This is a genomic window from Streptomyces sp. NBC_01352 (genome assembly GCF_036237295.1).
Classification (GTDB): Bacteria; Actinomycetota; Actinomycetes; order Streptomycetales; family Streptomycetaceae; genus Streptomyces; species Streptomyces plumbiresistens.
The window spans coordinates 9994924-10452414 of record NZ_CP108354.1 but is presented as its reverse complement, the minus strand read 5'-3'; the positions used below and the strand labels follow the sequence as shown (position 1 = coordinate 10452414).

428 protein-coding genes and 11 pseudogenes (2 of these 439 cut by a window edge) are annotated in these 457491 nt (G+C 70.7%); 224 read left to right on the top strand and 215 right to left on the bottom strand.

Annotated elements, in window-relative coordinates:
- Together OG252_RS48030 and OG252_RS48025 are read right to left on the bottom strand one after the other, a co-directional pair.
- Positions 1 to 10, bottom strand: partial view of a helix-turn-helix domain-containing protein gene (locus OG252_RS48030; RefSeq protein ID WP_266446128.1) — the beginning only. 1532 nt of this gene lie to the left of the window's left edge; 10 of the gene's 1542 nt are visible here — the first part of the coding sequence; the start codon lies at positions 8 to 10; its stop codon lies off the left edge, out of view.
- A 157-nt stretch (positions 11 to 167) separates the two neighbouring features.
- The gene (locus tag OG252_RS48025) at positions 168 to 1163 is read right to left on the bottom strand and encodes an aldo/keto reductase (protein ID WP_329344454.1); all 996 of its coding nucleotides are present in this window, start codon (positions 1161 to 1163) and stop codon (positions 168 to 170) included.
- 167 nt (positions 1164 to 1330) lie between these two features.
- On the opposite strand from OG252_RS48025, the gene OG252_RS48020 reads away from it, so the two are divergent.
- The 6 genes from OG252_RS48020 to OG252_RS47995 all read left to right on the top strand — a co-directional run bounded on the left by OG252_RS48020 (position 1331) and on the right by OG252_RS47995 (position 7601).
- Positions 1331 to 2200, top strand: coding sequence for a LysR family transcriptional regulator (locus OG252_RS48020; RefSeq protein WP_329344452.1), 870 nt, complete (start codon positions 1331 to 1333; stop codon positions 2198 to 2200).
- A 130-nt stretch (positions 2201 to 2330) separates the two neighbouring features.
- Positions 2331 to 2951 carry an L-threonylcarbamoyladenylate synthase gene (locus OG252_RS48015; protein ID WP_266446120.1) on the top strand — a complete coding sequence of 207 codons (621 nt, stop codon included), beginning with the start codon at positions 2331 to 2333 and terminating at the stop codon, positions 2949 to 2951.
- Between the two features lie 148 nt (positions 2952 to 3099).
- Positions 3100 to 3855 (top strand): dienelactone hydrolase family protein, encoded by a 756-nt coding sequence (locus OG252_RS48010; RefSeq protein ID WP_266446117.1) that lies wholly within the window; start codon positions 3100 to 3102, stop codon positions 3853 to 3855.
- Between the two features lie 218 nt (positions 3856 to 4073).
- Positions 4074 to 4955 (top strand): MHYT domain-containing protein, encoded by an 882-nt coding sequence (locus tag OG252_RS48005; protein WP_329344450.1) that lies wholly within the window; start codon positions 4074 to 4076, stop codon positions 4953 to 4955.
- 47 nt (positions 4956 to 5002) lie between these two features.
- On the top strand, positions 5003 to 6505 hold the full coding sequence (locus tag OG252_RS48000) for a metallophosphoesterase family protein (protein WP_329344448.1): 1503 nt from the start codon (positions 5003 to 5005) through the stop codon (positions 6503 to 6505).
- 67 nt (positions 6506 to 6572) lie between these two features.
- Positions 6573 to 7601, top strand: coding sequence for an LLM class flavin-dependent oxidoreductase (locus OG252_RS47995; protein ID WP_266446109.1), 1029 nt, complete (start codon positions 6573 to 6575; stop codon positions 7599 to 7601).
- A 6-nt stretch (positions 7602 to 7607) separates the two neighbouring features.
- Here the strand turns inward: OG252_RS47995 and OG252_RS47990 are convergent, their stop codons facing one another.
- Entirely contained in the window at positions 7608 to 8576 is a 969-nt protein-coding gene (locus OG252_RS47990) for a TauD/TfdA dioxygenase family protein (RefSeq protein WP_329344446.1), read from the bottom strand.
- On the bottom strand, positions 8573 to 9259 hold the full coding sequence (locus OG252_RS47985; protein ID WP_329344444.1) for a hypothetical protein: 687 nt from the start codon (positions 9257 to 9259) through the stop codon (positions 8573 to 8575). Before OG252_RS47985 ends, OG252_RS47990 begins: the two co-directional genes overlap by 4 nt.
- Before the next feature lie 95 nt (positions 9260 to 9354).
- On the opposite strand from OG252_RS47985, the gene OG252_RS47980 reads away from it, so the two are divergent.
- Entirely contained in the window at positions 9355 to 10185 is an 831-nt protein-coding gene (locus OG252_RS47980; RefSeq protein WP_266446103.1) for an aldo/keto reductase, read from the top strand.
- Between the two features lie 75 nt (positions 10186 to 10260).
- Entirely contained in the window at positions 10261 to 10863 is a 603-nt protein-coding gene (locus tag OG252_RS47975) for a DNA polymerase ligase N-terminal domain-containing protein (protein ID WP_329344441.1), read from the top strand.
- 50 nt (positions 10864 to 10913) lie between these two features.
- Here OG252_RS47975 and OG252_RS47970 read toward each other — a convergent pair whose 3' ends face one another.
- From OG252_RS47970 to OG252_RS47950, 5 genes are all read right to left on the bottom strand, one after another.
- Positions 10914 to 13247 (bottom strand): SpoIIE family protein phosphatase, encoded by a 2334-nt coding sequence (locus OG252_RS47970; protein ID WP_266446097.1) that lies wholly within the window; start codon positions 13245 to 13247, stop codon positions 10914 to 10916.
- 88 nt (positions 13248 to 13335) lie between these two features.
- The gene (locus OG252_RS47965) at positions 13336 to 13803 is read right to left on the bottom strand and encodes a peroxiredoxin (RefSeq protein ID WP_323186173.1); all 468 of its coding nucleotides are present in this window, start codon (positions 13801 to 13803) and stop codon (positions 13336 to 13338) included.
- On the bottom strand, positions 13800 to 14180 hold the full coding sequence (locus OG252_RS47960) for a DoxX family protein (protein ID WP_266446094.1): 381 nt from the start codon (positions 14178 to 14180) through the stop codon (positions 13800 to 13802). Before OG252_RS47960 ends, OG252_RS47965 begins: the two co-directional genes overlap by 4 nt.
- A gap of 182 nt (positions 14181 to 14362) precedes the next feature.
- The gene (locus tag OG252_RS47955) at positions 14363 to 14884 is read right to left on the bottom strand and encodes a MarR family winged helix-turn-helix transcriptional regulator (RefSeq protein WP_266446092.1); all 522 of its coding nucleotides are present in this window, start codon (positions 14882 to 14884) and stop codon (positions 14363 to 14365) included.
- A gap of 82 nt (positions 14885 to 14966) precedes the next feature.
- Entirely contained in the window at positions 14967 to 15761 is a 795-nt protein-coding gene (locus tag OG252_RS47950) for an SAM-dependent methyltransferase (RefSeq protein WP_266446090.1), read from the bottom strand.
- A gap of 160 nt (positions 15762 to 15921) precedes the next feature.
- Between OG252_RS47950 and OG252_RS47945 the strand changes: the two genes are divergently transcribed.
- Entirely contained in the window at positions 15922 to 16080 is a 159-nt protein-coding gene (locus tag OG252_RS47945) for a hypothetical protein (protein WP_329344437.1), read from the top strand.
- Between the two features lie 50 nt (positions 16081 to 16130).
- On the opposite strand, the gene OG252_RS47940 is transcribed toward OG252_RS47945, so the two are convergent.
- From OG252_RS47940 to OG252_RS47915, 6 genes are all read right to left on the bottom strand, one after another.
- Positions 16131 to 16961, bottom strand: a complete 831-nt coding sequence (locus OG252_RS47940) for an SDR family oxidoreductase (RefSeq protein ID WP_329344435.1) — start codon at positions 16959 to 16961, stop codon at positions 16131 to 16133.
- 18 nt (positions 16962 to 16979) lie between these two features.
- Positions 16980 to 18164: an NAD(P)/FAD-dependent oxidoreductase gene (locus OG252_RS47935; protein WP_266446085.1), complete on the bottom strand. Its 1185-nt coding sequence runs from the start codon at positions 18162 to 18164 to the stop codon at positions 16980 to 16982.
- Positions 18161 to 18358, bottom strand: coding sequence for a ferredoxin (locus OG252_RS47930; protein WP_307672538.1), 198 nt, complete (start codon positions 18356 to 18358; stop codon positions 18161 to 18163). Before OG252_RS47930 ends, OG252_RS47935 begins: the two co-directional genes overlap by 4 nt.
- Positions 18359 to 18409: 51 nt before the next feature.
- Complete coding sequence (locus OG252_RS47925) at positions 18410 to 19639, bottom strand: cytochrome P450 (protein ID WP_329344430.1); 1230 nt, start codon at positions 19637 to 19639, stop codon at positions 18410 to 18412.
- A gap of 214 nt (positions 19640 to 19853) precedes the next feature.
- Positions 19854 to 20576: a response regulator transcription factor gene (locus OG252_RS47920; RefSeq protein ID WP_329344428.1), complete on the bottom strand. Its 723-nt coding sequence runs from the start codon at positions 20574 to 20576 to the stop codon at positions 19854 to 19856.
- 73 nt (positions 20577 to 20649) lie between these two features.
- On the bottom strand, positions 20650 to 21300 hold the full coding sequence (locus OG252_RS47915) for a TetR/AcrR family transcriptional regulator (protein WP_266446075.1): 651 nt from the start codon (positions 21298 to 21300) through the stop codon (positions 20650 to 20652).
- 192 nt (positions 21301 to 21492) lie between these two features.
- On the opposite strand from OG252_RS47915, the gene OG252_RS47910 reads away from it, so the two are divergent.
- Positions 21493 to 22974 carry an MFS transporter gene (locus OG252_RS47910; RefSeq protein ID WP_266446074.1) on the top strand — a complete coding sequence of 494 codons (1482 nt, stop codon included), beginning with the start codon at positions 21493 to 21495 and terminating at the stop codon, positions 22972 to 22974.
- A 43-nt stretch (positions 22975 to 23017) separates the two neighbouring features.
- On the opposite strand, the gene OG252_RS47905 is transcribed toward OG252_RS47910, so the two are convergent.
- Positions 23018 to 23191: a hypothetical protein gene (locus tag OG252_RS47905; protein WP_266446072.1), complete on the bottom strand. Its 174-nt coding sequence runs from the start codon at positions 23189 to 23191 to the stop codon at positions 23018 to 23020.
- 282 nt (positions 23192 to 23473) lie between these two features.
- Here OG252_RS47905 and OG252_RS47900 point away from each other — a divergent pair, with 282 nt between their 5' ends.
- From OG252_RS47900 to hemC, 7 genes are all read left to right on the top strand, one after another.
- A complete protein-coding gene (locus OG252_RS47900; RefSeq protein ID WP_329344425.1) occupies positions 23474 to 23656 on the top strand; it encodes a hypothetical protein in 183 nt (60 codons plus the stop codon).
- A 111-nt stretch (positions 23657 to 23767) separates the two neighbouring features.
- Positions 23768 to 24979, top strand: a complete 1212-nt coding sequence (locus OG252_RS47895; protein WP_266446067.1) for a sensor histidine kinase — start codon at positions 23768 to 23770, stop codon at positions 24977 to 24979.
- Positions 24976 to 25662 carry a response regulator transcription factor gene (locus OG252_RS47890; protein ID WP_266446064.1) on the top strand — a complete coding sequence of 229 codons (687 nt, stop codon included), beginning with the start codon at positions 24976 to 24978 and terminating at the stop codon, positions 25660 to 25662. The genes OG252_RS47895 and OG252_RS47890 overlap by 4 nt, the downstream gene beginning before the upstream one ends.
- Positions 25663 to 25739: 77 nt before the next feature.
- Positions 25740 to 26720: an ATP-dependent DNA ligase gene (locus tag OG252_RS47885; protein WP_266446061.1), complete on the top strand. Its 981-nt coding sequence runs from the start codon at positions 25740 to 25742 to the stop codon at positions 26718 to 26720.
- A 156-nt stretch (positions 26721 to 26876) separates the two neighbouring features.
- Entirely contained in the window at positions 26877 to 27653 is a 777-nt protein-coding gene (locus OG252_RS47880; RefSeq protein WP_266446057.1) for an NPP1 family protein, read from the top strand.
- Between the two features lie 101 nt (positions 27654 to 27754).
- Positions 27755 to 28780 carry a questin oxidase family protein gene (locus OG252_RS47875; protein WP_329344420.1) on the top strand — a complete coding sequence of 342 codons (1026 nt, stop codon included), beginning with the start codon at positions 27755 to 27757 and terminating at the stop codon, positions 28778 to 28780.
- Between the two features lie 431 nt (positions 28781 to 29211).
- Positions 29212 to 30147: a hydroxymethylbilane synthase gene (gene hemC / locus OG252_RS47870; RefSeq protein ID WP_266446052.1), complete on the top strand. Its 936-nt coding sequence runs from the start codon at positions 29212 to 29214 to the stop codon at positions 30145 to 30147.
- A gap of 16 nt (positions 30148 to 30163) precedes the next feature.
- Here hemC and OG252_RS47865 read toward each other — a convergent pair whose 3' ends face one another.
- The 4 genes from OG252_RS47865 to OG252_RS47850 all read right to left on the bottom strand — a co-directional run bounded on the left by OG252_RS47865 (position 30164) and on the right by OG252_RS47850 (position 32981).
- Positions 30164 to 30679, bottom strand: a complete 516-nt coding sequence (locus OG252_RS47865) for a hypothetical protein (protein WP_266446050.1) — start codon at positions 30677 to 30679, stop codon at positions 30164 to 30166.
- Positions 30680 to 30869: 190 nt separating this feature from the next.
- The gene (locus OG252_RS47860; protein WP_266446047.1) at positions 30870 to 31730 is read right to left on the bottom strand and encodes an ABC transporter permease; all 861 of its coding nucleotides are present in this window, start codon (positions 31728 to 31730) and stop codon (positions 30870 to 30872) included.
- On the bottom strand, positions 31690 to 32529 hold the full coding sequence (locus OG252_RS47855; RefSeq protein WP_329344416.1) for an ABC transporter ATP-binding protein: 840 nt from the start codon (positions 32527 to 32529) through the stop codon (positions 31690 to 31692). The genes OG252_RS47860 and OG252_RS47855 overlap by 41 nt, the downstream gene beginning before the upstream one ends.
- Entirely contained in the window at positions 32526 to 32981 is a 456-nt protein-coding gene (locus OG252_RS47850) for a MarR family winged helix-turn-helix transcriptional regulator (RefSeq protein WP_329344414.1), read from the bottom strand. Before OG252_RS47850 ends, OG252_RS47855 begins: the two co-directional genes overlap by 4 nt.
- A gap of 376 nt (positions 32982 to 33357) precedes the next feature.
- Between OG252_RS47850 and OG252_RS47845 the strand changes: the two genes are divergently transcribed.
- Positions 33358 to 34149, top strand: a complete 792-nt coding sequence (locus OG252_RS47845) for an RNA polymerase sigma factor SigF (RefSeq protein WP_266446039.1) — start codon at positions 33358 to 33360, stop codon at positions 34147 to 34149.
- 18 nt (positions 34150 to 34167) lie between these two features.
- On the opposite strand, the gene OG252_RS47840 is transcribed toward OG252_RS47845, so the two are convergent.
- Entirely contained in the window at positions 34168 to 34500 is a 333-nt protein-coding gene (locus OG252_RS47840) for an ANTAR domain-containing protein (RefSeq protein ID WP_329344412.1), read from the bottom strand.
- Positions 34501 to 34665: 165 nt separating this feature from the next.
- Between OG252_RS47840 and OG252_RS47835 the strand changes: the two genes are divergently transcribed.
- A complete protein-coding gene (locus tag OG252_RS47835) occupies positions 34666 to 35469 on the top strand; it encodes a VOC family protein (RefSeq protein WP_266446034.1) in 804 nt (267 codons plus the stop codon).
- 60 nt (positions 35470 to 35529) lie between these two features.
- Here OG252_RS47835 and glgX read toward each other — a convergent pair whose 3' ends face one another.
- Both glgX and OG252_RS47825 read right to left on the bottom strand, forming a co-directional pair.
- On the bottom strand, positions 35530 to 37644 hold the full coding sequence (gene glgX, locus OG252_RS47830) for a glycogen debranching protein GlgX (RefSeq protein ID WP_411151840.1): 2115 nt from the start codon (positions 37642 to 37644) through the stop codon (positions 35530 to 35532).
- Positions 37645 to 37670: 26 nt separating this feature from the next.
- Positions 37671 to 38183 (bottom strand): pep a2, encoded by a 513-nt coding sequence (locus tag OG252_RS47825; RefSeq protein ID WP_266446027.1) that lies wholly within the window; start codon positions 38181 to 38183, stop codon positions 37671 to 37673.
- A gap of 328 nt (positions 38184 to 38511) precedes the next feature.
- Here OG252_RS47825 and OG252_RS47820 point away from each other — a divergent pair, with 328 nt between their 5' ends.
- From OG252_RS47820 to OG252_RS47795, 6 genes are all read left to right on the top strand, one after another.
- Positions 38512 to 38811: a DUF5133 domain-containing protein gene (locus OG252_RS47820; RefSeq protein ID WP_266446024.1), complete on the top strand. Its 300-nt coding sequence runs from the start codon at positions 38512 to 38514 to the stop codon at positions 38809 to 38811.
- A 72-nt stretch (positions 38812 to 38883) separates the two neighbouring features.
- Positions 38884 to 40881: an alpha-1,4-glucan--maltose-1-phosphate maltosyltransferase gene (locus OG252_RS47815; RefSeq protein ID WP_329344408.1), complete on the top strand. Its 1998-nt coding sequence runs from the start codon at positions 38884 to 38886 to the stop codon at positions 40879 to 40881.
- Entirely contained in the window at positions 40878 to 42614 is a 1737-nt protein-coding gene (gene treS / locus OG252_RS47810) for a maltose alpha-D-glucosyltransferase (protein ID WP_329344406.1), read from the top strand. Before OG252_RS47815 ends, treS begins: the two co-directional genes overlap by 4 nt.
- Positions 42615 to 42642: 28 nt before the next feature.
- A complete protein-coding gene (locus tag OG252_RS47805) occupies positions 42643 to 44004 on the top strand; it encodes a maltokinase N-terminal cap-like domain-containing protein (protein WP_329344404.1) in 1362 nt (453 codons plus the stop codon).
- A 3-nt stretch (positions 44005 to 44007) separates the two neighbouring features.
- Positions 44008 to 46218, top strand: a complete 2211-nt coding sequence (gene glgB / locus OG252_RS47800; RefSeq protein WP_329344402.1) for a 1,4-alpha-glucan branching enzyme — start codon at positions 44008 to 44010, stop codon at positions 46216 to 46218.
- Positions 46219 to 46327: 109 nt separating this feature from the next.
- The gene (locus OG252_RS47795; protein WP_266446011.1) at positions 46328 to 47416 is read left to right on the top strand and encodes a glutamate--cysteine ligase 2; all 1089 of its coding nucleotides are present in this window, start codon (positions 46328 to 46330) and stop codon (positions 47414 to 47416) included.
- Positions 47417 to 47470: 54 nt separating this feature from the next.
- Here the strand turns inward: OG252_RS47795 and OG252_RS47790 are convergent, their stop codons facing one another.
- A complete protein-coding gene (locus OG252_RS47790) occupies positions 47471 to 47704 on the bottom strand; it encodes a DUF6480 family protein (protein ID WP_266446008.1) in 234 nt (77 codons plus the stop codon).
- Positions 47705 to 47857: 153 nt separating this feature from the next.
- Between OG252_RS47790 and OG252_RS47785 the strand changes: the two genes are divergently transcribed.
- Both OG252_RS47785 and OG252_RS47780 read left to right on the top strand, forming a co-directional pair.
- On the top strand, positions 47858 to 49762 hold the full coding sequence (locus tag OG252_RS47785; protein WP_329344398.1) for an AMP-dependent synthetase/ligase: 1905 nt from the start codon (positions 47858 to 47860) through the stop codon (positions 49760 to 49762).
- A gap of 119 nt (positions 49763 to 49881) precedes the next feature.
- On the top strand, positions 49882 to 50316 hold the full coding sequence (locus tag OG252_RS47780; protein WP_266446003.1) for an ATP-binding protein: 435 nt from the start codon (positions 49882 to 49884) through the stop codon (positions 50314 to 50316).
- A 15-nt stretch (positions 50317 to 50331) separates the two neighbouring features.
- On the opposite strand, the gene OG252_RS47775 is transcribed toward OG252_RS47780, so the two are convergent.
- Together OG252_RS47775 and OG252_RS47770 are read right to left on the bottom strand one after the other, a co-directional pair.
- On the bottom strand, positions 50332 to 50790 hold the full coding sequence (locus OG252_RS47775) for an ATP-binding protein (RefSeq protein ID WP_266446000.1): 459 nt from the start codon (positions 50788 to 50790) through the stop codon (positions 50332 to 50334).
- A gap of 51 nt (positions 50791 to 50841) precedes the next feature.
- Positions 50842 to 51213: a PRC-barrel domain containing protein gene (locus OG252_RS47770; RefSeq protein WP_329344396.1), complete on the bottom strand. Its 372-nt coding sequence runs from the start codon at positions 51211 to 51213 to the stop codon at positions 50842 to 50844.
- A gap of 267 nt (positions 51214 to 51480) precedes the next feature.
- Between OG252_RS47770 and OG252_RS47765 the strand changes: the two genes are divergently transcribed.
- From OG252_RS47765 to OG252_RS47725, 9 genes are all read left to right on the top strand, one after another.
- The gene (locus OG252_RS47765) at positions 51481 to 51906 is read left to right on the top strand and encodes an STAS domain-containing protein (RefSeq protein WP_329344394.1); all 426 of its coding nucleotides are present in this window, start codon (positions 51481 to 51483) and stop codon (positions 51904 to 51906) included.
- A gap of 83 nt (positions 51907 to 51989) precedes the next feature.
- The gene (locus OG252_RS47760; protein ID WP_266445995.1) at positions 51990 to 52889 is read left to right on the top strand and encodes an STAS domain-containing protein; all 900 of its coding nucleotides are present in this window, start codon (positions 51990 to 51992) and stop codon (positions 52887 to 52889) included.
- Positions 52886 to 53305: an STAS domain-containing protein gene (locus OG252_RS47755; RefSeq protein WP_329344390.1), complete on the top strand. Its 420-nt coding sequence runs from the start codon at positions 52886 to 52888 to the stop codon at positions 53303 to 53305. Before OG252_RS47760 ends, OG252_RS47755 begins: the two co-directional genes overlap by 4 nt.
- Complete coding sequence (locus OG252_RS47750) at positions 53305 to 53745, top strand: anti-sigma regulatory factor (protein ID WP_329344388.1); 441 nt, start codon at positions 53305 to 53307, stop codon at positions 53743 to 53745. Before OG252_RS47755 ends, OG252_RS47750 begins: the two co-directional genes overlap by 1 nt.
- Positions 53745 to 54788, top strand: coding sequence for an ATP-binding SpoIIE family protein phosphatase (locus OG252_RS47745; RefSeq protein WP_266445987.1), 1044 nt, complete (start codon positions 53745 to 53747; stop codon positions 54786 to 54788). Before OG252_RS47750 ends, OG252_RS47745 begins: the two co-directional genes overlap by 1 nt.
- On the top strand, positions 54785 to 56503 hold the full coding sequence (locus OG252_RS47740; protein WP_266445984.1) for a PP2C family protein-serine/threonine phosphatase: 1719 nt from the start codon (positions 54785 to 54787) through the stop codon (positions 56501 to 56503). The genes OG252_RS47745 and OG252_RS47740 overlap by 4 nt, the downstream gene beginning before the upstream one ends.
- Before the next feature lie 178 nt (positions 56504 to 56681).
- Complete coding sequence (locus OG252_RS47735; RefSeq protein ID WP_329344385.1) at positions 56682 to 58058, top strand: NAD(P)/FAD-dependent oxidoreductase; 1377 nt, start codon at positions 56682 to 56684, stop codon at positions 58056 to 58058.
- A 106-nt stretch (positions 58059 to 58164) separates the two neighbouring features.
- A complete protein-coding gene (locus OG252_RS47730) occupies positions 58165 to 58377 on the top strand; it encodes a DUF4287 domain-containing protein (RefSeq protein WP_329344383.1) in 213 nt (70 codons plus the stop codon).
- 36 nt (positions 58378 to 58413) lie between these two features.
- Positions 58414 to 60690 (top strand): FUSC family protein, encoded by a 2277-nt coding sequence (locus tag OG252_RS47725; protein ID WP_329344381.1) that lies wholly within the window; start codon positions 58414 to 58416, stop codon positions 60688 to 60690.
- A 16-nt stretch (positions 60691 to 60706) separates the two neighbouring features.
- Here OG252_RS47725 and OG252_RS47720 read toward each other — a convergent pair whose 3' ends face one another.
- From OG252_RS47720 to OG252_RS47700, 5 genes are all read right to left on the bottom strand, one after another.
- Complete coding sequence (locus OG252_RS47720) at positions 60707 to 61138, bottom strand: hypothetical protein (RefSeq protein ID WP_266445974.1); 432 nt, start codon at positions 61136 to 61138, stop codon at positions 60707 to 60709.
- Positions 61139 to 61205: 67 nt separating this feature from the next.
- Positions 61206 to 62039 (bottom strand): DUF1206 domain-containing protein, encoded by an 834-nt coding sequence (locus OG252_RS47715; RefSeq protein ID WP_329344378.1) that lies wholly within the window; start codon positions 62037 to 62039, stop codon positions 61206 to 61208.
- Between the two features lie 155 nt (positions 62040 to 62194).
- Entirely contained in the window at positions 62195 to 62422 is a 228-nt protein-coding gene (locus OG252_RS47710) for a DUF5133 domain-containing protein (RefSeq protein WP_266445970.1), read from the bottom strand.
- A gap of 21 nt (positions 62423 to 62443) precedes the next feature.
- The gene (locus tag OG252_RS47705; protein WP_329344374.1) at positions 62444 to 63301 is read right to left on the bottom strand and encodes a SigB/SigF/SigG family RNA polymerase sigma factor; all 858 of its coding nucleotides are present in this window, start codon (positions 63299 to 63301) and stop codon (positions 62444 to 62446) included.
- Between the two features lie 178 nt (positions 63302 to 63479).
- Complete coding sequence (locus tag OG252_RS47700; RefSeq protein ID WP_266445965.1) at positions 63480 to 63926, bottom strand: ATP-binding protein; 447 nt, start codon at positions 63924 to 63926, stop codon at positions 63480 to 63482.
- A gap of 259 nt (positions 63927 to 64185) precedes the next feature.
- Here OG252_RS47700 and OG252_RS47695 point away from each other — a divergent pair, with 259 nt between their 5' ends.
- The 3 genes from OG252_RS47695 (at position 64186) to OG252_RS47685 (ending at position 66698) form a co-directional block, all read left to right on the top strand.
- Complete coding sequence (locus tag OG252_RS47695; protein WP_329344372.1) at positions 64186 to 64407, top strand: hypothetical protein; 222 nt, start codon at positions 64186 to 64188, stop codon at positions 64405 to 64407.
- Positions 64408 to 64457: 50 nt separating this feature from the next.
- Complete coding sequence (locus tag OG252_RS47690) at positions 64458 to 65936, top strand: aminotransferase class I/II-fold pyridoxal phosphate-dependent enzyme (RefSeq protein ID WP_329344370.1); 1479 nt, start codon at positions 64458 to 64460, stop codon at positions 65934 to 65936.
- 306 nt (positions 65937 to 66242) lie between these two features.
- Complete coding sequence (locus OG252_RS47685) at positions 66243 to 66698, top strand: Crp/Fnr family transcriptional regulator (protein WP_329344368.1); 456 nt, start codon at positions 66243 to 66245, stop codon at positions 66696 to 66698.
- Positions 66699 to 66702: 4 nt separating this feature from the next.
- Here the strand turns inward: OG252_RS47685 and OG252_RS47680 are convergent, their stop codons facing one another.
- A complete protein-coding gene (locus OG252_RS47680; protein WP_443068464.1) occupies positions 66703 to 67992 on the bottom strand; it encodes an MFS transporter in 1290 nt (429 codons plus the stop codon).
- Positions 67993 to 68103: 111 nt separating this feature from the next.
- The gene (locus OG252_RS47675; protein ID WP_329344363.1) at positions 68104 to 68718 is read right to left on the bottom strand and encodes a LysE/ArgO family amino acid transporter; all 615 of its coding nucleotides are present in this window, start codon (positions 68716 to 68718) and stop codon (positions 68104 to 68106) included.
- Between the two features lie 69 nt (positions 68719 to 68787).
- Between OG252_RS47675 and OG252_RS47670 the strand changes: the two genes are divergently transcribed.
- A complete protein-coding gene (locus tag OG252_RS47670; RefSeq protein ID WP_329345396.1) occupies positions 68788 to 69687 on the top strand; it encodes a LysR family transcriptional regulator ArgP in 900 nt (299 codons plus the stop codon).
- A gap of 18 nt (positions 69688 to 69705) precedes the next feature.
- Here the strand turns inward: OG252_RS47670 and OG252_RS47665 are convergent, their stop codons facing one another.
- The gene (locus tag OG252_RS47665; protein ID WP_329344360.1) at positions 69706 to 70422 is read right to left on the bottom strand and encodes a TetR/AcrR family transcriptional regulator; all 717 of its coding nucleotides are present in this window, start codon (positions 70420 to 70422) and stop codon (positions 69706 to 69708) included.
- Positions 70423 to 70533: 111 nt separating this feature from the next.
- Here OG252_RS47665 and OG252_RS47660 point away from each other — a divergent pair, with 111 nt between their 5' ends.
- The gene (locus OG252_RS47660; RefSeq protein ID WP_266445949.1) at positions 70534 to 71754 is read left to right on the top strand and encodes a saccharopine dehydrogenase family protein; all 1221 of its coding nucleotides are present in this window, start codon (positions 70534 to 70536) and stop codon (positions 71752 to 71754) included.
- 128 nt (positions 71755 to 71882) lie between these two features.
- A complete protein-coding gene (locus tag OG252_RS47655) occupies positions 71883 to 72134 on the top strand; it encodes a WhiB family transcriptional regulator (RefSeq protein ID WP_266445947.1) in 252 nt (83 codons plus the stop codon).
- Positions 72135 to 72176: 42 nt separating this feature from the next.
- On the opposite strand, the gene OG252_RS47650 is transcribed toward OG252_RS47655, so the two are convergent.
- From OG252_RS47650 to OG252_RS47635, 4 genes are read right to left on the bottom strand one after another with little or no spacing between them, the layout of a single operon-like run.
- The gene (locus tag OG252_RS47650; protein ID WP_266445945.1) at positions 72177 to 72626 is read right to left on the bottom strand and encodes a DUF6098 family protein; all 450 of its coding nucleotides are present in this window, start codon (positions 72624 to 72626) and stop codon (positions 72177 to 72179) included.
- Complete coding sequence (locus tag OG252_RS47645) at positions 72623 to 74569, bottom strand: sensor histidine kinase (protein ID WP_329344356.1); 1947 nt, start codon at positions 74567 to 74569, stop codon at positions 72623 to 72625. The genes OG252_RS47650 and OG252_RS47645 overlap by 4 nt, the downstream gene beginning before the upstream one ends.
- Positions 74566 to 75264: a response regulator transcription factor gene (locus tag OG252_RS47640; protein ID WP_266445942.1), complete on the bottom strand. Its 699-nt coding sequence runs from the start codon at positions 75262 to 75264 to the stop codon at positions 74566 to 74568. Before OG252_RS47640 ends, OG252_RS47645 begins: the two co-directional genes overlap by 4 nt.
- Before the next feature lie 38 nt (positions 75265 to 75302).
- Complete coding sequence (locus OG252_RS47635) at positions 75303 to 76058, bottom strand: L,D-transpeptidase family protein (RefSeq protein ID WP_329345394.1); 756 nt, start codon at positions 76056 to 76058, stop codon at positions 75303 to 75305.
- Positions 76059 to 76201: 143 nt separating this feature from the next.
- Between OG252_RS47635 and OG252_RS47630 the strand changes: the two genes are divergently transcribed.
- Positions 76202 to 76552 carry a DUF488 domain-containing protein gene (locus OG252_RS47630; protein WP_329344354.1) on the top strand — a complete coding sequence of 117 codons (351 nt, stop codon included), beginning with the start codon at positions 76202 to 76204 and terminating at the stop codon, positions 76550 to 76552.
- 18 nt (positions 76553 to 76570) lie between these two features.
- Here the strand turns inward: OG252_RS47630 and OG252_RS47625 are convergent, their stop codons facing one another.
- Both OG252_RS47625 and OG252_RS47620 read right to left on the bottom strand, forming a co-directional pair.
- On the bottom strand, positions 76571 to 78244 hold the full coding sequence (locus OG252_RS47625) for an FAD-binding dehydrogenase (RefSeq protein ID WP_329345393.1): 1674 nt from the start codon (positions 78242 to 78244) through the stop codon (positions 76571 to 76573).
- Between the two features lie 49 nt (positions 78245 to 78293).
- The gene (locus tag OG252_RS47620; RefSeq protein ID WP_266445938.1) at positions 78294 to 78920 is read right to left on the bottom strand and encodes a TetR/AcrR family transcriptional regulator; all 627 of its coding nucleotides are present in this window, start codon (positions 78918 to 78920) and stop codon (positions 78294 to 78296) included.
- Positions 78921 to 79046: 126 nt separating this feature from the next.
- Between OG252_RS47620 and OG252_RS47615 the strand changes: the two genes are divergently transcribed.
- From OG252_RS47615 to OG252_RS47600, 4 genes are all read left to right on the top strand, one after another.
- Positions 79047 to 79673, top strand: a complete 627-nt coding sequence (locus OG252_RS47615) for an alpha-ketoglutarate-dependent dioxygenase AlkB family protein (protein WP_329344351.1) — start codon at positions 79047 to 79049, stop codon at positions 79671 to 79673.
- Between the two features lie 162 nt (positions 79674 to 79835).
- Complete coding sequence (locus tag OG252_RS47610) at positions 79836 to 81032, top strand: acyltransferase family protein (RefSeq protein ID WP_329344349.1); 1197 nt, start codon at positions 79836 to 79838, stop codon at positions 81030 to 81032.
- A 51-nt stretch (positions 81033 to 81083) separates the two neighbouring features.
- Entirely contained in the window at positions 81084 to 81830 is a 747-nt protein-coding gene (locus tag OG252_RS47605; RefSeq protein WP_329344347.1) for an MBL fold metallo-hydrolase, read from the top strand.
- Between the two features lie 41 nt (positions 81831 to 81871).
- Entirely contained in the window at positions 81872 to 83110 is a 1239-nt protein-coding gene (locus OG252_RS47600; RefSeq protein ID WP_329344345.1) for a DUF4032 domain-containing protein, read from the top strand.
- 15 nt (positions 83111 to 83125) lie between these two features.
- Here OG252_RS47600 and OG252_RS47595 read toward each other — a convergent pair whose 3' ends face one another.
- The gene (locus OG252_RS47595) at positions 83126 to 83998 is read right to left on the bottom strand and encodes a universal stress protein (protein WP_329344343.1); all 873 of its coding nucleotides are present in this window, start codon (positions 83996 to 83998) and stop codon (positions 83126 to 83128) included.
- A gap of 64 nt (positions 83999 to 84062) precedes the next feature.
- Between OG252_RS47595 and OG252_RS47590 the strand changes: the two genes are divergently transcribed.
- The 5 genes from OG252_RS47590 (at position 84063) to OG252_RS47570 (ending at position 91165) form a co-directional block, all read left to right on the top strand.
- Positions 84063 to 84416, top strand: coding sequence for a VOC family protein (locus OG252_RS47590; protein WP_266445928.1), 354 nt, complete (start codon positions 84063 to 84065; stop codon positions 84414 to 84416).
- Positions 84417 to 84557: 141 nt separating this feature from the next.
- On the top strand, positions 84558 to 86234 hold the full coding sequence (locus tag OG252_RS47585) for an FAD-dependent oxidoreductase (RefSeq protein ID WP_266445926.1): 1677 nt from the start codon (positions 84558 to 84560) through the stop codon (positions 86232 to 86234).
- Positions 86231 to 87691 (top strand): ATP-binding protein, encoded by a 1461-nt coding sequence (locus OG252_RS47580; protein ID WP_323186170.1) that lies wholly within the window; start codon positions 86231 to 86233, stop codon positions 87689 to 87691. The genes OG252_RS47585 and OG252_RS47580 overlap by 4 nt, the downstream gene beginning before the upstream one ends.
- A complete protein-coding gene (locus tag OG252_RS47575; protein ID WP_329344339.1) occupies positions 87688 to 88047 on the top strand; it encodes a UBP-type zinc finger domain-containing protein in 360 nt (119 codons plus the stop codon). Before OG252_RS47580 ends, OG252_RS47575 begins: the two co-directional genes overlap by 4 nt.
- A gap of 142 nt (positions 88048 to 88189) precedes the next feature.
- Positions 88190 to 91165, top strand: a complete 2976-nt coding sequence (locus tag OG252_RS47570) for an ATP-binding protein (RefSeq protein ID WP_329344337.1) — start codon at positions 88190 to 88192, stop codon at positions 91163 to 91165.
- Between the two features lies 1 nt (position 91166).
- Here the strand turns inward: OG252_RS47570 and OG252_RS47565 are convergent, their stop codons facing one another.
- From OG252_RS47565 to OG252_RS47550, 4 genes are read right to left on the bottom strand one after another with little or no spacing between them, the layout of a single operon-like run.
- Positions 91167 to 92378 carry an SGNH/GDSL hydrolase family protein gene (locus OG252_RS47565; RefSeq protein WP_329344335.1) on the bottom strand — a complete coding sequence of 404 codons (1212 nt, stop codon included), beginning with the start codon at positions 92376 to 92378 and terminating at the stop codon, positions 91167 to 91169.
- A complete protein-coding gene (locus tag OG252_RS47560; RefSeq protein ID WP_329344333.1) occupies positions 92375 to 94741 on the bottom strand; it encodes a glycosyl hydrolase family 95 catalytic domain-containing protein in 2367 nt (788 codons plus the stop codon). The genes OG252_RS47565 and OG252_RS47560 overlap by 4 nt, the downstream gene beginning before the upstream one ends.
- Positions 94742 to 94767: 26 nt before the next feature.
- Positions 94768 to 96564 (bottom strand): alpha-galactosidase D, encoded by a 1797-nt coding sequence (locus tag OG252_RS47555; protein ID WP_329344331.1) that lies wholly within the window; start codon positions 96562 to 96564, stop codon positions 94768 to 94770.
- 50 nt (positions 96565 to 96614) lie between these two features.
- Positions 96615 to 97799: an ROK family transcriptional regulator gene (locus OG252_RS47550; protein WP_329344329.1), complete on the bottom strand. Its 1185-nt coding sequence runs from the start codon at positions 97797 to 97799 to the stop codon at positions 96615 to 96617.
- Between the two features lie 230 nt (positions 97800 to 98029).
- Here OG252_RS47550 and OG252_RS47545 point away from each other — a divergent pair, with 230 nt between their 5' ends.
- From OG252_RS47545 to OG252_RS47515, 7 genes are all read left to right on the top strand, one after another.
- Positions 98030 to 99271: a serine hydrolase domain-containing protein gene (locus OG252_RS47545; protein WP_443068463.1), complete on the top strand. Its 1242-nt coding sequence runs from the start codon at positions 98030 to 98032 to the stop codon at positions 99269 to 99271.
- A 93-nt stretch (positions 99272 to 99364) separates the two neighbouring features.
- Positions 99365 to 100729: a CAP domain-containing protein gene (locus OG252_RS47540; protein WP_329344327.1), complete on the top strand. Its 1365-nt coding sequence runs from the start codon at positions 99365 to 99367 to the stop codon at positions 100727 to 100729.
- Between the two features lie 94 nt (positions 100730 to 100823).
- Positions 100824 to 101501 carry an AIM24 family protein gene (locus OG252_RS47535; RefSeq protein WP_329344325.1) on the top strand — a complete coding sequence of 226 codons (678 nt, stop codon included), beginning with the start codon at positions 100824 to 100826 and terminating at the stop codon, positions 101499 to 101501.
- A gap of 184 nt (positions 101502 to 101685) precedes the next feature.
- Positions 101686 to 102750 (top strand): tetratricopeptide repeat protein, encoded by a 1065-nt coding sequence (locus tag OG252_RS47530; protein ID WP_329344323.1) that lies wholly within the window; start codon positions 101686 to 101688, stop codon positions 102748 to 102750.
- Positions 102747 to 103772 carry a polyprenyl synthetase family protein gene (locus OG252_RS47525; protein ID WP_329344321.1) on the top strand — a complete coding sequence of 342 codons (1026 nt, stop codon included), beginning with the start codon at positions 102747 to 102749 and terminating at the stop codon, positions 103770 to 103772. The genes OG252_RS47530 and OG252_RS47525 overlap by 4 nt, the downstream gene beginning before the upstream one ends.
- A gap of 82 nt (positions 103773 to 103854) precedes the next feature.
- Positions 103855 to 104814 (top strand): threonine/serine dehydratase, encoded by a 960-nt coding sequence (locus tag OG252_RS47520; RefSeq protein WP_266445904.1) that lies wholly within the window; start codon positions 103855 to 103857, stop codon positions 104812 to 104814.
- A 166-nt stretch (positions 104815 to 104980) separates the two neighbouring features.
- Positions 104981 to 106612, top strand: a complete 1632-nt coding sequence (locus OG252_RS47515) for a serine/threonine-protein kinase (RefSeq protein ID WP_329344319.1) — start codon at positions 104981 to 104983, stop codon at positions 106610 to 106612.
- On the opposite strand, the gene OG252_RS47510 is transcribed toward OG252_RS47515, so the two are convergent.
- Positions 106604 to 108067 carry a serine hydrolase domain-containing protein gene (locus OG252_RS47510; protein WP_266445899.1) on the bottom strand — a complete coding sequence of 488 codons (1464 nt, stop codon included), beginning with the start codon at positions 108065 to 108067 and terminating at the stop codon, positions 106604 to 106606. The genes OG252_RS47515 and OG252_RS47510 overlap by 9 nt on opposite strands.
- Positions 108068 to 108153: 86 nt before the next feature.
- Between OG252_RS47510 and OG252_RS47505 the strand changes: the two genes are divergently transcribed.
- From OG252_RS47505 to OG252_RS47495, 3 genes are all read left to right on the top strand, one after another.
- On the top strand, positions 108154 to 109125 hold the full coding sequence (locus OG252_RS47505; RefSeq protein ID WP_329344317.1) for an LLM class F420-dependent oxidoreductase: 972 nt from the start codon (positions 108154 to 108156) through the stop codon (positions 109123 to 109125).
- A gap of 94 nt (positions 109126 to 109219) precedes the next feature.
- The gene (locus tag OG252_RS47500; RefSeq protein ID WP_266445892.1) at positions 109220 to 110245 is read left to right on the top strand and encodes a hypothetical protein; all 1026 of its coding nucleotides are present in this window, start codon (positions 109220 to 109222) and stop codon (positions 110243 to 110245) included.
- Positions 110246 to 110313: 68 nt separating this feature from the next.
- Entirely contained in the window at positions 110314 to 110739 is a 426-nt protein-coding gene (locus OG252_RS47495) for an SsgA family sporulation/cell division regulator (RefSeq protein ID WP_329344315.1), read from the top strand.
- 23 nt (positions 110740 to 110762) lie between these two features.
- Here the strand turns inward: OG252_RS47495 and OG252_RS47490 are convergent, their stop codons facing one another.
- On the bottom strand, positions 110763 to 111263 hold the full coding sequence (locus OG252_RS47490) for a DUF6328 family protein (RefSeq protein ID WP_266445885.1): 501 nt from the start codon (positions 111261 to 111263) through the stop codon (positions 110763 to 110765).
- Positions 111264 to 111420: 157 nt separating this feature from the next.
- On the opposite strand from OG252_RS47490, the gene OG252_RS47485 reads away from it, so the two are divergent.
- Both OG252_RS47485 and OG252_RS47480 read left to right on the top strand, forming a co-directional pair.
- Positions 111421 to 111849: a hypothetical protein gene (locus OG252_RS47485; protein WP_329344312.1), complete on the top strand. Its 429-nt coding sequence runs from the start codon at positions 111421 to 111423 to the stop codon at positions 111847 to 111849.
- 112 nt (positions 111850 to 111961) lie between these two features.
- Positions 111962 to 112303 carry a hypothetical protein gene (locus tag OG252_RS47480; protein WP_266445881.1) on the top strand — a complete coding sequence of 114 codons (342 nt, stop codon included), beginning with the start codon at positions 111962 to 111964 and terminating at the stop codon, positions 112301 to 112303.
- Position 112304: 1 nt separating this feature from the next.
- Here OG252_RS47480 and OG252_RS47475 read toward each other — a convergent pair whose 3' ends face one another.
- Entirely contained in the window at positions 112305 to 113288 is a 984-nt protein-coding gene (locus OG252_RS47475) for an aldo/keto reductase (RefSeq protein WP_329344309.1), read from the bottom strand.
- A gap of 136 nt (positions 113289 to 113424) precedes the next feature.
- On the opposite strand from OG252_RS47475, the gene OG252_RS47470 reads away from it, so the two are divergent.
- A complete protein-coding gene (locus OG252_RS47470) occupies positions 113425 to 115158 on the top strand; it encodes a cholesterol oxidase substrate-binding domain-containing protein (protein WP_329344307.1) in 1734 nt (577 codons plus the stop codon).
- 15 nt (positions 115159 to 115173) lie between these two features.
- On the opposite strand, the gene OG252_RS47465 is transcribed toward OG252_RS47470, so the two are convergent.
- Positions 115174 to 116391: an FAD-dependent monooxygenase gene (locus tag OG252_RS47465; protein WP_329344304.1), complete on the bottom strand. Its 1218-nt coding sequence runs from the start codon at positions 116389 to 116391 to the stop codon at positions 115174 to 115176.
- Between the two features lie 343 nt (positions 116392 to 116734).
- Here OG252_RS47465 and melC1 point away from each other — a divergent pair, with 343 nt between their 5' ends.
- From melC1 to OG252_RS47450, 3 genes are all read left to right on the top strand, one after another.
- Positions 116735 to 117115: an apotyrosinase chaperone MelC1 gene (gene melC1, locus OG252_RS47460; protein ID WP_266445864.1), complete on the top strand. Its 381-nt coding sequence runs from the start codon at positions 116735 to 116737 to the stop codon at positions 117113 to 117115.
- 35 nt (positions 117116 to 117150) lie between these two features.
- Positions 117151 to 117975: a tyrosinase MelC2 gene (melC2, locus tag OG252_RS47455; protein ID WP_329344302.1), complete on the top strand. Its 825-nt coding sequence runs from the start codon at positions 117151 to 117153 to the stop codon at positions 117973 to 117975.
- A gap of 81 nt (positions 117976 to 118056) precedes the next feature.
- Complete coding sequence (locus OG252_RS47450; protein WP_266445859.1) at positions 118057 to 118509, top strand: SRPBCC family protein; 453 nt, start codon at positions 118057 to 118059, stop codon at positions 118507 to 118509.
- 30 nt (positions 118510 to 118539) lie between these two features.
- On the opposite strand, the gene OG252_RS47445 is transcribed toward OG252_RS47450, so the two are convergent.
- Positions 118540 to 119244, bottom strand: a complete 705-nt coding sequence (locus tag OG252_RS47445; protein WP_329344300.1) for a ribonuclease H family protein — start codon at positions 119242 to 119244, stop codon at positions 118540 to 118542.
- Between the two features lie 31 nt (positions 119245 to 119275).
- The gene (locus OG252_RS47440) at positions 119276 to 120076 is read right to left on the bottom strand and encodes a VOC family protein (RefSeq protein ID WP_329344299.1); all 801 of its coding nucleotides are present in this window, start codon (positions 120074 to 120076) and stop codon (positions 119276 to 119278) included.
- A gap of 1556 nt (positions 120077 to 121632) precedes the next feature.
- On the opposite strand from OG252_RS47440, the gene OG252_RS47435 reads away from it, so the two are divergent.
- The 4 genes from OG252_RS47435 (at position 121633) to OG252_RS47420 (ending at position 126100) form a co-directional block, all read left to right on the top strand.
- Positions 121633 to 123081: a family 2B encapsulin nanocompartment shell protein gene (locus OG252_RS47435; protein WP_266445851.1), complete on the top strand. Its 1449-nt coding sequence runs from the start codon at positions 121633 to 121635 to the stop codon at positions 123079 to 123081.
- A gap of 28 nt (positions 123082 to 123109) precedes the next feature.
- Positions 123110 to 124168 carry a family 2 encapsulin nanocompartment cargo protein terpene cyclase gene (locus tag OG252_RS47430; protein WP_329344295.1) on the top strand — a complete coding sequence of 353 codons (1059 nt, stop codon included), beginning with the start codon at positions 123110 to 123112 and terminating at the stop codon, positions 124166 to 124168.
- Positions 124169 to 124215: 47 nt separating this feature from the next.
- Positions 124216 to 125091: a geranyl diphosphate 2-C-methyltransferase gene (locus OG252_RS47425; RefSeq protein ID WP_266445845.1), complete on the top strand. Its 876-nt coding sequence runs from the start codon at positions 124216 to 124218 to the stop codon at positions 125089 to 125091.
- A gap of 97 nt (positions 125092 to 125188) precedes the next feature.
- Positions 125189 to 126100, top strand: a complete 912-nt coding sequence (locus OG252_RS47420) for an SGNH/GDSL hydrolase family protein (protein ID WP_329344293.1) — start codon at positions 125189 to 125191, stop codon at positions 126098 to 126100.
- Here the strand turns inward: OG252_RS47420 and OG252_RS47415 are convergent.
- From OG252_RS47415 to OG252_RS47385, 7 genes are all read right to left on the bottom strand, one after another.
- A complete protein-coding gene (locus OG252_RS47415; RefSeq protein WP_266445839.1) occupies positions 126063 to 126728 on the bottom strand; it encodes a TetR/AcrR family transcriptional regulator in 666 nt (221 codons plus the stop codon). The two genes, OG252_RS47420 and OG252_RS47415, sit on opposite strands and share 38 nt — an antisense overlap.
- Positions 126725 to 128740, bottom strand: a complete 2016-nt coding sequence (locus OG252_RS47410) for a CocE/NonD family hydrolase (RefSeq protein WP_329344291.1) — start codon at positions 128738 to 128740, stop codon at positions 126725 to 126727. Before OG252_RS47410 ends, OG252_RS47415 begins: the two co-directional genes overlap by 4 nt.
- Complete coding sequence (locus OG252_RS47405; RefSeq protein WP_329344289.1) at positions 128737 to 130464, bottom strand: ABC transporter ATP-binding protein; 1728 nt, start codon at positions 130462 to 130464, stop codon at positions 128737 to 128739. The genes OG252_RS47410 and OG252_RS47405 overlap by 4 nt, the downstream gene beginning before the upstream one ends.
- Positions 130464 to 131330 carry an ABC transporter permease gene (locus OG252_RS47400; RefSeq protein ID WP_329344287.1) on the bottom strand — a complete coding sequence of 289 codons (867 nt, stop codon included), beginning with the start codon at positions 131328 to 131330 and terminating at the stop codon, positions 130464 to 130466. Before OG252_RS47400 ends, OG252_RS47405 begins: the two co-directional genes overlap by 1 nt.
- On the bottom strand, positions 131327 to 132283 hold the full coding sequence (locus tag OG252_RS47395) for an ABC transporter permease (protein WP_329344285.1): 957 nt from the start codon (positions 132281 to 132283) through the stop codon (positions 131327 to 131329). The genes OG252_RS47400 and OG252_RS47395 overlap by 4 nt, the downstream gene beginning before the upstream one ends.
- A 2-nt stretch (positions 132284 to 132285) precedes the next feature.
- A complete protein-coding gene (locus OG252_RS47390; protein WP_329344284.1) occupies positions 132286 to 133869 on the bottom strand; it encodes an ABC transporter substrate-binding protein in 1584 nt (527 codons plus the stop codon).
- A gap of 160 nt (positions 133870 to 134029) precedes the next feature.
- Complete coding sequence (locus OG252_RS47385) at positions 134030 to 134512, bottom strand: VOC family protein (protein ID WP_329344282.1); 483 nt, start codon at positions 134510 to 134512, stop codon at positions 134030 to 134032.
- 124 nt (positions 134513 to 134636) lie between these two features.
- Between OG252_RS47385 and OG252_RS47380 the strand changes: the two genes are divergently transcribed.
- From OG252_RS47380 to OG252_RS47370, 3 genes are all read left to right on the top strand, one after another.
- Complete coding sequence (locus OG252_RS47380) at positions 134637 to 135848, top strand: epoxide hydrolase family protein (protein ID WP_329344280.1); 1212 nt, start codon at positions 134637 to 134639, stop codon at positions 135846 to 135848.
- A 127-nt stretch (positions 135849 to 135975) separates the two neighbouring features.
- A complete protein-coding gene (locus OG252_RS47375; protein WP_266445820.1) occupies positions 135976 to 136614 on the top strand; it encodes an ATP-dependent Clp protease proteolytic subunit in 639 nt (212 codons plus the stop codon).
- Between the two features lies 1 nt (position 136615).
- Positions 136616 to 137218 (top strand): ClpP family protease, encoded by a 603-nt coding sequence (locus OG252_RS47370; protein ID WP_307672639.1) that lies wholly within the window; start codon positions 136616 to 136618, stop codon positions 137216 to 137218.
- A gap of 18 nt (positions 137219 to 137236) precedes the next feature.
- Here OG252_RS47370 and OG252_RS47365 read toward each other — a convergent pair whose 3' ends face one another.
- The gene (locus OG252_RS47365) at positions 137237 to 137662 is read right to left on the bottom strand and encodes a helix-turn-helix domain-containing protein (protein ID WP_329344277.1); all 426 of its coding nucleotides are present in this window, start codon (positions 137660 to 137662) and stop codon (positions 137237 to 137239) included.
- 88 nt (positions 137663 to 137750) lie between these two features.
- Between OG252_RS47365 and OG252_RS47360 the strand changes: the two genes are divergently transcribed.
- Both OG252_RS47360 and OG252_RS47355 read left to right on the top strand, forming a co-directional pair.
- The gene (locus OG252_RS47360) at positions 137751 to 138524 is read left to right on the top strand and encodes a class I SAM-dependent methyltransferase (RefSeq protein ID WP_266445813.1); all 774 of its coding nucleotides are present in this window, start codon (positions 137751 to 137753) and stop codon (positions 138522 to 138524) included.
- A 222-nt stretch (positions 138525 to 138746) separates the two neighbouring features.
- Positions 138747 to 139637 carry an RNA polymerase sigma factor SigF gene (locus tag OG252_RS47355; protein WP_329344274.1) on the top strand — a complete coding sequence of 297 codons (891 nt, stop codon included), beginning with the start codon at positions 138747 to 138749 and terminating at the stop codon, positions 139635 to 139637.
- 88 nt (positions 139638 to 139725) lie between these two features.
- On the opposite strand, the gene OG252_RS47350 is transcribed toward OG252_RS47355, so the two are convergent.
- Both OG252_RS47350 and OG252_RS47345 read right to left on the bottom strand, forming a co-directional pair.
- On the bottom strand, positions 139726 to 140181 hold the full coding sequence (locus OG252_RS47350) for an ATP-binding protein (protein WP_266445809.1): 456 nt from the start codon (positions 140179 to 140181) through the stop codon (positions 139726 to 139728).
- Between the two features lie 168 nt (positions 140182 to 140349).
- Positions 140350 to 141525, bottom strand: a complete 1176-nt coding sequence (locus OG252_RS47345; RefSeq protein ID WP_329344271.1) for a DUF6777 domain-containing protein — start codon at positions 141523 to 141525, stop codon at positions 140350 to 140352.
- Between the two features lie 161 nt (positions 141526 to 141686).
- Here OG252_RS47345 and OG252_RS47340 point away from each other — a divergent pair, with 161 nt between their 5' ends.
- Both OG252_RS47340 and OG252_RS47335 read left to right on the top strand, forming a co-directional pair.
- The gene (locus OG252_RS47340; RefSeq protein ID WP_329344269.1) at positions 141687 to 142967 is read left to right on the top strand and encodes a streptophobe family protein; all 1281 of its coding nucleotides are present in this window, start codon (positions 141687 to 141689) and stop codon (positions 142965 to 142967) included.
- Positions 142968 to 143010: 43 nt separating this feature from the next.
- The gene (locus tag OG252_RS47335; protein WP_329344267.1) at positions 143011 to 143424 is read left to right on the top strand and encodes a nuclear transport factor 2 family protein; all 414 of its coding nucleotides are present in this window, start codon (positions 143011 to 143013) and stop codon (positions 143422 to 143424) included.
- A gap of 4 nt (positions 143425 to 143428) precedes the next feature.
- Here OG252_RS47335 and OG252_RS47330 read toward each other — a convergent pair whose 3' ends face one another.
- Genes OG252_RS47330 through OG252_RS47315 form a run of 4 tightly spaced genes read right to left on the bottom strand, consistent with a single transcriptional unit; the run spans position 143429 to position 147746 of the window.
- The gene (locus tag OG252_RS47330; RefSeq protein WP_266445799.1) at positions 143429 to 144406 is read right to left on the bottom strand and encodes a serine/threonine-protein kinase; all 978 of its coding nucleotides are present in this window, start codon (positions 144404 to 144406) and stop codon (positions 143429 to 143431) included.
- Entirely contained in the window at positions 144396 to 144941 is a 546-nt protein-coding gene (locus tag OG252_RS47325; protein WP_329344265.1) for a hypothetical protein, read from the bottom strand. The genes OG252_RS47330 and OG252_RS47325 overlap by 11 nt, the downstream gene beginning before the upstream one ends.
- A gap of 8 nt (positions 144942 to 144949) precedes the next feature.
- The gene (locus tag OG252_RS47320) at positions 144950 to 147289 is read right to left on the bottom strand and encodes an ABC transporter ATP-binding protein/permease (RefSeq protein ID WP_329344264.1); all 2340 of its coding nucleotides are present in this window, start codon (positions 147287 to 147289) and stop codon (positions 144950 to 144952) included.
- Between the two features lie 46 nt (positions 147290 to 147335).
- On the bottom strand, positions 147336 to 147746 hold the full coding sequence (locus OG252_RS47315; RefSeq protein ID WP_266445790.1) for a hypothetical protein: 411 nt from the start codon (positions 147744 to 147746) through the stop codon (positions 147336 to 147338).
- Positions 147747 to 148012: 266 nt separating this feature from the next.
- On the opposite strand from OG252_RS47315, the gene OG252_RS47310 reads away from it, so the two are divergent.
- Both OG252_RS47310 and OG252_RS47305 read left to right on the top strand, forming a co-directional pair.
- The gene (locus tag OG252_RS47310; RefSeq protein ID WP_266445788.1) at positions 148013 to 148390 is read left to right on the top strand and encodes a nuclear transport factor 2 family protein; all 378 of its coding nucleotides are present in this window, start codon (positions 148013 to 148015) and stop codon (positions 148388 to 148390) included.
- Between the two features lie 74 nt (positions 148391 to 148464).
- Complete coding sequence (locus OG252_RS47305; protein ID WP_329344261.1) at positions 148465 to 148752, top strand: DUF1905 domain-containing protein; 288 nt, start codon at positions 148465 to 148467, stop codon at positions 148750 to 148752.
- Here OG252_RS47305 and mgrA read toward each other — a convergent pair.
- The gene (gene mgrA / locus OG252_RS47300) at positions 148742 to 149737 is read right to left on the bottom strand and encodes an L-glyceraldehyde 3-phosphate reductase (protein WP_329345388.1); all 996 of its coding nucleotides are present in this window, start codon (positions 149735 to 149737) and stop codon (positions 148742 to 148744) included. The genes OG252_RS47305 and mgrA overlap by 11 nt on opposite strands.
- A gap of 128 nt (positions 149738 to 149865) precedes the next feature.
- On the opposite strand from mgrA, the gene OG252_RS47295 reads away from it, so the two are divergent.
- A complete protein-coding gene (locus OG252_RS47295; RefSeq protein ID WP_329344259.1) occupies positions 149866 to 150750 on the top strand; it encodes a LysR substrate-binding domain-containing protein in 885 nt (294 codons plus the stop codon).
- A 28-nt stretch (positions 150751 to 150778) separates the two neighbouring features.
- On the top strand, positions 150779 to 151294 hold the full coding sequence (locus OG252_RS47290; RefSeq protein ID WP_266445779.1) for a mycothiol transferase: 516 nt from the start codon (positions 150779 to 150781) through the stop codon (positions 151292 to 151294).
- On the opposite strand, the gene OG252_RS47285 is transcribed toward OG252_RS47290, so the two are convergent.
- Together OG252_RS47285 and OG252_RS47280 are read right to left on the bottom strand one after the other, a co-directional pair.
- Positions 151276 to 152346 carry an adenosine deaminase gene (locus OG252_RS47285; RefSeq protein WP_329344257.1) on the bottom strand — a complete coding sequence of 357 codons (1071 nt, stop codon included), beginning with the start codon at positions 152344 to 152346 and terminating at the stop codon, positions 151276 to 151278. The genes OG252_RS47290 and OG252_RS47285 overlap by 19 nt on opposite strands.
- 22 nt (positions 152347 to 152368) lie before the next feature.
- The gene (locus OG252_RS47280; protein ID WP_329344255.1) at positions 152369 to 152767 is read right to left on the bottom strand and encodes a VOC family protein; all 399 of its coding nucleotides are present in this window, start codon (positions 152765 to 152767) and stop codon (positions 152369 to 152371) included.
- Between the two features lie 169 nt (positions 152768 to 152936).
- On the opposite strand from OG252_RS47280, the gene OG252_RS47275 reads away from it, so the two are divergent.
- Positions 152937 to 153644 (top strand): dienelactone hydrolase family protein, encoded by a 708-nt coding sequence (locus OG252_RS47275; protein WP_329344253.1) that lies wholly within the window; start codon positions 152937 to 152939, stop codon positions 153642 to 153644.
- Positions 153645 to 153665: 21 nt separating this feature from the next.
- On the opposite strand, the gene OG252_RS47270 is transcribed toward OG252_RS47275, so the two are convergent.
- Positions 153666 to 154316, bottom strand: coding sequence for a maltokinase N-terminal cap-like domain-containing protein (locus OG252_RS47270; RefSeq protein ID WP_329344251.1), 651 nt, complete (start codon positions 154314 to 154316; stop codon positions 153666 to 153668).
- Positions 154317 to 154470: 154 nt separating this feature from the next.
- Between OG252_RS47270 and OG252_RS47265 the strand changes: the two genes are divergently transcribed.
- Complete coding sequence (locus OG252_RS47265) at positions 154471 to 154929, top strand: pyridoxamine 5'-phosphate oxidase family protein (RefSeq protein WP_329344249.1); 459 nt, start codon at positions 154471 to 154473, stop codon at positions 154927 to 154929.
- Between the two features lie 5 nt (positions 154930 to 154934).
- Here OG252_RS47265 and OG252_RS47260 read toward each other — a convergent pair whose 3' ends face one another.
- Positions 154935 to 155843, bottom strand: coding sequence for an aldo/keto reductase (locus tag OG252_RS47260; RefSeq protein ID WP_266445763.1), 909 nt, complete (start codon positions 155841 to 155843; stop codon positions 154935 to 154937).
- Between the two features lie 64 nt (positions 155844 to 155907).
- Positions 155908 to 156789, bottom strand: a complete 882-nt coding sequence (locus tag OG252_RS47255) for a glycoside hydrolase family 19 protein (protein WP_329344247.1) — start codon at positions 156787 to 156789, stop codon at positions 155908 to 155910.
- A 228-nt stretch (positions 156790 to 157017) separates the two neighbouring features.
- On the opposite strand from OG252_RS47255, the gene OG252_RS47250 reads away from it, so the two are divergent.
- On the top strand, positions 157018 to 157881 hold the full coding sequence (locus OG252_RS47250) for a class I SAM-dependent methyltransferase (protein ID WP_329344245.1): 864 nt from the start codon (positions 157018 to 157020) through the stop codon (positions 157879 to 157881).
- A 21-nt stretch (positions 157882 to 157902) separates the two neighbouring features.
- Here OG252_RS47250 and OG252_RS47245 read toward each other — a convergent pair whose 3' ends face one another.
- Complete coding sequence (locus OG252_RS47245; protein ID WP_266445754.1) at positions 157903 to 158349, bottom strand: MarR family winged helix-turn-helix transcriptional regulator; 447 nt, start codon at positions 158347 to 158349, stop codon at positions 157903 to 157905.
- A 172-nt stretch (positions 158350 to 158521) separates the two neighbouring features.
- Between OG252_RS47245 and OG252_RS47240 the strand changes: the two genes are divergently transcribed.
- The 6 genes from OG252_RS47240 to urtE all read left to right on the top strand — a co-directional run bounded on the left by OG252_RS47240 (position 158522) and on the right by urtE (position 164740).
- Positions 158522 to 159634 (top strand): substrate-binding domain-containing protein, encoded by a 1113-nt coding sequence (locus OG252_RS47240; RefSeq protein ID WP_329344242.1) that lies wholly within the window; start codon positions 158522 to 158524, stop codon positions 159632 to 159634.
- Between the two features lie 314 nt (positions 159635 to 159948).
- Positions 159949 to 161205 carry an urea ABC transporter substrate-binding protein gene (gene urtA / locus OG252_RS47235; protein ID WP_266445748.1) on the top strand — a complete coding sequence of 419 codons (1257 nt, stop codon included), beginning with the start codon at positions 159949 to 159951 and terminating at the stop codon, positions 161203 to 161205.
- A gap of 70 nt (positions 161206 to 161275) precedes the next feature.
- Positions 161276 to 162172 (top strand): urea ABC transporter permease subunit UrtB, encoded by an 897-nt coding sequence (gene urtB / locus OG252_RS47230; protein ID WP_266445745.1) that lies wholly within the window; start codon positions 161276 to 161278, stop codon positions 162170 to 162172.
- Positions 162169 to 163263 carry an urea ABC transporter permease subunit UrtC gene (gene urtC, locus OG252_RS47225; RefSeq protein ID WP_266445743.1) on the top strand — a complete coding sequence of 365 codons (1095 nt, stop codon included), beginning with the start codon at positions 162169 to 162171 and terminating at the stop codon, positions 163261 to 163263. The genes urtB and urtC overlap by 4 nt, the downstream gene beginning before the upstream one ends.
- On the top strand, positions 163260 to 164048 hold the full coding sequence (gene urtD, locus OG252_RS47220; protein WP_266445741.1) for an urea ABC transporter ATP-binding protein UrtD: 789 nt from the start codon (positions 163260 to 163262) through the stop codon (positions 164046 to 164048). Before urtC ends, urtD begins: the two co-directional genes overlap by 4 nt.
- The gene (gene urtE / locus OG252_RS47215) at positions 164048 to 164740 is read left to right on the top strand and encodes an urea ABC transporter ATP-binding subunit UrtE (RefSeq protein WP_266445738.1); all 693 of its coding nucleotides are present in this window, start codon (positions 164048 to 164050) and stop codon (positions 164738 to 164740) included. Before urtD ends, urtE begins: the two co-directional genes overlap by 1 nt.
- A 37-nt stretch (positions 164741 to 164777) precedes the next feature.
- Here the strand turns inward: urtE and OG252_RS47210 are convergent, their stop codons facing one another.
- Positions 164778 to 165968, bottom strand: a complete 1191-nt coding sequence (locus OG252_RS47210; RefSeq protein ID WP_329344236.1) for an RNA polymerase sigma factor — start codon at positions 165966 to 165968, stop codon at positions 164778 to 164780.
- Complete coding sequence (locus tag OG252_RS47205) at positions 165965 to 166318, bottom strand: YciI family protein (protein WP_329344234.1); 354 nt, start codon at positions 166316 to 166318, stop codon at positions 165965 to 165967. The genes OG252_RS47210 and OG252_RS47205 overlap by 4 nt, the downstream gene beginning before the upstream one ends.
- 107 nt (positions 166319 to 166425) lie before the next feature.
- Between OG252_RS47205 and OG252_RS47200 the strand changes: the two genes are divergently transcribed.
- Positions 166426 to 167463, top strand: a complete 1038-nt coding sequence (locus tag OG252_RS47200) for an acyl-CoA dehydrogenase family protein (RefSeq protein ID WP_329344232.1) — start codon at positions 166426 to 166428, stop codon at positions 167461 to 167463.
- A 100-nt stretch (positions 167464 to 167563) separates the two neighbouring features.
- On the opposite strand, the gene OG252_RS47195 is transcribed toward OG252_RS47200, so the two are convergent.
- The 5 genes from OG252_RS47195 to sfnG are packed head-to-tail and all read right to left on the bottom strand — an operon-like array spanning position 167564 to position 172924.
- Positions 167564 to 168712, bottom strand: a complete 1149-nt coding sequence (locus OG252_RS47195) for an LLM class flavin-dependent oxidoreductase (RefSeq protein WP_329344231.1) — start codon at positions 168710 to 168712, stop codon at positions 167564 to 167566.
- Between the two features lie 26 nt (positions 168713 to 168738).
- A complete protein-coding gene (locus tag OG252_RS47190; RefSeq protein WP_329344229.1) occupies positions 168739 to 169923 on the bottom strand; it encodes an SfnB family sulfur acquisition oxidoreductase in 1185 nt (394 codons plus the stop codon).
- 5 nt (positions 169924 to 169928) lie between these two features.
- Entirely contained in the window at positions 169929 to 170483 is a 555-nt protein-coding gene (gene ssuE / locus OG252_RS47185) for an NADPH-dependent FMN reductase (RefSeq protein ID WP_266445725.1), read from the bottom strand.
- A 53-nt stretch (positions 170484 to 170536) separates the two neighbouring features.
- Positions 170537 to 171754 carry an acyl-CoA dehydrogenase family protein gene (locus OG252_RS47180; protein WP_329344226.1) on the bottom strand — a complete coding sequence of 406 codons (1218 nt, stop codon included), beginning with the start codon at positions 171752 to 171754 and terminating at the stop codon, positions 170537 to 170539.
- A 48-nt stretch (positions 171755 to 171802) separates the two neighbouring features.
- Entirely contained in the window at positions 171803 to 172924 is a 1122-nt protein-coding gene (gene sfnG, locus OG252_RS47175; RefSeq protein ID WP_329344224.1) for a dimethylsulfone monooxygenase SfnG, read from the bottom strand.
- A 374-nt stretch (positions 172925 to 173298) separates the two neighbouring features.
- Between sfnG and OG252_RS47170 the strand changes: the two genes are divergently transcribed.
- Positions 173299 to 174264 carry a LysR family transcriptional regulator gene (locus OG252_RS47170; RefSeq protein ID WP_329344222.1) on the top strand — a complete coding sequence of 322 codons (966 nt, stop codon included), beginning with the start codon at positions 173299 to 173301 and terminating at the stop codon, positions 174262 to 174264.
- On the opposite strand, the gene OG252_RS47165 is transcribed toward OG252_RS47170, so the two are convergent.
- A complete protein-coding gene (locus OG252_RS47165; protein ID WP_266445719.1) occupies positions 174215 to 174403 on the bottom strand; it encodes a hypothetical protein in 189 nt (62 codons plus the stop codon). The genes OG252_RS47170 and OG252_RS47165 overlap by 50 nt on opposite strands.
- Positions 174404 to 174639: 236 nt before the next feature.
- Between OG252_RS47165 and OG252_RS47160 the strand changes: the two genes are divergently transcribed.
- Complete coding sequence (locus tag OG252_RS47160; protein ID WP_266445717.1) at positions 174640 to 175080, top strand: SPW repeat protein; 441 nt, start codon at positions 174640 to 174642, stop codon at positions 175078 to 175080.
- Between the two features lie 72 nt (positions 175081 to 175152).
- Here the strand turns inward: OG252_RS47160 and OG252_RS47155 are convergent, their stop codons facing one another.
- Together OG252_RS47155 and OG252_RS47150 are read right to left on the bottom strand one after the other, a co-directional pair.
- The gene (locus OG252_RS47155) at positions 175153 to 175920 is read right to left on the bottom strand and encodes an ArsR/SmtB family transcription factor (RefSeq protein ID WP_266445716.1); all 768 of its coding nucleotides are present in this window, start codon (positions 175918 to 175920) and stop codon (positions 175153 to 175155) included.
- A 69-nt stretch (positions 175921 to 175989) separates the two neighbouring features.
- The gene (locus OG252_RS47150) at positions 175990 to 176829 is read right to left on the bottom strand and encodes a phosphotransferase (RefSeq protein WP_329344219.1); all 840 of its coding nucleotides are present in this window, start codon (positions 176827 to 176829) and stop codon (positions 175990 to 175992) included.
- On the opposite strand from OG252_RS47150, the gene OG252_RS47145 reads away from it, so the two are divergent.
- From OG252_RS47145 to OG252_RS47135, 3 genes are all read left to right on the top strand, one after another.
- A complete protein-coding gene (locus tag OG252_RS47145; RefSeq protein WP_329344217.1) occupies positions 176804 to 177355 on the top strand; it encodes a hypothetical protein in 552 nt (183 codons plus the stop codon). The genes OG252_RS47150 and OG252_RS47145 overlap by 26 nt on opposite strands.
- A 97-nt stretch (positions 177356 to 177452) precedes the next feature.
- A complete protein-coding gene (locus tag OG252_RS47140) occupies positions 177453 to 177719 on the top strand; it encodes a GlsB/YeaQ/YmgE family stress response membrane protein (protein WP_266445711.1) in 267 nt (88 codons plus the stop codon).
- A 113-nt stretch (positions 177720 to 177832) separates the two neighbouring features.
- Positions 177833 to 178714 (top strand): GNAT family N-acetyltransferase, encoded by an 882-nt coding sequence (locus tag OG252_RS47135; protein ID WP_329344215.1) that lies wholly within the window; start codon positions 177833 to 177835, stop codon positions 178712 to 178714.
- A gap of 4 nt (positions 178715 to 178718) precedes the next feature.
- Here the strand turns inward: OG252_RS47135 and OG252_RS47130 are convergent, their stop codons facing one another.
- From OG252_RS47130 to OG252_RS47115, 4 genes are all read right to left on the bottom strand, one after another.
- Positions 178719 to 179651 (bottom strand): NAD-dependent epimerase/dehydratase family protein, encoded by a 933-nt coding sequence (locus OG252_RS47130; RefSeq protein WP_266445707.1) that lies wholly within the window; start codon positions 179649 to 179651, stop codon positions 178719 to 178721.
- A 66-nt stretch (positions 179652 to 179717) separates the two neighbouring features.
- Complete coding sequence (locus tag OG252_RS47125; protein WP_266445705.1) at positions 179718 to 180677, bottom strand: NAD-dependent epimerase/dehydratase family protein; 960 nt, start codon at positions 180675 to 180677, stop codon at positions 179718 to 179720.
- 286 nt (positions 180678 to 180963) lie between these two features.
- Positions 180964 to 181740 (bottom strand): GNAT family N-acetyltransferase, encoded by a 777-nt coding sequence (locus tag OG252_RS47120; protein ID WP_329344212.1) that lies wholly within the window; start codon positions 181738 to 181740, stop codon positions 180964 to 180966.
- Between the two features lie 40 nt (positions 181741 to 181780).
- Positions 181781 to 182170, bottom strand: coding sequence for a MerR family transcriptional regulator (locus OG252_RS47115; RefSeq protein ID WP_329344210.1), 390 nt, complete (start codon positions 182168 to 182170; stop codon positions 181781 to 181783).
- A gap of 59 nt (positions 182171 to 182229) precedes the next feature.
- Here OG252_RS47115 and OG252_RS47110 point away from each other — a divergent pair, with 59 nt between their 5' ends.
- From OG252_RS47110 to OG252_RS47095, 4 genes are all read left to right on the top strand, one after another.
- On the top strand, positions 182230 to 183438 hold the full coding sequence (locus OG252_RS47110; RefSeq protein ID WP_329344208.1) for an MFS transporter: 1209 nt from the start codon (positions 182230 to 182232) through the stop codon (positions 183436 to 183438).
- 41 nt (positions 183439 to 183479) lie between these two features.
- Positions 183480 to 183965, top strand: coding sequence for a nucleoside deaminase (locus OG252_RS47105; protein ID WP_329344206.1), 486 nt, complete (start codon positions 183480 to 183482; stop codon positions 183963 to 183965).
- A gap of 158 nt (positions 183966 to 184123) precedes the next feature.
- Positions 184124 to 188440 carry an aminotransferase class I/II-fold pyridoxal phosphate-dependent enzyme gene (locus OG252_RS47100; protein ID WP_329344204.1) on the top strand — a complete coding sequence of 1439 codons (4317 nt, stop codon included), beginning with the start codon at positions 184124 to 184126 and terminating at the stop codon, positions 188438 to 188440.
- A gap of 49 nt (positions 188441 to 188489) precedes the next feature.
- Complete coding sequence (locus OG252_RS47095; protein ID WP_266448923.1) at positions 188490 to 189221, top strand: class I SAM-dependent methyltransferase; 732 nt, start codon at positions 188490 to 188492, stop codon at positions 189219 to 189221.
- 83 nt (positions 189222 to 189304) lie between these two features.
- Here OG252_RS47095 and OG252_RS47090 read toward each other — a convergent pair whose 3' ends face one another.
- Positions 189305 to 189994: a chaplin gene (locus OG252_RS47090; RefSeq protein ID WP_329344202.1), complete on the bottom strand. Its 690-nt coding sequence runs from the start codon at positions 189992 to 189994 to the stop codon at positions 189305 to 189307.
- Between the two features lie 304 nt (positions 189995 to 190298).
- Between OG252_RS47090 and OG252_RS47085 the strand changes: the two genes are divergently transcribed.
- Positions 190299 to 191894 (top strand): alpha/beta hydrolase, encoded by a 1596-nt coding sequence (locus OG252_RS47085; RefSeq protein ID WP_329344200.1) that lies wholly within the window; start codon positions 190299 to 190301, stop codon positions 191892 to 191894.
- A 78-nt stretch (positions 191895 to 191972) separates the two neighbouring features.
- Positions 191973 to 193070, top strand: a complete 1098-nt coding sequence (locus tag OG252_RS47080; RefSeq protein WP_266445693.1) for a baeRF3 domain-containing protein — start codon at positions 191973 to 191975, stop codon at positions 193068 to 193070.
- A gap of 16 nt (positions 193071 to 193086) precedes the next feature.
- On the opposite strand, the gene OG252_RS47075 is transcribed toward OG252_RS47080, so the two are convergent.
- A complete protein-coding gene (locus OG252_RS47075; protein ID WP_266445692.1) occupies positions 193087 to 193497 on the bottom strand; it encodes an SsgA family sporulation/cell division regulator in 411 nt (136 codons plus the stop codon).
- 394 nt (positions 193498 to 193891) lie between these two features.
- Between OG252_RS47075 and OG252_RS47070 the strand changes: the two genes are divergently transcribed.
- The gene (locus tag OG252_RS47070; protein ID WP_329344197.1) at positions 193892 to 195328 is read left to right on the top strand and encodes a PP2C family protein-serine/threonine phosphatase; all 1437 of its coding nucleotides are present in this window, start codon (positions 193892 to 193894) and stop codon (positions 195326 to 195328) included.
- 34 nt (positions 195329 to 195362) lie between these two features.
- Here the strand turns inward: OG252_RS47070 and OG252_RS47065 are convergent, their stop codons facing one another.
- Positions 195363 to 196856, bottom strand: a complete 1494-nt coding sequence (locus OG252_RS47065) for a DNA-binding protein NsdB (RefSeq protein ID WP_266445688.1) — start codon at positions 196854 to 196856, stop codon at positions 195363 to 195365.
- 257 nt (positions 196857 to 197113) lie between these two features.
- On the opposite strand from OG252_RS47065, the gene OG252_RS47060 reads away from it, so the two are divergent.
- Entirely contained in the window at positions 197114 to 198256 is a 1143-nt protein-coding gene (locus OG252_RS47060; protein WP_266445686.1) for an aminoglycoside phosphotransferase family protein, read from the top strand.
- A 269-nt stretch (positions 198257 to 198525) separates the two neighbouring features.
- Complete coding sequence (locus OG252_RS47055) at positions 198526 to 200499, top strand: N-acetylmuramoyl-L-alanine amidase (RefSeq protein ID WP_329344196.1); 1974 nt, start codon at positions 198526 to 198528, stop codon at positions 200497 to 200499.
- Positions 200500 to 200504: 5 nt separating this feature from the next.
- Here OG252_RS47055 and OG252_RS47050 read toward each other — a convergent pair whose 3' ends face one another.
- The 8 genes from OG252_RS47050 to OG252_RS47015 all read right to left on the bottom strand — a co-directional run bounded on the left by OG252_RS47050 (position 200505) and on the right by OG252_RS47015 (position 207052).
- Positions 200505 to 201002 (bottom strand): hypothetical protein, encoded by a 498-nt coding sequence (locus OG252_RS47050; protein ID WP_266445684.1) that lies wholly within the window; start codon positions 201000 to 201002, stop codon positions 200505 to 200507.
- A 55-nt stretch (positions 201003 to 201057) separates the two neighbouring features.
- On the bottom strand, positions 201058 to 201657 hold the full coding sequence (locus OG252_RS47045) for a CGNR zinc finger domain-containing protein (protein ID WP_329344194.1): 600 nt from the start codon (positions 201655 to 201657) through the stop codon (positions 201058 to 201060).
- Between the two features lie 44 nt (positions 201658 to 201701).
- Entirely contained in the window at positions 201702 to 202604 is a 903-nt protein-coding gene (locus OG252_RS47040) for a universal stress protein (RefSeq protein ID WP_329344193.1), read from the bottom strand.
- 138 nt (positions 202605 to 202742) lie between these two features.
- Positions 202743 to 202985: a DUF397 domain-containing protein gene (locus OG252_RS47035; protein ID WP_053749912.1), complete on the bottom strand. Its 243-nt coding sequence runs from the start codon at positions 202983 to 202985 to the stop codon at positions 202743 to 202745.
- A gap of 83 nt (positions 202986 to 203068) precedes the next feature.
- Positions 203069 to 204235: a thiolase domain-containing protein gene (locus OG252_RS47030; RefSeq protein ID WP_266445678.1), complete on the bottom strand. Its 1167-nt coding sequence runs from the start codon at positions 204233 to 204235 to the stop codon at positions 203069 to 203071.
- On the bottom strand, positions 204232 to 205263 hold the full coding sequence (locus OG252_RS47025) for a thiolase domain-containing protein (RefSeq protein ID WP_266445677.1): 1032 nt from the start codon (positions 205261 to 205263) through the stop codon (positions 204232 to 204234). Before OG252_RS47025 ends, OG252_RS47030 begins: the two co-directional genes overlap by 4 nt.
- A complete protein-coding gene (locus OG252_RS47020) occupies positions 205264 to 206205 on the bottom strand; it encodes a Zn-ribbon domain-containing OB-fold protein (RefSeq protein ID WP_266445676.1) in 942 nt (313 codons plus the stop codon).
- Positions 206206 to 206251: 46 nt separating this feature from the next.
- Complete coding sequence (locus tag OG252_RS47015; RefSeq protein WP_266445675.1) at positions 206252 to 207052, bottom strand: crotonase/enoyl-CoA hydratase family protein; 801 nt, start codon at positions 207050 to 207052, stop codon at positions 206252 to 206254.
- 178 nt (positions 207053 to 207230) lie between these two features.
- Here OG252_RS47015 and OG252_RS47010 point away from each other — a divergent pair, with 178 nt between their 5' ends.
- Both OG252_RS47010 and OG252_RS47005 read left to right on the top strand, forming a co-directional pair.
- Entirely contained in the window at positions 207231 to 208850 is a 1620-nt protein-coding gene (locus OG252_RS47010) for an acyl-CoA synthetase (protein WP_329344188.1), read from the top strand.
- A 116-nt stretch (positions 208851 to 208966) separates the two neighbouring features.
- On the top strand, positions 208967 to 210796 hold the full coding sequence (locus OG252_RS47005) for a sulfatase (protein WP_329344186.1): 1830 nt from the start codon (positions 208967 to 208969) through the stop codon (positions 210794 to 210796).
- A 4-nt stretch (positions 210797 to 210800) separates the two neighbouring features.
- Here OG252_RS47005 and OG252_RS47000 read toward each other — a convergent pair whose 3' ends face one another.
- Both OG252_RS47000 and OG252_RS46995 read right to left on the bottom strand, forming a co-directional pair.
- Positions 210801 to 211514 carry an alpha/beta fold hydrolase gene (locus tag OG252_RS47000; RefSeq protein ID WP_329344182.1) on the bottom strand — a complete coding sequence of 238 codons (714 nt, stop codon included), beginning with the start codon at positions 211512 to 211514 and terminating at the stop codon, positions 210801 to 210803.
- Between the two features lie 38 nt (positions 211515 to 211552).
- Positions 211553 to 212416: an alpha/beta fold hydrolase gene (locus OG252_RS46995; protein ID WP_329345386.1), complete on the bottom strand. Its 864-nt coding sequence runs from the start codon at positions 212414 to 212416 to the stop codon at positions 211553 to 211555.
- Between the two features lie 405 nt (positions 212417 to 212821).
- Here OG252_RS46995 and paaK point away from each other — a divergent pair, with 405 nt between their 5' ends.
- Positions 212822 to 214159, top strand: a complete 1338-nt coding sequence (paaK, locus tag OG252_RS46990; protein ID WP_406491250.1) for a phenylacetate--CoA ligase PaaK — start codon at positions 212822 to 212824, stop codon at positions 214157 to 214159.
- Positions 214160 to 214171: 12 nt separating this feature from the next.
- Here paaK and OG252_RS46985 read toward each other — a convergent pair whose 3' ends face one another.
- From OG252_RS46985 to OG252_RS46970, 4 genes are all read right to left on the bottom strand, one after another.
- A complete protein-coding gene (locus OG252_RS46985; protein WP_266445668.1) occupies positions 214172 to 215671 on the bottom strand; it encodes an acyl-CoA synthetase in 1500 nt (499 codons plus the stop codon).
- A 150-nt stretch (positions 215672 to 215821) separates the two neighbouring features.
- Positions 215822 to 216688: an RNA polymerase sigma factor SigJ gene (sigJ, locus tag OG252_RS46980; protein ID WP_266445666.1), complete on the bottom strand. Its 867-nt coding sequence runs from the start codon at positions 216686 to 216688 to the stop codon at positions 215822 to 215824.
- A 217-nt stretch (positions 216689 to 216905) separates the two neighbouring features.
- A complete protein-coding gene (locus OG252_RS46975) occupies positions 216906 to 218456 on the bottom strand; it encodes an acyl-CoA synthetase (protein ID WP_329344179.1) in 1551 nt (516 codons plus the stop codon).
- A complete protein-coding gene (locus OG252_RS46970; RefSeq protein ID WP_266445663.1) occupies positions 218453 to 219562 on the bottom strand; it encodes an NAD(P)H-dependent flavin oxidoreductase in 1110 nt (369 codons plus the stop codon). The genes OG252_RS46975 and OG252_RS46970 overlap by 4 nt, the downstream gene beginning before the upstream one ends.
- A 202-nt stretch (positions 219563 to 219764) precedes the next feature.
- Here OG252_RS46970 and OG252_RS46965 point away from each other — a divergent pair, with 202 nt between their 5' ends.
- Positions 219765 to 221573 (top strand): serine hydrolase, encoded by a 1809-nt coding sequence (locus tag OG252_RS46965; protein ID WP_329344176.1) that lies wholly within the window; start codon positions 219765 to 219767, stop codon positions 221571 to 221573.
- A gap of 4 nt (positions 221574 to 221577) precedes the next feature.
- Here OG252_RS46965 and OG252_RS46960 read toward each other — a convergent pair whose 3' ends face one another.
- Positions 221578 to 222429: a helix-turn-helix transcriptional regulator gene (locus OG252_RS46960; protein WP_329344174.1), complete on the bottom strand. Its 852-nt coding sequence runs from the start codon at positions 222427 to 222429 to the stop codon at positions 221578 to 221580.
- Between the two features lie 87 nt (positions 222430 to 222516).
- Between OG252_RS46960 and OG252_RS46955 the strand changes: the two genes are divergently transcribed.
- A complete protein-coding gene (locus OG252_RS46955) occupies positions 222517 to 223323 on the top strand; it encodes an SDR family NAD(P)-dependent oxidoreductase (RefSeq protein ID WP_266445657.1) in 807 nt (268 codons plus the stop codon).
- 3 nt (positions 223324 to 223326) lie between these two features.
- On the opposite strand, the gene OG252_RS46950 is transcribed toward OG252_RS46955, so the two are convergent.
- The 4 genes from OG252_RS46950 to OG252_RS46935 all read right to left on the bottom strand — a co-directional run bounded on the left by OG252_RS46950 (position 223327) and on the right by OG252_RS46935 (position 229422).
- Positions 223327 to 224895 (bottom strand): phytoene desaturase family protein, encoded by a 1569-nt coding sequence (locus tag OG252_RS46950; protein WP_329344171.1) that lies wholly within the window; start codon positions 224893 to 224895, stop codon positions 223327 to 223329.
- Positions 224896 to 224950: 55 nt separating this feature from the next.
- Complete coding sequence (locus OG252_RS46945) at positions 224951 to 227191, bottom strand: serine/threonine-protein kinase (RefSeq protein WP_329344169.1); 2241 nt, start codon at positions 227189 to 227191, stop codon at positions 224951 to 224953.
- A gap of 69 nt (positions 227192 to 227260) precedes the next feature.
- On the bottom strand, positions 227261 to 228112 hold the full coding sequence (locus OG252_RS46940; protein WP_329344167.1) for an oxygenase MpaB family protein: 852 nt from the start codon (positions 228110 to 228112) through the stop codon (positions 227261 to 227263).
- 245 nt (positions 228113 to 228357) lie between these two features.
- Positions 228358 to 229422 (bottom strand): quinone oxidoreductase family protein, encoded by a 1065-nt coding sequence (locus OG252_RS46935; RefSeq protein WP_329344165.1) that lies wholly within the window; start codon positions 229420 to 229422, stop codon positions 228358 to 228360.
- A gap of 544 nt (positions 229423 to 229966) precedes the next feature.
- Between OG252_RS46935 and OG252_RS46930 the strand changes: the two genes are divergently transcribed.
- Complete coding sequence (locus OG252_RS46930; protein ID WP_329344163.1) at positions 229967 to 230479, top strand: hypothetical protein; 513 nt, start codon at positions 229967 to 229969, stop codon at positions 230477 to 230479.
- Here the strand turns inward: OG252_RS46930 and OG252_RS46925 are convergent.
- On the bottom strand, positions 230464 to 231594 hold the full coding sequence (locus OG252_RS46925) for a sensor histidine kinase (RefSeq protein WP_329344161.1): 1131 nt from the start codon (positions 231592 to 231594) through the stop codon (positions 230464 to 230466). The genes OG252_RS46930 and OG252_RS46925 overlap by 16 nt on opposite strands.
- A 23-nt stretch (positions 231595 to 231617) precedes the next feature.
- A complete protein-coding gene (locus OG252_RS46920; RefSeq protein WP_329344160.1) occupies positions 231618 to 232322 on the bottom strand; it encodes a response regulator transcription factor in 705 nt (234 codons plus the stop codon).
- A gap of 895 nt (positions 232323 to 233217) precedes the next feature.
- Between OG252_RS46920 and OG252_RS46915 the strand changes: the two genes are divergently transcribed.
- Entirely contained in the window at positions 233218 to 235644 is a 2427-nt protein-coding gene (locus OG252_RS46915; protein ID WP_329345383.1) for an MFS transporter, read from the top strand.
- 207 nt (positions 235645 to 235851) lie between these two features.
- Here OG252_RS46915 and OG252_RS46910 read toward each other — a convergent pair whose 3' ends face one another.
- From OG252_RS46910 to OG252_RS46900, 3 genes are all read right to left on the bottom strand, one after another.
- Positions 235852 to 236826, bottom strand: coding sequence for an Lrp/AsnC family transcriptional regulator (locus OG252_RS46910; RefSeq protein WP_329344158.1), 975 nt, complete (start codon positions 236824 to 236826; stop codon positions 235852 to 235854).
- Positions 236827 to 236944: 118 nt separating this feature from the next.
- A complete protein-coding gene (locus OG252_RS46905) occupies positions 236945 to 237400 on the bottom strand; it encodes a MarR family winged helix-turn-helix transcriptional regulator (protein WP_266445644.1) in 456 nt (151 codons plus the stop codon).
- Positions 237401 to 237494: 94 nt separating this feature from the next.
- Entirely contained in the window at positions 237495 to 237950 is a 456-nt protein-coding gene (locus tag OG252_RS46900) for a MarR family winged helix-turn-helix transcriptional regulator (protein WP_266445643.1), read from the bottom strand.
- 72 nt (positions 237951 to 238022) lie between these two features.
- Between OG252_RS46900 and OG252_RS46895 the strand changes: the two genes are divergently transcribed.
- The 4 genes from OG252_RS46895 to OG252_RS46880 all read left to right on the top strand — a co-directional run bounded on the left by OG252_RS46895 (position 238023) and on the right by OG252_RS46880 (position 244442).
- Entirely contained in the window at positions 238023 to 238814 is a 792-nt protein-coding gene (locus OG252_RS46895; RefSeq protein WP_329344155.1) for an SDR family NAD(P)-dependent oxidoreductase, read from the top strand.
- A 240-nt stretch (positions 238815 to 239054) separates the two neighbouring features.
- Complete coding sequence (locus OG252_RS46890; protein ID WP_329344153.1) at positions 239055 to 241376, top strand: transketolase-like TK C-terminal-containing protein; 2322 nt, start codon at positions 239055 to 239057, stop codon at positions 241374 to 241376.
- Between the two features lie 224 nt (positions 241377 to 241600).
- Complete coding sequence (locus OG252_RS46885) at positions 241601 to 243136, top strand: aldehyde dehydrogenase family protein (protein WP_329344151.1); 1536 nt, start codon at positions 241601 to 241603, stop codon at positions 243134 to 243136.
- Between the two features lie 115 nt (positions 243137 to 243251).
- Entirely contained in the window at positions 243252 to 244442 is a 1191-nt protein-coding gene (locus tag OG252_RS46880) for an amidohydrolase family protein (protein WP_266445635.1), read from the top strand.
- Between the two features lie 33 nt (positions 244443 to 244475).
- On the opposite strand, the pseudogene OG252_RS46875 reads toward OG252_RS46880, so the two are convergent.
- Positions 244476 to 244799 (bottom strand): annotated as a pseudogene (locus OG252_RS46875) (zinc ribbon domain-containing protein); the annotation flags it as partial.
- A 297-nt stretch (positions 244800 to 245096) separates the two neighbouring features.
- Here OG252_RS46875 and OG252_RS46860 point away from each other — a divergent pair.
- From OG252_RS46860 to OG252_RS46845, 4 genes are all read left to right on the top strand, one after another.
- Entirely contained in the window at positions 245097 to 246173 is a 1077-nt protein-coding gene (locus OG252_RS46860; protein WP_329344148.1) for a cupin domain-containing protein, read from the top strand.
- Entirely contained in the window at positions 246170 to 247000 is an 831-nt protein-coding gene (locus OG252_RS46855) for a fumarylacetoacetate hydrolase family protein (protein ID WP_329344146.1), read from the top strand. The genes OG252_RS46860 and OG252_RS46855 overlap by 4 nt, the downstream gene beginning before the upstream one ends.
- A complete protein-coding gene (locus OG252_RS46850; RefSeq protein ID WP_329344144.1) occupies positions 246997 to 247353 on the top strand; it encodes a maleylpyruvate isomerase N-terminal domain-containing protein in 357 nt (118 codons plus the stop codon). The genes OG252_RS46855 and OG252_RS46850 overlap by 4 nt, the downstream gene beginning before the upstream one ends.
- A 72-nt stretch (positions 247354 to 247425) precedes the next feature.
- A complete protein-coding gene (locus OG252_RS46845; protein WP_329344142.1) occupies positions 247426 to 247563 on the top strand; it encodes a hypothetical protein in 138 nt (45 codons plus the stop codon).
- 159 nt (positions 247564 to 247722) lie between these two features.
- Here the strand turns inward: OG252_RS46845 and OG252_RS46840 are convergent, their stop codons facing one another.
- Together OG252_RS46840 and OG252_RS46835 are read right to left on the bottom strand one after the other, a co-directional pair.
- Positions 247723 to 248094, bottom strand: coding sequence for an antibiotic biosynthesis monooxygenase family protein (locus OG252_RS46840; protein WP_329344140.1), 372 nt, complete (start codon positions 248092 to 248094; stop codon positions 247723 to 247725).
- Positions 248095 to 248230: 136 nt separating this feature from the next.
- Positions 248231 to 249025 carry an alpha/beta fold hydrolase gene (locus tag OG252_RS46835; RefSeq protein ID WP_329344138.1) on the bottom strand — a complete coding sequence of 265 codons (795 nt, stop codon included), beginning with the start codon at positions 249023 to 249025 and terminating at the stop codon, positions 248231 to 248233.
- A gap of 143 nt (positions 249026 to 249168) precedes the next feature.
- Here OG252_RS46835 and OG252_RS46830 point away from each other — a divergent pair, with 143 nt between their 5' ends.
- The 6 genes from OG252_RS46830 (at position 249169) to OG252_RS46805 (ending at position 255667) form a co-directional block, all read left to right on the top strand.
- Positions 249169 to 249768, top strand: coding sequence for a TetR/AcrR family transcriptional regulator (locus OG252_RS46830; protein WP_329344136.1), 600 nt, complete (start codon positions 249169 to 249171; stop codon positions 249766 to 249768).
- Between the two features lie 708 nt (positions 249769 to 250476).
- A complete protein-coding gene (locus OG252_RS46825) occupies positions 250477 to 251628 on the top strand; it encodes an amidohydrolase family protein (protein WP_329344134.1) in 1152 nt (383 codons plus the stop codon).
- Between the two features lie 287 nt (positions 251629 to 251915).
- The gene (locus OG252_RS46820) at positions 251916 to 252854 is read left to right on the top strand and encodes an ABC transporter ATP-binding protein (protein WP_329344132.1); all 939 of its coding nucleotides are present in this window, start codon (positions 251916 to 251918) and stop codon (positions 252852 to 252854) included.
- Positions 252851 to 253696 carry an ABC transporter permease subunit gene (locus OG252_RS46815; protein ID WP_266445604.1) on the top strand — a complete coding sequence of 282 codons (846 nt, stop codon included), beginning with the start codon at positions 252851 to 252853 and terminating at the stop codon, positions 253694 to 253696. Before OG252_RS46820 ends, OG252_RS46815 begins: the two co-directional genes overlap by 4 nt.
- Positions 253697 to 253733: 37 nt before the next feature.
- Positions 253734 to 255005 carry a sensor histidine kinase gene (locus tag OG252_RS46810; protein WP_329344129.1) on the top strand — a complete coding sequence of 424 codons (1272 nt, stop codon included), beginning with the start codon at positions 253734 to 253736 and terminating at the stop codon, positions 255003 to 255005.
- Positions 255002 to 255667, top strand: a complete 666-nt coding sequence (locus tag OG252_RS46805; RefSeq protein ID WP_266445598.1) for a response regulator — start codon at positions 255002 to 255004, stop codon at positions 255665 to 255667. Before OG252_RS46810 ends, OG252_RS46805 begins: the two co-directional genes overlap by 4 nt.
- A gap of 64 nt (positions 255668 to 255731) precedes the next feature.
- On the opposite strand, the gene OG252_RS46800 is transcribed toward OG252_RS46805, so the two are convergent.
- From OG252_RS46800 to OG252_RS46745, 12 genes are all read right to left on the bottom strand, one after another.
- Positions 255732 to 256871: an XdhC family protein gene (locus OG252_RS46800; RefSeq protein WP_329344127.1), complete on the bottom strand. Its 1140-nt coding sequence runs from the start codon at positions 256869 to 256871 to the stop codon at positions 255732 to 255734.
- Positions 256872 to 257030: 159 nt separating this feature from the next.
- On the bottom strand, positions 257031 to 259220 hold the full coding sequence (locus OG252_RS46795; RefSeq protein ID WP_329344125.1) for a xanthine dehydrogenase family protein molybdopterin-binding subunit: 2190 nt from the start codon (positions 259218 to 259220) through the stop codon (positions 257031 to 257033).
- A complete protein-coding gene (locus OG252_RS46790) occupies positions 259217 to 260197 on the bottom strand; it encodes an FAD binding domain-containing protein (RefSeq protein WP_329344123.1) in 981 nt (326 codons plus the stop codon). Before OG252_RS46790 ends, OG252_RS46795 begins: the two co-directional genes overlap by 4 nt.
- Before the next feature lie 4 nt (positions 260198 to 260201).
- Positions 260202 to 260846, bottom strand: a complete 645-nt coding sequence (locus tag OG252_RS46785; RefSeq protein WP_329344121.1) for a (2Fe-2S)-binding protein — start codon at positions 260844 to 260846, stop codon at positions 260202 to 260204.
- Between the two features lie 364 nt (positions 260847 to 261210).
- Complete coding sequence (locus OG252_RS46780; RefSeq protein WP_329344119.1) at positions 261211 to 262008, bottom strand: GntR family transcriptional regulator; 798 nt, start codon at positions 262006 to 262008, stop codon at positions 261211 to 261213.
- 54 nt (positions 262009 to 262062) lie between these two features.
- Positions 262063 to 262947, bottom strand: a complete 885-nt coding sequence (locus OG252_RS46775; RefSeq protein ID WP_266445579.1) for an SDR family oxidoreductase — start codon at positions 262945 to 262947, stop codon at positions 262063 to 262065.
- A 67-nt stretch (positions 262948 to 263014) separates the two neighbouring features.
- Positions 263015 to 264115 (bottom strand): alcohol dehydrogenase catalytic domain-containing protein, encoded by a 1101-nt coding sequence (locus OG252_RS46770; RefSeq protein WP_329344116.1) that lies wholly within the window; start codon positions 264113 to 264115, stop codon positions 263015 to 263017.
- Positions 264112 to 265104, bottom strand: coding sequence for a hypothetical protein (locus OG252_RS46765; RefSeq protein ID WP_329344114.1), 993 nt, complete (start codon positions 265102 to 265104; stop codon positions 264112 to 264114). Before OG252_RS46765 ends, OG252_RS46770 begins: the two co-directional genes overlap by 4 nt.
- Before the next feature lie 120 nt (positions 265105 to 265224).
- Positions 265225 to 265968 carry a methyltransferase domain-containing protein gene (locus OG252_RS46760; RefSeq protein ID WP_329344112.1) on the bottom strand — a complete coding sequence of 248 codons (744 nt, stop codon included), beginning with the start codon at positions 265966 to 265968 and terminating at the stop codon, positions 265225 to 265227.
- 109 nt (positions 265969 to 266077) lie between these two features.
- Positions 266078 to 266917: a fumarylacetoacetate hydrolase family protein gene (locus OG252_RS46755; RefSeq protein WP_329344110.1), complete on the bottom strand. Its 840-nt coding sequence runs from the start codon at positions 266915 to 266917 to the stop codon at positions 266078 to 266080.
- A complete protein-coding gene (locus OG252_RS46750; protein WP_329344108.1) occupies positions 266914 to 267555 on the bottom strand; it encodes a VOC family protein in 642 nt (213 codons plus the stop codon). The genes OG252_RS46755 and OG252_RS46750 overlap by 4 nt, the downstream gene beginning before the upstream one ends.
- 19 nt (positions 267556 to 267574) lie before the next feature.
- Positions 267575 to 268003 carry a nuclear transport factor 2 family protein gene (locus OG252_RS46745; protein ID WP_329344107.1) on the bottom strand — a complete coding sequence of 143 codons (429 nt, stop codon included), beginning with the start codon at positions 268001 to 268003 and terminating at the stop codon, positions 267575 to 267577.
- A 174-nt stretch (positions 268004 to 268177) separates the two neighbouring features.
- Between OG252_RS46745 and OG252_RS46740 the strand changes: the two genes are divergently transcribed.
- Positions 268178 to 269878, top strand: a complete 1701-nt coding sequence (locus OG252_RS46740; RefSeq protein WP_329344105.1) for an FAD-dependent monooxygenase — start codon at positions 268178 to 268180, stop codon at positions 269876 to 269878.
- Between the two features lie 32 nt (positions 269879 to 269910).
- On the opposite strand, the gene OG252_RS46735 is transcribed toward OG252_RS46740, so the two are convergent.
- From OG252_RS46735 to OG252_RS46720, 4 genes are all read right to left on the bottom strand, one after another.
- The gene (locus tag OG252_RS46735) at positions 269911 to 270489 is read right to left on the bottom strand and encodes a TetR/AcrR family transcriptional regulator (protein ID WP_266445557.1); all 579 of its coding nucleotides are present in this window, start codon (positions 270487 to 270489) and stop codon (positions 269911 to 269913) included.
- Between the two features lie 247 nt (positions 270490 to 270736).
- Entirely contained in the window at positions 270737 to 271669 is a 933-nt protein-coding gene (locus tag OG252_RS46730; protein WP_266448905.1) for a quinone oxidoreductase family protein, read from the bottom strand.
- A 61-nt stretch (positions 271670 to 271730) separates the two neighbouring features.
- A complete protein-coding gene (locus OG252_RS46725; protein ID WP_329344103.1) occupies positions 271731 to 271901 on the bottom strand; it encodes a hypothetical protein in 171 nt (56 codons plus the stop codon).
- An 85-nt stretch (positions 271902 to 271986) separates the two neighbouring features.
- Entirely contained in the window at positions 271987 to 272736 is a 750-nt protein-coding gene (locus OG252_RS46720; protein WP_329344101.1) for an SDR family NAD(P)-dependent oxidoreductase, read from the bottom strand.
- 290 nt (positions 272737 to 273026) lie between these two features.
- Between OG252_RS46720 and OG252_RS46715 the strand changes: the two genes are divergently transcribed.
- A complete protein-coding gene (locus OG252_RS46715) occupies positions 273027 to 273617 on the top strand; it encodes a TetR/AcrR family transcriptional regulator (RefSeq protein ID WP_266445551.1) in 591 nt (196 codons plus the stop codon).
- A 167-nt stretch (positions 273618 to 273784) separates the two neighbouring features.
- On the opposite strand, the pseudogene OG252_RS46710 reads toward OG252_RS46715, so the two are convergent.
- Positions 273785 to 274192: pseudogene (locus tag OG252_RS46710) on the bottom strand (carbohydrate ABC transporter permease); the annotation flags it as partial.
- 63 nt (positions 274193 to 274255) lie between these two features.
- Here OG252_RS46710 and OG252_RS46705 point away from each other — a divergent pair.
- From OG252_RS46705 to OG252_RS46675, 7 genes and pseudogenes are all read left to right on the top strand, one after another.
- On the top strand, positions 274256 to 274498 hold the full coding sequence (locus OG252_RS46705) for a hypothetical protein (RefSeq protein WP_329344096.1): 243 nt from the start codon (positions 274256 to 274258) through the stop codon (positions 274496 to 274498).
- Positions 274499 to 274687: 189 nt separating this feature from the next.
- Positions 274688 to 275599: an alpha/beta hydrolase gene (locus OG252_RS46700; RefSeq protein ID WP_329344094.1), complete on the top strand. Its 912-nt coding sequence runs from the start codon at positions 274688 to 274690 to the stop codon at positions 275597 to 275599.
- A 98-nt stretch (positions 275600 to 275697) separates the two neighbouring features.
- Positions 275698 to 276297 carry a flavodoxin family protein gene (locus OG252_RS46695; protein ID WP_329344092.1) on the top strand — a complete coding sequence of 200 codons (600 nt, stop codon included), beginning with the start codon at positions 275698 to 275700 and terminating at the stop codon, positions 276295 to 276297.
- A 54-nt stretch (positions 276298 to 276351) separates the two neighbouring features.
- Positions 276352 to 276744: a nuclear transport factor 2 family protein gene (locus tag OG252_RS46690; protein ID WP_266445541.1), complete on the top strand. Its 393-nt coding sequence runs from the start codon at positions 276352 to 276354 to the stop codon at positions 276742 to 276744.
- A 23-nt stretch (positions 276745 to 276767) separates the two neighbouring features.
- The gene (locus OG252_RS46685; protein ID WP_329344090.1) at positions 276768 to 277466 is read left to right on the top strand and encodes a type 1 glutamine amidotransferase domain-containing protein; all 699 of its coding nucleotides are present in this window, start codon (positions 276768 to 276770) and stop codon (positions 277464 to 277466) included.
- Positions 277467 to 277646: 180 nt separating this feature from the next.
- Positions 277647 to 278516, top strand: a complete 870-nt coding sequence (locus OG252_RS46680; RefSeq protein ID WP_329344088.1) for a helix-turn-helix domain-containing protein — start codon at positions 277647 to 277649, stop codon at positions 278514 to 278516.
- Positions 278517 to 278543: 27 nt separating this feature from the next.
- Positions 278544 to 278840, top strand: a pseudogene (locus tag OG252_RS46675) (alcohol dehydrogenase catalytic domain-containing protein); the annotation flags it as partial.
- 183 nt (positions 278841 to 279023) lie between these two features.
- Here OG252_RS46675 and OG252_RS52510 read toward each other — a convergent pair.
- Positions 279024 to 279604 (bottom strand): annotated as a pseudogene (locus OG252_RS52510) (helix-turn-helix domain-containing protein); the annotation flags it as partial.
- Positions 279605 to 279882: 278 nt separating this feature from the next.
- Between OG252_RS52510 and OG252_RS46660 the strand changes: the two are divergent.
- The 8 genes from OG252_RS46660 (at position 279883) to OG252_RS46625 (ending at position 286617) form a co-directional block, all read left to right on the top strand.
- Positions 279883 to 280254, top strand: coding sequence for a hypothetical protein (locus OG252_RS46660; protein ID WP_329344084.1), 372 nt, complete (start codon positions 279883 to 279885; stop codon positions 280252 to 280254).
- 70 nt (positions 280255 to 280324) lie between these two features.
- Positions 280325 to 280666, top strand: a complete 342-nt coding sequence (locus tag OG252_RS46655) for a carboxymuconolactone decarboxylase family protein (protein WP_266445531.1) — start codon at positions 280325 to 280327, stop codon at positions 280664 to 280666.
- Between the two features lie 336 nt (positions 280667 to 281002).
- Positions 281003 to 282019 carry a zinc-dependent alcohol dehydrogenase family protein gene (locus tag OG252_RS46650; protein WP_329344081.1) on the top strand — a complete coding sequence of 339 codons (1017 nt, stop codon included), beginning with the start codon at positions 281003 to 281005 and terminating at the stop codon, positions 282017 to 282019.
- A 262-nt stretch (positions 282020 to 282281) separates the two neighbouring features.
- Positions 282282 to 282404: a hypothetical protein gene (locus OG252_RS46645; protein ID WP_329344079.1), complete on the top strand. Its 123-nt coding sequence runs from the start codon at positions 282282 to 282284 to the stop codon at positions 282402 to 282404.
- Positions 282405 to 282462: 58 nt separating this feature from the next.
- On the top strand, positions 282463 to 282834 hold the full coding sequence (locus OG252_RS46640) for a DUF2255 family protein (protein ID WP_266445523.1): 372 nt from the start codon (positions 282463 to 282465) through the stop codon (positions 282832 to 282834).
- Positions 282835 to 282901: 67 nt separating this feature from the next.
- On the top strand, positions 282902 to 284488 hold the full coding sequence (locus OG252_RS46635; protein WP_266445521.1) for a Na+/H+ antiporter: 1587 nt from the start codon (positions 282902 to 282904) through the stop codon (positions 284486 to 284488).
- Positions 284489 to 284550: 62 nt separating this feature from the next.
- On the top strand, positions 284551 to 285510 hold the full coding sequence (locus tag OG252_RS46630; protein ID WP_329344075.1) for an amidohydrolase family protein: 960 nt from the start codon (positions 284551 to 284553) through the stop codon (positions 285508 to 285510).
- Positions 285511 to 285630: 120 nt separating this feature from the next.
- On the top strand, positions 285631 to 286617 hold the full coding sequence (locus OG252_RS46625) for an aldo/keto reductase (protein ID WP_329344072.1): 987 nt from the start codon (positions 285631 to 285633) through the stop codon (positions 286615 to 286617).
- Between the two features lie 156 nt (positions 286618 to 286773).
- Here OG252_RS46625 and OG252_RS46620 read toward each other — a convergent pair.
- A pseudogene (locus tag OG252_RS46620) lies at positions 286774 to 286863 on the bottom strand (hypothetical protein); the annotation flags it as partial.
- 300 nt (positions 286864 to 287163) lie between these two features.
- Between OG252_RS46620 and OG252_RS46615 the strand changes: the two are divergent.
- Positions 287164 to 287790 (top strand): NAD(P)-dependent oxidoreductase, encoded by a 627-nt coding sequence (locus OG252_RS46615; RefSeq protein WP_266445518.1) that lies wholly within the window; start codon positions 287164 to 287166, stop codon positions 287788 to 287790.
- Between the two features lie 63 nt (positions 287791 to 287853).
- On the opposite strand, the gene OG252_RS46610 is transcribed toward OG252_RS46615, so the two are convergent.
- Complete coding sequence (locus tag OG252_RS46610; protein ID WP_443068462.1) at positions 287854 to 290667, bottom strand: family 78 glycoside hydrolase catalytic domain; 2814 nt, start codon at positions 290665 to 290667, stop codon at positions 287854 to 287856.
- A 395-nt stretch (positions 290668 to 291062) separates the two neighbouring features.
- Here OG252_RS46610 and OG252_RS46605 point away from each other — a divergent pair, with 395 nt between their 5' ends.
- Positions 291063 to 293669 carry a family 78 glycoside hydrolase catalytic domain gene (locus OG252_RS46605; protein WP_266445512.1) on the top strand — a complete coding sequence of 869 codons (2607 nt, stop codon included), beginning with the start codon at positions 291063 to 291065 and terminating at the stop codon, positions 293667 to 293669.
- Positions 293670 to 293831: 162 nt separating this feature from the next.
- On the opposite strand, the gene OG252_RS46600 is transcribed toward OG252_RS46605, so the two are convergent.
- From OG252_RS46600 to OG252_RS46590, 3 genes are all read right to left on the bottom strand, one after another.
- The gene (locus OG252_RS46600) at positions 293832 to 294923 is read right to left on the bottom strand and encodes a Gfo/Idh/MocA family protein (RefSeq protein WP_266445509.1); all 1092 of its coding nucleotides are present in this window, start codon (positions 294921 to 294923) and stop codon (positions 293832 to 293834) included.
- A complete protein-coding gene (locus OG252_RS46595; protein ID WP_266445506.1) occupies positions 294908 to 295582 on the bottom strand; it encodes a ThuA domain-containing protein in 675 nt (224 codons plus the stop codon). The genes OG252_RS46600 and OG252_RS46595 overlap by 16 nt, the downstream gene beginning before the upstream one ends.
- A 235-nt stretch (positions 295583 to 295817) precedes the next feature.
- A complete protein-coding gene (locus OG252_RS46590) occupies positions 295818 to 297194 on the bottom strand; it encodes a GH1 family beta-glucosidase (RefSeq protein ID WP_266445504.1) in 1377 nt (458 codons plus the stop codon).
- Between the two features lie 231 nt (positions 297195 to 297425).
- On the opposite strand from OG252_RS46590, the gene OG252_RS46585 reads away from it, so the two are divergent.
- The 7 genes from OG252_RS46585 (at position 297426) to OG252_RS46555 (ending at position 308225) form a co-directional block, all read left to right on the top strand.
- Positions 297426 to 298571, top strand: a complete 1146-nt coding sequence (locus tag OG252_RS46585) for a LacI family DNA-binding transcriptional regulator (RefSeq protein ID WP_329344063.1) — start codon at positions 297426 to 297428, stop codon at positions 298569 to 298571.
- A 533-nt stretch (positions 298572 to 299104) separates the two neighbouring features.
- Positions 299105 to 300493 (top strand): ABC transporter substrate-binding protein, encoded by a 1389-nt coding sequence (locus tag OG252_RS46580; RefSeq protein WP_266445498.1) that lies wholly within the window; start codon positions 299105 to 299107, stop codon positions 300491 to 300493.
- Positions 300494 to 300524: 31 nt separating this feature from the next.
- Complete coding sequence (locus OG252_RS46575; protein WP_266445496.1) at positions 300525 to 301475, top strand: ABC transporter permease; 951 nt, start codon at positions 300525 to 300527, stop codon at positions 301473 to 301475.
- The gene (locus OG252_RS46570; protein WP_329344060.1) at positions 301472 to 303247 is read left to right on the top strand and encodes a dipeptide/oligopeptide/nickel ABC transporter permease/ATP-binding protein; all 1776 of its coding nucleotides are present in this window, start codon (positions 301472 to 301474) and stop codon (positions 303245 to 303247) included. The genes OG252_RS46575 and OG252_RS46570 overlap by 4 nt, the downstream gene beginning before the upstream one ends.
- Before the next feature lies 1 nt (position 303248).
- Positions 303249 to 304091, top strand: a complete 843-nt coding sequence (locus tag OG252_RS46565; RefSeq protein ID WP_266445492.1) for an ABC transporter ATP-binding protein — start codon at positions 303249 to 303251, stop codon at positions 304089 to 304091.
- Positions 304092 to 304524: 433 nt separating this feature from the next.
- The gene (locus tag OG252_RS46560) at positions 304525 to 307164 is read left to right on the top strand and encodes a GH116 family glycosyl-hydrolase (protein ID WP_329344058.1); all 2640 of its coding nucleotides are present in this window, start codon (positions 304525 to 304527) and stop codon (positions 307162 to 307164) included.
- Positions 307161 to 308225, top strand: coding sequence for a family 43 glycosylhydrolase (locus tag OG252_RS46555; RefSeq protein ID WP_329344056.1), 1065 nt, complete (start codon positions 307161 to 307163; stop codon positions 308223 to 308225). The genes OG252_RS46560 and OG252_RS46555 overlap by 4 nt, the downstream gene beginning before the upstream one ends.
- A gap of 80 nt (positions 308226 to 308305) precedes the next feature.
- Here OG252_RS46555 and OG252_RS46550 read toward each other — a convergent pair whose 3' ends face one another.
- The 4 genes from OG252_RS46550 to OG252_RS46535 form a co-directional block, all read right to left on the bottom strand.
- Positions 308306 to 309115 carry an alpha/beta fold hydrolase gene (locus OG252_RS46550; protein ID WP_329344055.1) on the bottom strand — a complete coding sequence of 270 codons (810 nt, stop codon included), beginning with the start codon at positions 309113 to 309115 and terminating at the stop codon, positions 308306 to 308308.
- 52 nt (positions 309116 to 309167) lie between these two features.
- A complete protein-coding gene (locus tag OG252_RS46545) occupies positions 309168 to 310136 on the bottom strand; it encodes an aldo/keto reductase (RefSeq protein WP_329344053.1) in 969 nt (322 codons plus the stop codon).
- Between the two features lie 33 nt (positions 310137 to 310169).
- Entirely contained in the window at positions 310170 to 311153 is a 984-nt protein-coding gene (locus OG252_RS46540) for an aldo/keto reductase (RefSeq protein WP_329344051.1), read from the bottom strand.
- Between the two features lie 279 nt (positions 311154 to 311432).
- Positions 311433 to 312329, bottom strand: a complete 897-nt coding sequence (locus OG252_RS46535) for a helix-turn-helix transcriptional regulator (protein WP_266445479.1) — start codon at positions 312327 to 312329, stop codon at positions 311433 to 311435.
- A gap of 187 nt (positions 312330 to 312516) precedes the next feature.
- Here OG252_RS46535 and OG252_RS46530 point away from each other — a divergent pair, with 187 nt between their 5' ends.
- From OG252_RS46530 to OG252_RS46500, 7 genes are all read left to right on the top strand, one after another.
- The gene (locus tag OG252_RS46530) at positions 312517 to 313176 is read left to right on the top strand and encodes an SDR family NAD(P)-dependent oxidoreductase (RefSeq protein ID WP_266445476.1); all 660 of its coding nucleotides are present in this window, start codon (positions 312517 to 312519) and stop codon (positions 313174 to 313176) included.
- Between the two features lie 448 nt (positions 313177 to 313624).
- On the top strand, positions 313625 to 314506 hold the full coding sequence (locus tag OG252_RS46525; RefSeq protein ID WP_266445473.1) for a carboxymuconolactone decarboxylase family protein: 882 nt from the start codon (positions 313625 to 313627) through the stop codon (positions 314504 to 314506).
- Complete coding sequence (locus OG252_RS46520; RefSeq protein WP_329344049.1) at positions 314503 to 315501, top strand: SDR family oxidoreductase; 999 nt, start codon at positions 314503 to 314505, stop codon at positions 315499 to 315501. The genes OG252_RS46525 and OG252_RS46520 overlap by 4 nt, the downstream gene beginning before the upstream one ends.
- Entirely contained in the window at positions 315444 to 316487 is a 1044-nt protein-coding gene (locus OG252_RS46515) for an NAD(P)-dependent alcohol dehydrogenase (RefSeq protein ID WP_329344047.1), read from the top strand. The genes OG252_RS46520 and OG252_RS46515 overlap by 58 nt, the downstream gene beginning before the upstream one ends.
- Before the next feature lie 157 nt (positions 316488 to 316644).
- Positions 316645 to 317487 (top strand): SDR family oxidoreductase, encoded by an 843-nt coding sequence (locus OG252_RS46510; protein ID WP_329344045.1) that lies wholly within the window; start codon positions 316645 to 316647, stop codon positions 317485 to 317487.
- Between the two features lie 40 nt (positions 317488 to 317527).
- On the top strand, positions 317528 to 317947 hold the full coding sequence (locus OG252_RS46505; protein ID WP_329344043.1) for a (R)-mandelonitrile lyase: 420 nt from the start codon (positions 317528 to 317530) through the stop codon (positions 317945 to 317947).
- Positions 317948 to 317972: 25 nt separating this feature from the next.
- Positions 317973 to 318959: a quinone oxidoreductase family protein gene (locus OG252_RS46500; RefSeq protein ID WP_329344041.1), complete on the top strand. Its 987-nt coding sequence runs from the start codon at positions 317973 to 317975 to the stop codon at positions 318957 to 318959.
- Positions 318960 to 318980: 21 nt separating this feature from the next.
- Here OG252_RS46500 and OG252_RS46495 read toward each other — a convergent pair.
- A pseudogene (locus tag OG252_RS46495) lies at positions 318981 to 320027 on the bottom strand (NAD(P)-dependent alcohol dehydrogenase).
- 258 nt (positions 320028 to 320285) lie between these two features.
- Here OG252_RS46495 and OG252_RS46490 point away from each other — a divergent pair.
- From OG252_RS46490 to OG252_RS46460, 7 genes are all read left to right on the top strand, one after another.
- The gene (locus OG252_RS46490) at positions 320286 to 321191 is read left to right on the top strand and encodes a helix-turn-helix transcriptional regulator (RefSeq protein WP_329344039.1); all 906 of its coding nucleotides are present in this window, start codon (positions 320286 to 320288) and stop codon (positions 321189 to 321191) included.
- A gap of 80 nt (positions 321192 to 321271) precedes the next feature.
- Complete coding sequence (locus OG252_RS46485; protein WP_266445452.1) at positions 321272 to 322231, top strand: aldo/keto reductase; 960 nt, start codon at positions 321272 to 321274, stop codon at positions 322229 to 322231.
- Between the two features lie 61 nt (positions 322232 to 322292).
- Positions 322293 to 323279: an aldo/keto reductase gene (locus tag OG252_RS46480; RefSeq protein ID WP_266445449.1), complete on the top strand. Its 987-nt coding sequence runs from the start codon at positions 322293 to 322295 to the stop codon at positions 323277 to 323279.
- An 850-nt stretch (positions 323280 to 324129) separates the two neighbouring features.
- A complete protein-coding gene (locus OG252_RS46475; RefSeq protein WP_266445447.1) occupies positions 324130 to 324528 on the top strand; it encodes a hypothetical protein in 399 nt (132 codons plus the stop codon).
- Positions 324529 to 324960: 432 nt separating this feature from the next.
- Positions 324961 to 326235, top strand: coding sequence for an FAD-binding oxidoreductase (locus OG252_RS46470; RefSeq protein ID WP_266445444.1), 1275 nt, complete (start codon positions 324961 to 324963; stop codon positions 326233 to 326235).
- A 68-nt stretch (positions 326236 to 326303) separates the two neighbouring features.
- Complete coding sequence (locus tag OG252_RS46465) at positions 326304 to 327002, top strand: flavodoxin (protein ID WP_329344035.1); 699 nt, start codon at positions 326304 to 326306, stop codon at positions 327000 to 327002.
- Between the two features lie 357 nt (positions 327003 to 327359).
- Positions 327360 to 328586 (top strand): aldo/keto reductase, encoded by a 1227-nt coding sequence (locus tag OG252_RS46460; RefSeq protein WP_329344033.1) that lies wholly within the window; start codon positions 327360 to 327362, stop codon positions 328584 to 328586.
- A gap of 454 nt (positions 328587 to 329040) precedes the next feature.
- Here OG252_RS46460 and OG252_RS46455 read toward each other — a convergent pair whose 3' ends face one another.
- From OG252_RS46455 to OG252_RS46415, 9 genes are all read right to left on the bottom strand, one after another.
- On the bottom strand, positions 329041 to 330120 hold the full coding sequence (locus OG252_RS46455) for a PQQ-dependent sugar dehydrogenase (protein ID WP_266448902.1): 1080 nt from the start codon (positions 330118 to 330120) through the stop codon (positions 329041 to 329043).
- A gap of 260 nt (positions 330121 to 330380) precedes the next feature.
- The gene (locus OG252_RS46450; protein WP_329344031.1) at positions 330381 to 331226 is read right to left on the bottom strand and encodes an SDR family oxidoreductase; all 846 of its coding nucleotides are present in this window, start codon (positions 331224 to 331226) and stop codon (positions 330381 to 330383) included.
- A gap of 119 nt (positions 331227 to 331345) precedes the next feature.
- Positions 331346 to 332485 carry an XdhC family protein gene (locus OG252_RS46445; RefSeq protein WP_329344029.1) on the bottom strand — a complete coding sequence of 380 codons (1140 nt, stop codon included), beginning with the start codon at positions 332483 to 332485 and terminating at the stop codon, positions 331346 to 331348.
- A gap of 192 nt (positions 332486 to 332677) precedes the next feature.
- Positions 332678 to 334858: a xanthine dehydrogenase family protein molybdopterin-binding subunit gene (locus OG252_RS46440; RefSeq protein WP_329344027.1), complete on the bottom strand. Its 2181-nt coding sequence runs from the start codon at positions 334856 to 334858 to the stop codon at positions 332678 to 332680.
- Positions 334855 to 335019, bottom strand: coding sequence for a hypothetical protein (locus OG252_RS52505; protein WP_406491289.1), 165 nt, complete (start codon positions 335017 to 335019; stop codon positions 334855 to 334857). Before OG252_RS52505 ends, OG252_RS46440 begins: the two co-directional genes overlap by 4 nt.
- 507 nt (positions 335020 to 335526) lie before the next feature.
- The gene (locus OG252_RS46430; protein WP_329344024.1) at positions 335527 to 337725 is read right to left on the bottom strand and encodes a xanthine dehydrogenase family protein molybdopterin-binding subunit; all 2199 of its coding nucleotides are present in this window, start codon (positions 337723 to 337725) and stop codon (positions 335527 to 335529) included.
- Positions 337722 to 338705: an FAD binding domain-containing protein gene (locus OG252_RS46425; protein ID WP_329344023.1), complete on the bottom strand. Its 984-nt coding sequence runs from the start codon at positions 338703 to 338705 to the stop codon at positions 337722 to 337724. Before OG252_RS46425 ends, OG252_RS46430 begins: the two co-directional genes overlap by 4 nt.
- A gap of 12 nt (positions 338706 to 338717) precedes the next feature.
- Positions 338718 to 339356 (bottom strand): (2Fe-2S)-binding protein, encoded by a 639-nt coding sequence (locus tag OG252_RS46420; RefSeq protein ID WP_329344021.1) that lies wholly within the window; start codon positions 339354 to 339356, stop codon positions 338718 to 338720.
- Positions 339357 to 339742: 386 nt separating this feature from the next.
- Positions 339743 to 340642 (bottom strand): helix-turn-helix transcriptional regulator, encoded by a 900-nt coding sequence (locus OG252_RS46415; protein ID WP_266445419.1) that lies wholly within the window; start codon positions 340640 to 340642, stop codon positions 339743 to 339745.
- 306 nt (positions 340643 to 340948) lie between these two features.
- On the opposite strand from OG252_RS46415, the gene OG252_RS46410 reads away from it, so the two are divergent.
- The 3 genes from OG252_RS46410 (at position 340949) to OG252_RS46400 (ending at position 344109) form a co-directional block, all read left to right on the top strand.
- Positions 340949 to 341326 (top strand): DUF2255 family protein, encoded by a 378-nt coding sequence (locus OG252_RS46410; protein ID WP_266445417.1) that lies wholly within the window; start codon positions 340949 to 340951, stop codon positions 341324 to 341326.
- Positions 341327 to 341424: 98 nt separating this feature from the next.
- Positions 341425 to 343008 carry a Na+/H+ antiporter gene (locus tag OG252_RS46405; RefSeq protein ID WP_329344017.1) on the top strand — a complete coding sequence of 528 codons (1584 nt, stop codon included), beginning with the start codon at positions 341425 to 341427 and terminating at the stop codon, positions 343006 to 343008.
- 66 nt (positions 343009 to 343074) lie between these two features.
- Positions 343075 to 344109, top strand: a complete 1035-nt coding sequence (locus tag OG252_RS46400) for an SMP-30/gluconolactonase/LRE family protein (protein ID WP_266445413.1) — start codon at positions 343075 to 343077, stop codon at positions 344107 to 344109.
- Positions 344110 to 344195: 86 nt separating this feature from the next.
- Here the strand turns inward: OG252_RS46400 and OG252_RS46395 are convergent, their stop codons facing one another.
- The 3 genes from OG252_RS46395 to OG252_RS46385 are packed head-to-tail and all read right to left on the bottom strand — an operon-like array spanning position 344196 to position 345458.
- Positions 344196 to 344345, bottom strand: coding sequence for an SDR family oxidoreductase (locus OG252_RS46395; RefSeq protein ID WP_266445410.1), 150 nt, complete (start codon positions 344343 to 344345; stop codon positions 344196 to 344198).
- Between the two features lie 43 nt (positions 344346 to 344388).
- Positions 344389 to 344841 carry a TetR/AcrR family transcriptional regulator gene (locus OG252_RS46390; RefSeq protein WP_329344013.1) on the bottom strand — a complete coding sequence of 151 codons (453 nt, stop codon included), beginning with the start codon at positions 344839 to 344841 and terminating at the stop codon, positions 344389 to 344391.
- A 23-nt stretch (positions 344842 to 344864) separates the two neighbouring features.
- Positions 344865 to 345458, bottom strand: a complete 594-nt coding sequence (locus OG252_RS46385) for a TetR family transcriptional regulator (RefSeq protein ID WP_266445403.1) — start codon at positions 345456 to 345458, stop codon at positions 344865 to 344867.
- A gap of 127 nt (positions 345459 to 345585) precedes the next feature.
- Here OG252_RS46385 and OG252_RS46380 point away from each other — a divergent pair, with 127 nt between their 5' ends.
- The 4 genes from OG252_RS46380 to OG252_RS46365 all read left to right on the top strand — a co-directional run bounded on the left by OG252_RS46380 (position 345586) and on the right by OG252_RS46365 (position 349340).
- Positions 345586 to 346356 carry an SDR family NAD(P)-dependent oxidoreductase gene (locus tag OG252_RS46380; protein ID WP_266445401.1) on the top strand — a complete coding sequence of 257 codons (771 nt, stop codon included), beginning with the start codon at positions 345586 to 345588 and terminating at the stop codon, positions 346354 to 346356.
- A gap of 85 nt (positions 346357 to 346441) precedes the next feature.
- Positions 346442 to 347194 carry an NADPH-dependent F420 reductase gene (locus OG252_RS46375; protein WP_329344010.1) on the top strand — a complete coding sequence of 251 codons (753 nt, stop codon included), beginning with the start codon at positions 346442 to 346444 and terminating at the stop codon, positions 347192 to 347194.
- Between the two features lie 40 nt (positions 347195 to 347234).
- Positions 347235 to 348128, top strand: coding sequence for an LLM class F420-dependent oxidoreductase (locus tag OG252_RS46370; protein ID WP_329344008.1), 894 nt, complete (start codon positions 347235 to 347237; stop codon positions 348126 to 348128).
- Between the two features lie 147 nt (positions 348129 to 348275).
- Positions 348276 to 349340: an NAD(P)H-dependent amine dehydrogenase family protein gene (locus OG252_RS46365; protein ID WP_329344006.1), complete on the top strand. Its 1065-nt coding sequence runs from the start codon at positions 348276 to 348278 to the stop codon at positions 349338 to 349340.
- A gap of 41 nt (positions 349341 to 349381) precedes the next feature.
- Here OG252_RS46365 and OG252_RS46360 read toward each other — a convergent pair whose 3' ends face one another.
- From OG252_RS46360 to OG252_RS46340, 5 genes are all read right to left on the bottom strand, one after another.
- Positions 349382 to 350761: a metallophosphoesterase gene (locus OG252_RS46360; RefSeq protein WP_329344004.1), complete on the bottom strand. Its 1380-nt coding sequence runs from the start codon at positions 350759 to 350761 to the stop codon at positions 349382 to 349384.
- A 93-nt stretch (positions 350762 to 350854) separates the two neighbouring features.
- On the bottom strand, positions 350855 to 351283 hold the full coding sequence (locus OG252_RS46355; protein ID WP_266445391.1) for a hypothetical protein: 429 nt from the start codon (positions 351281 to 351283) through the stop codon (positions 350855 to 350857).
- A gap of 44 nt (positions 351284 to 351327) precedes the next feature.
- A complete protein-coding gene (locus tag OG252_RS46350) occupies positions 351328 to 352305 on the bottom strand; it encodes an FAD:protein FMN transferase (protein WP_329344001.1) in 978 nt (325 codons plus the stop codon).
- Positions 352306 to 352448: 143 nt separating this feature from the next.
- Complete coding sequence (locus tag OG252_RS46345; RefSeq protein ID WP_329343999.1) at positions 352449 to 353492, bottom strand: aldo/keto reductase; 1044 nt, start codon at positions 353490 to 353492, stop codon at positions 352449 to 352451.
- A gap of 62 nt (positions 353493 to 353554) precedes the next feature.
- Positions 353555 to 355063, bottom strand: a complete 1509-nt coding sequence (locus OG252_RS46340; RefSeq protein ID WP_329343997.1) for an MFS transporter — start codon at positions 355061 to 355063, stop codon at positions 353555 to 353557.
- 232 nt (positions 355064 to 355295) lie between these two features.
- On the opposite strand from OG252_RS46340, the gene OG252_RS46335 reads away from it, so the two are divergent.
- The 4 genes from OG252_RS46335 (at position 355296) to OG252_RS46320 (ending at position 357799) form a co-directional block, all read left to right on the top strand.
- Positions 355296 to 356213, top strand: a complete 918-nt coding sequence (locus OG252_RS46335) for a helix-turn-helix transcriptional regulator (protein ID WP_266445381.1) — start codon at positions 355296 to 355298, stop codon at positions 356211 to 356213.
- The gene (locus OG252_RS46330) at positions 356210 to 356374 is read left to right on the top strand and encodes a hypothetical protein (RefSeq protein ID WP_329343994.1); all 165 of its coding nucleotides are present in this window, start codon (positions 356210 to 356212) and stop codon (positions 356372 to 356374) included. Before OG252_RS46335 ends, OG252_RS46330 begins: the two co-directional genes overlap by 4 nt.
- Before the next feature lie 32 nt (positions 356375 to 356406).
- Positions 356407 to 357336, top strand: coding sequence for a helix-turn-helix domain-containing protein (locus OG252_RS46325; protein WP_329343992.1), 930 nt, complete (start codon positions 356407 to 356409; stop codon positions 357334 to 357336).
- A 79-nt stretch (positions 357337 to 357415) separates the two neighbouring features.
- Positions 357416 to 357799 carry a nuclear transport factor 2 family protein gene (locus OG252_RS46320; protein ID WP_329343989.1) on the top strand — a complete coding sequence of 128 codons (384 nt, stop codon included), beginning with the start codon at positions 357416 to 357418 and terminating at the stop codon, positions 357797 to 357799.
- Between the two features lie 348 nt (positions 357800 to 358147).
- On the opposite strand, the gene OG252_RS46315 is transcribed toward OG252_RS46320, so the two are convergent.
- A complete protein-coding gene (locus OG252_RS46315; RefSeq protein ID WP_329343987.1) occupies positions 358148 to 359215 on the bottom strand; it encodes a GlxA family transcriptional regulator in 1068 nt (355 codons plus the stop codon).
- A 644-nt stretch (positions 359216 to 359859) separates the two neighbouring features.
- Between OG252_RS46315 and OG252_RS46310 the strand changes: the two genes are divergently transcribed.
- From OG252_RS46310 to OG252_RS46290, 5 genes are all read left to right on the top strand, one after another.
- Positions 359860 to 360378 (top strand): DUF1097 domain-containing protein, encoded by a 519-nt coding sequence (locus tag OG252_RS46310; protein ID WP_329343985.1) that lies wholly within the window; start codon positions 359860 to 359862, stop codon positions 360376 to 360378.
- Positions 360375 to 361127 carry a nitrile hydratase subunit beta gene (gene nthB / locus OG252_RS46305; RefSeq protein ID WP_329343983.1) on the top strand — a complete coding sequence of 251 codons (753 nt, stop codon included), beginning with the start codon at positions 360375 to 360377 and terminating at the stop codon, positions 361125 to 361127. Before OG252_RS46310 ends, nthB begins: the two co-directional genes overlap by 4 nt.
- Complete coding sequence (gene nthA / locus OG252_RS46300; protein WP_329343981.1) at positions 361124 to 361747, top strand: nitrile hydratase subunit alpha; 624 nt, start codon at positions 361124 to 361126, stop codon at positions 361745 to 361747. The genes nthB and nthA overlap by 4 nt, the downstream gene beginning before the upstream one ends.
- Before the next feature lie 32 nt (positions 361748 to 361779).
- On the top strand, positions 361780 to 362097 hold the full coding sequence (locus OG252_RS46295; protein ID WP_329343979.1) for a nitrile hydratase accessory protein: 318 nt from the start codon (positions 361780 to 361782) through the stop codon (positions 362095 to 362097).
- Positions 362098 to 362245: 148 nt separating this feature from the next.
- A complete protein-coding gene (locus OG252_RS46290) occupies positions 362246 to 363343 on the top strand; it encodes a HoxN/HupN/NixA family nickel/cobalt transporter (RefSeq protein ID WP_329343977.1) in 1098 nt (365 codons plus the stop codon).
- Positions 363344 to 363401: 58 nt separating this feature from the next.
- Here the strand turns inward: OG252_RS46290 and OG252_RS46285 are convergent.
- Positions 363402 to 363864 (bottom strand): annotated as a pseudogene (locus tag OG252_RS46285) (FUSC family protein); the annotation flags it as partial.
- A 1042-nt stretch (positions 363865 to 364906) separates the two neighbouring features.
- On the opposite strand from OG252_RS46285, the pseudogene OG252_RS52500 reads away from it, so the two are divergent.
- Positions 364907 to 365027, top strand: a pseudogene (locus tag OG252_RS52500) (IS630 family transposase); the annotation flags it as partial.
- Between the two features lie 82 nt (positions 365028 to 365109).
- On the opposite strand, the gene OG252_RS46280 reads toward OG252_RS52500, so the two are convergent.
- The gene (locus OG252_RS46280) at positions 365110 to 365847 is read right to left on the bottom strand and encodes an IclR family transcriptional regulator (RefSeq protein ID WP_329343975.1); all 738 of its coding nucleotides are present in this window, start codon (positions 365845 to 365847) and stop codon (positions 365110 to 365112) included.
- Positions 365848 to 366002: 155 nt separating this feature from the next.
- On the opposite strand from OG252_RS46280, the gene OG252_RS46275 reads away from it, so the two are divergent.
- The 9 genes from OG252_RS46275 to OG252_RS46235 all read left to right on the top strand — a co-directional run bounded on the left by OG252_RS46275 (position 366003) and on the right by OG252_RS46235 (position 375082).
- The gene (locus tag OG252_RS46275) at positions 366003 to 366689 is read left to right on the top strand and encodes an SDR family NAD(P)-dependent oxidoreductase (protein WP_329343973.1); all 687 of its coding nucleotides are present in this window, start codon (positions 366003 to 366005) and stop codon (positions 366687 to 366689) included.
- Between the two features lie 121 nt (positions 366690 to 366810).
- Positions 366811 to 368037 carry an MFS transporter gene (locus OG252_RS46270; protein WP_329343971.1) on the top strand — a complete coding sequence of 409 codons (1227 nt, stop codon included), beginning with the start codon at positions 366811 to 366813 and terminating at the stop codon, positions 368035 to 368037.
- Between the two features lie 148 nt (positions 368038 to 368185).
- Positions 368186 to 369184 carry an SMP-30/gluconolactonase/LRE family protein gene (locus tag OG252_RS46265; RefSeq protein WP_329343969.1) on the top strand — a complete coding sequence of 333 codons (999 nt, stop codon included), beginning with the start codon at positions 368186 to 368188 and terminating at the stop codon, positions 369182 to 369184.
- Positions 369185 to 369707: 523 nt separating this feature from the next.
- Positions 369708 to 370085 (top strand): quinone oxidoreductase family protein, encoded by a 378-nt coding sequence (locus tag OG252_RS46260; RefSeq protein WP_329343967.1) that lies wholly within the window; start codon positions 369708 to 369710, stop codon positions 370083 to 370085.
- A gap of 660 nt (positions 370086 to 370745) precedes the next feature.
- The gene (locus OG252_RS46255; protein WP_329343965.1) at positions 370746 to 371876 is read left to right on the top strand and encodes an alpha/beta hydrolase; all 1131 of its coding nucleotides are present in this window, start codon (positions 370746 to 370748) and stop codon (positions 371874 to 371876) included.
- 163 nt (positions 371877 to 372039) lie between these two features.
- The gene (locus tag OG252_RS46250; protein ID WP_329343963.1) at positions 372040 to 372735 is read left to right on the top strand and encodes an MFS transporter; all 696 of its coding nucleotides are present in this window, start codon (positions 372040 to 372042) and stop codon (positions 372733 to 372735) included.
- 232 nt (positions 372736 to 372967) lie between these two features.
- Entirely contained in the window at positions 372968 to 373666 is a 699-nt protein-coding gene (locus tag OG252_RS46245; RefSeq protein WP_329343962.1) for an SDR family oxidoreductase, read from the top strand.
- Between the two features lie 265 nt (positions 373667 to 373931).
- Complete coding sequence (locus tag OG252_RS46240) at positions 373932 to 374690, top strand: SDR family NAD(P)-dependent oxidoreductase (protein ID WP_329343960.1); 759 nt, start codon at positions 373932 to 373934, stop codon at positions 374688 to 374690.
- 239 nt (positions 374691 to 374929) lie between these two features.
- A complete protein-coding gene (locus OG252_RS46235; protein ID WP_329343958.1) occupies positions 374930 to 375082 on the top strand; it encodes a hypothetical protein in 153 nt (50 codons plus the stop codon).
- A gap of 17 nt (positions 375083 to 375099) precedes the next feature.
- Here the strand turns inward: OG252_RS46235 and OG252_RS46230 are convergent, their stop codons facing one another.
- From OG252_RS46230 to OG252_RS46190, 9 genes and pseudogenes are all read right to left on the bottom strand, one after another.
- Entirely contained in the window at positions 375100 to 376371 is a 1272-nt protein-coding gene (locus OG252_RS46230) for a ferric reductase (protein ID WP_329343956.1), read from the bottom strand.
- A complete protein-coding gene (locus tag OG252_RS46225; RefSeq protein ID WP_329343954.1) occupies positions 376371 to 377051 on the bottom strand; it encodes a flavodoxin in 681 nt (226 codons plus the stop codon). The genes OG252_RS46230 and OG252_RS46225 overlap by 1 nt, the downstream gene beginning before the upstream one ends.
- Before the next feature lie 376 nt (positions 377052 to 377427).
- Positions 377428 to 378085, bottom strand: a pseudogene (locus OG252_RS52495) (XdhC family protein); the annotation flags it as partial.
- 188 nt (positions 378086 to 378273) lie between these two features.
- Positions 378274 to 380469, bottom strand: coding sequence for a xanthine dehydrogenase family protein molybdopterin-binding subunit (locus tag OG252_RS46215; RefSeq protein WP_329343950.1), 2196 nt, complete (start codon positions 380467 to 380469; stop codon positions 378274 to 378276).
- Positions 380466 to 381446 carry an FAD binding domain-containing protein gene (locus OG252_RS46210; RefSeq protein WP_329343948.1) on the bottom strand — a complete coding sequence of 327 codons (981 nt, stop codon included), beginning with the start codon at positions 381444 to 381446 and terminating at the stop codon, positions 380466 to 380468. Before OG252_RS46210 ends, OG252_RS46215 begins: the two co-directional genes overlap by 4 nt.
- 12 nt (positions 381447 to 381458) lie before the next feature.
- Positions 381459 to 382106: a (2Fe-2S)-binding protein gene (locus OG252_RS46205; protein WP_329343946.1), complete on the bottom strand. Its 648-nt coding sequence runs from the start codon at positions 382104 to 382106 to the stop codon at positions 381459 to 381461.
- A 514-nt stretch (positions 382107 to 382620) separates the two neighbouring features.
- On the bottom strand, positions 382621 to 383757 hold the full coding sequence (locus tag OG252_RS46200) for an XdhC family protein (protein WP_329343944.1): 1137 nt from the start codon (positions 383755 to 383757) through the stop codon (positions 382621 to 382623).
- 269 nt (positions 383758 to 384026) lie between these two features.
- Complete coding sequence (locus OG252_RS46195) at positions 384027 to 385049, bottom strand: zinc-dependent alcohol dehydrogenase family protein (RefSeq protein WP_329343942.1); 1023 nt, start codon at positions 385047 to 385049, stop codon at positions 384027 to 384029.
- A 94-nt stretch (positions 385050 to 385143) separates the two neighbouring features.
- A complete protein-coding gene (locus OG252_RS46190; protein ID WP_329343940.1) occupies positions 385144 to 386376 on the bottom strand; it encodes an MFS transporter in 1233 nt (410 codons plus the stop codon).
- A gap of 136 nt (positions 386377 to 386512) precedes the next feature.
- Between OG252_RS46190 and OG252_RS46185 the strand changes: the two genes are divergently transcribed.
- Entirely contained in the window at positions 386513 to 387415 is a 903-nt protein-coding gene (locus OG252_RS46185; protein ID WP_329343938.1) for a helix-turn-helix domain-containing protein, read from the top strand.
- Between the two features lie 549 nt (positions 387416 to 387964).
- Here the strand turns inward: OG252_RS46185 and OG252_RS46180 are convergent.
- Complete coding sequence (locus OG252_RS46180) at positions 387965 to 388534, bottom strand: TetR/AcrR family transcriptional regulator (RefSeq protein WP_329343936.1); 570 nt, start codon at positions 388532 to 388534, stop codon at positions 387965 to 387967.
- A gap of 91 nt (positions 388535 to 388625) precedes the next feature.
- On the opposite strand from OG252_RS46180, the gene OG252_RS46175 reads away from it, so the two are divergent.
- Both OG252_RS46175 and OG252_RS46170 read left to right on the top strand, forming a co-directional pair.
- Positions 388626 to 389549, top strand: coding sequence for an SDR family NAD(P)-dependent oxidoreductase (locus OG252_RS46175; protein ID WP_329343934.1), 924 nt, complete (start codon positions 388626 to 388628; stop codon positions 389547 to 389549).
- A gap of 52 nt (positions 389550 to 389601) precedes the next feature.
- Positions 389602 to 390276: an epimerase gene (locus OG252_RS46170; protein ID WP_329343932.1), complete on the top strand. Its 675-nt coding sequence runs from the start codon at positions 389602 to 389604 to the stop codon at positions 390274 to 390276.
- Positions 390277 to 390786: 510 nt separating this feature from the next.
- Here the strand turns inward: OG252_RS46170 and OG252_RS46165 are convergent.
- Positions 390787 to 393984, bottom strand: coding sequence for an alpha-L-rhamnosidase-related protein (locus tag OG252_RS46165; RefSeq protein WP_329343930.1), 3198 nt, complete (start codon positions 393982 to 393984; stop codon positions 390787 to 390789).
- Between the two features lie 515 nt (positions 393985 to 394499).
- Between OG252_RS46165 and OG252_RS46160 the strand changes: the two genes are divergently transcribed.
- Complete coding sequence (locus OG252_RS46160; protein WP_329343928.1) at positions 394500 to 395006, top strand: hypothetical protein; 507 nt, start codon at positions 394500 to 394502, stop codon at positions 395004 to 395006.
- Positions 395007 to 395074: 68 nt separating this feature from the next.
- Here the strand turns inward: OG252_RS46160 and OG252_RS46155 are convergent, their stop codons facing one another.
- Positions 395075 to 396253 (bottom strand): acyl-CoA dehydrogenase family protein, encoded by a 1179-nt coding sequence (locus OG252_RS46155; RefSeq protein WP_266445296.1) that lies wholly within the window; start codon positions 396251 to 396253, stop codon positions 395075 to 395077.
- Between the two features lie 154 nt (positions 396254 to 396407).
- Positions 396408 to 396782 (bottom strand): ferredoxin, encoded by a 375-nt coding sequence (locus OG252_RS46150; RefSeq protein WP_266445293.1) that lies wholly within the window; start codon positions 396780 to 396782, stop codon positions 396408 to 396410.
- Between the two features lie 130 nt (positions 396783 to 396912).
- Between OG252_RS46150 and OG252_RS46145 the strand changes: the two genes are divergently transcribed.
- Both OG252_RS46145 and OG252_RS46140 read left to right on the top strand, forming a co-directional pair.
- Complete coding sequence (locus tag OG252_RS46145) at positions 396913 to 397278, top strand: DUF6479 family protein (protein ID WP_266445291.1); 366 nt, start codon at positions 396913 to 396915, stop codon at positions 397276 to 397278.
- A 123-nt stretch (positions 397279 to 397401) separates the two neighbouring features.
- Complete coding sequence (locus tag OG252_RS46140) at positions 397402 to 397752, top strand: hypothetical protein (protein WP_329343925.1); 351 nt, start codon at positions 397402 to 397404, stop codon at positions 397750 to 397752.
- A gap of 93 nt (positions 397753 to 397845) precedes the next feature.
- On the opposite strand, the gene OG252_RS46135 is transcribed toward OG252_RS46140, so the two are convergent.
- The 5 genes from OG252_RS46135 to OG252_RS46115 all read right to left on the bottom strand — a co-directional run bounded on the left by OG252_RS46135 (position 397846) and on the right by OG252_RS46115 (position 401892).
- The gene (locus OG252_RS46135; RefSeq protein WP_329343923.1) at positions 397846 to 398541 is read right to left on the bottom strand and encodes a type 1 glutamine amidotransferase domain-containing protein; all 696 of its coding nucleotides are present in this window, start codon (positions 398539 to 398541) and stop codon (positions 397846 to 397848) included.
- A gap of 134 nt (positions 398542 to 398675) precedes the next feature.
- Positions 398676 to 399236, bottom strand: a complete 561-nt coding sequence (locus OG252_RS46130; RefSeq protein WP_266445284.1) for an isochorismatase family protein — start codon at positions 399234 to 399236, stop codon at positions 398676 to 398678.
- Between the two features lie 111 nt (positions 399237 to 399347).
- Positions 399348 to 399665, bottom strand: a complete 318-nt coding sequence (locus OG252_RS46125; protein WP_266445281.1) for a hypothetical protein — start codon at positions 399663 to 399665, stop codon at positions 399348 to 399350.
- Between the two features lie 80 nt (positions 399666 to 399745).
- Positions 399746 to 400333 (bottom strand): SigE family RNA polymerase sigma factor, encoded by a 588-nt coding sequence (locus tag OG252_RS46120; RefSeq protein WP_406491317.1) that lies wholly within the window; start codon positions 400331 to 400333, stop codon positions 399746 to 399748.
- Positions 400330 to 401892, bottom strand: coding sequence for a sodium:solute symporter family protein (locus OG252_RS46115; RefSeq protein ID WP_329343920.1), 1563 nt, complete (start codon positions 401890 to 401892; stop codon positions 400330 to 400332). The genes OG252_RS46120 and OG252_RS46115 overlap by 4 nt, the downstream gene beginning before the upstream one ends.
- Positions 401893 to 402058: 166 nt before the next feature.
- On the opposite strand from OG252_RS46115, the gene OG252_RS46110 reads away from it, so the two are divergent.
- The 4 genes from OG252_RS46110 (at position 402059) to OG252_RS46095 (ending at position 406024) form a co-directional block, all read left to right on the top strand.
- Positions 402059 to 402280 carry a DUF3311 domain-containing protein gene (locus tag OG252_RS46110; protein WP_329343918.1) on the top strand — a complete coding sequence of 74 codons (222 nt, stop codon included), beginning with the start codon at positions 402059 to 402061 and terminating at the stop codon, positions 402278 to 402280.
- Positions 402281 to 402378: 98 nt separating this feature from the next.
- Positions 402379 to 404532, top strand: a complete 2154-nt coding sequence (locus OG252_RS46105; RefSeq protein WP_266448884.1) for a carbon starvation CstA family protein — start codon at positions 402379 to 402381, stop codon at positions 404530 to 404532.
- Positions 404529 to 404717 carry a YbdD/YjiX family protein gene (locus tag OG252_RS46100; RefSeq protein ID WP_266445274.1) on the top strand — a complete coding sequence of 63 codons (189 nt, stop codon included), beginning with the start codon at positions 404529 to 404531 and terminating at the stop codon, positions 404715 to 404717. Before OG252_RS46105 ends, OG252_RS46100 begins: the two co-directional genes overlap by 4 nt.
- 131 nt (positions 404718 to 404848) lie before the next feature.
- Positions 404849 to 406024, top strand: coding sequence for a pyridoxal phosphate-dependent aminotransferase (locus tag OG252_RS46095; RefSeq protein WP_329343915.1), 1176 nt, complete (start codon positions 404849 to 404851; stop codon positions 406022 to 406024).
- Between the two features lie 475 nt (positions 406025 to 406499).
- Here the strand turns inward: OG252_RS46095 and OG252_RS46090 are convergent, their stop codons facing one another.
- Entirely contained in the window at positions 406500 to 406892 is a 393-nt protein-coding gene (locus OG252_RS46090) for a nuclear transport factor 2 family protein (RefSeq protein WP_266445210.1), read from the bottom strand.
- Between the two features lie 130 nt (positions 406893 to 407022).
- On the opposite strand from OG252_RS46090, the gene OG252_RS46085 reads away from it, so the two are divergent.
- The gene (locus OG252_RS46085) at positions 407023 to 407598 is read left to right on the top strand and encodes a PadR family transcriptional regulator (RefSeq protein WP_266445207.1); all 576 of its coding nucleotides are present in this window, start codon (positions 407023 to 407025) and stop codon (positions 407596 to 407598) included.
- Between the two features lie 304 nt (positions 407599 to 407902).
- On the opposite strand, the gene OG252_RS46080 is transcribed toward OG252_RS46085, so the two are convergent.
- From OG252_RS46080 to OG252_RS46065, 4 genes and pseudogenes are all read right to left on the bottom strand, one after another.
- Positions 407903 to 408061, bottom strand: coding sequence for a hypothetical protein (locus tag OG252_RS46080; RefSeq protein WP_266445205.1), 159 nt, complete (start codon positions 408059 to 408061; stop codon positions 407903 to 407905).
- Positions 408062 to 408206: 145 nt separating this feature from the next.
- Positions 408207 to 409013 (bottom strand): SGNH/GDSL hydrolase family protein, encoded by an 807-nt coding sequence (locus OG252_RS46075; RefSeq protein ID WP_266445201.1) that lies wholly within the window; start codon positions 409011 to 409013, stop codon positions 408207 to 408209.
- A gap of 293 nt (positions 409014 to 409306) precedes the next feature.
- Positions 409307 to 409582: pseudogene (locus tag OG252_RS46070) on the bottom strand (aldehyde dehydrogenase family protein); the annotation flags it as partial.
- A 216-nt stretch (positions 409583 to 409798) separates the two neighbouring features.
- Positions 409799 to 410203 carry a pyridoxamine 5'-phosphate oxidase family protein gene (locus OG252_RS46065; RefSeq protein ID WP_266445199.1) on the bottom strand — a complete coding sequence of 135 codons (405 nt, stop codon included), beginning with the start codon at positions 410201 to 410203 and terminating at the stop codon, positions 409799 to 409801.
- Between the two features lie 446 nt (positions 410204 to 410649).
- On the opposite strand from OG252_RS46065, the gene dhaK reads away from it, so the two are divergent.
- From dhaK to dhaM, 3 genes are read left to right on the top strand one after another with little or no spacing between them, the layout of a single operon-like run.
- Entirely contained in the window at positions 410650 to 411642 is a 993-nt protein-coding gene (gene dhaK / locus OG252_RS46060) for a dihydroxyacetone kinase subunit DhaK (protein WP_266445196.1), read from the top strand.
- A gap of 49 nt (positions 411643 to 411691) precedes the next feature.
- The gene (dhaL, locus tag OG252_RS46055) at positions 411692 to 412291 is read left to right on the top strand and encodes a dihydroxyacetone kinase subunit DhaL (protein WP_266445193.1); all 600 of its coding nucleotides are present in this window, start codon (positions 411692 to 411694) and stop codon (positions 412289 to 412291) included.
- Positions 412284 to 412694, top strand: a complete 411-nt coding sequence (gene dhaM / locus OG252_RS46050; RefSeq protein ID WP_266445190.1) for a dihydroxyacetone kinase phosphoryl donor subunit DhaM — start codon at positions 412284 to 412286, stop codon at positions 412692 to 412694. Before dhaL ends, dhaM begins: the two co-directional genes overlap by 8 nt.
- Positions 412695 to 412709: 15 nt before the next feature.
- On the opposite strand, the gene OG252_RS46045 is transcribed toward dhaM, so the two are convergent.
- Complete coding sequence (locus tag OG252_RS46045) at positions 412710 to 413348, bottom strand: TetR/AcrR family transcriptional regulator (RefSeq protein ID WP_266445187.1); 639 nt, start codon at positions 413346 to 413348, stop codon at positions 412710 to 412712.
- Between the two features lie 142 nt (positions 413349 to 413490).
- Between OG252_RS46045 and OG252_RS46040 the strand changes: the two genes are divergently transcribed.
- Positions 413491 to 414252, top strand: coding sequence for an SDR family NAD(P)-dependent oxidoreductase (locus OG252_RS46040; protein ID WP_266445186.1), 762 nt, complete (start codon positions 413491 to 413493; stop codon positions 414250 to 414252).
- Positions 414253 to 414441: 189 nt separating this feature from the next.
- Here OG252_RS46040 and OG252_RS46035 read toward each other — a convergent pair whose 3' ends face one another.
- Entirely contained in the window at positions 414442 to 415164 is a 723-nt protein-coding gene (locus tag OG252_RS46035) for a glycoside hydrolase family 75 protein (RefSeq protein ID WP_266445183.1), read from the bottom strand.
- A gap of 400 nt (positions 415165 to 415564) precedes the next feature.
- Here OG252_RS46035 and OG252_RS46030 point away from each other — a divergent pair, with 400 nt between their 5' ends.
- Both OG252_RS46030 and OG252_RS46025 read left to right on the top strand, forming a co-directional pair.
- A complete protein-coding gene (locus tag OG252_RS46030; protein WP_266445181.1) occupies positions 415565 to 416569 on the top strand; it encodes a fibronectin type III domain-containing protein in 1005 nt (334 codons plus the stop codon).
- A 170-nt stretch (positions 416570 to 416739) separates the two neighbouring features.
- Positions 416740 to 417273, top strand: coding sequence for a hypothetical protein (locus tag OG252_RS46025; protein WP_266445179.1), 534 nt, complete (start codon positions 416740 to 416742; stop codon positions 417271 to 417273).
- Here OG252_RS46025 and OG252_RS46020 read toward each other — a convergent pair.
- Entirely contained in the window at positions 417270 to 417818 is a 549-nt protein-coding gene (locus OG252_RS46020) for a PadR family transcriptional regulator (protein WP_266445176.1), read from the bottom strand. The genes OG252_RS46025 and OG252_RS46020 overlap by 4 nt on opposite strands.
- 32 nt (positions 417819 to 417850) lie before the next feature.
- Entirely contained in the window at positions 417851 to 419866 is a 2016-nt protein-coding gene (locus OG252_RS46015) for an NADPH-dependent 2,4-dienoyl-CoA reductase (protein ID WP_266445173.1), read from the bottom strand.
- A 258-nt stretch (positions 419867 to 420124) separates the two neighbouring features.
- Here OG252_RS46015 and OG252_RS46010 point away from each other — a divergent pair, with 258 nt between their 5' ends.
- Positions 420125 to 420433 carry a hypothetical protein gene (locus OG252_RS46010; protein ID WP_266445170.1) on the top strand — a complete coding sequence of 103 codons (309 nt, stop codon included), beginning with the start codon at positions 420125 to 420127 and terminating at the stop codon, positions 420431 to 420433.
- 3 nt (positions 420434 to 420436) lie between these two features.
- Here OG252_RS46010 and OG252_RS46005 read toward each other — a convergent pair whose 3' ends face one another.
- The 4 genes from OG252_RS46005 to OG252_RS45990 all read right to left on the bottom strand — a co-directional run bounded on the left by OG252_RS46005 (position 420437) and on the right by OG252_RS45990 (position 423907).
- Positions 420437 to 420805, bottom strand: coding sequence for a hypothetical protein (locus tag OG252_RS46005; RefSeq protein ID WP_266445167.1), 369 nt, complete (start codon positions 420803 to 420805; stop codon positions 420437 to 420439).
- Positions 420806 to 420970: 165 nt separating this feature from the next.
- Entirely contained in the window at positions 420971 to 421240 is a 270-nt protein-coding gene (locus OG252_RS46000; RefSeq protein ID WP_266445164.1) for a DUF3040 domain-containing protein, read from the bottom strand.
- Between the two features lie 255 nt (positions 421241 to 421495).
- Positions 421496 to 422803, bottom strand: coding sequence for a cation:proton antiporter (locus OG252_RS45995; protein WP_329343905.1), 1308 nt, complete (start codon positions 422801 to 422803; stop codon positions 421496 to 421498).
- A gap of 231 nt (positions 422804 to 423034) precedes the next feature.
- Complete coding sequence (locus OG252_RS45990) at positions 423035 to 423907, bottom strand: hypothetical protein (RefSeq protein ID WP_329343903.1); 873 nt, start codon at positions 423905 to 423907, stop codon at positions 423035 to 423037.
- A gap of 282 nt (positions 423908 to 424189) precedes the next feature.
- Here OG252_RS45990 and OG252_RS45985 point away from each other — a divergent pair, with 282 nt between their 5' ends.
- The gene (locus OG252_RS45985; protein ID WP_443068461.1) at positions 424190 to 426280 is read left to right on the top strand and encodes a SpoIIE family protein phosphatase; all 2091 of its coding nucleotides are present in this window, start codon (positions 424190 to 424192) and stop codon (positions 426278 to 426280) included.
- 29 nt (positions 426281 to 426309) lie between these two features.
- On the opposite strand, the gene OG252_RS45980 is transcribed toward OG252_RS45985, so the two are convergent.
- Positions 426310 to 427143: a putative protein N(5)-glutamine methyltransferase gene (locus tag OG252_RS45980; protein ID WP_329343901.1), complete on the bottom strand. Its 834-nt coding sequence runs from the start codon at positions 427141 to 427143 to the stop codon at positions 426310 to 426312.
- A 227-nt stretch (positions 427144 to 427370) separates the two neighbouring features.
- Here OG252_RS45980 and OG252_RS45975 point away from each other — a divergent pair, with 227 nt between their 5' ends.
- On the top strand, positions 427371 to 427829 hold the full coding sequence (locus OG252_RS45975) for a MarR family winged helix-turn-helix transcriptional regulator (RefSeq protein ID WP_266445154.1): 459 nt from the start codon (positions 427371 to 427373) through the stop codon (positions 427827 to 427829).
- A 4-nt stretch (positions 427830 to 427833) separates the two neighbouring features.
- Here the strand turns inward: OG252_RS45975 and OG252_RS45970 are convergent, their stop codons facing one another.
- Together OG252_RS45970 and OG252_RS45965 are read right to left on the bottom strand one after the other, a co-directional pair.
- Complete coding sequence (locus tag OG252_RS45970) at positions 427834 to 428535, bottom strand: GNAT family N-acetyltransferase (protein ID WP_329345378.1); 702 nt, start codon at positions 428533 to 428535, stop codon at positions 427834 to 427836.
- 311 nt (positions 428536 to 428846) lie between these two features.
- Positions 428847 to 429773: an NADP-dependent oxidoreductase gene (locus OG252_RS45965; protein ID WP_329343899.1), complete on the bottom strand. Its 927-nt coding sequence runs from the start codon at positions 429771 to 429773 to the stop codon at positions 428847 to 428849.
- Between the two features lie 218 nt (positions 429774 to 429991).
- Between OG252_RS45965 and OG252_RS45960 the strand changes: the two genes are divergently transcribed.
- From OG252_RS45960 to OG252_RS45950, 3 genes are all read left to right on the top strand, one after another.
- On the top strand, positions 429992 to 430597 hold the full coding sequence (locus tag OG252_RS45960; protein ID WP_329343897.1) for a sulfite oxidase-like oxidoreductase: 606 nt from the start codon (positions 429992 to 429994) through the stop codon (positions 430595 to 430597).
- A 103-nt stretch (positions 430598 to 430700) separates the two neighbouring features.
- The gene (locus OG252_RS45955) at positions 430701 to 431420 is read left to right on the top strand and encodes a ferredoxin reductase (protein WP_329343895.1); all 720 of its coding nucleotides are present in this window, start codon (positions 430701 to 430703) and stop codon (positions 431418 to 431420) included.
- A gap of 190 nt (positions 431421 to 431610) precedes the next feature.
- Entirely contained in the window at positions 431611 to 432195 is a 585-nt protein-coding gene (locus OG252_RS45950; RefSeq protein ID WP_266445144.1) for an Rv1733c family protein, read from the top strand.
- Positions 432196 to 432214: 19 nt separating this feature from the next.
- Here the strand turns inward: OG252_RS45950 and OG252_RS45945 are convergent, their stop codons facing one another.
- Positions 432215 to 433591, bottom strand: a complete 1377-nt coding sequence (locus OG252_RS45945) for an 8-oxoguanine deaminase (RefSeq protein WP_329343893.1) — start codon at positions 433589 to 433591, stop codon at positions 432215 to 432217.
- Positions 433592 to 433694: 103 nt separating this feature from the next.
- On the opposite strand from OG252_RS45945, the gene OG252_RS45940 reads away from it, so the two are divergent.
- From OG252_RS45940 to OG252_RS45930, 3 genes are all read left to right on the top strand, one after another.
- Positions 433695 to 434663 (top strand): acetylxylan esterase, encoded by a 969-nt coding sequence (locus OG252_RS45940; protein WP_329343890.1) that lies wholly within the window; start codon positions 433695 to 433697, stop codon positions 434661 to 434663.
- 10 nt (positions 434664 to 434673) lie between these two features.
- A complete protein-coding gene (locus OG252_RS45935) occupies positions 434674 to 435078 on the top strand; it encodes a nuclear transport factor 2 family protein (protein ID WP_329343888.1) in 405 nt (134 codons plus the stop codon).
- Between the two features lie 138 nt (positions 435079 to 435216).
- Complete coding sequence (locus tag OG252_RS45930) at positions 435217 to 436383, top strand: serine hydrolase domain-containing protein (RefSeq protein WP_329343886.1); 1167 nt, start codon at positions 435217 to 435219, stop codon at positions 436381 to 436383.
- A 306-nt stretch (positions 436384 to 436689) separates the two neighbouring features.
- Here the strand turns inward: OG252_RS45930 and OG252_RS45925 are convergent, their stop codons facing one another.
- The 4 genes from OG252_RS45925 to OG252_RS45910 form a co-directional block, all read right to left on the bottom strand.
- A complete protein-coding gene (locus OG252_RS45925) occupies positions 436690 to 437415 on the bottom strand; it encodes a class I SAM-dependent methyltransferase (protein ID WP_329343885.1) in 726 nt (241 codons plus the stop codon).
- A gap of 42 nt (positions 437416 to 437457) precedes the next feature.
- Positions 437458 to 440487 carry a SpoIIE family protein phosphatase gene (locus OG252_RS45920; protein ID WP_266445128.1) on the bottom strand — a complete coding sequence of 1010 codons (3030 nt, stop codon included), beginning with the start codon at positions 440485 to 440487 and terminating at the stop codon, positions 437458 to 437460.
- Between the two features lie 242 nt (positions 440488 to 440729).
- A complete protein-coding gene (locus tag OG252_RS45915; protein WP_329343882.1) occupies positions 440730 to 441290 on the bottom strand; it encodes a hypothetical protein in 561 nt (186 codons plus the stop codon).
- A complete protein-coding gene (locus OG252_RS45910) occupies positions 441287 to 441448 on the bottom strand; it encodes a hypothetical protein (protein WP_329343880.1) in 162 nt (53 codons plus the stop codon). The genes OG252_RS45915 and OG252_RS45910 overlap by 4 nt, the downstream gene beginning before the upstream one ends.
- A gap of 109 nt (positions 441449 to 441557) precedes the next feature.
- Here OG252_RS45910 and OG252_RS45905 point away from each other — a divergent pair, with 109 nt between their 5' ends.
- The 3 genes and pseudogenes from OG252_RS45905 to OG252_RS45895 all read left to right on the top strand — a co-directional run.
- Positions 441558 to 442385, top strand: coding sequence for a class I SAM-dependent methyltransferase (locus OG252_RS45905; RefSeq protein WP_329343878.1), 828 nt, complete (start codon positions 441558 to 441560; stop codon positions 442383 to 442385).
- A 299-nt stretch (positions 442386 to 442684) separates the two neighbouring features.
- On the top strand, positions 442685 to 443827 hold the full coding sequence (gene rho, locus OG252_RS45900; RefSeq protein WP_329343875.1) for a transcription termination factor Rho: 1143 nt from the start codon (positions 442685 to 442687) through the stop codon (positions 443825 to 443827).
- A 155-nt stretch (positions 443828 to 443982) separates the two neighbouring features.
- Positions 443983 to 444846, top strand: a pseudogene (locus OG252_RS45895) (D-alanyl-D-alanine carboxypeptidase family protein); the annotation flags it as partial.
- Positions 444847 to 444905: 59 nt separating this feature from the next.
- Here OG252_RS45895 and OG252_RS45890 read toward each other — a convergent pair.
- Together OG252_RS45890 and mptB are read right to left on the bottom strand one after the other, a co-directional pair.
- A complete protein-coding gene (locus OG252_RS45890) occupies positions 444906 to 446288 on the bottom strand; it encodes a glycosyltransferase 87 family protein (RefSeq protein ID WP_329343873.1) in 1383 nt (460 codons plus the stop codon).
- 14 nt (positions 446289 to 446302) lie between these two features.
- A complete protein-coding gene (mptB, locus tag OG252_RS45885; RefSeq protein ID WP_329343871.1) occupies positions 446303 to 447697 on the bottom strand; it encodes a polyprenol phosphomannose-dependent alpha 1,6 mannosyltransferase MptB in 1395 nt (464 codons plus the stop codon).
- A gap of 161 nt (positions 447698 to 447858) precedes the next feature.
- Between mptB and OG252_RS45880 the strand changes: the two genes are divergently transcribed.
- Complete coding sequence (locus OG252_RS45880) at positions 447859 to 448629, top strand: alpha/beta fold hydrolase (protein WP_329343869.1); 771 nt, start codon at positions 447859 to 447861, stop codon at positions 448627 to 448629.
- A 45-nt stretch (positions 448630 to 448674) separates the two neighbouring features.
- Here the strand turns inward: OG252_RS45880 and OG252_RS45875 are convergent, their stop codons facing one another.
- From OG252_RS45875 to OG252_RS45830, 10 genes are all read right to left on the bottom strand, one after another.
- Positions 448675 to 449598 (bottom strand): glutaminase, encoded by a 924-nt coding sequence (locus tag OG252_RS45875; RefSeq protein WP_266445103.1) that lies wholly within the window; start codon positions 449596 to 449598, stop codon positions 448675 to 448677.
- Positions 449599 to 449644: 46 nt separating this feature from the next.
- Positions 449645 to 451054: an aspartate ammonia-lyase gene (aspA, locus tag OG252_RS45870; RefSeq protein ID WP_266445100.1), complete on the bottom strand. Its 1410-nt coding sequence runs from the start codon at positions 451052 to 451054 to the stop codon at positions 449645 to 449647.
- Positions 451055 to 451187: 133 nt separating this feature from the next.
- Positions 451188 to 452204, bottom strand: coding sequence for an asparaginase (locus OG252_RS45865; RefSeq protein WP_329345377.1), 1017 nt, complete (start codon positions 452202 to 452204; stop codon positions 451188 to 451190).
- Positions 452205 to 452236: 32 nt separating this feature from the next.
- Positions 452237 to 453679 (bottom strand): amino acid permease, encoded by a 1443-nt coding sequence (locus OG252_RS45860; protein ID WP_266445097.1) that lies wholly within the window; start codon positions 453677 to 453679, stop codon positions 452237 to 452239.
- Positions 453676 to 454353, bottom strand: coding sequence for a FadR/GntR family transcriptional regulator (locus OG252_RS45855; protein ID WP_266448867.1), 678 nt, complete (start codon positions 454351 to 454353; stop codon positions 453676 to 453678). Before OG252_RS45855 ends, OG252_RS45860 begins: the two co-directional genes overlap by 4 nt.
- 175 nt (positions 454354 to 454528) lie before the next feature.
- Positions 454529 to 455365, bottom strand: coding sequence for an undecaprenyl-diphosphate phosphatase (locus OG252_RS45850; RefSeq protein WP_329343866.1), 837 nt, complete (start codon positions 455363 to 455365; stop codon positions 454529 to 454531).
- 107 nt (positions 455366 to 455472) lie between these two features.
- Complete coding sequence (gene crcB / locus OG252_RS45845; protein WP_266445092.1) at positions 455473 to 455847, bottom strand: fluoride efflux transporter CrcB; 375 nt, start codon at positions 455845 to 455847, stop codon at positions 455473 to 455475.
- Positions 455844 to 456224 carry a DUF190 domain-containing protein gene (locus OG252_RS45840; RefSeq protein ID WP_266445090.1) on the bottom strand — a complete coding sequence of 127 codons (381 nt, stop codon included), beginning with the start codon at positions 456222 to 456224 and terminating at the stop codon, positions 455844 to 455846. The genes crcB (OG252_RS45845) and OG252_RS45840 overlap by 4 nt, the downstream gene beginning before the upstream one ends.
- Complete coding sequence (gene crcB, locus OG252_RS45835) at positions 456221 to 456676, bottom strand: fluoride efflux transporter CrcB (RefSeq protein WP_266445087.1); 456 nt, start codon at positions 456674 to 456676, stop codon at positions 456221 to 456223. The genes OG252_RS45840 and crcB (OG252_RS45835) overlap by 4 nt, the downstream gene beginning before the upstream one ends.
- 164 nt (positions 456677 to 456840) lie before the next feature.
- On the bottom strand, positions 456841 to 457491 hold the 3' portion of the coding sequence (locus tag OG252_RS45830; RefSeq protein WP_266445084.1) for an SMP-30/gluconolactonase/LRE family protein. It continues 312 nt past the right edge of the window; 651 of the gene's 963 nt are visible here — the last part of the coding sequence; the start codon falls outside the window, past its right edge — the gene reads right to left on this strand; it ends in the stop codon at positions 456841 to 456843.

The window sequence follows — 457491 nt, the reverse complement described above, 5'->3', positions numbered from 1 at the left end:
GGCCAGCCACGTCGGCCCTCTCCTCGCCCCTCGCATCGCCCGGCATTTCGGTCGGGGACGTTACCTCACACCTGCCGGACCTCCGCCCGGGCGAGCGCTCGTCCCGTCACCCACGCGAACGTGCCGGTGGTCGCCGGGAGAGTCAAGGCCGCTCGCCGTGGCTGGATTCAGGTGAGCACCGAGCCCGTTCCCTGCGGGTCGAAGCCGGCGAGGGCCTCGTCGATGCGGGCGAGGGTGTCGGCGTGCAGGTCGACGCGGGCGGCGGAGAGGTTCTCGGCGATGTGGGCCGGGGTGCGGCTGCCGGGGATCGGCACCACGTGGTCGTCCTGGTGCAGCAGCCACGCCAGCGCCAACTGGCCCGGGGTCAGCCCCAGGTCGGCCGCGATGCCGCGCAGCGGGGCGTAACGGTCGTTGTTCGTCTTGAGGTTGGCCTCGTCGAAGCGCGGGATGTTGCGGCGGAAGTCGTCCTGGGCGAGGTTCTGCACGGTGCCGGCCAGGAAGCCGCCGCCCAGCGGGCTCCAGGCCACGATCCCGACGCCCAGTTCGCGGGCGGCCGCATGCAGTTCGGGCTCGACGGGCTGCCACATCGACCACTGGGTCTGCACCGCGGCGACCGGGTGGACCGCGTGGGCCCGGCGCAGCTGGTCGGCCGTGACGTTGGACAGGCCCAGGTGGCGCACCAGGCCGTCCTTCACGAGGTCCGCGACGGCGCCGACGGTGTCCTCCAGCGGGACCTGCGGGTCGGGGAAGTGCGGGTAGTACAGGTCGATCACGTCGGTGCCCAGGTTGCGCAGCGACTGCTCGGCGTACCCGCGTACGTAGCGGGGCTCGGCGTTCACGGCGAGCTCGCCGAAGGCGTACGACACCGGGAAGCGGTGGCCCTCGGCGCCCTCGGGGACGCGGAAGCCGAACTTGGTGGCGACGGCCACGCCGTCCCGGCGGCCCTTGAGGGCCTCGCCGACGACGCGTTCGTTGTGGCCGTCGGCGCCGTAGCCGTCGGAGGTGTCGATCAGGGTGGCGCCCTCGTCGAGTGCGGCGCGCAGTGCGGCGACGGCTCGCTCGTCGTCGATCTCGCCGTACATGCCGGGTGACAGCACCATCGCGCCGAAGCCGATCGCGGAGGTCTCGAGGTCGCCGAGGAAACGGCGGGGCAGGGTGGTCATCGGGTTGCTCCTGGTGTCCGGTCTCGTGCGATCTCTTGGATCGCTTGTGGTCTCGGTCTGTTGCGGTCTCGATGTCTTGCGGTCTCGATGTCTTGCGGTCTCTTATGGCCCCAGCCTGTCCCCGGTTCCCTGCCGTCGTCCAAGACCTAGCGCTATAACCGTTGGTTATGGACGTTCATCTGCGCGACCTTCGGTACTTCACGGTGCTCGCGGAGCATCTGCACTTCACCGTGGCGGCCCAGAAGCTCTTCATCTCACAGCCCGCGTTGTCGAAGCAGATCCGGGCGCTGGAGCGGCAGTTGGGTTTTCCGCTGCTGGAACGCAGGCCCCGCGAGGTCGTCCTGACGCCCCAGGGACAGGCTCTGCTGCCGAAGGCCCGGCAGCTGGTGGCGGCCTGGGACGAGGCCTGGCGGGAGGCGCGGGCCGCCGGTCCGACGTTCTCGCTCACCGTCGGCATGCAGACGGCCGTCGGCCGTGACCTGCAGCGCGAGGCGCTGGCCCGGTTCCGGGACCAGGGCTGGCGGATCTCCCTGCGGCTGGTCAGCTGGGAGGACCCGACCGCGGGGCTCCGCGACGGAGGGTCTGACGTCGCGTTCCTGTGGCTGCCGCTGCCCGCGCCCGGCCTCGTCTCGCGCACGCTGGTCCGCGAAGACCGCTGGGTCGCCCTGCCGGCCGGCCATCGGCTCGCCGCCCGGCCGACGGTGGACTTCGCCGACCTCACCGACGAACCCTTCCTGGCACTGCCCCGCTCGGCCGGACCGGTGCGGGACTTCTGGCTGGCCACCGACGCGCGCGAGGGCCTCGAGCCCCGGATCGGCACCGAGGTGACGTCTCCCGCCGACACCTTCGAGGCCGTCGCCTCCGGACTGGGCGTGGCCCTGCTGGCGGAGGGCAACGCCCGGCTCTACCCGCGCCCCGACGTGATCTGTCGCCCCGTGCGGGGCCTGGCACCGGCGGAGCTGGCCCTGGTGTGGCGCGCCGACGACGCCCGGCCCGAGGTGGCGGAGTTCGTGGCCGCGTTCACACCGCTCCCGTGACCGGCACACCATCCCGCCCACGCCATTCCCCGACCGGCACACCATGCCACCCACGCCCACCCCCGACCGCCACACCGTGCCGCACCCGGGCCTGCACGGCCCGCACCCCCGCACGGCATAAGCTCGACAGATGGCCAAGTACTTCGACGTGCACCCCGACAACCCGCAGCCGCGCACCATCTCCCAGGTCGCCGACAGCGTCCGCTCCGGCGCACTCATCGCGTATCCGACGGACTCCTGCTACGCACTGGGCTGCCGACTGGGCAGCCGCGACGGCATCGACCGGATCCGGACGATCCGCCGGCTGGACGACCGGCACCACTTCACTCTGGTGTGCCAGGACTTCGCGCAGCTCGGCCAGTTCGTACGGATCGACAACGACGTCTTCCGCGCGATCAAGGCGTCGACGCCCGGCAGCTACACCTTCATCCTCCCCGCGACGAAGGAGGTGCCACGCATGCTCCAGCATCCGAAGAAGAAGACGGTCGGCGTGCGCATCCCCGACCACGTCGTCACCCAGGCCCTGCTCACCGAGCTCGGCGAGCCGCTGCTGTCCAGCACGCTGCTGCTGCCCGACGAGGAGGAGCCGATGACACAGGGCTGGGAGATCAAGGACCGGCTGGACCACGTCCTGGACGCGGTGGTCGACTCCGGGGACTGCGGCACCGAACCGACGACGGTCATCGACTTCTCCAGCGGCGAGGCCGAGATCGTACGGAAGGGCGCGGGCGACACGTCACGGTTCGAGTAACGGGTTCCCCAAGGGGCGTTCACGGCGAGGTCAGGGGACCAGGGGTGCGGAAGGTGCCCCTGATCGGGCGTGTCACGATGCCCATGATCCGTTCGGTCGTCCGGACGGATCCGCCGGCCGACACTCCCGCAGAGAGGCAGCCCCAGCCATGACCGCCGTACAGGGAACCGCAGTCGACATCACCACCCACGACGGCACCGCCGACGCCTATCTGGCACATCCCGGTGACGGCCGCCCCCATCCGGCCGTGCTGCTCTACATGGACGCCTTCGGGCTGCGGCCGCAGCTGACGTCCATGGCCGACCGGCTGGCCGAGGCCGGCTACACGGTGCTGGTGCCCAACGTCTTCTACCGGGACGGGCGGGCGCCCGTGGCGGAGCTGCCGGAGTTCATCGACGAGGGGACGCGGCCGAAGCTCTTCGAACGGATCGTCCCGATCATGGCGGCGCTGACCCCGGAGCTGACGATGCGGGACGCGGACGCGTATCTGCGTCTGCTGGCCGACTCGCCCCTGGCCGCCGACGGCCCGATCGCCGTCACCGGCTACTGCATGGGCGCCCGGCTGGCTCTCCTCACCGCCGGCACCTACCCGGACCGGGTCGCCGCCGCGGCCGGCTTCCACGGCGGGCGGCTGGCGACCGACGCCCCGGACAGCCCGCATCTGGTGGCCGGCACCATCACCGCCGAGCTGTACTTCGGGCACGCCGACCAGGACCCGTCGCTGCCGGTCGAGCAGATGGAACGCCTGGAGGAAGCGCTCACCGCGGCCGGCGTCCGCCACACCTGCGAGGTCTACTCCGGCGCGCACCACGGTTTCACCCAGGCCGACACCGACACGTACGACCGCGCGGCCGACGAGCGGCACTGGGCGGCCCTGCTCGACCTCCTGAAGCGCGCCCTCTGACCGGTGGTCTCACGCGGGGTGTGAGTGCGTGGAGCGTGCCACACCGGGTGCCAAGAAGAGCCTGTGTGGCTGGAACTCACCCTTGCTTGACTCAAGTTCAACCCTGCCGAGCGTGAGTTGACTCCTTACCCAGGGTTACTCTCTGGAACCGCTTGCTTTACGAAGCAATTACCCGTAACCCTTCCCCCACAAGCCGTGACTCTGGGGGGAGTTGGCATATGGAAGGCACGGTCGACGGGTTCCGCTACGGGGTGGTCACACCTGTGGCGGCCTATGTGATGGCCTGCCTGGGAGGGGCTCTGGGGCTGCGCTGCACGGTCCGGTCCCTGCTCGACACGCAGTCGTGGAAGGCCGGCTGGCTGGCGCTGGGCGCGGCCGCGATCGGTTGCGGCATCTGGACGATGCACTTCATCGCCATGATCGGTTTCCAGGTCGAGGAGACCCGGATCCGCTACGACGTGAGCCTGACGGTGCTCAGTCTGGCCGTGGCGATCGTGGTGGTCGGCATCGGCGTGTTCATCGTGGGCTATCGGGGTGCGAGCCCGGTCGCGCTGTCCGCCGCGGGCGTCGTCACCGGACTCGGTGTCGCCGCCATGCACTACCTGGGCATGGCCGCGATGCACCTGAACGGAGACGTGCGCTACGACCCGCTCGTCGTCGCGCTCTCGGTACTGATCGCGATCGTCGCCGCCACGGCGGCCCTGTGGGCGGCCGTCACGATCCGCGGCTTCCTGACGAGCCTCGGGGCCAGCCTGATCATGGGCGTGGCCGTGTCCGGGATGCACTACACGGGCATGGCCGCCGTGAGTGTCCACCTGCACGGCACGGGCAGCGGCACCTGGGCCGGCGACTCACCCCACTCGCTGCTCCTACCCATGCTGCTGGGGCCCGTCGTCTTCCTCGTACTGGCGGGTGTGGTGGTGATGTTCGACCCGCTGCTGGTCCTCGGCGACGGCGACTGGAGCCGGTCCGCACGGCTCGGGCGAGCCACGCCGCCCCCGCCCGCCGAACCGCCGCGCTCCGCCTTCGAGAGCACGGCCGGTGCCGTACCGGGACCGCGCAAGCCGTACGAGACTCCACCGCGCACCCGCCGCCGGTGAGCTGACCCAACTCCCGTCCGGTTCTAGATCGTTGTTACGGTGCACCGGTGTCTGATTCCTCACGTGATACCGCCGAAGGCGCCGGCTGGGGCTCCGCGGAACGCGGTGCGTACCAGCAACTCATGCCGCAGAAGGTCGAGAAGATCTCCTGGCTCGACCCGCGGATGCTCTGGGCCGCCCGCAACGGCGTCGTGGCCTCCTGGTTCGGGGACCCCACCGCCCGTACCCGCAACCGGTGGGTCGAGCAGCGGGCGGCGGCCGGCGCACCGGCCGACAAGGTGATCCAGCGAGACGACCCCGATCAGTTCTCCTTCATGGTCATCGGCGACACGGGCGAGGGCGACGATCCCCAGTACGCGGTCGTGCCCGGGTTCCTGAAGGTCGGTCAGGACACCCGGTTCGCGGTGGTCGCCAGTGACGTGATCTACCCGGTGGGCAGCGCGGACGACTACGGCACGAAGTTCTTCCGCCCGTACCAGGACTACCGGGCGCCCATATACGCGATACCGGGAAACCACGACTGGTACGAGGACCTCGGCGCCTTCATGCGGGTCTTCTGCGACGACGCCCCGCCCCTCGAACCGGAACCCAGGCCCCGCCCCCTCACCCGCGCCTGGCTGCGGTCCCTGCTGTGGCACCGGCCTCGCGCGAACGACGGCCAACGCCTCGACGAGGTACGGGCGTTGCGTTCCGCGGCCGCCCAGCAGGCCGTGCAGCCGGGCCCGTACTGGGCCGTCGACACCGGACCGGTGCGGATCATAGGCATCGACACGGGCCTGCTGGGCACCCTCGACGCCGAACAGGGCGCCTGGCTGCGCGAGGTATCCCAGGGCCCCCGCCCGAAGATCCTGATCACCGGGTCGCCCCTGTACGTGGACGGCGAGCACCACCCCTGCGCGATCGACGGCGGCGGCACCGTCGACGACATCGTCCGCGCCCCCGACCACCACTACGTGGCGGCGATAGGCGGCGACATCCACAACTACCAGCGCTACCCGGTGCAGGTGGACGGCCGCACCATCCAGTACGTCGTCGCGGGCGGCGGCGGCGCGTTCATGCACGCCACCCACACCATCCCCCACATCTCGGTCGCGAACGTCACCGAGAAGGACTTCCGCTGCTATCCGCTGCGCGGCGACTCCCTCGCCTTCTACAGCAGGCTGTACGGCCGTCGGCTGCGCCTGCGCCGCTTCTTCACCCTCACCGAGGCCGAGGCCACGGCCGTGATCGCCGAACGGCTCGGCATCACACCGACCCGTACCCCCGGCGAGCCCACGCGGATCACCCGGCGCACCCGTCTGGTGGCGAGCCTGCTGGGCGCGGGCGGCCGCCCCGACCGGACCTCGCGGTTCCGGCTCCCGGTCCGCAAGATCTACACGCAGCTGTTCTCGCCCAGCTCGGCCACGTACAGCCCGCCGTTCTTCAAGTGCTTCCTGCGCCTGGACGTCACCCCGGAGACGATCCGGCTGCGCTGCTACGCGGCCACCGGCAACCGCGCACAGGAGATCGATCCCCCGGTCGAGGACGAGATCACCATCCCGCTGACCTGATCGCGTTCGTACCTTCACCGCCTGCGACAATCCAGACCCGACCGCTGTACAACCGCTGGAGGAGCCCGTGCCGCCGACCTCTCGACCGCTGCGCAAGCTGGGCTTCCTGACCATCGGGCTGTTCGACGAGGAGGATCCGCGTCGCGGCCACGAGTCCACGCTGGAGATCATCGAGCTGGGCGAGCGGCTGGGCTTCGACAGCGCGTGGCTGCGCCACCGCCATCTGCAGTACGGCATCTCGTCGCCGGTGGCGGTCCTGGCGGCGGCCTCGCAGCGCACCCGCCGGATCGAGCTGGGCACCGCGGTCATCCCACTGGGCTGGGAGAACCCGCTGCGGCTGGCCGAGGACCTGGCGACCGTCGACCTGCTGTCCGGCGGCCGCCTCAACCCCGGGGTGAGCGTGGGCCCGCCCATGCACTACGACCAGGTCAAGGGCGCCCTGTACCCGGACACGGCGGAGGCCGAGGACTTCAGCTACGAGCGGGTGCGGCGGCTGCTGGGCTTCGTGCGCGGTGAGCCGGCCACCGACTTCAGCGGGATCGAGGGGTTCGAGGTGTTCAGTGACCGGGTGCAGCCGCACTCCCCCGGGCTGGGCCGCCGCCTCTGGTACGGCGGCGGCAGCCTGGGCTCGGCGAGGTGGGCCGGCGAGCACGGTATGAACTTCCTCGTCAGCAGCGTCGTCAAGGCCGAAGGGGCCGAAGGCCCACCGGACTTCGCCGAGATCCAGCTGTCCCACATCCGCGCCTTCCGCGCCGCCCACCCCGACGGCGAGGCCGCCCGCGTCTCCCAGGGCCTCGTCGTCATCCCCACCGACTCCGCCTCGCCCGAGCAGCGCGCCAAGTACGAGGAGTACGCGGCCAAGCGCACCCCTCGCACGGCGACGCCGCAGGGCCCGGCCCGTCTGATGTTCGCCCCGGACATCGTCGGCACGTCGGCCGAGATCGCCGAACGGCTGCACGCGCACGCCGCGTTCCGCGAGGTCGACGAGGTCGCGTTCGCGCTGCCGTTCACCTTCGAGCACGAGGACTACGTACAGATCCTCACCGACATGGCGACGAAGCTGGGCCCGGCGCTGGGGTGGCGATCCGGCGTCTGAGCGCGGTCACCAGCGCCCGGGCTCGGTGCCGGTGATCGGCTCGGACGGCTTGCCGTCCACCCCGACCGGGACGTCTCCGGTGAGCATCACCCGGTGCATGGTCCGCGGGAAGCCGAGGTGGGCGTTGTCACCGGGCGCGAGATGGATGGTGGCCCGGTTGTCCCAGAAGGCCACGCTGCCCGGCTCCCAGCGGAACCGGACCGTGTACTCGGGCCGGGTCGCCTGCTCCAGCAGCATCTCCAGGATCGCGGCGCTCTCGGCCCGGGAGAGGTCGGCGATCTGCTCGACGTAGTAGCCGTTGACGTACAGGATCCGCTCCCCCGTCTCCGGGTGAACGCGCACCAGGGGGTGCAGGGAGGCGATCTGATGGTCCAGCAGATGCCGGACGTACGCGTCCTCGCCCGGCCGCGGCTGGTAGCCCACGCCGAGCCGGTGCTCGGCGCGCAGCCCGTCGACGAACTCCCTTACCGGGCTTGAGAGTCCGGCGTAGGCGGCCGCCAGGTTGGACCAGGTGGTGTCGCCGCCGTACGGCGGGACCGTCTCCGCGCGCAGGATCGTCGCGGCCGGCGGGTCGACGCGGGCGCCGTGGTCGCAGTGCCAGCCGCGCAGCAGGGTGTGCCGCCGGCGCGTCAGCCATTCGTCGTGCTCCATGCCGAACCTGCCGCCCAGCTCCAGCCGGTCGGCGGTCGTCTCGATCTCCGGGAAGTCCGGCGGCGAGGCGCCGCCGCGCTTGCCCAGCACGACCGGTTCGCCGAAGCGGCGGGCGAACGCGATGTGCCCCGCGTGGTCGAGCCGCTGCCCGCGGAAGAACACCACCTTCCAGCGCAGCACCGCCGCCCGGATCTCGGCGACCACGGCCTCGTCGAGGCCGCCGGCCAGATCAACGCCGGTGATCTCGGCTCCGATGTGTCCGGCGACCGGTTTCACCTCGATCCCCTCGTGCGAGCGGTCCGCGGTGGCCCTGTCCGTCGTCATGCGTGCTCCGGTGGTCCGTCCCTGCCGGCCCGGGTCGGGCCGGTTCCAGGGAGATCGTGACAGCGTTCGGCGGGCCTGGCGACAGTGCCTCGTCCCGCCTGTACGACAGCCAGCACCGCGTCCGTCACGCCCGCGACGGAGCGCCCGGACGTGTCGATGTGCGCCAGGCCGTAGCCGTCGTCGCGCATCAGCTGCTGATAACGCCGGGTACGGGCCAGGAACTTGTCCACCAGGTACCGTTCCCGGTCCGTCCGCTCCGCGTAGCGCGCCGACTCGCGCAGCCGGTCGCCCAGGACCGCGTCGTCCACCGTGAGCCACACGGCCCGGGTGTGCGGGACGGTCATCCGGGTCACGCGGGTGGGCCACAGCGCGGAGCCTTCCAGGACCAGGCCGGGGCCGTCGCCGGTCGCGCGGCCGGTGATCAGTTCCTCGATGCGCGGCCAGAGGCGGGCGTAGTGGTCGAGGACCGAGCGGATCAGGTCGTCGACGTCGAGAGTCGCGTAGTGCTCGGCGACGTGCGGGGGCATCTCCCACTCCGCCGTGTGCCAGGGCCGCCCCGGATGCCGGGCCAACTTGTCCGTCGAGCGGCAGTCGAACCCGAGCCGCTCCGCCACCGCCCGGGCCACACTCGACTTCCCGGCGTGGGACGTCCCCCCGATCAGCACCACCCGCACCTCCCACATGCGCGACACCTCCCCGAGCCCCGTCCGTCCGGTTGATCATTGCTGACCCTGTCCCCAACCCTGGGTGTACGACACAGTCAAGGGAAGGTCCCGCAGTGATCAGCATCCCGACCCACACCCTCAACGACGGTACGACGATCCCCGCCCTCGGCCTCGGCACCTGGCCGATGGACGACACGCAGGCGGAGCAGGCGGTACGCGGCGCGCTCGAGGCCGGTTACCGCCTGGTCGACACGGCGACGAACTACCGCAACGAGACCGGCGTCGGCCGTGGCCTGGCCGGCAGCGGCGTGCCCCGGGAGGAGATCGTGGTGACGACCAAGCTCCCCGGACGCCATCACGGCTACGAGGAGACCCTCGCCTCCTTCGAGGAGTCCCGCACCCGCCTCGGCCTCGACCAGGTGGACCTGTACCTGATCCACTGGCCGCTCCCCCGCGTCGACAAGTACGTCGACTCCTGGAAGGCCATGATCAGGCTGCGCGAGGAGGGGCTCGTCCGCTCGATCGGCGTCTCCAACTTCACGGCAGAGCACATCGAACGGCTGGAGAAGGAGACCGGCGTCCTGCCCGCCGTCAACCAGATCGAGCTGCACCCCTTCCTCCCCCAGGACGAGCTGCGCTCCTTCCACGCCGGGAAGGGCGTCGTCACCGAGAGCTGGAGCCCGCTGGGCCGGGGCACGGCCCTGCTGGACGACCCCGCCGTCGTCGCGGTCGCCGAGGCCCACGGGGTGACGCCCGGGCAGGTCGTGCTGCGCTGGCACGTCCAGCTCGGCGCGATCCCCATCCCGAAGTCGGCGGACCCGGAGCGGCAGCGCCGCAACCTCGACGTCTTCGGCTTCGAACTGGACGCCGCCCAGATGGCGGCGATCGCCGACCGCACCCATCGGCGGATCGGCGGGGACCCTGAGACGCACGAGGAGTTCTGACTCGTCGGCGGGGTACTCGGAGGCCCGCGGGACAGGGCGGCCCGGTGGTGCGGGACGCCCGGGAAGGAGCCGACGGTGGGCGAGCGCGACCGGCTGCGGGACTACCACGGCAAACGGGACTTCGGCCGGACCGCCGAGCCGCGCGGGCGAGAGGCCTCGTCCGGCGAGGAACCCCGCTTCGTCGTGCAGATCCATGACGCCGGCACCCTGCACTTCGACTTCCGGCTCCAGGTGGACGACGTACTGAAGTCCTGGTCGGTCCCGAAGGGCCCCTCCCCCGACCCGAAGGACAAGCGGCTCGCCGTGCCCACCGAGGATCACCCGCTGGAGTACGAGGAGTTCGAGGGCGTGATCCCGCGGGGCGAGTACGGCGGCGGCACGGTCATCGTCTGGGACCACGGCACGTACGAGCCGCTGAGCCACGACCGGAAGGGCCGGCCCGTCGACTTCGGGGAGTCGCTGGAGCACGGGCACGCGACGTTCCGGCTGCACGGTGCGAAGCTGCACGGCACGTACGCCCTGACCCGGTTCCGGGGCGGCGACGACGAGTCCTGGCTGCTGGTGAAGAAGGCCGAGGGACGTGCCCAGGGGCACGGCACGCCGGATCCGCGCCGGGCCCGTTCCGTGCGCTCGGGCCGCACGCTCGCCCAGGTCGGCGCCGAGGACCGGGAGGACTGAGCCGCTCGCGAGACTCACTGCCTTTCGAGTGATCAGTGCCTTTCGCGTGCTCAGTCCGGAGTCAGTGTCTGCTCGGCCCAGATGGTCTTGCCGCTGCCGGTCTGCCGGCTGCCCCAGCGCTGGGTGAGCTGCGCGACCAGGAGCAGTCCGCGGCCCCCTTCGTCGAAGGCGTGGGCGCGGCGCAGGTGCGGGGAGGTGGAACTGGCGTCGGAGACCTCGCAGATGAGGGTGCGGTCGCGGATCAGCCGTAGCTGGATGGGCGGTTCACCGTAGCGGATCGCGTTGGTGACCAGTTCGCTGACGACGAGTTCGGTGACGAAGGCGGCCTCGTCCAGTCCCCACTCGGTGAGTTGCTCGGTGGCGGCCTGCCGGGTCGCGGCCACGTGGGCGGGGTCCGGCGTGACGTCCCAGGTGGCGACCTGGTCCGCGCCCAGCGCCCGGGTGCGGGCCAGCAGCAGGGCGACGTCGTCGCCGGGCTCCTCCGGGAGTACGGCCTTCAGCACGGTGTCGCACAGGGCGTCGAGGGTCTCGGTGCGGGCGGTCAGGGCGCGGCACAGTTCGTCGATGGCGTGGTCGATGTCGCGGTCCCGGTCCTCGATGAGCCCGTCGGTGTAGAGGGCGACGACCGAGCCTTCGGGCAGTTCCACTTCGCTGGCCTCGAAGGGCAGGCCGCCGACACCGAGCGGGGGACCCGCGGCCACGGGGATGAGCTGTGTCGTGCCGTCGGGCAGCACGAGGGCCGGCGGCGGGTGGCCGGCGGCGGCCATGGTGAGACGGCGGGAGACCGGGTCGTAGACGGCGTAGAGGCAGGTGGCCCCGAGTTCCGCGGCCTCCTCGTCGGTGTCGTCGGAGGCGAGGTGCGTGACCAGGTCGTCGAGGTGGGTGAGGAGTTCGTCGGGCGGCAGGTCGACGTCGGCGAGGGTGCGGACGGCGGTGCACAGGCGTCCCATGGTCGCCGAGGAGGGGATGCCGTGGCCGACGACGTCGCCGACGACCAGGGCGACCCGGCTGCCGGAGAGCGGGATCACGTCGAACCAGTCGCCGCCGAGGCCGGCGAGCGACCCGGAGGGCAGATAGCGGTGGGCCACCTCGACCGCGGCCTGACCGGGCAGGCCGCGGGGCAGCAGGCTGTGCTGGAGGGCCAGGGCGGTGGTGCGTTCGCGGGCGAAGCGGCGGGCGTTGTCGATGCAGACCGCGGCGCGGCTGGCGAGTTCCTCGGCGAGGACGGCGTCGTCGTCGCCGTAGTCGTCCACGTTGGCGATCCGGACGCCGACGGCGACGCCCAGCGTGGTGCCGCGAGCGCGCAGTGGCACCGCGATCACCGAGTGGACCCCTCTGCGATGGGGGCGTCCCGCGGGGGCACGCGCGTTGCGTTCGGCGACCCACCGCATGAAGTCCGGTTCGCCCGCCTGGCTGAGGACCGCCCGCCCCTGTCGCAGCGCCCGCGCGGGCGGCGAGTACGCGGGATAGACGTCCGCCCCGCCCAGGCGTACGGCGGCCTCCGGTGTGCCCTCGGTGGCGGAGCCGTGCGCGATGCGGCGCAGGACGAGGTCGCCGGTGAGCAGCGTGGGCGGTTCCTCCGCCCCGAGGACCCATTCCAGGAGATCCACGCTGGCGAAGTCGGCGTAGCGCGGGACGAGGAGTTCCACCAGTTCCTCGGCGGTACGCACCACGTCCAGGGTGGTGCCGATGGCGGCCGACGCCTCGTTCAGCAGCGCGAGGCGCTGCCGGGCCCAGTACTGGTCACTGCTGTCCAGCGCCGCCAGGGCGACTCCGGTCACCTCGCCCGAGGCGTCCCGCACGGGCCACATCTCGATGCTCCAGGCGTGCTCCCGGTTCAGGGCGGGCGCGCCGGTGAAGCTCTCGTAGTGGACCGGCCGGCCCGTCTCGGCGACCTGGCGCAGATTGCTGTGGAAGCCCCGGCTGTGCTCGGCGTCCTCCACGGTCTCCGGGAAGGGTCTGCCGAGCAGAACCTCCTCCGGCACGCCCATCACCCGGCAGGCCGTGTCATTGAGGCGCAGATAGTGCTGCCGGGTGTCGAAGACCGACATGGACACGGACGCCTGCTGGAAGGCCTGCCCGGCGAGCGTCGTCTCGCCGGGCGGGGCGGCGGTGATCACGTAACCGTTCGCAGTGCCGTCGCCGCCGAGCACGGGGTGTGCCGTCAGGTGGAGCGGGACGGGGGAACCGTCCCGGTGTCTCAGTACGACGGTGCCGGTCAGGGCCGCCACGGCCCGGTCCGGAAGGTCCTCGGCGAGCAGCTCCCGTGCCGCGCGTCCCACGATCTCCTCGGCCGGGTATCCCGTCAGGCGTCGGGCACCGTCGCTCCACCCCGTCACGATGCCTCGGGCATCGGTGGTCGCCGCAGCGGAGGCGTGCTCCATATCGTCCAGGATGGTCCCTTTGTGGCACCGCATCAACCGTGGTGCGGCCTTTGGGGTCCCGTCCGGGCGGCCTTCGGGGTCCCGTCCGTCAGGCGCGGTGGGCGCGAAGTGCGTCGAGGGCCCGGTCGGCGTGGGTGTTCATCCGCAGTTCGCTGCGGACGACCTCCAGGAGCGTCCGGTCCTCGGCTATGACGAAGGTGATCCGCTTGGTGGGTGCGAGGGAGAAGCCCCGCTTCACGCCGAACAGCTCCCGGACCGTCCCCTCGGGGTCGGACAGCAGGGGCATGCCGAGGTTGTGCTGTCCGGCGAACTCCTGCTGGCGTTCGACGGCGTCGCCGCTTATGCCGACGGGCCGGGCGCCGACGGCGGCGAACTCGGCGGCCAGGTCGCGGAAGTGGCAGGCCTCCGCGGTGCAGCCGGGGGTGAGGGCGGCGGGGTAGAAGAACAGCACGACGGGACCGTCGGCGAGCAGGTCGGTCAGGCTGCGCGGCGTGCCGGTCTCGTCCGGCAGCGTGAAGTCCTCGATCTTGTCGCCGATCTCCAAACGCTTGCTCATGACCGGGCCTCCGCGCTCTGCGCGACGCTGCGGGCCCACAGGACGAGGGGCACCTGGAGCGGCAGCCGTCCGATGGCGGCGGCCTTCAAGGGGGCGGGGCGGTGTCGCCAGTCCACGGCCATCTTGATGTTGGCGGGGAACACGCCGACGAAGAACGCGGCGGTGGCCCGTGCGGCGGCCCGCCGGGTGCGCGGTGCGGCGATCCCGGCGGCCAGCGCCAGTTCGGCGACTCCGCTGGCGTACGTCCAGGTCCGGGGCGTGCCCGGCAGGCTGCTCGGAACGGTCGCGTCGAACGAGCGCGGCGCGGCGAAGTGGGCGACACCCGCGGCGGCCAACAGGCCGGCGAGTAGCAGGGGCGAGCGTTCGGACCGTGACACGGTTTCTCCTCTGGTGACCTGCCGCGCGATATTACTGGACGGTAGAGCTGTGTGGGTCCGCCGCCCCCTGCTGTCTCCTCAAGGGCGACTCTCTTCGAGGGCGCGCCGGGATGGTCGCGCGCATCGCCGCGCCTTCGGACGGGGTGTCCTCCGGGACGGCGGCGATGCGGGGACGGGCGTGCTCAGGCGGTGCCGGCCGGTGCCGTGGGTTGCTGCTCGGCTTCGTCGTCGACGGCGTGCGACAGGAAGTCGTCGACCATGCGGTGGAAGAGCGTGGCGAGCTCGCGCAGATCCTCGGGCGCCCAGTCGGACAGCGCCAGCTGCATGCCGCGGGCGCCGGCCTCGCGGATGCGGTCGATGGCCTGCTGGCCGGTCTCCGTGAGCTGGATGCGCTGGGCGCGGCGGTCGTCGGGGTCGGGTACGCGGGTGACGTACCCGGACTTCTGCAGTTGCTGCACGGTACGGGTGACGTGGGAGGCTTCCACGCCCAGCCGGGCGGCGAGCTCCCCGGGCCGCAGCGGCTCGGAGTCGGCGACCTGTCGCAGCAGGGCCACGGCAGCGCGGTCCAGGGGGACTTCGGCCAGGGCCATCAGCCGGTCGTGCTGCCGGGCACGGGTGCTCAGATAGGTGATGCGGGTGAGCGCCCGCTCGATCTCGATGACTTCCGGGGACGCTGGGACGTCGGGGAGCGGTGATGTGGACATGGGCTCCACTTTACCATCTTGTTGCGTAACTCAAGTAATTTACTGCCTGAGTTTCGGATGAGTACGGCACCTGTACTACGTCTCACGGCTTGCGGCCGACACCGCCGAAGTCGTCGACCTCAGGGATGTCGGTTCCGGCGGCCGGTCCCGGGCGCCAGCGGGTGACCGAGACCACACCCGGTTCGAGCAGCTCCAGACCGTCGAAGAAACGGGCCAGCTGCTCCGGGCCGCGGTTGATCCGCGGGTTGTCCCCCGCCTCGTTCCACTGCTCGATCATGGTGCGCATCGCCTCCGGATCGATGACCTCGGTGTCGTCGCAGAGCACGAGGTGGCTCCCGGACGGCAGTGCGTCCACCAGGCGGCCCACGAGGTCGTACGCGGCGTCGTCGACGATGTGGGCCGTGATCCCCAGCAGCACGAGCGCGATCGGCTCGGCGAAGTCCAGCGTCTCGGCAGCCCGCCGCAGGATCGCTTCCGGGTCCCGGAGGTCGGCGTCGATGTAGGCCGTCGCGCCCTCGGGCGCGCTGGTGAGCAGGGCCTCGGCGTGGGCCAGCACGATGGGGTCGTTGTCGACGTAGACGATCCGCGTCTCGGGGGCGATCCGCTGGGCCACCTCATGGGTGTTGTCGGCGGTGGGCAGTCCGGTGCCGACGTCCAGGAACTGGCGTATGCCGGCCTCGCGGACGAGGTGCTCCACCGTGCGCACCAGGAACGCCCGCTGGGCCCGGGCGATGTCGAGGATCTGCGGATTGGCCGCGACGATCTGGTCGCCGACCTGCCGGTCAATCTCGTAGCAGTCCTTGCCGCCCAGCCAGTAGTTCCAGATCCGGGCGGAGTGCGGCACGCTGCTGTCGATGAGCGGGACGTCAAGTGGCATGGAAACTCCCCGAGTTGATCTGGCGTGCTGCCACCCCACCGCCTGGGGGGCGGGTCCGTCAAGCGCCGGAGGGACACCGCCCACGAGACGTTCCCTACACCCGGTCCGCCCTGCTGCCGCCCGCAGCAGCCACGCCAGATACGCGCCGCCGCCCACGCCCGTGACCACGCCGACCGGCAGCAGGGCGGAGCCGGTGACGCGCTGGGTGAACAGATCCTCCCGACCGGAGTCGGTGGACGGCACCGCCCACGTCGTCGACAAGTCCGGCGCCGGCGCGGCCGGCGAGGACCAGGTGACGCGGGTCCGTATCGGCCGCTGACCGGGGTGGGATGCCGGCGGCCCGCCGGTCGCCGGCATCCCCTGAGGCCCTCAGTGCCGACGTACCCAGGCGCTCTGTCCCCCGTCGACCACCAGGTCGGTGCCCGTGACGTACCGCGCCTCCGGCCCGGCGAGGAACGCCACCACGTCGGCGATCTCCGCGGGTGTCGCGGCGCGGCCGGCACCGCAGTCGTCGAGCATCTTCCGCAGGTGCTCCCCGTACACCGAGTCGGCCTCGGCCGTCGTCATCGCCGTGACGACGGCGCCGGGGCTGACCGAGTTCACCCGGGCGCCGCGCAGGTTCCAGGCGAGCGCGGCGGCCTGGACCCGTACCTGGACGGCCCGGTTGGAGACGATGTACGCGGGTACGGCGTCGTCCCCGGCCGCGGCGACGACGTCCAGGTCGAGGAGCTCCTCGGCCGGCGTCGTCGCCAGGGCGGACTCGTCCTCCTCGGACAGGGTGGCGTAGTGGCCGGCGACGCCCGCGATGCACACCAAGGACGTGCCCCGCGTGGCGACGGCCTCGAAGCAGTCGATCACATGGGCGGTGCCGACCATGTTGACCTCGAAGTTGGTCCGCGCGGAGGCGATCGCGGCGCAGACGCCCGCGGTGTGCACGACGGCCGCCAGCGGCCCTTCACCGGCGGCGGTCTCGGCGAGCTTCCGTACCGACGCGCGGTCGCACACGTCGATCACCACGCCCTGCGCCTCGTACCCTTCGGCGCGCAGGGTGGCGACGGTCCAGTCCAGTTGGCCGCGCGAGGCGTCGGCGAGGAAGAGGGTGCGGCCGCTGCCGAGCCGGCGCGCGACCGCCGTTCCGATCCCTCCGGCCCCGGTGACGACCACCACCTCGCGGCGTACGTCGTAGGGAAGACCCACCATGGGACAACCTCCTTGTTGTCAGGCCCCGGTCGCCGGGACCTCCGTGCGCACGGTCTCGCTCCAGGCCGCGCCCGCGGCGATCGCCTGCCGCCACAGCCGGATCGCCTTGGGCGGCATGCCGACCGCGAGGGCGCCGCTCACCCGGTCCCCGGTGCGGTACACCGCGACGAACCGGCGCTCGGCCAGGTCTCCGTCCACCACGGCCACCTCGTCGTGGCCCCGCAGGAAGCCGTACGCCTGGACCTTCATGTCGTACTGGTCGGACCAGAAGTACGGCACCGGCGCGAACGGCTTGCGTGCCTCGGGGTGGAGGAGGTTGCGGGCGGCGGCCATGCCCTGTTCGGCGGCGTTGGTGCGGTGCTCGATCCGCATCGAGGTGCCGAACAGCGGGTTGTACCAGCGGGCGACGTCACCGGCCGCGTACACGTTGCGCGCGGCCTCGCAGAACTCGTCGCACACCACGCCGTCGCCCACGGCCAGTCCGCTGCCGTCGAGCCACTCGGTGTTGGGCAGCGAACCGACGGCGACGAGCACCTCGTCGGCGTCGATCGCCTCGCCGTCCGCGAGCCGTACGCCGTCCTCGGTCACCTCGGTGACGGTGACACCGCAGCGCAGGTCCACGCCCCGGTCCACGTGGGCCCGGGACAGCACCCGGCCGACCTCCGTGCCGACGGCGTGGGCCAGCGGCACGGGGGCGGGTTCGAGGAGGGTGACGTGGGCGCCCAGGCGCCAGGCCACGGCGGCGGCCTCCGCGCCGAGGAAACCGGCACCCACGACGACCAGACGCCGCCCCGGCGTGAGCCGTTCCCGCAGCATCAGGGCGTCGTCGAGGGTGCGCAGCACGTGCGCGCCCTCACCGGGCAGCCGGCGCGGCCGGACGCCGGTGGCCACGATCAGTCCGTCGTACGGCACGTCACTGCCGTCGGCCAACCGCACCGTCCGGTCGGAGAGTTCGAGGCCGGTCGCGGCCACACCCAGCCGCAGGTCGAGGCCGAGCCCGGCCAGGTCGTCCGGGGTGCGCAGGGCCAGCCGGTCCGGCTCCCACTCCGCGGCCAGCAGTTGCTTGGACAGCGGCGGGCGGTCGTACGGCGTCCACGGTTCGTCGCCGACGAGGGTGAGCGTGCCGTCGTAGCCCTCGCGGCGCAGCGTCTCGACCGCCGCGAGCCCGGCGGCCGAGGCACCGACGACGACGATCCGCCTCACTGCTCGACCAGTCGGATGGCGGCGGCCGGACAGATCGCCACGGCCTCGCGCACGTCGTCGAGGGAGTCCGCCGCGGGTTTCTCCTCCAGCAGGAAGGCGATGCCGTCCTCGTCCCGCTGGTCGAAGACCTCAGGGGCGGCCATCACGCACTGCCCCGACGCGACGCACTTGGGCTCGTCCAGTTCCACTCGCATGATCGGTACCTCGTTCGTTTTTTCTGTGGGGGGTGACGGTCGACGGTGGTTTCACCAGGTGACGGGCAATTCGTAGACGCCGTAGACCGAGCCGTCGTGCTTGAAGGGCAGTCCGTCGACCTCGGCCGCCAGGCGCAGGGTCGGGATGCGGCGGTAGAGGGTGCTGTAGACGACCTGGAGCTCCATGCGGGCCAGCGGCTGGCCGAGGCACTGGTGGACGCCGAAGCCGAAGGCGACGTGACGGCGGGCGTCGCGGGTGATGTCCAGCCGGTCCGGGTCGGCGAAGGCCTCCGGGTCGCGGTTGGCGATGTCGTTGGGCATGATGACGCCCTCGCCGGCCCGGATCACCTGTCCGGCGAGCTCGATGTCCTCAAGGACCGCCCGACGCCGTCCGCCGTGCACGATGCTCAGGTAGCGCAGCAGTTCCTCCACCGCCGACGCGACGAGCTTGGGGTCGTCGGTGTCGCGCAACAGGGCGAACTGGTCCGGGTGTTCGAGGAGCGCGAGCGTGCCGAGGGCGATCATGTTGGCGGTGGTCTCGTGACCGGCCAGAAGCAGCAGCACACCCATCTGGGCGACGTCCTGCCGGGACAGCTCACCCGACTCGACCCTCCCCACGAGCCCGGAGAGCAGGTCGTCACCGGGATCGGCCACCTTCTCGCCCATCAGCTCGTCCAGGTAGCCGAGCAGCCTCCCGTGGGCGGCCATCCGGTCCTCCATGGCCGCGTCCCGCGTGATGAGGGTCTTGCTGTTCTCCTGGAAGAAGTCGTGGTCCGCGTACGGCACTCCGAGCAGCCGGCAGATGACCAGCGAGGGCACCGGCAGGGCGAACGCCTGCACCAGGTCGACGGGGCCGCCGACGGTGAGCATGTCGTCGATGAGGTCGTCCACGATCTTCTGCACGCCGGGCCGCAGCGCCTCGACCCGTTTCACCGCGAACGGGGCCGTCACCATGCGGCGCAGGCGGGCGTGCTCCGGGTCGTCCATGAGGATGAAGCTGATGTTGTTCTTGCCGTTGCTGGGGGCCTGGAGCGGATATCCGGCACTGGTGATGTCGGCGCTGACCCGGGGGTCGAGGAGCAGGGCGCGCTGGTCCTCGTAGCGGGTGACCAGCCAGGGCGTGCTGCCGTCCCAGAGACGGACCTTGACGAGCCGGCCCTCGTCCTGCTGGGCCTGGAGGGCCGGGGGCGGGTCGAAGGGGCAGCCCGCCGCCCTCTCCATCGGGAACTCGGGGACGGGTGCGGCCGTTTCGGGCGCGGGGCCGGTCAGGGTGTCGGCCATGGCTCTCCTCGGTGTGGGGGTGCTCCGTTCGACGGGCGGAGCGCCGGGGTGAAGTGGTCGAGGGCATCGATGAGCACATGCAAACAGAGGGGGCTGACGCCTTCCCGCCAGTTTCCTGACAGAAGGCTGACGTGACCCAGATCACACCACATGCGAGCCATGCAACTCCCTTACGCAATAAGGGAGTTGTAGAGATTCTCGCCGCGCGGCGGCCTCAGGTCTCGGCGTCGGCACGCCCCAGCCAGTAGCCGAACCCCCGGCGCGTGTGAATCAGCACGGGGGCCTCCCGGTCCACCTTGCGCCGCAGCCGGGAGACGAGTTGCTCGATGGCGTTGTCACCGCGGTGGTCACCCCAGACGTACCGGCCGATCTGCTCCTTGGACAGCACCCGGTGCGCGTTGACCAGGAGATGGCGCAGCAGCCGGTACTCGGCGGGCGTGAGGTCGAGCGTCCGCGTACCGCGGCGCGCCTCGCACAGGGTGTCGTCCAGCACCAGGTCGCGATAGCCGAGTGAGCCGTCCCGCGGCCGGCCCGGCCGCACACCCCGCAGCAGGACCTGGACACGGGCCAGGACCTCCGGCATACGGAAGGGCTTGGTGACGTAGTCCCGCTCGCCGAGGCCCAGTTCGGGAATCAGCCGGTCCAGGGCGTCGTACGCGGTCAGCAGGAGCACCGGCGGGCGGTGGGCCAGGACCGGACGTTCCCGGCCGAGGCTTTCCACGTCGGGCAGACCGGCGTCGAGGACCACGAGGTCGTACCGTCCCTGGCCGAGCCGGGCCAGCGCCTCGGTTCCGGTGCCGGCCAGGCTGGTCCGGTAGCCCGCCAGTTCCAGGGTGGTGGAGAGCAGTTCGGCGACGTCCGGCTCACCGACGACGACCAGGAGGTGCTGACCGGCCCCGCGGGCGAGCGCCGGTTTGTCACGGGTGCTGCCGTACATGCGCCTCACCCTACCGCTCTGCTTGCCTGACTCAATTAATTTCAGGCCAGTCCACAGCACGGCACCTCAGCGGTCAGGAACCTGACGTGACCGGCGCCAGCCACATGCCGACGACCGCGTCGACGAGGCCGGTGGCGGCGTCGTGCCAGTTGGCCCGGGGCGTGCGGGCACCCTCGGCGAGGGCCCGCTCCCGTTCGGCGGACATGTGCAGGATGAGGTGGCGGACCATGTCCCCGCGTTCGGCGCGGACCTCGGCCGGCAGCTCGGGCAGACACCGCTCGAGTCCGTCGAGGATCTGCCGCAGGGACGGCGAGGACAGGGACTCCTCCACCATGATCGGCCGGAGCGCCGGGTCGGTCATCACCTGGGCGCAGAACCGGGCGTACCAGGTGGGGCTGCCGAGCGCCCCGAGGTGCTCGGGAACCGGGCGCACCAGACAGCCCACCCAGTCGCGTACGTCCGTGGAGTCGCCGGTCGCGGCCAGCAGCCGGGTGCGGATCTCCTCGACGGGCGCCGCGTGCTTGCGGATGATCGCCCGCACCAGGTCGGCCTTGGTACCGAAGTGGTAGCCGACCGCGGCGTTGTTGCCCTGGCCGGCGGCCTCGCTGACCTGACGGTTGGACACCGCGTACACACCCCGCTCGGCGAACAGCCGCTCCGCCGCGGTCAGGATCAGCTCCCGTGTCGCGCCGACCTGTTCGGCCCGTACCGTCCCGCCCGCCATGACCACCCTCACCACCGCACCGGGACTTCCCGCGTCACCGCGGTGACCAGTCCCTCGAGCCGCCGCGGGTCCACCGCCTGAGCAGCGGTTCCAGGACCGAAGCCTACGCAAGCAGGCGAAGCCATTAAAGTAAGTCAAGCGGCTGACTTATTTCTTGCCGAGACCCTTTCACGACGCCTACGGAGGCTCCGCATGTCCGACGCCCTCGCCAGACCCGCCGACGCGGGGAGCGACGCCCCGCCGAGGTCGAACGCCGTGGTGGCGGTGCTGGCCTTCGCCGGAATCGTCGTCTCGCTGATGCAGACCCTGGTCATCCCGATCGTGCCGGACCTGCCCCGGCTCCTGGACGCCCCCGCCTCCGACACCGCCTGGGCGGTCACCGCGACCCTGCTGGCCGCGGCGGTCGCCACCCCGGTCGTCGGCCGGCTCGGGGACATGTTCGGCAAGCGCCGGATGCTGCTGGTCAGCATCGTGCTGCTGGTGACCGGCTCGGTGGTCTGCGCGCTCAGCGACGCCCTGGTGCCGATGATCGTCGGCCGGGCGCTGCAGGGGCTGGCCTCCGGTGTCGTGCCGCTGGGCATCAGCATCATGCGGGACGAGCTGCCCGCCGAGCGGCTGGCCGGGTCGACGGCGCTGATGAGTGCCTCCCTCGGGGTGGGCGGCGCCCTGGGTCTGCCCACGGCCGCGCTGATCGCCGACAACTTCGACTGGCACGTGCTGTTCTGGGCCTCCGCCGCGATGGGCGTGATCGCCTTCGCCCTCGTCGTGTCGTTCGTACCGGAGTCGAAGGTACGCACCGGCGGCCGCTTCGACCTGGTCGGCGCCCTCGGCATGGCGACGGGCCTGGTGTGCCTGCTGCTGGCGATCTCCAAGGGCGCCGACTGGGGCTGGACCAGCGGCACCACGCTCGGCCTGTTCGCCGCCGCGGTGCTCGTGCTGCTCGCCTGGGGCGTCTTCGAAATGCGCACTTCGCAGCCGCTGGTGGACCTGCGCACCACGGCCCGCCGTCAGGTGCTGGTGACGAACCTCGCCTCGATCGCGATCGGCTTCTCCATGTTCGCGATGTCCCTGGTGCTGCCGCAGCTGCTCCAGCTGCCCGAGCGGACCGGCTACGGCCTGGGCAGGTCCCTGTTGACCGCCGGCCTGGTGATGGCTCCCTCCGGGCTGGTGATGATGGCGACCGCGCCGGTCTCCGCCGCGGTGTCCAAGGCCAAGGGGCCGAAGGTCACGCTGATGATCGGTGCGGTGATCGTGGCCTGCGGATACGGCCTGAACATCGTGCTGATGTCCGAGGTGTGGCACCTGGTGATGGTCTCCTGCGTGATCGGCGCCGGCATCGGCTTCACGTACGGCTCGATGCCCGCCCTGATCATGGGCGCGGTGCCCGCGAGCGAGACGGCCGCGGCGAACAGTCTCAACACCCTGATGCGGTCCATCGGTACGTCGGTGGCGAGCGCCATCGCGGGCGTCGTCCTCTCGCAGATGACCATCAGCCTCGGCGGCTACGCCCTGCCGTCCGAGAGCGGCTTCAAGACCGTCATGGCCCTCGGCGCGGGCGCCGCGCTCCTCGCCTTCGCGATCGCCTCGTTCATCCCTGGCCGGCGGCCCGGGGTCACGGCCGTGTCGGCGCCCGCGGCCGCGGAGCCGGCGGCGGGCGCGCCCTCGGTGAAGTGAGGGCGCGCGACTGATCCCGCCGGGTGGGCTGTCCCCGGGTGGGCTACCCCCTTGTGCGCAGCAGACTCACGCCCGCGCCGAGCGAGACGACGCCCATGCCGACGCTGGTCATGACGCCCTGGTCGCCGTCGACGACGAAAGGAGCGACGGCGGCGACCGCGAGGTTGAACAGGAACAGGAACCAGAGCACGGGCCTGGACGACAGCATCGGCTTCATCGGGGGTTTCCTTCCGGACGGTGAACGCGCTCGGTGGGTATCGCGTGACCTTGCGCCGTCCACGATTCCGTCGCATGCCGCCCGACTCGATGGAGTGCGCTACCGGACCGGTGGTGTAGCCCTCTGCACCACCGGCCGTGCCCTCCTGCCCGAGGATGATGCGCGGGCCGCCCGTACTGCGTTCTACGTAGCCCCGATTGTCGGCAGACGAACGACGACACGGCGGCCCGGTTCCGGAAGGCTGTGGCGGTAGCCGAGACCAGCCGGGGAGACCTCCGTTCCATGGCCGTACTTCTGTGTCGACCGGGCCGAGCGGCCTTCCGCCGACACCTGCCCGCCGTCCCGCCGTCGGTCGTGGTGCCGGCCGGGGCCTCCGTCGGGGCCGGGCCGAGCGGGGGCGCGATCCTCACGCCGGCCGTCTCGGCTCCCACCTACCCGGTCGAACGGGAGGCCTCTCTCGGCTGACGCCTCCCTCCCCCGAGAGGGTCGTCCGTGTCGCAGGACACGGGCGACCCTCGCCCGTCGTTGCCGCCGGCATCGCCCACCATGTCTCCAGGACACCGACCGGAGAACCCGATGAGCTTCCCTCTGCAGCGCTACGCCGACGACCACGTCCGTACGGTCGACACGATGACGGCCGCGCTGCTGTTCGCCGCTTTCCTCTTCGGCAGCGAGATCAGCGTGCCGGGCACCCGACGGCCGGACGCCATGGGAGCCACGATCGCCCTGGCGGCCGTCTCCGCGGCCGCGCTGCTCTGGCAGCGCAGCCGCCCCCGCGCCGCCGTCGCCGTGACCGCGCTGGGCGCGGCCGGTGCCGCCACGCTCGGCCATCTGCTCACGCCGCTGCTGCTGGGCCCGCTCATGCTGGCGCTCTACCGGCTGGCCGTCGCCTCCGACCGCAGGACGGCACACCTCTCCTTCCTGGCCGCCCTCGCCCTGCTGGTGGCGGCGGCCCTGCTCCTCGACCCTCTCGACCATCCCTGGCAGCTCGACACGCTCAGCCCCGCCGCCTGCCTCCTGCTGCCGGTCGCGGCCGGGAACGCGACCCGGCTGCGGGGCGCCTACCTGGAGGCCGTGCAGGCCCGCGCCGAGTACGCCGAGCGCAGCCGGGAGGAGGAGGCGCGGCACCGGGTCGCCGAGGAACGCATGCGGATCGCCCGTGAGCTGCATGACGTGGTGGCGCACCATCTGGCGCTGGCCAACGCCCAGGCGGGCACCGCGGCGCACCTGTCGCACACGCATCCCGCGCAGGCCCGGCGGATCCTCACCGACCTCACCGGTACGACGTCCTCGGCGCTGCGCGAGATGAAGGCCACCGTGACTCTGCTGCGCCAGGCGGACGACCCCCACGCACCGCTCGCACCCAGCCCGGGACTCGGCCAACTCACCGAGCTGACGGACGGGTTCGGGTCCGCCGGTCTCGCCGTCCACGTCAGCACCGAGGGCAGGCCCAGGCCGTTGTCGCCCGGCGTGGACCTGACGGCGTACCGGATCGTGCAGGAGGCGCTGACCAACGTCGCCAAGCACGCCTTTGCCGAGGCGGCGCGGGTACGGCTGCGCTACGGCGAGGACCAGCTGACGATCACCGTCACCGACGACGGCACCGGCCGGGCCACCGCCGGAGCACCCGAGCCCGGGCACGGCTTCGGCCTGATCGGCATGCGCGAACGCGCCCGGTCGGTCGGCGGCGCCCTCCAGGCCGGCCACCGGCAGGGCGGCGGCTTCGAGGTCACCACCCGCCTTCCCCTGCACCCCACCGCTCCGCACCACCAAGAACGGACCCCATGACCATCCGTGTGCTGCTCGCCGACGACCAGGCCCTGCTGCGGGCCACCTTCCGCATCCTGATCGACTCCTGTGAGGACATGGAGGTGGTCGCCGAGGCCACCGACGGCGCCGAGGCGGTCGACCTGGCCCGGATCCACCGCCCCGACGTCGTCCTGATGGACATCCGCATGCCCGGCACCGACGGCCTGACCGCCACGTCCGTGGTCTGCTCGGACCCGGACCTGGCCGGCACCCGGGTGCTGATCCTCACCACGTTCGAGATCGACGAGTATGTGGCGCAGGCGCTGCGGGCCGGGGCGAGCGGCTTCCTCGGCAAGGACGTCACCGCAGAGGCACTGCTCGACGGCGTCCGGACGGTGGCCGCCGGCGACTCCCTCCTCTCCCCCGCCGCCACCCGTACCGTGATCAGCCGTTTCCTGGCCGCTCCCGGGCTCGGCACCCGGCTGGCGGCGTCCGAGGACCTCGGCGTCCTGACCACTCGTGAGCGCGAGGTGATGGCGTGGGCGGCGGAGGGGCACTCCAACGAGGAGATCGCCGGGAAACTCTTCGTCAGCCCGCTGACCGTACGCACCCATGTGCACCGCGCGATGACCAAGCTGGGCGCCCGCGACCGCGCCCAACTCGTCGTCATGGCCTACCAGTCGGGCCTGGTGCAGGCCCTGCCGCCGACCACCGACCGCTGAGCCGGGGGCGACGGCCGTTCAGGGGAAACCTGCCCGGAGGGCGCGTGGCGGTGGGCGGGCCGGTCGACAACTGACCCGTGAGCCTCCCGCTGATCCCTCCCATGCTCGCCACCCCCGGCACCCTGCCGCCCGCCGCGCAGGACGCGCGGTGGGCGTACGAGACCAAGCAGGACGGCCAGCGGGTGGTGGTCTATCTCGCCGGGGACGGCAGCGTGGTGCTGCGGGCCCGGTCCGGGGAGGTCGTCACCGTCGCCTACCCCGAGCTGCTCCCGCTGGGCCACGCGCTCGGCACCACCCCGGCCGTGCTGGACGGGGAAGTCCTGGCGCTGGACGAAGAGGGCCGCGGCGACTTCCAGTTGCTCCAGTCCCGGATGGGGCTGGTACAGGCACCCGGCAGGGCGGCGCGCCGGGCGGCGGAGGTCCCCGTCCATCTCGTGCTGTTCGACGTGATGCACCTGGCAGGGAGCTCCCTCGTCGCTCTCCGCTACGCGCGGCGGCGCACGCTGCTGGAGGAGCTGGGTCTGGCCGGTCCGCACTGGTCGACTCCGGCCGCGCTCGTCGGCCACGGCGAACAGGCACTGCGGGCCACCCTTGAGCACGGCCTGGAGGGCCTGGTCTGCAAGCGGCTGGACTCGGCGTACGAGCCGGGCGTCCGCTCCCGTGCCTGGATCAAGATCCGCAACATGCGCAGCGAGGACGTCGTCGTGGGCGGCTGGCTGCCCGGCAAGGGGCGGCTCACCGGCCTGCCCGGCGCCGTCCTGGTCGGCCAGCGCGCCGCCGGGCGACTGCGGTACGTCGGCGGTGTGGGCACCGGCTGGAGCGAGGCGGAGCGGGAGCAGCTCGCCGCGCTGCTGCGGACCGCGGCGACGGACGTGTGCCCCTTCGACCCGGTGCCGCGGGTGCCGGGTGCGCACTGGGTGCTGCCCCGGCTGGTCGGCGAGGTCCGCTACAGCACGCGTACCAGGGCCGGGATGCTGCGCCAGCCGTCCTGGCTGCGGCTGCGGCCGGACCTCGCGCCCGAGGAGTCGGCGGCGGATCTGCCGGACGACCTCGCCTGAGCAACCCATCTGACACCTCGTCGGGACCCGACTGTTGGGGCGGCCGTCACCAGAGAGTCGCTTGCGCCATCTTGGCGCGGACATGAAAAGCGGCCAAGCTGAACTGCCCTTACCCCCCACAGCCGTTGGGCTGCGCCCGGACCAGAGGAGGACGCAGTGTCGTCACCGTCGTTCAAGGCACACCGCAGGAGATGGACCACCGTCCTGGGCGGTGCCGCCGCTCTCGTCGTCGCCTTCCCCACCGCCGCCTTCGCGGCCCCGCCGACCGCGTTGCCCGCCAACGCCGAAGCCGCCGAGAAGACGTTCCAGCCGGCCTTCGACTACGACACGGACGGCTGCTACCCCACTCCCGCCATCGGCCCCGACGGCACGGTCAACGGCGGCCTCAACCCGACCGGCGCCCTCAACGGCAGCTGCCGCGACGCCTCGGACCTCGACAACACCAACAGCTACTCGCGCTACAAGTGCAACAACGGCTGGTGCGCCTACATGTACGGCCTGTACTTCGAGAAGGACCAGGCCGTCGCCGGCAGCAGCATCGGCGGCCACCGCCACGACTTCGAGCACGTCGTGGTGTGGGTGCAGAACAACCAGGTCCAGTACGTCTCGACCTCCAACCACGGCTCGTTCACGGTGACCGCGGCGTCCGGCGTCCGCTTCGACGGCACGCACGCCAAGATCGTCTACCACAAGGACGGCGTCAGCACGCACTGCTTCCGGCTGGCCAACTCCAATGACGAGCCGCCGGAGAACCACAAGGGCACCTGGCAGTACCCGCCCCTGGTCGGCTGGAACGGCTACCCCAGTGGCGTGCGCGACAAACTGAGCGCGTACGACTTCGGCAGCGCCAACTTCGGCCTCAAGGACGGCAACTTCGCCTCCCACCTGTCGTCGGCCAAGCCGTCGGGGATCGCCTTCGACCCCAACGCCTGAGCACGTGAAGGGATCGGGCTCGGGACGTAGGACCCGAGGCACCTGCGGCCTACGTCCCGCGCCCGATCCCCCTGCGCGCCGCTCCGCATAGCGTTCAGCGCATGGACACGAGCGACATGAGCGACACGAGCGGGCGGCTCGAGGAAGCTCTGGAACGCCTGCACGCCTCGGGCCCGGAGCGCCTGGGCCGGCTCACCAACCACGCCCCCATGGTCGTCGAGGCGCTCGCCGCGCACGGGCAGGCCGGCGCCGTGCACCGCTGGCTGGACCTCTACCGCGGAAAGCTGGAGGCCTTCCCCGACCGGGTGGCCCCCGTCGCCGACGACAACTGGCCGTCGGCGCTGGGTGATCCACGCCGGGCCGCGGACTGGATCGACTACTTCACGCGCGCGCTCGTCGAACATCCGTGGAAGGACGTCCTCGCCGTGTGGTGGCCGCGCCTGCTGCCCGGCATCTACGGCGGCTCCACGCACCCGGTCATCCGCGTCGGCCACGCCGTGCGTGCCCTGGAGGCCGAGGAGAACGCGCCCCGCCGCACCGAACTCGCCCACGGCCTGGGCTACTGGGCGGCCCGCCACCACCCGGCCCTGGGCATCACCCCGCTGCCCGGTGCGCGCTCCGCCGCGCGGTCGCTCGACGCCGTGCCCGCGATCGACTCGGCCGAGGGCGGATTCCCGGCCCGGCTCGCCGCCGTACGCCGGCTGCCCGGCTGGGCGGACGACGTGACCGACCCGGACACGGCCAGGACACGGCTCGCCGAACTCGTCCGTGCCGCGACGCACCGCTACGCCACCCACGGCCACGGCGAGGAGACCATGCTCGTGCACGCGGCGACGGCCCCCAACGCCGTGCTGCGCACCCTGGGTTCGCTGCCCCGGGAGATGTGGGTGGCGAGTCTGCGCGCGGCCTGGACGGCGTCGGCGGCGGTGACCGCGATGTACGCGCCCGCGGAACCGGTCGCCTACGCGCCGCCCGCCCGCCTGACGGCCGAGGAGGTCCTGGAGCGGGCCCTCGCCCACGGTGACGAGCACGTCATCAAGCTCACCGACACGGCACTGGACGTCGACGACGAACGGGCGTTCGCCGCCGCGCTCCGCTCGGCCGAACTCAGTGCGCCGCTGTCCTGAACGACGGCCGGACCACCGCCGTGGAGGGGCGCGGATCCGCCGGCCCCTGATGTCTGCACGGATCATCACGAGCAACTGCCCGCGGCCGTCGACGTCAAGGCCCGGACCGCCCTGACCGAGTCCCATCACGCCCGCGCCGCCCGGCCGCCCGGGACCGGATCGCGTCCGGCTGCCGGGCGCCTCCATCGCGTACCCCTTCACCAGGTGACCGGCCGCCCCCCTAAACCGCCCCGCGCTGCCGAAATCTCCAGCTGGGCGGGGTGCGAACCCCCGCACCCGGACCGCCTGTTCCTGAAGCCCGGCCACCGCGGTCTCGGCCTCGGCGGTCTCCTGACGGACGCGGGGGGCGCCGAGGCGCTACAGCCCGCGGGGCGTGCATGAGTCGGGCGGTACGGCACTGAGGGAGTGCCGGGAGGGTTTATCGTGGCCGCATGTCGGTGCCCGAACTGATCCGTATCGTCTCCCGCGACTCGCCCATGGCGCTCGCCCAAGTGGAGCGTGTCCGCGCCGAGTTGGCGGCCCTGTATCCCGGGGTGCGTACCACGGTCGTGCCGGTGAAGACGACCGGTGACAAGTGGATGGGGGATCTGTCCCAGGTCGAGGGCAAGGGGGCGTTCACCAAGGAGGTGGATGCCGCGCTGCTGGCCGGTGAGGCGGATCTCGCGGTGCACTGCGTCAAGGACGTGCCCGCCGACCGGCCCCTCCCGGCGGGCACCACGTTCGCCGCGTTCCTGAAGCGGGACGACATCCGCGACGCCCTCGTGCACCCCGGCGGCCTCACCCTGGACGAGCTCCCGGCGGGCACGCGGATCGGCACCTCGTCGGTGCGCCGGGTCGCGCAGCTGGCCGCCACCCACCCGGAGCTGGAGTGCGTGCCGTTCCGCGGCAACGCCAACCGGCGGCTGGCGAAGCTGGCGGCCGGGGAGGCGGACGCGCTGCTGCTCGCGGTGTCCGGACTGGAGCGGATCGACCGGCGGGACGTGATCAGTGAGGTCCTCTCCCCCGAGACGATGATGCCGCCGATCGGCGCGGGCATCCTCGCCCTGCAGTGCCGGGAGGGCGACACCGAGCTCATCGACGCGGTCAGCGGGCTCGGCGACCCGGACACGCATCGCGAGGCGACCGCCGAGCGCATGTTCCTGCACGTCCTGCAGGGACACTGCAACAGCCCGATCGCCGGGTACGCGCGCGTGGACCGCGGCGGCGAGCTGTCCCTGCGGGCGTGTGTGTTCACGCCGGACGGCAAGACGCGGCTGAACGCTCACGAGTGGGCGGGCCGTCTCGACCCGGCGACGCTCGGCACCTCGGTCGCCGTGGCCCTGCTGCGTCAGGGCGCCCGCGAGATCATCGACGGGATCCCGCACTGAGCGGCGAGGGCCCGCGTCAGGCGGTGCCCTCTTCGGCCTGGTCCCGCAGGAAGTTGCTCACCTGGCAGGCGAGGCCGTCACGCACCGCGCCGGTGCCGACGGCTCCCTCCTTCAGCCCGATGCCGCCCGCCCACAGCCGGCGCTCGGCCCACTCGTCGTCGGCCCGCAGCTGCACCTGGACGTCCACCTGGCTCAGGGACGCCTCCGGACCGGCCGCGTACAGCACGGCCGTCGCCCGGCGCAGCGGGTAGACGTCGAAGCCCTCGATGAACTGCGAGTTGCGCCAGTCGATGAAGGCGCTCTCCCCGTCGGGGCCGATGCGCACGTCGATCTGGCCGTCCTCCAGGTGCACGGTGGCGTGCCGGCTGCCGCGGTTCTCGACGGTCACGCGAACCCGGAAATACGTCAGCCCTTCGGCGGCGTCGTCCCGCCCACGCGGCGGCTCCGCCGCTTCCAGGCGGTGGACGCGGACACGCAGACCGGCATGCTCGTCGTACTCCTGCCAGTCCCCGACCACATTCGGCTCGTACACAATCCACCTCTCGACCTCAGAGAGCTGCTTCTTATCTGTGTGCTCAGCGCACTGTCAAACGAGCAGAATGCGCTGTGGCCAGCGAATTCGTCCCCTTGATCGGTGATCAAGCCGTGCGCAGGAACAATTCGCCGACCGGCCGGACGGCCGGATTCGCGCGCGTGCCGCACATCACTTTCCGGACGGGTGGTCAACGGGCCAGCCGGCCCAGCAGCGAGGAGGCCGCGGTGATGCCGAGCGCGGCAGCGACGATCAGCACCGCGAAGTCGAGCGTCAGGTGGGCGGGCGTACCGATGAGGAGGCCGCGCAGGGCGTCCACCTGGTGGCTCAGAGGGTTGACCGTGCTGATCGCCTGGAGCCAGCCGGGCATGAGGGACACCGGGTAGAGGGCGTTCGAGCCGAAGAACAGCGGCATGGTGATCGCCTGGCCGATGCCCATCAGCCGGTCGCGGCTCAGGACGATGCCGGCGATGGTCATGGACAGGCAGGAGAAGAAGACGGAACCGAGGATGACCACCGCCGCGACGCCGAGCAGCTTGAGCGGGTTCCAGGTGAGCGCCACGCCGAGCAGGGCGGCGATGACGATGACGACGGCGGCCTGGATCAGCGACTTCACGCCGGCCGCGAAGGCCTTGCCGGTGATCAGCGCCGAGCGGGGGGTCGGTGTGACGAGGAGCTTGTTCAGGATGCCGGCGTCCCGCTCCCAGATGATCTGGATGCCGTAGAAGATGGCGATGAACATCGCAGACTGGGCGATGATGCCGGGCGCGAGGTAGTCGATGTAGGGGACGCCGGGGGTGGGGATCGCCTTGATGCGGGTGAAGGTCTGGCCGAAGATCAGCAGCCACAGGGCGGGCTGAACCGCGCGGGTGTAGAGCTCGGTGCGGTCGTGGCGCAGTTTCTGCAGTTCGACGGCGCACATCGCCACGACCCGGGTGGGCAGCAGCCGCCAGCCCGCGCGGGGCTCGGGCGGGCGCAGCAGCAGGCCGATGCCGCTCTCGCGGGCGCGGTCAGCCGACGCGCCTTGCGGTGCGGCGGGTGCTTCGGACATCGCGGAACTCTCCTGACTGGTCGTCGAGACCGCTGCCTGCCACGTCACGGAAGACGTCCTCGAGGGTGGGCAGCGGGTCCGTTGCCTTGGCGCCCCGGCGCTCACCGAGTCCCCGCCGCAGTTCGACGGGGGTGCCGAGGGCCCGGATGCGGCCGCGGTGCATCAGGCCGACCCGGTCGCAGTACTGGTCGGCCTCGTCCATGTAGTGGGTGGTCACCAGGACCGTCATGCCGGTGGCGGCGCGTACGGCGTTGATGTGCTCCCACACGTCGGTGCGGGCGATCGGGTCGAGGCCGATGGTCGGTTCGTCGAGGATGAGCAGCCGGGGTGCGCTGACCAGGGCCTGGGCGAGTTCGAGGCGGCGGATCATGCCGCCGGAGTAGGTGCCGGCGAGCCGGTCGGCGGCCTCGGTGAGGTCGACGGCGGCCAGGGCCTGTGCGACGCGCTCGGCGCGCTCGCGGCGGGGCACGTCGAAGACCCGGGCGAACAGGGCGATGTTCTCCCGGCCGGTCAGGCCCGCGTCGGCGGACAGCTGCTGCGGCACGTAGCCCAGCAGGCGTCGTACGGCCATGGCCTCCTCGGCGGCGTCGCGGCCGAAGATCCGGACCATCCCGGCCGGGACGGGCAGCAGGGTGGTGATGCAGCGGATGGCGGTGGTCTTTCCGGCGCCGTTGGGTCCGAGCAGCCCGAAGACCTCGCCCTGCGCCACCGACAGGTCGAGCGCGTCCACCGCGGTGGTCTCACCGAAGGAGTAGGTGAGCCCCGTGCAGGACACGGCCCCTGGATCGTCCCGCGTCATGACTCCTCGGCCTCCTCGTGCAGATTGACGGCGAGCTCGCGCAGGGCCGGGATCGCCGCGTACAGCGCTTCCCGGTCGGCGGCGTCGAGCCGGGCCACCTGGCGTCGAACGAGGTCGGCGCGGCGTCTGCGCCACTCGCTGAGCCGGGCTTCGGCCGCGGGGGTGGGCAGCAGTCGCGCGGCCCGCCGGTCGGCCGGGTCCGTCTCGCGTACCAGATAGCCCTGCCGGGACAGCTGGTTGACCAGCGTCGAGACCGAGTTGCCTGCCAGATACAGCTCCTTGGCGGCGTCCGAGATCCCGATGCCGGGCCGGTCCACGACGAGGCGCAGCAGCTCCACCTCGGCGCCGCGCAGCCGGGGATCGGGCATGTCCCGGCGCAGCCGGCGCCGGATCAGCCGCTGGACACCGACGAGCGCGTCGGCCAGTTCCTCGGGGAAGGTCTCCGGTTCCACATCGGGAGGTTACCTCTGTGACAGAGGTAACCAACCCAAGGGCTGGTCAAGAGCTGCGCGGCTGGGGGCGACCGCGCCCGGAGCGGATATCACCCAGCGAATTCCACAGATTTCAGAACGTGCCCTCCCGGGCACAATTCCGGTGCCTTTTCAACATTCCAGAATCACGCGGTCGCACGCCGTCGGCGCATTCGCTAAGGTATTCACGGAATTGTTTCGTCCCCGCCGGTCGCGGGAATGCGCAATTCAGTGCTTCGGACAGGAGGCACGTCCGTGGGAGCCGGCCCCTCCGGCCCCGGGTGTCCTCCGCCTGGTCCGAGCCCGCGCCCCCACGGTTTCTGTCCCCACCAGCACCCTGCTGAGGGAGGCGCGCATCATGCCTGTCACTGGCAGAACGAAGCCGCACCCGCACGACGACGCCCCCGACACCGCCGCCGATTTCGACCGGCTGGCGCGCCTGCCCGCCGGTCCGGCACGCAAGGCGCTCCGCGACGAGCTGGTCGAGACCTGGCTGCCGATGGCCGAGCGGATCGCCGTCCGCTTCCGGGGGCGCGGCGAGTCCCTGGAGGACCTGTACCAGGTCGCCGCCCTCGGCCTCGTCAAAGCCGTCGACCACTACGACCCCGCGCGGGGCTGCGCCTTCGAGGCCTACGCCGTGCCGACCGTCACCGGCGAGATCAAGCGGCACTTCAGGGACCACATGTGGACGCTGCACGTGCCGCGCCGCGTCCAGGACCTGCGCAACCGGGTACGTCAGGCCACGAAGGAGCTGTCCCAGACGATTCCGGGCCGGGCGCCGACCCTCGCCGAGATCGCCGAGTTCGCGCGCATGACCGAGGACGAGGCGCGCACCGGGACGGAGGCCCTGGAGTGCTTCACCGCGCTGTCGCTGGAGGCCGAGATGCCCGGCACCGAGGGGTACGCCCTGGGTGACGCGATCGGCGGCCCGGACCCGTCGTTCGACATCGTCGTCGACCGGGTGGCCGTCAGGCCCTGCCTGGAGGCGCTCCCCGAGCGCGAGCGGACCATTCTCTATCTGCGGTTCTTCCGGGGCATGACCCAGAGCCACATCGCCGAACAGCTCGGCATTTCACAGATGCACGTCTCCCGGCTGCTCAGCAGCTGCTTCGACCGGCTGCGCGAGGAGATCCTCACCGAGGCCCGGTGAGCAGGTGAGCCGCCGCCGTCACTCCGGTGGTATCCCGGGAATCTGCGTGGGGCCGTAGCGGTCGAGGGCCTCTTCCAGCTCGGCGCGGATTTCCGGGGGCATCTGCCCGGCCCGCCCCCACAGGAGGATCAGTTCGGCGACGTTGCGCAGCTTGATGTTGGTGTGCTGGGAGACGTCCTTCAGCACTTCCCACCCCTGGTCGGGTGTGACCCTGCCGAGCGCGACGACCATGCCGATCGCCTGGTCGACGACGGCATGCGAGGCCACCGCCTCCTTGAGCTGGTCGATCTCTGCCTGCAGCTCGAAGATGCGGTCCGACTCGTCGGCGGGTTCGCCCGGTACTGCTGACACGCTTCCATCCTGTCACTCGTCCGGCCCCGCGCCACCGGACGGGACGCGGACAGGCCACCGTTTCGGTGCCGCCACCGGGGTACTCGGCAGGCGCCCCGAGCGGTTCCGGTCGGACACTGGGACGAGAGCTGTGGCCCCGGCCGACGAGAGCAGGACAAGAACGCCATGAACCATGACGTGAGACCACCCAGCGCCACCAGGGACGTCCTGTCCACGCACTCCGTGTTCGGCGCGCCCTGCTGGGTGAGCCTGACCAGCCGCGACCAGCAAACCACCGAGGAGTTCTACGGGGCGGTGCTGGGCTGGGAGTATCAGCAGTTGAAGCTCGGCGACCGCTTCCGGGTCGCGCTGGCGGACGGCACACCGGTGGCCGGGATCGCCGCGGTGGCTTCCATGTGGAACATGGCGGTGGCCTGGACGCCGTACTTCGCCGTGCCCAGCGCGGACGAGGCGGCGGCGCGAGCCCAGGAGCGCGGCGGTACGGCGGCGGTGGGGCCGCTGTCCTTCCCGCCGGGGCGGGCGGCGCTGCTCGCGGACCGGGACGGTGCGACCTTCGGGGTCTGGGAGGGCGAGCTCGTCGCGAACTGGGAGAGCTGGCGCGAGGCACAGCCCGCCTTCATCAAACTCCACACGCGGGATGCCTTCGACGCCGCGATCTTCTACGGCGAGGTCCTCGACTGGGCGTCGGACCGTCCCGGCTGCTGCGAGGTGCGGTACGAGGGCGACGAGGTCGTCCTGCGCAGCCGGGGCGATGTGGTGGCGCGCATCGAGTCGGGGGCGCTGGGGTCCGCTCCCGATCCCGCGATCCGGCCGCACTGGCAGGTCCACTTCGCGGTCTCGGACGTGGCGGCCTGTGTGCGGGCCGCGGAGGTGCACGGCGGCAGCGTCCTGTCCAAGGGCAGCGAGGAGGCCGTCCTGCGCGACACCGACGGCGCGCAGTTCACGGTGACCTCGCGACGCGAACGCTGACGGACAGCAGATCGCGGCCCCGGGCACCTGGCCCGGGGCCGCGATTGCGCGCGCGGAGCGTCACCTGGCCTTGCGCGAGGGCCTCGACAGCAGGACGAGACTGCGTGCCTCGACCGTCATCTCCGTGCCCGCCTTGTGCTCGGCCTCGTCGGCGCCCTGCGGCTCGGCGGTGTCGATCAGCGTCGTCCAGCGTTCGCCGTAGGTGACGTCCGGCAGGAGGAAGTCCACCGGCTCCCAGTAACCGTTGAGCAGGAGCAGGAAGGAGTCGTCCACCACGGGCTCGCCGCACGGATCGGGTTCGGCGATGGCGTCGCCGTTGAGGAAGACACCGACGGAGTGGGCGTCGGAGCGGTCCCAGTCCTCGTCGGCCATCTCGCGTGCGTCCGGCAGCAGCCACACCAGGTCGGGCAGCGGCTGGCCCGCGTGCGTCACGGTCTCGCCGCGGAAGAAGCGGCGCCGGCGCAGCACGGGGTGGGCCGCGCGCAGCCCGATGACGTACCGGGTGAAGTCGGCCAGCGCCTGCTGGTCCTCGGTCAGCCGCCAGTCGAGCCAGGAGACTTCGTTGTCCTGGCAGTAGGCGTTGTTGTTGCCGCCCTGGGTACGGCCCAGCTCGTCGCCGTGGCAGAGCATCGGGATGCCCTGCGAGAGCAGCAGGGTGGCCAGGAAGTTGCGCTGCTGACGGGCGCGCAGGTCCAGGACGGCCGGGTCGGCGCTCTCGCCCTCGGCGCCGCAGTTCCAGGAGCGGTTGGTGCTCTCGCCGTCCTGGTTGTCCTCGCCGTTGGCCTCGTTGTGCTTGTCGTTGTAGGAGACGAGGTCGCGCAGGGTGAACCCGTCGTGCGCGGTGACGAAGTTGACGCTGGCGCGCGGGCGGCGCCGGCTGTGCTGGTACAGGTCGGCGGAGCCGGTCAGCCGGGAGGCGAACTCGCCGAGCGTGTGCGGCTGGCCGCGCCAGAAGTCCCGTACGCAGTCCCGGTACTTGCCGTTCCACTCCGACCACAGGGGCGGGAAGTTGCCCACCTGGTAGCCGCCCTCGCCCACGTCCCACGGCTCGGCGATCAGCTTGACCCGGCTGATCACCGGGTCCTGCTGGATCAGGTCGAAGAACGCCGACAGCCGGTCCACCTCGTGGAACTGCCGGGCCAGCGTGGCCGCGAGGTCGAAGCGGAAGCCGTCGACATGCATCTCGGTGACCCAGTACCTCAGCGAGTCCATGATCAGCTGGAGGACGTAGGGGTGGCGCATCAGCAGGCTGTTGCCGGTGCCGGTGGTGTCGTAGTAGTGGCCCCAGTCGCCGTCCACGAGGCGGTAGTACGAGGCGTTGTCGATGCCGCGGAAGGACAGGGTCGGGCCCTTCTCGTTGCCCTCGGCGGTGTGGTTGTAGACGACGTCCAGGATCACTTCGAGGCCGGCCGCGTGCAGCGCCTTCACCATCGACTTGAACTCGGTGACCTGCTGACCGCGGGTGCCGTGGGCGGCGTAGGCGTTGTGGGGCGCGAAGAAGCCGATGGTGTTGTAGCCCCAGTAGTTGGACAGGCCGCGGTCCGTGAGCACGCCGTCCTGCACGAACTGGTGCACCGGCATCAGCTCGACGGCCGTGACGCCGAGCGAGGTCAGGTGCTCGACGACCGCCGGGTGAGCGAGCCCCGCGTAGGTGCCGCGCAGGTCGGGCGGGACGTCGGGGTGGGTGCGGGTGAGGCCCCGGACGTGCGCCTCGTAGATCACGCTGTCGGCGTACGACCGCCCGAGCGGCCGGTCGTCGCCCCAGTCGAAGGCCGGGTCGGTGACCACGCCGAGCATGGTGTGCCCGGCGCTGTCGGCGGGGGACGGGCCGTCCGCCGCGCGCTCGAAGAGCGAGGCGTGGTTGTCGACCTGCCCGTCCACCGCTCTGGCGTACGGGTCCAGCAGGAGCTTGGCCGGATTGCACCGGTGGCCGAGGGCCGGCTGCCACGGGCCGTGCACCCGGAAGCCGTAACGCTGCCCGGGCCGGATGCCGGGCAGGTAGCAGTGCCACACGAAGCCGTCGACCTCGTTCATCTGGACGGCGCGGTGCGTGCCCCGGTCGTCGACGAGGACCAGGTCGACGCGTTCGGCGACCTCGCTGAACAGGGCGAAGTTGGTGCCGTTCCCGTCATGGGTGGCGCCCAGCGGGTAGGGGCGCCCGCTCCACACGGGCACCCCTTTCCGCTGCGGTCGGCGCGCGGTCACCGCGCGTCCTCCAGAACGCCGTCCGGTGTGCTCGCGGGCCCTGCCAGGGCCGCGACGGGCACCTCGCGGGGCACCTGGAGCACCTCGGGCAGGCTGGGCCACGGCGCCGTGGGGACGAGCGGGACACGCTCGCCGGCTCGGGCGCGCTGCGAGAACCAGATGACCTTGCTGCCGGTGTCGGTGGCGCAGCAGCCCCAGCCGTCGCTCATCGCGGCGATGTGCTCCAGACAGCTGCGCAGGTCCTGGTCCGGGCGCAGTTCGCAGTCGTTCTCACCGATGGCGGTGATGAGGTGCTGGCCGTTCCACCACATCTCGATCGACGTGTTCTTGTCCGTGGCGTGCTCGTCGATGGCCTTCAGCAGCATCTCGGTGCCTCGACAGACGGGCTCGACCAGGATGTCCAGGTCCCAGTACCGGAGGTGAGCGGCCAGGATGCGCCTGACCTGTCCGACCCGTTCCGGGCTGACCTCCACGTCGAGGTGGTAGTAGCAGGGCGATGCGGTCTTCATCGTCGTTCGCTCCTCACCGGCGAAGCTCTCGCTTCCCCTCACCCCCTGCGGGGACTGGCCCCGAACACGAAGCGTGAGCACTGATCGCTTCTGAGTCACCTCAAGGGTGGATGGCCTACGCCATTCGTGCAACACGAGAGAGGCCACGAGGTGACGGAGGTGAATGGGACTCACGAGGTGGTTGAAGCTCCAACAAGACGCTGAGTCGTGACGCGTGCACCATGTGTGAAGACCTCGATGCCCGTAACGGATCCGTGCGCGCCCGCGCATGGCCACCGCCCGACGGTCGGGAGACGCGCCATCGAGCCCCTGGAAGGTGAACGGCACCATGCTGCTGCCGGCCAAAGCCGAAGTGGCCCGCCAACTGCGGCGGTACCGGGCGTGGGAGCGCATGATGCTCGCGGCCCCCACCGACCGCAGGGTTCGGGCCACTTTCGAGAACTCGGGCTACACCCTCTGCGTGCTGATGGGGAAGCGCTGCGCGCGCGAGGCCGCGGACGCCGCCGAGCGCTATCTGCGGACCACTCTGACCGCCTATCTCCGGGAGGAGACCGAGCGGCCCGGGACCCGCGTCCGGGCAAGACGGGCCCCGCCGGCCACGGGCCGGCGTTCCCCCGCGGGGAGGTAGACACCTTCCGGCGCAGCTTGGATCCCCGGCCGGGCCACGAGCCCGGCCTCGAGCACGGCGGAGGTGCATCCCATGAGTTCGAACCAGGTCATCGGCCGCATTCCGGTGCGGGACGTCAGGCCCGCCGTGGAGTGCGGCAGGCGTCCGGCGAAGGCCGTCGTGGGCGAGACGTTCGAGGTCAGCGCGACCGTGTTCCGCGAGGGCCACGACGCGGTCGCCTGCAACGTCGTCCTGACGGATCCGGAGGGCGGACACGGCCCCTGGACGCCGATGCGGGAACTGGCCCCCGGCACCGACCGCTGGGGCGCCGAGGTCACCCCCGACGTAGAGGGCCGCTGGACGTACCGCGTCGAGGCGTGGAGCGACCCGCTGACCACCTGGCGCCGCACGGCCGGCATAAAGGTCCCGGCCGGCATCGACACCGGGCTGGTCCTGGAGGAGGGCGCCGACCTGTACGAACGGGCGGCGACCGGGGTTCCGCAGGGCCCGGAGCGTACGGCGGTGCTGGCGGCCGTGGACACCTTGCGCAACGACGTCCTGCCGGTCGCCACACGTCTCGCCGCCGCGTTGACGCCGGAGGTGGACGCCGTTCTGGCCCGCTATCCGCTGCGGGAGCTGGTGACGGCGTCGGAGACGCTGCCGTTGCTGGTGGAGCGGGAGCGGGCCCTGTACGGCTCCTGGTACGAGTTCTTCCCGCGCTCGGAGGGCACGCCGGAGCGGCCGCACGGCACGTTCCGCACGGCGGCCAGGAGGCTTCCGGCGATCGCCGCGATGGGCTTCGACGTGGTGTATCTGCCGCCGATCCACCCGATCGGCCACACCTTCCGCAAGGGCCGCAACAACACGCTCTCCCCCGGGCCCGAGGACGTCGGGGTGCCGTGGGCGATCGGCTCCCCCGAGGGCGGCCATGACGCGGTCCACCCCGACCTGGGGACGATCGAGGACTTCGACTGGTTCGTGCGGGAGGCCAAGGGCCTGGGCATGGAGATCGCCCTGGACTTCGCGTTGCAGTGCTCCCCCGACCATCCCTGGGTGCAGAAGCACCCGGAGTGGTTCCACCACCGCCCGGACGGCACGATCGCGTACGCGGAGAACCCGCCGAAGAAGTACCAGGACATCTACCCGATCGCCTTCGACGCCGACATGGACGGTCTGATCGCGGAGACGCTGCGGGTGCTGCGGCACTGGATGGACCACGGGGTGCGGATCTTCCGCGTGGACAACCCGCACACCAAGCCGGTGGTGTTCTGGGAGCGGGTCATCGCCGACATCAACCGCACCGACCCCGATGTGATCTTCCTGGCCGAGGCGTTCACCCGGCCGGCGATGATGCACACCCTGGCGCAGACCGGTTTCCAGCAGTCGTACACGTACTTCACCTGGCGCAACAGCAAGCAGGAGCTGACCGAGTACCTGACCGAGCTGTCCGGCGAGGCGGCCGCCTACATGCGGCCCAACTTCTTCGCCAACACCCCGGACATCCTGCACGAGTACCTCCAGCGCGGCGGCCGGCCCGCCTTCGAGGTGCGTGCGGTGCTGGCCGCGACGCTGTCGCCGGCCTGGGGCATCTACAGCGGCTACGAACTGTGCGAGAACACCCCGCTGCGCGACGGCAGCGAGGAGTACCTCGACTCGGAGAAGTACCAGATCAAACCCCGCGACTGGGAGGCGGCCGACCGCGAGGGCCGCTCCCTGACCCCCCTGATCACCCGGCTCAACACGATCCGGCGCGCCCATCCGGCCCTGCGACGGCTCAGGAACATCCACTTCCACCCGACCGACAACGACGCGCTGATCGCGTACAGCAAGCGCACGGGTTCGGACACGGTTCTGGTGGTGGTCAACCTCGACCCGCGCGGAGCCCAGGAGGCCACGGTCTCGTTGGACATGCCGCAGCTCGGCCTGGAGTGGCACGAGTCCCTGTCCGTCCATGACGAACTGGCGGGCGAGACCTACCGCTGGGGCCGGAACAACTACGTGCGGCTGGAGCCCGGTCGGGCGCCCGCGCACGTGTTCCACGTCCAACGGTCGTCCGCCGCGCCGCAGATCGGAGAGTCCCCCGCATCATGACCGTCAACGAGCCCGTCCAGGACACCTTCGAGGACACCCCCGTCAGGGACCGGGATCCCGAGTGGTTCAAGCGCGCCGTCTTCTACGAGGTCCTCGTCCGCTCCTTCCAGGACAGCAACGGCGACGGGGTAGGCGACCTCAAGGGCCTCACCGCCAAGCTCGACTACCTGCAGTGGCTGGGCGTCGACTGCCTCTGGCTGCCGCCCTTCTTCCAGTCGCCGCTGCGGGACGGCGGTTACGACGTCTCGGACTACACCGCCGTCCTTCCCGAGTTCGGCGACCTCGCCGACTTCGTGGAGTTCGTCGACGCCGCCCACCAGCGCGGCATGCGCGTGATCATCGACTTCGTCATGAACCACACCAGCGACCAGCACCCGTGGTTCCAGGAGTCGCGCAAGGACCCGGACGGGCCGTACGGCGACTACTACATGTGGGCCGACGACGACAAGCAGTACCAGGACGCCCGGATCATCTTCGTCGACACCGAGGCGTCCAACTGGACCTTCGACCCGGTCCGGGAGCAGTACTTCTTCCACCGGTTCTTCTCCCACCAGCCGGACCTCAACTACGAGAACCCGGCCGTCCAGGAGGAGATCCTCGCCGCCCTCCGCTTCTGGCTGGATCTGGGCATCGACGGCTTCCGGCTCGACGCCGTGCCCTACCTGTACGCGCAGGAGGGCACCAACTGCGAGAACCTGCCCGCCACGCACGAGTTCCTGCGGCGGGTGCGCCGCGAGATCGACGCGATGTATCCGGACACGGTGCTGTTGGCGGAGGCCAACCAGTGGCCCGAGGACGTCGTCGACTACTTCGGCGACTACCGGGCCGGCGGCGACGAATGCCACATGGCCTTCCATTTCCCGGTCATGCCGCGCATCTTCATGGCGGTGCGCAGGGAATCCAGGTATCCCGTCTCGGAAATCCTCGCCAAGACGCCGGCGATTCCCTCGAACTGCCAGTGGGGCATCTTCCTGCGCAACCACGACGAGCTGACCCTCGAAATGGTCACCGACGACGAACGCGACTACATGTGGGCGGAATACGCCAAGGACCCCCGCATGCGCGCCAACATCGGCATCCGCCGCCGTCTCGCGCCCCTTCTCGACAACGACCGCGACACGATCGAGCTGTTCACGGCCCTGCTGCTGTCCCTCCCGGGCTCGCCGATCCTCTACTACGGCGACGAGATCGGCATGGGCGACAACATCTGGCTCGGCGACCGCGACGCGGTACGGACCCCGATGCAGTGGACGCCGGACCGCAACGCCGGCTTCTCCACGGCCGATCCCGGTCGCCTGGTCCTGCCGACCATCATGGACCCGGTCTACGGGCACCAGGTCACCAACGTCGAGGCGTCCATGGCGTCGCCCTCCTCGCTGCTGCACTGGACCCGCCGCATGATCGAGATCCGCAAGCAGAACCCCGCCTTCGGCCTCGGCTCCTTCACCGAGCTCCAGTCCTCCAACCCGGCGGTGCTGGCGTTCCTGCGGGAGGCCCCCTCGACAGGGGAAAACGAGGACGACCTCGTGCTGTGCGTGAACAACTTCGCCCGGTTCGCGCAGCCCACGGAGCTCGATCTGCGTGAGTTCGAGGGGCGATACCCGGTCGAGCTGTTCGGCGGGGTCCGTTTCCCGGCCATCGGTGAACTGCCGTATCTGCTGACCCTCGGCGGGCACGGCTTCTACTGGTTCCGGCTCTCCCGAGTCGCATCCCGCATCGGTCGACGACTTTGAGCGTGTGCCGACGAAAGGACGCGTCACCATGCCGAAGACCGCATTCCTCCGCCCCAGACGTACGGTCGTCGCCGACCCGATGGTCTCGCTCGGCGGCCTGTTGCGCGACTGGCTGCCCAGGCAGCGCTGGTTCGCGGGCAAGGACCGGCCCGTCACGGACCTCACTCTGCTGTCGATGACGGAGCTGTTCCCGGGCTGTCTGCACCTGCTGGTGCAGACCGACCACGCGCCCGTGCCGGCCCCCGGCGGCGGCACACCGGCCGGTGACTGCTACCAACTGCTGCTCGGCGTACGGCAGCATCCGTCGCCGCGCCTGGGACGGGCGCTCATCGGCCGTGCGGAGCAGGGCCCGTTCGCGGGCATGACGGTGTACGACGCGCTGCACGACCCCCGGTCGGCGCAACTGCTCCTGGAGCGGCTGCGGCATCCGGGTTCGGCCGGTCCCCTGCGGTTCGAGTGCGACCCGTCCGCGTCGGTGCCCGCCGGGCTGCCGCCGCGGCTGCTGGACGCCGAGCAGTCCAACTCCTCGCTGGTGTACGGCGACGAGTTCATCCTGAAGCTGTTCCGGCGCATCCAGCCCGGTGTCAACCCGGACCTGGAGGTGCCGGGCGCGCTGGCCGGACAGGGCTGCCGCCGGGTGCCCGCGCCGGTGGCCTGGTTCCGGACGACACAGCCGCAGGAGGCGACGCTGGGCGTGCTCCAGCCGTATCTGCGCGACGCGTCGGACGGCTGGACGCTGGCGCTGCGCGCGCTCGCCACCGGTGACGACTTCACCGCGCAGGCACACGAGCTGGGGCAGGCCACGGCGGAGGTGCACCTCGCACTGGCCTCGGCCTTCCCGGCCGGTACGCACGGCGAGAGCGGTCGTACGGCGGAGGCGATGACCGAGCGGCTGGACTCCGCGGCACACTGCGTGCCGGCGCTCAAGCCCTTCGTACCCGGTCTGCGGGCCGCCTTCGGCGCGCTGGCCACCTGCGACGCCGGGCCACCTGCCCAGCGCATCCACGGCGACCTGCATCTGGGGCAGGTGTTGTGGGCGGGCCGGGAGTGGTTCGTCATCGACTTCGAGGGCGAGCCGTCCCGTCCGCTCAACGAGCGGCGCAGCGCCCACTCCCCGGTGCGGGACATCGCCGGCATGCTGCGCTCCTTCGACTACGCCGCCCGGCAGCGCCGCCCCTGGCGGCCGGAGTGGGCGCGGCGCTGCCGGGAGGCCTTCTGCGCGGGCTACGCGTCCCGCGCCGGATGGGACCCGCGCAAGAAGCACGGTCTGCTGCGTGCCTACGAGACCGACCGAGCTGTGTACGAAGTCCTTTACGAAGCCAGGCACCGACCGGACTGGCTCCCTGTACCCATGGCGGCGATCGAACGTCTCGCCGTGAGAGGAGACTGACCCGTGGCCCTGCGCGACGATCCTTCGCTGCCCGAGCCGTCCGGACCTGCCCGCTGCGGTACGGCCCCTCCGCTCGACCCTGCCGACCGTGGACGCCTGCTGTCGGGCGCCCACCACGACCCGCACGCGCTGCTGGGCGCCCACCCGGTGCCGGACGGGATCGTGTTCCGGGCGCTGCGCCCGTTCGCCCGTTCGGTGAGCGTCGTGGTCGACGGCGAGCGCAGAGAGCTGGCCTCCGAGGGCGACGGGCTGTTCGCCGGCGTCCTGCCGCTCGAGGCGATCCCCGCGTACACGCTGCTGGTGGCGTACGCGGAGGAGGAGCAGGAGGTGCACGACCCGTACCGCTTCCTGCCCGCTCTCGGCGAGACCGATCTGCACCTCATCCGCGAGGGCCGGCACGAGCAGCTGTGGAAGGCGCTCGGGGCCGAGCCGATGACCCACCAGGGCGTGACCGGCACCCGATTCACGGTGTGGGCGCCGAACGCCCAAGGGGTGCGGGTGGCCGGGGAGTTCACCTTCTGGGACGGCAAGGCCTTCCCGATGCGGTCACTGGGTTCGTCCGGCGTGTGGGAGCTGTTCCTGCCGGGCATCGGTGAGGGCACCCGGTACAAGTTCGAGATCACCTCCCGGTACGGCGGACGGTTCCTCAAGGCCGACCCGATGGCCCGCCGCACCGAGGTGCCGCCCGACACGGCGTCCATCGTGACCTCCTCGCGGTACGAGTGGGGCGACCGGGAGTGGATGGCCGGGCGCGGGGACGTACCCGTGCACGAGGCGCCGTTCTCGGTGTACGAGGTCCATCTCCCGTCCTGGCGACCGGGACTGACGTACCGACAGCTCGCCGACGTACTGCCGTCGTACGTGAAGGAACTGGGCTTCACGCATGTCGAGCTGATGCCGGTCGCGCAGCACCCCTTCAGCGGTTCCTGGGGCTACCAGGTCACCGGTTTCTACGCGCCGATGGCACGGCTCGGCACGCCGGACGACTTCCGGTACCTGATCGACGCCCTGCACCGGGGGGGCATCGGCGTGATCATGGACTGGGTGCCGGCGCACTTCCCGAAGGACGACTGGGCGCTGGCCCGCTTCGACGGGGACCCGCTCTACGAGCCGGGAGACGACCGGCGGGCGGAGCACCCGGACTGGGGGACGTACGAGTTCGACTACGGGCGCACCGAGGTACGCAACTTCCTGGTCGCCAACGCCGTGTACTGGTGCGAGGAGTTCCACATCGACGGCCTGCGGGTGGACGCCGTCGCCTCGATGCTCTACCTCGACTACTCCCGCGACTCCGGCCAGTGGGCACCCAACGCGTTCGGGGGCCGCGAGGACCTGGCCGCGATGGCGTTCCTTCAGGAGATGAACGCGACCGTGTACCGGCGGGCACCCGGAGTGGTGACGATCGCCGAGGAGTCCACGGCCTGGGGCGGGGTGACCCGGCCCACCGACACCGGCGGCCTGGGCTTCGGGCTGAAGTGGAACATGGGCTGGATGCACGACTCGCTCGGCTACATCAGCCACGAGCCGGTCCACCGCAAGTACCACCACAACGAGATGACCTTCTCGATGATGTACGCGTACAGCGAGAACTACGTGCTCCCGATCTCGCACGACGAGGTCGTCCACGGCAAGCAGGCCCTGGTCTCGAAGATGCCCGGCGACTGGTGGCAGCAGCGCGCCAACCACCGCGCCTACCTCGGCTTCATGTGGGCCCACCCCGGCAAGCAGCTCCTCTTCATGGGCCAGGAGTTCGCGCAGGGCGCCGAGTGGTCCGAGGCGCACGGCCCGGACTGGTGGCTCCTCGACCCCGCCTACAGTGCGGAGCCGGACCATCGTGGGGTGCGGGACCTGGTCCGCGATCTCAACACCGTCTACCGCCGCACCCCCGCCCTCTGGCAGCGCGACACCGATCCCGGCGGGTTCCGGTGGGTGATCGGGGACGCCGCCGAGGACAACGTCTTCGCCTTCCTGCGGTACGACGCGGAGGGCAACCCGCTGCTCGCGATCTCCAACTTCTCCCCCGTCGTCCGTCACGACTACCGCCTCGGCGTCCCCGACGACGTCCCCGCGTGGTACGAGGCCCTCAACACGGACGCCGCGCGGTACGGCGGCAGCGACCTCACCTTCCCCGATCCCGTCAAGCCGGAGGACGGGGCCCTGCGGCTGACGCTGCCGCCGCTCGCGACGGTGTGGCTGGTACCGCAGCCCGGCTGAGGCTCCACGGCGGCGGCAGGTGTTCGAACGGCCCCGGAGGGGCAGTCGGGGTCGTACACAAGTGAGCAATCCTCGTCGCCGCCAAGGGGCCACAGAAAGGCTTGATCAGGTGCGCACCGTCGGAGTGGAGGAGGAACTCCTCCTGGTCGACCCGGAGACCGGCGAACCGCAGGCGCTGTCCGCCGCGGTGCTCGCCCGTGCCGCGCAGGACGACGCCGAACAAGACGTCTTCGAGAAGGAACTGCACAACCAGATGCTCGAGTTCGCGACACATCCGCAGTCGGGCATGGAGGAGCTGCGGGCGGAGATCGTCCGCTGCCGTAAGGAGGCCGCCCGGCATGCCGGGGAGATCGGCTGCACCGTCGCCGCGCTCGCCACCTCGCCGCTGCCCGTCAGCCCCTCGGTGGGGGTGGGCCGCCGCTACCAGTGGATGGCGGAGCACTACGGGATCACCACCCAGGAACAGCTGGTCCTCGGCTGTCATGTGCACGTTTCCGTGGAGTCCGACGAGGAGGGCGTCGCCGTCATCGACCGGATCCAGCCCTGGCTGACCGTGCTGTCCGCGCTGAGCGCCAACTCCCCGTTCTGGCAGGGCAAGGACACCCTCTACAACAGCTATCGCAGCCGGGTGTGGCAGCGGTGGCCGTCGGCCGGTCCGACCGAGCCGTTCCGCTCTGCCGAGCGCTATCACCGCCGGGTCGCGGACATGGTCGCCACCGGGGTCATCCTCGACGAGGGGATGATCTACTTCGACGCCCGGTTGTCCCAGCGCTTCCCGACCGTGGAGATCCGGGTCTCGGACGTCTGCCTGCACTCCGGCACCGCCGTCCTCGTCGCCACCCTCGCCCGCGGCCTCGTCGAGACCGCCGCGCGTGACTGGCGGGCGGGCCGGGAGCCGCTGGGACACAGCGTGAGCCTGCTCCGGCTGGCCGCCTGGCGTGCCGCTCGCTCCGGGCTCACCGAGGAACTGCTGCACCCGGCGACCATGCGGCGCATGCCGGCGGAGACGGTGGTGCGAGCCCTGCTGGACCACGTCGGGGAGGCCCTCGCCGAGACCGGCGACCTCGACCGTGCCCGCGCCACCTGTACCGAGCTGCTGCGGATCGGCAGCGGCGCCGGAGTGCAGCGGGCCCTGATGAAGGAGACCGGCAGTCTGCGGGACGTGGTCACCGAGTGCGTGCGCATCACGCAGGCGTGAGAGGGCCGGATGTTGAGAGGCCGGACGTCTCGTGCTGCTGTCTTCGTACTGCTGTCACAGGATGAGGACGATGGCGTACACCAGGAAGAACGCGGCGATCAGTACGGCGAGGCCGAGGATCAGAGTCAGCGGCGCCTTCGCCCAGCCCTTGGGCGGGTTGTGCGTCTCCTGCGGGCCGGCCTCGGGCATGCTGCTCTCGGCCGGCGGGGTCTCGCCCGGGGGCACGCCGCCGCCGGGTTCCAGGCCGGGGGTGCGATCGGGATCGGGGTCGGGGTTCGTGTAACTCATGCCGTCCGAGTCCCCCGAATATGCCGAGATCATCGACGGTCGGCCAGTTCTCCGTTCCCGGGCACCGGGCGCCCCCGCCTGGGCTAGATTCGAGCACCGCGGATAACCGTGCTCGTCCGCGACGTCACACCCCGTACACATCAGGAGCAGTGCATGCGCGACTTCGCCCTCGCTCCCCCGGCCGTCTCGCACCCGACCGGCGGTCTCGCCGACAGTGTCTTCGACAGGGCGGCGCACAGCCCCACCCTGCCGATGCTGGCCCGGCGCCCGGACGCCGCCTCCTCCGAGTGGGAGGAGGTGACCGCCGTGGAGGTGCGGGACGAGGTGGTGGACGTGGCCAAGGGGCTGGTCGCCTCCGGGATCTCGCCGGGGCACCGCGTGGCGATCATGGCGCGCACGCGGTACGAGTGGACGATCCTGGGCTACGCGCTGTGGGCCATAGGTGCCGAGGTCGTGCCGATCCATCCGACCTCCTCGCGCGACCAGGTCGAATGGATCCTGCGTGACGCCGGCTGTGTGGCCGTGGCCGTCGAGGACGAGCAGAGCGTGATGACGGTCGGATCCGTGTGTGCGGGGCTGCCCCGGCTGCGCCACGTCTGGCAGCTCGACGCGGGGGCTCTCGGGGACCTGGTGCAGCGGGGCGAGTTCATCCCGCTCGCCACCGTCGACTCGCTGCGCCGCATCGTCCTGCCGGACTCCACCGCCGCCGTCGCCTACACCTCCGGCACGAGCGGGCACCCGCTCGGCTGCGCCCTGAGCCACCGCGGCCTCGCGAGCCCCTGCGACACCCTCCTGGAGGGCTGGGGACACACGGCCGCGCCGCCCGGGGAGCAGGGGTCCGTGCTGGCCTTCCTGCCGTTGTCCCATGTGTACGGCCTCATGATCCAGGGCATGTGCGTGCGCGGCGGTCTGCTCATGGCCCATGAACCCGACCTGAGCTCCGAGGCACTGACGTCGGCGCTGCGCTCCTTCCGGCCCACCTACTTCTACGGCGTGCCGTCGCTCTTCGAGAAGATCTACAAGACCTTCCTGCGCACCGCCCAGCAGATGGGCCGCGGCGCCCTGTTCGAGCGGGCGGCCGAGACGGCACGGGACTACGCCGCGGCGTGCGAGCGGCATCGGCTGGGCGCGGGGCCCGGACCGGGCTTCGATCTGCGGCTGCAACACGCCCTGTACGAACGCACGGTGTACCGCAAGCTGCGGGGCGCCCTCGGCGGCCGGGCGCGCCGCGCCACGTCGGGAGGTTCCCCGCTCAACCGTGACCTGAGCCTGTTCTACGAAGGCATCGGCATCTACGTCCACGACGGGTACGGGCTCACGGAGACCAGTGGTGGGATCACGATGCAGCCGCTCGGGCGGGAGAAGTCCGGCACCGTGGGACAGGCCCTGCCGGGCACGGACATCCGGGTGGCCGACGACGGCGAGATCCTGGTGCGCGGGCCGTCGGTGTTCCAGGGTTACGTGAGCGACGACGCGGCGACCCGGGCCGCGCTGCACGGCGGCTGGCTGGCCACGGGGGACATCGGGCAGCTGGACCCCGAGGGCTATCTGACGATCACCGGGCGCAAGAAGGACGTCATCATCACCAACAGCGGCAAGAGCGTCGCCCCGGCCGCCCTGGAACACCGGCTGCGGATGCACCCGCTCATCCACCAGGCGGTGATCGTCGGCGACAACCGGCCCTGCGTCGGGGCGCTGATCACGCTGGACCCGGAGTTCCTCGCGCACTGGCGGGCCGGCCTCGCGTGGCAGAGCGACGCGCCGAACCGGGAGGCGCGGGAGGAGAACGCGCTGCGGGAGGAGATCACCCGGGCCGTGGCGGCGGCCAACAGTGCCGTGTCGCGCTCGGAGTCCATCCGGGTGTTCCGAGTGCTCCCGGAACCGTTCGACCTGGCCAACGGGCTGATGACGCCGTCGATGAAGCTACGCCGGGACCTGATCGTGCGGGCGTACGCGTTCGAGATCGACGCGATGTACCAGGCGCGCTCGCGCGGCGGGCGGCAGGCCGTGCCGGACGACTCGGCGAGCTGGGACGACGCGGACAACGTGTTCCGGTGAGGGACCTTCCGCCGACCCGACGTCCCGAGAACGCGTAGGCTCCGCGCCCTCGGGAACACGAACCCTGCGACACATGAGAAAGGACGACAGCCCTGCTGATGCCGGGCCGGAAAGGCGACATGGCAAGCGAGCCGCGTTGGGACAAGACACTGGCTTCCGAGGCGATCCCGAGCCGCAGCACCAGTTTCGCGGGCGAGCCGCAGAACGTGACGGGTGCGCGACTCGCCGCGGAGGGATTTCTCCGTGACCTCGCACGCACCGCGCCGCCCGCGGCACCCGAGTACTGGGACGACATCCTGCTGGTCGTCACGGAGCTGGCCGCCAACGCGGTCCAGTACGCTCCCGGCCCGTTCGCCCTGCGTATGCGCCGGACCTTCGACGGCGTCCACGTGACCGTCCACGACACCAGCAGCACCCCGCCCGCGCCGCGCCCCTTCGATCCGCGGCACGGCGGTGGCGGCATCGGCTGGCATCTGGTGCACGCGCTGTGCGACCAGGTGAGCGTGGTCACGGACGACGGCGGCAAGGACATCCACGTCTTCCTGCCCTGGTGAGCCGACGCCGCCCGGTCACGGTGCCGGTCGCAGCGGCACCAGCACGCCGATGGTCTTGCCGCCGCCGGGATGCCGGTCGACGGTGATCTCGCGGGCCAGGCGGATGATCAGGGGCCAGCCGTAACCGTTCCCGTGGTGCCCGACCGGGAAGGCGCCGGCACCCTGCGAGACGTCGGGGACGAGGTCGCTGTGGTCGCGGACGGCCACCCGCAGGCCTTCCTGGGTGGGCGTCACCTGGAACCCGGCCAACCCCTCACCGTGCCGTACGGCGTTGGTGACCAGTTCGGAGACGACCAGCAGCAGATCCACGATGTCCTCGTCCCGCGCCCTGCGGGAGGGGGATTCCCAGCGCTCGCGCACCACCGACCGCGCGTAGGCGCGGGCCGTCGCCGGACTCGTCACCGTAGCCCGTGGCGGGTCGCCGGAGGCGTGGTGGTCGAAGAGCGCGGTCGTGGCCGCGTCGATGTGTTCCATGCGTGTCGTGTCCCTGAGATCCGCCCGGCCGGTGCGTCCTGCACCCGGCCGTCAGACCGTGGTCGTCTCTCGCGGCGGTAGCCGGTGGTAGTAGTCGCCGACGGCGGTCAGATACGCGGGATCCCTCGTCTCGCTGTCGGTCTTGAAGCGGGGTGCCGCCTTCACCTCTCCCACGGTGCAGGCCAGCGTGACCCTGCGGGCCCCGGCGTCGATCCCGGTGACGACGCCGACGGGTACCAGGACGCTCCCGCCGAACAGCCAGACGCCGGTGTCGACCACCAGGTGCCGCATGCCCCGGGGGTCGGCCTGCCGGTCCACCCTGCCGAGGGCGCCGTCGCCGGCGGCGACGGTGAACCCCGTCAGGTCCTGCCCCTCGACGTACCCGCTGCCCGGCGCGTACGACCAGATCCTGTCAACAGCCACGCTGCTCCCTCCTCCGGCCTCCACAGCAGCAGTTACCCGCCTCCCGCACGTGCATTCGGCGCCGTTCGGCACAGTTGCCCGTGAATGGGTGAGCGATTCAGGGGTATGCGCGGGGGCGCGGTGGAAGACCGGGCGACTGCCAGGCGACCGCGTGAACGACCAAGCCCGGATGAGAGGTTGATCACCACCCAGGAACCGAACCGGCGTGCATCGAAGTCGCCGCCAGGGGTAATCGGTCCTGGCTGTCAGCACCTGTTGGAGGTACCCGTGCCCCTTGCCCAGAACCCGCTGTCCATCGAGGTCACCCTGCCCCGCGAGGACGTGGCCCTGATAACGGTCGAAGGCTACTTGGACGTCGACACCGCGACCGAGTTCCAGCACCATCTGGCGAACCAACTCCACCATGGCCGACGGCACTTCCTGCTCGACCTGTCGGCCGTGCCGTTCATGGACTCCTCCGGCATGAACATCATCCTGAGGGTGTACCAGGAGGCCCGCACCCTTCCGGGGAGCGTGCACATCATCTCCCCCACTCCGGCCGTGCGCCGGATCCTGGACCTCACCGGCGTCAGCATCACGGTCCCGGTCTCGGAGGGGCTGGAGGAGGCGCTCTCCCGCGTCGACGCCCACGACGAGGACCGGGAAGAGGACCGGGACGAGAGCCAGGCCGGTCCGGACGGACAACGGGCCTGATTCCCACAGCGGTTGGGTACGACGCAGCGACGAAACGACGAAACGACGAAACACTGACTAGCAGGGCTAGGAGCAGACAACAGGTGCCGGAGCACGAATCGACAGGGCAGCACGGATCGCCGGCACGGGAGGTCGCGGCCTTCCTGCGCCGCCGCGCCGAGCAGATCTCCCAGCGGTGGGCCGACGAGCCGCTGTTCCGTACGGTGTTCACCGTCTCGCGGGACGAGGCGGTGGAAGCGGGCAGGATCGTCGTCGACGCGCTGGCCCAGGTCGCCGACACGGATCAGGTGCACGATCCCGACGCCGCCGGATTCACCGTGGTGCGCGAGCAGTTGTCGCGGATGGGCGCGGCCCGCTCCCGGGCCGGCTTCACCACCGCGCAGGTCTCGAACGACGTGGACGCGCTGCGCCCGCCCGTCGAGAACCTCCTGGTCGCCGACCTCCCCGACGAACCGACCGAGCTGGTCCGGGACTGCACGACGGCCCTGACCGTGCTCATGGGGACGATGCGGCTGGTCGTGCTGGAGACGGCGCTGAGCGAAGGACAGGCCCTGATCGAGCGGCAGCGGCTGCAGCTGATGGAAGTGGCCACGCCGGTCATCAAGCTCTGGGACGGCATCGTGGCCGTCCCGCTGATCGGGACGCTCGACAGCGCCCGCAGCCAGGTCGTGATGGAGACGCTGCTGGAGGCGGTCGTCGACCAGCACGCCAGGTTCGCGATCCTGGACATCACCGGTGTGCCGACCGTCGACTCCCTGGTCGCCCAGCACCTGATGAAGACGGTCGCGGCCGCCCGGCTGATGGGCGCGGAGTGCGTCGTCTCCGGCATCCGTCCGGCGATCGCGCAGACCATCGTCCATCTGGGCCTGGACCTGGGCACGGTGATCACCCGGGCGAGCCTGGCCGACGCCCTGGCCTACGCCCTGCACGAGTTGGGAGCGGACATCATCAACGCGACGCCCGGTGGTGCGGGGCACCGGTGAACCACGACCTCTCCCGCTCCGTCACGGGGCACGTGCCGGTCCTCAGGCTCGGCGACGTCCTCCTGGTCACCCTCCAGGGGGACCTGCACGACAGCACGGCGCAGCAGCTCCAGCAGGACATCGGTGAGACCGTCGTGGGCACCGGGGTGCGTGGCGTGGTCATCGACATCTCCGGTGTCGAGATAGTCGACTCGTTCCTCGGGCGGGTGCTGGCTGAGATCGCGGCTCAGGCCTCGCTGCTGGCCGCGCGCACCGTGGTGGCCGGCATGCGTCCGGCGGTCGCGATCACGCTGGTGGAGCTGGGGCTGACGCTTCCGGGGCTGCGCACCGCGCTCTCCGCGGAGGCGGCCATGGACCTCCTCGCGGGGTCCGATCCGGTCTCCCGCTCCGGTGGCCCGCGCCAGGAGAGCCGGTGATGGAGACAGCCGCGGGCGTCGACGCCTGCCTGCCGATCCGTTCGGACATGGATCTGGTGTGGGTGCGCCAGCATGTGCGGCAGGCCGCCGGCCTGCTCGGTTTCGGCCTGGTGGAGCAGACCAAGCTGGTCACCGCGGCCAGCGAACTGGCCCGCAACACCCTGGTGCACGGCGGCGGCGGCCGGATGGAGACGGCGGGCCTGACCAACGGGCACACGCGCGGGCTGCGGCTGACGTTCTCCGACGAGGGGCCGGGCATCCCGGACCTGGAGCGGGCGCTGGGCGACGGCTACACCTCCGGCGACGGGCTGGGGATGGGCCTGGGCGGTGCGCGCCGCCTGGTGCACGAGTTCGCCGTCGACAGCACTCCGGGGGTCGGCACCAAGGTCACGGTGGTCTCCTGGGCGGCCCGACCACCGCGCCCCCGCGGGGAGTTCTGATGCCGCGCGTGTGGGAGGTCCCGGTCCACGACTCGACCCGGGTGCGGGACGCGAGGGTGGCCGCGGAGCACGCGGCGGCCCTGGCGGGGCTCGACGAGCCGCGTACGGCGGCCGCCGCGCTGGTGGCGACCGAGCTGGCCACCAACCTGCTCAAGCATGCCGGGGGCGGCCGGATGCTCGTCGACCTCGTGGCCCCGCCCACGCCCTCGGACGGCGCCTGTCTGGTGCAGATCGCCGCGATCGACCACGGTCCCGGCATGGCCGATGTCTCCGCCGCCCTGCGCGACGGTTTCTCGACCACCCGTTCCCTCGGGGCCGGGCTCGGCACGTGCCGCCGTATCGCCGACGGCTTCGGGCTGCACAGTGCGCCGGGCCGGGGCACGGTGGCGCTGGCCCGGGTCGGTGCCCGCGCGAAGGGCCCGGCGCCGGTCGCCGTGGTGCGGGCCGGCGGGGTGAACGTGCCGTTCGCCGGGGCCGAGTACTCGGGCGACGCCTGGGCGTGGGTCCGCTCGGGCGACCGGCTGACCCTGATGCTGGCCGACGGGCTGGGGCACGGTCCGCAGGCGGCCCGCGCGTCGACGGCGGCCGTTCAGGCCCTGCACCGCGCCGCCCACCTCCCGCCCGCCGAGGCCCTGGTGCACCTCGACACGGCGTTGCGCGGCACCCGGGGCGCGGCCGTCGCCGTCGCCCAGGTGGAGACCGGTGCCGGGCTGTTGCGGTTCGCGGGCGTCGGCAACATAGGGGCCCGGTTGCGCGAGGGCGAGAGGTGGCGTTCCCTGCTGTCCCGGCCCGGCATCGTGGGCGTCCACCGGCACGCGACGCTGCGGGAGGACCGTCTGACCTGGGCGGCCGACCGGCTGCTGATCCTGCACAGCGACGGCCTGCCCAGCCGTTGGACACCGCCGTCCGACGCGGACCTGCTGGCCGCCGACCCGGCCGTCGTGGCCGCCGTGACGGTGCGCGACGCGAGCAGTTCCGCGTGGCCGGTGCGGGACGACACGGCCGTGGCGGTACTCGCCCCGACTCCGGCGGAGGCTCCATGACCCGCAGTCTGCAGATCACCACCGTCGTCGACGCGGCCCGGGCCCGGATCGCCACCGCCCGCCTCGCCGCCGCGTACGGCGTGTCCGCCCTCGACCGCACCCGGCTGACCACGGCGCTCAGCTCCCAGCTGCGGCAGTGCCTCACCAAGGGCGGCACCTGGCGGCTCACCCTGGACACCACGGCCGCGCCCGCCGAGGAGGGGCTGCTGCATGTGGTGGTGACCCCGTGGCACGGCACGGGTGCCGCCGCCGCGCAGCCGCCGTGGCGTACGACGGTCCGCTGCGACCGGGCGGCGGACGCACCCGACGGCACGGCGGTGGCGGACGACCCGGCGGTCCTGGCGGAGGCCCTGCTGGGCGCCGACGAGGACACCGCGCTGGTGCTGGAGCGGCTCAGCGAACAGGAGGAGCTGGTCACCTTCCACCGGGAGGAGCTGCACCAGACCAACCAGGGCGTGCTGGCGCTGCACGCCGAGCTGGACGCCGCCGGGCGGGCCCAGCGCGACGCGTTCGCCGCCGAGCGCAAGGCACGTACCGAGGCGGAGAGCGCCCGCCGCAGGCTGACGTTCCTGGCGGACGCCAGCGCCGTCCTGACGGCGTCGCTGAACCACGACGAGATCGTGCGCCTGCTGCCGGAACTGCTGGTGCCCGAGTACGCCCGCAGCGTCGACGTCTGGCTGTTCGACGGCGACGACGACCGGCATCCGCCCGCCCCGCACCCGGCCGCCGCCGTACTCGCCGCCCGCACCGGCCGCCCGCAGTACGCGGCCGACCATCCGGGCGGCCTGCCCGGCGTCGTGGACCAGCCGCCCTCCGCGCTGGATCCGGCCCGGCCCCTGCTGTGCATCCCGCTGCCGACACGGCGCACCCCGCTGGGCGTGCTGACCCTGTCGCCGCCCGGCGACCGCTGGGACCCGGACGACGCCGTGATGCTGATCGAGCTCACCAGACGGGCCAGCATCGCCATCGACAACGCCCGGCGCTTCGAGCACAACCGGGACATCGCCGAGACGCTCCAGCGTGCTCTGCTCACCGACCTGCCCAGCACGCCGGGTCTGAGTCTGGCCGCCCGCTACCTGCCGGCCACACGCGGGCTGAACATCGGCGGCGACTGGTACGACGCGTTCCGGCAGCCCGACGGCAGCCTGATCACCGTCATCGGCGACGTCACCGGACACGGTCTGCACGCGGCCGTGATGATGAGCCAGCTGCGGACCGCGCTGCGGGCCTACGCCGTCGACGGCGGCAGCCCCGGCCGGCTGCTGACGCAGCTGCACACGTTCCTGCACCATCTCCAGCCGGATCTGTACGCCACCGCGGTCATCGCCCGCTTCCGCCCCGGCGACCCGACGCTGACCTGGGCGGCCGCGGGCCATCCGCCGCCGGTGCTGCGTACCCCCGACGGACAGGTGCACACGTTGGACGCCAAACCGGGCGCCATGCTCGGCATCCCGCTGCGGCAGGAGATCCACGACCACACCGCGCCGCTCGCGCCCGGCTCCACGCTGGCGCTGTACACGGACGGCCTGGTGGAGCGGCGCGCGCAGGGCATAGACCCGGGCATCGAACGCCTGGCCCGGGCGCTCGGTTCGTTCGACTCGGCGGAGCTGGACGCGGACCTGGAGGGTTCGGCCGACCGGATCCTCGCCCCCCTGCTCAGCGACTCCGAACGGGACGACGACGTATGCCTGCTGCTGTGTCATCTGGCCGCCTGAGGCGCCGTCCACGGCTTCTGTCCCACGATCTTCACGAGCGCCCCGGTGCGCAACGGCTGCCGGGCGGGCATGGTGGTGCTCGACGCGTTCGTCCGCCGGGGATCGATGAGGTGCCAAGCAGCGATCCACGGGCAGGCGAAAGGCGTCCGAGGCATACCGCCTGGAGCCGCAGAAAGGGATGAACACCGTGACACGACCCAGGATCCTGGTGGTTGGCGCAGGCTTCGCCGGCGTGGAGTGCGTTCGCCGTCTGGAACGCAAACTCTCCCCCGACGAGGCCGACGTCACCCTGGTGACACCGCGCGCCTACCAGCTCTACCTCCCCCTGCTGCCCCAGGTCGCCTCCGGCGTGCTGACGCCCCAGTCGATCGCCGTCTCGCTGCGCCGCAGCAAGAAGTACCGCACCCGGATCATTCCGGGCGGTGCGATCGGCGTGGACCTCAAGGCCAAGGTCTGCGTCATCCGCACCATCACCGACCAGATCGTCGACGAGCCGTACGACTACATCGTGCTGGCCCCCGGAAGCGTCACCCGCACCTTCGACATCCCCGGCCTCACCGACAACGCCTTCGGCATGAAGACGCTCGCCGAGGCCGCGTACGTGCGTGACCACGTCATCTCCCAGCTGGACCTCGCCGACGCGAGTGACGACCCGGTCGAGCGTGCCGCACGGCTGCAGTTCGTGGTGGTCGGCGGCGGCTACGCCGGCACCGAGACCGCGGCCTGCCTGCAGCGCCTCACGCACGCCGCCGTCAAGCGCTACCCCCGCCTGGATCCGGGCCTGATCAAGTGGCATCTGATCGACATCGCCCCGAAGCTGATGCCGGAGCTGGGCGACAAGCTCGGCCGCAGCGCCACGGAGATCCTGCGTCGGCGCGGCATCGAGATCTCGCTGGGGGTCTCGATCGACAAGGCGGGCCCGGAAGAGGTCACCTTCACCGACGGCCGGGTGATCCCGACCCACACCCTGATCTGGACCGCGGGTGTGGTCGCGAGCCCGCTCATGGCCACGCTCGGGGCGGAGACGGTGCGGGGGCGGCTCGCGGTCACGGCCGACATGAACCTGCCGGGCCAGGACGGGGTCTTCGCGCTCGGCGACGCCGCCGCGGTGCCCGACGAGGCCAAGGGTGTGGAGGGCGCGGTGTGCCCGCCGACCGCGCAGCACGCGCTGCGGCAGGGCAAGCACGTCGCCGACAACGTCATCGCGACGCTGCGCAATCAGCCGACGAAGCCGTACGTCCACAAGGACCTCGGCCTGGTCGTCGACCTCGGCGGCACGGACGCCGTCTCCAAGCCGCTCGGCATCGAACTGCGCGGCCTGCCCGCCCAGGCGGTGGCCCGCGGCTACCACTGGTCGGCGCTGCGCACCAATGTCGCCAAGACCCGGGTCATGACGAACTGGGTGCTCAACGCGGTCGCCGGCGACGACTTCGTCCGCACCGGTTTCCAGCACGGCAGGTCCCTCAAGCTGAAGGACACGGCGGGCGTGGACGCCTATCTGACGCCGGAAAAGGTGCGGGCCCATGTCGAGGGCTCCGAGCGGATCGAGCAGTGACACTTCTCCGCACGTGACGTGGGTCACTTTGAACCGCCGATCAGTTGCCGGCCGGTCGGCGGTCCAAGGAGGGACAGGACAGCGTCACAGCGAAAGGACAACCGCCATGGCCGAGACCGTGAAGGGCCCCGCGAGCTACTTCCCCTCGATCGAGAAGAAGTACGGCCGGCCGATCGCCGAGTGGCAGGAACTCATCCGTTCCTCGCCGCTGAGCCGGCACATGGAACTGGTCACCTGGCTGAAGACGGAGCACGGCCTCGGCCACGGTTATGCCAACGCCCTCGTGGCGTACACCCTGGCCGAGACCCGGGACCGGTGAGGCCCGCCCCGCCGTGTCATGCTGATGCCGGAGATCATGACGGGACACGGGAGTGAGTACGGCGGCGTGAAGGCAGCGGGACGGTCGGTGCGGGCACGACTGCGGGACGGCATCGCCGCCTCCGATCCCGGTCTGCTGAGACTGACCGCCGGTCTGCGGACCGTGGGCGCGATCGCCCTCACGCTGGCCGTCCTCAGCTTCCTCGACGTCGACGTCACGCATCTGGTCGCCGGGGCCATGGCGGCGATGGTCGCCACCTTCGCCATCCGCGAGAAGCAGCGCGGGCAGCAGGCCGTCACGCTCGCCCTGGGGCTGCCGGTGGCGCTGGCGTCGGTGACGCTGGGGGCGCTCCTCAGCTCCCGTGTGGTGGCCGGCGACCTCTTCTTCGTCGCGCTCATCTTCTTCGCCGTCTACGGGCGCCGGTTCGGCGACCGCGGCACCGCGCTCGGCCTGATCGGGTTCCAGGTCTACTTCCTGTCCCTGTTCGTCGGCGCCACGGTCTCGGGACTGCCCGAGTTGTACGGCGCCATCGTCATCGCCTTCCTCAGCAGCGCGTTGGTGCGGTTCGTGCTCGTGCCCGAGACGCCCGGGCAGATCCTTGAACGGCTGCGCGAGGCCTTCCGCGCGAGGCTGGCCCAACTGGTGTCGGCACAGCTCGACCTGCTCGACGCCGGGCCGGACGAGGTGGAGAAGGCGCTGGAGGACGTGCGCAGCGGCACCGCCCGCCTGAACGAGACGGCGATGATGATCCAGGGGCGGCTGGAGGACGGCACGTCCGACGAGGCCGCGGCCCGCCTCGTGCAGCGCCGTATCGCGGACGCCGAGATCGCCGCCGAGCGCCTGGGCCTGTTGCTGCTGACCGCGCGCAGCGCCGAGCGGGCGACCACACTGACTTTGCATCTGCCCGGCGCCCCCGTCCCGGCGGGAGGTCATCTGCCCGTGCGGGACGAGGCGAGTGCCACCTTGCGCCGCGATCTGGACGCGCTGCGGATGCTCGTGCTGCGGCCCGTAAACGGGGAGTCCGGCACGGCCCTGTCCCATGTGCGCAACCGGCTGCTCGGGTACCGCGACGAGGAGAACCTGCCGCCCGCCTCACCCGCCGTCCAGGACGTCTTCCGGGGTATCGGCGAGGCCTCGCGGGCGGTTCTGGGCCTGCGGATCGCCCTGGACGGGCCCCAGGACGACTCGGACGACAGCCCGGCGACGGCCCGTTCGCGCGAGGAACTCGACGCCGAGGACGCCGCCATCGACGCCGGCGAGGACGACACCGACGACGAGGAGCAGACCGGGCTGCGGCGACCGACCACCCGGGCCGCCGTGCAGGTCGCCGTGGGCTCGTCGCTCGCGATCGTCGGCGGGGAGTTCCTCTCCAGCCACCGCTGGTACTGGGCGGTGCTGACCTGCTGGATCGTGTTCCTCAACACCGCGTCCACGGGCGAGATCCTGGTCAAGGGCTACCGGCGGCTGCTGGGCACGGTGTTCGGGGTGGTGGCCGGGATCGTGCTGGCCGCGCTGGTCGGGCAGCACACCTGGACCGCGTTCGCGCTGGTGCTGCTGTGCGTGTTCGCGATGTTCTACACGGCTCCCTTGTCGTACACCCTGATGTCCTTCTTCGTCACCGCGGCGCTGGGCGTGCTCTACACCCTCCTGCACACCTACAGCGCCTCGGTGCTGTTGCTGCGGGTGGCGGAGACGGCGCTCGGCGCGGCCTGCGGGATCGTCGCGGCGGCGTTCGTGCTGCCGGTGCGCACGGACCGCCGTACGAACGAACTGCTGGTCACCGTCCTGGACCGGCTCGCGGACGTCACCGAGGGAGCGGTGGACCAGCTCAGCGGCGGTCCGCCGGTCGATCTGCTGGACCAGGCGCGCGACCTGGACCAGGCGCTGGCCGACCTGCGCGCCGCCACCCAGCCGCTCACCCACCCGGTCACGCCGCTGCGGGCCCGCCGGGACACCGCCCGCTATGTCGTCGCGCTGCTCGAGACCTGCGCGTACCACGCGCGTTCGCTGGCGGCGACGGCCGAACTGCTGCCCACCCACCCCTCGATTGCGGCGGACCCGAGACTGCGCCGGGCCGGGCGGCGGATCCAGCACAACATCGGGGCCCTCGCCGCGCACGTCGCCGACGAGCGGGCCGCCGTCGAGATCGAGACCGGCCCGAGCATCGCCTCGCTCCTGGAGCCGGACATCCCGGGCACACCCCGGTACGGCCGGGTCACCGACCGCGTGCTGCGGCATCTGCAACGCCTGGACGAGTCGGTGGCGGGGCTGGCCCGGCCGCTGGGCATGCCGGTGCCGGCACGCCGGCGGTGACAGCGGGGCGCTCGCCTCAGATGTCCGTCGGCAGGTCGCTCACTTCGGCGATGCCGCGCAGTTCGTCGTTCATCCTCTGTCGTTCGCGGATGTAGTCGGCGATCTCGCCGAGGCGCACGGGGTCGGACGCGGTGGCCGCGTCGGTGACGACCCGGACCGGGCCGGTGTCCTCGACGTGGAGTTCGACCACCTCGTTGTCCAGTCGGCCCGTGACCGCGGTGGCGATGACCAGCGCCGCCTCGTCGCGGACCTCCTGGGGCAGCCCCTCGGCATGCGTCTCGTCGAGGGCGAAGTCGAGTGCGGGCAGGCGTTGTTCCTCGATCGCCCGCAGAACCGGTTCGACCACGCTGAGCAGGAGACGGTAGTCCTCCGTCTCCATGCGGACGCGCAGCAGGTCGAGGTAGACGTCCACGGGCCGGCCGTCGGGCGGGAGCTCGGGTTCGTTCATCTGGTCCGTGTTCCCCGTGTGGCGAATCTCAGACGCGATCCCGGCTCCCGGAACCCCGCGCCGCCTCTCAGACCCGGCGCCAACGGGCCATCGCGAAGGAGAACAGCCCGAAGAGCACGAGGCCGGCCGCGACGCAGACCAGCAGCCACGGCCCGAGCGGAGTGTCGGCGAACGAGCGGAGGGTGTCGTCGAGGCCCTTGGCTTTGTCGGGCGCGTAGTCGACGGCCGCGCGCACGGCGAAGGCACCCGCCACGGCGAACACCGCTCCGCGCGCCACGCCGCCGGCCACGCCCGTGACGTCGACCAGTCGCCTGGTGCGCAGCGACATCTGGCCGAGCCTGAGCTTGTCGTGGTACTTGCGCAGCGCCGCCCGCACGGCGATCCACACACCGGCGACGGCGATCCCGGCGCCGGCCACGCCGACCAGCCACTGCCCGGCGGGGACCTCCAGCAGCCGCGCGGTGACGTCCTTGGACTGCTCGTCGCTGGACCCGCTGCCGCCCGAGCCCGCTGCGAAGGACAGCACGGAGTAGGCGACGAAGGTGTAGAAGGCGCACCGCACGGCCGACAGCAGTCGTTTCCTCGCCTTACGGCCGTCCGGCCCGACCGAGCCGAAAAGGACCTCGGACAGCCGCCACAGGGCCATGCAGACGAGGCCGATGCCGAGCGCCCACAGCAGTGCCGCGCCGAACGGCTGGTCGGCGAGTTCGGCGAGGGCGCCGCCGCGGTCGGCCTGACGTTTGCCGTCGCCGAAGGCGATCTGCAGGGCCAGGACTCCGACCAGCAGGTAGATCACTCCCCGCGCGGTCAGTCCGGCTCGCGCGGCCCCTTCACCTGCCGACCCCTTCGCGACCCGGCGGGCCTCCATCCGGGGGGTTCGCGCCGTGGCACTCGTGTTCATGTAGACCTCCTGGAATCCGAATGCCCTGGTCCCGGACGAGCACACCCCGGCGAGCGGGGCAGGGCGTCCCCACGGCGCGGGCGGCTTGGCGTCGCGCCGTGGGGACGCCCGGTACGGCGGTGCTGATGCGTCAGGGGATCGCCATGCGGGCCCCGTCACTCGGCCAGCGGAGCGGACTTGGACTCCGGCACCGCCCTCAGCAGGCGGTGTGCCGTGTCCAGTGCCAGTCGCACGTCACGCGTGCCGGTGGACACACAGAGTGTGTAGGCGAGCTCGAGGGCGCGCGGGCTCGGTGCGTTCGGGCCGCGCGCGGTCTCCTCGGCCCGGAGCGACTCGTACTGCTCGACGAGTCGGCGCAGGAACGCCGGCTGGGGCCTCAGCATCCGACCTCGCTCCCTTCTCGCTCACAGTGCCCGGCCGCCGGGGCCGCACCGGTTCGCCCGCTGCCCCAGCACCTCGTCGCGCACCCGGGCGCAGCTGCGGCTGATCAGCCGGGAGACGTGCATCTGGGAGATGCCGAGCCGGTCGGCGATGCGGCTTTGGGTCATGTCCTCGAAAAAGCGCATGTAGAGGATGGCCCGCTCGCGCTCGGGCAGTCGGCGCAGCCCCTCCTTGGCGGACTCGCGGTCGATGACGACGTCGTAGGAGGCGTCGGACGAGCCGAGTGTGTCGGCGAGGCTGTAGCCGTCGTCGCCGGCGGAGAGCTCGGCGTCCAGCGACAGGGTGCTGAAGCTTTCGAGCGCCTCCATGCCCGCGGCGACCTCCTCCTCGGTCAGACCGGTGTGGGCGGCGATGTCGGTGGCCGACGGCTCGGCGGAACCGGGGCTCTGGGTCAGCTCGCGTCGGGCCACCCGCACCTTGTTGCGCAGTTCCTGCACCCTGCGGGGCACCCTCAGCGCCCACATCCGGTCCCGGAAGTGGCGCTTGACCTCGCCGGTGATGGTCGGCACGGCGTAGCTCTCGAAGGCGCCCCGCTCCGGCTCGAACCGGTCGATCGCCTTCACCAGGCCGAGCGCCGCCACCTGCCGGAGGTCCTCGACGGACTCCCCGCGGTCGCGGAACCGGCCTGCGATCCGGTGAGCCATGGGCAGCCAGGCGGTGACGAGTTCGTCGCGGAGGGCGTCACGCTCGGGGCCGTCGTCCAGGGCGGCCAGTCGGGTGAACAGGGCGGTCGTGTCGGGGGCGTCGTCGTGCCGGCGCCGGGTCGGAGCGGTCTGATGAGCGGATGCGCCGGGACGGCTGGTCGACATATCGATGAGCATGCGGAATCGCTCCTGAACGTCGTTTCAGGTGGTTACCGCGGGAGGGGAAGGCGCTGCCCGGATGACCAGGAAGGGCCCCGGGGCAGCCATACCGCTCCCGCTGACGCGCCTCCGGTCCGAAGCACGATTCTGCGTCTGCCCTGCCCCCCTGGGTGCAAACTCCGGTTCCGAAAAGTCTTCACGCCAGGGGCACCACAGCGGTGATGCACTTCCCGCCCGCGGGCAGGTCGGTGACCCGGACGTCGCGGGACAGCCGGCAGACGATCGGCCAGCCGTGGCCGCCGACGCGCCGTCGGCCGTACCGGTCCACCGGCGGGTCGACCACCGGCAGTTCGTCGCTGCGGTCACTCACCGACACGCGGACGCCGGGTCCCACGATGTCCACGTGGAAGTCGGTGATGCCGCCGCCGTGCAGGATCGCGTTGGTGGTGAGCTCCGAGGCGACGAGCAGGGCGTCGGAGAGGGCATTCGCGTCGCACGGGGTGTGGTCGGCACGGCAGCGTTCGGTCACGGCCTGTACGACCGCCCGGCGGGCGTCGGCCGGTTTGCACGTCCTTGGCTGCCCGCGCCGGTCCGCGACGAACGACGACTGGAAGGCGTATTCGGTCCTGTGCTCCTCGCACATGCCTGTAGCTCCCTGATTGGCTGAAGAAGAGAACGGCGCCCGGTGCCGACCGCGGCGATCGCGGCCGGGCGCGGACACCTCGCAGGCCCCCGCGGACACGACGGCCGGACTGCCCCGGCTGCGAGCGGCTCCTGTGTCACGCTGCGTGAGCTTCCGCAGGTCTCTCCTCTTCGGCTGACCCCTCCCCGGCGTGCCAAACCTCTCGTGCCGGGCGGGAAACCCGTGCCATCCCTGCGCCTGAAGCGGGTACGCGGATGCCATGACCGATGTGGTGGACTCAGACGAACTGCTGCGACGTATCCAACGTGCCCGGGCCTGTGCGGCCGAGGAGGAACGGACCTGGCGTACCCGCAGCGACGACCTTCGCCGGGCGGACCCGGACGGGGCTCGTGACGCGGGCGTACGAACGCTGGCGTTCGAGGCCGTGGTCACGGTGCTGGACGAGATCCTGACGCCGGGCAAGCACAGCGCGCAGGAGTGACGGGCACAGTGGGCGTTTTGGCGGGCGCCCGGTCCGGGAACCCGTCGTCCATGGCTGCCGATCACACCCGCGCACCGGTTCTGGAAGCCCTGGCCGACTATCACCGCCAGGGCCGGATGTCGTTCGCGCCGCCGGGTCACAAGCAGGCCCGGGGCGCCGATCCCGCGGTGCGGGAGGTGCTCGGTGACGCGGTGTTCCTCGGTGACGTACTGGCGTCGGGCGGGCTGGACGACCGGCTCACCCGGGGCCGGGTGCTGGAGCGGGCCCAGGAGTTGATGGCCGACGCCGTGCATGCCGACCACACCTTCTTCACCACGTGCGGGAGCTCGCTGTCCGTCAAGGCGGCCATGCTGGCTGTCGCGGGCCCGCACGAGAAGCTGCTGATCGGGCGCGACGCCCACAAGTCCGTGGTGTCGGGGCTCATCCTTTCCGGCATCGAGCCGGTCTGGATCGAACCCCGGTGGGACGCCGAGCGGCATCTGGCACATCCGCCGTCCGCCGCGGACTTCGAGCAGGCCTTCGAGGCGCATCCGGACGCGAAGGGCGCGCTGATCACCAGTCCGACGCCGTACGGCGCGTGCGCGGACCTGAGCGCGGTCGCCGAGGTCTGTCACCGCCGCTCGGTCCCGCTGATCGTGGACGAGGCGTGGGGCGCGCATCTGCCCTTCCATCCGGTTCTGCCGTCCTGGGCCATGGACGCGGGCGCCGACATCTGCGTGACCAGCATCCACAAGATGGGCAGCGGTCTGGAGCAGGGTTCGGTCTTCCATCTGCAGGGGGACCTGGTCCCGGCGGACCTGTTGCAGATGCGCGCCGATCTGCTGGGCACCACCAGCCCGTCGGTGCTGCTGTACGCAGGGCTCGACGGCTGGCGCCGGCAGATGGCCCTGCACGGCGAGGAACTGCTGGGCGCCACGCTGGATCTCGCCGCCGAGGTGCGGGCCGCCGTCGAGGCGATCGACGGGATGCACGTCAACGACCGCGACGACTACTGCGGTGCGGGGATGGCCGACGACCTGGACCCGCTGCCCGGCATCATCGACGTCGACGCGCTCGGGATCACCGGGTACCAGGCCGCGGACTGGCTGCGGGAGCACCGGAGCATCGACATGCATCTGACGGACCACCGTCGTATCGGCGCGCAGATCACGCACGCCGACGACCGGGAGACGGCCGGCCAACTGCTCGCCGCGCTCAAGGACCTGGCCGAGGCCGCGCCGGACCTGCGCCCGGGGCCCCGGGTGGAGGTGCCCTCGCCGTCCGGACTCCGGATGACCCAGGCATGCCTGCCCCGGGACGCCTTCTTCGGCCCCGCGGAGAAGGTGCCGGTGTCGGAGGCCGCCGGGCGGATCGCGGCGGAGATGATCACGCCGTATCCGCCGGGTATCCCCGCCGTACTGCCGGGTGAGCGGCTGACGGAGCCCGTGCTGCGGTACCTGCTCACCGGTCTGGAGGCGGGCATGAACCTGCCGGACGCCACCGACGCAGGGTTGGAGACGATCAGAGTCGCCACGCAGGTCGCTGAGTAACGATTGAGTGAAACAGGTCACGTGACCCGGATCTGGTTTCGCGCAACCCCCACGTATGGTTTACCGTTCATTCATAGTGGCTACGGAGTCGACCACAGCGTCCTCCCTGCGCCACCCTTGAACGCCCTGGCTGGCCTCCCCCGTCCAGCCAGGGCTTTTTCTTGCCCTCGGCACCCCGTCGCGCTCATGGCTCCCGGACGCCCCGCGATCGATTCTTCCGTCCGCCGAGGTGCCCGGGGCGGCGGCAGCCGCTGAAATGGGCGTAGGGAAAAACCGGAATCCATCGCCGGCGAGGAGCCCCGCGTCATGACCAAAGCGATCAAACTGCTCACCGCCCTTCCGTCGCCCCAGCGCCAGCGCCTGATGTCGCTCGCCCGGGAGGTCTCCTTCCCGGAGGACGCCCGGATCTTCGAGGCGGGCGGCACGGCCGACCGCTTCTGGGTCATCCGCTCCGGCGCCGTCTCCCTCACCCAGCAGGTGACCGCCCACCGGCGGGTGACCGTCGCCGGGCTCGGCGCGGGCGACCTGCTCGGCTGGTCCTGGCTGTTCCCGCCGTACCGGTGGGACTTCGGCGCGGAGGCCTTCAGCCCGGTGCGCGCCTACGAGTTCGACGCGGCGGCGGTGCTCGGGCTGTGCGAGGAGGACGCGCAGCTCGGCATGATCCTGGTGCGGTCCGTCGCCGAGATCCTCGCGCACCGGCTGGAGACGACCCGGGGCAAGCTCATGGAGCAGTACACGACGGGCCGGCGGAGCGTGTTGTAGGACATCAGACCCGGTAGCGACGCAGCGCCGGCACCGCGAGGGCCAGGCTCAGCATCACGACCACCACCAGGATCCCGCCGCCCGCCACCGCCGTACGGGCGCCGAAGGCCGAGCCCGCCGAGCCGTGCAGGACGTCCGCCAGGCGGGGTCCGCCCGCGACCACCACCGTGAAGACGCCCTGCATACGGCCGCGCATCTCGTCGGTGGCTGCGGACAGCAGGATCGCCCCGCGGAAGACCATCGAGACCATGTCGGCGACCCCGGCCAGGGCGAGGAACACCACGGCGAGCCACAGGCTGTCGCTGAGGCCGAAGCCGGTGATGGCAGCGCCCCAGGCGACGACCGCGCCGATGACCATCCAGCCGTGCCGGCGGGCCCGGGAGAACGTGCCGGAGAACAGCCCGCCGAGCACCGCGCCGATGGGGATCGCCGCGAAGAGGAGACCGAGGGCGAATCCCTCGCCGTACGGCGCGTATGTCTGGGAGGCGAGCTGCGGGAACAGGGCGCGGGGCATGCCGAAGACCATCGCGACGATGTCGGCGAGGAAGGACAGCAGCAGCACCTTGTGCAGGGAGATGTAGCGAAAGCCGGCCGCGATCTCCCGCACGCCCGCGCGGCGCGGCCCGGTGCCGGCGAGGGGCGGCAGCGAGGGCAGCCGGTAGACCGCCCACACCGTGACGCACAGGGCGAGGGCATCGATGAGGTACAGCTCGGGCAGGCCGATGACGGGGATGAGGACACCGGCGAGCAGCGGGCCGACCACCTGGCCGGTCTGCATCACCGTCGAGCCCAGCGCGTTCGCGGCGGCCAGTTCCTGCTCGGGGACCAGTCGGGCTATGGAGGCGTTGCGGGCGGGGGCGTTCAGGCCCCAGAAGGCCTGCTGCACGGCGAGCAGGAGCATCAGGACGACCACCGATTCCAGCCCGGTGACGGCCTGGAGCCAGAACAGCACCGAGGTCACGGCTATGCCGCTGTTGGTGATCAGGAGCAGCTTGCGGCGGTCCATGCTATCGGCGATCGCTCCGCCCCACAGCGCGAACACGATCAGGGGCAGCAGCCCCGCGAGACTGGCGGCGCCGACCCAGGCCGAGGAGCCGGTGATGTCGTACACCTGCTTGGGCACGGCGACCGCGGTGAGCTGGCTGCCGACGGCGGTGACGATCGTCGAGGACCACAGCCGGCGGTAGGCCGGCCGGCGCAGCGGGCGGGTGTCCATGGCCCAGCGGCGCCGGGTCCGCTTCCCCTCGTCCGCGGCCGGTGTCTGTGGTTCGCTGCTGCTCTCGCTGGTGTCCACGTGCTTCCTGGTTGCTCGATACATCTTTCGGACCAGGGATCACTATGGCAGCACCGGCCGGGCGTTCGGGATCCGCATGCTCAGCTTCCGCCGTCAGGCGTTTGGGACCTCTCAGGCTCCGGCGACGAGCATCAGGCCCATGGCGATCATGATCGCGGCGACCAGCCCGTCCAGCACCCGCCAGGCGGCCGGCCTGGCCAGGAACCGGCCGAGCAACCGGGACCCGAAGCCGAGTGCGGTGAACCAGCACAGGCTGGCGAGGATCGCGCCGAGCCCGAAGGTCCAGCGCAGCGAGCCGCGGTCGGCGGCGACGGAGCCGAGCAGGAACACGGTGTCGAGGTAGACGTGCGGGTTGAGCCAGGTCATGGCCAGGCAGGTGAGCACCGCCCGCCGGACCGACCCCTCCGCCTCACCGTCGGCGTGCAGGGCGCCGCCCGGCCTGAAGACCCGGCGGGCGGCGAGGGCGCCGTAGCCGAGCAGGAAGGCGCCGCCGATCCAGCCGACCGCGGTCAGCGCGCCCGGCCAGGCCACCACCACGGCGCCGACGCCGCCGACGCCCAGGGCGATGAGCAGGGCGTCGGACAGGGCGCAGATCCCGACGACGGCGAGGACCGCGTGGCGGCGGACCCCCTGGCGCAGGACGAACGCGTTCTGGGCGCCGATGGCGACGATGAGCGAGAGGCCGGTGCCGAAGCCGGCGGCCGCGGCGGTGAGGGAGGCGGTCATGACGTCGACGCTAGGGAAACGATGACCGGGAGTACAGCTAAAGATTCTTACGTATCATTAGCTGTCGTGATGATGACCGAACTCCCGCTGGACCAGGTCCGGACGCTGCTCTCGGTGGTCGACGAGGGCACCTTCGACGCGGCGGCCGCCGCCCTGCATGTGACTCCGTCGGCGGTGAGCCAGCGGGTGAAGGCGCTGGAGCAGCGCACGGGGCGGGTGCTGCTGGTGCGCACCAAGCCGGTGCGGCCGACGGAGTCCGGTGAGGTCGTGGTGCGCTTCGCCCGGCAGCTGGCCCGGCTGGAGCGGGACGCGCGGGCCGAGCTCGGCATGCGCGGGGAGGGCGAGCCGACCCGGGTGTCGGTCGCGGTGAACGCGGACTCCCTGTCCACCTGGTTCCTGGGAGCGCTCACCCGCGTCCCGCAGGAGCCGCCGCTCTGCTTCGAGCTGCGCCGCGAGGACGAGACCCGTACGGCGGCGCTGCTGCGGGAGGGCCTGGTGATGGCCGCGGTGACCTCGTCGCCGGATGCCGTGGCGGGCTGTTCCGTGCGGGCCCTGGGGCGGATGCGGTACCTCGCGGCGGCGAGCCCGGCGTTCGCCGAGAGGCACCTCGGCGGACCGCTGCGGGAGGCCCTCGCCCAGGCGCCCGTGCTGACCTTCGACCGGAGCGACGACCTCCAGGACGCCTTCGTCCGGCGGCTGCGGCGCGGTCGGGGCGGGGCGAGTCCCGTACGGCACTCGGTGCCGACCTCGGAGGGGTTCGTGGACGCCGTCACCGCCGGGCTGGGCTGGGGCCTGGTGCCCGAGATGCAGGCGGACCGGCTGCTGCGCGAGGGCCGCCTGGTCTCCCTGGCGCCGGAACGTCCGGTCGACGTACCGCTGTACTGGCAGCAGTGGAAGCTGGACTCGCCCGCGCTGGCCGCGGTGGCCGATGCGGTCGCGGCGACGGCCGCGGAGGCACTGCGCGGCTAGGGCCGCGGCAGGCGACGTTCATCCTGCCGCGGCGCCGTGCGCCTGGAGCTGAGCCTGCGCGCTGTCCAGCAGCATCTCCAGCGCCGTCGGATAGGCGCTGGTGACCATGCGGGTGGCCAGGAGCGGTGCCGCCTCGGCGATGCGGGGGTGGGTGGTGCGGGGCAGGCGGGCGTACGTGGAGCGCCACATGTCCTCGTCGGCGTGGAGCGAGTCGCTCGGCAGGGCGAGCGAGGCGGCGTCGAGGGCGGCGAAGGCCAGGGTCTGGTCGATGAAGGCGTGGTAGATGCGCACGGTGTCCGGCAAGGGGAATCCGGCGGTGCACAGGACGTCCAGGACGGCCTCGTCGGCGGCCAGTTCGTTCGGGCGGCCGGTGACCCGGCTCGTGGTCAGCAGGGCGGCCTGGGGGTGGGAGACGTACGCGGCGTGGATGCGCAGTCCGACGGCGCGCAGGTCCGCCCGCCACTCCCCCGTCGGCCGCCAGCCCCTCAGCGCCTGGCCGATGAGCGCGTCGCCGATGGCGAGCGTCAGGTCGTCCATGCCGCGGAAGTACCGGTAGAGCGTGGACGGGTCGGCGTCCAGGGCGAGGCCGAGACGGCGGGCGGTGAGGCCCGCACTGCCGTGTTCGCGCAGCATGCGCAGCGCGGTCTCGACGATGAGCCGCTCGGACAGCACGGTGCCGCTCCTGGTGGGCCGGCGCCGCCGCCGCTTCTCCTCGGGGACCACTCGTTTCGGCACGCCTGTCTCCCTCCCGGAGGCTTATGCCAACGCCATTGACCTTATGTGGACAGGCGGCGTTGTATCTGCCCCGGGCCCGCCCGACCGACTGTCGACCGAGGGAGTTCTGTCATGCGTGTACTGCTCGTGGGAGCCGGTGGCGTGGGCACCGCCATCACCCGGATCGCGGCCCGTCGGCCGTTCTTCGACACGATGGTGGTCGCCGACCACGACCCGGCCCGGGCCGAGGCGGCCGTCGCGGCCCTCGGCGAGGACGGCGGCCGGTTCCTGGCCGAGCGCGTGGACGCCCGTGACGAGGCGGCCGTGGCGGCGCTGCTGGAGCGGCACGGCTGCGACGTCCTCCTCAACGCCACCGATCCCCGCTTCGTGATGCCGCTGTTCCGGGCGGCACGCACCGCCGGCGCCACCTACCTGGACATGGCGATGTCACTGTCCCGACCGCACGCCGAACGGCCGTACGAGGAGTGCGGGGTGAAGCTCGGCGACGAGCAGTTCGCGCAGGCTCAGGAGTGGGAGAAGGCGGGCGTGCTGGCTCTGGTCGGCATGGGGGTCGAGCCGGGGTTGTCGGACGTCTTCGCCCGGTACGCGGCCGACGAACTCTTCGACGAGATCGAGGAGATCGGCATCCGCGACGGCGCGAACCTGACGGTCGACGGCTACGACTTCGCACCCTCCTTCAGCATCTGGACCACCATCGAGGAATGCCTCAACCCCCCGGTCGTCTATGAGGCCGACCGGGGCTGGTTCACCACGGAACCCTTCAGCGAGCCCGAGGTGTTCGACTTCCCCGAGGGCATCGGGCCGGTGGAGTGCGTGAACGTGGAGCACGAGGAGGTGCTGCTCGTGCCGCGCTGGATCGGCGCGCACCGCGTCACCTTCAAGTACGGCCTGGGCCGGGAGTTCATCGAGACCCTCAGGACCCTGCACCTGCTGGGCCTTGACCGTACCGACCCGGTGACCGTGCCCAGCTCCGCCGGACCGGTCGCCGTCTCGCCGCGGGACGTCGTCGCAGCGTGTCTGCCGGACCCGGCGACGCTGGGTGAGCGGATGCACGGCAAGACCTGCGCGGGCACCTGGGTGCGGGGCGTCAAGGACGGGGCACCGCGCGAGGTGTACCTGTACCACGTGGTCGACAACCAGTGGTCCATGGCGGAGTACGGCTGCCAGGCGGTGGTGTGGCAGACCGCCGTCAACCCGGTCGTCGCCCTCGAACTCCTCGCCGGCGGCGCCTGGTCCGGCGCGGGCGTCCTCGGCCCGGAGGCGTTCGAGGCCCGCCCCTTCCTGGATCTGCTGACCGACTACGGCTCGCCGTGGGGCGTGCGCGAGCAATAACCCCTCCCCGACCGCGTCCTTTCCGTGTCTCACAGGACTCGGTTGTTTCACCCACGCATCGACAGGTGACCCGGAAACGAGTAAGGCATCCCCGAGGGCACACGACTTTCGATCGCAGGTGACATTCCATGGACAACTGGCGAGACCACGCCGCGTGCCGCCACGAGGACCCCGATCTCTTCTTCCCGATCGGCAACACCGGCCCGGCGCTGGTGCAGCAGGAGCAGGCGAAGGCCGTCTGCCGGCGCTGCCCGGTGCAGGAGCAGTGCCTGCGGTGGGCGCTGGACTCCGGGCAGACCCTCGGCGTCTGGGGCGGTACGAGCGAGAACGAACGCCGTGCGCTGAGGAGGCGTGCGGGCTCCCGGCGGAACTCCGGGTGACACGGGACGGGCGAACCCTGGACGGGTGAACACAGGGCCGCGTCAGCGGCCGGGGCGGCGCAGTGGACCCCAGGAGGTGTCCTGGCGGTCCACCGCGTCGCGTGCCTCGTCGATCGTCCGGTCGTCGAGCCGGCACATCGGCCGGACGTCCGCGACCAGCGGCTCGTTGTCGGGCCCTCGGCTCGCCTCCCGGCCCCTGAGGACCCAGGGGTACACACCGGGGCCCTTCTCGTGCGGCAGATGGGAGTAGTCGTACAGGCGGCGGGCGACCCACACCGCCACGGGCCGGTCGTCCCACCAGTCCTCGACGTCGAGCGGGTTCGCCGACAGCCCCGACATGCGGACGCCCGTCAGGTCGTCGGTGCTGGAGGCGTCGGCGAGATCGGCTTCGGGGCCCCGGGACCAGCGGACGTAGAGGCCGTGGTGCCGCTCGACCAGGTCGGCGAGTTCGGCGAGCGTCCGTACCACTGGCAGGTCGTCCGCTCTGCTCATGTTCCTGACCTCCCTCTTTGCCGTCGCGGTGACGGAGTACCCCGCTCGGCGGGAGCGGAATCGGACCGATCGCTACCGCCCGGGACGACGGAGGCGGTCGGCTCCCCCGGCGGTTCGTCCTGCCCCGCCGTCCCGGGCAGCCGCAGCGTGAAGACGCTGCCTGTGCCGGGTTCGCTCGTGACCTCGGCGGTGCCGCCGTGCGCGGCGACGAGGTGACGGACGATCGGCAGGCCGAGACCGCTGCCGCCGGTGCGGCGGCTGCGGGACTTCTCCGCGCGCCAGAACCGGTCGAAGACGTGCGCGAGATCGTCCGGCGCCATGCCGCTGCCGGTGTCGGCGACCTCCAGCAGGACCGAGTCGCCGTCGCCGCGCGCGGCCAGTGTGACGGTGCCGCCCGCGGGCGTGTGGCGCAGCGCGTTGGACACCAGGTTGCCCAGCGCCTGCCGCATCCGCACCGGATCGGCGTTCAGCCACGGCGTGCCGTCGACCGCGGTGCGCAGGCTCACGCCGGCGGCGTCGGCCGCGACGCGGTGGGCCGCGGCGACCTGGTCGAGGAGTTCGTCGCAGCGCACGGGCTCCGGGTGCAGGCGCAGGGTCCCGGCGTCGGCGTCGGCGAGATCGCGCAGGTCGTCGATGACGCGCTGCAGCACGAGGGCCTCGTCGTGCAGTGAGGCGAGCAGCGCGGGGTCGGGGTCGACGACGCCGTCGCGGGTGACCTCCAGCCAGCCGCGGATGTTGGTGAGGGGGCTGCGCAGTTCATGGGCGATGTCGCTGACCATCGCCCTGCGCTGGGCCTCCAGGCGTTCCCGGCGCTCGGTCAGTTCGTTGAAGGCCGCGGCGAGGATGCCGGTCTCGTCGCGGGTGGTGACGGGGACGCGGACGTGCCGGTCCGGTGGCTGCTGGGCGGCCTCGGTCAGCGCGCGCAACGGCCGGACGAGCCTCGTTGCGACCACGGCGGTCACGGCGACGGTGACGGCGAGGACGAGCCCGGCGGTGCCGATGACCTTGGTCTTGTTGGCCGGTGACATGTCGAAACGCACGGCTGGGGCGTCCCCGCCGCCGCCCAGGAACAGCTCGGCGGCGGGGGCGACGTACGGGTCGAGCTGGGCGCGGCGGGCGTCGTCGAGGCAGGCCTGGGCCGCCCGCCAGGCCTTGCCTTCCCCCGCTTTCACGAACGCGGGTGCGATGGCGGTCGCCTGGAGCGATCCGGCGGGGGTGAGGTCCGCCCCGAGCGCCAGCGGCATGTCGGGTTCCAGGCCGGCCCGGGTCAGGCAGCCGCGGGCCTCCTTCTGGAGTGCGATCAGCGCCTCCTCCTCCGTGGGCATCGGGGTGTTGAGCCGGCCGTCGGCGCACGCGTCGGGCACGTAGCCGAGGTCGGCGGACCCCTCCGGCTGGGTGAGGACCGGGCGGCCGCTCGGCGTGCGGGTGAGGCTGGTGTCGATGCCGAATTGGGCGAAGCAGTGCTGCCGTTCCCGGGCCAGGGCGTCGAGCTTCGTGCGCTCCCCGGCCGTCAGGCGATAGGGCCCCACCACCCGGGGGTCCGTGCCGCCGAGCTGGGCCCCGCGTTCGCTGAAGGTGTCGGTGCGCAGGGGGTCGACGGTGGCGGCGGCGCTCCGCGGCAGCGAGGTGCCGGGCGGCGCGGAGTCGGCGATCGGCGTGCGGTCGGCGGTGGTGAGGGCGATGCGCCGCCCGGTCTTCGCGGACAGTTCCCGTACGGTCTTCTCCACGCCTGTCCAGTCGGGATGGACGGCGGCATAGCCGCTGAGCCGGGAGAGGACGTCCATGTCGTCGGCGAGGACCTGGCCCTGTTCCTCCCGCAGCGCGCGGGTGGTGGTCTCGACGGCCAGCCAGGCGGTGGCCGCCACCGAGCACACGGCGATGAGGCCGGAGGCGATCAGCAGCCGGACCAGCAGGCGCTTGCGCAGTGGTATCCGACCGCTCATCCGCGGCCGCCGCTGAGCTTGTAGCCGACCCCGAAGACGGTCAGCAGCCGGACCGGACGGCGCGGGTCCGTCTCCGTCTTCCGGCGCAGGTTCATGATGTGGACGTCGACGGCCCGTTCGGTGGAGGAGCGGTCGGTGCCTCGGGTGACTTCGAGCAACTGCCGCCGGGAGAAGACCCGTTCGGGCTCGGTGGCCATGGCGAGGAGGATCTCGAACTCGGCCGGGGTGCACTCCACGGGTGCTCCGTCGCAGCGCACCTCGTGGCGTACCGGATCGACGGTGATGCCCCCTGCGCGTACGACGGGGTCCTCCGGCCGGTCGACGACGACGCGCCCGCTGCGCCGCAGCACGGTGCGGATGCGGGCCATCAGCTCGCGTGGGCTGTAGGGCTTGGTCATGTAGTCGTCGGCGCCCAGTTCCAGGCCCAGCAGCAGGTCGTCCTCGGTGGCGCGGGCGGTGAGCATCAGGACGGGCACGTCGTCGTCCCGGCGCAGCACCCGGCACACGCCGAAGCCGTCGATCACCGGCAGCATCAGGTCCAGGACGACGAGGTCCGGCCGGAGCGTGCGGGCCGCGTCGAGGGCGGCCCGGCCGTCGTGGACCACCGTGGCGGTGTGACCCTCCGCCAGCAGGGAGCGGCGTATGAGTTCGGCCTGCATCTCGTCGTCCTCGGCGACCAGCACATGTGCGCACACGCGGCGGATCCTAAGCGGTCGGGGAGACTTCGGCGGCCTCAGCGGGCCAGCGACTTGGCGTCGCCCATGACGACGACGGGGTGCAGGTCCGGGTCGAGTGCCAGCAGAAGTTCCTTCATGTGCGAGCGGGCGATGCTGACACAGCCATGTGTGGGGCCGTCATGGTCGACGTGCAGCCAGATGCCGCCGCCGCGGCCCGCGCCGAGCGGACGCGTCCAGTCCAGCGGCGAAGTGCCCGGCTTCCGGTTGTAGTTGATGGCGATCACGTAGTCGAAGGACCCGGCCAGCGGCTCCCCCTCGAATCCGGTGCCGGTCGCGGTGAACCCGCTGCCGCGGTCGTAGGGCAGTCGGGTGCCGGGGTCGCGGAGCCGGCCGCCGGCGTCGGTGAGGGTGTAGACCCCGATGGGTGAGCGCAGGTCACCGGCCCGGTGATGGTCGGTCCAGCCCTTGAGCGCGTTGTGCGCGGGCCGGCTCTGGCCGACGGCCTCCCAGCCGGCCGCGGTGCGCTCGTACAGCGCGACGGTGGACAGCGCGGAGTCCTTCCCGCGGCCGGTCACCACGACGGCCTGCCGGGCGCGGGACGGCACCTGGGCGAGGGTCTTCGGCCCCAGACCGGGCAGTGGGCGGGGAGCCGCCGGAGCTTCTTCCATGGAGATCTCCGGGGAGGGTGCGGGCGTGCTCGTCGTCGGGGCGGCCTCGGGCCGGTGGTCCGAGATCGCCGCCGCGCCGCTGCCGCACCCGGTGAGCAGCAGGGACGCGGTGAGCAGTGCGGCGGAAGGTCTGTGTCCGATCATCACGGACCGACTCTGACCGACACTTGTGAGGAACTCGTCAGGTTCGAGGGTCTGTGCCATCCCGTCGCGTTGCGCAGACCGGACATACCGGGTACCCGGCGGTACGCTCCCGGCACCTTGACCCACTCGAGAAAGGCCCGCCCGTGAGTGTGCGCGTGCGCCGCGTGTATGAACCGCCCGAGCCCGAGGACGGCGTACGCGTCCTGGTCGACCGGCTGTGGCCGCGCGGCCTGTCGAAGGACGCGGCGCATGTCGACGAGTGGCCCAAGGCCCTCACGCCGTCGACCGAACTGCGTCGCTGGTACCACGGGAGTGAAGGGTCGTACGAGGAGTTCGGTCGACGGTACGAGGCCGAGCTGGCCGCTCCCGAGGCGGCCGAACTCCTTGATCAGGTGAGGGAGTTGACGGACAAAGGTGCCGTCACGCTGCTGACCGCCGCCAAGTCCCCCGAGCAGAGCCACGCCGCCGTGCTGGCCCGTCTCCTCCAGGGATGAGGAGACGGGCCGTCGCGGTCAGGCCGTCTGCCGGGCGGCGGCCCGTCCCGCCGCCCGCCCGGAGAAGAGGCAGCCGCCGAGGAAGGTGCCCTCCAGCGCGTTGTAGCCGTGGACGCCGCCGCCCCCGAAGCCGGCCACCTCGCCCGCCGCGTACAGGCCGTCGAGGGGCTTGCCGTCGGTGCCGAGGGCGCGGGAGTCGAGGTCGGTCTGGATGCCGCCGAGGGTCTTGCGGGTGAGGGTGTGCAGCTTGACGCCGATGAGGGGTCCGGCGGCCGGGTCGAGAATGCGGTGCGGGGTGGCGACGCGGCCGAGCCGGTCGCCGATGTAGCGGCGGGCGTTGCGGATGCCCTGCACCTGGGCGTCCTTGCTGTAGGAGTTGGCGATCTGCAGGTCGCGGGCCTCGATCTGACGGCGGATCTCGGCCGCGTCCAGCAGCGCCTTGTCGGTCAGCCCGTTCATCTTCTCGACGAGCTGTTCCAGGTTCGGCGCGGTCACGAAGTCCGCGCCCTTGCGCAGGAACGCGTCCACGGGGCCGGGTGCCCCCTTGCCGAGCACCCGCTCCTTGAGGAAGCCGGCCCGGTCCTTGGCGGTGATGTCGGGGTTCTGCTCGGAGCCCGACAGCGCGAACTCCTTCTCGATGATCTTCTGGGTGAGAATGAACCAGGAGTGGTCGTGGCCCGCGATGTCCTCGGTGGTGCGCAGGTATTTGAGGGTGCTGAGGGTGTCGTACCCCGGCAGGCACGGCTCGGGCAGCCGGCGGCCGAGGGCGTCGAACCACATCGAGGACGGGCCCGGCAGGATGCGGATGCCGTGGCCGGGCCAGATCGGGTCCCAGTTCTGCAGGCCCTCGGTGTAGTGCCACATGCGGTCGCGATTGACCAGGCGCACCCCGGCCTCGGCGCTGATCTCGAGCATCCGGCCGTCGACGTACGCGGGTACTCCGGTGACCATCTCGGCGGGCGGGGTGCCGAGCCGCTCGGGCCAGTAGCGGCGCACGATGTCGTGGTTGGCGCCGATGCCGCCGGTGGTGACGACGACGGCCCGGCCGGTGAGTTCGAAGTCGCCGACGCGGTCCCGGTTGGAGGCGACACCGCGGGGCGAGCGGTCCTCGGCCAGCACGGTGCCGCGCACTCCGCGCGCCGCGCCCTCCTCGACGACCAGTTCGTCGACCTGGTGGCGGTGGTAGAAGGTGAGCAGCCCGTCGCGCGCGGCCTGCTTGGCGTACTCGACGAACGGCTCCACGACCCCGGTGCCGGTGCCCCACGCGATGTGGAAGCGGGGTACGGAGTTGCCGTGCCCGTGGGCCGTCAGATCGCCGCGCTCGGCCCAGCCGACGGTGGGCAGGAACTTGATGCCGTGCCCCTCGAGCCAGGACCGCTTCTCGCCCGCCGCGAACTCGACGTAGGCGCGCGCCCAGCGCACCGCCCAGGAGTCCTCGTCGTCGACCCGGTCGAACTGGGCGCTGCCCTGCCAGTCGTTCCAGGCGAGCTCGAAGGAGTCCTTGATGCCGAGGCGCCGCTGTTCCGGGGAGTCGACGATGAACAGCCCGCCGAAGGACCAGAACGCCTGTCCGCCGAGGTTGGCGGCGTTCTCCTGGTCGACCAGCGCGACCCTGCGGCCCCGGCTGGTGAGTTCGTGTGCCGCGACCAGGCCCGCGAGTCCGGCTCCGACGACGATGACGTCCGCATCCATGGCGACCGTTGCCCTTCTCATTGGGGTCTCATTGGGATCTCACTGGGCTTCATTCGGGTGTGCCGCTGCCGTCGGTCAGCAGGGCGGTGAGCAGCTGTCCCAGCCAGACGCGGGCGTGCTCGACGTCCTTGTCCAGCAGCAGCTGGGTGGTGACTCCGTCGTACGCGGCGACGACCGCGCGGGCGGCGCCGTCGACGCCGCCGAGCACGGCGGGCAGTGCGGTGCGTCCCGTGGCCCGGCCGAGCCGGTCCTCGATGGCCCGCCGCAGCCGCCGGCGGTGCTCCAGCAGGGTGTGCGCGACGGCCGGGTCCCGGGCCGCGTGCACCAGGAAGTCCGTCTTCACCAGCAGCCAGTCCACGTCGAGCAGGAGCACCTCGGTGACCCGGTCCACGGACGCCGGTACGTCGAGTTCGGGGCCGTCGAGCGCCAGGGCCTCGGCCACCTGCTCGGCGATCAGGTCGGCCCGCTGCCGGTACAGGGCGAAGAACAGCTCGTCCAGGCTGTCGAAGTTCGAGTAGAAGGCACCCCGGCTGTAGCCGGCGGCCTCGCAGACCTCCTCGATCGAGACCCGCCCGAAGCCCTTGGCGGCGAACACCGCGAAGGCGGCGTCCAGCAGGTTGGCCCGGGTGCGGACACGGCGCTTGGTGACGCGCCGGGTCGTCTGTTCCACCGCCATGTCCGGACCTCCGTTCGATACGGGAATGTATCCGATACAGCGATGCATCGAAAGGCCGGACGCGCATCCGGCAGGCGTCCGGAATTTCATGGGAACAGATTTTCGAATAAGGGGTACGCTGGATACATGACCAGGCACCTCCAGGGCTCCCTCTTCGACCAGACCGACGAGCTCCGCCTCGGCTCCCTCGACGGGATCCGCCGGACCGGGCTCGGTCTCGGCGCCTGGATCGACGTGCTGCCCGGTTGGCTGAGCGGCTCGGACGAACTGTTCGAACAGCTGGCCGCCGAGGTGCCCTGGCGTGCCGAGCGCCGGAAGATGTACGACCAGGTCGTCGACGTACCCCGGCTGCTGGCGTTCTACGGGGCGGACGACGCGCTGCCGCACCCGCTGCTCGCGCAGGCACGCGAGGCGCTGTCCGCGCACTACGCCGAGGAGCTGGGCGAGCCCTTCACCACGGCCGGACTGTGCTACTACCGCGACGGCCGGGACAGCGTGGCCTGGCACGGCGACCGGATCGGGCGGGGCGCCCGCGAGGACACCATGGTCGCGATCCTCTCGGTGGGCGCGCCCCGGGACCTGCTGCTGCGGCCGACGCGCGGCGGTGACACGGTCCGACGGCCGCTGGGGCACGGCGACCTGATCGTGATGGGCGGATCCTGCCAGCGGACCTGGGAGCACTCCATACCGAAGACCGCGCGCGCCTCCGGGCCGCGCATCAGCATCCAGTTCCGGCCGCAGGGCGTGCAGTAGGGCCCGGGGACGGCGTGCACCGAGGCGGAGAGGCGGCCGCTTCGGCAGCACGCGGGGGCTGCCTCCGGCGGACGGTGCCGGAGGCAGTCCCGTTCCGGCGGAACGCTGTCGTCCCCGCCCCCTCTCCCCCACACTGGCGCACATCTGGGGAGGGAGGCCGGGATGTGTGCGGGGACCGGGCAGCCGCCGGCCGTCCGTCGGCGCGTCGAACTCGACCTGCTCCGTGCGCTCGTCGTACTCGGCCTGGTCTTCTTCCACGCCGCGCTGGTCTTCTCCCCGGACGACGACTTCTACGTCAAGAACCGGGAGACGACCGATGTCGTCACCGTCGCCGCCGGACTCGCGGTGGTGTGGGCGATGCCCCTGCTGTTCCTCGTCGCCGGTCTCGGCGCCCGCCACTCGCTGCGCCGGCGCGGACCGGGCGGCTTCGCCCGTGAACGACTGCTGCGCCTCGGTGTTCCCCTGGTCTTCGCGACGCTCGTCCTGTGCCCTCTGCCCCAATGGCTGCGGCTGCGCGCCGCCGACCCCGGCTACGACGAGTCCTACTGGGAGTTCTGGCCACGCTTCCTCACCGTCCACCCGGACCCCGGCGACTTCCCCTTCGTCCTCGAAGGGGATCACTTCGAGACCGGCCACCTGTGGTTCGTCGTCCTCCTGCTGGCCTTCAGCCTCCTTCTCGCACCCGTCGTGGGGCCCCTGGAGTCCGCCGCCCGGCGCTCCGGGGACGCGGTGGAGCGACGGCCGGTCCTGCTCCTGCTGCCCGTCCTGCCGCTCGCCCTGATCAACTCGCTGCTCGGCATGGAGGAGGGCTTCGCGGGCTGGAACCGCTGGGCCTATCTCCTGTTCTTCCTCTTCGGGTACGCCCTGGCCGACGACGAGCGGATCCGCGCGGCCATGCGCCGGCTCGCCGTTCCGGTCGGGGTCCTGGGGATCGTCCTGTTCCTGGGGACCGCGCCCGGATTCCTCTCCGAGGACGATCCGTTCACCGCGTGGAACGCGGTCGCGCTGTCCACCCGGGCGCTGTTCGGGGCGGCGGGCTGGTGCTGGGTGGTGGCGATCCTGGGGCTGCTGGACCGGCCGCGCGAGGGCAGGTCGCGCGAGGCCGGGCCGCCTTCGCGCGTGCTGCCGTATCTCGCCGTCGCCGCCCTGCCGTTGTACGTGCTGCACCAGCCCGTGGTGGTCGCGTTCGCCTACGGAGTCGTGAGCTGGTCCGCGCCGATCGCGGTGAAGTACGCGGTGATCGTGGCCTGTTCCCTGGCGGTGATCCTCCTCGTGTACGAGTGCCTCGTACGCCGCACCCGCGTCACCCGTTTCCTGTTCGGCATGCGAACGGACCCGCCGACTCCGCCTGCCTCCTGATCTGCTTGGCTGGGTCCATCGGTCAGGGACCTCACCATGCGGGGACGTGTCATGCGCTTAGCTGTCCAGCAAGTCGCCGACGGCACCTATCTGGTGCACGGCAGCAACACGAACTGGGTGATTCTCACGGACGGGGACGCCGTCACGCTGGTCGACACCGGCTACCCCGGCGACCGGAAGCAGCTCCTCGCCTCCCTCACGGAGGTGGGCAGTTCACCGGAGGCGGTCACGGCCGTGCTGATCACGCACGCCCACAACGACCACCTGGGCTCCGCCGAGTACCTGCGTGCCGTGTACGGCATGCCCGTGTACCTGCACGAGGCCGAAGTACCGCACGCCCGGCGGGAGTTCCTGCACCAGGTGAGCGTCGGGACGGTCCTGAGGAACGGCTGGCGGCCCGGTGTCCTGCCCTGGGCCGTGCACGCGATCCGCTCGGGCGGCACCGCGCACGTCCCGGTCGCCTCGCCCCAGCCGTTCCCGGCGTCCGGTCCGCTCGACCTGCCCGGCCGACCCGTCCCGGTGCACACGCCCGGCCACACCGACGGGCACACCGCCTACCACCTCCCGGACGTCGGCGTGGTGATCTCGGGCGACGCCCTGGTGAGCGGGCACCCGACCTCGCGGGTCAAGGGGCCGCAGCTGCTGCCCGACATGTTCCACCACGAGCGGGCGCGGGCCGTGGCCTCGCTGGCGGCGTTCGAAGAGCTGAAGGGCGACCTGCTGCTGCCCGGCCACGGGCCCGTGCATCGCGGTCCGATCCTTGAAGCGGCACTTCAGGCCAGGGAGCGCGCGCTCTAGGGTGAGGTGACGATCACCAGCGAAGCAAGGACACGCGACCCATGGCACTGCAGATCAGCGCGACCAACCCGGAGCATCCCGCGCTCCTGCTCGAACTGCCGTGGCACCTCCCCCTGGAGGAGTGGCCCGAGAAGCACCTGGTGCCGCTGCCGCGCGGCATCTCCCGCCACGTCGTGCGCTACGCCCGCGCCGGCGACGAGGTGATCGCCGTCAAGGAGCTCGCCGAGCGCCCGGCGCTGCGCGAGTACGAGCTGCTGCGCGACCTGGACCGGCTCGGCATCCCCGCGGTCGACCCGCTGGCCGTGGTCACCGGCCGCACCGACGCGGGCGACGCGCCGCTGGAGCCGGTGCTGATCACCCGGCACCTGGGCGGCTCGATGCCGTACCGGTCGATGTTCGAGACGACGATGCGGCCCGCGACCATGCACCGGCTGATGGACGCGCTGGCGGTGCTGCTGGTGCGGCTGCACCTGTCCGGATTCGCCTGGGGCGACTGCTCCCTGTCCAACACGCTCTTCCGGCGCGACGCGGGCGCGTACGCCGCGTACCTGGTGGACGCCGAGACCGGCGATCTGCACGCGCAGCTCAGCAATGGGCAGCGCGACTACGACCTCGATCTGGCCCGGGTGAACATCAGCGGCGAGCTCCTCGACCTGGAGGCGTCCGGGGCGCTGCACCCCTCCGTGGACCCGATCGAGTTCGGCATGGAGATCTGCGCGCGCTACGGGCGCCTGTGGGAGGAGCTGACCCGGACGTCCGTCTATCCGGCGGGCAAGTACCACTACATCGAGCGCCGCATCCGCCGGCTGAACGAACTCGGCTTCGACGTGGCCGAGATGCAGATCCAGCACTCCTCCAACGGCGACACGGTCACCTTCGTGCCGAAGGTCGTGGACGCGGGCCACCACCAGCGCCAGCTGCTGCGCCTGACCGGCCTGGACACCGAGGAGAACCAGGCCCGCCGGCTCCTGAGCGACCTGGAGTCCTGGATGGCCACCCAGGACGACTACGCCCCGGGCGACCCCCTCGCGGCCCGCCCCGAAGTCCTCGCCCACCGCTGGGTGCGGGACGTCTTCCGCCCGACCGTGCGGGCCGTGCCCCTCGAGATGCGCGGCTCCATGGACGCGGCCGAGATCTACCACGAGCTGCTGGAACACCGCTGGTACCTGTCCGAGCGGGCCCAGCACGACATAGGACTGGACACGGCCGTCGAGGACTACATCAACAACATCCTCCCCAAGGCGCGCGAGACGCTCCAGCCCACCCCCTCGGCCGACTGACGTCCGCCGGCCGACTCAGGCGGGCGGCACCACGGCCACCGGGCAGCCCGCGTGGTGCAGGACGCCATGGGCGACCGAGCCGATGCGGGCGCCGACGGCCGTACGGTGGGCGCGGCGCCCGACGACCATCAGCTGGGCCGCTTGGGCCACCGACAGCAGCACCTGCCCGGCGCTGCCCATCTCCACGTGCTCGACGACCGGCACCTCGGGGAAGCGGTCCCGCCAGGGTTCCAGCGCCGCCGCCAGGGCCTTCTTCTCGTACGGCTCAAGGCCCCCGGCCTCGTCGAGCAGCTTGAGGGAACCCGGGCTGTAGGCGAAGACCGGCGGCAGGGTCCAGGCCCGTACCGCGCGCACGGTCGCTCCACGCGCCGCGGCCGTCTCGAACGCGAATTGGAGCGCCTCGGCGCTGTCCAGCGGGTCGCCCTGCTGGCCCACCACGATCTCGCGCCCCGCGGCCTCGCCGGCGGGGTCGTCGCCCGCGCGCACCAGGACGACCGGCCTCGGCGCCTCGACGATCACCTGCTGGCCGACCGAGCCGAGCAGGAAGCCGACGACCCTGCCGTGGCCGCGCGATCCGAGGACCAGCATCTCGGCCTCGGCCGCCGCGGCGACCAGCGCCGCCACGTCGGCGCCCGCCACCACGTCCGTGGACACCTCGAGGTCCGGGTGCCGCTCGGTGACGGTGCGGGCGGCCTCGCCGACCGCCTCCCGGGCCCAGCCGACCTGGACGTCGGGGGCCGCCGCCTCGATCGCCTCGTGCCGCTGATACCGCCAGGCGTGCACCACGCGCAACGCCAGCCTCCGGCGGACCGCCTCCCGGGCCGCCCAGGCCAGCGCTGCCAGGCTTTCCTCGGTTCCGTCGACCCCTGCCGTGATCGGGCGCGTCATGCTGCCGGCCTCCCTGCGTCGTGATTCGTGACCGGTACCCAGTCTTCACCACTACGCTCACGACATGACCTTGGAATGGGAACAGGTTGTCGTGGACTCGGCCGACCCGGTCGCGCTGGGCCGCTGGTGGGCCGAGGCGCTCGGGTGGGTGGTCGTGGGCGACTTTCCCGACGAGTTCGAGATCCGGCCCGAGAAGGACCGTCTGCCCGGGCTGCTCTTCGCGCCGGTACCGGAGGGCAAGACCGTCAAGAACCGCCTCCATCTCGACTTCCGGCCGGACGACCAGGAGGCCGAGGTGGCTCGCCTCCTCGCCCTCGGCGCGCGGCACGCGGACGTCGGCCAGGGCGAGCAGCCGTGGGTGACCCTCATGGATCCCGAGGGCAACGAGTTCTGCGTGCTCGGGCCGCGAAGAGGCTGACCTCCCGGCGGGCTCCCCCGTATGGCTGAGCGAAGCCGGACGAACGAACATACGATGGGCTGAAACCGGCCGGTGGCCGCATGACTGGCTGCAGGACTGCGGGGCACCGCGCCGTGAGTCCGACCTCGGGGTGGGAGACGTATGGCACAGGCCGCGGACGCGACGCGGACCGTCATCTTGACCGTGGACGACGACCCGGGAGTGTCCCGGGCCGTCGCCCGGGACCTGCGGCGCCGCTACGGCGAGTCGTACCGCATCGTGCGCGCGGAGTCCGGCGAGTCCGCGCTGGAGGCGCTGCGCGAGCTGAAGCTGCGCGGGGATCTGGTGGCCGTGATCCTGGCGGACTACCGGATGCCGCAGATGAACGGCATCGAGTTCCTGGAACAGGCCCTGGACGTGTATCCGGGGGCGCGGCGGGTGCTGCTGACCGCGTACGCGGACACGAACGCGGCGATCGACGCGATCAACGTCGTCGACCTCGACCACTACCTCCTCAAGCCGTGGGATCCGCCCGAGGAGAAGCTGTACCCGGTCCTGGACGACCTCCTGGAGGCGTGGCGGTGCAGCGACTACCGGCCGGTGCCCGCCACCAAGGTGGTCGGACACCGCTGGTCGGCGCGTTCCTCGGACGTACGGGAGTTCCTGGCCCGCAACCAGGTGCCGTACCGCTGGTATTCGGCGGACGAGCCCGAGGGGCAGCGCCTGCTGGCGGCGGCCGGGCAGGACGCGCAGCGGCTGCCGCTGGTGATCACCCCTGACGGCACGCCTTTGGTCGAGCCGGAGGCGCCCGAGCTGGCCGCGCGGGTGGGGCTGGCCACGACGCCCGCGGCGGACTTCTACGACCTCGTCGTCATCGGCGGCGGCCCGGCCGGGCTCGGCTCGGCCGTGTACGGAGCCTCCGAGGGGCTGCGGACCGTGCTCGTGGAACGGTCGGCGACCGGCGGGCAGGCCGGGCAGAGCTCGCGCATCGAGAACTACCTCGGGTTCCCCGACGGCGTGTCGGGGGCCCAGCTCACCGACCGGGCCCGGCGGCAGGCGACGAAGTTCGGTGCCGAGATCCTCACCGCGCGGGAGGTGTCGGGCCTGGAGATCAACGGGGCCGCGCGGGTCGTGCGGTTCTCGGACGGTTCGGCCATCGCCGCGCACAGCGTGATCCTGGCGACCGGCGTGTCGTACCGGCAGCTCCAGGCGCCCGGCACGACCGACCTGACCGGCTGCGGGGTCTTCTACGGCTCGGCGCTGACGGAGGCGGCCTCCTGCCAGGGCCACGACGTGTACATCGTGGGCGGCGCCAACTCCGCGGGGCAGGCTGCGATGCATCTGGCCAAGGGCGCCAAGTCGGTGACACTGCTGGTGCGCGGGGCGTCGCTGGCGGCTTCGATGTCGCACTACCTGATCCAGCAGATCGAGGAGTCGTCCAACATCTCGGTGCGCTGCGGCACGGTCGTCGAGGCCGCGCACGGCTCCGAGCATCTCGAGCAGCTCACATTGCGCGACGTCGGGACCGGGGCGACCGAACTCGTCGACGCGCAGTGGCTGTTCGTGTTCATCGGCGCGGCCCCGCTGACCGACTGGCTGGACGGCACGGTGCTGCGGGACAAGAACGGGTTCATCCTGGCCGGGCCCGACCTCACCCCCGACGGGCGGCCGCCGGCGGACTGGGAGCTGGACCGGCCGCCGTACCACCTGGAGACCAGCATTCCCGGCGTGTTCGTCGCGGGCGACGCCCGTGCCGAGTCGGCGAAACGGGTCGCGTCCGCCGTCGGAGAGGGAGCCATGGCCGTGATGCTCGTCCACCGTTATCTGGAGCAGTCGTGAGCGGGGACCTCATGCCCTGCAGCCCGCAGGAGATCGGGGCGCTGTTCCTGTTCGAGAAGCTGTCCCCAGAACAGCTGGGGCGACTGTGCAGCGAGGGGCGGGTGGAGAGGTTCGAGCCCGGTCCCGTCTACACCGAGGGCGAGCCCGCAACCTGCTTCTACGTCATGCTCGAGGGCACGGTCGTGCTCTACCGCCGGGTCGGCCGCGACGACGTCGAGGTCAGCCGGACCTCCCAGCGCGGGGTGTACGCGGGGTCCATGCAGGCGTACCTGGGTGACCGGGTGCCGCAGATGTACAACAACTCCATGCGCGTCACCGAGCCGACGCGGTTCTTCGTGCTGCCCGCGGACACCTTCGCGAACATCATGCGGGAATGGTTCCCCATGGCGGTGCATCTGCTGGAGGGACTGTTCTTCGGCGCGAAGAGCACGCAGCGGGCCATCGGGCAGCGCGAACGGCTGCTGGCACTGGGCTCGTTGTCGGCCGGTCTCACGCACGAGCTCAACAACCCCGCGGCGGCGGCCGTACGGGCCACCGCGACCCTGCGGGAACGCGTGGGCAAGATGCGGCACAAGCTGCGGGTGATCTCCGCGGGCTCGTTCTCGCCGGAGACCCTGGCGAACCTCATCGACATCCAGGAACGCACCGCCGAACTCGTCGCCAAGGCACCCGCATTGAGCCCCCTTGAGGCCTCGGACCGCGAGGACGTGCTCTCCGACTGGCTCGACGACCACGACATCCCCGAGGGCTGGCGGATCGCCCCCACCTTCGTCCAGGCCGGGCTCGACAGCGACTGGCTGGACCAGGTCGCCGCGGCCGTGGACGAGGAGCTCCTGCCGAGCGCGATCGGATGGCTCAACTACACGGTCGAGACCGAGCTGTTGATGGACGAGATCGCGGACTCCACCACCCGGATCTCCCATCTGGTCGACGCCGCCAAGCAGTACTCGCAGCTCGACCGGGCGCCCTACCAGGTCGCCGACGTGCACGAACTCCTCGACTCCACCCTGCTGATGCTGTCGGGCAAGATCGGCCCGCGGATCAAGGTCGTCAAGGAGTACGACCGTACGGTCCCGCGGATCCCGGCGTATCCGGCGGAGCTCAACCAGGTGTGGACCAACCTGATCGACAACGCGGTCCAGGCCATCAACGGCACGGGCGACGAAGGCACGTTGACCGTGCGGACGGCGCTCGACCACGACCGGCTGCTGGTGGAGTTCCGCGACACCGGGCCCGGGGTGCCGAAGGAGATCCGGGGCCGTATCTTCGACCCGTTCTTCACCACCAAGCCGGTGGGCGAGGGGACCGGCCTCGGCCTGGACATCTCCTGGCGGATCGTCGTCAACAAGCACCACGGCACGCTGCAGGTCGAGTCCGAGCCGGGCGACACCCGCTTCCAGGTCCTCCTCCCCCTCACGGCCGCGGAGTCCGACACAGCACCAGAGGAGACGGCATGACCGACAGGGCGATCGAGGGAGTCGACACCGGCGTTCCGCCGAGCGGTGCCGGGTGCGTGGAGTGCGACGCGGCCGGCGGATGGTGGTTCCATCTGCGGCGCTGCGCGCAGTGCGGGCATGTCGGCTGCTGCGACTCCTCCCCCGCGCAGCACGCCACCGGGCACTTCCGGGAGACCGGGCATCCGCTGGTGCAGAGCTACGAGCCGGGTGAGGGCTGGTACTGGAACTTCGCGACGAACGAGCTGTTCGAGGCCGGGCCGCAGCTGGCGCCTCCGGCGAGTCATCCCGCGGACCAGCCGACGCCCGGCCCTGCGGGGCGGGTGCCGGATGACTGGGCTCGGGGGTTGCGGCAATGAGCGCCTAGGAGCTCGGGGCTGTTGCGTTCGACGGCGGCTACGGGTTGCTTGTGGTTGATCGCGCAGTTCCCCGCGCCCCTGGGGTCGGCTCGGTCGTCCTTGGCACAGAGGCGCTGTCAGTGTCCCGTGCCAGGATGGATGTGTGTCGCATACCTCGCTCACCACACCGCTCATCGGCCGGGACGAAGAACTTGCCCGGCTCTCCGGGTTGCTGGAGCGCGCCCGGGGCGGTGAGGCCCGGGCGGTGCTGGTCGCCGGGGACGCAGGGGTCGGCAAGACGCGGATGCTGGACGAGGTGGCCGGGCAGGCCGCCGCGGCCGGGATGACGGTCCTCACCGGGCACTGCGTGGACCTCGGTGATGTCGGCCTGCCGTATCTGCCGTTCACCGAGGCCCTGGGCGTACTCGCGGCCGACGAGCGGTTCGCGGACGTCCTCGCCGGGCATCCGGTGGTCGACCGTCTGCTGGGCGGCGGCACCGACGCCGTGCGGGACATGGGCGGACGGCTGCGTTTGTTCGAGGGCATCGCGGCGCTGCTGGCCGACGTGGCGGACATCGCTCCCCTGCTCCTGGTCCTGGAGGACCTGCACTGGGCCGACCAGTCCTCCCGGGACCTCCTGCGGTTCCTGCTCAGCCGGGGCATCCTCCAGCGGTCGGCGGGCGGCGCGCCCACACACCGGCTGGCGGTGTTCGCCTCCTACCGCGCGGACGACCTGCACCGCCGCCATCCCCTGCGCCCGCTGCTGGCCGAGCTGGTGCGGCTGCCCGCCGTGGAGCGGCTGGAGCTGCGCCCGATGGCCGACGTCGAGGTGGCGCGGCTGGTGCGCGCGCTGGAGGACCGTCCGCTGCCGGATGCCACGGTCCGGCGGATCGTCGAGCGCGCCGAGGGCAACGCCTTCTACGCGGAGGAGCTGGTCGCGGCCACGGAGACGGACGTCGGCGGGGTGCCCAGTGGTCTGGCGGACGTCCTCCTCATCCGCTTCGAGCAGCTGTCCGAGACCGCCCAGCAGGTGCTGCGCACGGCCGCGGTCGCCGGGCGCCGCGTCGAGCACGACCTGCTGCGGGAGGCCGTGGGGCTCCCGGAGGACGAGTTGGAGTCGGCTCTGCGCGAGGCGGTGGGCCGACAGCTGCTGACACTCGGGGACGGCGACACGTACGCCTTCCGGCACGCCCTGGCCCGCGAGGCGGTGTACGCGGACCTGCTCCCGGGGGAACGGGGCCGGCTGCACGGCGCGTTCGCCCGGCTGCTCGCCGGCCGGGGCCGCCGGGCCGAGAGCGCCGCCGAGCGGGCCCACCACTACCGGGAGAGCCACGACCTGCCCGAGGCGCTCGCCGCCTCGCTGGAGGCCGCGGACCACGCCCAGCGGGTCGGCGCGCCCGCCGAGGAGCTACGGCACCTCGAAGCCGCCCTCGACCTGTGGTCGGCGGTGGAAGCACCCGCGCGGCCCACGGGCGAGGGCGTGGACCGGGTGGCGCTCACGCTGCGTGCCTCGGCGGCGGCCGCGCACGCCGGGGAGGCGCACCGGGCGGTCTCCCTCACCCGGGCGGCGCTCGCGGGCATCGACCAGGACGCGGATTCCGAACTGGCCGCCCGGGTGCGGTACACACTCGCCGGGAATTTGATCACCGTGGACAGTCTCACCGCCGCCTACGCCTACAGCAGCGAGGCGCTGGCCCTGATCCCCGCCGATCCCCCGTCCCGCACCTGGGTGTGGGCGGCGGCCACACACGTCCTGGCGGCGCGTCAGGTCGGTGCCCACGAGACCGCGTTGCGGGTCGCCCGGCAGGCCCTGGCCGTCGCCGAGCAACTGGACGTGGCGGACGCCCGGGCCGACCTGCTCGTCTCCCTGGCGGTGCTCGAAGGCGGTGGCCGCCGTACGCCGGAGGCCAGGGAGCGGTTGCGGGAGGCCCGGGAGCTGGCGCGCAGCGCGGGCAACGCGCTGGTGGAGCTGCGCGCCCTGTTCAATCTGGCCATCGGCTGCTTCGAGTCGGGTGAGCTCGACGAGTGTCTGCCGTGGCTGACCGAAGGGCTGGACCGAGCCCGGCGCGCCGGGCTGCGGTCCTCGCCGTATCCGCTGGAGATGCGCTACCTCCGGCTGCTGGTGCTGTACACGCTGGGCCGCTGGGACGAGTGCGTCGATGCGGCGACCGCGGACGCCGAGGTGCTTCCCGCGGCCGGCGGGTACACGGTCGGGCCCGCGTTGTACGTGGCACTGGCGCGCGGCGACCTCACGGCGGCCGACCGTGCCCGCGCCCTGCTGGAGGGGCCGTTCGACTGGATGGGCACGCTCATCGCGGCCATCGTGCTGACCGACGCGGCGGCGCAGCAGGGGGAGCCGGAGGCGGCCGTGGAGCGGATGCGGTCCACCGTCGCGGCTCTCACCGACGACGCGGGCACCCCGCCGGACGTCACGGTCCGGCTGGCCGCCCTCGCACTCTCGGCGGTGGCCGACCGGGCCGCCGCCCTGCGCCGCGCAGGCGACGAGAGCGGGGCGCGCGACTGGGCGGCCACGGCGACCGAACTCCGCGACCTGGCCCGGGTCACGGCCGTGCGCGGTGACGAGGGCACACCGCAGGGTCCGGAGGGGCAGGCGTGGCTAGCCCGCGCGGAGGCGGAGTGGGCCTGGGCGGTGGCCGGGCCGGACGCGGCGGCCTGGGCGAGGGCGGTCGAGGCGTTCGACTTCGGGGACATGTACGAGCGGGCGCGCTGCCAACTGCGGTTCGCCGAGGCCCTGTTGGCGGAGGAGCGACGCGAGGAGGCCGCCGTGCAGGCCCGCGCGGCCCGGGAGACGGCCGTCCGCTTCGGAGCGGCTCCGCTCCTCGGCCGGCTGGACTCGCTGATCCGTCGCGGCCGCCTGTCGGACACCGCCTCCGCCGCCGACCGCGCCGCGATCCTCACCGCCCGCGAACAGGACGTGCTGCGGCTCCTCGCTCTCGGCCGCAGCAACCGGCAGATCGGCGAGGAGCTGTTCATCAGCGGCAAGACGGCGAGCGTCCATGTCTCCAACATCCTCGCCAAGCTGGGTGCGGCGAGCCGTACGGAGGCGGTGGCCGTCGCCTACCGGCAGGGCCTGATCGCTCCGGAGCCGAGCGGATCGGGCCGCGGGGTGGCGTCCTGACCTACGGCAGCGGGTCGCCGCAGTCGAGGCTCTTGAGGTCGACGGCGTCGGCCATCGCCTGCATTCCCTTGTCGTTGGGGTGCAGGTGGTCGCCGCCGTCGAAGGTGGGATGGATGCGCTCGTGGTCGTAGGGGCTGCGGAGGATGCGGTCGAAATCGGTGACGGAGTCGAACTCGCCGCTGGTTCTGATGAATTCGTTGACGTCCCGGCGTACGGCTTCGGCCTCCGGGTCCCATTCGGACCAGCCCTTGAAGGGGCCGACGGTGGCCGCCGCGACGCACTTGCCGGCCGTGTGCGCCCGGTCGACGATCTCGCGGTAGCCGTCGATCAGATCGTCCGCGGTGACGCCGGTGTGGGCCTTGATGTCGTTGACGCCCTCGAAGAGGAAGACGGTGCGCAGGCCGGGCTGGGAGAGCACGTCCCGGTCCAGTCGGTTCAGGGCGCTCTGTCCTGAGCCGTCGGCGAGGACCTTGTTGCCGGAGATGCCCTCGTTGGCGACGCCTTTCACGGTGGTGTCCGCCTGGCGGAGGCGGCGGGCGAGGTAGTCGGGCCAGCGGCGGTTCTGGTCGCTGGTGGACTGCCAGCCGTCGGTGACGGAGTCGCCGAGGGCGACGACGGCTCCGATGTCCGCGCCCGCCCGGACGGAGACCGCGTCGAGGTAGAACCAGGAGCCGGTGGTCTCCGTCCAGTTCGCGGCGCTCTCCTCGGCGGTGTGGTCGCCCCGGGTGGCGTAGGACATCTGCATGGCCATCCAGTGGCCGGTCGCCGGGCCGGCCGCGTCGGGTGTGTGGATGCTGATCACGAGGTTGACGGCGGTGGGCAGTCTGCCCGGCAGCGGGTCGCTCAGTACGGTCTGACCGGCGGGGACGGTGACGGAGCGCGCCCCGCCGAACGAGAGCCTCCGGTTGCTGCCGCGGACCAGTTCGGCGCCCTGCTTCTGGAGGCCCGCGTACACGCTGTCGAAGGTCACCGGCCGGTCCCCGAAGGCGTTGGAGAGCCGGATCCGCGCATCGTGGCCCCCGACGCTGGTGTGGACGACGAGCCGGTAGCCGCGGTCGGCGGCGGCCTCGCCGAAGCGGTCGGCGCTCGCTGCCCAGGTGACGACGCCGGCGGGGACCTCGGGTGCCTCGCCAGGTGTGGCCGTGGACTGGCAGGCGGAGGACAGCAGGAGTACGGCGACTGCGCGGGCCGCACGCGCGAGACGGGCCTTCACCGAGCGAGGTCCCTCAGCGTCACGGACCCGCCGGGCTGCAGACTCACGGTCCGGATTTTATCGCCGTACGCCACCGTCGTGGTCCGGCCGCCCACGCTGCGCAGCCGCGCCCGGGTCGGCCTGCCGTCCCGCCAGTCCAGGTCGACGACGAAGCCGCCGCGGGCGCCGGCCCCGGTGAGGGAGCCGGACTCCGCCCAGGCGTCCGGGAGGGCCGGGAGGAGTTCGATGTGGCCCGGGCGGGAGTAGAGGAGCATCTCGATCATCGCCGCCGGGGTGCCGAAGTTGGCGTCGATCTGGAAGATGCCCCGGCCCGGTGACACTTCGTAGATGTCGAAGAGGTTGGGGGCGGTGCCGTTGCCGCCGCCGGTCGAGGGGCGGAGGTTGTTGACGACCAGTTGGTAGGCGTTCTCGGCGTTCTTCAGGCGGGCCCAGCACAGGCTGCGCCAGGCGTTCGCCCAGCCGAAGCTCTCCATGCCGCGGGCGGCGAGCAGGGCGGTGGCGCCGTCGACGAGGTCGGCGGGGGTGGAGCCGTCGGGGCGGATGCGGTCGCCGGGGAACAGGCCGACCAGCGGGGACAGGTGGCGATGGGTGGTCTCACCGAGGTTGTCGGGAGACATCCACTCCTCCAGCCAGCCCGTCTTCTCGCTCACCTGCGGCAGGTACAGCTTCCGCCGCAACGAGGCGACGGTGTCCGCGTACCCGGTGTCCTTCTGCAATTCCGCCGAGGCGGTGCAGTAGATGCCGAACAGCGCCCACACCAGTTCCTGGGCGTAGGTGATGCCCTTGGCGTCGAGCGGTCCGTGTTCCGGCGACCAGTCGCTGTCGGCGACGAGGACCTCCCTCGAGGTGCCCGGCAGTGTCGTGGTGAGCAATCGCGCCTCCCAGAACTCGCACGCACCCTTCAGCAGCGGGTAGATCCTCTCCAGATGGGATGACGACCGGGTGAACTCGTAGTGCTCCCACAGCGTGGTGCACAGCCAGGCGTTGCCCGCGGGGTGCCACCACCAGCCGTTTCCGCCATGGGGGTTGGTGGAGATGGCGACGGTCCAGCCGGCGTTCTCGCCGGAGGAGTTGCGGTAGCGGTTGCGCGGGTCGTTGAAGTGTCTTCGGGTGAGGTCCGTCCAGGACGGGAGTTGGGCGAGGCAGTAGTCGGTGAGCGCGTCGAAGCAGGATGACAGGCCCGCACGGTCGGCCATCCAGTAGTTCATCTGGATGTTGATGTCGGTGTGGTAGTCGCCCATCCAGTCGGGGTCGTTGCCGTCGAGCCAGAGTCCCTGGAGGTTGAGCGGTAGGCTGCCACGGGATCCCGAGATCATCAGGTACCTGCCGAACTGCAGGTAGGAGGCCTCCAGTTCGGGGTCGGGCACCCCGTCCCGGGCCCGCGCCTTGAGTCGCTCCCATGTGTTCATCGCGCGCTGTTCGGCGGACGACGTGCCGAGGCTGACGTCCAGCTGTCCGAACAGGGCTCGGTGGTCTGCGACATGGGTGCGCAGGAGCACACCGGCCGAGTGCGCCGCGGCCGCGCGGACCTTGGTATGGGCCAGTCCCTCGGGGTCGAGGGAGGGGTCCCGGTAGCCGGTTTCGGCGTCGGGCACGTAGTTGGTGCCGCCGCTCACCACCACGGTGAGCTCCCGGCACCCGGAGAAGGAGACACGCGGCCCGTCGACGGCGACGCGGCCGCCGCTGCCGTACGCCGTGACCGCGGCGCCGTAGCGCAGCCCGTTGGGGAAGGCGGCGCCGAACGAGATCGCGGCGTCCTCGCCGTGCGTGCCCTGAAGGGTGAGAGTGCCGGTGTGGTGGCCGCCGCCGCTCTGCGTGAAGTGCAGCACGATGACGTCGTCGGGGCGGCTGGCGAAGATCCGCCGTCGGTACGTCACACCGGAGCGGACGTACGACGTCGTCACCACGCCCTGGTCGAGGGCGAGGGCGCGGCGGTACCCGGAGACCGCGGACAGGTCGTGGTCGGGGAGGTCGACGGTGAGGCGGGCGAGCAGGGTGAAGGAGCCGAAGTTCTCGCGGTCGTAGGGGAACTGGCCGTCGGCGTCGAGGGAGTCGTTGAGGCCGCCGGTCCACATCGTGGCGTCGGTGATCAGGAGGACCTCACGGCCGGGGTCGTTGCTCGCGAGGGCGCCGAGGCGGCCGTTGCCGACGGGCAGGCCCTGTTCGATCATCGAGCGGTCGTCGGCGGGGGCCTGCCACCACAGCTCGTGGCGTGCGTCGCCGGCGGGCAGGGACGAGTCGGCGGGCCGCTGCGGCGCGGCGGTGGCGGTGAACGTCGGCAGGCCGGCGAGGGCGCCGGTCATCGCGGCGAGGGCGAGGAGCTTGCGTCTGGGCAACTGGTCCGAAGGGCGGTCGGTGTCCATGGGGTGCTCCGCTCCGGGGAGGTGGGTCAGGACGACTTCGGGACGTCGATGCGGTCGATGTCGGGGGCGTAGCCCGTTCCACTGTCGAAGGTGACCGTGTTGCTGCCCGCCTTCAGCGTGACCGGCACGCTGACCGTCTCGGCGGTTCCCCAGTCACCGGTGGAGGGGAGCTTGTGGCGGGTGGCGCCGCCGGTGTTGGTGGAGACGTCGACCGAGCGGGCGTCACCGCTGACGTAGGCGACCTTGACCCAGTAGGTGCCCGCCTTGGCCACGACGACGTCGTTGAGGCGGAGCTTGCCGCCGAGGTACAGGTTGCCGACCTTCTTGCCGCCGGAGCAGGAGGAGCAGTCGGCGAGGGAGGCGTTGCCGCTGAGGGTGTTCGCCGGGGACTCGGCCTCGTAGGCGGTCGTGGTCAGCGCGCCGCCCTGCGGGGTGACGGTGAACAGGCGGGAGCCGTGGGCGGGCAGGGCCTGGGTGATCTTGTTCTTGTACGTGCCGAGGTTCTCGTGGTTCCAGAGGTCCCGGACGGCTGCCTTGCCGGTGAAGCCGAGGACTGACCAGTCGGCGGTGACGGCGGCGGGCGCGTCGGCGAGGTTGAAGAGGGCGACGGTGTAGGTGCCGTCGGGGTTCTTCGCGGCCCACACCTGCTGGGGGTCGGAGGGCGTGACGGGGCGCGCGGGCGGGGTGGCGCCCTGGTTGACGGCGATGACCTCGCGGTTGGTCAGCAGGGACAGGCCGTAGGAGTCGAGGCGAGTGAGGTCGTCGCCGGTGTAGAGGGGGGACTTGGCGATGGCCCACAGGGTGGCGTAGCTCTGCCGCTCGGCCTTGGTGAGGCCGTCCATCTCGCCGTTGCCGACGTCGAGGGAGTCGAGGTCGTTCCAGCCGCCGGGGCCGGCGTGCCGGGTCCAGCCGGGGGCGTCGTCCCAGCGGTCGTCGACGGAGTTCTCCCAGCTGACGAGGGTGTTGCAGTAGCACTCGACGTCGGTGTCGATGCGCCAGCCGTTGGAGTACTTCTTCCAGTCGGCGGCGTGGCCGATGTCGAGGGACCAGGACAGTTGGAGGTGGATCGGGCGGCCGGTGGCGGCGATCGCCTTGTTCCAGGCGGCCACGTCGGCAACGTTGTCGTACTGGTCGCCGCTCTTGCCGGAGCCGGGGCCGACGCCGTCGAGTTTGAGGAAGTCGTAGCCCCAGTCGGCGATCAACCGCGCCTGGGAATCTATGTACTTCTGCGTGCAGGGGCGGGAGAAGTCGAGTTTGTACGAGCTGTCCCAGCCGTTGGTGGTGCGCAGGTCGCCGTAGACGATGTCGGCGGTCGTGCAGCCGTCGGCGTTACGGACCGGCACCTGGCCGGCGCCGTACGCCTCCTTCTCCAGGCCGGCGGGCAGGTAGATGCCGGCCTTGAGCCCCTTGGCGTGGATGCGGTCGGCGACGGACTTCATGCCGCTGGGGAAGCGGACCGGGTCGGCCTGCTGCCGCCCGTACGCGTCGAATCCGGGCTTCCAGGTCCTGTCGCGCCACCAGCCGGCGTCGATGTTGACGTACTCGTAGCCGTACTTCTTGAGCTTGGCGGCCATGGCGTCGGTCTGCTTGAGGACGTTCGCCTCGGTCAGGTAGCTGTAGTCGCCGTCCGGGTTGAGGCCGGAGTACTTGGACGACTGCATGCTCCAGCTCGACCAGCCCATGTAGGGCTTGGCGGCGAGTTCCGGGGCGGCTGTGCCGGCCTCGGCCACCGGGGTGGCGGTGACGGCGCCGGCCGCGAGGGCCAGGACCACCACGGCTCTGAGGGCGCGTGCGGGCAGGACGGAGTACGAGGATGACCCCATGGGTCGTACCTCCTGGGTGTCGGCTCTGCGGGTGGGTGATCGGGGGCGCGTTACGGCGCGCCCTGGGTGTCGGCTCGGATGAAGGACTGGATCGCGGTGGCCGCGGCCCCGCGCGCCCACTCCTCGAAGGGCAGTGGGCGGGTCTGTACGTCGCACTGCGCGGCGGATCCGAAGGCGGCCGCGGCGAAGGCGTCGCGGATCTGCTCGGCGAACAGGTCGTGGGCGGCCAGGCCCTCGCCGGAGATGATCACGCGTTCGGGACCGAGCAGGTTGGCGACGGTGGCGATGCCGCGGCCGATCGCCTCGCCCGCGCGCGCGTACGCCTCGCGGGCTCCGGGAACTCCACGGCGGGCGAGCCGTACGGCCGACGCGGTGTCGGGGACGTCGACGCCCGTGGTCTCGCGGATCCGCCGCAGGATCGCGGCGTCCCCCGCGATCGCCTCCACGCAGCCGCGGTTGCCGCAGTGGCACAGGGGTCCGGCCGGGTCGACGGTCACGTGGCCGATCTCGCCCGCCACGCCATGCGCGCCGGCGACCACCTTGCCGTGCACCACGAGACCGCAGCCGATGCCGGCGCCGACCGTCACCACGGCGAAGTCGGACAGGCCGGCGCCCGCGCCGAACCACTGCTCGGCGACGGTCAGCGCGCGCACGTCGTTGTCGACGGTGACCGGCAACCCCGTGGTGGTGGCGGCGAGTTCGGCGAGCGGGACGTCGCGCCACTCCAGGAAGGGCGAGTAACGGACGACTCCCGCGCCGCGGTCGACGTCGCCGGAGACCGCGATGCCGAGACCCAGGACTCCCACGCCGAGGCCGTCCGCCTCGACCAGGAGTTCCTGGACCACGTCGGCGGTCGCGGCCAGCACCACCTTGAGGTCACGGTCCGTCAGCGGCACGTGGCGGGCGGCGCGGATCCGGCAGCACAGGTCGGTGAGCACGCCGATGATCTCGTCGCCGGTCACCTTGATCCCGAGGAACAGCGCCCGGCCGCCGTCGACCCGCACCAGGTTCGCCGGCCGCCCGAGCGCGGGACGCGCCTCCTCGTCGGCGTCCTCCACCAGATATCCGGCCTCGATCAGGGGCCGGACCGCCTTGGTGACGGCGGCCGGGGACAGTCCGGCGCGCCGGGCCAGCTCCAGGCGGGTGAGGGGGCCTTGGGACAGGACGACGGTGAAGATCTGTGCGGCCGCTGGGGTGTTGACGGGGAAGGTCTCGGCGCGGTGGGTGAAGCGCATGGCCGGGAACCTAGAGGGGTTCTTTTCCGTCGTCAATAAAAGAAGCAGAATTGACGGCCCGCTGGATGGTCGGTCCCTGCGGAACGACAGCGAGCAAGGGCCGAAATGGTCGATTTCATGCCATTGAGGGGCAATACTGCGCGAATCCGCATCGCGCAGCGATCAGCGAATCTCCAACCGTTCGTCCGCTGTGCCGATGTGACTCGTCGACAGGAAGAGAGAACAGTCGCATGGCATCAGCAACGATGCGCAGGGGCACGGTGGTGGGGGCGGTCCTGCTGTCTCTGCTGGCGGTTCCCGCACACGCCGCACCCCGGGAGTCGACGGCCTCCGAGACCGGTACCACCGCCGAGGGTGCGCTTCCGACACCCGACCTCACCGGTCTGCGCGGAGTCCTGCGCACGGCGCTGAAGCAGGGCGCACCCGGCGCGCTGGCCCGGATCGACCACGCCGACGGCACGGTCCGCCTGGCCACCGAGGGCGTCGCCGACCGGAAGACCCGGCGGGCCATCGGCGACGCCGACCGCTTCCGCATCGGCAGCGTCACCAAGATCTTCACCGCGACGGTGCTGCTGCAACTGGTCGACGAGAAGAAGCTGACGCTCGACTCGTCGGTCAACCGCCATCTGCCCGGCCTGCTGCCCGACAGCCGGATCACGGTGCGGCACGTGCTGAGCCATCGCAGCGGGCTGTACGACTACACGAACGAGATGTTCGCGAGTACCGTCCCCGGGTTCGAGGCGGTCCGCACCAAGGCCTTCACCCTCCGTCAACTGGTGGAGCGGTCGCTGCGGCGGCCCCGGACCGGCGCGCCGGGCGCCGGCTACTCGTACTCCAACACCAACTTCGTCATCGCGGGGATGCTCGTCAGGAAGCTGACCGGCCACTCCCTGCGGACCGAGTACCAGCACCGGATCATCGAGCCGCTGAAGCTGCGCGACACCTTCTACGTGCATCCGGCCACAGAGATCCCCGGCCGCCACGCCCGCGGCTACCTCACCCCGGACCAGGCGGGCGCCGCCCTGGTCGACGCCACCAGGCAGACGGCGTCCTGGGCCCAGAGCGCCGGCGCGCTCATCTCCAGCACCCGGGACCTCAACACCTTCCTCACGGCACTGCTCGGCGGCCGGCTGACCTCGGCCGCGCAACTGGCGCAGATGCAGCGGTGGGTGCCGGCGGGCGGTTCGCAGGCGTACGGGCTCGGGCTGCGCCGCCGCACCCTGTCGTGCGGTGTGTCCGTGTACGGCCACACGGGCGCCGTCCAGGGCTACTACACGTACGCCTTCACCACGAAGCACGGCGGGCGCAGCCTCAGCGCGCTCGCCACCACGTCCAACAACGGGACGGTCCTCAACACGATGCTGGGCACGCTGGAGTCGGCGTTCTGCGGCAAGCGGTCGAAGGCGGCGCGTGGTTCCGCCACGCCGGTCGAGCGGCACGAGGACATCGCTCCGGGGATCACGCTGGACTGACCGCGGAACAGGCGGGCTGGGAACGCTCAAGCGCCTGCGCACGTTGTCCGGACGACCCCCAGGGGTCCCGAGCGACGACAGCAGGGCGGCACGATGAGCGAGTTGGTCCCCGGGGGCAATCTGCCCCTCCCGGGCGGTGCCGTCACCGTCCGGGTCCCCGGCCCGTTCGACGTGTCCGCGCTCATCACGGACGACGACGGCAAGGTCGGGGGCGACGACGACTTCGTCTTCTACAACCAGCCGGCCACGCAGGGCGCCCGCCTGCACGGCGACACCCTGATCGTCGACCCGTCGCGGCTGCGCGCCGGCGCCACCCGCCTCACGGTGGTCGTCAGCCCCGCCGATCCCGCCACTCCCCTGGGCCGGCTGCCCGCCCCCACCCTCCACGTCACCAACGCGAGCGGCCGACCCCTCGCCCGGTTCGTCCCGACACGCCCGAGCCAGGAGACCGTCCTGCTGCTCGCGGAGATCTACCGACGCGGCGACGGCTGGAAGCTGCGGGCGCTGGGGCAGGGGTACACCGACGGCCTGGCGGGCCTGGCCCGCGACTTCGGAGTGGACGTCACCGACGCCCCACCGGCGCCGACGACCCGCCCGACGCCGTCCGCCTCCTTGCCGACAGTCCGGCCGCCACTGCCGTCCGTGCCGTCACGGACGGCACGCCAGATCGTGTCGGCACCCGACCCCGACGGCTTCCTCGGCCTCGTCAACTCCGCCCGGGCCGCGGTCGGTGCACCGCCGGTCGCCCTCGATGCCCGCCTGGCCGCCGCGGCGCGCGCCCACGCGTCCGCCATGGCCTCGGCGGGGCGGCTCGGCGTCGAGGGCGCGGACGGGGTCTCCGTCCACCAGCGGGTCACCGCCGCCGGATACGCGTATGTCACCGTCGGCGAGCACCTGGTGTCCGGCCCGCGCACGCCGGCCGAGTTCGTCGCGTACTGCCTGCGCACCGAACAGCCGCGGCGCACCCTGCACAACCGGGCGTTCACCCACGCGGGTCTGGGGTACGTCACCGACAGCCGCTCCGGCGACACGTTCTGGACCGCCCTGTGGGCCAGGCCCCTCACTCCGGCCGAACTGGCGCGCGCGCAGGCCGATGTCGTCGAGCTCACCAACCGGGAGCGTGCCCGGGCCGGGCTGCCGCCCCTCGCGCCGGACCCGCCGCTGACCGCCGCCGCGCAGGCCTACAGCACGGACATGGCGGCCCGCGCGTTCTACTCCCACACCTCGCCCGAAGGCACCCAGCCCTGGGACCGGGCCGCCGCGGCGGGTTCCACCCGGCGCTCGATCGGCGAGAACATCGCCTGCGGCCAGCGTTCCCCCGCCGAGGTCGTGGAGGGCTGGATGAACAGCCCCGGTCACCGTGCCAACATCCTCAAGCCCGGCTTCACCCACATAGGGGTCGGCTTCGCGGGCGGCGGCCCCGCGGGCACGTACTGGACACAGCTGTTCGGCGCCTGAGGCAGACGCCCCCAGCCGTCCCCCCAGCCGTCCTCGAAGAAACGCCCCACCCGCGATCTTGGCGGAAGGCATCCCTCCGGGCCAGGATGCCTGCATGAAGGGTGACCTGTTTTCCAGCGAGCACATGGTGCAGCCGGCCACAGCGCCGGGCATGACGGTCGAGAACTCCAAGTGCATCAAGTACGCGGTGCACGGCGAGATGCTCGCCCGCCAGGGGGCGATGGTCGCCTACCGCGGCAATCTCCAGTTCGAGCGCAAGGGCCAGGGCGTGGGCGGCATGCTCAAGCGCGCGGTCACCGGTGAGGGGCTCCCCCTCATGGCGGTGCGCGGGCAGGGCGAGGCGTGGTTCGCGCACGAGGCGCAGAGCTGCTTCGTCGTCGAGATCGACCCCGGAGACGAGTTCACCGTCAACGGCCGCAACGTCCTGTGTTTCGACGCCTCGTTGTCGTACCGCATCGCCACCGTGAAGGGCGCCGGCATGACCGGCGGTGGTCTGTTCAACAGCGTGTTCACCGGGCACGGCAAGCTCGGCCTGGTGTGCGACGGCACTCCGCTGGTCATTCCGGTCTCGCCGCAGTACCCGGTGTACGTCGACACGGACGCGGTCGTCGGCTGGACGGCGGGCCTGAACACCTCGCTGCACCGCTCGCAGTCCATCGGGTCGATGCTGCGCGGCGGTTCCGGCGAGGCCGTGCAGCTGATGCTCGAGGGCCAGGGATATGTCGTGGTCCGGCCCAGCGAGGCCACGCTCCAGAAACCCCAGCAGCACTGAGACCTCATGCAGTGATCTGCGCCTCACGGGCAACCCGTTCGGCTCCGTCCGCGTCTTGACCGGCAACAGACCATGCCCTGGCCTTCGGGCCGGGGCTGATTTTCGAGGCACTATACACATCATGTATACACGCAGCGTATAGATGCATTGTATAGACGGTGTGCATACGGACCGAAAGGCATGCATGTACGGCAAGGCATTCGCCCCGGAGTACCAGGGCGCCCTCACCACCCTGTCCGTGAACTCCTCCCTGACCGACGTACTGGCCGCCGGCACCGAGCAGTTGAGGGCCGCCGAGCAAGCCGGACGGCACGGGGAGGCGGCGCGCTCCGGGCTGGCGGTCGCCGAGGCGCACCGCAGGCTGGGCCGCATCGGGGAGGCGGACCGGGCGTGGAAGGCGAGCTACCGCGCGGCCCGGGCCGCCGGGGACCTCGCGGCGATGGCCTGGGCGCTGTGGAGCGGCGGCACGCTGGCCCGGCAGCGCGGCTCCCTCGCGCTGGCCCGGCGGCTGCTCCGGCTCGCGGCCGAACTGGCTGAGCGCGGCGGCGACATCCTCGCCCGCGGCTACTCGCTGGCGGGACTGGCCGAGACCGGCCGCATCCAGGGCGACTACGAGGCCGTGGGCAGGCTGCACGAGCAGCTGCTCGCCGAGGCCCGCCGACGCGGCGAGGCGCGGCACACGGTGTGGGCGCTGGAGGGCATCGCGCAGATGCACCGCAACACCGGTGCGTACGACACGGCGTACGCGATGTTCGAGGAGGCGGCCGGGATCGCCGCACACGCAGACGACCGGCGAGGGCGCGCCTGGGCACTGCGCGGGCTCGCCGACGTCGTCTCGGTGCGCGACGGCGACACCGAGCGGGCGCTCGCCCTGCTGTCCGAGGCGGAGGTGACCTGCCGAACGATGAAGCTGTCCAGCGCGCTGGCCTACAACCACAAGATGCGCGGCAACGTCCTCTACCGCGCCGGCCGTTACACCGAGGCCCGCGACCTCTACCAGCAGGCACTGACGGAGTTCCGGGCCATGAACGAGCCACGCGGTGAGGCGCTGGCCCGCCTCGGCCTGGCCAAGTCCCTGGCCCGGCTGGGCCGCGACCGCGCCGAGACCGCGGCCGAACTGACCGAACTGGCCGGCACGTTGGAGCTCATCGGGCTGAAGCACACACGGGAGATGGTGGCGGGGGCCCAGGCGGAGTTCGGCCTGCGGGCGCAGGACGACTCCCGGCTGCAGGCGGAGGTCGTACGGTGACGGCGCTGACCTCGGCCGTCGCCGCACCCGAAGTCCTCGACCGCTGCCGCGCGTTGGTGCGGCCCGCGCTGCGGGAGGCGGTGGGGCGTATGCATCCGTGGGTCGGGGAGATGGCCGCGTACTCGTTCGGCTGGTGTGAGGTCGGTGGCCGTCCTGCCGTCGTGTCCGGCGGCAAGGGGCTGCGGCCGGCGCTCGCCGTGCTCGGGGCCGAGGCGGCCGGTGCGCCCGGGCGGGCCGGGATACCGGCGGCGGTGGCGGTGGAACTGGTGCACGCCTTCTCCCTGCTGCACGACGACATCATGGACGGCGACGCGGCCCGGCGCCGCCGCCCGACCGTGTGGAAGGCGTACGGGACGGGTCCGGCGGTCCTCGCGGGGGACGCGCTGTTCGCCCTGGCCGTCGAGACGCTCGCCGCGACGCCGGCCGGACCCGCAGCCCTGCGCCTGCTGTCCACGGCGCTGGGCGACCTGGTGCGCGGGCAGGCCGACGACCTGCTGTTCGCCACGCGTCCCTGGACGGGGCCGCGCCGGGTGCGAGCGGGCGAGTACCGCACGATGGCCGAGCACAAGACCGGCGCGCTGCTGGGCTGTGCGGCCGCGCTGGGCGCCCTGCTCGGCGGAGCGCCGCCCGCCACGGTCGCCGCCCTGGACCGGGCCGGCCGGCATCTCGGGATCGCGTTCCAGGTCGTCGACGACACCCTGGGGATCTGGGGTGATCCGGCCGTCACCGGCAAGCCCGCCCACGGCGATCTGCGGGAGGGCAAGAAGACCTTCCCGGTGCTGGCGGCGCTCGATGCGGAGGGCCCCGCGGCGGGACGGCTGGCCGCTCTCCTGGAATCCGCCCAGGAGCCCGCGGAGGCGGCCGCGCTGATCGAGGAGGCGGGCGGCCGGGCGGCGGCGCCGGCCGAGGCGCGCCGTCATGTCGCCGCCGTGGAGTCCGCCCTCGCCGGGTTGCCGATCGCGACGGGAGCGGCCGACGACCTGCGGTCGCTGCTGGGCTTCCTGGTACGGCGCGACCTCTGAGACCGGGTTGACCCGCGCCCGCCCCGCACGTCAGGGTGCGAGTCGGCGTGGATCATCGCCCCGCGCCGGGAGGATGACTGCCTTGATCGGGATCACGGACATCGAGAACGCGGCCGAGCGGATCGCCGGACACGTCGTACGCACCCCGACGGTGCCGAGCCCCGGCCTTTCCGCGCTGCTCGGTGCCCCCGTCACCGCGAAGCTCGAACTGCTCCAGCGCACCGGCTCGTTCAAGGTGCGCGGGGCGACGGCCAGGCTGCTCGCGCTGAGCGGGGCCGAGCGGGCCGCCGGGGTGGTGGCGGTCAGCGGTGGCAACCACGGGATCGCCCTCGCCGTCATGGCGGCTGCCCTCGACGTGAAGGCGACGGTCGTCATGCCGCGTTCGGCGCCCGCCCGCTCCGTCGAGATCGTGCGGGAGGCGGGCGCGTCGGTGCAGCTGACCGACGACATGGACGGGGCCTTCTCGCTCGTGACACGGCTGCGCGACGAGGGGCTGACCCTGGTGCACCCGTTCGACGACCCCGTGGTGATCGCCGGACAGGGCACGGTCGGGCTGGAGTTCGCCGAGGACGCCGACGACCTCACCGACGTGCTGGTCAGTGTCGGCGGCGGCGGGCTGATCGCCGGTGTCGCGGCCGCGTTGCGGGCCCGCCGTCCGGGCCTGCGGATCTGGGGCGTGGAGACCGAGGGCGCCGAGGCCATGTCCCGGGCGCTGGCGGCGGGCGGTCCGGTGCCGGTCCCGCTGTCGTCGATCGTGTCCACGCTCAGCGCGCCCTCGGTGTCACAGCTGACGTACGACCATGTGTCCGCCCTGGTCACCGAGGTGCTGGTGGTCCCCGACCGGGAGGCCGTGCGAGGCTCGCTGGAACTCGCCGACCACGCCAAGGTGTGGGCCGAACCGGCTGCCGGGTGCCTGCTTCCCGCGGCCCGGCGGGTCCTGGAGCGGGTCGGTGAGGGCGCCCGGCTGGGGCTCGTGGTCTGCGGGGGCAACACGACGACCGGCGACGTGCTGGACTGGTCCGAGCGGTTCGGGCTGCGCTGAGTCGGGTCAACTCCGATCGCCGGACGGCCAGTTCTTACTGACCTGTCGTACAGCGGGTGAACAAAAGAAAAGAGACGCCGTTCAGTTGAGAATTCATTGAACACATCCCGCCGCGGGCGCCGTACCTCTGTGAAAGGTGAGAGCCAGGGGTTCAGCGAGGGATGACATGGTCAAGGCGCACGTCTCCACACACGAGTTGGTCGCCGGAAGGTACCGGCTCCTGGAGGTCCTCCACCGCGAAACCAACCGTATCTGCTGGTACGGCGAGGACATCCAGGTCGAGCGCCCCTGTCTGCTCACCCAGATCGGGCTGCCGGCCGACCCGGACGGGGAGAGCGCGCGCCGGGCCACCGCGCGGGTCATCCGTATGTCGGAGACCATGGCCCTGCTGTGCCCCGGCCGGGTCGCCCCGGTCGTCGACGCCATGGTGGAGTCCGACACGCTGTGGATCGTCACCGAGTGCATCGACGGCATCCCGTTGGGCGAAGTGATCGGCCGGCAGGGCTCGATCAACTACGTACGGGCGGCACGCATCGGGCTCGAGTTGCTCGACGTGCTGGAGGCGGCGCACGGCGAGGGCATCACGCACGGCGAACTCAGCCCCGGCCAGGTGTTCGTACGGGAGGGCGGCACGGTCGTCGTCACCGGCTTCGGCCTGGCCGGCGCGACCCTCGCGCCCCGGGTCACGGTGCCGTCGTACGCCTCCCCCGAGCAGGCCCGTGACGAGCGCATCGGGCCGGCCGCGGACCTGTGGGCGCTGGGCGCGATCCTCTACACGATGGTCGAGGGCCGTCCGCCCTTCCGGGACCGGGACCGGCCCGAGAGCACCCTCAAGGGCGTGGACCGGCTGCCGCTGCGGGCGCCGTTGCGAGCGGGGCCGCTCACCCGGACCGTGCAGGGGCTGCTGCGCAAGAACTGCCAGGAGCGGCTGACCCGCCCGGTGGTCCGCGAGGCGCTCACCCGGGTTCTGAACGAGGACCCGGACATGGCCGTGAGTCCGATGCCCCGAACCCGGCTGCGCGGGATGTACTCGGCAGGCCCGGGGTGGAGCAGGCGCACCATGGTCACCGGAACCGCCCTGGCCGTCGTCACGGTCGCCGTCGCCGTCCTGGCCGTGACGCGCCAACTGCCGGGCACCAGCACCGCCGCGAGCGACGCGCCGCCGAGTCCGGCCCCCTCCGCCTCGGCCGTCGCGCCCGGCGGCGGCACCGACGGACAGGCCTCCCGACCACCGACGACTCCGACACCCACACCACCGACGCCCACCCCCACACCGACTCCGACACCGACTCCCAAGCCGACACCGACGGCAACCCCCTCGGGCAACGGGCTGCCTTCCGGATACAGCGTCTACAGCTCCCCCGAGGGCTTCTCCGTGGCCCTCCCGGAAGGCTGGAAGCCGTTGGACACCACGCGCATGGCCGACCTGGCGTACCGCGTGACCTTCGGCGCGAAGGACGACCCGCGCACGCTCGCCGTCACCTACAGCGAACGCGTGGGCGAGGACGCCGTCGCCGTCTGGCGGGACGACGTCGAGCCGGACCTCAAGACGTCGGGCGACTACCGGCGGATCGGCGAGATCAGCGCGACGACGTACCAGGGGCGCGAGGCCGCCGACATGGAGTGGCTGGCCGACGTCGACGACACCCGCGTGCGCACGTTCGGCCGCGGCTTCCTCATCGGAGAGGGCCGCGGCTACTCGCTGCGCTGGACGACCCCGGCCGCGGACTGGAACGACAGCGCGAACCGGGAGGCGCTGGACACCTTCCTCAAGACCTTCCGACAGCTGTCAGACTGACGGCCGTCGGGGAGCCTTCATCGAGCGGAGCCGCCCGCCGCTCAGCGGCTCCGGGCGCCATCGTGCCGTGAAGGTCCGGTCCGTGAGCGAGCACGTCACCACCAGATGGTGCGGTGTCTCCAGGCAGGCCAGGTCGACGACGAGGGTGTCCGCGTCGGTCCATCCGCCGCCCGCCGCGACGGGAAGCGGCTCCTCGGTGACAGTCCAACCACCTTGTCCCAGCGGCAGTTCCAGCCGGTGGCCGTCCTCGACGAGCGTCAGACGCCAGCCGTCCCCGTCCGCAAAGACCTGAGCCCCGGTCAGCGCACGCAGGCTCTCGCGCACCACGTCGTCCGGGGCGAACTCGGCGCCGGACCAAGCCTCCGCCCGGTCCGGCGGCGCCGGCTTGCCGGGCACGGTCGGCAGCGCCAGGTGGGCCATCCGCTCGGCCAGCGCCACGTCCGTCTCCTGCCGGCCGGACAGCGGTTCGGTCCCGAAGGCGGGCAGCAGATGCTCCCAGGCCAGGTGCAGGATCCGCGGCATGTCCTCGCTCGCCGAGGTCATCGCGACCACCGCGTCGTACTCGGGCAGCACCAGGCAGTACTGCCCGTACGCCCCGTCGCCCCGGTAGCCGTGCCGGGACCGCCAGAACTGGAAGCCGTAGCCCTGCTGCCAGTCGGACCGTGCGCCCTCGGGCGTACCGTCGTCGTTCGCGATGTGCACCCGGGTGGCCTCGGCCACCCATCCCTCGGGCAGCAGCCGCTCGCCCTCCCACACGCCGTCCCGCAGGTACAGCCGGCCGAGCCGGGCGATCGCGTCGGTGGTGGCGTGCAGCCCGCTGAAGCCCAGCTCACGGCCCGCCCGGCCGCGCGTCCAGGCCACCTCGCCGATGCCCAGCGGATCCAGCAGCCGCGGCCGCAGGTACTCGGTCAGCGACTGACCGGTCACACGTTCGATGATCGCGGACAGCGTGTACGTGGTGGGCTGGTTGTAGGCGAACACGGTCCCCGGATCACGCTCCGGCGGCAGCAGCAGGAAACCCCGGACCAGCTCGTCCCGGTCCAGTGCGCGCGCCCGGTCGTAGGTCTCCTCGAGGTGCCCGCTGGACATGGACGCCACATGCCGTACGAGCATCGCGCGGCTGCGCGGATCGGTGATGTCGGCGTCGAACTCCGGGAAGTACGAGATGACCGGGTCATCCAGACCTATGAGTCCCTCGGCGACCGCGAGGCCCACGGCCGTCGCCGTGAAGCTCTTGCTGAGGGAGTACAGGAGGTGGAGGCGGTCCGGGGTGTACGGCGCCCACCAGCCGGATGCCACCACGTGATCGTGCCGCAAAATCATCAGGCCGTGCGGCTCGATGCCCGGGGTGGCTTCGAGGGCGTCGAGGAAGGCGTGGACACCCGACGCGTCGACGCCCTGGTCGGCGGGGGTACTCGTGGGCAGCGGGCGAAGGGACTCACGGCCAGTACTCATAAGGGCATCCTCTCCCGAGCCCTCGCCGTGATCGAGAGGCGGCGGTCGGCCTGTTTTCCCTGCCGCTCACCGGGGACTCAGGCCCTATGGTGCAAATCGGATACACGATGATGACCGAACAGGCCGGCCCCCGTGAGCTCGTCGACCATGTGGTCCGGGCCGAGGAGGCGGGCTACGACTTCTCGGTGACCTCGGACCACTACTTTCCGTGGTTGCGCACCCAGGGGCACTCGCCGTACGCGTGGAGTGTGCTGGGCGCCGCGGCCCAGGCGACCTCGCGCATTCCGCTGATGACGTACGTCACCTGTCCTACCGTCCGCTACCACCCGGCGGTCGTGGCGCAGAAGGCGGCGACGATGCAGTTGCTGTCCGAGGGCCGGTTCCGGCTGGGGCTCGGCTCGGGCGAGAACCTCAACGAGCATGTGGTGGGCGGCGGCTGGCCGTCCGTCGACACGCGGCACGAGATGCTCGAGGAGGCGGTGGAGATCATCCGCGCGCTCTTCAAGGGCGGCCATGTGAACCACCGCGGGACGCACTTCGACGTCGAGTCGGCCCGGCTGTGGGACCTTCCCGACCAGCCGCCGCCGATCGGCATCGCCGTCTCCGGCGAGCAGTCCTGCGACCTCGCGGGCCGGCTGGCCGACCTGGTCATCGCCACCGAACCCAAGGCGGGGCTCCTGGACGCCTTCGACCGGCACGGCGGCACGGGCAAGCCGCGCGTGGGCCAGCTGCCGGTCTGCTACGACCCCGACCGGGACGCGGCGGTCAAGCGCGCCCACGCCCAGTTCCGCTGGTTCGGCAACGGCTGGAAGGTCAACTCCGAGCTCCCGCACCCGGATTCGTTCGAGTCGGCCACGCAGTTCGTCACCCCCGACGACGTCGCCGCCTCGATCCCGTGCGGCGACGACCCGGAGGACTTCGTCGAGGCGGTACGGCCGTACGCGGAGGCCGGTTTCACCGAGATCGCGCTGGTGCAGATCGGCGGGGAGTCGCAGCCCGACTATCTCGACTGGGCGGGCAAGACCCTGCTGCCGGAGCTGCGCGACGCGTTCGCCTGAGCCTGCCCGGGCCGTCCCGGCGGCACCCGCGGGTGCCATAGGCTTCCGACCTGCACAGTGTGCGGTCCGACCAGCCTGCCCAGGAGAATCACCCGTGACCCTTGCGATCGTCCCGTCCGAGACGTCCCCCGTGCCCCTGTCCGACCTCGTGGCGCGGGACGCGCGCGAGTTCGGCGTCTACGCGCGAACCGGCGGCTGGGCCTTCGGCCTGATGGTGGCGCGCAGCGTGCGGCCCGGCGGCCAGAGCGCGGACGAGACGCCGAAGGTGTCGGCGAAGGAGTTCGCCGAGCTGGCCGGCTGTTCGCCCGAGCGTGTCATGCGCTACTACAAGGCCTGGGACCGGGCCGCCGACGACGGTCTCGTCCCGCACTTCGAGGCGCTCGCGCCCGGCCAGGAGGTCGAGCTGCCGGACGCCGACGTGTGGCTCGGCTACTACGTCTCCCGCTCCAGCGCCACCTCCGAGCGCGGCACCGCCATCGCCGAGGCCGCCGAGGCGGAGGGCATCCGGCCGACCAAGGCGCTGGAGGTCGCCGAGAACCCGACCGCGCTGCGTGCCGCGATCCTCGCCGACCCCTCCACCGCCCGCGCGGCCCGCAGTGCGCTCCTGGACCGGCTGAGGGAGGACCCGGAGCTCCAGGCCGAGTTGGCGCGTGACGTCGTCCGCACCGACGACCTGAAGAAGGCCGTCGCCACCGAGAGCCGGTCGGCCGACCGGATCGGATACGTGCGCCAGATCGCCGAGTCCGGCCAGGTGAAGACCCCTGCCGGGCAGACCATCGACGCGCCCGTCGACCTGCGCCAGGAGGCCGAGCGGCACCTGTCGCTCCTCGACGAGCTGGAGGAGGACGAGGACACCGGCGAGTGGGCGACCGAGGCCTACGACACCATGAGGTCGCTCGTCGCCGAGGCCGTGGAGGCCGACCCCGAACTGCGCGTCCGGGAACGGCGGACGAAGTTCTACAGCAGCCTGCAGAGGGCCACGAAGGTGTTCGAGGAGCTCACCTTCGACGACGCCCAGGAGTTCTACGAGGACGACATGGTCCAGCGCCTGGAGGAACTCCAGAACGCCATCGCCCTGTGCATCACGGAGCTGCGCGGAGCGCGTGGGATTCACCCGTAGGGCTGAGCATCTTGTGCGCGACGGGGGTACTAGAGGGCTCTACGACTGTTCCTTCCGGAGGCCCTCTCGTGAACTCCTTCGTGCACAAGACCCTCGTCGTGCAGCTTCAGGCCGGCGCCTCGGACCGCTTTCCGGTGCTCGCCCACCTGAGCTATGACGCGGCGGACCCGTTCGCCGTCACCGTGGTGTTCAGCCATGACGGCCGTGTGCTGGCGCGGTGGCGGCTGGACCGCGAGATGCTCACGGACGGTCTGGGCCGCCCGGTCGGCGTGGGCGACGTGCGCATGCGGCCGGTCTCGACGGGGGTCTGGGAGGAACTGCGCCTGGAGTTCCTCGGCGACGCCCGTCCCGACGGAGGCCGCCAGTGCGCCGTGGTCTTCGCGTGGGCTCCGGCGCTCGCGACCTTTCTGCGGGAGACCCGCGAGGTCGTGGCGCCGGGGCGGGAGGAAGTGCGGATCGACGACTTCCTGCAGGAGGTCATCGCCGGGAGCTGACCGGGCACGCGCACCGGGCGCTGTCACTTCGTCGTATGACGGAACCGCACGAGCAGCGGTACCAGGAACCAGCACAGCACGTACCAGACGACCACGCCCGCGACCAGCCAGGGCACGTACCCGTCGTGGGTCGCGACCCGCAGGATCAGCAGCAGGGCCGCGGTCATGGTGGCGAGCAGCAGGACCAGGCCGACGAAGGTCAGCCGGGAGGCCCATTCGACGGTCTGCGGTTTGACCCTGCGCCCGGCCACCAGACGGTGCAGGGAGACCGGTCCGATCAGCGCGCCGGTGGCGGCGGCGCCCAGGACGACCGTGACGATGTAGATCGTCTTGTCCGTGTCCGACAGTTCCTCGTACCTGGGGGTGAAGACGACGGTGAGCAGGAATCCGAACAGGATCTGCACGCCGGTCTGGGCGACCCTGACTTCCTGGATGAGTTCCGCCCACTTCCGGTCGGCTCTCTCCAGCTCGGTCTCGTTGCGCCCGGTGTTGGTGGTGTCCGCTGTGCTTCCGGTGGCCGACAAGCTTCCTCCCTGGCCGATCTAACCGCTTCGTTCCTGCCCCGCTTCGTTCCTGTGCACCGGGTTCCCTGTTTCGCGCGTTTCTGACCGGCAGTGGCAGCGGAGGAAACGGCCGTGACGGAACGTGTTTGCGGACTCATCGAACGGCAATCCGGATCCCATGACGGAATCGGACAAGGACACGAGCAAGAATTCAGCAGCCGCCAGGACCGCCGCCTCCAAGGCGCGGCAGAGCGCGGACAAGGCGACGGCCCCGGCGTCACAGACGGCGCGGGCGGCAGCCACGAAGACCGACGAGGCGGCGTCGACCGCCAAGGCAGGTGCGCAGCGGGCGGCCGACGCCACGAGCGCGGTCGCGCACACGGCGGCCAAGAGCGTCGAGGCGGGCCGGCAGGCGGTCGTCTCGGCCTCGGGCCAGGTCGCGGCCGGCGCGAAGACGGCGTGGACGGTGCTCAGCCACCGCAAGCTCGTCGCCGCGGGTGTCGGGGCAGGCCTGACCGCGCTGGGCGCCGCGTCCTTCGCGGCGGGCCGCCGGGCCGAGCGCCACACGTACGGGCCGGTCACCCGGCTGACCGGCGGGCGCATCTGAGGGGCGGCTGTTTCGACGATCACCGGGCGGTTACACGGAGCGCGAGGCGAACGGCGTGACGGCCACGGCCGTCACGCCCCGCCCGATGACATCCAGTATCCGAGGAGTCCCGTTGACCACGCCCCGCACCCAACTCACTGTCACACTGTCCGGCGGCAGCGCCACCGACGCGCAGCAGGTCGTACGGGCCCTGGAGCCCGCCTTCGGCTCCCCCGACCGGCTGCCGACCGACGAGAACGCCACCGTTCACACGGCCACGTTCGCCGTCGGCGGGGCCGGGCATCCTCAGGAGAGCGTCGGCCACCTGTCCGCACCGGTCACGGTGACCGTGCAGGGCACTCCGGAGGCCGTCGACAAGGCGAGCGAGACCCTGGCCGACGCCTTCTCCGCGCACGACCAGGGAACCGCGTCCGGCGACCAGGAACAGGAACGCCAGCTGCTGCTCACGCCCTGAGCTACCAGCGGGTCTCCACCTGGTCCTTGATCCGCCGGTCGTACAGCTCGCGGATCGCGGTGAGCGTGGCCTCGGACAGGTCCGGCAGCTTGGCGGCGGCCGCGTTGGCGCGGGCCTGCTCGGGCGAGCGGGCGCCGGGGATCACGGTGGTCACCCCGGGCTGCTGGACGATCCAGCGCAGCGCCAGCTGGGCCGGGGTGTAGCCCTCGGGCGCGAGCGCGGCGAACTCGGCGGCGGCCTCGACGCCGGTCGTGTAGTCCACGCCGGAGAAGGTCTCGCCCTGGTCGAAGGACTCGCCGTGCCGGTTGTAGGTGCGGTGGTCGTTCTCGGGGAAGACGGTGTCCTTGGTGTACTTGCCGGACAGCAGGCCCGAGGCGAGCGGGACGCGGGCGATGATGCCGACGCCGGCCTCCCGGGCCGCCGGCAGCACCTCGTTCAGGGGCTTCATGCGGAACGGGTTCAGGATGATCTGGACGCTCGCCACGCCCGGTCGGGCGATCGCGGTCAGCGCCTCCTGGCAGGTCTCCACGCTGACGCCGTAGGCGGCGACGCGCTCCTCCTCGACCAGGGTGTCGAGGGCGTCGAAGACCTCGTCCGTGGAGTACACGGGCGTGGGCGGGCAGTGCAGCTGGACCAGGTCGAGGCGGTCGACGCCGAGGTTGCGCCGGGAACGGTCGTTCCACTCCCGGAAGTTGTCCAGGACGTAGTTCTCGGGGATCTGGTCGACGCGGCGGCCCATCTTCGTCGCGACCAGCACGTGCAGGTCGGGCCGGCTGCCGAGGAAGGTGGCGATGGTCTGCTCGCTGCGCCCGTCGCCGTACACGTCGGCCGTGTCGAAGAAGGTGACCCCCGACTCGGCCGCCGCCTCCAGCACCGTCAGGGCTTCCTTGTCGTCTACGTCCCCCCAGTCGGCACCCAGCTGCCAGGTGCCGAGACCGACGACGGATGCGTGCTGCTGCGACCTACCGAATGTGCGCTCGTCCATGGCGTCAGTCTGTCACCCGCCGTCACCCCGCGCGGAACCGGCTGCTCCGGCCGGTCACCTGTACGTCGTTCACCCACACGAGTGATTGGGCGACAGGGAAGGCATGCACGTGTCAACGGGCCCCTAGCGTGAGCCCGTGACTGATCGTTCAGTAAGCAACCGCCCGTCCGAAGACTCGTCAGACTCGTCCTGGAGCCGTCGGGGCTTCCTCCGCTCCGCCGCCGCCCTGGCCGCCGTACCCGTCCTGGTGGCCGCCGATCCGGCGGTCGCCGCCGAGGAGCTGCCGGACTTCCCGGCGGGCGTCGCCCTGTACCGCTCGGCGTACCGGAACTGGGTCGGGGAGATCACCGCCGACGGCCTGTGGGCCTGCGCCCCCGAGGACGGCGAGCAGGCGGTCGCCGTCGTCAACTGGGCCTGGCGGCACGGCTGGGCGGTGCGGGCCCGGGGTTCCTCGCACGGCTGGTCGCCGCTGACCGTCACGGAGGGAACGGCGTCGGATGCGCCGGTCCTCCTCGTCGACACCGCCTCCCACTTCACCCATCTGGCCCTGGAGTCCGGCTCCTCCGTCCGCTCCGGCACGGGCGTCACGCTGGAGGCACTGCTCACCTATCTCGAGGAGCACGCTCTCGGCGTCACGGCCGCGCCCGCGCCCGGCGACCTCACCCTGGGCGGCGCCCTGGCCGTCGACGCGCACGGCACCGCCGTACCGGCAAAGGGCGAGCGGCGGCTGCCCGGGCACACGTACGGCTCGCTGAGCAACCTGGTGCTGTCGCTGACGGCGGTGGTGTGGGACGAGGACCGCGGCGCCTACGCGCTGCGGACGTTCCGCCGGGACGAGGCGGACTGTGCCGCGCTCCTCACCCATCTCGGGCGGGCCCTGGTCGTCGAGGTGGTGCTGCGGGTGGGCGCGAACACCAACCTGCGGTGTGTGAGCCGGGTGGACATCCCGGCGGGCGAGCTGTTCGCGGCGCCCGGCGACGACGGTCGGACCTTCGCGAGCTTCCTGGAGGAGGCCGGGCGGGTCGAGGCGATCTGGTTCGCCTTCACCGAGTTCCCGTGGCTGAAGGTGTGGAGCGTCTCCCCCACCCGGCCGCTCACCTCGCGCCGCGTGACGTCGCCGTACAACTACCCGTTCTCCGACAACGTCCCGACCCTGGTGGCGGACCTGGCCGGGCGGATGGTGTCGGACGCGGCCTGGTATCTGGCCCCGGTGCTCGGCAACGCGCAGTACGACGCGGCGGCGCTCGGACTCGTGACCACGCTGTCCGCCGACATCTGGGGGCCCTCCAAGAACACGCTGCTGTACCTCAAGCCCACCACGCTCCGGGTGACCGCGAACGGGTACGCGGTGCTCACGACACGGGACCAAGTGCAGCGAGTCGTCGCCGAGTTCACGTCCTACTACCGGGAACGGCTCACGGCGTACGCGGCCCGGGGCCGGTTCCCGGTCAACGGCACCGTCGAGATCCGGGTGACCGGCCTCGACGAGCCGGGCGACGTCGCAGTGGACCAGGCCCGTACCCCGCTGCTGTCGGCGCTGCGGCCGAGCGAGGCGCACCCCGAGTGGGACACGGCCGTGTGGCTGGATGTGCTGACACTGCCCGGCACGCCGTACGCGGAGATGTTCCTGCGCGAGATCGAGCGGTTCCTGCTGGACACCTACGACGGCGGACACGCCCTCACCCGGGTCGAGTGGTCCAAGGGGTGGGCGTACACGGACGAGGCCGTGTGGAGCGACGAGGAGGTGCTGGGGACGGTGGTGCCCGCCTCGTTCGGCGAGAGCGTGTGGGGGCAGGCGGCCGGCACGCTCGACCGGCTCGACCCGCACCGCGTCTTCGGGAACGGCTTCCTCGACCGGCTGTTCCGATGAGGCTCACCGGCGGAGCTACTCGCGGGACGTCAGGGCCCGCGCCTGCACGGTCCGCGCCACCTTCGGTCCGAGCCAGCGCTTGAACCTGCGCATTGCCTCCAGCCGCCCGGCCGCGCGGTCGATCCGGTAGTACAGCTGGGGCGGAACGTGGGGCAGCAGGGGCGAGTGGCGCTGGCCGAGCAGGGCGAACATCCGGTCCGGGGGGAGGTGGATGTAGCGCGGCAGGTTCTCGTACCACTGGGCGCTGTAGCGGGCCGCGCTCTGCGGGGACAGGAGCTGCGCCTTGCGTTCCCGCTCGTAGTGGGCAAGGGCCTGCGGGAGGGCGGAGTGCGCGCCGAGGGCGTCGGCCAGGGCGGCGGCGTCCTCCAGGGCGAGGGTGGTGCCGGCGCCGATGGAGTAGTGCGTGGTGTGGGCCGCGTCGCCGAGCAGGACGAGGTTGTCGCGGTGCCAGGTGCGGTTGGTGAGGGTGCGGAAGGTCAGCCACTGGGCGCCGGCCCGGGCCGAGGTGCGCCCGATCAGGGGGTGGCCGTCCAGCACGTCGGCGAAGAGCTTCTCCAGGAGGGCCAGGCCGTCGGGCTCGTTCGCCTCGTCCAGACCGAGGCCGGTCCAGGTCTCCGGCGCGCACTCGACGACACAGGTGCTGTGCTCGGGGCCGAAGGCGTAGCCGTAGCACCAGATCCAGCCGTGGTCGGTCTCGACGAACGCGAAGGTGAAGGCGTCGAAGACCTTGGTGGTGCCGAGCCAGATGTAGCGGTTGCGGCCGGTCCTGATCTCCGTGCCGAAGTGGTCCGCGTGGCGGGTGCGGAGGGTGCTGTGCACTCCGTCGGCGGCCACGACCAGGTCGGCTGCCGGGACGTTCGCGTCCGTGATCCCGTGCTCGAACTCCAGCCGTACGCCGAGTGAGCGGGCCCGTGCGGCGAGGATCTCCAGCAGGCGGTGACGGCCGATACCGAAGGCCTCGTCGCCTTGCTGCCGGGTCGCCACCTCCCCCACATGGGCGACGCCCTCGGCCCAGCGGACCGAGTGTTCCTCCAGGGCGCGGGCCGACTCGGGGTCGTACTCGTGGAGTCTGTCCAGCAGTCCGCGCCAGTACGTCACGCCCCAGCCGTAGGTCGAGCCCTCCGGGTCGCGTTCGTGGACGGTGATGTCGTGGGACGGGTCCCGTCGTTTCAGCAGGATCGAGAGATACAGGCCGGCGGGCCCGCCGCCGACGCAGGCGACCTTCACGCACACCCCTAGTGGTTACCCAAGGCGGTCAATTGGCAACGCAGAGTAGCAGTCCGGGGGCGTACTCCTGAGACCTTCCTGATCGCGTCACCTTTCGCGGGTGAGACAACCCACAGGGGGCGCACCCGTCGGCGAAGGACCACCGGAAACGCCGCCCCCAGGAGAAGGAATTCCCCCTTCCGGGGTGCCGCGAGCCCCCTCCACGGCAAGATCAACTTCGTTCAACTCTGCACGACATTTTGGTAATTGTCCGGATCGGAGCCAACCGGCCGCCGGGGATTTCTCCCCCGCCCGCCCGGGCCGATAGGCATGCGGAGTCACAGACCCAACACACCCCAGGAGGTCCCGCATGCCCGAACTCAGCCGTCGCCGCGCGCTCACCGCCGCTGCCGCCCTCGCCGCGGCGGCCGGTGCCCCGGCGGTCACCGCGCCGGGCGCGTCCGCCGCCGAGCACCGCGACGACTCCCCCGCGCCCTTCGACGAGGTCTACAAGGGCCGCCGGATACAGGGCCGGCCGGCCGCCGGGGGCGGTCACCACCACGGCACCGGACACGGCACCGGATACGCCGTCTTCGTCGACGGCGTGGAGCTGCACGTGATGCGCAACGCCGACGGCAGCTGGATCAGCGTCGTCAGCCACTACGACCCGGTGGCCGCTCCGCGTGCCGCCGCCCGTGCCGCGGTGGACGAACTGCAGGGCGCCGCGCTGCTCCCGTTCCCCACCAACTGACCTGATCCGACCGCTCGTTGGGAGACGACCCGCACATGACCGTCCGCAAGAACCAGGCGAGCCTGACCGCCGACGAGAAGCGCCGTTTCGTCGCCGCGCTCCTGGAACTCAAGCGCCGTGGCCGCTACGACGACTTCGTCAGCACGCACAACGACTTCATCGTCGGCGACACCGACAACGGCGAACGCATCGGCCATCGTTCGCCGTCCTTCCTGCCCTGGCACCGCAGATTTCTTCTGCAGTTCGAGCGCGCCCTGCAATCCGTGGACGCCTCGGTCGCGCTGCCGTACTGGGACTGGAGCAGCGACCGCTCGACGCGCTCCTCGTTGTGGGCGCCCGACTTCCTCGGCGGCACCGGGCGCAGCCGGGACGGCCGGGTGACGGACGGGCCGTTCGCCGCCGACACCGGCAACTGGCCGATCAGCGTGCGCATCGACGGGCGGACGTATCTGCGGCGGGCTCTGGGCAGTGGCATACGGGAGTTGCCGACCCGGGCCGACGTCGAGTCCGTGCTCTCCATACCGACCTACGACATGGCCCCGTGGAACAGCGCGTCGGACGGTTTCCGCAACCATCTGGAGGGCTGGCGGGGCGTCAACCTGCACAACAGGGTCCATGTCTGGGTCGGCGGGCAGATGGCCACCGGTGTCTCCCCGAACGACCCGGTCTTCTGGCTGCACCACGCGTACGTCGACAAACTGTGGACCCAGTGGCAGCGCCGGCATCCCGGCTCCGGATACGCCCCGGCCGCCGGGACGCCGGACGTGGTCGACCTCGACGAGACCATGAAGCCCTGGCACGACACGCGTCCCGCCGACCTGCTGGACCACACCGCCCACTACACCTTCGACACCGACTGACGGCCGCCGGTCCGGGGTTGGCTCCGCAGGTCACGGGTACTCGCGCCGGACAACCCGACGAGACGAAGGAGGCGATGACCTGTGTCCCAGGTCGAGGAATCCATCGAGGTCGGCGTCCCCGTGCACACGGCCTACAACCAGTGGACGCAGTTCGAGACCTTCCCCGAGTTCATGAGCGGGGTGGAGCGCATCGAGCAGCGCACGGACACACTCACCCACTGGGTGACCAAGGTGAACGGCGTCCACCGGGAGTTCGACGCGGAGATCACGGAGCAGATCCCGGACGAGCGGGTCGCCTGGACCACGGTCGCCGGCGAGGCCGAGCAGGCCGGCGTGGTCACCTTCCACCGGCTCGACGACCAGCACACCAAGGTGATGCTGCAGATGGACTTCCATCCGGACACCGTCACCGAGAAGGTCGGTGACAAGCTCGGGTTCGTGAAGCGGCAGACCAAGGGTGACCTCGAGCGCTTCAAGAAGTTCATCGAGCAGCGCGGCCAGGAGACCGGGGAATGGCGCGGTGTCGTCGTGTGACAGCCGTCGTAGTGTGACGGCCGCCCCGCGCTATCCGGCGGCAGCCGTACGGCACTCCGGATGGCCCCAGCCCTGATCGTTCTTGGCGATGGGTTCCCCGGCCGCGTACGGGCGTCCGCAGACGCAGCGGCCGGGGAACTTCGCCTTGATGGTCCGTGCGGAGCCGCCGCTCTTGCCGGACGCCTTGGCCCCGCCGGGCCGCTTGCGCGGACTGCGGGCCACGGGCGCGTCCGGTGCGGGCGGCGGCTCCGGCGAACCGAGTCCGCTGCCCGCGGGCTCCTGCACGATCGCCGCCTGGCTGGCGGCGCGGTCGGCGAAGTCGTTGAGCCGGTCGCCGTCGACCTGGTGGGCGGGTACGTAGCGGAACTCGACCGAGCGGCCGTCGAGCAGTTCGTCGATGCGCACGACCAGGTCCTGGTTGGCGACCGGCTTGCCGCCGGAGGTCTTCCAGCCGTTGCGCTTCCAGCCGGGCAGCCAGGTGGTGACCGCCTTCATGGCGTACTGCGAGTCCATCCGGATCTCGAGCGGTACGTCCGGGTCGGTCGACGCCAGCAGGCGTTCCAGCGCGGTCAGTTCGGCGACGTTGTTGGTGGCCTTGCCGAGCGGTCCCGCCTCCCAGCGGGAGGGAGTCTCCGACTCGTCCGCGACCACCCAGGCCCAGCCCGCCGGTCCCGGGTTTCCCTTCGAAGCCCCGTCGCACGCGGCCACCACACGTTCACCCATGCGCCCGATCATGCCATGGCCGCGCGGAGCGTTCGGACTCCGTTCAGGGCACGTCCGTGACCTGCGGCATCTCTCCTGAGGTCGTCGTGACGTCGATCACCGAGAAGTTCGCGCCCTGCGGGTCGCTGAGGGCGGCGAAGCGGCCGAAGGGGGTGTCCATCGGCCCGAAGCGGAGAACACCGCCGAGCTTGGTCGCGCGGGCGACGGCGTCGTCGCAGTCGTCGACGGCGAAGTAGACGTTGATGTACGGCGGCACCTCGGGCGGGAACTCTTCCGTCATCTTCATACGGCCGAGGACCGTGTTGCCCTCGACGTCGAACATGCGGAAGTCGACCGCTTCGTCCTGCATCTGCTTGGCCGTGTACGGGAAGACGGCCGGGAAGAACGCGTCCGACTTCTCGGGCTCACGGGTGAAGACCTCGGCCCAGCAGTACGCGCCGGGCTGCTCGGGCGGCGCCTCGAAGCCCTCGTGGACGCCGGCCTGCCACACGCCGAAGACGACGCCGCTGGGGTCGCGGCCCAGGCACATGGTGCCGAAGTCGCCGACCTGCATCGGCTCCATCACCACCTCGCCGCCGTTGTCACGGATCTTGCCGGCGGTGGCGGCGGCGTCCGGCGACGCGAAGTACAGGCACCACTGCGAGTGCCCCTCCTGGCCGGACATCGGCGGTACGACGGCGGCGACGGCCTTGCCGTCCGCGTAGGCCTGCGTGTAGTTGCCGTACTCCGACGACGCCGCGCCGAAGGTCCAGCCCAGGACGTCGCCGTAGAAGCTCTTGGCTCCCTCGACGTCCCTGAACATCGCGTCGGCCCAACAGGGGGTTCCCTCAGGTTGTACGGCCATGGCTGCGGCCCTCTCCGAGTCGGTGGGTGGTCCGTTTCCGGCTGTCCGCTTCCTCACGCTAGCCATCGCTTCGCCGGACCGCGCGTCGAACGGCCGGGGCCGTTTCGGGGTGGACAGAAGAGGGCGGCTTTCGACAGAACGTGACGAGATCTGCGGCGGGACGGGGAGCGGTTCGGCGGACGGAACGATGCGGGTGGGGTCGCCGGGGCGGGGGCGGTTACGCGCAGTACACGACCGTGTCGCGCCGTCTTCGCCCACGGGCGAGCCTGACAACCTCGACGACGTGCCCGCGTGCCCGCCTGCCGGCACTGCAGGCGCGGCGGTCTCCAACTCGCCGACGAGGATCGCGCTCCGCGCTGTCCGTGCAGCGATCCGGATCATCAAGCAGACCGCGCGGTGAGCGGCCGGCAGGCGGTCCGGGCTGCCGACAGGCACGGAGGGCTCCGAGGCTCGTAGAGCGGTCCGGATCGAGAGGCTGAGAGCACAGCAGCGACCGGCAGACGATCCAGCCCACCGACGGACAGCACACTCCGTGCCCGCGCAGCGGCCCGGAACATCAAACGCAGAGCGCAGCGAGCGACCGGCAGGCGGTCCGGGCCACCGACGGCACAGACGACCCCGAGACTCGCAGAGCAGTCCGGACCATGAAGCTCAGAGCACCAGCAGCAACCGGCAGACGATCCAGCCCACCGACGGACAGCGCACTCCGTGCCCGCGCAGCGGCCCGGAACATCAAACGCAGAGCGCCGGCGCGGCGAGCGACCGGCAGGCCGTCCGGACCGCCGACGGCACAGAGGGCCCCAAGGCTCGTAGAGCGGTCCGGATCGGGAGGCTGAGAGCAGCGACCGGCAGACGATCCAGCCCATCGACGGGCAGCGCGCGCCTCGGCCCTCGCAGCGGCCCGGAACATCAAGCGCAGAGCGCCGGCGCGGCGAGCGACCGGCAGGCCGTCCGGACCGCCGACGGCGCAGAGGGCCCCGAGGCTCGTAGAGCGGTCCTGATCGGGAGGCTGAGAGCAGCGACCGGCAGACGATCCAGCCCACCGACGGGCAGCGCGCGCCGCGGCCCTCGCAGCGGCCCGGAACATCAAACGCAGAGCGCCGGCGCGGCGAGCGACCGGCAGGCCGTCCGGACCGCCGACGGCGCAGAGGGCCCCGAGGCTCGTAGAGCGGTCCTGATCGGGAGGCTGAGAGCAGCGACCGGCAGACGATCCAGCCCATCGACGGGCTGCGCGCGCCTCGGCCCGCGGAGCTGTCCGGGTCGTCGGGCAGGGAGTGCGGGGGGTGGTTGGGGCGGCGGTCGGGCGGCCTGTGCGCCGGAGGGCTCGGGCTGTGCGACCGGCGTGTGGCCATACGCTCGTTCGTCCTCTACCTCGTTCGGGGGTTTGCGCCCTCCGGTCACCGAAGCCGCCCCGTTCGCGCCGTTACCGGCCGCCACCTCGGCTGTTTGGCTTGTTCCTGCGGCGCGCCCGGCACATCCGCCACGAAGCCGCCGCCACCAGGCTGCTGTCAGCACCGACCACTCCACTCGCCCCTGTTCACCCCCAGGGAGGGAATGTGTCCGCACCCGAAAGCGCCCCCGGACCCACCACCGACGACCCCGAGCCCATGGCGCCGCCCGTCGGCGACGGGCAGCTCACCAGTCTCAGTACGCGGGCGGCACGTCAGCTCGCCACGACCACCAAGTCCGAACCGCAGATGCAGGCCATCACCTCACGATGGCTGCTGAAGATGCTGCCGTGGACGGACGTCCGGGGCGGCGCCTACCGGGTCAACCGGCGCCTCCAGCTGCGGATCGGCCGAGGGCGGGTGCACTTCGACCAGAACGGGGCCGACGACGTCAAGGTCATCCCCGAGACGCTCACCGAACTGCCGGCCCTGCGCGGCTACTCCGACACCGAGGTCCTGAGGGAGATCGCCTCCCGGTTCCGGGTGAAGGAGGTGCGGGCCGGCCAGATCCTCGTCGAGGCCGGCCAGCCCGTCACGGAGGCGTACCTGGTCGTGCACGGCAGGTTCACCCGGTTCGCCGTGGGCAAGTACGGCGAGGAGGAGGTCATCGGCGTCGTCACCGACGGCGAGGGCCTGGGCGACGAGGCAGTCGGCCGCGCCGACCCGCTGTGGCTGACCTCGGTGCGGGCGGAGACCGCCGGGGTGGTGCTGGCACTGTCCTGGGACGCGCTCACCGAGTTCACCGGCCGCACGCCGTCCCTGGCGGCCCACCTGGAGGCCTACGCCGAGCGGCAGAGCAGGCCGATGAACCGCAAGGGCGAGGCCGACGTACCGGTGCAGGCCGGTCACGTGGGCGAGCCGGTGCTGGCCGGCGGGTACGTGGACTACGAACTCGCCCCGCGCGAGTACGAGTTGTCGCTCACCCAGACCGTGCTGCGGGTCCACAGCCGGGTCGCCGACCTCTACAACGACCCGATGGACCAGACCCAGCAGCAACTCCGCCTGACCATCGAGGAGATCCGCGAACGCCAGGAGTGGGAGCTGGTCAACAACCGGGAGTTCGGGCTGCTCCACAACACCGACTACGGCCAGCGCATCAGCACCTTCTCCGGGCCGCCGACCCCGGACGACCTGGACGAGCTGCTCGCGATGCGCCGCAAGACCCGGCTCTTCCTCGCCCATCCGAAGGCCATCGCGGCGTTCTTCCGGCAGTGCAACCGGCGCGGTCTGGTGCCGGGAACCGTGAACGTGGAGGGGCACGAGGTGCCCGCCTGGCGCGGTGTGCCGCTCTTCCCGTGCGGCAAGATCCCGATCGGCCCGCAGCACACCACCAGCATCATCGCGCTGCGCACCGGAGAGGCGGACCAGGGTGTCGTCGGCCTCTACCAGACCGGCATCCCCGAGGAGTACCAACCGGGCCTGAACGTACGGTTCATGGGCATCGACGGCACCGCGATCATCCGTTACCTCGTCACCGCCTACTACTCGCTGGCCATCCTCGTGCCCGACGCGGCGGGGATCCTGGAGAACGTGCAGATCGGCCGGACCGCCGACTGACGGGGAGGAGCCTGCGAGGAGTACGTCGATGAGCTCACCCCCTGCATCCGGTTCCGGCATCCGCATCCCCGGACCTCCGAGCCTCGCCCGCACGCCACGAGCCCGGCGCGGCGGCCCGGTCCCCGGCCTCAGGTACCGGCCCGCCGTCCCCGCCGACCCGGAGAAGGTGCGGGAGGTCGACGAGAGACTGGAGGCCTGGGCCCGCCGGCTCGACCTGTTCCCGCCTGCCTGGACGGGCGACTTCTCGGGGTTCCAGTTCGGCCGGGCCGTGGTGCTCCAGCATCCGGGCGCGGTGGATCTCGAACGCCTCACGGTCGCCGGCGAGCTGCTGCTGGCCGAGAACCTCGTCGACAGCTGCTACTGCGAGGAGGACGAGGGCCGGGGCGCCTCCGCCCGCGGCCTCGGCGGCCGGCTGATCCTGGCCCAGTCGGCGCTCGACCCCTTCCACGGCACCCCCGAGCTGGAGGAACAGTGGCGGGAGGGCGTCCAGGCCGACGGGCCGCTGCGCTCGTACCACTGGGCCCTCAAGGACTACGCCGCCTTCGCCACACCCAGTCAGACGGACCGCTTCGTCCACGACATCGCCCGCCTGCACCTCGGCTATCTCGCCGAGGCCGCCTGGTCGGAGATCCGGTACGTGCCCCGGGTCTGGGAGTACCTGGTGATGCGGCAGTTCAACAACTTCCGGCCCTGTCTGTCGATCGTCGACGCGGTGGACGGCTACGAACTGCCCGAAGCGGTCTACGCCCGCCCCGAGATCCAGCGGATCACGGCGCTCGCGTGCAACGCCACCACGATCGTCAACGACCTGTACTCCTTCACCAAGGAGCTGGCGAGCGACCCGACCCACCTGAACCTGCCGCAGGTGATCGCCGCCAACGAGCGGTGCGGGCTGAAGGCCGCCTACCTGGAGGCCGTGGAGATCCACAACCGGATCATGGACGCCTTCGAGGAGGAGTCCGCGGCGTTGTCCGCCGGCTCGCCCCTCGTCGAGCGCTACGCCCGGAGCCTGGCTGCCTGGGTGTCCGGCAACCACGAGTGGCACGCCACCAACACCCACCGCTACCACCTGCCCAACTACTGGTAAGACAGCCCGCCCTGACGTCACGTCAGACGCACCATGAGGAGCCACCGTTGAAGACCGCTGACGCCGGCACCACGACAGCACCGGTGCCGACCCAGTCCACGTACCAGACCCGTGTCGCGGACTACTGGAACGCCGAGGAGAACCCGGTCAACCTCGAGCTCGGGAAGCTCGACGACCTCTACCACCACCACTACGGCCTCGGCGACGTCGACCGCTCCGTGCTCGACGACCCCGACCCCGTCCGACGGCGGGAGCGGATCACCGCGGAACTGCACCGACTGGAACACGCGCAGGCCGAACTCCTCGCCGCCCACCTCGGCCCGCTGACCCCCGACGACCGCGTCTTCGACGCCGGCTGCGGGCGCGGCGGCGGCAGCGTCGTCGCGCATCTCAGGTACGGCTGCCGGGCCGACGGCGTGACGATCTCCGCGAAACAGGCCGAGTTCGCGAACGCCCAGGCCCGCAAGCGGGGCATCGACGACCGGGTGCGCTACCACCACCGCAACATGCTGGACACCGGCTTCCCGGCGGGTCAGTTCGCGGCGTCGTGGAACAACGAGTCGACGATGTACGTCGAGCTCGACCTGCTGTTCGCCGAGCACGCCCGGCTGCTGCGCCGCGGCGGACGCTATGTGGTGATCACCGGCTGCTACAACGACACCTACGGGCAGGCCTCCCGCGAGGTCTCCCTCATCAACGCCCACTACATCTGCGACATCCACCCGCGCTCGGAGTACTTTCGCGCCATGGCCAGGAACCGGCTGGTGCCCGTCCACGTGGAGGATCTGACGGCGGCGGCCCTCCCGTACTGGGACCTGCGCAAGGAGGCGGACCACCTGGTCACGGGCATCGAGGACACTTTCCTGACCGCCTACCGCAACGGCAGCTTCCAGTACCTGCTGATCGCGGCCGACCGGGTGTGAGTCACGGTCGGACCTCGACCGGTCCGGTGTCTTCCGCCCTGCGCCCGGCTGTGCTTGCCTGGGGAGCCGTTTCGTCGGCCGGGGCGGGGGTGCTCGTATGCGCAGGGTGTGGGCCGTGGGGTTACTGCTGGCCGGGCTGCTGCTCGGCGCGTGCACGGATCCGGCGTCCGGTCCGGAGGATGCGCCGCCGGCCCCCGACGTACCCGTCTCGTCCCCCACCACCGAGCACCGGCGGCCGCCCGCCTCGCCGCGCGCACCGGCGAAGGCACCCACCGTGCTGTACCTGGGCGACTCCCTGGCGATGGAGAACCAGCGGGTGCTCGGCGAGGAGCTGCGCCGCGACCTGGGCGCGAAGTACACGAGCGCCCCCTACTCGGGGACCACGGTGTGCGACTACCTGGAGGGCACCGGGGCGCGGTCGCTCGTCCCCGACCGGGACAAGGCGGCCGCCCTGGTGCGATCGCTGCACCCGGACTATGTGGTCCTGCAGTTCTGGGGCAACGCCTGGGGCTACACCTGGTGCATGGACGGGATCACCCACAACGACTCGCCCACCGAGTACTTCGAGCGGTACGCCGCCGACGCCGAGCGGCTCACCGAACAGATCGCGGCGGCCGGCGGGGCGAAGCGGCCGAAGATCGTGTGGGTGCTGCAGGGCCCGGACCCGATCACCCCCGACCGGATCCGGCGCGTGAACAGCCTCTACGAGGAGCAGGCCGCCGCCTCGGGCGACCTCGTCGCCGACGCGGGAAAGACGGTCAGCCCCGCCGGCGCCCGGCAGACCTGGGTCCAGTACCTGCCGTGCACCGCCTACGAGCACGACCACCCCGACTACTGCACCCAGCCCGGCCGGGACCGCACCGCCCTCCACCTCGACAAGGACTACCTGCACTTCTGCCTGGCGCCCACGACGGCCACGCCGAAGCCCTGCCCGGTCCGCTCCCCCGGCATCCTGCGCATCGCCCGGGAGATCACGCGGGTGATCGGCGAACGAGCTCGGTCTCGATGAGCCGGTTGAGGTGACGGCGCGCGTCCTCGGTGCTCAGCGCGGGCACCTGGCGCAGCCGTTGCAGGGCGAGTCCGTCGGCGAGGGCGGAGAAGCGGACGGTGAAGCCGTCGAGGTCGTCGCCGGTGAACTCGCCCTCGGCGACGCCCCGTTCGGCCAGGGCGCGGATCTGCTGATGCCAGGCCTCGTACCGCTGGGCCTGCCCACGGGCGAAGGCCTCGTCCGTGCCCTGGTCGCCGGCGTTCCAGTAGTCGAACCACATCCGCCAGTGCCGGTCGGTGTCCTCGGTGAACAGCGCGTCGACCAGCAGCCGCAGCGCCTCGGCCGCGCTGGAGGCCTGCTCGGCGGTCTCGCTCAGCTCGGCGTAGTACCGCTCGATGTGCAGCACCATCGCCTCGGAGAGGATCTCCTGCACGCTGCCGAAGTGATAGGTGACGGTACCGACGGACACCCCGGCCGCGGCGGCCACGTCCCGCACCCCGACCGAGGCGTAGCCGCGTTCGGCGATCAGCGGGACGGCCGCCTCGACGATGAGCCGTCGGCGCACCTCGGTGGGCTGGCGGGTACGGTCGGCGGCGGCGACGGCACGACGTGGGGACTTCGCGGCCTGGGAGGGCTTCGCGGCCGTCATCCGGACGTCCTCGGGGTGGTGCGGTGCCATGCGCGCTTGGCCACTGTCTCTCCGTTCGCCCGTGCTTCGACGCGACTGTCCATGACGAAGTCCGCGGCCGTGGCGCGCAGCTCCGTGCGCACCATGATCTCAGCGGCCCAGTCGGCGCCGTCCTCCCCGCGCCGCAGCCTGATGTGCCACTCCGACACGGCCCGCGCGGACAGCGGGTCGTCGCTGCGGATGCGGTACGTCTCCCGCGCGCTCTCCTCGTACCGCAGTCCGTCCGGGTACGTCCGCGATCCCCCGTAGTTGGGGTCGACCTCGAGCGTCCACTCGCCCTTCGCCACGTCGTGCGTGACGAGCCGCTCGGGAGCCGGGGCGGCGGGCCGGTCGTAGGTGACGGCGAGCGGCGGGGCCTGTTCGGGTTCCTCGAAGCGGATCGGCGGACCGTCGACGGCTTCCCGTACGGGGAGGAGGACGGCGCTCTCGGCGGGGACGACCCGCAGTTCGCCGCGCTGTCCGTGCGGCCACACCCACGGCCAGTACGCGTCCGAGACGGCGACGCGGACGCGGTTGCCGGGCGGGAAGGCGTACCCGATGCCGTTGAGCTCGACCTCGACGTCCTCGTACGTCCCCGGGGTCCACTCGACGGCCCGCTCGCGGCCCCGCCTGCTCAGCAGGTTGAGCACACCGCGGCTGACCAGGGTGGACGAGCCGTCCGGGGCGACGTCGCAGAGCCGGGCGATGACGTGGGCGCGCGGGGTGGCGCTGTCCAGGCGGAGCCTTGCGCGGGGGCGGCCGAGGATCTCGACGCGCTCGGCGAGGGGCTCCGAGTCGAAGCAGACCGAACGGCCGTCCTCCTCGCGCTGGTCCGGCGGCAGGTCGCTCGCGTTGCCGAACGGGAAGAAGCGGCCGGCGTCGATGCCGGTGTGCTGCGGGGACCGTACGAGGACAGGGGAGGCGCTCGCCCCCAGGGCCCGCTCCTCGAAGGTGACGTGCAGCGAGGGCCAGTCGGTCTCGCCGACCCAGCGTCCCGGCATCTCGTCGTAGGAGGTGGCGGGCGGCACCGGGTCGTTGATCCAGCCGCGCAGGAGTGGTTCCGCCATGACGCCCGTGTCGGTGCCCTTCAGGTGCTGGTCCCACCAGCGCAGGGTCTCCTGGAGGAAGCCGATCGCGGGGCCCGGCGGGAGGCCCCGGTCGGGGTACTGGTGCGACCAGGGGCCGATCAGTCCCCGTACCCGGTCGGCGGGCAGGTGCTCGACGAGCCGGAGCACGGCGTCCCGGTAGGGGTCGTGCCAGCCGCCGACGGCGAGGACGGCCGCCCGCAGCGCCCCGTAGTCCTCGCAGACGCTTCCGTGCCGCCAGTACGCGTCGCGCTGCTGGTGGTCCAGCCAGGTGTGCAGGAAGGGTTCGAGGGCGTCCAGGCGCTCGCGCCACATCGGCAGCCAGCGGTCGGCGCCGACGGTCGCCGGGTCCGGCGGGCGGGAGGCGAAGGCGAGCATGGTGCCGGCCCAGGCGGGCATGTCGATGCCGAGGACGGCGCCTCCGGTGTAGTGGACGTCGTTGTCGTAGCGGTCGTCGGTCGAGCAGACGGTGACGATCGCCTTCAGCGGTTCGGGGGCGAGCGCGGCGATCTGGAGCGCGTTGAAGCCGCCCCACGAGATGCCGAACATGCCGACCTTGCCGGTGCACCAGCGCTGTGCGGCAAGCCAGTGGACGACGTCGACGCCGTCCGCGAGTTCCTGCGCGTCGTACTCGTCGCCGGGCGTGCCCTCGCTGTCGCCGTGGCCGCGTATGTCGACGCGGACGGAGGCGTAGCCGTGACCGGCGTACCAGGGGTGGCGCTGGGCGTCGCGCGGGGCGGTCCAGTCGCTCTTGCGGTACGGGAGGTATTCGAGCAGCGCGGGCACGGGGTCGGACTCGGCGTCGGCGGGCCGCCAGACGCGGGCGTGCAGCCGGGTCCTTCCGTCCCGGGTGGGGATCCAGACGTCCTCGCGGATCACCTGGCGCTCGAACTGCTCGCGGTACCTCACGAAACTCCTTCGGCGATGGGGGCGTTGACGGGGCTCCAGCGGCGGACGCGGTGTCCGTCGCCGTGGTCGGTCCACAGGTCGTCCGGTACGGCGGCGTCCTCCCACTCGGCGATGTCCTCGACGAACGGCTCCGCGTCGGGGTCGGGTTCGAGGGCGGCCGCCATCAGCTGGCGGGTGTAGGGGTGGCCGGGCGCGGCGAAGACGGCTTCCGTCGGGCCTTCCTCGACGACCACGCCGTGCCGCAGGACGAGGACCCGGTCCGCCACGCCGCGGACGACGGCCAGGTCGTGGCTGATGAACAGGCAGGCGAGAGCGCGTTCCCGGCGCAGGTCGTCGAGCAGCCTGAGGACGTCGGCCTGCACGGAGACGTCGAGGGCGGTGGTGATCTCGTCGGCGATCAGCACGTCCGGCTCGCCCGCGAGCGCCCGGGCTATGCCGATGCGCTGCCGCTGGCCGCCGGAGAGCTGCGCGGGCAGGCGGTCGGCGAGGGCCGGGTCGAGGCGCACGTCCGAGATGAGCTGCCGGGCGCGCTCGGCCGCGTCCGTACGACCGGTGGCGGTGCCGAAGAAGCGCAGGGGCCGTCGGACCGCTTCGCCCACCGAGCGGCGGGGGTTGAGCGAGGTGTCCGCGTTCTGGAAGACCAGCTGGACGCGGCGGCGAAGGGGCAGCGGCCTCTGGTGCGCGGGCGGGGTCAGGTCGCCGGTCTCGTGCGTCATGGTGCCGCCGGACGGGGTGCGCAGGCCCGCCAGTGTCCACGCGAGGGTCGACTTGCCGCTGCCCGACTCGCCGACGAGCGCGAGGACTTCACCGCGCCGGACGTCGAAGGAGACGCCGTGCACGGCGCGGGACCTGCCGTAGTCGATGGTGACGTCGCGCGCGCAGAGGACGACCGGGGCGTCTGCGGCCACCCCGGCCTTGGGCCTGACCTCCCGCTCCCCCGCCTCACCCACGAGCGCGAGCCCAGGGTCGTCGAGGCGCGGCACGCTCGCCAACAGCCTTCGGGTGTACGGGTTTTCGGGCGCCGCGAACAGCTTCCGTGTGGGCGCCGACTCGACCGCCCGGCCCGAGCGCAGCACGGTCACCTCGTCGGCCAGGTGCGCGACCACGCCCAGGTCGTGGCTCACCAGCAGGGCGGCCAGGCCGAGTTCGTCCCGCAGGGCGGCGATCAGGTCGAGGACGCTGCGCTGGGTGACGACGTCCAGGCCGGTGGTCGGCTCGTCGAGGACCAGGAGCTTCGGGCGGGCCGCGACGGCCATGGCGATGGCGACGCGCTGCTGCTGGCCGCCGGACAGCTCGTGCGGGTAGCGGCGGGCCAGCTCGGCGGGGCGGGGCAGCCGGACCTGTTCGAGCAGTTCGACGACGGGGACATCGCCGCCGACCTCCTCGATCTGCTTGCCGATCCGCATCGAGGGCGTGAGCGCATGACCCGCGTTCTGGGCGACCATCGCGACGGTTCCGCCGCGCAGCCGCCGCAACTCCCGTGCGGGCAGGGCGAAGACGTCGCGGCCGTCGACGCGGACCGAGCCCCCGGTGATGCGGGAGCCGTGCCGCAGATGCCCCAGCAGGGTCGCGGCGACGGTCGACTTGCCGCTGCCGGACTCGCCGACGAGGGCGAGTGTCCGCCCCTCGGCGACCTCCAGGGACACCTCGCGCACGACGGGCACGTCCCGGCCGCCCGAACGGTAGGCCACGGACAGAGAGTTCACGGAAACGATCGAGGCCATCAGGAGCCCTCCCTGATCCGGTCCACGCCCCACGCCTTGGACAGGCCGTCGGCCGCGAGGTTGAGCCCGACCACGAGCGTGGCCAGGGCGATGATCGGCGCGAGGCTCGCCATCGGGACGACGGTGATGGCGGTGCGGTTCTCGGCGACCATCAGACCCCAGTCGGGGGTCGGCGGGTCGGCGCCGAAGCCGAGGAAGGACAGCGAGGAGATCAGCAGCACGACCCAGGAGGCCCGCATCGCGAACTCCACGTACACCACGTCCGTGATGTTGGGCAGGAGCTCCCGGCGCAGGATCGACCAGGTGCCCTCGCCGCGGGCGCGGGCGGCGGTGACGTAGTCGGCGGGCACCACCGCGAGGGCGGCGCCGCGCACGACACGGACGACCTGAGGGACGTACACGACGGCGACAGCCAGGACGATGACCGCCGGGCCGGTGCCGAGCGCCGTCACCACGACGAGCAGCGCCAGGACGGACGGCACGGACAGCACGGCGTCCAGGACCCGTCCGAGCACGTCGTCGAACAGGCCGCCGCGCAGTGCGGCCGCACAGCCGACCACCGTGCCGAGGGCGACGGTCAGCACGGTCGCGGCGAGGGACACGCCGAGCGCGTACCGGCCGCCGTACAGCACGCGCGCCAGGACGTCACGGCCGTACTGGTCGGTGCCCGCCCAGTGTTCCGGGCTCGGGCCGAGCAGTGCCTGCGCGGGGTCGTTGGCGATGGGGTCGTAGGAGGAGAGGAGCGGGGCCAGCAGGGCGATCACGACGTGTACGGCGACGACGGCGAGGCCGAGGACGGCGGTGCGCGAGGTGCGCAGGGTCCGCCAGGCGCGTGCGGCCGCCGGGGCTGCGGCGAGCGTGGTCATCGGGTCCTCCCGCGCGTGCGGAGCCTGGGGTTGAGGGCCATCGCGCCGAGATCGGCGGCGAGGTTGCAGACGACGTAGACGACCGCGCTGATCAGGGCGATGGCCTGGATGACGGGCAGGTCCCGGTTCTGCACCGAGGAGAGCATCAGCTTGCCGATGCCGGGGTAGTTGAAGACGTTCTCGACGACGGCGACGCCGCCCGCGAGCCAGGCGACGTTGAGGGCGATCACGTGCAGGGTGGGCAGCAGGGCGCTCGGCAGTGCGTGCCGGGTGACGACCCGCCAGGTCGACAGGCCCTTCAGCCGGGCGGTCGTGACGAACTCGCCCGCCATCACGTCGATCACCGAGGTACGGGTCATGCGGACGATGTACGCGGCCATGACCACGGCGAGCGCGAGGGCGGGGAGCCAGACGGCGGGCAGGAGTTGGCCGACGGTGGCGTCGGGGCCGTAGAGGACGACCGCGGGGAACCACGGCAGCGCCACCGAGAAGCACAGCACCAGCACGGTCGCCACGACGAACTCGGGGACACTCATGCCGACGAGGGCGGCGGTCGAGATGACGTGGTCGGGCCAGCGGTCGCGGTACAGGCCCGCGAGGATGCCGAGGACGATCGATCCCGTGACGGCGAAGAGGACGGTCACGAGGGCTATCAGCGCGGAGTTGCCGAGGTACGACGACACCTCGCCGCCCACCGGCCGGCTGGAGACGAGGGAGGTACCGAAGTCGCCATGTGTGGCGCCCGCGATCCAGTCGGCGTAGCGCTCCCAGGCGGGCCGGTCGAGCCCAAGCTGCCCGCGCAGTGCGGCGACGGCGTCCGGGGTGGCGTCCTTGCCGAGGACCTGGGTGGCGACGTCACCGGGCAGGGCCTGGACGGCGAGGAAGACCAGCACGGAGGAGAGGAAGAGCGTGCCGAGGGCGGCCGCGATCCTGCGGGCCAGGAAGGAGAGCATGCTCAGGCTCCCTTCAGGCCGATGCCGAGGTAGTCGAACTCGAAGCCGTGCTCGGCGTATCCGCGCACCGTGCGCGAGATCCCGACGAGCCGGTCGGCGAACATCGGGGTCATCGCCCCGCCCTTCTCGATCACCGTCGTCTGCGCCTCGCCGTACAGCTCGCGGCGCCGCGTGTCGTCCGTCTCGGCGCGCGCCCGGTCCAGAAGGGCGTCGAAGTCCTTGTCGGACCAGGCGGTTTCGTTGTAGGAGGAGCCGCTGCGGAAGATCTGGGTGAAGAGCTGGTCGACGGGTCGGCCGGTGAACCAGTAGGTGGCCATCAGGGGCTTCTTCATCCAGATCTGCGTGTAGTACGAGTCCGCCGACGCCGTCTTGACCCGGATGCGGATGCCGGCCCGTCTGGCGGAGTCCTGGTAGGCGAGGGCCATGGGCGTGAACAGCGGGTCGTAGGACGACGTGTAGAGGTCGACGGCCAGGTTCTCCTGGCCCGCCTTCTTCAGCAGGTGGCGCGCCTGTTCCGGGTCGTGCTTCGGGTGTGCGGGGAGGTGGACCGGGTCGCTCGGCGGCACGGGGTTGTCCCAGCCGGCGGTGCCCGCGCCCTGCAGAGCGACCTTGACGACGTGCTCGGGGTCGTAGGCGAGCTTCATGGCCTGCCGTACCCGGACGTCGGTGAAGGGCTTCTCCGTGGTGAGCATCGGCAGGACGTACCACTGGGCGTTCTTCACGCGCGCGACGGTGGCCCGGTCGGAGGCGGCGACCACGCGGGCCGTCGCGAAGTCGAGGTTGGTCTGGGAGAGCAGGTCGACCTGGCCCGCGAGCAGGGCGTTCGAGCGGGCCGACATGTCGGCGACCGAGTAGAAGGCGATGGCGTCGAGGACGGGAGCGCCCGCCCAGTGGTCCCGGTACGCGGTGACGCGACCGGGTCCGGCGGGCGCGAAGGACTCCAGCTGGAAGGGGCCGGTGCCGATGCCGGTGCGGCCGATCGACTTCGCGCTGCCGTCCGGGACGACGTAGCAGTTGTAGTGCGTGAGGAGGCTCGGGAACTCGGCGTTCGGGGACTTCAGCGGGACGACCAGGGTGTGGGCGTCGGGGGTGCGCAGCCGCTCCGGGTCGACGAGCGGGGCGAGTACGGCGGCCTGCGGGGACGCCGTCGCCTTGTCGAGGATGTGGCGGAGCGTGTAGGCCGCGTCGGCGGCGGTGAAGGGGCGGCCGTGGTGGAAGGTGACGCCCTTGCGGAGCCGGAAGGTCCAGGTGCGGGCCGTGCTGTCGGACTCCCAGGACTCGGCCAGGTCGGGGGCGAGTTCGCCGTTCGCGTCGACGCGGACCAGCCGGTTGTAGAGGGCGCCCAGGTACTCGTACGCCGACAGGGCGCTCGCCGGGTCCAGGGTCTCGGCGTCGGAGGCGGGCGGCCGGGCGATGCGCAGGGTGCCGCCGCGGTCGGGGGCGCCCTTCGCCGCGGCGGCCGGCAGGACGGGGGTGGACGCGGCCCCGGTACAGCCGGACAGCAGCCAGGACGCACCGAGCGACGCCGCCGAGGCCACGCCCGCGGCGAGCACCGACCGCCGTCCCGGGTGGTGGATGTCGGACATGAACCGACCGTCCCTCTCGCTATTCGTTCAGTGGAACGATTGAGTGAAGTGCGTGAACGATAACGAGGGCGCGGTGCGGCGCCAACCCTTCGGACGCGGAAATTAACCTCGGAAACCCAGTGGTTACGCCGGTTCGCTGTGGTGCGGGGAGGCGGGTGCGTCACTCGCCCGCGTAGGCCTTGTCCAGGGCGGCGAGGTCGAACTTGCTCATGGCCATGAACGCCTTGGTCACGCGGGCCGCCTTCGCCGGGTCCGGGTCGGAGATCATGGCGTCGAGCCGGTCCGGGACGACCTGCCAGGACACCCCGTACTTGTCCTTGAGCCAGCCGCAGGGGCCGGGCTCGCCGCCGCCCTCGGTGAGCTTGGCCCAGTAGTAGTCGATCTCCTCCTGGTTCTCGCAGATGACCATGAAGGAGACCGCCTCGGTGAACTTGAACTCGGGGCCGCCGTTGAGCGCGAGGAACTTGTGGCCGTTGGCCGTGAACTCGACGGTCAGCACGGTGCCGGCGGGCTGAGGCGCGCCCTCGGGGTAGTGCACGACCCTGCCGACGCTGGAGTTCTTGAAGACCGAGACGTAGTAGTGGGCGGCCTCCTCGGCCTGGCCGTCGAACCAGAGACACGTGGTGAAACCGTCGGTTGCCATGGGTACCTCCTGGGCGTGCGGAAAGCTGTCACCTGTGTCGACCGATCCTCGCCCCGGAACTCATCGGTCGGGCCGCCGGTTAATCCAGGTGGCCGATACACCCTTCGGAACTAGCATCGCGGCCATGACGTCTTCACCCGCTCACCGCGGCATCCAGCCCTTCCGCATCGACATACCGCAGAGCGACCTGGACGACCTGCACGACCGCCTGGACCGGACCCGGTGGCCGGACGAGCTCCCAGGGGTGGGCTGGGCGTACGGAGTTCCGTCCGCCTACCTGCGCGACCTGGTGCGGTACTGGCGACACACGTACGACTGGCGGGCGGCCGAGGCGCGGCTGAACGCGTGGCCGCAGTTCACGACCGAGATCGACGGCGCGCATGTGCACTTCGCGCACATCCGCTCCCCCGAGCGCGACGCCACCCCGCTGATCGTCACGCACGGCTGGCCGGGCTCGATCGTCGAGTTCCTCGACGTCGTCGGTCCCCTGACGGACCCGGCCGCGCACGGCGGTGACCCCGCCGACGCGTTCCACATCGTGCTGCCGAGCATCCCCGGCTTCGGGTTCTCCGGACCCACCCGGGACACCGGCTGGGAGGCACGCCGGATCGCCGACGCGTGGGTCGAGCTGATGACACGCCTCGGCTACGACCGGTTCGGCGCCCAGGGCGGCGACTGGGGCGCCGCCATCTCCCGCGAACTGGGCCGCGTCCACCCCGACCGGGTCATCGGCATCCACCTCAACCTGCTGCCCGGCGCACAGGCGGCCACCGAGCCGACCTCCGAGGAGCTGGCGGCGCTGAGCCCCGGGGAACGGGAACGGACGCTCCTCTCGTGGCGCAGGTGGGCCGAATGGTCGCGGGAGGGCACGGGCTACTACGCCGTCCAGCACACCCGCCCGCAGACCCTGTCCTACGCGCTCACCGACTCGCCGGTCGGCCAACTCGCCTGGATCGTCGAGAAGTTCCGGGAGTGGACCGACTCCGAGGAGCTGCCCGAGGAGGCCGTCGACCGGGACCTGATGCTGACGAACGTGATGCTGTACTGGCTGACGGGCACGGCGGGTTCGTCCGCCCGGATCTACTACGAGCGCGCCCACGCCGAGGGAGACCGGGTCGCCGCCCCGAACGAGCCCTCGACCGCCCCGACCGCGCTGGCGTCCTTCCCCGGCGATCCGCAGATCCCGCTGCGCCACAAGGCGGAGCGGACGGAGAACATCGTGCGCTGGACGGAGTTCGACCGGGGCGGGCACTTCGCGGCGATGGAGGAGCCGGACCTGCTGGTGGGCGACGTGCGGGCGTTCTTCCGGCAGCTGCGCGAGAAGGGCGACGGCTGACGCGGCAGGGGGCTCGACCGCCCGCTCTGCCCGCAGCGAATCTGCCGCGGGCAGAGAATCCGCATTCCGGTCTCGTGAGGGGCCAAGAGTGGAGTCGACGGCATCCCCGCCACCACGAGGAGAACCGATGACTCCACTCACCACGCTCGCTCCGCGGGCCGAGGAAGGCGACACCGCGCCCACCCGCTTCGACGACCACCTGGCCGCCCAGTTGCTCGCACAGCGCATCGTCCTGCTGGGCACCCAGGTCGACGAGGTCTCCGCGAACCGGGTCTGCGCCCAGCTGCTGATCCTGTCCGCGGAGGACCCGCGCACCGACATCAGCCTGTACGTCAACAGCCCGGGCGGTTCCGTGCACGCGGGCCTGGCCATCTACGACACGATGCGGCTGATCCCGAACGACGTGTCCACGCTCGCCATGGGCTTCGCCGCGAGCATGGGCCAGTTCCTGCTGAGTGTGGGCACCCCCGGCAAGCGCTACGCGCTCCCCAACGCGCGCATCATGATGCACCAGCCGTCGGCGGGCATCGGCGGCACCACCGCGGACATCGAGATCCAGGCGGAGAACCTGGAGCAACTGAAGCGGACCATGGAGCGGATCACCGCGGAGCACACCGGGCAGAGCCCGGAGACCATCTCCCGGGACGGCGACCGCGACCGCTGGTTCACGGCCGAGCAGGCCAGGGAGTACGGCATGGTCGACCGGGTCGTGGAGTCCTTCGCGGACGTCCGCCCGGGCGCCTCGAAGCGACGGATGGGGCTGTGACATGGGGACCTACACGATTCCGAACGTCGTCGAGCGGACCCCGCAGGGCGAGCGGTCCTACGACGTCTTCAGCCGGCTGCTGTCGGAGCGGATCATCTTCCTCGGCACCGAGATCGACGACGGCGTGGCGAACGTCGTCATCGCGCAACTCCTCCATCTGGAGTCGTCGGCCCCGGAGAACGAGATCGCGATCTACATCAACTCCCCCGGCGGCTCGTTCACTTCGCTGATGGCGATCTACGACACGATGACGTACGTCCAGGCGCCGATCTCGACCGTCTGCGTCGGCCAGGCGGCCTCCACGGCGGCCGTACTGCTGGCCGGCGGGGATCCCGGGCGGCGGATCGTCCTCGAGCACGCACGCGTGCTGCTCGGGCAGCCGGCCAGCGGCGGACAGCGGGGCACGGTGTCCGATCTCGCGCTCCAGGCCAAGGAGATGGTGCGGATCCGCTCCCAGGTGGAGGAGGTCCTGGCGCGGCACACGCACCACGACATCGCGAAGCTGCGCGCGGACATGGACCGCGACAAGGTGTTCACCGCCGAGGAGGCGGTGGCGTACGGGCTCGCCGACCAGGTGCTGAGCCGGCGCCTCGTGACGGTCTGAGGCGCCGGCCGCGGTTCGTCAGGCGGCCAGGCAGAGCCCGTTGTACGGCGCCGTGGAGCGGCCGTGACTCCTGACGGACCGGGGCGTCGTCCGCCGGACTAGCTCGCCCTGCGCCAGGGACAGCAGGTCGCCGAGGCCCAGGCCCAGGGCGCCGGCGGCGGCCGCGAGGACCTCGGAGGAGGCCTCCTTGCGGCCGCGTTCCACCTCGGAGAGGTACGGCATGGAAATCCTGGCCGTATCGGCGACGTCCTTGAGCGTGCGTTCCTGGGCGAGGCGTTCGCGCCGCAGGACGTCTCCGACGAGGTCGCGCAGGAGGGGTTCCCTGGCGGCGGGCTCGGGAGGGGCGGTGACGGGGCGTTCGGACACTGGGCCGGTGGTCCCGGGGCGCGCGGCGGGCGGGCGCAGGGGGATCACGCGGGCTTGGTTCGGCGCTTGGCTGCTCACCTCTTCAGACTAGATTTCCTGGACGCCAGGGGAAGGGGTCGGCATTCTGCCCTGGGTGGAATCGCGGCGGCCAAGGGGCGTGGGAACAGTGCTACGAGAAACGTTCAACGAGGTCGCGGAGCTGTACGACCGGGCACGGCCCCGCTATCCCCGCGCCCTCGTCGACGAGTTGGCGCGCACCGCGGGCCTCGGGCCAAACAGCCGGGTCCTGGAGGTGGCCCCGGGGACCGGCCAACTCACCGTCCCGCTGGCGGAGTTCGGCTGCCGGGTCACGGGAGTGGAGCTGGGGCCCGCCATGGCGGCCGTGGCCCGGCGGCGGCTGCGGGAATTCCCGCTGGCCGACGTGGAGGTGGCGGATTTCGAGCACTGGCCGCTGCCGCCCCGGCCGTTCGACCTGGTGGTGTGCGCCACCGCGTTCCACTGGCTCGACCCGGCCGTGCGCCTGCGCAAGCCGGCGGACGCGCTGCGCCCCGGAGGCAGGCTCGCGGTCGTCACCACCGAGCACGTGGCGGGCGGCAGCACGGACTTCTTCGCGCAGGCCCAGCGCTGCTATGAACGCTGGGACCCGGCCACCCCGCCCGGACTACGACTCCAGGACGAGTCGGAGATCGCCATGGACACGGCAGAGTGGGAACGCGGCGGGCGGTTCGGGAACGTCGTGGCCACCCGATACCTCCAGGACATCACGTACTCCGCCGACGGGTACGTCGACGTGCTGCTCACCTACTCGGGCCACCGCGCGCTCGACGAGGCCCGTCGGGGCGGCCTCCTGACCTGTATCCGGGATCTGATCGAAAGCCGGCACGGCGGCAGCGTCACCAAGCGCTACCTGCACGAGCTGATCGTCGCCACCCGTACCTGAGCGGAATCCGCGGCCGCACCGCCACCGGTTTTTCGCCGCATGGACACAGAACAGGCATGCGTCGTCACAGCCCGGGTACGCGCCAGGAAGGACCTGCTCGGCGGTCGGCGTGCATACCTTGCCGCTGTCCGGGTACCCGCAACCGACGAGCGCTGAGCAGGAACCGAAGACAACCGAGGCCGAAGAGGCAGACGTCGAGCCGTGACTTTCGTGGGAGAGGTAATGGACACCGCCGTGATCCGGTCGGAGGCACAGGTCGTCGAGGAGACCGCCGGGACCAGGACGACGGGCGACGGACCGCTGCCGGGAGTCGAGAATCCGCGGACCGTTGCTCCGCGCGACGCGCGAGAGCTGTCCCGCCAGTTCTTCCAGCGCCTGACCGAACTCGAGGAAGGCACGCACGAATACCAGTACGCACGCAACACCCTCATTGAGATGAACATGTCCCTCGTGCGCTTCGCGGCCGGCCGGTTCCGCGGCCGCGGGGACGACATGGAGGACATCGTCCAGACCGGGATGATCGGTCTGATCAAGGCCATCGACCGCTTCGAACTGGCGCGTGAGGTCGAGTTCACGTCGTTCGCGCTGCCCTACATCGTGGGTGAGATCAAGCGGTTCTTCCGTGACACCACCTGGGCGGTGCACGTGCCGCGCCGCCTCCAGGAGCTGCGCGTGGAGCTGGCCAAGGCCCGCGAGGAACTCGCCAGCCGCCTGGACCGCGACCCGACCGTCGCCGAGCTCGCCACCTTGATGAACATCCCCGAGAGCGAGGTCGTCGAGGCGCAGATCGCCTCCAACGGCTACAACTCCTCCTCCTTGGACGCCGCGCTGACGGGCGACGGCCCCGAGGGCGGCGAGTCGGTCCTCGCCGACTTCATCGGCGTGGAGGAGGACGGACTGCGGCTCGTGGAGGACTTCCAGTCGCTGGCTCCGCTCATGGCGGAACTGAGCGAACGCGACCGTCAGATCATCCACATGCGGTTTGTGGAGGAGGCCACCCAGGCGGAGATCGGCGAACGCCTCGGCTGCTCGCAGATGCATGTGTCGCGGCTGATCAAGCGGATCATCATGCGGCTGCGCCAGGGCATGCTGGGGGAGCTGGGCTGCGCCTGACCCGAACACACCGCGCAGCGGGTGCCGCCCCACAGGCAGGAATCAGGAGTGGAGCGGCACCCGCGACGGGCGGCTCAGACTCAGTGCGTCACTCGGTACCCAGGTCCACGACGGCGCGTACGCGTTTGCCGACCGGCACCCGTTCGACGGCGAGGTCGGTCGCGAGCACGTGGACTATCTCCAGGCCGTGCCGGCCGACGCGTTCGGGATCCTTGGGGAAACGCCGGGGCAGCGCGGCGCTGCTGTCGTAGACGATCACCGCCACCGCCACGTCCGTGCCTTCCAGCTCCAGGATGTACGGCCCGTTGCTGTGCCGGTCGGCGTTGGTGACCAGTTCGCTCACCACGAGGAGCACCGCGTCCTCGGCCCGGCTCTCGACCTCGGCGCACCACTCGGTCCTGAGCTGCTCGAGGAAGCCCGCGGCGAAGGACCTCGCCTCGGCTATGCAACCAGGTTCGCCCGTGTAGTGCGCCGCCCGCCGTAGCGGTTCCACGGGCACGTCGAAACCAGTCGGTACCACTGCCCCGTCCAGATGCTCGATCATGCGTTTCTCTCTCGGAAGCCGGACTGGCCGGACGCTGCTGCACCAGTGCTCGTACCCCGAGCCGCGCTCCGCAGTCCCCCAGTCCCCGTGACGGCGCTTACGCCCTCGTCGAACAACCCGGACGGGTCACAGCGCCGGGGAGGTCGTAGCCGGTCCGAGAGACGTGGGCTATGTCGTCGTGTCGGACGTCAGCGGGGGCTGCGGCGGCGAGGACTCGGGCGGCGGCGGCTCGGTCGTGTCCGGATCGAGAGTGGGCGGCTCGGAGCTCGAGGACGGCGAGGACGGGGCGGTCGACGTCGAAGTCGAAGTCGACGGGCAGGGAGTCTCATCACCGGTGGGCGTCCGCGTGCTGCCGGCGGAGAGGGAGACGCACGGCGGCGGGGAGCCGGTCGTCGGGGACGTCGGCGTGGACGCGCTCACGGACGGAGTGGGGTGGCGCGCCGGCGGGTCCGCCTTCTTGTCCTTCTCCCCGGTGTCGCCGCGGTGCCGGGCGAACCAGTCGCCGCGGTCGGGGTCGTAGACCACGAAGGTGTTGACGACCTGCGCCGAGGGGGCGACCACGACCACGTTCGAGGGCTGGTACGACGGCCAGGAGTCGCCGGTGCGGCGGAGCGTGGTCTGCTGGGCGACGGGCGGGGTGAGCGGGTTGCCGCAGGCGCAGCGGACCCGGGGCACTCCGTGGCCGTCGACGAGGACGGCGGTGCCGGACTGCAGGACGGCCTGGTAGCTGGTGGCGGCGCCGTCGCGGTAGCCGTGGTTGGTGACGCGGGTGTCCATGCGCAGTTGCAGGGGCGTGAGCGAGCGGAGGTAGGCCGGGACCTCGGCCGGGTCGACGCCGGCGACGGAGGCGAACGCCCGGTTCTTCTCCGGGGCCCCCTTCAGGGCGGTGATCTGCTTCTCCACGTCGCAGCTGGCGACCTTCCGGGTGCCGCCGTAGAGGCCGGGTGCCCCGCCGTCGACGCCGCGCACCGCGCCCGCGGGGGCCGACTCGGTGGTCGGGGAGGCCGAGAGCGGCGGGGCGGAGCTGTCCGTCGCCGTGGACTCGGTGAAGGGGTCGGGGCCGGACTTGCCGGCGGCCTGGAGGAAGACCTCGCCGCCCTTGGCCGAGCCGCCGCCGTCGGACCGGGTGAAGACGACGGTGAGGACCACGGCGGCCACGACCAGGGCGGCGAGGATCGCGACCCGCGGGACCGACCGCCACCAGGGGCGGCCCGGTTCCGGCGCGTGGGCTCCGCCGCTGCCCGGGGGCTGTGAGGGCGGGCCCGAGGGCGGCTGGGAGGGACCCGACAGCGGGCCGGAGGGAGGTCCTGTGGGACGGCCGGAGGACGGCGGTTCGACACTCACGAGCTCTTCTCCCCGACGAGGATTTCCAGCGGATTCATCAGGTTTTCGCAGCTTGTTTCCGCAACATCCCCATTGTGCGCTCCGATCCCGTACCTCCCGCAAGCCGACGCGGACGGCCCTCCCGGCAGGCGCGTCCCCCGGGCGCTGCTTAGCGTGGCAGGGTGAGTCTCCGAACCCGCTCCGACCAGGCAGTCCTCGCCCGCCACGGCTGGCTGCAGGCGGTGGCCACGGTCCTGGGCGCGCTGATCGCCATGGCGGTGGTCGCGGCGCTGGGGCTGTGGGCGGCCGGTGCGGCGGACCTTCCGGACAACGCGTTCCCCCGGGTCGTGGCGGCGACCGTCGTCACGGCCGTCGGCGGCACGATCGAGCTGTCGGGGAACGCCGGCGGGCTCGCCGACACGAACGCTGGGCTCACCGTGATCCCCCTGTCGGTCACGCTCGTCGGGGCGCTGGTGCTCGGCGCGGGCTTTCTGCGGCCGCTGCGGCACCGGGCGGTCACGGGTGCCGGGGAACTGGCCGGGTGGGCGGCGCGGATCGCCGTACTGTGGCTGCTCGCCCTTCTGGGGCTGGCTCTGGCGGCCCGCCAGACGTTCCAGCTCTCCCTCGGGGAGGGCACGCTGAGCGATCTCGGCGAGCTGTTCGGCGTGTCGCCGGAGGTCGGTTTCACCACGGACGTGATCCCGACCCTGTTCTTCGGTCTGCTGTGGCTGGCGGGAGTGCTATTGGTGACCCTGGCGGTCTCGCGCGGGGCGCCGCTGCCGGCCCGGCTGCTGCGGTTCCAGGCCTCGGTGCGGCCGGCCGCGTACGCCATGGTCGCCCTGCTGCTCGCGTACGTCGTCCTCGGCGTCCTCATCGCCCTCGTCGTCGCGGCGACGCGGGGCCAGGCGGCTGAGACGCTCGCGGTGATCCTGCTCGGCATGCCCAACCTGATGTGGCTCACCCTCACGATCGGCCTCGGCGCCACCTGGAACGGACGGGTGGAAGGGCCCTTCGGGCTGCCCATGCCGCGCGTCCTCGACGAGGTGCTGCGCTCCTCGGACACCGCCACCCTCAATCTGAGCACGCTCGCCGAGCAGGACGGCAGGGTGTGGTGGCTCCTCGTCGTGAACGCCGTGCTGCTGCTGGCCGCCGCCTTCGTCATGGCGGCCCGCTCACCGGCCCGGATGCGCGCCTGGCAGCACGCCGTGCACATGGCGGTCGCCCTCGCGCTCACGGTGCTCATGATCTGCCTCGTCGGCCGCATCTCCGCGCACTACGGTCTGTCCGTCCTCGGCATCGGCGACCTGGGCGGCGACTTGGGCGGAGACCTGTTCCTGAAGCCCGAGCTGTGGTCGGCGGTCGGCCTGGCCCTGCTGTGGGGGCTGGTCACCGGGTTCCTGGGCGCGCTGCTGGCCAGGCCGGTACGGCGGCGGGGCGCGGCCGGAAACGGGTGGAAGCGGTGAGGCCGGGCGTGGGAGTGTGCGTTCAGCCGAAGAAGGGCAGGACATGGAACTGGCACTCGAAGACCGCCTGGCCGTCACCGAGTTGATCAGCCTGTACGGGCACCTGGTCGACGCCGGGGAACTGGACCGCTGGGCCGAGGTCTTCACGCCGGACGTCGTCTACGACGTGTCGGACTTCGGCCAGGGCCGGCTGACCGGGCTCGCCGCCCTCACCGGGGCGGCCCTGGCCCAGGGCGCGGGGAATCCCGTCGCGCACCACATCACCAACGTGGTGATCGAGGAGGTGACCGACGAACGGGTGCGGGCCCGGTCCAAGGGGCTCGGTGTCATGGCGGACGGCTCGTGCGGGTCCGCGACGTACGTGGACACCGTGGTGCGGGTCGGCGACGGCTGGCGCATCTCCCACCGCAGAGTGCTGGCGCGGCGCGTACCGCTGAACGGTCTGGGCCAGGGCTGAGCGCCTACCTCTGCGGGAAGACCGGCTCGGCCCACCGGGGCGGCGGTTTCGGCCGGTCGTGTACCGGTTCCACGACGTCCCTGGCGACCTCGGTCGGCGGGTGGCCGGCCGCCGGGGCGCCGCGCAGAGCCGCGACGAAGGCGAGGCAGGAGTCGTAGCGGTCGTCGGGGCTCTTGGCCAGGGCCTTGGCGAACACGGTGTCGAGGTACGGGGCGAGGTCGGAGCGGGACTCGGTCAACGGGGGCGGTTCGTCGTACTGGTGGGCCCACAGCAGGGCCATGTCGTCGTCGCGGCGGAAGGGCGGGCGGCCCGCGAGGGTCTCGTAGACGACGCAGGCGAAGCCGTAGACGTCGCAGCGACCGTCGACGGGGCGGCCGGAGATCTGCTCGGGGGCGACGTAGTCGAGCGTGCCGACGAACTGGCCGACCGTGGTGAAGCCGGTCAGGGACAGGGACTTCTTCGTCAGGCCGAAGTCGGTGAGATAGACGTGCTCGGGGTGGTCGGTGTCGGTGCCGCGGGCCACCAGGATGTTGCCGGGTTTGACGTCGCGGTGGACCAGGCCGTGCTCGTGGGCCGCGTCCAGCGCGGACCCGACCTGGGCGGCGATACGGACCGCGGTCGCCAGCGGCAGGGGGCCGTCGCGGTCCAGGAGGTGGCGCAGGTCGCTGCCGGGGACGTAGCGCATGGCGATGTACAGGACGCCGTCCGTCTCGCCCGCCTCGAAGACCGGCACGATGTTCGGGTGGTCGATCGCGGCGGCGACATGGGATTCGTGGGTGAAACGGCGGCGGAAGGTGTCGTTGCGGGCGAGTTCGGGGGCGAGCAGCTTGAGGGCGACGGTCCGGTCCAGGCGCAGGTCCCGGGCGCGGTAGACGACGGCCATGCCGCCGCGGCCGATCTCGTGCTCGATGCGGTAGCTCGCGACCTGCTTGCCGACCAGCTCGGAGGGCCGGCCGGAGAAGAGGCTCGCCTCACGCGCCATCGGGCGTCACGACCTGGGTCGGGGCGTGCCCGGGGTCCGCGGCGGTGGCGCGGGGCCCCTCGTCCGTGACGTAGGTGCTCAGCCGCGCCCCGTCCGCGTAGGCCCACCTGCCCTGTTCGGCGTCGTACAGCCACATCGACTCCCCGTCCACGACGACACCGAGCCGCAGTCCCCGCGTCCGCATGCGGAAGGCCTCGCCCGCCAGGCCGCCGGCCGCCAGTTCCTCGACCGCGGCCCGGTAGCGGGCCAGTGTCTGTTCGGCGCGGGTGAGCAGGGGGCGGGGGTCGGCGGTGCCGGTGAGGGGGCCGTCGGCGAGCGGTGGGTCCTGGGGTACGGCGACCAGGTGGCGGCCGTCGACCCAGGCGGACCAGCCGTTGGCGCACAGGACGTGACCCCAGTCGCCGCGTCGCTCGACGAGCTGGACCGGCAGCAGCGCGTCGAGGGGCACGGTGGGGCGGGCGGGGTCGGGGGCCTCCCAGGCGGGCATCCCGTTCTGGGGGACGACGTGGGTGGGCCGGAAGCCGACGGTCGTCATCGCGGCCCCTACTTCCGCATCACGGCGGGTTCGTGCCGGCGCAGCAGCCGGGAGACGACGTACCCGAAGACCGCCGAGAGCACGATCAGCATGGCCACGTTCAGGAGCCACACCCCGGCCGAGTGCTCGAAGAGCGGATCGCCGGTGAGCTCGCCGGGCACGATCCGGGCCAGACCGACGGTGCCGGCCATCGCGCCGAGCGCCCACCGCGAGGGCACCAGCCACGCCAGCTGTTCCAGGCCGGGTACACCGTCGAGCTTCAACAGGGCGCCGCAGAAGACCACTTGGACGATGGCGAGCAGCACGAGCAGCGGCATCGTCACCTCTTCCTTGCGCACCATGGCGGAGACCAGCAGGCCGAGCATCATCGCGGTGAACGCCAGCAGGGCGACGGCGACGGTGATTTCGGCAAGGGGCGGCATCAACACGCCTTGGCCGCCGGGTGCGTTGAGGTCGACGCCGAGCAGGGCGACCAGGGTCAGTACCACGGCCTGCAGCACGGTGATCGTGCCGAGGACGACGACCTTGGACATCAGGTACGCCGATCTGGACAGACCGACCGCCCGTTCGCGCTGGTAGATCACGCGTTCCTTGACGAGTTCGCGTACGGCGTTGGCCGCGCCGGTGAGGACTCCGCCGACGCACAGGATCAGCAGGGCGTTCATCGCCGTTTCCTGGGTCAGCTTGCTGCCGGCCAGGGCCCGGCCCATGGCGCCCATCACGAACGGCAGCGCGATCATGATGGCGAGGAAGGTGCGGTCGGCGCTGAGGGCGGCCGCGTACCGGCGCACCAGGGTGCCGAGCTGGGCGCCTCGGCTGCGGGGCCTGGCCGGGGGTGTGATGAGGACGGGGCCCTCGCGAGGCCGCCGGGGCTGTGCGGTGGCGTCCAGGACGTACTGGCGCTGGGACAGCGAGGTGCGGAACTCCTCCGCCCAGTCGCGCTCGCGGTCCCGTTCGAAGGCCTCGAAGGCCTCCGGCCATTCGGCGAAGCCGAAGAAGAGGAGGGCGTCCTCGGGCGGGCCGTAGTAGGCGATCTTCCCGCCGGGCGCGAGCACGAGGAGGCGGTCGCAGACGTCGAGGCTGAGGACGCTGTGGGTGACGACGATGACGGTGCGGCCGTCGTCGGCGAGGCCGCGCAGCATGTGCATCACCGAGCGGTCCATACCGGGGTCCAGGCCCGAGGTCGGCTCGTCGAGGAAGAGGAGGGACGGCTTGGTCAGCAGTTCCAGGGCCACGCTGACCCGCTTGCGCTGGCCGCCCGAGAGGCTGTGCACGGGCTGGCCCGCCCGCTCCTGAAGCCCGAGCTCCCGGATGACCTCGTCGACCCTGGCCCGGCGCTCGGCCTTGGCGGTGTCCTGCGGGAAGCGCAGTTCGGCGGCGTAGGACAGGGCGCTGCGGACGGTCAGCTGGGCGTGCAGGATGTCGTCCTGCGGGACGAGGCCGATGCGCTGGCGCAGCTCGGCGTAGTCGCGGTAGAGGTCGCGGCCGTCGTAGAGGACGGTGCCGTGGTCGGCGGGGCGCTGGCCGGTCAGGGCGTTGAGGAGCGTGGACTTGCCCGCTCCGCTCGGGCCGACGACCGCGAGCAGGCACTTCTCCCCGACCGGGAACGACACGTGGTCGAGCAGGGTCTTCCGGCCGCGGTCGACGGCGACGGTGAGGTCCTGCACGTCGAGGGAGACCTCGCCGGTGTCGACGTACTCCTGCAGCTGGTCGCCGACCAGGCTGAACGCCGAGTGGCCGATGCCGACGATGTCGCCGGGTCGGACGAGGGCGCGGGTGATGGACAGGCCGTTGAGGAACGTACCGTTGTGGCTGCCCAGGTCGACGATCTCGTACGTCTCGTTCGGCAGGGCGCGCAGCTCGGCGTGCCGGCGGGAGACGACCAGGTCGTCGATGACCAGGTCGTTGTCCTCGGCGCGGCCGATGCGCACGGTGCGGGTGGGCAGCGGCCGTACGCTGGTCGGCTGCCGGAAGGTGCCGGTCAGCGCGGGCTTCGAGACCGCGGACGGGCGCTCCGGTGCCGGGGGCGGCAGGCCGGCCAGGACGGCGCTCGGGCCGTCGGCGGGGCTGCCGAAGCGGATGACGCTGCCGGGGCCGACATCCCACTCGTGGACGCGGCGGCCGTCGGCGTAGGTGCCGTTCGTGCTGTTCTCGTCCTCGAGGGTCCAGTGGTCGGCCTCGGGACGCAGTACCGCGTGGTGCCAGGAGACCCGGGCGTCGTCGATGACGATGTCGCACAGGGGATCGCGACCGACGTGGTAGTCGTGGCCCGGACTCATCACCGTGGAGCCGGTCTCGGTCTCCACCACGAGTTCGGGCGCCGTCGGTGCCACCGGCCGTTGCGCCATACCGGAATTCTACCGATTAGTACCGGTCTGCGCCCGGCGTCGCCGGTCAGGCCACGGGCGTGAACAGGGTCGAGGCGGTCCGCTGCATGCGCAGGGCGTCCACGGACTCCGCCAGCAGTTCGTACTCGGTGGTGTCGTCGCTGGCGGCGATCCTCACCAGCCGCCCCGCGGCCAACTCGTCGGCGACCAGCGCCTGTTGGTCCGGGTCCCCGGACCAGGACCGGAGCACGGCGGGCACGTCGAGCACCGTGTCCGCCACCGGGACGAGCGCGCCCGCCGGTAAGTGCTCGGACTCCGGCTGGGGATCGAGGCGGTCGGCGATCCAGGCGGCACGGTCGCGCAGCCACCACAGGGCGAGGGCGAGGGTGGGAGCCCGGTAGGTCCCGAGCGGCACGCCGATGCGCCGCCCGCCGCAAGTGCCGTACCCCGTGACATGGCACAGGAATTCGTCGTGCACGATCCACTCCCCCGCTACTTCGCTAGCCTGTCGGCCGGGCCTCGCTTTCCATGCGGCTCATGTGCTGTGTGTGACGGGTGCTTCGCTGGATGTGAAGCCCTAACAGTCGAGTATGTTCACTACTGAAACACTGTCACCACGACTTTTTGGCCAGTCTCCTGGCATATTCACGGCTCTTCCTGGCCGAAAAATGACGAGTACATGGTGACGCCGTCATTACCTGAGGGGTAATCGACCTCCGGGCGCGATCCGGGCAGGGTTCCGGTATGAACTCAGACCGCTACGAGAATGCCGTCACCCGCTACTTCGAGGCCTGGAACGCCCGGGAGACCGAGGCGCGGGCCAAAGCGGTCGCCGCCGCCTGGACCGCGGACGGCGGCTACACCGACCCGTTCAGCGAGGCGGGCGGTCATGAACAGATCGCCGCTGTCATCGCCGGGACCCACGAGCAGTTCCCGGGCTTCGCCTTCCGGCTCGCCGGCGCGGTGGACGGGCATCACGACACGGCGCGCTTCTCCTGGGAACTGGTGAGCGAGACGGACGGCTCGGCGCCCGTGGCCGGCTCCGACGTGATCGTCCTGGACGCGGACGGCCGGATCAAGGCCGTGCTCGGCTTCCTCGACCGGGTGCCCGCCGGGGCGTGAGGGACCGGTCCGCGATGAGTTTCTCCGCTCCCGGCGGTCTCTTGAGGAGAAGACCACCAGGAGCGGAGAACGTCATGGGTACGACCGGAAAACTGGACACGGAATTCACCGCCGTCCTGCGCAGGAGTCCGCAGGAGGGCGGCTGGACCTACCTGATCTGGCCCGACTCCGTCGCCTTCTTCGGTACCCGAGGGCTGGTCAAGGTGCGGGGCACGATCGACGGGCACCCCTTCCGCAGCTCCTTCATGGCCCTGGGCGACGGCACGCACAAGCTGCCCGTGAAGGCCGAGGTGCGCAAGGCGATCGGGAAGGAGGAGGGCGACACCGTGACCGTGCGGCTCGAGGAGCGGATTACGGCTTGATCACCGCGTCGATCCGGGCCAGTTCGTCCGCGTCGAAGTCCAGGTTCGCGAGGGCGCCGACGCTGTCCTCCAGCTGCTGCGGGCTGCTCGCGCCGACCAGGGCGGAGGTCACCCGGCCGCCGCGCAGCACCCAGGCCAGCGCCAGCTGGGCGAGGCTCTGACCGCGGGACTTGGCGATGTCGTCGAGGGCGCGCAGCCGCCCCACCAGGTCCTCGGTGACCGCGTCCGAGTTCAGGAACGGGCTGTCGCTCGCCGCCCGCGAGTCCTCGGGGATGCCGTCGAGGTAGCGGCCGGTCAGCAGGCCCTGCTCGAGCGGGGAGAACACGATGGAGCCGACCTGGAGCTCGTCCAGCGCGTCCAGGAGGCCCTCGTCCTCGGGACGACGGTCGAGCATCGAGTAGCGCGGCTGGTGGATCAGCAGCGGGGTGCCCAGCTCGCCCAGGATGCGGGCGGCCTCGCGGGTCTGCTCCGCGGAGTAGTTGGAGATGCCGACGTAGAGCGCCTTGCCCTGCTGGACCGCCGAGTGCAGGGCGCCCATCGTCTCCTCCATGGGAGTCTCCGGGTCCGGGCGGTGCGAGTAGAAGATGTCGACGTAGTCCAGGCCCATCCGCTTCAGGCTCTGGTCGAGCGAGGACAGCACGTACTTGCGCGAACCCCATTCACCGTACGGACCGGGCCACATCAGGTAGCCGGCCTTGGTGGAGATGACCAGCTCGTCGCGGTACGCGGCGAAGTCGTCCTTCAGTGCCTCGCCGAACGCGGACTCGGCGGCGCCGGGGGGCGGGCCGTAGTTGTTGGCCAGGTCGAAGTGGGTGACGCCGAGGTCGAAGGCGCGGCGCAGGATGGCCCGCTGCGTCTCGACCGTGCGGTCCGCCGGGCCGAAGTTGTGCCACAGGCCGAGCGACAGCGCGGGAAGCTTCAGTCCGCTGCGGCCGGTCCGCCGGTAGGGCATGTCGGCGTAGCGGTCGGGGTGTGCGGTGTACAACGCGACTCCAGAGGGGTTGGGCACGGTGGAACCAGGTTCCCTGAGAACCGCTGCCCACTCTTTCGCGACCTGGGGTCAGTGGTCCAACAGAAGAATCCGATGGAATTCAGCGGATAAGCTTCTCAATCATGGAACTACGCCATCTTCAGCACTTCGTGGCGGTCGCCGAGGACCAGCATTTCACCCGGGCCGCCGAACGGCTGCTGGTGTCGCAGTCCGGTCTGTCCGCCTCCATCCGCGCACTGGAGCGGGAGCTGCAGACCCCGCTGTTCGTCCGCACGACCCGGCGGGTGACGCTCACCGAGGCCGGGCGGGCGCTGCTCGGCGAGGCCGAGCGGATCCTGGCGCAGGTGCGGTCGGCACACGAGGCCGTCGCGGCCGTACAGGGCGTTCTGCGTGGCACCCTGGCGCTGGGCACCGAGCAGTGCATCGCGGGCGTGCACGTGGCGCGGCTGCTGGCCGCGTTCCGGCGGCTGCATCCGGACGTGGAGATCCGGCTGCGGCAGGCGGGGGCGGGGGCGCTCGCCGAGGAGGTCGCGGCCGGCCGCCTCGACCTCGCTTTCGCGGTCCGTACGCACGCGGACTCCGACCAGCTGCGTTCCGTACCGCTGACCAGCGAGCCGATGACCGTGCTGTGCCATCCCAGCCACCGGCTCGCGACCGCCGGCGCGGCGGTCACGCCGGAGGAGCTCGGCGGCGAGATCTTCGTCGACTTCCACCCGGACTGGGGACCGCGCCGGATCACCGACGCCGCGTTCGCCGCGGCGGGCGTCAGGCGGACGGTCGCGCTGGAGGTGAACGACGTGCACAGCCTCCTCGACCTGGTGGACGAGAACCTCGGCATCGCCGTCGTACCGCGGCACTTCCGGCACAAGCGGGGGACCCTCACCGCCCTCCCGCTCAAGGGCACCGGCGAGGCGGTGTACGAGACGGTCGCGCTGCTGCCGCCCCCGCAGGCGGCCAGCCCGGCGGCACGGGCGCTGATGACGCTTCTGGAGACAGAGGGCGCGTGACGGACGCGGATGCGCGATGGTGGAGCGTATGCATGCCAAGGACATCCTCATCGACGCGTACAGCCGCATCCAGGAAGAAGTCCATGCCGCCGTGGAGGGCCTCGGGCCCGACGACCTCCACGCCCGCCCCGGCGCCGACGCCAACTCCGTCGCCTGGCTGGTCTGGCACCTCACCCGGGTCCAGGACGACCATGTGGCCGACGCCTCCGGGCTCGACCAGGTCTGGTTGTCACAGGGCTGGGAGAAGCGCTTCGGACTCGACCTGCCGCGCCTGGACACCGGCTACGGCCACAGTTCGGCGAAGGTCGCCAAGGTGCGGGTCGACTCCGCCGACCTGCTGACCGGGTACTACGACGCCGTCCACGAGCAGACCCTCGGGTACGTGCGCGGGCTGGCCGCCAAGGACTTCGAGCGCATCGTGGACGAGCGCTGGGATCCGCCGGTCACCCTGGGCGTACGGCTGGTCAGCGTCCTGTCCGACGATCTCGAGCACGTCGGACAGGCCGCCTATGTCCGCGGGCTGCTTCAGAGCGCGGCCGCGTAGCCCGGCAGGACGACGTCCTCGATGAGGGCCTCGCGCTCGTCGAACGGGATGAACGCGCTCTTGAGGGCGTTCACCGTGACCGTGCGCAGGTCCTCGGCCGTCCAGCCGGCCTCCTGGACCAGCAGGGACATCTCTCGGGTCATGGTCGTGCCCGACACCAGACGGTTGTCGGTGTTGAGGGTGACCCGGAAGCCGAGGTCCTTCAGCTCGGTGATCGGGTGCTCGGCGACCGAGGTGGCCGCGCCGGTCTGGAGGTTCGACGTCGGGCACATCTCCAGGGCGATACGGCGATCGCGCACCCAGCCCGCGAGACGGCCGAGCTTGCCGTCCACGATGTCGTCGGTGATGCGGACGCCGTGGCCGATGCGCTGGGCGCCGCACACCTGCAGCGCCTGGTGGATGCTGGGCAGACCGTGCGCCTCACCGGCGTGGATGGTGAACGGGACGCTCTCCCGGCGCAGGTGCTCGAAGGCGGCCAGGTGGTCGGCGGGCGGGAAGCCGTCCTCGGCGCCGGCGATGTCGAACCCGACGACGCCCGCGTCGCGGAAGGCGACGGCCAGGTCGGCGGCCTCCCGGACGCGGTCGAACATCCGCATGCCGCACAGCAGGGTGCCGACCCGCACCGGGGTGCCCGCGGCCGCCGCCTTCGCCATGCCTGCCGCGATGCCCTCCTGAACGGTCTCGACGACCTCGGGCAGCGCCAGCCCGCCGTTGACCAGCAGCTCGGGGGCGTAACGCACCTCGCCGTAGACGACGCCGTCCGCGGCGAGGTCGAGGACGTACTCCTCGGCGGTGCGCAGCAGACCCTCGCGGGACTGCATGACAGCCAGGGTGTGCTCGAAGGTGGCTATGTAGCGGACCAGGTCACCGGAGTTGGCGGCCTCGAAGTACCAGGCGGCCAGGGCGTCCGGGTCGGTGGTCGGCAGGGTGTGACCGACCGCGTCCGCGAGCTCCACCACGGTGGCGGCGCGCAGGCCGCCGTCGAGGTGGTCGTGCAGCACGGCCTTGGGCAGCCGGCGGAGGGTGTCGGTGTCGATGCGGGGCGCGGTCATGTGCGGTGTGTCTTTCTCGGGCTCAGGCGGTGATGGTGGGCTGGAGCAGGTCCCAGCGGTTTCCGTACAGGTCCTGGAAGACGGCGACCGAGCCGTACGGCTCGTGGCGCGGGGCCTCCAGGAAGGTCACGCCGGCGGCGACCATGCGGGCGTGGTCGCGGGCGAAGTCGTCGGTGTGCAGGAAGAAGCCGACGCGCCCGCCGGTCTGGTCGCCGACGCGGCCGCGCTGGCCCTCGTCCTTGGCGCGGGCCAGCAGCAGATCGGTGCCGTCCTGATGAGCACCCGGCCGTACGACGACCCAGCGGGAGCCGTCGGGGCGCGGGGTGTCCTCGACGAGCCGGAAGCCGAGCGCCTCGGTGTAGAAGCGGAGCGCCTCGTCGTAGTCGTCGACGACGAGGGTGACCAGGGCGATGCGTCTCATCGGGGCCTTTCGGGCGGGGTGATTGACGCGAGAGGTTATACGTAAAACTTCTTCTGCGCCAGTCAGTAGGGAGGGGGCGTCGATGCGGCCCGGTCGGTGCGTGACAGGCTGGAGATCACGTCGGGGGCTGCCGCCCCCACCACGTACTGCCGCACAGGAGTCGAGTGCCATGACCGAACTGCCGAAGTCGACCGGTGCCCCGGCCCGTCAGAACGTCACGTTCCCCAGTGGCGGGACCACCGCGCACGGCTATCTGGCACTGCCGCCGTCCGGGCGCGGACCCGGCGTCATCGTCATCCAGGAGTGGTGGGGTCTGACCGACCACATCGCCGACATAGCCGACCGGCTCGCGCGGGAGGGTTTCGTGGCCCTCGCCCCCGATCTCTACGGCGGCAACGTGGCCCACGAGAGCCAGGAGGCCCTGCGGATGATGCAGGCCCTCCCGGTGTCGCGCGGTGTCGAGCTGCTGTCCGGCGCCGTCGACCATCTGCTGTCGCTGCCCGAGGTCACCTCCGACACGGTCGGCGCGGTCGGCTTCTGCATGGGCGGCGGCTTCGTGCTGTACCTGGCCGCGGCCGATCCTCGGGTGAGCGCCGCCGTGCCGTTCTACGGCGTGATCCAGGGCGAGCTGCCCGACTTCACGGGGCTCAAGGCGAAGGTGCTCGGGCACTTCGGCGAACTCGACCAGAGCATCCCGGCCCAGACCGTCGACCGGCTGGCCGAGGCCATCCGGCAGCAGTCGGGGGTGACCCCCGACTTCCGCCGCTACCCGGCCGACCACGCCTTCTTCAACGACGGCCGCCCGGTCTACCACGCCGAGTCGGCGGACCACGCCTGGCGGAGCACCGTGCCGTTCCTGCACGAGCAGTTGGGCTGAACCGCTCCTGACCGAACCGCTCTACGGGTGCAGGACGGCGAACAGTCCCTGTGCGCGTGCCCCGTCCGGCGTGGTCCACGGGGCGGCGACGTGTCCGGTCGCGCCCTGCGGCGGGAGGGGCGCGTCGTCCGGGGCGGGGCGCAGGACCCGGTGCAGGCGGAGCGTCGCGCCCTCCGACAGGGACAGTTCGGTGCCCTCCTCGGTGTCGGTGACGGTGAGCGCGGCCGCAGGGGCGGGGACCGCGCCCGCGGAGGAGCGGATGACGTCCGGGTCGGGCGTGTCGTTGATGCTCTGGGCCTGGGCCTGCGCGCGGCCCTCGATCAGGGCGAGCAACTCGGCGACCAGCACCGGGTCGTGGCAGCCGTCGTAGGCCCACCGCTCCCCCAGCACCCCGTGCTCCATGGTGCCCACGAGGGCGTCCTCCGCCCCGTCGAGCGGGGCGCCGCGATAGGTGAGCGGCACCAGGTAGGTGGCCGGGTGGGCGCCGGACGTGTCGGTGACCACCATGAACTCGATGCCGACCTCGCCCTCCGGATCGTCGAGGCGGAATCCGCCGGCCTTGGTCAGCTCCGGTTCGCCGGGACCGCCGGAGTACCAGGGGCGGGTGGGCAGCCAGGCGGTGAGCAGTTCGAGCTTGGTCGGCTTGAGGGTGGTGCGGTGGATGACGGCCATGCCGAAGGTTCTCTTTCCGTCGATCGGATGCGGGCCTCCACACTCTGCCACCGGCGGGCGGCACCGGGCGGACGGTCACCCGACGAGATCCGGAAAGCGGGCCTAGGTCTTAGGCCCGAGGCGGCGAGAGGTGCGGGCGGGTAGCGTCCCCGGCATGAAGATCACCGAGCCGCCCCGCACCACCGAGCAGCGCAAGCGTGACGTACTGGCCCGTCTGGAACGGGAGTTGGACGTGTGGGTGGCGTCGGCGGGCTCCGACGGGCTGCCGTGTCTGGTCGCGCTGTGGTTCGTCTGGGACGGCGAGGCCGTCTGGGTGTCGACACGGCTCACCAATCCCACCGGGCGCAATCTCCGCGACGGCGGCCGGGCCCGGCTGGCGTTCGGCGACACCCAGGATGTCGTCCTTCTCGACGGGAAGGTGCGGACGTTCGAGGGGCGGGACGTGCCGGGCTCGGCCGCCGACGCGTTCGCGGCGAAGACGGGCTGGGATCCGCGCGCGGACAGCGCGTCGTACGCGTTCTTCCGCATCCTGCCGTACGCCGTGCAGGCCTGGCACGGGGAGCACGAGTTGCGCGGGCGGCATCTGATGCGCGACGGCGTGTGGGTTGCCTGAGCCGGTCAACCGGCCTTCTGGTGCAGCGCGTTGAGCGTGGCCAGCTCTTCGTCGGTGAGGCGGATCGCGCCCGCGGCCACGTTCTCGGCGAGGTGGTCCGGGTTGCCGGTGCCCGGGATGGCCAGCACGTGCGGGCCTTGGTGCAGGGTCCAGGCGATTCTGACCTGGGCGGGGGTCGCGTCGTGGGCCCGGGCGACGGCGAGCACCGCGTCCTCGTGGTGGGTGGTCGCGCCCATGGGACCGGCGTCGCCCGCGACGGCGAAGAACGGCACGAAGGCGATGCCCTGTTCGCCGCACAGCCGCAGGACCTCGTCGGTGGCGGGGTCGTGGGAGTCGAGTCCGAACCGGTTCTGCACGCACACCACCGGCGCGACGGCCTGCGCCTCGACCAGGTGCCGGGGCTCGATGCCGGAGATGCCGAGGTGTCGGATCAGGCCCTCCGCGCGCAGGTCGGCGAGGGCACCGAAGTGCTCGGCGATCGAATCCTGCCCGGTGCGGCGGAGGTTGACGACGTCGAGGTGGTCGCGGCCGAGCTGGCGCAGGTTCTCCTCGACGTGGCCGCGCAGTTCGTCGGGGCGGGGGGCCGAGGTGCTCCACTCCCCCGAGTAGTCGCGGAACGGACCGACCTTGGTGACCACGACCAAGTCGTCGGCGTACGGCGACAGCGCGCTGTTGACGAGTTCGTTGGCGGAGCGCAGGGCGGAGAAGTAGAAGGCGGCCGTGTCGATGTGGTTCACACCGAGCTCGACCGCCTTGCGCAGAACGGCGATCGAGCGTTCCCGGTCGCTGGGCGTCCCGTGGTGGAAGGCGGCGCTGCCCGTCAACCGCATCGTGCCGAAGCCGATGCGGTTGACGGTGAGGTCGCCGAGTTTCCAGGTGCCCGCGGCGTCCGCGGCGATCGTTTCGGAGGTCATCGGCGGAGTCTGGCATACGGGCGGTACACCGCCGTATGCGCTTTACGAACTCCTGTACGGCACCTCAGCAGTACAGATTGCCGCCCGGCGACACCCCGAGGATCTGGGTGAACTGCTGGTACTTGGTCACCCGGCTCTGCACCTGCGCCGGGTTCTTGCCGTCGCACTCCAGGGAACCGTTGATGCTGCGGATCGTCTGGCCGAAGCCGGCGCTGTTGACCATGGCGTTGTGCGGGGTCATGGTGCCGGGGCCGCGCTGGGTGTTCCAGTACCACAGGGCCGTCTTCCAGGCGACGGCCGCGTCGTTCTGCACCAGCCAGGGGTTGCCCAGCAGGTCTATGCCCAGGGCGTCGCCCGCGGCCTTGTAGTTGAAGTTCCAGCTGAGCTGGATCGGGCCGCGCCCGTAGTAGGCGGCCTGCCCGGCCGGACACCCGTAGGGCTGGCTCCAGTCGCAGTAGTGCGGGTAGTTGGCGGTGTTCTGCTCGACCACGTGCACCAACCCGCCCGTCTCGTGGCTGACGTTGGCGAGGAAGGCGGCCGCCTCCTGCTTCTTCACCGTGTCACTGCCGGTGTTGGAGAAGCCGGGATAGGCGCTGAGGGCGGCGGTCAGGCCCCGGTAGGTGTAGAACGGGTTCCGGCTCGGGAACATCTGGTTGAACTGGGCCTCGCTCACCACGAAGGTGGCGACGGAGCCGCTGTCGCAGGCGTACGGCTCCCAGTACCAGGTGCTGATGGTCGGGTCGTAGCCCGGGTTGTCGTGTTCGGCGATGTAGGCCTTGCCGTCGGTGTACCGCACGACGTTGCCGGTGACGTACGACTTTCCCGCCACCCAGCTCGGATAGCTCGAGCAGGCGGCGGCGGACGCGGGCGAGGCCGGCAGCAGGACCGGCACGGCGCCGCCGAGGACGAGAGCGGCGACCACGGCGGAGATACGGCGTCTCGACACAGGATCAACTCCTTTGCGGAGCACGGCCGCACCCGGACAAGGGCAGGGCGGAGCCGGGCCTTGAGCGCACGTGCCGGTCGGCCCGGCACGGCGTGGGCGCGGCCGTGGTGGGGGGTGGTGGCAGCACACTCAACTCCTTTGGTCTGTACCAGTCAAGGGTGTAGACCAGTCAACTCACGTGGGCGCGGGGAATGGCGGGTCGGGACCTCGGTCGGAGAAGGTGAGGAGATGAGCGAGCAGCAGGTCGACGTGTGGGCCGCCGGCGATGCCTACGAGCGGTACATGGGCCGGTGGAGCCGGCTGGTCGCGGCCCGGTTCGTGTCCTGGCTCGGCTGCGAGGCCGGTCTGCGGTGGCTGGACGTGGGCTGCGGCTCGGGGGCGTTGACCCAGGCGGTGGCCGACCGCTGCCACCCCCGGACGCTGCTGGGGTTGGAGCCCTCCCCCGGGTTCGTGGCCACGGCCCGGGCTTCCGTCTCCGCACCGGCGCGCTTCGCCCGGGCGGACGCACAGTCGCTGCCGGTGCCCGACGCCGTGTTCGACGTGGCCGTCAGCGGGCTCGTCCTGAACTTCCTGCCCGATCCGGGCAGCGCGGTGGCCGAGGCGGCCCGGGCGGTGCGGCCGGGCGGGCTGGCCGCCGCGTATGTGTGGGACTACGCCGAAGGCATGGGGTTTCTGCGCCGCTTCTGGGATGCCGCGATCGCGGTGGATCCGTCGGCCGGGACGCTGGACGAGGGTGGCCGGTTCCCGCTGTGCGGCCCGGAGCCGCTGCGGGAGCTGTGGAGTGGGGCAGGGCTGGTGGAGACGGCCGTCGCCTCGATCGAGGTCCCGACCCGCTTCGCCGGGTTCGCCGACCTGTGGGAGCCGTTCCTGGCGGGCCAGGGCCCGGCTCCCGGTTACGTGGCAGCGCTGTCACCGGACATGCGCGCCCGGCTGCGGGAGACCCTGCGGGAGGCGGTGCCGACCGGCCCGGACGGAACGATCGAGCTCGAGGCCCGCGCCTGGGCGGTCCGCGGTCGCAGGCCCGCCGCCGGCCCGGAAACAGCCGGCCCGGACCTTCACCTACGCACGGGCCCGGAACCTTCACCTGCGTAGGTGATGCGTGACAGGCGGCGATCAGCGGGCAGACTCCGCCGACGCCCCGTCGAGCGTGTCGACGAGCCGCTCCAGCAGGCCGCGCAGCAGTTCGTCGTCGCCGTCGTTCATGACCGGCCAGCGCTCGCGGACCTCGCGGCTGATGCGCCGCCAGTAGCTCTGGCCGCGCGGGGTGAGGTGGGCGAGGATGCGACGGCGGTCCAGGGGGTCCACCCGCCGGTAGACGAGGTTCTGGTCGACGAGGTGGTCGACCAGCTTGGTGAGCGTCGGCGGCGGCAGGAACACCGCTTCGGCCACCGCCGTCATGTAGTGGCCCTCGCCGTCGGCGAGCAGGGCCAGCACCCGCCAGGAATCGAGCGAGCAGCCGTCCTCGTCGAGGACGGTCTGAAGCCTCCGCGCGGCCAGTCGTTCGGCCCGCGTCAACAGCTGCATCAGATCCTGGGGCTGGCGCGGAGGTGGGGTGGGCATCCTTCTCCTCGGTCCCGGGGTCCCGTCATCGTACAAGTGCCGCTCCCCCAAAGGGCCGCGCGCTTCCCTCGCTTCTCTCCGCCCCCTCGCCCCCCACCGACCCCAGAGACCCTCACCGACCGGTCCACGAGACGGGCTGGAGTTCACCGGGCCGACCCGGAATCATGACCGCATGCTCGAGCTCGATCCCCACCCGCTCGACTGGTTCACAGTCGACGACTCAGCGATCAGCGTGGCACTGGTGTTCCCGATGCAGGGAGCGGCGGGGATCTTCGGGCCGGCCTGTGAACTGTGCGCGCGGCTGGCCGCGGAGGAGATCAACCACGCGGGCGGGGTGCTCGGCAAGGAACTGCGGCTGCTGCCGGTCGACGGCGGCGCCGAGCCGCGGGAGATCGCCGACCGGGTCGAGGCCCTGGTGGAGCTCGGCGTCGTCCAGGGCGTCACCGGCTGGCACATCTCCTCGGTACGCCAGGCGCTGGCCCCGCGGATCGCGCACCGTGTGCCGTACGTCTACACCGCGCTGTACGAGGGCGGCGAGCACACCACGGGCGTCTTCCTGACCAGCGAGACACCCGACGACCAACTCCGCCCCGCGATGCGCCTGTTGGCGGGTGAGCGCAGGGTGCGGCGCTGGTTCGTGGTCGGCAACGACTATGTGTGGCCGCGTCGCACCGCGCGGGCCGCCCGCGCCTACGCGCGGGAGTCCGGTGGCGATATCTGCGGGCAGGCCTATCTCCCGCTGGGCACCCATGAGTTCGACGCGGTGCTGCGCCGCATCGAGGAGTCTCGGGCGGATGCCGTCCTGATGCTCCTGGTGGGCAGTGACGCGGTGCGCTTCAACCGAGCGTTCGCCGCCGCCGGGCTCGACCAGTGCTGTCCGAGGCTGAGCACGCTCATGGACGAGAACATGCTGATGGCCAGCGGCCCCACGGCCACGGCGGACCTCTACAGCACCGCCGGGTTCTTCGCCTCGCTGGCGAACCAGGACACCCTCGACTTCCACGGCCAGTACGCCGGGCGGTTCGGCGTCGAGGCGCCGGCCGCGGGCAGCCTCGGCGAATCCTGTTACGAGGGCGTGCTGTTGCTCGCCGCGCTCATCGCCCGCGCCCGGACGCTGGACGTGGCGGCGATCGGCGCGGCGGCCGACTCCGTGTCCTACGAGGGACCGCGGGGACTGCTGCGGCTGCGGGGCAGCCATGTGCGACAGCGGATCTACCTCGCCCGGGCGGACGGCGTGGACTTCGACGTCCTCACCCAGCTCGACCTCGACCCCGCCCGCCCTTGACATGTACCTATCCCACCGAGATACTTCACGCAGGAAGTAATTAGAATGCCTCGGGCGACGTGTGAATTCCGGTGAGGAATGCGGCCCGAGGTTTTTTTGTGTCCCGTTCCGTTTCCTGCGGAGAGCCGGAAGATACAGCCGGGTAAGTCACGTGAAACGCAACGGCAACAGGCTGACTTGAGGCTGTGGACCGCACTTCAGGGAACCAGCCGGTACGCCACCAGGGGAAAGCTGGACACTCGCGTCACCACCGCGACTGAAGGGCTGCTGATTCCTTCCCTTTCAGTTGTCCTCCCCGGGACAAGGAGGTTCTTTTGTCCAGCGTTCCCAGCATTCACCGGCGTCGGCTTCTGGCCGGTACCGCGGCGCTCGCCGCCGTCGTGGCACTCTCCGCGTGCGGCGCGAAGACCGACGCGGCAGGCTCGTCCGACAAGGCCGCGAAGATCGACACCAGCGGCGACACGGTCAAGGTCGGCCTGCTCAACTCGCTCTCCGGCACCATGGCGATCAGCGAGGTGACCGTACGCAATTCGCTCCAGCTCGCCATCGCGGAGATCAACGCCAAGGGCGGTGTCCTCGGCAAGAAGATCAAGCCGATCAGCGAGGACGGCGCCTCCGACTGGCCGACGTTCGCGGAGAAGGCCACCAAGCTGATCAAGGAGGACGGCGTCGCGGCCACCTTCGGCTGCTGGACCTCCGCCAGTCGCAAGGCCGTCAAGCCGGTGTTCGAGAAGAACAAGTCGCTGCTCTTCTACCCCGTGCAGTACGAGGGCCTGGAGCAGTCGCCGTACATCTTCTACACGGGCGCCACGACGAACCAGCAGATCATCCCCGCCCTCGACTACCTCAAGAGCCAGGGCAAGAAGAAGCTCTACCTGGTCGGCAGCGACTACGTCTTCCCGCGGACCGCCAACAAGGAGATCACGGCGTACGCGAAGGCCAACGGCATGACGATCCTCGGCGAGGACTACGCGCCGCTGGGCTCCACGGAGTTCAGCACGATCGCCAACAAGGTGAAGGCGTCGAAGGCGGACGCCGTCTTCAACACCCTCAACGGCGACTCGAACGTGGCCTTCTTCAAGGAGTACAAGTCCGCCGGCCTGAGCGCCGCGACCATGCCGGTCGTCTCCGTGTCGATCGCCGAGGAAGAGGTCAAGTCGATCGGAACGCAGTACCTGGAAGGGCAGTTGACGGCCTGGAACTACTACCAGACCACCCCGGGCGCCGCCAACACCACGTTCGTGAAGGCGTACAAGGCCAAGTACGGCGCGGACAAGCCGACCAGTGACCCGATGGAGGCCGCGTACACCTCGGTCTACCTGTGGAAGGCGATGGTCGAGAAGGCGAAGTCCTTCGACCCGGAGAAGGTGAAGGCCGCCTCCGACGGCATCACCTTCGACGCGCCCGAGGGCCTGGTCACCGTGGACGGTGCCTCGCAGCACATCTACAAGACCGCCCGGATCGGCAAGGTCGGCAGCGACGGTCTGATCGAGCAGGTGTGGGACTCCGGAAAGCCCATCAAGCCGGACCCGTTCCTCAAGGGCTACCCCTGGGCCGCCGGCCTGTCCTGACCGCTCGTCACGCGGGGGCTCCGCACGCCGGGGCCCCCGCACCCGCCCGCACCCTCCCGGGAGCCGCCGAATGACCGTGATCCTCGGTCAGACCTTCACCGGCATCAGCATCGGTGCCGTCCTGCTGCTCATCGCGCTCGGCCTCTCGCTCACCTTCGGCCAGATGAACGTCATCAACATGGCCCACGGCGAGTTCATCATGGCCGGCGCCTACACCACGTACGTCCTTCAGAAGTCCATTTCCAGCGCGGGAATTTCACTTCTTCTCGCGCTGCCCATCGCCTTTCTCGTCTCCGGCGCCCTGGGCGCGCTGCTCGAATGGCTCTTGATACGACGCCTGTATCTGCGGCCGCTTGACACGCTTCTCGTCACCTGGGGCGTCTCGTTGATGCTCCAGCAACTCGCCCGGGACATTTTCGGTGCGCCGAATGTGCAGACCCGGGCGCCCGACTGGCTCACCGGTAACATCACGGTGATCGGCGGCGACGATCCGCTCACCTTCGCCAACAGCCGGCTGTTCATCCTGAGTCTGGCCGTCGCGGCGGTGGTCGCGCTGTCGCTGACGCTGCGACTGACGCCGCTGGGCCGCCGGGTGCGGGCCGTGGTGCAGAACCGGGACCTCGCCGAGGTGTCGGGCATCTCCACGAGCCGGGTCGACCGCACCGCGTTCTTCCTCGGGTCCGGGCTCGCGGGCGTCGCCGGGGTGGCACTGACGCTGGTCGGTCCGATCGGGCCGACGATGGGCACCAACATCATCATCGACGCCTTCCTGGTGATCGTGGTCGGCGGCATCGGGCAGCTCAAGGGCACGGTCATCGTCGCCTTCGTGCTGGGCGCGCTCCAGTCGGTCCTCGAGTACTCCACCACTGTGAGTGTCGCCAAGGTCCTGGTGCTCGTCGCCATCGTCGCGTTCCTCCAGTGGCGGCCCCAGGGGCTGTACACGCTGCGCACGAGGAGTCTCGTATGAACCTGCTGAAAGGCCGTTCGGCGCGGGCCGCGGCAGGCTTCGCGGCTGCCGCCGTCGTGCTGTTCGCCGTCGCCCCGCTCATGCTGTCCGACTTCCGGCTCGGGCTGCTCGCCAAGTACCTGTGCACCGCGATGGTCGCCGTCGGCATCTGCCTGGCCTGGGGCCGCGGTGGACTCCTGACGCTCGGCCAGGGTGTGTTCTTCGGGCTCGGCGGTTACGCCATGGCGATGCACCTGAAGATCGCCGACGCCGGGCCCGGCAACCTCCCCGACTTCATGCAGCTGTACGGCACCGCCACCGAACTGCCCTGGTGGTGGCAGCCGTTCGCGAACCCGCTGTTCGCGATCGCCGCGACCGTGCTGCTGCCGATGACGGTCGCCGCGCTGCTCGGCCTGTTCATCTTCCGGCGCCGGGTCAAGGGCGCCTACTTCGCGATCCTCAGCCAGGCACTCGCCGCCGCGTTCGCGATCTGGCTGATCGGCCAGCAGGCCACGACCGGCGGCACCAACGGACTCACCGACATCCAGGGCTTCTTCGGCTACTCCCTCGACGACCCGGTCAACCAGCGGATGGTGTACTTCGTCATCGCCGCCGTCCTGCTGCTCCTGATCGCCCTGGCGCGTCAGCTGATCCAGAGCCGATACGGCGAACTCCTGGTCGCCGTACGGGACTCGGAGGAGCGGGTGCGCTTCCTCGGCTACGACCCGGCCAACGTCAAGCTGGTCGCGTACGTCGTCGCCGCGGGCATGGCGGGCCTCGCGGGCGCCCTGTTCGTGCCGGCGGTCGGCATCATCTCGCCCGCGCTGATCGGCATCGTGCCGTCCATCGAGTTCGTCATCGGCGCCGCCGTGGGCGGCCGGGCGAGCCTGGCCGGCGCGGTGCTCGGCGCGGTCGCCGTCGCCTGGGCCAAGACGGCCCTGTCGGAGGAGTTCCCGGCGGCCTGGACGTACTTCCAGGGTCTGTTGTTCATCGTCGCCCTGGCGTTCCTGCCCGGCGGTCTGGCCTCGCTGGCGGTGTACGTCCGGAGGCGCAGGGCCCCGAAGGCGCCCGAGCAGAAGGCGCCCGTCGTACCGGTGGGAGAAGCGGCATGAGTGAGCTCTCGGGTCTCGAGATACGGCAACTGCGGGTGTCCTTCGACGGGTTCACCGCCGTCGACGGGGTGGACCTCGACGTCCGCCCGGGCGATCTGCGCTTCCTCATCGGGCCGAACGGCGCGGGCAAGACCACCCTGGTCGACGCGGTCACCGGGCTGGTGCGGGCGACGGGCTCGGTGCGCTTCGGCGAGGAGGAGCTGCTCGGGCGGAGCGTGCACAGGATCGCCCGGTCCGGGATCGGCCGTACCTTCCAGACGGCCACCGTCTTCGAGGAGTTGACGGTCCTTCAGAACCTGGACATCGCGGCGGGCGCGGGCCGGAGCATGTGGACCATGCTGCGGCGTCGCAAGGACGTCCCGGAACCGGTCGCCGACGCGCTGGAGACGGTCGGGCTCACCGAACTCGCCGACTCCCTCGCCGGGACGCTCGCGCACGGTCAGAAGCAGTGGCTGGAGATCGGCATGCTGCTCGTGCAGGACGTACGGCTGCTGCTGCTCGACGAGCCGGTCGCCGGCATGAGCCATGACGAGCGCCAGGCGACCGGCGAGCTGCTCCAGCGGATCAGCGAGGAGCGGACCGTGGTGGTCATCGAGCACGACATGGACTTCATGCGGTCCTTCGCGCGCAGCGTCAGCGTGCTGCACGCGGGCAAGGTGCTCAGCGAGGGCACGGTGGCCGAGGTCCAGGCCGATCCGAAGGTGCAGGAGGTGTACCTCGGGCACGCGGCCAACGCGGCGGCCGCCGAGGACGCCTCGGACACCGCGGTCGTACAGGAGGCGTGATGCTGCAGATCGAAGACGTCCGGGTCGGCTACCACCGCAGCAGCGTCCTGCACGGGGTCACCGTCGAGGTGCCGAAGGACGGCGTGTCCGCGGTGCTCGGGCACAACGGCGCCGGCAAGAGCACGCTGCTGCGCGCCGCCGTCGGACTGCTCACGCCGAGCAGCGGCACGGTCCGCCTCGACGGCGAGGACATCACCCGGCGCAAGCCGCACGAGCGGGTGGCGCGCGGAATGGCGTACGTCCCGCAGGGCCAGCAGGCGTTCCCGCACCTGACCACCGCGGAGAACCTCCAGCTCGTCGCGGACGGCCGCAAGCGCGGCAAGGCGGCGATCGGCGAGGCACTGGACCTGTTCCCGGCGCTGCGGACCCTGTCCCACCGCCGGGCGGGCCTGCTCTCCGGCGGGCAGCGGCAGCAACTCGCCATCGCCCGGGCCCTGGTGACGGAGCCTCGGATCCTGCTCCTGGACGAGCCGACCGAGGGCATCCAGCCGACGGTGGTCGCCGAGATCGAGGAGACGATCCTGGCCCTGGCCGCCCGCGGCGGGCTCTCGGTGCTCCTGGTCGAGCAGCACGTGGGCTTCGCGATGCGGGCGGCGCAGCGGTACTACGTCCTGGAGGCCGGCCGGGTCACCTCCTCCGGCGAGGGCGGCCAGGATGCCGAGCGGTCCGTTCGTGAGGCGCTGAGCGTGTGATGCGGCGGCGGTGTCGTGTGGCGGCGGGCCGCCGGACTCAGGCCGGGTCGAGGGTCCGCCGGACGCGTTCGAGGTAGGCGCGTTCGGCCGGGTTCTCGCTCAGTGCGACGGCGGCCGTGTACGCGGCGGCGGCCTCGGCGACCCGGCCGAGGCGCCGCAGCAGGTCGGCCCGTACGGCGTGGAAGACGTGGTAGCGCTCCAGGTCGAGCACGTCCACCAGGTCCAGTGCCGGCCCCGGCCCCGCCACCTCGGCGACCGCGACCGCCCGGTTCAGCGCCACCACGGGACCGGGCGCCACCGCCATGAGCTGGTCGTACAGCTGGAGAATCTGCCCCCAGTCGGTGGCGTCGGCGGTCGGCGCGTCACTGTGGACGGCCTGGATGGCGGCCTGGATCTGGTACGGCCCCGGCCGGTTCCGGCGCAGACAGCGGCGCACGAGCGACTGCCCCTCGGCGATCAGGTCACGGTCCCAGCGCCCACGGTCCTGCTCGGGCAACGGCACGAGCACCCCGTCGCCGTCCTGCCGCGCCGGCCGCCGGGACTCGACGAGGAGCATCAGCGCGAGCAGTCCGATGGCCTCGGGCTCGTCCGGCATGAGGTCACCCAGGAGGCGTCCGAGGCGTACGGCTTCCGCGCACAGCTCGGCCGAGCCGTCGTACCCCTCGTTGAAGATCAGGTAGACGACGGCGAGGACCCCCTGGAGCCGGTCCGGGAGATCCGCGTCCCGGGGCACGCGGTACGGGATCCGCGCGTCGCGGATCTTCGCCTTGGCCCGCACCAGCCGCTGGGCCATCGTCGGCTCGGGCACCAGGAAGGCGCGGGCGATGCGTGCCGTGCTGAGCCCGCCGAGGAGGCGCAGGGTGAGGGCGACCTGTGCCTGCGGTGCGAGGGCGGGGTGGCAGCAGGTGAAGATGAGCCGGAGCCGGTCGTCGCGCACGGGTCCCTCCTCGGGCGGCGCGTCCCAGGTGTGCAGCAGGGCGGCCTCGGCGTGGCGCGCGTCGCGCCCGGCCTCGCGGCGCAGCCGGTCGATCGCGCGGTTGCGTGCGGTGGTGATGATCCATCCGGCCGGGCTCGGCGGCACGCCCGTCTCCGGCCAGCGCTGCACGGCGGTGGTGAAGGCGTCCTGCACCGCTTCCTCGGCGAGGTCGATGTCGCCGAGGAAGCGGACGAGGACGGAGACCGCGCGCCCGTATTCGGCGCGGAAGACGGCCTCGATGTCGACTGTCACTGATCCGCTTCCCCCATGAAGGGGCGCACCTCGATCGTCAGCGTCGTCGCCAGCGCCAGCCTGCGGCCCCATGCGAGGGCCGCGTCCAGGTCCGGCGCCTTGATCAGGGAGATCCCGCCGAGCATCTCCTTGCCTTCGGCGTACGGCCCGTCGGTGACCAGGACGTCGCCCTCGCGCGGCCGCAGCACGGTGGCGGACTCGGGGCCGTGCAGTCCCCCGGCGAACACCCAGGCGCCCGCCTCCCGCAGCTCCCGGTTGAGGGCGTCGAGGTTCTTCTCGATGCCGGCCAGGACCTCCGGGCCGGGCGGCTCCCCCACCGGCTGCATCACGCTGAGCAGGTAGTACTTCATGACGGCCTCCTTGACGCTGCGCTGCGTGCCTTGCCTTCTCACCTCCTACACGAACGGCAGACCCCCGGATCGACACCGCGCACGACCACACCGGGAGAATTTCCTCCATGACCATCGCCCCGCACCCGCACCCTCTCGTCGTCAGCGCCCGCCGGCTCGCCGACGACCTGCTCGCACCGCACGCCGAACGGGTCGACCAGGAGGGCGTGCCCGCCACCCACCTCGAGGCGATCCGGCGATCGGGCCTGCTGGGGCTGAACGCGCCCGAGGAGCACGGCGGTGCGGCGGCGTCCGTTCCGGTGGCCAGGGAGGTCGCGGAGATCCTGGCCGGGGCGTGCTGCTCGACCTGGTTCGTGCAGACCCAGCACCACACGCCCGTGATCACCCTGTCCAAGAGCGAAGGCCCGGTGCGGGACCGTCTGCTGGGCCCGCTGGCCCGCGGCGAACTGCTGTCCGGCGTGGCCTACGCCCATCTACGGGCGTACCCCCGGACCCCGGTACGGGTCACCCGGGAGCGGGGCGGCCTGCGCTTCGACGGCACCGTGCCCTGGTATACCGGCTGGGGCCTCAACGACGTCATGCTCCTGGCCGGGGTGACGGACACCGACGAGGCCCTCTTCGCCTTCACCGAGGCACGCGAGCAGCCGGGCCTGCGCGCATCCCCACCCATGCGCCTCGCCGCGCTCACCGCCGCACGCACGGTGTCGCTGGAACTGGACGGCCTGTGGCTGCCCGAGGAGGCCGTGGTCGTCCGGCAACCGTACGAGCGGTGGGCCGCGGCGGACCGTACGAAAACGGCGAACACGCCCCCGGCGGTCTTCGGAGTCACGGAGACGGCACTCGCCCTGCTGGACGACACCACGGCCGAACCCCTGCGCGCCCGCCTCACCGACCTCCGCGCTCGCGCCTACGCCCTGGCCGACCATCCGGCACCGGAGGAGCACAGGGAGGAACGCCTGACCCTGCGCACGCAGGCGTACGAGCTGATGCGCGCGGCCACCACGGCGGCGGTGGTGGCCGGCGGCGGCAGGTCCCTGGTCCTCACCAGCAAGGCCCAACGCCTGGCCCGAGAGGCCCTGTTCCTCTTGGTTCAGGGCCAAACGACAGAATCACGCACGGCACACCTGAAAGCGCTGGCTGGCTAGACCGACCAGGGGCGCGGGGCTGTGACATATGCGGCTCCGCCGCGTGGGCGCGAGCAACCCCCACCGACCCGCAGCCGCCACACGACCGAACGCACCCCCCTCAACTCGCGAACGGCACCTGTGCCGACGGCACGCTCCGATCACCGTACGGATGCCGCCACACCCCCTCCGCGGCAAGCCTCGGCAGCACCCCCTCCCCGAACCAGTACGCCTCCTCCAGATGCGGATACCCGGAGAAGATGAACTCCTCGATCCCCAGCGCGTGATACTCCTTGATCCGCTCGGCGACCTCCTCATGGCTACCGACCAGCGCCGTCCCCGCACCCCCGCGCACCAGCCCGATGCCGGCCCAGAGGTTGGGGTGGATCTCCAGCCCGTCCCGGCGGCCCCCGCCGCCGTGCAGCGCCAGCATCCGCTGCTGCCCCTCGGACTCGCTGCGGGCCAGCCCCGCCTGTACGGACTGCACGGTCTGCGCGTCGAATCCCGCCAGCAGCCGGTTCGCCTCCGCCCAGGCCTGCTCGGAGGTGTCGCGGGTGATCACGTGCAGCCGGATGCCGAAGCGCACCGTACGCCCCTGCTCCGCCGCCAGGCCTCGAACCCAGGCGATCTTCTCGGCGACCTGCGCGGGCGGCTCCCCCCACGTGAGGTACACGTCGGCATGCCGGGCGGCGACCTCACCGGCGACCGGCGAGGATCCGCCGAAGTACACCTCGGGCACCGGATCCGGCAGGCGTGCCAGCTTCGCGTCCTCGACCTGGAGGTGCTCGCCGTGCAGATCGACGGTCTTGCCCTCCCACAACCCCCGTACGATTTCGAGGAATTCAGCGGTACGGCGATACCGCGCGTCCTTGTCGAGGAAGTCGCCGTAGGCCCGCTGCTCGTGGCTCTCGCCGCCGGTGACGACGTTGAGCAGGAGCCGTCCGCCGGTCTGCCGCTGGAAGGTGGAGGCCATTTGCGCGGCGAGCGTCGGCGAGACGAAGCCGGGCCGGAAGGCGACCAGGAATTTCAGGCGTTCGCTCTGCTGGGCGACCATCGCGGTGGTCAGCCACGCGTCCTCGCACCAGGCGCCGGTCGGGGTGAGCGCACCCGCGAAGCCCAGGTTCTCGGCGGCGCGGGCGATCTGGCTCAGGTAGGCGACCGTCGGGGGCCGGTCCCGCCCGGAGGCGGTGGCCGGGGTGCCGTGGCCGCCGCCGACGACATGGCGGCTGTCGCCGTTGGTGGGGAGGAACCAGTGGAAGGTGAGGGACACGTGGGGTCTCCGTTCCGGAAGATGTTCTAAAGGAGGCCGTGGCGCGGCGGCCGCGTGCCGTTCAGCACGTACCGGCCGATGTGCTGGACCTTCCAGCGGGCGGGGTCGTGCAGGGTGTGGGTGCGGGCGTCGCGCCAATGCCGGTGCAGGTTGAGGGAGTCGAGGGCGGCACGGGTGCCGGACACCTCGAACACGGCGCTCCCGGCCTCCACGGCGGTCTGCGCGGCGTGCACCTTGGCCGCGGCGACCGCGATGGACGCCTCGGCCGCCGTGTCGTCGGTGAGGTCCGCGCGGGCCGCGTCGACGGCGCGGGCGGCCTCCCGGAGGAGCGCCTCCGACGCCCGTACCTGGATGGCGAGTTCACCGAACCGCTGGATCAGCAGCGGGTCCTCGGCGGCCGTCTCGACTCCGCTCTCGAACCAGGGGCGACTCTTGGTGCGGACGAACTCGGCGGCCTCGGCCAGCGCTCCCCCCGCGATGCCCGCGTCGACGGCCGCGTGCAGCAACTGGGCGACCGCTCCGTGGAGTTGGGGTCCCTGAAAGGTGAGGTGGTGCGGGAGGACCCGGTCGGCCGCTACCGGCACCGCCTCCAGGCGTACGGTGCCGCTGGCGGTCGTACGCTGACCCATGCCGTCCCAGTCGTCGATCACCGTGAGTCCCGGTGCGCCTCTGGGCACGTACGCCACGTGCAGGTTGTCGTCCTCGGCGCGGGCGAGCACCGGGATCCAGTCGGCGAAGAGGGCGCCGGTGGAGTAGTGCTTGACTCCGGTCAGCGTGAAGGAGCCGTCGGGGCGGGACTCCAGGCGGGTGCGGATGTCCTGGACGTGTCTCGTGCCCGCCTCCGACTGGGCGTTGCCGAACCGGCGCCCGGAGAGGACCTCGCCGAAGAAGAACTCCCGCTGCTCCGGTGTTCCCTGACGGCGGATCACATTGACGTACACGAAGTGGCTCTGCGGGATCTGGGCGAGGCTCGCGTCGGCCGATGCGAGCAGCCGGAAGATCTCCGCGAGGGTCTCCAGGCGTACGTCCGCTCCCCCGTGCCCGGCGGGCACGGTGACCGCGAGCAGCCCGGAGGCAGCGAGCCGGTCCAGCTCCGCGCGCGGCAGACGGCGTTCGGCGTCCCGATCCGAGGCGCCGGCGCGGAACTCGTCGGCAAGCGAGCGGGCCACGGTCAGGGCCTCGACGTCGTCGACGATGACTTTCGCGGTCATGTCCGTCAGCCCGCCGCGGCCAGCAGGGGCGTACGGCCGAGAGCCGTCGAGAACTGGTCGAGCACCTGGGTGAGGGCCTCGCTCGCGGTGGGGGCGACGGTGAGCGAGCCGTCGTCGTGGGCGGTGATGTCCTTGTCGAGGGTGAACCAGCCCTGCACGATGTGTCCCGCGCCCATGGAACTCAGCACCGGTCGCAGGGCGTAGTCGATGGCCAGCACATGGGCGGTCGAACCGCCCGTGGCCAGCGGGAGGACGGTCTTGCCTGCCAGGGCGTACTGCGGGAGCAGGTCGAGGAGCGCCTTGAGGACGCCGGAGTAGGCCGCCTTGTAGACGGGGGTGCCGATGACGAGGCCGTCGGCGCGCGCGAAGAGCTCGGTCGCCTCGACGATCGCGGGATGCCGGAAGTCGGCGCCGAGCAGGGCCTCGGCCGGGATGGTGCGCACGTCGAGCGGGATCACCTCGTGGCCCTGGGCCGCGAGGCGGCCGTCGAGGTGGCGCAGGAGCTTTGCCGTGCGGGAGGAGGCGGAGGGGCTGCCGGAGACGGACAGGACGGTGGCCATGGGCCCTCTTTCGGAGAGGAGGGGCGCCTCCGCTCGGGAGGCGCCCCCGGTGGTCAGGAGTACCAGGTGGGTTCGGGCAGTTCGCCTTCGAGGACCCAGCGGCCCACCTCGCGCCGCTTGTAGGCGACGGGGTCGTGGAGCGTGTGGGTGCGGACGTTGCGCCAGAAGCGGTCGAGGCCTTCCGCGGTGGCCGTGGAGCGGGCGCCGGTCACCTCGAAGACGCGGTTCGCGATCTCCAGGGAGACGTCGGTGGCGCGGGCCTTCACCGCGGCCACCCGCACTTCGAAGTCGCCGCGGGTCTGCTCGGTGACCGCGTCGGGGTCGTCGTGCAGCTTCTGGCCCTCGGCGGCCACGGCGTCGGCGAGCGCCTCGGCCGCCCAGAGCTTCGCGGTGAGGTCGCCGTAGGTGTCGATGACGTACGGCTCGTCGACCGCGCGCTCGTGCCCGCCGTGCAGCCAGGGCCGGGCCTTTTCGCGGGTGTAGATGGCGGCCGTCTCCAGCGCGCCGCCCGCGATGCCGAGGTAGAAGTTGACGAAGACCAGTTGGATGGTGGGGACGTTGAGGGTGTTGTAGGTGCGCGGCTGGAAGACCTTGTCGACGTATCCGGCGGCCGACGCCCACGGTGTGCGGACCCCGTCGATCGTGACGCTGCCGCTCTCGGTGAGGCGCTGGCCGATGTTGTCCCAGTCGTCGTGGAAGGTCAGGCCCTCGGAGTCGGACGGCACGATCGCGAAGACATGGCTGTCGGTGCCCTCCAGGATTCCTTCCAGGACGGTGACGTCGGAGACCTTGCTGCCGGTGGAGAAGGACTTGCGGCCGGTGAAGACCAGGTCGTCGCCGTCCTCGGTGACGATCACGTCCTTGTCGCGAGGGTTGACGGCCCCGCCGAAGAACCAGCGGTTCCGCGCGGCCTCCGCCTCGACGTGCTCCCACTGTTCGCGGGTGCCGACCAGGCGGGCCGCCCAGTTCCACAAATAGTGGTAGCCGAGGAGCTGGCCGATCGAGCCGTCGGCCTTGGCGACCTCGCGGACCACCCGGTAGGCGGTCGGCCAGTCCTGGCCCGCGCCGCCGTGCTCCGTGGGGCCGAGCAGGGTGACCAGGCCGGAGTCCTTGAGGAGCTGGACCTCGGCGTACGGGGTGGCGCCGGCGCGGTCGCGGGCGGCGGCGTCGGTGGCGAGGACGGCGGCGACCTCGGCGGCGCGGGCGATCCAGTCCTCGGCGGTCTGCGGGGCGGGGCTCTTGTGCCAGTCCGTGGGCGTGACGGTGCTCATGCTGGGGTGACCTCTTTCGCCGTGCGGTGCGGAAGGCTGTGGGGGTGGTCAGGCGTGGGCGTGGACGGACTCGGGCTCGCTGTCCGGGAGTTGGGCCTCCAGCTCGCGGACGAGGGGCAGTACGCGGCGGCCGAAGTACTCGACCTCCTCGTGGTAGTGCAGGAAGCCCAGGAGCAAGAGGTCGACGCCGAGCTTCTTGTAGGCGACGATGCGCTCGGCGATCTGCTCCGGAGTGCCGATGAGGCCCGTACGGAAACCGTCGTTGTACTGGACCAGGTCCTCGAAGGCGGAGTCCTGCCACATGCCCTTGCCGTCGGCGGCGGACTGCCCCGCCTGCTTCACGGCGGCACCGAAGCCCTCGACCGCCTCGGTGTCGGCCTGCGCGACGATCTCCCGCAGGGTCTCGCGGGCCTCGGCCTCGGTGTCGCGGGCGATGAGGAAGCCGTTGAGCCCGAACTTGGGTGCGCTGCGGCCGACTTCGGCGGCGGACTTGCGGACGTCCTCGATCTGTTCGACGACTCCGTCGAAGTCCTTGCCGTTGGAGAAGTACCAGTCGGAGACGCGGCCGGCCATGGCGCGGGCGGCGGTGGAGTTGCCGCCCTGGAAGATCTCCGGGTGCGGGCGCTCGGCGGTGTTGAGCGGTTTGGGCTTGAGGGAGAAGTCCCGCAACCGGTAGAAGTCACCGGCTAGTTCGGTGTGGTCCTCGGTCCAGATCTGGCGCAGGGCCTGGATGAACTCCTCGGAGCGGCGGTAGCGCTCGTCGTGCTCCAGCCAGGGCTCGCCGAGGGCGGTGAACTCGCCCTTGAACCAGCCGGAGACGACGTTGACGGCGAAGCGGCCCTTCGACAGGTGGTCGGCGGTGGCGCCGAGCTTGGCCAGGACGCCGGGATGCCACAGGCCGGGGTGGACGGCGGCGATGACCTTCAGGCGCTCGGTGGCGAGCAGCAGGGCGAGGCTGAAGCTGGTCGACTCGTGCTGGTACTCGGCGCCGTAGCTGGCCATGTAGCGGACCTGGCTGAGGGCGTAGTCGAAGCCGTTGTTCTCGGCGAGGACGGCGAGTTCGCGGTTGTAGTCGTATCCCCAGTCGGTGCGCTGCTCGATCTTGCTGGTGACGAGGCCGCCGCTGACATTGGGGACCCAGTAGGCGAATTGGAGGGGTGCTGCGGGCATGCGGAACTCCTGTTGCGGAATGCGGGTCCCGCCGAATTCCAAAGGGCATGCGTGCATGCTGAATTCAGGCGGTGAGGTGAAAACGCGGCACACGGCTGTCCGGCGACAGGTGCCGGTGCGGCGTGGGAAGGGGACGGCGGCGGATCGGAGGGATCAGGCCGCGCAGCAACAGGAGGCGCTGGAGACGCGCGCGAGGTCGACGTGGCGTCGCCGCGTGAGGTCCAGTCGCATCTTCATGCCATCGATGGTTGCAGTCGGCCGCGACGGCCGTCAAGGAAAACCCGACCGGTCTCGTATCGCGGACCATTGAATTTCACGAACGTGTGACAGGGAAACCCTTGAACGTCCCGTGAAATCAACCGCATTCTGCTGGGGTGCGGACCGAACAGCTGGAATACATAGCGGCGGTGACACGGCTCGGTTCCCTGCGCCGCGCGGCGGACGAACTGCGCCTGTCACAGCCCGCGTTGAGCGAGACCGTCAGAAACCTGGAGCGGGAGCTGGGAGTCGACCTCCTGGAGCGCAAGCGGTCCGGGGCGACGATGAGCACGGAAGGCCGGGAGCTGTTGCCGTACATCGTCCACGTGCTGGAGGCGGTGGACCGGCTGCGGGTGGCGGCCGGCGAGCAGCACCGCATCAGCCGTATGGTGCGCGTCGGCACGGTGAACGCGGCGACCGTGCCGTTGCTCGTCCCGGTGGTACGGGACTTTCGCGCGGCGCATCCGGTCACCCAGGTCGAGGTGGTCGGCGCGCAGCAGACGGAGATCCAACGGGCGCTGTCCGAAGGCGGCTTCGACCTCGGGCTGGTCAACCACCTGGACGGCGACGACGTGCCCGCCGGCATCGAATCCACCCAGTTGCTGTGCGGGCGGCCGGTGGTGTGCGTACGCCCCGACAGCCCGCTCGCGTCCCGGCCCTCGGTGACGGTGGACGAGCTGCTCGCCGAACCCCTGATCGCGATGCGCTCCGGATACGTCATGCACCGCTTTGTCCACCGGCTCCTGGGCGGCCGCGCCCCTTCCTTCTCGTACTCCACCGACGGCGCCGAGATGGGCAAGCTGATGGTCGCCGAGGGGCTCGGCGCGACGGTGCTGCCGGACTTCAGCGTGGTCGGGGACCAGCTGGAGCGGCTCGGCACGATCACCTACCGGCCGATCGAGGGCGACGCCACCCGGGTCCTGCTGATGCTCCAGCGCCGCAAGGCCGAGTCGGTGCCCCGGGCGGCGCAGGACCTGTACGAGGTGTTCCTGCGGAGGGCGCGGGAGCTGGGCGGCACGCTGCCCGAGGGTCTCAGTCCTCGTCCCGCCCCGGGACGATCACCAGGAACGCGTCCGACTTGAGGTCCATGACGACCGTCGCGGGTTCACCCGCGGCACGCCGCGCTGCCGCGTACTCCTCCGCAGGCCATGATCCGCGTGGAGATCCCGCGGGAAACCGCTCCAACACCTTCGCGCCCATAAAGGCATCCACCTCCAGCATCGACCGTCGGCACCGAACGCCGACGTCCGTCACCATGCGTCTGCCCCCGATCGAGCCGGGCATGTACCTTTCAGGGCTGGTCAGGCGCGAGAGGCCCACCGGACCGCCCCAGCCGTCCCGCCGGGCCCCCTGACCACTACACATAAGGACGAAATAAGCGCAGAATGAACCTACGCGGCGCTCTACCGCATACCGCACCACACGCGGTCAGGCCTGCAAGTCAAAGGAGACGAGTCATGGCCAACGTCTCGCACACCAGAGGGGACATCACCACCCACCCTGATGCTCCGGAAATGCGGGATCGCTACGCCCGCATGCTCGGCGGTCGCGACGTGGCACTCGTGGACGGACCGGTGTTCCTGCTCGGTCTGTACTGTGCCGTGTCCCCGTGGATACTCCACTACACGACGAGCCAGCCCGACCTCGTGACCCACAACCTGGTCGTGGGGATAGCGATCGGCCTGCTGGCCCTCGGATTCACCAGGGCTCCGGAGCGCATGTACGGCCTGAGCTGGGCCATGTGCGCCATGGGCGTGTGGATGATCGTCTCGCCGTGGATCGTCGGCGAGAGCCCGGACGCCGGGGTCATCTGGAACAACATCATCATCGGTGCCCTCGCTCTGGTCCTGGGGCTGATGTGCATCGGTACGGCGGCGAGGAGCGCTCCGAAGGCGTAGGAGGCCGCAAGGAGGGACAGGCAGACACACCGGCCGGTCCGCACCCGCGCGGACCGGCCCTCTCGCACCCGGTCAGGAGGCGGGGACCTGCCACGGCTCCTGCGGCAGCGGACTGCCGGTCTCCAGCAGGGACTTGAGGTTGGACAGCACCGCCGGCCAGCCGGTGGCGACGTCGGCGCGCTCGCCCTCGTCGTTGAGGTCCTCGTGGGTCACGGTGAGGCGCACGATGTCGGCGTGCGGCCGGATGTCGAAGGTGACCCGGGAATGCCGCTCCGGCTGGTCCTCCTCGTCGGGCGACGCCCAGGTGGTGACGAGGCGCGTCGGGCGCTCGCTCTCCACGACGGTGCCGACGACGTCGGCGATGCCGGAGTCGTCCGTCCGCACGTGCTGCCAGCGCGAGCCGGTCCGCCAGTCCGAGACGTTGCTGTGCCCCCAGTAGGCGGCGGTCAGGTCGGCGTCGGTGAGGGCATCCCAGACCTTCTCGGGTGTGCTCTCGATGTACGTGACGTACACGTAGGTGGGCTTGTCGGTCATGGCTTCCTCGGCTCGTCGCTTCACGGCGCCGAGCGCGCTGAGGCGCGGGCGCTCGAACTTGTCGATCCACCGCTCCTGCATCTCATGGAGCGGGACGGGGTTGAGGTAGTGCAGCTTTTCCCGCCCCCGCCGCACGGTGCTGACCAGGTTGGCGGCCTCCAGGACGGCGAGGTGCTGGGTCACCGACTGACGCGCCATCTCGATGCGTTCGCACAGCTCTCCCAGCGTCTGACCATTGTTCTCGTGCAGCCGGTCCAGCAGGCGCCTGCGGGTCTCGTCGGCCAGCGCCTTGAAGACCTTGTCCATTCCCGAGTCGCTTCCTGATCGCACACCTGTAGTTATGCAGGTAATTACCTGCATGTCAATGCCTGGCCCTCAGCGCAGCAAGGCCCCCAGCTCACGACGATGCCCGGCGACCCACTCCCACGCACCCCGCACCTCCTCGACGGCTCCGGCCTCGCGCAGCGCGACCATGGCCGGTTCGCCGCGGTCCGCGGCGGCGTCGATGCCCCGCCAACAGCGGTCCTGCCACCACAGGACGGTGTCGACGAGAACACCGCGCTCGTCGAGGCCATAGGCATCGCACACCAGACGGATCCGGCGTGCCGCCTCCGGCACGTCGGTCAGCCCGGGGCCCAGGTCCAGGTACTGCCAGCAGAGGTGGGCGACGTCGTGGACGCGCTCCCCGGGGGCGGCGAGGTCCCAGTCGACGAAGGCCAGGGGCCGCCAGTCGTCGCCGCGCACGTCGTACACGGTGTTCTTCGGGGCGAGGTCGTTGTGACAGACGACGTCCCGGTCACCGGCCGACGGCGTGCCGTGGGTGAGGTCGTGGAAGGCGCGCACGAGTCGGGCGACGCTGATCAGGTTCGCGTCGGTGCGGGCGGCGGCCCGTTCCTCGGCGGTCACGGCCGCCCGCCCCTCGATGTAGCCGAACATGTCGCGGCCCCGCTCGTCCGTCCCGAGGTGGCGCGGGGCTCCCGGCCACCCTCGCCGCTCGAACAGCGCGAGCAGGTCCCGCACGTAGTCCGACCGTTCCGTGGGCCCGCGCCGCACGGTCGCGCCGATCCGCACGACCTCGTTGACGGCCCCGCCTTCGAGGGACGTCTCCTCCACCCCGACCGCCTCCACCTCACCGCTCGACTCCCAAAAGGAGTATCCGGGCACCGGTGCCGACTGGCACGCTGCCCGCATGGACCAGGCGGAGGTACTGCTCATCGGCGGACGCGCCGGGGTCGGAAAGACGACGGTGGGCTGGGAGGTCTCGGCGCGGCTGCGGGCGGCCGAGGTCGGGCACGCCGTGATCGACGGCGACTTCATGGGACAGGTGCATCCGGCGCCGCAGGGCGATCCGCACCGGGCCGCCATCGGCGAGCGGAACCTCACCGCGGTCTGGGGCAACTACGCCGAGCTGGGCTGCCGACGCCTCCTCTACACGAACACCCTGAGTGTGCTCGAGGAGACGGCGGGCATGTTCCGGCGGGCGATGGGGGACGACGTACGGATCGTACGAGTGCTGCTCACCGCCACCGACGGGACCGCCCAGCAGCGGCTGACCGGGCGGGAGTTGGGCTCCGAGCTGGAGAACGAGCTCAGGAACAGCGCCCGCAGGGCGCGACTGCTGGACGCCCGTGCGCCCGCCGGCACCCTCCGCGTGGTGACCGACGGGCGCACGGTGCCCGACATCGCGGCCGAGGTACTGGCCGCGACCGGCTGGACGGCGCCGCCCATCCTTGGCCATTGATTGAAGCGTCAGCAGACTGTCCGCGGTTTCAGGGGGCACACGCACTGTTACGGGGGTCTTGACAAAAATGCGTGGGTTCTGACGAAAAGGGGCGGAGATGGAGATCGACGGCATCATCAGTGCCATCGTGATCGGCATCGTCATCGGTGTCCTGGGCCGGCTCGTGGTCCCCGGGCGCCAGCGCATCGGGATCCTGTGGACGATCCTCGTCGGCATCGTCGCCGCGTTGATCGGTTCCGCGATCGCCGGCGCCTTCGGCGTGGCCGACACCAAGGGCGTGGACTGGGTCGAGTGGCTCATCCAGATCGGCCTCGCCGCACTCGGCGTGACCGCGCTGGACCGGTCGAAGACCCGGCGCCGCTGAGACGAGGGCGGCGCGCGCGAGGCCGGGCGCCGCCCTCGAATTGCGTTGCGCACGGCGCCTCACGACGGCTAGCTTCGGCCGCTCGCGCCCGCATCGACCGTGACGGAGCTCCGTTGACCCTGCGCATCACGCCGCTCGCCGATCCCGAGGTCCGTGCCTCCAGCCGTCGGCTGGCCTGGCTGGCCTCCGGAGCCGATGAGGTTCCGCTCGGGTCGGCGTTCCTCCGCCTGTTCACGAGGGAGGGCCAGCAGCACCTCGCCGAGCTGGAGATCGCGGTGCACGGCGCGGAGCGGCGACGTGGCGTCGGCACGCGGCTGCTGGACGCCGCGGTGGCCGCGGCGCGCGAGGAACAGCGGCGGTCGGTTCTCGCGCAGGCCGAGCAGGGTTCCGCCGCCGATTCGTTCCTGGCGGCGCGGGGTTTCCGCCGCGTGCTGGGGCTGACGTACACCCGGCTGCCGCTGGCCGACGCCGACCTCGCGGGGCTCGAGAAGCTCGTCCGACTCCCCTGTCCCGGCTACCGGTTGACGGAGTGGGACGGCACCGTTCCGGACGAGCTGGCGCGCTCGTACGCCGACTCGCGGCGGGCCATGGACGACATGCCGATGGAGGACACCGACTACGGCACGGTCGTCTGGGACGTGGAGCGGGTGGTCGCGGCGGCCGAGGCGGTCGCGCAGCGCGGGGAGCTGCTGCACACCGTGGCCGCCGTGGACGCATCCGACGGATCCGTGGTGGGCTTCTCCGAGTTGGTCGTCCCAGGGGACGGCCGGGGCGACGGCCGGCACTACGGTACGGCGGTCCTCCCCGAACACCGCGGCCACGGCCTCGCCCGCTGGATGAAGGCCACCTCGATCCTCCGGGCCCGCGCCCGGCACCCCGAACTCGCCGGGCTGTGCACCGACACGGCGGACGGCAACGCCCCGATGCGCGCGGTGAACGACGCGCTCGGTTACGTACCGACGCATCGGGCGGTGGAGTACCAACTCGACCTGTAGAGGCTCATCCAGCCGTGACGTTCATCGCCGCGAGGCCGTCCCGGGTGGACGGATACGCCGGCGTCCACCCCAGTTCCCGCTCCGCCTTCGCCGTGGAGACCCGCAGCGTCGTCGACATCACCGCGTGGGCGTACGACGCGGGCTTCATCAGCCACAGCGGTACGGTCATCGGCTTCGGCAGCCCGAACTGCTCGGCCACGCACAGCATATGGGCCCGGAAGCCGAGCGGCGTGCGGTCCGCGACGTTGTACGCCTGGCCGGGCCGGCCGCGTTCGACGGCCGCCACCACCGCCCGTGCCGCGTCGGTGAGTTCCACCCACGGCAGGACCCGGCCGCGGTCGTCGGGAACGGGCAACTGCCGCTTGCGGAGCAGGGGAAAAAGGGCGTCGGTGCCGCCGGGGCCGTAGAAGAGGCCGAAGCGGAGTGCGATGCCTTCCAACCCCGGGGTTTCGAAGGTGAGGTGCTCCTTGGTGCGCATGGCCGCGAGGTGCCCTTCCAGTTCCGGTGAGGTGCCGTGCGGGCCGAAGGGGTCGTCCTCGGTGACCGGGTGGTCGCCATGGTCGCCGTAGCCGTATCCGAAGACCATCGACTCGGTGATGAAGCGGCGGGCGCCGACGGTCTGTGCGGCCTCGACGAGGTGGGCGGTGCCCTCGGTGCGCAGGGCGTTGGTGGCGTGCATGCCGCGGTGGCGCATGGGGGCCTTGCGCAGGGCGGTCGCGGCGTGGATCACCGTGTCGAAGCGGTGTCCGTCGACGGCGCGCAGCAGCCCGTCGCGGTCCATGAGGTCGGCGCGGAGACCGGCTGCCGGTCCGCGGCCGAGCCCGGTGACCTTGTGACCGGCCTCGGTCAGGGCGCGGGCGAGGTGTCGGCCGAGGACGCCGGTCGCGCCCGCGAGGAGGATGCTCCGGTGCTGGTGGTTCGTGTCGTTGGTCGCCATGTACCTACGACGGATCGGGCCTGCGGGGATGTGACATCCCGGCGGCATCGCCCCCCCCACCCCGCCTCACTGCTGCGCGAGCCACTCGCCGTACCAGGTCACCGTGGCGTCGACCGTCTCGGTGAGCGGTGCCGGCGTGGCGCCGAAGGCCTGCTCGAAGGCGGAGGAGTCCACGATCTGGGGCTCGGTGTGCTGGTAGAACATCTCCGCGTACTCGGCGATGAACTGCTCGTCGAACGGCCCGAAGGGGCGGAGCTCCGCCAGAACCACGACGTCGAGCGGCCGGCCGACCCGCTTCTCGATCATGGCGTGGATGTCGCGGGTGCTGACGGCGGGCGCGGTGGGCAGGTGCCAGACGCGGCCGTCGCCCTCCGGGTGCTCGCCCAGGGTGGCGAGCCCGGCGGCCACGTCCTGGATGCTCGTGTAGCTGTGCGGCAGGTCGATGTCGCCGAGCCCGAGGACCGTGCCGCCGGTGAGTGCTCCCGGGAACGTGGTCGCGCCCAGGGTCGAGTTGAGCACGCCCGGGCCGACGAAGTCGGCGGAGCGGCCCAGGGACACCCGGACCCGGCCCTCGCGGTGCGCGGCGAGGTACTTCTCGTCGAGTTCGGCGCGCATCCGGCCCTTGCGGGTCGTCGCCTTCCAGGGGGTGTCCTCGGTCATCACCGCTCCGCCGGTCTCGCCGTACGGATAGAGGGTGTCGAGCACGACCAGCCGGGCGCCGGACGCCTCCGCGGCGCCGAGGAGCGCGTCCTGGATACGCGGCATCACCTCGACCTGGAGGTGATAGCCGACGTTGACGCAGTGGTACACGACGGCGGCTCCGGCGACGGCCTCCAGCGCCCCCTCCACCGTGCTGACGTCGGCGGCGTACCGCTCGGCCCCCTCGATCGCCGGCCCCTCGCCCTTCCGGTCGACGAGGCGCACGGCGTGGCCGCGGCGCACGAGTTCGCGGGCCAGCGCGGTGCCGGCGGGGCCGGAGCCGAGGACGGTGTGCAGGGAGCGAGCGGAGTTGGCGTGGGCAGTCATGGTGATCCCTTTCCCTGGAGGTGCGAGTGCCTGTCACTTCCGTTAGAGACTATAACCATTACGCCAACCGCTAGCAAGAGTGGGGGTACTCGGACTGCCGTTAGGGCCTGTCACCAGGAAATTTGCGCAGGCGGTGCTCTCACCACCGTCGGGGGCGGTGGCGCCGGTCGTGGCACAGATGAAGGCCTGGGGGATGACGGCCCGGCGGTGGGGGCATGCGACTGGACCGCGACGGCACCGCCGAAGACCGTACGGATCCGCCGAGGACCGTACGGAAAGGGCCGGCCTACGGCACGTACACGTACGGCGTCGTCGTGCTCAGCGGAGCGAAGCCGAGGCGCTCCAGGATGGGGCGGCTCTGACTGGAGGCGTCGACCTGGAGGTAGCGGTAGCCGCGGTCGACGGCGGCACGGGCCCGCTGGGCGACCAGCGCGCGGTAGATGCCACGGCCGCGCCAGGCCTCGACGGTACCGCCGCCCCAGAGGCCGGCGAAGCGCGTACCGGGCACGAGCTCCATGCGGGCGGCGCTGACCGGCGTGTCACCGGCGAGCGCCACGACGGCGACGACGGTGTCCGGGTCGTCCGTCAGCCGGGCGAGCAGCTGGTGGCGCAGCCGGGAGCTGTCGGTGCCGAACGCCTTCTCGTGGACCTCCGCCACGAGGTCGACACCCGCGGCATCGGTGGCGGGAAGGAAGCGGATGCCCTCGGGCGGCTCGGCGTCCAGGGTCAGATCGGCGACCTCGGCGATCATCAGCGTCTCCTCGGGCTCGGGCGTGAACCCGGCGGCCCGGAGCCGCGGCCCGAGGTCCATGGGCAGGTCGTGCCCGTAGAGCTTCCACTCGAAGTCGAGGCCGAGAGCGGAGTAGTGGGCGACCTGCTCGGCGATCGCCGCGTCGGCGCTCGCCTCGTCCAGGTCCGACCAGACGACGCCGTTCCAGCCGTGCGCGGCGGCGACCTGACGGACCACCCGCCCCGCCTTCTCGATCCGTGCGCCGGGGCCGTCCGGCTGGGCGCCTTCGCGCATGTCCCGGTCGTAGAGGGCGAGCACCGCAGCATGATCCATGCGTTCACTCCAGCACCCGGGCCCGGCCGGGGCAACAGCTTTACAAGTCCTCCTCCTTCGGCCGTACGACCGGCTGTACGACGGTGAGATACGCGCGCAGCCGGTCGCGGTTGCGGGCCAGGCAGTCGATGCGCGCCTGGATGCGGTCGATCTCGCCGCTCAGCAGCGCGGCGGTCTGCGGGGTCAGGCACTGCGGGGGCAGGTGGATCTCGTCGGGGCCGGACAGATAGGGCAGGATCGCCCGGATCATCTCCGTGGTCAGCCCGGAGTCGAGCAGTCCGCGGATCTGCTGGACGTCCCGGACGTCGGTCTCCCCGTAGTCGCGGTAGCCGTTGACGGCCCGGTCGGGATGGAGCAGGTCCTGTTCCTCGTAGTAGCGCAGCAGCCGGGTGGGAACGCCGGTCCGACGGGACAGTTCGCCGATCCTCATGACTTCCTCCGGGAGTCGGCCTTGCCTTCACACTGATGTGAGGGTTTCAGCATGGTCGCATGTCCACCTCATCCATGGCCGGATCCCTGGCCAAGGGCACGGCCATGCCCGCGCTGCCGTGGCCGGGCCTGCTGGCCCTGTCCACCGCCGCCTTCACCGCCGTCCTGACCGAACTGCTGCCGGCGGGGCTGCTCCCCCGCATGGCAGGCGACCTGGGCGTCTCCGAGGCACGCGTGGGGTTCCTGGTCACCGGCTACGCCCTCGCCTCGTTCCTGGCCGCGATCCCGCTCACCGCGCTGTTGCGCGGACTGCCGCGCCGGCCGGTGCTCGTCGGCACGCTGCTGGGGTTCGCGGCCGCCAACGCGGTGGTCGCGCTGTCCTCGTCGTACCCGCTCACCTTCGCGGCCAGGCTCGTCGCCGGCTGCATGGGCGGCACGCTGTGGGCGATGCTCGTCGGTTACGCGGCCCGGATGGTGCCGGCCGAGCGGCGCGGCCGGGCGATCGCGGTGGTGCTCGCCGGGATCACCCTCGCGCTGTCCCTGGGTGTGCCCGCCGGGACGGCGCTGGCCGGGGCGCTCGGCTGGCGCACGGCGTTCGGGGTGCTGTCCGGGCTCGCGGTGCTGCTGGTGGTCGCGGTCCGGCGATGGGTGCCCGGTTTCCCCGGGGAGGCGGCGGGCACGCGGATGCCGCTCGCCCGGGTGGCGGTGCTGCCGGGGATCCCGGCCGTCCTGTCCGTCACGCTGTTCCTGCTGCTGGGGCATCAGGTGATGTACACGTACGTCGCCCCGTTCGCGGCGCATGCCGGGTTCGGCCGTACGGGCCTGGTGCTGCTGGTGTTCGGGGCGGCCACGGTGGCCGGGATCTGGGTCACCGGGGTGCTGGTCGACCGGCGGCTGCGGCCGACCCTGCTCGCCGCGCTCTCGCTCTGCACCGCCGTGATGCTCACGCTCGGCCTGTACGCCGGCACGCCCGCCGTGCTCCTGGTCTGTGTGGCGCTGTGGGGCGTGGCCTTCGGCGGTGCACCGACGCTGATCCAGACCGCGCTGGTCGACGCCTCGGGGCCCGCCCACGGGGACGTGGCCACCTCCCTGCAGACCACCGTGTACAACGCGGGCATCGCCGCGGGTTCGCTCACCGGCGGTGTCGTCCTGGAGAACCTGGGCGCCGGGGCGCTGCCCTGGACCGCGCTCCCGCTGGTCGCCCTCGCGCTGGCGACCGTGACGCTCGGCCGCCGGTACGCCTTTCCGGTCGCACGCCGGCGACCGTAGTCTGCGCCACGGAGATCACATCGCGAGGAGGGCGCCACGCCATGGTCGTGAAGGACGCGGAGCTGCCGTACGTGCGCCGCTGTGTGGAGCTGGCGGCCCGGGCGCTGGAGGCGGGGGACGAGCCGTTCGGTTCGGTGCTGGTGGGCGCGGACGGCACGGTGCTCGCCGAGGACCACAACCGGGTGGCCTCCGGGGACCGCACCCGCCACCCCGAGTTCGAACTGGCGCGCTGGTCGGCGGAGCGTCTGACGCCCGAGGAGCGGGCGGCCGCGACCGTGTACACCTCCGGCGAGCACTGCCCGATGTGCGCGGCCGCGCACGCCTGGGTGGGCCTCGGCCGGATCGTGTACGTCGCCTCCTCCGAGCAACTATCTTCCTGGCTGACCGAGTTGGGGGTACCCGCGCCCCCGGTGCGGACCCTGCCCATCAACGAGGTGGCGCCCGGCGTGCAGGTGGAGGGCCCGGTTCCCGAACTGGCCGAGGAAGTGTGCGCGTTGCACCACCGCTTCCATCGCGGCGAGCACTGACGGCGACACCGCCGGTCACCGGCGCGACACCGTACTGATCCGCCCGAGATGCAGGCGGCGCCCTGCGGTGCCTACGATCGATTAAGACCCAGGCCAGGTGACCGCCCGGTCTCCTCCGTCGGGGGGAGGCGCTTGCCTTGCTGCCGGCACATCGGCTGATGGCCGCTCATCTCACGCTGGTGACGGCCGCCACGGCCGTCTATATGACGGTTCCCGTGGCCCGTACCCCCTCGTGGGCCGTCATCGGCCTCACCGGTGTCGCCGCCATACTGACCGGCACCCATCTGAACCGGCCCGCGCACCGCTGGCCCTGGTGGGTCCTCGCGGCCGGACTGCTCACCTTCGTCACCGGCGACACGTACTACAACGTGATGGAGGAGTACTTCCTCGCCTCCAACCCGTTCCCCTCCGCCGCGGACGCCTGCTATCTCGCCACCTACCCGCTGTTCGCCGTCGGACTGTACGGCCTCTTCCGCTACCGGTGGGCGGGCCGCGACCTGCCCAGCCTCCTCGACGCGCTGATCGTCACCGCGGGCCTCGCGCTGCCCGTGTGGGTCTACCTGGTCCAGCCGCTCACGGAGGTCGAAGGGCTCACCTGGCAGCAGCGGGCCATCAGCATCGCCTATCCCCTCGGTGACGTGCTGGTCCTGGCGCTGCTGGCCCGGCTGCTGAGCCCACGCCCCCTGGACGGTCGGAACCGGTCGGTGCAACTCCTGGTCGTCGGCACGACGACGCTGCTCGGCTTCGACATCGCCTACGGCATCCTGCAGCTCAACGCGACGTGGCAGACGGGGACGCTGCTGGACGCCGGGTGGATCGCCTTCTACACGGCCTGGGGCCTGGCCGCGCTGCATCCTTCGATGGTGGAGCTGACCGCCGCAGTGCCGCAGCGGGCGTCCCTGCTGCCGCCGCCGCGCCGACTGGTGCTGCTCGCGGTGGCGACGCTGATCGCACCGGGGATCCTGCTGTACGAGGGCCTCACACAGAGGGCGCACAACGCCGCCGTGATCGCCGTCTTCTCCGGCCTGCTCTTCCTGTTGGTCATCCTTCGCCTCGCGGGAATGGTCGTGGCACACCGCCGGGCGGTGGCGCGGGAACACGCGCTGCGTTCGGGGGCGGCGTCGCTGGTGTCGGCCGTCCGGCAGCAGGAGGTGGCACGGTCGTGCGAGGCGGTCGTCGACACGCTCCTGGGGTCCACGGTCCGCCACCGGACGCTGCTGCTGCCCGCCGAACGGGCGGCAGGCCTGGCCCCCGGCCACACCCGGTTCATCGCCGCCGACGACCTCGGTCCCGAACTCGCCGCCGAGCTGGAGAGCCTGCCGGCCATTCTGGTGTGCCCCATGACCCAGCCCGGCCGTCCGGCGTCCGCAGAGGTGCCGGGCGTACTGCTGGTCGCCGGTCCGCACGGGCAGCTCACCGAGACGTGGAGCTCCCTGGAGATCCTCGCCTCGCACGCCGGGCTGGCGATGGAACGCGTCGTGCTGCGCCAGGAGGTCGTGCGCCGGGAGAGCGAGGCGTACTTCCGCACCCTGGTGCGCAACGCCTCGGACGTCATCCTCATCCTGGAGGACGACGACACCGTCCGGTACGCGAGCCCGTCCGCGGCGTCCGTGTTCGGCACCGCGGACCTGGCCGGCGCGTCGCTGCCCGACCTGCTGGATCCCCAGGACCGGCAACGGGCGACCCGGGAGCTGGCCTCGGTACGGGAACACGGGCCGCGCACGCGGCACGACCACTGGTGGGTGCGGCACCGGGGCGACCGGGTCGAGGTGGAGGTGCGGTGCAGCGACTTCCGGGACGAACGCACCGTGGCCGGGCTGGTCGTCACACTGCGTGACGTCACCGAGCAGCGCCGGCTGGAGCACGAGCTCACCCAGCGGGCCTTCCACGACTCGCTGACCGGGCTGCCCAACCGGACGCTCCTGCTGGAGCGGATCGAGCGCGCCCTGCTGCGCGGCCGCCGCGAGTCGTCCCTGACCTGTCTGCTCTTCGTCGACCTGGACGACTTCAAAATTGTCAACGACACCCTCGGGCACTCGGCGGGCGACCACCTCCTCACCGCCGTCGGGCAGCGCCTGACCGGGGCGCTGCGCCGCACCGACACCGCGGCCCGGCTGGGCGGCGACGAGTTCGCCGTACTGATGGAGGACGCGCGGGAGCCGCTGGACGCCGAGCTGCTGGCGGCGCAGGTGATCCAGACGCTGTCCCGGCCGTTCACACTCGACGGGGAGTCAGTGACCGTGTCCGCGAGTGTGGGCGTGGCCACCGCGCACGACAGCACGGACGCGGAGGAACTCCTCAGCCACGCCGACCTGGCGCTGTACGCGGCGAAGACGGCCGGCAAGCGGCAGTGGCGGCGGTTCCGGCCGCTGCTGCGGGCCCGGATGGTCGAGCGGCACGATCTGCAGAGCCGGCTCGCCCGGGCTGTCGCCGAGCAGGAGTTCACCCTGCGCTACCAGCCCGTCGTGGACATCGCCGCGGGCGAGGTGGTCGGCTTCGAGGCGCTGGTGCGCTGGCCGCGTGCCCCGAGCCCGCCCGTGCCGCCGGAGCAGTTCATCACCCTGGCCGAGGAGACCGGACACATCACGCCCCTGGGGTCGTGGGTCCTGGAGAACGCGGTCCACGACATCGCGGAGCTGCAACGGCTGCCGGGGCCGGGCGGACCGCCGTACGTCAGCGTGAACGTGTCCGCCCGGCAGTTCCGCGACATCGGGTTCGTGGACCAGGTCGGCCAGGCGCTGCGTACGCCGGGGCTGGCTCCGGGGTCGCTGCAGCTGGAGCTGACCGAGACGGTGCTGCTGCGCCGCGACGGCCAGATCCAGGCGGTGCTGCGGGCCCTCAAGGACCTCGGCGTGAACATCGCGGTCGACGACTTCGGCACCGGCTTCTCCTCGCTGCGCTATCTGCGGGACTTCCCCATCGACGTACTGAAGATCGACAAGACGTTCATCGACGACATCGCGCACGACCCGCAGCAGGTCGCACTCGTCGAGGGCATCGTCCGCCTCGCCGACACCCTGGGTCTCCAGGTGATCGCCGAGGGCATCGAGGAGACGAGGCAGCGGGACCTGTTGGCCGGCATGGGATGCCAGTTCGGGCAGGGATTCCTCTTCGCGCGGCCGATGACCGTGGAGCAGAGCGAGCGGATCCTGCGGCAGCGGGACGGAAACGGAAACAGTCGCGCGGCCGGGACCGGCGCCGGTGTCGCACGCAAGGCCGCGCGCCACAAGCCACCGGGGCGGGAGGCGCGCTGGGCCGACCTCGAACACCTGCGGCGGACCAGTCCGATGACCGACGCGGTCATCGACGAGGTGCGCGGCCGGCACATCCGCAGCCGCGGTCACCAGCTGATCGACTTCGCCTCCTGCAACTACCTCGGCTTCGACTGGGACCCCGAGATCGCCGCGCGCATCGAACCCGCCGTACGGCAGTGGGGCACGCACCCGAGCTGGTCGCGGCTGCTGGGCAGTCCCCGGCTGTACCCCGAGATAGAGGAACGGCTGGCCGCGCTGCTGGGCGCGCCGGACACACTGCTGTTGCCGACACTGACCCTCATCCACTCCGCGGTGATCCCGGTCCTCGCCGACGGTGGCCATGTCTTCGTCGACGCGACGGCGCACAGCACGGTGTACGACGGCTGCGTCGTCGCCCGCGGACGCGGCGCCACCCTGCGCCGCTTCCACGCCGAACGGCCCGAGGAACTGGACGCGTTGCTGTCCTCGGCACCCGCGGGCACGCCCCGCCTGGTCTGTCTGGACGGCGTGAACAGCATGAGCGGCAACGTCTGCGACCTGCCCACGCTGGCCGCGGTCTGCCGTGACCGGGGCGCGACACTGTACGTCGACGACGCGCACGGCTTCGGCGTGATCGGGGAACGCGGGCCGGGCGAGCCCTGCCCGTACGGCTCGCGCGGCAACAGCGTGGTGCGGCACACCGGCGAGTCGTACGAGGGGATCGTGCTGGCCGGAGGCTTCTCCAAGGCGTACTCGTCGCTGCTCGCGTTCCTCGCGCTGCCCACCGACCTGAAGAACCGTCTCAAGACGGCCGCCGCGCCCTACCTGTACTCGGGGCCCTCCCCGACGGCGTCCCTGGCCACCGCGCTGGCCGGGCTGGAGGTCAACGACCGCCGCGGCGACGCCCTGCGCGCCGACCTGTACCGCAAGACGGTCCGGGTGCTCGACCATCTCGACGGCCTCGACGTTTACACCCTCAACACGGACCGGCTGCCCATCGTGGAGATCCCGCTGGGGAACCCGGCCGATCTCGACGCGGTCGCCGCGTTCCTGTGGGAGGAGGGCATCTACGTGACGCTGGCCGCGTATCCGCTCGTACCGAGGGACCGGGTGGGCTTCCGCGTCCAGATCACGGCCCTCAATTCCGACGAGGACATCGACCGCCTGACCGGCACCCTGACCCGGCTGGGGGCACGGTTCCCACTGCGGTCGAAGGAGCGAGAAGGCCATGTCAAGGGCTGAGAGGACCACGCCTGTGACGGCGAGAGCCAGGCCGACGGCCGGCAGGGCCGTGCCGACGCACAACGACGACGTGGACTGGGACAGCTGGCCGGTGGCGGACTACCTCGCCGAGAACTACCGCGAGGTACACCCCTCGGACGCGGCGGTCATCACCCACCACTCCGCGTTCTACCGGCGGCTCGCACCGGGCGCCGTCGGCCGCTCGGTGGAGTTCGGGGCCGGCCCGAACCTCTACCCGCTGATCCTCGCGGCCGCGGCGAGCCGCCGTATCGACGCCGTCGAGGCGGGGGCCGGCAACGTCGCCTACCTGGAGCGGCAGATCCTGTGCGGGCCCGACGCCAGCTGGCTGCCGTTCCACGCGCTGTGCCGGGAACTGAACCCTGCTCTGCCCGCAACTTTGGCCGCGTCGCTGGCCCACGTCGACGTCGTCCACGGCGACGTCCGGGACCTCCCGCCCGGCGCGTACGACCTCGCGTCCATGCACTTCGTCGCGGAAGGAGCGACCGAGGACCGCGCGGAGTTCGCCGAGTTCTGCCGGGTCTTCGTGCGCTGTGTGGCACCGGGGGGCCATCTGGTGGCCGCGTTCATGGAGAACATGCCGACCTATCGCGTCGGGCCCGCGTCACGCTGGCCGGGCTGCCCGGTCAACCCCGAGATCGTCACGGAGGTGTTCGCACCCCTGAGCCGGGAGCTGAGTGTCACCCGCATCGACGCCGACCCGACACTGCCCGATTACGGCGACTCGGGGATGGTGCTGCTCACGGCGGTCTCGGCGGCGTGAACGCCTGTGCGACCCAGGCCGGGCCCCACCGGGCATGACCGGTGGGGCCTTCCGTACTCATAGAGGGTGCGGTGAGGGTGCAGTCAGCGCGTCGCGCGTGGGCGAAAGCGCCGGTGCACGGCCGCTCCGCCCAGGACCAGCGCCGCGCTTCCCAGTACGGCGGGCAGCGTCCGGTCCGTTCCCGTGTCCGCCAGTTGTCCGGCGGTGAAGTGTGGCCGCGGGGCGGGCGGAGCCGCCTCCCGTCCCGGGTCCGCCCTGGGCGGCTCGGTCGGCCTCGGCGCCGGCTGCTCCGGCCGGTCGGGGCGCTCGGGGCCGTCGCCGGAGGTGTTGACGGACTCGTTGCCGACGGCCGGGTTGCCGACGCCGACCACGTTGACGCTGTTGCCGCTGACGTTCACCGGAAGGTGCACCGGGAGCTGTACACCGTTGCCGGAGAGCACACCCGGCGAATCCTTTCCGCCGCTGTTCGCGGTCGCCCCGCCGGACGTCCCGGCGGCGTCGCCACCGGCATCGGCACCGACATCGCCACCGGCGTCCTCGTCGGCGCAGCTGTTGCCCGCCGCCGGGTTGAGCAGCCCCACCACGTTCACGGTGTTCCCGCACACGTTCACCGGGACGTGCACCGGGAGCTGGACGGTGTTGCCGGAGATCACTCCGGGCGAGCCTGCCGCGGCGCCGTTTGCACCGGAGTCCGCGTACGCCGGCATGGCCACTGCCATGGCGCCGGACGCGGCGGCGACGGCGATCACACCGTTTCGGGTAACCCGTCTCATAGGTTCCCTGCCTTCCAGACATGGTCACGGGCACTCGCCCGCACCGGATAGAACGCGGGCGAACCATCCGAGTTATGGCTTATCGGCCTTTCACCCCATCGAGCGTCATGGTTGTCGAACTAACGGCAAAGCAGTCGGAGACGCGTCGAAACCGCCGTATGCGCAGCGGCGGGGGCACAGGGTAGGGCACTTTCCGAGACCCCACTCGTCCGGAGGCGAGCCCTGCGAGCTGCACCTATCGTGATCGAGGGCGCTCGGAAGCGGGCGCCGGTCCCGGTCCGCGGCAGGCTCCCTGGAGGCATCCATGCCGGCCAAGCTGTCGACTCGGCCCCTACTCGGGCGCTGCACGATCACCGGAGGCCTCGTCCTGGTTCTGCTCGGCGCGGGTCTGCCGGCGGTGGCCGCGGAGGACTCCGAGGCCGACCTGTCGCGGTTCTACCGCCAGAAGGTCGTGTGGTCGAAGTGCGACGGCGTGGAGATGCCCGAGGACCTCCAGTGCGGGAAGGTCACCGTCCCCCTCGACTACGCCAGGCCGCGGGCCGGCACCCTCGAGCTGGCGCTCGCCCGCTACCGGGCGACGGGGAGGTCACGCGGCTCCGTGCTGCTGAACTTCGGCGGTCCGGGTGGCCCGGGCGTCAGTGAACTCGCCGCCGGCGGCAAGGACTTCATGAGTCTGACCAACGGCTACGACGTGGTGTCCTTCGACCCTCGCGGTGTCGGCCGGTCCTCACCGGTGACGTGCGGCACCGGGCCCGCGACGGCGCCGGACGAGGACGCGGACCTCGACGAGGATCCGCAGGCAGTCCTCAAACAGCTGCGCAAGGTGGCCGACACGTGCACCAAGCACTCCGGCCCCGTCCTGCCCCACATAGGCACGGTGAACGCCTCGCGCGACCTGGACATCATGCGCCAGGCCCTCGGCGACAAGAAGCTCAACTACCTCGGTTTCTCCTACGGGAGCCGGCTCGGTGCGGTGTACGCGGCCCAGTTCCCCGAGAAGGTCGGCCGGATGGCGCTCGACGGCGTGGACACGCTCACCGAACCGCTGACCGAGCAGGGCGTGGCGGGTGCCGCGGGTCAGCAGACCGCGCTGGAGGACTTCGTCGACTGGTGCGTGAAGGACATCGCCTGTCCGTTCGGCACGGACGCGCGCACGGCCCGGGAGGAGGTCGTACGCCTCGTCGACTCGCTCGACCAGGATCCGGTGCCGACGGACTTCGGCGAGGACTTCACCGGCCAGGACCTCGTGGGCGCCATCGGCCAGGCCCTCTACAGCAAGGAGTTGTGGCCGTCCTTGGAACGGGCACTCGCCTCACTGGTCGAGGACGGCGACACCGGGCCGCTCCTCTGGTTCTCCGGCGGTGGAACGGCGTTCCGTGCCGGTGGAGGCATCGCCCTGCGCGCCGACAACGGCACGGACGGCGGCCTCGTCGACCAGGAGGACGTCCCGCTCGACAATCTTCCGGCGGCGCTGATGGCGATCAACTGCGCGGACGATCCCGACCGCCCCAGCGCCCGCCGGATCACCAGGGAACTCGGCCGGCTGCGCGCCGAGTACGAGCAGGCGTCGCCGGTGTTCGGCCGCTACCGGCTCACCGAGGTGCTGACGTGCTACGGCCGCCCCAAGGGCACCGACTTCATCCGCGACGAGGTGCGTGACGTCCGTACCCCGAAGATGCTCCTGGTGGGCACCCGGGGCGACCCGGCGACACCGTACCGCTGGACCGTGGAGACGGCCGAGCGCCTGGGCGACTCGGCCGTGGTGCTCGACAACAAGGGCGAGGGCCACACCGGTTACGCCTCCTCCAAGTGCGTGCACCGCAAGGTCGACGCGTTTCTGCTGTACGGCTCCCTGCCTCCCGACGGCAGCTCCTGCGGGCCGGAGGACGACGGCCGCTGAGGTACGCCTGCCGTGTCCGGGTTGCCCGACTTGGCTGCCCCTAATGCCCGATCGGCGATTCAGCCCTATCGTGCTGTTATGGAGCACGCACTCAGTCCCACCACTCTCACCGAGCTGCGGCGCCCGCGCCCCTATCCGGCGGTCTCCGTGCTGACGCCGACGCATCGCCGGGAGCCCGAGAACGCCCAGGATCCGGTCCGGCTGCGCAATGTCGTGGCCGAGGCCAAGAAGCAGCTGGAGGCCGATCCCGCGGTCCCCCGGGATCGGCGCCTGGACGTCACCCGGCAGCTCGACCAGGCCCTCGCCGAGGTCGATCTGTCGCACGCCGGGGACGGCCTGGTCATCTTCGCCGCTCCGGGTGAGCACCAGGTGTGGTCGCTCGCCCGTCCCGTGCCCGAACGCGTGGTGCTGTCGGACACCTTCCTGACCCGCAACCTGGTCTCCGCGCAGGCCGCCGAACGGCCGTTCTGGGTGCTGTCGGTCTCCGCCGACCAGGTCACCCTGTGGAGCGGCGGTACGGACCGCGTCACCGAGGAGCGCACCGGCGGCTTCCCGCTGTCGCGGAGCCGCGAGAACTTCGACGCCGAGCGCCAGCAACGGATCGGCGATCTGCGGAGCACTTTCCGGGACGAGGGCACCCGCCAGTTCCTGCGCGAGGTGGACACCGCGATGAGCACGCTGCTGCGCGAACAGCCGAGGCCGCTGTACGTCACCGGCGAGACGGCCGCGCTGTCCCTGCTGGACGAGGTCGGCAGCATCACCAAGAACGCCGTCCACGTACCGCACGGCGGGCTCGCGCACGGCACCCCCGACGCCGTGTGGCAGGCGATCCGGCCGCTGGTCGCCGCCGAGGCGCGCAAGAGCACCGACTCCGTGGCGCGGGAGCTCGAATCGGCCCGCGGCCACCGGGCGTTCGCGGCCGGGGTCGACGAGCTGTGGCAGAACGCGCGCGAGGGCCGCGTACGGCTGCTGGCCGTCGAGGAGAACTACCGGGTGACGGTCCGCGACGACGGCGGCGACCATCTGGTCCCGGCCGAGGGCGGCGACCTCGACGCCCGCGAGGACATCGTGGACGAGATCGTCGAACAGTGCCTGGAGACCGGCGCCGAGGTGCGCTTCGTCCCGGACGGCGCGCTGGGCGACGCGGACGGGATCGCGGGAGTCCTGCGCTACTGAGGCCCGGCGAGGCACGTCAGACGCCGCCGAAGAGCGAGGCCAGCCCCTGCTCGACGGCGGCGCCGACGTCTTCCCGCCCGGTTCCCACCACCGCGAAGGTCCGCAACAGGAACCGGCGCAGCGCGGCCGTGTCGAACTGGAGCAGGGCCAGTCCATGCGGCGAGTGCAGCTCCAGGACCGTACGGGCCCGGCCGCAGGGCCAGACGTGCACGTCACCGCTTCCCGCCGGGCCGGTCAGCCCCTCCTCCAGCAGGGCGCGGGCGAAGGTCCAGGTGACTCGTTCGCCGTCCAGGGCGACCTCGGGCGGGAAGTCGATGTGCACGGCCAGCGGGTCCGCGCCGGTGTAGCGGAGCGTGGCGGGAACAGGCAGTTCCTGGTCCGCGGCGATGAGACGGGCGCGGGCGGGCTGCTCGAGCGTGATGTCCATGTCTTTACGAGCGCGCAGGTGCCGTTCGCAGTACACCCGAGCCCTCATGAATTCATGTGACCTGCGTCACACACTGGCCGCGCGCCACGGCCCTCTGGCCCGGCCGATCCACCTGTGCCACACTCCCTAGAACACAGTGCCGTCGCACACACAACCGAACACCGCGTCGACCACCCCGCCGGTCCGTCAAGTCACGTACTTCGCCTACGACTTGACCCACCCGGTGCGCTACGTCAGTCGTACGCCGAGCCCGCCCCTGAAGACTGTGGCATATGCCGGAAGCACCACCGTATCGGGTGTTGCCAAATCCCTTACAGGGCGTCGCGGGCTGTGCAACAGTCGTAACGGTCCTTCCGTCCGCCTTGGTCGTACCGTCCCCGCATCGGAGTGCGTCATGCCGTCCCATCTCTCTGCGGACCGCCCAGCCGCCCAGCCGCCCGGACGCGGCTCGGTCGACGCGCTGATATCGCAGGCGCGCCGGCTCAAGGGCGACATGGACGCCGTACGCCGGGACACGCAGAGTGACGGCTCCGACCCGCAGGAGCGGTGGCAGCGCGCGCTGTACGACCTCGCACTGCACCAACTCGACGACCTGGACGAACACTTGGCACAGCTGCGGGACGGCCCGCCGCCCGTGCCCGCCTCACCGGAGGCGGCGCCCGCCGCCCGGGCCGTGCCGTCCACTCCCCGGCGCGGCTCGCTCCTGAGCCGGGTCGGCAGCGCGGAGTGGAACCTGCTGACGGACGAGGCCAGTTGGTCCGGTGAGCTCTACCAGATCCTGGGCCGCGACCCCGCCGCCGCTCCGCTGACCCTGGACGAGCTGCCGGCCCTGGTCCTCGACGAGGACCGCCCGAAGCTGACGGCGCTGGTCACCGACTGCCTCGTCGACGCCAAGCCCATCGACGGCGAGTTCCGCGTGCTGCGCCCGGACGGCGACGTACGGACCGTGCACATGATGGGCGAGCCCGTGCTCGACACCGACGGAAGCACCGCGTCCATGTGGGCGGTGCTGCGGGACGTCAGTGAACTGCGCCGCAGCCAACGGGCGGTGAGCGAGACCCGTGACTCGTTACAGCGTCACCGGCACCGCGCGCAGGCCGAGCACCGGCTCGCGGTCGAGCTGCAGGAAGCTGTGCTGCCGCCGTGGCGCGGCTCCCTGCGGCTCCCGCACCAGGGCCCCGAAACCCTGGATCTCGCGGCCCACTATCTGCCGTCGTCGGCGAGCGCGCTGATCGGCGGCGACTGGTACGACGCGCTGGAGCTCGCCGACGGCGAGACCCTGCTCAGCGTCGGCGACCTCACCGGCCACGGAGTCGCCGTGACCTCGGGCATGGCGACCCTGCTGGGCGCCGTACGCGGCATGGCCATGACCGGCACCCCGCCGGCTCAACTGATGGCCTGGCTCAACCAGTTGCTCGACGCCACCGTGCAGCCGGCCCTCGGCAGCGCGGTCTGCTGCCGCTACCGGCCGACGACCCGCACCCTGGTGTGGGCGCAGGCAGGACACCCCGCCCCGCTGCTGTTCCGCGACGGGACGGGGCGCCGACTGCACGCACCGGCCGGCGTCCTGCTCGGCGCGACCTCAGGAGCCGTGTACGAGCAGGCCGAGGAAACCCTCCGACCGGGCGACCTGCTCCTGCTGCACACCGACGGGCTGGTGCCCGGGCACAGCGGAGAGGAAGAGGGCGCCGTGAACCGTCTCCTCGACCTGGCCCCCCGGTTCGGCGAGGCGCGCACCGCACAGGACTGCGTACGGATGCTGGTGGAGGAGTTCGACGAGGCCGAGCGCGAGGACGACGCCTGTGTACTCGTCGCCAGGGTGACCGCATGACAACAACGGCAGGTCAGGGGCACAGCCCCGGTGTCTATGCCCTGGCGCTGTTGCCGCCCTTCCCCCTCGTCTTCGGCAGCGCCAGCCTGATCTCCTCGCGCAGCTCATTGATCTTCGGATAGGTGGAGTACTCGGCGGTGAGCCGGTACATCTGGCCCAGCCGGTCCCAGGTACGGCGCGAGGAGTTCGACCCCATCGCCATCAGGGCCAGCCGTGCGTACCGGTCCGCCTGTTCGGGGTCGTCCGCGATGAAGCAGGCGGAGGCCATGGACAGGTGGTCGAAGATCTTCGACCGCTCCCGTCCGTCGGTGCGCAGGGCCAGGGCCTTCTCCGCGTAGTGCTGGGCGTGCACGGCCGCGCCCGGCTCGTGCTCGGCCAGCGTGCGGTAGGCCAGGGCCTGCATGCCGTACAGATCCTCCTCCTTGAAGGTCTGCATCCAGCTCGGCGGCGGCACGTCGCCCCGGTCGGAGACGAAGAGGTCCTCCGCTTGTCCGAGGGTGCGGCGCATGGCCTGCCCCTTGCCCATGGAGGCCTGTGCCCAGGCCTCGATGGTGTAGAGCATCGCCCTGGTACGAGGCAGCACCTGTTCGCCGGAGCCGGACTTGGCCAGCTTCATCAGGTCCAGTGCGTCGTCGGGCCGGCCCAGGTGCACCATCTGGCGAGCCGCTCGGGAGAGCGCCTCCCCGGCGCGGGGCCGGTCGCCGCCCTCTCTGGCGGCGTGGGCGGCGATGACGAAGTACTTCTGGGCCGTGGGCTCCAGGCCGACGTCGTGCGACATCCAGCCCGCGAGGACGGCGAGGTTGGCGGCGACGCCCCACAGGCGTCGCTGGAGATGGTCGGGGTGTCGGTAGGCGAGCATGCCGCCCACCTCGTTGAGCTGGCCCACGACTGCCTTGCGTTGCAGCCCGCCGCCGCGGGCCGCGTCCCAGGCCCGGAACACCTCGACCGAGCGCTCCAGTTCCTCGATCTCCTGCGATCCGATGGGGGCGGCCTCGTAGCGGTCGAGCCCAGCGGGGTCGGCGTGCAGGGGGTCGTCGAACTGGGGAGCGTCGGCGGTCAGGGCCGGATCGGTGTGCAGCCAGTCGTGCATGGCATTGCTGAGGGCTGATCCCGCGGCGAGCGCGGCACCCGCGCCCACCAAGCCGCGTCGGTTGAGCATGAGGTCCATTCCCGTGAATTCGGTGAGGACCGCAGCAGTCCGCTCGGGCGCCCACGGCACTCCGTCGGGATGTTCCGCATTCCCGTCGCCCTGCCGTTTCCCCGCACGCCCGTGCCGGACCAGACCGAGGTCCTCGATGGTCACGACACGGCCGAGACGCTCGGTGAACAGAGCCGCCAGCACCCGCGGCACCGGATCGCGCGGGATCTCTCCCGTGTCGATCCAACGCCGCACCCGAGAGGTGTCGGTCGAAAGCTGGGGGTGGCCCATGGCCGCCGCCTGCCGGTTGACCAGCCTCGCGAGTTCACCCTTGGACCAGCCGGCCAGGCCGAACAGGTCCGAAAGGCGGGAGTTGGGTTGTCCGCTCACGTCAAGCCCCCAGGTTCTCGGCTGAGTTGACAGTAGCCCGGTGAGAGTTGCCGGGCGACTATTCGCCAGGGTTCGCCAGGCCTCGCCAGATGGTGTGCCACTGGGCATCGGGTGTCAGGTAGGAAAGCGCCACCCCGACCCGGTCGCCTTCTTGGAACTCTTCCTGGAACACGGGATGCATTCCCCAGGGTGCACCCGGGTGACCGGGCGGGGCAGCGCACTGTCGTCGCAGGCACACGAAGGGATCTGTTTCGCCCATGTACGCAGCATCGTCCTCCGTGTCCGCCCCGCCCCGGTCGCTGCACCCCCGTCCGGTGGGTGGCGGCCCCTACCTCGACCCCGCCCGTCCGGCGGCGGCTCCCGCGCTCGGCGCGGGCAGGCCGCGGCGCGCACCGGGGGTCGGTACCCAACCCCTCAGCGGGAGACTCGACTTGTCCGGCCCTCAGGGCGCCCAGCTGCGCACGGCGATCGCGTCGGTGCACCGGATCTGCCCGGAGTTCGCCCCGGTGCAGGTGCTGCGCCGCAGCGGACGCTCCGTACTCCTGGTCGGCACGACAGGACGCAGCACCGCCGTCGCCAAGTGTTTACTGGACCACTCCCCCGCATGGGCCGAGCGGATCCGCCACGAGATAGCCGCATACCGCTCGTTCGTCCGGCACCGCCCTCCGGTGCGCGTGCCGAGACTGATCGCGGCGGACCCGGACAACTGCACGCTCGTCATCGAGCGGATGCCGGGGCGGGTGGCGGCACTGCACCGGCACCCGGCGGAGGCCCCGCCCCGCGCGGACATCAGGGCGGCACTCGGCGCGGTCTGCCGGCTGAACGCCTGGCGGCCGCCGGCGGGCACCTTCGACGCCCCGCTGGACTACGCCACACGGATCAACCGGTACCACGAGCTGGGCCTGCTCACCGACCGGGATCTGGGCGACCTGCAGAAACTGCTGCACGGCATCGCGGCGACCGCGGGTCGGCACGGCATGGGCCAGTTCTGCCACGGCGACGCACTGTTGTCGAACATTCTCCTGTCACCGGCCGGTCCAGTGCTGGTGGACTGGGAGCACGCGGGCTGGTACCTGCCGGGTTACGACCTGGCGACGCTGTGGTCGGTCCTCGGCGACGCGCCGGTGGCCCGGCGGCAGATCAGCCAGATCGCCCAGTCGGCGGGCCCCGCCTCGCGGGACGCGTTCCTGGTGAACCTGATGCTCGTGCTGACCCGAGAGATCCGTACCTACGAGATGGCCGTGCAGCGTTCGATGCACGACACGACCCCGGCGGCACCGGGACCGGCCCACCCGGGTGCTGCGCCGTCCGGCGAGGAACAACGGCTGCTGCTCAGGCGGCTGCACGACGACTGCCAGCTGGCCCGCCGGGCCGTGCGCGCGGCGGTCGGCACTCGCTGACGGGGACGACGGTCCGCGGTGCGCCGGTCAGCGGCGCACCGCGGACCGTCGTATGTCCGGGTGCACGATCGCCTCGTACGGCTCATTGGTGTACGCCACTGACGCCCCGCAGGCCCGCGGGGCCGGTCCGCGAAACTCCCGCCCACCTGGATTGACGAGGGAAATCGCCTGCTCCTGGGCATCATTGACGGATCGTCGGCAGGCCGGTACCACTGACGGACACCCGGCCCCGCACGGCGCATCGCGCTCGACCGTCCCAGGAGGCTGCATTGCGAGGATCCGCCACCGACCCCAACAGAGCCGCCGGGTACAGCGGCAGGCGAGCAGCAGCAGGGGCGGTGGCCACCGCGGCCCTGCTGCTGCCGCTGCTCGGCGCCGCTCCGTCCGACAGCACCGCACAGTCCTCCGCGAACCGCCTTCAGCTGGCGTTCGCCTCCGCGGCCGCCGAGTACCACGTGCCGCAGAGCGTGCTGCTCGGCGTCTCCTACCTGCAGTCCCGCTGGGACGCGCACGCCGGGGCGCCCAGCGTGACCGGCGGGTACGGCCCGATGCACCTCACCGACGCGCGCACCGCGCTCGCCGAGGCGCCGCCGCACCACAGCGAGGGCACGGAGGACGCGCGCGGCGACGACGCCCGCACTCCCCTGCACCCCGAGGCGAAGCTGCCGGAGACCTCCGAGCTCCCGGCCCGCCTCACGACCCTGCCGAAGGCAGCCGAGCTCACCGGCCTGCCCGCCGAACAACTGCGGACCGATCCCGCCGCGAACGTGGCCGGCGGCGCCGCGCTGCTCGCCGCCGCGCAGAAGAACCTCGGCGAACCGCTGAGCAAGGATCCGGCTGACTGGTACGGGGCGGTGGCCCGCTTCTCCGGCGCGGACGACAGCGCGACGGGGGCGGCGTACGCGGGCGACGTCTACGACGTGCTGCGCACCGGCGAGGAGCGCGTCACCGACGCCGGCCAGCAGGTCGCCCTGGCTCCCCAGCCGGACCTCGCGCCCGACACCGGGCAGCTCGCGCGGACGGGGCTGCGCACGCTCGACACGGCCGGCACCCAGTGCCCGGCCACGGTGTCCTGCGAGTGGATCCCCGCTCCCTACGAGGAGTTCGGCGAGGGCGACTACGGCAACCACGACCTGGGGAACCGTCCGGCGTCCCAGAGCATCGACTACATCGTCATCCATGACACGGAGGGCGCCTGGGAGGGCGTCCTCGACATGGTGCAGGACCCGACCTATGTGTCGTGGAACTACTCGCTGCGTTCGACGGACGGCCACATCGCCCAGCACGTGAAGGCGAAGGACGTGGCCTGGCACGCGGGCAACTGGTACGTCAACGCCAAGTCGATCGGCCTGGAGCACGAGGGCTTCCTGGCGAATCCGGACGCCTGGTACACGGAGGCGATGTACCGGTCCTCGGCGCGGCTGGTGACGTACCTGTCCAAGAAGTACGACATCCCGCTGGACCGGCAGCACATCCTCGGCCACGACAACGTGCCCGGCCCGACCGCGGGAACCATCGGCGGCATGCACACCGACCCGGGCCCGTACTGGGACTGGGCCCACTACTTCGCGCTGCTGGGCCGCCCCTTCGAAGCCACGGCCGACAAGAACGGCGGCCTGGTGACGATCCGCCCCGACTATGCCGCCAACCGGCCGCGGTTCACGGGCTGCGTCGCCCAGGGTGAGCCGTGCGCCGCCCACGGCTCGAGCGCGGTGCGCCTCTACTCGGGGCCCGGCGAGTCCTACCCCCTGATCAAGGACATCGGTCTGGGCACGACGCCGACCACCGGGGTGAACGACCTGTCCTCCCGGGTCTCCACCGGCCAGCAGTACGCGGTCGCGGAGCGCGACGGCGACTGGACGGCGATCTGGTACCTCGGCCAGAAGGCCTGGTTCAAGAACCCGAAGAAGAACCCGACGGCGGTGAACGCGACCGGCCAGGTGGTGACGCCCAAGGACGACCTGCCGAGCGTCCCGGTCTACGGGCGCGCCTACCCGGAGGCGTCCGCGTACCCGGCGGGAGTGCCCGCCCAGACGGTGTCGCCGCTGCCGTACAAGCTGCCGGCAGGCCAGAGGTACGTGGTCGGCGACAAGGTGCCCGGCCAGTACTACTACGCGGTGACCTTCGACGAGGCCTCCCACCAGGTGGTGGTCGGCAAGGACCTGTACTACGAGATCCAGTTCGGCCACCGGGTGGCGTTCGTGCGGGCGGCGGACGTACGCGTGGAGGGGTCGGCCGGGTAGGTGCCTCAGCCCTGCTGGAAAAGCTCCGCGGGGAGCGGCTTCAGCAGGGCGTACAGGTCGTCGGTGATGGGGCGGTCCCAGGCGGCGATGGTCACCAGGACGTTGTCGCTGCGGTCGAACTGCACGCAGGAGATCCGGCTCTCCGACAGCTTGAGGCGGCGCACGATCAGGAGGTTGTCGCCCTGCATCACCGGCATGTCCTCCACGCCGACGACGGTGACCTCCTCGTCGTTCTCCAGCGCCAGCAGCAGCTGGCCGACCTCGAAGGGGACCTCGCCCTCGGTGACCTCGCGGGCCGGGGAGCCCTCCGGGAGGTTGCCGATGATCATCGCGGGGCCGCGACCGCCGAAGAGGTCGTAGCGAAGGTAGACGCCCTGGCAGCTGCCGTCGGGCGCGGGCAGCAGACCGGCGCCCAGATTGCCGGGCCAGTCGCCCGGGTCCATGGCCAGTACGTCGAAGTCGGGCCCGGCGGGCGTGGCGCTACGGCGGCGGAGGAACGACATGCCGCAATGGTACGTGCCCGGGGCCCTCGCGTGACGTGCGGGCGGCTCTTGCGGGCTAGGCACTCCTGCGATGCCGTTCGTGGTGACGGGCGACGCGGGCACGGTTGCCGCAGGACGGCTTGCACCACTCCTGGCGCGGGTGCTCCTTGAGGAAGTACCGCACACAGCGCGGCGCGTGGCAGGCCCGCAGCCGCTGCCGCTCGGGACCGTCGAGAAAGGCGATCGCGGCGTGCGCGAGCACCGCGGTGAGCTCGTCTCCGCCTCGCACGGCCTCATGCCGTACGACGGGTTCGGCGTCCTCGGCCCAGTGCAGCACCGGAACGGTGGGCGTGCGAGCGGCCGCCTCGTTGAGCCGCCGCACGGCCTCGGCCAGGGGCAGGAGGCGGGCCGCGTCGGCGGGGCTCGGTTCGGCGGGCCGTACCGCCCGGGCGAAGAGGGCGCGGACGGCGGCGCGCAGATCACGGACGGCGGCGAGAGCGGCCTCGTCGGCGACGAACCCGGCTGCCTCCGGCAGGCCGTCGGGGCGGGCCCGGACCCAGGCGGTGAGACCGGCGGGGTCGGACAGGTCGTCGGCGACTTTGCCGTGGCCGTCGTGCCGGATGGTCAGGGCGAGGTCGAGGACGAGGCGGGCGTCGCCGCTGATCGTGGCCTGCATGGAGCTAATGATAGGCGCGGCGAATTCCATTAAATGGGGGTGTCTCAGTCCTCCGGCGGCGCCGGCGGCACGACCGCGACCGGGCTCGCCGCGTGCAGCAGGACGGCCTGGGTGACGGAGCCCATCATGCGGGCCGGTGCCAGCAGGCGGCGTCGGTGGCGGCCGACGACGACCAGGTCGGCGTCCTTCGAGGCGGCGACGAGGTGACCGGCCGCGTCGCCCGGTGCGATGTACGGCTCGGCCCGGACGTCGGGGTGCCGGGCGTTGTGCGGGGCGAGGAAGCCCTCGGCGAGGGCCCGGGTCTCACTCTCGACGGCGTCCTGGTCGATCATCACCGGGAGGAGTTCGCCGGGGGCCGCCCAGCTCTGGACGGGCCACGGGTAGGCGGCGACGACCTGGAGGCGCGCGCCGCGCAGGGCGGCCTCGGTGAAGGCGAAGGCGAGCGTGGCCTCGTCGGGGCTGTCCACCTGGAGGCCGACGACCACGCGGGGACCGGGCCCGGCCGGCGCGTCGCCGTGGACCTCGCGGCCGGGCCGGGGCACCACCACGACGGGGCACTCGGCGTCGCGGGCGGCGGCCATGCTGGTGGAACCGAGCAGCAGGCTGGCGAAGCCGCCGCGGCCCCGGGAGCCGAGCACCATCAGCTGGGCGGTGGAGCCGAGTTCGGGCAGCAGGACGCCGATGGCGCCGTCCAGACCGACGTACTCCGTGTCGGGCAGGTCGGCCCGGTTCTCCAGATGAGCGCGCACGTCCGCGAGCACCTGGTCGTCCGCCGGTGCCGGCGCCGGCACGACCGGGGCTCCGGGCTGGGTCCAGGCGGCGTACTGCCGCACATGGGCCACCCGCAGCGGCGCCCCGCGCCGACGGGCGGCGTCGAGAGCCCAGTCCAGAGCGCGCAGGCTGTCGTCCGAACCGTCGACCGCCGCGACCACCGGCAGAGTGCTCATGCGTTCCTCACCTCCGGAGACGACCTTCGCTTCCTGGGGGTCAGCCTTGCTCAGCATCGGCCCCGGGAGAGCGCTCAAGGTCGCGTGTCCGGAAAAACGGTCGGAACACCGCCGGATCGGCCCGTCAGCTCACGCAGGTCACGTGAGGTCGAACTCCCCTTCCCTCGCTCCCGACACGAACGCGCCCCACTCCGCGGGTGTGAAGATCAGGGACGGGCTTTCGGGCCGGCCGCTGTTGCGCATCGCGATGAATCCCTCGACAAAGGCGATCTGGACATCCCCCAGGCCACGGCTGCTGGAGTGCCAGTCGGCGTTGCTGAGGTCCAGCTCGGGCTTGTCCCAGCCCATGAGCGGCTGCTGCTGGATGGTGGTCTCGGCCACGTCCGTGCTCCTCCCGATTGCGTCGTCCGCGGCCAGCCTAGCGATCGGCCCCGGGTGCCAACAGGCCACGTGAGGGGGACCTTTCAGGAGGCGGGGGGCTCGGACCCCACGAGCCACATGGCGAAGAACTGCGATCCGCCGCCGTAGGCGTGCCCGAGCACCCGGCGCGCCCCCTCCACCTGGTGTTCCCCGGCCTGACCGCGCACCTGGAGCGCGGCCTCCGCGAAACGGATCATGCCGGAGGCGCCGATCGGATTCGTCGACAGAACGCCGCCGGACATGTCGACGGGCAGGTCCCCGTCCAGTTCGGTCACCCCGGACTCGGTGAGCTTCCAGCCCTCGCCCTCGTCGGCGAAGCCGAGGTTCTCCAGCCACATGGGCTCGTACCAGGAGAACGGCACGTACATCTCGACGGCGTCGATCTCCCGGCGCGGGTCGGCGATCCCGGCCTGCCGGTACACGTCGGCCGCGCAGTCCTTGCCGGCCTGCGGCGACACGGCGTCCTTGCCCGCGAACAGGGTGGGTTCGCTGCGCATCGCGCCGCCGTGCATCCAGGCGGGCGGCCGGGGCGAGCGGGCGGCTCCCGCGCGGTCGGTGAGGACCATCGCGCAGGCTCCGTCGGAGGAGGGGCAGGTCTCCGAGTAGCGGATCGGGTCCCAGAGCATGGGCGAGGCCTGGACCTTCTCCAGGGTGATGTCGTGCTCGTGCAGGTGCGCGTACGGGTTCTTCAGCGCGTTGCGCCGGTTCTTGTACGCGACGAGGGAGCCGACGGTGTCGGGGGCGCCGCTGCGTCGCATGTAGGCGCGCACGTGCGGGGCGAAGAACCCGCCCGCCCCGGCCAGCAGCGGCTGTTGGAAGGGGATCGGCAGGGACAGTCCCCACATGGCGTTCGACTCGGACTGCTTTTCGAAGGCGAGGGTGAGCACGGTGCCGTGGACGCGGGCGGCGACCAGGCCCGCGGCGACCAGTGCCGTCGACCCGCCGACCGAGCCCGCCGTGTGCACCCGCAGCATGGGCTTGCCCACGGCGCCCAGCGCGTCGGCCAGGTACAGCTCCGGCATCATCACGCCCTCGAAGAAGTCGGGCGCCTTGCCGATGACGACGGCGTCGATGTCCGCCCAGTCCAGCTCGGCGTCGTCCAGGGCCCTTCGGGCGGCCTCCCGCACGAGCCCCGCGATGGACACGTCCCGGCGTGCCGCCACGTGCTTGGTCTGGCCGATGCCTACGACGGCCACGGGCTCCTTGCTCATCGCGGATCCCCTTCGAGTACGGCGACCAGGTTCTGTTGGAGGCAGGGCCCGGAGGTGGCGTGGGCGAGGGCCCGGTCGGACTCGCCGCGGTGGATGCGGGCTGCGGCCTCGCCGATGCGGATGAGCCCGGCGGCCATGACCGGGTTGGCGGCGAGGGCACCTCCGGAGGGGTTGATCCGCACGTCGTCGTCCAGCCGGAGAGCCTTGCGCAGGACGACCTCCTGCGAGCTGAAGGGTGCGTGCAACTCTGCGGTGTCGACGGGTCGTTCGAAGGCGCCGGCCTTCTCGGCGGCCAGTCGGGCGGACGGCGAGTCGGTGAGGTCGCGGACGCCGAGGCCGTGTGCCTCGATGCGGTGGTCGATGCCGCGGATCCAGGCGGGCCGCGCGCACAGGTCCCGGGCCCGGTCCCCGGCCGCGAGGACGACCGCGGCGGCGCCGTCGCCGACGGGCGGGCAGTCGCCGGTGCGCAGGGGCCGTACGACGTAGTCCCCCGGTGCCGCCGTGTCCGTCTCGGAGCCACGGCTACGGGCCGCCACGGCGGCCAGGGCGGGCTCGTCCGTCGCGCCCGTGTCGATGAGTGCCTGCGCCTGGAGGGCGGCCAGGGCGACGGAGTCGGGCCACAGGGGTGCCACGTAGTACGGGTCGAGCTGGCGGGTCAGGACGTCGCGGACGGAGCCGGGTGACGACTTGCCGTAGGAGTACACGAGGGCGGTGTCGGCGTCGCCGGTCAGGAGCTTGGTCCACGCCTCGTACAGCGCCCACGCGCCGTCCATCTCGACATGGGACTCGGAGATCGGCGGCCAGGCGCCGACCCCGTCGAGGGCGAGGGTGAAGGAGAAGGCGCGGCCGGCGAGGTAGTCGCAGGAGCCGGAGCAGGTGAAATCTATGTCCGCGGTCTTCAGGCCGGTGCGGTCGAGCACCTCGTGCAGGACGGGCATGAGCATCTCCACCTCGGAGAGCTCGTCGGCGGTGCGCAGGTGGCCGGTGTGCGCGAAGGCGACGACGGCGACCTCCCTGAGTGGCTGCATCTACAACAGCTCCTTGTACATCTCGTAGTCCGCGTCGGGCTCGCCGGTCGGCCGGTAGTGGTCGGGGTGGCGGGATCCTTCCGCCCACACGGGTTCGACGCGCAGGCCCATCCGCACCCGGTCGTAGGGGATGCCTCCGATGCGGCCGTGCAGGGCCAGGTCGGCGCCGTCGAGGGCGATGTGCGCGTAGACGTACGGCACCTCGATGTCCAGGTTCTTCGCCTTGATGTTGACGATGCAGAAGGTGGTGACCGTGCCGCGGGGACCCACTTCCACCTGTTCCGATGTGGCGAGACCACAGGTGGGGCACGCACCCCTCGGCGGGACGTACACCTTGCGGCAGGACGGACACCGCTCGCCGACGATGCGCCGGTCGCCGAGTGCGTGGATGTAGGCGGACTGGGCGCGGCCGGGCGTGTAGGTGTAGTCGAGGCGGGCCGGGGCGACGATGCCGGTGACCGGGTTCTCGAACTCGCCCGTGTGGCCCGCCGGGTCGGCCCGGTCGCCGTCGTACGGCTCGAAGCAGGCGATGTCGGTGATGGCGCCGGTGCGTTCGTCGGCCCAGCGGATGCGGACGCGCATGCCGGTGTGCACGGCGTCGGGGCCGGGGGCGTCGAGGGCGTGCAGGAGGGCGGTGTCGGCGCCGTCGAGGCGGACCAGGACCCAGGCGAAGGGGGCGGACAGGGGCTGACCTCGGCGGGGGGCGTGGTTCCAGGCCCAGGTGGTGACCGTGCCGGTGGGGGCCACCTCGACGAGGTCGCGGATCTCCTCGGCGGTGACGGGGTCGTACTCGACGGGCGGGACGAGTGTCCGGCCGTCGCCGGTCTTCACCCCGAGCACGACGCGTTCGCGCAGGCCGGTGAGGAAGGCGCTCTGGACGGGGCCGAGGGAGCGGGTGAAGGGGAACTCGACGACGAGCGGCGCTGTGAGGACTTCGGGCATCCCGGATGTCTCCTTCTGGGGAGGTCGGACGCGCTGGTACGCGTGGTCAGGCGCGCTTGTACTCGGGCGGTCGTTTCTCCGCGAAGGCGCGCGTGCCCTCCTTGGCGTCGGCGGTGTCGAAGATCGGCCAGCCGCGCTTGAGTTCGGCGGCGAGTCCGTCGGTCTCGGTCATCTCGGCGGTCTCGTACACGGACGCCTTGACGGCCTCGACGGCGAGCGGGCCGCAGGCGTTGACCCGTTCGGCGATCTCCAGGGCCTTGTCGAGTGCCGTGCCGTCGGGGACGACGTGGCCGATCAGGCCGATGCCCGCGGCCTCGCGGGCGGTGTAGGGGCGGCCGGTGAGGAGCATCTCCAGGGCGTGGGTGCGCGGGATCTGCCGTTGCAGCCGGACGGTGGAGCCCCCGATCGGGAACAGCCCGTGTTTGACCTCGAAGAGCCCGAAGGTCGCCGACTCGCCGGCGACCCGGATGTCGGTGCCCTGGAGGATCTCCGTGCCACCGGCGACGCAGTACCCTTCGACGGCGGCGATCACCGGTTTGCGGGGGCGGTGGTGGCGCAGCATCGCCTTCCAGTGCAGGTCCGGGTCTGCCTTGAGGCGGTCCCGGTGCTGCTCGCCCTCCATTCCCCGCCCGGCGAGGGCCTTGAGGTCCATGCCGGCGCAGAACGCGCCGCCCGCGCCGGTCAGCACGATCGAGCGGACCTCGTCGTCCTCGTCGGCCTCGAGCCAGCCGTCGTACAGGCCGACGAGCATGGACAGCGAGAGCGCGTTCCTGGCGTCGGGCCTGTTGAGCGTGAGCACCAGTGTGGCGCCTTCGCGCCGCACGGTGAGGTGTTCCGTCCCACCCATTGCCCATCTCCCCTCTGAAAGAACGAGAACAGGTTGCAGGAGGCGCCTGGGCACTTCAAGGGTTTTCTGACAGTCAGTCAGATTTCTTCGACGCGGACCCTTCACAGTTGCGGCCCCCTTTGCTCAGATGGCGGCGAACCGTCGAAGCACCAGGGCCCGTCCGAGGTCAGGAGGAGCGGTGAAGTACAACCTTGCCGACCTGTTCGAGTCGGTCGTCGACGTGGTCGCGGACCGCGAGGCGCTCGTGTACATCGACCATCCCGGTACGGGAGCGGAGCGCCGGCTGACCTACGCGGAACTGGACGCGGCCGCCAACCGCGTCGGCCACCATCTCCTCGACAGCGGGGTACGTCCCGGCGAGCACGTCGGGCTCCACCTCTACAACGGCGTCGAGTACCTCCAGACCGTGCTGGGGTGCCTGAAGGCGCGGATCGTGCCGGTCAACGTCAACTACCGTTACGTAGAGGACGAGTTGGTCTATCTCTACCGGGACGCCGATCTGGTGGCCCTGGTCTTCGACGCGGAGTTCACCGACCGGGTGGCGGCGGCGCTGCCGCACACGGACGCGCTGCGGCATCTGGTGCGGGTGGGGACGCCGGTATCGGGGGCGGCCGAGGTGGCCGCCGTGGATTTCGCGGCGGCGGAAGGCTCCGGCTCCCCGGAGCGCGGGTTCCCCTCCCGGTCGGGCGACGACCAGTTCATCATCTACACCGGTGGCACCACGGGGATGCCCAAGGGCGTGATGTGGCGCCAGGAGGACCTGTTCTTCTCGGGGCTCGGCGGCGGCGCGCCGACCGGCGAACCGGTGAAGAAGCCGGAGGAACTCGCCGAGCGGGTCGCGGCCGGCGGTGCGGGGATCACCTTCTTCCCGGCTCCCCCGCTGATGCACGGCACCTCCACGCTCACCGCGTTCATCGGGTTCAACTTCGGTCAGCGGGTCGTGCTGCACCGCAAGTTCGTGCCCGAGGAGGTGCTGCGGACGATCGAGAAGGAGAAGGTCACCAGCATGTCGCTGGTGGGCGACGCGATGCTGCGGCCTCTGATCGACGCGCTGGAAGGTCCGCTGAAGGGCACCGACATGTCGTCGATGTTCAGCGTGTCGTCGTCGGGGGCGATCATGTCGGACACGGTCCGCCGGCAGTTCCAGGCGCTCGTCCCGAACGTGATGCTGCTCAACAACTTCGGCTCCTCCGAGTCCGGCTTCAACGGTACGGCCACGGAGGACTCCGGCCCCGAGCGCGGCTTCCGCGTCCGCGTCAACTCCCGTACCCAGGTGGTCGATCCGGCGACCTACGAGCCGGTCGCGGTCGGCGAGGTGGGCCGGGTCGCGCAGTGCGGACATGTGCCGCTCGGCTACTACAACGACCCGCGCAAGACCGCCGAGACCTTCTTCGAGAAGGACGGCGAGCGGTGGGTGCTGCTCGGCGACATGGCCACCGTCGACGAGGAGGGCGTGGTCACCGTCCTCGGCCGGGGCTCGCAGTGCATCAACACGGGCGGCGAGAAGGTCTATCCGGAGGAGGTCGAGCAGGCGCTCAAGTCCCATCCGGACGTGTACGACGCGCTGGTCGCCGGGGTGCCGGACGCGAAGTGGGGCCACCATGTGGCGGCCGTCGTGCAGTTGCGCGAGGGGGCGGTACGGCCATCCCTGGAGGACGTCCAGGCGCACTGCCGTTCCCGGCTCGCCGGCTACAAGGTCCCGCGTCAACTGGTGATCACGGAGGCTCTGCGGCGCTCGCCCAGCGGCAAGGCGGACTACCGGTGGGCCCGGGAGGTGGCGGTGGCCGCGGCCGGGTGAATCTCCGGCCCGTGCGATTGAACCGAAGGTGACGTGCGGACGTACTGGTGATGGCAGGCTCGGCCCCAGGGCCATGTTTGCCATGCCATTGCACGACCGCACGGAAGGACCATCGGGTGTCGCTCTTCACTCGCTCTCGTCAGCTGCCGGACACCGAGGGCGAGGCCGAGGCGGACGGTGACACCGCCGCGGCGGCAGAGGAGACGAGAGCGCCACAGGAGACGGCACAGGAGACGGGACAGCAGACGGAAGAGGACGTCGTCGAGCAAACCGGCGCCGTCGAAACGGCGGATTCCCCGTCACCCGGTTGGTTCGGCTGGCGCCGTCGCTACCCCCGTACGGCACGCGGCGTGAGCGTGGGGACAACTGTGCTGGCCGGTGTGCTGGTGCTCGGCTCGCTGCTCATGCCCGCCCGGCTCGACCGGATCTCGCTCCAGTGGTTCCTACGCATCCCCGCCGAAGCGATCCTGCTGGCAGGCCTGCTGCTCATGCTGTCTCCGAGGCCACGGCGGATCGCGAGCGTCGCCTCGGGGGTGTTCCTCGGGCTGTTCACCGTCCTGAAGTTCCTCGACATCGGCTTCCGCCAGTTCCTGGCCCGGCCGTTCGACCTGGTCTTCGACTGGATTCTGCTGGAAGGCGCGACGGACTTCCTCAGGGAGTCGTTCGGCCGCTCAGGTCAGGTGCTCGCGGTGACCGGGGTGATCGTCCTGATTGTTGCCGTGCTCGTGCTGAGCACGCTCGCCGTGGTGCGGCTGACGAACGTGATGGCCCGACACCGACCCGTGGCCGTCCCCACGGTCCTCGTCCTCGCCACCGCGTGGATCACCTGCTTCACTCTGGGCGTGCAGTTCGGCGGTCTCGCGGTCGCCACCAAGGGCAACACCGAATACCTCGCCAACCGTGTGCAGCAGGTGCGCGACGGCCTCGGGGACGCCCAGGTCTTCGAGAAGCAGGCCGCCGTCGACGCCTTCGCCGACACACCGCCCGACCAGCTGCTGACCGGACTGCGCGGCAAGGACGTCCTGTTCACCTTCGTCGAGAGCTACGGCCGTGTCGCGATCGACGACCCGGAGATGGCACCGGAGATGGACGCGACCCTCAAGGAGGGCACGAGCAGGCTCGAGTCGGCCGGGTTCGCGTCGCGCAGCGCCTGGCTCAAGTCGCCGGTGACGGGGGCCGGCAGCTGGCTCGCCCACTCGACGTTCCTGTCCGGTCTGTGGGTCAAGAACCAGCAGCGGTACGGGAGTCTCACCACCGGCGACCGGGCGACCCTCACCAGCTACTTCCAGAAGACCGGTGCCTGGCGCACGGTCGGCATCGTCCCGGGTGTGCGGAAGGCCTGGCCCGAGGGCAAGTTCTTCGGCCTCGACCACATCTACGACTCCGAGCACCTCGGCTACCAGGGCCCGTACTTCAGCTGGACGCCCGTGCCCGACCAGTTCAGCCTGGAGGCCTTCGAACGTCTGGAGCACGGCAAGGAGAACCGTGACCCGATCATGGCCGAGATCATCCTCGCCTCCAGCCACAACCCCTGGTCGCCCAACGCCCGCATGATCGACTGGGAGGACCTCGGTGACGGTTCGGTCTTCCACCAGATCAAGAAGGAGGGCACGGACCCCAAGCAGGTGTGGAAGGACGGCAACCGCGTGCGCACGGAGTACCGCAAGTCCATCCAGTACTCCGTCGACAGCCTGACCGAGTGGGTCGAGCGCTACGGCGACGACGACACCGTCCTCGTCTTCCTCGGCGACCACCAGCCCGTCCCGACCGTCACCGCGGGCGACACCAGCAAGGACGTGCCGATCACGATCGTCGCCCGCGACCAGAAGGTGCTCGACAGGATCTCCGACTGGGGCTGGACGGAGGGCCTCAAGCCCGCCGAGAACGCGCCGCAGTGGGGCATGGACAAGTTCCGCGACCGCTTCATGACGGCGTACGCCAAGTGAGGGTTCACGCCGCCAGGAACGCCTCCACGACGGCGAGGAACTCCGCCGGCCGACTCTCGTGCACCAGATGCCCGGCGTCGATGGTCACCAGACGTGCGTCGGCAAGGGGTTCGGCGAGCGCGGTGACCTGGTCCTGCGGTATCAGGCTGGTCGGCCCGCCCGCGATGAGCAGCGTCGGCATGGTGATCCGCGCCATGCGGTCCCACCACACAGGATCGGGGGCGTTCCGTTGTGCGTCGGTGGCCCGCACCATGGCCCAGTCGAAAGGCAGCGCACCGTCAGGTCGTTCGGTGGGCGCTCGGGGTGGATCGAGGGGCAGCGGCGCGGGTACGTCCTCCAGGACGAGGCGGCCGACCACCTCGGGCGCGTGCTGCGCGAGCAGGTAGGCGACGGCACCGCCCAGCGAGTGCCCGACGACGTCGACGCGGCCGATGCCGAGTCCGGTGAGGAAGACGAGGATGTCGTCGCGCATGGCCTCGTACGCGTACGCCTCCTGCCCGGCACCCGGTTGCGCGCCGGGCCAGTCGCTGTGCCCGTGGCCGCGCAGGTCGGGGGCGTAGACCCGGCGCGGGCGCGGTCCCGTGGCCAGTCGCTCGGCGACCGGCGTCCAGTCGGCGCCGTCGGCCCCGCGGGAGTGGAGCAGGAGGACGGGCGGCGCGTCCTCGGGGCCCCAGGTGCGGTAAGCGAGGGTGATGCCGTTCACCCTGACGGTGTCCATGCCGGGCAACGTAACCGGAGGGGCACCGGATCACCCGGCTACTCTGCCGAGGGCAGAGAGACCTCGTCGGCGTCCAGGAACGCGACGGCACGACGTACGAACCACTCCGGGTCGTCCAGCCAGGGGTAGTGCCCCGCGCCGGGCTGGACCGCGAACTCGGCGTTCGGGAACACCTCGGAGGATCGACGGGCGAGTTCGGGCCGCGGACCGCCGTCGAGCTCGCCGGCGAGGACGAGGACGGGCGAGTCCAGGCGCGCGAGGGCGGTCCGGGTCGCCGGAGGGTCGTAGGCGCCCTCGGAGCCGTACATGTCGGCGGCCTCGTCGTTGAACTGCTCGTCCGCGCGGGCGTCGTGGTCCTTCGCCGTCTCGTCCCAGCGCCCGTAGAAGAAGGACGCGAACGCCGGGTCGAAGTCACCCTTTCCTGCCACCCAGGCCTCGAACGCGGGGAACGCCTCCTCGAACCACGGCTCACCCGCCCGCAGCCGCGCCGCGGCCAGCCGGTCCTCGCCCGTCGCCGGCATGCCCAACGCCCAGGGCGTCGCCGTGACCAGCACCAGCCGCCCCAGCCGCGCCGGGTACCGGGCCGCGTACAGCATGGCCAGACTCCCGCCCGCCGAGTGCCCGAGCACGTCCATGTGCGCGAGCCCCAGATGGGCCCGCAACGCCTCCACATCGTCCACGAGCCGGTCGCACCGGTAGGTCGCCGGATCCGCCGGCACCGCGGACTCACCGGTTCCGCGCAGGTCGAGCAGCACCAGCCGCCGATGCCCTGCGAGTCCCCCCAGATCCCCAAGATAACCGGAGGCGCGCATCGGCCCTCCGGGCAGCACGACGAGCGGGGCGCCCTCGCCCCGGACGTGGTAGGCGAGCTCGGTCCGGTCGGGCGCGGTGAAGGTCGGCATGGCGCCGATCATGGCGACCGTCCGCCGCACACGCAACGGAGTTCCGCAGAGGGCGAGGGGCCGGTGGGCCAGAGCCGCGTCGACTATCCGTTGTGCCGGGGCGCCCTCGAGGTCGGCCGCCGCCGGGTGCGCCACGTTCGTCTCGAACAGCCGCGGGAAGTAGTCCTGTTCCGGCACCGCCTCCGTCTCCGACTCCGACTCCGACTCCAGAACTCTGCGGACGATCTCCACTAGTTCGTCCCGCGTGATGTCCGGCACCCGCGGACAGGCCGGGCGCCCCGCCTCCACCGCGAAGTCCCGCCGCGCCACGCCGAGAAATCCCGCACCGCCCCCTTGCCTCGGCCCGGGCGTCCTGGATTACTGATCCCGAACACCTCGACCGAATGATCGGTCGCCTGGATTGTCATGCTTGGTGAGAGTGAGGTGCCGATGGTGGACGCGCCGGATGTGTCCGGCTCGACGGACCTGTTCGACTCGGGAGAGCGGCTCGACGAAGCGGCGTTGCGGGCACTGCAGTTGGAGCGGTTGCGGAGATCGCTGCGGCACGCCTACGACAACGTGCCGTTCTATCGCGAGTCCTTCGACAAGGCCGGTGTCCGTCCGGAGGACTGCCGCTCCCTCGCCGACCTGGCCCGCTTTCCGTTCACGACCAAGGCGGACCTGCGCGAGAACTATCCGTACGGCATGTTCGCCGTGCCCCAGGACCGGATCCGGCGCATCCACGCCTCCAGCGGCACCACCGGACGCCCGACCGTAGTCGGATACACCGAGGGCGACCTCTCCCTGTGGGCCGACATGGTGGCCCGTTCACTGCGCGCGGCAGGCGCACGGGCCGGGGACAAGGTGCATGTGGCGTACGGGTACGGGCTGTTCACCGGAGGGCTGGGCGCGCACTACGGGGCCGAACGGCTCGGCTGTACGGTCATCCCCGCGTCCGGCGGTATGACGGCCCGCCAGGTCCAGCTGATCCAGGACCTCGGTCCCGAGATCATCATGGTCACGCCGTCGTACATGCTGACGATCCTCGACGAGTTCGAGCGGCAGGGCGTCGACCCACGCGGTACCTCCCTGCGGGTGGGTGTCTTCGGGGCCGAGCCCTGGACCGAGCGGATGCGGCAGGAGATCGAGGAGCGGTTCGCGATCGACGCGGTGGACATATACGGGCTGTCGGAGGTGATGGGTCCGGGGGTCTCGCAGGAGTGCGTGGAGACCAAGGACGGACTGCACGTGTGGGAGGACCACTTCTTCCCCGAGGTCGTCGACCCGATCACCGGTGAGGTGCTGCCGGACGGCGAGCGGGGCGAGCTGGTCTTCACCTCGCTCACCAAGGAGGCGATGCCGGTCGTGCGGTACCGGACGCGGGACCTGACGCGGCTGCTGCCGGGTACGGCCCGGGTGTTCCGGCGGATGGAGAAGGTCACCGGCCGCAGCGACGACATGGTGATCCTGCGCGGGGTGAACCTCTTCCCCACCCAGATCGAGGAGATCGTGCTGCGCACACCGGGTGTCGCCCCCCACTTCCAGCTCCGGCTCACCCGTGAGGGCCGCCTCGACGCCCTCACCGTGCGGGCGGAGGCCCGGCCCGACGCCACGCCCGAGGACCGGGACACGGCCGCGCGGGCCATCACGGCGGCCGTGAAGGACGGCATCGGTGTGTCGGTCGCCGTCGAGATCGTGGCTCCGGAGTCGCTGGAGCGGTCCGTGGGCAAGATCCGGCGGATCGTGGACCTGCGGTCGCGCTAGTCGCCGTCGAGGTCAGTGGCCCGCGAACCGGTCCCGCAGCTCCCGCTTGAGGATCTTCCCGCTCGCGTTGCGCGGCAGCTCGTCCACGAACAGCACCCGCTTCGGTGCCTTGAAGTGGGGGAGCTTCTCGCGGGCGTGGGCGATGAGGTCCTCCTCCGTGACCTCGCCGCGCGGGACGACGACCGCCGTGACGGCCTCGATCCACCGCTCGTCGGGCAGGCCGATGACGGCGGCCTCGGCGACGGCCTCGTGGGTGTAGAGCGCGTCCTCTACCTGGCGTGAAGCGATCACCACGCCACCGGAGTTGATGACGTCCTTCACCCGGTCGACGATCGTGAAGTAGCCGTGGGCGTCACGCACCGCGAGGTCGCCGGAGCGGAACCAGCCGTCGCGGAAGGCCTCGGCCGTCTCCTCGGGCTTGTCCCAGTAGCCCTCGCACAACTGCGGGGAGCGGTAGACGATTTCGCCGGGCGTGCCGTCGGGCACGTCCTTGCCGTCCTCGTCGACCACGCGCGCGTCCACGAAGAGCACGGGACGGCCGCAGGAGTCCATGCGGCCCTTGTGCTCGTCGGGAGCGAGGACGGTGGCCAGGGGACCGATCTCGCTCTGCCCGAAGCAGTTGTAGAAGGCGAGTTTCGGGAGGCGTTCGCGCAGCCGCTCCAACACGGGCACCGGCATGATCGACGCGCCGTAGTACGCCTTGCGCAGACCGCTGAGGTCACGGGTCGGGAAGTCGGCACGGTTCGTCAGGCCGATCCACACCGTGGGCGGGGCGAAGAGGCTGTCCGCGCGGCCGGTCTCGATCAGTTCGAAGAGGCGGTCGCCGTCCGGCGCGTCCAGGATGATGTTGGTGGCTCCCACCGCGAGGTAGGGCAGCAGGAACACGTGCATCTGCGCCGAGTGGTACAGCGGCAGCGAGTGCACCGGCCGGTCGCCCGCGCTGAGGTCGAGGGCGGTGATCGCGCTCAGGTACTCGTGCACCAGGGCGCGGTGCGTCATCATCGCGCCCTTGGGCAGCGCCGTCGTCCCGGAGGTGTACAGCAGCTGCACCAGGTCCTCGCTGCGCGGTTCGGGACCGTCGTACGCGGGTGTCGTGGCCAGCCGTGCCAGCAGGGAGTCCTCGGCGTCGCGCAGGGGCAGCGTACGGACCCCGTCGGGGAGTTGTGCGGCCAGATCGGGGTCGGTGAGGACCAGGCTGCTGCCGGACTGGTCGACGAGGTACACGAGGTCGTCGCCGGTGAGGTTCTGGTTGACCGGCACGTGCACGAGGCCCGCGCGGGCGCAGGCGAGGAAGCCGATCAGATAGGCGTCGGAGTTGTGGCCGTAGGCGCCGACCCGGTCGCCGGGGTCGAGGCCCTGGTCGAGCAGGAGGCTCGCCGCGCGGGACACGGCCTCGTCGAGTTCCTCGTACGTCCAGGAGCGGTCGCCGTACTCCACCGCCACCCGTGCCGGGGTGCGTCGGGCGCTGCGTCGCAGCACCCCGTCAACGGTGCTGCCGTGTCCGGGCGTCATGACACATGATCCTCGGTCCGCGGAAGAAGGAGGTCAAGCACCGGGGAACCGCTGTCGAACTCGCCGCACTTCAGCGGCCGGACCCGGTTGTTCTCCGGCGAGCGCTGATCGTGTGGTCCCGTCCCGCCCGGGGCGGGACCACACGTCCCGTCAGGCGGGGACGTGGCCGAGCTTGTCCGGGTTGAGGACCACGTAGATGCCGTCGATGCGGTCGTCACGCACGTCGATGGTGACGAGCTGGGCGATGCCGTCGACGGTGATCGCAAGGGCGGGGCGGCCGTTGACGTCCACGCGGCGCGGTGTGCCGTAGGGGTAGCGGGCGACCAGATCCGCGGCGAAGGGGATGACCTGCTGGCCGCCCTCGATCGGCCACAGGGCCGCCCGGGCCTTGCCGCCGCCGTCGTTCCAGGCGACGACGTCCTCGGTCAGCAGCCCGCTCAGCCGGGACACGTCGCGGCTCTGCGCGGCCTCCAGGAACCGCGCCAGCAGCTTGGCGTGGTCCTCTTCGGAGAGCGCGAACCGGTCGCGTCCGGCGGCGAGCCGGCGGCCGGTGCGCAGATGCATCCGGCGGCAGTTCGTCTCGGTGGCGTCGAGGATGCGGGCGATCTCGCCGTACGGAAGTTCGAGGGCTTCGTGCAGGACGAAAACCGCGCGTTCCTGGGGTGACAGGCGCTCCATCAAGTGGACGGTGGCGTAGGCGACCGTGCTCCGCAGCCCGGACGTGTCCAGCGGGCCCAGGGCGTCGGTGGCCACCGGTTCGGGCAGCCAGGGCCCGGTGTACATCTCGCGGGTCACCTGGGCCGACTTGAGCCGGTCGAGGGCGAGCCGCGCGACGACGGTGACGAGGAAGGCCCGGGGGGCGTGGGTCTGGGCGGGCTCGGTGCCGGTCCATCGCAGGTGGGCGTGGTGGACGATGTCCTCGGCGTCCCTCATGGTGCCGAGCAGCCGGTAGGCGAGCCCGAGAAGCAGGGGACGGTAGGTCTCGAACTGCTCGGTCGCCGGCTCCGGGGTATCCAATTTCCGTGTCCTTCCCAGTCGTTCGGTGCGGTGGTCGCCGTCGGTGCGGGTCCCAGTCAACTCCGCCGCGTCCCCGTCGCGCCACTCGGCGTAACGGGAAAGCGGGTCGGGAGTGCGGGCGGCGTGCGCGGTCCGCCCCGCGCACGCCGTTCACGACGGCCGCTTGCCGACGAGAGTTCCGGCGGCACCGAAGATCGGCTCAGGAAGGTCACGCAGGTCATACGGGGCGCGTACGGCCCTCCCAGTACGGCTCCCGCAACCGGCGCTTGTACAGCTTGCCGTTGGGGTCCCGGGGCATCTCCGTGATGAAGTCGACGCTCTTGGGCCGCTTGTACCCGGCGAGTGGCCCGGCGCAGTGGTCGAGGAGCGCGGCGGCGAGGGCGGGGCCCGGCTCGAAGCCGGGGGCGGGTTCGACGACGGCCTTGACCTCCTCGCCCCAGTCGTCGTGCGGGATGCCGAAGGCGGCGGCGTCGGCGACGGCGGGGTGGGCGAGCAGGGCGGACTCGATCTCGGCCGGGTAGATGTTGACGCCGCCCGAGATGATCAGGTCGATCTTGCGGTCGCGGAGGAAGAGGTAGCCGTCCTCGTCGAGGAGTCCGAGGTCGCCGACGGTGAAGAAGTCGCCGATGCGGTTCTTGCGCGTCTTGGCGTCGTCCTTGTGGTACGAGAAGCCGCCGGTGTTCATCTTCAGGTACACCGTGCCGAGTTCGCCGGGCGGCAGCCGGTTGCCGTCGTCGTCGAAGACCGCGAGCTCGCTGATGGGCCAGGCCTTGCCGACGGTGCCGGGCTTCTTCAGCCAGTCCTCGGTGGTCGCGAAGGCACCGCCACCCTCGCTGGCCGCGTAGTACTCCTCCACGCAGTGGCCCCACCAGTCGATCATGGCTCGTTTGACGTGGTCGGGGCAGGGCGCGGCGCCGTGGATGGCGTGCCGCATGGACGAGACGTCGTAGCGCGCCCTGATGTCGTCCGGGAGGGCCAGCAGCCGGTGGAACTGGGTCGGGACCATGTGGGTGTGCGTGCACCTGTGGGTGTCGATGAGGCGGAGCATCTCCTCCGGCGTCCACTTGTCCATCAGGACCAGGCGGTGGCCGATGTGCAGGGACGCGCCGGCGAACTGGAGTACGGCCGTGTGGTAGAGCGGCGAGCAGACGAGGTGCACGTTGTCGTCGAACGGCCGGATGCCGAAGATGCCGAGGAAGCCTCCGAGGTACGCCTCCTCGGGGGCCTTGCCGGGCAGGGGGCGCCGGATGCCGCGCGGGCGGCCGGTGGTGCCCGAGGTGTAGTTCATGACCCAGCCGAGGGTGCGGTCTGTGGGCGGCGACTCCGGTTGTCCGTCGAGGAGTTCGGCGTACGGCCGGAAACCCTCGACCGTGCCGACGGCGTACCGGTGGGTGGCCGGGAGGCCGGCCTCGTCGGCGGCGTGGCGGGCGGGGCCGGCGAACCGTTCGTGGGTGAGGAGCACCTTGGCACCGGAGTCGGAGACGATCCAGGCGATCTCGGGGCCGACGAAGTGGTGGTTGACGGGGACGAGATAGAAACCGGCCTGCGAGGCGGCGAGGTACGCGGTGAAGAACTCGACGCCGTTGGGCAGGACGACGGCGAAGGCGTCACCGCGTTCGAGCCCGGCGGCGCGCAGCCCGTGCACCAGCCGGTTGGCCGCTGCGTGCAGCCGTCCGGCGGTCCACTGCTCGCCGTCGGGCGCGATGAGGACCTCGCGCTCGGGGTCGGCGGTGGCCTGGGCCCAGAATCCGATGGGGGGCTGAGTCACTCCTGGCTCCTTCCGGCGATCCGGTTGACGCGGTCGACGGCCTCCTCGAAGCCGCGCGTGAGGTCGTCGAAGACCTCCTGGACGCTCCGTTCACTGTTCATCCGGCCGACGATCTGCCCGACGGGCGTCCCGAGCAGCGGCTCCACCTCGTACTTCTGGATCCGCGAGACCGCCTCGGCGACCAGCAGTCCCTGCAGGGGCATGGGGAGCGTGCCGGGACCGTTCGGGTCGTCCCAGGCGTCGGTCCATTCGGTACGCAGCTGTCGTGCGGGTTTCCCGGTCAGCGCGCGCGAGCGGACCGTGTCGCCGGATTCGGCCGCGAGGAGCTTCTGGGTCAGGGCGCGCGAGTGCAGGTCGGCCTCGGTGGTGGTGAGCCACAGGGAGCCGAGCCACACACCCTGGGCGCCGAGGGCGAACGCGGCGGCCACCTGCCGGCCGCTGCCGATACCGCCGGCCGCGAGGACGGGCAACGGCCCGACGGCGTCGACGACTTCGGGCGTGAGCACCATCGAGGCGATCTCGCCGGTGTGGCCGCCCGCCTCGTAGCCCTGCGCCACGACGATGTCGATGCCCGCGTCCGCGTGCTTGCGGGCGTGCCGGGCGCTTCCCGCGAGCGCGGCGACGAGGACGTCCTGGTCGTGGGCGCGCTCGATCACGTCGGCGGGCGGTGAACCGAGCGCGTTGGCCAGCAACTTGATCGGATAGTCGAAGGCGACGTCCAGCTGGTTGCGGGCGACCTGCTCCATCCAGCCGGTGATGCGCCAGCCGGAGGCCTCCCCTTCGGCCAGATCGGGCACGCCGTACTTGGCGAGGGTGTCCTTGACGTACTGGCGATGTCCCTCGGGGATCATCGCCTCCACGTCCGCCTCCGTGACGCCCTCGACCTTCTTGGCGGGCATGACGACATCCAGCCCGTAGGGCCTGCCGTCGACGTTCGCCTCGATCCAGTCCAGGTCGCGTTTGAGGTCGTCGGGGGCCGTGTAGCGGACCGCGCCGAGCACTCCGAAGCCGCCGGCCCGGCTGATGGCCGCGGCGACGGCGGGGAACGGCGTGAAGCCGAAGACGGCGTGCTCGACTCCGAGTGTCTTGCTCAGCTCCGTCTGCATGGGCGCAGGATGCCGCAGTCGTCCCGACGACGGAAGACTCTTTCTGATGCTCCGTCAGATTTCTGACTCCCCGCACCCGCCCGCACCCGCCCGCCCGCACCTATGCCCGCACGCCCCGTTGACACACCGCACACCTGACACGAAAGTTTCACAGCGCAAGGTGATCCCGGAAAGATACTTTCAGGCAGCGGGAGGTACACCCATGACGGAAGACGCGGCAGGCAGAGGGGCGGGCAGAGCGACGGACGGGTCCAGGCCGGGGCTGAACCGCCGTCAACTGGGCAGACGCGCCTTGGCCCTGGGCGGCGCGCTGGCCATCGCCCCCTTCCCCGCGGGCCCGGCGTCGGCCGCCCCGCGGACAGCCCACCCCACCCTGCGCCGCGGTTCCCCCGAGAGAGCCGGCCTGCTCCCCGCCCACCTGCGTCAACTCGTCACCGACGCCGAGGCGTTCCTCGCCCCCTCCCCCAAGCACCCCTGGTACGCGGGCGCCGTGCTGCTCGCCGGGCGCGGTTCCACCGTGGCGCTGCATCAGCCCATCGGCATGGCGGTGCGCTACCGGGCGTACGACGAGAAGACCGACACCGGCGTCGAATTCCCTGCCGACCAGCAGATTCCCATGGCCGAGGACACCGTGTTCGACCTCGCCTCGGTGTCGAAGCTGTTCACGTCGATCCTCGCCGTGCAGCAGATCGAGCGGGGCGCGCTGGAGCTGGAGGGGAAGGTCGCCGGGTACCTCCCGGAGTTCGGCGGGGCGGGCAAGCAGGACATCACGATCCGTCAGCTGCTCACCCACACCTCGGGATTCCGCGCCTGGATCCCGCTGTACAGCGCGCCGACGTACGAGGAGAAACTCCAGCTCATCTGGAAGGAGGCGCCGCTCAACCCGCCGGGCTCCGCCTACCTCTACTCGGACCTGAACCTGATCTCGCTGCAGCTGGTGCTGGAGCGGATCACGGGCCGCCCGCTGGACACGCTGCTCCACGACGAGGTCACCGCCCCGCTCGGCCTGCGCCACACCCGCTACAACCCGCCCGCCTCCTGGAAGCCGAGGATCGCCGCCACGGAGGACGCGCGGGCGCCCTGGTCGGGGCTGGAGCGGGGACTCGTGTGGGGCGAGGTGCACGACGAGAACGCCTTCAGCCTCGGCGGCGTCGCGGGCCACGCGGGCGTCTTCTCGCACGCGTGGGACCTGGCCGTCCTGGGCCGCACGCTGCTCAACGGCGGCACCTACGGCCGGACCCGCGTCCTGCGGCCGGAGTCGGTGGAGCTGATGTTCACCGACTTCAACACCGCCTTCCCCGGTGACGAGCACGGCCTCGGCTTCGAGCTCTACCAGCACTGGTACATGGGCGCGATGGCCACCCCGCGCACGGCCGGGCACACCGGCTTCACCGGCACCTCGCTGGTGCTCGACCCGACCACCGACTCCTTTCTCGTCGTGCTCGGCAACTCCGTTCACCCGGTGCGGAGTTGGCGGTCCGGTTCCGCGCCCCGGGTCGCCGCGGCGAACAACATGGCGCGCGCCGTGCCGGTCCGCCCCGCGTACGGACGTACCGCCTGGTTCTCCGGAACGGCGAGTTCCACCACGGCCACCCTCGCACTGCCCGCGCTCGACACGAACTCGGGCACCGCCCGGCTGCGCTGCGCGCTGTGGTGGGACACCGAGCCCACGGCCGATGTGCTCGTCCTGGAGGCCACGACGGACGGCGGCACGACCTGGCAGCCCGTGCCGTTCACGACCACCCGCCATGGGGACGCACCGCGGGCGCACCCGGCAGGGACCGTCACGGGCTGGTCGGGGCGCGTCTGGCACCGGCTCACAGCGGACCTCCCGGCCGCCCGGCAGCTGAGCCTGCGCTGGCGGTACGCCACCGACCGGCTGTACGTCGGCCGCGGCGTCTACGTCGACGGGCCGCGGGTCGAGACGGCCGACGGTGTCCTCTTCGACGAGGCACGTCCGGCGGACGCGGCGCGGATCGAGGCGAAGGGCTGGACCGCGTCCGCGGACTGACGGCTCAGCCGGGAACGTCCAGGCGCTGCGTGCCGATGACCGACAGCAGCCGTAGCGCCTCCTCGGACGGTGTGCCCGGGGTGGCGGTGTAGATGACGACCCGCTGGTCGCGGTCGGTGATGTCCAGGACGTCGCAGTTGACGGCGAGGGGGCCGACGACGGGGTGGTCGAAGGTCTTGCAGAGGGTGGGGCGCGCGGCCACCTCGTGGGTGGCCCACAGGCGCGCGAACTCCTCGCTCCCGGCGAGGAGTTCGTCGATCAGTGCCTGCACTTCCGGGTCGTCGGGGTAGCGGGCGGCGGCAGCCCGAAGGTGCTGGGCGGCGGTCCGGGCGAACTCGTCGGCGTCCGAGACGCTGTACAGCCGTCGGCCGCTGCGATACGGCTCGAGGAAGGTCCGCCGGACCAGGTTTCGCTCGTGGCGCGGCACGGCGGAGAAGTCCTCCATGAGGGCGGCCGCGAGGTCGTTCCAGGCGATGACCTCGTACGTCGCCGACACCACGATCGCCGCGGCCTGCGGCAGCCGGTGCAACAGGTCGACGATGCTCTGCCGCACCTCGCGGGACGGACCGGGCGGCGGCCCCGGCGGAGTGCCGGCGAGGTGGTGAAGGTGGTCGCGCTCGGCGTCCGACAGACGCAGGGCGCGGGCGAGCTGGGCGAGCACCTCGCGGGACGGATGCGGGCCGCGGGCCTGCTCCAGGCGGGTGTAGTACTCGGTGGAGATGTACGCCAGCTGCGCGACCTCCTCTCTGCGCAGTCCGGGGGTGCGGCGGCGCGGCCCGGCGGGCAGCCCCACGTCGGAGGGGTTGATGCGCTCGCGCCTGCCGCGCAGGAAGTCGGCCAGTTCTCGTCGGTCCACGCTCCCAGTGTGCGCGGACGCCGCACCTCGTATCCAGGTACCGCCGGTGCCTGGATACGAGGTGCGGCCGGGCGCAGGCTCGTCGGCATGACCGACACATCGATCACCTCCACCTCCACATCCACCACCGCGACCGCCGGCCTGCTGGCCGACAAGGTCGCCTTCATCACCGGGGCGGGGCGCGGCATCGGCGCGGCCGCGGCGCGGCTGTTCGCCCGGGAGGGCGCCCGCGTGCTCCTCGCGGCCCGCACCGAGACCCAGCTCAAGGCGGTCACCGAGGAGATCCGGGCGGCCGGCGGCACCGCGGAGTACGTGCGGTGCGACGCGGCCGACCCGGCGAGCGTGCGTGCCGCCGTCGACAGGACCGTCGAGCTGTACGGCAGGCTCGACGTCGCCTTCAACAACGCGGCGACGAGCCAGCGGCCCGGCCCGATGGACCAGCTGCCGGAGAGCGAGTTCGACGAGATCTACGCGGTCAACCTCAAGGGCCCCTGGCTGGCCATGAACGCCGAGATCGCCGCGATCCGCGCCACCGCGGGGACCGGGGCAATCGTCAACACCTCCAGCGTGGGCAGCCTGATGGGCAACCCCGCGCTGCCCGCGTACGGCGCGGCGAAGCGGGCGCTGAACAGCCTGACCGCGTCGGCGGCCGTGACGTACGGTCCCGAAGGCATCCGCGTCAACGCCATCGCGCCGGGCACCACGCAGACCGAGATGATCGACGAGTGGGAGGCGAACACCCCCGGCATAGTCGAGCAGCTCAACGCGCAGACCCCGCTGGGCCGTGCCGCCGACCCGGAGGAGGTCGCCCAGGCCGCGGCATGGCTCCTGAGCGACCGTGCTTCCTACGTCACCGGCACGGTCCTGCGGGTCGACGGGGGTATGCGGGCCTGAGCATCAGCCGTCGAGTTCCTCCAGCACGGCCATGGCGGCGTTGTGCCCCGGCACCCCGCTCACCCCTCCCCCGCGCACCGCGCCCGCCCCGCACAGCAGCACGTTCGCGTGCCGGGTCTCCACGCCCCAGCGGCCGGTGTCCTGTTGGGCGTAGGGCCAGGTCAGTTCGCGGTGGAAGATGTTGCCGCCGGGGAGCCTGAGGTCGCGCTCCAGGTCCAGCGGTGTCTTCGCCTCGATGCAGGGGCGTCCGTCGGCGTCGGTGGCCAGGCAGTCCGCGAGGGGCTCGGCGAGGTGGGCGTCCAGTTGCGCGAGCGTCGACTTGAGGAGCTCCTCCCGTACGACGTCGTTGTCCCGGTCGAAGAGCCGGGCCGGGGTGTGCAGGCCGAACAACGTCAGCGTCTGGTAGCCCTGTTCGACGAGGTCCGGGCCGAGGATCGTCGGGTCGGTGAGGGAGTGGCAGTAGATCTCCGAGGGCGGGGCGGCGGGCAGTTCACCGGCGGCGGCCTGCATGTGGGCGGTGGCGAGTTGCTCGTAGCCCTCGGCGATGTGGAAGGTGCCGGCGAACGCCTCGTGCGGGTCGACGGAGTCGTCACGCAGCCTGGGCAGCCGGGTGAGGAGCATGTTCACCTTGAGCTGGGCGCCCTCGGCGGGGGCGGGCGGTTCGTCGCCGGTGAGTGCCGCCAGCTCCTGCGGGGAGGCGTTGACGAGGACGTGCCGGGCGGTGGCGACGCCCTCCCCGTCGGCGGTCCGGTAGCTGATCTCGGCGGTACGTCCGTCCGTGTCGATCCGCACGGCCTCGTGCCCGGTGGCGAGGACGGCGCCCGCGTCGCGTGCCGCGCCGGCGAGGGCGTCGGTGAGGGCGCCCATGCCGCCGACGGGCACGTCCCAGGCGCCCGTGCCGCCGCCGATCACGTGGTAGAGGAAGCAGCGGTTCTGCGGAAGGGCGGGGTCGTGGGCGTCGGCGAAGGTTCCGATGAGGGCGTCGGTGAGGACCACGCCCCGCACCAGGTCGTCGCTGAAACGGTCCTCGATGGCCGCCCCGATCGGCTCCTCGAAGAGGGTCCGCCAGGCTTCCTCGTCGTCGATGCGGCCGCGCAGCTCGTCGCGGGTGGGCAACGGCTCGGTGAGGGTCGGGAAGACCCGCTGGGCCACTCGGGCGGTCATGCCGTAGAAGCGCTGCCAGGCCTGGTACTCGCGCTCGCCGCCGGTGAGCCGCGCGAACGCCTCCCGGGTGCGGCGCTCGCCGCCGCCGACCAGGAGTCCGGTCGGCCGGCCCTCCCGTTCGACGGGGGTGTACGAGGAGACCGTGCGGGTGCGGACCCGGAAGTCCAGGCCGAGATCGCGCACGATCTTCTTCGGCAGCAGGCTGACCAGGTAGGAGTAGCGCGACAGCCGCGCGTCCACGCCGGCGAACGGACGGGTGGAGACGGCAGCGCCGCCCGTGTGGTCCAGCCGTTCCAGCACCAGCACGGAGCGTCCGGCCCGGGCCAGGTAGGCGGCGGCGACGAGGCCGTTGTGGCCGCCGCCTACGATGACGGCGTCGTACGTGCGGTGTCCCTCGTGTGCAGGCATGGTTCTTGGTAACACGGGGTGATCTAGGTCGGCCAGAGATGGACCGTGCCGGCGTTCAGTGAGTACCCGTGGCCCGCTGCTGCCGCAGCACCGCCACCCGCCGGTACAGCTCGACGGCCTCCGCGCCCCGCCCGAGCTGTTCGAGGCAGTGCGCCTCGTCGTTGCGGCTGGCGAGGGTGTCGGGGTGGTCGGCGCCGAGGACCCGCTCGCGGGCGGCGGCCACCCGGCGGTACTCGGTGAGCGCGTCCGCCCAGCGGCCCAGCCAGCCGAGGCCGACGGCGACCTCGCGGCGGCTGACCAGGGTGTCCGGGTGGTCGGGGCCGAGGACACGCTCGCGGATCGCGCACACGTCGCGGGACTCGGCGAGGGCCTCCTCCCAGCGGCCGAGGCGGCCGAGGTTGACGCCGAGGCCGTGGCGGGCGCGGAGGGTCTCGGGGTGGGCGGGGCCGTGCACGCGGGCGCGGTCGTCGATGAGGTCGCGGTAGAGCTGGAGGGCCTCGGTGCTGCGGCCGAGGCGGCCGAGGCTGATGCCGATCTCGTAGCGCGCGGCGAGGGTGTCGGCGTGGTCGGGACCGAGGGCCTGGGCGCGGGCCTCGGCGACCTCGCGGTAGGTCTGCAGGGCCTCCGGCCAGCGGCCCAACTGGCCCAGCGCGTAGGCGACCTCGTAGCGGGTGACCAGGGTGTCGGGGTGGTGGGGGCCGAGCACGCGGGCGCGGGCGGCCGCCACCTCGCAGGCCATGCGGTACGAGTCCTCCAGGCGGCCGAGCCTGCTGAGGTTGAAGGCGAGGTTGTGGCGGCAGCGCAGCGTGTCGGGGTGGTCGGCGCCCATGGTGCGCTCGCGGGCGGCGAGGACGGAGTTGTAGACCTGGTGGGCGTCGAAGTGGCGGCCCAACTGGCCCAGCACGTAGGCCATTTCCTGGCGGGCGGCGAGGGTGTCGGGGTGGTCGGGGCCGAGCGCGATGCTTCTGGCCCGGGTGACGTGCTTGTACTCGCGCAGGGCGTCGGCGGCGCGGCCGGTGCGGCTGAGGGTGAAGGCGACCTCGTAGCGGCTGGCGAGGGTGTCGGGGTGGTCGGGGCCGAGCAGGTGCTCGCGTTCGGCGGCGACCGCGCGGTGCACCTCGCCGGCCTCGGCCCAGCGGCCCAGCCGCCCCAGACTGAGCCCGGCGTTGTGCCGTCCGGCCAGTGCGGTGACCGCCTCCGCGGACGGGGTGGGCACCTCGGCCGGCACGGGCTCCTCGGCCCGGCCCGTGAGGGAGCGCGGGATCCACTCGCCGGTCAGGCCCGCTCCGGCGTCCGGGGGCGTGGTGCCGAGGCCGGCGCCGGTGGCCTTGTGGCCGGTGGTCATGCCGCGGGTCCAGGACGGCAGGCGCACCTCGCGGGGCGGTACGGGCTCGGGCGGGCGCAGGTCCGGCTGCGGGGTGACGACGGTCGGGACGTACGTCGGGGTGGACCGGCCCTCCGTGATCCGGCGCCCCAACTCCCTGGCGTCGTGCGGGCGTTGCTCCGGCTCCTTGGCCAGCAGGTCGAGGATGACCTGCTCCAGGTAGGCGGGCAGCTCGGAGCGGTGGCTGCGCGGCGGGCGGGGTGGTGTGTCGCGGTGGCCGATGAGGATGGCCCAGGCGTCGTCGAGGTCGAAGGGCGGCGCCCCGGTGGCGATCTCGTACAGCACGCAGCCCAGCGAGTACAGGTCGCTGCGCTGGTCGACCTCCGAGCCGCCGATCTGCTCCGGCGACATGTAGTGCGGGGTGCCCATCGCGATACCGGTGCCGGTCAGCCGGGAGGTGAAGCCGATGTCCGCGCCGAGGCGGGCGATGCCGAAGTCGCAGATCTTCACCGTGCCGTCGGTGAGCCGCATGATGTTCGCGGGTTTCAGGTCGCGGTGCACGATGCCCTGCCGGTGCGTGTACGCGAGGGCGGCGGCGACCTGGTCCGCGATGTCCACGACGTCCGCCACGGGCAGCGGGTGCTGCTTGTTGTCCTCCAGGAGCTGGCTGAGGTTGCGGCCCTCCAGGAGTTCCATGACCAGGTAGAGGACGCCGTCGTACTCGCCGAAGTCGTGGACGACGGTCACGCCGCGGTGCTGGAGGGCGGCGGCCACCCGGGCCTCACGCCGGAACCGCTCTCTCAGGACCCGGGTGAAGGCCTGGTCGTGCTGCGCGCCCAGCGGTTTGAGGCACTTCACGGCGACATGCCGCCCCAGCGACTCGTCCCGCGCCCGCCAGACCTCGCCCATGCCACCGCGCCCGATCAGATCGAGCAGCCGGTACCGGCCCTGGATAAGCCTGCTGTCCCCCATCTCCTGCGACCGCCCCCGTCGTCACCGCGTCCCGCCCTCCCCTGGCCTGTCCAGTATGGCGAGCCTTCGTCAGAGTTTGTACGGTGCCGGGCGGGAGCCCGGGCCGAGGCGGGCCATGGCCCGAAGGATGTGTTTGGGCGGGAGTTGCCAGCGCAGACGTGCGGGGATGCAGCGCAGCAGGGTGCCCGTGGCACGCAATCGGCGGGTGACGGTGGAGGGTTCCGGGGCCGGTCTGCCGTACAGCTCGTGGGCGTACGGCGGCAGGGCGGCGTACGCCAGATGCGCCACACGCCGCCACAGCACCTCGCGCGCCGGGATGAGAAGGGGGTGCGCAGGAGGGCGGAGGAGGAAGTCGTCCACCGCGCGTGCCTCTTCTGCGACGGCGAGTTCGGGCCGCACCTTCTCGAAGTAGGCGTCCAGCTGTGCCTGGCTGGCCGGTACGGCGTCCGGGTCGAGGCCCACCAGGCGGGCGCTGACCCGGTGTTCGGCTATGTAGCGGTCGGCCTGCGCGTCGGTGAGCGGGATTCCGGAGCGGCGTCCGACGTGCAGATACGAGTCGATCTCGGCGCAGTGCACCCACAGCAGCAGTTCGGGCTCGTCGACGCCGTAGCGTTCGCCGGTGTCGGGATCGGTCGCCCCCAGCATGCTGTGGATCTTGCGGACCCGGGCGCCCGCCTTCTCGGCGGCCTCGGTGGTGCCGTACGTCGTGGTACCGACGAAGGTGGCGGTGCGGAACAGCCGGCCCCAGGCGTCGTTGCGGAAGTCGGAGTTCTGCGTGACGCCTCGGACCGCGCGCGGGTGCAGGGCCTGGAGGTAGAGGGCGCGGACACCGGCGATCCACATCATCGGATCGCTGTGGACCTGCCAGGTCACCGAGTCGGGACCGAACAGGCCCGGGTCACCTGCCTGGGGATCCGCCATGCCGCCAGTGTAACTATCATCGGAAAATTGACACTGACGGCCATTACTGACCTGCATCAGTGGCGGAGCAGCACACCTTGCGTATGAGCCGCCAGGCCTTGAGGGCGGCCGCCCGGTGGCCGCCCACGGCGGCGGATTGCGGCTCGTCGCGCTCAAGAACGGGTCACCTACTGACGATCACGGCGCAACCACCCATCCTCTGGTGTGGTTCTCCCGCCCTCACCTCTCCAGTGATCGCAGGAGTGTCATGGCAGGAGGAGCACTTTGCCGGTCTGCCGTTGGCTTTCCAGGTAGGTGTGGGCCTCGGCCGCCTCTGCCAGAGGAAAGGCCCGGTCGATGATCGGGGTGATCTTTCCGGCCGCCAGCAGTTCCAGGCACAGCTGCTGGTCCCGCAGGGTCGCGCCGCGCACGCTGGCGATCCTCACCTGGCCGCCGATGAGCGCGAGTGCATCCAGCTCGAGCCGGGATCCCTGGTCGGCCGGTGTGCCCAGGACGATGACCGTGCCGCCGAGCCGTATGCAGGACAGGGAGAGCTGGAAGAAGTCGTTGCCGCCGACACAGTCCCAGACGGCGTCGGCGCCCAGACCACGCGTCAACTCCCTGACCTGTACCGGCAGTCGGGGATCGATGGAGTGCAGGATGTGGTCGTAGCCCAGCTTCCTGAGCGCTTCGTCGCGGTCCGGCTTGGTGGTGGTGCCGATGACGGTGGCTCCGCTCAGCCTCGCCAGTTGTGCGCAGGCGATCGCCATCCCGCCGCTGGCGCCGGTGATGACCACCGTGTCGCCGGGACCGACGGGTGCTTGCCGCGCACAGTTGAGCGGGGTGGTGTAGGTCCACATGGTGGCTGCGGCTGTCTCGAAGTCGACGCCGTCGGGGATGGGCAGGATCGCGTCCTGGCGACGCACGACGTACTCGGCGTATCCGCCGAAGACCTGGTGCCCGGGGTAGGCCGTGTCGACGCACAGGTTTTCGAGCCCGCGTACGCACAGGGGGCAGTTGCGGCACGGCGGGTGCGGAAGCTGCACCGCCCTGTCGCCGGAGCGCCACCTGGTGACGTTCTCGCCGGTGGCGACGATTTCCCCGGCCGCGTCCCGGCCGAGCTGGAACGGCAGAGGCCATGGCGGCCGTCCCGGGAGCGGCTGCGGCAAGTTGCCCGCGCGGTACCGGAGATCCCAGCTGTTGACGGCTGTGGCGTGCACGCGCATCAAGACCTCGTCGGGGCAGACCTCGGGAATCGGCGCTTCTATGTACTTGAGCACTTCGGGCCCGCCATGTTCGAACAGACGGACCGCCATCATGGTCTGTTTCACTTTCACGTTCCTTCAGATCGGTGGTTCATCCAGGGCTCCATGGATCAGCAACTGAACGGCCCGGCGCTCGGCCACCTGGTCCCGGGGCGTGTGAGCGTCAGCGCGAAGATCCGCCCCGCCACGTCCCGGCCGGACGACGGCGCCGAATCGCGCGCAGGTCTACACCTGAGCGGGTCCGGCGCAGCCGACGCTCAAGGCAGCCGGTGCTGCGGCGCCGGTCGGCAGTCGGCCGCGGAGCGGACCCGCGAGCAACGCCGCCGCCCCCGCCACCGCTGCCCCGCACAGACCGCGAACAGGCCTGCGGTTCCTTCATGCAGCACGTACTCGCTGAGTGCGTGCCCCACCGGATCGACGTGCCGCACAGCATGGTGATCAACGGCGGTCGATGGCGGGACGAGGAAAGCCTGCATGCCCTCAAGGCAACAGCCGCCTCATAAAACACGTACCACTGGGCGTATGAAGCTTCCATGAAGCCGGCTCGCCAACCTGGCGCCCACTCCCCGACCACGAGATGCCGGTGACGCCCTCGCCGAGCTGGTCGGCGATGCCGACCGCTTCCGAGCCCAGGGTGGTCATGGACCCGAGCGGCGAGGTGAACCGGGTGCCGCTGACCGATGCCCTGCCGCGCCTGTCCGCCAACTGCGCGCACGCACCGTTCCAGTTCTACAGGAAGTCCCCGGGTGGGCCCGGCTCCGCCGTCACCACCGCCGAGGTGGCCGCGCTGCGTCCCCTGGTGTCGGCGGGAGGGAGTTGGCAGGGACGGGCGCGGCCGGCGGGCGCCGACGTGCCGGTGCCGGCATCGTCCTCGTACGAACTCAGGACACCTCCCTGCCCGGGCCTGCTGACGACGCACCAGGAAGGCCCGTGGACCGAGCGATTCCCGGACGCCGGCCGTGTCACGCTCCACGGCAGCCGCACGCCTCGTCGTCTCCGGACGCGGCGACGCGCACTGAGCGCATTGCTCGGCGTCCTTCACGACCGCGACCTGCTCATCACCGCCGCTCCGGGTCGAGGGGGCGAGGAGTCGAGAAGTCGATGGAGTCAGCGGGAGACATGAGGCTTGCCGGCCCGTGGGGCGGGTTCCTGCGGGAGGCGCAAGGTGAAGGTTGCTCCCTTGCCCAGCCCGGCGGATTCCGCGGTGATGTCTCCGCCATGCGCCCGGGCGATGCCCCGGGCGATGGTCAGACCGATGCCGCTGCCGCCGGCGGCAGCGGGTCGGCCGGGATGCTCAAGGCGTTCGAAGCGGTGAAAGATGCGCTCGAGGTCGTGTTCGGCGATGCCGATGCCGTCGTCCATGACACGGACGACCACGTAGTGCCCGGGAGACGGTTCGGTGTACACGGACAGCGCCACATGCGCGTGCGCATCGCATGCGGCCAGCGCGTTGCCGAGCAGATTCACCAGGACCTGGGTGATCCGGTCCGGGTCGCAGAAAGCGCCGACGGGGACGCCTGCGTCAACGACGAGGGTCACCGTCTGGTCGTCGTACTGGGGGCGCAGTCGCTCGGCCGTGGTCCGCGCCAGCGTGGCCACGTCGACGGGCTCGCGGTGCAGATCGAAGGCGGCCTCCTCCGACCGGGACAAGCTGGAGAGGTCGCCCGCCAGGCGCTGCAGCCGGTGAAGGTCGTCGGCGAGGGAGGCGAACATCGCCTCATCGGGGATGAAGATCCCGTCGGCCATGCCCTCGATCTGGGCGCGCAGGAGGGTGATGGGGGTTCGCATCTCGTGGGCGACCTCGGAGATCAGCCGGGCGCGGCGGCGTTCGGTGTCGGCGAGGGCTGCCGCCAGCGTGTTGACGTCTTCGACCAGCGCTGCCAGGCCCGGCTCGCTGGGGAGTTCGAGGATGTCGTCGTAGTGTCCCTCGGCGAGCCGGGCCGTGGCGGCGCGCACCCTGTCGAGCGGACGCAGCAGAAACCGGGACAGGGCGAAGGACGCCGGGAAGGCCGCGGCCACTCCGAACAAGAGGCCGATCTGCAGGACCACGTCGCCTTCGATGTCATCGAACCCGAGCCACACCTCGATCAGCGCGCTGATCGCCGCCATGGCCGCCAGTGCCAGGAGGAGCACCATGACGTGCGAGAGCACCAGCCGGTTGCGGAGCGACAGCCGCTGCTGGATTCGGCGCAGCCGCGCACGACACCTGCGATAGGCCGGGAAGCGGGAGGGCGGCATGGTCGGGGCGTCCTTCCTGGCCGCTAGGCGGGGCGCCCGACGAACCGGTAGCCGATGGTGCGGACGGTGCCCACGAACCGGGGTGCGTTCGCGTCGTCGCCGAGCGCGCGCCGCAGGGTGCGGATGTGGACGTCCACGACGCGCTCGTCGCCGAAGAAGTCCTCGCCCCACACCTGGGTCAGCAGTCCGCGCCGGGTGAAGACCCGCCCAGGGGCCCGGGCCAGCGCAAGCAGCAGATCGAAGTCGAGGGCGGACAGCTCCACCGTCCGGTCGGCGTCGACGAGGACGGTCCGTGTCTCGGGATCGACAGTCAGTCCGTCGAAGCGCAGCATGTCGTCCTCGTGGGCAGCCTCGGGGCGGTTGTCGGTGCGCCGCAGGATGGCGCGTACCCGTAGTGCCAGTTCGCGGGGGCTGAACGGCTTGGTGACGTAGTCGTCGCTGCCGGTGGTGAAGCCGATCAGCCGGTCGACCTCCTCGTCCCGGGCGGTGAGCATGATCACCGGGATCTGGCTCGCCTCCCGGATGCGGCGCAGGACCTGGAATCCGTCCAGCCCGGGGAGCATCACATCGAGCACAACGAGGTCCGGCCGGTCGCGGGTTACGGCCTGCAGGGCGGACGGTCCGTCCGCGACTTCGATGACCTGGATCCCGTCCGCCTCCAGGTAACCGCGCACGGTCATGCGGATCTTGGGTTCGTCATCGACGACCAGAACGCGCTGCGTACTCATCGTGCTCGCTTTCCATCGCCGAGGTCGGGAAGGGGAGGGCCGTCGTGGCCGCGGGGTGACCGGCAGCGCGGAGGTAGAGGGCCTCGAATGTGGTCAGCGTACGGTGGATGTCGTGGCCGGCGACGATCTTCCGGCCGGCCGGCGAAGAGTGCGAGCCCCGTGGCCCTGTTCAGGCGCGCCCGGCGTGAGCGCAGCCCCCACACCGTGCTCACCACAACAGCGGTCACTCCCAGCGGCTGGACGACGGTGACCGGAGCAAGGCACAGGGCACCGGCGTGCAGTGCGGTGGCCGCGCCCAGCACGGCCAGTCCGGCCCACCAGCGCGGACACCGCACGGCGCCCCGCAGTGAAAGGGACGCGCCCGTGTCGCCCCGCCGCGGCCGCACGGCCTCGTGCTGGAGCTGGGCGCCTGCCGCGTAGCCGCACGCGCCCAGGACGGCCAGGACGGCCAGGACGACGGCGAACGTGATCATCACCGGCTTCGCCCGCCGCGCGGCGTGTTCACCATGGCCACGGAAGCGGACAGCGTGGTGTGCGCGGCCGTCGTCAGGTGCCGTGGGGCGTCGTGATCAACGGCAGCGGGCGATGACGGTGGTAAGCGAAGGACCTGCATGCCCGCCAGGCAACAGGTGCCTCATGAGGCACCTGCCACTCGGCATATGAAGCTTCCGTGAAGCAGGTCGGAAGCCGGTGGTCCGTCGGAAATCCCTCGCAAGACCGCACCGGATGTCGGTTTTCCCGGTTCTGGAAGCTGTGGCTGGCTCCGGGGGCGGGAGTGGCCGAAAGGTATCGGCGTGTAAGTCGAGTGCGGCCTCGTCGCGCTACAGAGGAGAGTTTCTTGAACGTCGCGCCAACGGTGAACCAGCCGCGAGAACGGCAGGTGGCCACGCTGGTCATGGCCTGTCTCGGGATGTTCGTCGCCTATCTGCCGGTGACCACCGTCTCGGTGAGCCTGCCCGCCATCCAGAGCGCGCTGCACGCGTCGACCTCACAACTGACCTGGGTGTCGTCCGCGTTCCAGCTCCCCATGGCCGCTTTCATCCTGACCGCCGGGGTCTTCGGTGACGTACACGGCCGCAAGAAGGTGTACCTGACAGGCCTCGTGTTGGCAGGCGCGGGAGCCGCGATCGCACTGTCGGCGCAGTCGATCGAGGTGCTGTGGGTCGGTCAGGCGTGCGCCGGGCTGGGCGCGGCCGCGTTGCTGCCGTCGACGCTGGCGCTGATCAGTCATGCCGTGCCCGACCCGCGCAAACGCGGCATGTTCGTCGGGCTCTGGGCGGCGTCCCTGATGGCCGCGCTGGCCGTCGGCCCCTTGATCGCGGGGGTGATCCTCGACCACACCTCCTGGCGCTGGATCTTCCTGCCGGCCATACCGGTGGCGGTCATCGCCCTGGCGGTCGCGGCACCCCTGGTGAGCGATTCCCGCGCGCCCGGCGAGCGTCGGCTGGACTGGCCCGGCCAGATCACGGCAGCGGTGACGATCACCGCGCTGGTCTACGGCGTCATCGAGGGCGGCGCCGCCTCGTTCACCGAGGGCCGGGTGGTCGCGGCCCTTGCGCTGGCGGCGGTCGGCGCGATCACCTTCGTCCTGGTCGAGCGGCGCAGCCCGAGCCCGATGCTCGACCTGTCGCTCTTCCGTAGCGCGGCCTTCAGCGCGACGACCCTGATCGCCATGATCACGTTCCTGGGGCTGATCGGCTTCTTCTTCGTCCTCAGCCTCTACCTCGGCCTGGTGCAGCGCCTCGACACCCTGCACGCGGGCTACCGGCTGCTGGTCGTCAGTGTGGTGTCCCTGGTCGTGGGCGCGCTCGCAGGGCGCCTCATGCACCGGATCCCGCCCCGATTCATGATCACGACCGGCCTGCTGGTCACCGCGGGGTCGCTGTTGTCCTTGACCGCGATCGACGCGTCGACCGGCTTCGGTCCGCTGGCCTGGCGGCTCGCCCTGCTCGGCCTCGGCCTCGGCCTGGTGATCACCCCGATGACGGCCACGGCGGTCGCGGCGGTGCCGCACCACCTGGCCGGTATGGCGGCGGCGGGCAACAACGCGTTCCGGCAGGTCGGCGCTGTGCTCGGCCCGGCCGTGCTGGGCACCCTGCTGACGACGAAGAGCGCCGACACCCTGCCCGGCCACCTGCGCGACGTCGGCGTCACCGGACCGGTGGCCCACCGGATCACCGACGCCGTGGACGCGGGCGGCCTGGGAGCGGCGGCCCGGATGAACCTCGGCCAGGACACCGGCCGGGCCATGGGCGCGTTGGGTGAGGCCTTCCTCGACGGCCTCTACCTGTGCCTGATCGTGGCCGCATGTCTGGCCCTGGTCGCCGCACTCGTCGGCGCGGTACTGCTGCGGACTCCGCAGCGCACCATGACGCCTGTTGCCGGCTCCGCGGGTCAGGTGGCAGCCGAGGACACGGGGCCTTCCGCCGAGTCGGAGTTCGAGCCTGAGCCGATGCTGGTCGGTGCCCATGCCGGAGGACGGCCGGGCGGGCCCGGGCAGCGGCTGGGCGCGGTCCGTTCCGTGACCGGTGGTGACACGTTCGTCCCTGACGGTGGACGGGGTCCCGCCCTGTACGGCCGGACACTCGAGACGGGAGGGGAGGCCGTCGAGGGAGCCACGCTGACGCTGATCTCACTGGGCGGGCGGCAGCTGGGCCGGGCCGTGGCGCATCCCGGAGGCCGTTACCGTCTGGATGCGCCGAGCGCGGGGTCGTACGTGCTGATCGCGGCGGCCCAGGGCCACCAACCGCAGGCGTCCACCGTGGTGTTGGGGGAGGAGCCGTTGTCGCACGACGTCCTGCTGTCCGCGAACAACGGGTTGGCCGGCACGGTGGTCACCGCCGGAGACGGGGCGCCCGTGCAGGGCGCGACGGTGGCGGTGACGGACGCGCGGGGAGAGGCACTGGCCGCCGAAACGACCGACGCGTCAGGTGCGTTCGCGTTCGGAGAGCTGCCGCAGAGTGATGTCACGGTGATCGTGAACGCGGCGGGATTCCGGCCTGCCGCTCTCCCGGTGCGGGTGTTCGGACCTCGGCTCGCCCGTCTGGACGTGGCGTTGTGGCCGGGGGCGGTACTTCGGGGCACCGTGCGGGCGGGCGCCGATCGCCGGCCGCTGACCGACGCGCGGGTCACGCTCGTGGACAAGGCGGGCAACGTGATCGGCACTGCGACCACCGGGTCCGACGGTGGCTATGCCTTCGCCGACCTGGACGCGGGCGACTACTCGGTGATCGCCGGCGGATATCCGCCGGTTGCCGCGCCGATATCCGTGGACGGGCCGGGACGTGAGCTGGACGTGGAACTGGCTCATCCGGAGAGCTGAGCCGGCCACCTGATCAGCGGGCCCTTCCGAGAGAGAGGCAGGGCCGTAGAACGTACCGGACCGGGTCGCAGCGAGGGCATGGGACGGCCGGTACCGGTATGGGGCGCGTCCGTGGGGACGGGAAGGCGCCCGCGCGTGGTCCGGGACCCCCATCCCCTCGGGTCCCGGACCACGACGTGCGGACCTCCACGCGATCGCGTGCCGGGGTCAGCGGGTCGGTTCGTAGCTGAGCTGCTTGACCTGGCGCAGGATGAGAGCCGACTCCACCGCTTGGATGCCGTCGAGGGCACCGATCTTCTCGCTCAGGTAGGTGTACAGCTCGTCGGGGCTCCGGAAGTGCACGGAGGCGACGATGTTGGCCTGGCCGGTGGTGGCGGACGCGAAATGCACCTCCGGGTGTGTGGCGAGGCTGCGGCCGACGTCGGCGAGCGCGCGGGGCGCCACGGTGAGCCAGAGCATGGCGCCGACGTCCTGCCCGAGGGGCCCGTGGTCGTACTGGACGTCGAAATACAGCACGCCGGTGGAGCGCAGGTTCTCGAGCCGCCGAGTGACCGCCGACTCCGACTGGCCGGTGGCCTTCTGCAGGTCGGTGAGGGTGGCCCGGCCGTCGCGGCGGACCATCGCGAGCAGCGCCTTGTCGGCCTCATCCAGAGTGACGGGGGCATCCGGCGACACCGGAGGCGGCAGTCGCAGAGCGGTCTCCTGGCCGGGGGAGAGCGCGTTGGACTTGTTCAGGCGGCCGAGCGGGCCGCCGTAGAAGGAGTGCAGCAGGCAGTGGGCGGTCACCGTGACGATCTGCGGGGTGCGTTGGAGCCGGTCGAAGAGCAGCTCGTCCCGCTCCTTTCGGCTGCGTGGTTTCATGCCGCACACGACCTCGGTGCCACCGGAGATGAGATTCACGTAGAGCGTGTCCGGGCGCTTGGCGAGTGCGTCCGCGAGCTGTTCCGCCACATCCGGGGTGCAGTGCATGCGTACGAGCCAGCTCTGGCGGCCGAGGCGGTTCTCGTCCGTCACGCCGAGCACCCGCACGTTGACGGTGTTGCGCAGCCGTCGGTACCGCCGGGCGACGGTCTGGTCGGAGACACCGAGGACGGTGGCGATACGGCTGAACGGGGCGCGCCCGTCGAGCTGCAGCGCTTGCATGATCTGGAGGTCGAGGGAATCGAGTGTGGGGGCGCCCACCGGTTCTCCTTCGGTCAGGGGCGGAACGCGCCGCTGGAAGCGCGGAACAGCACGAGCGGTGAGTAGCGCGCTCGTGCCCGGCCAGGCACGGGCCGCTCCCCCTCTGGGACAGGACAGGTCAAGGCGCCCGGACCGCGTCGGCCACCTCATCGAGGAGCGCCCTCAACTGCGAGGTCTTCGCGGGACCGAGCTTCTCGGCGATCTGCTGTTCGATCTCCACGATCACGGCATCGGCATCGCGCAGGACCTCACGGCCCGCGTCGGTGAGGTGCAGCTCCTGCACGTGGCGGTGGCGCGGGTGCGGTCGGCGTTCCAGCTGGCCACGCTCCTCCAGGCGGGCCACCTGGGAGGCCACTGCCTGCGGGGTGACGTTCAAGCGGCGGGCCAGTTCCGCGCCGGTCAGACCGGGATCGGAATGGACGTTGATCAACAGGGTGTACTGCGCGGCCGCGAGACCCAGCGGTCGCAGCCGCTGATCCTTCCAGGCCTGGGCAGCCCACTCCGCCCGCCGCATCGCCCAGGTCACCCGGTCCAGTGCGTCGGCAGCGATCAGCCCGTCATCATCGTTTCTCACGCCGCGAGAATACGACACCTGGGCACATGTCAAACGCCTGATCATGACCAACTACCTGACCATTGGTCCTTCTTGAGGGAGGGCCTGCCGCGGCTCAGTCCTCGCGAACAGTCTCGGCCACCCGGTTGAGCAGCCCCCGCAGCTGTCCTGTCTCCTCCAGGCCGAGACCACCCGTGATCTGCAGCTCGATGCCGGCGATCACTTTGTCGGCCGCGCGCAGGACCTCGCGCCCGGCGTCGGTGAGGTGCAGCTCCTGCACATGCCGGTGGCGCGGGTGCTCGCGTCTCTCCAGCTGCCCGCGGCTCTCCAGTCGCGCCACCAGTGACGCGACGGCCTGCGGGGTCACGTTGAGGCGGCGGGCCAGTTCGGCGCCGGTCAGCCCCGGGTCGGAGTGCACCGACATCAGAAGGGTGTAGTGCGAGGCCGCCAGGCCCAGCGGGCGCAGCCGCTGCTCCTTGAGTGCCAGTACCGCCAGTTCCGCACGGCGCAACGCCCAGGTCACCCGGTCAAGAGCGTTGGGCTCGATGAGCTCCTCATTGTTTCGTATCACGGGAGAAGGATACGACACTTCATAATCATCAAACGTTTGACACTGCTCCACCATCTGAATAACACTGGCCCCATGACTCGTACCCTCGCTCTGATCACTGGCGCCTCCTCCGGCATCGGCGCCGCCTACGCCCGGCTCCTGGCCGACGACCACGACCTGATCCTGGTGGCGCGACGCGCCGACCGGCTCGCCGACCTCGCCGAGGAACTCCGCGCCCATGGGGCGGCCATCGAGGTGCTGCCCGCCGACCTCATGACCCACGACGGCATCACCGCTGTCACCGACCGCCTGGCCGTCGGCGACGTTCGCACGCTGATCAGCAACGCCGGCGCCGGCGGCTACGCCCCGCTCACCGATGTCGAGTCGGCCGACATCGACCGCCTGCTCACCCTCAACGCCGTCGCTCCCGTCCGACTGGTACACGCCGCACTTCCCGGAATGCTCGCGGCAGGCGAAGGCGCCATCGTCACCGTCGCCTCTCTCCTCGCCTTCAGTGCGGGTTTCACGGACCCGCGAGCACCCCGGCGCACCCTGTACGTCGCCGCGAAGGCCGCCACCCTGGGCTTCACCCGCACCCTCGCCAATGAACTCGCCGACACCCCGCTCCGCGTCCAGGTGCTGTGCCCCGGCGTGGTGGCGACGGAGTGGAACAGCGGCGCCGGCCACAACATCCCCTGGGCGATGACGCCCGAGGCCGTGGCGTCGGCCAGCCTGACCGGACTGCGCCTGGGTGAGACCGTCTGCGCCCCCGGTCTGGAGGGTCAGGACTCCGCCCTGGACGCCTTGCTCGCCGCGGAGACCGCTTTCGTCTCGGGCGGCAACCAGCCGGCACTCGCGGCTCGCTACGCCGCTCCGCGCGCTTAGGGCGGTTGTGACCGGCGGGCAGGGGATCGCTTCCTGCCCGCCCGGCGAGACTACTCCGCTCTTGGCGTTGAGTCATGAGAATGAAACGACAGATTCCACGCTGTTGCCCTAGGTGTTGACTGGATCAATGCCTCATAACTAACTTGGCTCCAGTTCAAGAGCGGGTTGAGTGAACCGCTCACGCGCTGATGGTCGGGCGGCCTCTCCGAAGTCGCCGCCGGCCGCAGGAGTTGGTCAGTCATGAGCAGCCCAGTAACCACGCCGCCAGACACCCAGGACGACTTCGGCGTTCTGCGCGAGGTGGAGAGCAGGGTGCTCTGGCTGTCGTCGGCGATCATCCACCACGCGAACCGCGTCCGCGCGAACCCCTCGGGACTCAAAGTGGGCGGGCACCAGGCGTCGTCGGCGTCGATGGTGTCGATCATGACGGCGCTCTGGTTCCGGCATCTGCGGCCGCAGGACCGGGTGTCGGTGAAACCGCACGCATCGCCCGTGCTGCACGCGATCAACTACCTGCTGGGCGAGCTGGACCCGTCCTATCTACCGAGGCTGCGCGAGTTCGGCGGCCTGCAGAGCTATCCGAGCCGGTCCAAGGATCCGGACCCGGTCGACTACTCGACCGGGTCCGTCGGCATAGGCGCGACCGCGCCGATCTGGGGGGCGCTGTCGCGGCGCTATGTCAACGCCACGGTCGGCGACGTGGGTACCGGGCGGCAGTTCTCGTTGGTGGGGGACGCCGAGCTGGACGAGGGCGCGGTGTGGGAGGCCGTGCTCGATCCCGCTGTCGGCGAGCTGGGGGAGGTGGTCTGGGTCGTCGACCTGAACCGGCAGTCGCTGGACCGGGTCGTGCCCGACATCGCCGCCGAGAAACTGCAGGGCATGTTCACCGCGGCCGGCTGGCAGGTGATCACGCTCAAGTACGGGGGGCGGCTCGAGGAGTTGTTCGCCCGGCCGGGCGGCGAGGAACTGCGGCAGCGGATCGACGCGATGACCAACCCGGAATACCAACGACTCCTGCGGTGCGATGCCGGGCAACTGCGCCGGCGGCTGCCCGAAGGCCCCGGCGCCGACCGGATCCGCGCACTGGTCGACCAGGTCGAGGACTCGGCGCTGGTGGCCGCGATGGCCAACCTGGGCGGCCACGACCTGGCCGCGCTGGACGCGGCCTTCTCGGCGATCGACGACAGCCGCCCCACGGCGATCCTCGCCTACACCATCAAGGGCCACGGGCTGGCCAGCCAGGGGCATCCGCAGAACCACTCGGCTCTGCTGACCGAGGAGCAGATGCGAGAGCTCACCGAGCGGCTCGGCGCCGACCCGGCGGATCCTTGGCGTGCCTTCGACGAGAACAGCGCGGCCCATGAGCTGTGTCGGCGGACCGCTGGGCGGCTGCGCAGGAGCGAGCCGGCGCACCACGCGCCGCCGGCCGTGCCCGTCGACATCGGACGGACCCCGTCCGGGACCGCGACCACGCAGGCCGCGCTCGGCCGGCTTCTGCTGGACCTGACCAGAGCGGCCCCGGAAGTGGCCGCACGGGTCGTCACGGTCAGCCCCGATGTCAGCTCCAGCACGAACCTCGGCGGGTGGGTGAACAAGGTCGGCGTGTGGTCGTCCACCGAACGGCGCGACTGGTTCTCCGATGACGCCGAGACCATCCTGCACTGGCGGGAGAAGCCGTCCGGGCAGCACATCGAACTGGGTATCGCCGAGACGAACCTCGTCGGCCTGATCGGTGAACTGGGGGCCTGCTGGAGCAAGTGGGGGCAGCCGCTCCTGCCGATCGGCGTGCTGTACGACCCCTTCGTCGAACGCGCCCTCGAACCCTGGTCGTTCGGCATCTACGCCGGCGGACAGTCCCTTCTGGTCGGTACACCTTCCGGGGTCTCGCTGGCCCCGGAAGGCGGCGCGCACCAGTCGATCAAGACCCCGTCCATCGGCCTGGAGCAGCCTGGTTGCGTCACCTACGAACCGGCGTTCGCCCTCGACGCCGAATGGACGCTGCTCGCCGGCCTGGCCCGGCTCGGCAGACCGGACGGCAGCTCCGCGTACGTACGGCTGTCGACGCGGCCGATCGACCAGACGCCGGCCGCGGTGCCCGATGACCCGGCCGCCCGGGAGCGTCGACGGCGCCAGGTCGTCGCGGGGGCGTATCCCCTGCTGCGCACCGACGGCGCCGAGGTCACCATCGCCGCGATGGGCGCGGTGGTGCCGGAGGCGCTGGCGGCCGCTGATCGTCTGGCGCAGATCGGAGTCCCGGCGGAGGTGGTGTGTGTCACCAGTCCCGATCTCCTGTACCGGGCGGTGCGTGCCAGGCAGGGCCACGAGCAGGCCGAGTCCTGGGTGCTGGACCAGGTCTTCCCGGCCGATCGCGCCACACCTCTGGTCACGGTCCTCGACGGCCATCCGCACACCCTGGCCTTCCTGGCCACCGTCAACCGTGTGCCTGTCTCCTCCCTCGGCGTGACGCGGTTCGGGCAGTCCGGATCGCTGGAGGACGTCTACCGCGAGCACGGGATCGATGCGGACAGCATCGTCCGCGCCGCTCTCGACCTGACCGACTGAGTCACAAGCTCCTTACTGACTATCAAGCACTTGACACTCATCAGTAGGTTGATAATCTAGTACTTGCCAAGGCCTTCGAGCCATCGCTCAAGTCATTCACCTCGGCGCGCGCCCGCTGTGACACAGCGGCCCTTCATCGCGCCGAACACGGCGTCCGCCATCTGCCCATCACCCTCGTTGGTGCTGCTCGGGCGCAGGCGGTCGTAAGAAAGTGGGAGAGACCCATGACCAACAACACTCCAACGATCACGCGTGACGGAGCCATCGGACAGGACGGGAGCGAGGTGGTCACCGTCGATCAGGCCACCGGGGCGGAGTTCGCCCGGTACCCCGCGGCCGGCAAGGAAGAGGCGGCCGCGGCCGTCGCTGCCGCCCGCTCGGTCTCCGGGCCCTGGTGGGACCTGGGATTCGAGGGCCGTGCCGGGCAACTGCGCGCGTGGCAGCGGGAGATGGCCATCAGCGGCGAGGAGGGAGTCGCTCTCATCCACGCCGAGAACGGCAAGCCCCTGGACGAAGCCCGCGTGGAGGTGCTCGGGATTCTGGAGCACGTGCAGTACGCCGTCGAGAACGCCGAGCGCGTGCTGGGACGCCGGGAGGTCCCCGGCAGCCGCACCGTGCCCAACCAGCGTGCGTGGGTCGAATACCAGCCCTACGGCGTCGTCGGTGTCATCGGCCCGTGGAACTTCCCCCTGCTCACACCGGGGGCCATCCTGGTCGAGGCGATCGCGGCCGGAAACGCCGCCATCCTCAAGCCCAGCCAGATCACGCCCGGCATCGGGGAGTGGCTCGCCCGGACCTGGCGGCGCGCGGTCCCCGACTTCCCGGACGTCCTCCAGTGCCTCAACGGGTTCGGGGCCACGGGCCAGGCACTCATCGAGTCCGGCCTGAACAAGCTCGCGTTCACCGGCAGCGTCAACACCGGCCGGACGGTGGCCGCCCAGTGCGCGCAGACCCTGACCCCCGTTCTGCTGGAACTCGGCGGAAAGGACGGCGTCATAGTGGCCGAGGACGCCGACCTGGACGAAGCCGCCAAGCACATCGTCTGGGGCGCCATACAGAACACCGGACACGGCTGCATCAGTCTCGAAGTGGCCTACGTCGTCGAGTCGGTTCACGACGAGTTCGTCGAGAAGATCAGCCACCTCGCCAAGCAGGTACGCGTCGGCAGCGGTGAGGACGCGGAGATCGGGCCGGTTCCCCTGCCCACCCAGATCCCGATCATCCGGGAGCACATCCAGGATGCTCTCGACCGCGGCGCGACAGCCACTGTCGGTGGCATCGAGGCAGTGGGGGAACGCTATGTCTCCCCCACCATCCTCGTCGGCGTGACCCCCGACGCCCTGGCGGCGACGGAGGAGACGTTCGGACCGACACTCGCCATCGTCAAGGTCACCGACACCGAGGAGGCCATCGCTCACGTCAACGGCGGCCGCTACGGACTGGGCAGCGCCGTCTTCAGCCGCGACCGCGGCGAGGACATCGCCCGCCGGCTCCGCGTCGGCATGACCAGCATCAACGACGCCCTGGTCTTCTCCATCAACCCCGCCGTGCCCTTCGGCGGTCGCGGCGACAGCGGTTACGGGCGCAAGCAGGGCGAGGAAGGGCTCCGGGAGTTCGCCTACCCGCACTCCTTCACCGCCAAGACCGGCCCCGCCCAGTTCTCGGCCACCACCTTCGGCAGGCCCGCGGGCGCGATGGCGGGTGCCCTCGCCGGCGTGCGCGACAGGATCCTGGCCGAGAGCGGCGAGAAGACCGACTGACGGACTGACCCCGGGCCGTCGGACCACTCCCGGGAAACGACGCGCATCTTCGCGGAGCGCGACAGCGATCGGCACGTCCCGACAATCACCGCGCCACCAATGAGGGAGAGCGGACATGTCCAACGAACGTCCCGTCCAAGCCGTGACTCCGCCCGCCGAGCCCCCGACCGCGGCCACCCGGCGAAGATTCATCGCCGCGACCGCCGCTGCCGGAGGAGCCGCCGTGGTCGGCGGGCTGGCCGCGGGACAACCCGCGCTCGCCGCCGACGCGGTGCCCGGCAGCCGTGCCGCCACGGCGGCCGGCGGCTCGAAGGACGACCGGAACGCCAAGAAGGAGAAGAAGATGCGCATCGTGGCCGTGGAAGAGGCGTTCTCCATCCCTGGAGCCATCCGGCAGGAGGCGGCGATCCGTCAGCGCATGGACGTGCCGGAGGCGATCAAGCAGGAGTGGTTCCGGCGCCTGGACGATCTGACCGAGCTGCGACTGGCGGACATGGACGCCAACGGCGTCGATGTCCAGGTCCTCTCGTACTCCACGCCGGGTCTGGAAGTGATCGAGGACCCGGCGGAGGCGGTGGCCGTCGCACGGCGGGTCAACGACCATCTGGCCAAGGTGGTCGCCGCGCATCCGAAACGGTTCGCGGGCTTCGCGGTTCTGCCGCTGCAGGACCCCAAGGCCGCGGTCGTGGAGCTGCGCCGGGCCGTGAAGGAACTCGGCCTCAAGGGCGTGCTGTACAACGACCACGTGCGGGGGCACTACCTGGACGAGCCGCGGTTCAGGCCGGTATGGGCCGAGCTGGAGCGCCTCGGCGTGACGCTGTATCTGCATCCGGCTGTCATCCCGGTCGACAACTGGCGTGTCTTCGACGGGTACCCCGTGCTGGTCGGGCCGTCCTGGGGCTGGACCGCGACGGTGGGTGCCCATGCGCTCCGGCTGATCTACGGCGGCGTGTTCGACGAGTTCCCGGGCGCCTCGGTGACGTTGGGGCACATGGGCGAGCTGCTGCCGTTCCAGATGGCCCGGCTCGACAGCCGCTACCCCCAGGTGCCCGTTGAGGAGAGGGTGAAGCACCTGCCCTCGTACTACCTGCGGAAGAACGTGTACGTCACCACCAGCGGAGTCATGTCGCATGCCGCACTGCTGGGAGCCGTCCATGCCGTCGGTGTCGACCGGGTGCTGTTCGCCATCGACTACCCGTTCGAGTCCAGCGCCGAGGCGGTGGGGTTCCTGCGTTCCGCACCGCACGCGCCGGCCGACCTCGCGCGCATCGCGCACGGCAACGCCGACCGCCTGCTGGGGCTTTGAATCCTCCCCTCCCTGACGGAGGGGATTCCTGGCTCAGGCCGCCTCCTGGAGCAGCACTCCAGGAGGTCTTGCGCCCTCGGCACCAGCCGGGTTGAGACCAGCCCGGACGAGCATGACGCGTGCGGAGTTCTTGTCCCGTGGGGATGCGCTTCCGCATGCGGTGCAGGTGTAGGTGCGCTCACCCAGCGGCAGGCGATGCTTGGCTCTCGCATCGCAGTGCGCGCAGTCCATCGTGGTGTGCGCGGGGTTCACGAGGCGGATGTCCCGCCCGTGTTTGCGGCCCATCTCGATCAGAGCCTTCTTGGTGGCGCCGATGGCGGCGTCAGCGGCCTTGCGGGCCATGGTGGTCCTGGTGACTTCGGCCGCTCCCGCACCAAAGCGCACAAGGACATCGAAGCGCGGCTGCCCATGGCGCGCCGGGCCGGGATGCCCACGTACACGAAGAAGCACGAGGCGCTGCCGTCCCTCGACTGCACCAGGCGCGGGGCACGTGGCCTTCTGGCCGGTCGCTTTGTTATGCAGGTGACGGCCCTGGACTTGGCGACACACTCGTTCCACACCCAGCGACACCGGTCCCAGTCCGCCGCCAGGGTCGTGCGGGCAGTGGACGACACGCGCAGCCGGTAAGTGTACCGGGCATGCTCGACCTCCACAGTGACCGACACCACCAGCGAACAGACCGAGCGCAAGCTGCGCGACGAGCTGTACGCGGACTTCGAGACCGCCGGCCTGATCCCGCTGTGGACCCAGGTGGACGACCTCATGCCGATGTCGCCGCAGCCCGCCGCGGTCCCGCACCTGTGGCGGTGGGCGGAGCTGCTGCCCATCGCACAGCGCTCCGGAGAGCTCGTACCGGTGGGACGTGGCGGCGAGCGCCGCGCCATGGCCCTGTCCAACCCCGGCCTGCCGGGCCGTCCTTACGCCACCGCGACCCTGTGGACCGCGATCCAGTACCTGGGCCCGCGCGAGGTCGCCCCCTCGCACCGCCACAGCCAAGGCGCCTTCCGGTTCGTCGTCGAAGGCGAGGGCGTGTGGACCAACGTCGACGGGGACGCGGTGGCGATGCGGCGCGGCGACCTGCTGCTCACGCCGAGCTGGGCCTTCCACGAGCACCAGAACGTCACCGACAAGCCGATGGCCTGGCTCGACGGCCTCGACATCCCGCTCGTCTCCCAACTGGACGCCGGCTTCTTCGAGTTCGGCCCCGACGACCTCTCCACCCGCGAAACCCCCGAGCGCTCGCGCGGCGAGCGACTGTGGGGCCACCCCGGGCTGCGCCCGATCGGCCGGCCCGACCAGCCCAACTCCCCGCTGGGCGCCTACCGCTGGGAACACACCGACGCCGCCCTCACCGCCCAGCTGGAGCTGGAGAGCGAAGGCGTACCCGGCGTGCTGGAGCCCGGGCACGCCGGAGTGCGCTTCTCCAACCCCACCACCGGCAGGGACGCCCTGGTCACGATGCGCACCGAGATGCGCCGACTGCGGGCCGGCACCCAGACCGTCCCGGTGCGCACGGTCGGCTCCGCGGTCTGGCAGGTGTTCGACGGTGAGGCGGTCGCCCATGTCGGCGACAAGGTCTTCGAGATAGCCAAGGGCGACCTGTTCGTCGTCCCGTCCTGGTGCGAGGTCTCGCTGTCCGCCCGCACCCAGGTCGACCTTTTCCGTTTCAGCGACGAACCCGTCTACGAGGCCCTGGGCCTCGCCCGCACCGCCCGAGGAGAACACAAGTGAAGCTCGCCACCATCCGGGTCAACGGCACCACCCGTGCCGTCCGCGTCGACGAGGACAAGGCCGTGGACCTGGGCGAGAGCGACCTGGTGGCGTTCCTGCGCCACGGCGACTGGGCGGCACGGGCCGCGGACGCCGACGGCGAGACGTACGAAGGCGCCCTGGACTACGCCCCGGTGGTCGTCGCCCCGGAGAAGGTCGTGTGCGTCGGCCTCAACTACCGCACCCACATTCTGGAGATGGGGCGCGAACTCCCCTCGCATCCGACGCTGTTCAACAAGTACGCGCGGGCACTGGTCGGCGCGTACGACGACGTGACCCTGCCCGCCGCGTCCGCGCAGATGGACTGGGAGGCCGAACTCGGCGTCGTCATCGGGGCCGAGGTCCGGCACGCCGACACGGAGCAGGCGCGGGCCGCGATCGCCGGGTACACCATGCTCAACGACGTCACCGCCCGCGACTGGCAGTACCGCACCACCCAGTGGGACCAGGGCAAGACCTTCGAGGCCACCACCCCCATCGGGCCGTGGCTGGTGACCGCCGACGACCCCGCAGTCGCCGCCCCTGGCCTGAGCCTGACCTGTGAAGTCGACGGCGACACGGTCCAGAAGGCCGACACCGGCGACCTCGTCTTCGACCCGGCCACCCTGGTCGCGTACCTGTCCGAAATCATCACTCTGGTGCCCGGCGACGTCATCGCCACCGGTACTCCGGGCGGAGTGGGCCATGCCCGCAAGCCCGCCCGCTATCTCCAGGACGGTTCGGCCCTCGTCACCCGGATCGAGGGGATCGGCGAGTGCCGCAACACCTGTCGCCGGGAGTCGCGGTGAGCACACGCCCCGCCGCGATGCTGGAGCGGGCGGCCAAGGGCACGGCGGCCTTCGAAGCCGCCGTGCCCTGGCTGACCGACTCGGCGTTCACCAAGCCCTCGTACCTGGCGGGCTGGAGCCGGGCCCACGTCGTCGCCCACGTCGCCCGCAACGCCGACGCGCTTCTCAACGCCGTGCCGGCCGTCGTCCAGCGCTGGATCGACGCCGTGGCCTCCGGTCGCCACCCCGCCCCGCCCGCACTACGGCTGTTGCAAGTGGGTGGCGCCCGCCGCGCGCCGGAGGGCGCCCGCCGCGCCGAACCCGTGCTCGGTGGCACGCTCCAGCAGGTGCTCGGCAGGCAGAGGGCCTGCTGAAGTACACGCGTTCCGACGACCCCGACGACATCAAGACCGAGACGCAGGGGCGCCCCATGTGTCCTCACCGCGATGCAGGTGGCCCGTCACAAGCTGCCCGAGGACCTGCTGATCGTGGACGAACTTCCGTTGACGAAGGTCGGCAGAGTCGACAGGAAGCGCCTGCGGGATGTCGTCCGTGGCAAGGCTGACTCCGTCGAGGCGGTGTGAAGGCGTTCGCCGCCGCAGAGGGCGAGCGAAGACGTTGTGGTGATGCTCCCACTCTCCCTCAGGGAGGCGAAGCAGCATCCTCAGGGAGTCGAAGCAGCATCGCCGGCCCTCTGACGGTACCTGGGGAACAGCTCCAGATACCGCCATCACCGTACGTCGTCATTCCCCTTCGCAGACGCCCTCGACAGCGACCTTCTGGTACAGGTGCGGGTAGGCGACGGTGCCGGCAGGGTAGCCCTCCAGGTGAGAGGCGAACTCCGGCGTGCCGAGCGCTGCGCGGAGGTGCTCGGTGGATTTCCAGACCGCGACGTTGGTGAACAGCCGGCTGCCGCCGATGCCCCGGTACAACTGCACGGAAAGAAGGCTCCCCGACTTCTTCATGTACTCCGCGTCGTCCGTCCAGGCGGCCACCACCTCGTCCTCCTTGCCTTCCGGTGCGACAAACGTGTTGATGATCGTGACCGGGCCGGCCTTCTCCTTCTGCTGGTCGCGGAACTGGGCGGACTCGTCGAGGCTGCCGAAGTTGAGCATGGTTCCTCCATGAACTCGAGAGGGGAAGTGGGTCTACGAACCCACACAGATTCAAGTGATTCGGGACCGGGAGGCCGCCGATTCAGGGTGAGGGGCTACGCCGCTGTTCGCTGCGTGGCCCCGTCGGCGTGTGCTTTCAGGCGTGGTGCTTGCCGAGGAAGTCGGTGGTGAGCTGCAGCCATTCGTCGGTGCGTTCCAGCATGGGCAGGTGGCCGGTGGGGATGTCAGCGAGTTGGGCGTCGGGGATGGTGTCGGCGAGGTGGCGGTGCAGGGCGGTGGAGACGAGCCGGTCGTCGGTGGTGGAGATGACCAGGGTGGGGGCGGTGATGGCGGTGAGGTCGTCGCGGACGTCGAGCCGGCCGACGAGGTCGGTCTGTTCGGAGCTGCCGTCGGCCGCGGTGGCGGCGGCGTAGCCGAGGGTCTGCTGCAGTTGCTCGGACGGCATCGACTCCAGTGCCTGGCTGCCGAGGGCCATCAGCAGCAGGAATTCGGCGAGCAGTTCGCGGTCGCCGGACGCGGCGATCTTGCTCCAGACCGAGGAGGCGAGGGCGAGCCGGTTGTCGCGGTGCGGGAAGGCGGCGGTCAGGACGAGTGCGGTGACGCGTTCGGGGTGGCGGGTGGCGGCGCGGATGGCGACCGGGCCGCCGAGGGAGTAGCCGGACACGGCGAAGCGGTCGAGGCCCTCCGCGTCGGCGGCGGCGATGAGCTGGTCGGCGAGGTCGTCGACGGACAGTGCGGTGGTGGAGCGGGGGGTGTCGCCGCTGCCGGGGTAGTCGATGCCGACGACGGTGTAGCGGGCGGCGAGAGCCTCCAGCACGGGACCGTAGGTGCCGGCCAGGCTGCTGCCCGCGCCGTGGGCGAGGAGCAGGCCCGGGCCGGAGCCCAGGCGAGTACGGGCGAACGTCGTTTCGACCAGATTCCGAGATGACATGACCATTCACCTTTCACAGGGATACCGACTCGCACGAATCATCCAGTGCGTGTGATTACCCTTCATGTCTATCACACGCAGCGTATGATTCGGGCTGTGGCGTCAATCACACTCGCCGTATGATGTGCCGGTAGGGTGGCGGTATGAAGCAGCCCCTCCATCGCCGTCGGCCGACCCCGGGCAACCCGCGCGTGCAGCGCACCCGCAACCACGTGCTGGCCACCGCGCGCGAACTGCTGCCTCAAGTCGGACCGTCCGGACTGACGTACGCCCTGCTGGCCGAGCGAGCAGACGTCACCCGCCAGACCCTCTACCGGCACTGGCCCACCCGAGCCGCACTCCTCTTCGACCTCGTCCTCGAAGGCCCCGACCTCGGCACCTATCCCGAACCGGGCACCGACGTACGTGACGTGGCCACGGCCTGGCTGAAGAGCCTGCGCGCCGGAGTCAGCGTGCCGGCCGTCCGCACCGCGGCTCTGGCCGTCGCCGCCCAGGCCGACCACGACCCCGACAGTGCCCGGGCACTCGTCCGCATCGGCGAAGACCGCTACGCCGGCTTCAACAGGCTGCTGGAGCCTTCGGGTATCCAGATCAGCGAAGACGAGTTCACCCTGCTGTACGGGCCTGTCCTCGCCCGGCTGTTCCTGGACCGCGGCGAGGTCACCGACACCTTCATCGACGCGGTCGTCGCTCAGTGGCTCACCATGCTGGAGCGCGCCGGCACGCTGCAGGACTCCCAGTAGTAGTCGCCGGGAGCTGTTTACGGTGTGGTCGACCATCGGCGTCGAACCTCGAGAACAGGCAGGCCAACATCTGCACTGTTGGATCGCCGATTCACCTGCACCCGGTCACGCCGGCCGCACCAAGAGCTGACCTCCTACTCCTGACGGAGACCGCTTCGGGAAGTGGACGTAAGTCCGGCGATTGGCTTCATGGAAGCTTCATGGGCTGAGTGGCACGTGCTTTATGAGGCGGCTGTTGTCTGGCGGTCATGCACGTACTCCTCGTCCCGCCGGTGGACAGCGTTGATCACCCTGCTGTGCGGCACCTGACGACGGCGGTTGACACCGCGCTGTCCGGATCCGTTGTGATCGGCGCGTTCCTTCGTCCGGGGTCGGCGGGGTTGCTCGCGGCACAGCCGACCCCGGCCGGCGCGGATACGCCGACGCCATGGGGTTCCCGCGCATGAGCGCCGAATAGGCCTGCTGGCGGCAACTGGCCGTGCCTGGGCGCGACTTGGCCGCTTGCGCTCTCCGATCGGCCTGGACCGCGCGCCCACCCGCCGCCCGAGGAGAGAGCGGACTCCATTACGGCGGGGACCACCGCCGTCCCGCGCAGGCCCTGCCCGGCCTGGCGACGGCGCCGTGACGCACGCACATACGACCTGACTCGCACACAGAATGAAGAGGGAACTGGAAATGAACCTGCGACGGAACATCTCGCGTCGAAGGATGATCGAAGGAGCATCGGCCGCGGCGATCGTCACGGCGGCCGCGGCCACGGTGCCTGCTGCCATGGCCAGTCCGGAGGCGGCGGCGTCCGGCCCGGGGCTGCCCAAGGGCAACTGGCGTATCGACACCCACGCGCACTACTCCCCCGACGTGTACAACGACTACCTGAAGCGCTATGGCCTGCTCGGCGCCATTACCGGGGCGTACGGTCCGTGGTCGGTCGATCGGCACCTGGCCTTCATGGACCAGTACCGGATCCAGGCCAGCGTCCTGTCGTTCGGCGACCTCCAGGTCACCGTCGGCCCGGTCGACGACCGGCGCGCCACCGCCCGCGCGGTCAACGACTACGCCCGCGACCTCGTGCAGACCCGTGGTGACCGGTTCGGGATCTTCGCGGTCACCCCGATGCCCGACATCGACGGCTCGGTGACCGAAGTGGACCGCGCGCTCGGCGAACTGGATCTCGACGGCATCTGCCTGCTCACCAACTACAAGGGCACCTACCTGGGGGACCCTTCCTTCAAGCCTCTGTACGAGATCCTCAATGACCGCGGCGCCTACGTCTACGTCCACCCGACGGGCCCGGAGAACAACCCGGCTCCCAAGCTCTGCTTCGGCCCCGACATCCCGGCCGGCAACAACGTCTTCGAGTACAACTTCGACGCGACCCGTGCGATGACGAGCCTGATCTACAACGGTGTCCTGCGGGACTACCCGAACATCCGCTGGCACTTCACGCACTGCGGCGGGGCACTGCCGTTCCTGGCCTTCCGGCTCGCGACACGGCACTCGGCCTTCCCGCCGTTCAATGAGGTGCTGCCAGAAGGGCCCCTCAAGTACATCAAGCGGATGTTCTTCGACAATGCACAGGCGTTCACCGCCGCGCAGTTGGAGCCGCTGTCGTCGCTGGTGCCCGCCGACCACATCATGTTCGGCAGCGACTGGCCGGCGACCCGCCACCTCTACGCGGCCGACAACGTCGAGACGATGCCCTTCCTCAAGGGCAGCCTGCCGAATCTCAAGGCAGGCGACCCCGAACCGACCGTCGACGAGATCTTCAGCCGGCGCGAGCGGATCGCTCTCGAGCGGACCAACGCCCTCGAGCAGTTCCCGAAGCTGAAGGCGCGTATACGCCGCGCCGGCTCGCGCTGAGCCGCGAGCGCACGCCATGCCCGCCGCCCGATGCCCCGTCGGCGGGGCATCGGGCGGCGCTCTGTGCAAAGGCCGGCGCCGGCCGACGGATCCGCAGGTCACGATCATCTGGAGTCGACGGTCGACCTCGTTCGACCACAGCGAGCGGCGACGAGCGTCACCCCACGGTCGCTGCCGCCCACAGCGGCGTACCACGGTCGTGGTACAGGCAGTGACCGCCGTGGGGCGACGCAGAAACCGGCCCCCTTGCAAGAACCTTGAGGCCTGGAACAACACGGAGGTGGCTGGTGATCGAGGTGAACAACCTCAGCAAGAGGTACGGCGACAAGCTCGCGGTCGACGCGCTGAGCTTCACCGTGCGTCCTGGAGTGGTGACGGGCTTCCTCGGGCCCAACGGGGCGGGCAAGTCGACGACGATGCGGATGGTCATGGGTCTTGACCGCCCGTCGTCCGGAACCGTCCGCGTCAACGGCCGCCTCTACGAGGAGCACAAGGCCCCACTGGAGGAGATCGGGGCGTTGCTGGAAGCGAAGTCGATCCACCCCGGGCGCTCGGCGTATCACCACCTGCTCGCGCTGGCGGCGAGCAGCGGCATCGGCAAGCAGCGGGTGCTTGAGGTGATCGACATGGTCGGCCTGACGGAGGTGGCCCGCAAGCGGGCGGGCGGCTTCTCGCTGGGTATGGGGCAGCGGCTGGGCATCGCCTCTGCACTGCTCGGCGACCCGCGGATCGTCATGCTGGACGAGCCGGTCAACGGCCTCGACCCCGAAGGCGTGCTGTGGATCCGCAACCTCCTGAAAGACCTCGCGGACCAGGGCCGGACCGTCTTCGTCTCCTCCCATCTGATGACCGAGATGGCGTTGATCGCCGAGGACCTCATCGTGATCGGGCGCGGCCGGCTGCTGTCCGCGGGGCCACTCGCCGACTTCATCGCCCAGTCCGCCGGCCGGAGCGTACGGGTGCAGTCGCCGCAGGCCGCGTCCCTGCGTGACCTGCTGGTGGGTGACGGCGTCTCGGTCAGCAGCAGCCGGCCCGGCGTGCTGGACGTCCAGGGGCTGGAGGCCGCCGAGATCGGCGAACGCGCCGCGGCCGCCGGACTGGTGCTGCACGAGTTGTTCGTTCAGGAGGCCTCGCTGGAGGAGGCGTTCATGGAGCTGACCCGCGACTCCGTCGAATACCACGCCACCACCACCGAGTTGGCCACCGCCGGAAGGACGAACCGATGAGCACCACCGCCCTCGGCACACAGGACGCACAGAAGACGACCGGGACCGCCGGTCGGCATGCGGGCGGTCAGCGGGTCACCTTTCCGCGGGTCGTCCACATGGAATGGATCAAACTGCGGTCGCTGCGCTCGACGCTCTACACGCTGGCGATCACCGTGGCCCTGGTCATCGGCTTCGGGCTGCTGTTCAGCAGTGTGGTCGGCTCCGGAGACGGCCCGGGGGAGGACGATTTCGGGGACCCGACCTCGATCAGCCTGGGCGGGGTGATGCTCGCCTCGCTGGCCGTCGCGGTGCTCGGTGTCCTGATGAGCGCAGGCGAATACGCCACCGGATCCATCCGCGCCACGCTGGCCGCGGTCCCCTCACGCCTGCCGGTGTTGTGGGGCAAGGTGACCGTCTTCGCCGCGGTGAGCTTCGTGCTCATGTCCGTCGCGGTCCTGGGGGCCTTCCTGGCGGGCCAGTCGGTCCTGTCCTCCCGCGGTCTGGACACCACAGCGCTGTCCGATCCAGGGGTGTTCCGGGCGCTTGTCGGCGCGGCGGTCTACCTCACCGGAGCCGGACTGATCGGACTGGCGGTCGGCGTCCTGCTGCGCAACACCGCCGGAGCGATCACCCTCGTGGTGGGCGCGCTGTTCGTGGTGCCCGGCCTGATCCAGCTGCTGCCGAGCAGTTGGAACGAGGCCATCGGCCCGTACCTGCCGTCGAACGCCGCGAACGCGGTCATGACGGTGCGGACGGCCGGCGACTCGCTGTCACCCGGGTCCGGGCTCGCGGTGTTCGCCGGCTACATCGTCGTGCTCCTGGCGGGCGCGGCCGTACTGTTCAAGCGACGGGACGCGTGACCCCGGTTGCGGGTCTGTACCAAGGAACGGTGAAGCCGTGATCGGACCGGCGTCGCTGCGACGGCTCACCGGCGCTCACCCGCGCCTGCTGGACGCCGCCCTCGCCACCCTCGTGGGCGGTGTCGGCCTGCTGCCCCTGCTGTTCGGGCGGTGGCCCGACGGCGTACGGCCCTCGGGCGCCGACGCCGTCGCCGCGGCGGCCGCGTTCCTGCTTCTGCTGGCCCGCCGCCGCGCACCGCTGCCCGTCCTGGCGCTGACAGTGGTCGGGGAGGTGGCCTTCACCGTCCTCGCGTCGTATCCGTCGCGGGTGCTGAAGGTCGCCGCGTTGATCGCGGTCTACACCGTGGCCCGAACGGTCCGCCGGCGGACCGCCTTGATCGCCGTCTCGGCCACGGCCCTCTCCCTGTACGCGGTCATCACCTATGCGACGGATTCGGCCGCCGGCCCGGAGGCCGGCGCCGTGTTCGCCTGGACCGGGATGTTCGCCGCCGTCGGGGCCACCGTACGCACCTGGCACGCCTACGCCGCCGCGATGGAGGAGCGGGCGCTGCGGGCGGAGGCGACCAAGGAGGAAGAGGCCCGCCGCCGGGTCGCCGAAGAGCGGCTGCGCATCGCGCGGGAACTCCACGACGTGATCGCCCACCACATCGCCCTGATCACCATTCAGGCAGGGGTCGCCGGTCACTTCCTGCGAGGCCGGCCGGATCAGGCCGAGGTGGCGCTCGGTCACATCCGTGAAGCCGGCTGCACGGTCCTGGACGAACTGGGCCCGCTGCTGCACGTACTGCGCGAGTCCGGTGACGGGACGACGGACGAGACGCAGCCGACCGAACCCGTGCCGGGCCTGTCCCGCCTCGGCGGGCTCCTCGAATCGCTGACCGCCGCCGGGCTGAGCGTCCGCCACCGGCAGTCCGGCCCTCCGCGCCCCCTGCCCACCGCCATCGACCTGGCCGCCTACCGTGTCATCCAGGAAGGGCTGACCAACGCCCACAAGCACGGCGCGACCGCCGAGGCGGACCTGCTCATCGAGTACGGGCCCGACGAACTGCGCATCCGGATCACCAACCCCCTGCACTCCGGCCCGTACCCGGCGTCGGCCGCGATGGGCACCGGACACGGGCTGACGGGCATGCGCGAGCGCGCCCACGCGCTCGGCGGCAGCCTCCATGCCGGAGCGACCGCCGACGGTCGATTTCGTCTCGCTGTGCGTCTACCGCTGCCCGCGGCCGGACCACCGACCGACACGCGCACGTCGGACTGGCCGGGCACGACCCTGTCCGCGACCGCCGCCGAGGGGAGGCAGGGATGAGCATCCGCGTTCTGCTCGCCGACGACCAGGCCCTCGTGCGCACCAGCTTCCGCATGCTCATCGACTCGGAGCCGGACCTGGAGGTCGTCGGGGAGGCCGCGACGGGTGAAGAGGCGGTCGCACTGGCCCGCAGCACCCGCGCCGACGTCGTGCTGATGGACATCCGGATGCCCGACATGGACGGCCTCGCCGCCACGCGCGCCATCTCGGCGGACGAAGACCTCGCGGGCGTACGGGTACTGATCCTGACCACCTTCGAAGCCGACGAGCACGTCTTCCACGCACTGCGTGCCGGGGCCAGCGGTTTCCTCGGAAAGAGCGTGGAGCTCTCCTACCTCCTCGACGCCATCCGACTGGTCGCCCGCGGAGAGGCGCTGCTGTCGCCCAGGGCGACCAGGACCCTCATCGCCCACTACCTCGCCTCACCCGACAGGACGAGCACTCCGACCCCGGCGCTGACACCCCTGACCGACCGCGAGCGCCAAGTGCTCCATTTCGTGGCCGCCGGCCTCTCCAACGACGCCATCGCCGAACAGCTCCACATCTCGCCCTCGACCGCCAAGACCCATGTGAACCGCATCATGACCAAGCTCGGCGTCCGCGACCGCGCCCAACTCGTCGTGATCGCCTACCAGAACGGCTACGCCCACCCCGGCGCCTGACCGACCGCACACCACGCGGTGCGCCGGATGCCCGTCGGCTTTCGGACGGCGCCCGTGCGGGCGGCTACGGCACCGTCGCCAGGCCGAGCAGAGCCTGCGCGGGGTGGTGGATGGGGCCGGTGCCGTGCGTCAAGGGTCGGCCCGTGCCGCGGTTGGCGTGGGCGATGATCTCCGCGGTGATGGAGATGGCGGTCTCCTCGGGAGTGCGGGCTCCGATGTCCAGGCCGATCGGTGAGTGCAGACGGGCCAGTTGGCCCTCGGAGACGCCGGCTTCCCGGAGGAGTCCGAGGCGGTGCTCGTGGGTGCGTCGCGAGCCCATCGCGCCGACGTAGCCCACGGGCAGGGTCAGTGCCAGACGCAGCAGGGGGATGTCGAACTTGGCGTCGTGGGTGAGGACGCAGACGGCGGTGCGGGCGTCGGTCTCGGTGGCCGCGAGATAGCGGTGGGGCCAGTCGGTGACGACCTCGTCGGCGTACGGGAATCGGGCGGCGGTGGTGAAGACCGGGCGGGCGTCGCAGACGGTGACCCGGTAGCCGAGGAAGCGGCCTGCCTGACTGAGGGCGGCGGCGAAGTCGACGGCGCCGAAGATCAGCATGCGGGGGCGGGGGGCGTGGGTGTGGACGAGGACGGTCAGCTTCCGGGGACAGGTACCGGCGTCGCCACCCACGTCGATGCGGGCTGTGCGGCCCGCCCGCAGGAGCGCACGGGCGTGCGCCACGACCTGCAGGTCCACACTCCCGGAAGCGAGCGTGCCGTCGTGGGGCCCCTCGCCAGGGACGTGGAGCGTACGGCCGACGAGTTCGTCGGGACCGTCGACGATGTGGGCAACGGCTGTGGGGCGCCCCGCGAGCACGGCTTCGAGGGCTGTGCCGAGGTGGGGCTCGACGGCGGGCTCCACACGCTGTACCAGGACCTCGATATCGCCGCCGCAGGTCAGGCCGACGGCGAAGGCGTCGTCGTCGGAGTAGCCGAAGGCGGCGCGGGCGGGTGGCCCGCCGCGCGCGAGGACGTGTTGGCACAGTTCGTAGACCGCCGCTTCGACACAGCCGCCGGAGATGCTGCCGACCGCGATGCCGTCCGTGTCGACGGCGAGGGCGGTGCCGACGGGCAGGGGCGCACTGCCGCTGACGTGGACGACGGTGGCGAGGGCGAAGGAGCGGCCCTCGCCGCACCACTGCTGCAACGTGTCCGCGATGTTCAGCATGGCGGGCTTTCCGTGAGGTGGGTGACTTGGGAGGACCGCCGCCGCGCCTTGGGGGAGAAGGCCGCGGCGGCGGCCCTGGTGCCCGGCGGTGTTGCGTCGCGACCCGCCGGACGCTTGGGAGCCTGGGTCGCCGGGTGAGTGCACCGGCCGCCCAAGGGCTCAGAGCAGTGCTTCGGCGGTGATGGGCAGCTCGCGGATGCGGCGGCCGGTGGCGTTGAAGACCGCGTTGGCGATGGCGGGTGCCACTCCGACGATGACGATCTCGCCGAGTCCCTTGACGCCGATCGGGTCGGCTTCGTAGTCCTCCCCCTCGATGTAGATGGCTTTCATGTCGGGCATGTCGGCGTGGGTCGGCACGAGGTAGTCGGCGAGGTTGGCGTTGACGATCCGGCCGTCGCGGTGGTCGGTGACCGTGTGCTCGAGGAGGGCATGACCGATACCGCCGACCATGGCCCCGATGGCCTGGCTGTCGGCGAGCCTGGGGTTGATGATGCGGGCGGCGTCGTACACGCCGACCATGCGCCGCACCCGTACCAGGCCGAGGCGGGCGTCGACGGCGACTTCGGCGAAGGTCGCGGCGTAGGCGTGGAAGGAGAACTTCTCCGATTCCGACGCCCCCGCGTACGAGCCCATCGCTTCGAGGTGGGTGCGGTTGTTGCGGGCCAGCAGCCGCCGGTACGTCTCCCCGCGGGTGGGCTCGTCCTTCACAGACAGCCGACCGCCTCGTACGACGATGTCTGCGGCGTCGGCTCCGTGCAGCGGTGAGTCCTCGTCGTTGACCGCAAGGGTGATGGCCTGCTTGCGCAGCTTGTCGCAGCCGTCCTGGACAGCTGATCCGACACTGGCCATGGTCTGTGAGCCGGCGTGGACGGGGGCCGGGGGCATGAGGGAGTCGCCGAGCCGGAAGGCCACCTGACGCATGGTCAGGCCAAGGGCGTCGGCGGCTACTTGGGTCATGGACGTGGCCGTGCCGGGTCCCATGTCGCTGGTCGCGGACTGCACCAGGGCGGTGCCGTCGGCGTCAAGCCGTACCGACGCCTGGGCCGCGCTGCGCTGGGTGTCGTAGACACCGGCGGCCATACCCATACCGATGAGCCAGTCGCCGTCACGCGTCGAGCGAGGCTTGGGGTTGCGCCGGTGCCAGCCGAACTCGCGGGCGCCCACGCGGTAGCAGTCACGCAGGCGGCGGGTGGAGAACGGCAGATGGGTGGACTCGTCGGCGGCAGGTTCGTTGCGCAGCCGCAACTCGATCGGGTCCAGGCCCAGTTCGTGGGCGAGTTCGTCCATCGCCGACTCGACGGGGAAGGCACCGCTGGCGTAGCCGGGGCCGCGCATGAACCACGGCGTGCTCACGTCCAGCGGGACGTGACGGTACGCCTGACGCACGTTGGGCGTGCTGTAGAGCATCCGGCCGGGTTCCAGGATGTGTTCGGTGTGCCGTTCGTAGCGGGAACTCTCGGTGCGGATGTCGTGCGCCGACGCGGTCAGGCGGCCCTGCCGGTTGCCGCCGAGGCTCAGTTCGTACTCGTAGGCGGGCCGGAATCCCACGCCGAAGTACAACTGCCTGCGCGTGAGGACGAGTTTCACGGGGCGTTTCACTTCGCGGGCGGCCAGGGCCGCGGTGACGGCGTGCACGTAGGTACGGGCGGCGCTGCCGAAAGCCCCGCCGACGAACGGCGAGATGACGCGGACGTTGCCCGGCGGGATGCCGAACTCACCGGCCAGGGTGCGCACGGCGCCTACCACGTTCTGGGTCTTCTCCCAGACGGTCAGCCGGTCACCGTCCCAGCGTGCGACGGTGGCGTGCGGCTCTATCGGGTTGTGGTGGTTGCGGGCCATCCGGTACGTAAGGTCCAGCCGGACCGGGGCGGATTCCAGGGCTGCGTCGGCGTCGCCGCGCGCATAGGTCTCCGGGTCGTCGGCGGGTTCCGTGCCGCTGATGTCGGTCGAGACGGACTCGGCATCGCAGGAGACCCGCACCAGACTCGCGGCGTGCTGTGCGCTCTCCAGCGTGGTCGCCACCACGACCGCGACGGGCTGACCGAAGAACCGGACCCGGTCGTCCTGGAAGGCACGCAGCCGCCGGCCCGGCGGGAATCCCCCTTGGACGGGCGGCAGCTTGGGCGCGTTGAGGTGACTGAGCACCTTCAGGACGCCGGTTTCGGCTTCGGCGGCGCGGGCGTCGATGCCGGTGACACGGCCCCGGCCGACACTGCTCTCGACGAGAACCGCGTGCACGACCCCGTCGGGGCTGTTGTCGGCGGCGTACTTCGCTTTGCCGGTCACCCTCAGCCGTGCGTCGACCCGGGGCTCCGCCGCACCGACGGCGGCCTGCGGCTGCGGGCTCATTTAATGCCTCCTACGGTGCTCAGCTGGCGTTCGACGGTGCGTTTGAGGAGTTCGACCTTGAAGCGGTTGTGCGCAAGGGGGCGGGCCCCGACGGCCGCTTGCTGCGCGGCGGCCGCCCACAACGCCGCCGAGGGACGCTCACCCACGAGATGCAACTCGACGGCGGGCAGCTTCCACGGCACCGTGCCCACTCCCCCGGCGGCCACCTTCGCCTCCTGGATCACGCCACCGCGCACGTGCAGCGCGACTGCCGCCGAGGTCAGCGCGAACTCGTACGACTGCCGGTCACGCACCTTCAGGTAGCCGGACTTCAGAGGGCGCGGAAGTGCCGGGATCTCGACCGCCGTGATCAACTCGCCCTGCCGGAGGGCCTGTTCGCGGTTCGGGGTGCTGCCCGGCGGCAGCAGGAAGTCCGCGAAGGCGACCCGGCGTTCCCCGTCCGGGCCCAGCAGGTGCACGGTCGCCTCCAGCGCGGCGAAGGCCACGGCCACGTCGGAGGGGTGGGTGGCCACGCAGTCGTCGGAGGTACCGAGGATCGCGTGGGTGCGGTTGAAGCCCTCCCGCGCCGCGCAGCCCGAGCCGGGGTCGCGCTTGTTGCAGTCGGCGCTCACGTCCCGGAAGTACGTGCACCGGGTGCGCTGCATGATGTTGCCGCCGATGGTGGCCATGTTGCGCAGCTGGGCGGACGCGCTCAGCTCCAGCGCCTGCGAGATGACCGGGTAGAGGGTGCGCACCTTGGGGTGGGCGGCGGCCTCGGACATCCGTACCAGGGCGCCGATGCGCAGGCCCCCGCGCTCGGTGACGGTGACCTCGCTCAGCGGCAGCGCGCTGATGTCGACGAGCGTGTCGGGGTGTTCGACGGTCTCCCGCATGAGGTCGACGAGCGTGGTGCCGCCGGCGATGTAACGCCCGCCGCGCCGACCGGCGTCGAGGGCCTCACGCGTGTCCGCGGCCTTGGTGTAGGTGAAGGGATACATGGGATCAGCCCTTCCGGCCGACGGCCTGCTCGACCGCGCGCTCGATCTTCACATAGCAGCCGCAGCGGCACAGGTTGCCGCTCATCCACTCCCGGATCTCCTCCGGCGAACCGGTGTGACCCTCCTGGATGCACCCGACACCGGACACGATCTGCCCCGGCGTGCAGAACCCGCACTGGAAGGCGTCCTGGTCGATGAACGCCTGTTGCAACGGATGGAGCCGGTCGCCCTTCGCCAGGCCCTCGATCGTGGTGACCTCGGCGCCCTCCAGGCGCACCGCCAGCGTCAGACAGGAATTGACCCGGCGTCCGTCGACCAGGACCGTGCAGGCACCGCAGGCCCCGGCATTGCAGCCCTTCTTCGAACCGGTCAGGTCGAGATGCTCGCGCAGCAGGTCGAGGAGCGAGGTGCGGTTGTCGACCGTGAGAGTGCGACGGACGCCGTTGACGGTCAGGGAGACATGACTGCCGGGCGGCGCCTCGGCGGCCACCGCTTCCTCGGCGGCGAGCACGGACGATCCCGCGACCAGGCCACCCACCGCGACGGCCCCTCCGACAGCGGTGGTCGTGGCGATGAAGGTACGCCGGGTGGGCGGTGCCGGGGAATCGGCGGGAGGAGTCACGGCATGGAAGGGAGGTTCGGTGGACATGTCCACTCTCTCTCATCGGTGACGCGGGCGGTTGTCAGGTGTGTGCCGATGCCCTTGCCGCCTCCACGAAGGCGCGCCGCTCGCGTCGCCCCGGTAGGTCCTTCAGGGGCGAGGCACAGGCAGCACCGCTGGCCAAGCAGCCCTCGGGGATCGGGGTGAGGTTCGGAACACCTGCCAAGCATTAACCTCCTGATGACTATCAAGCAAGCGTTAATGTATCAAGCAGCCTTATACTCATGCTTATTTAAGTTCGCCACCCCGCCGGGAATCCGTCCAGGAGGACACCCGGTCATTCGACATGCCACTGCCAGGGCTCCGCCGATGCGTCATCCACGAGGACCGCAGCCGACCGAGCATGCCGGAGTCAGGACCGACCACCACCCGCGATGCCCTGGGCGGTCCGCGTGGCCGTGGGCTCGTACTCCGGGGCGACGTCCGCCAGCACGCTCAGGGCCGTGCGCGCGAGATGACGGGCGATCACGCTCGCCCCCTCGGCCGGGTCGCCCGCCCGCAGTGCCTCCAGCAGTGCCTCATGCTCCTTGTGCGCGCGGGTCCATGAACCGGGCACTCCAAGCTGGGCCAGCCGGATGTAGCGCTCGCTCTGTTCGGCCAATGACGCGAGCATGCGTTGCAGGTGCGGTCCCACCGCGCGGGTCGCTACGGCGTGGAACTCCTTGTGCGCGGCGTACCACTTGTCGGGCTCTTCATTGCCCGCCAGTTCCTGCAACCGCGCCAGGACCGCGCCCATGTGCTCGATGTCCTCTGACCCGCAGCGCTCGGCGAAGACGAGCACGGCCCGGACGTAGGCGTCGCCGAGCCGGTGATGTTCGATGTTGTGCCCGCCACGCCAGAGCGAAGCGTCGACGAATGGCGCGCGGGGCGAGATGACGTCGCCCACGCCGGAGACGGTCAGACCGAGCAACGGCCACGTGAGTGTCCGGGCAGCCGCCATGTGCACGGCGATCGCTCCGCCGATCGAATGGCCGAGCAGCACGACGCCGGGGCGTCCGTCGCCCAGCTGCTGCCAGGCATCGGCGATCGCTTCGGCGATGATGGCAGCCGCCTCGGCGAACGACGGTTGCCTGCGAGCGGACTCCTCGTCGGCGGGATGGCCGGGCGCGTCGAAGTAGCGGCTGTCGTAACCGCCGCCGTGCAGGCCCACCAGGAGCGGCGGGCCGCCACGGTTTGCGGGTGATCGCGGGCACGGTGCGGGGTCTCAGGGGACGTCGAACGCGGTGGCCGCTTCCTCGAAGGACGCAGGCTCACGGCCGAGCAGCATCCGCAGGACGTTGCTGTTGCCGCGCAGGCCGTGCCGGTCGTAGTCCTGCCACATGGCACGCATGTCGGGGCCCCGGGACGGATCGTCCGCCACTCCTGGCGGAAGCGGCGCCTTTGCCCAGTCGACCGTCCTCGCCTCGAGCTCCACTCCTCGTACTCGTCCCGCGATGCGCAGGGCCTCGGCCGGCGTGGTGGTGGGTCCCGCCAGTTCGTAGGTCGCCGAGTCGTGGCCCTGCTCGGACAGCACCTTGACGCCGACTTCCGCGAGTTCGCGCAGGTCGATGAAGGAGAACCGGTGATGGACGTCGAACGGCACGTCGACCGGCCCGGCGGGAGCCCTTCCCCACGTCGACAGGACGATCTGGGCGAACATCGAGGGCTGGAGAATCGTCCAGTCCAGGTCCGAACCCCGCACCGCTGCCTCGGCGTTCGCCTTGCGCAGATGATGGCGCAGACCGGGGGTGTGCGGGTGCAGGACGGACAGGTACACGAACCGGCGCGCGCCCGCATGCTCGGCCGCCTCCAGCGCCCTGATCGCGAAGACGTCCTCCTCCGGATGGAACGCCGGAGGAATCATGAACACGAAGTCGGCGTTCTTCACCGCCTGGCGGACGGAGTCGGGCTCCGCGAGATCGGCCTCGACGATCTCGTCGGCGCCCAGGTCGGCCACCCGTGCACGGCCCGCCGGCCCGTGCACCACGGCACGGACCCGGAACGGAGCCCGCCGCGCCGCCTCCAACACGTACCTGCCACAGAGCCCGGCCGCCCCGATCACCGCGAGCAGGGGCGGCTCTTCGCTGCGTACGGCTTCCGTTTCGGACACTTTCCGGTTTCCTCTCGCTGGATCCTCGATGGCTTCGCGGCACACGATGACGGACGCGTGCCCAGGGTCAGGGATTGATCACGGGCATCCACATGGGTTCGTCGCGGCGCTGGACGGCGTCTACGGCTCCCATCACGTCGCTGAGCGGGAACCTGTGGGTGATGAGCTCGTCAGCGGTGAGGGCGCCGGTCTCCAGCAGGCGCAGGACTTCCAGCGCGTCGTTGCGGGTACAGGCGCGGGTCCCGACGAACCGCCACATGTTCATCATGAGTGCCATCGGTGACTGCTGCAGCGGCGTCATATTGCCTCCCATGTGCACCAGTGCACCGCCGGTCGCGACCCCGGCCATGGCCTGACCGGTGACCGGCCCGTCGGGGACGTAGTCGAGGACCGCGTGTGCTCCGCCGGGTGCCAGTTCACGCAGCCGGCCGGCGAGCGCGCCGGTGGTCGCCCAGTCGTCGGGGAGTTCGTCCAGGGCGACGACGCTGGTCGGGATGCCACCGGACAGCCCGGCGACGGCCTTGAGCCGGTCTCTGTGGCGGCCGACGAGGATGAGCTCGGCGACACCGAAGTGCTTCGCCAGCTTGACCGTCGCGCTGCCCATGGCACCCGTCGCGGCGGTGACGACGACGGTGGATCCCATCGGCAGCTCGGCCCACTTGAACGCGCGTACCGCGTTGCCCATGGTGAGAACCTTGGCGGCGACGTCGAAGCCGACGGATTCCGGCAGCGGGTCGACCAGCCAGTACGGGATGCGTACGTATTCGGCGAGCACGCCGTTGTGGTACTCGTCGTAGAGGGGCATCGCGGAGTCGTTGAAGGCGGCGTAGCCCATCATGGACTGCTGCGGGCACATCATGTCGCGGTCGGTACGGCAGTAGATGCAGGTGCGGCAGTTCAGGAAGGTGTGCGCCCTGACCCGGTCGCCGACGCGGACGCCGGTGGCGTCGCTGCCGACGGCGGCGATGGTGCCGGCGGCCTCGAAGCCGAGGGTGGTGGGCAGGTGCTTGAACGCGCCCATCTTGAGCAAACGCATGATCCCCGGGGCCAGGCCTGCGGAGGCGACCCGCACGACGACATCCATCGGACCGGGCTCGGGGACGGGGATGTCCTCCAGGACAAGCGTGCTGGCGTCACGATGGGCGCGCAGGGCGAGCATCGTGGTCATGAGTGGACCTCCGCGTTGAGGGCCACGAGCCGTTCGGGCGAGTAGTGGTCGGCGGTACGGGAGGTCTTGGCGACCTGCGGAACCTCGCTGCGCGAGAGCAGGCTGACATAGTCACCCGCCTCGGTCGCGACACTGGCGTACGAGATCCCGAGCGGGATGCGCACGAAGTCGCCCGGCTTGAGGTCGACGATGCCGTGCTGGGTGATCAGGGTGCGGTGGCCGTTGGCCTGGTACTGGATCTCGTCGGCATCGAGGGTGCGGCGGTAACGGCGTTCACCGCCGGGCACCGTGGTGACGAGGCCGATGCGGACGCGGTCGGTACCGTACAGCCAGGTGGTGTCCTGGGAACGGTCGGGGCGCAGTACCTGCAGCCGGCGGTCGTCGTTGTGGACATGGTCGAGCAACTGCTGTTCGTCGACCCCGAAGATGGTGATGTCGCGACCGGGTGTGCCCAGGTTCCAGCTGACCGCTTCGTTGGCCGGGGCGGGCTGCCAGCCGGGAAAAGGCGGGAACACCGCCTGGGACTCGCGCTGAGCCGGTACCAGCTCGGCGACCGGCGCGGGAATGTAGAACAGCAGGTGACTCGCGGCGCGGCTGTAGTTGTCGTGGGCCACGCCCCGGGGGATACGGGAGAACTCGCCGGCCCGGTGCTCGACCACGCCGAGTTCGGTCATCAGGGTGCGTTCGCCGGCGATCTGGTAGCAGAGCTCGTCCACGTCGCAGTTGCGGTGGTAGAACGGCTGCCGGCCGTCCAGCTTCTGCCACTCGACGCGGATCTCGTCGTTCTCGTACACCCCGCGCGGCGGGGCGTACGCCTCTTCCTGATACTCCTGCGGGTAATGCACCACGGTCAGGGGCGGGTGCTCGTCCCACAGCTTCATGGGCACCTTGGACGGATGCGGCGGCGCCAGCAGCAGGTGCTCGTCGCGGACGACGCTCTGCAGCGGCTGGTCCGATGCCATGACCATGAGGTCCTCGTTGACACTCACGGCAACCTCCTCATTCGGGGTGGCGTCGCTTAATGCGGCTCAGGTTGTCAGCCGATCCCGCTGCCCGGAACTCGGCAGGATCGGGTTCTTTTCGGAACGGTTTCGGTACTGCCGGCGCTGTTACTTCTTTCGTCCCCAGAACATCTCGATTCCGCGCCATTCCATCAGCTGCGGACTGTCGACGGTGTCCCCGAACGCGTCGCGGACCTCCTCGCCGGACCAGTAGGGAATGTCTTCCACCGGAACCTGCTGAAACAGCTTGTCGAACCATTGCCGGAGATGGACGTCGGAGTTGATGCGCGCGGTGAACGTCGGTCCCTTCAGGACCGACTCGGCCAGCACGATGCGCCGGCCCGGCTTCATCACGCGCAGCAGGTTCCTGGCCGTCTCCTCCCAGTCGTCGCAGTGCTGGGTCGCCTGGAGCACCGCGACGCAGTCGTACTGCTCGTCGGCCTTCGAGTCGGCGTAGTCCCAGCGCCAGCAGCCGGTCTGGCCGTTCCGTCCGGGGAGCCGGCCCAGGACCGCCTTCCGCCCGTCGTGGATGATCTCCACCTCATCCACCACGCCGTCCGGTCCCACGATCTCCCGCATGTCTTCCAGCCACCCCGCGGGGGCGACGCCCTCGCCGATGAGCAGGACCCTGTCGCCGGCGCGCAGTTCGAGGAGGCCATAGACGATTTCGGAGATCGGCCGGGCCAGCTCCCTCCAGATGTAGGGCAGCCCGCCGGCGATCGACACGGCGGTCCCCCATTTGTGTTGCAGAGTGCTGTCGTGGACTTCCTTCCCGAACATCTCCTCGTCCCACGGCTGGACGTGGTCCCACGGGTTTCCGCCGCCGAAATCGCTCTTGGGGTCGCTGCTCACCTGATTGCCTCCTACGACTGGGCCCTCGCATATGCGATGGCCGCCAGAATTGACTTTTCCCGACTTCGAAGGCGCCACGGCTCCGGCGTCCTCAGGACGCCTCTGCGCGTCAGGCGCAGGTGTTCACGAGGGTGCCGATGCCCTCGATCTCGATGCGGACCTCGTCCCCGGACCGCAGGAACAGGCCTTGTTTGTGCCCGACCCCGGCCGGGGTTCCGGTGGCGATCACGTCGCCGGGTTCGAGAGTCGTCTGCCGTGACAGGTAGGAGACCAGCGCGGATACCGGGTGGATGAGCTGGGAGGTACGCGCGTCCTGGCGGAGTTCGCCGGTGACCCAGGTGCGCAGGTGCAGGTCATCAGGATCGGCGAACTCGTCGAGCGTGGCCAGGGCGGGGCCAATGGGAGTGAAGGTGTCGAAGCTCTTGGCCGAGGTGACGTTGGCGGCCCGGCCGGGCACGCGTCCCTTCTGGACGTCGCGCGCGCTGACGTCGTTGCAGATCGTGAAGCCGGCGACGAACGAGTACGCGTCCGCCTCCGACACCTCGGTGGCACTTCTGCCGATGACGACCGCGAGTTCGCCTTCGTAGTCGACCTCGTCCGGGGCCGCCTTCGGGAAGCGGATCTGCTCTCCCGTGCCGATCACCGAGGACGGAGCCTTCAGGAAGATGACCGGATCCTCCGCCGTGCCGGTGTACCCCACCTCGGTGCGGTGACCGGCGTAGGCGTAACCCACCGCCCAGATCTTGGAGGGCCTGGGGACGGGGGCGACGAACTGGGCCTGGGCCGTGGGTACTCGGTCGCGGACCGCGGCCGTGGCGATGGCCGCGATGTCGAGGCCGGCCTGCAGGGCGGCACCGAGATCCGTCGCGTCGAGGTCGAGGAAGGCGACGGTTTCGCCGTCGTCCTCCAGCCTGCCGATTCCCTTGGCCGTACTGACGAGCCTGGTCACAGGGCCACCGCTTGGTTGTCGAGGCGCAGCAGTTCGTCCTCGGGGTCACCGGCACGGTAGCGGGCGACGAAGCGTTCGGGGTTGAGCTCCAGGCCGGAGGGGTTCGCCGCGAAGACGGGCCCGGACATGAAGGCCACCTCTTCCTCGATGGTGGCGAAGTTGGCGCAGGAGAACTCGACGATGTTCCTGTCCGGATCGCGGTAATAGAAGCTGGTGGCCTGGCCGTGGTTGGCGGCACGGTGCGGGCGGGCGCCCATGGACGCCATGTGCTCGGACTGGGTGACCAGTTCGCCCAGCGAGCCGACACCGAACTGGAAGTGATGCAGACCCGGCCCGGAGGCGTCGGTCCCGATCAGGCTGTCGATGCCGAACAGTGCGAGGACCTGAGTGTGCGGGCCGTCATGCACACGGAAGAAGCCGAGTCGGACATCGACCGCTCGTTCGGGCATCCCCGCGGGACGGGGCGGGGCGTCGGGGTCAGGGGTCCGCTCGTAGAACGGGCCGTGTCCCAGTACGTGTGTGTAGAAGGCGGCCATGTCGTCGTAGCGGCCGGTCTTGAGCACGACTTCGGCTATCTGCAGCGCGACGGCTTGGGTCTCGGTGGCCGCGGGGGCCGAGCTCTGGGGGGTTGTCGTCATCGTGGGGCCTCCTTGCCCGTCAGACGGTGGGGTGCAACGGCCGCGAGGTACGTTGCGTGATCCGCCACTGTCCGCGGGAGTAGCGGAACCGGTGAACGGTGTTGAGGACGCGGTCCAGGACATAGGCGCCGTCGGGCTGCCGGACGTGCAGCAGAACCATCATCTGCATCTCGACCCGCTTGTCGTCACTTGCGTCGTCCTGACCGGTGACGACCTCGTTGGCCAGCACATGGACGGTCTGCCGTCCGGTGTTGGCCTCTCGCGCCTTGAGGAACCCGAGTATCTCGTCCCGCCCTCGAAAGACCTTGCCGTGTGCCTCGAACTCGGCGTCGTCGGCGAACGCGCCGATCGCGGTGGTGGCCCGGCCGCTGTCGATGTCGCGGTGGTAGCTGACGACCAGGGCACGACAGTGGCCCACAGCATCGCTTCGATCGGCCGGAGAGACCACGACGTTGCTCCTATCTCTTGAACCCGGGTCAAGCGTAGCACTGGGGCGAACTTGTCGATAGATGCTTGCTCCTTGGGCTCTTCCACAGAACGACCCGAGCGTGCGACTCTGACCCGGGTTCAAGAGATTGGGTCGCAATTTGATCCAAGCCGTGCTCAGGAAGGCAGGTCCCCTGTGTCTGACCGCAACGAAAGAGCCGTATCTCGGCGTGTCCTGGTTGTCGGGGCGGGGCCCGTGGGTCTCTCGCTCGCGATCGAACTGGGGTGGCGCGGCGTGCCGGTGACGGTGATCGACCAAGGCGACGGCCGCGTGCCCTTCCCGGCGGGCGAGGCGATCTTCTCCCGCACCATGGAGCACCTTCGGCGCTGGGGCTGTGCTGAGGAGGCGCGCGCGGAGTCCGCACCGCCCACGGACTATCCGCACCGCACGGTGTTCGCCACGTCAGTGACGGGACACGTACTCGCGGAATTCGATTACGGGGTCACAAACCGGTCTCCCGGCGCGTACGGCCCGCTGACGCCGGAGGGCCCCGCGTTCCTGTCCAAGTTCTCGTTCCTGCCATTGCTCGAACGGACGGCGCGCGGCCTGCCCTCGGTGGAGATCAGGTTCGCCACGCGCCTCGAGACGTTCGAGCAGGACTCCGACGGTGTCCTCGCCGTGGTGCGTGACCTGGAGAGCGGCGCCTCCGAGACACTGGCCGGCGCGTACCTCGTGGCCTGTGACGGGGGCCGCAGCGGCGTCCGGCGGGCGCTGGGCGTCGAGTTCGAGGGCATGTTCGCGCAGGGCCAGAATTTCGCGGTGCACTTCCGCGCGCCGCAACTGTCGGAGTTGCTCCGGGAGCGCTTGGGCGGCCCGGCGGTGCAGATCCACACGCTGTCGTCGCCGCGCAGGCCGTACATCACGGTGGTCAACGGCGTGGACGAGTGGCGGCTCTCGGTCTACCTGGAGCAGGAGCCGGAGCCAGGGGACGCGGTCGCCTGGGTGCAGGAAGCCGTCGGCGCGCCCATCGACGTGGAGATACTCGCCGCCCAGCCCTGGAGCGGGCACTGCGTCGTGGCTCGCAGCTACCGCGCGGGGCGGGTGTTCCTCGCGGGTGACTCGGCGCATCTGCTGTGGCCCAAGGGAGGCTTCGGTGCCAACACCGGGATCGGCGACGCCGTCGACCTCGGCTGGAAGCTCGCCGCGGTCCTTCAGGGCTGGGCGGACCCCGCACTGCTCGACAGCTACGAGTCCGAGCGGCGTCCGATCGCCGTCCGCAACGTCACGGAGGCGTCGAACAACTGGCGGTCCGACTCCCGGCTCGCACCCGACGCCGCACTCGGCCGCGCGGACGCGGAGGGCGACCGGGCCCGCGGTGAGATGGGCGAGACGATCCGCCAGTCGAGGGGAAAGGAGTTCCGCTGCACGGGCATCCAGCTCGGATACCGCTACAGCCGCTCCCCGATCTGCGTGCCGGACGGCACTCCGGAGCCGCCCGACGAGCCGGACGACTACGTCCCGTCGACCTGGCCCGGTTGCCGCGCACCGCACGTCTGGCTGCCCGACGGCAGCTCGGTGCTCGACCACTTCGGCCGCGGGTTCGTGCTCGTGGTCTCGGGGTCGGCGGACCCGTCCGCGCTGGTGGAGGCCGCGCACCGTCGTGGCGTGCCGTTGACGGTGCTGCGCCTCGCCGATCCGGCCGCGGCGAGGCTCTACGAGAGGCCGCTGGTACTGGTTCGCCCCGACGGGCATGTCGGGTGGCGGGGCAAGCAGGCTCCGGCCGACCCCGTCGCGGTGCTCGACCGGCTGCGCGGGGCGGAGGCCGACAATCCGGCCGCGGGTTCGGTCATGGTGGCGCGGGGGGTGCCGGCGAGAGTCGCCACTCGCCAACTCTGACCGCCCCGACTCCGACCCGCCGCGATCAGCGGTCACGCCCTCTTGATCGGTGAACGCCCCGCCAGGACGGACTCCATCAGGAGGCGGATCATCTCGTGGGCCGGTCTGTTCCGGTCGTTGGGCACGTTCGCGCCTTCGAACACGGCGACCACGGTATCGCGGAGGAGCGCGGCATCGATGTCGGGGTCGCCGTCGAGGCCGTGCTCGGCCATGACCTCGTCGACCAGTCCGACGATCCAGCCCAGGAAGGTGTTGTGGGCGGCCCGAACCGCCTCCGAATGCGGAAGCCGGTCGTGCATGGCCTGGTGCAGCGGCCGGGAATAGCGCATGTCGGACAGCCCCCGCACCAACCGGCTCAGCGGGTCGGCGCCCGCCTGCTCCGCACCGAGGGTACGGATTTCGCGGCTGAGCATCCGGTCCATCACCGCGGCGAAGATGTCGTCCTTCGAGTCGAAGTACCAGTACACGTTGCCTCTGGCCACACCGGCGGCGGCACTGATGTCCGCCATCGTGGTCTTGTCGTACCCCTTGGCGAGAAAAAGCTCGGTGGCCGCGGCCAGCAGATCACCTGTCCGCTCTTCACGGGGGATCTGTTGGCGGTTCCGCGGCATCCCAGGCTCCTCTGATGTGTTCAGCTCGTCTCAACTGAGTGTAGACAGCGAGCTGAACCGGCCTGACGGCAATGAACGGTCTTGCCGAGAGACCGACGGCACGCTCTACGCGAGCAGCGCACCGGCACCGCTCGCGTAGACATGACTGTGTCCCCCTGCCTGTGGCAGGGGGACACAGTCGCCTCGGTCTACTGGGCGGAGCTTCGGCGGCCGTGAGGTCGTCGGCCGAAAGCACGGTCCGGTCGACTCAGGGCACCAGGACGATTTTGCCGCTGGTGCGACCGGTCATGACCTGGCGATGGGCGGCAGCGGCTTCGTGAAGCGGGTAGCTGCCGGCGATCAGAACGTTCAGCCGCCCCGCCTCCGCGGCCTCGGTGAGCCGCAGGCGGGCGGCGGCGCGGATATCCGTGCCCGGATCCGCGCCGGGCCCGCCGCCGAGGAGCTTGATACCGGCCTGGGCCCCGCGCGCGAACCCCGCGATGGTGGCGATGCGGGAACGGTCCGCCACGAGTTCCACGGAGACGTCCACCGCCTCGTCGGTGCCCACCAGGTCGGCCGCCGCGTGGACGCCCTCCGGCGCCGCCGCACGTACCCGGTCGGCCAGCCCGGGCCCGTACGCGATCGGCACCGCTCCCAGCTCGCGCAGCAGGTCGTGCTTTCCGGGGCTCGCCGTTCCCACGACCGTGGCGCCGCTCGCCACCGCCAGTTGCACGGCCATCAGGCCGACTCCTCCGGCGGCACCATGGATCAGCACCGACTCGTCCTTGCGCAGGCCGATCGCCTCGAGAACGTGTGCGGCGGTGACGCCGACGACCATCAGGCCGCCGGCCTGCTCCCAGGACAGCGCGGCGGGCTTCGGCACCACCGACGAGGCCGGGACGACGAGTTCGGCGGCGTACGCGCCGGGCGCACGATAGGCGATCACCTCGTCGCCGACCGCGACCGGACCTGCGGGGCCGGTCGCGTGGGCGCCCACCGCGGTCACGACACCCGCCGCCTCGGCGCCGAGCCGCATCGGCAGTTTCGCCGGGTCGGTCCCGAAGGTGCCGTTGTACATCTTGTGGTCGAAGGGGTTCACTCCGGCGGCACGGACCGCGATGCGCACCTGGCCCGGCCCGGGTTCCGGGACGGCGACGTCGATCACCGACAGCACCTCGGGATTCCCGTACGCGCTCGCCACTACTACTTCGCTCATGTCACCGATCTCAGTTCCGGAGGGGCTCATTGCAAACGGCGGACTGTCATGCAGGGGCACCCGACCCCAGCACCTCGCCCACCAATGCCGGCTGCGCGTTGACCTTGAGGCGACGGATGGGCACCACGTGCGGTTTGCCGGACGTACCCGTCGTGGCGAGCCGCCCAAGGAGGTGTTCGCTCAGGCAAGCGACTTCCTGCGCGTTGAACCTGCTCACGTCGATCTCCGTTTCGTTGGTTGGCTCTGACACCTTCGTGGGTTGGCTCTGACGCCCACAGAACGTCGGCTCGCTGCGGCAGCGGCTACCGGTAGCGGGAGGCGAGGTCCGAACGGCGGCCGCCGGACAGTACGGCGCTCTCGGCGCCGAGCAGCGCGTCGAGTGCCGCGGACTGGTCCTCCAGGCCCGGGACGCAGATCGTCTCGCCCAGGCGGAGCCCGGCGAGGCCGGCTCGCGCGACATCCTCTGCGGTCATGGCGCCCGGGACGGTTCGCGCGAGGCCCTGGTGGAATTCGGTGGCCACCGGGCCGGGGCAGACCACCTGGGTGCGGATCCCGGTGTCGGCGAGTTCGTGACCCAGAGTGCGGGTGAAGGCCACGGTGGCGGCTTTGGCCGCGGTGCACAGGGTGCGGCGGGGCGGACGCGGGCCGGTCTGTCCGGCACCGAAGGCGAGCAGCGAGGCGACCGTGACGATCGTGCCCTCGTCGGCGGCGAGCATGCCGGGCAGTGCGGCGCGGACGAGTTGGACGTGCGCCTCGGCGTCGAGGGTGAGCAGGTCGTCGATCCTGGCCGGATCGACGTCGCTGCTGATCAGGACGCGGACGTCCCCGAAACCCAGGCGGTCCCCCACCTTGGCGATGCCCTCGCGGGTGGCGAGGTCGGCCAGAAGAACCTCCACCGCGGCACCGGCCTTACGCAGTTGCTCCGCCAGATCCTGCAGTCGGTCGGCACGGCGGGCCACCAGGACGAAGTCCGAGTCTGCTGCGAGGAGACGCGCGTAGGCGGCGCCGATGCCCGAGGAAGCACCTGTTATCAGAGCAAGGGGCCTGGTCATGACGACATGGTAATTCAGTAGATTGCTAACTGCCAAATGTTTGATGCTCATAAAGGCGCCCTAACCTGTCCCGTGCCTGATACGGCGAACCGGAGGGGCAGATGAGCCGCGGCGGGCGATCGGGGCATGGGCCGAGGGGCTACGCCGCTGTTCGCTGCGCGGCCCGCCGGTGTGTGCTTTCAGGCGTGGTGCTTGGCCACTTCCGAGATGACATGACCATTCACCTTTCACATGATTCTGGCTGTGGCGTCAATCACACTCACCGTATGATGTGCCGGTAGGGTGGCGACATGAAGCAGCCCGCCCACCGCCGCCAGCCGGCCCTGAGCAATCCGCGCGTGCAGCGCACCCGCAACCACGTGCTGGCCACCGCGCGCGAACTGCTGCTACAGGTCGGACCCGCCGAGCTGACCTATGCCCTGCTGGCCGAGCGGGCGGATGTCACCCGCCAGACCCTCTACCGGCACTGGCCCACCCGAGCCGCACTCCTCTTCGACCTCGTCCTCGAAGGCCCCGACCCCGGCACCTACCCCCAGCCCGGCACCGACGTGCGTGCCGTTGCCACCGCCTGGCTGAAGAGCATGCGTGCGGGCGTCAGCATCCCGGCCGTACGCAGCTCGGTACTGGCCATCGCCGCCCAGGCCGACCACGACCCCGACAGCGCCCGGGCACTCGTCCGCATCAGCGAGGACCGCCATGCGGACCTGAACAAGCTGCTGGAACCTTCCGGCATCCGCCCCAGCGACGACGAGTTCGCCCTGCTGTACGGACCTGTCCTCGCCCGGCTGTTCCTGGATCGCGGCGAGGTCACCGACGCCTTCATCGACGCGGTCGTCGCTCAGTGGCTCACCACCCTGCAGCGCGCCGACGCACCGCGCTAGTGATCACCTCAAGTCGGCCGAGTTCGTGTGAGCGACGCGGGGCGCCGACCGGTCGCTCCCTCTCTAGGAGGTGCCGGCCGACGCTCGAAGGTGTGCACGAGGCCCGTCGACGATCGCCCGTGCGAGCGGGACCCAGCCGGGCAAGGCGCACCGCCAAGCGAAACCCCTCACTTGCCGAAGCCCGCGGTGAGTCCGCTGATGAGCTGGCGGCGGCCGAGGATGTAGAGGGCGAGGATCGGCAGCGTGGAGAGGACGACCGCGGCCAGGATCGCCGGGATGTTGATCGTGACCTCGCCCTGGAAGCTCCACACGAACAACGGCAGGACCCGCATGTCGGGGCTCTGGGTGAGGATCAGCGGGAAGAGGAAGCCGTTCCAGACGTTCAGGGCGTCGTAGATCGTGACCGTGACCGTGATCAGGGCAGGGCGCGACAGCGGCACGGCCAGAGTCCAGAGCATCCGCCAGTGACCGGCGCCGTCCGCGCGCATGGACTCGTACAACTCGTCCGGGATGTCACGCAGGAAGTTGACCAGGATGATCACCGTGAGCGGGATCGCGAACGCCGCCGAGGGGAGCCCCCTTGGTCGGCGGCCGGTGGTCGGCCACGGACGACATCCTGGCCGCCGCAGCCCGACTGCGTGCCGTCCACGACGAGCTGGTGGGAGGCGCGCACCGGGCAGGGGTTACCACGTGCCGACTTCACCTCGGCCGACATCCTTTTGCTGCTCGAAAACCTCAGCGCACGGATCCCCGTCGCCGGTGAACGTGCCGCCGCGCTCCACCTGCGGTACCTCGATCTGGTTCTCGCCGGGCTGCGCACCTCGGCCGCCGACCTGCCAGTGCCGGACCGACAGATGGGTGACGAGACCCCTCGCCCCTGATCGAGGCCCTCGGCAATTCTCTACGGGAGGCCTGCGCCTCGCCTTCAGGGGCGAATCACTTACCCCGAAATTGACATCCAGGGGAAAGTTTCTTCCCCCTCACCATGAGTAGACACCATCTCGGCTGCGGCGAATCATTGCGGAAGGACCGCCCGGTGGCGGGCCAAGGCCGAGAAAAGGGCAGGAACCATGGTCAAAACGGTTTCCTTCAGGAACAAGGCAGTAGAGATTTCGGGACACCTTCACCTGCCGGACAGCTTCCGGGAAGACGAGAAATATCCGGCTCTCGTCGGCGTTCATCCGGCTGGAGGAGTAAAGGAACAGACCATTGGAGCCTATGCCAAGAGGCTCGCCGCGCATGGCTTTGTTACCGTGGTATATGACTCCTCATACCAGGGAGAGAGCGGCGGCGAACCTCGCCTCCTGGAAGACCCGACGATCAGAGTGGAAGACGCACGCTGCGCAGCCGACTTCCTTACCACTCTTCCGTTCGTCGACTCCGAACGAATGGGAGTTTTTGGTATTTGCGCCGGGGGCGGCTATGCGATCAGCGCGGCACAGACCGAACGTCGCTTCAAGGCAGTAGCCACCGTCAGCGCAGCTCCCATGGGCGAGGGTTCCAGAGGCTTTCTGGGGCATACGTCTCCGGTGGCCGAGCAGATCGGAACGCTGGAAATGGTTGCCAACCAGCGCACGGCGGAAGCGAGAGGAGAAGCACCTCTCTACGCCCCGTTTGTCCCGGAAACGCTGGAGGAGATCGACGAAACCACACCGGATCTCCTCCGTGAAGGATACGACTACTACAGGACGCCCCGAGGTCAACATCCCAACTCCAAGGGCCGCTTCCTGCTGACCAGCATGGACAAGATGTTCGCCTTCTCGACGTTCGACCAAATTCCAGAATTGCTGACCCAACCGATGCTCCTCATCGCAGGGAGCAAGGCGGACACAAAGGTGTTCAGCGACCAGGCCTACGAGCTTTCCAAAGGGCCGAAGGAGTTGTTCGTCGTCGAAGGTGCGACTCATATCGCGTTGTACGACGTGCCCGAGTACATGGATCAAGCGATCACCAAGATGGTGGAGTTCTTCGCTGTCCTTTAGACCGCCGGGACCTGGGACCAGGACCACCGAGCCGGGCACTGCTCCGGTGCAAAGCTGGGTCACGAACTGAACGAATACATTCGAGGAGCTCGATCACCATGTCCCATTCCGGCCACCCCACAATCGCCATTGCCTTCCATTCGGGCTACGGCCACACTGCCGTCGTCGCCGAAGCCGTGGCGCGTGGCGCAGCGGGAGCCGGCGCCGAGGTGGTCTTGATTTCCGTCGACACCATCACCGACGAGCAGTGGGCGCAACTGGACACCGCCGACGCGATCATCTTCGGTGCCGCCACGTACATGGGTACCGCCTCCGCGGCCTTCCACGCGTTCGCCGAGGCCAGCAGCAGGCGCTGGTTCTCCCATGTCTGGCTGGACAAGCTCGCCGCGGGCTTCACCAACTCCGGTGCCAAGAGCGGCGACAAGTCATCCACCCTGGGCTATTTCGCCACCTTGGCAGCCCAACACGGCATGCACTGGATCAGTCTGGGTCTGCTTCCTGGCTGGGATTCCACCACGGGCAGCGAGGACGACATCAACCGGCTGGGCTTCTTCATGGGTGCCGGCGCGCAGAGCCCGACCGATGCCGGTCCGGAAGCGGTCCACAAGTCGGACCTCACCACCGCGGAGCATCTGGGTGCGCGTGTCACGCGCCAGGCCGCGATCTTCCGAGCCGGGCGGGCCGCCCTCCCCGCCTGATCACAAGGCCTTCCTTTCCGTATTCCATTCCCCCGTCCCCGCAAGGAGCACACCGTGTCCGACTCCCCCGACCTCGCCCTCATCCGCCGGGTCTACGAATCCCGAATGGCGCCCGAGGTCACCAAGGAGGTCATGGCCCCGGACTTCGTCTGGGACATCACTCCGGGCTTTCCGAACAGCGGCGTCTACCACGGCTGGGACAGCGTGGCGAAGGACTTCTTCGGCACACCGATGCCGAACATCGTGTCCTTCGGTGCGGGGCCCGAGGAGTTCTACGCGGACGACGCAGGCCACGTCTTCGTGTTCGGGCACTACCACGCCGAGACCAAGACCGGTGTCAAGGCCGACGTCCGGTTCATCCACCTGTGGACCGTCCGTGACGGCAAGGCCGTCAGCATGCGGCAGGCCGCCGACAGCCACGTCCTCCAAGAAGCCCTCAAGGGCTGAGACCCCCGACCAGGAGACCCCCCATGGCGAAGATCCTCTTCGTGATCACCGCGTCCGACCACTGGACGCTGGCAGACGGAACCCGGCAGCCGGCCGGCTTCTGGGCCGAGGAAGCCATCGGCCCGTACCAGGTCTTCAAGGACGCCGGATTCGAGATCGCGGCGGCGACACCCGGCGGTGTACCGCCCACAGCGGACGCGCTCAGCCTCACCGCGGAGTTCAACGGCGGCGAGGAGGGCGCGCAGCGCATGCAGAGCGCCCTGCGCGAGGCGACCGAGCTGGCGCACCCGATGCGCATCGAGGACGTGGACATCGACGACTACGTGGCCGTCTTCTACCCCGGCGGCTGGGGCCCGATGGAGGACCTGCCCGACAACGCCGAGTCCGGCAGGCTGCTCACCGAGTGGCTCGCTTCGGGCAAGCCGGTGTCGCTGGTGTGCCACGGCCCCGCGGCGCTGCTCGCCACCATCGGTCCCGATGGGACGTCCCCGTTCGCCGGCTACCGTCTGACCGGCCTCTCCAACGCCGAGGAGAAGCTGAACGGCCTCGCGGACCGTGCGAAGTGGCTGCTGCAGGACCGTCTCGTGGGCGAACTCGGCGCGGACTACCGCGAGACCGAGCCGTTCGCCCCGCACGTCGAGACCGACCGCACCCTGTACACCGGCCAGAACCCGGGCTCGGCGGTCCCGCTCGCCCAGGAGCTGGTCAAGGCACTGGGCTGACGCCAAGGCTGTGTGATCTTTCGGCGGCCCGGTACTCACTCCGGGCCGCCGAGTCGTCTTCCGCTTCCGCCTGCTGTGATGCGGGTTGAAGCCGATAGAATCTTCGTACCTGAGCCAAGCCGGTAGCGGCGGGGTTTCTCCCCCTCACAACCGCCGAGCTTTTGTGCGAGGCTGCAAATCATGAATCGCGACCCTCATCTGAACGAGCTGGGTGAGTTCCTCAAGGCCCGCCGTGCCGAGGTCAGCCCTTCCGAAGTCGGACTCCGCGGAGGGCAACGGCGGCGTGTGAGCGGTCTGCGCCGTGAGGAGGTGGCCCTTCTCGCGTCGATCAGCACCGAGTACTACACACGGATCGAGCAGGGCCGCCTCCAGGCGTCGGCTCCCCTCCTGAACGAAATCGCCCAGTCGCTCCGCCTGAACGACGACCAGCGGACCTACCTCTTCGACCTCGCGGCGAAAGAGCGAGTGCGCCCGCCGACGTCAGGCGACCGCCAGCAGGTGGACACGCAGTTGCAGCGCATGCTGGACGATCTCACCGCCTCCCCGGCCTTCGTCATCGGCCGGCGCACCGACATCCTGGGCTGGAACCAGCTCGCCGCCGCCCTGTGGGCCGATTTCGGGCGCTACCCGGAGCAGGAACGCGTGTTCGTCCGGCTGCTGTTCACCGAACCCTGGATGCGCGAGCTGTATGCCGACTGGAAGGAGGTCACCCGGCTGGCCATCGCCCAACTGCGCATGGAGAGCGCGCGCTACCCCGGCGACCAGCGCCTCACCGCTCTGGTCGAGGAGCTCTCCGCCCGTGACGCGCAGTTCCGCGAGTGGTGGACGGCGCATGACGTCGCGATGCGGGGCAAGGGCGTCAAGAAGCTCCGTCACCCGGTGGTGGGCGAACTGACCCTCGACTGGAACACGCTCACGTGTGGCACAGACCCCGACCAGCACATCATCGTGTGGAACGCCGAACCCGGTTCCCCGTCCCACGACGGGCTGCGCCTCCTGGCCTCCTGGGCCGCGGACCAGAAGCGGACGGCGTCCGGCACCGTCGCGTAGGCCTTCCCCGGCATCTGATCCGGGAGTATGGCATCGCTCGCCTTTGCTGTGGGTTTCACGGAATTCGCCGGACCGGACGTGCTTCAGGTCCTGGAGCTGCCCATCCCCGAGGCGGGTCCGGGCGAGGCGCGGATCCGAGTGCACGCCGCGACCGTCGACGCGGTGGACGCCCTGCAGCGGGGCGGGCCCTCCGGACCGCCGGACGCCCAGCCGCCGTTCCTTCCCGGCATGGAAGCCGCGGGGGTCGTGGACCGGATGGGCCCGGGGTCGGACGCGGATCTGAGGGTCGGCGACCGCGCGATGGTCATCGTGCTCCCCAACGGCACGCACGGAGCCTACGCCGAGCAGCTCGTGGTGCCGCCGGACTCGGTCGTCCGCGCTCCCCACGACGCGACCGACGCGCAGGCCGCGTCGCTGCCGACGAGCGGTCTGACCGCGCGCCTGGCGACCGGCTGCGGACGCGCCGAGCCGACGTCGGCCCACGAGGCGAGGGTGGGCAGTCCGTCGTTCGCCGAGGACGGGGTGGTGGAACCTCTTCAGGCCCATGGTGCGGGACGCCACGTGGTGACCTCGCCACCAATGCCCGCAGTCCTTGTCCGGTATGGAGAGTTCGCCCACCAGACCGGTCAGCCGTGGGTCGCCCGGGTACATGGCGCCCAGCGTGCGCAGATGGGACACGCACGCCGGCGACGGTCCACCCATCCGCGTACAACGTCCTCGTGGAGGAGCCGACGAAGAGGATACGGACGTAGTTCCGATCACCACACCGGGGTCGCGATGAGGTCGTAGAGCAGGCGGCGCAACTGTGGCTGCACCCTCTGTGCGGCCTGGCGGCGGGGGCGTGTCGCGTGTCGGCCGGTCGGCTGGAACAGGTGGTCACGCTGATCCTTGCCCAGATGCAGAACCTGGGCGAGAGCCACCAACACCTGTGCGGACGGCTGGATACGGCCCTGCTCCAGCCGCGTGTAGTAGTCGGTGCTTACGGCGGCGAGCAGGGCGGCGACCTCCTCCCGGGGCAGGCCGGGCACCCGCCGGGGGCCACCGGTGTCGGGCAGGCCGACCGTGCGCGGGCTCGACTCGGCCCTCATGCGCGTCGCTGGTCATGACCACCCGTCTCGCACCGCTCAGTCTTCGCGAGGGGGGTAAGGATTCCTCCCCTGGATAAGTCATTGCCAGGATGGAATTCTCCCCTTTGCGGGTCCGTGCGATGGTGGCAGGGTCGATGACGCGGCCGGTGACCAGGACAGGACCATGGAGGGCATTCACCCGAACAGGCAGGGTCGCCAACCCTGGGGCGTAATTGTTTTTCGAACGTCACCAGCATGCGGTATTTCCACGGGGCAGGCGGAGGAGGCGGGAAAAGAAAGTGCGGACGGACGTCAGGTTCCTCGGCAATGGCCTGACACTTGCCGGTCGTCTCTCCACTCCCGGCACCCGCGCCCGGCGACTGGCCGAGCACGGCTTCGGCACCGCCCGCCAGGGCGGGAGTGAGGGCGCCGACAGCGCCACCGACATCGCCGTTCTGCCGCACGACGGACTCGGCGACACATGGGAGTCGCGCGGTGCTGACGAGATCGCCCGGTACGACTCCTTCACCGGCCTCGAACGCCTCGCCCCCTGCCCGCTGCCCGCTGCAGACTGTGGCGGGCAGCGCGGCCGCCACGGCCTGCCTCAGCCGGATGCCCTCGATCGGGCCGCGGACCGACGGCGTTCGCCGAGTTCACTCGCCCTTCGGTGAGCAACTGAACGAGCCTCCGGCCGAGGACCGGGCGGCCTGAATCCCTGAAACACACGCTAGGAGCCCCACCATGCCCGAACGGAAGAAGTTCGCGCCGCCGGCGATCCAGGAATTCGCTCCCAAGCTGGCCGAGGTAACCGACACGGTCCTGTTCGGCGACATCTGGGAGCGGCCGGGTCTGTCCCCGCGCGACCGCAGCCTGGTCACCGTCACCGCTCTCGCCGCCCTGTACCGCAATGACCAGCTCGGCTTCCACCTCGGCAAGGCGCTGGAGAACGGCGTGACCGAGGACGAGCTGATCGAGGCCATCACGCATCTGGCCTTCTACGCCGGATGGCCCAACGCGATGACCGCGATGACCCAGCTCAAGGAGATGGTGGACGAGTCGGGCCAAACCGGCCAGTCCGGCTGAGACCTCTGCTGACCGCCGGCACCCCACAGCGCGCGGCTTGCCCCCACACGTACCGCCGTCTCACTGCCCGGCGGCAGCACGGCCCCAAGGACCGGGATTCGCGTGGCGGCGACATCATCGAAGCTCATCCCGGCGACGTCATCCACCTGCCCCGGGTGAGGAGCACTGGCACGGTGCCACACCCGACCAGTTCATGATCCTCCTGACTCCGTGGGAGACGGACGACGACACCACCTGGCTCGAGCACGTCTCGGACGACGACTACCACGGCCCCCGCGTCAGCACCCGTACGCGGCCTGACGCCACGACAGACCCGAGAAGAACTGAGAAGGCATCATGCGAGCAACCATCATTCACGCGCCTGGTGACATCCGGGTGGAGAGCGCCCCGGAACCGAAGATCATGGCACCGACGGACGCGGTCATCCGCACCGTCGCCGCCTGCGTGTGCGGCTCGGATCTGTGGAGCTACCGGGGCGTCCTGCCGGTGACCGAGCCGCAGCCGATCGGCCACGAGTACGTCGGTGTCGTCGAGGAGGTCGGCAGCGACGTATCGGGCGTCGAGCCGGGCCAGTTCGTCATCGGCTCCTTCGTCGCCTCCGACAACACCTGCCCGATCTGCCAGGCCGGCTACCACACCTCCTGCCGGCACGCGCAGTGGGTCACCGGCTGTCAGGCCGAGTACGTCCGCATCCCCCTCGCCGACGGCACCCTGGTCGCCACCTCGGAGCAGCCGGCCGAGGAGCTGATCCCGGACCTGCTGGCGCTCTCCGACGTCATGGGCACCGGCTGGTACGCCGCCAAGGCGGCCGAGGTCAAACCCGGTTCGACGGCGGTGGTCGTCGGCGACGGCGCGGTGGGCCTGTCCGGCGTCATCGCCGCGAAGGAACTGGGCGCCGAGCGCATCATCGCCATGAGCCGGCACGAGTCCCGGCAGAAGCTGGCCCTGGAGTTCGGTGCCACCGACATCGTCACCGAGCGGGGAGAGGAAGGCATCGCCCGCGTGAAGGAACTGACGAAGGGCGTCGGCGCCGACTCCGTACTCGAGTGCGTCGGCACGCAGCAGTCGATGCAACAGGCCCTGCAGTCCACCCGCCCGGGTGGCAACGTCGGCTTCGTCGGCATGCCGCACGACGTGCGGATCGACGGTCTGCAGCTCTTCTTCTCCCACGTCGGTCTGCGCGGTGGTCCCGCCCCTGTACGCGCCTACCTTCCCGACCTGATCGACCGCGTCTTCAGCGGCCGTATCAACCCGGGCAAGGTCTTCGACCTCACCCTGTCCCTGGACGAGGTCGCCGAGGGCTACAAGGCCATGGACGAGCGCCGCGCCATCAAGGCGCTACTACGTCCGTGACATGAAGCCCCGGCGGCCAGCGGCAGTCGCGCCCGCCATCGCGGCCGAGCAGAACGGACCGACCGTCATGACCAGCGATGCGATCGCCACCGTCAAGGCCTGCTTCGAGGCCTTCGGCACCCGCGAGACAGAGCGGGTCATGTCCCACTTCGCACCGGTGCCGCACCGGGCCGGCGGAGATCCGTCAGTCCCTCACCGCGTTCTTCGCAGCCGTCGAGCCGCTCGCATTCGAGCTGCGGACCATGGTGGAGGCCGACGGTCGGTGCTGGTACCGGGCCGGTACACCGTCGCCGACGGACTGATCACCGACTATCGCGTCCTCGATGACTCGCTCGGCGTCACGCGTACCTACCTCGGTGAGCCGCTCGCCACCACTCTCACTTGACTGCAGGTCCGCACTGCCCGCCATTCCTCACCGCATCCCAGAATTCGGAGAAGCGCCGATGCCGACATGGACGAGCGACGAGCTCAACCGCATCGCCAAGGCCGACGAGTTGGAGATGGTGTCGCTCCGGCGTGACGGCACCCCACGGGGGCCGGTGCCGATCTGGGTCGTCCGCGACGGTGACGACCTGTACGTCCGCTCCTTCCGCGGTACGCACGGCGGCTGGTGGCGCGCGGCCCGGGCAAGCCACGAGGGGCACATCCGCTCCGGCGGCGTCTACAAGAACGTCACCCTCGTCGAGGTGACGGACTCCGAGATCAACGACCGCATCGACACCGCGTACCGCACCAAGTACGGCCGCTTCGGCGGCGCGTACGTCAACCCGATGGTGGCGGCACGCTCGACGACGCTGAGGCTGGTGCCCAGATGAGCAGGACGTCACCGGTGGGGGCCACTGAACTCCCCTCGGCATTCCGCCCGACACAGGAGTAGGCGCCATGCTCGGTCTCGAACTCATCGTGCTGCTGGGTGTGGCTGTGCTGGTCGGCCAGGTCGTCGCACAGCGCTTCGGCGTCGCACCGCCCGTCGTGCTGCTTGTCGTGGGTGCTCTTCTCGGACTGGTCCCGGCCGTGCGCCAGACCCAACTTCCGCCGGAAGTGGTACTGCTGCTCTTCCTGCCGGTGTTGCTGTACTGGGAGAGCCTCACCACGTCCATGCGGGAGATCCGTTCGAACCTGCGGGGCATCGTCCTGCTCAGCACGGTCCTGGTGATCCTCACCGCGTGGGCCGTGGCGGTCGCCGGGCACGCGCTCGGACTGCCGTGGGGACCGGCGTGGGCGCTGGGCGCAGCCGTGGCTCCGACCGACGCGACGGCGGTCGGCGTCCTGGCCCGTTCGCTGCCGCGCCGTCAGGTCACCGTGCTGCGTGCCGAAAGCCTCGTCAACGACGGCACCGCGCTGGTCATCTTCGGCCTGGCGGTGGGTCTCACGGTCGGCGAGGAGCACCTCACCCTTCCGCACGTGGGCGCGCTGTTCCTCCTGGCCTACGGCGGTGGGGCCGCCATGGGCATCGTGGTCGCCTGGGTCAACATGAATCTGCGACGCCGCCTGGACGATCCTCTGCTGGGCAATCTCGTCATGATTCTGGCGCCGTTCACGGCATATCTGCTCGCCGAGCTGATCCACGCCTCAGGTGTCCTCGCGGTCGTCGTCAGTGGGCTGATCATGGCCCACGTGGCTCCCAGCCTGATCCGCGCCGAGCATCGTCGCCAGGCGCTGGCCTTCTGGCCGCTGCTCACCTTCATCATCAACGGCACGCTTTTCGTCCTGGTGGGAGTGGAACTCCAGTACGCCTTGCGCCACTTGAACCGGTCCGACCTCCAAGACGCCCTGATCGCCGTGGGAGTGGTCAGCGTGGTGTTGATCGTTGTCCGGTTCACGTTCCTGTTCTCCTCGGCCTACCTGATCCGCGTGATCGACCGCCGTCCTGAGCAACGGCTGCGCAGAATCAGTCACCGGGCACGCACCGTCAGCGGCTTCGCGGGCTTCCGGGGCGCGGTGTCGCTCGCCGTGGCGCTCTCGGTGCCGGAGACCCTCGACTCGGGTGTGCCCTTCCCCGACCGTGCCTTCATCGTCTTCGTCACCTCCGGCGTCATCGTGGTGACACTCGTGGTGCAGGGACTGCTGCTGCCGGGCGTGGTGCGCTGGGCCCGGCTGCCGCGCGACACGTCCGTCGACGACGAGCAGGTCCTCGCCGAGACCAGGGCGACCGAGGAAGCCATCGAGGCAATGCCCCGACTCGCCGCCGAGCTGGGCACCACCCCGAAGGTCGTGGAGTGGCTGCGCCAGGAGTACGAGGCCCACCTGGCGACCGTAAGGGCCAGGGGCGCGGGCAGCGACGACGATCCCGCCCTGCTCCACAACCGCCACCACACCGACCTCCGCCTCGCCCTGATCGCGCACAGACGCGCAACCGTCGTACGTCTGCGCGACGAACGAGAGATCGACGACACCGTGCTGCGTCACCTCCAGGCCGCCCTGGACAACGAAGAGGTGCGGCTGGCCGGACGCGAGCAGGTGGAGTGAACCGAGTCCGGCCTCCGGCACCCGGCCTCGGCGCGAGGCCCTACGGAAGGAATCCCCCTGCCATGTCCTCCGGCCTCATAGACGTCCACGCCCACCTCCTTCCCGACTTCTACGTCCAGCAGGCGACCGCGGCGGGCCACGCCCACCCCGATGGCATGGACGGGTGGCCGTCGTGGTCCGTGGAAGCGCATCTGGACCTGATGGACCGCAACGGCATCGAGACCGCGATGCTGTCCATGTCCTCTCCCGGCGTGCACTTCGGCGACGACAAGGCGGCCCGCCTCCTCGCCCGGCGCGTCAACGAGTACACCGCCGAGCTGACCCGAGACCACCTGGGCCGCTTCGGCAACTTCGTGTCGCTTCCCCTGCCGGACGTGGACGGCTCGTTGGAGGAGATCGGATTCGCCTTCGACGAACTCGACGCCGACGGCGTGGCACTGCAGAGTCACACACACGGTGTGTACCTGGGCGACCAGCGCCTCGACCCGGTCTTCGCGGAACTCGACCGGCGGCGGGCCGTGGTCTTCCTGCACCCCACCTCACCGGTGTGCTGGGAACAGTCCGCACTCGGCAGACCTCGGCCGATGGCCGAGTACATCTTCGACACGGCCCGCACGGTCACGGATTTGGTGATGGCAGGCGTCCTGACGCGCCATCCGCACGTGCAGGTGATCGTTCCGCACTGCGGTGGCGCGGTTCCCGTCCTGGCCGACCGCATCAACGAGTTCATGAGACTGTTCCTGCCTTCTCAGCAGCCGCCCAACATCGATGCGGTGCAGCAACTTAGCGGCCTGTACTACGACATGGCGGGCACGGCCTTCCCACGCCAGGTTCCCGCGCTGCTGAAGCTCGTCGATCCGGACCGTGTGCTGTTCGGCAGCGACTACTGCTGGACGCCTCCCCCGCTGGCCGACGCCCACATCGCGGCGATCGACGCGGCCGAGTCACCTGTGGAGGGGACCACATGGCGTTCCCTGACGAGGACCAACGCCCAGCGCCTGTTCCCGGGGACGGCGCGGTGAACGGCGTCAGGCGACGCCGTCCAGCCCTTCCCGGTAGACCGCTCACATGTAGGAATGCGGATCCAGCGCGGGAAGCTCCTCGACGAGCTCCGTCGGTGTTGACATCAACAAGGAGGAAGAATGCACACGCGAACGCTCGGACGAGACCTCCGGGTATCCGCCATCGGCCTCGGCGCAATGGGAATGTCCCAGAGTTACGGCCCGAACCCCGGTGATCGAGCCGACATGATCGCCGTGCTCCGTGGCGCCGTCGATCGCGGGGTCACGTTCTTCGACACCGCAGAGGTGTACGGCCCCTTCGTCAACGAGGAGCTCGTCGGAGAGGCCCTCACTCCGGTACGTGACCACGTGGTGATCGCCACCAAGTTCGGGTTCCGCATCGAGAACGGTGCCCCCGCCGGCCTGAACAGCCGGCCCGAGCAGATCCGTGCCGTCGCCACGGCCTCCCTCGAACGGCTCGGGGTCGAGACGATCGATCTCTTCTACCAGCACCGCGTTGACCCGGAGGTCCCGATCGAGGATGTCGCCGGCACGGTGGGCGAACTCGTGCGGGAGGGCAAAGTCCGCTGCTTCGGGCTCTCGGAGGCCGGTGCGGAGACCATCCGCCGTGCACACACGGTCCACCCTGTGACCGCAGTGCAGAGCGAGTACGCGCTGTGGACCCGCGATCCCGAGGCGGAGGTCCTGCCGACGTGCGCGGAGCTCGGTATCGGATTCGTGCCCTTCAGCCCCCTCGGGAAGGGGTTCCTGACCGGGGCGGTGGACGCGTCGACGTCGTTCGCGGCCGATGACGTCCGCACCACCATTCCACGGTTCACGCCCGAGAATCGGGCGGCGAACCAGGTCCTCGTCGAGCACGTCGCAACGCTCGCGCAGGCCAAGGAGGCCACACCGGGGCAGGTCGCGCTCGCCTGGCTGCTTGCGCAGCATCCGTCGATCGTTCCGATTCCCGGAACGCGGCGCGTCACGCGCATCGACGAGAACATCGGCGCCACCCAACTGCCGCTCTCCGCCGACGAACTGGCGGACCTCGACGAACTCGCCGGTCGGGTCGGGGTACAGGGAGACCGCTACAACGAGCACCACATGTCGCTGGTCGACAAGTAGCAGTCGAGCGGAAGGAATCTGCGCACGGGTACACCGGTTTCCGTGGCGGCACCCGTTCGCAGCCATTTCCGCCGGTAGCGAGCCGCACACCCGCGCGAGAGCCGAGCGGGTCCCTCTCCGGTCGTCCAAGGCGCCGAGGACGGCCTGTGCCTTGCTGGCGAAGTAGCGCAGGAATGTGCTGCCTGGCACGCCGACCGCGGCGGCGAGGGCGTTGACGGTGACCCGGATGAAGCCGTCACGGCCGATCTCTGGTGGTGGTATGCGCCGATAACGCTAACTATCGACATCGAATCACCATATCTAACTTGACACCAAGTTTCACCTTTACAGTAAAGTGTCACTATCGGAATGCACTCCCGGACGGACGAGTCGTCGTCAGCGCGACCAGCTGCCGGCTGCGCGGAGAGGTTCCGTCGGCAGTGGATGGAGCTGCCCGGACTGCCTCCACCACAGGCGGGAGCCGATCCCCGTGCCGGATGCGCGGCGCGACGCACGACCAGATTCGTAAAACGAGAGCCGTCGAGGCTCCTGGAAGGACCGACTGCAATGAGATTTCTCCTCCTGGGCGCCACCGGCGCGACCGGCGGCCTCTTCACGGACGCGGCCACCGCCGCCGGACACGAGGTGGTCGCCTTCGTGCGCGACCCGGCCAAGCTCGCCCAGCGCGAGCGCGTGACCGCGGTCGCTGGTGACGTCCGTGACGCCGATGCGCTGGCCGAGGCCATGCGCGGCGTGGACGCGGTGGTCAGCACCCTCGGGATCGGCAAGGCCAAGGATCCGGCGAACCTGATCACCGACAGCACCCACGCGCTCGTCCAGGCCGCCGAGGCCAGTGGCACCAAGCGCGTGGTAATCATGTCGGCTTTCGGCGTCGGCGAGTCCCTGGCAAAGGCCTCAGGGATCCTCCGGTTCCTCTACAAGGGCGGCAGGGCGAACTTCGCCGACAAGGCCGCGGGCGAACACATCCTCACCGCCTCCGCCCTGGACTGGACGCTCGTCTACCCGGTGCTGCTGACCAACAAGCCGGCCACGACCGTCCAGGCCATCGACCTGAAGCAGCTCGACCGCCTGCCCGGCGTACCCAGGATCTCCCGGGCCGATGTCGCCGCGTTCCTGCTCAGCGCCGCCGCCGAGGGCTCCTGGTCACGGCGCACCGCGGTGCTCACCAAGTAGTCGATGGATACAGCCGGTCGGCGCTGCATGGCATGTGCTGGCATGTGCCGGATCGGCGGCACGTCAGGCGGAGTGCGACCCCAGGATGGCGTCGACCTCATGCTGGAAGGCGTCTGCGCCCGCTGAGAACTCCTGCGGGGCAAGGGCGCGAGCGAGATCCGTCGCGGGCGCGTCGAGGTGCGCGGCGAGCTGACGGGCCGCCTCCGCATCGCCGCCGGGGGCCACACCGGTCCGGACAGCCGCAGCGGCTACCGCGGACCAGGTCGCCGGTTCGTCGAGCACATCGCGGACGGTGACCGGCGTACGCGGCTCCAGTGAGGTCGGGAACGGGTCGGGCACCTCCCAGCGATGTTCGCCGTGCCCGACGGTCTCATGCGCGTCGGTGCCGGGCAGCCGCACCTGCGCGGTGGTCCCGACGGGAACCTGCGCCTCCAGGCGGAACCGGCCGTCGGCGCGTGTCCAGCCCACGCGGGCTTCGCCGTACGGAGTGAGATGGCGGGCCGAGGCGGAGGTCAGCGCGACGCACGGCACGGGGTGGATGGTGATCTCGCGGTAGCCGGGTGCGGCCGGGGCGAGGCCGGCGACCCGTCGGTGCAGCCAGTCCGCGACCGCGCCGAGCGCGTAGTGGTTGAAGGAGGTCATCTCGCCGGGGTTGAGGCTGCCGTCGGGCAGCATGCTGTCCCAGCGCTCCCAGATCGTGGTCGCGCCCATGGTCACCGGGTAGAGCCACGAGGGGCAGCCCGTCTGCAGCAGCAGCCGGTAGGCGACACCGGCATGTCCGGTCGAGGTCAGTGCGTCGGTCACCAGCGGGGTGCCCACGAACCCGGTGCCGATGCGGAAACCGCCGGCGCGCACGAGGTCCGCCAGCCGTCGGCCTGCCTCCTTGCGCTGCTCCTCGCCGGGCAGCAGTGCCCACTCGATGGCCAGGGCGTAGACGGTTTGCGCGTCGGACAGGACACGGCCGGCAGGCGTGACGAAGGCACGGGCGAATGCCTCGCGGACCTCGGCCGCCAGGGCTGCGTGGTGGTCCGCCACCTCGCTCTGTCCCACCACTCGGGCCGCCTCGGCCACGATCTCGGCCGAGCGGGCCAGGTGTGCGGTGGCGACCACGTCGGGGTCGGCCTTGGCCCGGTAGGGGTCCTCGGGCGGTGCGGTCGGGTCCAGCCAGTCGCCGAACTGGAAGCCGCCCGTCCACAGCCGGTCGGGGCCGGCGAGTTCCGTCATCCGGTTCACCCAGGCGCACATGCTCGGCAGCTGCCGCTCCAATACGCCGCGGTCCCCGGTGCGTTGGTAGAGCACCCACGGCACGACCGTCGCGGCGTCGCCCCAGGCCGCCGCGCTGGGGGACGGGGTGCGCAGCACGTCCGGCACCACGAACGGGACGGATCCGTCGGGCTGTTGTTCGGCTGCCAGATCGGCGAGCCAGGAGTGGAGGAAGCCCGCGGTGTCGAAGAGGAAGGCCGCCGTGGGCGCGAATACCTGGATGTCGCCGGTCCAGCCGAGCCGTTCGTCGCGCTGAGGGCAGTCGGTGGGTACGTCGACGAAGTTGCCGCGCATGCTGCGGACCACGTTGTCGTGGAACTGGTTGAGCAGCTCGTGCGAGGAGTTGAACCAGCCCGTACGCCGCAGGTCCGACCCGATCACCACCGCCTCGATGTCCTCACCGCGCAGGCCCGGCACACCGGACACCTCCGCGTACCGGAAGCCGTGGAACGTCAGGAACGGTTCGAGGACCTCACCGTCTGTGCCCGCGACGAGGTAACTGTCAGTCGCCTTGGCCGTGCGCAGGGGACGGGTGCCGAGTTCCCCCTCCTCCAGGACCTCCGCGTGCCGTACGACGACCTCGCTGCCCGGCGCGAGACCGCGGACGCGCAACCGCACCCAGCCCACGGCGATCTGGCCGAAGTCGACCAGCGTCCGGCCCGCCGGTGAGGTCCACACCCGCTCGGGCGAGAGCAGAGAGCTGACCCGCACGCCGGGCCCGTCCGACGCCACGAGGCGGGTGGTGTCGCCCTCGGTCACTTCGACTCCGCCGGTGGCTGGGCGCCGGCCTGCGCCCCGCCGCCGTAGGTCAGTGCGCTGGCCGTCGTATAGATCGTCGGCGAGTACCTCGCTCTCGCGCGCTGTCCACGAACCGTCCGTCGCCAGCACGTGCACCCGTCCGCCGGCGGTCGTGACCTCCAACTGCGCCAGCAGCGCGAGTCGGTCACCGTAGAGCGCGCGCTCGCCCCGGAAACCGAGCCGGCCCCGGTACCAGCCGTTGCCCAGCAGGAAGTCCAGCTCGTTGCGGCCGCTGCGGACCAGGTCCGTGACGTCGTACGTCTGGTAGCGCAGCCGGTGCCGATAGGCGGTCCACCCCGGCGTCAGGACGAGGTCGCCGACACGGCGGCCGTTGAGCGTGGCGACGTACACACCGTGAGCCGTGGCGTACAGCCGGGCCTTGACCACCTCGCCCGGCACGTCCAGCGAGCCGCTCAGCACCGGCGCGGGCGCGTGCAGATCACCGACGCCGGTCGGGCTCACGAAGGCAGCGGACCAGTCGGAGACATCGAGCAGACCGGCCTCCACGACTGCCGGCGCCCCCCACTCGCTCCACTCCTCCTTGTGCGCGACACGGACCCACACCCGGGCGGACTCCCGGGACGCGAGCGGCTCGGCCGGCCAGGGCACCAACACCTGCTCGCCGCTGTCCACCCGGTACCTCTCACGGTTACCGCCCCGACTGATCTCGACCTCGTACGCCGTCTGCTCGTAGCCCTCGTCGGCCTGCGGAACCGTCCACGACAAGCGGGGGGTACCAGTCCCCACGCCGAGCACGGGAGAACCGTCCGTGTGGTGCTCGAATCGAGGTGCGCGGGGAGCGGCAGCCACAACCATGCGGGTCTCCAGACTTCTCGGCAGACGGATGGGATCCGGGACGGGGGTGTACGCGTTGCCCGGTGGAAACACCCTTGCGAGCTCTCGGAATGAGCGGTGTCGAAGGGAGCCCGATCATTTGTATCGTTCCACAACTGCCTCGACTTAGGAAGGCGTCGGTGGTCGAGTCCACCGTTCTGGCGGAGCCACCGCAGGCTCCTTCTCTCAACAAGCGCCGAAGGACAGCTGCCTTGACCTGTCCATTCGATGCCCACGACTCTTGTCCTTGACGAAGCGCCGCCTCGCAACACCAGCGCATCTTATTGACCACTCCCGGCTCCACTGCCTAGCCTCGGTATGGAACGTTACAGAAACCTGGTGTGCCCGAGAACGTTGTCCGAGCAACGGAGGCCCTCATGACTGAGCAGACAACGACCGACGCACCACACCGGCTGCGCTTCGAGCACCTTGACGACGCCGTCCTGGGCACGGATGTCGCCCGCCCACGTCTGTCGTGGCAGTTGCCCGTCGGTGCCACGCGTCAGACGGCGTACGAGATAGCGGCGGGCGAGTGGTCGACCGGCGTCGTGCGATCCGCCGAGCGCGTACTGGTCCCGTACACGGGCCCTGAGCCGTCCGCCCGCGAACGCGTCGAGTGGCGGGTGCGCGTGTGGACCGACCTCGGCGAGAGCGACTGGTCGGCTCCGGCGTTCTGGGAGATGGGGCTGCTGGAGCGGAGCGACTGGTCGGCTTCCTGGATCCGGCCCCATGAGCAGAACGTGCCCGACCCCGGTCATCGGCCCGTCTACGCCCTGCACTCGCATGTGGAACTGCCCGGGCCGATCACCTCGGCCCGGGCCTACGTCACAGCCCACGGCATCTACGAGCTGGTGGTCAACGGTCAGCGGATCGGCGACCAGGAGCTCACCCCGGGCTTCACCGCCTACCGGTCGAACCTTCAGGTGCAGACCTACGACCTGACCACCGTGCTGCACGAAGGCGCGAACGACCTGGGCGCATTTCTCTCCGACGGCTGGTACCGCGGCCTGTTCGGCTACAGCCGTACCTACGACAACTTCGGTGACCGCACGGCGTTCCTCGCCCAGTTCGAAGTCATCCACACCGACGGTTCCACGACCGTCGTCGGTACCGGCCTCGGCTGGGGCTCCACCGTCTCCGACTCGACGGAGGCCGACCTGCTCGACGGACAGCGGGTGGTGCAGCGGACGGACGGCTTCCGCTGGGATCGCCGCGACTGGCAGCCGGTACTCGAGCCGACGGATCCGCTGTGCGCCGACTGGAGCCGCCTGTGCGCGACCCCGGCACCTCCGGTTCGCCGCGTCCGGTCGATCACGCCTGTGTCGGTGACGACGCTCGAGGGCGGGCGGCACATCGTCGACCTCGGCGAGAACACGAGCGGCTGGATCCACCTTGACGAGGCAGGTCCCGGGTCGGAGATCGTGCTGACCCATGGCGAGGCCCTCGACGCCGACGGTGACGTCACGACCGACCATCTGCGTCCTGACATGGGCTCTGGTGTCCTGCTTCCGTTCCACCAGATCGACTCGGTGGTCTTCGTCGGCGACGGCCAGGCGTTCGAACCGCGCCACACGACCCACGGGTTCCAGTACGTTGCCATCGACGGCCTGCCAGGACCTCTCGGCACGGACAACCTCCACGGCGTCGAAGTCCGTACGGATCTGTGCCCTACCGGCACCTTCCATTGCAGTGACCGCCGCATCGAACTGCTGCACGAGGCTGCGGTGCGCAGCTGGCGGACCAACGCGTGTGACGTGCCGACCGACTGCCCCCAGCGTGAGCGGGCGGCGTGGACGGGCGACTATCAGGTCTTCGTGTCGACGGCGGCCTTCCTCGACGGCATCGCCGGGTTCACCGACAAGTGGCTGAAGGATCTGGCCTCCGACCAGGTGCCGAACGGCATGGTCAGGAATTACGTCCCGTCTCCGGAGGCGGCGGTCGGGGGGGTCGAGGGTTCGTCGGGGTGGGGCGACGCGGCGGTTTCCGTACCGTGGCAGATGTGGCAGTCGTACCGGGATCGCGAGGTGTTGGCGCGTCAGTATCCGTCGGCCGTCGCGTGGTTGGAGTTCGTCGAGACGACCGCGCGTACGGCGCGAGCGCCGGAGCGGATCGAGGCGCATCCCGAGGCACCCGAACACGAGCAGTTCCTCTGGGACACCGGGTTCCATTGGGGGGAATGGCTGGAGCCAGGAGTCGAGATCGCCCTCTTCGAGGGCGAGCATTCGATCGTCGCCACCGCCTACTTCGCCCACTCCGCCCGTCTGCTCGCCAAGACCGCGGAGGTACTGGGCAAGACGGAAGACGCGGCGCGCTGGACCGAGCTCGCGGCGAACGTGGAGCGCGCCTGGGCCACCGAATTCATCGGCGCCGACGGTCGGCTGGCGCGGGACAGCCAGGCGACCTACGTCAGAGCGCTGCGGTTCGGCCTGATCCCCGAGCACCTCGTGCCGTCGGCGGTCGAGCACCTCGTCGAACTGATCCGGGCCGATGGCACACACCTGTCGACGGGCTTCCTGTCCACCGGGATGCTGCTGCCGGTCCTGGCGGACAACGGTCGTGCCGATGTCGCGTTCGACCTGCTCTTCCAGGACACCTCGCCCTCGTGGCTGACGATGATCGACCGCGGCGCCACCACCATCTGGGAGCACTGGGACGGCATCGACGCCAAGGGCACCCCGAGCGGCTCGCTCAACCACTACAGCAAGGGGGCGGTCATCGGGTTCCTGCACCGGTACGTGGCCGGCCTGCGTCCGCTCGAATCGCACCCCGGCTACGAGCGCTTCGTCGTGGAACCGGTGATCGACGACCGGCTGGACTGGGCACGAGCGACGCTCGAGACTCCCTTCGGCCTCGCGTCGTCGTCGTGGCGACGCGAGGACGGCGCCATCCGCTACGAGGTCGTCGTCCCGGCGGACACGGAATGCGAGTTCCGTGTGGGCGAACCCGTCGTCCTGGGACCGGGGACCCACGTCATCACGTTCTAGGCCCACTGTGGCGGCGATGACGGCCGGCCCCCGCAGCGGGGGCCGGCCGTCATCGCCGCCACGGCGCCGAGGGCATGCCCGGCCGCTCCCAGCCGCTCCGCCGCTCACCTCGGCGAACCACAGCCGACCGCGCCACCAACCACTCCGGTCAGCACACCTGGACTAGAGGCCGATGACCGGGGCGGGTCGCTCGCAGGTGCTGGTCACCGGGAGGGCGCGGCCGTGTTCGGCGGCGTCCATGAGGGTGAGCATGACGTCCAGGACGTGCGCGGCGAGTTCAGCCGAGGCGCGGTGCGGGCGCGCGGCGTCCAGGGCCTCGGCGAGGTCGGCAAGCCCCACGCCACGGCCCGTGTCCGCGTGACCGGCGGACACCGGCAGGACGTCCCAGCCGTCGCCGCGGTGGATCTCGACGGACCCGTCGAAGTTGTTCGGGTCGGGTACGGAGAGCGAGGCATCCGTGCCGTGCACCTCGATGCGCGGCAGGCGCGCGGCCTTGATGTCGAAGCTCATCACCAGCGTCGACAGGGAGCCGTCCGCGTGCTCCAGGACACCCGTGATGTGGGTGTCGATTTCGACAGGGAAGGACTGCCCGGCCCGCGGGCCACTGCCGATGACCCGCTCGGCACGCGGCCGCGAGGAGGCTCCGGTCACCTTCACCACCGGGCCCAGCAGGTGCACCAGGGCGGATAGGTAGTAGGGGCCCATGTCGAGCAGCGGGCCTCCTCCGGGCTGGTAGTAGAACTCCGGGTCCGGGTGCCACGTCTCGGGCCCCGCGTACGTCATGAAGGCCGTCGCCGCCACCGGACGGCCGATCAGTCCGTCATCGACCGCCTTGCGCGCGGTCTGGGTTCCGGTGCCCAGTACGGTGTCGGGGGCACAGCCCACCTGAAGTCCCGCATCACGGGCGGCGGTCAGGACGGCATCGGCCTCCTTGCGGTTCGTCGCGAGAGGCTTCTCGCCGTAGACGTGCTTACCGGCGGCGAGTACGGCCAGGGCGACCTCGGCGTGAGCGGCCGGGACGGTCAGATTCAAAACCGCGTCCACGTCGTCACGGGCGACGAGGTCCGCGACCGAGTCCGCCACCGAGACCTGCGATCCGACCTGGTCGGCGACGGCCTGCGCACGGGCTCGGTCGAAGTCGGTGACCGCGGTCAGCCGCACCGACGTCAGCTTCTCCAGGGTCGACAGATAGGCGCCACTGATCTTGCCCGCGCCCACCATCCCAATGTTCAGAGGCTTCACCGGCTCGCCCACAGCAGTCCCCTCTCGGTCAGCGTCCGCACCTGCGGCACGTCGAAGTCGTCCGGCTTGTGCCCGATGGTCGAGACGAAGACGCGTCCCGCGCCATGGGTCCGGGTCCACACCGCGGGCATGACGGCGGGCCGGTCGTGCAGGTCGTCGGCGGGGAACGTGGTCGTGGCCAGGACGTCGATCCGCGCATCGGTCAGGACCCAGTACTGCTCGCTGTGGATCGCGAAGTCGTCCAGGCCCGCGATGATCGGGTGGTCCGCGTGCTCGGGCGACAGCTGGTAGGTGTGGTCGAGGTAGCCGGGCGGGTGCGTCACGAACTTGCCGCCGGTCAGCAGGTGATAGCCGTGGTCGTGGAAGCTGTCCACGATGCCGCCGTGCCAGCCGGCGAGTCCGGTGCCGCCGCGGACGGCGGCGGCCAGGTTGTCACGCTGCTGAGGGGTGATCGTCCCCATCGTCCAGCACTGCACGACCAGATCGGTGGCAGCGAGCCGCTCCGCGTCGTCGTACACCGCGAGGTCTTCGGAGGTCTCGACGGTGAAACCCTGCGCCTTGAGGAACGGGACGAAACTGTCGCTGATCGTCACGGGCTCATGCCCGTCCCAACCGCCACGGACGACAAGGGCCCGCCGGATTTCGCTGGTCAAGGTATTGCACATTCCCATCGGCGCCGTGCGCACAGGCTCGGCGATCGGAGGTCGGAGGAAGAGAGCCCCACAGGTGTTTTCCCCAATGGGTGTTGCCGCTGCTCAGGAGGTCGGTGAGGCGAGTGACGTATTGCCATCCGAACGTACGGAGAACGGCGCTTCTTTTGTCGCGAGGCGCCGCCCGCTCGTACTGCCTCTCGGGCCACCACAACGAAATGCGTATGGCCCCGACGGGAAGCGCTCGGTCCGGCGGTCAGGCCTGGGCCGCGATCAACCGCTGGTACCAGCGGTAGCTGTCCTTTGGCGTGCGCCGCAGGGTGTCGTAGTCGACGTGGACGATCCCGAAACGCTTGTCGTAGCCGAAGGCCCACTCGTAGTTGTCGAGCAGCGACCAGACGTAGTAGCCGCGTACGTCTACTCCTTCGGCGACGGCGTTCGCGACGGCGGCCATGTGGTCGCGGAGGTACTCGATCCGGTCGGGATCGTGTATCTGGCCGTCGGCGGACAGCACGTCGTTCTCCGCCGATCCGTTTTCGGTGATGAGGATGGGCGGAAGGGTGTCCGCGTACTCGTGACGCAGTGAGACGAGCAGCTCGCGCAGACTGTCGGGAACTACTGCCCACCCCATCGCGGTGCGCCGGACTCCCGGGATGTCGGCGTGCTCGATGCGGCAGTCCGTCGCGGTACGCAGGGCCGGGTCGGGCTGGCGATGGGGCGCGTCACGGACCACGGCCGGGGTGTAGTAGTTGATCCCGAGGAAGTCCATCGGGGTGGAGATCAGCTCCAGGTCGCCCTCTTGTCGGAAGGTCTGCCGGGTGATCAGCTCACCCCACGTCTCCTCCTCCGCGGCCGGATAGCGCCCGCGCAGCAGCGGCTCGGTCCACACCAGCTTCTGCAGCGTCTCAGTACGTGCGGCGGCCGCGAGATCCGCGGCGGAGTCGGAGGCCGCGGTCACGTGGCTGAGGTTGAGCGTGATGCCCGCCTCCCGGACGCCGGCGGTACGCAGCGCCCGCATCGCCAGACCGTGACCGATCAGCAAATGATGGGCGGCGGCCAGCGCTGGGGTGCCTTCGGCCGCGCCGGGGGCGTGATGGGCGTCGGCATACCCCAGGAAGGCGCTGCACCCGGGCTCGTTGAGGGTGATCCAGCGGGGGATCCGGTCGGCTAGGGCGTCGGCCACCAGGGCCGCGTACTCGCCGAAACGCTCCGCGGTGTCGCGGATCCGCCAGCCGCCACGGTCTTCCAGGGCCTGCGGCAGATCCCAGTGGTAGAGGGTCGCGGCCGGTTCGACGCCGGCGGCCAGCAGTTCGTCCACCAGTCGGGAGTAGAAGTCCAGGCCCTTGTGGTTCACCGGGCCCGAGCCGGTCGGCTGGATGCGCGGCCAGGCGATGGAGAAGCGGTACGAGCCGACGCCCAACTCGCGCAGCAGCGCCACGTCTTCGGGGTATCGGTGGTAGTGGTCGCAGGCCACGTCACCGGTGGCGCCGTGCAATACCCGGCCCGGCTCTCGGGAGAAGGTGTCCCAGATGGAGGGCCCGCGGCCGTCCTCGTGGACCGCGCCTTCGATCTGGTACGAGGCGGTGGCGGCACCGAACACGAAGTCGGGCGGAAGGGAGGGCAATTCGCTCATGCTGTCCTTACCTCTTGTTGCTTCCCGGAGTCGCCAGTGAGGACGGTCCGGGGCGGGGGTGTCCGCGCTGTCGTGGGGAGACGCGCTCTCGGTTCCGGGATCGAGCCCCCTCGACGGGACCATCAGTCTTTGTATCGTTCCATAGAGAGGTCGCCTTAGGAAGGTGTCGGTGCCCCGCTCATCGCGACCTGTGCCGTCTCGGTGCGTCACTGCGGCTGTAGCATGGCGCCCGTGGAAGATGACGCTGCTGAACCTGGTGCGCTGGACGACGTGCGTGATTCCAGTGATGGCCTGGCGGCACCGGTACGCGCTGGCGACGCCATCGTTTCCCGGCAGCCTTCCAGAGGTCGTCGTGCAACGATTCAAGACGTGGCGCGGGAGGCGCAGGTCTCGGTTTCGACCGTCTCCAACGTGATCCGCGATGCCCCCGGCGTCCGCCCCCAGATGAAGGCCAAGGTCGTCGCGGCGATCGAGAAGCTGGGTTACCGACCCCAGGCCGGCGCCCGCGCGATGCGTGGACGCTCCTACACCATCGGCGTGATGCTCACCGAGTTCTCGGCCCCCTTCCAGACCGAGATCGCGGAAGGGATCGCCGACGAACTCGGGCCGAGTCCGTACCAGGAGATCTTCGTCGCCGGAGGCCTCTCCCCCGAGCGCCAACAGAAAAGCATCGAAGCCCTCACCGACCGGCAGGTGGACGGGCTCATCGTCATCGCGCCGGCGATGGCCACCTCGTGGCTGGAGAAACTGGGATCGGGACTGCCCACCCTGGTGATCGCACGGCACGGCGGCTCCGCCCAGTACGACACCGTCGTGGACGACGACCAGGGCGGCGCGCGCCTCATGGTCGATCACCTCGTGGCCCTGGGCCACAAGCGCATCCTGCACACCAGTCATCCGGCGGGACGCCTCAAGAGGCCCTTCGTCCTGGCCCACACCGCCCGATGTGACGGCTACGTCAACGCCATGAAGAGGCACGGCCTCGAGCCCGACGTCATCGAGACCACGTACTCGGAAGAAGGCGGGTACCGGGCCACCGTGGAAGCCCTTGCCAGGCCGACGCCACCGACGGCCGTCTTCGCCGGCGCGGACATCGCCGCGTTCGGTGCCCTGCGGGCTGCGGAAGAGCGTGGGTTGAGGGTGCCTCAGGACATCTCCATCGCCGGGTATGACAACGTCTACGCCTCGACGATCGGCCGGGTCTCCCTGACAACGGTCGACCAGTCGGGCCAGCTCACGGGCCAGATGAGTGCGCGGCTCCTGCTGGAACGGCTGAGCGGCCGGACCCAGCCCGTGCACTACGTCGTTTCCCCTCGGCTGATGCCGCGTGGCACGAGCGCGGCCCGGTTGCGCAAGTCCGCCCGACGGTTGGCCTGACACGGAGTGCGAACCGGCCGGTTCGCACTCCCCACACCTTTCCGTAATTAGAACGGTCCACCATCTGTGCGTAACGGAGGGGGACGCACCGCTACGCGTGGGCTCGCCGTCCACCAGTGCGCCGACATGAGATGTCCACCGCCTATCGCATCGAGCTGCACGTGCTCCGACCTGCTCGTTTAACCCAATAGTACGGGCGCGTTACGGAACCGTTACCACGCAATGGCGACGCACTCTCTTGACCCATCACCATCGCCTACCTAGCCTCCACTTGAAACGTTCCAGAGCGAAATTCAGCCGGTATTGCGCCTCTTCGACCATTCCGGGCGCAGACGTTTCCACCAGTTCTCACGGCCGCATCCGGCCGATGCCTCTCCTGTCCGAAGGAGCCGATCATGCGGCGCACCAAAAGACTTGCTCGCGTATCACTGACCATGGCGACGGCCCTGACCTCCCTGGCAGCCCTCAGCGCCTGCACCGATTCGAGCTCCGCATCGAGCCCGGGAGGCAAGAAGGACACGCTCACCCTGGGAATGACCGCTGACATTCCGGGCTGGGACGTGTCGAACCAGCCTTCCTTCCAGGGGTGGTCGGCCGAAGCGGTCTACCAGGACCTCGTCCGGAACGACCTCCACGGCAAGCCCCAGCCGGATGCCGCCACGAGCTGGAAGCTGAACTCCAACAACACCAGCGTGACGTATCAGCTGCGGCCCGGCATGAAGTTCACCGACGGCACGCCGGTCGACGCGACGGCCGTCAAGAAGTCATTTGAGTACGCGGCGACGCACGGAGGCCAGGCGGCCAGGCTCGCCGAGTTCAAGATCACCACCTCGGGCCCCCTCGCCGTCACCATCACCGCGGACAAGCCGGACGAGGGGCTCGCCGGCATAGGTGGCTTCAAACTGGCGAGCCCGAAGTACCTCGCTGCGGGCAACGTGAACAAGGCCCCCGTCGGCTCGGGACCGTACAAGCTCGACCAGGCGGCGACGACCGCCGGGTCGGTGTACACCTTCACCAAGAACGACGCTTACTGGGATCCCAAGGCCTTTCCGTACAAGAAGCTCGTGCTCAAGGTGGTCAAGAACCAGACGGCGGCGCTCAACGCCCTGAAGACCGGGCAGATCGACGGCACCCTCATCGACCAGTCGATGTACAAGGAAGCGACGGCCTCCGGCCTCAAGGTCGTGGGGATGCGCGGCAACACCACCCGGCTGCTCCTGACCGACCACCAGGGCAAGAAGATCCCGGCCCTGGGAAGTCTGGACGTCCGCCGCGCCATGAACATGGTGTTCGACAAGAAGGCCATGGTTGAGGACTTCTACCAGGGGCGGGCCGATCCGGCGTACCAGATCTTCCGCCCGGGGTCGGCGGCGTACATCAAGGACCTCAAGGAGCCGTACCCCTACAACGTCGCCAAGGCCAAGGAGCTGATGAAGAAGGCGGGGTTCGAGGAGGGCTTCACCCTTACGTTCCCCATGTTCGAGGGTCTGGGCATGGAGAAGCTGGTGCCTGTCGTCGCACAGCAACTGAGCGTGCTCAACATCAGGGTCGAGCAGAAGCTGCTGTCCGGACCGAAGGCGGTCGAGGAACTGCTCAGCGGGAAATACCCGGCGCCCTTGTGGCCGCTCGGCAACTACGCCAATTCGCTCCAGGACATCAACGACTACGTCAAGGTCGACGGCATCTGGAACGTCATGCACCAGCCCGACCCGACCGTGGCGAAGCTGACTAAGCAGCTCAGCAGCGCCCAGGGACAGGAAGCGGTGAAGATCCAGCAGGAGATCAACCGGTACATCATCGACCAGGCATGGTTCGTTCCCATGGCGTACCCGGATGGGTTCTACGCCTACAGCCCGAAGATCAGCGTTCCCAGGTCGACCGACGCCAACGCCCTCAATCCGCGTCTGTGGGACTTCAAGTAAGCAGCCAGTCATGAGTTGAGGGGAGCCGAAAGTGTTCGGTGCTCTGCTGAGGAAGCTCGGCCGGACGGTAGTCATTCTGCTCGTGGTCAGCTTCACCACGTTCGTGCTGATGTACAGCAACGCGTACGAGATCGCCCGGGCGACCCTGGGTATCGGAGCAAACGAGCTCAAGGAGTCCGACGTCCGGGTGCAGATGACGTATCTGGGTCTCGACCGGCCGCTGCTCGTGCAGTACGGGAGCTGGCTCAAGGGGGCCGTCACGGGTGACTTCGGTGAGTCGTTCTTCACCGGTCAGTCCGTGACGGGCATGCTGGCCACACGGGTTCCGGTGACGCTCGCCCTGGTCATCCTAACGATCATCCTGACCGCCGTCCTGAGTGTCCTCATCGGTGTCACCGCAGCCGTCCGCGGTGGATGGGTGGACCGGGTCATTCAGTTCCTGGCAGTGCTGGGAGGCGCGATCCCGGCCTTCGTCATCGCGATCGTCCTGGTCTTCGCGTTCGCGGTCTCGGCCCGGATCCTCCCCGCGACCGGCTATGTCTCCCCTGAGCAGGGTCTCACCGAATGGGCCAGATCCATCGCACTGCCGGTGCTCGCTCTGCTCATCGGATCGGTGGCCAACGCGGCTTCGCAGTTCCGGGGGGCGCTCATCGACACGCTCTCCCGGGACTTCGTCCGCACGCTGCGGGCCCGGGGGATCAGCGAGTCGCGGATCATCTTCCGCCATGTGCTGCGCAACGCCGGAGGCGCCGGCCTGATGGCGCTGAACTGGCAGATCATGGCTCTCCTGGGCAGCGCGGTGTTCATCGAGCAGATCTTCGCGCTGCCCGGTCTGGGGGAGGCCGGCAATCAGGCGTCCTTGCAGGGTGACGTGCCGGTGGTGATGGGAATCCTCGTGGTGGCCATCGTCATCGTGCTCATCGTCAACCTGCTGGGGGACCTCGCGAACGCGGCGCTCAACCCGAAAGCGAGAATGCGATGAGCCTTCCTGAACCCGTCCCGGCCGCGGCGGCACGGCCGGAGCCGGAGGTCACGGGCCGGTCGGCGCTGCGGCGGCTCCTGGCCGACCCGCTGGCCGCGAGCTGCCTGGTCTTTCTGCTGCTCGCGCTGGTCCTGGGGCTGGTCAGCCCCTGGCTTGCGCCCTACAATCCCAACACCTCGGAGTTGTCGGCGGTGAACGCGTCGCCGTTCAGTTCCGGGCACCTCCTGGGCGGGGACGCCTCCGGCCGGGACATTCTGTCGCGGCTGATGTGGGGAACTCGGCAGACGGCCCTGGCCTGCGCGATCGTCCTGGCCGTCTCGCTGGCGGTCGGAGTGACCGCCGGCCTGGTCGCCGGTTACTACCGGGGGAGGGTCGAGGCCGTTGCCGACTGGGTCGCCGACGTCATCATGACCCTGCCCGCGGTGCTGGTCCTGTTCGCGCTCTATGCCAAGACCGGCCCCAACATTCCCGTCGCGATGGCGGTCTTCGGCTTTCTCGTCGCACCGTCCTACTTCCGTCTGGTCAGAGCGGTCGTGGTGGGTGTGCGAACCGAGCTCTTCATCGATGCGGCGAAGGTGGTCGGCCTGTCCGACCTGCGTATCGTCGGCCGTCACGTGCTCTGGGCGGTTCGTGCCCCGGTCATCATCCACAGCTCGTTCGTCATCGCCTCGGGCATCGGCATCGAGGCCGGCGTCGGCTTCCTGGGGTTGGGCGACCCTGCCACCGCCTCCTGGGGCTCAGTGCTGCAGACCTCCTTCAGCAACATCTACACCAGCAAGGCCGGGGTCCTGTGGCCGGCCCTGCTCATCAGCCTGAGCACGTTGGCGCTCGTCCTGCTGGGCAACGCACTGCGTGATGTGCTCCAGTCCTCGGAGCACCGCCAGGCACCCTCGGCGCGCCTGCTCCGAGAGACGGTCCGGCGGATTCGCGAGGAGAGCGCTGCCGCAGTCGCGGAAGGGCCTGCCCCCGCGACGGATGCGGTTCTGTCGATACGGGGCCTGCGCATCGGTTACCCGGACGGTGAGCGCGGCATACGCGAGGTCGTTCACGGCGTCGACCTGGACGTCCGCCCCGGCGAGATCCACGGCCTGGTGGGCGAGTCCGGCTCGGGCAAGTCACAGATGGCGTTCTCGACGCTGGGCATCCTGCCGCGCGAGGCGGTCATTCTCGGGGGGCGTGTCCTGCTCGACGGCGAGGATCTGCTGGCGAGCGAGCAGCACATGCGCCAGGCACGCGGCCGGCGCATCGCGTACGTGCCGCAGGAACCGATGTCCAATCTGGACCCCTGTTTCACGATCGGGGCGCAGCTCACCCAGGGCCTGCGCGCGGTCAGGACCATGACGAAACGCGAGGCCGAACGTGAGTTGCTCGCCCTGCTCGCGCGGGTCGGCATCAAGGATCCGGAGAGGGTTTTCCGGCAGTACCCGCACGAGATCTCCGGCGGCATGGCCCAGCGCGTACTCATCTGCGGTGCGGTCGCCTCCGGCCCGGACCTGATCGTCGCGGACGAGCCGACGACCGCACTGGACGTGACCGTGCAGGCAGAAGTACTTGAACTGTTGCGAGAACTGCGCGACGAGCGGGGCCTCGCGATGATCCTGGTGACGCACAACCTCGGCGTCGTGGCGGACCTCTGCGACACCGTCAGCGTGATGAAGGACGGGCACATCGTGGAGCGGAGCGACGTGGACTCTCTCTTCGAGGCGCCCGACGAGGCGTACACACAGGAACTGCTCGCGTCGGCACGCCGTGTCGAGATCGCGGAGGTGTGACGTGGCAGAGACGGTTCTGAAGGTCGAAGACCTGGTCGTACGCTACGGCGGACGTCGGGCCACCGGCGCCACCGTCATCGACGGCGTCTCCTTCGACCTCAACACCGGGGAGACGCTCAGCCTGGTGGGCGAGTCCGGATCGGGTAAGACGACGATCGGCCGCGCGATCCTCGGGCTCGCGCCGGTGACGGAGGGCTCCGTCTCGTTCCGGGGCGAGACCATCAGCAACATCCCACGGGCCCGCCGACGCAGGGTTGCGCGGGACATCCAGGTGGTGTTCCAGGACCCGTACTCCTCGCTGAATCCGTCGATGTCGATCGAGGACATCCTGGTGGAACCCCTGCTGGCCGCCGGGTCCCGAGACGGACGCACGCGCGTACGGGAACTGCTCGACTCCGTCGGCCTCCCCGCCGACTCCGGCCGCAGATCCCCCCGGGAATTCTCCGGCGGACAGCGGCAGCGGATCGCCATCGCCAGGGCACTCGCCCTCGACCCCACGGTCATCATCTGCGACGAACCCACCAGCGCCCTGGACGTGACCACGCAGGCCCGGGTCCTCACGCTGCTGAAGGACATCCAGCGCGAGACGGGCGTGGCGTATCTGTTCATCAGCCACGACCTCGGCGTCGTCAACGAGGTGAGCGACCGGATCGCCGTCCTCCACCAGGGGCACATCGTCGAGATCGGCAAGGCGACCGACGTCGCGACGGCCCCCGAGCACCCCTACACACGCAAGCTGCAGATGGCGGCCCCCGTCGCGGACCCGAAGAAGCAGCGACTGCGGCGGGCCAAGCGCCTGGAAGCCATGGTGGCGGAGCTTCCCGCTCCCAAAGTCGGGTCGTGAGCGGTGGCGACGGGCATGTGACCGGCGACCCCGTCTCCAGGGCGTCGTCGCTGTCCGTCGACGGTCCGCCCACGACCCGGTGCGCGCGGGTCCTCTGAGTACACGCACCACCCATCCCTAGACGCACACCTACCCCAGGACGCACTACCCACCGGTAGGCGGACACGGGGCATGTAGCCCTGCACGCCGACTCGGACGTCGGCCGCAAGGGCGATCGGTACCGCATTCGATTCACTGACCCCCCGAAAGGACTGCCATGGAGCCGCAGGACAGGTCCGAACCGAACACGACACGCGAGGGCGGAGGTCTCCCGCGGAGGGCTTTCCTGCGCGGGGGCGCGCTCTCCGTGGCCGGGCTCGTCGCCGCAGGCGAATTCGGTGGATTCCCGGCCCTCGCCCCGACCCCGACGGCCCACGCGTCCCCACTGAACGCGGTGACAGGACCGGAGGCGGCGTACGTGCGCACCTGGGGCTCCGCACCGGACGGCCCCTGCGAGACGGCGGCCGACTCGGAGTGCCGCACCGGCCAGCCCTCGGGCCTGCGCGGGTTCGCGGGCGGCATGAGCGTGCCCGGTCTGGGCATCCCGCTCGGCGGCGTCGGCGCCGGCTCGTTCCACTACAACCTGTTCGGAACCTTCGGGCCATGGAGCATGGGCGGTTCACAGACCTCGGACTGGTGGGACATGCGCACACTCCCCCAGGCGGCCTTCCACATCCGTGAGCAGGTCGCGGGCGCCTCGGGCGGCCCGACCGTGAAGACCCTTACCACCCGGCACGACCACATCGCCCCGCAGCGGGACTTCGACGGGGTCCTCCCCCGGTGGAACCAACTGGCCCCCGGCGACGGCACCTACGCCGCGCTGTACCCGTTCGGCTGGACCACCTACAACGTGTTCAAGTCGAAGGTGTCCATGCGGTTCTGGTCGCCGATCGTGGCCGGCGAGGACGAACGCACCTCGATGCCGATGGCCTTCTTCGACGTGGAACTGGCGAACCCCACCACGAAGACGGTCGACCTCTCGGTGATGTTCACCTTCCCCAACGCCTCTCCGCATCCGTCGGGCACGACGCGCACCGGGCTCTACAGCCGGTTCGACACCGACGCCCGGTCGGGTGTCGCCGGCGTGACGCTGGGCTCGGACCACCCGACGAACACGCCCGACTCCTACAAGTCGGAGTGGACCATCGCCGCCCTGCCGGCCGCGGGCCAGAAACTGACGTACGCCACATCATGGAACGGCGCCGGTGACGGAACCGACATCTACAAGCCGTTCTCCTCCACGGGCAAGCTGCCGAACAGCGCCCTGGACGACTCGAACTCGGCAGGCGCCGTCGCCGTGACCGCGCAGCTGCGGCCGGGCCAGAAGACAACCGTCCGGTACGCCCTGTCCTGGGACTTCCCGCAGGTGTACTACGACGGCGCCCCCGAGGGCCGGGCCGTCTGGATGCGCCGCTACACCGAGTTCCTCGGCGCCACCTCGACGGCCACCAACGACTACGTCCCGAACTCGTACCCCTTCAAGCAGGCCTTCACCATCGCCAAGCGTGAACTGACACGGCACGACGACTCCCTCGCCGCTGTCGAGGCGTGGTGGAAACCGATCGCCGAAAACCCGAAGTACCCGGTGTGGCTGCGGAAAGCGGCCCTGAACGAGCTGTTCGGCATGGTCTTCAACGCCTCGTTCTGGGAGGCGGGCCTGGTCAGCAACACCATCACTCCCGCCCCCGGCGGACCACGCCTGGGCGCGGAGATCCCCGGTACGCACCTCTTCTACACGATCGACGCCGGAAGCGGCGGCGCACCGGCCAACGAGATGGACGTCGACAGCTTCGGGTACCTGCTGTACACGAAGCTGTTCCCCAACATCGAACTCGGGCGCCTGCGCGCCTGGCTGCAGCTGACCAAGCAGGACCGGTGGGGGCGGGTGCCCCAGCAGATCATGTTCGACACGGGTCCGTTCATCAACGCGACCGGAGCCAACCAGGGCGCCCCGTCGGCAACGTCCGAGCCCATCTTCGGGGCACCGCCCGCAGGCACCAACGACCTTGGCGCGCTCTTCGATCCCGCGGGCGGCGACGCCTTCCGGGACTGCTTCCACAAGCTCATCTACCGGGTGTACGCGCTGTACCAGGAGACCGGCGACAAGAGCCTGTTGACCTACGGCTACCCCCAGATGCTGCGGACGCTGAAGCACTCCCAGTTCTTCCGCCCGCCCGGCTCCCACCTCCCGGCGGACCCGCCGTCGAACAACCCGCCGAGCACCTACGACCAGCTCCTGGTCAACGGGCACGGCATCTACAACTGCCAGCTGTACCTCCTCTCGCTCCAGATCGTCTCGACGCTCACCCCCAAGGCCAGAGCCCTGGGAGTCCCCGAGGCCACGCCAGCGGTACAGAAAGAGATCGACACCGAACTCGCGGCGGCGAAGGAGGAGTTCGAGGAGATCTTCTGGAACCCCGAGACCGGGCGCTACCGCTACTGCGACGGCACCGGTGGCATCGACGGGCGGACCGGCGACATCTTCGGCGCCAAGAAGCCGGTGCTGCCGACGGACGCGGCCTTCCTGGACGCGTTCTACGCCCAGTGCGTCGCCTCCCAGCTCGGTCTGCCGAACCTGATCGACCTTCAGCGCGCCCGGAAGCACTGGCACAACACCCTGGACGCCTTCCTGGCGCCCAAGGACGCCAACGGCGTTCCCGTAGGCCCGCCCATCATCCTGGACGAGAACTTGAAGCCCTACCCGATGGATTACGCCCAGCCTGCCCCCGGCCGTTTCGTGCCGGAGATCGCCGACGTGTGGCCCGGCACGACCTGGATGGCGACCGCTGCCGCCGTGCACATCGGCCGCGCGACCGGCGACGGGAAGCTCATCGCCAAGGCCCTGAAGATGAGCGAAGCCGTGGCGAACCGGATCTACGACGACGGCGCCACGACCAAGGGACATGCCTTCGCCACACCGGAGTCCTGGTTCGTGGCCAACCCGAACATCTCCCGGTACGCGGCCTACGCCCGAGCCCGGTCCGTCTGGCAGCTCGTCGACGCACTCGACACCGTGCAGGGGGCTTCGAAGTGACCACACCGCCACCGCCCCAGTCGTCCATACGACCGGGCCAGGTCTGGTACGACACGGCCGGCCACCGCATCCAGGCCCACGGCGGCTCGATCACCTACATCGACGGAACGTTCTACTGGTACGGGGAGAACAAGGAGAAGACGAAGCCCGGCAGCGGAATCTGGCACTGGGGCATCCGCTGCTACTCCTCGACAGACCTCTACAACTGGGAGGACCGGGGGCTGATCATCCCGCCCGAGCCGGACGATCCGAACTCTCCCCTCCACCCGGTCCAGCAGGTGGACCGTCCGCACATCGTCTTCAACGCCGCGACCAAACAGTACGTGTGCTGGATCAAGATTATGGGTGAGGGGAACACACAGACCAGCACCGTCCTCGTCGCCGACGACTTCCTCGGCCCCTACCGCGTCGTCCGCACCGGGCTGCGCCCCCTCGGGATGAATGCCGGCGACTTCGACCTCGCCGTCCATCCCGACGACGGCAAGGCGTACTACTACTTCGAGCGCGTGCACAGCGAGCTGATCTGCGCCGACCTGACGGACGACTACACGGACGTCACCGGTTACTACTCGACCCACTTCCCGCAGCCGCACCCGCCGTACGTCCGCGAGGCACCGGCCCACTTCACACGCAACGGACTGCACTACCTGATCACTTCGGGCACCACCGGCTACGCCCCCAACCCGTCGGAGGTGGCGGTCGCGCAGACCTTCCACGGCCCGTGGACCGTGTTGGGAGACCCGCATCCCCAGGACACCTCTGGGACCTCGTACCGCTCCCAGATCAGCTCGGTGTTCAAGCATCCGCACAAGAAGGACCTCTACATCGCCCTGGCCGACAGGTGGCTGCCCCATCTGGCACCCGAGCTGGCCGAGCCGATCCAGGAAGAAATGCGCAGGCGCTACTCCGGAGACGCGAAAGAGGACGCCGCCGTGCTCCCCCAGGAGCTGATCGACCCCAACACCTCGATCGCGGACTACGTCTGGCTGCCCCTCCGCTTCGAAGGAGAGATGGCCTTCGTGGACTGGCACGACGAATGGCGGATCGAGGACTACGACTGACCGACCCGCGAACGGACGGCGCGCCCCCGTTGTCTTGGGGCGCACCGCCTGTCGGTTGGTCAAAGGCCGCCTCGCTCCGGTCAGTCGCCGAGGAACTTCTCGACGAGGGTCGCGAGGGCGATCGGGGTCTCCACCATCTGGTGGTGGCCGGCGTTGCCGACGACCGCGAGCTGTCCGTTCGGGTAATGCCGCATCCAGGTCTGGTTCATGGCGTCGGCGTTGGTCGCCGGGTCGTTCTCACCGACCACCACCAGCGCGGGCAGCGGAGCACCCGTGATCTCGGCGGAGAAATCGGTGGTATTGACGGAGTCGAGATAGCCGCGGAAGGCGTCCGGACCGACAGCCTTCATCGACTGCTCGGCCCAGGAAGCGACCCAGTGCGGGGACAGCTTGCCGCCTGTGGACGAATCGATGACCATGCGGCGGTTCTCGACCTTGTGCGCGGCCTCGGCAAGAAAGGGGTAAGCCTCCTGCGGGATGTTCAGACCGTTCGCGGGCGCGGGACTGAGCCCGACGAGCTTGCGCACCCGCTCGGGCGCCTTGAGTACGACCTGCTGGACCGGCATGCCGCCGAGCGAGTGCCCGATCAGGAGAACTCGCGCCAGCCGAGGCTGTCGGCGAGCAGGAGGACGTCCGAGGCGATCTCGTCGCAGGTGTAGGAGCCCTCTACGTCGATGGCGTCGCCGAAGCCTCGGGCGTCCATGAACGCGTAGCTGAAGCGGGTACCGTCCAGGTACGGCCACCAGGGGCTGAACGACTCGTGTCCGGCGAAGAGCGAGTGCAGCACGATCACCTTGTGGGCGCCGCTGCCGACGACGTGGGCGGGCGGAACGTAGGGTCTCGTCTCGGTCATGATCTCCACCTCCGGTGGATCGGTGTGCTCCGCGCATGTCCGGCAGGTGCGGGTGCGGATCTTTCCAGCATCTTCAAGATGGCGGAAGCTCAGTAGTAGCGGCCGCCGGTCGGGGTGGGCAGGGCGTCGAGTTCGGCGAGGTCCTCGGCGCTGAGCTGCACGTCGGCCGCGCCGGCGTTGTCCAGCAGGTACTTGGGGGTTTTGGTGCCGGGGATCGGGACGACGTACTCGCCCTGGGCCAGCACCCACGCCAGCGCCACCTGAGCGGGAGTGGCACCGATGCGGTCGGCGATCTCGCGGACCTTCTCGGCGAGGGCGAAGTTGATGCGCAGGGCGTCCTGTTGGAAGCGGGCCAAGCCGCGCCGGAAGTCGTCCTGCGGCAGGTCGTCGAAGGAAGCGAACCGGCCGGTGAGGAAGCCCTTGCCGAGCGGTGAGTACGGCACGAAGGCGATGCCCTGCTCCTCGCAGTAGGGCAGCACCTCGGTCATCCAGTCCCTGGTCCACAGGGACAGTTCGGACTGCACTGCCGTGACCGGATGCACGGACTGGGCCCGCTTGATCTGCTCGACGCTCACCTCGGACAGACCGACCGCGCGGGCCTTGCCCGCCTGAACCGCCTCCGCCAGCGCGCCCACGCTCTCCTCGATCGGCACACTCGGATCGACGCGGTGCAGGTAGTAGAGGTCCACGTGGTCCGTGCCCAGGCGCCCGAGGCTCTCGTCGATCGAACGGCGGATGTGCTCCGGACGGTTGTTCAGTCCGGGTACGGGTTTGCCCTGGGCGTTACGGGTGAGGGCGCCGACCTTGGTGGCCAGCACCGCTCGTTCCCGGTGGCCCTTGGCGAGAGCACGGCCGAGCAACTGCTCGTTGGTGAGGGGGCCGTACACGTCGGATGTGTCCAGCAGGGTCATCCCCAGGTCGAGGGCCTGGTGGATCACTGAGATCAGTTCGGCCTCGTCGCGCGGGGTGGCCTGGTCGTAGCCGAAGCTCATGCCCATGCAGCCCAGGCCGATGACGCCGACCTCGGGTCCGTCGGGGCCGAGTGTGGTGGTGCGCATGTGTTCCTTCCGGAGGTCGTCGGGCGGGCCGGGTCAGCGGTTGACCAGCCGCATGCCTGCCTCGTGGAGGCGGTCACCGGCGGCGGGGGCGAGGTTGTTCAGGCGGGCGAGCTGCTCGGCGGTCAGCACGACGGCGTCGGAGGCGGTGTTCTCCTCGACGCGGGAGACCCGCTTCGTGCCGGGGATCGGGGCGATGTCGTCGCCCTGGGCCAGCAGCCAGGCCAGGGCCACCTGCGCGGGAGTGGCGTCGACCTCGGCGGCGACGGCCTCGACCTCCTCGACGATGCGCAGGTTGCGCTTGAGGTTCTCCTCGGTGAAGCGGGGGTTGTTCGCCCGCCAGTCGTTCGCCTGGAAGTGCTCGGTGGCACGGATCTTGCCGGTGAGGAAGCCGTGGCCGAGCGGCGACCAGGGCACCAGGCCGATGCCCAGCTCCCGCAGCAGCGGCAGGATCTCCGCCTCCACGTCCCGCGTCCACAGCGAGTACTCCGACTGCAGGGCGGCGATCGGGTGCACGGCATGGGCGCGGCGGATCGACTCGGCCGCTGCCTCGGACAGGCCGATGTGGCGGATCTTGCCCTCGGTCACCAGGTCGGCAAGGGCTCCGACGGTCTCCTCGACGGGCGCGTTCGGGTCGACGCGGTGCTGGTAGTAGAGGTCGATGTGATCCGTGCCGAGCCGCTTGAGGGAACCCTCCAGCGCGGTGCGGAGGTTGGCCGGGGTGCCGTCGATGTGGCCCATGCCGCCGCTGGTGTGCGAGTACATGCCGAACTTCGTCGACAGGACGACCTGGTCGCGGCGGTCCTTGATGGCCCGTCCGACGAGTTCTTCGTTGACGAAGGGGCCGTAGGCCTCCGCGGTGTCGAGCAGGGTGACGCCGAGGTCGAGCGCCCGGTGGATGGCCCGGATGGACTCGGTGTCGTCCGGGGTCTCCCCCGGGCTGAGGTAGACGCCGGACATCGTCATGGTGCCCAGGCCGATGCGGGAGACGTCCAGGTCCCCCAGCTTGATGTGCTTCATGGCTCCAGTGCTCCGCAGATCGTTCGGAACGGATCTTCAGTTCACCCCCAGCGTGCTCGCTACGCTCGTCGGATGGCAGGTCGGGTTGGGCCGGGGAGCGGTGTTCAGTGGTGTGCCAGGGCACCCCACGGGCACCGCCCGTGGGCAGCACTCAGCGATCTTGGGGTCCTGAAATATCGGTGGGAGCTGGCGACACTGTGGGCGGGCGAGGGGCAGTGGTGGCACGAACCGCCCGACCACGCAGCGGACCGGTGACGGTGACGGTTTCGCCCGATGACCTCAGCGGTTCTCCCGTGGGTCGGGCTCGGGCGCCGGATGGGCAGCCTGCTCGCGGTCGATGGTCGCTGCCCAGGTGGCGAGGAGTTGGAGCGCGTCTTCGGAGGGCGAGCCGGGTTCGGGACTGTAGGAGATGAGGGTCAGGCCGGTGTCGGCGTCGATGGACATCGACTCGTAGGCCAGGGTGAGGTCGCCGACGACGGGGTGGTGGAACTCCTTGACGCCGTTGCGGTGCAGCTGCACGTTGTGTGCTGCCCAGCGGGTGCGGAAGAACTCGCTGCGCGTGGACAGCTCGCCGACCAGGTCGGTCAGTGCCTTGTCATAGGGGGCGCGACCGGCTTCCCAGCGCAGTACGGCGACGGTGTCGTTGGCGACGCCCTCCCAGTCGCCGAAGAACTCCTGCGCCCGCGGGTCGAGGAAGACGAACCTGGCGTTGTTGACGGACGGAGGCTGGTCCTGGAACAACGGGGAGAACAGGGCCCGCCCCAGGCGGTTGGCGGCCAGGGTGTCGAAGCGTCCGTTCCACACGAGGGCGGGGATGGCAAGGGCGTCCAGGACGCGCTGGACGGCGGGACGTACCTGTGCTCTGGCGGCCCGGCGCGGCCGGGCGGTGGCGTTCGCGGCGCGGACCAGGTCGAAGAGGTGGGTGCGTTCGGCTTCGGTGAACTTGAGCGCTCGCGCGATGTTGTCCAGGACGCTGTCGGAGACCCCGCGGGCGTTGCCGCGTTCCAGCCGCGTGTAGTAGTCGACGCTGACTCCGGCCAGGAGCGCGACCTCTTCGCGGCGCAGGCCCGGGACCCGCCGGGAGTCCTTGCCGTAGACGGGCAGCCCCGCTTGCTCGGGCGTGATCCTGGCCCTGCGAGAGGTCAGGAATTCACGGATCTCTTGGCGCCTGTCCATTCTTCGAGGTTAGGTCCCTTGCCAACGGGCTGGGGTGCCCTGTCAGTACCTGGATCAGCAGGCTCTCCCTCATCGACCGCTCTGCCTGTTGCATGGATGGAGCACCGCATGCGCGGACATCCGCCGCATGCATGACTTGGATCACCGCTGTCCGCGGGACGGCAGAACATCTGGAGAAGAGCGAGTTATGAGCAAAGGAACCGCCCTCATCGTCGGTGTCGGCCCCGGCCTCGGCCTGGCGCTCGCGGAGGCTTTCGCACGGGACGGTCATCCGGTCGCGCTCTTCGGCCGCGACGAGGACCGCCTCGGGAAGCAGGCGGCGGAGCTGACCGGCCAGGGCTTTGTGGCGGCCGCGTACCGGGCCGATGCGGGGGACCCCGAAGATCTGCGGACCGCGCTCGGCCGGGCGGTGGACGGCCTCGGCGCGCCGGAGGTCCTCGTCTACAACGCAGCCGTAATGCAGGCTGACACCCCCACGGGGCTGGACGCCGCAGCATGGGCGCAGGCTCTCGCGGTGAATGTCACCGGGGCCGTGGTCGCCACCCGGACGGTCCTTCCTCTCCTGCGGGACGGCCGGGGCAGTCTGCTCTTCACCGGCGGCGGTTTCGCCCTCCACCCCTCGCCCGAATACACCACGATGTCGGCGGGCAAGGCTGCTTTGCGCGCCTACGTCCATGCCCTCCACGCCGACCAGCACGGCTCGGGCGTGCACGTCTCCACCGTCACGGTTGCCGGCAACATCGGCGGCGAGGACCCGCGCTTCGCTCCCGACGTCCTGGCTGCGGCCTACCTCGACCTGCACCACCAGCCGAAGGACCAGTGGCAGGCCGAGCTCGTCTACGCCTGACGGCGCGCCTCAAGGCCGAGGCGTGGCACCGCTCCGGTCGGCACCTTCACTTGCTGGACCACGTACTCCACCACGGCGGGCCGGCAGCACGTGGCCCGTTTCCGGGTAGGAAGCGTCCCAGTTCGTCGTCGCCGCTGTGCCCGGATGCCGTGACGCCGGTCATTCCCCGCCGTCACTGTGGCACGCCCGATCAGGGGTGCCCTGTCACACCACGGCTGACCGCTCCCCGGAACACCGGGGCCTGCCTGTCATCGGCATACCGGGGCACCCTGGAGGACGTCGGGCCTGGGCACATGGGGCACCCGCCGGAGGGCGCTGACGCCTGGCAGGTCCCGCGTCACATGTCCAGCCCGTGACGACGCGCCGGGGAGACGAATGAGGAGAGGAAACAAGCGATGCAGCACATCAAGCGGCGGGACCTGGGGGGTTCCCGGATCCGGTCGGCGCGATGGGCATGTCCCGTGGCTACACCGACTCGGGCACCGGCCAGGCGGAGACCATCCGCTCCCTGCACCGGGTCCTGGAGGCGGCCATGACACATCGCGAGCCCAACGAAGCCGCCGCGGCGGCACATGAGCGGCTGTTCCCCGGTCACGCCTCCACCCTCGCCGTCACCGATCCGGAGCTGATCGAGCTCTTCGACAACTTCGCCTTCGACGAGGTACTGCGCCACACCGCCGATCTACCCGAGCGCACCCGGCTGATGACGCAGCTCGCCGCGATGATCGGCGTGGGCGCGGTGGCGGAGTACCGGATCATGCTCGGCGCCGCCCTCACCATCGGTGTCACGCCGGTGGAGGCGAAGGAGATCGTCTACCAGGCGGTGCCGTACGCCGGCATGGCCCGCGTCTTCGACTTCCTGCACGCCACCAACGAAACGCTCACCGACCGCGGTGTGCGCCTGCCGCTGGAAGGCCAGTCCGCGACCACCCCCGCCACCCGTATGGCGGAAGGTCTGGCGGTGCAGAAGCGGATCGTCGGCGACGCGACGGTGGACGCCCTGTACGCCAATGCTCCCGAGGACCAGCAGCACGTCCAGGAGCTGCTGAGCGCCAACTGTTTCGGCGACCACTACACGCGCGCGGGCCTGGACGTCCCCACCCGCGAGCTGCTCACCTTCGCCGTGCTGGCCGCGCTCGGCGGCGCGGACGCACAGGTACGCGGACACGTGGCGGCCAACCTGAACGTGGGCAACACGCGCGCCACTCTGATCGCCGTTCTCACCGGGCTGCTGCCGTTCATCGGCTATCCCCGCACCCTCAACGCCCTGAGCGCTGTCGACGCCGTCACCCCGTCCCCGGGCGCCACGGCCCCAAAGGAAGAAGCATGACCACACGCACTTGGCTCATCACGGGCGTCAACAGCGGCTTCGGACACGCCCTGACCACTCAGCTGCTGGAGCGTGGAGACCACGTCACCGGCACGGTCCGCTCCCTGGACAAGGTGACCGATCTGCGCAAGCGGTATCCAGACACCTTCCAGGTGAAGATCCTCGACGTCACCGACACCACCGCGGTCCGCGCCGTGGTGGACGAGGCGTTCGCTGCGGGTCGCGTCGACGTGGTCATCTCCAACGCCGGGTACGGGCTGTTCGGCGCCGCCGAGGAACTTACCGACGCGCAGGTGGACCACATCATCGCCACCAACCTCACCGGATCCATCACCCTGATCCGTGCGGCCCTCCCGCATCTGCGCGCGCAGGGCGGTGGACGCGTCATCCAGCTGTCCTCGTACGGCGGCCAGGTCGCCTTCCCCGGCAACTCCCTTTACCACGCGACCAAGTGGGGCATCGAAGGCTTCGTCGAGTCGGTGGCCCAGGAGGTCGCTCCGTTCGGCATCGGCATGACGATCGTCGAACCGGGTGGTGCCCGCACCGAGTTCCGTTACGGCAGCGCACGAGTCGCCGACCTCACCGAGGTGTACGACGCCACCCCCGCCCACGCCTTCAAGGCGATGCTCGACCCCGCGAACGGGCTGGCGCCCGGCGATCCGCAGCGTATGGCCGCGCGCATCATCGAATCCGTCGACGTCGAGCCCGCCCCCATGCGGATGATCCTCGGCTCGCAAGCCCTGGACTCCACCCTCGACGTGCTGCGCAGGAGGACCGCCGACTTCGAGTCGCAGCGGGAACTGGCGAAGTCCACGGACTACCCCGCCGGGGAATGGCCCACGCGACGCGGCAGGCGCCGGCAGGGCCAACTCGTCCGGGACTGCCGGACAGGAACCACCCATCCGTCATGTACCCGCACGGTACCGATTGGAGAACCATGCTCACCGTCAACGCATACGGAGCGACCTCCGCGACCGAGCCGCTCGTCCCCATGACGGTCGACCGTCGCGAAGTCGGCCCGCACGATGTCCTCATCGAGATCAAGTACACCGGCATCTGCCACTCCGACATCCACCATGCCCGCAGCGACTGGCGGGAGGAGACCTACCCTCTGGTTCCCGGCCACGAGATCGCCGGCGTCGTCAGTGAGGTCGGTTCCGACGTCACCAAGCACGCTGTCGGCGACCGGGTCGGCGTCGGCTGCATGGTCGACTCCTGCCGCGAATGCGTCAACTGCCGCAAGGGCCGGGAGCAATACTGTCTCAAGGGCAACACGCTCACCTACGGCTCCCTCGGCGAGGACGGTCGCCTCACCCAGGGCGGCTACGCCACCCACATCGTCGTCACCGAGGACTTCGTCCTCCGCATCCCCGACGACATCGGACTCGACGCTGCCGCGCCACTGCTGTGCGCGGGCATCACCACCTACGCACCGCTGCGCCGCTGGGGTGCGGGCCCCGGCAAGAAGGTGGCCGTCGTAGGCCTCGGCGGGCTGGGCCACATGGCCGTCAAACTCGCGCACGCGATGGGCGCCGAGGTCACTGTGCTCTCCCAGTCGCTGAAGAAGATGGACGACGGGCTGCGCCTGGGCGCCGACCACTACCACGCCACCAGCGACCCGGCCACCTTCGAGCAGCTCGCCGGTACCTTCGACGTCATCGTGAACACGGTCAGCGCCCGGATCGACCTCGACGCCTACCTGTCGCTGCTCGCCACGGACGGCATCATGGCCAACGTCGGCGCTCCCGCCGAACCCGTCTCGCTCAACGTCTTCGGCCTCCTCGGTGGACAGCGGGCCCTCGCCGGCTCCCTGATCGGAGGCATCCGCGAAACGCAGGAGATGCTCGACTTCTGCGCCGAGCACGGCATCGGTTCCGAGATCGAGATCATCCCGGCCGAGAAGATCAACGAGGCGTACGAGCGTGTTCTGGCCTCCGACGTGCGTTATCGGTTCGTCATCGACATCGCCACGCTGAGCTGAGCCCCTCTGGTGAGCCGAGTCGCCCGGGGCCGTCGTCGGCCTAGGACGACGTCACGCCCCTCCCGGGCGGCACCAACGCGTGGCGCACGTGAAGGAGAACACCGCCGCCGACCCACCATCCGGCCCCACCGCGGCCGGCACACAAGGAAGCACCCCCATGAGCAAGGTCATCTTCGTCACCGGTGCCGGGCGCGGCCTGGGCACCGACATCGCCCGGCAGGCCCTGGACGCCGGTCACCAGGTCGTGGCCACCGCCCGCAACACGCAGAAGGTCATCGACGCCCTCGGCGGGGAGCCGAATAACCTGCTTGCCACCTCCCTGGACATCACAAGCCCGGACGCCGCCCGCACCGCGGCCGAGGCCGCCACGGAGAAGTTCGGCCGTATCGACGTGCTGATCAACAACGCCGCCACGTTCCAGGCCGGCTACTTCGAAGAGATCTCCGACACTCAGATGCGGGCGCAGATCGAGACGAACCTGTTCGGCCCGATGAACGTCACCCGCGCCGTCCTGCCCGTCATGCGCTCCCGGCGCGCCGGTCACGTCGTCACCATCTCGTCGATCGCCGGCCTGGTCGGCCAGGAGTTCTGCGTCGCCTACGCCGCCTCCAAGTTCGGCGTCGAGGGCTGGATGGAGTCCCTGCACTTCGACCTGGAACCGTTCGGCATCCGCACCACGATCGTCGAGCCCGGGTTCTTCCGCACCGAACTGCTGGTGGACGCCTCCACCAGCTGGGCGGAACTGTCCCTCGACGACTACGCCGAGCGCACCGCCGAGACCAAGAAGATGTGGCAGTCCATGAACGGTCAGCAGGCCGGCGATCCCGCCAAGCTTGCCGACGCCCTGCTGAAAGTCATCGACCTGGATCAGCCGCCACTGCGGTTCGTCGCCGGCGACGACGCGATTCCCACCGCCGAAGGCAAGGGCAAGGAAATCACCGACCAGGCGAGCGCCTCCCGCGCCCTGGGCACCGGCCTCTCCCACGACGACGCCGCCTGACCACCCGGCCCCAACCACCCGAACGACTCAAGGAACACTCATGGAATTCGTCAAGCACCAGCCCACCGGCAAGGGCCCCGAGGACTGGTTCAACGGAGACGTCTGGTTCGACGTCATCCACGCAGGCCAGGAACCGTCCCGTATCCGCGCCAACATGGTCCGCTTCGCCCCCGGCGCCCGCACCGCCTGGCACCACCACGCCGTCGGCCAGACCCTCCACGTCGTGGCCGGCATGGCCCTGATCGGCACCCGTGACGGCACCGTCTACGAGGCCCACCCCGGCGAGACGGTGACCTGCCCGCCCGGCGAGGAGCACTGGCACGGCGCCACCGAAGAACACTTCATGCAGCACCTCGCCCTGTGGGACGGCACCGCCCCGGACGACGACAGGCCCGAAACCACCTGGCTGGAGCACGTCACCGACGAGCAGTACGCCGGACCGCGCACCCGCAGCCACTGACCCCGTACGCCAAGGAGAAGTGCCCATGCCCGAGAAGATGACCGCCCTGTTCGGCGGTGCCGGACCCGACTGGACACCACGTCAGGTCCCCGTACCCCAGCCGGGTCCCGGGCAGGTCGTGGTGCGCGCCCACGCAGTGGCGCTGAACAACGCGGACGCCTCGATGCTCGCCGACGCCGACCCCACCTCCGGCGGCACCGGCAAGGAGTACCAGGCCGGCTTCGAGTTCGCCGGTGAGGTCTCCGCCGTCGGGGACGGCGTCCAGACGCCTGCCGTCGGCAGCCGCGTGATGGGCACGACACCAGGCAGCTTCGCCCAGTACGTCCTGGCCGATCACCGCCACGTCCTGCCCGTCCCCGACGAACTCGGCTACGAGGAAGCGTGCGCGCTGCCCACCGGGCTGCTGACCGAACACGGCGCCCTCACCGTGGCCGGCTTCCAGGCCGGACAGTCGGTGCTCATCACCGGCGCCACCTCCAGCATCGGCCTGATCGGCGTGCAGATCTCTCGCGCCCTGAACGCGAGCCGGATCATCGCCACCACCCGGTCATCCGCCAAGCGGGAACTACTGGAGAAGACTGGAGCCGACACCGTCGTCACCACCGGCGAGCAGGATCTGCTCCAGGCGGTGCTGGAGGCCACCGGCGGCGAGGGCGTGGACGTGGCCCTGGACCACATCGGCGGTCAGACCTTCGCCGCCTGCCTGCCCGCCACCCGCACCGACGGGGCCGTGGTCAACATCGGCCGCCTGGACCAGCCTGCCTCCACCATCGACCTGGACGCCCTCGCCTACCGCCACCTGCGCGTCCAGGGAGTCTCGTTCGGCTTCACCCGTCCCGCCGAACTCGGCTCCGTCATCGCTACGGCCGGCCGGCAACTGCTGCCCGCGGTCACCGACGGACGGGTACGGCCCCTGATCGACACGACATTGTCGTTCGACACCGCCGCCCAGGCCGCCGAACGGCTCCGCTCCCACCAGGCCCAAGGAAAGATCGTCCTCACCGTCCCCTGACACACAGTGAGGACCCGCTGATCAGGCCAGCGTCGAGGTGTCGATGACGAAGCGGTAGCGCACGTCGGAGGCGAGGACGCGCTCGTACGCCTCGTTGATCTTCTCTGCCGGGATGACCTCGATCTCCGCACCGATGCCGTGCCCGGCGCAGAAGTCGAGCATCTCCTGGGTCTCGCGGATGCCGGCGATCAGCGAGTACGTGAACACACGGCGGTTGGCCGCAACGGCGAACGTCGGGAACGAGATCTCCGGCTCCGAGGAGGCGCCCAGGGTGACGAACGCACCGTCCAGGGCCAGCAGGTTCATGTAGGCGCCCCGGTCGAGGTTCCCGCTCACGGTGTTCAGGATGACGTCGAAGGTGCCGGCCAGCTTCTCGAACGTCTCCGGGTCGCTGGTGGCGTAGTAGGCGTCCGCGCCCAGGCGCAGGCCGTCGTCCATCTTCTTCAGCGACTGCGACAGGACGGTGACCTCGGCGCCCATCGAGTGCGCGAGTTTGACGCCCAGGTGGCCGAGGCCGCCCAGGCCGATCACGGCGACCTTCTTGCCGGGGCCCGCGCCTCAGTGCCGCAGCGGCGAGTACGTCGTGGCGCCCGCGCACAGCAGCGGGGCGGCCTCGTCCAGCCGGAGCCCCTCGGGGATCCGTACGACGAAGTCCTCGGTGACCACGACGTGGGTGGAGTAGCCGCCCTGGGTGCGCGTGCCGTCCTTGTCGACGGCGCCGTAGGTGAGGGTGTTGCCCTTGAGGCAGTACTGCTCCTCGCCCTTGAGGCAGTTCGCGCAGTCACGGCAGGAGTTGACCATGCAGCCGACGCCGACCCGGTCGCCGACGGCGTGCTTGGTGACCTCGGAGCCGACTTCGGTGACGATGCCGGCGAACTCGTGGCCGGGGACGACCGGGTAGGTCTGCGGGCCCCACTTGCCTCGGACGAAGTGGATGTCGGAGTGACAGATGCCGCAGTACTTGATCTCGATGAGGACGTCGTGCGGGCCGACGTCGCGGCGCTCGATGGTGGTCGGGGCGAGCGGTTCGGTCGCGGAGGTCGCGGCGTAGGCGTTGACGGTGAGCACGGTTTCTCCAAAGGGGCGGGGTGGTGCCGGGCAGCCGGGTGGCCGCCGAGTCCGTCCCCGTGGCGTTCCGAGCGCGGCCACGAGCTGGATCGTGGCGGTGCGCGGCTGCCGGGGACGGAGACGTTCACGAGCATCGAGCCTGCGCCTCCGGCTCGCCATGTGGCAGACCGCGTTGTAGCCCGGAGTGCTGTTCAGTGCCGTGACAGGGCACCCCACCCGCCTTCCGCCCAAGTCGTGTCGTGCCCACACTCGGAAGACATGGATCGTGAGCAGCACAGCAGCGGCACCGAGCTGGGGCGCTACCTACGCGCCCGACGGGCCCAGGTGACCCCCGAGGAGGTCGGCCTGCCACCCGGTACCGGCCCGCGTCGCACACCTGGACTGCGCCGCGAGGAGCTGGCCACCCTGGCCGGGATCAGCATCGACTACTTCACCCGGCTGGAGCGCGGCAAGGAGACCCACCCCAGCCCGTCCGTCGTCGACTCCCTCGCCCGCGCCCTCCGGCTGGAGGAGCCGGAACACGACCACCTGCGCAGCCTGGCCGCGAATGCCGCCCGTACCGCTCCGGAACCGCCCACCACGCCCAGCCGCTCCGTTCGGCCCGGAGTAAAGCTCCTGCTGGAGGCCATACGGCCCCAGCCCGCGCACGTGGTCAGCCGCACGGGCGACGTACTGGCCTGGAACCCGGGCGGACTGCGACTGCTCGCCGGGATGGAGGACTGGCCCGCGAGACAGCGCAACATCGCGCGCTACGTCTTTCTCCACCCCACCGCCCGCGACCTCTTCGACGACTGGGGCAACCAGGTCCGCGGCTGCGTAGCCCGCCTGCGGGCCCTGGCGGGCACCGACCCGGACGCCCCCGACCTCACCCGGCTCGCCGGTGAACTCCTGCTCAAGAGCCCGGAGTTCGCCCAACTGTGGGAACGCTACGACGTCCGCGGCCACTCCTATGGCCGCAAGACGTTCCACCACCCGGACGTCGGCGACCTCACCCTCGGCTACCAGTCCATGCAGTTGGAAGGCACACCCGGCCACCGGCTGGTCGCGTACCACGCCGAGCCCGGCAGCACCGAGTACGACGCAATGGTCCTGCTCGACCTGGCGGCGTCCGACTCGGCCCACGCGTCGAGGACCGGAGCGTCCCGCACCGGGTTCGCGGACTGACACGGCACTCATCCCGACCGGTGCGTCGCCCGCGCACGAACACCGGTCCGACCCCACCGAAGACCGAAAGGACGAACGGCATGCGTACCACCACCCTCGGTACCAAGGGACCCCAGGTCGGCGTCGTCGCCCTGGGCTGCATGGGCATGAGCTTCAGCTACGACCAGGCGACCCCGCGCGACGAGGCCGAGATGGTCTCGGTGATCCACCAGGCCCTCGACCTGGGGATGACCCTGCTGGACACCTCCGACGTGTACGGCCCCTACACGAACGAGCAGTTGGTCGGGCGAGCCCTGGCGGACGGCCACCGGGAGCGGGCGGTCCTGGCCACCAAGGTCGGCGTGCTGGCCAAGGACGGTGCTGTCACCGGTCTCGACGGCCGGCCGGAGCACATCCGTCGCTCGATCGACGAGAGCCTCGGGCGCCTGGGCACGGACCACGTGGACCTCTACTACCTGCACCGCGTCGATCCGAGTGTGCCGATCGAGGAGAGCGTGGGCGCGCTGGCGGAGGCGGTTCAGGCGGGCAAGGCCCGCGCGGTCGGTCTGTCCGAGGTGAGCGTCGAGCAGATCAAGCGGGCCCAGTCCGTGCATCCGGTCACGGCAGTGCAGTCCGAACTGTCCCTGTGGACCAGGGACTGGATGACCGAGGTGCTGCCCTACTGCGAGGAGCAGGGCATCGCCTTCGTGCCGTACTCACCGCTCGGCAAGGGCTTCCTCACCGGCCGGTTCGCTTCCTTCGACGACCTGCCGCAGGACGACTTCCGGCGCGGCTTGGCCCGCTTCCAACAGGACGCCCTGCGCATCAACTTCGCCCTCGCCGAGAAGGTCCGCGAGATCGCCGACCGCATCGGTGCCACTCCCGCTCAGGTGGCGCTGGCGTGGGTGCTGGCCCAGGGCGAGTACGTCGTCCCGATCCCCGGCACCAAAACCCCCAAGTACCTGCTGGACAACGCCGGCGCGGCCGAAGTCCAGCTCAGCGCCGAGGACCTCGCCGAACTCGACGCCCTGCCCACCCCGCAGGGCGGCCGCTACTACTGAGCCGGCATCGGCCGGACACGACAACAGAGCAGTCCCACAGATCAGTCAGAGGAAGTTGGTCATGGAGTACACGCGTCTGGGAACCTCGGGCCTGAAGGTCAGCCGTATCGCGCTCGGCTGCATGAGCTTCGGCGATCCCGCGAAACGGATGCCATGGGTGCTCGACGACACGGCGGCAGAGCCGATCTTCCGGCAGACCGTCGAACTCGGCATCACGTTCTGGGACACCGCCAACATCTACGGCATGGGCACCTCTGAGGAGATCGTCGGACGCGCGCTACGGAAGTACACCCAGCGCGACGACATCGTCCTCGCCACCAAGCTGTTCCAGCCGATGCATCAGGGGCCGGGCGGCTCGGGGCTCTCGCGCAAGGCCGTCATGGAGCAGATCGACGCATCGCTGCGACGCCTGGACACCGACTACGTCGACCTCTACCAGATCCACCGCTTCGACCCCGAGACACCCGTCGAGGAGACGATGGAAGCGCTGCACGACGTGGTCAAGGCGGGCAAGGCCCGCTACATCGGCGCCTCCTCGATGTGGGCGTGGCAGTTCGCCAAGATGCAGCACGCCGCGGAGACCAACGGCTGGACAAAGTTCGTGTCCATGCAGGACCACTACAGCGTGATCCACCGCGAGGAGGAGCGCGAGATGTACGGCCTGCTCGCCGACCAGGGCGTGGGCAGCATCCCCTGGAGCCCGCTCGCCGGAGGAAGGGTGACCCGCCCCTGGGGCGAGCAGGGCACGACACGCAGGTCGGAGGAGGACCGCCAGGTCGACATGAACGGCCGACCGCTCTTCCTCGACAGCGACAAGGCCATCGTCGACGCCGTACAGAAGATCGCGGAGGAGCGCGGGGTGTCCATGGCACAGATCGCGCTGGCCTGGGTGCTCACGAACCCCGTGGTCTCGTCCCCGATCGTGGGCGCCACCAAGCCCCACCACCTGGCCGACGCCGTCGCCGCGCTCGACATCCAACTCACCGGCGACGAGATCGACGCTCTTGAAGCACCGTACGTGCCGCGCCAGCCCATCTTCTTCTCCTGACCGGTCCGCACAAGCCGACGTACCGAACCGGTACGCGGACTCGACCGGCGTGCCGCAGAGAGAGAGTTCCCGCACTCCTGCGCAGCCCACGCCTCAAACCCGAAGACGTGGGACTCCGGGCATCGTCGGCGTGTTGGGGTGTCCTTCGACGCGGATGCCGTCTCGGACGGCATCCGCGTCCCGACCGGGCATAGCCCTGCAGGCTCCGCCTCGGCCAGGGCCGGGTGCGGCCGGCCACCGGTAATTCTTGCGCTCGACACCCCACACCGACCCGAGCAGGCAGGCGCGTCACCCGGAACTCAACCCACCCGAACCGGCCGGCGATCCGGGCCATGAGCTGGTCGAACATCGCCCGCCAACGGACAGGTTCTTACGTGAGGACCCGCGGCCACCGCCTCGTTCCTGCGGCCGGCACCGACCCCGCGGCTCTTCCTGCTGATGTCCCCGGCCGGCTCCGACCGCGCCCGGGCGTGCTGCGGTGCTCTCATCTCGTGGCCCGAGCCTCCCACGTGGTCGGCCCGCCTATAGCAGACAAGTGATCTGCCTGGGCGGCATGTCGGGTGCCCTGTCAGTGCCCTGATCAGCGCTCCCTGGCACAGCACGGCCTGCCGTGTGGTGAGCCCTTCGGGCAAGGTGGGTGACGAACGTGGAACTCCCGTGCGCTCGTGGTTGATGCGCTGTGTATGGCGGACCCTCCGCCGGTGGCGCACAAGGGTCGTGGGACCGGTACAGACACTCGACGGCGTACAGCCTTTGCCACCGCGGATTCCCGGAGCGCTGCAAAGGGGGAGGTCTTTCCCCGCTTCCCCGACAACAGTCGAATGACACGAGAACGGCCGGAAGGAGGAGCATGCCGCGAGACAGGACACCCCGGTTCGTGCTCGCTCTGGCCGCTCTCCTCGTAGGTCTGCAGTTCCTCGGTGTGATGGTGCCCGGCGGGTCTGGGCATGCCGCCTACGGCCCTGCCGCGGCGCCCCTGGAGCCGTCGACGGACGTGGTCGTCGCCGACGGCGAACGCACCGACGAGTTCGCCCCCTGCGGAGACGTCGGGCAGATCGCGGGCCTGAAGTCCTGGACCGCGGGCCGTGACCGTCGCCACGCCGTGGAACCCGACACGGATCGCGCCGCTGCCGGTGCCTGGCGGAACGAACGCGCTGCACTGCCTCCAGGTGGCCTCACGGCATCGCACCTCGCGTCGAGATCCCCAGCCACCGGCTCACTCGCATCACTCCAGTTGCTCCGCTGCTGAGTTCGGTCCACGGACCGAGCCTGCTCCCTGCCCCACCCACTCAGCCACACCACGCTCACCGGGTTCTTCGACGTGGGGCCGTCGCGCCCTGCGCGTTGCGCTCGCACTGGATGTATTCGGTGGTACGACGCCCGTTCCGTCGCAACGAGAGTGCCGCCGGGAAATCCACGCAATGGAAACAGGAAGAGTACTCAATGAGTAAGACCTCAAAGCCGCCCTCGCCGAAAATGGCTCGCGCGTGAACCCGAATTATAAAACGATCGCCCTGATCATTGTTGCTGCCCTGACTATGGCGACACTCATCTACTTCAACCTACAAAATGTGCGAGAGACGGGCAGTCAAGGAGTTTCCCTCGTGGGCGACGCCAGAACGTCCGAGGTCGGACAACGGTCGAGCGAGTCGGACCGGACAGCCCGGGTGGAGTCGTGACGATGCTACGTAAGCTGCTGTTCTGGAGCTTCGCGGTGGTTTTTCCGCTCCCACTGATTCTCACCTATGATTTCGTGGCCACGGAACCCGACCTCCTGAAGTTCTATGTGTTCCTCGGTCTGATCGCCTATACGTGGTGGCTGTTGTCCATTGTGCTTAGCGTGAGACCGGTCTGGCTGCACCGTTTCGTGGGACTTCCGGCCATCTACGGCCTGCATGGGGCACTCGGCATACTGGCCATCGCCGCGGCCTATATACACCGCGACAACTCCTACTCGCCGAGCCACCTGGCCCGCATTCTGGGAGATTGGGGGTTCTATGGGGCGCTCGCAGTGCTGTGCTACTCGATGTTCTTCATGAGCGGGTGGTTCGTCGACAGGTCGAGACTGCTGCTGAGGATCAAGGGACTCCTGGAGACCTTCCTCCGCCGCCGGCTCTCCGTGTGGATTCACCGACTCAACCTGGTGATCGTGGCGATGATCTGGCTGCACGCCCACCTGCTCGTGAGAGTGAACCAGTACTTCGCGTTCATGGTGCTTTTCGATCTGTACACAGTGGTGGCGTTCGGTATTTATGTCTGGAAGAAATGGATCGCGCCCGACACGTATCTGATGGGCAAAGTCACCAGCAATGACCCGCGCGGTGGGGCGACTCGCAGGGTGTCGGTGGGCCTCGACAGCAAAGCGGCGGCCCTGCAGCCGGGTGACTTCTTCTTCCTCAGCTTCGAGGGGTCTTCTTCTGTGAGCAGGGAATGGCACCCCTTCTCAGTGACGGACGACAACCAGAAGACCCTGGCCTTCACGATTCGGCAGCACGGAGACTTCACCCGCCGCCTCGACAATGTCGAAGTGGGAACCCGAGTCCGCCTGGAGGGCCCGTTTGGCCGCTTCGAATCGATCGTCCAGGGGCGGGACCGCGAAGCTCCTCTCGTGCTCGTCGGGATGGGCGCGGGCGTTGCGCCGCTGCTCAGCCTGGCAGCAGCTCACCACACCACGCGGAAGATTCACCTGCTGTGGGCCGTCCGTAGCCCGGAAGACGCCTATTACCGTGACGTGATCGAGGAGTACCGGGCGGCGTCCGGAAACCGTATGCAGGTCACCATCAGTGTCGGCCGGTTCCGCCGTGAAGATCTCGCCAGCACGCTGTCTGCGGAGGCAGTTGCGAAGGGCGCGTTCTTCATTGTGGGTCCGAACCCCGCCGTGTTGGCGAACCAGCGTATGTTGCGGCGTATTGGAGTCTCTGCACGGCGAATACACCACGAACGCCTCACCATGTAGACGGTGCGACCACAGTTTCACATGGCCCCAGGACATCGACCATCGCCGACGAAATAGAGTTCACTGAGATGACAAGCACCACGCGCCGGAAATTTCTCGCACTGGCAACCGTCGCACTTGCAGGAGGCGGCACTGCAGGCTGTTCGATAGCAAGAGGGGCAGGCGAGGCACTTTCCGATTCAAATTCCTCGAAAACGCCCCCTCCGCTGGATAAGTCACGCACTTTGGTCGCCTATTTTTCGATGCCGGAAACCGATGACCCGAACAACATGACGGAGAACGAGCGGAACAGCACTCATGTCGTTAATGGCAAGGTTCTCGGTAACACCCAGCACGTCGCTCAAATCATCGGGGAGAGAACGGGAGCCGAGGTATTCCGCATAGAGACAGCGGAAGAGTTGCCCCTCGATCACAAAACACTGTCAGATCTCGCACTAAAACAGCAGGAAGACGACGAAAGGCCGAAACTCAAAGCCCTGACACCGAACCTTGAAGAATATGACACCGTATTCATCGGCTATCCGATCTGGTGGTACAGCCTGCCGATGCCGATGCACACCTTCCTTGAACAGCACAATTTCAGCAAAAAGAACATCATTCTCTTCACCACCCATGGCGGAAGCCGCCTGTCGGGAACTGTCGAAATCGTCACCGAAAAGCTTGCTGATTCCACTGTGATCAGCAATGCGTTCACGATCTCGCGAGACGATATGGACAATGCAGAGGCGGAGGTGAGCGATTGGCTCGACAGTCTCGGGATTTCATGACGCCCGCCAGTTGCGGTCCCGCGGTCCGGGCCGAGCCCGGCCAAAAGGGATCTTTGCCCGGTTTTTTGGGGGGCACTGGCACGGCGTGGAACAGCACGGCCTCCCACCCCGGCGAGCGCTCTGCTTGAGTTTTACTGACCGCCCGGCAGCATCGGCACCACAGGACGCGCCCCTCACCGGACGAGCCGGAACGTCGTCCGAATTCACGGACGTGGTGGGCCGATGCCTCCGGACGAAGTGCCCAGGTGCTCATTCCGACGCGGTCTGCTTCTTCGCCGCCGACTGTGACGCGGTGACGCGGTGACGCGGTGACGCACCGAGGGTGCTCCCAACCGACGAACATGAGGGATGTAACGCATGCATGAACAGGACAGCACGCCGAACGGCAACTCGACCGACCGCAGCCGTCGCGGCCGTCGCGGCTTCCTGATGGGTGCGGCCGGGCTGGCAGCCACCTCGGTGGTGGCCGCGCCGGCCACACTGGCACAGGCGCACACCGCATCGTCCGCGACCGGCGCCAAGGGCCCCGTCGGCCGTCGCAACCCGGTGACCGCAGCCATCACGCAGACTGGTCACCGCCGGCTCGGGTCCGGGCCCGCGTCCCTGAAGGTCTCCGGCATCGGCCTCGGCACCCAGACCATGCCGGGCAACCTCTACGGCCCCGTCACCAGCCGCAAGGACATGGTCGCCCTCGTTCGGACAGCCTTCGACCAGGGGGTGACGTTCTTCGACACGGCCGAGGCGTACGGGCCGTTCGAGTCGGAACGGATCCTCGGCGAAGCCCTCCGGACCGTCCGCGACGACGTGGTGATCGCGTCCAAGTTCGGCTGGAACATCGACCCGGACACCGGAGCGAACACTGGCCTGAACAGCCGTCCCGACCACATCCGGCAAGTCGTCGACGGCATCCTGAAGCGCCTGCGGACGGACCACATCGACCTGCTCTACCAGCACCGGGTGGATCCCACCGTCCCGATCGAGGACGTCGCGGACACAGTGAAGGACCTCATCGCCCAGGGCAAGGTGCTGCATTGGGGCCTGTCCGAGCCGGGCCTGGGGACCATCCGCCGGGCCCACGCGGTCCTGCCGCTCACCGCGATCCAGAACGAGTACTCCACACTGTGGCGCGGGCCCGAGGAGCAAGTCCTGCCGCTCTGCGAGGAACTCGGCATCGGCTTCGTGTGCTTCTCGCCCCTGGGCACGGGCTTCACGACCGGCACGATCAATCCGTACACCCGGTTCACGGAGGGAGACCGCCGGACCGCGACGCCCCGCAACAGCCGGGACAACATGGCCGCCAACATGCCACTGGTGCAGCTGCTCCAGGACTGGGCCGTACGCAAGGGCTCCACGCCCGCCCAGATCGACCTCGCCTGGCTGCTGGCCCAGAAGCCGTGGATCGTGCCGATACCCAGCACCACCAGGCTGTCCCACCTCCTGGAGAACATCGGCGCCGAAGAAGTCAGGTTCAGCCCCGACGAACTCCAGGAACTGAACGCCGCCGTCGCGAGCATCACCATCCACGGTGCCCGGCTCTCGCCGGCGGGCCTCGCGCTGACGGGCGTCGAAGCACCGCCCCGCTGACCGGCCACACAAAACGAACAGAGCACAGCGTCCTCCGTCCCCGGCCGAACTCCCGTACAACTACGGGGTGTTCCGGCCGGGGACGGGTGGTGTCTGCCGGAATTCGTGTCGTGTCGCACGGCAGGCGCCCTGGACGGCTGCTGAAAATCTCGGCTTCTGGCCCCGGTCCGGTGGAGTCGGCGCCGGTCTTGCAGGCATGCGGGGGAATGAGCCGGGGACACGGTCGGGCCGGATGTCCGGGAAACGTGCCGGGAGTTGATCCCGGTGGAGTGCGTTGGCGTTCCTCGCTGTGTACCGAGAGCACTGTTCCCGCCGGTGATGTTCGTCCAGCCCCCGCGAAGCTCTGGAGAACCACCGTCGCGGCCGGCATCGCGGGGGCCTCCTGGTCCGAGGAGGCCCCCGCGATGCCGGCCGGTGGTAGGGGCGGACCCGACGTGCCCGCCATGGTGTGCCGTCAGGACACCTGGAGCAGCAGGATCCGGTCGTCGCTGTCCTCCGGCGTGCCCTTGCCGTCCGTGTTGCTGGTGACCAGCCACAGCCTGTCGCCGCCCGCCGCGACCACCGTGCGCAGCCTGCCGTAGGAGCCCTCCAGCGCGGCTGACGGCTCGCCCGCGACCCTGGCGCCGTCCAGCGGGATGCGCCACAGGCGCTCGCCCCGCAGGCTCGCCATCCAGATGGCGCCCTCGGCGTAGGCGATGCCGCTGGGTGAGGCCTCGGCGGGAGTCCACTGCGCCACTGGATTGGTGAAGCCCGCCCGGTCGCTCGTGCCCTCGACCTCCGGCCAGCCGTAGTTGCGGCCGGGCCGGATCAGGTTCAGCTCGTCCCAGGTGTCCTGGCCGAACTCCGACGCCCACAACTGCCCGTCGTCGTCGAAGGCCAGTCCCTGCGGGTTGCGGTGGCCGGAGGAGTACACGAGCGAGTCGGGCTCGGGGTTGCCGGGGGCGGGCCGACCCTCGGGGGTCATGCGCAGGATCTTGCCGCCGAGCGAGTCCCGGTCCTGGGCGATCGGCTTGTCCCACGTCTCGCCGGTGCCGGCGTAGAGCATGCCGTCCGGGCCGAAGGTGATCCGACCGCCGTTGTGGTACGTCCCGGTGGGGATTCCCTCCAGCACCGTTTCCGGGCTGCCCAGTTGCTCGCCTTGTGGGCGCGAGGTGTCGTACCGCATGCGGACGATGCGGTTGTCCGAGGTGGTCGTGAGGTAGGCGTACACCAGGCGGTCGGAGGCGAAGTCCGGGGAGACGGCGAGCCCGAGCAGGCCGCCCTCTCCGGGCAGGTCCTGCGCTCCCTGCACGGTGCCGGCCTCGGTCTTCCGGCCGTTGTCCGCGTCGATGCGGGTGATCGTGCCGTCGTCGCGGGAGGAGACCAGCAGGTCGCCGTCCGGCAGCGGGGCCATGCCCCACGGGGTGTTCAGTTCCTGCGTCACGGTCCGTAGGACTCGTACGCGCGAGGAGCCCGAGCCCGCGTTGTCCGTTCCGGCGGACGACGCGGGCTCCTCCGCGCCGCCCGAACTCCCCGATGTGCAGCCCCCGAGCATCAGGACGGCGGCGGCGCAGGCCGCGGCCCAGGGCGTTTTCGGAGTGGGACGGGGCACGGCGGGGTTCCTCTCGATGGTGCGGATGGTGGCAGCGTTCAGGGGCGGTGGGACAGTGGGCGCCTGGCGACCACGGTTCGGCAGCGCCCCAAAGGGGCGCGGGGCTGTATCAATATGCGGCTCCGCCGCGTGAGCGCGACCAGCCACGACGATGCCGCAGACGAACGACGGGCCCTCACGCGTTTCCGGCGGAGCCCTTGGCGTCAGCTCTGCGCCCGGCCCACGGGCCACGCCTGCGCGGCCCGAAGAGCCGCGATCACACCGCCGTCGGCCAGGAGGTCGGACCCGGTGATGAAGCCGGCCTGCTGCCCGAGCAGGAAGGCCGCCGCCTCGGCGACGTCGTCGGGAGTGCCGATGCGTCCGGCGGCCGACGTCTCGATCATCTGGCGGTATCCCTCGGCGCCGGGGCCGGACATCTCGTCCTGGGCCAGGGGGGTGGAGATGATGCCGGGGCTGATGCAGTTGATGCGGGCGCCGTGCCTGCCCCACTCGACGGCGGCGGCCTGCACGCGCAGCGCGTTGCCCCGCTTGGACAGGGCGTAGGCGGCGCCGGAGTCGCCGACCTTCTCGGGGGCCAGGAAGGGCAGGGCGAGCAGCTCGGAGACGGGGGTGCTCGCCAGCGCGTGCTCGGTGTCGTACGGGTAGGCGCCCGCCATGTGGCCGGCCATGCTGGAGATGACGACACCGGCGCCGCCGGGCGCGATGACGCGGGCGAACTCGTCGAGGACCAGCGCGGTGCCGAGCAGGTCGACGTGCAGGACCTGCTCCGTGGTGCCCTGTACGGGCGAGACGCCGGCGCTGTGCACGACCTGAGTGACGGGGCCCAGCTCCGCGGCCGTGTCGGCGAGGGCGGCGACCGCGTCGGGCTGGGACACGTCGACGACGTGGGTCGACACGTCGTAGCCCGCGCCGCGAAGCTGCTCGGCGGCGACGCCCAGTGCCTTCTCGCTGTAGTCGGCGAGCAGCACGATGCGGCCGATGCCCACACGACGGGCGATCGCCAGGCCGATGCCGCCCGCGCCGATGATGACCGCTACGTCCTTGTCCATCGTCATGTCTCCTGTGATCGAAAAAGAAGGGGCTTGCCGAGGAAGTGATCTCCTCCGAGCATTCAGCCTGCTCCGCGGTGCCGCGATGTGGCAGACCGGGCTGTGCCCTGGAGCGGTGTTCAGTGACCTGCCAGGGCACCCTTCGGAACCATGGGCTCGTGGATGGGCCCGGTGCCTTGGGAGAGAGGCAGACCGGTGCCCTGGTGGGCATGGGCGATGATCTCCGCGGTGATGGAGACGGCCGTCTCCTCGGGGGTGCGGGCACCGAGGTCCAGGCCGATCGGTGAGTGGAGACGGGCCAGGTGCGTCTCCGTAACGCCCGCCTCCCGCAGCAGGCCCAGGCGGTGGTCGTGGGTACGCCGCGAGCCCATCGCGCCCACGTAACCCACGGGCAGGCTCAGGGCCAGGCGCAGGAGCGGTACGTCGAACTTGGCGTCATGGGTGAGCACGCATACGGCGGTACGGGCGTCCACCTCGGTGCCGGCCAGGTAACGGTGCGGCCAGTCGACGACCACCTCGTCGGCGCACGGGAAGCGACCGGGCGTCGCGAAGACGGGACGGGCGTCGCAGACAGTGACCCGGTAGCCGAGGAAGGCTCCGGCCTGGCTGAGGGCGGCGGCGAAGTCGACGGCGCCGAAGATCAGCATGCGGGGGCGGGGCGCGCGGGTGTGGACGAGGAGGGACAGCCGTTCGGGGCAGGTGTCGGCGTCCCCACCCACCTCGACCAGTCCGGTGCGTCCCGCCCGGAGCAGGGCGCGGGCCTGCGCCGCGACTGCCCTGTCCTCTCGCGCGCCGCCGAGGGTTCCGTCGTACGCGCTTCCGTCGCCGAGAACGCACAGGCTGCGGCCGAGGAGTTCGGCCGGCCCGTCCACCACCTGCGCCACGGCCGCGGGCCGACCCCGCCGTACCTCGTCGAGGGCGACGGCGAGGTGGAGCCGGTCGGCCGGCTCCACCCGCTGCACCAGCACGTCGATCTCGCCACCGCAGGTCAGACCCACGGCGAAGGCGTCGTCGTCGGAGTAGCCGAAACGGGCCCGTGCGGGGGCGCCGGAGTCGGCCAGGACCTCGCGGCACAGTTCGTAGACGGCTCCCTCCACGCAGCCTCCGGAGATGCTGCCGACCGCATTGCCGTCCGCGTTCACGGCGAGCGCGGTGCCGGGCGGCAGGGGTGCGCTGCCGCTGACCTGGACGACGGTGGCGAGGGCGAAGGGACGCGCCTCGCGGCACCAGTCGTACAGCGTGTCCGCGATGTTCAGCATGAGGGTCTCCGTGAGGGACGACGGATCGGGAGGGCCGCCACCACACGCCGTGGGGGACGATGGCCGCGGCGGCGGCCCTGGTGTCCGGCGGCTGTGCGTGGCAGCCACCGGACGGATCGGGGAGCACGACGGGGACCCGGCTCACCACTTGGCACTTCCGGCCGCCCGGGGGCTCGTGCCTGAGGTCTCGGCTCAGAGCAACGCCTCCGCTGTGATGGGCAGTTCGCGGATCCGTCGCCCGGTGGCGTGGAACACGGCGTTGGCCACGGCGGGTGCCACGCCGACCTGCACGATCTCGCCCAGGCCCTTGACGCCGATGGGGTCGGCTTCAGGGTCCTCGCCGTCGAGGTAGATCGCGCGCAGGTCGGGGATGTCGGCGTTGACCGGGAGGAGGTAGTCGGCCAGGTTGGCGTTCACTAGCCGGCCGTCGCGGTGGTCGGTCACCGTGTGCTCAAGCAGGGCAGCGCCAATGCCGCCGACCATCGCGCCGAGTGCCTGGCTGTCGGCGAGCTTGGGGCTGATGATCCGGCCCGCGTCGTACACGCCGAGCATCCGCCGCACGCGAACGAGCCCCAGCCGGGCGTCCACTGCGACCTCGGCGAACATCGCGCCGTAGGCGTACATGGAGAACCGCGCCGGTCCGGATGGCGGAGTGAAGGTACCGAGCGTCTCCAGGTGGCCGCGGTCGTTGCGGGTGACGAGGTGCCGGTAGGTCTCCCCCTGCGCCGGGTTGTCCTTCATGTGCAGCCGGCCGCCTCGTACGACGACATCGGCGGCGTCGGCACCGTACAACGGAGAGTCCTCGTCCTCCACGGCGATGCGGATCGCCTGCTGCCGCAGTCTGTCGCAGCCGTCCTGGACGGCGGAGCCGACGCTGGCCATGGTTCGCGAGCCGCCCTGTGCCGGGGCGGGCGGCATGACGGAGTCGCCGAGCCGGAAGGTCACGTTGCGCATGGTCAGGCCGAGTGCGTCCGCGGCGACCTGGGTCATGGAGGTGTACGTGCCGGGGCCCATGTCGCTGGCCGAGCTCTCGATCAGTGCGGTGCCGTTCGCGTCGAGCCGGACCGAGGCCTGGGCGGCGCTGCGTACGACGTCGTAGACGCCGGTGGCCACACCGGTGCCGATCAGCCAGTCGCCGTCGCGGGTGGAGCGGGGCTCAGGGTTGCGGCGGTTCCAGCCGAACTCGCGGACGCCGACGCGGTAGCAGTCGCGCAGGCGTCGGGTGGAGAACGGCAGCCCGGTGGACGGGTCCTCCTCCGGTTCGTTGCGCAGCCTCAGCTCAATGGGGTCGACGCCCAGTTCGTGGGCGAGTTCGTCCAGTGCCGACTCCATGGGGAAGGCGGCGGTGGAGTAGCCGGGGCCGCGCATCCAGGTGGCCGCGTTCACGTCGAGCGGCACCGAGCGGTGCGCCTGACGGACGTTGGGCGTCGTGTAGAGCATCTGCCCGATGCCCAGGACGGGCTCCATGTGCGTTTCGTAGCGGGAGGTCTCCGAGCGCAGTTCGTGGATCACGGCGGTCAAGTGTCCGCGGCGATCACTGCCCAGACGTACCGAGTACTCGTACGCGGGCCGGTAACCCGTGCCGAAGTACTGTTGCCTGCGGGTCAGGACGAGTTTGACCCGGCGGCCCGTCATACGGGCGGCGAGGGCCGCGAGGGTGACGTGCGGCCAGGTCCTCAGCGCGCTTCCGAACGCGCCGCCGACGAACGGCGAGATGACCCGCACCGACTCGCGCGGGATGTTGAAGGCGCCCGCGAGTTGGTTCTGGGTGCCGACCACGTACTGGGTCTTGTCCCACACCATGAGCTTGTCGCCGTCCCAGCGGGCGACGGTGGCATGGGGCTCCATGGCGTTGTGATGGTTGCGGGCCAGCCGGTAGGCCATCTCCAGCCGTACGGCGGCGGATCGCAACGCCTCGTCCGCGTCGCCGCGCGCGTAGGTCTCGGGGTCGCCGGCTGGCGGTGCCTCGGTCAGGTCGGTGGAGGGCTGCTCGGCGTCGTAGGTGACCTCGACCACGCTCGCGGCGTGCTGCGCGGACTCCAGCGTGGTGGCCACCACGACCGCGACCGGCTGACCGTGGAAGAGGATCCGGCCGTCCTGGAACGCGAGCAGCCGCTCGAACGGGGTGTCGAGGTTCGGCAGCTCGGGTGCGTTGAGGTGGCTGATCACCGTCAGTACGCCGGGCTGGGCGAGGGCGGCGCGGGTGTCGATACCGGTGATCCGTCCGAGGGCGACGGTGCTGTCGACGACGACCGCGTGCACGACGCCCTCGGGGTCGTGGTCGGCGGCGTACTTCGCCTGCCCGGTCACCTTCAGTCGTCCGTCCACGCGGGAGAGCGGTGCGCCGACGGCTGCCTGCGGCTGAGGGCTCACTTGGTACCTCCTATGATGCGCAGCTGGCGTTCGACGGTCCGCTGGAGCAACTCGACCTTGGACCGCTTGTGTGGGAGGGGACGGGCGCCATACTCGACGGCGGGCAGCTTCCACGGCACGCTGCCCACGCCACCGGCGGCCACCTTCGCCTCGCGGATCACGCCGCCGCGGATGCGTGGCGCGGCTGCCGCAGAGGTCGGCGCGGACTGGAACGACTGCGGGCACGCACCTTCAGGTAGCCGGACCTGAGTGGACGCGGAAGGGCCGGCATCTCCACGGCAGTGATCAACACGCCCCTTCGCAGGGCCTGTTCGACCGACCGCGGCTGTCTTCGCGATGATGGTGCGCCGTGCGGGCACCGGCGCGCGTCCCTCGGATGGATCAAACGGTAAGTCCGGCAGTTCGGTGGCCATACGCACCCTCTCGCTTCGGGGAATTCGGCGGGATCGGCGGCCACGCACAGGACGCCCCTCACGCGCCGGGGCTCCGTGACGAACGACAGATGGGGCGGGCCGCCGCCGCGCGCCGTGGGGGAACGGTTGGTCGCGGCAGCGGCCCTGGTGTCCGCCGGCGGTGCGTGGCCGCCGCCCGGACGGTTGCGGAGAGCACCCCGGGCGGCCGTCTCGCCACGAAACCGGCTGCCCGGGGTGCTCGTATCGCGGCCCGGCTCAGAGCATCGCCTCGGCCCTGATGGGCAGTTCGCGGATCCGGCGCCCGGTGGCGTGGAACACGGCGTTGGCGACGGCCGGTGCCACGCCGACCTGCACGACCTCTCCGAGGCCCTTGACGCCCAGGGGGTCGGCCTCGGTGTCCTCCCCTGCGAGGTAGATCGCCCGCAGGTCGGGGACGTCGGCGTTGACGGGCACGAGGTAGTCGGCGAGGTTGGCGTTCACGATCCGGCCGTCGCGGTGGTCGGTGACCGTGTGTTCAAGGAGAGCCGTGCCGATACCGCCCACCATGGCTCCGAGTGCCTGGCTGTCGGCGAGCTTCGGACTGATGATCCGGCCCGCGTCGTACACACCGAGCATCCGCCGCACGCGAACCAGACCCAGCCGGGCGTCCACGGCGACCTCGGCGAAGGTCGCCGCGTAGGCATGGGTGGAGAACCGTTCCACTTCCTCGCCCGGCGTGTAGGACCCGTTCGCTTCGAGGCGGGTGCGGTTGTTGCGGGCCAGGAGCTGACGGTAGGTCTCCCCGCGCGCCGGGTTGTCCTTCACGTGCAGCCGGCCGCCCCGTACGACGACATCATGCGGGTCGACGCCGTGCAGCGGCGATCCCTCGTCCGCGACGGCCAGCCTGATCGCCTGCTGCCGCAGCTTGTCGCAGCCGTCCTGAACGGCGGATCCGACACTGGCCATGGTCTTCGAACCGCCCTGCAGCGGCGCCGGCGGCATGAGGGAATCGCCGAGCCGGAAGGTCACGTTGCGCATGGTCAGGCCGAGGGCATCGGCGGCGACCTGGGTCATGGAGGTGTAGGTACCCGGCCCCATGTCGCTGGCCGCGGACTGCACCAGCGCCGTGCCGTCGGCGTCCAGGCGGACCGAGGCCTGGGCCGGGTCCCGCCGGGTGTGGTAGGCGCCGGCGGCCATGCCGGTGCCGATCAGCCAGTCACCGTCGCGGGTGGAGCGCGGCCTGGGGTTGCGGCGGTTCCAGCCGAACTCGCGGGCGCCGGTGGCGAGGCACTCGCGCAGCCGCCGGGTGGAGAACGGCAGCCCGTCGGACGGGTCGTCCTCCGGTTCGTTGCGCAGCCGCAGCTCGATCGGGTCGACGCCCACCTCGTACGCGAGTTCGTCCATCGCCGACTCGACGGCATAGGAGGCGGTGGCGTAGCCGGGGCCACGCATCCACGTCGGCGTGTTCACGTCCAACGGCACCGACCGGTGCGTCATACGGACGTTGGGCGTGTCGTAGAGCATCTGCCCGAGCGACAGGATGGGCTCGCCGTGCGTCTCGTAACGGGACGTCTCCGACCTCAGGTCGTGGATCATCCCGGTCACCCGTCCGCGCCGGTCACTGCCCACCCGTACCCGGTACTCGTACGTGGGCCGGTAGCCCACATGGAAGTAGAGCTGCTCGCGGGTCAGCGCGAGCTTCACCGGACGCCCCGTCTCGCGGGCGGCGACGGCCGCGATGGTGGTCTGCGGCCAGACCCTCGACGCGTTGCCGAACGCGCCGCCGACGAACGGCGAGATCACGCGCACCGAGTCCTGCGGGATGCCGAACACGGCGGCGAGTTCGTTCCGGGTGCCCTGCACCCACTGCGTCTTGTCCCAGACGGTGAGCCGGTCGCCGTCCCAGCGGGCGACGGTGGCGTGCGGCTCCATCGCGTTGTGGTGGTTGCGGGCGAGCCCGTAGGTCATGTCCATGCGTACGGCCGCGGAGTCCAGCGCCGCCGCCGCGTCGCCCCGGGCGTAGTTCTGGGGCGTGCCGCCGGCCGGGCTGCCGCTCATGTCGGTCGTGGGCTTCCGCAACTCGTACTCGACCTCCACCAGGTCCGCGGCGTGCTGCGCGACCTCCAGTGTCGTCGCTACGACCACGGCGACCGGCTGACCGTGGAAGAGGATCTGGTCGTCCTGGAAGGCACGCAGCCGCCTGCCGGGCGGGTTGTATCCCCCGGGGTTGTCGCGGTACTCCAGCGTGGGTGCGTTGAGATGGCTGATCACCGTCAGGACGCCGGGCTGGGCTTCGGCGGCGCGGGCGTCGATGCCGGTGATCCGACCCAGGGCGACGGTGCTGTCGACGACGACCGCGTGCACGACGCCGTCGGGGTCGAAGTCGGCGGCGTACTGTGCCTTGCCGGTGACCTTGAGCCGCCCGTCCACCCGGGAGAGCGGTGCGCCGACGGCTGCCTGCGGCTGCGGGCTCATTTGCTCTCTCCTACGATGCGCAGCTGGCGCTCGACTGTTCGCCGGAGCAACTCGACCTTGAATCGGTTGTGTTGGAGGGGCCGGGCCCCGTCTGACGCCTCCCCGGCCGCCTCGGCCCACAACGCGTCCGAGGGGCGCTCGCCGATGAGGCGGCGTTCGACGGCGGGCAGCTTCCAGGGCACGGTGCCGACGCCCCCGGCGGCCACCTTCGCCTCGCGGATCACGCCGCCGCGGATGTGCAGGGCGACGGCGGCCGAGGTGAGGGCGAACTCGTACGACTGCCGGTCCCGCACCTTCAGGTAGCCGGACCTGAGCGGGCGCGGAAGGGCCGGTATCTCGACGGCGGTGATCAACTCACCCCACTGGAGGGCCTGTTCGCGGTTCGGGGTGCTGCCGGGTTTGAGGAGGAAGTCGGCGAAGGGGACGGTGCGCTCGCTTCCGTCCGGGCCCAGCAGACGCACGCGCGCCTCCAGCGCGGCAAAGGCAACGGCGACATCGGAGGAATGCGTGGCCACGCAGTCGTCGGAGGTGCCGAGGATCGCGTGGGTGCGGTTGAAGCCTTCTCGCGCCGCGCAGCCCGAGCCGGGGTCGCGCTTGTTGCAGTCGGCGCTCACGTCCCGGAAGTACGTGCACCGGGTGCGCTGCATGATGTTGCCGCCGATGGTGGCCATGTTGCGCAGCTGGGCGGACGCGCTCAGCTCCAGCGCCTGCGAGATGACCGGGTAGGTGGTGCGCACCTTGGGGTGGGCGGCGGCGTCCGTCATCCGTACGAGAGCGCCGATGCGCAGGCCGCCTCGCTCGGTGACGCTAATGTCCCGCAGCGGCAGGTCGCTGATGTCGACCAAGGTGTCGGGGCGCTCGACGGTCTCACGCATCAGGTCGACCAGGGTGGTGCCGCCGGCTATGTAACGCCCGCCGCGACGCCCGGCGTTGAGTGCCTCACGGGTGTCGGAGGCCTTGGTGAAGGAGAAGGGGTACATGGGGGCCGGGCCTCATTTCCCGTGGGCGGCCTGGTCGACCGCCTTGACGATCTTGACGTAACAGCCGCATCGGCAGATGTTGCCGCTCATCCACTCCCGGATCTCCTCGGCGGAGCCCGTGTGGCCCTCCTCGATACAGCCGACGCCGGACATGATCTGACCGGGGGTGCAGAAGCCGCACTGGAAGGCGTCCTGCTCGACGAACGCCGCCTGCAGCGGGTGCAGCCGGTCGCCGTTGGCGAGTCCCTCGATCGTGGTGACCTCGGCACCCTCCAGACGCACCGCCAGCGTCAGACAGGAGTTGACCCGACGGCCGTCGACCAGAACCGTGCAGGCCCCGCAGGCACCGGCGTTGCAGCCCTTCTTGGAGCCGGTCAGCCCGAGGTGCTCACGCAGCAGGTCCAGCAGTGAGGTCCGGTTGTCGATCGTGACCGTGCGCCGCTCCCCGTTGACGGTCAACGAGAGTCGGCCGCTGGGCGGGGCCTCGGCGGCCGGCGACTCCTGGTCGGTCAGCGCCGATCCCGCGGCCAGGCCACCCGCCACGACCACACCACCGACGGCGGCTGTCGTCGCGATGAAGGTGCGCCGGGTGGGCACCGCCGCGGGTCCTTCGGTCAGTTCGGGGGGTGAGTCCGGGAGTTCGGTGGTCATACGCACTCTCTCGCTTTGTGGGGATGCGGCGGAGGATCGGCCGTCTCGGGCCGGTACGCCACGACCGTCCGGCGACGCTGTGCGGTATGCGCGCAGGCGCCCGTCCGTCGGCACCCGGCGGACGTGGGTCGTCGCCGGAAGCCCTCCGCGGAGGCCCGTTGTGGGGTGGGCCCTCGGCGTTCCGGCAGTGAGCCGAGATGCGGGACAGGCCGCGGTTACGGCTGTGATCTCGGCGCAGGGTCCAGCCTGTGCCGGGTGGCGGAGAGTCGCCAGGGAGTACTTTGCGTACGACTCCCGTGCCTACGTCCGGCAGTAGCAGTCAGTTCAAGCCAACGCCTGAGGCGGTGGCTTGCTTGATGTTCCGGGTTCGCCGGTTCGCCGGTTCGCTATTGCGCGGGCGACGTCGACGGCTTTGAGGCCTTCTCCTGCGCGGCCTTGTCGAGGAGGACCATCGCGTCGTACTCGGGGGTGTCGGGTTCGGCGTAGAAGACGACCAGGTGCTGACTGTTGGTGCCGTTCAGCGTCAAGCCCTGGTAGCCGAGGGCGAGTTCACCGACGACGGGGTGGTGGTACGTGTGGCGGCCGCTGGAGTTTCCCTTGACGTCATAGCGGTCCCACATGCGGGCGAACTCGGGGCTCTTGCTCAGGAGTTCGTCGACGATGAGTGCGAGGTCGGGGGCGTCCGGCTCGATGCCGGCCAGCCCGCGCAGCCATGCGACGACGCTGCGGACCGCGCCGTCCCAGTCGGCGAACAGGTTGCGGGCGGCGGGGTGGAGGAAGACGTAGCGCGCGAGGTTGCGCTGCTCCCCCTGCCAGTCCTCGATCCCGGCGAACAGGTGCAGTCCGCCGGGGTTGGCGGCGAGCAGTTCGAAGGTGCGGCCGACGACGTACGCGGGATTGGGCCGCAGGCTCTCCAGAATCAACTCGGTGCCCGGAGGTACGGACCGGCTCGGCACCGTCGTCGGCGCGGCCGCGTTCCCGTCGGCACTCGCGGCGAGCTCTCGCAGGTGCTTGTGCTCGGCCTTCCCCAGACGCAGCGCGCGTGCGAGGGAGTCGATCACGGACGGGCTGGGACGGGTCTCGGTCCCGCGCTCCAGACGTGCGTAGTAGTCGATGCTGATGCCGGCGAGCGTGGCCAGTTCCTCACGGCGCAGCCCCGGGGTGCGGCGCAATCCGGAGGAGGCCGGCAGGCCGACGTCGCCGGGCGTCACCCGGCTGCGGCGGGCTCGCAGGAAGCGTCCCAGTTCGGTGCCACCACTACCGCCACTGTGCTGCTCACGTGCCATGTCTTCCAGTGTGGCAGCCCCGTGACCAGTGTGCCGATGCACACGACGGCGAAGGGTGCCCTGTCACAGCACTGAACACGGCTGCCTGGCACAACCCGGCCTGCCATCCGGCGCGTGCGGGCGGCAAGCTGAGGGCACGCGGATGTTCCCAGGTCCGCGGCGTGCGGGCGTGGCCAGTGGCGAACGGGGTGACGACTCCCGAGGACCCGCGCGCCCGCTTGCCGATCGTGACGGCGCTGCTGATCGTGACCTCGGCAGCCGCCCACCTGCGGCGAGGACCACATCCGTATGTACGAAGGAGACCCGATGGCGACGGCATGGACGAACGACGAACTCGACAGGGTCGGGTCGGCGGAGGAACTGGTGATCGCGTCCGTGCGCCGAAACGGTGTGCTGAGCAAGCCGCGGACCATCTGGGTCGTCCGCGTGGGTGACGGGATCTACGTCCGTTCGGTGTACGGCCCCACCTCCGACTGGTTCCGCACCACGCGTTCGCGTCAGGAGGGTCACATCCGGGCAGGTGGCGTGGACAAGGACGTCTCTTTCCTCGACGCCGACCACGACATCAATGATCAGGTGGACGCCGCGTACCGCAGCAAGTACGGGCACTACGCGGCGGAGATCATCGAGGCCATCACGAGCCCCAAGGCGTCCATCACGACGATGCAGCTCGTGCCGCGCTGAGCCCGGCTTCTCAAACAAGCCCTGACCTGAGAACCGTCCCGCGCCCGGCGCCGGGCCTCCCGCCGCACTCGCACCACCACCTGTCCAGGAGATGAAACGTGCTCGGTCTCGAACTCGTCGTGGTCCTGTGCGCGACCGTGCTCGTGTGCCAGGTCGCGGGAGACCGGCTCCGTATCGCGCCGCCCGTCCTGCTGCTGGCCGCGGGGGCGCTGCTGGGATTCGTCCCGGCACTGCGCGAAGTGCACCTGCCGCCGGAGGCGATGCTGCTGCTGTTCCTCCCGGCGCTCCTGTACTGGGAGAGCCTGACCACCTCCCTGCGCGGGATCCGGCAGGACCTGCGCGGCATCATGCTGATGAGCACCGCGCTGGTCATCCTCACCGCCTGGGCCGTAGCAGCAGTCGCGCACGCCCTGGGGCTTCCCTGGGGACCGGCCTGGGTACTCGGTGCGGCCGTCGCACCCACCGACGCGACGACGGTCGGGGTCCTCGCCCGCATCCTGCCCCGCCGCAGCATCACCCTGCTGCGCGCCGAAAGCCTGATCAACGACGGCACGGCCCTGGTCGTCTACGGACTCGCCGTCGGCATCACCGTCGGCGAGGAGCACTTCAGCGTGCCGCACGTCGGATGGCTCTTCCTGCTGGCCTACGTCGGCGGAGCCGCGGCCGGAGCCGTGACCGCCTGGCTCGGCATCCAACTGCGCCGCCGCCTGGACGACCCCCTGCTGGGGAACGTGGTCTCGATCGGTACGCCCTTCACCGCGTTCCTCCTCGCCGAGGAGATCGAGGCCTCCGGCGTCCTGGCCGTCGTGGTGGCCGGGCTGATCATGAGCCAGGTCGGCCCGCGTCTGATCGGGGCGGCGACGCGGCGGCAGGGCCAGGCGTTCTGGTCGCTGTCCACGTTCCTGCTCAACGCCTCCCTGTTCGTCCTCGTCGGCCTGGAGGCACAGTCCGCCGTCCGCGAACTGACCAGCGACGACCTCACCCACGCCCTGATCACCGTCGGGGTCGTGTCCGTGGTGCTCGTCGCCGTGCGCTTCACCTTCCAGTTCGCCGCCGTGTACCTCATCCGCCTACTGGACCGCCGCCCACAGCAGCGGCTGCGCCGGATGAGCCACCGGGCCCGGGTGGTCGGCGGAGTCACCGGATTCCGGGGAGCGGTGTCACTGGCCGTGGCGCTGTCGGTACCGGAGACCCTCGACTCGGGCGCACCCTTCCCCGACCGCGATGTGATCGTCTTCGTCACCTCCGGGGTCATCATGCTGACCCTGGTGGTGCAGGGCCTGCTCCTGCCGCGCGTCGTCCGCTGGGCCCGACTGCCCCGCGACACCTCCGCCGAGGAGGAGCGTTCCCTCGCCGAGACGACCGCCGCCGAGGAAGCCCTCAAGGCGCTGCCGGAGGTGGCCGCCGGTCTCGGCACCGCCCCTGAGGTCGCCGACTGGACGCGCCACGAGTACGAGACCCACCTGCGCGTCGTACGCGCCGACGACGATGCCGAGGACGCCGTGGTCCTGCGCCACAAGGAGGACTACACCGCGCTGAGCCTCGCCCTCCTCGACCGCAAACGCGCCACCGTCGTCAGACTCCGCGACGAGAACCACATCGACGACACCGTGCTGCGCCAGGTACAGGCCTACCTCGACATTGAGGAAGTACGCCTGTCCGGAGCCGAGTTGAGCGACTGACGCGCCCCCGACCTTTCCTGCCACACCCCACGCGCAACCACAGTTGCGCCCTTCAAGAAAAGTGCGATGCACTCCATGGAAACCTCCACAGCAGTCCCCACCGCAACCCTCCTGAACAAGCGGTTCAGACTCGCGGCGGCGATCGCCGCGACGGCGGCCGTTCTCGTCTCGACGCCGTCCGCGTCCGCATCCACGGCGACGGAGACATCCCCGAAGCCGGTCGTCACCGACGTGAAGACCCTCGCCACCTTCGACTTCACCGCCGGCGACTCCCCGGAGAACCTCACCGTCAACCCCGACAACTCACTGACCGTCTCCATGCTGGGCAGCGTGGCGGGCAAGCGTCCGGCACTGGTGCGCATCGACCCGTCCGGGCGCAGCCAGGTGATCGTCGCCGGGCAGCCGGGCGACACGTTCACCGGCAACACGCGCGACCGTGACGGCACCATCTACTACAACGTGGCCTCCTCCGACTCCGCCCGGGCCGGTATATGGAAGCTGCCCCCCGGCGGCACACCTCGCCGCATCGCCGCCCTGCCCACCGACGGACTCCCCAACGGCCTGGCCCTCGACCCGGCGGGGCGCACCCTGTACGCGGCAGACAGCAACAAGGCCACCGTATGGAGCGTCCCGGTCTCCGGTGGAACGGCGACCGCCTGGCTGACCGACCCCGCCCTCGCGGGAGACCCGTCCGTACCCCTCGGCGCGAACGGGCTCCGCTTCCACAAGGGCGCCGTCTGGGTTTCCAACCTCGCGAAGGGCACCCTGTTGCGGATCCCGGTCACCGCCACCGGCGCCCCCGGCCGGATCCACACCGTGACCAGCAGCCTCACCGGCGTTGACGACTTCAACTTCCTCAACGACCGCTCCGACGTGGTGTTCGCCGCGCAGAACGGCCTCAACCAGGTCGCGCTCGTCCACCCCGACGGGACCACCGAGACCGTCCTGACGTCCAAGGACGGCCTCGCTTCCCCCACCTCCACCGCTGTGCGCGGAAACCGGCTCTACGTCACCAACGCCGGTCTCGCCGAGCCCCACGACGCGAAGGTGCAGCGCGGAACGATCGACCCCGCCGCGCTGAATTGCGGCCGGACCTCCTGAACTGGCGAAGCCGGCACCCGCAGCACTACCTGCTGCGGGTGCCAGCAGCCAGATGCGAGCGGCGACGCAGGTCGCCCGGCGCCGATTCAGACGAGGCTTGCGCCTCCGTCGACACTCAGGAACGCGCCATGAACGAAGGCGGCGTCCTCGGAGGCGAGGTATGCGACGGCTTCGGCGATCTCGCGCGGCAGGCCGAAACTGTGCGACGCAGTGGCAGGCCGGCCGAAGCCGCTCAAGTGCGAGCCCTGGCTTGCCTCGGGCGGTTCGGACTTCAGCGCGTCAGCGGGGGCTGAGCGCGGCGAATGCCTGGTCCGCCAGGTCGACGAGGTCGGGACGGCCGTCGGAGGCGATCCAGTGGTCGAGAGCGATGTTGAGACAGTCCAGCGCGGTGGCCGCCTTCACGGAGATGGCCGGCGTCAGGGGCTGCGGGGAGTCGGTGCGCTCGACGAGGGCATTGGCCAGGGCAGGCCACCAGCCGCGCTGCTTCTCCAACTGCCGGGCGCACAGGGCGGGTGTGTCGAGGACGAGCCGGGTCATCGGCAGGGCCCGCACCGGGTCCTGACGGTAATACTCGACGGCGACGTCCAACCCCTGACGTAGCGCCGTCCAGTCGTCTTCGTCGGCCGGGCAGGCGCGTACGGCGTCGGCGACCTGCCTGCCGCGCGCGTCGAAGACGCTGAGAACTGCCTCTTCCTTGCTGCCGAAGTACCGGCGGAAGGTACTGCGGGACACCCCTGCAGCGGCAGCGGACGCTCCTACCGCAGTGCGAATGCGGCGAAGGCCTCGTCGAGCAGGGCATCGAGGTCGAGGCGGCCGTCAGAGGCGGTCCAGTGTTCGACGGCGACGTTCAAGCAGTCCACCGCGACGGCGGCACGCACCAACGGAACCAGGAGCGAGGGCCAAGAGGGGTCGGCGCGCTCGGCGAGGGCCTGGGCGATGGCGGGGCGCCAGCCGTTCTGCTTCTCCAGCGTGCGGGCGCCCAGCGCGGGCGTGCGCATGATCAGCTGGGACATCGCGAGTGCGCCGTCCGGGTCCCGGCGATGGACTTCGGTGACGGTGTCCAGCGCGCGCCGCAGTGCCGTCCAGTCACCCTCGTCGGCAGGCCGGGCGCGTAGAGCATCGGCGACCTGTTCGCCCTGGGCGTCGACGGCGCCGAGGACGGCGTCCTCCTTGCTGCCGAAATAGCGCAGGAAGGTACTGCGGGACACTCCCGCAGCCGCGGCCAGGTCATTGACGGTGACGTTGTCGAAGCCCTCACGGCGGAACAGGTCGAAGGCCACCTGGGCCAGCTCGAACCGGATGGCGGCCCGCGCGATGTCTCTCGTGTTCGTACGTACTGCTCCACTCACTTCTCGATCCTACCTCTCCCTTGACCTCGGCTCGCAACGATGAGCTACAGTTTCTACTCTGACACCGAGTGTCAGAGTGCAGCGATTGACGCAAGTATGGCGCTTCAGCTCAGCAAGGGAGAGAGTCATGAGGGGTCTGCAGGGCAAGAGGATCGTCATTGCCGGGGGCGCGACCGGCATCGGCGCGGCCACGGCCGAACGGCTCGCCGAGGAGGGGGCCTCGGTCGTCGTCGGCGACATCAATCTCGCTGGAGCCGAAGCCACTGCCAAGGGCATCACCGAGGCGGGTGGCACCGCGATCGCCGTTGAGTTCGACCTCGGTGACGAGGCCACGATTCAAGCGCTGGTCTACCGGACCGTCGCCGAGTTCGGCGGGGTCGACGGGCTCTTCAACGTCGGCGCCGACCTCTCGCCGGCCACTCTGGGCCGTGACGTCGACCTGATGGAGATGGACCCGGCCGTGTGGCGCCGCACCCACGACGTGAACCTGCTCGGCTACGCCCTGACCTGCCGGGCGGTCCTCCCGCACCTACTGGGCCAGGGCGGCGGCGTCATCGTCAACACCTCCTCCGGCGCGGCCTGGGGCGGCGAGCCCACGCGGCCCGCGTACGCCGCCTCCAAAGCCGGGGTCAATGCGCTGACCCGCCACATCGCCTCCCGCTGGGGCAAGGAGGGCATCCGCTGCAATGTCGTCGCCCCTGGCCTGGTCATGGGCGAGACCCAGCAGGCGCAGGACGACCAGCAGTTGCAGGCCATGGCGTTGGAGTACGCCCGCAGCCCGCGCCTCGGTGAGCCCGCCGACCTGGCCGGCGCCGTCGCCTTCCTCTTCTCCGACGACGCGGCCTGGATCAGCGGCCAGGCCTGGTCGATCGACGGCGGCATGAGCCTGCGCGGCTGAGGACGGGCGCAACTCACAGCACCCGCTCCTCGATTCGAGACCCCTGCACCACCCCTATTTGTCCACTGAACTGGAGACGTGACCCGTGACCAAGACCCTCGCACTCATCGGCAGCGGCAACATCGGCAACGCACTGGCCCGTCTCGCCGTCGGCGCCGGCCTGAACGTCGTGCTGAGCAACTCCCGCGGCCCCGAGACCCTCGCCGACCTCGTCGCCGAACTCGGCGAGCAGGCGCGCGCGGCCACACCCGCTGAGGCAGCGCAGGCCGGTGACCTGGTAGTGGCGACGGTCCCGCTGAGCAAGTACGAGGAGCTTCCGGCCGCCGCCCTGGCGGGCAAGACCGTCATCGACACCATGAACTACTACCCCGAGCGTGACGACCGGATCGCCGAGCTGGACGCGGGCGAGCAGACCTCCAGCGCCCTGGTGCAGCGGCACCTGGCCGACTCCCGGGTGGTCAAGGCGTTCAACAGCATCGACTTCGTGCGCCTGTTCACCGCAGCCCGGCCCGCCGGCTCCGACGACCGCAGTGCCCTGCCCATCTCCGGCGACGATACGGCCGCCAAAGCGCAGGTCGCCGAACTGTTGGACGCGCTGGGCTACGACGCCGTGGACATCGGCCCCCTCGCCGACAGCTGGCGCAGCGAGCCGGGCACCCCGGTCTACGTCCAGCCCTACCTGCCGGCACAGCCCGAAGGACTGACCCAGGAGGAGATGGGGCGCTGGTTCTTCGAAGCCCCGAGCGTCCCGGTGCCTGCCGACAAGGTGAAGGCACTGACCGACACCGCCGTCCGGCGCTCCGCGGCCGACGCCCGCCAGACCCTCAGCCGGGACTGAACCAGGAAGCGCGGAGCAGGGACTGCGGCGGGAGGCCGACATGCGACTGGGCATCAACATCGTGGGATTCGACGACCCCGCAGGTGACTTGAAGAGGCACGGTGGGCTGGGGCCTGAGTTGGCTGCGGTCGGAGCCGCCACCGAGGCAGCGGGGGTGGGCCGGCTGTCGGTGATGGACCACTACTTCCAGATGGACGTACTGGGCGGCGCCGAGAGCGCCATGCTGGAGTGCTACACCACGCTCGGCCACCTCGCCGCGCACACCTCCACCGTGCAACTCGGGGCGCTAGTCACTGGGGTGACGTACCGTCATCCCGGCCTGCTGGCCAAGATAGTCACCACGCTCGACCACCTCTCCGGCGGCCGCGCCACCCTCGGCGTCGGCGCGGCCTGGTACGAGCGCGAACATCTCGGCCTCGGCGTGCCCTTCCCGCCGACGGCCGAGCGGTTCGAACGGCTGGAGGAGACCCTGCGGATCTGCCTGCAGATGTGGGACCCGCAGGACAACGGGCCGTTCGAGGGCAGGCACTACCAGCTGGCCGAGACCAGGTGCGTGCCACCGCCGGTGAGTGCTCCGCACCCGGAGATCATGATCGGCGGAGGCGGCGAGAAGAAGACCCTGAGGCTGGTGGCCCAGTACGCGGACGCCTGCAACCTCACGGCCTTCACCCACGCCGAGGTCGCGCACAAGCTGGAGGTGCTGCGCCGCCACTGCGACGATCTGGGCCGGGACTACGGGCGGATCCGCAAGACGGCCATGTACTCCGGGGACGCGCTCCGTGACGGCGACCTCGACGGCTTCGCCAAGGCGATGACCGGCTACGCCGAGCTCGGCATCGAGACCGTGATCGCCTCCGTTCCGCTCGCCGGAGCCGCCCGCTGGATCCAGGAGCGCGCCGCACCCGCGGCACGACGGCTGGCCGAACTCGGCTGACCAGAGCCGTACCCGACCGGTCGAGGCCCACCCATGGTCATGGCGAACAAAGCAGCCCGAGCCTCGGCCCCGGCCCCGGTGGACAGCGCGCCTGGAAGCCTGCGGGCTCCGTGCCTGCCCGCCGCACGACTCGCAAGAGGGAGAGAAGTGTCTGATCACCAGCCCGGCAGGACACCGCCTGGGCGCTACCGAGTCGCTCAATGGGCGACCGGTCACACCGGGGCACACGCCCTGCGATGCGTCATCGAGCACCCGCGGTACGACCTGGTCGGCGTGTACGTATACGCCGACGCCAAGGTCGGCCGCGACGCCGGTGCACTGTGCGGCATGGAGCCGACCGGCGTCCGTGCCACCGGCAGCATCGACGACATTCTCGCCGCCAGTCCCGACTGTGTGTTGTACATGCCGGTGCTCGAGGCGGTCAGAATCGACGAGATCTGCCAACTCCTCGAGTCGGGCGCCAACGTCGTCACGAGCGTCACCGACTTCCATTACCCAACCGGTCTCGACCCCGATGTACGGCAGCGGATCCTGGCCGCGTGCGAGCGCGGCGGTACATCGCTCCACGCCACGGGCTCGAGCCCGGGCTGGATCACCGAGGTCTTCCCGCTCGCGGTGACCGCCCTCCAGCGCCGGCTCGATCGCCTGACGATCGAGGAGTTCGCCGACATGACGACGCGCAACTCACCGGAGCTGCTCTCCCAGATGTTCGGCCAAGACCCCGCGGCGATGGACCTCACGCGGGTGGCCGCCGGCCTGGGCGAAGATTTCGGCACCTCGCTGCGCCAACTCGCCGACGGTCTTTCGGTACCTCTCGACGAGGTCACCGCGACAGGAACGGTGGGCACGGCGGCGAAGCCGGTGAAGGTCGGCACCACGACCATCGAGGCCGGCACGGTCGCCGCTTGGCGGTTCGAGGTCACCGGCTGGCGGAACGGCAAGCCGTTCATGGTGGTCCGACCCACCTGGTACCTCACCCAGGATCTCGAACAGGACTGGAAAGGGCAGGTGCGCGACACCGGCTGGCACGTCGTCGTCGAGGGTGACGCGCCCCTCGACATCGACGTCCGTGTCACGTCCGAGAACTACGCCGCCGTCTCGCCCGGCTACAGCGCCCACATCGTCGTCAACGCCGTGCCTTTGGTCTGCGAGGCACCGCCCGGCATCAGGACCACCCTCGACCTGCCGCGGATGGTCGCGGATCTGGCCTGAATATCCTCGTGCCGATCAACCCCGCCACGTCGACAGCACAACTACGCCTGCACCGAGGCCAGTTCGACGACGGTGATGTCGGACGGAGCGCCCACGCGCACCGGCGGGCCCCAGGCTCCGGCACCGCGGCTCACGTACAGCTGGGTGTCGCCGTAGCGCTCCAGTCCGGCGACCGTGGGGTTGGCCAGTTCGGCGAGGACGTTGCCCGGCCAGAGTTGACCGCCGTGGGTGTGGCCGGAGAGCTGGAGATCGACGCCGTGACGTACGGCGTCGTCGATGACGACGGGTTGGTGGGCGAGGAGGACGGCCGTGCGGGAACGGTCGCGGTCGCCAAGTGCTCTGCCGAAGTCGGGGCCTTGGCCCTCCTCTTCACCGCGGACGTCGTTGACGCCCGCCAGGTCGAAGCCGGGCAGCTCGGTGCGGGCGTTCTCCAGCGGGCGCAGTCCCAGCTCCCGTACCTTCTCGATCCACGGCTCGGCACCGGAGATGTACTCATGGTTGCCCGTGACGAAGTACGCGCCGTGCCGTGCCCGGAGCCCGGCGAGTGGTTCGACGGCCGGAATGAGGTTCTCGACGCTGCCGTCCACCAGGTCGCCGACGACCGCGATCAGGTCGGGCTGGGTCGCGTTGATGGTGTCGACGACCTGCTGGGCGAAGCCACGGCCCAGGATGGGACCGACGTGGATGTCGCTGACGACGGCGATCCGGAACCCGTGCGCAGTGCGCGGCAGTTTGGCCAGCGGAACCGTGAGGCGCTTCACCTTGGGCCCGCGGAGGACACCGTACGTGCCGTAGCCGACGGTGCCGACGGCGACGGCCGCGGCGGCCCCGCCCACGACGCGGGAGACGAAGAGGCGGCGCGACGGGCCGGTGGGGGCGGTGCTGCCGGCCGACAGCGTCGGCTCCGATACGTGCGGAGGGTCCAGCACGGTGACGGGCGCGGTGCCTCGTGAGGCAGAGGCATCGGAATCGCCACGATGCGCCGTCGCGGTCAACGGCTCGTCGGCCGAAGCCAGTTCCTCGGCATCGGAGTCGGTCGCTTGCACTTCCGCCACTTCCGCGGACTGCGCCGTCGGGCGAATCCGCTGTCGCGCGTCTCCCCCGGCGCCCCGATGCGCGAGCCACCGCCGCAGCACAGGCCGCATGGCCTCACCAAGCAGCAACGCGAGCAGCAGGTACAGGAACAGCGCCAACCACAGATACCCGGGCCAGGCCAGGATCCGCTGCAGAAGGAAAGGCACACCGTCGCCCTCCGCTGTCATGGCCGCCATCGACAGCAGGGGCCCGGCCACGAAGACGATGCTTCCGGCTCGTCGGAGGAACGACCCCTTGGGTGTGGTGTCCCGTATGAGGCGGCGCCACACGTACCAGTGGAGTGCGCCGAACAACGCCAGGACGAAGACGGATACGACGATGACCACGACTCTGCGCAGCCCTTCCCTTGTGGTGTCCGGGGGGCGGATGCGTCCCCGGCTGCCTGTGACCGGACCTGTCACTTGACCAACGGCCGTCGGTCAGCTGGATGCTTCGGCCTTGATCTGCGCCAGAGCGTCGTTGAAACCCTTGGGGGTACCGCTGTTTCCGGCCACGCGGTCCAGGCGCACGCTGTCGATGTCCTTGCCGACGACGAGTCGTGGGACCGCGGCGGCGAAGCGCTTCTGCAGAGCGAGCGAGGTCTCGTCCGTTGCCCGGGGTGTGACCTTGACGGCGGTGATCCTGTCGTCTGCGAGGGTTACGGTCACTCCGATGCTCGAAGGCAGGTTCCCGTACCGGCCCTCGGCCTCGAACTCGCCGTCCTCGTAGGTCGAGGAACTCGGTTCAGCCGCGTTGTCCGAAGCGGACGGTGACCTCGCGTTGTCCGCGTCCGTCGAGGCGCATCCGGTGAGGGCCGCGGTGAGTGAGAACCCGATCACGGCTGTGATCTTCTTGCTCGGTGCTGTCATGTTCCTCCTTGCCATAGTGCTCTGTACGAGGTCCGGTGCGCCGCTCAGGTGAACAGCCCGCCGTCGAAGTTCCGCGAGATCTCCGCGTGGCCGCTGGCGTACATGCGCACGTGGGCGAAGTCGAAGGTCTGCGCGAGCCGGCGCGCCTCGGTGAAGAACAGCGCCGTCGCCAGTCCGTCGGCGAGAGCGGCGCTGTCGGCCACGACCCAGGTGGCGGCCACCTTCCTGGCCGGACGACCGGTGCGGGCGTCGAGCAGGTGGTGCAGCCCGTCACCCCAGGCGCGTGCGCTGACCCCGGACGCGCACAGCGCTCGTCCCCGCAGGTGCGCCACGCCGACCACGAGCTGCGGGTCGAACGGATGCTCCAGGCCGACCCGGATGGCGCGATCCCCCGCATGGCGCAGATCACCGCCGGCGTCGATGACGAACCGTGTGATTCCGGCATCCCGGAGGATCGCCGAGACGATGTCCACCAGGTAGCCCTTTCCCACCGCTCCCACGTCGATCACAACCGGGCGCTGGGTGACGAGCGTCCTGCCGTCCCGCACGATGTCCGCCGCCCAGATGGCCCGGCCGCGGGCGCGTTCCTGGGCCCGAACCGTCTGCGGAGCGGGCGTGAGGGAGTACGAGGCGTCGTATCCGAGGAGTTCGAGCTCACGGCCGACGAGTGGGTCGACGGCACCGCCGGTCGCGGTGGATAGGCGGTCGTAGAGGTCGAACAGGGCCAGTGAGTCCTCCGGGAACTCGAACCGGCCCCCGGCCGGGGCGGCCGCGATCCGGGACACGAGCGAGTCGGGGCGGAAGCGCGAATAGGTGGCGTCGAATCGCCGGATGCGGTCCAGGACCCGGCGGCGCAGACTGCCGCTCAGCGGCTCGTCGGTGTCGATCTGCCAGCCGGTGCCGAGGGCGTCGAAGGCGAAACGGCTGCCTCCGGCGTCCGGTCTGCCGGCTCCGGCTTCCGGTCCGACGGCGGTTGTCGGCCTGGAGCCCTCGCCCGGGTGTCGCGTGATGTGGTGGTGCACTGTTGCCGCTCCGTACGGTTCGGTGGGCGACTGCTGCCAGTGAGCAGGGCCTCGGCGTGCTGTCCGGGCGAGGTGCGCGACCGGGCAGCACGCCGAGGCAGCAAGCTGCTGTGGGGGCCGCTTCGGCCTGGCCCACGTGGGTGTCAGCCCAGCTGAGCGCCGCCGTTGACGGTCCGGTGGCTCTGGGCGAGGCCGAACGGGCCGTAGGGGTAGGGCGTCGGGCTCGGGTCACTGGCCTTGTCGAGGAGGGCCGTGGCGTCCGCGTCGAGGTGCAGGTCGGCGGCGCCGAGGTTGTCGGTCAGCTGCTTCATGTCACGGGCACCGATGATGACCGAGGTGACCCCTGTTCGGTCGGCGACCCAGCTGAGCGCCACCTGGGCGGGCGAGGCACCCGTCTCCTTGGCCACCTGGACGACCGCGTCGACCGCGTCCCAGGTCCGGTCGGCGTTGGCGTAGTTGGCCGAGGTGTACTGGTACAGCGGGTTGCCTCCGCCGGCCCGGGTGTCGGGCCCGGGCTGGACCCCGCGCGTGTACTTCCCTGTCAGGAAGCCGCTCGCCAGAGGTGACCAGGGCAGTACGCCGAGTCCGTTGTGCGCCGCTGCCGGCAGAACCTCCCACTCCACCTCGCGGACGGCGAGGTTGTACTGCTCCTGCAAGGTCACCGGGACCGGCCAGCCGTTCTCGCGGGCGGTGGAGACCGCGAGCTGGAGCTGCCAGCCGGTGAAGTTCGACAGGCCCGCATAGCGGATCTTGCCTGCCCGCACGGCGGAGTCGAAGAAGGACAGAGTTTCCTCGATCGGGGTCAGTGGGTCCCAGGCATGCACCTGGTACAGGTCGACGCTGTCCACGCCCAGTCGGCGAAGCGAACCGTCCAGCGCCCGGGAGAGATGGCGCCGGGACAGACCGATGTCGTTGACGTCGTCGGTGAACGGGAACCGGCCCTTGGTGGCGAGCACCACCCGGTCGGTGACGTCGCTCGGACGGCTCGCCAGCCACCGGCCGATGATCTCCTCGGTTACGCCGCGGTTGTAGAGGTCGGCGGTGTCCATGAGGTTTCCGCCCGCTTCCAGGAAGGCGTCCATCTGGACGAACGCCTCCTCCTGCGAGGTCTCGTCGCCGAAGGTCATCGTGCCGAGTGCAAGGTTCGACACGACCGTGCCGGTGTTGCCGAGTCGGCGGTATTCCATCGTGCGTTCTCCCTTGGGGGTTGGAGTGCAGTGGCTGCAAGGGGCAGGCCCGTGGCCGACCGTCAGTGGGCGACGACCGGGATCCCGACCTGCTGTGCGGCCTCGCCGTCGGCTTTGCTGCGGCCGCCGCCGTTGACGAGGACGAAGGCGATCAGCGCGGCCAGCGCCATGATGGCGGTGCCCCAGCCGAAGGCCACGGCGTAGCCGTGGACGGCGGCCTGCTGGGCGGCCGTCTCGGGGACGGAACCGGAAAACGCGCGTGCGGCGATCCAGCTGCTGGTGGCGCTGGCGGCGACCGTGTTCAGCAGCGCGGTACCGATCGAGCCGCCGACCTGCTGCGAGACGTTGACCATCGCGGAGGCGACACCCGCGTCCTGCGGCCGGACGCGGGAGGTGGCCAGACTCATGCCGGGCATCGAGGCCGTACCCATGCCCAGGCCGAGCAGGATCTCGGAGGGCAGGACGTGGGTGGCGAAGGAGCTGTCCACCTCGAGCTGTGTCAGGAGCGCCATGCCGATGGCGGCCAGCAGGAAGCCGGGCCCCATCAGGAAGCGGGCCGGGACACGGTTGACCAGGCGAGTGCCGATCTGGGTGGACCCGATGACCAGGCAGACGACCAGGGGCAGGAAGGCGATGCCGCACAGGACGGGCGAGTAGCCCTTGTTCAGCTGCAGGAAGTAGGTCAGGAACAGGAACTGGCCGAACATGCCGATCATGGCCAGACCGATGGAGAGGTAGGCGCCGCCACGGTTGCGGTCCGTGATCACGCGAAGCGGCAGGAGGGGTGCCTTGACCCGGGTCTCGACCAGGGCGAACGCGGCGAGCAGCACGACCGCGGCGACGAACATGCCGATGGTGAGGCCGGAGCCCCAGCCGTCCTGCTCCGCCCGGGCGAAGCCGTAGACCAGGGCGACGAGTCCGACGGTGGCCAGCAGGGTGCCCACGACGTCGAGCCGGTCGCGGTTGCGCTGGTCCCCGCGATCGCTGATGTAGACGGTGGCACCGGCCGCGGCCACGACGGCGAAGACGATGTTGACGTACATGCACCAGCGCCAGTTGATGTACTCGGTGAGCACACCGCCCAGGAGCAGGCCGACCGCACCGCCTGCCGCGGCGATGGCGCCGAAGATGCCGAACGCCTTGGCGCGCTCCTTGGCCTCGGTGAACGCCACGGTGAGCAGGGACAGCGCGGCGGGGGCGAGCAGGGCGCCGAACACGCCCTGGAGGGCGCGCGAGGCGAGGAGCATGCCGAGGTTGACGGCGGCGCCGCCGAGCGCGGAGGCCAGGGCGAAGCCGACCAGCCCGACGACAAAGGCCCGCTTGCGGCCCCACAGGTCACCGATGCGTCCGCCCAACAGCAGCAGACCACCGAAGGCGAGGCTGTAGGCGGTGATCACCCACTGCCGGTTGCCGTCGGAGATGTTCAGATCCGCCTGGGCGTGCGGCAGCGCGATGTTCACGACCGTCGCGTCCAGCACGACCATCAGCTGGGCGATCGCGATGACCGTCAGCGCCTTCCAGCGCCGGGGATCGACTGCCGGCGCACCGGCGGAAGTGTGACTTGCAGGCATGATGAATGGCTCGGTTTCTGTGACGGATGGAGCGAAGGGAAGCGCCGGACACCTCAGAGCGGGGACCACACTGTCGGCCGCGCGGGCAAGGCCCTCTTCCACACGCGTCCAGCGTGCGGGCCGGCGGCGAGATGTGGCAGGGCGGGCCGTGCCCTGGAGCCGCGTTCGGTGCTGTGGCAGGGCACCCCACGCGCCTTCCGCCCAGGTCGTGGCATCCCCACACTTTGAACACATGGATCGTGAGCAGCACAGCGGCGACACCCGAGGTACGGAGCTGGGGCGCTTCCTGCGTGCCTGCCGTGCCCGGCTGACGCCCGAAGAGGTCGGCCTGCCGGCCGGCGGCGGGCGTCGCCGTACTCCCGGACTGCGCCGGGAGGAGCTGGCCACCCTCGCCGGCATCAGCATCGACTACTACGCACGCCTGGAGCGCGGCACGGAGACCCGGCCCAGCCCGTCCGTGATCGACTCCCTCGCACGCGCGCTCAAGCTGGAAGAGGGCGAACGCGATCACCTGCGCGCTCTCGCGGCCCTCGCCGCCCGGTCGGCACCCGAGCCGCCATCGGCGCCCAACCGCACCGTGCGGCCCGGGGTCAAGCTTCTGCTGGAGAGCCTGCGCCCCTACCCCGCGCACGTGTTCAGCCGCACCGGCGACGTGCTGGCGTACAACCCGGGCGGGCTGCGGTTGCTCCCCGGCATGGACGACTGGCCGGCCAAGCAGCGCAACATCGCCCGCTACGTCTTCCTGCACCCCGACGCCCGAGGCCTGTTCGACGACTGGCACAACCAGGTCCGCACCTGCGTCAACGGACTGCGCGCCCTGGCCGGCATGGAGCCGGACGCACCCGACCTCACGCAACTGGTCGGCGAACTCCTGCTCAAGAGTCCCGAGTTCGCCCGCATGTGGGAGCGCTACGACGTCAAGGGCCACTCCTACGGGCGCAAGACCTTCCACCATCCCGAGGTCGGCGACCTGACCCTGGGCTACCAGACCATGCAACTGCAGGGCACTCCGGACCAGTGCATGGTCGTGTACTACGCCGAGGCCGGCACACCCGAACACGACGCGCTGACCCTGCTCGACCTGGCAGCCACCGAGTCCAAGCACGCCCCGAGACTCTCGCCCGACAGCCAAACCATCGAGAACGCGTGACGGAGGGAGCCGCCCACGTGCACCCCTGGGGCCGGCCGCTGTGCTTCGACAGCGACGAAGCCGTCGTCGACGCTGCCACAGCCGTCGACATCGTCCTCGTCGATGACGCGATCGGCTCCCTGGAAAAGCCGTACGTCACGCGCATGCTCACGCACTTCTGACACCCCGGAACCCGGCCCCCACACGGACCCTCATGCCTTCTCACGTCACGCCCAGAAGCACGCAACCGCCGTCGCGTCCACCGGTAGGGAACAGTTCGGAGCACGGACTGGACCGGCGCGCCGAACTGCGGGAATTCCTCCGATCCCGGCGAGCCCGGCTCAGACCCGAGGACGTGGGGTTGCCGTCATCCGGGCGACGCCGGGTGCCGGGCCTGCGCCGCGAGGAGCTCGCGCGGCTGGCAGGCGTGTCCTTCGCGTACTACACCCGCCTGGAACAGGGCCACGGGGCCACGATGTCAGCCGAGGTGCTGGACGCCGTCGCTCGCGCCCTGCGCCTGAGTGGAGACGAGCACGCCCATCTGTTCCGCCTGGCCCGGCCTGAACTTCATGGGAACCACCACGCCCTGCCCCAGAGGCAGAGGCTGCGGCCAGGGATCCAGCTACTGCTGGACGCGTTCGACGGGGCCCCCGCGTACGTCTGCGGGCGGCGCCTGGACATCCTGGGCTGGAACAGGCTCGCCGCCACCGTGTTCGGTGACTGGTCCCGGCTCCCGCCCCGGGAGCGCAACCTGGCCCGGCTGGTCTTCCTCTCCCCTGCGGCACGCGACCGTTTCGCCGACCTCGAAGCCAAGATGCTGGACATCGTCAGCGTCCTGCGCGTGGACGTGGGCACACGCCCAGAGGACAAGGAACTCGCCGCTTTGATCGGCGAGTTGACGGAGAAGAGCCACGACTTCCGACGACTGTGGGCCCGGCACGACGTGCGCCGCAGTGGCCACGGCGTCCAGCGACTACGGCACCCGGTGGTGGGCGAACTCACCTTCTCCTTCGAAGCCATGGGGTTACACGGCGACACAGACCAGACCCTCGTCGTCTATCACGCCGAACCCGGCTCGACGTCCCGGAAAGCCCTGTGGCTGCTGACGGGTCTGTCGGCCCTACGCACCGAGTCAGCCTCCTGACAGCAGGAGACACGAAGCCACGAAATCCGGCCGACGTCCCGACGGATCCAGACCGACTTGCCGAACAACAGGAGTCACCGTGCAACCGTCCCCCGCCCAGAGCGCCCGCAACGACGTCACCGCGGCCTTCCGCGCCTACCTGCAAGCAATGCTCGACGGCGACACCGATGCCCTGGACAACCTGCTCGCCGACGGCTGCACCCTCACCCACATCACCGGCTACGTGCAGCCCAAGAACGAGTGGCTGTCACAGATGCGTGCCGGCCAGTTCCTCTACCACCGGATCGAGGAGAAGAGCGTGGCTGTCGAGGTCGAGGGCAGCACAGCCCGCGTCTCCGGCCGCTTCGTCACCGATGCAACGGTGTACGGCACCCGCGCGAACTGGCGGCTGCACATGACCATGGACTACGTCCGCGAAGCGGACACGTGGTCCGTGATCCGCGCAGCCGCCACGACCTGGTGAGCCATGGCGTCGCCGGAAACCGGAGGCACCAGGCCCTTGGCTCACCGGTCCGGTGCCCCGCTCTCGCGCAGCCGGGTGAGTTCCTCGTGACAGCGGTGTACGTTCTGGACCTTGATCTGCTCGTACCCCCGGACCATGCCGAGGAGTGAGGCGATTTTCGCGGCGGACGCCAGGGTGAGGGGGCTGAGCCGGGGAACTGGCCAGCAGGTTCGGCGGCGGCAGCCAGGCACAACGGGTCCGGCACGGAGTGGGTCGCACCGGGTGTGGGTCGTCTCCCGTTGGCCGACGGGGCTGTTCGCCTGCGGTTGACTCCGTCGCTGGAGCGCGCGGGGTGAGGACATCATCGGATCAGTCGTCCTGGTCGGACTCCGGCTCCTGGCGGTCGACGCCGGTGGTACGGAACCGGCTGCGGTAGCCGCCCGGCGAGACTCCGAGGTTGCGGCGGAAGATCCGTCTCATCGTCTCCGGGGAACCGAAGCCGGCACGCCGTGCGACGGACTCCTGGCTCTCGTCGCCGGTCACCAGGAGAAGCTTGGCCGCCTCCAGCCGGGTCTGTTCCACGTAGCGGGCCGGCGTCGTGCGCACCTCGTCACGGAACATCCGCGCCAGGTGGCGTTCGCTCACCGCGGCGCGGGCGGCCATGGCGGCAGTCGAGTGGTCCGCGGCCGGTTCGAGGACCACTGAGTCCAGGACCTGGCGCAGGCCCCGCGTGGTGGGAGCGCCCGCCTCGGCCCAGACGCTGAACTGGGCCTGGCCGCCCGGACGTTGCAGGAAGACGACCATCCACCGGGCGACCCTGCGGGCCACGTCGGTGCCGTAGTCGTTCTCGACGATGGCCAGGGCCATGTCGGTGCCCGCGCTGATGCCGGCACCGGTGACGAAGGGGCCGTCCTGGACGAAGAGGGCGTCCGGATCCACCTCGATGCGCGGGTACTCCCGGGCGAGCCGCGCGCAGTGCGCCCAGTGGGTCGTCGCTCGGCGTCCGTCCAGCATCCCGAGGGCTGCCAGCACGAACGCCCCGGTGCAGACGGAGGCGATCCGCGATGCCCGGGGCGCCAGCTCCTGGACCATCGCCAGTGCCTCGGGGACCGTGTCCGGGGTCAGCTCCTCCGGTATGTCGTGCGTGCCCGAGGTGAAGGTGAAGTCGGCGGGCACACCTCCCGGCACCAGGAGGGTGTCGATGGAGTCGGGCGCGTCGGTCACTGGAATGTCCGCGCTCAGCCGGGTGAACGCGGTCGTCCCGACCGGTTGCCCCGTGGGCGAGATCAGCAGCACCCGGTAGCTGGCCCCGAAGTCGTTGGCCCGGGCGAAGATCTCCAGCGGCGCCGCCACGTCCTGCAGCGTGACCTTGTCGTACAGGACGAACACCATCGTCCGTTCGGTGCCGCGATCCGTGGCCACGACCGTCCGGTTCATACTCCGACCTCCTCCAGGGGGCCGCGAGGCTTGCCCTCGTGTCCGAAAGCGTGGCTCGCGTGTCCGTTGCAGCCCTTGGCTCCTGCCCCGCCAGGCGGGAACGTGGGAGCCGAGCAGATCACCCGGCCGGGTATCCGGGGTCCGAGTTCCCGGAGATACCGGCTAAGAAATATTAACCGCACGAAGACCTGTTTAGTCCAGTGCCCATATTGACCTTGCAGCCTCCCGTGGCCTCATCGACAGGCCTGGGCGGCTTTTTCTGCGTTGACACCACAAAACCGCTACCGTCAATTCCGGACATCATTTATTCAGCCATCGTTAACTTGCATGAAACGCGGTAGCCGGAACCTATTGATGTCTCACCGCGCCATAGCCGACACAATCGGCACCGAAGGTACTTGCGGTCAATAGGCTCCCTGCCAGGGCGTATGCGGCAGCAGGAGCTGAAGAAGCACGGATATCCACGTCGAATCGAAGGACGAAACGCCGCATTCGGCGCCGACAGTCGCGCCTTGCGCGACGCTTTCACGCCAGGCCTTTCTCATTCTCTTCCGCCCCTCAGCGGGGTCAATTGTCGCCTGCCCATGTTCGGGCACAAATTCCGCCGGGCCGTCAGAACTCGGCGTCAGAGGAGTGTTTTAGCCATGCGCCAGCTAGATGCTTTGTCAATCAGTATCGGCGTACTCGGAGGAGTCGCCACGCTGATGACCGCGACAGTCCTGACCATTCCGGTCTGGGTCATCTTCATCGCCTGGGCCTCCTTCTTCATCCTCGGAGCCGGCACCGACGGCTTGGTGAGGTCGATTGCCTCGAACGTGACCGGCATCGTCATCGCGTCGCTGACACTGCTGGTCATCCACGCGCTGGGCGGTGGCACGACCATCGCAGCCGTCACCGTGGGTGTCGGCAGCGCCGCCATGGTGCAGGCGTCGAAGATTTCCCTGCTCTCGAAACTCCCGGCCATCGTGTGGGGATTCGCCTCCACGGTCGGCACCGTGGCCGCCACCGGCCACGACATCACCAGCACATCCATCAGCAACCCGGCGCTCGTCGCGGCCCTGGCCATGGTCCTGGGCGCGGCGTTCGGCATCGCCTCGGAGTACTGGGGAGCCGCGATGACCGCACGTCCGGCCGCTGAGCCGACCCCGGAAGGACAGTCATGAAGCTGCAGCACCACCTGGGGGGCCTGGAGAACCTCGGCCCCGTCACCTACGAACCCCGTGTCTTCGTCGAGGACTGGGAGCAGCGCATCTTCGGCATCCACGTGGCGATGATGGGCCTCAGCGCCCACCTCGGTGATGCCGTGCCCCAGTACCCGATCGAGGACGTGCCCACCGCCTTCTCCTCCGTCTGGACCTGGGCGGACCTGCGCAAGGGCGCCGAGGCGATGCACCCCTTCGCCTACTTCCAGTACCGCTACTACGAGAAGTGGCTCGGCGGCATCGGCGGGTTCTTCGTCTCCCAGGGCTACATCACCGCGGAGGAGCTGGAGGCGAAGGCCGCGGAGTATCTCCAGGCTCCGGGACTCGACCTGCCCGAGGGTGGGGACGAACGCATCGACGACCAGGTCATGCGCTACCTGCGTGAGGGCGACTCCCCTCGCCAGGGGCCGGCCGAGTCCCCGGCTTTCGCCGTCGGTGACCGGGTGACCGTCAAGGACGTGCCGCCCACCGAACACACCCGACTGCCGGGCAATCTGCGCGGCCGCACCGGCACCGTGGAGCGCGTCTTCGAAGGCGACTACGGCTACTTCTGCTCCACCGGCCCCGACGGCATCGGTGAGCCGATGCCCGTCTACGCCGTCCGCTTCGAACCGACCGACATCTGGGGAGAACTCGCCGAACCCGGTGCCGTGCTCTACGGCGAGCTCTACCAGACCTACCTCACCCATGCGACGGAGGAACAGCAGTGACCGTGCAGTTCGGCTACCCCGAGGACCGCGAAGCCCAGAGCGCCGCCCGCGTAAGGGCGTTGGAAGCCCTGCTCATCGAGAAGGGGGTGATCACCGACGCCACCGTCGACAAGGTACTCGGCTACTTCGAGGCCGACATGACGCCGCTCAACGGAGCCAAGATCGTCGCCCGTGCCTGGACCGACGCTGAGTTCGCGGAACGACTCGTCAAGGACACGCCGGCCGCCGTCGCGGAACTCGACCTCCCCGTCGGCATGGACGGTGCCGAAGGCGAACACCTGCAAGCAGTGGCCAACGCCCCCGGCGTGCACAACCTGGTCATCTGCACCCTGTGTTCCTGTTTCCCCTGGCCCGTGCTCGGCCTCCCGCCGTACTGGTACAAGGACCCGACCTTCCGCGCACGCGCCGCCCGGGAACCCCGTGTGGTGCTCAAGGAGACCGGCCTGGACCTGGATCCCTCCGTCGAACTCCGGGTGTGGGACAGCAGCGGCCACTCCCGCTGGTTCGTCATTCCGCAGCGGCCCGCCGGAACCGACGGCATGAGCGAGGAGGAACTCGCCGCCCTGGTCACCACCGAATCGATGATCGGCATCGCCGAGGTTCCTTCACCCGCCGCCTGAGCCGCACCCGGACACCAGAGAAGGGAAATCCCATGGAGGCCACCGCCACCACCGCGCCCACCTCGCCCTTGCACGAAGCCTGCGTCACCGACATGAACGCGCCCACCTTCGACGCCGACTGGCAGCGCCGGGCGTTCGGCGTCGCCGTCGCCCTGTCTGAGTTCGGCCACTACCCGTGGGACGCGTTCCAGCAGCGGCTCATCGAGGCCATCGGCACCTGGGAGGCCGCCTCGGCGACCGAGCAGGGCAGCTGGCAGTACTACGAGCACTGGCTCGCGGCGCTCGAACATGTACTGGTCGATCACGATCTGGTCGCCGAGGACGAGATGCGTGCCCTGCTCAGGGCGTAACCCGTTCCCACGCCCGCACACCAGGACGTCCGCTCCGTACCGTCCGCCAGGGCCGCACCCGTGAATCGCTCACGACCAGCGGGTGCGGCCCGCCCCCTCTCACTGCCGACGACGGCACCGCGCGGTGCCCCCTGCCAAGGATGTGTGTGTGACCACAACGACCATCACCGCCGGCCGATGGAGCCGCGCCGAACGGCTGCGCATCACGGGCATCGTCGGCGTCATCGCCGCCCTGCACGTCATCGGATGGAGCCTGTACCTCTTCTACGCCCGCGGCCCGGCCGGCGCCGGGGCCTTCGCCGGCGCCGGAACCCTCGCCTACACACTCGGCATGCGGCACGCCTTCGACGCCGACCACATCGCCGCCATCGACGACACCACCAGACTGATGATGCAACGCGGACGCAGACCCGTCGGCGTGGGCTTCTTCTTCGCCATGGGCCACTCCACCGTGGTCCTCGCCCTCGCCCTCGTCGTCGCGCTCGCCGCGGGCGCCGCCGGCTCGGGCATCGGCACCTTCCGTCATGTCGGCGGCCTGGTCTCGCAGATCGTCGCCATGCTGTTCCTGCTGCTCGTCGCCGTGCTCAACCTCATGGTGCTGACCGGCATCGTTGCCCTGTGGCGGCGTATGACGCAGGGCCGGCTCGACCCGAACGAGCTCGAGCAGCAGCTGCTCAACCGAGGCCTGATGAACCGAATCCTCGGCCACCGCGCCCGCGGGCTGATCCGTTCGTCATGGCACATGTACCCGGTCGGCATCCTCTTCGGCCTCGGCCTGGAAACCGCCAGCGAGATCACCCTGCTCTCCTTGTCGGCCAGCGCCGCCACCCACGGGTCCGGCCTGCCCACCCTCGCAGTGCTCTCCCTCCCGTTGCTCTTCGCCGCGGGAATGAGCGCCTTCGACACCGCCGACAGCATGCTGATGACCCGCCTGTACACGTGGGCCTACCGCAGCCCCGCCCGCAGGCTCTACTACAACATCGCCACCACCGGCATGACCGTGGCCGTGGCCGCGTTCATCGCAAGCGTCTACATCGCGGGATTCGTCACCGACGCCACCGGAGCCAGGGGGCTCCTCAGCACCTACGCCTCCCTCGCCGACCACTTCGAACTGCTGGGCTACATCGTGGTCGCCATCTTCACGGTCTCCTGGCTCATCGCCGCCGCCATCTGGCACTACCGCGGACTCGCCGAGAAGTACGGCAACCGGCGAGATGCCGCCGAAGAGATACCCCACCGGTCCTGACTGTCCGGGGCAGCGTCATGTGTGCGGCACACCGCTTCCGCTCCCCCGCCCCGAAGCCCGCGCGGTCCCGCCCGGGTCCCTCCGCCGGGGCGCCGACGTCCGGGTCGGCGAGCGCGGCGACGACCGGCCGAATGCGCTCGGCGAGTCCCCGGGGACCGTACAGGACAGGGTGGACGGGTGCGGGCCTGTGACGGCGTCACAGCGGCCGCGTCCCGGGCCGTCATAGGCTCCGGGTCGAAGGGGGCGGTCGGGTCGTGCCGCAGCCGGCGGGCGTAGTCCGCCACGGCGGCCCAGGGCGTCGGCGAGCGCGTCACGATGCGTCCCCCAACGGGGGATCGGGAACAGCAGGATCAGCACGGCCTACGCCACGCCTCCTGGCGCGATGACCCCGGCGTGCTCCAGGGCTCGCCCGACGCTCGTGCAGGGTGATGGCCACCAGCATGCTGCCGACCGTCGTCGCTGCGACGATCCCAGTGGTCGGATTCGAGCGCCCACGCCATCCCCGCGGAGTAGGCGCCGAGTGCGGCGTACGCAATGGAACACCAGCCACAGCGCCGACCCGATGACGAGCGCGGCCAACTCACGGTGTGAGCCCAGTCGGAACGCCCTGCCCGAGCTAGGTGCATCGAAGTGATGCGCCGTCACTTCCCAATCCTCGTCACAACAGGTGTGACCAGGATCGGTAGTTGGCACTAGGCCACGTTCGGGACCTGCGCTGATGCCAATTAGCTCCAGCACCTTGAGGCGCGGAATCAGAGAGATAGTTGGCACTTTGGTACAGCGCAGGTCACAGGGTGTTTCGCCAGGAGCACGGGGCCAACTTGCCAAGAGCGGAGGAGCTTCACACGTAGCTGCAGGCGTCTGCTCGTGCCTCACAGGGTCCCGGTGAGAGGGGCAAAGCATTTCCTGCGTTGCGTGTTCGCGTTTCCACGCGGGGTGTGCGTGCCTCTATCCGACCTCGTGTGGCGAGGCTCAGCATGAGCAGCGGCAGCGCAGGGGGTGCGGCGGGGCTCAAGCCCCTCTACGCGTCGAGTTCCCTCAACGCCAGCCGCCGCCGGACCGGCAGACGCCATGCCTGAGCCGGCTCGCCCTCTCGCCTTCCGTAATCAATAGTGCGTATGGCTTTCCGAAACCAGCGTCTTGTGTTGCCTCCCTGGCATAAGCTCCACCATGTTGACACCACGTCGAGCAGGCACAATGCGGCACAGCGGCGGGGGGAGATGGCCCCTCACGACTGGTAGGTGCCACAGCAGGGCGCCTCCTACGCACAGGGCGCGTCGACACCGCGCGGAGTGAGCGCTTCTACGGGTTCGTGCGCACCTCCTGCGCGGGGCCCGATCAGCAAATCCGGCGGACCAGGCCAGCATGATCCGAAGACCGTTCAGGCGCTCTCACGGCACGCCCGCTTCACCGAAACATGGGATACCTATGCGCGCCCACCGAGGGCGACAGAAGGCCTGCGCGTAACCGCGTTCGGCGATGCCTTCCGTTCAATGCGGCAGAGCAGGGGTTGAGTTGCAGCACGTTCGCCAGTGTGCCGGAGAGAACCCGGATTACCGCCTCGACGCCGCTATGCGCGAGCTGTTCGGCAAACGGCCCTGGCTGACGGTCTTCCGCTTCCCGACCTACACCCCCGACCTCAATCCGGCCGGGGGTGGTCTGGGCGCACCTGACGAAGAGCCTGCGCCCAGACCACCGGGCTGATTAGGCCGTGAGGCCGGCGCGCTTTCACATGCGCTGGCTTTCCGCTTTCGAGTGGTTCAGGGTCACAGCCATTCCTGGTTGGCCGGTCGCACTTTGTCCAGTGCCTCGCGGATCTTCTGGCCGATTGTGATGAGGCGTGATTCCGGGAGGCGGCTGGTGGGCCCGGCGACGGCGATCGCGGCGCGTGGGGTGACCGCGACGGCGACGCACGAGATGCCTGCCTGCTGGCTGTCCAGGTCGAGGGCGAAGCCGTGATGCTTGGCGTCGGCAATTTCCTGTGCGTGGCGTTCCCACCTGCCCGGGTCGTCGGCGCGGACCAGGTGGGCGAGGTCGGCGTCGGCTGCGAGCAGGGCGTGGCCGAGCGCCTCGCCGATCAGTGGCTTTCGCTCGCCGGGCCGGACGGCGAGGTGCAGGGGCTGGTCCGATTGCACGGCGTCCACGCACAGGTAGTCGGTGCCGGTGGCGAACGCGAGGAAGGTGGACTCGCCCGATGCCTGGCTCACGTTCTTGAGCACGGGCCGGATGCGGGCGCGCAGGGCGTGTTCTGCCTCGGCGTCCAGGCGCAGCAGGCGGTTGAGCTTGCCGGTCAGCCGGTAGGCGGCGCCCTTCTTGTCCTGGGTGATGTAGCCGAGCCCTTCGAGGGAGGCGAGCAGATTGTGTGCGGTGCTGCGGTTGAGGCCGGCGCCGTCGGCGAGTTCGCTCAATCGCGCGCCTTCGGGATGCGTCGCGATGCGTTCCAGCAGGTCGAAGGCCCGCTGCACGGACTGGAGCACGCGGCCGGATGCCGTCTCAGATTCCATAATGTTGAACTCTAGCAGATCCTGTGGCCTGATTGTTTGACATTGTGCTCTCGCGGAACCAAGGTGGTGACCGAGGGCGCGTCCGTAGTGGACGCCGCATCAGCGGCCGTATCGGCCGGCCCCCACCCATCCCCCCGCAAGGAAGAGACACAGTTATGGCACGCGTCATCCTCATCACCGGCTCGAACCGCGGCATCGGCCGCGAGCTCGCCGCCCAGTTCGCCGCGGACGGCGACACCGTGCTGCTCAGCGCCCGCAACGGCGATGCCGCAGTTGAGGCAGCCGCAGAGATCGGCGGCGACACCCACCCGGTCCAGCTCGACGCCTCGGACCCGGCGAGCATCAAGACCGCGGCGCAGAAGGTCGAGGCCGAGCACGGCCGTCTTGACGTGCTGGTCAACAACGTCGGTGGCATCTTCGACTACGCCCAGCAGGCATCCACCGCCGACCTCGGCATGGTGCAGGAAGCACTGGAGATCAACCTCTTCAGCACGTGGCGTGTCACCCAGACCATGCTGCCGCTGCTGCGCAAGGCGCAGGGTGCCCGCATCGTCAACGTGTCCAGCGAGGCCGCGTCGCTGGCGCGCATGGGGGCGAGCACTCCTGCTTACGGCGCGTCCAAGGCGGCTCTGAACGCGCTGACCCGTTCGCTGGCCGCGGAGCTCGCCGAGGACGGGATCACCGTTCACGCCGCGAGCCCGGGCTGGACGGCGAGTGATCTCGGTGGTGAGGGCGGCCGTCCCCTCGCGGAGGGCGCGGCCAGCATCAAGCACGTCGTCAACCTGCCCGCCGAGGCGGGCACCGGCGCCTTTTACCAGGACGAGCAGATCCTGCCCTGGTAACACCCGATGCGCAGGGTCAGCACCGAGAATGCGGTCCTGGCCCTGCCGCCCTTTCAAGGGCGGGGCGCCGGCGGTCGGCGACCGGAGAAGCCCCCGCCCGCACCCCGAAGGCGCGGAGACCATGACGGACAACTCACCCGCACATTCACACACGTCCAGCCAGAGCCCCGCGCGGGAGCTCTCCCGGCCACTGGTGCCGGTGTTGTGGCTCGTGCTCATGGCGTCGCCGGTGGCCGCCGCGAACAACGCGACGGTGCTCATCCTCGACGACATCGGCACCGCGCTGGACACGACCGCCGCGACCGCTTCCTGGCTGGCCACCGTGTTCGCGCTCGTCCTGGCGGTTGCGACACCGCTGCAAGCCGCGCTCATGAGGCATCGCGGCAGGCACACGGTGCTCTTCACGAGCGCCGCGCTCGTCGCCGCCGGCACGCTCTTCGTCCTGTTCTCGCCCTGGCTGCCCCTGGCCGTGGCCGGACGGGCCACCCAGGCCGCCGGCGGAGCCGGCCTGAACGTGCTCGCCATCGCCCTGGCCGGCAGCGCCCGCAGGATCGGTGCCATCAGCGCCGGGATGGGGCTGTTCGGTGCGGTCAGTCCGCTGATCGGCACCCAGCTCACCGACGTCCTGTCGTGGCGCGTCGCGCTCTCCATGCTGGCGATCACGCTGATCGCCGTACCCGCCGTCAGCCGCCGCGCCGCACCAGGCGCAGCCGGCACAGACCGTTTCGACGCGTGGGGCGCGCTGCTGGTCGCGGTGCTCTCCGGAAGCGTCGTGATGGTCGCCTCGAACCCGCTGCCGGCCCTGGCAGCGACGGCGATCTCGATCACCCTGCTCATCATCCATACGCGCCGCCGCCCCGACGGTTATGTGCCGATGACGACAATCCGGTCCACGCGGTTCCAGACCGCCACCTGCCTGACACTCGCTCTCTCCGCGGGGTACTTCACCCTGCTGTTCGTCATACCCCAGCTGCTCATCACCCGCGCCCACTGGACCAAAGACGCCGCCGCCACCGGACAGCTCATCGCGATGGTCCTGGCCTCGCTCACCACCCTCGGATTCACCTCCATCGCCGCCCGGTTCTCCCGCACGAACGTACGGATCGTCCTCGTCGCAGCCGGGACCGTTGCCGTACTCGCCGCGGTCCTCGCGAGTGCGCCGGTTCTCCTGCTGGCCGGGATCTTCCTGGCGCTGTTCGCCGCGACCTCGGCCAACGCCACCCAGGTCATCGCGGCCACAGCCGCCGTGCCCGAACAGGACAAGCCGACAGCGATCGGACTGTTCACCCTGCTCTACCTCCTCGGCGGCGCGATCGGCCCCGCGCTCGCCTCCGCACTGGTGCTCTGAACGCAAACGGCAGCCGACATTGCGCGTCACGGGCCCGTCCGACACGGCGCCGGCACACACACCCGATGCCAACCCGCAGGGGCGCATCCGCGCCCCACCTGACAGGTGGGGCCAGGACTCACCCGAACTCACACAACAGGAAGACGCCATGCGCACAATCCTCTGGAAGCGTTCGTCCGCCCGTGTCCTGAAGGGCGTACCCGTCACGTTTCTCGCGGCGGGACTGCTCGTCGCCGGTTCCCACACGGCGACCACCGCTGTCGCCGCCACCCCCACCGCCCACCACGTGGCCGTGCAGGACAAGGTCATCACGCTGCCCGGCGCCACCTCCGCCGAGGGCATCGCGGCGGGCAAGGGCACGACCTTCTACGCGGGTGACCTCTACGCCGGCGACATCTACCGCGGCGACATCCGCACCGGCACCGCGGAACGCTTCATCGACGCCCCCGCCGGCCGGGCGGCCGTGGGGATGAAGGTCGACACGCGCCACGGTCTGCTCTTCGTCGCCGGTGACAAGAGCGGCCAAGCGTACGTGTACAGCACCTCCACCGGTGCGGAGGTAGCCACCCTCCAACTCGCCACCCCCGGCACCACCAGCCTCATCAACGACGTGGTCCTCACCGCGGGCGGCGCCTGGTTCACCGACTCCGCGCAGGCAAAACTCCACTTCGTGCCCGTCAGCAAGCAGGGCACCCTGGGACAGGTCCGCACCCTCGACGTCACCGGCCCGGCCGCCGAGCTGAGCGGCGAGTACAACCTCAACGGGATCGAGGCCACGCCCGATGGCAAGACGCTGATCGTCGGTCACTTCGCGAACCAGCGGATCTACACCATCAACCCGGACACCGGTGCCTCCACGGTGATCAAGGGCGTCAAGGCACCCAACGCCGACGGTCTCGTGCTCCACGGCCGAGATCTGTGGGTGGTGCAGGGCTTCGACAACAAGATCTCCCGCTTCAAGCTCAGTGGCGACCTGCGCAGCGGCACCCTCGGGAAGGAGATCACCAGCCCGGCCTACGGCGTCCCGGCGACGGCGGCGCGCTTCGGCCACCTGCTCGCCGCGGTGAACGCCCACTTCGACACCCGCCCCACGCCGCAGGACCCGCCCGCCTCACCCACCTACGAAGTGGTCGTCACCAAGTCCTGACCCGACCACTACGCATGAGGCCGCCGCCGCGCAGCAGAATGCCGCACGGCGGCGGCCGCCGCTGTCGGTCACCCGGTCGAACTTTCCCGCGGCGCGGATGACGGTGGAGCGGTCGACGCCGACAGCAGACCGGGAACCGCGTGCGGGAGATCGCGCTGCAGATGGGCAAGCCCAGCATCAGCCGATGCGAGACGGAGTCCCTCGGCACCGCCCACCACGGCTCCGCCAACTCGGTATCAGTCCTGGCCTCGCTCGCGACCCTCGGATCTACGTCCATGACCGCCCGGATCTCCGGCGGATCGTCCGCGGAGCAGCCCGGACCCTTGCGGTACTCGCCGAGCCCTCCTCCAACGCCACCCAGGTCATCGGGGCCAAGCCTCTGTGCCCGAGCAGTGTTCACCCCCCCCTCTGCCCCCTCGGCGCCGCGATCGGCCCCGCGTCGGCCTCCGCACTGGTGTTCTGCTCGCTGCACAGCCCGAAATCAGCGCCCTGAACTCACGGTGATCCCCGAAAGGAACTCAGCATGAAAGCAGCAGTCATCGTCCGCACCGGACCGGCGGACGAACTCACCTACGCCGATGTGGAGCTCCCGCAGACCGGGCCGCACGACATCCGGGTGAAGACGGCCTTCGCCGCGGTCAACCCGGTCGACATGTGGACTCGACGAGGCATCCCCGGACTCGCTCTCACCTTCCCCGCCGTGCTCGGCTGGGATGTCGCGGGAACCGTCGACGCCGTCGGTTCAGAGGTTTCCCGGTTCCGGGTGGGCGACCGGGTGATGGGCGTGGTCAAGCAGATGACCCGGCTCCACGGAACCTACGCGGAATTCGTCAGCGCACCGCAAGAGCTCTTCGCCCCGGTACCCGCCGGGCTCAGTCTGGAGACCGCGGCGCCCCCGTAGAGTCCCCCAGCACACCCACCAACCGCGCTGGACAGCAGCGGGCGCATTCCCTCTCTTTGATGTTGAGCAGGCAGCTGGCCTGAAACTGATGTGCCGGTCGTTGAGCAGGGAGGACGACGTCCCCGGCCCTGATGTGGTTTGGGCCTCCGAGTGGAGCTCGGCGCCCAGGTAGCGGGAGTTGTTCCATAAGGCCGGTGTTGAGGACCAGGCCGAGGGCGGCAAACTGGTCCTCCCAGACCTCGCGGTACGCCGGCGGATATCGTCCCGGCCACCGTGGCAGATGGCGCAGACCAGGCCGTGGCAAGATTTTGCGGCGATGCATCGTCGCCACTGGGCCTCGTGGAAGCGGTCGCGGTTCATTGTCGCTCAGCGCTCGTCCGCGCCCGGTTCGGTACTCCTCCAGTAAGGACGCCGTCCGCCCGAGGCGCCTGCACCAACTGGGCCGCCCTCGGACATGGCGGCGGCCTGGCCGAGGCGTCGGTGTGCTGCGCCTTCCACGCTACGACACATAGCCCGCGGGGTGGGGGGTCGAGCTTGTACCCCCTATAAATGCGACCTGCCACGCCGAGCGCAGAAGCGGTTTCCTGAAATCGCGCCTCGGTCACGAGATCACCAACCGTCGCGCCCTTTCCTCCATCGATCGAGTATGAGGTCGCCTCCATGGAACGTCGCAAAGCGCTCGGACTGATCGCCGCTACCGGCGCCGCCACCGCCGCCGCCTCCGTCGCGGCTGTGCCCTCCTTCGGTGCGGAGACGAGCCGCGCCGCGGGCGCTACAGGACAGGGCGAGGCCACGGAGAAAGGCGGCTACACCTTCGCGCTGGACAAGAACGTCAAGCGGTCCTCCGTGCGGTTCAAGAACCGCTACGGCATCGAGGTCGCTGCGGACCTCTACGTGCCGAAGAACGCCAGGGGCAAGCTGCCCGCCCTGGTGGTCAGCGGCCCGATCGGCGCGGTCAAGGAACAGTCCTCGGGGCTCTACGCCAACGAGTTCGCCCGTCGCGGCTACGTCGCCCTGGCCTTCGACCCCTCCTTCTCCGGGGAGAGCGGCGGCACGGTGCGCGACGTGGCCTCGCCGGACATCTACACCGAGGACTACAGCGCCGCCGTCGACTTCCTCGGCCTGCAGAAGATCGTCGACCGCAAGCGGATCGGCGCGCAGGCCGTCTGCGGCTTGAGCGCTATGGCGCTCACCGCGGCGGCTGCAGACAGCCGTATCAAGGCGGTCGCCACCGCCTCGATGTACGACATGTCGCGCAGCATGTCCCGCGGCCACAAGGACTACTACACACGTGAGCAGCGCCAGAAGGTCGTGGACCACCTCAGCCGGCAGCGCTGGATCGACGCCAAGAACGGCACCTACGCGCGACTCTCACACGAGGTCCCCTTCGACGACAACGGCAACGTCGCCCCCACAAACCGCGTCCTTCCCGAGACCCTCCCGGCAGACGCCGACCCGATCACGGCGATCTTCTTCGACTACTACCGGACCGACCGCGGCTACCACCCGCGCTCGATCAACTCCACCACCGCATTCACCGGCACCACGCCGATGTCATTCTTCGCTTTCCAGCTGGCGACGAACATCGACATGCTGGCACCCCGCAAGGCCCTCCTGGTGGCAGGCGCCGACGCGCACTCCCGTTACTACTCCGAGGACATCCAGGCCAAGGCGCCCGACACCATCGACCTCGTAATCGTCCCAGGCGCGGACCACGTCGACCTGTACGACCGCAAAGACCTCATCCCCTTCGACAGGTTCGACGAGTTCTTCACCAAGAACCTCGCCTGACCGAAAGCGCCCCCGACAGGCCGGTACCACCACCGGCCTGTCGGATGAGCCCCCACGGCGGAAGCGGCCCCTCGGAAACGGATACAGGGCCCGCCCATCGACCGGCCCGGGTGGAAGCGGTCGCGGGATCCCCCTCGGTGGTCCGGGCCTTCGACCCCAGATCGTGGTGGGCAGCGGTGGCGCGATCCTGAACATCCTGTCCGGCCTGTCATGGGTCAGCTTCCCGGAGGCCGGCGCCTACTGCGCCGCCAAGTCCGCACAGTGGGTGCTCTCCGGAAGTATCGTGATGGTCGCCTCGAACCCGCTGCCGGCCCTGGCAGCGACGGCGATATCGATCACCCTGCTCATCATCCATACGCGCCGCCGCCCTGACGGTTATGTGCCGGTCGCCACGATCCGGTCGGCGAGGTTCCAGACCGCCACCTGCCTGACACTCGCTCTCTCCGCGGGGTACTTCACCCTGCTGTTCGTCATACCCCAGCTGCTCATCACCCGCGCCCACTGGACCAAAGACGCCGCCGCCACCGGACAGCTCATCGCGATGGTCCTGGCCTCGCTCACCACCCTCGGATTCACCTCCATCGCCGCCCGGTTCTCCCGCACGAACGTACGGATCGTCCTCGTCGCAGCCGGGATCGTTGCCGTACTCGCCGCGGTCCTCGCGAGCGTGCCAGTTCTCCTGCTGGCCGGGATCTTCCTGGCGCTGTTCGCCGCGACCTCGGCCAACGCCACCCAGGTCATCGCGGCCACAGCCTCCGTGCCCGAACAGGACAAGCCGACAGCGATCGGGCTGTTCACCCTGCTCTACCTCCTCGGCGGCGCGATCGGCCCCGCGCTCGCCTCCGCACTGGTGCTCTGACACGAACCGCAGCCGACATTGCGCGTCACGGGAGCGCGGTGACTCGCGCGGTGTTACGAGCGGTTCCGATCACCTCGAAGCCCGACACGACGAGGGCGCGGGCCGCCTCCTTCGTCTTGCGGTCGCCGAGTCTATGCCATTATGATCGTAATTTAATTGCTCGAGGGAGCCCATCAGCAGGCGCAGCCGGTGCGCCGCCACAGCGCCCTTCCCACATCGCGAGGAGCTTTTCATGGACCTCTCCACCAGCACCGCCCTCGTCACCGGAGCCAACCGGGGCCTGGGCCGGGCCCTCGCCACCGAGTTGCTCAGCCGCGGCGCCACGGTCTACGCCGGCGCCCGCAACCCCGACCAAGTCGACCTGCCCGGCGCCAAGCCGATCGCGATCGACATCACCGACCCCGCCTCCGTCGCGGCCGCAGCCAAGGCCACCGGCGACGTGACCGTCCTGATCAACAACGCAGGGTCCTCCACCGGGGCCGATCTACTGGCCGCCGGCCTGAACGACATCCACCTGGAGATGGACACCCACTACTTCGGCACCCTCTCGGTGGTCCGGGCCTTCGCACCCCAGATCGCAGCGGGCGGCGGCGGCGCGATCCTGAACATCCTCTCCGGCCTGTCCTGGTTCAGCTTCCCGGAGGCCGGCGCCTACTGCGCCGCCAAGTCCGCTCAGTGGTCACTCACCAACACCCTGCGCCTCCAACTCGCCGACCAGCACATCCGCGTCGCCGGCCTGCACGTCGGCTACATGGACACCGACATGGCCCGGGCCGTCGACGCGCCCAAGTCCGACCCCGCCGACATCGCCCGCATCGCCATCGACGGCATCGCCGCCGGCGCCTACGAGATCCTCGCGGACGACGCCGCCCACCAGGCACAGGCCGCACTGTCGGGGGGCGTCTCGACGCTCTACCCCCAGCTTCCCTGAAAACCAGCGGCCGGGTATCCACCCAGTCCACTGAGCACCAGAACCAACGGCACAGACCGAGGGCGTGCGCTCAAAGCAGGCCGGGCTCGCGGGTGGCGTGGTGACACCGCTACAAAATTTCCCCATCGTCCGCTTCGCTGTCCTGCCCACGCTCCCCAGCGACGCCTCGCCCCCTGGCAACCCTCGCCATCGCGGCCCCTCTCCTGAAACACCGCACCAATGAGACACCGCACCAAGTAGTCCATCACATAAGGGAGTCACCGAAATGAACCGCTTCACCGGCAAGACCGTCCTCGTCACCGGCGCAGGCTCCGGCCTCGGCCGCGCGATCGCGCTCGCCTTCGCCGCCGAGGGCGCATCCGTGGTCGCCGCGGGACGCACCGCGGCGTCCCTGGAGGAGACGGTCGGTCTCATCGAGGCCGCGCACGGCACGGCCGCCGCCGTCACCGCCGATGTCACCGACTCCGGCCAGCTCCAGAACCTCGTACGCGAAAGCGTCACCCGCTTCGGTGGACTGGACATCGCGGTCAACAACGCCGGGATACTCCGCGGCACCGTACCCGTCGGCGAGGTGAGCGAGGAGGACTGGGAGGCGGTGCTGCGGACCAATGTCACCGGCGTCTGGCTGGCCATGAAGCACGAGATCGCCCACATGAAGGAGAACGGCGGCGGCGCCATCGTCAACATCTCCTCGATCCTGGGCGCCCACCTGCGGATCCCGAACGGCGCCGCGTACATCACCTCCAAGGCAGCGGTCTCCGCGCTGACCCGCGCCGCCGCTCTCGACCACATCCACCAGGGCATCCGCATCAACGCGGTCAGCCCCGGCGCCTCCGCCGCTCCCATGTCGCTGCTGCCCGGCGAGACCGAGGCCGACCGTGCCGAGCGGGTTAAGAAAGGCAACCCGCTCGGCCGGGTCGCGGAGGCCGAAGAAGTGGCGGCCGCGGTGCTCTACCTCGCCTCGCCTGTGGCCGGCGCGGTAGTAGGCGCCGACCTGGTCATCGACAGCGGATCCTCGGCCTGACGACTCGTAGGTGTCTGCGGCCCCCTGCCCTGGCAAAACTCCGCCACGACAGGCTGAACGCGAGCCGCATCCCGACCAGAGCGGCCGCACCGCGGTGCCGCCGACGCCAACAGCGGCCTCTGGTCCTCATCGACGTCGACGAACCCGGCCTGGCCGACACCACCACACGGCCGTCCGACACCGGAGCCGAGGCCACCGTCTTCCGCGCCGATCTGAGGAACGCCCGCTCTCTGGGCGACGTGGCCCGGCAGATCGCGCTGGCGGTCGGCCTTCCGGCAGTGCTTGCCAACGTCGCGGGCATCGGCCTCGCCGCCGACGTGCTGGCGACCAGCGACGAGACGGGGGACCGGATCATCGGCGTCAACCAGCGAACTATCCATGGTGGCCGCTGAGTTGGCATGAGCCGGAACTACATCGTGAGTCGCTCGTGGTGGGTGCGGCCTCTTGATACCCCGATGCGGCGCAGCGTGCGTTGGGTGGCCAGCACGGCCGGGTTGGGCCCGACGACGAAGAACGCCCCACGCGCGACCTCCTCCTCGGACAGGGCATGGGCCAGATCGTCTCGGGTGAACCGCCCGGTCCGGACAGTTACGGTGAGGCGACCGCCGCTGAGGTTTTCGTACTCCTTCAGAAGGGTGCCGTAGTAGGCGTCCTCGGGACGGCGGACCGACCAGAGCAGGTGGATGCGCCGATCCCCGCGATGGGCTGAGATCAGACCTAGCAGCGGTGCGACACCTGCGCCCATGCCCACGAGCACGAGCGGTGCACCGACAGGGTGTTCCCGGATACTCTGGTCGAATTGTCCGAACGGCCCTTCCAGGCGTACTGGTGTTCCGGGCACGACGCCGCCGGCCTTGCGGGTGTAGTCGCCGGTCTGCCGGATCGTGAACGTCAGGGTGTCGTGACGATCGTCGGTCGCGGAGAAGGGATGCCATTCCCGGCCGATGCCCGGGTCCTCGAACCGGAGGAAGTAGAAGTCGCCGGGCCGTGACGTCGTCGACGTACGGTCGAGTGTGACCGCCAGCCTGCGGGTCGCCCGGTTCAGTGCGACGTTGTCCTGCACTCTTCCCGTGAGGTAGCTGTCTGGTGCGATCCACTTCTTCCAGACGTAGATACCGAGCACCACCACCGTGTGAAGGTCGAAGAGGACCATGAACGCGAAGTGCTGAGCCACCCGGTCGATCAGGTGGACGTGCAGCCAGATCAGGAGGACGGCGGCCAGGTTGAGCCGATGTATCCAGACCGAGAGCTGGTGCCGGAAGACGAGTTCGAGCCGGCTCTTCACCTTCAGCAGGAGAGGCGACCTGTCGGTCAGCCATCCGCTCATGAACAGGAGCGAATAGCACAACACCGCGAACGCCGCCCAGAACGCCCAGTCACCGAGGTCCCTGGCCCAGGTGCTCGGGGCGAAGGTATTTTCGCGGTGCAGATATGCCGGGATGAGGGCGAGGATGCCGAGCACACCGTGCAGCGCGTAGATGTGCCGCAGCCCTACTGCCCGGTCCAGCCAGGACGGGCGCACACTGAGCAGGATCGCCAGCAGCCACCAGCAGTACGCGACCAGCCCCAGGGATATGTAGAGCCGCATGCTCGTCACGTCCGTGAGCTGGGCGTTCAGCGTGAGCACGAGGGGCAGCGGAAACACCGCGGCAAGGCCCCACAGCAGTAGCGTCCTGGCCATCAGAACCCCAGTCCTTCCAGCCAGGAGTTGACCTGGGTCCGGGTGCCGTCAGGATCGCGGTAGACCTGCTGGCCCTGCCGGGCGTAGCCGTCCAGGACGTCTGCCTGGGGGTAGTAGCGCCCGAGGATTTCAAGTGAGTTGCCGAACTGCGAGCCTTCGTGGGTGACGAAGGGCACGATCCTGGCACCGTTCAGATCGTGATCCCGCATGAAGGTCTGCATCGCCATCGGCTGTTCGCCCCACCAGACCGGGAAGCCGAGGAAGACTGTGCCGTATTGGTCGGTGTCGGGTGTGCCGGGCTTGATGGGACGGTAGAGGCGCTCACTCGCCTCCCGTTGCGCCATCCTGTCGGTCTCGTCGTAGTCGGCCGGGTACGGCTCAGCCGGGACAACCTCGTATCTGTCCCCGCCGACCCGGTCGTGGATGAATCCGGCGACCTGGGCGGTGTTGCCGACTTCGAGGTTGAGGTCGGGGAAGTTCCTGCCGGTCTTGGAATAGAAGACGACCAGGGTCTTGTCGCCCCGCCTTGGTGGTGTGCCCCCGGCGTTGACCGGGGAGATGCCCGGCCAGCCGGGGCCGGACGCGTTCTGCCAGTTCACGGCCAGGAGCCCCGCTGCGGCAGCGGAGCCTGCGCTGATCAGGCCCAGCAGTTTGCGGCGGCTGACGCCGTGCGGATTCATGGCCGACCCCCTCGGCGACACCGACGTACTGCGTCCCATGAGGTGGGGCCGTCGATGGCCTCGCCGCCGCGGTAGGGCCAGAGGTTCGAGCCGCAGAGCCGGATGATGGCATCGGTCGGGGCGGTGATCTCTTCCATACGTACGTCGCCGGGGGCGTGCAGTACTGCAGCGCGCATCGGGTTGCTCCTTTGCGGTTTCGGGTCGGCCACCGAGGCGGCCGGGACGGTTCGTTGCCATGTCCAGGGCCCGGCCCGGTGGACGCGGTGGGGGCGCCGGTGGTCGGCCGTCATCTCACCCGCGTGCCCGAGCGTCCGTTTTGATCGGCACTCTGGGTGCGGTCTTGACGGGTGATAGTTCAGGCGTTCTCGGCCGCGCGCCGACAGCGCTGGCTGAGCGCGATGGCGAAGTCGACCGCGCCGAAGACCAGCAGGCGCGGGCGCGACGTGGACGTGGACGGTCAGCGGTTCGGGGCATCCGCCCCCGCTGCCACCGACCATGACGCGGGCGCTGCGGCCCGCCCGCAGCAGCACCCGGCCCTCCTCCGCCACCAGCCGGTCCGCCGATCTGTCGCCCAGGGTGCCGTAGGTCATGCTGCCGTCGGCGAGGATGCTCAAGGTGGAGCCGAGGACGTCGTCCGGGCCGTCGATGACCTGGGCCACGGCCGCGGGCCGACCGTCCACTACCTCGCCCAGAGCTGCCGCGAGGTGGGGTCCGTCGGACCGATCGACGCGCTGGACGAACACGTCGAGCTCGCCGCCGCAGGTCAGCCCGACAGCGAAGGCGTCATCGTCGGAGTACCCGAACCAGGACCGCTGCGGGGCGCCCCCGACGCGCAGCACCTGTCGGCACAGTTCGTACACGGCGCCCTCGACGCAGCCGCTGGAGATGCTGCCGACCGCGTTGCCCTCCGCGTCCACCGCGTCCGACGTACCCGTGGGCAGGGGTGCGCTGCCCCGAACGTTGACGAGGGTGGCCAGAGTGGAGGGACGAGCTTCGCGGAACCAACGGTTCAGCGTCTCCGCGATGTTCAGCATGGGTGGCTTTCTTCGTGTGGGTCGAGGGGATCAGAGCGACAGGCGGGCTGCCGCCGCCCCCGACGAGGCGGGTACGCGACGGCAGCCCCCCGAGGAGGTCCGACAGCCGGACGGGGGGCCGACTGCCGGACGAGCATGGAGCGCCCCGGGCGACCGGGCCGCTCCTCAGTGGCCCGGGGCGCTCCGGTTCAAAGCAACGCGTCGGCGGTGATGGGCAGTTCGCGGATTCGTCGGCCGGTGGCGTTGAAGACGGCGTTGGCGATGGCGGACGCTACCCCGACCTGGACGATCTCTCCGACTCCCTTGACGCCGAGCGGGTCGGCCTGCATGTCCTCGCCCTCCAGGTAGATCGCCTTGATCTCCGGGATGTCGGCATTGACCGGGACCAGGTAGCCGGCAAGGTCGGCGTTGACGATCCGGCCGTCACGGTGGTCGGTGACCGTGTGCTCAAGGAGCGCCTGCCCGATGCCGCCGACCATGCCGCCCAGCGCCTGGCTGTCGGCGAGCTTGGGGCTGATGATGCGGCCGCAGTCGTACACGCCGAGCATCCGCCGCACCCGCACCAGCCCCAGCGTCGCGTCCACCCCGACCTCGGTGAAGACCGCGCCGTAGGAGTAATACGAGTGCCGCTCGGGATCCTGTGGCCCGGACCACGAGCCGTCGGCTTCGAGGTGGGTGAGGTTGTTGCGGATCAACAGCCGCTGGTAGGTCTCGCCACGGGCCGGGTTGCCCTGCATGTGCAGGCGCCCGCCGCGCACGACGATGTCCTCGGCCTTGGCGCCGTACAGGGGTGATGCCTGGTCCTCGACGGCCAGTTTGATCGCCTGTCCGCGGATCTTGTTGCAGGCGTCGAGGTTGGCGGAGCCGACGCACATCATGGTCATGGAGCCGCCGTGCGGCGGGGTCTGCGGATACAGGGAGTCGCCGAGCCGGAAGGTCACCGCGCGCACGGTCAGCCCGAGGGCGTCGGCGGCGACCTGGGTCTGGGAGGTGTAGGTGCCCGGGCCCATGTCGCTGGCAGCGGCCTCGACCACCGCGGTGCCGTTCGCGTTCAGGCGGGCCCGTGCGTGCGCCTCCATGTTGTTGGGGTCGTACACGGCCGCGGCCATGCCCAGACCGATCAGCCAGTCGCCGTCACGCCTCGCGCGGGGTTTCGGGTTGTGCCGGTGCCAGCCGAACTCCCGGGCGCCGACGGTGTAGCACTCGCGCAGCCGGCGGGTGGACCAGGGCAGGCTGTTCGACTCGTCCTCGGCCGGTTCGTTGCGCAGGCGCAGTTCGATCGGGTCGATGCGGAGGCGGTGCGCGAGTTCGTCCATGGCCGACTCGATGGCGAAGGAGGCGTTCGCGAAGCCCGGACCGCGCATCCAGATCGGGCTGTTCACATCCAGGGGCACCTTGCGGTACGCCTGGCTGACGTTCGGTGTGCTGTAGAACATCTGGCCAGCGAGCATGATGGCCTCTTCGAACGTCTCGTACGACGAGGTCTCCGCGTCTATCTCGTGGACCGTGGCCTTCAGGCGGCCCCGCTGGTCGCTGCCCAGGCTCAGCCGGTACTCGTAGGAGGGCCTGAAGCCGGTGCCGAAGTACATCTGTTTGCGGGTCAGGACCACCTTGACCGGACGTTTCATCTCGCGGGCGGCCAGCGCGGCGACGACCGTGTGCGGCCAGCAGCGCAGTCCGCTGCCGAAGGCGCCCCCGACGAAGGGGTTGATGACCCGCACGGAGTCCAGCGGCACATCGAACACCGTGGAGAGTTCCGTCTGGGTGCCCACCACCCACTGGGTCTTGTCCCATACGGTGAGCTTGTTGCCGTTCCAGCGGGCGATGGTGGCGTGCGTCTCCATCGGGTTGTGGTGATTGCGCGCCATCCGGTACGTCAGGTCCATCCGTACCGCCGCCTCGCGCAGGCCGGCCTCGGCGTCACCGCGCGCGTACTCGGTCGGCTCGCCCGCCTTGGCCTCGGTCAGGTCGGTCGAGGGCTGCTCGGCTTCATAGCGGACCTTCACCAGGCTCGCGCCGTGCTGCGCGGCCTCCAGCGTGGTGGCCACCACGACGGCGACCGGCTGGCCGTGGAAGAGGACCTTGTCGTCCTGGAAGACCCGCAGACGGCGGCCGGGCAGGTTGTTCGACCCAGGGTTGTCGCGGTACGGCAGCTTCGGCGCGTTGCCATGATGGATCACGCGCAGCACGCCCGGATGGGCTTCGGCATCACGTGTGTCGACGCCGGTGATACGGCCGCGTCCGATGCTCGCGTCGACGATGACCGCGTGCACCACCCCGTCGACGTCGAACTCGGCGGCGTACCGCGCCTTGCCGGTGACCTTCAGCCGCCCGTCCACCCGGGACAGCGGCGCACCCACGGCTGCCTGGGGCTGGGGGCTCACTTTGTACCTCCTACGATGCGCAGCTGACGTTCTACGGTCCGCTTGAGCAGCGCGACCTTGAACCGGTTGTGGTCAAGGGGACGTGCCCCGTCGGCGGCTCGCTCGGCGGCGGCTGCCCACAACGACTCCGAGGGACGCTCACCGACCAGGTGCTTCTCGACGGCGGGCAGCTTCCACGGCACCGTGCCCACGCCCCCGGCGGCGACCTTCGCCTCCCGGATCACCCCGCTGCGGATGTGCAGCGCCACGGCGGCGGAGGTGAGGGCGAACTCGTACGACTGCCGGTCACGCACCTTCAGGTAGCCGGACTTCAACGGGCGTGGCAGGGCGGGGATCTCCACTGCCGTGATCAACTCGCCCTTACGCAAGGCCTGTTCACGGTTGGGGGTGTTGCCGGGCCGCAGCAGGAAGTCGGCGAAAGGCGCCGTGCGCTCCCCGTCCGGGCCCAGCAGGTGCACGGTCGCCTCCAGCGCCGCGAAGGCCACCGCCACGTCGGACGGGTGCGTGGCCACACACACGTCGGAGGTGCCCAAGATCGCATGCATGCGGTTGAAACCGTGCAAAGCGGCACAACCCGAGCCGGGCTCACGCTTGTTGCAGTCGGCGCTCACGTCCCGGAAGTACGTGCAGCGGGTGCGCTGCATGATGTTGCCGCCGATGGTCGCCATGTTCCGCAGCTGGGCCGACGCGCTCAGCTCCAGCGCCTCGGAGACGACAGGGAAGAGGGAGCGCACTTTGGGGTGGGCAGCGCTCTCGGCCATGCTCACCAGCGCGCCGATGCGCAAGCCCCCACGCTCGGTGACCCTGATGTCGCGCAGTGGCAGGTCGCTGATGTCGACCAGGGTCTCGGGGCGCTCGACCGTCTCGCGCATCAGGTCGACGAGGGTGGTGCCGCCGGCGATATAACGACCGCCGCGACGGCCCGCGTTGAGGGCCTCACGGGTATCTGCGGCCTTCATGAAGGAGAAGGGATGCATGTCAGCGGCTCCTTACTTCCGGCCGGCGGTCTGCTCGACCGCGCGCACGATCTTCACGTAACAGCCGCAGCGGCAGATGTTGCCGCTCATCCACTCCCGGATCTCCTCCGGCGAACCGGTATGCCCCTCCTGGATGCAGCCGACCCCGGACATGATCTGGCCGGGCGTGCAGTAGCCACACTGGAAGGCGTCCTCGTCGACGAACGCCTGCTGCAACGGGTGCAGTTCGTCGCCCTCGGCCAGGCCCTCGATCGTGGTGACCTCGGCACCCTCCAGACGCACCGCCAGCGTCAGACAGGAGTTCACCCGACGCCCGTCGACCAAAACCGTGCAGGCCCCGCAAGCACCCGCGTTGCAGCCCTTCTTGGACCCTGTCAGGCCGAAGTGCTCGCGCAGCAGATCCAGCAGCGAGGTGCGGTTGTCCACGGTCACGGTCCGCCTGGTGCCGTTGACCGTCAGGGAGACACGGCTCTCAGGCGGGGCCTCGGCGGCGGCCACCTCGTCATCGACGAGCAAGGTGCCTCCGATCACACCGCCCGCAACGACGGCACCACCGACCACGGTGGTGGTGGCGATGAAGGTACGCCGGGTGGGCGCCGAGGAGGGCTCGTCGACTCCGGTGGGGGGAGGAACGGAGGACTGAGGGAATTCAGTAGACATTCGTACGCCTTCACATCACGGACGGATCAGCCGCGCACAGGGCTCTGCGGCAGCTCAAGCGGGAAGTCGTGCAGTACTGGATACGGAACGTGATCGAGCTGCGGTGCTTCAGGAAACCGGCTCAGCCGCGCGTGAGGAAGGTCGTGTCTATAGGGGGCATAAACTCAACCCCCCTCCTGAGCAGGCTCACGACTACCGTCTGGGGCCATGAACCCCTGCCCTCGGCGACCAAGCCGACAACCACTCGGAGATAGCACGCCTACTGGCGTACCGGGTGCGACGCGGCCGACCTTGCGGGTGAAGTCGCGGTGCCACTCGCGCCCAATGCCGGCGGCTTCGAAGCGGAGGATGTAGTAGTCGCCGGGGCGTGCGGCCGTCGCTGGCCGGTCGAGCGCCACGGACAGCCGACGAGTCACCGGTGTTGTCATACACGTGACCCGTGAGGTAGCTGTCCGGTGCGACCCACTTCTTCCGCCGCGTGAGGCGCCGCCTCGGTGAGCACTTAATGACCGGCTCACTTCATGGCTGCTCGTTCTCTCACGGCCGGCCGGTGGATCGGGCCGCTGGTCGACGACAGGGGCAGCCCGGTACCCAGGTTGGTGTGGGCGATGATCTCCGCTGTGATGGAGACGGCGGTCTCCTGCGGAGTGCGGGCGCCCAGGTCGAGACCGATGGGGGACCGCAGCCGGGCCAGTTGGTCCTCGGTGAGGCCGGCCTGCCTCAGCAGGTGCAGGCGCTCGTGGTGGGTGCGCCGTGAGCCCATCGCACCGATGTAGGCGGCAGGCGTGCCGAGGGCCAGGCGCAGTAGGGGGATGTCGAACTTGGCGTCGTGGGTGAGGACGCAGATGGCAGTGCGTTCGTCCACCTCGGTGTGTTCCAGGTAGCGGTGAGGCCAGTCGGTCACGACCTCGTCCGCGTGCGGGAAGCGGGCCGTAGTGGCGAAGACGGGGCGGGCGTCGCACACGGTGGTGCGGTAGCCGAGGAAGGCCCCGGCCTGGCTGAGGGCGACGGCGAAGTCGACGGCTCCGAAGATCAGCATGCGCGGGCGGGCGGAGTGGACGTGCACCAGCACGGACAGCGGTCCGGGACAGTCGTCTCCCTCACCGCCGGCCGCCGCGCGTCCGGTGCGCCCCATACGCATCAGGGCACGGGCCTGGTCCGCCACCGCCCGGTATGCCGGTCCGCCGTCCATGGTCCCGTGAGCGACGTGGTCATCGCCGAGGATGCTCACAGTCGCGCCGAGGAGGTGGTCAGGGCCGTCCACGATCTGGGCCACGGCGGCCGGTCGGCCCTCGGCGACCTCGGCGAAGGCGGCGGTCAGGTGGGGCTGCTGTGTGGGGTCGATCCGCTGGACGAGGACATCGAGTTCACCGCCGCAGGTCAGGCCGACGGCGAAGGCATCGTCGTCGGAGTAGCCGAACCAGGCGCGTTGTGGGGCGCCCCGGTCGTGGAGCACCTGTTGGCACAGCTCGTACACCGCGCCTTCGACGCAGCCGCCGGAGATGCTGCCGACCGCGTGGCCTTCTTCGTCGACCGCGACCGCCGTGCCGATGGGCAGGGGTGCGCTGCCGGTGACGTCGACGACGGTGGCCAGGGCGAAGGGGCGGGCTGTGCGGCACCAGCGGTGCAGTACGTCTGCGATGTTGAGCATGGACTGCCTCCGGCGTGTGCTTCTTCGTGTGGTGGGGCGGGCCGCCGCCGCACCCTCCGGGGAGTGGGAAGCGGCGGCGGCCCTGGATGGCCCGGCAGCCGGACGGGGGGCGGCGGCCAGGCCGGCCTGGACGGTCCTTGACGGCTCCGGGGTCAGAGCAACACGTCGGCGCGCAATGGGGGTGACAGAGCGGCTGAGGAGACGAGTTCCTCGGCCAGCGCTGTCTGCTGCGATGGTGTGGAGGAGCGGACAAGGGCGCGAAATGCGGGTCAGAAGGTGAGGATCACCTTGGTGGCGCGGCGTTCGTCCATCGCCTTGTAGCCCTCGGCGGCCTGCTCCAGGGGCAGGGTGAGGTCGAAGACCTTGCCGGGGTCGATCGTGCGGTCCCAGATGAGCTGGATCAGGTCGGGCAGGAAGCGGCGCACGGGGGCCGGGCCGCCGAGGGTGTGGATGCCGGCGAAGAACAGCTCGATCCCGGGGATCTTCACGTCGTAGTTGACGCCCACGTAGCCCAGGTGTCCGCCGCCGCGGGTGGCGCCGACGGCCTGCATGAAGGACTCCTGGGTGCCGACGGCCTCGATGACCGAGTGCGCGCCGAGCCCGCCCGTGAGTTCCTTGATCTTCGCGATGCCCTCGTCGCCGCGTTCTTCGACGATGTCGGTGGCGCCGTAGTAGCGGGCCAGCTTCTGCCGCTCGGGGTGACGCGACATCGCGATGATGCGTTCCGCACCCAGTTGCTTGGCTGCGAGGACAGCCATCAGGCCGACCGCGCCGTCGCCGACGACTGCGACGGTCTTGCCGGGCCCGGCCTCGGCGGCGACGGCGGCGTACCAGCCGGTGCCGAGCACGTCGGAGGCCGCCAGCAGGGAAGGGATCAGCTCGGGATCGGGCTGTCCCGGAGTGGCGACGAGAGTGCCGTCGGCGTGCGGGATGCGGGCCTTCTCGGCCTGGGTGCCGATCGTCTGCGCGACGAACTCGGCGTGCACGCACTTGGACTGGAAGCCGGCCTGGCAGATCTCGCAGGTGTTGTCGGAGATGACGAACGACCCGACGACGAAGTCGCCGACCTTGACGTTCTTGACCTCTGAGCCGACCTCCTCGACGACGCCGACGTACTCGTGCCCCATGACCTGGTGATCGGCGGGCTCGATGCCTCGATACGGCCACAGGTCCGAGCCGCAGATACAGGTCGCGGTCAGCTTCACGATGGCGTCGGTCGGCTCGACGATCTTCGGATCGTCGCGCTCCTCCACCCGGACGTCGCCGGCCGTGTACATCACTACTCCACGCATGGTGGTTCTCCTTGCTCTGTTGTGCTGGCGCCTACGGTGCCGGTTCGTGTTGCGGAAGGCACGGCAGTGCCGCGACCTGCTGGGTTGATGGGACTCATGTCGCCAAGCGACGGCGCTGGATGAGTGCGATGGCGATCGTGGGGATCAGGGTCAATGCGGCAATGACGGTGCCGATGACGGCGGGGCCCGTAGTGCCCAAGGAGGATTCGAGGGCGAGTCCGGCGATCCAGGAACCGATGGCGGTGCCGAGGTTGAACGCCGACACGGTCAGTGCTGACCCCAGGGTGGGCGCCTTCCCTGCGAAGCGCACGCCCAGGGAAATGAGGACCGGGTTGGCGCCCAGCCCGAAGAGTCCCAGCAGGGCGATCAGTGCGACCGTGGGCACGGCGTGGGTGGACAGCAGGCAGATAGCCAGCAGCAGGGCCGTGGTCACCGCGGGGGCCACGATCGTCGTCGCGTGCGGACGACGGTCCCCCAGGCGGCCTCCCACGAGGAATCCCGCCAGGGCGCCGACACCGAAGCCGACCAGCACCAGCGGCACGAGGCTGGCGGCCAGACCGGCCCGGTCGGTCAGCAGCGGTGAGATGTAGGTGTACGTCGACAGCACGCCGCCGGTGGTGGTCGTGCAGGCCGCCAGCGCCAGCCACAGGCGTCCCGAACGCAGAGCCGCCAGCTCGGAGCGCACGGAGATCGTCTGGCCGCCGTCGGTGTCGTGCGGAACCTGGCGGGCGATGAGTGCCATGGCGGCCGCTCCGAAGACGGCCAGGGCCCAGAACGGTCCCCGCCAGCCCATGAGCTGTCCGGCGAAGGCGCCGAGCGGCACGCCGACGACGTTGGCGAGCATCGCGCCGGCGCCCACGACGCCCAGGGCGCGGGAGGTCGCGGCGGGACCGGCGGCGCGGGTGGCCACCACGTTGGCCACCGCCCAGAACGCCCCGGTTGCCAGCGCCGTCAGGAACCGTGCGGCCAGCAGCAGCGTGAAGCTGGAGCCGAGCGCGACGATGACGTGTCCGGCCGCGAAGACGCCCAGGGCGAGGATCAGCGTCAGCCGCTGGGGCAGCCGCAGCGTCAGCATCGCCATCAGCGGCGCGCCGACGATCATCCCTATGGCGAAGACGGTGATCATCAGTCCGGCCCGGGCCACACTGACCTGCACATCGTCCGCGATCTCAGGCAGCAGGCCCGCCACCACGAACTCGGTCGTGCCCATCAGGAACGTGCCCAGGGCCAGCACGTACACGACGAGCGGAAGCCGGGCAGGCGGACGCCCGCGGTCACCGGCGCCTACATCGGCAGGGGCGTGGAGGGCTCCTCCTCGCGTGGTCATGCATCATCTCCGCAGCGATCGAGATCGGGGTGCGCATCCCACGAAACCGCTCCTGCCGCCCGCGCGGGAGGCTGCGTTTATAGGGGGTACAAGCTCGACCCCCCTGCCCGGGGTTACGGGCCGTAGCGTGGGAAGCATGGAACCCCGCCCCGACAACCGCGCCGACATCCGTGACTTCCTCGCCCGCCGGCGCGCCCAGCTCACGCCCGAACAGGTCGGCCTGCCCACCAGCGGCCGGCGCCGCGTACCGGGGCTGCGCCGCGAAGAGGTCGCCGTCCTCGCCGGGGTGAGCACCGAGTGGTACACACGGCTGGAGAAGGGCCACATCAGCGGCGTGTCCGAGGATGTCCTCGACGCGGTGGCTCGCACCCTGCAGCTGAGCGAGGACGAACGCATCTACCTGTTCGACCTCGCCAAAGCCGCCCACCCCAGCCCGGCAACGCGGCGCCGCCGCAAAGCCGTCGACGTCCCGCCCCACGTCCAGTGGCTCCTCGACTCCATGACGCTGTCCGCAGCATTCGTCACCAACGCCCGCCTGGACATCGTGGCGACCAACGCACTCGCCCGCGCCCTGTTCGCGCCTATGTTCGACAGCCGCACCACCGGCGAGCGCCGTCGCCCCAACTTCGCCCGGTACTACTTCCTCGACGGCGCCGCCCACGACTTCGTCGACGATTGGGACCGCGCCGCCCACACCACCGTCGCCCTGCTGCGCGCCGAAGCCGGCCGCTACCCGCACGACAAGGCACTGCGCGAACTCGTCGGCGAACTGTCCACCATCAGCACCGAATTCCGCACCCGGTGGGCCGCCCACAACGTGCGCATCCACCACGGCGGCGTCAAACGCTTCCACCACCCCGACGCCGGCCCCCTGGAACTCACCTACCAGCCACTGGACCTGCCCATCTCCGCTCGCGAGGCACACTCCCTGACCATCTACACCGCCCAGCCGGGCACCCCCGACGAAGAACGACTCAAACTCCTCGCCAGCTGGACGGCCACCCCCCGGCCTGCCGACTCGCTGCGCCGGCGGTCGTGAGCCTGGCGAACTGGACCGTTGCGGTGCAGGAGTTCGAGATGATGACGCCCGCGGGCCGGCGAGATGGGCGGTCGCGGGTCGGCCGGCAGCAGGCCTGACTGCATGGCGGCGGGCAGACGGCGAAAAGCCTGGGCTCGCTGAACCTGGCGATCAACTCGAAATCCGCAGCGCAGAGGGCGCAGGTGCGGCACTCGACTGGCAGCCCAGTGAGCAGAAACCCCGTCGCGCGTCGGTGCCGGTGAAGGCCATGGAGCTCTTCCAGCGTGCCATCCGCACCGGGAAAGCGCTCAGGAGACAGCTGCACAATCGGCACTGCACACACCCACCCACGCTCCTGCGGCGAAAGCTCATCAGGCTGAGGAGGAAGGAGCTGACCGTGCGCGTCGCCCCGTACGACGATGGTGCACGCTATGCCCGAACTGGCCCCTGACCTGCTGCGGCGCCGGGTGAATGCTGCCCACCTGGACCGGCGGATACATGGGCAGGGCACCACCCCGCTGCTTCCGAGTCGTGTATGCACAGCGCTGTGCACACCGGCCGCGCGGCCGGTCAGCGTGCAGTGAGGCCGGTGAGGAGGAGGGCGAGCCATCGGGCGCGGGCGGTGGGCGGCTGGTCGGCGGGGAGGGTGGAGAGCATCAGGTACAGGTCGTTGAGGGTGAAGTCGGCGCGCAGGGCTCCCTGGGCTTGCGCGGTGCGGATGAGCCCGCCGAGGGCCTGGGTGACGCGGGTCTCCACCTCCTGCATGGCGGGGTGGGCTTCGTGGTCGGCGCCGAGCGCGTACGCGGCTGCTTTGACGGCGCGGTTGTGGGCGACGGTGTCCATCACGCGGCTGAGGAAGCCGGTGAGCTCCGCCATGGCGGGTGAACCCTGGACCTCGCGTCGCAGGCACTCTTCGGCGTCGTCGGCGAGTGTTTCGAACGAGGCGGCGACCACGGATGCGACCAGGTCGTTCTTGTTCGGGAAGTGCTTGTACAGGGTGCCCACCGCGACGCCCGCGGCAGCGGCGATCTGCTCCATCGACACCTCGGGCCCGTGCTCGGTGATCTGCTCATGCGCCGCCGTCATGATCCGGGCGCGGTTGCGCGCCGCGTCGGCACGCAGCGGTCGGGGTGAGGTCATGCGGGCGGCCCTCCGGCATCATTTGACGAAAGATGAATGATGCTTCACTATACAACATGAAGCATCATTCACGTTATGGAGGTTGATCATCATGGCCAGCACGACCGACCGGTGGACCGAACAGAACATCCCCGCCCAGGACGGCAGGGTCGCCGTCGTCACCGGCGCCAACAGCGGCCTCGGGCTGGAGACCGCGCGAGCCCTGGCCGAGCACGGCGCACACGTCGTCCTCGCCGTGCGCAACCTCGACAAGGGCCACCAGGCCCTCGCCCGCATCAGGGAAAGCGCCCCGGGCGCCAAGCTCAGCCTCCAGCGCCTGGACCTCGCCAGCCTCAAATCGGTACGCGAGGCCGCCGATGAGCTGCACATCACGCACCCGAAGATCGACCTGCTCATCAACAACGCGGGCGTGATGTACACCCCCCGGCAGAAGACCGAGGACGGGTTCGACATGCAGTTCGGGGTCAACCACCTCGGGCACTTCGCGCTCACCGGCCTGCTGCTGGACCTGATGCTGCCCGTGCCCGGCTCCCGGGTGGTCACCGTCAGCAGCGTCGGCCACCGCATCCGGGCCGGCATCCACTTCGACGACCTGCAGTTCGACCGCTCCTACAACCGGGTTGCCGCCTACGGGCAGGCCAAGCTGGCCAACGTGATGTTCACCTACGAACTCCAGCGCCGCCTCGCCCCGCACCACACCACCATCGCCGCCGCCGCGCATCCCGGCACGGCGGCCACCGACCTCCCGCAGAACATGAGCGGCCTGGCGCGCAAGGGGGTCGACCTGTTCGAGCCTCTGCTGGCCCAGTCGGCCGCCATGGGAGCGCTGCCCACCCTGAGGGCGGCCACCGATCCCGCCGTCACCGGCGGCCAGTACTACGGCCCCAACGGCTTGGGCGGAACCCGCGGATACCCCAAGGTGGTCGCCTCCAGCAAGAAGTCCCACGACACAGCCGTCCAGCAGCGCCTGTGGACCGTGTCCGAGCAGCTCACCGACGTCAGGTTCCCCGTCTGAGGCGCCCAACCGCCATCCGGCCGACCAAGCCGTATGACAGAAGAGGTTCACTGTGCGCATCATCATCTTCGGGGCCACCGGCGCGGTGGGCCAGGGGGCTCTGGAAGCCTGCCTGCGCGACCAGGACGTCACCGACGTCCTCGTCGTCGGCCGCACCCCCACCGGCCGCGCTCACCCCAAGCTCCATGAGCTCCGCCACGAGGACTTCACCGACTTCACCGCCGTTCAAGACCGGCTGACCGGCTACGACGCCTGCTTCTACTGCCTGGGGACCTCGGCCATCGGCATGAGCGAGGCCGACTACCGGGTCGTCTCCCACGAGTTCCCGCTCGCCGCCGCCCGCGCCCTGCTGGCCGTCAGTCCCGGCCTCGCCTTCGCTTACGTCTCCGGCGTCGGCACCGACAGCACCGGCAAGAGCCGCATGATGTGGGCGCGTGTGAAGGGCGAGACGGAGAATGCCCTGCTGGAGCTGTCACCGCGGGCCCACATGTTCCGCCCTGCGTTCGTCCTGCCCCTGCCGGGTACCAAGGCGAAGGCCAGGGTCCACGTCCTGGCGTACCGGGTCCTCAGTCCGCTGTACCCGGTGCTGCGGCGCATCGCACCGCGCTACGTCACCACCAGTGTGCAGTTGGGCCAGGCCATGATCCAGACGGCCCGTAGCGGCGGGAGGCACCGCGTCCTGACCCCGGCCGACATCAACGAAGCAGCCTCAGCAGCAACGCCGTGACCGCCAAGGACACGCGCGCCGCGACTACTGGCAGCGGGTGCGGGGTCGGTGACCGGTTCGGCCCGAGTCGTCTGCGGAGGTCCCGCTCGCTCATGGCCGACCGCCGGCCGTCCATCGGACGCCTCGTACCGCCGCCGGCGATGCACTCGCCGACGGTGCGGCGAGCGTCCCGGCCAGGACCAGTCCTTCTCCAGGCACTCCGAGCGCTCATCGATGCGGCAGGCGCCTGGTGGCCACCGCATCCACCGGCTACTCGCTGCTGAGGAAGGGCACTCATCGTGGCCTTGGGTCTCGCCTTCCTGCTCGGGGAGGGCACCGGACACCGGCTGTGCCTCCCACCCCGTGCTGCTGCTCTTCCTGCCGGTGCTGTTGTGCTGCGAGCGCCTGACCGCATCGCCGCGGGAGATTCGCCGGACCTTCGCGGCATCGTCCTGCTCAGAACCACCCCTAACCATCTCCGCGTTCGCGCACACGCTGGGCCCCGAGGGCTGCTCTCTGACCAAGGGCGTGTTACTTGATGCGGATCTCCGCCAACTGCAGGCGGTACTTGCTGGTCTCATCGGAGGCGGGCCTGCCGAGCCTGGTTGCGCGCAGCCGCAGGTAGCGCCCGTTGGCGGAGGTGAGGGGGTAGGTCTGGGCGGCTCCGTTGGGGTTCGGCTCACCGGTGACGGTGCGGGCCGTGGTGTACGTGGTGCCGCCGTCGGTGCGGGTCTGGAAGGTGAAGTCGACGGGGAAGCCCGCCGAGCCGCCGCCGGCCCCGCTGGCGTCGGTGCGCGGGTGAAGGGTGACAGAGCCGATGGCCCGGTCGGCGCCGAGGTCGATCTCGATCCACACGGGGGTGTCATTGACGTCGGCGGAGGCGAAGTCGATGCTGGTGAAGCCCTTGGCGCCGGTCACGCTGGTGGTGGTGCCGTCCAGGACCCGGGTCTTTCCCCAGTCACCGTTCTCCAGCGTGTAGTTGGAGGTGACGGTGGTCCCGGCAGTAGGGATGGTGAGCTCGGCCAACTGGAGGCGGTACTTGGTGGTCTCATCGGAGGCGGGCGTACCCAGGCGCGTGGCCTGCAGGCGGACGTAGCGGGCGGTGCTGGTCTTGAAGCCGTATGTCTGCACCAGCCCGTCAGGGTTCGCCTGCCCGGTGACGGTGCGGACGGTGGTGTAGGTGCTGGATCCGTCGGGCCGGGTCTGGAGGGTGAAGTCGACGGGGAAGCCCGCCGTGCCGCCGCCGGCAGCGGGAGTGTCGGTGCGGGGAAGGAGGCGTACAGCGTCGAGGTCGGTGTCGGTGCCGAGATCGATCTCCACCCAGACGGGAGTGGCACTGATGTCGGCGGAGGCGAAGTCGTTACTGGTGTAGCCCTTGGCGCCGGTCACGCTGGTAAGCGTGCCGTCGGTCAGGCGGCTGCGGCCCCAGTTGCTGTTCTCCAGGCTGTTGTTGCTGGTGACGGGCCGGCCCAGGGCGAGGTTGTCGAGACGGCCGACGCCGGTCGCAGTGAAAGTCCATGTGCCGGGCTGGACGACCAAGTACACGTACGAGGAGTCTTTGCCGTCGTAGCTCAGTCCGCTGACGCTGCCGGTGGGCGAACCGCCGGTGAAGACGGTGGTGTCGTTCGCCTTGATGACCGGCTGCGCTCCGCCGTAGGTGGGCACGCCCACTCGCGCAGTCGTTCCGCTCGGGGAGGTGAGGGTCAGCGTCACCTTTGTTCCGTCGCGGGTGATACCGAAGCGGATGTCACCCTCGACGGTGGACGTCACGGTGTTGATCTTTGTGAGGGTGCCGGTCTGCGGGATCACCTCGTATGTCTGCCAGCCCGGCTTGGTCGGGCGGACACCGGCGGCGTAGGCGGACAGGGCGTATAGCGGGCCGCCGTTCCAGGCGTGGTTGTCGGTACCGTCCGCCTTGACCCACAGCTCCCACAGCGTGTGGCAGGCGGGGTCGGCGACCTGGGCGGCGAAGCGGTTGCGCATCCGCTCCTCGGCGACCGTGGCTGCGCCCATCAGGTACAAGGCCTCCAGGACGTAGAACTCCATGTAGGGGCTGGCGTTGAGATGGGTGCGCAGCACCTCGGTAATCGCCCGGTACCGGGAGGCGGGGGCCAGGCCCGCGACGACGGCGAGGCCATTGGCCCGGTCGTCGGTGTCGCCGGTGTAGCCGGGTGAGCGGTACTCGTTGCGCGAGGAGTTCCACAGGACGCGGTCGAAGTTGGCCTTGATGCTGTCGCGCTGGGTCTTCCATCCAGCGACATCGCCGCTGTTACCACTGAGGTCGGCGAGCTTTGCGGCGGTGTCGAGGGCCAGGTAGTACCAGCTGTTGTCCAGGACGCGGGCATCGATGTTGGAGCCCCAGTCCTCCCAGTCCCAGTCCCCGGCGCGGTGGTTGACCAGGCCGTCGGCGTCCAGGCTCCACAGGTTCAGGTACTTCTTCACCGCCGGATAGGCGCCCGTGACGGCATCAGCGTTGCCGGTGTAGAGGTAATACGTCCAGAACGACCACACCGAGGCGAGCATCTGGACGGGCAGTTCGTTGGTCCAGATGGTCGTGGGGATCGGGGAGTACAGCACCCCGCCGGACTCCTGCCAGGAGGTCAGCTGGGCGATGGCCTTCTTGCCCAGCGCGTGGGAGCGGGTGTCGAAGGTGTAGAAGCCTTCCTTCAGCTGGTTGACCACATCGCCCCACCACTGGGCCCGCTCGCGGGTGGGGCAGTCCATGTAGTTGTCCCGCATATTGACGTACATGGTGCGGGCGGCCTTGGTCCACAGGGTGTCGAGAAAGGCGTCACTACTGCTGAAGGACCCGGCGAAGTCGGTGTCGTAGCCGGACTCGCGGTACTTCAGCTCCAGGATCGTCACGCCCGCCGGGATCGTGTACCGCACGGCCGTCCCGCTCATCCAGGCCAGTGACTCGAACTCCTGGACTCCGCCGGAGCAGACGTAGGTGGCGCGCATGTTGTACTGCGTTCCGGGCTCGATGCCCACCAGGCCCGCACCGTCGTCGTAGTGATCGGTCTGGACGCCGATCACCGCCCCGGCCGGGGCGTCCACCTTCAGGTACGGGGTCACTTGGAGGTTGGACGGCAGGGTGCCCGAGATCGCGGTGGAACCCCGCCCGGTGCCCGGCAGGGACGCGGCGTTGGTGTAGGACCTCAGACCGGAGTAGCGGAACTGCGGGACCGGCCGCTCGACCAGGGCGTTCCAAGGTGCCGCACCCGTGGCGCCGAAGTCGGTCGGTGCCGTCCAGCCACTGTCGTCGAACCCGGAGGACTGCCAGCCGGCCATACCCGTGGCATTGCGGGCGTCGTAGTAGACGTTCGACTCCGGCAGCCGGAAGTTGACCTGTGTTCCGCTCGTGTTGTTCGAGTAGCCCGGGTGGACGACGTGCTTCCAACCGGTGTCGCTGACGAGCCGGGTAACGGTGGAGCCGGTCGTGATGTCGGCCTGGAACAGCAGCCCACCCTTGCCGCTGCTGCTGTGTGAGAAGCCTTGCTTGCCGAAGTACCACACCAGCAGCGCGACCGTGTTGCCACCGGCCTGCAGGTACGGGGCGAGGTCGATCTCGTCGTAGTAGGTGTCCGTACGGTTGGGGCCCCGCTTGAGCCCGCCTTCGAACACCACCAGGGTGCCGTTCACCCACAGCCAGTACTTCGAGTCCGCGGCGATCTGCGTGACCGCCTTCGACGGAGCCGAACCCAAAGTGAACGATCTACGGAACGCCACCCATTGGTTGGTCGCACTGGACGGCGCCCAGATCCACCTCGCCGACCAGGAAACCGCTGCGGACGCCGTCGACAGGAGCCCCGGAAGCGCAAGAGAACCAAAAGTGGGCGTGAGAGCCACGGCTATGGCCGAGCGCAGGGCGGACCGGCGCGATACATGGTTCATCGTGGATCCTACTTTCGCTGTGCGGAGTGCAGTGTGAAGGGGGCGGCATCCGGCGCTGAACGGCACCCAAACGAACTGAATCGATTCAATCGGGTGTTCGTAGGCGAGATACTCGACGCTCGCGCCACGGGGTGTCAACACTCCCGCAACATGGTGTTTGCACCTAGGAAGAGTCATGCCGCCGCGGGGAGCGACAGGGCTCCCCGCGGCGGCATGCGCTTCAGATCTCCGGCTGTCAGAGTTTTCAGCCAGCTGAACGGCACACGACACTACTGGCGGCTCACCGGCGGTGAGTCCGGCGGCCAGTGGTTGGTGAAGGATGCCCCGCACGGCATCCCGGGGAGTGACGTGTGCAGGTCGTCTCGGCGGCTCAAGCGACGGACAGCGGCTGGACCTGGGCTCAGACAGCCGGGCTGATCGTCCCGTGCATCGCCCTTTTCGGCGCCTTCCTGACCTACGCCCTCAACCAACGGGCCGTACGAAGGGAACACCGGGCCAAGACCTTCGCCGAAGCGCTGACGGCGGTCGAGGAGTACTTGGAGATGCCGTACCGCATACGGCGCCGCCCCGAATCCTCGTCCGCCGTACGACAACAACTCACCGACGAGGTCAGCAGTCTGCTGGCACGAATGGCCTTCCACCAGACATGGCTCCAGATCGAGGCCACAACCGTCGCGGGCCCCTACGAAACCCTCGTGGCCACGGCGCGAGCGGAGGCCGGCGCGCAGATGAGCCTCGCCTGGCAGCAGCCACCGATCGGCACAGACAGCGGCATGAACCTCGGAGTCCCGTACTCCCGGGACCGATCGAACGCGGCCCGAGCCAGGTGCATCGAAGTGATGCGCCGTCACCTCTGAGAAATAGCGGTGATCTTGATGCCAACCATCCCTCTTTTGTGCCAACTATAAATCCTCGTCACAACAGGCTAACGCCGTACCCTCGGCATCCCCAGCCCGATCCACGAGATGATCTCCCGCTGGATCTCGTTGTTGCCGCCGCCGAAGGTGAAGATGACCGCCGAGCGGTAGCCGCGTTCCAGCTCGCCGTGGAGCACCGCCCCCGCCGAGCCCTCCTTCAGCGCGCCGGCGGCACCGACGATCTCCATGAGCCAGGCGTACGCGTCCCGGCGGGCCTCGGAGCCGTACACCTTGACCGCGGAGGCGTCCTGCGGGGTGAGGGTGCCGTCCTCGACGGCGCCCACCATCCGCCAGTTGAGGAGCTTGAGGGCGTCGAGCCTGGTGTGGGTGCGGGCGAGGAGGCGGCGTACCCAGGGCAGGTCGACGACGCGGCGGCCGTCGGCGAGCTTGGTCTCCATGGCCCAGCGCTGGACGTCATGGAGGGCGCGGATCGCCATGGTGCCGTGTGCGGCGAGGGTGACGCGTTCGTGGTTGAGCTGGTTGGTGATCAGGCGCCAGCCCTGGTTCTCCTCACCGACCCGGTGGGAGACCGGCACGCGAACGTTCTCGTAGTAGCTGGCCGTGGTGTCGTGCGAGGCCAGGGTGTTGATCACGGTGCAGGAGTAGCCGGGGTCGGTGGTCGGCATCAGGAGCATGGTGATGCCCTTGTGCGGCGGGGCGTCGGGGTCGGTACGGACCGCGAGCCAGACCCAGTCGGCGGTGTCGCCGTTGGTGGTCCAGATCTTGTGGCCGTTGACGACGTACTCGTCGCCGTCCCGGACGGCACGGGTCTTCAGGGAGGCCAGGTCGGTGCCGGCGTCGGGCTCGCTGTAGCCGATCGCGAAGTCGATCTCGCCGGAGAGGATCTTCGGAAGGAAGTACGCCTTCTGCTCCTCCGTGCCGTACCGCATGATCGTGGGGCCGACGGTGTTCAGAGCCATGAGCGGCAGCGGGACGCCGGCCTGGGCGGCCTCGTCGAAGAAGATGAACTGCTCCATCGCGGTCAGGCCGCGGCCGCCGTACTCCTTCGGCCAGCCCACGCCGAGCCAGCCGTCGCCACCGAGCCGGCGGATGGTGGTTCGGTAGAAGCGCTTCTGCGCGGCTCGGTCGGTGAAGCGGGCGTGCGCGTTGTCCGGCACCAACTCGGCGAAGTAGGCGCGCAGTTCGGTGCGCAGTCGCTGCTGCTCGGGCGTGTGATCGAGATGCACGGCGCCTCCAGGCTCCCGGACCGGTCCTGACGGCGCACACGGTAGAACGTGTTCCAGAAATTGGGAATGGGCATGCGCGGACGGGCATGCCCGGGCGACCCCCGGACGCCCGACCCTCGGACGCCCGGCCGCCTGACCCTTGGAGCGAAGGCCGTCAGACCAGTGTGGCGATGAAGTCCGTGCAGGCCTGCGCGCACTCCCGGCATGCCTTCGCGCTGTCCTCGGCGCCCGCGTACCGGTCGAAGACGTGTGCGCACTCCAGGCACACGGACCGGCACCACTCCAGCTGGACGCGGATGCTCTCCTCGTCCAGGCAGTTCTGTTCGGAGAGCACCCGGCAGGTCGCGTCGCAGACCTCCGCACACATGATGCCCTTGCGTCGTACGAGTTCCTGTTCCTCGGTGCCGTCCGGATCCACGAGGCTGGCGCGCAGGGCACACGCCCGCGCACACTCCGTGCATGCCTGGGCGCAGGCGAACCTGTCCTCCAGGAACCGGAAGAGCTCCTGCTGGGATGTCGTCGATGTCACACCGAGCGGGTAGCCGCCCCCGACCGGCCCAAACCCGGTGTTTCCAAGGGTTCCGGCCGGTTTCCGGGACCCGCCCCTCCGCCCTGTGGGGCGCCCGGTTCGCCCACGGTGCCAGGGGTACTCGCGTGCCATGAATACCTCATGGATGGACATCGCCGCAGGCCGGGGCGCTCTCGGCATCGGCCTGATCGTGGCGGGCGTGGTGGTCGTGGCGGTGCTGATCGGCGCCTTCGCTCTCGGTGTCCGCGTCAAGCGCCGGGAGCTCCCGCCGCCGACGCCGGAGGAGCAGCCGAGGCTGCCGGAGGACGGTCCGGTTCGCGAGGTCCGGGAGAACCGGGAGCCCGACGAGGTGCCGCGGAGCGACCACCGCCTCACCCCGCACCAACTCCCCCAGCACGGCAACGCCGGAACCCGCACCAGCTCGTCGACGGACCGGCCCCGCTGGGACGAGGGCAGCAGCGGTTCCTTCGGGAGCGGCGGGGCGGGCGGGCGCTGACACCGGACGGCGCCCGGCCGGTCGTAGCACCACCGCGTTCACCCGCGTTCACCCGCGTTCACAGGGCCTCTCACAGACGCGTGGAGGCCATCGCACGACATCGCGCAGAGGGAAGTGAGACCCATGGCCGACTCCGGCCGCGACAGCCTGCCGCTGCCCGACTACGACCAGCTGCCGATCGGCGGCCTGGAGAGCCTCGTACGGTCCCTGAGCGCACAGGACGTCGAGGAGTTGCTGGCATACGAGCGGACGCACGCCGACCGCGTCCCGGTGACCGAAGTGCTGACGGCCCGCCTGGAGCAGCTGGAGGCGGGCGCCGAGCCGACGTCCGGCGACCCGGGCGCCCTGCGCCCCGAACAGATCGCGCACGCCGGCGGCTCCCGGGTGTCGCCCGCGACCTCGCCGAAGCCCTTCAGCCCGCCGCCGCACGGCACACCGGACCAGCGGGGCAAGCCGAAGGGTAATCGGACCTGACGGTTTCTGGCACCGGCGCGCGGGCGCCCGTGCGCGGTGCGGTTGAGCGGGAGAAGGGCCCGGGCGGGTGCCCGGGCCCCAGCCGCGAGGGATTCAGGCGAGCTTCTTGAGCAGCTCGGCGGCGAGCGGGGCGGAGGAGGCCGGGTTCTGGCCGGTGACGACCGTGCGGTCGACCTCGACGTGCGGCGTCCACGGCTCGCCGACCTCGACCTTGATGCCCGCCTGCGTCAGACGGTCCTGCAGCAGCCACTTGGCGCGCTCGGCGTTGCCCGCGAGCTGCTCCTCGGTGTTGGTGAACGCGGTGATGCGGTAGCCGGCGTAGGCGTTGGTGCCGTCCTCCTTGACCGCGGCGAGCAGCGCGGCCGGGCCGTGGCAGACCACGCCGACCGGCATGCCGCTGTCCAGCGCCCGGATGAGGATGCTGCCGGCGTCGGCGTTCACGGCCAGGTCCTCCATGGGGCCGTGGCCGCCGGGGACGTACACCGCGGCGTAGTCGTCGAGCCGTACCTCGGTCAGCGCGATGGGGGCCTGGAACTCGGGGGCCGTCTCCACCACGGCGCGAATCCTGGCCGCCTGCTCCGGACCGCCGTTGGCGTCGGAGCTGAGGCTGCCCTGGTCGACGGGCGAGACCACGCCGTCGGGAGTGGCCACGGTGACCTCGTGTCCGGCGGCCTTGAAGGCCTCGTACGGGGCGACGGCCTCCTCGGCCCAGAAGCCCGTGGGGTGGGTGCTGCCGTCGGCCAGAGTCCACTGGTCGGCGCCGGTCATCACGAAAAGGATCTTCGCCATCGTCATCTCCTGGGGCACGGTCCGTCACGGACCGGTGGGGTGCTGGATGCTGCCGCGTCAGGCGGTGTGGTGTCGGCTCTCCTGGCTGAATCATCACCACCCACGCTTGCTGCCGCTACCCGGACTCGGACGCTTCAGGCCGTACCGCCGAAGTCGACGTCCTTGGTTCCGACCGTACCGGCCGTCCGTCCCGGCGCGGTCTGGTAGGTCCAGTACAGGTTGGTGTGCGCGACGACCTGGTCGGGCGGCGGCGCTCCCCATGCCGTCTGGTCGTCCGTCGTGTGGGCGTCGCTGACCAGGATCGCGTCGTACCCCCTGACGAACGCGCCGTGGAGCGTCGAGCGGATGCACACGTCGGTCGCCGCGCCGGCGACGACGAGTCGCCCGACTCCGAGGCCCGACAGCACGGTCTCCAGCATGGTGTCCTCGAACGAGTCGGCGTAGTTCTTCTCGACGAGCGGCTCGGCGATGCCCGGAGTCAGCTCGGGGACGATCCGCCAGTCGTCGCTCCCCTTCACCAAGTCCTCGTCGGAATGCTGGACCCAGATGACAGGGACCCGTTCCCGCCGCGCCTGCTCGACCAGACTGCCGACGTTCGCGACGACCGCATCGCGCTCGTGGGCCGTCTCGACGACGCCCTTCTGCACGTCGACGACGAGGAGTGCCGTATTCGGACGGTTCTCGAGTGTGGTCATGGGCTCCCCCGACTCAGCATGGGCTTCGGTGTCCAAACTTCGGTGTCCACAGCACAGTAGACCCACCCACTGACAACCGTCCCGGCACGCACTCCGCCCCGAAAACGCCCCTCATCCCGGCCCGGCGGCCACCCCTCCCAGGACAACCGCCTTCCCGGCGCCGGAGAAGATGACGCCGGGGTCGGCCGGGGCCTGGTTGAGAACCCACAGGCCGATCAGCGTGGCCAGGGTGAAGACGACGGCGATCAGGACGGCGAGGACGAGCCGGCGGCGGCGTTCGCGGCGCAGCCACTCGCCGCGAGCCGTGCGGTAGGCGTCCGGCGCGGCCTGTACTCCGCCGGCCAGTCTCTCCAGGGCTTCGCGCAGCTCCCGTTCCGTGCGGCCCGCGTCGACCGCGCCTTCCGGCGCCCGGCCGCGCTCAGGTTCCATGCGGCGCCTCTCCGTGCCGTCCTTCTCCGTGCGTTCGTTCCCGGTGCGTTCGTTCCCGGTTCGCCCCCGACCGGTGTCGTTCATTGCCGAGCCTCCATCGCCTGACTCAGGGCGGCGATGCCGCGCGAGGTGTGTGTCTTGACCGACCCCGAGGAGATCCCCATCGCGGCGGCGATCTCGCTCTCCTTCAGCCCGAGCCAGTGCCGCAGCACGAGCGCCTCACGCTGTCGGGCCGGCAACTGCTGCAGCGCGTCGATCAGCACACGCTGGTCGTCGTGCAGGAGGGCGGTGCTCTCGGCGGATGCGACGACCTCCTCCGGCGGGTTCTCCACATGTCTGCGGGCCACTTGCAGGTGACGTATGCGCATCCGGGTCAGATTGCAGACGGTGGAGCGCAGGTACGCCTCCGCCGCCTTGGTGTCCCGCAGCCGCCGCCACTTGCGGTAGATCTGGTAGTACGCCTCGGCCACCACGTTCTCCGGGTCGTCCGCGCCGAGCAGCACGGCCAGGCGCAGCATGGAGGCGTAGTGCAGCTCGAACAGGCGGGCAAGGGCGGCCTCCCGCTCCAGGTCGGCCGGGTCGCTCGCCGCGGGTATGAGCGAATCGGCCGGAGTGGCGGGCGGCGGCACGGGCGGCAGCGTGAGGGGGATGTTCTGTCTGCGTCTCACGGGTTGTTCGCTCCCGTCTCGGGGCGCCGCCTGACGGTCAGGCGGGTCGGTAGGTCGGTGAGGTCGGCGCCGCGCGGGACGCCCAGTCGTTCCAGGGCCAGGGTCGCGGCCACGGCGACGGTCAGATTGAGCAGGAGGGCGACGAGCCCGGCGTAGATCTCCACCGAAGGGCCGCCGAGGCCGACCGGCACGACGGACGAGAAACCCTCCCGCACGACCAGGACGGTTCCGGCCGCCATGCCCACGGCCCATCCGGCCAGCAGTGCCCGGGGATGCAGCCGGCCGGTGAACAGCCCGACGGCCACGGCGGGGAAGATCTGCAGGATCCAGACGCCGCCGAGCAGTTGGAGATTGATCGCGTCCTGGTCGCGCAGTCCGAACACGAACGCGATCGCCCCGACCTTCGCGGTCAGCGACACCGCCTTGGCGATGCGCACCTGCCGCTTGGGCGTGGCCGTGGGGTGGACGTACTCGACGTACACGTTCCGTACGAAGCTGGTGGCGGCGGCGATGGACATCACGGCGGCCGGGACCAGCGCCCCCACGGTGATCGCGGCGAACACCAGCCCGGCCAGCGGCCCCGGCATCAGCCGGTCGACCAGCATCGGCACGGCGGCCTCGGCGCCGCCCTCGGGCGCCCGTACCCCCACCGCGAGGGCGGCGACGCCGAGGAAGCCGAAGAGCGCGAGCAGCGCCGTCCAGGCGGGCAGCGCCACGGAGACCTTGCGCAGGGTGCGCGGGCCGTCGGCGGCGAAGCCGGCGGTGAGGACGTGCGGGTACATCAGCAGGGCCAGCGCGGAGCCGAAGGCGAGCGTGGCGTAGGCCGGCTGCTGGGCCGGGGAGAGCAGCAGCGCGGAGTGGGCCGCGTCCGTTCCGCCGAGCCGCCGGGCGGCGCCGTCGAAGACGGGGCCGGGGCCGCCGAGCCGGTCGAGGACCAGCCAGCACACGGCGGTGAGGGAGACGAACACGGCCACCGCCTTGAGCGCGGAGATCACGGTGGGTGCGCGCAGCCCGTGCCGGTAGGTCGCCACCGCGAGCCCGGCGAAAAGGGCCACCATCACCAGGTCCCCGCCCGCCCCGCGCGGGTACACGTCCCCGGCCGTCAGCACCGCGCGTATGCCGAGCAGCTGCAACGCCAGGTACGGCATCGTCGCGAGTATCCCGGTCAGCGCGACCACCAGGGCCAGCGACGGCGACCCGTAGCGGCCGCGCACGAAGTCGGCGGCGGTGATGTAGCCGTGCCGGCGGGCCACGGTCCACAGGCGGCTCAGCAGCACGAAGGCGAGCGGGCAGACGATCACCGTGTACGGCACGGCGAAGAAGGCGGGCGCGCCGTTGCCGTACGCCAGTCCGGGGACGGCGGTGAAGGTGTACGCGGTGAAGATCGTGCCGCCGAGCAGGAACCAGGTCCACACCGGGCCCAGGCTCCGGTCGGCCAGTGCCCAGCCCTCCAGGGAGGGCAGCCGGTCGCTGGGACGCAGCCGGGGTGCGGTGACGGCGAGCAGCGACGCTCCGCCGATCACGACGAGGAACGTCGCGGTCATGGCGCCGTCGGCCATGGGTCACCGTCCTTGGTGTGCCTGGATCTCACCGGTTGGTTGCGCAGACGGCTGGTTCGGTTGACGGAACACCGGCGGAAATCTTCTGGAAATCCGCTGTCAACCACTTCCGGCGGGTGGGCAACTCTTGCACAGACCCACAGCGAGCGGGAGAGGAGCACAGGTCATGGCACGGACCGGTCATCCCCGGCTACGGCGCGTCGCCGTAGTCGTACTGCTCCTCGCGCCCGCCGCGGGGCTGCTGTGGGTTCCCTGGTACGCCGGTGCGAGCCCAGCGCTCGCGGGCACGCCGTTCTTCTACTGGTACCAGCTCGCCTGGGTGCCGGGCTGCGGCCTGTGCCTGCTCGCCGCGTACGCGCTGACCAGGCACGAACACCGCGATCCCTGATCCGGGCGAACGGGAGTCACGTCCCGGTCGCTGATCTTCACGCACGTCCTCTCACAACATCACCCCCGAGGTGAGGAGCCGCCATGCCTACGTCAGCCATGCCCGAATCCGCTCTCCCGGCGCCACAGGAGCCGCCGCCCGTACGGTCCCGCATGTCCCCGCGGTCGATTGCGCTGTGGGTGACCGTCGCGCTGCTGGGCGCCGTCGCCTGGGGCGTCCTGGCCCTGGCCCGCGGTGAGGAGATCTCCGCGGTCTGGCTGGTGGTGGCCGCGCTCGGCTCGTACGCCATCGCCTACCGCTTCTACTCGCGTTTCATCGCCCGCCGGGTGCTGAAGCCGGACGATCGTCGGGCGACGCCCGCCGAACGTCTGGAGGACGGCGTCGACTTCCAGCCGACCGACCGCCGGGTGCTGCTCGGCCACCACTTCGCCGCGATCGCCGGCGCCGGTCCGCTGGTCGGACCGGTGCTCGCGGCCCAGATGGGATACCTGCCCGGCACCCTGTGGATCGTCGCCGGGGTGATCTTCGCCGGGGCGGTGCAGGACATGGTGGTGCTGTTCCTGTCCATGCGGCGGGACGGCAAGTCGCTCGGGCAGATGGCCCGTGACGAGATCGGCCGGGCCGGCGGCGCCGCCGCACTGGTCGCCGTCTTCGCCATCATGATCATTCTGCTCGGTGTGCTGGCCCTGGTCGTGGTCAACGCCCTCGCGCACTCCCCCTGGGGCACCTTCTCCGTCGCCATGACCATCCCGATCGCCCTGTTCATGGGCTTCTGGATGCACCGCATCCGCCCCGGCCGGGTCGTCGAGACCAGCTTCATCGGGGTGGCGCTGCTCCTGCTCGCCATCGTCGGCGGCGGCTGGATCCAGAACTCCTCGCTCGCGGACACCTTCACCCTCAGCCCGACGACCCTCGTCTTCTGCCTGGTCGGATACGGCTTCCTCGCCTCGGTCCTGCCGGTGTGGATGCTGCTCGCGCCGCGCGACTACCTGTCCACCTTCATGAAGATCGGGACCATCGCGCTGCTCGCGGTCGGCGTCGTGGTCGCCGCCCCGGTGCTGCGCGCCGACGCGGTCAGCGAGTTCGCGGGCTCGGGCGCCGGTCCGGTCTTCGCCGGGTCCCTCTTCCCCTTCCTCTTCATCACCATCGCCTGCGGCGCGCTGTCCGGCTTCCACGCCCTGGTCGCCTCGGGCACGACCCCGAAGCTGATCCAGAAGGAATCCCAGGTCCGGATGATCGGCTACGGCGCCATGCTGATGGAGTCGTTCGTCGCGATCATGGCGCTGATCGCCGCGGCCACCCTGGAACCCGGCCTGTTCTACGCGATGAACGCCCCCGCGGGCCTCCTCGGCACGACGGCCGAGTCCGCGTCCCACGCGGTGGCCGGCCTCGGCTTCACCATCACCCCCGACCAGCTGACCCAGGCGGCCAAGGCGGTGGAGGAGCAGACCCTGATCGCCCGCTCGGGCGGGGCGCCGACCCTCGCCGTCGGCATGTCGGAGATCTTCTCCGGCGTCTTCGGCGGTACCGCGATGAAGGCCTTCTGGTACCACTTCGCGATCATGTTCGAGGCGCTGTTCATCCTGACCACGGTCGACGCGGGCACCCGGGTCGGCCGGTTCATGCTCCAGGACATGCTCGGCAACGTCTGGAAGCCGATCGGCCGGGTCAACTGGAAGCCCGGCATCTGGCTGTGCAGCGCCCTCGTCGTCGCCGCCTGGGGCTACTTCCTCTACACCGGCGCCACCGACCCGCTCGGCGGGATCAACCAGCTCTTCCCGCTCTTCGGCATCGCGAACCAGTTGCTCGCCGCCATCGCCCTCACCGTCTGCACCACGGTCCTCATCAAGTCCGGACGGCTGCGCTTCGCCTGGGTCACCGGTGTCCCACTGGCCTGGGTGGTCGTGGTCACCTTCACCGCAGGCTGGCAGAAGATCTTCTCCGACGACCCCAGGGTGGGCTTCTTCACCCAGCGCGCGCGATACGCCGACGCCATCGACGCCGGTCAGGTCCTCCCGCCCGCCAAGACCGTCGACGACATGCACACCGTGGTCACCAACTCCACCGTCGACGGCGTACTCATCACCCTCTTCCTGCTGCTGGTCGCCGTGGTGATCGTGAACGCGGCGGTGGTGTGCGTACGTGCCCTGCGGTCGCCGTCTCCCCTGCCGACCACCGAGGCGCCGTACGTCGAGTCACGCATCGACGTGCCCGAGCAGGTCGGCAAACCGCTCGCGGGAGCCCGCTCATGAACATCCGGCGGTGGGCCCGGGCGGTACGCTGGTACCTGCGCGAGCTGACGGGCGAGGCCGAGTACGACCGCCACTGCGACCGGCACCGACGCCACCACCCGCTCGCGCCGGTACCGACCCGCCGCGAGTACGAGGTGCAGCGCACGCTCCACCGGGAGAGCCACCCGCAGAGCCGCTGCTGCTGACGGCCCGGTCACCGACCGGGGGGCGGGTGCACCTGTGAGCCGTGAGGCCGGCACCCGCCCACACACCTTCGCGCCCAGCTCAGCGCATAAACTGTGCCCCTTCTGTACGCGATCCGGCCGGAGGCCGCCGCATGAGGATCTCGCAACGCGCCCAGGCCGTCGCCCCGTTCTACGCCATGGAGTTCGGCAAGCATGCCGCGGCACTGGAGGCCCAGGGCCACCACGTCGTCAAACTCAGCCTCGGTGAACCGGACTTCGGCGCGCCCCCCGCCGTACTGAACGCGATGCGCGAGGCCATGGACGGCCGGCCGATGGCCTACACCGCGGCGCTCGGGCTGCCCGCCCTGCGGCAGGCGATCGCGGGGTTCTACCGGGACCGGCACGGTGTCGAGGTCGACCCCGCCCGGGTCGTCGTGACCGCGGGCGCCTCCGCTGCCCTGGTGCTGGCCACGGCGGCCCTCGTCGACACCGGCGACGAGGTGCTCATCGCGGATCCGTCGTACCCCTGCAACCGGCAGATCGTCGAGAGCTTCGGCGCGGACGTCACGCTCGTTCCCACCACCGCCGAGACCCGCTTCCAGCTGAACGCCTCGTCGGTCCGGTCGAGTTGGACGGACCGGACCCGCGGCGTCATGATCGCCACCCCGTCCAACCCGACGGGCACCTCCGTTCCGGCCGAGGAGCTGGCGGCGATCTGCGCGTTCGCCCGCGAGCGCGACGCGTGGCGCATCGTCGACGAGATCTACCTCGACCTCAGCGACCACGACGCCCAGGGCGGGCCGCCGTGCAGCGCACTCTCGTACGACCCCGATGCCATCGTCATCAACAGCTTCTCGAAGTACTTCGGCATGACCGGGTGGCGACTCGGCTGGTGCGTCGTCCCCGAGGCTCTCGTGCCGGCGATGGAGCGACTGGCCCAGAACTACTTCCTCTGCGCGTCCACTCCCGCGCAGCACGCGGCGCTGTCCTGCTTCACCGCCGAGTCCCTCGCGGTCTGCGAGGAACGCCGCGTCGAGTTCTCCGAGCGGCGCGCGCTCGTCCTCGACGGCCTGGCAAGGATCGGACTGCCGGTCCCCGTCCCGCCCGACGGCGCGTTCTACGTCTACTTCGACGTCGGCCACACCGGGCTCACCTCCTGGCAGTTCTGCGAACGAGCACTCCAGGAGGCGCACGTCGCCCTCACCCCGGGCAGGGACTTCGGCGTACACACCGCGCAGACACACGTGCGACTGTCCTACGCGGCCTCGGCCGACGACCTCCGCGAGGGGATCGCACGGCTCGGGAAGTTCGTGGCCACGCTTCCATAGGCGAAGCCGACAGCCGCGTACTCGTCGGTCCACTGAGTACAAGCGCTCCCGCGACCGGGAGGGCGTCGAGGTACCTCGGGCAGCGGATCGTAGGACGTAAGCCTCGCCGGCGGCCTGCTGTCGGCGAGGTGTCCCAGGATCGAGAGCAGGTCGCCGTCGGCGAAGCGCCCGGCCGTGGCCGCAAGTCCGAGGGCCTGGTCGACTTTGTCGTGGCCCAGCACGGTGGCCAGCTCGACCGCGCGGGCCATCTTGGCGCGGATGCAGCGTGTACGGCTGGACTTCCAGGCCGACTCCGGACAGCTGGTGCAGCGCCGTCTCGAACTCGAAGCGGCCTCGTCGAAAGGAGGTGGCGCAGCCGCCGGGGACGTTGTGGCGCTCCCCAGGAGGGTGCGCAGTCCCAGCGTTGGAGGGTGGCGGCGGTCAGTCCGGCGTTGCCCCGCGCCGATGACCACCGCGTCGAAGTCCGTCGTCGTGGTTACTGTTCGGCGGCCTCTCGGGCGATCTGCTCGAACTGGGCGCCCATGGCCTCGCCGAGCGCCTGGGCGGCGGAGAGCGGGCGCACCATCACCGTGAACTCGTCGATCTTCCCGTCGTCGTCGAAGTGCAGGAAGTCGCATCCCTGGAGTTGCTTGCCGGCGACAGTGGCGGTGAAGACGAAGGCGTGATCGCGGCCGTCGGAATTGGCGATCTCACGGATGTAGGTGAAGTCCTCGAAGACCCGGAACACGCCGCGCAGGATCGCCGCGGTGATCGCCTTGCCCGGGTACGGCTTGAAGGCGACGGGGCTGGTGAAGACGACGTCGTCGGCCAGCAGAGCGGCCACGGCGTCCAGGTCGCCGCTTTCGACGGCCTTGCGGAAGGGATGCATGAGCCCACCTCTGATACTCAGAAAAGTGAATAGGTGTGGTGGAGATTAGAGGGCCCGTCAGGGCTTGTCTACAGGGAAGGGGTGGGGTGACTATTACTCACCTTGTTGATTAATCTGTTAGCGTGCATCCATGGCTTTGCGGAACGCGGTGATGGCCGCGCTGCTGGAGGGCGAGGCGTCCGGGTACGACCTCGCGAAGGCGTTCGACGCGACGGTCGCCAACTTCTGGATGTCGACACCTCAGCAGCTCTACCGAGAGCTGGATCGCATGGAGGCCGAAGGACTCGTCACGGCCCGCGTCGTCGAGCAGAAGCGCCGCCCCAACAAGCGACTGTTCTCCTTGACGGAGGCCGGGCGGAAGGCCGTCCACGCCTACACCACCGAGCCCTTGGGTAAACCGGCGGTGATCCGGGACGAGTTGCTCGTCAAGGTGCAGTGCCTGGACGCGGGCGACATGGAAGCGGTCCGGACCGCCATCGCCGAGCGCATGGAGTGGGCCACCGCCAAGCTGGCCCGCTACGAGCGGCTCCGGCAGCGCCTGCTCGACGGGCGCTCTGAGGAGGCGTACTTCGCCGAGGCCGAGCGCGTCGGTCCGTATCTCACCCTGCTGCGCGGGATGTCGTTCGAGCGGGAGAACCTCCAGTGGGGGGACACGGCGCTGCGCAGGCTCGAACAGCGCACGGCCGCGCTCCGGGCCGACGGCTGACTGCGGCGGTCCCACCCACGCAGTTAGTCAACAAAGTTAGTACCGGCTGCGGTTCCTTGTCGGCGGGATTGCGATGCAGTCCCTTGCGGTCGCAGAACCGGGTCACGCCGAAGCCGAAGAGGCACGCGACCGCGAGTCCCAGCCCAGGATCACCCAGCCTCGGGGCAGTCCGGCGTCGCCCTGGGCGTCGCAGTAGAGGATGGAGCGGACGACGAGGACGAGCGAGTAGAAAAGGCGCTCAGGCCCAGGCCACTGTGGGAGTCGAGCGGATGCCCGTCCCCGACCTGTGCCACGGTCGGGTCGGTCAGCAGCAGGAGCACGGCACGGTGAGTGTCGGGCGGACGGCGTTGCGCGCCGCCTCGGGGCTGTGAGTGCGGCGACGGTGGAGGTGAAGTCGCGGGGCGACGAGCGCGCCGAACAGCTTGCCCTTGCCGAACTCGTCCGTCATCTCCTTCTCGTCCACCACCTTCCAGTCGATCGATCGACTGGACGATCCGCACCCCGAGGTCGGTCTGCTGCCACCGGCCTTCGCCCCCTCGTCCGCGCCGGCCAGGCCGATGAGTGCAGTTCAGCACGAGGAGCCACCGGCGTCGTCGCAAGCCAGAGCATCACACGGATGGGGAGATGTCCCCATCGGACGCGGCCACCGGAAGCAGCGCCGGCCGCTTGGCCTGGCGGCCGTCGCCGGAGGAGCGGCCACGCAGGCGGCGGCCGGCCCAAGGGCCGAGGAAGGTGCCGGCCCAGCGCACTTCGGCACCCACGGTCCTCCAGACAGAGATGTCTGTCCCCACGGCCGGAAGGGGAAGGGTCCACTTGTCGTCGCTGCCCGGCAGACCGAGCGCCTGGGCCACGGCAGCCGCGATGCGCGCGTGTCCCAGCGGGCCGGCGTGCAGCCGGTCAGCACTCCACAACCGCGGATCGGTCGCCGCCGCGTGCGCGGCCGTCTCCGCCACCACCACGCCGTGGCGGTCGGCGGCCTCCCGGATGCGCGTGTTGAGTGCGAGAACACGGTGACCGATCGGGCGGGCCAGCGGCGTGATACGCCCGACATCGGGAAACATGAGGGTCGCTACGGTGGCGCCCTGCGCGGCGAGGGCGGCGAACATCGCCTCAACATGGCCGGCCACCTCGTCGAGGTCGCAGCTCGGGCGCAGCGCATCGTTGACCCCAGCCACCACGGTGGCGAGGTCGGGCCTCATCGCGAGAGCCGGAGCGAGCTGCTCGGCGCGCACCTGACCGGCCTTACGGCCGCGCACCGCGAGGTTGGCGTAGAGCAGGCCGGGGCTGTGGCGGGCGACCTGCTCGGCGAGCCGGTCCGCCCAGCCCCGAAGACCACGCACGTCGTCGCCGTCCCCGAGCCCCTCGGTGTGACTGTCGCCCAGGGCGACATAGCGCAGATACCCACTGCTCGACACGGGGCCGCCCGCCTCTCGTCAACGCTGCTGATGGAAGTGGCACACGACCATCGCTAAACAACTAGGCACCTAGTCGCATTGTTGAATATGAGGATAGCTGCGGGCTCACCTTCCCGCAATGAGCTGGCACCTGAGCGCCCTGGGCATCATCGGCATGCACAACGAGGACGCGGTCGGCTTCGCCACCGCCCGCCGTTTCGCGCCGAACCGCCCGTACCGGGTCACCTTCAACGGTGGCGTCCACGGCCCGGGCGACGGGAGGACCCGTCCGGCGGCGGCCGGGCGCTCGGAGCCGGCCCTGTCGAGGGGAGCATGGTCCAGTCGTCGACCCAGACGATGCCGGCGTCCATTCGCGCGGCGACCCGATGGGCGCGCGCCAGGTCGGAGGTCTGCAGACCGGCGGCGAGTCCGTACGGCGTGCTGTTCGCCGGCGCGATCGTCTCTTCCTCGGTGGCGAAGGGCTGAACCTGAACCGTCAGCACCGGGCCGAAGATCTCCTCCTGGACGGTGCGGGCGTCGTCGTCCAGGCCGGCGATGGCGGTGGGCTTGAAGTAGTAACCGCCGTTGAGAGCCGGCGATCGGCGGCTTCGGCCTCGTCGGCCTGACGGAACGCGTCACCGCCCTGGGCGGCCACCTGCACGCCGGGCCCGGGTCGGCCACGGCTGGGAGGTCCGCACCGCCGGTACGAACGCAGGGCCGAGCACTTCCTCGCCTTCGTCGGCATCGCCGCAGCCCTGATCTGTCACCGTCGGCTCATCGCTTCAGGCTGACTCTTGTCGCCGCCGTCACTGGGCCGATCCGGCCAGCAGCCACCGACGTACACGCACTTCCAGCAACACACGCTTGCTTCCGGGGCGGGTGGGAGCGGATACATCCCACGCGTACTTCTGCTCGAACGCGGTCACGATCTCGCGGGGGAACCCCTCACCAATCAGGAGTGCGTCTCCTTCGGCAACTACCGGGAACCGGCCATCCTCCAAAGCCAGGGACACCCGGGGCTCCTTGCGGATGTTTCTGACCTTGACGGAGCTGAGGTCCGAACCTATCCACCACCGAGAGCTTTGGTAGACGAACCAGACGGGCGTGACGTGCCCAGAGCCATCCGGACGCACGGTGCACAGCCAGACGTTCCTTTCCTCGGCCAGACGCAGACGGACGGCTGGACCTGGCTCGCTGACAGGATCACTCATTCCGCTATCCGACCAGCACGCGTGATGAACCACATCGGGCCGGCGCGTCGGACCATCGACTTAGGTCTCGCGGACCAGAAGAAACGACGTCCTACCAACCTGCTGCAGCTTGCCGGCAGGGACAAGCTGATCCCTTCGATGAGTCGCCACATGGCGCAGCGGTGCGACTCGCACACGCCCGTCGGCGTCCGCACACGTGACCCCGCGCCCGATCAGCGTCGATACTTCCGAGAGCAGGCATCTGGAACCGTCAACCCGTACATCAACTACATCTGACATCCCATCACCAAAATCAGCATCGAGTCGGCACCAGCCCCGCCAGAGCCCGCTTCCGACCGTCATGGACTGCCAAGATGGACCGCCAAGATCGACAACTGACTTAGCCCACTCTGACCAGCCAACACACCGGCCAGAGGCTCATCTGCCAATCTCCCCAGGAGGTACCCATGAGGATGCTCATCAACGTCCCCGAGACCGTGGTCACCGATGCGCTGCGTGGCCTGGCGGTCGCCCATCCCGAGTTGACCGTCGATGTCGAGAACCGGGTGATCGTACGGCGGGACGCTCCCGTGGCCGGGAAGGTCGCCCTGGTCTCCGGCGGGGGTTCGGGGCACGAGCCGCTGCACGGTGGTTTCGTGGGACCCGGGATGCTCTCGGCGGCCTGCCCGGGTGAGGTGTTCACCTCGCCGGTGCCGGACCAGATGGTGCGGGCGGCGGCGGCCGTGGACAGCGGCGCGGGGGTGCTGTTCATCGTGAAGAACTACACGGGGGACGTGCTCAACTTCGACATGGCGGCCGAACTCGCCGAGGACGAGGGCATCCAGGTCGCCAGGGTGCTGGTCGACGACGACGTGGCGGTCACCGACAGTCTCTACACGGCCGGGCGGCGCGGTACGGGTGCGACGCTGTTCGTGGAGAAGATCGCGGGCGCGGCGGCCGACGAGGGGCAGCCCTTGGCGCGGGTGGAGGCGGTGGCCCGGCAGGTCAACGAGAACTCCCGCAGCTTCGGGGTCGCGCTCAGCGCGGTCACCACACCGGCCAAGGGCAGCCCGACCTTCGATCTGCCGCCGGGCGAGCTGGAGTTGGGCATCGGCATCCACGGCGAGCCAGGCCGGGAGCGGCGGGCGATGATGACCTCGCGGGAGATCGCCGACTTCGCGGTCGGCGCGATCCTGGACGACATGACCCCGCGCAATCCCGTCCTCGTCCTGGTCAACGGCATGGGCGCGACCCCGCTGCTGGAGTTGTACGGCTTCAACGCCGAGGTGCATCGAGTGCTCGCCGAGCGCGGTGTCGCCGTCGCCCGCACCCTGGTCGGCAACTACGTCACCTCCCTCGACATGGCAGGCGCCTCGGTCACCCTGTGCCAGATCGACGAGGAACTGCTGCGTCTGTGGGACGCGCCGGTGAAGACGGCGGGGCTGCGCTGGGGGGTGTGAGCGGGCGAGGGCCAGCGGAGACAACGTACCGACCACGCAAGGAGATCCAGTGCTCGACGCCGACTTCTTCCGCCGTTGGATGACGGCCACCGCCGCGTCCGTCGACCGCGAGGCGGAACGGCTCACCGCCCTCGACTCGCCCATCGGCGACGCCGATCACGGCAGCAATCTGCAGCGCGGGTTCACCGCGGTCACCGCGTCCCTGGAGAAGGATGCGCCCGACACTCCGGGTGCGGTTCTCATGCTCGCCGGTCGCACGCTCATCTCGACCGTCGGCGGCGCGTCGGGGCCGCTCTACGGCACGCTGCTGCGCCGCACCGGCAAGGCGCTCGGGGACGCCGGTGAGGTCAGTGAGGAGCAGTTCGCCGCGGCGCTGCGCGAGGGCGTGGACGCGGTCAGGACGCTCGGCGGTGCCGCGCCCGGCGACAAGACCATGATCGACGCCCTGGTGCCGGCCCTCGACGCGCTCGGCGACGGCTTCGCGGCGGCCCGGACGGCCGCCGAGGAAGGTGCCCTGGCGACCACGCCGTTGCAGGCCCGCAAGGGCCGGGCGAGTTACCTCGGGGAGCGCAGTATCGGGCACCAGGATCCCGGTGCCACGTCGGCGTCGCTGCTCGTCGCGGGACTTGTGGAGGCGGCCGGTGAGTGACGGGAAGCTGGTCGGGATCGTCCTGGTGTCGCACAGCGCGGCGGTCGCCGAGTCGGTGGCCGAGCTGGCCAAGGGGCTGGCGGGCGGCGGCACCGAGGTGCCCGTCGCACCGGCGGGCGGCACCGAGGGCGGCGGGCTCGGCACGAGCGCCGAGCTGATCGCCGCCGCGGCCGCCGCCGTGGACCGGGGTGCCGGGGTGGCCGTCCTCACCGACCTCGGCAGCGCGGTCCTCACCGTGAAGGCGCTGCTGGCCGAGGGCGACGAACTCCCGGGCAACACCCACCTGGTGGACGCCCCGTTCGTCGAAGGAGCGGTGGCCGCGGTCGTCACGGCGGCGACGGGAGCCGACCTCGCGGCGGTGGAGGCCGCGGCGGCGGAGGCGTACTCCTACCGAAAGGTATGACGCCCCCTCGGGCAGCTAGATGACCCCTTCCGCGGCGACGGCGAGGGCCGAGCGCAGGGTTGCCTCCAGCTCGGCCTCCGCCGTCGCGCGGTCGGTCGACGCGTCGGCGCCGCGCCAGGCGTAGTGCTCGACGGCGGCGCGCAGGGCGGCGTTGAACATCGCCGCGTGGATCGTCGGCCGCAGGTCCTCGGCGGGCAGCCCGGCCCGTTCGGCCAGGGCGCGGGCGAACGCCGGCTCGGCCTCGTCGTACGTCTGGAGCCACACGGCGCGCAGTCCCGGCTCGGTGCGGGTCAGCCGGACCAGCGCGCCGACGGTGCCGCGGTCGGGACCGCCGACGACATTGAGCCCGCTCGCGAGCGTCCGGTCGAAGAGCTGCCCCAGGGGCTGTCCCGGTGGCCAGTCGCGCAGACAGGCGGCGATCACCTCGATGCCCTCCGAGAACAGCGGTCGTACGCAGCTCTCCTTGCTCGGGAAGTAGCGCCACACGGTCCGTGCCGAGACGCCGACCGCCTGTCCTATCTGCTCGCCGGTGGTCGCCGTGACGCCCTGGGCGACGAACAGGTCGACCGCGGCCCGGGCGATCTCCAGCCTGATCTCGGCCTTGCGCTCCTCGGTGAGGGGCGGTCGTCCCGTACGTCCGCGAGGTGCGGTCATCGGTGGCATTCGGTCCTCCGGCTGGGCGGCGATCACACTCCCGGAATTCTCCATGAAGAGTTTATGTCACTCACGGACATTAAGTCGTAGGGTGAGGTCCCAGCAGTTACCTCGCCTGCGGAGACACGGACAGGAGCACGTCATGGCCAGCGGACTCGACGGACGCAGCGTCATCGTCACGGGAGCGGGATCGGGCATCGGCCGGGCGGCCGCCCTGGCCTTCGGCGCGGAGGGCGCGCGCGTGGTGGTGGCGGATCTCAACGCCGACGGCGCGGCGGCGGTCGTCAAGGAGATCGAGCAGGCGGGCGGGACCGCGGTCGCCGTCACCGGCGATCTGAGCGAGCAGGCCGTCGTCGACCAGGTGACCGCGACCGCCGTGGAGCGCTTCGGCGGGGTGGACGTCCTGGTGAACAACGCCGGGATCATGGACCGCATGTCGGCACTGGCGGACGTGAACGACGCGGAGTGGGAGCGGGTCATCCGGGTCAACCTCACCGCGCCCTTCCTGCTCACGCGGGCGGTGCTGCCGCACATGCTCGAGGCGGGCAGGGGTGCCATCGTGAACACCGCGTCCGAGGCGGGACTGCGCGGCAGTGCGGCGGGCGCCGCGTACACGGCCTCCAAGCACGGGGTGGTGGGGCTGACGAAGAACCTCGCCGTGATGTACCGCAAGCAGGGCATCCGGGCCAACGCCATCGCCCCGGGCGGTACGGCCACCTCCATCGTCGTGGACGCCGACCGGGAGGCGCACGGCCCGGCGGCGCTCGGACCGCACTTCGTCAACATCGGCCGCGTCGCCCAGCCCGAGGAGCAGGCCGCCGCCATCGTGTTCCTCGCCTCGGACGCGGCGAGCAACATCAACGGCGTGGTCCTGCCGGTCGACGACGGCTGGTCGGCGGTCTGACGCAGGCCGGGCGTCGTCGACCGGCTCGCACCAAGAGCCTTGCCGGGCAAGCCCTGCGGCTCTGCGCCAACTGCCTGCCAGGCGGCGCTCAGCGGCTCTGCCCGAAGGGCCTTGCCAGGCGCACAGGGATCCCGTACCGCCTGCACGGCAGGCGCTCAGCGGCCCCGAACCGCCTGCCACGCCAGGGGTTCACCGGCTTCGCACGAACTGCCTCGCCAGCCGCTCCCCCACCATCACGGCGGCCGCATGGTCCTCGATGGGCGCCACCCGCATGTCCTTGAAGACGATGTAGGTGACGCCGGAGGCCGTGCCACCACCGCGCGGGTCGGGGCGGATGCCGAGGGCCTCGGCGGTGGCGTAGGACGCCTCCCCGATGAGGTCGTGCGGGCCGACGTCGCCGACGACGGCGTACCGCACCCGGTCGCGGTGGACGACGGCCGCCACCGATCCGCCGCGCACACCGTCGTCGCCGTGGTCCCAGATGCGGCTCGGGCCGGGAACGACGACGTACGGGAGGCGTTCGGCGTCCAACTGCTTGCCGTCGGACTGCTGGTAGGCCGTGGTGCCTGAGAAGAGCGGGTCGGTGCGGTCGTTGCAGTGGCGGCCGGGCCGGCCGTCGCAGTCGATGTCCAGGTCGGCCTTCCAGAAGACGGCCTCCCGGGTGCCGCAGACGGGGGTCGTCGCGGGCGCGCCGTCGTCGTTGCGGTACCGCCCGCGGGATACGGGGGTACAGTCACGCGCCTTGGCCAGCAGGTCGGCCGCACGGACCTCGGCCGCGCGCCGCGGCACCGAATCCTGCCGGACGACCTGAGGCCCGGCGGCGGACGCGGTGACCGGCGTGATGCCGGGCGGTGTCGTCGGGGCGAGCAGGGCGGCTCCTGCCGCGGCCAAGGTCAGCGACTGGGCACGCACGATAAGGAACCCTCTCCTGGGGGACAGGTGACGCACACCCAGCCCAATCTGGCGCGGTACCAACCGTGCGGCCACCACTCGAGGGCCGGACGGTGCACGTCCCCAGGGTCCCGACGGGGGGCGGGAGTCCGGGCCCGCGAGGGGCTCCGGCCTCCCGGCCACCCGCGCCGGCGCGGGATCAGCGACGACAGCGGCCCGCGCGGCGGCGTGAACTCCCCCTTCGTCCGGGTGAGTTCGGCCGCGAGGGGTTCAGCATACGAAAGCCCGGACGGGCACCGACCCCCTACCCCGACAACGGTCCTCGACCGGCAGGCACCACGGACCGCCCTCTTGATGTGATCGCGTCACACACGCCATATTGGTCCGGACCAATATGGCGCGTGTCCTGAGGGAGGCAGTCGTGCGACGCGTTCCCGTCCCCGCTTCCCTGCCCCGCCGCCTCGCGCTCTGCGGAGCGCTCACGCTGATCGCCTCCTGCGGAGGCGGCGGGACGGGCGACGGCCAGAGCGGCCGACTCCCCGCCGTGCCGACGGGCGTCACCGCCACCGCGGGGAGCTCGACGAGCGTGCACGTCATGTGGAACGCGGTGTCCGCCGACATCGACACCTACGAGGTGTATCGGGGCACCACGAAGGTCGAGGAGGCGCCGGGTTCACGGCACATGGTGGATGTCACCAGGCTCAGCCCGTCCACCAGGTACGTCTTCACCGTGCGGGCACGCGACACCGGGGGACGCCTCGGGCCACCCAGCCGTGAGGTACGGGCGAAGACCCCGGCGGCCGCGGCGGCGGACCGCTCGGCCCCGACCCGACCGGGCGGGCTGCGCGGCCGAACGGCCGGAAGCCGGGCGGTCCAGCTCTCCTGGGACGCCTCGACGGACGACCGGGACGTGGCGTCGTACGACATCCACCAGGGCGCCACGAAGATCCACAGCGTGGGCGGCGACCAGACGGCGGCCGTGGTCACGGGGCTGCGTCCGGGCACCCGCTACTCCTTCACCGTGCGGGCGAGGGACGCGGCCGACAACCTCTCGCCGGCCGGCGGCCCCGTCCGCCTCACGACTGCGGGCACCGACGACGGACGGGACACCGCTCCCACCGACTTCCGCGCGAGCACCCGCCGCGCCGACGGGGCGTACCACCTCGACCTCGCCTGGATTCCGCCGCGCACGGACGGGGTGGTCACGGAGTACCAGGTCCACCTGGACGGCCGCCCGGCCACCTCGCTGGTGTTCGGCGGGACGGCGCCGCGCGACCGGGCTACGTACAGCTTCTACCTGGGACGGGACGCCGGCGTCAGCCACCGGGTGCGGATCCGGGCGAAGCTGCCGGACGGCACCTGGGGCGGGTTCTCGACGGAGCGGACCGTGACCACGGGCGCGAGCCCGCAGCCGGAACGGCCCTGACGACCGCTCCCGCTTCCCCCGGACGACGGAATCCGTCACCTGCACGGGGGCCGTCCGCATGCGGGAATCGCCGGGTGCACGTTGGCTTCCCCTGAGGGCAGCACGGTCCTTCCCCGATCCTCGGCGGCGCAAGGGATGTACCGCCGACCGTGCCGCCGGAGGACAGGTCCATGCACACTACTCAGCTACTCCTCCGCTCCGGCCTGACCGTGGCAGCCGCCGCGCTGCCGCTCGCCCTGACCGCCACACCGGCCGCCGCCGTTTCGGGGATCTCCGTGAGCACCACCGGCTCCACGGTCTCCGTCACGACCAGCGCCTGCACCCAGGTCAACGGCAGCTGGGGCACCGCCTCGCTCCTGAACAGCAGTCAGGCGAACTTCTCCCAGGGCCGCCAGGTGGCGCTGTCCGGGACGAGCAACCTCCAGTCGGCAGCCTGGTCGAGCGTGAGCGCGGGTACCTACACCGTCATCGTCCAGTGCGCGAACAACACGACGGCCGGCACCCAGTCGGTCATCGTGACCCCCGTGTCCACTCCCACGGTCTCCCCCACAGCCTCGCCGTCGCGCGGCGTCATGGGCGGCTTGGGCGGCACCACGAAGGACTACGGCAAGCTCACCCTGGTGGCGGGCGGGACGCTGGTGGGAGCGGGCGCCCTGGCCACGGCGTGGTTCCTGCGCCGCCGCTCGAAGCCGTACCGGCTCTAGCCGGGCCCGTCCTCCAGGACGGGCAGCTCCTCAAGGGCCTCGGTGAGCCACTGCGTCCAGAAGGTCTCCAGTTCGATTCCCGCGCGCAGGACCAGGTGCTGGAGCCTGGCCTGCGCGCTGTCGTTGATGGGCGGGAAGTCGCGCTTCTCGATCTCCTCGTACTCGGCCAACTGCAGCCGGTGCAGGTCCAGATGGCGGCGCAGGTCGGCCTCCAGGCCCGCGGTGCCGACGACGGCCGCGGCCCGCAGGCGCAGTAGGAGCGCGTCGCGGTGCGGCTTGGGGTCCTGCGCCGCGGCCGTCCAGCGCCGGAGTTCGGCGCGGCCCGCGGGCAGGACCTCGTAGCTCTTCTTCTGGCCGCGCGTCGGCTGCTCGGCGGGCAGCGCCCGGATGTGCCCCTCCGCCTCCAGTTTTCCCAGCTCGCGATAGATCTGCTGATGCGTCGCCGACCAGAAGTAGCCGATCGACCGGTCGAACCTGCGGGTCAGATCGAGGCCCGACGACGGCTTTTCGAGCAGAGCGGTGAGGATCGCGTGCGGGAGTGACATGGAGTCATCCTAGGGAGGCCGCCGCAGGGCCCCTACAGTGTCGCCGCCAGCTCGGTGCCCTGCTTGATGGCCCGCTTGGCGTCCAGTTCGGCGGCGAGGTCGGCACCGCCGATGAGGTGGACGCTGCGGCCCGCGGCGAGCAGCGTCTCGTACAGGTCGCGGCGCGGATCCTGTCCCGTGCACAGCACGACGGTGTCGACCTCCAGGACCGTGCTCGCGTCACCGACGGTGACGTGCAGGCCGGCGTCGTCGATCCGGTCGTACTGCACACCCGGGACCATGGTGACGCCGCGGTGCTTGAGTTCGGTGCGGTGGATCCAGCCGGTGGTCTTGCCGAGGCCCGCGCCGACCTTTGTCGTCTTGCGCTGGAGCAGGTGGACGGTGCGCGGCGGGGCGGGGCGTTCGGGGGCCGCGAGTCCGCCGGGTGCCGCGTAGTCCATGTCGACGCCCCAATGACGGAAGTACGTCGCCGGGTCCTCGCTCGCCTTGTCGCCGCCGTCGGTGAGGAACTCGGCGACGTCGAAGCCGATGCCGCCCGCGCCGAGGATCGCGACGCGGTCGCCGACGGGGGCGCCGTCGCGCAGGACGTCGAGGTAGCCGACGACGCTCGGGTGGTCGACGCCGGGGATGTCGGGGGTGCGCGGGGTGACGCCGGTGGCGACGACGACCTCGTCGTAGTCGGCGAGGTCCTCGGCGGCCGCCCAGGTGTTGAGCCGTACATCGACACCGTGGGCGTCGAGCTGGTGGCGGAAGTAGCGCAGGGTCTCGTCGAACTCCTGCTTGCCGGGGACCTTGCGGGCGACGTTGAGCTGGCCGCCGATCTCGCTCGCGGCGTCGAGGAGGGTCACCTCGTGGCCGCGCTCGGCCGCGCTGACGGCACAGGCGAGACCCGCCGGTCCTGCGCCCACCACGGCCACCCGCTTGCGCAGCCGGGTCGGGGAGAGGACCAGCTCGGTCTCGTGGCAGGCGCGCGGGTTGACCAGGCAGGAGGTGATCTGGCCGCTGAAGGTGTGGTCGAGGCAGGCCTGGTTGCAGCCGATGCAGGTGTTGATCGCCTCGGGGCGGCCGGCCGCGGCCTTGGCGACGAAGTCGGGGTCGGCGAGCATCGGCCGGGCCATGGACACCATGTCCGCGCAGCCGGAGGCCAGCAACTCCTCGGCGAGTTCCGGGGTGTTGATGCGGTTGGTGGTGACGAGCGGGACGGACACCTCGCCCATGAGCCGCTTGGTCACCCAGGTGTAGGCGCCGCGCGGCACCGAGGTGGCGATGGTGGGGATACGGGCCTCGTGCCAGCCGATGCCGGTGTTGATGATCGTCGCCCCGGCGGCCTCGACGGCCTTGGCGAGCGTGATCACCTCGTCGAGCGTCGAGCCGCCGGGGACCAGGTCCAGCATGGACAGCCGGTAGATGATCACGAAGTCCTCGCCGACGGCCTCGCGCACCCGCCGGACGATCTCGACGGGGAAGCGCATGCGGTTCTCGTACGAGCCGCCCCAGCGGTCGGTGCGGTGGTTGGTCTGCGCGGCGATGAACTCGTTGATCAGATAGCCCTCGGAGCCCATGATCTCCACGCCGTCGTACCCGGCCTGCCGGGCCAGGCGGGCGGCGCGCACGTAGTCGTCGATCGTCCGCTCGACGTCGGCGTCGGTGAGCTCGCTCGGCACGAAGGGGCTGATCGGCGCCTGGAGGGCGCTCGGGGCGACGAGGTCGCGGTGGTAGGCGTACCGGCCGAAGTGCAGGATCTGCATCGCGATCCGGCCGCCCTCGCGGTGCACGGCCTCCGTGATGGCCCGGTGCTGCTCGGCCTCGGCGTCGGTGGTGAGCTTCGCGCCGCCCTCGTACGGCCGTCCCTCGTCGTTGGGGGCGATGCCCCCGGTGACGATGAGCCCCACTCCCCCGCGCGCCCGGGCCGCGTAGAACTCCGCCATCCGTTCGAAGCCCCGCTCGGCCTCCTCGAGGCCGACGTGCATCGAGCCCATGAGGACGCGGTTGGGCAGCGTGGTGAAGCCCAGGTCGAGCGGGGACAACAGGTGCGGGTAACGGCTCATCGGGCCCTCCGTGCGCGGCGGTGTCGTACCCCCTTGTTGTAGAGGACCCCACCCGCTTTATGCAACTAGTTGCATAACCGAGGAAGAGTGATGCCTGCCACGCTCGGCGCCGTGGGAGATGGGGTCGAGCCGGCCGACGGTGGGACGGTGTCCCGCGCGGCCCGTCTCGTGGGCCTACTCGACGCGGCCGGACTCCGGGCGCGGAGGGCGGGTTCCCGCTGCCGCCGAAGCTGTCGGTGACCTCCTGTTGGACGCGCGATGGCCCGCCCCGCGGCCGACCGCGATCACCCCGGTGGCCGCACGGTCCGCCTGGCCCAGGACGGGCAGCCCGCCGCCGCGCTGCTCGACGCCGCCGCCCGGGAGGGACTGCGCGTGCGGGCGAAGACGGCAGGGCCGTCCAACATCGGCAACCTGCCGGCGGGCGAGGGCATCCCGGCCACCGCGGGTTTCGGCGTGCGGTACGAGGGACTGCACGGCTTGGACGAACGGGCCCGCCTCGCGGACCTGCCCGGCGTCCACGCCGTCCACCGGGGTGCGGTGCTCAGCCTCCTCGGCGCGGACGGGTAGCGGTCACCGGCTCTCCAGCCGTACGTGCAGTTCCTTCTCCTGGTCTCCGGAGGCCGAGGACAGGTCGTGCACGGAGAACAGGGAGTCCAGGGTGGAGCGGAAGCGGTCGATCGCCCAGTATCCGCCCTGCACGTCGGCGATGACGGAGGACGAGAGCCGGGCGGGGCGGGCGCCCTCGTGCGGGTCGGCGACGTCGAAGGTGCCGAGCCATACGGTCGGACGGGTCTCCGAGAGCTCCTGGGGTACGTCGTCGGCGCACCGGTCGGACGAGAAGCAGGCACACAGGGTGTCGAACACGATCCGGGCGTCGTCCTTGTCGCATCCGCTGATCTCCACCGAGACGGATTCCGGGTGCGGTCGCTCACCGTCCATCGTGATCGCTCCTCTCGTGGCCGCGGCACGGTACCACGGCCGCTCCGTGAAACCGCCCCGTATCCCAAGAAAACCACCACATGCCGTGGAGCACTACCGGCCGAGGCGCCCGTTCTGTTCCGCGACCGGGTCGCGCCGGTGGAGGACCGAGTACGCCGAGCGGTGTCAGGGCCGCGGTCGGCCGCGATGGGGGTCGAACAACTCGGCGGCGATGCCGGTGAGGACCAGACCCGTGGCGATGAGGAGGCCGACGGTCAGGGCCACGCCGGTCGTCAGCGCGGTCACGGCGACGGCCAGCGTCCACCACGCGCCGGTGCGCCGGTACTCGCGAGGGCGAGCGGGTCGGCCGGCGCCCAGCGCCCGGGCGAACCGGGGATCGTCCCGCTCGAGCCGCGCTTCGAGATCGACCAGACGTTCGTCGTCGGACTGGGGCATGGTTCCTCCGTGTCGCGCCGGCAGGCCGGTCGCAGCGGGCCGGGCGTCGGGCCCTCCGGGACGGCCGCGGCGGCGGTGACGCTGCCGGAGACCGTCGTGGAGGCGCCCCACCGCCCCGGCGGGCATCGCTCGGCTCACTCCCCCGCGCCGTCCCGTCCCTCCTGCGGCCTCCGGCCCACCCTCTGCGGCCCTCTCGGCCGGACTCCCGACCGTCCCGTCTCCGCGGCCCCGCCACGACCGCGGGCACCAGGGGTGTTACCGGTCAGCCGCCTCCGCCGGCCGGGTACTGGAGGCCGACGCGGACATGACGTCGTCGTCCGTCCGGTACGAGTCGGCGGCGTCGGCCGGTTCCTGCGCCGGTTCGCCGGGCCGGGCGGCCGTGCCCCGGGACAGCCGGGCGTGCGTGGAGCGCAGGGCGCGGGCGAGCAGGTGGGAGCGTCCGGCGGCGACGGGACCGAGAACCGCCAGCACGAGGACGTAGCCCGCGATGAACGGGGCCAGGCGTGCGTCGAGCCCCGCGCTGGTGGCCATGGCGGCGAGGATCAACGCGAACTCGCCGCGGGCCACGAGTGTCGTGGCGATGTCCGCGGCGGGCTCGGCGCCGTAGCCGTACAGGCGGGCGACGAGCGGGCCCGCGACCACGTTCATCACCACGGTCAGCGCCGCCGCGGCGGCGACCGGTCCGGCGACGGACGCGACGACCGAAGGGTCGATGGCGAGCCCGAAGGCGAAGAAGAAGATCGCCGCGAAAGCGTCGCGCAGCGGATGCACCAGCTCGCGGATGCGCGGCCCGGACGGCGTGCCGGCCAGGATCAGGCCCACCATGAAGGCGCCGATGGCGTCGGCGACCCCGAGCACCTCGGAGACACCGGCGACGAGGACCGCGGCACCGAGGAAACTGATGACCAGCAGTTCGTCGTCACGGACCTGGATGAGCCGGCCGACCCACCGGGTGCCGTACCGGGCCGCGGCGGCCAGCACCAGCAGGAAGGCGAACGCCTTGCCCGCCTGCAGGACCACTTCTCCCATGCCCTGGGCACCGCTGAGGACCGGTTGCAGGGCCGCGAGGTACAGCGCGAGGAAGATGTCCTCCACGACGATCACGCCCAGGATCAGGCGGGTCTCCGGGCGGCCGATACGGCCCAGGTCTATGAGGATCTTGGTGACGATGGCGGACGAGGAGATGCCCAGGACACCGGCGAGCACCAACGCCTCCCGCGTCCCCCAGCCCAGCGCGAACCCGAAGCCGAGGCCCGCGCCGACGTTCAGCAGCAGATAGGTCCCGCCCGCACTCAGCAGGCGCTTGCCACCGCTCCTGAGGTCGTCGAGATGGAACTCCAGGCCCAGGTAGAACAGCAGCAGCACCAGCCCGAGCGCGGAGAGCATCTCGAAGTCGTGGGCGTCCTCCACCAGGACCAGGCCCGGCGTGTGCGGGCCGAGCAGGATGCCGGCGAGCATGAACAGCGGGATCGTTGGCAGTCCGATCCTGCCGCCGAGGCGGGCGAGGAACGCGGCGGCCAGGAAGGCGCCGCCCATGGCGAGCAGAGTGTCAGCGTGTCCCACGGGTCACCTCCTCGGACCACGCCGAGCGGCGGACGGGCTTCACTTCACGGGGGTGGATACGGGTCCTCCTTCGTCCGGGTCGTGCCGGGTGCCGTCGATCGTCGGGCGTCCCGGGGACGCGGGATCTCGGCCTTCCCCGCCACCGTCGCATTCCCGCGACGGGCATCACCATCGGTGCCGACACTCATTTCCGGACGGGCCGCCGAGGGCCGCCCCCGGCTTCGACGGGCCTCAACTCCGCGTGAAGCGATACGTCTTGCTGTCGGTCAGAACGCAGAATCCGGGCGACACGACGATCACGCGCAGGGTGCCCGTACGGCGGTCGTAGTCGATGCCCTCCGCCTCGAAGGTGCCCGAGCAGGAGCTGCGCAGGGGCAGCTGGCGCAGGGCGGTGACGTGGCCGGTGACGTCCGACGTGCCGTTCGGTTCGGCGGAGAGGTCGATCTGGAGCAGCGGCTTGGTGATGCCGAACAGCGTGCCCGCCGGGTCGTCGGAGGAGCACAGCAGCCGGGTGGCGCTGAGGAAGTCGCAGCCCTGTACGTCGCGTACGGCGTGATCGAGGCGGACGGTGGACGCCTGCGGGAGGTTCACCGAGGGCGAGGTGCCCGGATTGACGCCGGGGGTGGGGAAGACCAGCAGCCGGCTCATGGTGCCGTACTCCCCGGCCAGCATCCACTGGCCGCCGGGCGAGACGGCGACCCAGGAGTTGTTCAGCGCTTCCCCGGAGCTCAGCGTGTGGACGTACTCCGCCCAGGTCCCGCCCGGCGACTGCACGCGGAACATCTTCGTGGTGCCGGAGTCCCGCTGGTAGGGCTCGATGTAGTGGCCGTCGTAGGAGGCGTCGGGGTCGCCCACGTGGTTCCAGCCGCGGCCGCTCAGGTCGACGGGGATGGTGCCGATTCCCGTGTACCGGTTGGCGGCCCCGGCCGGGACCTCGACCGAGGTGAGGCCCTGGCTCTCGGTCAGCGGGTCGGCCCGGTCGGAGCCCACCTCGGTCCAGGTGTCGGCGGCGGAGGCGGGCGACGCGGTGGCCAGCAGGGTGGCGGCGAGGACGACGGCGGCGGTGAGGACCGTGTGACAACGTTGCCGGGCACGCAGGGGCATGGGGGGCTCCTCGGGAGGTGGGCGTGATCGGCGGACAGTCTGGCCCGACTAGGTGGTCATGTACAGACCAAAACGGGAACGCTGGGTGTCGGCTCGGTCACGGTGCCGTGATCCGGCTTCACCGGACGGCCACCGCCGTGTTGAGGGATGGTGGAAGAAGCTGCCGGGTGACGTCGCAGAGACGGCTGGACGCGGTAGAACAGGGGAGTCGGCACGGGGGAACGACGTGCCGCGAGGACGGCCGAAGGCGGTGCGTGCAATGAGAGCAGCCGGGAGAGTCCGGTGACCGAGGGCGCCGAGCAGCAGGAGCTGCCCGGCGGGCCCGCCGACGGGCCGGTGCGGGGGCCGGTGCAACCGAGCGGGCTCCTCGACGTGCTCGGAGTGGCCTCGATCGTCCTGGACACCGACGGGCGCATCGTGCTGTGGAGCCCGCAGGCCGAGGAACTGTTCGGCTACCCGGCGCGGGACGCTCTCGGGCAGTACGCGGCCCACCTGATGATCCACGAGCAGCACGTCGACCTGGTGGTCAAGCTGTTCGCCGACGTCATGGAGACCGGTCAGGGCTGGGCCGGAGCGTTCCCGGTCCGTCACAAGGACGGCAGCACCAAGCTGGTCGAGTTCCGCAACATGCGGCTGCTGGACGACCAGGGCGACGTCTACGCCCTGGGGCTCGCCGCCGACCAGTCGACCGTACGGCGGCTGGAGCGGGACGTGGCGCTGTCGACGCGGATGGTCGCGCAGTCCCCGAACGGGCTGGCCGTCCTGGACACCGATCTGCGGTACGTCTCGGTCAATCCGGCACTGGAGCGGCTGAACGGCCTCCCGGCCGAGGAACACGTCGGCCGCAGGATCGGCGACCTCCTGCCGGACATCGACGCCGCGGCCCTGGAGTCCGCGGCCCGTCGGGTGCTGGAGACCGGACAGCCGCTGGTCGACCAGCAGAGCGTGGGCCGGACGCCGGCCGATCCGGAGGAGGAGCACGCCTGGTCGGTCTCGCTCTACCGGCTGGAGGACGCGCTCGGCAACGTGCTGGGCGTGGCCTGCTCGGTCGTGGACGTCACCGAGCAGCACCGGTCGGCCGTCGAGGCCGAGGCCGCGCGTCGCCGCCTGGCGCTCGTCGCCGACGCCTCCGCCCGGATCGGCACCACCCTGGACCTGGACCGCACCGCCCGGGAACTGGCCGAGGTCGCGGTGCCCGACCTCGCCGACATCGCGGCCGTGGATCTGCTGGAGGCGGTGGTGCAGGGCCGGCCCAGCACCCTCGGCCCCGCCGAACCCGCCGTCATCCGGGCCCTGGCCGTCGAAGCGGACCGAGCCCCGGACGTCCTCCTCGCGGCCGACCCGCCCGGAGAGGTGGCCCGGTACGCTCCCGACCGCCTGGTCACCGAGTGCGTACGCACCGGACAGCCGATCCTGGTCGCGCAGGTCGAGGCCGCCGACCTGACCCGCATCGCCCGCTCCCCCGAGGCGGTCGAACTGCTGACCCGTGCCGGGGTGCACTCCTATCTGGCGGTGCCGCTGATCGCGCGCGGCGAGGTGCTCGGCGCCCTCGATCTCAAGCGCACCCGCAACCCGCTGCCGTTCACCGACGACGACGTGCTGCTCGCCCGTGAGCTGGCGTCCCGCGCGGCCGTGCAGATCGACAACGCGCGCTGGTACCAGAACGCCCGCGACACTGCCCTCACCCTCCAGCGCAGCCTGCTGCCCAGCCATCCGCCCGTCACCGGTGGTCTGGAGGTCGCCTCGCGCTACCAGCCGGCCGGAGCCACCACCGAGGTCGGCGGCGACTGGTTCGACGTGATCCCCCTGGAGGGCGGCAAGACCGCGCTCGTGGTGGGCGATGTGATGGGCAGCGGCCTCAACGCGGCGGCGACCATGGGCCGGCTGCGCACCGCGACCAACACCCTGGCCTCCCTCGACCTCGATCCGGCCCGGCTCCTGGAGCACCTCGACCGGATCACCGACGGCCTGGACCACTCGATCGCGACCTGTGTGTACGTCGTCCACGACCCGGAGCTGCGGCAGTGCCGGATCGCCAACGCCGGGCACCTGCCGCCCGCCCGGCTGCGTCCGGGACGTCCGCCGGAGCTGCTCGACCTGCCCACCGGTGCCCCGCTGGGAGTGGGCGGTGTCGCCTTCTCCACCACCACCGTCGACCTCGAACCCGGCGACCGGCTGGTGCTCTACACCGACGGTCTCGTCGAGACCCGGCAGCACCCGCTCGACGAGCGCCTGAACGCCCTGTTGGCGCTGCTGGAGGGCCCCGACCGCCCGCTGGAGGAGGTCTGCGACCTCCTGTTGCGCACGCTGCACCAACCCGACAACTCCGACGACGTGGCGTTGCTCATCGCACGGGTGCAGACGGCGCCTTGACCTGAGGGGCGTCAGGCGCGGCTTGGTCGCTACAGCCGGGTCCCGACGACCACGTTGGCGTACCAGTCCTCCGACACGGCGAGGCGCGGCGTCAGCCCGCTGCGGGTGAACGCCTCGACGGCTGCCGGCGCCTGGCGTTCGCTCGTCTCGACCAGGAGACAGCCGCCGGGGGCGAGCCACCGGGGTGCCTCGGCCGCGACCCGGCGCAGGACGTCCAGCCCGTCCGTGCCGCCGTCCAGGGCGACCAGCGGCTCGTGGTCGCGGGCTTCGGCGGGCAGGAAAGCGACCTCGCCGGTGGGGACGTACGGCACGTTGGCCGCCAAGATGTCGACGCGGCCCCGTAGTTCCCCGGGGAGGGCGTCGAACAGGTCGCCCGTGTGGACCTGACCGCCGACGCCGGCGACATTGCGGCGGGCGCAGCGCACCGCGGCCGGTTCGATGTCGGCGGCGTGCAGTTCGACGGGGCCGAGCGCGGCGGCGAGGGCGGCGCCGACGGCACCCGAGCCGCAGCACAGGTCCACCACGACGGACGCGTCGGGGACGTGGGCGAGCGCCTGCTCGACGAGGAACTCGGTACGGCGACGGGGTACGAAGACCCCGGGTTCCACGGTGATGCGCAGTCCCCGGAACTCGGCCCAGCCCAGGACGAGTTCGAGGGGCCGGCCCAGGACACGGCCGTCGACCATGGCGGCCAGTTCGTCCGGGGTGCGGGCGGCGGCGAGGATCAACCGTGCCTCGTCCTCGGCGAACACACAGCCGGCGGCGCGCAGCGCGGCCACGACGGAGTCACGGGACGCGGGCGAGGACTGCGGTGAAGACGGCGAGGAAGGCGAGGAGGACGAAGACGGAGAAAGTGGAGGCATGAAGCCGAGGGCCTTTCGGGAGCCGAAGGGCGCTCTCGCGGCCGCCTACTGGCGGTGGTCCGCGTCGGTTGGAGGAGAGAGCACCCGACCTGACACAGCGGTAATGGGTCTCACCTCCTCGGTCGTTCGCGACGGACACAGCGCGGCAACACTACCCCAACGATCAGCCGCCGAAGCCTCCTGTTGTCGCGAGTTGTATTATGCAACCAGTGACGCGAGGAGGCCCCGTGAACGCATCCGCACCGACCGGCGACGACGCAGCCGTGGAGACCATCCACCGCGAACTGACGTCGTTCGCGCGTCGGGCCCGGGCCTCTGCCGGGCGTATGCACCCCGAGCTGTCGCTGGTGTCGTACACCCTGCTCGGGCATCTGGAGGAGAGCGGCGGCTGTCGCGCCACCGACCTGGCCGCGCACTACGCCCTCGACAAGTCCACGGTCAGCCGCCAGGTGGCCGCCCTGGAGCGCGCCGGGCTCGTCGAGCGGCGCCAGGACCCGGAGGACCACCGCGTCCAGGTCCTGGACCTGACCGACGCCGGCCGGCGCATCCTCGCCCAGGTCACGGTGAGCCGCCGGGCGGTCTTCCGGGAGCGGCTCGCGGGCTGGCCGGCGGAGGACCTGGAGCGGTTCGCCCGGTATCTCGTGCGGTACAACGCCGGGTCGGCGGCCGGCTCGAAGGGCGACTGACCGACTACGCCACCGGTACGGCCGTACGCCGCTCCGGCAGGCGTTCCGGTACTCGTGCCGCCATGAAGGCGGTGGTGCGGCGCAGGCGGAAGCCCAGCGACTCGTAGAGCCGGATGGCGTTGGTGTTGCCGGCGCCGGTGTGCAGGAACGGGGTCTCGCCGCGTTCCCGGATGCCGTGGGCGACGGCGAGGATGAGCCGGGTCGCCAGTCCCTCGCCGCGGAAGGCCGGGTCGGTGCAGACGGCGCTGATCTCGGTCCAGCCCGGCGGGTGCAGCCGCTCCCCCGCCATGGCGACCAGGGCACCCTCCCGCCGTATTCCGAGGTAGGTGCCGAGCTCGATGGTCCGGGGCAGGAAGGGGCCGGGCTGGGTCCGGGCGACCAGGTCGAGCATCTCGGGCACGTCGCCGGGGCCGAGTCGGACCGCCTCGGGTTCGGGGGCTGTGCTCAGCCCGTCGTCCACGAACTGAACGCCCTCTATTCGGAACGTGACCTCCCAGTCCTCGGGGACCGGCCCCCGGAACCCGAGCAGCGGCACCTCGGCACCGGGCCCCGCGAAGGCCGCGAGGTCGGCCCAGTCGTCGGCATCGGGCTCGTCGGGCAGGGCCAGCCACGGCGTGACGTCCACGGGATAGCGCAGGATCCGCCCATGCCGCTCGGCGAAGTGGGCGTGCGGGCCGGTGAGGGCGGCGCGGGCGGGGTGGTCCAGGACGTGGGGTACGGCGGTGGGCTGCGGGTGGCCGGGGCTATGGGGGTGGCCGAGGACCTGCGGCTGACCGGCGGCCTGCCGTTCACCGGCGGCCTGCGGATCGCCGACGGTCCGCAATCCGCCACCGGCCTGCGGCTGAGCGACAGCCTGGGATCCGACGGTGGCCTGCGGACCGCCGGTGCGCTGCGGCTCCTCGGCGTGCCTCGTCTGACCGACGGCCTGCGATGCGCTGGTGGTCTTCGGTCCGTCGTCGGCCCGCGGCCGGTGGACGGCCTGGTCTTCGCCGGTGGTCTGCGGTGCTTCCGCGGCGCTCATCGGGCGACCTCGATCACGACCTTGCCGCGGGCGTGGCCGTCCTCGACCGTGCGCAGGGCCTCGCCGGCTCGGTCGAGGGGGAACGTGCCGGTGATGTGCGGGGTGAGGTCGCCGTTCAGCACGAGGTGGGCCACGGCATCCAGGACGGCCGCGTTGCGGGCCCGGGCCACCCGGGTGCCGCCCAGCCGCTCGGCTTCCTCGGGCGGGGCACCGGCGGTGACCAACTTCGGGCGGTCGGTGAGGAGTTGGGCGGCCTCGGACAGCACCTCACCGCCCACGAGGTCGTAGACGCCGTCGACCCCGTCCGGTGCGGCGGCCCGCGCCCGCTCGGCCCAGCCCGGCCCGGAGGGGACGTGCACGGCACCGAGCGACTCGACGAAGTCCTTCTTGCTCTCGCCGGCGACACCGACGACGCGCAGCCCGAAGGCCCGGGCGATCTGTACGACCGCCACGCCCACGCCGCCGCCCGCGCCGGTGACCAGCACGGTCGCGCCGGAGGGCAGGTCGAGCTGGCGGATTCCGTCGTACGCGGTCGCGGCGGCGACGGGCAGGGTCGCGGCGACGGTGAAGGACAGCTCGGCGGGCTTGTGCGCGGTCACCGCGGCGGGCAGCAGGGCGTACTCCGCGTAGCCGCCGGCCGCTGTGTTGCCGAAGACCTCGTCCCCGATGGCGAAGCCTTCGACGCCGTCGCCGAGCTCCTCGACGACCCCGGAGGCCTCGCTGCCGAGGACGGCGGGGAACACGCGGTCGCCGCTCTCGCCCGGCCGGCGGAACCCGGTGCGCAGCTTCCAGTCGACGGGGTTGACCCCGGCGGCCCGCACCGCGACCAGGACCTGGCCGGGGCCGGGCACAGGCCGGTCCACCTCGACGAGGGCCTCGGTCTCCGGACCGCCGTACCGCGTGAAGACGTACGCCTTGGGCACTGTTCCCACTCTCCTTCGCTGCCGCCGGTCAGACGGTTGTATGGGCCACCCGTTGCGACATCAGTCGGCAAGGAGGATCGGCGGTCCGCTATTCCCGGAGCGGCGGAGAGTTCATGCGGCCTTAATGATCGCGGGCCGCCCCGGAGGCGGGGCAGGTGTGACGTGCGCGTACGGTTGAACGCGTTAGCCATTTGCCGTCGCTGTCACGTTGGACCCATATGAACGTCACCCGAGGCTTCACCGGACGCGCCCGTGTCCACAATCCGGGGCTGCCGCCCGGCCAGTACGACGCGGGCGACGACTGGCCCGTCCTGTCCGCGGAGGTCACACCCGACCTGGCGCCCGCCGACTGGACGTTCCGTGTCGACGGGCTGGTCGAGGCGCCCCGCACCTGGGACTGGGCCGAGGCGCACGAGCTGCCCGCGTCGGCCTACGAGGGCGACATCCACTGCGTGACGAGCTGGTCGAAGTTCGGGGTGCGGTTCGGGGGCGTGTCGCTGGACGCGTTCCTGGATGTGGTGCGGCCACATGGGTCCGCCACCCATGCCGTCGCCTACTCGCACACCGGTTACACCACGAACCTCCCGCTCGCGGACCTGACCGGCGGGCGCGCCTGGATCGCCTGGGAGTACGACGGGAAGCCGCTCGCCGCCGAGCACGGCGGGCCGGCGCGGCTGCTGGTGCCGCACCTGTACTTCTGGAAGAGCGCCAAGTGGATCGCCGGTCTGCGGATCCTCGACCACGACGAGCCGGGTTTCTGGGAGCAGAACGGCTACCACGAGCGTGGCAATCCCTGGGAGGAGCAGCGGTACTCCGGTGACTGAGACATCCGCTTCCCCCGGCTTTGCTTCCCCTGGTTTCGCTGCCCCTGGTTCCGCTCCTCCCGCTTTCGCTCCTCCCGGCTTCACTCCCGCGACACGGTTCGCCGTGCCCGGGCGGATCGCCGTGAGCAAGCAGGCCGCCGCGGTGTGGCAGACCGCCACGCTCACCGAGATCCGCCGCGAGACCGCGCACGCCGCCACGTACCGGTTCGCGGTGCCCGCCTGGGCGGGGCACCTGCCCGGCCAGCACCTGATGCTGCGGCTGACCGCCGAGGACGGCTACGCGGCGCAGCGCCACTACTCGATCGCCTCCGCGCCCGACGACTCGGGCCACATCGAGCTGACCCTGGACCATGTCGAGGGCGGTGAGGTCTCGGGCTGGTTCCACACGGTGGCGGGGCCCGGCGACGAGGTCGAGGTGCGCGGTCCGCTGAGCGGCTTCTTCGCCTGGCCCGGCGACCGGCCGGCGCTGCTGATCGGCGCCGGCTCCGGGGTCGTACCGCTGATGTCGATGGTGCGGCACCACCGGGCACGGAACCTGTCCGTGCCGTTGCGGATGCTGGTGTCCGCGCGCAGTCCCGAAGAGCTGATCTACGCCCGGGAGTTGGGCGCGGAGACGACACCCGTCTTCACGCGGAGCGCGCCGGAGGGTGTGCCGGTGGGACGTATGACGGCCGCACATGTGGCGCCGCTCCTGGCCGAGCAGCCGCCTGGTGGGTGGGAGGCCTATGTGTGCGGCTCCAACGCCTTCGCCGAGCATGCCTCGCGACTGCTGGTGGAGGCCGGTCAGCCGGTGGACCGTATCCGGATCGAACGCTTCGGCTGACGGCACGACCCTTCACACGACGCGGCCGTAGCCGTTCCTGCCGACCCGCCCGCACCGCCCCGGCGTTTCGGCACCCGCTTGCTGGGCACTTGTCCGGCGGCCCCGGACGGGGCCGTCGGTGAACGATGCCGGTGGAACGGGTACTAGATCGTTGGGGGCACTCGCAGTCGTGCGCGGTGCGGAGGTCGACATGCGAACCCGGGTGCGCGGCTGGCGCTGGCGGCGCAGCCCGCTGCGGCGTCGGTCGGACGTCGTCGAGGCGTGGACGGTACTGGCCGTCACGGTGTTGCTGTGGGTGGGCGCTCCTCTCGTCGGGGCGTTCGCCGCCTCATGGGCGCACTCCGAGGCCCGCGCGGTCGCCGAGAAGCAACGTGCCGATCGTCATCGGGTCCGTGCCGAGGTCGTCGGCAGGGCCGCCGACTCGGTGCCCGCGGTCCAGGGCGGCCGCCAGCACGCGTACCGGGCGACCGTGCGCTGGACGGAGCCGAACACCGGTGCGCGGACGGCCTCGGCGCGGGTCCCTGGGGGCACGCGCCAGGGTGACGTGGTGGACGTGTGGTTCGACGCCCGGGGTCGCAGTGTTTCCCCACCGCCGGACGGGACCGCGGTGTGGCAGCACACGCTGGCCATCGGCGCGTGCGCGGTGGGCGGTGCGGTCGCGGTGGTGCTCCTCGGTCACTCCGTCGTACGGGGTGCGGCCAACCGCCGCCGGATGGCCGAGTGGGAACGTGAGTGGGCCCTCACCGAGCCGCAGTGGACGCGCCGCCGGGCGTGACCGGCCCGCAGCCCGACGGCTATTTCTGTTGCATCCGCCGCGCGATTCCCCCGTGCGTCCGCAGCGCGTCCGCCAGTCCCGGCAGGACGGGTTCACCGCGGTCGACCAGCACCTTTCCCGCGACCACCGTCGTCCACGCCCGGGCGGGACCGCAGCGCAGCCACGCCTCCACCGGGTCGCTCAACGCACCGGCCAGTGCCACCTGGTGCAGGTCCCAGACGACCAGGTCGGCGCAGGCGCCGGGCCGCAGGTGGCCCAGTTCGTCCGCGCGGCCGAGGCAACGGGCCGAGCCGCGGGTGGCGATGTCGAGGGCGTCCCGTGCGGTCATCGCGCCGGGTCCGCCGCGGTAGCGCCCGAGGAGGAGAGCCCCGCGGGTCTCCATCCAGAGCGAGGCATGGTCGGTGGAGGCGGAGCCGTCGCAGCCGATGCCGACGGGCAGGCCCAGTTCACGCATCTCCCTGACCCGGGCCGTGCCGCCGCCGATCAGCATGTTGGAGCTGGGGCAGTGCGCCACGCCGACGCCCGCGGCGGCGAGGCGGCGCAGCTCGTCGTCGTTCGGGTAGATGCAGTGGGCGACCCACGTGCGGTCGCTCATCCACCCGGTCTCCTCGAAGTACTCCACTGGCCGACAACCGTACGTCTCCAGACAGTAGGTGTCCTCGTCGTGGTCCTCCGCGAGGTGCGTGTGCAGGCGTACGTCGTGGCGCTCGGCGAGTTCGGCGGTCGCCGTCATCAGCTCCTTGGTCACCGAGAACGGCGAGCAGGGCGCGAGCGCGACCCGGACCAGCGCACCCGGTTCGGGGTCGTGGTGGGACTTGATGAGGCGCTCGCTGTCGGCGAGGACCTCCTCGTCGGTCTGCGTGACGCTCCTGGGCGGCAGTCCCCCGTCCTCGACGGAGCGGGTCATCGAGCCGCGGGTGGCGTGGAAGCGGAAGCCGATGTCGCGGGCGGCACGGATCTCGGCATCGACGAGGCGGGGGCGGGGGTGGACGTAGAGGTGGTCCGAGGACGTGGTGCAGCCGCCCATCAGCAGCTCGGCCATGCCGACGTAGGCCGAGACGTAGGCGGCCTCCTCGTCGAGGGCGGCCCAGAGTGGGTACAGGGTGGTCAGCCAGTCGAAGAGGGAGCCGTTCACGGCGGGCGCGTAGGAGCGGGTGAGGTTCTGGTAGATGTGGTGGTGCGTGTTGATCAGGCCGGGGGTGACGAGCCGGCCGGCCGCGGAGACGGTCGTACGGGCCTCGGGTTCGGTCCCGGGGGATCCGACGCCGGTGACCCGACCACCCGTCACGGTCACCCAGCCGCCCGGGATCTCCCGCTCCCCGTCCACGACGAGCAGTCCGGCATCCCTGACCAGCAGGTCCGCTTCCTCGACCGGCACTTCCGCAGCAGACGTCATGGCGTCATCGTAGGCGCGTGACGGGGCAAAGACCTGGCGAGTCGTCCGACCATCCACGTACGGTGTGATCATCCGCACCCACTGTTCACAAAGGTGGTCCTACATGGCCCTGTTCGACCTTCCGATCGATGAGCTCCGCGAGTACCGCAGCAAGTCCGCCGAGCCCGAGGACTTCGACGCCTTCTGGACGAAGACCCTCGAGGAAGCCCGCGAGCACGACCTGGACGCCCGGTTCGAGCTGGTCGACACGGGTCTGACCACGGTGAAGGTGTACGACGTGACGTTCGCCGGTTTCGGCGGGCACCCGGTGAAGGGCTGGTTCACGATCCCCGCCGAGGTCTCCGCGCCGGTCCCGCTGGTCGTGGAGTTCGTCGGGTACGGCGGCGGGCGCGGTCTGCCGCACGAGCACCTGCTGTGGGCGTCCACGGGCCGGGCGCACTTCGTGATGGACACCCGCGGTCAGGGCAGCGCCTGGGGCGGCGGTGGCGGCACCGCGGACCCGGTGGGCGGCGCGCCCGCGTACCCCGGTTTCATGACGCGGGGCATCGACGCTCCGGAGAACTACTACTACCGCCGGGTGTTCACGGATGCGGTGCGTGCGGTCGAGGCCGCCCGCTCGCACCCCCTGGCCGATTCCGCGCGCACGGTGGCGGTCGGCTCCAGCCAGGGCGGCGGCATCACGATCGCGGTGGGCGGGCTGGTCCCGGACCTGGCGGCCGTCGCGCCGGACGTGCCGTTCCTGTGCGACTACCCGCGCGCGGCCACGCTCACGGACCGTCACCCGTACCGGGAGATCGGCCTCTACCTCAAGACGCACCGCGGCCGCGCCCAGGACGTCCTGCGCACGCTCTCCTACTTCGACGGCGTGCACTTCGCGGCCCGCGGCCGGGCCCCCGCCCTGTTCTCGGTGGCCCTGGAGGACCAGACCTGCCCGCCCTCCACCGTCTTCGCGGCCTTCAACGGCTGGGCGCACGACGAGAAGGCGATCGAGGTGTACGACTTCAACGACCATGAGGGCGGCGGCCCTTACCACGAGGCGGCCAAGGTGCGCTGGCTGCGGTCGTACGCCTGAGGGGCCGCGCGTGGAGACGGGTGAGGCCGCGGAGCGGTTCGTGCGGGTGTGGGAGCGGGCCTGGGCCGTCCACGACGTGGAGGCGCTGCTGGAGCTGTACGCCGAGGGCTGCGTGCACCGCTCGATGCCGTTCCGCGCGCCGCACCGCGGCCGGGCCGGGCTGGCGGAGTACCTGCGCCGGTCATTCGCCCAGGAGCAGGTGACGGACGTCCGGTTCTCGCCGCCCGTCGTCGGCCGGGACGGGGTCGCGGTGGCCGAGTTCCGGGTGTTCGCGCAGGAGGGCGGCGAGGCGTCCACGCTGGCCGGTTGCGTCTTCGTGCGGTTCGACGGAGCCGGGCTGGCCGTCGAGACCCGCGACTACTGGCACACGTTCGCGGGCCATCAGGAGCCGGAAGGGTCCCTCTTCTTCCGCTGACACCTGTTCTTCGGCTGACACCTGCGCGTACGACGCCTTCGCGTACGACACCTTCCGCCCGGTCCGACCAGTCGGTATGTTCAGGGTGCCCGGGCCGCAATGTCGCGGCCCGGGCTTCCGGCGGACGACGGAGGGCCCATGTCCCAGAACGAGTCGGCGATCCACGGACACTGCGACGAGCGCTTCGGCGCGGTGCGGACGGCGTTCGAGGAGAACTTCCGGGACCGCGGGGAGCTGGGCGCCGCGGTGACCGTCGTGGTCGACGGCGAGACCGTGGTGGACCTGTGGGGCGGCTGGTCCGACGCGGCGGGCACCCGACCGTGGGAGCGCGACACGCTGGTCAACGTCTGGTCGACGACCAAGGGCCCGGTGGCGCTGTGCGCGCACATCCTCGCCGACCGGGGGCTGCTCGACTTCGACGCGCCGGTGGCCGTGTACTGGCCGGAGTTCGCCGCGGCCGGCAAGGAGAAGGTCCTCGTACGGCACCTGCTGTCGCACCGGGCCGGGCTGGCGGGCCTGCGCGAGCCGCACACGCTCGCCCAGCTCTGCGACTGGGAGGTGACCGTGGAGCGGCTCGCCGCGACGGAGCCCTGGTGGGAGCCGGGGACCCGGTCCGGGTATCACGCGCTGACGTACGGCTTCCTGGTCGGTGAGGTCGTGCGGCGGGTGTCGGGGCTGCTGCCGGGGGCGTTCCTGGAGCGGGAGGTGACCGGGCCGCTCCGGATCGACTTCACCGTCGGGCTGCCGGAGAAGGAGGCCGGGCGGGCCGCCGAGCTGGTGCATCCGCCGGCCGCCTCGAGCAGTGAACAGGCGGCGGTCTTCAGCCAGTTGACGCCCGCCGCGCTCGCCTCGCTGGCCAACCCCCTGGTGGGCGCGACCGAGGCCAACACGCCCGAATGGCGGGCCGCCGAGATCCCCGCCGCGAACGGCCACGGCACCGCGCGGGCCGTCGCCGCGCTCTACGGCATCTTCGCGGGCCGCGGCTCGTTCGACGGTCACCGCGTCCTGTCCCCCGAGGCCGCCGAGCGGGTGCGCGAGGGGCAGGGCAGCTGCCGCGACCTCGTGCTGGGCGCCGGTTTCGAGAACGAGACGGAGGTCGGGCTGGGCCTGTGGCTCAGCGGGCCGAACGGGTCGTACGGGCCCAACCCGCGGGCTTTCGGACACGACGGGTTCGGCGGCTCGTGCGGACTGGCCGACCCGGAGGCGGGCGTGTCGCTGGGGTACGTGATGAACCGGATGGGGCCGCACATCGCCGACGACCCGCGGAAGATGGCGCTGATCGACGCCCTGTACCGGGTGCTGTGACCTCACCCGTTCCCTCGGGGGTCCCGGGCTGACGTGGTCCGGGTCTCGCTGCCCAGCCCCACCACGCCCCCGCCCGGGCCGACGTAACGCACGGCGTTGACACGACCTCGTGCGCCGCCGCCACCAGGTCGCGCGTGCGCTGCTCGGGCAGGACCAGGTGGCGGGCGCGGGCGGCGAGGGCGCGGCGGACCGTTGCCGGACTCCCGTGGGTGAAGGGGATGTCGGCCGGTCCGGCGGGCAGCCCTGCGGGTCCCCCGCCGTCGTGCCCGCGGGTGCGCCTTCGTCCGGAGCTGACGCCCGGCTCGGCTACGGCAGCCTGCGGGCCACGACCATCCGGACCCGCGGGCTGCCGTCCCGCCGGTGCCCGAACTCGGGCAGGGCGTGCAGGTCCGCCTCGAAGCCGGTCCGCTCCAGCTCCCGGCGTACGTCCGACAGCCGGAAGGCCCGGTAGTACATGACGAACGGCGGCCGCCACACTGCGTTGCGCACCCGCATCACCGCGTCGAAGCCCAGCAGCATCCAGTAGGCGCGGGACGCGGGGCGCGGCGGGGCGAGCACGGGGAAGGCGAAGCTCCCGCCGGGTCGCAGCACGCCGTGCACCTGGGCGAACAGTCCCGGCAGCTCGCGTGGCAGGAAGTGCCCGAGGGCCCCGAAGCTGACGACGAGATCGAAGACGGGGCCGAACGGCAGGGCCCGCGCGTCCGCACGCACCCAGGAGACGCGCGGCCCGGCGGGCCTTGTGCGCTCCCGCGCGACCTCGAGCATGCCCGCGCTGAAGTCGACCCCGGTGACGCGGTGCCGGCACACCCGACCCAGCACGGCGACGCCCGCGCCGGTCCCACAGCACAGATCCAGTCCGGCCTCGAAGGGGCCCATGCCCCGGAGCGCCGAGGCGACCGCGTCCAGCACCGGGTCGGGCGTACGGAAGGGGGTGTGGTCGAACTTCGGGGCGAGCAGGTCGTAGCCGCGTTCGACGGACGACAGCGCCTGGACGGCGAGCTCGCGGAGACTGGGGCCTTCGGGGCTGAACATCCGGGTCAGCTTAGTTCCAACCGGGCGGCGGGTGCGCGGAGATCAGTTGTGCGGCAGGGGCTGCTCGGTCCAGATGATCTTGGCGTTCGGGGTGTAGCGGGTTCCCCAGCGTTCGGTGAGCTGGGCGACGAGGAAGAGGCCGCGGCCGCCCTCGTCCTCGGTGCGGGCGCGCCGCAGCCGGGGAGAGGTGCTGCTGCCGTCGGAGACCTCGCAGATGAGCGCGCGGTCGCGGAGCAGGCGGAGCTGGACCGGGCCGGTGGCGTGGCGGATGGCGTTGGTGACCAGTTCGCTGGCGATGAGTTCGGTGCAGAAGGCGAGGTCCTCCAGACCCCAGGCGGCCAGCTGCTCGGTGACCGCCGCGCGGGCACGGGAGACGACCGCCGGGTCGCTGGGCAGGTCCCACTGGGCGACCTGCTCGGGCCCCAGGGCGTGGGTGCGGGCAACGAGAAGGGCCACGTCGTCGCTGGGCCGCTCCGGCAGCAGGGCGTCGAGGACCGCCTCGCAGGTGTCCTCGGGGGCGCGGTCGGCGTGGGCGAGGACGGTCCGCAGCCGGTCGAGACCGGAGTCGATGTCCCGGTGCCGGTCCTCGATCAGACCGTCGGTGTAGAGCACGAGTTGGCTGCCTTCGGCCAGCTCCAGTTCGACGGTCTCGAAGGGCATTCCGCCGAGTCCGAGCGGCGGTGCCGAGGGCAGGTCGACGAACTCCACCGTGCCGTCGGGCGCGACGACCGCGGGGAAGGGGTGCCCGGCGCGGGTGAGGGTGCAGCGCCGGGACACCGGATCGTAGACGGCGTACAGGCAGGTGGCTCCGACGATTCCGGAGTCGGCCTGGGTGTTCTCCACCGCCCAGCCCTCGCCGCGGTCGAGGCGTCCGACCAGGTCGTCGAGGTGGGTGAGGAGCTCGTCGGGCGGCAGGTCCAGGGAGCAGAAGTTGTGGACGGCGGTGCGCAGCCTGCCCATGGTGGCGGCGGCGTGCAGTCCGTGGCCGACGACGTCGCCGACGACGAGGGCGACCCGGGCGCCGGAGAGCGGGATGACGTCGAACCAGTCGCCGCCCACTCCGGCCTGCGCGGGCAGATAGCGGTAGGCGATGTCGACGGCGCTCTGCTCGGGCCGGCCCCGGGGCAGCAGGCTGCGCTGCAGGGCGAGGGCCGTGTTGTGCTCGCGGGTGTAGCGGCGGGCGTTGTCGATGCAGATCGCCGCGCGGCCCGCCAGCTCCTGGGCCAGGGACAGGTCGTCCTCCTCGAAGGGGGCGGGCTTCTCGGAGCGGTAGAAGCTGACCACGCCGAGGGTGGCGCCGCGCGCCCTGAGCGGCACCGTGATCAGGGAGTGGATGCCGGCCGCGAGGACCTGTTCGAGCCGTGCCGGGTCCTGGGCGAGCCAGCCCTCGGCCTCGACGAGGACGGGTTCGAGTACGGACTGCCGGTGCTCCAGGCTGCGGGCCTGCGGGGTGGTCGGGACGTAGTGGACCGGGTCTCCGACGCCGTACAGGTGGGGCACCTCGTGGACGGAGCCGAGCGCGATCCGGCGCAGCGGGGTGCCGGCTCCGAACGGGCCCGGCTCCTCGCCCTGCAGCACCGCGTCCGGGAGGTCCACGGCGGTGAAGTCGGCGAACTGGGGGACGGCCACCTGCGTCAGTTCCTCGGCCGTGCGGGCGACGTCCAGGGTGGTGCCGATGCGGACGCCCGCGTCGTGCAGCAACTCCAGGCGCCTGCGGGCCAGGACGGCGAGCCGGCCGACCCCTGGCTCGCCGACGAGGAGGAGTCGGTCGTCGACGCGGGCGCGGGTGGGCGGTTCCTCGTCGGCGCCTGCGGGAGAGCCGGTGTCTGTCGGCGACAGGGGCGGCGCGGACGGGATGGTCACGGTGGTCACGGCGACCGGCTTGGCGGACGTGGAGGGCCTGGTGGACGTCGTGGGCGTGGTGGACGTGGTGGACGTGGTGGGCAGGACTGTGGCGGTCCCCGCGGCCGTACCGGTCGGCGCGGCCACCGGTGCCTGTCCGGCCGGCGCATCCGCGAGGGCCCGAGCCGCCGCCGGCGCCACGTCCGGCGACACGTCCGTCGCCTTCTCGACAAGACGTGGTTCGACCCGGGCCGCGCCGGTCACGGACGGTGTCGCCGCGGTCGATCCGGCCTGGCGCAGTCGGGGCCCGCCGAAGATCCGCGCCTCGACGACCACGCCGGTCTCTCCCTCCGCGCCCATGACCGGGCGGCGCAGCAGGGTGGCGACGCGGCCGCCGGACAGGACGACCTCGTCGAGGGTGCGGTGGGGCGAGGCGAGGAGTTCCTCGGCCTTCTCCCGCAGCACGGCCGCGTCGATCCGGCCGAGGCCGCCGTAGCCGTGGCCGTCTCCTTGGTCGGGGGCCGCGAGTCGGGGCTGGCGCGGCCACCCGCCGACGTCGGGGCCGGCTCGCCGGTAGGCGGCCAGCAGCGCCCGTTCGCGCTGGGTGGACTGCTCCAGCAACCGTGCCTCGATGCTGTGGGCGGCCTCGCGGACCAGCCGCAGCATGGCGGGGTCGCCGTCGTCGCGCAGGCAGGTCAGGTCGAGGACGGCCTCGATGCGCCCGCTGAAGGGATCGCGCACGGGTGCGCCGGCGCAGGCGAAGGGCTGGAGGCAGTCGGCGAAGTGCTCTCGGCCGGCGACGTAGACGGGGCTGCGCTCGGCGAGCGCGGTGCCGACGCCGTTGGTGCCGACGACCCGTTCGGAGGCGTCGAAGCCGGGGGCGAAACTCACCTCGTCGAGGCGGTCGCGCAGCTGCCGGTTCCCGCCGAGCCGCTCGACCATACGTCCCCGGGCGTCGCAGAGCGCGATGGTGATGCCGACCTGGGTGAGCGACGCGCTGAGGTCCTTCAGGACGGGGTCGGCGGCGCGCAGGAACCGGTCCTCCAGCGTCAGGTCCGGCGCGTAGGGGACCAGCAGCTGGTGCGGCTGAAGCCCCGCCGACCTGCACCGCTTCCAGGAGTCGAGCACCGAGTCCCGGACGGTGGTGTCGACGAGCGCACCCGCCAGAAAACGTTCGTGGGCATCGACGAGACCGCCGATGTCGTCCCAGGCGACGGACAAGGGGATCACTTCCCTCACCCGGAGACGGGCCGGGTCGCGTGCCGCTGTTCGACGCGCCGCCCGGCGAAGTACTCCAAGCGACTTCACCGTAGCCCTTTGGTGACTTACATCACAATGTTCAGCCGCCCAGCCGGAGCCCCGCCAGCCAGACATCGGGGGTGCCGGGTCCGTCGTACGGGCCGGGGGCTGCGGGTGCCTGCGGCCGGCCGGCCCGGCGGCCGGGGAGCAGCGGGGCGAGGAACTGCCGGATCCTACGGGTGCGAGGCGGTCGTACGGGGGCGCTCATCGGAACCTCCGGTAGCCGGTGTGAGCAGGTCACCCCACCGACGAACGGCTCCTACGCGGATCGACACTCCGCGAGCCGCCGCTTCAGGAACCTCCGCTCGGCGTCGTTCCACGAGCTCCAGTGCCCGCTCGTAGGCCTCGGCGGCCTCCCCCCGGCGCCCGGCGCGGCGCAGCAGGTCGGCTCGGGTGGCGGGGAGCAGGTGGTAGTCGGCCAGCTCGCCCTCGCGTTCCAGCCCGGCCACCAGCGCGAGGCCCGCCTCCGGTCCCTCGGCCATGCCGACGGCGAACGCGCGGTTGAGGCGGATCACGGCCGACGGCACGAACCGCTCCAGTTCGCCGTACAGTCCCGCGATGTCGGCCCAGTCGGTGTCCGCCGCCGTAGAAGCGGTGGTGTGGCAGGCGGCGATGGCGGCCTGGATCTGGTACGGGCCGGGCCGGCCGCGCCGCAGGGTGGTCTCCAGCAGGGCCGCGCCCTCCTCGGCCTCCGCCCGGTTCCACGCCGTAGGGTCCTGGTCCTCCGGGCTCACCGGATCGCCGGCCGCGTCCACCCGCGTGGCCCGGCGGGCGTCGTGTGGCCGTGCAGCCGTACGCCGCGGTCGCCGAGCTCCTCGACCCAGGGCTCGACGGGCGTCATGCCCGAGGCGTCAGCGGTGTCGTCGCCGCAGACGAGCAGCATGTACTTCATGGGTCCTCCCGGTCATCAAGAGCTTCCTACACGCCACCGACGAACGGGACCCGGCCGAATCGACATGCCGTTGGCGACAACATGCCATGAGAGTTGGTTGGATACCGTCATGACCACCGACGAGCACGCGCGGCTGATGCGGGTCAACCAGGCGAACTGGGACGCCCGTACCCCCGTCCACCTCGCCAGCCGGTTCTACGGGCTCGACCAGGACCTCGACCCGGAGCGCTGGTTCGGCGCCTTCGAGTGGGACGACCTGGGCGAGCTCACCGGCCGGGACGTGCTCCATCTGCAGTGCCACCTCGGCACCGAGACGCTCGCCTTCGCCCGGCGCGGGGCCCGGGCCGTCGGCCTCGACTTCTCCGAGGCGTCCGTGACGGCGGCGAACGACATCGCGGCGAAGGCGGGGCTCGACGTCGGTTACGTGTGCGCGAACGTGTACGACGCCGTCGATGCCCTGGAGGGACGGCAGTTCGACGTCGTCTACACCGGCAAGGGCGCCCTGTGCTACCTGCCCGACCTGGACCGCTGGGCGGGTGTGGTGGCCCAACTCCTGCGCCCGGGCGGGCGTTTGTACATCGTGGAGTTCCATCCGCTGCTCAACTCGCTGGGCCCCAAGCCGGCTCCCGGCGAGGGACCCGAGCTGCTGCTGCGCCACGACTACCTGGGCGGCGACGGCCCCGTCCACCGGAACGCGACCCACACCTACACCGACGGTCCGGCCGTCGAGGGCGCCACCGACAGCTTCGAGTGGATGCACGGAATAGGAGAGGTCATCGGCGCGTTGACGGGGGTGGGACTGACCGTCCGGCGCCTTCGGGAGAGCGACGAGCTGCCCTGGCAGCGCTGGCCGCACATGGTCCGTACGCCGTCCGGATGGTGGCGGCTGCCCGAGCCGCGCATCCCCCTCCTGTACGGACTGCTAGCCGAGCGCTGAGTCCCGAATCACAGACGTGAGCGCGCAGCGCGTGGTACGTTACGGCTAGCACTTGTGTACGCCCCGTTCCGGGCGCCGGTGCCAGTTCCTCTTCAACCAGCCTGACCCGCCCCCCGTTCTCACGGTCGGCGCAGAGGCTTCCCAGCACCACCTCGTCGAGGGCTTCTTCCGTCCTACCCGAGGTGTTGTTCCCGCCGCCGAGGCGTGTTCTTCGCTCCGCCTCCCCTCGCGGCTTCTCCCCTTCCTTCTTCCGCATCCCGAATGCCGAACGACTTCCGTCCTTGAAAGGACCACCCCTCATGACCACCACACTCGAACACACCCCTGTCCAGCAGCAGGCCCCGGCCCGGGTCGCCACCGGCGTCCTCGACATCGACGCGCACGGGAAGGGGCATCTGCGCCCCCTGGACCTGCTGCCCTCGCCCACCGACATCCAGGTCCCTCCCCAGCTGATCCGCAAGTACGGCCTGCGCAAGGGAGACCTCGTCGACGGCGTACGCGGCACCCAGCGCACGCTCACAGAGGTCGCCCGGATCAACGGGCGCACCGCCGAGCAGCAGCGCAGCCGTCGCCACTTCCGCGACCTGACACCGCTGCACCCGCAGGAGCGGCTGCGCCTCGAACACCCGGCGGCCGGGCTCACCGGCCGCGTCACCGACCTGATCGCCCCCGTCGGCAAGGGACAGCGCGGGCTCATCGTGGCCCCGCCCAAGACCGGCAAGACCGTCCTCCTCCAGCAGATCGCGGCCGCCGTCGCCGGCAACCACCCCGAGGCCCGGCTGATGGTCGTCCTGCTCGACGAACGCCCCGAGGAGGTCACCGACATGCGGCGCTCCGTGCGCGGGGAGGTGTACGCCTCGACCTTCGACAAGGCGCCCAAGCAGCACATCGCCCTCGCCGAACTCGTCATCGAGCGGGCCAAGCGGCTCGTCGAGGCGGGCGAGGACGTCGTCATCCTGCTCGACTCCCTGACCCGGCTGTGCCGGGCCCACAACAACGCGGCCGCCGCCGGTGGCCGCACCCTCAGCGGCGGCGTCGACGCGACCGCGCTGATCGGCCCCAAGCGGTTCTTCGGCGCCGCCCGGCTGGCCGAGGAGGGTGGCTCGCTCACCATCCTCGCCACCGCCCTGGTGGAGACCGGCTCTCGCGCCGACGACTTCTACTTCGAGGAGCTCAAGAGCACCGGCAACATGGAGCTGCGCCTGAGCCGCGACCTCGCGAGCCGCCGCGTCTTCCCGGCCGTCGAGATCAACCCCTCCGGCACCCGCCGCGAGGAACTCCTGCTCCCTGCCGCCGAGTTGACCGCCGTGCGCGGTCTGCGCCGCGCCCTGCAGACCCGCGACGGCCAGCCCAGCACGGAAACCCTGCTGGAGCGGATGCGCGAAACCCCGGACAACGCGACCTTCCTGCGGCGCATCGTGCCGACGCTGCCCGTCGGCTGACACCACGCCGGCTGACGCACGACGCCCGCCGGGAGCCGTGCCGACCGGCGGTCCGCCCCGGAATCGCCCGCCACACATGTGGCATCCGGGTGCTCGCAGCCCCTTCTCGGCCAGGGCAGCGCCGTGCGGGACCGGACCGTTCCTACGTTTGCGGTATGACAATCGGATTGACTTCCCGGGTTGTTGCGTCAACCTGCGCGATCTGCGCGGCGGGCCTGCTCGCGCTCGCGCCGGCCGCTGCGGCGGCCCGTGCCGGGGCGGAGCCCGGTACGCCCGGCGCACCCGCTACGCCCGGCGCACCCGGTGGGCCGCGGACGGCGGCGCCGCATCCCTCCCTGCTGTACCGCCCCGGCACACAGGTCCGGCCGCGGGCCGGGGCTCCCAAGGTTCCGAAGGTCTCCGCGAAGTCGTGGCTGGTGGCCGACGCCGGCAGCGGTGAGGTCCTCGCCGCGCACCACGCGCACCGGAAGCTGCCGCCGGCCAGCACGCTCAAGACCCTGTTCGCCCTCACCGTGCTGCCGGTCCTCCCGGGCGGCATCCGGCACACGGTCCGGGAGAAGGAACTGAGAGGCATCGGGTCCGGCAGCAGCCGGGTCGGGGTCGCCGAGGGGCGCACGTACCGGGTCGCCGACCTGTGGCGCGGGGTGTTCCTCAACTCGGGCAACGACGCCGTGCGCGTGCTGGCCGAGCTGAGCGGCGGCTGGCGTTCCACGGCCGCGCGCATGCAGGCCAAGGCCCGCTCCCTCGGTGCCCGCGACACGCGCGTGCTGTCTCCCGACGGGTACGACACGCCGGGCCAGGTGTCGTCCGCCTACGACCTCGCTGTGTTCGGCCGGGCGGGGCTGCGCAACGCGGACTTCGCGCGGTACTGCGGCACGGTCGAGGCAGGTTTCCCGGGCGGCGGCGGATGGTCGTACAAGATCCGGAACACCAACCGGCTGCTGTCGGGCGAGGACGGCGTGAAGCCCTACCCGGGGCTGGTCGGCATCAAGAACGGCTACACCAGCAAGGCCGGCCACACGCTCGTGGCCGCCGCCCGCCGGGGCGGGCGCACACTCGTCGTGACGGTGATGAACCCTCAGGCGGGCGGCGGCTTCGCCGTGTACGAGGAGGCCCGCGAACTGCTCGACTGGGGTTTCGACTCGGACGGGTGGGTCGATCCGGTGGGCTCGCTGGACGCGCCGCGGGTCAGGTCGCAACCGGGGCCCGCCACGCTGCCCGCGGCCGTGGCCGGGACGCCCCTGGCCGAGGGCGGGGCCGACTGGTCGAAGACGGGCGCGATCGCCGGCGCCGCCGGGCTGGGTGCCGGTGCCATGGCACTCGTGCTGCGGCTCAAGCACCGTGGAGCGGCACGGAGTTGACCGACCGGCAGCCACACCAGCAGGCCGAGCGTGATCCACGTGTACGTGTTGCTGCCGAGGAAACCGTCGACGCCGGACGCGTCGTCGAACCACAGCCACACCACGCTCGTGCACAGCACCGCGTACAGGGCGCCCGCGAGCCGCGGGTGCCCGGCGCGGACCAGCACGGCGAAGGACGGCAGCAGCCAGACCAGGTGATGCACCCAGGTGATCGGGCTGACGAGGCAGGCGGTCAGGCCGGTGAGGGCGAACGCGGTCGTCCACTCCCCCGCGGCCACCGCCCGGCGGGCGCGGACCGCCCACACGCACAGCACCAGCAGCACCGCCCCCGCCCACACCGCGCGGTCCGGTTCGCCCAGCCTGGCCAGGATCCCCTGCAGTGACTGGTTGGAGACGTAGTCCAGACGGCCCACCCGGGTCGTGTCCCACAGCGCCTTCGTCCAGTAGAAGCGGGAGGCGTCGGGCGCCACGCCGGCCGCGAGCGCCGTCGCCGCCGCGGTGACGGCCGAGGCGACCGCCGCGGCACGCCAGCGCCGGGCGAGCAGCAGCAGGCCGATGAAGATCAACGGAGTGAGCTTCACCGCCGAGGCGAGACCGATCCCGATCCCCGCCCAGCGGCCTGGGCCGGTGGCGAGCAGCCGGGCGTCGGCGAGCACCAGGGCCAGCAGCAGGATGTTCACCTGGCCGAAGCTGAAGGTGTCACGGAGCGGTTCGAACAGCGCGAGCGCGCAGACGCCCAGGGCACAGCCGTACCAGCCGTAGCGCCGCCAGTCCGCTCCGACGAGGATACGCAGCACCACCGTCAGGGCGGCCAGATTGAGCAGCAGGGCGACGGCGATCGCGGCGCGCAGCGGGAGCAGCGCCATCGGCAGCATGGCGACCGCCGCGAACGGCGGATAGGTGAAGCCGTACGGCGTTCCGGGCACCCGGTAGTCGTAGAGCCGTCCGCCGTGGTGGACCCAGCTGTCCACGGCTCCGTGGTAGACGCGCAGGTCGAACCAGTCGCGCAGCAGCGGCACGGTCGCCGTGAAGGCGGTGACGGCGGCGGCGAGGGCGAGTACGAGCAGCAGTCGGCCGCGGTCGGTGCGGGGCAGTCGCATGCCGTACGTCCCTCTCATGCCGTACGTCCCAACGCGGGGGCCAGCTCCGCCTGGTGGGCCTGCCACAGGACGACCACGGCGAGCACGCCGCCCGAGACGGCCAGGACCAGTTGCCCGGCGTCCGCGGCACCGCCGCTCGGCAGGGCGGCGAGCGCGAGCACCCCGGTCACCGCCGCCACCCGGTGCCGTATCGACGTGCTGGGCGCGGCGGCGGCGATGAGGAACAGCCCCCACAGGGCGTACCAAGGCCGTATCGCCGGGCCGAGCGCGGCCACCGCCAGCAGACTCAGGCCCAGCGCGTACACGGGCCGCAGTCGTAGCCGCAGCCATATGGCGAGGACGGCGACCACCGCGGCCACGATGCCCAGGGTGTGCCACACCGGTACGGCCAGTGGTGCCAGGTCGCTGCCGAGCCGCTCCAGAACGGCGCGGGTCGCGCGGCCGAGGAGGCTGGTGAGGGCCCAGTTCTGCGGGGAGACGGGGGTGTTGAGGGCGCCTATCCAGCCGTATCCGGTCCCGGCGGCCGCCGTCGCGGCGGCCGTGGTGGCCGCGGCCGCGACGACGGTCGTCACCACGGCCCGTGCCGGGCTCCGGCCCGCGCGCACCTGGAGCACGACGACCGCGGCGAGCCCGAGCACGGCGGGCGCCTTGACCAGGGCGGCGAGTGTGACGAGCACGGCGCCCAGGACCGGCCACCGGCCCAGCGCGGCGACCAGGCCGAGGCCCAGCAGGCCGAGCATGATGGCGTCGTTGTGGGCGCCCGCGACCAGGTGCAGCAGGACCAGCGGGTTGAGGGCGCCGAGCCAGAGTGCCGCGGCCGGATCCGCGCCGCTGTGCCGGGCGAGGCGGGGCAGCGCGGCCGCCATCAGGCCGACGCCGAGCAGGGCGACGAGGCGCATGCCGACGAGGCCGGCGGGGAGTTCGCCCCGGGTCAGCCCGGACAGCGCGGAGGCGAGGCCGAGGAACACCGGGCCGTACGGCGCTCCGGTGTGCCGCCACAGCGGGGAGACCTCGTCCGCGAGCGGCCCGCCGAGCTGCGCGGGGCCGTGTGCGTAGACGTCGATGTGCGCATCCACCATGGCGCCCTGCGCGAGGTAGCTGTACACGTCACGGCTGAACAGCGGCGGCGCGACCAGCAGAGGGGCCGCCCAGACCGCGAGCACCACCATCAGCGCGCGCGGGCTCGGCGGCTCGGAGCCGCGGACCAGCCGTCCCAGCAGGGCCCAGGCGGCGATCAGCAGGACGAGGCCGAAGTACACGCCCACCAGGCCGAGAGCGGCATGGACGGAGGACGGGGAGAGCAGTTCCCGCACGGGCAGGGCGCCTGCGGTCTCGCCTCCTGCCGCGAGACAGGCGGTTCCGGCCAGGCCGAGCACCTGGCAGCGGCGGAGATCGACGGGGAAAGCCATGGCCAACACTCGGGAAGCGTGTCAACGCCGGGTGGCCGGAAAGCGACGCGGGACTCTCCTGGCGGCGGACTGCGTGTGACCGGCGTGTGCTCCCGCGGAACCGATGAGTTCCGCACGGCCCGCCGGTCTACCTGGTACCCGATTCCCACAGACCGGACGTGATGACCATGCCGAGCAACGCCGCGTACGCCGAGGTCGACGGCCTCACCATGTACTACGAGACGCACGGCACCGCCCGCGACACCGGGCGCCCGCTGGTGCTGCTGCACGGCGGTGTCCTCACGGTCGGCCTCGCCTTCGGGGCCGTGCTGCCCGCCCTGTCCACCGCCCGGCACATCGTGGCTCCCGAACTCCAGGGCCACGGACACACCGCCGACATCGACCGTGCGATCACGGTGCCGAACCTGGCCGGTGACGTGGTGGCCCTGCTGGACGAACTCGGCATCGAGCAGGCCGACTTCCTCGGCTTCAGCCTCGGCGGACTGACCGCCCTGGAGGTCGCCGTGCGCCATCCCGAGCGCGTCGGACGGCTGGTGCTCGCCTCCACCCAGTACACCCAGGACGGGTACCACGAGGAGATCCTCGACCCCGCCGGCGACTCGCCGCTGCTGCCGACCGAGGCCGACTTCAAGGAGATGGCCGACGCCTATGCGGCGGTCGCGCCCCGACCGGAGCACTTCGCGGACTTCATCGCCAAGTGCTCGGTCGCCGCGCACGGCCCGCTGCCCTGGACCGCCGACGACCTGCGGACACTGGCCGCGCCCACCCTGCTGGTCATCGGCGACACGGACTTCGTCCGAGTGGAGCACGCCGCCGAGATGCAGCGGCTGATCCCCGGTGCCCGGCTGGCCGTCCTGCCCGACACCACGCACATGGCCCTCATGGGGCGGACGTCCCTGCTGCTGCCGATGCTGGAGGAGTTCCTCGGCTGAGCCGCCCGTTCGGCACGCTCAGCATGCTCGGCACGCTCGGCACGATCAGAACACCGACACCCCGGTCAGCGTGGTGAAGCGGTCGAGGGCCGCCACGCCCGACACCGAGTTCCCCCGCTCGTCCAGCCCCGGGCCCCACACGCACAACGTGCACCGCCCCGGCACCACCGCGATGATGCCGCCGCCCACGCCGCTCTTGCCGGGCAGGCCCACCCGGTAGGCGAACTCGCCCGCCGCGTCGTACGTCCCGCACGTCAGCATCACCGCGTTGACCTGCTTGGCCTGGCTCTGGGTGAGCAGGCGGGTGCCGTCGGCGCGGATGCCGTGCCGGGCCAGGAAGGTGGTGGCGAGGGCGAGGTCGGCGCAGGAGGCGGTGACCGAGCACTGGCGGAAATACTGGTCGAGCAGGACCGGGACGGGGTTGTCGATGTTGCCGTACGACGCCATGAAGTGGGCGAGGGCGGCGTTGCGGTCGCCGTGGGCGGCCTCGGAGGCGGCGACCTCCTTGTCGAAGTCCAGGGTGGGGTTGCCGGACTCCGAGCGCAGGAAGGTCAGCAGTTCCCCGGCCGCGTCTCCGGTACGGGTGTGGAGGCGGTCGGTGACGACGAGCGCGCCCGCGTTGATGAACGGGTTGCGCGGAATGCCGTTCTCGTACTCCAGCTGGACGAGCGAGTTGAAGGGGTTGCCGGAGGGCTCGCGGCCCACGTGCTCCCAGAGTTCGTCGCCCTCACGGGCCAGATCGAGGGCGAGGGTGAAGACCTTGGTGATGGACTGCGTGGAGAACGGCTCGCGCCAGTCCCCGACTCCGTACACCGTGCCGTCCAGCTCCGCGACGGCCATGCCGAAGCTGCGCGGATCGCAGGCCGCCAGCGCCGGGATGTAGTCGGCGGGCCGGCCGTGGCCGGGCGTGCGGCCGATCTCGTCGGCGATGCGTTCCAGGACCGGCTGGAAGGTCATGGCGGAAGTCATGATCGCTATTGTGCCTCCGGGCCGGTCCTGGTGCGCGTCCCCCGGCTCAGGCCAGGGGTGAGCCGGTGCCCGCGACGATCTCCGGCCGCAGCAGGTCGGCGAGGGTGTCCGCGGGCAACAGGCCCTTCTCCAGGACGAGTTCGGCCACGCCCCGGCCGGTGACGAGGGCCTCCTTGGCGATGTCGGTGGCCGCCGTGTAGCCGATGTACGGGTTGAGCGCGGTGACCAGGCCGATGGAGTTCTCCACGCTCGCGCGCAGCGCCTCGGTGTTGGCGGTGATGCCGTCGACGCAGCGTTCGGCGAGGGTGAGGCAGGCGGCCCTGAGGTGGGTGATGGACTCCGACAGGGAGTGCAGGATGATCGGCTCGAAGGCGTTCAGCTGGAGCTGTCCGGCCTCGGCGGCCATGGTGATGGTGACGTCGTTGCCGATCACCTCGAAGGCGACCTGGTTGACGACCTCGGGGATCACCGGATTGACCTTGCCGGGCATGATGCTCGAACCGGCCTGCACCGGCGGCAGGTTGATCTCGCCGAGGCCCGCGCGCGGCCCGGAGGACAGCAGCCGCAGGTCGTTGCAGCTCTTCGACAGCTTGACGGCGATCCGCTTGAGCACGCCGGACATCTGGACGAACGCGCCGCAGTCCTGGGTGGCTTCGACCAGGTTGGCGGCGGTGACCAGCTGGAGGCCGGTGATCTCGGCGAGGTGGCGGCGGGCCGACTCGGCGTATCCGGCGGGGGCGTTGAGGCCGGTGCCGATGGCCGTGGCGCCCAGGTTGATCTCATGGATCAACTCGACTGCCTCGGCGAGACGGCTGCGGTCCTCGTCCATCATGACGGCGTATGCGGAGAACTCCTGACCCAGCGTCATGGGCACCGCGTCCTGCAACTGTGTACGGCCCATCTTGAGGACCTCGCGGAACTCGACGGCCTTGCGGGCGTAGGCGTCCTGCAGTACGGACATCGCCTCGAGCAGTCCACGTACCGCGAAGACCGTCGCGATCTTGACGGCGGTCGGGTAGACGTCATTGGTGGACTGGCCGAGGTTGACGTCCTCGTTGGGGTGCAGGTGCCGGTACTCCCCCTTGGCGTACCCGAGCAGTTCCAACGCCCGGTTCGCGACGACCTCGTTGGCGTTCATGTTCGTCGAGGTGCCGGCTCCGCCCTGGATGACGTCGACGACGAACTGGTCGTGCAGCTTGCCGTCACGTATCTCCCGGCACGCCTCGACGATCGCGGCGGCCTTCCTCGCCTCCAGCAGCCCGAGCTCCTCGTTGGCGAGGGCGGCGGCCTCCTTGACGGCGGCGAGGGCGTCGATCAGGTGCGGGTAGGCGGAGATCCGGGTGCCGGTGATGGGGAAGTTCTCCGTGGCGCGCAGGGTGTGGACACCCCAGTACGCGTCGGCGGGAACGTCACGGTCGCCGAGGAGGTCGTGCTCGCTGCGGGTGACTGCGGTCATGAGGGTTCGGTTCCTCTTTCTGAGGGGTGAAGGTGAGCGCCCCAAGGGGCGCGGGGAACTGCGCGACCAGCCACAACGCAGCCGCAGCCGGCCGAACACAGCACCCCTACGTCGCTCGGCCGGCCTGCTGCCGTCAGGCGCAGGCCGACAGCGTGACCGGGTCCAGCGCCCGCACCGGCCGTACGCCGCCGACCGGTTCGCCTCCCCCGAGCACCGGCTCCCCCGCAAACTCCGCGAGCAGCGAGGGATCAACGCCCGCCCGGCCGAGGGCAGCCGCAGCCACCGGAACCCGCGCCCGACTCGCCCCGTCAGCGATCTTCACGGCCACCGCTCTGCCATCGGCCAGCGCGGCGACGTGCACGCCCTCGAAGCCGTCCTTGGCGAGCAGCCCCGGCACGGCCCGCATCTGCGCGGCGACGTCCCGGCCGGACCCGGACGCCATCTCGGCGTGCTCGCGCATCGCGTCGGCGACCCGCGCCTCCGGGGTGCCGGGCGCGGCGGTGGTGATGCGGGCGACGGCCCGGGCAAGGCCGTTCAGGGAGATGGAGAACAGCGGCGCACCGCAGCCGTCGACGGTCACCTGCGCGATGCGCTGCCCGGTGAGGTCCTCGACGATCTCGGCGATCGCCTGCTGGAGGGGGTGCTCCGGGTCGAGATACCCCTCAAGAGGCCAGTCGTTGAGCACGCACGTGTACAGCATCGCGGCGTGCTTGCCGGAGCAGTTCTGGGCGAGCCGTGAGGGCATCCTGCCGTCCCGGACCCAGTCGTCCCGGACGACGGGGTCGAAGGGCAGGTCGGGGACGTTGCGCAGATGGTCCTCGGTGAGTCCGGCGAGCTCCAGGATCCGCCGGGCGCCTGCGAGATGGCGTTCCTCGCCGGAGTGGCTGGCCGCGGCGAGCGAGAGCAGCTCGCCGTCGAGCGGGAGCCCCGCCCGGACCATGGCGACGGCCTGGACGGGCTTGAGGGCCGAGCGGGGGTAGAAGGCGGCCTCGATGTCGCCGAGCTGGAAGTGGACGTGGCCGTCGGTGTCGAGGACGACGACGGAGCCGTAGTGGATGCCCTCGACGACCCCGCCGCGTATGAGGTGGGCGACGGGAGCGTGGAGGGGTTCGCGGATCAGGGGTGCGTCCGCAACAGAACTGCTGTACATCACTGCCTGCTTCTCGGGGAGCGGCGCGTGCCTCACGCGTCGGCTCCGGTGGTGGACGTGCGTACGGCACGGCGGCGGATGGCGAACCATCCGACGACCAGCGCCCCGACGATCAGCGGGAGGCACAGCACGGTGGTGCGGCCGGCGCCGCCGTCGGCGTACATGAGGACCAGGACGGAGGCGAGAAAGGCCAGCGTCACGAGTTCGGTCCAGGGAGAGCCCGGCAACCGGTAGCTCGGGCGGGCGAGTTCGCCCTTCTGGGACTTCTGCCAGAACATCAGGTGGCAGATCATGATCATGCCCCAGGTGGCGAGGATGCCGATCGCGGCGAAGTTGAGCACGATCTCGAACGCGTCGGAGGGGACCACGAAGTTGAGGCCGACGCCGAGGACGCAGAAGCCGCTGGTGAGCAGGATGCCGCCGTACGGGACCTTGCTGCGGCTCATCACCGACGTGAACTTGGGCGCGGAGCCGGACATCGCCATGGAGCGCAGGATGCGGCCGGTGGAGTACAGGCCGGAGTTGAGCGAGGACATGGCCGCGGTGAGGACGACCAGGTTCATCACGCCGCCCGCCGCCGGGATGCCGATGTTGGACAGCACGGTCACGAAGGGGCTCTCGCCGGACGTGTACGTGTTCCACGGCAGCAGCATCGACAGCAGGACGACCGAGCCGACGTAGAAGATGCCCACGCGCCACATGATCGAGTTGATCGCCTTCGGCATGATCTTCTCGGGGTTCTCGGTCTCGCCCGCCGTGACGCCGACCAGCTCGACGGAGGCGTAGGCGAAGACGACGCCCTGGATGATCAGCAGCATGGGCAGCAGCCCGTTGGGGAAGACGCCGCCGTGGTCGGTGATCAGGGAGGGGCCGGGGGTGGTGCCGTCCACCGGGTGCTGCGTGACCAGCAAGAAGATGCCGATACACATGAAGATCACCAGCGCGCTGACCTTGACGATGGCGAACCAGAACTCCAGTTCGCCGAAGATCTTCACGGATATCAGGTTCACGGTGAGGACCACGGCGAGCGCGATGAGTGCGATCACCCACTGCGGGACGTCGGAGAACATGCCCCAGTAGTGGGTGTAGGTGGCCACCGCGGTGATGTCGGCGATGCCGGTGGTGGCCCAGTTGAGGAAGTACATCCAGCCCGCGGTGTACGCGCCCTTCTCGCCGAGGAACTCCCGGGCGTACGACACGAAGGCGCCGGAGGACGGGCGGTACAGGACGAGCTCGCCGAGGGCACGGACGACGAGGAAGGCGAAGAGGCCGCAGACCGCGTAGGCGATGAAGAGGGAGGGCCCGGCGTCGGCGAGGCGGCCGCCGGCGCCGAGGAAGAGGCCGGTGCCGATGGCCCCGCCGATGGCAATCATGTTGACGTGCCGGGACTTCAGGGACTTGCTGTAGCCCGCGTCTCCGGCGTCGACGTGTGCGGTGTGTTTGCGGGTCGCCTCTTGGAGGTGCTGCTCGCTCACGCCTCGGGTCCGCCTTCCGTGGGGGTGTCCGTGCGCGGGGAACGCACGATGTCGGTGAGGGTGGTCTCGACGCGGTCGAGGTGGTGGGACATGGCCTCCACCGCGTCGGTCTCGGAACCGTCGATCAGCGCCTCGACGATCGCCCGGTGCTCGCGGTTGGACTGTTCGCGCCGGCCGCCCAGTTCGTTGAGGAACGCCGACTGGCGGGCCAGTGCGTCGCGGATCTCCTCGATGACCCGGCGGAAGACCGGGTTCTGGGCGGCCTCGGCCACGCCGAGGTGGAACAGGGTGTCCATCGCGACCCAGGCGGTGGTGTCGGTCTCCCGTTCCATCCGGTCCAGGAGGTGGGCCAGGTGGTCGAGGTTCTCCGGGGTGCGGCGCCGGGCCGCGTACCCGGCGACCGGGATCTCGACGTGGCGGCGGACCTCCAGCAGGTCGCTGGCCGCGTAGTCGCCGAAGGTGGGGTCCTCGACGGAGCTCGCGACCACGAAGGTGCCCTTGCCGGTCTTGGAGACCGTCAGCCCCATGGTCTGCAGGGCCCTGAGGGCCTCGCGCAGCACGGGGCGGGAGACCTCGAGGGTGCGGCACAGCTCCGCCTCGGAGGGGAGCTTGTCGCCGATCGCGTAGTCGCCGCGCTCGATGGCGCCGCGCAGATGCCCGAGCACCGCTTCCATGGCGCTGACGCGCCGCGGGCCCTGACTGGCTGTCTGGCTGTCTGACAGGTTCACGGGAGTGATACTCCGGGGACGTGAGGTCTCTGTCAAGGCTGCTGAAACAAGAAATTCACGGGGTGTGAGGCCTGAAAGAGACCTCACACCCCACCGGGGCGACCACCGAGCCCACGGAAGGTCAGCTGCTCAGCGCACCCGTGCCCAGCAGCCCGAAGAGCAGCACACCCACGACGATCCGGTAGATCACGAAGGCGTTGAAGGAGTGCTTGGCGATGAACTTCAGCAGCCAGGCGATGGACGCGTAGGCCACGCCGAACGAGACGAGGGTCCCGACGGCGAGCGGCGCCGCGCCCACGCCGGTCCCCAGGGCGTCCTTGAGTTCGTACAGGCCGGCTCCGGTCAGGGCGGGGATGCCGAGGAAGAACGACAGCCGGGTGGCGGCCACGCGGTCGAGGTCCAGGATCAGCGCCGTGGACATGGTGGCACCGGAGCGGGAGAAGCCCGGGAAGAGCAGGGCGAGGATCTGTGAACTGCCCACCAGCATGGCGTCCTTGAACGAGGTGTCGTCCTCCCCGCGCTTGTGCCGGCCCATCTGGTCCGCCGCCCACATCACCCCGCTGCCGACGATCAGCGAGCCCGCCACCACCCACAGCGAGGCGAGCGGCCCTTCGATGAGCGGCTTGGCGGCCAGGCCCACGGCCACGATCGGGACGGTCGCGCAGATCACCCACCAGGCGAATTTGTAGTCGTGGTGGTAGCGCTCCTCCTTGTCGACCAGCCCGCGGCCCCAGGCCGAGACGATCCGCACGATGTCCTTGAAGAAGTACACGAACACGGCGGCGATCGCCCCGACCTGGATCACGGCCGAGAACCCGACGACGGAGTCCTCGTCGACGGGGATGCCCATGAGCCCCTCGACGATCTTCAGATGTCCTGTGGAGGAGACGGGCAGGAACTCGGTCACCCCCTCGACGGCTCCGAGGACGACGGCCTGACCGACGCTGATGACGCTCATGGGATCCAGTTCTGCTCAAGGGACACAGGGGGTGGGCTGGGTATGGCGAGCTCCGTCTTACTACACGCGGACGAGAGCCGAGCCAGACGCGATCGAGCGCCGAGTGCCTACGCCCACACCGCCTGAGCCACCGCCACGCCCACGAACGCCGCCCCCAGACCGGCGGCCACGCTGCCGACCACATTGACGGCGGCGTAGAACCCCGCCCCCGTCTCGGCCAGCCGGAGGGTCTCGTACGAGAAGGTCGAGTACGTCGTCAACGCGCCGCACAGGCCGGTGCCCAGGAGCAGCTGGAGGTGGGAACCGGCGGCTCCCGAGGCGGCCGCGCCGGTCAGCACGCCGAGGATCAGACAGCCGGTGACGTTCACCGCGAAGGTGCCCCAGGGGAAGACCGAGTCGTGCCGGGACTGCACCGCCCGGTCGGTCAGGTAGCGCAGCGGGGCGCCGACCATGGCACCCGCGACGACCAGCAGCCAGTTCACAACGAGTTCTTACCCTTCGCGCCCGGATTGCCCTTTTCGTTCTCCCGTCCGACGTACCGGATGACCTCGCAGTCGTCGAGGATCACCAGTCCCTCGGTGACGAGTTCGTCGAGCTGCGGCAGGAACGCCCGTACGCGCTCCTCGTCGTCCACGATCACGACGGCCACCGGCAGGTCCTCGCTCAGCGACAGCAGCCGGGAGGTGTGGATCAGGGAGGAGGCGCCGAAGCCCTCGATGCCGCGGAAGACGCTGGCGCCCGCGAGGCCGGCCGCGTGGGCGCGGTGCACGATCTCGCTGTAGAGCGGCCTGTGGTGCCGGCTGTCGTGCTCGCCGACGAACACGGTGACGCGCAGGGCGCGGCCGGTCAGCCTCGTCATGGCCGCCTCCACTTCAAGAGCCGCCGGGTGGCTGCGACCGCGAGCCACACCGCCGTGAGCGCGGCGAGCAGGGTCGCGAAGAGGTACGCCAGCCCGGTGCGGGGATGGCCGGAGTCGACCAGCTTCTGGAAGTCGACCGCGTACGTCGAGAAGGTGGTGAAGCCGCCGAGCACACCGGTGCCGAAGAACGGGCGGACGAGCCGGTGGGCGGCCCACACGTCGGTGATGACCACCATGAACACGCCGATCACCGCACAGCCGACGACATTGGTCCAGAAGGTCGCCCAGGGGAACCCGCCCGGCTGGGCGGGCCACCACAGAGCGGCCGCGTACCGAGCGGAGGCACCCAGGGCACCACCGAGCGCGACCACCGCGACGACCGGCGCCTGGCCGCGCCAGGCGGGCTGTCGGGGGGCGGGGACGCGGAGGCTGTCGGTCTCCTGGGCTGTCATGGTCGTGCGTCTCCTACTCGCCGGGGCCCTGGCATGCGGGCGTGCTCCATCGCAAGTAGGGACCGTTGGCGGCACCTGAGCCGCGGTTCGGGTACGGCGGGCCCCACCGCCGCGCCGCGAGGTGATCGCGGTGGAAAACAGGGTAACCCCGGGGTCAGCCCGGGTCACTTCGTGCTCGGCGCCTCACAGACGGCCACGCCGGGCTCCCAGAGGCTGCCCAGGATCAGGTGGCCGGCGCTCTCGCAGACGCTGGTGACCATGCGGAATCCGGAGCGGCGGCGGGTGAGGTGGTGGACGATCTCGCCCTGGTCGTCGACCGCGAGGACGCCGGTCGTGCCGGAGGGGCGGAAGGGCGCGCGCACGGCGATGCGGGCGGCGGTGCGGCGGACGTCGGGGGTGCCGCGGTGCAGCAGGTCGAGGGGCGGGACGCGGGGTCCGGCCAGCGAGACCCAGATCGGGGCGTCCGGTGCGCCGCGCCAGAGGTTGTCGGGCATGCCCGGAAGGTTCTCGACGAAGGGTTCGCCGCGGCCGGCCTTCGGACCGGTGAGCCAGTAGCGGGTCAGCCGGCAGGCGCCCGTCTCGGCGACGACCAGGAACGTCTCGTCGGCGCTCGGGGCGAGTCCGTTGGCGAACTGCAGCCCCTCCAGCAGGACTTCGGGCTCGTCACCGCCCGGGGCCAGGCGCAGCAGCCGGCCGGTGCCGGTGTGCTCGACGAGATCGCCGATCCACTCCTCCAAGGGATAGCGGCGGCTGGAGACGGTGAAGTAGACGGTTCCGTCGGACAGGGCGACCACGTTGCTGCAGAACCGCAGCCG

Coding starts and splice junctions, on each gene's coding strand:
- OG252_RS48025 (WP_329344454.1), bottom strand. CDS start 1,163: ATGACCACCCTGCCCCGCCGTTTCCTCGGCGACCTCGAGACCTCCGCG.
- OG252_RS48020 (WP_329344452.1), top strand. CDS start 1,331: ATGGACGTTCATCTGCGCGACCTTCGGTACTTCACGGTGCTCGCGGAG.
- OG252_RS48015 (WP_266446120.1), top strand. CDS start 2,331: ATGGCCAAGTACTTCGACGTGCACCCCGACAACCCGCAGCCGCGCACC.
- OG252_RS48010 (WP_266446117.1), top strand. CDS start 3,100: ATGACCGCCGTACAGGGAACCGCAGTCGACATCACCACCCACGACGGC.
- OG252_RS48005 (WP_329344450.1), top strand. CDS start 4,074: ATGGAAGGCACGGTCGACGGGTTCCGCTACGGGGTGGTCACACCTGTG.
- OG252_RS47990 (WP_329344446.1), bottom strand. CDS start 8,576: ATGACGACGGACAGGGCCACCGCGGACCGCTCGCACGAGGGGATCGAG.
- OG252_RS47985 (WP_329344444.1), bottom strand. CDS start 9,259: ATGTGGGAGGTGCGGGTGGTGCTGATCGGGGGGACGTCCCACGCCGGG.
- OG252_RS47970 (WP_266446097.1), bottom strand. CDS start 13,247: ATGGAGCACGCCTCCGCTGCGGCGACCACCGATGCCCGAGGCATCGTG.
- OG252_RS47965 (WP_323186173.1), bottom strand. CDS start 13,803: ATGAGCAAGCGTTTGGAGATCGGCGACAAGATCGAGGACTTCACGCTG.
- OG252_RS47955 (WP_266446092.1), bottom strand. CDS start 14,884: ATGTCCACATCACCGCTCCCCGACGTCCCAGCGTCCCCGGAAGTCATC.
- OG252_RS47950 (WP_266446090.1), bottom strand. CDS start 15,761: ATGCCACTTGACGTCCCGCTCATCGACAGCAGCGTGCCGCACTCCGCC.
- OG252_RS47940 (WP_329344435.1), bottom strand. CDS start 16,961: ATGGTGGGTCTTCCCTACGACGTACGCCGCGAGGTGGTGGTCGTCACC.
- OG252_RS47930 (WP_307672538.1), bottom strand. CDS start 18,358: ATGCGAGTGGAACTGGACGAGCCCAAGTGCGTCGCGTCGGGGCAGTGC.
- OG252_RS47925 (WP_329344430.1), bottom strand. CDS start 19,639: ATGGCCGACACCCTGACCGGCCCCGCGCCCGAAACGGCCGCACCCGTC.
- OG252_RS47920 (WP_329344428.1), bottom strand. CDS start 20,576: ATGTACGGCAGCACCCGTGACAAACCGGCGCTCGCCCGCGGGGCCGGT.
- OG252_RS47915 (WP_266446075.1), bottom strand. CDS start 21,300: ATGGCGGGCGGGACGGTACGGGCCGAACAGGTCGGCGCGACACGGGAG.
- OG252_RS47910 (WP_266446074.1), top strand. CDS start 21,493: ATGTCCGACGCCCTCGCCAGACCCGCCGACGCGGGGAGCGACGCCCCG.
- OG252_RS47905 (WP_266446072.1), bottom strand. CDS start 23,191: ATGAAGCCGATGCTGTCGTCCAGGCCCGTGCTCTGGTTCCTGTTCCTG.
- OG252_RS47900 (WP_329344425.1), top strand. CDS start 23,474: ATGGCCGTACTTCTGTGTCGACCGGGCCGAGCGGCCTTCCGCCGACAC.
- OG252_RS47895 (WP_266446067.1), top strand. CDS start 23,768: ATGAGCTTCCCTCTGCAGCGCTACGCCGACGACCACGTCCGTACGGTC.
- OG252_RS47890 (WP_266446064.1), top strand. CDS start 24,976: ATGACCATCCGTGTGCTGCTCGCCGACGACCAGGCCCTGCTGCGGGCC.
- OG252_RS47875 (WP_329344420.1), top strand. CDS start 27,755: ATGGACACGAGCGACATGAGCGACACGAGCGGGCGGCTCGAGGAAGCT.
- hemC (WP_266446052.1), top strand. CDS start 29,212: ATGTCGGTGCCCGAACTGATCCGTATCGTCTCCCGCGACTCGCCCATG.
- OG252_RS47860 (WP_266446047.1), bottom strand. CDS start 31,730: ATGTCCGAAGCACCCGCCGCACCGCAAGGCGCGTCGGCTGACCGCGCC.
- OG252_RS47855 (WP_329344416.1), bottom strand. CDS start 32,529: ATGACGCGGGACGATCCAGGGGCCGTGTCCTGCACGGGGCTCACCTAC.
- OG252_RS47845 (WP_266446039.1), top strand. CDS start 33,358: ATGCCTGTCACTGGCAGAACGAAGCCGCACCCGCACGACGACGCCCCC.
- OG252_RS47835 (WP_266446034.1), top strand. CDS start 34,666: ATGAACCATGACGTGAGACCACCCAGCGCCACCAGGGACGTCCTGTCC.
- OG252_RS47825 (WP_266446027.1), bottom strand. CDS start 38,183: ATGAAGACCGCATCGCCCTGCTACTACCACCTCGACGTGGAGGTCAGC.
- OG252_RS47820 (WP_266446024.1), top strand. CDS start 38,512: ATGCTGCTGCCGGCCAAAGCCGAAGTGGCCCGCCAACTGCGGCGGTAC.
- OG252_RS47815 (WP_329344408.1), top strand. CDS start 38,884: ATGAGTTCGAACCAGGTCATCGGCCGCATTCCGGTGCGGGACGTCAGG.
- treS (WP_329344406.1), top strand. CDS start 40,878: ATGACCGTCAACGAGCCCGTCCAGGACACCTTCGAGGACACCCCCGTC.
- OG252_RS47805 (WP_329344404.1), top strand. CDS start 42,643: ATGCCGAAGACCGCATTCCTCCGCCCCAGACGTACGGTCGTCGCCGAC.
- OG252_RS47790 (WP_266446008.1), bottom strand. CDS start 47,704: ATGAGTTACACGAACCCCGACCCCGATCCCGATCGCACCCCCGGCCTG.
- OG252_RS47785 (WP_329344398.1), top strand. CDS start 47,858: ATGCGCGACTTCGCCCTCGCTCCCCCGGCCGTCTCGCACCCGACCGGC.
- OG252_RS47780 (WP_266446003.1), top strand. CDS start 49,882: ATGGCAAGCGAGCCGCGTTGGGACAAGACACTGGCTTCCGAGGCGATC.
- OG252_RS47775 (WP_266446000.1), bottom strand. CDS start 50,790: ATGGAACACATCGACGCGGCCACGACCGCGCTCTTCGACCACCACGCC.
- OG252_RS47750 (WP_329344388.1), top strand. CDS start 53,305: ATGGAGACAGCCGCGGGCGTCGACGCCTGCCTGCCGATCCGTTCGGAC.
- OG252_RS47745 (WP_266445987.1), top strand. CDS start 53,745: ATGCCGCGCGTGTGGGAGGTCCCGGTCCACGACTCGACCCGGGTGCGG.
- OG252_RS47740 (WP_266445984.1), top strand. CDS start 54,785: ATGACCCGCAGTCTGCAGATCACCACCGTCGTCGACGCGGCCCGGGCC.
- OG252_RS47735 (WP_329344385.1), top strand. CDS start 56,682: ATGAACACCGTGACACGACCCAGGATCCTGGTGGTTGGCGCAGGCTTC.
- OG252_RS47730 (WP_329344383.1), top strand. CDS start 58,165: ATGGCCGAGACCGTGAAGGGCCCCGCGAGCTACTTCCCCTCGATCGAG.
- OG252_RS47725 (WP_329344381.1), top strand. CDS start 58,414: ATGACGGGACACGGGAGTGAGTACGGCGGCGTGAAGGCAGCGGGACGG.
- OG252_RS47720 (WP_266445974.1), bottom strand. CDS start 61,138: ATGAACGAACCCGAGCTCCCGCCCGACGGCCGGCCCGTGGACGTCTAC.
- OG252_RS47715 (WP_329344378.1), bottom strand. CDS start 62,039: ATGAACACGAGTGCCACGGCGCGAACCCCCCGGATGGAGGCCCGCCGG.
- OG252_RS47710 (WP_266445970.1), bottom strand. CDS start 62,422: ATGCTGAGGCCCCAGCCGGCGTTCCTGCGCCGACTCGTCGAGCAGTAC.
- OG252_RS47705 (WP_329344374.1), bottom strand. CDS start 63,301: ATGCTCATCGATATGTCGACCAGCCGTCCCGGCGCATCCGCTCATCAG.
- OG252_RS47700 (WP_266445965.1), bottom strand. CDS start 63,926: ATGTGCGAGGAGCACAGGACCGAATACGCCTTCCAGTCGTCGTTCGTC.
- OG252_RS47695 (WP_329344372.1), top strand. CDS start 64,186: ATGACCGATGTGGTGGACTCAGACGAACTGCTGCGACGTATCCAACGT.
- OG252_RS47690 (WP_329344370.1), top strand. CDS start 64,458: ATGGCTGCCGATCACACCCGCGCACCGGTTCTGGAAGCCCTGGCCGAC.
- OG252_RS47685 (WP_329344368.1), top strand. CDS start 66,243: ATGACCAAAGCGATCAAACTGCTCACCGCCCTTCCGTCGCCCCAGCGC.
- OG252_RS47675 (WP_329344363.1), bottom strand. CDS start 68,718: ATGACCGCCTCCCTCACCGCCGCGGCCGCCGGCTTCGGCACCGGCCTC.
- OG252_RS47670 (WP_329345396.1), top strand. CDS start 68,788: ATGATGACCGAACTCCCGCTGGACCAGGTCCGGACGCTGCTCTCGGTG.
- OG252_RS47660 (WP_266445949.1), top strand. CDS start 70,534: ATGCGTGTACTGCTCGTGGGAGCCGGTGGCGTGGGCACCGCCATCACC.
- OG252_RS47655 (WP_266445947.1), top strand. CDS start 71,883: ATGGACAACTGGCGAGACCACGCCGCGTGCCGCCACGAGGACCCCGAT.
- OG252_RS47650 (WP_266445945.1), bottom strand. CDS start 72,626: ATGAGCAGAGCGGACGACCTGCCAGTGGTACGGACGCTCGCCGAACTC.
- OG252_RS47645 (WP_329344356.1), bottom strand. CDS start 74,569: ATGAGCGGTCGGATACCACTGCGCAAGCGCCTGCTGGTCCGGCTGCTG.
- OG252_RS47635 (WP_329345394.1), bottom strand. CDS start 76,058: ATGATCGGACACAGACCTTCCGCCGCACTGCTCACCGCGTCCCTGCTG.
- OG252_RS47625 (WP_329345393.1), bottom strand. CDS start 78,244: ATGGATGCGGACGTCATCGTCGTCGGAGCCGGACTCGCGGGCCTGGTC.
- OG252_RS47620 (WP_266445938.1), bottom strand. CDS start 78,920: ATGGCGGTGGAACAGACGACCCGGCGCGTCACCAAGCGCCGTGTCCGC.
- OG252_RS47615 (WP_329344351.1), top strand. CDS start 79,047: ATGACCAGGCACCTCCAGGGCTCCCTCTTCGACCAGACCGACGAGCTC.
- OG252_RS47610 (WP_329344349.1), top strand. CDS start 79,836: ATGTGTGCGGGGACCGGGCAGCCGCCGGCCGTCCGTCGGCGCGTCGAA.
- OG252_RS47605 (WP_329344347.1), top strand. CDS start 81,084: ATGCGCTTAGCTGTCCAGCAAGTCGCCGACGGCACCTATCTGGTGCAC.
- OG252_RS47600 (WP_329344345.1), top strand. CDS start 81,872: ATGGCACTGCAGATCAGCGCGACCAACCCGGAGCATCCCGCGCTCCTG.
- OG252_RS47595 (WP_329344343.1), bottom strand. CDS start 83,998: ATGACGCGCCCGATCACGGCAGGGGTCGACGGAACCGAGGAAAGCCTG.
- OG252_RS47590 (WP_266445928.1), top strand. CDS start 84,063: ATGACCTTGGAATGGGAACAGGTTGTCGTGGACTCGGCCGACCCGGTC.
- OG252_RS47585 (WP_266445926.1), top strand. CDS start 84,558: ATGGCACAGGCCGCGGACGCGACGCGGACCGTCATCTTGACCGTGGAC.
- OG252_RS47575 (WP_329344339.1), top strand. CDS start 87,688: ATGACCGACAGGGCGATCGAGGGAGTCGACACCGGCGTTCCGCCGAGC.
- OG252_RS47560 (WP_329344333.1), bottom strand. CDS start 94,741: ATGGACACCGACCGCCCTTCGGACCAGTTGCCCAGACGCAAGCTCCTC.
- OG252_RS47555 (WP_329344331.1), bottom strand. CDS start 96,564: ATGGGGTCATCCTCGTACTCCGTCCTGCCCGCACGCGCCCTCAGAGCC.
- OG252_RS47550 (WP_329344329.1), bottom strand. CDS start 97,799: ATGCGCTTCACCCACCGCGCCGAGACCTTCCCCGTCAACACCCCAGCG.
- OG252_RS47545 (WP_443068463.1), top strand. CDS start 98,030: ATGGCATCAGCAACGATGCGCAGGGGCACGGTGGTGGGGGCGGTCCTG.
- OG252_RS47540 (WP_329344327.1), top strand. CDS start 99,365: ATGAGCGAGTTGGTCCCCGGGGGCAATCTGCCCCTCCCGGGCGGTGCC.
- OG252_RS47535 (WP_329344325.1), top strand. CDS start 100,824: ATGAAGGGTGACCTGTTTTCCAGCGAGCACATGGTGCAGCCGGCCACA.
- OG252_RS47530 (WP_329344323.1), top strand. CDS start 101,686: ATGTACGGCAAGGCATTCGCCCCGGAGTACCAGGGCGCCCTCACCACC.
- OG252_RS47515 (WP_329344319.1), top strand. CDS start 104,981: ATGGTCAAGGCGCACGTCTCCACACACGAGTTGGTCGCCGGAAGGTAC.
- OG252_RS47510 (WP_266445899.1), bottom strand. CDS start 108,067: ATGAGTACTGGCCGTGAGTCCCTTCGCCCGCTGCCCACGAGTACCCCC.
- OG252_RS47505 (WP_329344317.1), top strand. CDS start 108,154: ATGGTGCAAATCGGATACACGATGATGACCGAACAGGCCGGCCCCCGT.
- OG252_RS47485 (WP_329344312.1), top strand. CDS start 111,421: ATGACGGAATCGGACAAGGACACGAGCAAGAATTCAGCAGCCGCCAGG.
- OG252_RS47475 (WP_329344309.1), bottom strand. CDS start 113,288: ATGGACGAGCGCACATTCGGTAGGTCGCAGCAGCACGCATCCGTCGTC.
- melC1 (WP_266445864.1), top strand. CDS start 116,735: ATGCCCGAACTCAGCCGTCGCCGCGCGCTCACCGCCGCTGCCGCCCTC.
- melC2 (WP_329344302.1), top strand. CDS start 117,151: ATGACCGTCCGCAAGAACCAGGCGAGCCTGACCGCCGACGAGAAGCGC.
- OG252_RS47445 (WP_329344300.1), bottom strand. CDS start 119,244: ATGATCGGGCGCATGGGTGAACGTGTGGTGGCCGCGTGCGACGGGGCT.
- OG252_RS47440 (WP_329344299.1), bottom strand. CDS start 120,076: ATGGCCGTACAACCTGAGGGAACCCCCTGTTGGGCCGACGCGATGTTC.
- OG252_RS47430 (WP_329344295.1), top strand. CDS start 123,110: ATGAGCTCACCCCCTGCATCCGGTTCCGGCATCCGCATCCCCGGACCT.
- OG252_RS47420 (WP_329344293.1), top strand. CDS start 125,189: ATGCGCAGGGTGTGGGCCGTGGGGTTACTGCTGGCCGGGCTGCTGCTC.
- OG252_RS47415 (WP_266445839.1), bottom strand. CDS start 126,728: ATGACGGCCGCGAAGCCCTCCCAGGCCGCGAAGTCCCCACGTCGTGCC.
- OG252_RS47405 (WP_329344289.1), bottom strand. CDS start 130,464: ATGGCCTCGATCGTTTCCGTGAACTCTCTGTCCGTGGCCTACCGTTCG.
- OG252_RS47400 (WP_329344287.1), bottom strand. CDS start 131,330: ATGACCACGCTCGCCGCAGCCCCGGCGGCCGCACGCGCCTGGCGGACC.
- OG252_RS47395 (WP_329344285.1), bottom strand. CDS start 132,283: ATGCTCTCCTTCCTGGCCCGCAGGATCGCGGCCGCCCTCGGCACGCTC.
- OG252_RS47390 (WP_329344284.1), bottom strand. CDS start 133,869: ATGTCCGACATCCACCACCCGGGACGGCGGTCGGTGCTCGCCGCGGGC.
- OG252_RS47385 (WP_329344282.1), bottom strand. CDS start 134,512: ATGGCAACCGACGGTTTCACCACGTGTCTCTGGTTCGACGGCCAGGCC.
- OG252_RS47380 (WP_329344280.1), top strand. CDS start 134,637: ATGACGTCTTCACCCGCTCACCGCGGCATCCAGCCCTTCCGCATCGAC.
- OG252_RS47375 (WP_266445820.1), top strand. CDS start 135,976: ATGACTCCACTCACCACGCTCGCTCCGCGGGCCGAGGAAGGCGACACC.
- OG252_RS47370 (WP_307672639.1), top strand. CDS start 136,616: ATGGGGACCTACACGATTCCGAACGTCGTCGAGCGGACCCCGCAGGGC.
- OG252_RS47355 (WP_329344274.1), top strand. CDS start 138,747: ATGGACACCGCCGTGATCCGGTCGGAGGCACAGGTCGTCGAGGAGACC.
- OG252_RS47350 (WP_266445809.1), bottom strand. CDS start 140,181: ATGATCGAGCATCTGGACGGGGCAGTGGTACCGACTGGTTTCGACGTG.
- OG252_RS47335 (WP_329344267.1), top strand. CDS start 143,011: ATGGAACTGGCACTCGAAGACCGCCTGGCCGTCACCGAGTTGATCAGC.
- OG252_RS47330 (WP_266445799.1), bottom strand. CDS start 144,406: ATGGCGCGTGAGGCGAGCCTCTTCTCCGGCCGGCCCTCCGAGCTGGTC.
- OG252_RS47325 (WP_329344265.1), bottom strand. CDS start 144,941: ATGACGACCGTCGGCTTCCGGCCCACCCACGTCGTCCCCCAGAACGGG.
- OG252_RS47320 (WP_329344264.1), bottom strand. CDS start 147,289: ATGGCGCAACGGCCGGTGGCACCGACGGCGCCCGAACTCGTGGTGGAG.
- OG252_RS47310 (WP_266445788.1), top strand. CDS start 148,013: ATGAACTCAGACCGCTACGAGAATGCCGTCACCCGCTACTTCGAGGCC.
- OG252_RS47305 (WP_329344261.1), top strand. CDS start 148,465: ATGGGTACGACCGGAAAACTGGACACGGAATTCACCGCCGTCCTGCGC.
- OG252_RS47295 (WP_329344259.1), top strand. CDS start 149,866: ATGGAACTACGCCATCTTCAGCACTTCGTGGCGGTCGCCGAGGACCAG.
- OG252_RS47290 (WP_266445779.1), top strand. CDS start 150,779: ATGCATGCCAAGGACATCCTCATCGACGCGTACAGCCGCATCCAGGAA.
- OG252_RS47285 (WP_329344257.1), bottom strand. CDS start 152,346: ATGACCGCGCCCCGCATCGACACCGACACCCTCCGCCGGCTGCCCAAG.
- OG252_RS47280 (WP_329344255.1), bottom strand. CDS start 152,767: ATGAGACGCATCGCCCTGGTCACCCTCGTCGTCGACGACTACGACGAG.
- OG252_RS47275 (WP_329344253.1), top strand. CDS start 152,937: ATGACCGAACTGCCGAAGTCGACCGGTGCCCCGGCCCGTCAGAACGTC.
- OG252_RS47270 (WP_329344251.1), bottom strand. CDS start 154,316: ATGGCCGTCATCCACCGCACCACCCTCAAGCCGACCAAGCTCGAACTG.
- OG252_RS47265 (WP_329344249.1), top strand. CDS start 154,471: ATGAAGATCACCGAGCCGCCCCGCACCACCGAGCAGCGCAAGCGTGAC.
- OG252_RS47260 (WP_266445763.1), bottom strand. CDS start 155,843: ATGACCTCCGAAACGATCGCCGCGGACGCCGCGGGCACCTGGAAACTC.
- OG252_RS47250 (WP_329344245.1), top strand. CDS start 157,018: ATGAGCGAGCAGCAGGTCGACGTGTGGGCCGCCGGCGATGCCTACGAG.
- OG252_RS47245 (WP_266445754.1), bottom strand. CDS start 158,349: ATGCCCACCCCACCTCCGCGCCAGCCCCAGGATCTGATGCAGCTGTTG.
- OG252_RS47240 (WP_329344242.1), top strand. CDS start 158,522: ATGCTCGAGCTCGATCCCCACCCGCTCGACTGGTTCACAGTCGACGAC.
- urtB (WP_266445745.1), top strand. CDS start 161,276: ATGACCGTGATCCTCGGTCAGACCTTCACCGGCATCAGCATCGGTGCC.
- urtC (WP_266445743.1), top strand. CDS start 162,169: ATGAACCTGCTGAAAGGCCGTTCGGCGCGGGCCGCGGCAGGCTTCGCG.
- urtD (WP_266445741.1), top strand. CDS start 163,260: ATGAGTGAGCTCTCGGGTCTCGAGATACGGCAACTGCGGGTGTCCTTC.
- urtE (WP_266445738.1), top strand. CDS start 164,048: ATGCTGCAGATCGAAGACGTCCGGGTCGGCTACCACCGCAGCAGCGTC.
- OG252_RS47205 (WP_329344234.1), bottom strand. CDS start 166,318: ATGAAGTACTACCTGCTCAGCGTGATGCAGCCGGTGGGGGAGCCGCCC.
- OG252_RS47200 (WP_329344232.1), top strand. CDS start 166,426: ATGACCATCGCCCCGCACCCGCACCCTCTCGTCGTCAGCGCCCGCCGG.
- OG252_RS47190 (WP_329344229.1), bottom strand. CDS start 169,923: ATGACCGCGAAAGTCATCGTCGACGACGTCGAGGCCCTGACCGTGGCC.
- ssuE (WP_266445725.1), bottom strand. CDS start 170,483: ATGGCCACCGTCCTGTCCGTCTCCGGCAGCCCCTCCGCCTCCTCCCGC.
- OG252_RS47180 (WP_329344226.1), bottom strand. CDS start 171,754: ATGAGCACCGTCACGCCCACGGACTGGCACAAGAGCCCCGCCCCGCAG.
- sfnG (WP_329344224.1), bottom strand. CDS start 172,924: ATGCCCGCAGCACCCCTCCAATTCGCCTACTGGGTCCCCAATGTCAGC.
- OG252_RS47165 (WP_266445719.1), bottom strand. CDS start 174,403: ATGCTGGAGGTGGATGCCTTTATGGGCGCGAAGGTGTTGGAGCGGTTT.
- OG252_RS47160 (WP_266445717.1), top strand. CDS start 174,640: ATGGCCAACGTCTCGCACACCAGAGGGGACATCACCACCCACCCTGAT.
- OG252_RS47155 (WP_266445716.1), bottom strand. CDS start 175,920: ATGGACAAGGTCTTCAAGGCGCTGGCCGACGAGACCCGCAGGCGCCTG.
- OG252_RS47145 (WP_329344217.1), top strand. CDS start 176,804: ATGGACCAGGCGGAGGTACTGCTCATCGGCGGACGCGCCGGGGTCGGA.
- OG252_RS47150 (WP_329344219.1), bottom strand. CDS start 176,829: ATGAGCAGTACCTCCGCCTGGTCCATGCGGGCAGCGTGCCAGTCGGCA.
- OG252_RS47140 (WP_266445711.1), top strand. CDS start 177,453: ATGGAGATCGACGGCATCATCAGTGCCATCGTGATCGGCATCGTCATC.
- OG252_RS47130 (WP_266445707.1), bottom strand. CDS start 179,651: ATGGCGACCAACGACACGAACCACCAGCACCGGAGCATCCTCCTCGCG.
- OG252_RS47125 (WP_266445705.1), bottom strand. CDS start 180,677: ATGACTGCCCACGCCAACTCCGCTCGCTCCCTGCACACCGTCCTCGGC.
- OG252_RS47120 (WP_329344212.1), bottom strand. CDS start 181,740: ATGGATCATGCTGCGGTGCTCGCCCTCTACGACCGGGACATGCGCGAA.
- OG252_RS47115 (WP_329344210.1), bottom strand. CDS start 182,170: ATGAGGATCGGCGAACTGTCCCGTCGGACCGGCGTTCCCACCCGGCTG.
- OG252_RS47110 (WP_329344208.1), top strand. CDS start 182,230: ATGTCCACCTCATCCATGGCCGGATCCCTGGCCAAGGGCACGGCCATG.
- OG252_RS47105 (WP_329344206.1), top strand. CDS start 183,480: ATGGTCGTGAAGGACGCGGAGCTGCCGTACGTGCGCCGCTGTGTGGAG.
- OG252_RS47100 (WP_329344204.1), top strand. CDS start 184,124: ATGGCCGCTCATCTCACGCTGGTGACGGCCGCCACGGCCGTCTATATG.
- OG252_RS47090 (WP_329344202.1), bottom strand. CDS start 189,994: ATGAGACGGGTTACCCGAAACGGTGTGATCGCCGTCGCCGCCGCGTCC.
- OG252_RS47085 (WP_329344200.1), top strand. CDS start 190,299: ATGCCGGCCAAGCTGTCGACTCGGCCCCTACTCGGGCGCTGCACGATC.
- OG252_RS47080 (WP_266445693.1), top strand. CDS start 191,973: ATGGAGCACGCACTCAGTCCCACCACTCTCACCGAGCTGCGGCGCCCG.
- OG252_RS47075 (WP_266445692.1), bottom strand. CDS start 193,497: ATGGACATCACGCTCGAGCAGCCCGCCCGCGCCCGTCTCATCGCCGCG.
- OG252_RS47070 (WP_329344197.1), top strand. CDS start 193,892: ATGCCGTCCCATCTCTCTGCGGACCGCCCAGCCGCCCAGCCGCCCGGA.
- OG252_RS47060 (WP_266445686.1), top strand. CDS start 197,114: ATGTACGCAGCATCGTCCTCCGTGTCCGCCCCGCCCCGGTCGCTGCAC.
- OG252_RS47050 (WP_266445684.1), bottom strand. CDS start 201,002: ATGTCGTTCCTCCGCCGCCGTAGCGCCACGCCCGCCGGGCCCGACTTC.
- OG252_RS47045 (WP_329344194.1), bottom strand. CDS start 201,657: ATGCAGGCCACGATCAGCGGCGACGCCCGCCTCGTCCTCGACCTCGCC.
- OG252_RS47040 (WP_329344193.1), bottom strand. CDS start 202,604: ATGAGCACTCTGCCGGTGGTCGCGGCGGTCGACGGTTCGGACGACAGC.
- OG252_RS47030 (WP_266445678.1), bottom strand. CDS start 204,235: ATGAGCAAGGAGCCCGTGGCCGTCGTAGGCATCGGCCAGACCAAGCAC.
- OG252_RS47025 (WP_266445677.1), bottom strand. CDS start 205,263: ATGCAGCCACTCAGGGAGGTCGCCGTCGTCGCCTTCGCGCACACCGGC.
- OG252_RS47020 (WP_266445676.1), bottom strand. CDS start 206,205: ATGCCCGAAGTCCTCACAGCGCCGCTCGTCGTCGAGTTCCCCTTCACC.
- OG252_RS47015 (WP_266445675.1), bottom strand. CDS start 207,052: ATGGGTGGGACGGAACACCTCACCGTGCGGCGCGAAGGCGCCACACTG.
- OG252_RS47000 (WP_329344182.1), bottom strand. CDS start 211,514: ATGGACACCGTCAGGGTGAACGGCATCACCCTCGCTTACCGCACCTGG.
- OG252_RS46995 (WP_329345386.1), bottom strand. CDS start 212,416: ATGCCGACCTTCACCGCGCCCGACCGGACCGAGCTCGCCTACCACGTC.
- paaK (WP_406491250.1), top strand. CDS start 212,822: ATGCTTGGTGAGAGTGAGGTGCCGATGGTGGACGCGCCGGATGTGTCC.
- OG252_RS46985 (WP_266445668.1), bottom strand. CDS start 215,671: ATGACGCCCGGACACGGCAGCACCGTTGACGGGGTGCTGCGACGCAGC.
- OG252_RS46970 (WP_266445663.1), bottom strand. CDS start 219,562: ATGCAGACGGAGCTGAGCAAGACACTCGGAGTCGAGCACGCCGTCTTC.
- OG252_RS46965 (WP_329344176.1), top strand. CDS start 219,765: ATGACGGAAGACGCGGCAGGCAGAGGGGCGGGCAGAGCGACGGACGGG.
- OG252_RS46955 (WP_266445657.1), top strand. CDS start 222,517: ATGACCGACACATCGATCACCTCCACCTCCACATCCACCACCGCGACC.
- OG252_RS46950 (WP_329344171.1), bottom strand. CDS start 224,895: ATGCCTGCACACGAGGGACACCGCACGTACGACGCCGTCATCGTAGGC.
- OG252_RS46945 (WP_329344169.1), bottom strand. CDS start 227,191: ATGGGGGACAGCAGGCTTATCCAGGGCCGGTACCGGCTGCTCGATCTG.
- OG252_RS46940 (WP_329344167.1), bottom strand. CDS start 228,112: ATGGCGGATCCCCAGGCAGGTGACCCGGGCCTGTTCGGTCCCGACTCG.
- OG252_RS46930 (WP_329344163.1), top strand. CDS start 229,967: ATGCCGACCGCTTCCGAGCCCAGGGTGGTCATGGACCCGAGCGGCGAG.
- OG252_RS46925 (WP_329344161.1), bottom strand. CDS start 231,594: ATGCCGCCCTCCCGCTTCCCGGCCTATCGCAGGTGTCGTGCGCGGCTG.
- OG252_RS46920 (WP_329344160.1), bottom strand. CDS start 232,322: ATGAGTACGCAGCGCGTTCTGGTCGTCGATGACGAACCCAAGATCCGC.
- OG252_RS46915 (WP_329345383.1), top strand. CDS start 233,218: ATGGCCTGTCTCGGGATGTTCGTCGCCTATCTGCCGGTGACCACCGTC.
- OG252_RS46895 (WP_329344155.1), top strand. CDS start 238,023: ATGACTCGTACCCTCGCTCTGATCACTGGCGCCTCCTCCGGCATCGGC.
- OG252_RS46890 (WP_329344153.1), top strand. CDS start 239,055: ATGAGCAGCCCAGTAACCACGCCGCCAGACACCCAGGACGACTTCGGC.
- OG252_RS46885 (WP_329344151.1), top strand. CDS start 241,601: ATGACCAACAACACTCCAACGATCACGCGTGACGGAGCCATCGGACAG.
- OG252_RS46880 (WP_266445635.1), top strand. CDS start 243,252: ATGTCCAACGAACGTCCCGTCCAAGCCGTGACTCCGCCCGCCGAGCCC.
- OG252_RS46845 (WP_329344142.1), top strand. CDS start 247,426: ATGCAGGTGGCCCGTCACAAGCTGCCCGAGGACCTGCTGATCGTGGAC.
- OG252_RS46840 (WP_329344140.1), bottom strand. CDS start 248,094: ATGCTCAACTTCGGCAGCCTCGACGAGTCCGCCCAGTTCCGCGACCAG.
- OG252_RS46835 (WP_329344138.1), bottom strand. CDS start 249,025: ATGTCATCTCGGAATCTGGTCGAAACGACGTTCGCCCGTACTCGCCTG.
- OG252_RS46830 (WP_329344136.1), top strand. CDS start 249,169: ATGAAGCAGCCCCTCCATCGCCGTCGGCCGACCCCGGGCAACCCGCGC.
- OG252_RS46825 (WP_329344134.1), top strand. CDS start 250,477: ATGATCGAAGGAGCATCGGCCGCGGCGATCGTCACGGCGGCCGCGGCC.
- OG252_RS46815 (WP_266445604.1), top strand. CDS start 252,851: ATGAGCACCACCGCCCTCGGCACACAGGACGCACAGAAGACGACCGGG.
- OG252_RS46805 (WP_266445598.1), top strand. CDS start 255,002: ATGAGCATCCGCGTTCTGCTCGCCGACGACCAGGCCCTCGTGCGCACC.
- OG252_RS46800 (WP_329344127.1), bottom strand. CDS start 256,871: ATGCTGAACATCGCGGACACGTTGCAGCAGTGGTGCGGCGAGGGCCGC.
- OG252_RS46795 (WP_329344125.1), bottom strand. CDS start 259,220: ATGAGCCCGCAGCCGCAGGCCGCCGTCGGTGCGGCGGAGCCCCGGGTC.
- OG252_RS46790 (WP_329344123.1), bottom strand. CDS start 260,197: ATGTATCCCTTCACCTACACCAAGGCCGCGGACACGCGTGAGGCCCTC.
- OG252_RS46785 (WP_329344121.1), bottom strand. CDS start 260,846: ATGTCCACCGAACCTCCCTTCCATGCCGTGACTCCTCCCGCCGATTCC.
- OG252_RS46770 (WP_329344116.1), bottom strand. CDS start 264,115: ATGACCACGATGCTCGCCCTGCGCGCCCATCGTGACGCCAGCACGCTT.
- OG252_RS46750 (WP_329344108.1), bottom strand. CDS start 267,555: ATGACGACAACCCCCCAGAGCTCGGCCCCCGCGGCCACCGAGACCCAA.
- OG252_RS46735 (WP_266445557.1), bottom strand. CDS start 270,489: ATGCCGCGGAACCGCCAACAGATCCCCCGTGAAGAGCGGACAGGTGAT.
- OG252_RS46720 (WP_329344101.1), bottom strand. CDS start 272,736: ATGACCAGGCCCCTTGCTCTGATAACAGGTGCTTCCTCGGGCATCGGC.
- OG252_RS46715 (WP_266445551.1), top strand. CDS start 273,027: ATGAAGCAGCCCGCCCACCGCCGCCAGCCGGCCCTGAGCAATCCGCGC.
- OG252_RS46700 (WP_329344094.1), top strand. CDS start 274,688: ATGGTCAAAACGGTTTCCTTCAGGAACAAGGCAGTAGAGATTTCGGGA.
- OG252_RS46695 (WP_329344092.1), top strand. CDS start 275,698: ATGTCCCATTCCGGCCACCCCACAATCGCCATTGCCTTCCATTCGGGC.
- OG252_RS46685 (WP_329344090.1), top strand. CDS start 276,768: ATGGCGAAGATCCTCTTCGTGATCACCGCGTCCGACCACTGGACGCTG.
- OG252_RS46680 (WP_329344088.1), top strand. CDS start 277,647: ATGAATCGCGACCCTCATCTGAACGAGCTGGGTGAGTTCCTCAAGGCC.
- OG252_RS46655 (WP_266445531.1), top strand. CDS start 280,325: ATGCCCGAACGGAAGAAGTTCGCGCCGCCGGCGATCCAGGAATTCGCT.
- OG252_RS46650 (WP_329344081.1), top strand. CDS start 281,003: ATGCGAGCAACCATCATTCACGCGCCTGGTGACATCCGGGTGGAGAGC.
- OG252_RS46640 (WP_266445523.1), top strand. CDS start 282,463: ATGCCGACATGGACGAGCGACGAGCTCAACCGCATCGCCAAGGCCGAC.
- OG252_RS46635 (WP_266445521.1), top strand. CDS start 282,902: ATGCTCGGTCTCGAACTCATCGTGCTGCTGGGTGTGGCTGTGCTGGTC.
- OG252_RS46630 (WP_329344075.1), top strand. CDS start 284,551: ATGTCCTCCGGCCTCATAGACGTCCACGCCCACCTCCTTCCCGACTTC.
- OG252_RS46625 (WP_329344072.1), top strand. CDS start 285,631: ATGCACACGCGAACGCTCGGACGAGACCTCCGGGTATCCGCCATCGGC.
- OG252_RS46615 (WP_266445518.1), top strand. CDS start 287,164: ATGAGATTTCTCCTCCTGGGCGCCACCGGCGCGACCGGCGGCCTCTTC.
- OG252_RS46610 (WP_443068462.1), bottom strand. CDS start 290,667: ATGGTTGTGGCTGCCGCTCCCCGCGCACCTCGATTCGAGCACCACACG.
- OG252_RS46605 (WP_266445512.1), top strand. CDS start 291,063: ATGACTGAGCAGACAACGACCGACGCACCACACCGGCTGCGCTTCGAG.
- OG252_RS46595 (WP_266445506.1), bottom strand. CDS start 295,582: ATGGGAATGTGCAATACCTTGACCAGCGAAATCCGGCGGGCCCTTGTC.
- OG252_RS46590 (WP_266445504.1), bottom strand. CDS start 297,194: ATGAGCGAATTGCCCTCCCTTCCGCCCGACTTCGTGTTCGGTGCCGCC.
- OG252_RS46580 (WP_266445498.1), top strand. CDS start 299,105: ATGACCGCTGACATTCCGGGCTGGGACGTGTCGAACCAGCCTTCCTTC.
- OG252_RS46570 (WP_329344060.1), top strand. CDS start 301,472: ATGAGCCTTCCTGAACCCGTCCCGGCCGCGGCGGCACGGCCGGAGCCG.
- OG252_RS46550 (WP_329344055.1), bottom strand. CDS start 309,115: ATGCGCGGAGCACACCGATCCACCGGAGGTGGAGATCATGACCGAGAC.
- OG252_RS46545 (WP_329344053.1), bottom strand. CDS start 310,136: ATGCGCACCACCACACTCGGCCCCGACGGACCCGAGGTCGGCGTCATC.
- OG252_RS46540 (WP_329344051.1), bottom strand. CDS start 311,153: ATGAAGCACATCAAGCTGGGGGACCTGGACGTCTCCCGCATCGGCCTG.
- OG252_RS46535 (WP_266445479.1), bottom strand. CDS start 312,329: ATGGACAGGCGCCAAGAGATCCGTGAATTCCTGACCTCTCGCAGGGCC.
- OG252_RS46530 (WP_266445476.1), top strand. CDS start 312,517: ATGAGCAAAGGAACCGCCCTCATCGTCGGTGTCGGCCCCGGCCTCGGC.
- OG252_RS46525 (WP_266445473.1), top strand. CDS start 313,625: ATGGGCATGTCCCGTGGCTACACCGACTCGGGCACCGGCCAGGCGGAG.
- OG252_RS46520 (WP_329344049.1), top strand. CDS start 314,503: ATGACCACACGCACTTGGCTCATCACGGGCGTCAACAGCGGCTTCGGA.
- OG252_RS46515 (WP_329344047.1), top strand. CDS start 315,444: ATGCTCACCGTCAACGCATACGGAGCGACCTCCGCGACCGAGCCGCTC.
- OG252_RS46510 (WP_329344045.1), top strand. CDS start 316,645: ATGAGCAAGGTCATCTTCGTCACCGGTGCCGGGCGCGGCCTGGGCACC.
- OG252_RS46505 (WP_329344043.1), top strand. CDS start 317,528: ATGGAATTCGTCAAGCACCAGCCCACCGGCAAGGGCCCCGAGGACTGG.
- OG252_RS46500 (WP_329344041.1), top strand. CDS start 317,973: ATGCCCGAGAAGATGACCGCCCTGTTCGGCGGTGCCGGACCCGACTGG.
- OG252_RS46490 (WP_329344039.1), top strand. CDS start 320,286: ATGGATCGTGAGCAGCACAGCAGCGGCACCGAGCTGGGGCGCTACCTA.
- OG252_RS46485 (WP_266445452.1), top strand. CDS start 321,272: ATGCGTACCACCACCCTCGGTACCAAGGGACCCCAGGTCGGCGTCGTC.
- OG252_RS46480 (WP_266445449.1), top strand. CDS start 322,293: ATGGAGTACACGCGTCTGGGAACCTCGGGCCTGAAGGTCAGCCGTATC.
- OG252_RS46475 (WP_266445447.1), top strand. CDS start 324,130: ATGCCGCGAGACAGGACACCCCGGTTCGTGCTCGCTCTGGCCGCTCTC.
- OG252_RS46470 (WP_266445444.1), top strand. CDS start 324,961: ATGCTACGTAAGCTGCTGTTCTGGAGCTTCGCGGTGGTTTTTCCGCTC.
- OG252_RS46465 (WP_329344035.1), top strand. CDS start 326,304: ATGACAAGCACCACGCGCCGGAAATTTCTCGCACTGGCAACCGTCGCA.
- OG252_RS46460 (WP_329344033.1), top strand. CDS start 327,360: ATGCATGAACAGGACAGCACGCCGAACGGCAACTCGACCGACCGCAGC.
- OG252_RS46455 (WP_266448902.1), bottom strand. CDS start 330,120: ATGCTCGGGGGCTGCACATCGGGGAGTTCGGGCGGCGCGGAGGAGCCC.
- OG252_RS46450 (WP_329344031.1), bottom strand. CDS start 331,226: ATGGACAAGGACGTAGCGGTCATCATCGGCGCGGGCGGCATCGGCCTG.
- OG252_RS46445 (WP_329344029.1), bottom strand. CDS start 332,485: ATGCTGAACATCGCGGACACGCTGTACGACTGGTGCCGCGAGGCGCGT.
- OG252_RS46430 (WP_329344024.1), bottom strand. CDS start 337,725: ATGAGCCCGCAGCCGCAGGCAGCCGTCGGCGCACCGCTCTCCCGGGTG.
- OG252_RS46425 (WP_329344023.1), bottom strand. CDS start 338,705: ATGTACCCCTTCTCCTTCACCAAGGCCTCCGACACCCGTGAGGCACTC.
- OG252_RS46420 (WP_329344021.1), bottom strand. CDS start 339,356: ATGACCACCGAACTCCCGGACTCACCCCCCGAACTGACCGAAGGACCC.
- OG252_RS46415 (WP_266445419.1), bottom strand. CDS start 340,642: ATGGCACGTGAGCAGCACAGTGGCGGTAGTGGTGGCACCGAACTGGGA.
- OG252_RS46410 (WP_266445417.1), top strand. CDS start 340,949: ATGGCGACGGCATGGACGAACGACGAACTCGACAGGGTCGGGTCGGCG.
- OG252_RS46400 (WP_266445413.1), top strand. CDS start 343,075: ATGCACTCCATGGAAACCTCCACAGCAGTCCCCACCGCAACCCTCCTG.
- OG252_RS46380 (WP_266445401.1), top strand. CDS start 345,586: ATGAGGGGTCTGCAGGGCAAGAGGATCGTCATTGCCGGGGGCGCGACC.
- OG252_RS46370 (WP_329344008.1), top strand. CDS start 347,235: ATGCGACTGGGCATCAACATCGTGGGATTCGACGACCCCGCAGGTGAC.
- OG252_RS46355 (WP_266445391.1), bottom strand. CDS start 351,283: ATGACAGCACCGAGCAAGAAGATCACAGCCGTGATCGGGTTCTCACTC.
- OG252_RS46345 (WP_329343999.1), bottom strand. CDS start 353,492: ATGGAATACCGCCGACTCGGCAACACCGGCACGGTCGTGTCGAACCTT.
- OG252_RS46340 (WP_329343997.1), bottom strand. CDS start 355,063: ATGCCTGCAAGTCACACTTCCGCCGGTGCGCCGGCAGTCGATCCCCGG.
- OG252_RS46335 (WP_266445381.1), top strand. CDS start 355,296: ATGGATCGTGAGCAGCACAGCGGCGACACCCGAGGTACGGAGCTGGGG.
- OG252_RS46325 (WP_329343992.1), top strand. CDS start 356,407: ATGCCTTCTCACGTCACGCCCAGAAGCACGCAACCGCCGTCGCGTCCA.
- OG252_RS46315 (WP_329343987.1), bottom strand. CDS start 359,215: ATGAACCGGACGGTCGTGGCCACGGATCGCGGCACCGAACGGACGATG.
- OG252_RS46310 (WP_329343985.1), top strand. CDS start 359,860: ATGCGCCAGCTAGATGCTTTGTCAATCAGTATCGGCGTACTCGGAGGA.
- nthB (WP_329343983.1), top strand. CDS start 360,375: ATGAAGCTGCAGCACCACCTGGGGGGCCTGGAGAACCTCGGCCCCGTC.
- OG252_RS46295 (WP_329343979.1), top strand. CDS start 361,780: ATGGAGGCCACCGCCACCACCGCGCCCACCTCGCCCTTGCACGAAGCC.
- OG252_RS46280 (WP_329343975.1), bottom strand. CDS start 365,847: ATGGAATCTGAGACGGCATCCGGCCGCGTGCTCCAGTCCGTGCAGCGG.
- OG252_RS46275 (WP_329343973.1), top strand. CDS start 366,003: ATGGCACGCGTCATCCTCATCACCGGCTCGAACCGCGGCATCGGCCGC.
- OG252_RS46270 (WP_329343971.1), top strand. CDS start 366,811: ATGACGGACAACTCACCCGCACATTCACACACGTCCAGCCAGAGCCCC.
- OG252_RS46265 (WP_329343969.1), top strand. CDS start 368,186: ATGCGCACAATCCTCTGGAAGCGTTCGTCCGCCCGTGTCCTGAAGGGC.
- OG252_RS46260 (WP_329343967.1), top strand. CDS start 369,708: ATGAAAGCAGCAGTCATCGTCCGCACCGGACCGGCGGACGAACTCACC.
- OG252_RS46255 (WP_329343965.1), top strand. CDS start 370,746: ATGGAACGTCGCAAAGCGCTCGGACTGATCGCCGCTACCGGCGCCGCC.
- OG252_RS46245 (WP_329343962.1), top strand. CDS start 372,968: ATGGACCTCTCCACCAGCACCGCCCTCGTCACCGGAGCCAACCGGGGC.
- OG252_RS46240 (WP_329343960.1), top strand. CDS start 373,932: ATGAACCGCTTCACCGGCAAGACCGTCCTCGTCACCGGCGCAGGCTCC.
- OG252_RS46230 (WP_329343956.1), bottom strand. CDS start 376,371: ATGGCCAGGACGCTACTGCTGTGGGGCCTTGCCGCGGTGTTTCCGCTG.
- OG252_RS46225 (WP_329343954.1), bottom strand. CDS start 377,051: ATGAATCCGCACGGCGTCAGCCGCCGCAAACTGCTGGGCCTGATCAGC.
- OG252_RS46210 (WP_329343948.1), bottom strand. CDS start 381,446: ATGCATCCCTTCTCCTTCATGAAGGCCGCAGATACCCGTGAGGCCCTC.
- OG252_RS46205 (WP_329343946.1), bottom strand. CDS start 382,106: ATGTCTACTGAATTCCCTCAGTCCTCCGTTCCTCCCCCCACCGGAGTC.
- OG252_RS46200 (WP_329343944.1), bottom strand. CDS start 383,757: ATGCTCAACATCGCAGACGTACTGCACCGCTGGTGCCGCACAGCCCGC.
- OG252_RS46195 (WP_329343942.1), bottom strand. CDS start 385,049: ATGCGTGGAGTAGTGATGTACACGGCCGGCGACGTCCGGGTGGAGGAG.
- OG252_RS46190 (WP_329343940.1), bottom strand. CDS start 386,376: ATGACCACGCGAGGAGGAGCCCTCCACGCCCCTGCCGATGTAGGCGCC.
- OG252_RS46185 (WP_329343938.1), top strand. CDS start 386,513: ATGGAACCCCGCCCCGACAACCGCGCCGACATCCGTGACTTCCTCGCC.
- OG252_RS46180 (WP_329343936.1), bottom strand. CDS start 388,534: ATGACCTCACCCCGACCGCTGCGTGCCGACGCGGCGCGCAACCGCGCC.
- OG252_RS46175 (WP_329343934.1), top strand. CDS start 388,626: ATGGCCAGCACGACCGACCGGTGGACCGAACAGAACATCCCCGCCCAG.
- OG252_RS46145 (WP_266445291.1), top strand. CDS start 396,913: ATGAATACCTCATGGATGGACATCGCCGCAGGCCGGGGCGCTCTCGGC.
- OG252_RS46140 (WP_329343925.1), top strand. CDS start 397,402: ATGGCCGACTCCGGCCGCGACAGCCTGCCGCTGCCCGACTACGACCAG.
- OG252_RS46135 (WP_329343923.1), bottom strand. CDS start 398,541: ATGGCGAAGATCCTTTTCGTGATGACCGGCGCCGACCAGTGGACTCTG.
- OG252_RS46130 (WP_266445284.1), bottom strand. CDS start 399,236: ATGACCACACTCGAGAACCGTCCGAATACGGCACTCCTCGTCGTCGAC.
- OG252_RS46125 (WP_266445281.1), bottom strand. CDS start 399,665: ATGGAACCTGAGCGCGGCCGGGCGCCGGAAGGCGCGGTCGACGCGGGC.
- OG252_RS46115 (WP_329343920.1), bottom strand. CDS start 401,892: ATGGCCGACGGCGCCATGACCGCGACGTTCCTCGTCGTGATCGGCGGA.
- OG252_RS46110 (WP_329343918.1), top strand. CDS start 402,059: ATGGCACGGACCGGTCATCCCCGGCTACGGCGCGTCGCCGTAGTCGTA.
- OG252_RS46105 (WP_266448884.1), top strand. CDS start 402,379: ATGCCCGAATCCGCTCTCCCGGCGCCACAGGAGCCGCCGCCCGTACGG.
- OG252_RS46100 (WP_266445274.1), top strand. CDS start 404,529: ATGAACATCCGGCGGTGGGCCCGGGCGGTACGCTGGTACCTGCGCGAG.
- OG252_RS46095 (WP_329343915.1), top strand. CDS start 404,849: ATGAGGATCTCGCAACGCGCCCAGGCCGTCGCCCCGTTCTACGCCATG.
- OG252_RS46090 (WP_266445210.1), bottom strand. CDS start 406,892: ATGCATCCCTTCCGCAAGGCCGTCGAAAGCGGCGACCTGGACGCCGTG.
- OG252_RS46085 (WP_266445207.1), top strand. CDS start 407,023: ATGGCTTTGCGGAACGCGGTGATGGCCGCGCTGCTGGAGGGCGAGGCG.
- OG252_RS46065 (WP_266445199.1), bottom strand. CDS start 410,203: ATGAGTGATCCTGTCAGCGAGCCAGGTCCAGCCGTCCGTCTGCGTCTG.
- dhaK (WP_266445196.1), top strand. CDS start 410,650: ATGAGGATGCTCATCAACGTCCCCGAGACCGTGGTCACCGATGCGCTG.
- OG252_RS46045 (WP_266445187.1), bottom strand. CDS start 413,348: ATGACCGCACCTCGCGGACGTACGGGACGACCGCCCCTCACCGAGGAG.
- OG252_RS46040 (WP_266445186.1), top strand. CDS start 413,491: ATGGCCAGCGGACTCGACGGACGCAGCGTCATCGTCACGGGAGCGGGA.
- OG252_RS46025 (WP_266445179.1), top strand. CDS start 416,740: ATGCACACTACTCAGCTACTCCTCCGCTCCGGCCTGACCGTGGCAGCC.
- OG252_RS46020 (WP_266445176.1), bottom strand. CDS start 417,818: ATGTCACTCCCGCACGCGATCCTCACCGCTCTGCTCGAAAAGCCGTCG.
- OG252_RS46015 (WP_266445173.1), bottom strand. CDS start 419,866: ATGAGCCGTTACCCGCACCTGTTGTCCCCGCTCGACCTGGGCTTCACC.
- OG252_RS46010 (WP_266445170.1), top strand. CDS start 420,125: ATGGCCCGCCCCGCGGCCGACCGCGATCACCCCGGTGGCCGCACGGTC.
- OG252_RS46005 (WP_266445167.1), bottom strand. CDS start 420,805: ATGGACGGTGAGCGACCGCACCCGGAATCCGTCTCGGTGGAGATCAGC.
- OG252_RS46000 (WP_266445164.1), bottom strand. CDS start 421,240: ATGCCCCAGTCCGACGACGAACGTCTGGTCGATCTCGAAGCGCGGCTC.
- OG252_RS45990 (WP_329343903.1), bottom strand. CDS start 423,907: ATGCCCCTGCGTGCCCGGCAACGTTGTCACACGGTCCTCACCGCCGCC.
- OG252_RS45980 (WP_329343901.1), bottom strand. CDS start 427,143: ATGCCTCCACTTTCTCCGTCTTCGTCCTCCTCGCCTTCCTCGCCGTCT.
- OG252_RS45960 (WP_329343897.1), top strand. CDS start 429,992: ATGAACGTCACCCGAGGCTTCACCGGACGCGCCCGTGTCCACAATCCG.
- OG252_RS45950 (WP_266445144.1), top strand. CDS start 431,611: ATGCGAACCCGGGTGCGCGGCTGGCGCTGGCGGCGCAGCCCGCTGCGG.
- OG252_RS45945 (WP_329343893.1), bottom strand. CDS start 433,591: ATGACGTCTGCTGCGGAAGTGCCGGTCGAGGAAGCGGACCTGCTGGTC.
- OG252_RS45940 (WP_329343890.1), top strand. CDS start 433,695: ATGGCCCTGTTCGACCTTCCGATCGATGAGCTCCGCGAGTACCGCAGC.
- OG252_RS45930 (WP_329343886.1), top strand. CDS start 435,217: ATGTCCCAGAACGAGTCGGCGATCCACGGACACTGCGACGAGCGCTTC.
- OG252_RS45925 (WP_329343885.1), bottom strand. CDS start 437,415: ATGTTCAGCCCCGAAGGCCCCAGTCTCCGCGAGCTCGCCGTCCAGGCG.
- OG252_RS45910 (WP_329343880.1), bottom strand. CDS start 441,448: ATGAAGTACATGCTGCTCGTCTGCGGCGACGACACCGCTGACGCCTCG.
- OG252_RS45905 (WP_329343878.1), top strand. CDS start 441,558: ATGACCACCGACGAGCACGCGCGGCTGATGCGGGTCAACCAGGCGAAC.
- rho (WP_329343875.1), top strand. CDS start 442,685: ATGACCACCACACTCGAACACACCCCTGTCCAGCAGCAGGCCCCGGCC.
- OG252_RS45890 (WP_329343873.1), bottom strand. CDS start 446,288: ATGCGACTGCCCCGCACCGACCGCGGCCGACTGCTGCTCGTACTCGCC.
- mptB (WP_329343871.1), bottom strand. CDS start 447,697: ATGGCTTTCCCCGTCGATCTCCGCCGCTGCCAGGTGCTCGGCCTGGCC.
- OG252_RS45880 (WP_329343869.1), top strand. CDS start 447,859: ATGACCATGCCGAGCAACGCCGCGTACGCCGAGGTCGACGGCCTCACC.
- OG252_RS45875 (WP_266445103.1), bottom strand. CDS start 449,598: ATGACTTCCGCCATGACCTTCCAGCCGGTCCTGGAACGCATCGCCGAC.
- aspA (WP_266445100.1), bottom strand. CDS start 451,054: ATGACCGCAGTCACCCGCAGCGAGCACGACCTCCTCGGCGACCGTGAC.
- OG252_RS45865 (WP_329345377.1), bottom strand. CDS start 452,204: ATGTACAGCAGTTCTGTTGCGGACGCACCCCTGATCCGCGAACCCCTC.
- OG252_RS45855 (WP_266448867.1), bottom strand. CDS start 454,353: ATGGAAGCGGTGCTCGGGCATCTGCGCGGCGCCATCGAGCGCGGCGAC.
- OG252_RS45850 (WP_329343866.1), bottom strand. CDS start 455,365: ATGAGCGTCATCAGCGTCGGTCAGGCCGTCGTCCTCGGAGCCGTCGAG.
- OG252_RS45840 (WP_266445090.1), bottom strand. CDS start 456,224: ATGACGAGGCTGACCGGCCGCGCCCTGCGCGTCACCGTGTTCGTCGGC.
- crcB (WP_266445087.1), bottom strand. CDS start 456,676: ATGACAGCCCAGGAGACCGACAGCCTCCGCGTCCCCGCCCCCCGACAG.